This window comes from Marinobacter piscis, from assembly GCF_007671655.1.
Lineage (GTDB): Bacteria > Pseudomonadota > Gammaproteobacteria > Pseudomonadales > Oleiphilaceae > Marinobacter > Marinobacter piscensis.
The window spans coordinates 286,797-748,169 of the sequence record NZ_VCGX01000001.1 but is presented as its reverse complement, the minus strand read 5'-3'; the positions used below and the strand labels follow the sequence as shown (position 1 = coordinate 748,169).

Below are 461,373 nucleotides of genomic sequence, written 5' to 3'. Positions count from 1 at the left end.
GATATTTCTCTCGATGATTTTGGCACGGGTTATTCATCACTGGATTATTTCCGCCGTTTGCCGGCCCAGGAAATCAAGATTGACCAATCGTTCGTAAAGGATATGCTGGAAGACACAGATGACAGAATGATTGTCAGTGCTATTGTCAGTCTGACGAAAAGCTTTAATCGTCGCCTGGTTGCTGAAGGCATCGAAAATGCAGATGTGGAGAAGAAGCTGATCCAGCTGGGCTGTGACCTGGGGCAGGGTTTTTTCTACAGCAAGCCCCTGCCGCTTCCGGATGCTCTGCAATGGGCAGAAAATTTTCGTTGGGAAAACAGATAAAAAACCTGAAAACCAATTGCGCTTATACCCGCGCTGAACAGGAGATTACAGAATGATCGGATACGTCACCATCGGTGTCAGTGATATGGAAAAAGCCAAGAAGTTCTATACCGAGCTTCTGAATGGCATGGGCGCAAAGCTCCTCGTAGATATGGGGCGCATTGCTTTTATTGGTGAAAGTATGAAGGGCCCGTCACTGGCCGTTTGTACACCGTTCGACAGTGAACCAAACCATCCGGGTAACGGCAATATGCTGGCGTTCTGGCCCGGATCGAAAGAGGCCGTCGATACCTATTACCAGAAGGCCATCGAGCTGGGTGCCACCTGTGATGGTGAGCCGGGGCAGCGGATTGAGGACCAGTTTTACGGTGCCTATGTGAAAGACCAGGATGGCAATAAAATGGCGTTCTACCACTTCGGCTGATCCCTCTGTACCCGCTATCGGGGCAGTTTTACCGACTGGCCCCGATAGCAAACCACCATTCCGGCAACAGGCGCCTCGACTTCGGCTGCAAAAAACGGTCGTCGATCAGCCAGATTACGCCCTGATCATCCGGAGTCCGGACCACCCGGCCCGCTGCCTGAACCACTTTCTGTATTCCCGGAATCAGATAAGTGTAATCATAGCCCCTGCCAAAACGCTGCTGCAGCCGGGCCTTCAGTACCTCGTGCCAGGCATCAAACGGCGGCAACCCAAGCGTGGCCACAAAAGCACCCACAAGCTGGTCACCGGGCAAGTCGATACCCTCACTGAAGACACCGCCCAGCACCGCAAAGGCGACACTGCCACCAGGCTGGCGAAACTCTGCCAGAAACTCCTGGCGCTGCGCCTGGCTCATGCCCGGCTGCTGACTGCGCTGGGGGACATCCGGGGCCTGTTGCGCCAGGGTCTCACTGACTTCCTTTGCATATCTGAAGCTGCTGAAAAACGCCAGATAATGACCCGGCCGTTGCCGGTACTGGTGGGCGATCAGTTCAGCAATGGGCTCCAGGCTGGCCTCCCGGTGCGCCTTCCGGGTGCTGATCCCGGGGGTAAATTCAACCTGCAGCTGGTCTGCGCTGAACGAGCTGGGCAGGGAGGTGAAGCGGGCGTCCTCCGGCAGGCCGAGTAAATCCCGGTAATAGACGCCGGGGCTGAGAGTCGCGGAGAACAGCAGCATGGAATGGGCAGCCGCAAAACGGTCGGTGAGAAAATCCGCCGGGATCAGGTTCCGGAGCGTCAGGCTGGCGCGGCCACGGCCGGCGCGCTGGAACTGACACAGTGAGTGGTCTCCAAAACGGTCGGCCAGTTTCATAAAGGCCACACTGTCGAACAACAACTCCTGCAGGGCCAGATCCGGGGGATTGTCTGCGAGGTAGTCCGTAAGGCTGGAGACCATGCCTTGCAGGGCTCCCGACAATTGCGCGGGCGGAGAGTCAAGGAACACTGGCTGCGACGGGTCACCCTGCTCCCGGATCAGGGCCTGCCAGGCCCGGGCCGTGCGCTCCAGTGCCGCTTTTACCGGTTTGGGCGCTGCTTTCTTTGTTTTTAACAGACGTTGCTGGTCCAGCTGCACCGAATACATGCCCCGGGCCCGATCCACCAGATTGTGGGCTTCATCAACCAGCACGCTGGCTTTCCAGTTGTTCTGGCGGATCAGACCATGGAGCAGGGCGGACTGATCGAACAGGCGGTTCACGTCGCCAATTACCAGGTCACTCCAGCGGGCCATTTCCTGGGCAAGGAAATAAGGGCAAATATCGTGACCTGCAGCGATTTTCGCCAAACTTTCCTGAGTTAACGGCTCTCGATTTTGAATCGCCTCGGCCCGGGCATCGGGCAGGCGATCAAAAAAACCTTTGGCCAGGGGACAGGAGTCGCCATGGCAGGCTTTATCCGGGTGCTCACAGGCGTCGTCTTTGGAAACCAGTTCCAGGACACGCAGCGGCCAGGGCTGCTGCTCATCCTGGTTATGACGCAACTTGTCCACAGCGTCCAGGGCCAGTTGCCGGGCCGTGTTGCGGCAGGTGAGGTAAAACAGCCGGTCCTGATGGCCCGCTGGCATGGCCATCAAGGCGGGGAACAGGGTGCCCAGGGTTTTGCCCAGACCGGTAGGGGCTTCCAGCAGCAGGGTGCCGGCTTTCGCGGAGTTTTTGTACACAGTTTCCGCCAGTTGTCGTTGCCGGGGGCGGAATGCCGGGAAAGGAAAGCTCAGGCTGGCCAGCAAGGCATCCCGCTGTTCCCGGTGATGTTCTTCCTGATCAGCCCAGTCTTTGTAGCGACCACACAGGGTTTCCAGCTCCTGCCAGAGCTGGTCGGCCCGGGCGGTTTCAGTGAGTTCTGTTTCTTTGTCCCGGCCAATGTCGTAATAAACCAGTGCCAGTTCCACGCTGCTGTGGTTTTCCTGTCGGCACAGCAGAGCGCCATAGGCCCTTAACTGGGCCAGGTGCAAAGCTCGCTGGTGCTCGCGAATGCGGGATACATCACCCCGGTGGGTCTTGATTTCCTCCAGCCGGTTCTTGTGCGGGTGATAGCCATCAGCCCGGCCAGAGAGCTCTATTTCCATGCAATTCCCGGTAAGTGAATACTCGCTTTTATAGCCATAACCACGACGGGACTGGATAGCCTGATGGCCGGCAATGCCCTCATCAGCACTGGGCGCCGGGGTATACCGGAAATCCAGATCACCATGGCGGGCGGCGAACTCACACAGGGTACGAACGGCAACTTTCACGCACTGTCCCCACTGTCCTGCCAGCGCACATAGCACACCCGTGCCGGAATACCCTGGCGGGCAAAGAAATACAGCCAGCGAACCTGATGGTCCTGCAGGCGATCCCCGGGGCCTTTCACCTCGATCATTTCATAGCGCTGTTCCGGGTCTGGCGCATCCGGCACAAAACGGATCAGATCCGGAAATCCGCTACGGTGCTCCCTGATGTTGTTCAGCAAGCGGCGGAACAGAGCCTGCAGATGCCTGGCCGGAATGCAGTCCAGGGCCAGGATAAGCAAGCCTTCATCCAGTACCAGCCAGACCACGAACGGGTTAGCAATACCCTGCTTTTGCCTGAATGCCTCCAGAATGACCTGACGATAAGCCTCGGTTTCAAGCAGACTGAAGCGCTCCTCGAACGCCTGCTGGCGCCGCGCCACAAAATCGTCCCGCAGCAGGTCCGCCGGACCGGTATGGAAAGGGTGGAAGAAGGCCCCGGGCAAGGGTCTGAAGATAACCGGCCAGCACAAAAGTCCGAACAGGGCGTTGATCAGAGTGTTTTCCACATAGAACACCGGGGCTTCATCGGTGCTCAGATATGTGAGCGCCGCCAGTTCCACGGTGCCGGTTTCCGGCCGCGGCAGTGCCAGCCTGAACTCGGCTACCTCCGGGTTATCCACAGTTACAGGTTTGTGAGTACCTACTTTCGTTGCCAGTCGCTTCAGCAGGCGATTAAGCCCCTGGGTTTCAGCATCACTCAGTTCTGTCGCCTGCCATCGGCAGGCAATACTCCAGGCCTGATCAAAGCGTTTCATTCGCTCCAGCAGCCGGAGCTGTTTCAGCCGTGCTTCCCGGTGTTGGCTGGCACCCCAGACCTGCAGCGCCAGTTCCTGTTCGCCCTGACGGTCGGCCTGCCGGCCCAGCTCGAGTAACAGCCGCTCCCGACGGCTGGCCAGCCAGGGGTTATCCACAGGCGGGGGTAGCGCAGACCAAACCTCTGCCGCTGGCTCGCCATTGTCGAGGCGTTCCCGGCACTGGTGCATCTGCAGGTAGCAGTCCACGTCTGAGCGCTGCTGAAAAGCGCGGGACTCCGGGGTAAACGGTACCGGCTCGAATTGCTGTATACCCAGCTCCACCAGCACAAAGTCGGTCCAGCCCTGGCGCAGGTTGCCAAAGAACATCAGGCGGATACGGTCAAACAGTGCCATATCCTGAAGCTGCACAACCCCGGGCGGGTTATTGTCAGCCCCAGTCAGCCAATCCTGTACAGTCCTGGGTTCGCCGAACGACGCTGTCAGTGCCTCTCGCATTTGTGCCTTTCCGACAGTTTTCGAGTAGCCCTGTGCCTGCAGCCAGGCCATAAACGCCGGCCGCAACTCCGCCAGAGTGAATAAGCGGAAAAGCTCATCCAGGCAAAGATCCGGTGCCGTATCCAGCCAGCCATTCTGTACCAGAATCGCCAGCGCCTCGGCTTCCGGCACCGGCAGTTCCGGATAGCGGAGCTTGTCGACCCGGAACAGGTCACCATTACGCATCACCATTCGGGTCAGCAGGGCGCGGGGACCGCTGCCCAGAGCCGCAAAAGCCGCCAGCCGGTCCCGCTCCTGAGTAGTCAACAGGTCGCGGTGATGGTCATACACCCAGGCAACCAGAATATCCATGTTCTCCAGATAGTAGAGGGGATCATCCAGGCTTGCCGGAACCGGTCGGTGCTTGGTCATCAATTGCAAATCAGACTCCATGCACAAAAATTAATCTGAAGACCTTGCCAACCTTTCAAACGATAACTATTATCATTTGCATTAACGCAAGGAGATCGATATGAAACAGCTCTGCCAACGGCATCGCCACATGTTTACCAGCCTGTCTCTCAATGAACAGAATAATTTGTGGATGTTCTGGATGGAAAGCGCCTGCACCTTCAGCGAAACCAACAACACAGACAAAGTGCTTGCAGCTACCGGCAGAGCCTTTAACCTGGCCTGTCTGGCACGGCAGCGCTACCCGGACTGCATGCACGTGGAACTTACGCTATCCACTATTCTGGTGTGCCATGCTCTGCACAACCGTGGTGATTATGCCGCGGCGGATCATGTTCTGATCAATGCCCTGGAAAGCCTGCGCTCTGCCAGGCCCTGCCATAAAGGCGCGGATAATCACTGCAGCACTCAGGACTGCATTGACGTGCTGCTGAATACCTCCCGCCAGCCCCGGTTTTTTGCCGACTATCTGAGCTGGCCAGATTTCCCGCCTGCGCAACCGGCCAATCAACCCTTGATGGCGATTCACTGAACGTCAGGAGGCTTCATGGGAATGTTCATTCCAAACCCCGACAGGTTACAGCGTACCGATTATAAACCGATGAACTGGTCCGGCGAAGCGGATGCCGACCGGGTATCCATCTCGTTGTCAGCTGACTGTTTACGCAGACTGCTAGAGCAACAGCGGCTTCACGTTGAAGATATTGCCTGTCTGGATACAACCACCAAAGCAAACATTCGGCAGATGTTGTTGTCTCTCATTCACTGATCGATCAGTGAGGCGGTCTGACTGGCTGGGTTACTGCCAGTCCGTCGCCTTTGCTGTATTCCCTGTGATCCTCCTGTGCGAATGCCATGGTGCTTAAGGTAAGCTGTTGCTTTCGGAACCCAGCTTACAACGCAGCAAAGGAAACCCATGGCCGCTTTGTCCGCCCCAGAACACCCCAGCATCGAACCCGGCTTTCACGCTATCCACGCCAATCACCTGGAAGACCTGCGCCGGGCGGTGGTGTATATCTGCCGGCAGAACCCCATGCCGCCCCTGCAGAGTGAAACCTTTCTGGTGCAGAGTAACGGCATTGCCCAGTGGCTGAAACTGGCCCTGGCAGAAAAGGCCAGCGACGACGGTATGGAAGGCGGGCTGGGCATTGCCGCCGGCATGGATTTCCTGTTTCCGGCCCGCTTTATCTGGCAAGCCTACCGGGCTGTGCTGCCCGAAGGCGAGGTGCCGGAGCAGTCACCCTTCGATAAAAGCCGGCTGGTATGGCGGTTATACCGGCTTTTGCCGCAGTTGGTCGGGCAGGATGAGGCTTTCACGCCCCTGGCCCGATTTCTGGACGGTAAGGATGCCGATTTGCGTAACTTCCAGCTGGCGGAGAAGGTGGCGGATCTGTTCGACCAGTATCAGGTATTCCGCGCCGACTGGCTGGCAGCCTGGGAGCAGGGCAAAAATGTCATCATCACACCCAGAAACGAAGAAAAGCCGCTGGACCCGGAAACACTCTGGCAGCCTTTTTTGTGGCGCATGCTGGTGCAGGACATTGACGAAAATATCCATACCAGCCGCTCACAGATCCACACCCGTTTTATGGCGCAGGGCAAACACATCGACACGCCGGCCAACCCCTCCCGGTTACCCAGACGCATAGTGGTGTTCGGGGTGTCTTCATTACCAAGACAGGCACTGGAGGCTCTGTACGTGCTTAGCCGCTTCAGCCAGGTGGTGCTTTGTGTGCATAACCCCAGTCAGTTCTACTGGGCCGACATCGTCAGCGACCGGGAACTGTTGCGAGCCGAGCGCAAACGCGGCGCAAGCCATCCGGTGCTGTCCCGGATTGATGACAAAGACCAGCTGCACCAGCACGCTAACCCTCTGCTGGCTGCCTGGGGCAAGCAGGGGCGGGATTACATCCGCCTGCTGGATGAGTTCGACAACCCCGAAGAATATCGCAGCAGTTTCCAGACTCCGGACCAGAAAATCGATATTTTCTCCGAACATGGCTCCGGCGAAGCGCCCTGCCTGTTGCATCAGTTACAGAACGACATCTACAACCTTACACCTCTGCAGGAAATCCGTGACCAGGCACGCACGGTTGATATCACTCACGACCATTCCGTGGCCTTCCACGAAGCCCATAGCCCCCAACGTGAAGTGGAGGTGCTGCATGACCAGTTGCTGGCCGCCTTTAACTCGGACCCGGATTTACGGCCACGGGATGTCATCGTTATGGTGCCGGATATCAATGTGTATGCGCCCCATATTCAGGCTGTATTCGGCCGTTATCAACCGGGCCGGAAACGTCATATTCCTTTTACTATCTCCGATCAGGGCCAACGCCACCACGAACCGATATTGATAGCTCTGGAAACCCTGATGTCGCTGCCGCGCAGCCGCTTTGGAGTGAGTGAAATCATCAGTCTGCTGGAAGTGCCCGGCATCCGCGACCGTTTCGGCATTCGTGAAGATGATATCCCCCTGGCACGGCGCTGGGTGGAAGGTGCCAATATTCGCTGGGGCCTGCACAGTGAACACCGTGCAAGTCTGGACCTGCCAGCCAAGCTGGAACGCAACACCTGGCGATCGGGTTTGCGGTCCATGCTGCTGGGGTACGGTATGGGCGAAGACGATCCCTGGGCAGGTGTGGAGCCTTACGGTGAAATTGCCGGCCTGCAGGCAGACCTTGCCGGCCGGCTCAGTGAGTTCGTGCATCAGCTGGAAAACCTCTGGCAGGCACTGCAGAACCCCCGGACCCCGGAGGCCTGGGAGACCTTGCTCTCGGATATGCTGGAACAGTTTTTCCACAAAGTGGAAGACACCGATCTGTTGCTGCTCAACCGCTTCCGTCGCCAGCTGGAACAGTGGCTGGAAGACACTCTGGCGGCCGGTCTGGAATCTCAGACTTTGCCCCTGAATATCGTTAAAGACGTGCTCCTGGCCGGTCTGGATGAAGGTGGTCTGAACCAGCGTTTCCTCGCGGGTAAGGTGAACTTTGCCACCCTGATGCCCATGCGTGCCATTCCGTTCCGGAACGTCTGTCTGCTGGGCATGAATGATGGCGATTACCCCCGCTCCCGGCCGCCGGTCGACTTCGACCTGATGGCCGAGGATTACCGCCCGGGTGATCGCTCCCGCCGGGAAGACGATCGCTATCTGTTTCTGGAAGCCCTGTTATCGGCCCGGGAACAGCTGTATATCAGCTGGGTAGGGCGCAGCATCAAGGATGACTCCGAGCGGCCCCCGTCGGTGTTGGTGGCTCAGCTACAGGATCACCTCGACAGCCTCTGGACACTGGCAGACACCACCAACGCAACCGTGACCGGGGCCCTGACCACCCGGCATCCGCTGCAACCCTTCAGCCGGGATTATTTCCCCAAAGCCAATGCCCGGAACGACAGTACGGAAGGGGAGCCGAAGCCCCTGGCGGAAGTGCTGCAATCCCGCCACCTGTTCACCTATGAGCGGGAATGGCGCAGTGCCCATGGGACGGATACCACAGGGCAGGCCAGGGAAGCCTTGCCGTATCAGGCCCCGGAGGAACCCATTCGCCTGAATGACCTGGCCGGGTTCCTGAAAAAGCCCATCGACACCTTCTACCAGCGCCGCCTGCAGGTGCACTTTGAAGACGTAGAAGAGGATGATACAGACAACGAGAACTTTGATCTGAGCGGCCTGGAACGCTGGCGGCTGGATAACGAGCTTATTCAACACAGCGTGCTCAAGTCCGCGACGGAAGACGAGTTGCATGAGCACCTGGATAGCACACTGGACCGCATGGCCCGGCGCGGTGATCTGGGTATGGGAGTAACCGAACACCGCTTGCGCAACGAATTGTCCGGGCGCCTGCCGAATCTGTTCGGACGCTACCAGAGCGCCCTGGCCGAATGGCCACACGTCATCGCTGAACCCCTGGTGTTCAATTATTGGTTTGAAAACAGCACAGGTGCTGTGGAAGTGGCCGACCTGATTAACGGGCTGCGGCAAAATGCGGAGGGTGATCTGTGCCGACTGGTAGTATCCCGCTCCGGTTTGCTGACCAGCTCCGGTTCCAGCAGAAAAGTGCGCTACGCCAATCTGCTGCAGGACTGGGTGATTCACCTGGCAGGACAGCTCAGTGGACAACCGTTTACCACCCTGATTCTGGGCAAAGAAGAAGACCGCCGGTTCCAGTTTGCCCCAATGGCACCCGGGACTGCCAAACAGCACTTTAACACCGTGCTGAAACGCTGGATGGAAGCCACCACCCGGGCACTGCCGATTCACTGCGAAGCCGGCTTTGCCTGGGTGACCAGTTTCTATGGCGGCAAGAAACACCTTGGCAATCACGAACGCGCCATTGATGAAGCTGAAAAAGCCTATACTACGGCGCTGGAAAGGGACACCGGCTATTTGCGTGGCGCCTTCGAAACGCCGGAGCAGCTGATGGCCAGTGGCGAGTTTGAAGCGCTGCTGCACGACCTGTATGTCCCCCTGTGGGAAGCAGAGCAGGGCAAATCCGCCGCGGAACAGATCGGGAGCCTGTCATGAGCGAGCAAACACACAACCGTAACCCCAACCTGGACCCGTTGACCCTGCCTCTGAACGGCAGTGCCCTGATTGAGGCCAGTGCCGGCACGGGTAAAACCTTCACCATCGCCATTCTGTATGTGCGTCTGGTACTGGGCCACGGCCAGGCCGACGGCAGCCCCTTGCAGGATCTTCTCCCCCCGAAACTACTGGTGGTCACTTTTACCGAAGCCGCCACCAAAGAGCTCCGGGATCGCATCCGAACCCGGCTGACCCAGGCGGCCGAGGTATTTTCTGAAAATGCCGCCAGCCTGGAACTGTCAGCGGAAACCGAACTGATCCAGACACTTCGGGACCACAGCTACCCGGACCCCGCCAGCTGGCCCAACTGCCGCAAGCGGCTGCTGGAGGCTGCCGAATGGATGGATGAAGCCGCAGTATCGACGATTCATGGTTTCTGCAACCGGATGCTGAGTGAACACGCCTTCGATAGCGGCAGCCTGTTCAAACTCACTCTGGAGACCGACCAGAGTGAGTTGCTGGAAAATGTAGCCCGGGATTACTGGCGCACTTTTGTCTATCCATTGCCCCCGGCCCTGATGGACGAAGCCCTGAGCCACTGGAAAACCCCGGCGGACCTGCGCGGTGCGGTACGCAACCTGATTGGCAACCCCGACAGCACAGGCACACCGCCTGCGGATGTACATAAGGCCATCGAACAGGTCGTTAACGAACGGGAAAACCAGTCCCGGGCCCTGAAACGTTATCACTGGGCTCAGTGGCAGGGTGAAGTCGCTGATCTGCTGAATGACCTGAATAAACGCAAACGACTCAACGGCAACAGCAAGAATGCCATGCTGAAAGTCTGGAATACCCTGGTGGCCTGGGCAGAATCAGACGAGTTGCTACCTGAGAAGCTCGACAGCGCTGCCGGCTTTAAAAACCAGACACCCGAAGGCCTGGACGCTATTCTCAAAGGCGAGGACCCGGCCCCGCATCACCCGGCATTCGAGGCCATTGCAGAGCTGATGCTCTTTGGCCAGAACCAGCCCAGCGCCAAATCCGACATCCTGCGCCACGCCAGCCACTGGATTGCCAACCGGCTGGAAGAAGAAAAGCAACAGCGCTCTGAAATGGGCTTTGATGATCTGCTGACCCGCCTGGACGATGCTTTGCACGGCCCCCGGGGCGAACAACTGGCCGCCACCATCCGCCACCAGTTTCCGGTGGCGCTGATTGACGAGTTTCAGGATACTGACCCGGTGCAGTACCGGATTTTCGATCGTATCTACCGGGTCGAAGACAACAACCCGGCCACCTGCCTGCTCATGATCGGCGACCCGAAACAGGCTATCTACGGCTTCCGGGGCGCTGATATCCACACGTATCTGCAGGCCCGGCAAGGGGTAAAAGACCGTACCTACACCCTGGGTAAAAACTTCCGCTCCGCAGAGCCGATGGTAAGTGCGGTGAACCGGATCTTCGAATACAGCGACCAATACAGTAACAACGGCGCTTTCCTGTTTGGCCAGGGCGATACCTCACCCCTGCCGTTTCAGAGTGTCGCTGCCCATGGCACCAGGCGTCAGTGGCGGGTAGAAAACCAGGCCCAGCCCAGCCTGATGTTCTGGACTCACGAAACCGACGACACCGATAAGAACGGCAACCCCAAAAGCCTGGCCAAAGGGGCGGCCACCGAAGATCTGGCAGAAGCCTGCGCGAGTGAAATCGCCCGCCTGCTGACGCTGGGGCAGGCGGGGAAAGCCGGATTTGCCCTGCAGGAAAACCCGGACGACCTGGTGCCGGTCAGCCCCAAAGACATAGCCATACTGGTGAATAACCGCAACGAAGCCAGCGCTGTGCGCGAAGCCCTGGGGCACCGTCGCATCAAGAGTGTGTACCTGTCTGACCGGGGCTCGGTACTGACATCACCGGAAGCTACGGAAATGCTGTCCTGGCTACACGCCTTTGCCGAACCCCGGCAACTGGCGCACCTGCGGACGGCACTGGCAACGCCCACCCTGGGTCAGTCCTGGCAGGCGATGAACCGGTTGCTCACCGACGAAATCGCCCTGGAGCGGGAAATCGAACGTTTTATCGGTTACCAGCAACAATGGCAGAATCAGGGCGTGCTGCCCATGCTGCGCAGCTTTCTGATGGATTTTGGCGTTCCCGGCCGGTTACTGCAGCGGCCGGATGGTGAACGCCGGCTGACCGATATTCTGCACATTGCCGAACTGCTGCAGCAAGACAGCCTGCAACTGGACGGTGAACATGCACTGTTACATCACTTCACCCAGATTCTGCGCGCCGCCGACGAAGAAGACGAACACCGCACCCTGCGCCTGGAAAGCGACGCCGCCCTGGTGCAAGTGATTACCGTGCACAAGTCCAAGGGCCTGGAATACCCGCTGGTGTTTCTGCCGTTTGGTACCGCCCACCGTGCCCAGAGTGAGAAACAGTCGTTTGTCAGCTATCACGACGATAACAACAAACCGGTAATTGTCTTCGACCCGAGTGCAGAGGACGTTGCCAAAGCCGACCAGGAGCGGCTGGGCGAAGACATCCGTAAAATCTATGTTGCCCTGACCCGGGCCAGATTTGCCACCTGGGTAGGCGCTGCTGCTCTCGATAACTGGCAACAAAGCGGGCTGGGCTACCTGATTGCTGGCAGCGGCGCAAACTTAATCAGCCAGTGTCTGGGCCACCTGAGCGACGGCCAGCCAGAAATCTGCGTCACGCCGCTGCCGGAGGCAGACGAAACCCGGTACACCGAGCCGGCACCGGAAGCCCTGGGGCCGGCCCTGGTCTCCCACCGGGAAGCCAGGGAAGACTGGTGGATTGCCAGCTACTCTTCCATTGAGTACAGAGGTATGGCGGGCATCGGCATTGTGTTCACCGGAGAAGTAGAAGACGCCGAAACCCAGCACCTTCTGGAAGAAAGTGCCCAGAACACCGGAGAAGACGCACAGGTTCCCGGGCAGCATAACCATCACCATTTTCCCAAAGGGGCCGGACCCGGCACTTTCCTGCATGAACTGCTGGAATGGTGTACCCATAACGGCTTTCAGTGGGTTGTGGATAACCCGCATCAGCTGCAGGAACAGCTCATCCGCCGGTGCAGCACCCGCGGCTGGAGCGATTGGGCAGAGCCACTGGAACACTGGTTACTGGCACTGATAACCCGGCCTTTTCGATTGCAGCGCGCCGGTAGCCACGAAGTGAGTCTGGCAGAGCTGACAACCCTGCGCCCGGAACTGGAATTCTGGTTTGAAAGCCGCAACGTTGATGTGCCGACACTCGATCGGCTGGTGAAAGCCCACACCCTCAACAGGGCGGACCGGCCACAGGCACAGGACAAAATCTTCAACGGCATGATCAAGGGCTTTATCGACCTGGTCTTCGAGCACCAGGGGCAGTATTACGTGCTGGACTATAAATCCAACACTCTGGGTGAAGACGACAGCGCCTACACCGACCAGGCCATGGGTGAAGCCATTCTGGAAAAACGCTACGATCTGCAATACGTGCTGTATCTGTTAGCCCTGCACCGTTTACTGAAAGCCCGGCTGCCGGATTACGACTACGACCAGCACATAGGCGGGGCTGTCTACCTGTTCCTTCGGGGGGTGAACTCCGGCACCGGCGGTGCGTTTACCGACAAGCCACCCAGGGCGTTGATTGAGCAACTGGATGCCCTGTTTGATGGCAACTCTGCAGCAGGGGAGGTGGCGGCATGAACGGGACCCTGAACACCCCATTGCTAACCCACCTGGATAAAACCGATGCTCTTCTGGAACAGTGGCAGCAGGCGGAATGGATTCGGCCGCTGGACCTGGGCTTTGCCCGGCTGATCCGGGCGTTATCCGAAGAACAGGGCGAAACACTGTCACCTCTGGTCTTGTTACTGGCGGCACTCACATCCCACCAGGTGGGGCGCGGCCACGTGTGTATTGATCTGGAAACCCTGCTGGCCGACGCTGACACCACCTTATCCCTGCCACCGGAAGAGCCGGCCACAAACGACGCACTGTCTGCAGATCCGAGCCACCTGAAACCGGCTGACCTGCTCACACGCATCACCCTGGCTGATTGCCAGTCGGCGTTATCGGATGCCTTTGCGGTCAGCGATGGCTCGCCCGTGGCGCCCCTGATTCTGACCGAAGGGCGGCTCTACCTGCGCCGTTTATGGCGTTACGAACAGCGCATTGCCGAGGGCATTGTCCGGCGCCTGGCTCTGCCCTCACCGGTAACAGAACCGGATTCGCCCGCGGCACAGACACTGTCCCTGGCTTTGAACACCCTGTTCGGGCCCGGAGAAACAGTCGACTACCAGAAACTGGCCTGCGCTCTGGCCGCCCGCAGCCGGTTTTCGGTCATCACCGGCGGCCCCGGCACCGGTAAGACCACCACCGTGGTGAACCTGTTGGCTGCCCTGCAGGCCGTAGCCGGCGAAGACCCGGAGCGGGCCGGGCGCGCCTACCGTATCCGTCTGGCCGCGCCCACCGGCAAAGCGGCTGCGCGCCTGAACGAATCCATTGGCGGTGCCGTCAGTCGTTTACCACTGGCTCACCTGCCCGGTGGTATCAAGCCGGACGACATCCCCACCAAAGTCACCACCCTGCATCGACTGCTGGGCAGCCGGCCGGATTCGCGGAAATTCCGCCATAACCGCGACAACCCGCTGATGGTGGATATTCTGGTGATCGATGAAGCCTCCATGGTGGATGTGGACCTGATGGCCTCGGTATTCGATGCCCTGCCGGCCCACGCCCAGCTGATTCTTCTGGGAGACAAAGATCAGCTGGCCTCGGTGGATGCCGGCGCGGTTCTGGGTGAGTTATGCCAGCGGGCAAATGAAGGTCACTACACCCCGGATACGGCCGCCTGGCTGGCTACGATCACAGGTACACAGGTACCGGACACACTGATTGATAGCAATGGCCAGGCCATGGATCAGGCCGTGGCCATGCTGCGCAAGAGTTACCGGTTCCAGCAGGACAGTGGTATTCGTGTACTGGCTGAAGCCGTCAACGCCAGCAACCTTGACGAACGCATGCGCCGGCACATGCGGGAGGCAGCGTTCGACGATGTTATCTGGCTCAATGGCCACATCCGGAAACCCGAGCTGGACAGCACGCTGCAACAGATTTGCCAGCACGCCGTGACCGGCACCCCGAACGCCTTCCGCAACCAGGGGCAGGGCAGAGTGGTTAAAGGCGAGCAACTGCCGCCACCGGTCGGTTACCGCCATTATCTGGACATGCTGCGGGATCACAGGCTGAACTCCGACAGCCCCCGGGAAGCCTGGGACACACTGGCTCTGAGGGTGCTGGAGGCGTTCAACGACTTCCAGATTCTCTGTGCCCTGCGCCGGGGGCCCTGGGGCGTGGAAGGCCTGAATGATCAGATAGCAGAACATCTGTATTCACAGAAGCTGATACCCCGTTCCCAGGGCTGGTACGCCGGCCGGCCAGTTCTGGTCACAGGTAACGACTACAACCTGGGCCTGATGAATGGCGATATCGGGATCACCTTCAGCGTACCCTGGGATAAAACTGCCAGTGGCGACGTCAGAGAAACCCTGCGTGTGGCCTTCCCCAGCAGCGACGGCACGGAGTCTATCCGCTGGATTTCGCCCAGCCGGTTGCAGCAACTGGAAACTGTGTACGCCATGACCGTACACAAATCCCAGGGGTCTGAATTCAACCATACCTGCCTGGTGCTGCCGGACAGACTCAGCCCGGTATTAACCAAAGAGCTGGTATATACCGGGATCACCCGGGCTAGAAACTGGTTCAGTCTGATGACCGGCGATGCCAGCGTGCTCAGCGAGAGCGTTGAACAACGGGTAGTGAGGGCGTCAGGATTGGCATCCATACTCGGGGGGCAGTAACTGCCCCCCGAGCTGGGATACCTGAGGGGTGATCAGGCCGATGTTCCGGGTTTTGTGATGATTTCAGGTTGTGAGAACACGTAAACCTCGGGCAACTCACCTGTGAATTTCTCCACATCACCAGCACCGGTCTGGCCACAATTGGCTTGCGCCAGCTTGGATGTGGCGATTCCCGGTGTGAGGTTGTTAACGTCGCCATAACGGCAGAGGCTACCAATCTCACGCGGGTCAAGCGGGTCAAACCAACCCCCCTCTGAAACCATAATGACCCCCGGCATGATATCGTCTGTCACAACGGCACCTGCGAGAATCTGTCCCCGGTCGTTGAATACCCGCACCACATCACCGTCCTTGATTCCACGGGGTTCTGCATCCTCGGGGTTAATCATACAAGGTTCACGGTTTTGCACTGCATAGGTTTCCCGGAACGCAGTTCCACACAACTGCGAGTGCAGACGACCGGCAGGATGGTTACTGGAGATTCCAAGCGGATATTTGGTGGTTGGCCCATCCAGGCGCTCGATCGGCTCCATCCAGGTGGGGTGGGGCGGGCAATCGTCGTAAGCGAATCCGGCAATGGCCCGCGAGTATATCTCGAACTTGCCTGTGGCTGTCCCTAACGCGTTCAGAATCGGATCCTTGCGGAACGCTTCATGGCGCACGAAGTTCTTTTGTTCGTCTTCCAGTGGAAACGCGAGGGGTTTATTGGATTCCCAGAACACATCAAACACCGGCATTTCCATACCCTTGGCCCGGGCTTCTATTTTCGCGCCTTCGTAAAACCCGCGAATCCAGTCCATCTCAGAGCGGCCCTGGGTGAACTCATACCCCTTGCCCAGTTTGTCGGCAATGGCTGCAAAGATATCGAAATCGTCCCGGGCTTCAAACTGTGGCTCAACGATCTTCCGCATCGCAACAATATGGCTCAGGGCATAGTCCCCTACCTGTTCAATGTCATTACGCTCATAAGAGGTGGTGCACGGTAAGACAATATCAGCGTGGCGGGCGGTTGCTGTCCACTGGAAATCATTGACAATGAAGGTATCCAGCTCGCGCCAGGCCCTGAGCATCTCATTACGATCCTGGTGATGCGCAAATGGGTTGCCTCCGGCCCAGTACGCCAGCTTTATCACCGGCAACTCAATTTCGCTGCCGTTGAACTGCATGGTTTTACCGGGATTCAGGAGTGTTTCCACAAAACGCGCCACGGGTATCATTATATCACTGCCGGCTTCGTCAACCGATCCGCCCATACCGCCACCGGCAGCGTCATCGATAGCTTTCACAATGGGGCTGTTATGGGTAGGGGCACCGCCGGAAGAATAATGGTAACTCAACCCGTATCCGCCCCCGGGCAGACCAACCTGACCGAGCATGCAGGCCAGGGTGACCAGCATCCAGGTGGACTGCTCTCCGTGATGCTGGCGCTGCATGGAGTACCCCAGAGCCAGCATAGTGCGGTTATTGGCAAAGCGACGGGCCAGATCACGGATGGTTTCTGCATCTATGCCGCATATGTCTGCGGCCCAGTCAGCATCCTTGGGCTGTCCGTCTGACTCTCCGGTCAGGTAGGGTCTGAATTCTTCAAAGCCACTGGTGTAACGATCGAGGAACTTCTGATCATGCAGATCTTCACTCAGCAGTGTGTGGGCAATACCCAGCATCAGCGGCACGTCTGTCTGTGGTTTCGGGGCAATCCATTCCCCATCCAGATAGTCACAGGTGTTGGTTCTTAGCGGGTCAATGCAGAGAGTCTTTACTCCCGCTTCTTTAAGCTGATCGATACCCTTGAAAGCACCGTGATCTGCCACCTGCCAGGAAATCTGGGAATTGTTACGGGGGTCGCAGCCCCAGAACACCATCAGATCAGTGTGTTCTGCCAACACCGGGTAGGTCGTACACTGCTCGTAAACTTCAATGGACCCGGAAACATAGGGGAGAATAACCTGGGCCGCTCCGGTGGAATAATCACCAATACTTGAGGTAAAACCACCGGTCAGGTTCAGCATACGGCGCAGCAGAGTTTTACAGTTATGGAGTTTGCCCGGACTCTTCCAGCCGTAGGAGCCACCGTAAACCGCCTGCTGTCCATACTCTTCCCGTACGCGTGTCAGTTCGTTGGCAACCAGTTCGATCGCCTTGTCCCAGGATACGCGCACAAAATCACCGTTTCCGCGGCCGTCAGGATCTGCACCCGGGCCCTGCTCGAGCCAGGCACGACGCACCATCGGGTAACGAATCCGCGACGCTGAATAAATTGAATCGCGCACCCCCTCCAGCATAGGTGTAGGCTGTGGATCACCTCCCCAGGGTTTGAATTTTACCGCCCGGCCATCTTCAACAACGCCGGTGAACACGCCCCAGTGGCAGCCAGAGATGACTTCTTTTGAACCACTCTGAGCCATGGCCCCACCACTCAACAACGACAGCGAGAAAGGCATGGCACTGAGAGCAGCGGTTGCAGCAGAGCCTTGCAGAAAACGCCGGCGCGTGGGTGACTCAATATCTGTATGGGCAACACCGCGCAACTCGTGAGTTTTTTTACTCATGCAAACTCTCCTTCACATTGTTCGTTAGCGGACACCACAGCGGGATCCGTCATAAACAGCACAGACTGTGCTGTGCGGATCAAGGCAAGTAATAGCTTGCCTGAGCCCGCATAAAAACCTTCCGGGTCCAGGTTTTCCAGGCTTTGGACAAATCCGGGGACCCACCCCTGAAGGCGCCGTACCAGTTCGGTTGTCACAGAGGTATAACCACCGCCCAAAGCCGCCGTCAGAGCCGCTAACTCTATCGCTAAGTGATCGGCTGGTTCACAACAGTCGGCGCTGACATGCACATCCAGATCACGCAGGATCGCCTCCATCTCGGCGACAGGTTTGCCTCCAAGTGTGGGTACACCGTTCTCTTGCCAGGCACTTTCATAGGGCAGAACCGCGCGATGCCGGAAAATGCCTTCAAACAGCGCGGTGTAACGACGTTGCAGATGAACCGCCAGGTTCTCTGGGGTGTCCTGAGTGAGTTTGTCACAAAGGGCCTCCGCAGCAGCCGGGGCCTGCAACTGGGTTCCAATCCAGCGCAGGGCATTCTGGCCGGACGCCGAGCCGGCCTGCGCTACCTGCTGCGATGACATAGGCGCCATGAACAGTCCGCTCAACCATTCGGCGGCAACGATGAGCGTGCTGGCATCCGGGTCAGTGATAGCGTCCTGGCTCACTGGGGCACCCCCTCGCTGGCATGTTCAACGACCGGCTGATTAATGTCGCTATCAGAACCCAGATCCTTGGAGTGGTTCTGCAGGTACGAAAGAATCAGACGGTATTCATCATCGTTGAAGCTGGTGAAGCGCTTCATGGACGCAAGCGTGCCGACCCACTGGTTAGCCGTATAATGATCTTCGTCGGACAGTGAGTGGCAGGAAGAACAGCTATTCTGATAAGCATTTTTGCTGTAGCTCCAGAGCTCTTCCTGATTCAGGTTAAGGTCGTTGGCATCAGACCAGGCCTGCAGAGTCACCGGGCGCCATTGCTGATCAGTGTTTGTGTCAATTTCAGTTTCGCCACGCTGGCTCTCCGCGACTGCCTTATCCCCAAGTGCCGCAACAATCACCCGCTGCCCTTTGGCCTGGTAGATAACTGAGGGCGCATTTTCCGGCTGCCAGCCGGTAATCTCGAGCTTCAGTGTGTCTCCTTCTCTGGAAACAACCCTGGCTTTGGCGCCTCCGAGGAGTTTTCCGTCTTCCGTGTCTGCCTGCTCCAGGTCCGGGGTGGTATAAAGCGACTTGGTACCGGCGACAAACGCTGTATCACCCTGTTCGATCTGTTGCGGATCACTGGTAGGTAGAGGTATCCGGTTATCAACCGCACTCTCAAGCATCACGACTTCTTCAGTATAGTTTGGCTCAGGCATACCCGGAGCTGGCTGATCCACCGGAGTGATATGCTGAAGATAGGTGGCCATGGCCTGCTGGTCTGACCGCGGCAATTGCGACGTATTCACGATAACTTCCGCCATATCGCCGCCGGACTCACGCCCGATCGGGTTAACACCCGTATGCAGATAGTTGGCCATTGACGCCGCCGACCAGTATCCGATCCCGGTCTCATGGGGTGTGATATTGGGAATATAACCTGTGCCCTCCGGGTCCGGGCCACCTGAGTAGCGCTTGGCCTTCGGAATATTGCCCATGAACGTACGTGGCGAGTGACACTCCACACAGTGTGCAGGCCCTTCTACCAGGTAACGACCCCGCTCGAATCTTTCCCGGTCTACACCTTCGGGCAAATCGGCAACATCGGTACCGATTTCTTCAGGGCTCTTGCCATCCAGGAAGAAGAGACGCCAGACACCTATGCCACGACGAAGTGTATAAGGGAACTTGAGTTCATGGTCGGGCACAACCTTGTCGCTTTCCGGCAGCGTCATCATGTATGCGTAAAGATCCCGCACATCTTCAGGCGCCATGCGCTGGTAGGAAGTGTACGGAAACGACGGGTACAGGTTCTGGCCATCCGGCAGAATACTGTCCGGACCCACACCCTGACGCAGGGACCGGTCAAACTCTTCCAGAGTCCAGTTACCTATACCCTGCTCCGGGTGAGGGGAAATATTGGGCATATGGAACTTGCCAAATTCGGTATCAAGGACTTTACCACCGCCAAGCTGCTCGTGGCTGTCCTGTCCCGTCGTGGCATGGCAAGTGGCACAGTCTGAGGCAATAAAAACAAGCCGGCCATTTTCCAGATCCGCCGGGCTGTCCGGGCTCGCAGCAGGTGGAAGGCTGTGGGTTAAGGACCAGGTCCAGGGAGATGTGAGAACCAGGAAGCCGATAACCCCCAGAGCAGCAACTCCTGCTATCGCAATGGAGATTTTCTTGCGTGTACTTGCCATATAGTGCGCTCCTGAATTACGCCGGTTGCGCCGCGTTTTCTGCGGTTTTTAGTTTCCTATCTATGCCGCACCCTACCACTACAGGCCTTGTTATAATTGATAATTATCAGTTAAATAATGAAAACTTTGAAATGGTTCAATTTTCTCTGACAGAGTTCGTGTGCTGCTGTTGCAACCAGAGCCTGGCGTAATAGCCATTTTTTGCCAGCAATTCACTGTGGTTGCCACGTTCAACAATCTGCCCATGATCCATTACAAGGATCGTATCGGCAGCGCGCACGGTGGACAGGCGGTGGGCGATCACGAGGGTGGTGCGCTGACGGCTGACCTCATTAAGGGCCTCGAGAATGGCCTGTTCGGAGAGAGAATCCAGCGACGATGTGGCCTCATCGAGAATCAGTAACGGCGGATTCTTTAACAAAACCCGGGCAATGGCCACACGCTGTTTTTCGCCGCCGGAGAGTTTCAGGCCACGCTCACCTACCCGGGTGTTGTAGCCTTCCGGCAAACTGCGAATAAAGTTATCCAGATGCGCCTGTTCAGCGGCACGGTGCACTTCCGCTTCCGTGGCCTCTGGCCGACCATAGGCGAGGTTCCGGTACACGGTATCGTTGAACAGTACTGTGTCCTGAGGCACTGTGCCTATGGCCGCGCGCAGGCTGTCCTGACTGACCTCACGAATATCCTGGCCATCGATGGTGATACTGCCCTGGTCCACGTCAAAGAACCGGAACAACAGGCGGGCGAGGGTGGATTTACCGGCACCACTGGCACCTACCACTGCCAGGGTATGTCCGGCGGGTATGGTGAAATCCACGTTCTTCAGGATCGGGCGATCCGCGCGGTATGCAAAGTGTACCTGTTGGAATTTCACCTCCCCCTTGTTCACAACCAGTGCCGGCGCGTTAGCTGCGTCTTCAATAGCGGGCTTTTCCTGCAACAGCCCGAACAGCCGTTCCACATTCACCAGGGACTGGCGGATTTCCCGGTAAACAAAACCCAGCGCATTCAAAGGGATAAATAACTGAAGCAGATAGGCATTCACCATGGTGAAATCACCCAGGGTGATGGCGCCACTGGCGACCTCCCGCACCGCCATCACCATGATGACAATCATCGCTACACCGATGATCAGTGCCTGCCCGGAATTGAGCGCGGCCAGGGAGAGGCGGTTCTTCAGGCGGGCGTGTTCCCAGTCGGCAAGGTTCTCATCGTAGACCTCGGCTTCAAAGGCTTCATTATTAAAATATTTTACGGTTTCATAGTTCAGCAGGCTGTCTATTGCCCGGGAATTGGCCTGGTTATCCTGGGCGTTGGCCTCACGTACAAACCGGGTGCGCCATTCGGTAACAACAATGGAAAATACGACATACACCACGACAGCGAGAACAATGGCAAAGACATAGCTGGCGTTGAACGCGACCAGCAGAATGCCTGCTACCATCAGGATTTCCAGCAAGGTCGGAATAATATTGAACAGGGTAAAGCGCAACAGGAAGCTGATACCGGTAGTGCCACGCTCGATGTCCCTGGCCAGCCCGCCGGTTTTCCGGTCCAGGTGGAAGGCCAGCTCACGGTTATGCAGATGGCGGAACACCCGCAGCGAGACCCGCCGCATGGCACGCTCAGCCACCCGGGCAAACACCGCATCGCGCAATTCACTGAACAGGGTACTGCCGAACCTCAGCCCCCCGTAGGCAATCACCAGCGCCACCGGAATCCACAGCAACAGCTCACCCTCGCGGCCCTGGTCCAGATAATCCACAATGTACTTCAGGGCCACAGGCGTTGCCACGGTTGCCAGCTTTGCCACCACCAGAAAAGCCAGAGACAGCAGTACCCGCCCGCGGTACTCTGCAAGATAAGGCCAGAGCCCGGCAATGACTTTCCAGTTGGGTTTGTGGCCAGATGGGTAATCGTTGTCAGAATATGCACGCACGGACATTCCTTCATTTTTCACGGGTTGATCAAGAGCGATCAAGAGAGATCAAGAATATGCCAAGACTTGTCGAGAACAGCGCTCGAGCCGGGCCTGAGTCTACATCACTGCAGCTTTTTTCAGCAGCTCAATATCTGGAGGCACACCATTAACACGCGTCACCGGCAGGCCCTGAAACTGGTCATCGGATTCATTCGCCCCTACCGTAAGGCTGTTGCGGGTGCTCTGGTGGCACTGGTTATTACAGCAGGCATTACCCTTGGACTGGGCCAGGGTCTTCGGATTCTCGTCGATCAGGGCCTGGCGACACAGTCCTCCGGCGATCTGGCTCGCGCCATGGGGCTGTTTTTCATTCTGGTTCTGGGCCTGGCCTTCGGATCTTTCGCCCGTTTTTATCTGGTGTCCTGGATTGGCGAAAGGGTCGTGGCTGATATCCGTAAACAGGTATTCAACCATCTGATTGACCTTCACCCCGGATTCTTCGAACAAAACCGCGCACTGGAAATACAGTCCCGCTTTACCGCGGACACCACGGTTCTGCAATCGGTGATCGGCTCCACTGTGTCTATTGCCTTACGTAATGCGCTTATGCTGGTGGGTGGTCTGCTGTTGCTGTTCGTGACCAATGCCAGGCTGGCCGGGATTATCATGCTCGGGTTCCCTCTGGTTATTGTGCCCATTCTGTTTTTTGGCCGACGGGTACGAAAACTGTCCCGACTCAGTCAGGACCGGGTGGCGGATGTCGGCAGCTACGTCGGCGAAAACCTCACGCAGATTAAAACTGTACAGGCCTTTAACCATCAGCCCCATGACCGGCGTTTTTTTGCAGACATTTCCGAACGTGCCTTCAACATTGCCCGCGAGCGTATTAAACAGCGGGCCTGGCTGACCACTCTGGTGATCTCTCTGGTAATGGGGGCGGTGGGCATCGTCATCTGGATTGGGGGCCTGGATGTGATAGAGGGTCGCATCACTCCCGGTGAACTGGCGGCCTTTGTCTTTTACAGCTTGCTGGTGGGCGTGGCCGCGGGCGCCATCAGCGAGGTGATTGGGGAACTGCAACGGGCTGCCGGCTCTGCCGCACGGCTATTCGAGCTGTTACAGACCAGGCCCGCGTTTGCGCGGCCTCCGGAGCTGGCCAGTGAATTTCCCGAGCCGGTGGCCGGCCATATTACCATTAAGAACCTGAATTTCAGCTACCCCGGGCGCAGCAGCACTCCGGCGCTAACCGATATTTCGCTGAACATTCATGCTGGCGAAACCCTGGCACTGGTCGGGCCGTCTGGCGCCGGAAAATCCACGTTATTCGATCTCCTTATGCACTTTTACCAGCCCGACAGTGGCCGTATTCATATTGATCATACAGATACCGCCAGTGTATCCCTGAATGCGTTACGAGGCTGCTTTGCACTGGTGCCACAAAACCCAGCGCTGTTCCATGGCACCCTAGCAGACAACATACGCTACGCTCGTCCCGAGGCCAGTCAGGCCGATGTTGAAAAGGCGGCCCGTATTGCCCATGCCCATGAGTTTATCGAGAAGCTGCCCGAAGGTTACCTGACCCGGTTGGGAGATGCCGGGCTCGGGCTTTCCGGAGGACAGAAACAACGCCTGGCAATTGCCCGGGCGTTACTGGCTGATGCACCCGTGTTGCTGCTGGATGAAGCCACCAGTGCGCTGGATGCAGAGAGCGAGAGCCTGATACAACAAGCCATGCCGGCACTCACAGCTGGCCGCACCACACTGGTTATTGCCCACCGGCTGGCCACAGTAAGGGATGCTGACCGCATCGCCGTTCTGGATCAGGGGCGTTTATTAGCCGTTGGCAGCCACGACACACTGATTCAGGAAAACGAACTCTACCGTCGCCTTGCCGCACTGCAGTTCCGTGAGCCACCGGAATAATATTCCAGCCCCCGGTTTGTGTCCGGCCGAGCTACTACCTACACTGGGTAAGGAGACAGATAAATCAGATAAACAGGGAGAATGGCACCGTGAGCAATAGAGAGTTACAAGCCTTGAAAGAACGCTATGTTGCAGCGGGTGTGGCAAGCCCTAACGAACAGTTTGCCGACCATGCAACCAACGCCGAGCTCTGGGATGCCGATGGCAATCGCATGATTGATTTTGCCGGGGGCATTGGTGTTCTCAATGTTGGTCACCGGCACCCGAAAGTGGTCGCGGCGATCAAAGCGCAACTCGATAAACTGATGCATACCTGCCAGACCGTGATGCCCTATGAGGGCTATGTAAATCTGGCACAGAAACTAAGCGAAGTGGCTCCGGTAAAAGGGCATGCCAAAGTCATGCTGGCTAACTCCGGGGCGGAGGCACTGGAGAACGCAATCAAGATTGCCCGGGCTGCGACCGGCCGCACCAATGTTATCTGTTTTGATGGCGCCTTCCACGGTCGTACCTTCATGACGATGGCCATGAACGGCAAGGCAGCACCTTACCAGACGGATTTCGGCCCTATGCCGGGAACGGTTTACCGTGCCCCGTATCCTGTGCCTTATCATGGGGTGAGCGAAGATGAGGCCATTCGTGGGCTGATGATGACCATGAAAGCCGATTCACCCGCAAAGGATACCGCAGCCATTGTGCTGGAAACGGTACTCGGGGAGGGTGGCTTCTATCCGGCCCCTACGAGTTTCCTCAAAAAACTTCGCGAAATATGCGATGAAAACGGCATCCTCTTGATTGTGGATGAGGTCCAGTGCGGGTTTGGGCGGACCGGCAAGATGTTTGCCATTGAACACAGTGATGTTGAACCGGATATTATAACCGTAGCCAAGAGTATGGCAGATGGTATGCCCATCTCGGCGATTATCGGAACCGACAAACACATGGACGCCTCAGGCCCCAACTCACTGGGCGGTACCTACACGGGTAACCCGGCTGCGTGTGCAGCTGCACTGGCCGTGTTTGATGTATTCAAGGAAGAAGACATTCTGGGGCAGAGCCAGCGTTTGGGTGAAAAGCTGAATGCGCGGTTTACGCAGTGGCAGGAACAGTTCACCCATGTGGACAACGTTCGCTGCTTCGGATCCATGGCGGCATTTGAGTTTGTTGAAAGTAAGGACAATCGCAAACCCATGCCCGAACTGGCCGCAGCGATGACCAAAAAGGCAAAAGAGAAGAGTCTGATTTTGCTCAGTTGCGGTATGTACGGCAACAGCCTGCGCTTCCTGATGCCCGTTACCATCGAGGATGAGGTTCTCGAGGAAGGTCTGGCCATTGTTGAGGAATGCCTTAAAGAGGTCGGTGCCTGACACCTGGAGGTGTATTTTCGCGACTCAAGCCGAGCCTCCGGGTTCGGCTTTTTTGTGGCTTTCATCGTATACTGAGCCCAGCCGTACCATTAACCAGGCAGAGTTATGACTACACCCGATCGCACATCCATACCCGACCACAGACCCAGGCCCTGGGTCGACCTTCTGGTCAGCATTATTATCCCTTCAGTCATCCTGATGAAATTCAGTGGTGACCAACACCTTGGTAGCGTGAATGCACTCCTGATTGGGCTGGCATTCCCGCTGGGGTGGGGGTTATTTGAACTGGTTCGCTACCGCAAAAAGAACTTTATCGCGGTACTCGGTTTGATAAGTGTGGGCCTGACAGGCGGGATTGGCCTACTTGAACTGGATGCCTTCTGGCTGGCCATAAAGGAGGCAGCAATCCCCGCCATTATCGGGCTGGCTGTGCTGGCGTCGACACGTACTAAATACCCTTTGGTGCGGACACTGCTTTACAACCCGAGGGTGCTGGATATCGAAAAAATTCACTATACGCTGGCTGAAAAAGGCCACATAGAGGAATTTGATAACCGTTTGTTAAAAGCCAGCTACTTTTTTGCGGGCACCTTCCTGTTTTCATCCATAATGAACTATGTTCTGGCGCGCTGGATTGTGGTCAGCCCGTCCGGTACTCAGGCTTTTAATGAAGAGCTGGGGAAAATGACGCTGGTGAGTTATCCGATGATTGCTATCCCTTCCATGGTGATGATGCTGCTCATTTTTTACTATCTGTGGCGGACCATCCGACGTCTCACCGGTTACACACTGGATGAAGTGGTGGCACCGCACCTGGCAGAAAAAGAAAAGGCCAGAGAATAATTTCTCTGGCCTTTTTTGTTGTCCTTGAGAGTTTCTGATCCGATCAGATATCCAGGTTATGCACCTCCAGCGCATGGGTCTGGATAAAGTCTCTACGCGGCTCAACATCATCGCCCATCAGGGTTGTGAAAACCTGGTCAGCCGCAATGGCATCCTCAATTTTCACTTTCATCATGCGACGACTGTCAGGGTCCATGGTGGTTTCCCACAGCTGTTCCGGGTTCATCTCGCCCAGCCCCTTATAACGCTGAATATTCAGCCCTCTCTGGGCCTCTTTCATCAGCCAGTCCAGAGCTCCTTCAAATGACAACACAGTCTGTTTACGTTCACCACGCTGTACATAGGCACCTTCTTCAATAAGCCCGTTCAGGGTCTCACCAAGCTGTGCAATGGCGCTGTAAGACGGCGATTCGAAGAAGTCGTGGCCAAATATATGCTCATAAGGGATACCGTGCACATATACAGTCACTCTGGGAAGGAAAAGGCCGCGTTCATTATCCCTGGCAACCGAAAAGGTGTATTTGGTACCAGTACGGGTATCAATATCCAGGCCGTCACCCAGGCGTGCTGCCCAGGCCGCAACCGTTTCCTCGTCCTTCAGGTGCTCTGCTGTCAGCGTATCGTTCTGAAGCATTTGCTCCAGTACTCTGGCCGGATACGCACGGGACAGGCGTTCAATCATCGCCATCACGGCCTGATAATCCTTGACCATAGTTTCCAGGGCAGAATCTTTGATGGGGGGCGCTTCCGGATTCACATAAAGCTGCGCACCTTCCAGTGAGAGCTGAGTCAGGTAGGCATCTTTTGCCTTCTCATCCTTCAGATACTGTTCCTGCTTACCCCGTTTAACCTTGTACAGTGGCGGCATGGCGATGAACACATGGCCACGTTCAATAATTTCCCGCATCTGACGGAACAGGAAAGTCAGCAGCAACGTCCGGATGTGGGAGCCATCCACGTCTGCGTCCGTCATGATGATGATGGAGTGATAACGGAGTTTGTCCGGATCAAATTCTTCCCGGCCAATTCCACACCCCAGGGCGGTAATCAGCGTTCCCACTTCGGCAGACGACAACATCTTATCAAAACGCGCTTTTTCCACGTTCAGAATCTTGCCCTTCAACGGCAGAATCGCCTGGGTTTTTCGGTCACGGCCCTGTTTGGCGCTTCCACCGGCTGAGTCACCCTCCACTATATACAGTTCGGAGAGGGCAGGGTCCTTCTCCTGGCAATCCGCCAGTTTGCCCGGAAGACCGGCAATATCGAGCGCGCCCTTACGACGGGTCATATCCCGTGCCTTACGTGCGGCTTCCCTGGCTCTGGCTGCCTCAATCATCTTGTTAACAATAAGCTTGGCTTCGTTGGGCTGTTCCTGCAGGTAATCTGCAAAATGCTGGTACAGCTCCTGCTCCACGGCCGTTTTTACTTCCGAGGACACCAACTTGTCTTTGGTCTGTGACGAAAACTTGGGGTCCGGCACTTTGACACTGACGATGGCTGTCAGACCTTCCCGCGCGTCGTCTCCCGAGGTGTTTACTTTGGCCCTTTTCCCCAGCCCTTCCTGCTCAATGTAGTTATTCAGTGAGCGTGTGAGCGCGGCACGGAAACCAGCCATGTGGGTACCGCCGTCACGCTGAGGGATATTATTGGTGAAGCAGTAGATATTTTCCTGAAAGGCATCATTCCACTGCATGGCCACTTCAACCGCAATGCCGTCATCTTCACGTTCATGGTTAAAGTGGAATACGCGGTTAATCGGTGCTTTGCTGGTATTGAGGTGCTCAACAAATGCCCTCAGACCACCTTCGTACTCGAATATCTCTTCTTTACCGCTGCGCTCATCGGTCAGACGGATGCGCACGCCACTGTTAAGGAAGGCCAGCTCACGGATGCGTTTTGCCAGAACCTCATACTGAAACTCTATCTGGGTAAAGGTTTCCTGCGATGGTATGAAGTGCACCCGGGTACCTGAAGCTTCTGTATCACCCACAACCGAAAGCGGTCCCTTGGGCACCCCATGGTTATAAACCTGCTCATAGACCTTGCCATCACGGCGTATGGTTAACGTAAGGGTAGAGGACAAGGCGTTGACCACTGAAATACCGACACCGTGGAGACCACCGGACACCTTGTAGGAGTTGGAGTCAAACTTACCTCCGGCGTGGAGTACCGTCATGATCACTTCGGCCGCTGATACGCCTTCTTCCTCATGAATATCCACAGGAATGCCGCGGCCATTATCCTGGACCGTTACTGACTCGTCCGGGTGAATAATGATGCCTATCTCAGAGCAGTAACCTGCCAGAGCTTCATCAATGGAGTTGTCTACCAGTTCAAACACCATGTGGTGCAGGCCGGTGCCGTCGTCCGTATCACCAATATACATCCCTGGCCGTTTTCGCACCGCATCCAGCCCCTTCAGGACCTTGATACTGGCAGAATTGTAGTTCGATTCACTCATTAAAAAACTCCTGAAGCGTAAGGGCCGGCGTTTAACTCAAGCCGGTTTTATTCTTCCTTCAATTTTCCATGTTCCACGTGGAACATTCGATATTCAGGTGTGGAGTTACCTTTCCACAACACATCCGGATCCGGGTGCTCTATTGAGGTTACAAACACCTGGCAGCCCAGTTCCTGTAATTTCTGAGCCAGCATGGACCTGTGGCTCTCGTCCAGTTCGGCGTTAATATCATCGACCAAAAAACTGACCTGTTTGCCCAGTTCATTCAACACCACACTCTGGGCAATCTTCATCAGTATCACTAAGGTTTTTTGCTGGCCGCGGGAAAATGTCTCCGCGACTGGCCGCCCTTGAAACCGGATCCGGATATCTGCGCGATTGGGGCCATATAACGTATGCCCCATGCGCTTTTCCTGTTCCCGGTGCCTTAAGAGGACATCCGTCAACGACTGAGTGGTATCCCAGCCTGGATAGAACTCGAGTTTCAGTTTATCTGCCCAACTCATATCCACTTTGTGAACCAGGCTGAAAAACGCACGCTTGAAACCCTCAAATGTCGTTTCCCGGGCAGTGCTCACTTGTTCACTCAATGTTGCGTACTGTGCGTCCCAGATACGCAGCAGGGATTCGTCCATTCTACCATTTCTGAGCGTTTGATTCCGCTGCGATATCACTCTCTGACACTGCTGCCAGCCGGCTGCAAAGGAAGGTTCCACGTGGAACACTGCCCAGTCGAGAAACTGTCGGCGCTTACCAGGCCCCCCCGCGACAATGTCGAACACCCCGGGGTCAATTACTGAGACCGGCAGATGCATGGCCAGCGACGAGAGACTTCGTACACTTTCGCCATCCACGCGAAGGATTGTTTCTTTACGGGATACATCCCGGGAAATTCCCAGACGATGGGCCAGTGGGTTTTCTGAGCGCCGGTTCTGTAAACCATCAAACCCGTGGTCCAAACCACCAAAAACCGTCAGCTTATGTTCGCCATGCTGAACAACGGCCTGGTGCCGGTTAACCCGGAACGATCGGCCTAACCCAAGATAACCGATGGCTTCGAGTATGCTGGTTTTGCCACTGCCATTAGCACCATAGATCAGATTGAACGACGGCGAAAAAGAAACAGGTTCCGTGAAGTTAAGATTGCGAAAAAACTCGGTATGAAGCTTTACCAGCGCCATAGAAAGGACAGCTCGTCGCGGCAGCAAGAGAAATGGACTGTATCCATGAAAAAAGGCAGCGCCCCGCACACGGCGTGGACAACTGCCTCAGTGTACAAAATCTGAGTGCTGAAGGCGACTGACTTCAGTGCAGCAAGCTCAGACGATCATCCATGAACATATCCATTTCAGGTGCCAGGATGTGTACATACCGGTCAAAATACAGGAACTGTTTCAGGAGCAGTGCAAATTCCCGGGGAAAGTGGAGACCATGGCTTTCGCCGACCCTGACCATTTCCATAAGAATATTATTAACATCGTCCTCTGCCTGCTCCGCCTGATAGGGCACATCATCGGGAACCATTGTATCCATCGTCTGATACAGCTTTTGCAGATCGGCTGCCAGTTCGTCCGTCTTTACGGCTTGCCGCGTCACGCCAATGCGAATCATTGCGTCCGCCATGCCTTCAAAGTTACCGACCATGACAGCGGAGATGAAATCACTGACCGCCTGCCAGGTGTCCGGCCGTATCCTTCCGACAATCCCGAAGTCGATAAAGCCGACGCGTCCATCTTCGAGAACCATCAGGTTACCGGCGTGCACATCCGCATGAAAAAACTCACATTGGGTAAGGCTGGCAAACCAGGTATTCATCGCCGTGATCAGCGTACGTTCAGGATCTTTGGCGTAGCCCCGGATACTTTCCAGATCGGTTAGCGGTACCCCATAGAAGCGTTCCATGGTAAGTATCCGGCGGGTGCTGCAATGTTCATAGACCCGGGGAACGGCGGCATCCTGGTTATGGGTATCGTGCAGGAAAGTCCGGAATACCTTGAGGTTGTTCGCCTCTTTGATGAAATCACACTCTTCCATCATGGTGCGCTGAATTTCTTCCACAATCCCCGAGAGGGACGTCCAGGACAGCTTTGGTGCCAAAACCTCCAGAATCCGGGCCGATGCGTACAGAAAATTCAGGTCGGTCAGCAGGATGTTTTCAACACCGGGCTTTTGTACCTTGATTACGACGTCTTCGCCGGTAACCAGCCGGGCGGCGTGTACCTGCGCAATCGAGGCAGATGCTAAAGCAACAGGGTCAATCTCGGAGAACACCTGGTCTACAGGCTGGCCCAGTTCTTCCCGGATGATTCGCTTGATAACGCCAAACGGCAAGCTGGGGGTACGGTCCAGGCAATACTGAAACTCTTCAACATACTCTTTTGGAAAGAAGGTGGGCGAACTGGCGATAAACTGGCCCAGCTTGATGTAGGTTGCACCCAGTGACTCGAACGTCTCACGCAGAAGCTGCGGGGCAGGGGGGCGTTCACCCCCGACCCATTTAACCCCGGTCCGGCCAAGTACCGACAGGGTTTGTCCGATTCTGAATGCGCCCTTGATGCCATTCGCTAAGGTGCCCATCGGTCTTCTCCTATAGCCTCATCGGCATAACAACATAAAGGCAGCGATCATCCGTCTGGGATTCAATCAGTGCGCTGCTGTTAGGGTTGGAGAGGGTAATTTTCACCTGGTCATCGTCCAGAGCGTTCATTACATCCACAAGATAGCCCACATTAAAACCGATTTGCAGGGCCTCTCCCTGATAATCGACGGATACGGCATCTTCAGCCTGTTCCTGGTCAGGGTTATTGGCAAACACCTGAAGTTCATTGGTCGCCAGGTTAAGGCGCACGCCACGGATATTCTCATGGGAGAGAATACCAGCCCTCTGTAAGGTGTTTTTGAGCGTTGCCCGGTCCGCCAGAACCACTTTATCGCCGCCACGGGGGATGACCCGGTTATAATCCGGGAATTTGCCTTCAATGAGCTTGGAGGTGAAGGTATAAGATCCCACGGTTGCGCGCAGATGGTTATCACCAATAACCAGAGTAACCGGGGTTTCCACATCATCCAGCAACCGGGAAAGCTCCAGTACCCCTTTGCGCGGTACAATCACCTGACGGACCTCATCACACCCGGTGTCCAGCTCTACATGCGCCATTGCCAGACGGTGACCATCCGTTGCTATCGTGCGTATATGGCCTTTATCAACCTCCAGCAGCAAACCATTCAGGTAGTAACGAACATCCTGCTGCGCCATCGCGAAGGCGGTGGCATCGAACATACGCCGGAGTTCTTTCTGAGGCAGTTCCAGCCGGAAACTCTCCGCTTCATCTTCCACATTGGGAAAATGCTCTGCAGGCAAGGTAGACAGCGTAAAATGACTGGCGCCACTGCTCAGATGCAATCGATCGCCTTCCAATACCAGATCGATTGGGGCTTCATCCCCTAAGGCCCGGCAAATGTCGGACAGCTTACGGGCGGGTACCGTTATGCGCCCGGGCTGATCAATATGCACAGGTGTAACCCGGCCCACCAGCTCAACTTCCATATTAGTCCCGGTCAGGACCAGGGTGTTTTCTTCAGCGACCAGGAGTACGTTGGACAGTACTGGCATGGTCTGTTTTTTTTCAACCACACCGGCAATGCTTTGCAAGGGTGTGAGCAGGGATTCACGGCTGATCGTCAGTTTCATGTCACTCAGCTTTCTGTTGTTGGAAGGATGAATGTTGTTGCCTGATTGCTTTCACACAACTCCGGAATACCCAGGAAACCGGTGCAGGATTCAGCTGGTCAGCAATCTCATAAAGTTCTGATAGTCTTCGCGGATGCCCGGATCCGTCTCCTGCAGTTCCACGATTTTCTTACACGCGTGTAAAACGGTTGTGTGATCACGCCCGCCAAATGCCTCACCGATTTCCGGCAGGCTATGGTTGGTCAGTTCTTTCGCCAGCGACATGGCCACTTGTCTGGGCCGGGTCACCACTCGGGTCCGTCTCTTTGAATGCAGATCTGCTACCTTGATTTTATAGTATTCCGCTACCGTACGCTGAATGTTATCTATACTTACCTGCTTTTCATGCAGCGCCAGCAAATCCTTCAGACTTTCGCGGATGAAAGGCGGCGTAATCTCTGACCCGGTGAAGTGAGCATTCGCTATCACCAAACGCAGCGCACCCTCCAGCTCTCTGACGTTTGACCGTATTTTCTGCGCAATAAAAAAAGCAGCCTCACTGCTGAGTTTGACATTGGTCTGCTCGGCTTTTTTCATCAGAATAGCGACCCGGGTTTCCAGCTCCGGTGGTTCAACCATTACCGTCAGCCCCCAGCCAAAACGGGACTTGAGCCGTTCTTCCATATCCACGATTTCTTTCGGAAACCGGTCACAGGTCACAATCACCTGTTGTCCGCCTTCCAGCAACGCATTAAATGTGTGGAAAAACTCTTCCTGTGATCGCTCTTTGCGCGCAAAAAACTGAATGTCATCAATCAGCAACGCATCCACTGACCGATAATACCGCTTGAACTCGTTGATGGCGTTAAGCTGCAGCGCCTTTACCATGTCGGCAACAAAGCGCTCGGAACGCAGATACGCAACCTTCGCTCCGGGGTTACGCCGCACAATCTCATTGCCGATAGCATGCATCAGGTGGGTTTTACCCAAGCCTACACCGCCATACAAAAACAACGGATTATAGGCCCCACCGGGGTTCTCCGCCACCTGCATGGACGCCGCCCGGGCAAGCTGGTTGGACTTGCCCTCTACAAACGTATCAAAGGTAAAGCCTTCGTTAAGAAAGCTCTGGTGCTTGATGTCGCCTTCTACCTGGACCGACCGGCGAGTCGCAGGCGGTTTTTGCGCCTTGTTTGCCGTAGCGCGGTTCCCGCCGACGGTTGCCGCAACGCCTTTTTCTTCTTCCGTAACCCGGCCTCCGGCCTCTTCTTCCCCTTTCGGGCGAGGGCCTTCCGGGGCCTGCTCGGAACGCTCAACCGGATCGCTTTCCCTCGGCGCCGAGCCGACTTTCATCCCCACTCTTGGCGCCTGGCCACCATTCAGGTCTTTGAGAACTTCCTCTATTCGTCTGAGATACTTCTCATTAACCCAGTCCATAACAAACCGGTTGGGAGCGAACAGTATAAGCTGTCCTTCCCTCTGGTCAGACTGCAGGGGTCTCAGCCAGGTATTGAACTGCTGTGCGGGAAACTCGTCCCGGAGTACCTCAAGACACTGATGCCACATACTGTTCGGCACGACCGTCTGCTCCCGATAACCCATAAAATTCCCGAACCGGACGCACAACGTCTGATTCTGAAAGATGACCGCTGATTCTAACCCGCCAACTCCGACAGTACAAAGAGCCTGGCCCTGCTCATAAACACCCTGTGGAAATCTATATACTTAAAGATCAAATTCTTACAGACTTATATACACGGTTGTGTACAGAAAAATAAGTTCTGAAAGTTACCCACAAATCCATGTGCAGAACCCGACTCGAACCCTGTGTGTAACCCTTACCTCTACCAGTGGATAACTTGAGAGGTTCATTGCACACCCACTTATCCACAAACCGTTATGGCTTCATCCACAGGGCTCATCCACACTTTTCCTGAGCCTTATAAATGTCGTAATTGTCTGATTATATGAACTTAATTACGCTTTTCCACAGAAAACCCGGTGTGTAATAACAGTAGTAATAGAATTCTTTAAAGAATACTAAAGAGACTAGTTACTACTGTTATCTCATACACTGCACATCACCCGGCACCCATTGCCGATGCTCACAGAAAACAGCATTGGCATAAGCCCCTACCGATAAACGTTGAATCCAGGAAAGAATTTGCATAGAATGCCGCTCCTGTTTTGGCTAATAATTACTCAGCCAACTTCCGGACACCCAACACACGAATTGTGAGATCGTCACCATGAAAAGAACGTTTCAACCAAGCGTCCTGAAGCGTAAGCGCAACCACGGATTCCGTGCCCGTATGGCAACCGCCAACGGCCGCAAGGTTATTTCCCGTCGTCGTGCGAAAGGTCGTGCACGTCTGTCTGCGTAATCAGTCGTTCGCCTCATGAAGGCTTTAAGTTTCCCAAAATCCCATCGCCTGCTACGGCCTGTGGATTACGGAAAAGTCTTCAATGACGTACAACTGAAGGTTCCGCACAGAAACTTTCTGATCCTGGCAACGCCGAATAATCTCGGTCACGCCAGGATTGGTCTCATTTTTGCGAAAAAGAACCTGAAGTTAGCCGTCCAGCGAAACCGGGTAAAACGCCAGGTACGGGAAACTTTCCGTCACCAGCCAGATCTTCCAGGAATGGACATCATCGTTCTTGGACGCCAGGGACTTGCAGTTCTGGATAATCAGTCAATCCGGACCTCACTGAACAGCCTTTGGCAACGACTGGTTAAAAAATACCATCAGCTACCGCCATCTCGGCCAGCAGACACTGTATCTGCCGGTGAGGGAACAGGTTAATGCGCAAGTTGCTTCTTCTTCCCATCCGCTTTTACCAGTACGCCATCAGCCCGCTAATGGCCAGTCACTGCCGTCATTATCCGACCTGTTCCCAGTATGCAGTGGAGGCAATTACGCAACACGGCTCCCTGAAAGGTATTTACCTTTCCGTAAAGCGCCTGCTGAGATGTCATCCATGGGCTGAAGGTGGCTATGATCCGGTGCCTGACACCACTCAAGCACGGGCCGACAAATCCCCGATAACAACCCAGACCAGACAGTAACTCTATGGATATTCAACGCATCGTACTATTTGCCGGCCTGGCCATTGTCAGTTACATGATGGTGCTTGCCTGGAACGAAGATTATCACCAGCCGGTTCCTACGGAGCAGGTAGCTGAGTCCGGACAGGTGGCATCCGGAAATGCGTCTGACAACACAGACGCGATGGTGGCTCCGGGTGATGCTTCACAATCCCCGGCTACTGGCAATAGCCGTGCTGATGAAGAGTTTTCTGTGCCGGATAATGGCCAGCCTGTTGTCAGCTCCGACAAGACGGATACCAACATAGAGAACCAGTATATAAGCGTCCGCACAGACGTTCTGGATCTGGTCATTGACCGTGTAAGCGGCAATCTGGTTCGCAGTGAGCTGCTTGACTACGACAAGTCACTCAACAGTGAACAAAATCTGACGCTTCTGAATAACACAGAGAATCGCTACTACGTACTGGAAAGCGGACTTATCGGGCAGAACGGACCTGACAGTGCTAAAAACGGACAGGCTCCGGTATACGAAACAGACGCTGATAGTTATCAGCTGCGCGAAGGTGACGATGAGCTGACCGTAGATCTGGTGCACACCACAGAAACCGGTGTCCGAATCACCAAACGGTATCAGTTTGCCCGTGACAGCTATGAAATCGACATCCGCTATCTGATTGATAACCGTTCCGATGCAAACTGGCAGGCGAACTTTACCGGTAAAATTGTTCGCGACCAGGCTCCGGATCCTTCTTCCGGGCCAAAAGTAGGCATAAAAGCGTTTCTGGGCCTGGTAACCAGCACGCCGGAAGACCCCTATAACAAATTCGATTTTGGTGATCTGGAAGACAAGCGCATCAATAAAACCGTTACCAATGGCTGGATGGCGTTCTTGCAACACTACTTCCTGACCGCCCTGGTACCGGATAAAGAGCAGCCCGCACAATTTCAGACCACACGTCGGGGATCTCTGCACGTGATGGGCTTTGTTTACCCGTCGACGACCGTCGAGCCCGGAGCGACTACGGAAGTGGGAGCCCGCGCCTATGTTGGTCCCAAGATTATAGATCGTCTGGAAACCGTTGCTCCTAATCTTGACCGTACGGTAGATTTTGGCTGGCTTTTCTTCATCTCACTGCCGCTGTTCCTCATTCTGGACTGGTTCCATAGCCTGGTAGGCAACTGGGGTGTCGCTATCATCCTGCTGACGGTTCTGGTTAAGGGCGTCTTTTTCAAACTGTCAGCAACCAGTTATCGCTCGATGGGACGTATGCGCGCCGTTGCGCCGCAGTTGAATCGGCTAAAAGAGCTGTATGGCGATGACCGCCAGCGTATGTCCCAGGAAATGATGGCTCTGTACAAAAAGGAAAAAATCAACCCGTTGGGCGGGTGCCTGCCTATTCTGGTACAGATGCCTGTGTTCATTTCCCTGTATTGGGTTCTGTTCGAAAGTGTGCAGTTGCGTCATGCGCCGTTCTTTCTCTGGATACATGACCTCTCGGTCATGGACCCTTACTTCATACTGCCGATTCTTATGGGCGCAAGTATGCTGTTGCAAATGAGCCTGAACCCGACGCCGCCGGATCCGATGCAGGCCAAGATCATGAAGCTGATGCCCGTGGTATTTACCTTCTTCTTCCTCTGGTTCCCGGCGGGTCTGGTGCTGTACTGGCTGGTAAACAACATTCTCTCCATTGCTCAGCAGTGGTACATTACCCGTAAGATAGAAGCAGAAATGGCCACCAAAAAGAGTTGACCCGGTGGCAGGTTAATCCCTCAGTAAAGGCTCCTCTAAGGAGCCTTTACTCTTTTAGCCGTGGATAAAGTGGTTGTGTGAGAGGCAGAATTTATGAGCCATAGTTCCGGAACATTCAGTGCGCCTGATACCATTGCGGCCATCGCAACGGCGCCTGGCCAGGCGGGGGTCGGGATTATTCGGGTATCCGGGCCACTGGCAAAGCACATTGCCACCACCATGCTGGGTCTGGAACCAAGGCCCAGATATGCGCACTACGGTGCCTTTCTGGATCAGGCCGGTGCTCTGATTGACGAAGGCATTGGTCTGTTTTTCCCCAACCCGCACTCGTTTACCGGCGAAGATGTGTTTGAGCTCCAGGGTCACGGAGGCACAGTGATCCTCGATTTGCTGTTGCGGGAAGTCTGCCAGCTTGGTGCCAGGCTGGCCCGCCCTGGTGAGTTCTCGGAGCGTGCCTTTCTCAATGATAAGCTGGACCTGGCACAGGCTGAAGCCATTGCTGATCTGATTGAAAGCAGCTCAGAGCAGGCGGCCCGCTGTGCCGTACGCTCCATGCAAGGGGTGTTTTCCCAGCGCATCGAGTCGCTTGTGGAAGCCGTCACGCATCTGCGCATTTACGTAGAAGCCGCGATCGATTTTCCGGAAGAGGAAATCGATTTTCTGGCTGACGGCAAAGTTGCCGCGGATTTGCAGGAGCTGCTGGAACAACTGCAGGTAATCCTGGCAGAAGCCCAGCAGGGGACCATTCTTCGCGATGGCATGAAAGTGGTGATTGCCGGACGCCCGAACGCCGGTAAATCCAGCTTGCTTAATGCCCTGGCCGGCCGGGATGCGGCTATCGTTACCGCCATTGAAGGGACCACCCGGGATGTGTTGCGCGAACATATCCACATTGACGGCATGCCCCTGCATATAATTGATACGGCGGGTCTGCGGGACAGCCCGGACGAAGTTGAACAGATCGGCATTGCCCGAGCCTGGGAAGAAATACGTCAGGCAGATCGCATACTGCTCATCGTTGATGCCACCACCACAGACAAAACCACGCCCCATGAAATCTGGCCGGACTTCATCGACCAGCTACCCGAGGCGGCTCCCGTGACGGTGATCCGTAATAAAGTGGATCTCAGTGGCGAAACCCCGGGGCTTACAGACGTGCCATCGGATCAGGCGCCGGTTATACGACTTGCGGCAAAGTCTGCTGAAGGTCTGGATACGCTTCGGGATCACCTGAAACAGTGCATGGGCTTTGCCAGTACTACGGAAGGCGGTTTTCTCGCCCGGCGCCGGCACCTGGATGCCCTGGAACAGGCACACAGCTTCCTCCTTCAGGGCCAGGCACAACTGGAAGGCTACGGTGCCGGAGAGTTACTGGCAGAGGATCTGAGGGCAGCCCAGGATGCTCTGGGGGAGATTACCGGACACATCACGCCGGATGAATTGCTTGGCAAAATTTTCGGGTCGTTTTGTATTGGGAAGTAAAACACTCAAAAATATCGAAAAGTATCCAATTAAATACAAATAAGTCGTTGTTTTATATCTAAATTTATTTTATTTCTTTACAGGCAGTTTGATCCGTTTTGTCCCCTCTTCTTTGAGCAAGTCGAAAAACGATTCATGGGAGGCTTTCGGCATTAACCAAAGCCGAATGCCGGGAACTCGCTGCAATATCTTGACCTTACCGATTCAGCTGTGAAATTGCAGAAGTTACGCACTGGGATTCCAGCGGCAACTTATCCAGATTAATAACGCAGGGGGGACAGCCATCTCCAGGAGCCGCCTTTTGCAAACTTATGGAATGGGGCATCAGTTATCCAAATCAGATAGGTATGTGTAGCGATTGGAAAGTGCTCCAAACCATTAGTTTCGTCCCAATTGCCGGCGCTCTGTTCAGACTGTCCAATCAGCGCCCGAGGTTCGTTACATCAGGGGCCACATCTTTCGGGTTCTTCAACTCGTGAAACGGCACATTTAGAGACAGTCGCAATCGCGTCTTTTTCTGGTGTGTACCAGCACCAAAAACGCATTTTAGTGCTTGGTCTATGGCATTGTTGCAGACAAGGCACTTGCGGTTGGCGTAAGAGTGGTTAATTCTTGCAGAATCCTTTGGGCTAATGCGAGTTGACGAAATTTTTGAGCTGATTACTCAGCGGGTTGCCCGCCTTGTATGCGAGTATTAGGGGTTGAGAGAAGCCCTCGTCGGTAAGCGGCACAGTAATTAGCCCTTGAGCCATTGACGCGACGCTGGAAGGGAGGATCGTGATCCCAATGCCCGCCCCAACAAAGCACAGTGTGCTTCCGATATCTGGCACCTCCAAAATACGACTGAGAGAAACTCCTGTTTTGTCGGCTAATGATTCCACTTGCCGCCTCAGGAACGTTCTTTGGGTTGCCGGTTGAAGCAAAAGTCGCTCTCCAGCGAGCTCCCTGAAACTGATTGATGATTTTTCCTGTAGCCTGTGGCCCGGGTTCAGAATCACAAACAGCGGCTCATTTCCTAACCTGGAAACTGATAAGCCAGACAGGGCGTCTTCGTCCAGATCTGCGCGGAGAACCGCAGCATCAAGCTTGCCAGCTTTCAGCGAAGCGATATGAAAGAGGGCATTCCCTTCGTGTAACTCCAGATTGAGCATCGGGCGATCTGAGAGTAAATCAGCCAGGGCTGAAGTGAGTGTTTTGGAGAAGATGGCGCTTGCCGAATAACCGACCCGCAATGTGCCTACCTCACCGTATGCAGCTTGCCGCGCAACATTGACGCTTCGGTGGGCTGCACCGAGTATTTTCAGGCTTTCCCCAAGAAAGGCTTCGCCTGCCTTCGTGAGGTGCACGCCCCGGGTGCTTCGCTCAAAAAGTGTAACGTCCAATGTGTCCTCCAGCTTTTTGATGCTTTGGCTCAGCGGCGGCTGGGTAATATGCAATCGTTCGGCAGCTTTCCGGAAGTTAAGCTCCTCTGCAACTGCAACAAAGTGCTTGATCTGTTTTAGCTCGACCATTTCATCCCTCCTTTGAGGTGAGAATTCTCGGATTCCTGCCCGGGCACTCTGTCAGGTCATGTATCACTGCGATATCAAATCCGACATTCAGTTTTGCTCTGCTCGTGAGTAGCTTGTTCCGTTCCAGCGCGACGGAGTAAGCAATGCGTACCGCCTTGATGATCGGTTCGATCGGCTCATTTTTTAACCTGTACCAACTGCAGGCATTGTTTCCCCAGTTGGCAGACCGGTTCGGAACAACCGTTACGGAAGCGGGTTGGTTAAACATGGCATCGCTTCTGGGAATGATGATCACTGCACCGATAACTGGCGCAGCGACAAGACACTCCAATGCTTCAACGGTCCTGGTATTTGGTTTCCTGGCATTAGCGGCATTTAATGCCTCGATCGCATGGACTACAAATCAATATTTGCTTTTCGTTGTTCGGTTTGCTCAGGGCGTTGTCATTCCATTTCTTTTGACATCAACCATGAACCTGGTCTCAACTCAACCAGGGCGTTTCGTGCCACTGTACGTGACCGGAACGATTGTGGGCAGCACCTTCAGCCGGTTGTATCCTGGCTGGTCCGTTGATGCAATCGGCTGGGAGCTGGGGTTCCTAAGCTCCGCATGCCTCATGGCGCTGTCTGCAATAGCCATTCACTTTTTGCTGAATGCGTCCGGTGCTGAATCAGCGGGCGGCCTGGAGCGGCATCAATCCCCAATGGCATATGCGAAACGAGCGTTTTCCGACAGCACGCTGCTCGTTGCATATCTTGCGGGATTTGCGTTGCTCTTCACACAAAGTGCGGTCTTCACGGTACTTGGTCTCTGGCTGTCTCAAGAGCCCTATTTTTGGGATTCCGAGCGGATTGGAACGCTCTATCTGGCATGCCTACCAGCCCTGTTTTTCGTTCTTGGCGCGCGTTTTTTCCGACGCTACGCGACCGAAGCGGTAATCACCGCTTCACTAATTTTGTTGATCTGGGTTTCGCTTTGGATTATCGGCGAAACCGGCATGTCCATTATTATTGGCGTTGCGCTGTTCGCCGCGGGAACCTACATGTTCCAGACAGTGACGACTCAACTGTTAAACAACTCCCGCCTCGTGCCCGCCGGGGTGGCAACCGGAATATACCTCTCTTTCTACTATCTGGGCGGCGCTCTTGGTGCAAGTCTCGCCGCTTACGTATTTGCGATATGGGGTTGGAGTGGAGTGATCATATGTATTGCGATGACTCAGGCATTCATCTTGTGTCTTGTTCTTTTTGTACGGTACTGGCCCGTCGTGTGCTTAAGTACCAAAACCTGAGACAATAATTAGCATCCCAGCTTAGCGTATGAATGCGGACATCGCCTTAGCCGTTGGCGTCCCCTCGCTTTCCAAGCCAGTTTTGACACCGTATCGGTTACTCTCAGGCTGATTTTGACTGGCCTTCAACTTTCCCGTCAAATGCTCGATCCTGATCTCGATTCCAACGATAGCTTTCATCAAACGATCAGTGAAATCCGCTGGCGCGTCATCTACAGCCCAAGGCTGCGCTCGACCTCTTTCGTGCTGAGCTGTTAACCGGCACAGGTGATCCTTGAGCCAAACGGGATCCTGTATAACGCGGCCACGGCCTTGGACATGGACAGCCAGATGACACCGCAATGTGCCGAGTGAGCCATCGCCATCACTGCTCAAATGGAAAGGAACATGGTTCGCCTCGATACCTTCAGCGTCGGCGATCACAAGTAATCCAAAGCTATAGTCGCGGATATATTGAAAGGCCGCTCTATAAGTATCGACAGCAGCCAGAATAAAGCGAATGAAAAGTGTCACCACCAATAGATACCACGCAAAAAGCGAAGCGCTAGCGCCCCTGAAAACGATCTCAGCAATGCCGATACAGACAAGCGCTGCTGCTATAAATCTTGTCCATGCTTAGACTCCCCGGTAACACTTTACTTCGACGCTACCAGAACCTTGGAAAATGCAAGTTTTCTCCATTGTCAGGCGGCTCGGAATTGTTCGGGCAGCCATGGCAGTTTTACTTTGTTGTAGATGTCGTCTGTCATCGCTGCTAGGTCTTCCAAGTCAAAGTCTGGAACCAGTAACGCCGTGCCGTGGTAGCGAATTCGCGGATAGTCGGATGGCTGGAAGACACCGTGGGGGAGATCATCCTCATAGCCCAGCCAATGCCTGAGTCGCAGATCGATACACCAGCCCTGTTCGAATTCAATCCAACAGTGAGCGGAGGTGATCATGCGGGTGGCTCGGTCTTCGACGTATCCGATCCGGCACTAGTGGAAGATATGGTGCTTACTCAGGATGCTACTGATCACAAAGGTCATGCAATCGCTGTCGATTCTGGCATCCTCTAGCAATAACAGTGCGAGCTCAAGTTCATCGTGCCACTCACTCATGATTGGGCTCCTTGAACATCAGCTGCTGTCCTTGTTCGTACATCACCGGGTACGACAGTGGCTCGCCTTCTTGAATGACGAAGCCCGGTGGGAAATACATCACCATCCAGGGTGGCAGGGCACCGCTGATTGCGCGATAGAACTTATCCACAGGGAAACCGGGTTGGTCACCGGCTTGCCGGAAAACCAGGCGAGAGTATTTTTTTGAGTGATTGGCCGCGATGTTGTAGCTTTCAGGCTCACCACCTTTTATATAGGTGGGTGTTTTCCAGTAAACCGGAGTTTTGATGTTGTAGGCAACCACACATTGGCCTGCATCACACCCGTACTCAGCGCTTTCAACAGACCAAAGCATCAGCGGGTGGCCGTCAATATCTGGCGTCGTCACATTGCTAAGCTTGGTGGCATCCAACGCCATATCCTTGGCCACTTGCTGGATGGCCTGGTCTACCAGTTCTACATACTGCTCATACGCCTGGTCCTCCGAGGTAACCTTCGACGCAGGCATCCAACCCATAAGACTGGGTCTTGCCGAAGGTTTGTCGGGAGTCATCATAATATCGGTGGCGTTGAACACAAACGTCTGGGTGCCGGAAAGGTGTCGGAGCGGAGCATCGAATGAAGTCGCCAAGCTGGCGAAGTCCAGTAATGGCCCCAATATCCCTTTACTGTAGGAGCGGGTGCCGTCCTCAGAGTCCCGCAAATCCATGTCGTAGATACCACCGGCTCTTGCTAGATTTAAAGCCCGAGATTGCTCAGCATCGTAAGCCCGTGGCGTGGACGCACAGCCAGCCAAGGCAGCTGCCAATATTGTTGTCGTTAAGGGTGCTAATCTTTTCATGATGTCCTCCTGCTTTTATTAAATATTCTCATGAGGTTGAGAATATGCAAGAGATAAATTGGAAATAATATATATAAATCAATAGTTTGTACTGATGGTACAAAGTTGGGCTTCGAATGCGGTAATAAGTTATCCAGGCCAGTCTATATTTGGCTGTAAAAGAAATGGCACTTTTGCTCAACAGAGGTTATCGATGGAAAGCGTCGCCGCAATTACTCGGGAATCACTTTACGAAGAGGTATGGGCAGAGCCCGTCACCAGAGTTGCACCGCGCTATGGAATATCCGGTGTGGCACTGGGAAAAATTTGTCGAAAACACAAGATACCTTTGCCGCCACGGGGGTACTGGGCAAAAATTAACGCCGGACACTCACCGAAAAAGATTCCGCTTCCTACTGCCAAGGAATTTGAAAATTACTCCCTACCGCTCACCCGATCACGCACCTATAACCCCGACAATCCCGATGCCTCGCGGAAAAAGGCGACCACTGCCCAAGAGCGTATAGGTGTTGTTGATGTACCAGAATCGCTTGAATCACCGCATCCCTTGATAACGAAAGCATCCAAGCGACTGAGACGAAAGACCGGCTGGGACAACTACAAAGGCCTGCGTTCAGCGCCGGGGGAAATATTCGATTTCGAAGTGACTCGGGATGCCATCGATCGCGCACTGTTTATAGGCGACGCACTGATAAAAGCACTTGAACGTCAGGGCATGAAGGTTTGGGTGGATCGTGAGAAGAGTCGCACGCTGATTGGTCTGAACGAAACCTCTTTGACCATAGCCATTAGCGAACATGTCGCCAGGACCAAGCATAAGGTCTCTGCAGCAGAGAAAAAGGCAATTGAGCGCTGGCAACGTTCTCCGCATCGCTGGGGAGCCGGGCACGACTACCCAAGGCCGCCTGACTACGACTACCACCCAACCGGGAAACTGAGAATTTCAATCGGCGGCTATCCTTCCAGAAGTTGGGGGGATACGCCCAAGACCTCGCTGGAGCAAAGGCTACACCAAGTGGTTGCCGGCGCATTGGACTTGATAGAAGAGGAGCGTATCCGCACAGAGGAACAAGAACGCAGACGTGTGGCATGGCAGAAAGCAAAAGATAAACACGATCGCCAGGTTGAGCTTCGAAAACAGGAGCTGCAGCAAATTGAAAAGCTTAAGGCGAACGCCGCGCAGTGGCGGGAAGCTGAACAGCTACGACAGTATATCGACGCGGTAGAACAGTCTGCGATCAGGAATGGGGAGCTCAACGAGGAACTCCTGGACTGGATTAACTGGGCGCGGATCAAAGCAGACTGCATTGACCCGTTGATAGCGGTGTCTGATGCTATTCTGGATGGCCCGGAACCACCGTGGCCGGGCTACTATTACTGATATTGGTGAGTTACTGATGAAACAGTTCGTTATTTGTTTTAGTGAACGTGAGACAGCACCGGATAGGATTGAACGAATAGCAGCAGACTTGGGGATTACCTCAGCACAGCTCATCAAGCGCTTTATAGCTGAAGGCTTGGCTACCATTGAACCTGTAACGGGTGAGGCTGTTCCAGGAAAAAATCTGGAGGATTTTCTGGTCAGGAATGACGTTTTAAATGCGAGATCTGAGGATTAATCATCCTCCGAGCCGAGTTTTTTTTCAGGCTTGCTTCATAGGCAGAACGTGAGGTTTTACAGGTTTCACGTTCTTGGCTTCGTGCTCATAGGCCCGATGACGAACGTCCCACAACTCAACCGCGTGCTGAATGTTCAGCCAGAATTCCGGTGTGTTTCCCAAAGCCGCTGCCAGCTTGATGGCCATAGGCGCGGTCAGGGTGCCTTTGTCGTGAACAATCCGACTGAGGGTATTCCTGTGCACACCCATGGCTTCGGCAAGCTCACTGATTTCAATGTTCATCGGTTCCAGGAACTCTGTAACCAGCATTTGGCCCACGGTCACCGGACGACGTTTTGTAGTTCTCATAACTATAACCTCCACTAACCCTTGTAAGCGTGCGGATCCAGGTACGCATCCAGGGCGGTACTGTCTTCCCAGCGAAAGATCAGGCGATACTGTTTGTTTACCCGGATGGAACACCATCCAGACAGGTTTCCCTGCAAATGTTCAAACCGGTTACCCGGCGGAACCCTCAAGTCTGACTCCTGCGTTGCGGCATCAAGAATCTGGATCTTCCTGAACAGGGCACCTTCAATGGTGCTGGGTATTTTCTTATGGCTCTGGTCTTGCTCGTAGAAAGCTTCCAGCCACGCATCCCTGAATTCAACAGCCATAATTGTCTGATCATTTTTTATTTATTTTACGCACAACGCTGTTGTGCGTCAACGTCGTTTAAATGAGAACGAATCTGTTTAGGGTGTGATGTTGCTATAGCTAAGGCTAATATGAAGGGGCTATGAGGCGGCCCCAGCTACACTACCTGGCCAGTGACTCACTGAAAAAATCCAGCAGCATCCGTACCTTTGTCGTCAGATGACGGTTATGAGGGTAAACCGCCCAGATACCGTCATCCGCTTCCTGATAATGCTCCAGTAAACTGACCAGCCTGCCGGAGGCCAGCGACGGCTGTACGTAGTAATCTGGTAGTTGCACAATGCCGATTCCTTTCAGCGCTGCATCCAGAAGTGCCCAGCCGCTGTCGCACTTCATATTGCCTTTCACCCGGATATTATGGGGCTTGCCTTGCTCCTGAAACCGCCAGTAATCGAGATTGCCCTGAAGGCAGTTATGCTGTTCCAGTTCGGAGAGTGAATAAGGCTCACCATACGTTGAAAGGTAAGCGGGCGATGCACAGGCATACAGGGTTCGTGACGACAAACGCCGGGCCATCATGGTGGAGTCTTCCAGTTTGCCCAGCCGGATGGCCAGATCATAGCCACCGCCTACCAGGTCCAGTTTCTGGTTTGTCAGGTTCAGCTGCACCTCCAGTTCCGGGTAACGCAGCACAAAGTCGTTGACCAGCGGCGCAATGATTTTTTCCCCATAGGTAACGGGCGCGGTTAATCGCAATCTGCCTTTGGGGATAAGCTGCAGGTTGGTCATGGCACGTTCGGCTTCTTCCAGCCCATCAAGCACCTGCCGGCAGTGTTGGTAATAGATTTGCCCGGCTTCGGTAACCGACACCTTGCGCGTGGTGCGATAAAACAGTTTGGTGGAAAGCCGGGATTCCAGTGCGCTCACCTGACGGCTTACCTGAGCAGTGGAAATACCCAGTCTTCGGGCCGCGGAGGTAAAGCTCTCGGCTTCCGCAACCGCAACAAACTCATTGACGCCTTCCCAGAGATACATACGCGAGGCCCTGCATAAAAGTAGAGTAATGGCTGACTATTATTACTCTACAGTAACAGTGAATTGATGTTTCGGTGGATTATCTGTCAAAAGAACAATAATACAATGGTGTGACCAACATGGCAGAAGCCTCTGCCCAAGCCCTGAAACCCTTGGAGTGCCATATGACTCAATCCATCAAATCCCGGGCAGCGGTCGCCTGGGCCCCGAACCAGCCACTGTCTATTGAAGAGGTGGATGTTATGCCACCGCAGGCGGGTGAAGTGCGCATCCGTGTGGTGGCCAGCGGTGTGTGCCATACAGATGCCTACACCTTGTCGGGTGAAGATCCGGAAGGCAACTTTCCGGCAATCATGGGCCATGAAGGCGGTGGCATTGTGGAATCTGTGGGTGAAGGAGTAACCGGCCTGCAGGTGGGGGACCATGTTATTCCTCTGTATACGCCCGAGTGTGGCGAATGCAAACTCTGCGTATCCGGCAAGACCAACCTCTGCCAGAAAATACGTGACACCCAGGGCAAAGGCCTGATGCCCGACGGAACCAGTCGTTTTTCCCTGAACGGCGAGCCGATTCTGCATTACATGGGGTGCTCAACCTTCTCTGAGTACACCGTGTTGCCTGAAATTGCACTGGCGAAGGTCAGCAAGGAAGCGCCTCTGGAAGAGGTCTGCCTGCTGGGCTGTGGTGTAACCACCGGCATGGGTGCGGTGATGAATACCGCCAAAGTAGAAGAGGGCGACACGGTTGCCATCTTTGGTATGGGCGGGATTGGTCTGTCTGCAGTGATCGGCGCCACCATGGCAAAAGCCAGTCGGATAATTGCGATTGATATCAACGAGAGCAAATTCGAGCTTGCCCGACAGCTGGGTGCTACTGACTGCATTAACCCGAATGACTACGACAAGCCTATACAAGAGGTAATTACGGAACTGACCGATGGTGGCGTCGACTACTCCTTTGAATGCATTGGCAACGTAGATGTCATGCGTTCTGCGCTGGAGTGTTGCCACAAAGGCTGGGGAGAGTCGGTGATTATCGGTGTTGCCGGTGCCGGCCAGGAAATCTCCACCCGCCCCTTCCAGCTGGTTACCGGGCGGGTCTGGAAAGGCTCAGCGTTTGGTGGTGTGAAGGGTCGTACCGAGTTGCCAGGCCTTGTTGAACGCTACATGCAGGGCGAGTTCAGGCTTGACGACTTCATTACCCACACCATGGGGCTTAATGACATCAACAAAGCGTTTGACCTGATGCACGAAGGCAAGAGTATTCGTTCCGTCATTCATTTTAATAAGTAATTTTAAAGCAGCCGGCCCCAAGAGCCGGCTGCTGCGTAACTGAGAGGTTCCGATGACTATTGAAAATTTAAGTAGCAATAAGAGCTTCGGTGGCTGGCACAAGCAGTACAGCCATTATTCTGAAACATTGAACTGCAGCATGCGTTTTGCGATCTATCTGCCGCCCCTGGCGTCCAATGGCGAGAAAGTACCCGCTCTGTACTGGTTGTCTGGACTGACGTGTACCGATGAAAACTTCATGCAAAAAGCAGGTGCTCATCGAATGGCAGCAGAGCTTGGTATCGCTATCATTGCTCCGGATACCAGCCCCCGCGGTGATGAGGTAGCCGATGATGATGCCTATGACCTGGGTAAGGGCGCAGGCTTCTACGTAAATGCGACCCAGGCACCCTGGAGCCGGCACTACCGTATGTACGATTATGTACTGAACGAGCTGCCGGCGCTGATTGAAGAGCGGTTTCCGGTAAGTGATGTGCGTTCGGTGTCCGGCCATTCCATGGGTGGGCACGGGGCTCTGGTGCTGGCATTGCGTAACCCGGAGCGGTATCAGTCGGTATCCGCATTCAGTCCGGTCAGCAATCCAGTCAACTGTCCCTGGGGCAAAAAGGCGTTTTCGGCTTACCTGGGGAACGACACCTCAGACTGGGCGCAATACGACGCCAGCCTGCTGATGCAGGAAACCAGCAAATTTGTACCCGCCCTGGTAGACCAGGGAGAGGCGGATAATTTCCTGGAAGAGCAGCTCAAGCCGGAGGCGCTGGAGGCAGCTGCCAGGCAAAGTGGCTACCCGCTGGAACTGAACCGTCATGAGGGTTACGACCACAGCTATTACTTTATCGCCAGCTTTATTGAGCAGCACCTGAGCTTCCATGCCCGGTACCTTTTGCAATCATAAGTAGCACGATTTGCAGGCAATCCGGCAGGCAGCTTTACTGCTTGCTGTAATAGGCAGACAGGTCGTTAATTTCCTGGTCTGACAGATTCGCAGCCTGTGGAGTCATAACCGCCGACATGCCTCCTTCCCGCTCGCCGGCACGGTAGGCTTTCAGGGCCATCTCCATGTACGCCGCCGACTGGCCTGCAAGGTTAGGGTAAATCGGAGCGCTGGATTGCCCATCCACACCGTGGCAGGCTGCACAAACCGCAATCTGATCCGTTGCCGGGGCATCGGCTGCCAAGGCCGGTGCCCCGGCGGTTCCCAAAGCAATTGCCATAGCCATAAATCCAACATGTGCTGTTTTCATATTATCTCCATTACCGGCCGGTATTATCAGTATTCAGGCATGTTCAGAATGTGTAAATTAGGCGTTAACAGATGCGCGGGCGCAAGATCCAGAGGTCGCCTCCTGAGGCGTTATTGACGCACATCAAAAGCAGGCCCGCAAACCCGGGAAATAGGTATTTTACGACATCGGTAAATTCTTGACCTATGTTAGTTTAGCAAGCATTAGAAGCCGCTGCCGGTTTGAGCAGGCAGTATAACGGCAATTGTTGATGAGGAGAGAGACATGGGAATGTGGAAGCTGAAGCGCCGCGATTTCCTCAAGGGGTTGGGAGCAACTGGCACAGGTGCCATGCTGAGTGGCAACGTCTGGGCATTGAACCGGCTGCAGCCAATTGAAGACACTCTGGCCACAGAGTACCCGTACCGGGACTGGGAAGACTTGTACCGGAATGAGTGGGCCTGGGACAGTGTCGGCCATGCGGCACACTGCATAAACTGTATGGGTAACTGTGCCTGGAACGTGTACGTTAAAGACGGCATTGTTATCCGTGAAGAACAGATTGCCAAGTATCCCCAGGTAAATCCGAATGTGCCCGATGCTAACCCCCGGGGCTGTCAGAAGGGCGCCATTCACTCCACGTCCATGTACGAAGCGGATCGCCTGCGCTACCCGCTCAAGCGTGCCGGTGAGCGTGGCGAAGGCAAGTGGCAGCGGATTTCCTGGGATCAGGCCACGGAAGAGATAGCCGACAAAATCATCGATATTTTTGTCAAGTACGGTCCGGGTAAACTGAAAACCCACCAGGGCTCCGGTAACCAGACCATGGTGCGCCAGTCAGGCCCCAACCGCTTTGCGTCTCTGGTTGGCGGTATCCAGCTTGATGGCTTTACCGTGGTAGGGGATCTGTTGACCGGTGCCCATCTGGCTTATGGCAACCCACTGGAAAGCTTTACCTCGGATGCCTGGTTCGATGCCGATTACATCATGCTCGGCATGATCAACCCCAACGCTACCCGCATTCCCGACGCGCACTATATCTGGGAGGCCAAGTACAACGGTGCGCGTATCACCAGCACGTCACCGGACTATAACCCCAGTGCCATTCACACTGACCTCTGGATGCCCATAAACCAGGGATCTGATCCTTTCCTGGCCATGTCCTTTGTGAATGTCATTATTGAAGAAAATCTGTTCAAACCGGATTTCATGAAAGAGCAGACTGACCTGCCTATGCTGGTACGCAGGGATAACGGAAAGCTGCTGCGGGAATCGGACCTGGTGGAAGGTGGATCGGATGAGGTGTTCTACCACTGGGATCTGAATACCAATAAAGCCGTCAAAGCCAAAGGCTCCATGGGTGACGATGACAAAACCCTGAAGCTTGGCGATGTGGATCCGGCCCTTGAAGGTACCTTCACCGTAGAGCAGGGGATCAAGGTCACCACGGTCTTTGAACAGGTGAAACAGGAAGCCGCGAAATACACACCGGAAAAGACTCAGCAGCACACCAATATTCATCCGGATATGGTACGCCAGGAAGCGCGCCTGCTGGCGAAGTCGAAAAAAGCCATCATCATGCTGGGGTACATTACCTCAAGCTACTCCAACTGCTTGTATACCTGCTGGGGCTACGCATTGACACTGGCCCTAACCGGCCATGGTGGTCGTACCGGTGGGCTGGACACCTCCTGGGTGGTCTGGAACCATCCGCGCTGGACTGAGCTGGGCAGCTTCGAGGGTAAAAAATCGGCCCGTTACGAAGCTGGCGGTCTGGGCGAGTTCCTGCGTGGCGGCATGATGGAAGGTGCCCGTAAGCATTTCGACAACAAGAAATTAAAAGAACGTGTCGGCTTCGATCTTGATGAGATGGAAGAGATGATGCAGGAGTCGCTGGATGAGGGCTGGATGCCGTACTATGGCGAAATCAAAGGCATGATCTCAATTGCGGATAACACCTTCCGCCGCAACAAGATGAGTAAGAAATACCGCGAGGAGCACCTGCGCCAGGCTGAAGAGCTGTATGTAAACATTAACGTGCGCATGGACTCCACGGCCGAGTGGGCTGACTATATTCTGCCTGCCGCCAGCCATTATGAAGCCTGGGATATCCGTACCCAGGGGTATCACCGGTTTGCCAACGTATTTACCCGCTCCGTAGAGCCTGTGGGTGAGTCCAAGCCGGACTGGGACATCATGGCGCTGTTGACCAAAAAGATTCAGGAACGTGCCATTGCCCGTGAGGTTGGTCCGATTCCCGACGGCGAAGTGACCCGTGATCTGCACACCATTCACGATGACTTCACCCGCCAGGGTACGCTGAATACAGATTACGATGTGCTCAAACACATCATTGAGGACTCACCGGAATTTGGCGGTGTAACTCTGGAAGAAGCCGCAGAAAAAGGCTTCATCGTGATGAACGAGCACGCTGGCCTGAACCAGCCGCTGAAGCCGGACGAGCCTTATAACCCGTTTACAGCGCAGACGGATGGCAAGAAGCCCTACGAAACCCTGACCGGTCGGATCACGTTTTACGTCGACCACCCACGGTTTCAAAAGCTCGAGTCTACTGTGCCTACAGCGCGCCTGCACGCAGGGCCAGAGGCGTCCAACTACCCACTGAACTTTTACTCGCCCCATGCCCGCTGGGGTATCCACTCCAACTGGCGCAGTAACAAGTATCTGCTGCGGTTGCAGCGGGGCGAGCCGAATATCTACATCAACCCCAAGCTGGCAGAAGAGCGGGGGATCAAAGACGGTGACCGTGTACGGATGTTCAACGCCATTGGCGAGTTTTTCGCCCAGGCCAAGTTCTATCCCAGTATCCCGGTACACTCGATCATGATGGAGCACGGCTGGGAGCCACACCAGTATATTCAGCGCAAGAATATGAACATGTCCAACGCCGTCTTCCTGCAACCACTGGAGCTGGTCGGAGGCTGGGGACATCTTCAGTTCATATACGCCAAGTGGAATGCCAACCAGCATATCCATGAAAGCTGCTACGACATAGAACTGGCCAGGCCTGAAGACATCAACGACCCACGAGCCGTGTAAGAGGACATTATTATGACGGTTAAACGCCAACTCAGCATGGTCATGGACCTGAACAAGTGCATCGGCTGCCAGACCTGTACCGCAGCTTGCAAACTGATGTGGACCAACCGCAACGGCCGCGAGTTCATGTACTGGAACAACGTGGAAAGCCAGCCCGGTAAAGGTTACCCGCGGGACTATGAAAACATGGGCGGTGGTTTTGACGCCGACGGCGCTCTGCGCCTGGGGCGCCAGCCCAGCCAGGAAGACTATGGCATACCTTGGGAATACAACTACGAAGACGCGCTGATGACGGGCACCGACCCGTGGCTGCGTCCCAATGTGAAGCCAACCTGGGGCGCGAACTGGGACGAAGATGAAGGCGAGGGTGACTACCCGAACAGCTATTACTTCTATCTGCCGCGTCTGTGCAACCATTGCTCCAACCCGGCGTGTCTGGCGGCCTGTACCCGTAACGCCATCTACAAACGCCAGGAAGATGGCATTGTGCTGGTGGATCAGGAACGCTGCCGTGGCTACCGTTACTGCGTTAACGCCTGCCCGTACAAGAAGATCTATTTCAACGAAGAGATTTCAAAATCCGAGAAGTGCATTTTCTGCTATCCCCGGATCGAGAAAGGTCTGCCCACGGCCTGTGCCCAGCAATGCGTGGGACGCATTCGCTGGATTGGCTACCGTGATGACGAAGAGGGGCCCATTCACCAGCTGGTGGAGAAGTATAAAGTGGCTCTGCCTCTGCACGCGGAGTGGGGCACTGAGCCCAACGTATTCTATGTACCGCCGACGTCTCCCCCCAAACTGGGAGAAAACGGGGAACAGCTGGATGAGCCCCGCATTCCCCAGTCGTACCTGGAAAGTCTGTTTGGCCCCCGGGTAGGTGAGGTGCTGGACACGCTGGAGCAGGAGCGCCAGGCGAAAGCCGAGGGCAGGGACAGTGAGCTGATGGATATACTGATCGGCTATAAACACGCTGAAATGTTCAAGCTGAGTTAAGACCCGGAGGTAGGCTATGACACAGTCCCCAGCGCCTGCTGCCCGGCAGCATGAGCTTGAACGTACCGACGCCCGAGGTGCCATATATCGCCTTGCGGCCGTGGCCCTTGGTTACCCGCTGGAAGAAACCTGGGAAGCACTGGCCGACGGGCGCCTTCAGCAGGCTTTCAACAACGCCTGGCAGGCCCTGGGAAATGCTCCCTGGCCTGATCTGGAGGTCAGCCCCAGCCTGAGTGATCTGGAAGTAGGCTACATGGCAACCTTTGTTCACGGTAAACGGGGAAAACCCCGTGTACCGCTGGTTGCCAGCGCCTACGAGAAACTCATTGGCGGGGAGACGCCGGGTAACTATATGTTGAACGTGCAGGCGTTCTACACCCACTTTGACCTGACTGCAGCGGTGGCGGATGAAGGCCACAAAGATGAGCCGGACCACGTGTTGGCCATGCTCGAGTTTTGTGCGCTGCTCTGCCACCTGGAAGCCCAGGCACTGGAGCACAACCGCGATGCAGCACCGTACCGCCGCGCACAACGGGACTTTCTGGCGCGCTACCTGGTACCGCTTCTGACCGCGATACGGGCGAGCTACGCCAAGGCGAGCCAGTATGGACTGGACCCGAATCTGGCACACCTTGTGGAAACTTTGCCGGACTGGACACACTTCCAGCAACTGGCACTGGAGCGCCAGGTGGGCCCCAGCCCCCGCCCGGGTGATAGAAAAGCCAAGCCCGAGTCTGCCAGTCAGCCTATGTGGGGCTGAGTGTAACCGACTAGCCGAGGAACCAAGCGATGACACCAACACACATTGTAAGCGGCCGTTTAACCCGCCACCTGGCCGGTGCACTCACACTTGCGGCGCTTTCCGTTACAAGCGTGTCTGTGTTTGCAGATCACGAAGAAGTAAACCCGAACGTTCAGGAAGTTGAAGCCTGGGATACGGTGAAAGTGTCCCGTATTCCTGAAAATATTTATTTGCGTACCCAGAATGATCCGGACGACCTGATCTGGGATCGCCTGCCTGTGTACAGTACCAACCTGCTGCCGGCACCGCCGGTGCATCAGTCAGTAAGCCTGCGGTTTGAAGATGGCGCTACCCGTGGGAAGCACCTGTATTTTCAGGTGGCACGGTCAGATGAGCGTTTCTATCTCCGGATGTTCTGGAAGGATGCCACAGAGAACAGAGGCACAGGTGTGGACAGTTTCCGCGATGGCGTTGCGGTACAGTTCGCCCTGAATGATGCAGATACGTCCTATATGATGGGGACCGGTGAAGATAATCCCGTCAATATCTGGTATTGGCGTGCGGATACTGAGGAGGTGGAAAACCTGGCCGCAGGCGGCTTTGGCAGTACCACCAGCCTGCCGCAACAGAATATCACGGGTGCCAGTGCCTATTTCCCGGACTCGGTACCCAGTGCCAGCGAGTGGCAGGTGGTAATGTCGCGGCCATTTGACTCCGAAGGGGAGCATAATGTTGATTTTGACCGCGACACGGTACCCATGGGCTTTGCTGTCTGGCAGGGTAATGATAACGAACGCGATGGTAACAAACGCGTGACGCACACCTGGATCCTGCTGGACACAAGTCTGGACAGCGATACTGCTAAATAAGGAGCCACTATGTCGGTTTCCCACTTTCCCGGCCGCGACCCTCTGGCATTGGTGCCGGAAGACTGCGGCCGTGGACATGCCTGTCAGTTCTGCCCCGAGGAAGCTCAGTGCCGGCTCGATAAGGGCCAGCATGAAAAAAAACTGATCGAGTCCCGGCTGGCAGAGATTGGTCAGATCATCATGGTCATGGCCAACAAGGGCGGTGTGGGTAAAAGCACAGTGTCAGCGAACGTAGCCGCAGGCTTGGCGGCTCAGGGCTACCGGGTTGGTGTAGCCGATGCTGATATTCATGGCCCCAACCAGAGCCGCTTTTTCGGTTTTGTGGGTGAGCGCATCCGCTTGAGCAAAAAGGGGCTGCCACCCAAGGCATTTGAATACGACGGACTGGAACACCCGGTAAAGGTCGGCTCTCTGGGCTTCATGATGGAGCATGACGACACGCCCATTGTCTGGCGGGATGCTTACAAACACGACTTCATGCATCACCTGATCGGCTCGTTTGACTGGGGGCCTCTGGATTTCCTGGTGATTGATATGCCACCGGGCACAGGCAACGAACTGATCACTCTGGCAGACATGCTGGAAGGCCATGATGTAGCGGCATTGCTGGCAACGACACCACAGGAGGTTGCCCTGATGGACAGCCTGAAAGCTGTGCGTTTCTGCCAGGAGCGGGGCCTGCCACTGATTGGCGTGGTGGAAAACATGGCAGGTGTTACCTGCCCCCATTGCAGCGGCCATTTCCATGTCTTCCCCCGAAACCATCTGGCGAAAGCCCTGGAGTCTGCGGACGTAAATTCAGTGGCACAAATTCCGTTATCGCCGGCGCTTTCCAGTGGCTCTGACACAGGTGCGCCTATTGTGGTAACCGATCCCGAGGGTCCGGAAGCCTTGGCGTTTGCACCGGCCATTGCCGCATGTGAGGCCCAAGGCCGGGCCAGCTTTGCTGAAGCGGCAAAACATTCTCTGGAGGGCCTCACACAGGCAGGGCTGGACAGTGAAGAACTGCAGCAGGCCCTGAACTCGGTTCCCCCGGAGGAACGCGAAGAACTGCGTAAACAGTTGGAATCTTTAAGAGTGTTGTCATGACTGAAACTCGTACACCTGATCGCCGTCGGTTTTTTCGCCAGTTGTTGGGAGCAGAGGATGCTGCCGCACCCGGTCGGGCGCCCTGGCGCCGGGTACCGGAGGTGGGTGCCGGTGATGGCGATGTGCTGTGGTCCGGATGGACCGGATCCGGCGAACTGTTTGTTGTAGGCGATGAAGGAATGGTCTTGCGCTATACCGGCAGCGCCGACGCTGGTGGGTCGCAATGGCAGCACATGACATTGCCCACCCGGCTGCCGCTGCATGGTATCTGGGGAACCGGCGCAGACAACCTGTTTGCCGTAGGCTGGATGGGCGTACTGCTGCATTTCGATGGAACGCAGTGGCGGCTGTTACAGGGGGGAGTTATTGATGATCAGGATGGGCGGTTTGCCCCCTGTGAAGAAAATACCCCCTTGTTTGCCATCGACGGCAACGACCAGGGCCAGGCCTGGGCGGTGGGTGATGATGGCATGATACGCCATTTTGACGGTCACAACTGGCAGCAGGAACGCAGCCCCACGCAGGTTAATCTGCGAGCGGTTGCATGTGCCCCCGGCAATATTGTGTATGCCGCAGGAGGCGAGGGTACGGTGCTCCGGCGTAGCAGTGACGGTCAGTGGGAGAAGCTGGATTGCCCGCTAGGTTCCGGATTCCACGCCATTCTGGTCATGGACGATGGCTCTTTGTTGCTGGGGGGTGGTCGCTATTTTGTCGATCAGGGTGGCTTCCGTGGTGAGCTGGTACGCTATAAAAACGACCGCTTCCAGGCGCTCAGCTTCGATGATCCGATGCCACGCCTGAGGTCGCTTAAAGCTTATAAAGAGGGCGTACTGATTGTTGGTGACCAGGGGCACCTGTATTACCTTAAGGATCTGCGCCTGGACAAGCTGGAAAGTAACAGCTATCACGATCTGATGGATATTATAGTACTGTCTACGGGAGAAGCCCTGGCAGTGGGTGACTTCGGCACTATTATGACCGCGGCCGAGGATTTTACCCAGGCTCTGGCGCCGCCGCCTAAAGCCGCCGCTGCAAGCCCCTGGGAGATTATGGACGTGCCCACCCGGCGCCAGTTATGGGGAGTTGTAGAAGGGCAGGATGGTACCTGCTACGCCTATGGTGAAGCCGGCACAGTGATGCGCCTGCACGGTGATACCTGGGAATTATTACCCGCACCCAGTGAACTGGCCGTGCACTGTGTCTGGGACACCGGGGCCGGGTTGTTTGCCGCCGGTCAGTTGGGGCGGATATTCCGCTTTGACGGACAGCAGTGGGCGTTGCATTACGACCTGAACCTTGACCTGACTATTCTGGGTATGTGGGGCAGCAGCCCGGAATCTGTTTATGCCGTGGGCGATGAAGGCCTGATCCTGCACTTTGATGGTCTGGGCTGGCAGCGTATGCCCAGCGGTACCCAGTCTGCGTTGTACAGTCTGTGGGCCATGGATGATGAACACATGCTGGCGCCAGGCGATTTTGGTCTGGTCCTGAGGTATAACGGTACAGAATGGGCCGATTTCAATGTCGGCACGGAGAACTTTCTTTACGGTATCTGGGGCGACAGCCTGAATGATATCTATGCCGTCGGCCTGTCCGGGACACTGGCGCATTTTAACGGCCAGCGCTGGCAGCAAATGGCCACCCGGTTGCGGGATGACCTGTTGTCGATATCCGGTTCCGAGGCTGCGGGTGCATTCATCGTAGGTACCCGCGGCTGTGTGATGCGCCTTGAGGGCGATCAATGGCTATACGAACCCAGCGGCACAGATGCCGGGTTACGCTCAGTATGTGCCACCCGTAACGGAGCCGTCTACGCAGTCGGGGACCGCGGCACGGTATTACGCCGGAAAGGCGTATCCTGATGCCGTGCAGGGGCCAGCTGCATTGCGGCTGGCCCGCTTCGTAAATGCGACCGGTTATGTAGATTCGTTCTGAGAGGTAATAGCCACACCCTGCTCGGCGAATACTTCCTGAGCCACCTTCATGGCTGTTAATACCCGCGGGAATCCCACGTAAGGAATCAGGTGTACAAGGCAACCGGCAATCTCATCGGGGGTCAAACCGACGTTCAGGCCGGTCACCACGTGCATACCAATTTGTGGCGTACCCTGGGCAACCAGAGCCGAAATCGTGGTGAGTACCTTCTGTTTGTTATCCAGACCGGGGCGCGCATAAACATCGCCAAAGGCAAATTCCACCACCAGCCGGGTCAGATCCGGGGCAATATCCTTGAAACTTTCGCCCACTTCCATATGGCCCGTGGGGCTGTTTTCATCCGGAATGGTTAATTCCTTCAGCTTATCCATACCTTTCTGATAACGATCCGTTGACAACTCAATCTCCTTTTTTCAGCAACTGTTCATCTGCAGTATACCAGTCCGGCCAGCCGACCTCTGCGGTGGCCGGACCCGGGCGTATTCAGCCGGTTCTTTGCAGCTCATCCTTTGCAACAGGCGCCAGAGCGCTGGTGTTGGTTCTGTTGCTCAGGAAATCCGGACGCAGCTTGTTGCCGCAGAAGGGGGCGGTCAGCTGGTTTTCAACACTGTTGTATACAAAGAACAGGTTACTGCGTGGCCAGGGCGACATATTGGCATTGGAAGCGTGCAGCGTATTGCACTCGAATATAATCAGAGAACCGGCAGGCCCTGTGGGCGCCTTGATGCCATGCTGGTCCGCCATTTTTTTCAGGTCTTTGTCACTGGGTACGCCCAGTTCCTGCTTTTTCAGTGAAGACTGGTAATTGTCTTCAGGGGTACGTCCTACACAGGGAATAAAGGTTTTGTGAGACCCCGGGATCAACATCAAAGGCCCATTAAACGGAGTGTTGTCCGTAAGAGCAATTGAGAAACTTACCGCCCGCATTCTCGGCATGCCATCTTCCGCGTGCCAGGTTTCAAAGTCGGAGTGCCAGTCAAAGCCTTTACCGTGAAAGCCGGGTTTGAAGTTGATGCGTGACTGATGGATATACGCATCACTGCCCAGCAACTGGTGCACCATCCCGAGGATTTCGGGGTTGCGGGTCAGTTTGTCAAAGCGGGATGAGAGCTCATGTATACCAAAAACAGAGCGTATTTCCTGCTTACCGGTTTCTGTAATAGTGCCTTCGGAACGCAGGATGCTATCGTCGTTTTCATAGGCTTCCAGGTCGTCCTGGAAACGTCGAATGGTTTCCTTGTCCAGAAAGTTGTTAAACACCAGAAACCCATCACGCTCATACATTGCCAGTTCAGCCTCACTCAGAGGGCCATTTGTACGGTCCTTTCCCTGGCTGTGGATAATTGGATCTATACGGGTTATCGGCGCGGCAGGGCGCTCAAGACGGGTGGGATAAAAGTCGTCAGTACGAGTTTCCATATTCGAACCTCCTTCTTTTAACAATATGACAAAGCAAGCCCGCCCTCAGAAAGATGGCAGGCTGAAAACCGTTTTCCGGGAGTTTGCAATAAAAAAAGAATGAGTATCTGTTGAGGTATGGCCGGGTCAGAAATTTTCAAGCCCTGTCAGTTCAGTACCCACCTGACAGGGCTCCTGGAGGGGGGTTAACCGGTAAACGCCATATCATCCGAATCTGTCTGCATCAGGCTACGGGTTGGGCTGAGCATGCTTGTGGCATGCGCCTGAGCCCTGGGTAGCAAGCGTTCATAGTAAAACTCTGCGGTTGCCAGTTTAGCCTTGTAGAAAGCCTCAGACTCGTCACCCCCCTTATCCAGACGATCTGCAGCCACGGCAGCCTGGCGAGCCCACATATAAGCCATGGTGACGTAACCACTGTACATCAGGAAATCGTAGGATGCTGAGCTGACCAGATCACGATCCTTTCGTGCGGCCAGCATGATCCGCATGGTAAGCAGGTTCCACTGAGCTGTCAGCTTCAGCAGCTCCAATGCAAACGGACGCAAACGGCCATTGGTCAGGTGTTTGCGGGCAAAGTTGGCGATCCGGGCGGTGAAGCCACGAACAGCGCCGCCTTTGGTTGTCAGCAAAACCTTACGGCCAAGCAGGTCCAGTGCCTGGATACCCGTGGTGCCTTCGTAGAGGGTAGCGATGCGGGTGTCCCGGGCAATCTGTTCCATACCATGCTCACGGATGTAACCATGCCCCCCGAAAACCTGCATGCCAAGATTTGCCGCCTCATTACCCAGTTCTGTAAGAAAGCCTTTCAGGATCGGGGTCAGAAAGCCCAGTTTGTCATCGTATTTCGCCGCTTTTTCCGTGTCTCCGGCAGTGTGACCTTCCACCATATGGTCAGCCAGACGCGCGGCGTCATAAAGCATGGCGCGGCCACCTTCGGCAATGGCTTTCTGTGTTAACAGCATACGACGCACGTCGGCATGGTGCATGAGACTGTCAGCAACATGGTCCGGGTCCTTTTTCCCCGACAGGGCCCGCATGGAGCGACGTTCTTTTGCGTATTCCAGTGCCCACTGGTACGACAACTCAGCCGGGCCGACACCCTGGATGGCTGTGCCTATGCGTGCTGTATTCATAAAGGTGAACATGCACTCCAGGCCTTCGTTTTCCGGTCCGATCAGATACCCCGTGGCCTCATCAAAGTTCAGCACGCAGGTTGCGGACGCGTTGATGCCCATTTTCTTTTCCAGGTTGCCACAGCTGACGCCGTTGCGCTCGCCGACACCGCCGTCTGCATCCGGCAGAAACTTGGGCACGATAAACAGGCTGATGCCCTTGGTGCCTTTGGGGGCATCGGGAAGGCGGGCCAGAACAATATGAACAATGTTTTCAGTCAGGTCGTGATCACCGGACGAGATAAAAATTTTTGTGCCGGTGACTTTGTAGCTGCCATCGCCCTGGGGCTCAGCTTTGGTTTTTACCTGGCCCAGGTCGGTACCGCATTGTGGCTCCGTCAGGCACATGGTGCCGGCCCAGCGACCCTCTGTCATGGCGGGCAGGTAGGTGTGTTTCTGGTTATCGGTACCATGCAGAAAAATGGTGTTCATAGCACCCATGGATAACCCGGGGTACATGGAAAACGACCAGTTGGCGGTACCCATCATTTCCTGTTTCAGGAGTCCCATCGAAGCGGGCAGGCCCTGGCCACCATATTCTTCGGGTGCGGAAAGCCCTTGCCAGCCTCCCATTATGTACTGGTTATAGGCTTCTTTATAACCTTTCGGAGTTAGCACCTGACCGTCTTTCAGGGTGCAGCCCTCTTCATCGCCTGACTGATACAATGGGCTCAGCTGTTCTTCACAGAAGCGAGCACACTCGGCAAGAATAGCGTCAACGATATCCGGCGTTGCGTTTTCCCCACTGGCCAGTGAGGTGTAGTGTTTCGGGTAATCAAACACATCGTTGAGCAGAAACTTCATATCACGTAAAGGTGCTTTGTAGACCGGCATAATCAATCCTCTGTAGCGGTTCTGGCATCCGGGTAGGGGGAGATGATCTGAAATTTAACGGTATTCCTTTCCAAGACCATTGACGGGGACTGCTTACAACCCTGTCAGAAAAGACAGTCGTACAGCTTTATGTGCGCCGGCTGTGGGTAAACCCTATGTAAAAGATATGCAAAAATCGTAATCAGGCGTTTCCAAAACCTGCAGGCACTTTATACTCATTCTGGTCGCTGCATTAAAAAGTGGTTGGGAAAATATATGTGGAAGCAATGGCTGATCGGCTTGCTGCTGGTCGTGTTAGCAGTGGGTGGCGCTTTGGCTTATCGCAGCCTGAGTGGGCCAGCACAGGAACTGGATACGCAAGAGAGGCCGGCCAGTGCAGTGAACGCTGTGAACCCGGAAACCGATACGGTGCGTGATCAGGTTGCTGTTGTGGGTAGCCTGCAGGCGTTGAATGCGGTTGAGCTGACCACGGAAGTTAATGGTCGCGTGGTGAACATCAATCTGCAGTCCGGGCGTCGGGTAGAGCAGGGCGATGTACTGGTGCAGCTGGATGACCGCCAGGCAGAGGCAGATCTGGGGATTATTGAATCGCAATTGGCAGACGCCCGAAGGCAATATGAGAGAACCCGGAGCCTGCGGGATAAAAATAACGTTTCCCAGTCACTTGTCGACGAACACCGGACAGCCGTTGAGGTTTTAGAGGCCCAGCGGGCTGCGGCCCGGGTCCGGCTGGAAAATCACCGTGTTTTAGCGCCGTTTGACGGTGTTCTGGGGCTCAATGACATCAGTGTTGGCGCCTACCTGACCGCGGGTACAGTTATAACAACACTGGATACAATCTCCCCTATGGAGCTCAACTTCTCCATCCCGGAGCGTTTCCTGGGTCAGATCGCGCCAGGTCAGAAGGTTCAGGGGCGCTCGCCTGCCTACCCCGGGCGGGTATTCAGCGGTGAGCTGGTTGAGCTGGGGAGTCGTATAAATACCCTCAACCGCTCATTACCTGTACGCGCCCTGATTGATAATGCAGAAGGCCGGCTTCGTCCCGAGCAGTTCATGTCGGTCAGCCTCACGTTGCGCGAACGGCAGGCGCTGGTTATTCCCGAACAGGCCGTGATGCTGCGTGGCGCGGAAAAATATGTGTTTGTTGCCGAAGATGGACTTGCACGGCGGGTGAGCGTAACCCTGGGCTCGCGAATGCCGGGATTGGTTGAAATTACCGGGGGCCTGACGGCAGATGACCGGGTCATTGTTACCGGTCAGGACCGGCTCAGCAGTGGTGAACGGATCCGGGTGATCGAAGATCGCAACGCGATTCCTGAAAACCGCTTCAGCAGTACAATGGAGTATTAAGCGGTGATCCTGTCTGATGTTTCCATCAAACGTCCGGTTTTTGCGACGGTTCTCAGCCTTCTGATTGTGGTATTCGGTCTCGCAGCCCTGTTGGGCTTGCCGGTGCGTGAGTACCCTGATATAGACCCACCGATTGTCTCCATTTCCACCAAGTATACGGGCGCTGCTGCGGAGGTTATGGATACCCAGGTCACCCAGGTCATTGAAGGAGCCATCAGTGGCATAGAGGGCATACGCTCCATTCAATCGTCTACCCGGCAGGGCAGTTCCTATACCAGCATTGAGTTCACCACCTCACGGGATGTGGATATTGCTGCCAACGATGTGCGTGATGCCATCTCCCGGGTGACCAACGAACTGCCGGATGAGGCGGATCCCCCGGTTGTGCGTAAAGCCGATTCAGACGCCCGGCCCATGATGTGGGTCACGCTGCGCAGTGACATCTGGGATTCCGCTCAGCTCAGCGATTATGCCGACCGTGTGCTTTCTGACCGGTTAGCCGTGGTGGATGGTGTCGCGGATGTGCGCATTGGCGGCGAGCGCCGCTACGCCATCCGGGTCTGGCTGGACCGTGAGCGTCTGGCAGCGCGAAACATCACGGTTGCGGAAGTGGAACAGGCTCTGCGGGCTAATAACGTAGAATTGCCAGCCGGGTCTGTGGATTCTTCAACCCGTAACTTTACGGTCAGGGCCGAGGGACGCCTGACAACCGTTGAGGAGTTCCGGGCGTTGGTTGTTCGCCGGGACGGTAACCAGTTGTTGCGTCTGGGCGAAGTTGCGGACGTACGCATGGGGGTGGAGTCCGACGTCGGGCGTTTACGCTCTAATGGGGATACATCCGTTGGCCTGGGAATCATCCGTCAGTCCAAGGCCAATACCGTTGCTGTATCCGATGCGGTGCGGGCAGAGCTGGAAGATATCCGGCAAACCCTGCCGCCGGAAATCACCGTCGCCGAAAGCTACGACGAATCCATTTTTATCCGTGCTTCTATTCGTGAAGTCATGATTACTCTGGCGATTGCCGTGTCGCTGGTAATATTGGTTATTTTTCTGTTTCTGCGCTCCTGGCGCGCCACCCTGATTCCCGCGGTGACCATTCCGGTTGCGGTTATCGGCGCTTTTATCGGGCTGGGCTTTCTCGGGTTTTCCATCAACGTACTGACTCTGCTGGCGGTTATTCTCGCGATCGGCCTGGTGGTGGATGACGCCATTGTGATGCTGGAAAATATCCAGCGCCGCGTTGATAAAGGCGAACCGCCGCTGCTGGCGGCTTACCGTGGTGCCCGTCAGGTCGCGTTTGCGGTGATTGCCACAACTCTGACCCTGGTTGCGGTCTTTGTACCTATCTCGTTCATGGGGGGGAACGTTGGCCGGCTGTTTGCGGAGTTTGGCTTTACACTGGCTGCTGCGGTTGTGGTGTCCAGTCTGGTCGCGCTTACTCTGGCCCCTATGCTGTGCTCCAAATGGTTGCGGCGCAGTCAGGAGGAGCCTTCGGAGAATCGCGGCTTTTGGGCGGTGAGCGAAAAAATACTGAACGGTCTGACCCACGGTTACGAGCGGCTTCTGGGGTTCTCTCTTAATCAGGCCGGTATCGTCCTGGGGCTTGGCCTGGTGGGGCTGGTTGTTGCTTTGGTGATTTACCCGGAGTTACCCCAGGAGCTTGCGCCGATTGAGGACAGGGGGGTGATCATTATGCCAACCAGTGTGCCTCGTGGGGCAACGGTCGAATACACCGATCACTACACAAAACAGGCTGAAGAAATCTTGCTTCCCTACCTGGACACGGGCATTGGCGAGCGTACACTGTCCATTGTCGGCTCCCGGGGCAGAGAGGACAGTGCGTTTATCATTATGGGCCTGACCCCCTGGGAAGACCGGGACGTTAAACAGCAGCAGGTGGCCAGTGAGCTGCGGGAGCGTTTCCGGGAAATCACCGGTATCCGGGTAATGGCCATCAACCCGCCCGGCCTGGGGCAGAGAGGCTTCAGTCAGCCGGTTGAGTTTGTTGTCGCAGGCCCGGATTACGAGTCTGTTCAGGACTGGAGTGAAGAGCTTCTGGAGCGGGCAAAAGAAAACCCCAACCTCCTGAGTCTGGAAACCGATTTTGAGCTTACTCAGCCGGAATTAAGTGTAGCAATTGACCGGGACCGGGCCGCCGATCTGGATATTACCATTCAGGATGTTGGCCTCACCCTGCAAACCATGCTGGCCTCCCGTAACGTCACCACCTATCTGGAACGTGGTCGCGAATACGATGTCATCATGCAGGCAGACGATGCCAGCCGAGCCACACCATCGGATCTGGAGCAGATATTTCTGCGTCCCCGGGAAGGCGGTAATCTGATTCCGTTACAAGCACTGGTCTCTGTCTCGGAGCAGGGTGCCAACCCCGACCTGCGCCGCATTGATCGCCTGCCTGCCGTTGTCATCAGTGGCTCTCTGGCGGAGGGTTACGATCTGGGATCCGCGCTGGATTACCTGAACACACTGGCCGTGGATACCTTACCGCCGGAGGCGCGGTTGAGTTACCAGGGTCTGAGCCGGGAGTTCCAGGATTCCTCTGCCGCTGTGTATGTCACCTTCGGACTGGCCTTTATTATTGTATTTCTGGTGCTGGCAGCCCAGTTTGAGAGCTGGATCCATCCGTTGATTATCATGTTGCCGGTTCCGCTGGCGGTAACCGGTGCCTTGTTAGCCTTGTGGTGGAGTGGCATCAGCCTGAACATATACAGCCAGATCGGGATTATCATGCTGCTGGGGCTGATGTCGAAAAACGGCATCCTGATTGTCGAATTCGCCAACCAGTTGCGCGATGAAGGTTACGCGGTGAAGGATGCAATCCTGGCAGGTGCATCCCTGCGCTTCCGGCCGGTATTGATGACCACCATATCCACGGTTTTTGGTGCCGTGCCTCTGGTTATTGCAACGGGCGCGGGCGCTGAAAGCCGTGCCGCTATTGGTGTCGTTATCCTTGGCGGTCTGATTTTTGCGACCACACTGACGCTGTTTATCATCCCGGTGCTTTATAACCTGCTGGCGGGTTTTGCAAAATCTGCTAATGCCGTTGAGCATGAACTGGAGCGCCAGGCGTCTTTACCACAGCATTCCGGATAGTTTCATGGCGATACACAGTCAGTTCCGTTTACTGGGGCAACGGCGTTTTTTGCCGTTTTACCTCACCCAGTTTTCCGGTGCATTCAATGACAACCTGTACAAAAACGCACTGCTGCTGTTGATTGCCTACCAGACCACCGGCCTGCTTGGGCTATCGGTGAATACGGTGGTCAATCTCGCGGCTTTCCTGTTCATTCTGCCGTTTTTCCTGTTTTCCGGCATGGCCGGGCAGGTCGCTGACCGGTATGAAAAAGCGGCAATCATCCGCAAAGTAAAACTGGCAGAGATAGGCATCATGACTCTGGCGGCACTGGCGCTCTGGAGTGGCTGGTATGAGGCTCTTCTGGTGCTGCTGTTTCTGATGGGTGTTCAGTCGACATTCTTCGGGCCCGTGAAGTATGCAATTCTGCCGCAGGTTCTGGCTGACGACGAACTGGTCGGGGGCAATGGCCTGGTCAGCATGGGCACCTTTGTAGCCATCCTGCTCGGCACCATAGCAGCAGGCTTGCTGATGGGGCTTGAAGCGGCGGCACCTATCATCGCAGTAAGCGTTCTTACCCTGTCCGTTCTGGGTTATCTTGCAGCCCGAAAGGTACCGGCGACGGGCGCCCCCGGGGCCGGCCAGGCGGTGCGTTTCCGACCGCTCCATGAAACCCGGCAACTGATACGCATTGCAGCCGAGCGTAAACCCGTACTTTGGGCAATCCTGGCCATTTCCTGGTTCTGGTTTCTGGGCGCCGCCTATCTGACCCAGTTTCCCAACTTTGCTCACAGCAATCTCAGGGGCGATGAAACGGTGGTTACCCTGTTGCTATCGATGTTCATTGTGGGGATTTCTGCAGGCTCCATGATGTGTGAGCGGATCACCCGGCACCGTATTACCCTGGCACCTGTGCCCTGGGGCGCAATAGGCCTGAGCCTGTTGGGTATCGATCTGTTTTTTGCCGTACCGGCCAGCCCGGAAGCAACCACCTGGTGGACCCTGCTATCGAATCCCGTCTATCTCCGGGTATTGCTCGATCTTGTGGGGATCGGAGTGTGCGGTGGCCTGTTCATTGTGCCCTTGTATGCGTTTATCCAGCATGAGACCCCGCAACACAAACGGGCACGGATCATTGCCGCGCTGAACGTCATCAATGCGTTGTTCATGGTGGCCAGTGCACTTGCGGGAATGGTTGTGCTCGGGGCTCTGGATACGGACATTCCCGGATTCTTCCTCCTGCTGTCACTGGTTAACGGGTTGGTGTTGATTGCTGTGTGGCGGATACGACGAAGAGTCTGATCAGGGTTGTGGATAAACAGTTGGATAAGCTGCGGACAGACACTGAATAAAAACCTTAAAAATTATGTAAAACAGTGGGTTATGGCAGAAAATCAGGCTTTTTAAGGACAGCAAAGTTGTGGATAACTTTTGAATTAAATGTGAGAAAAGCCGCCCAAGCCTATGAAAACCCGATGATTTCATTAACCCAAATGTGTAAAGCACACTGACACTATGGCTTTAATTTCAGAGCCCTGATACCCGCAGGCTGTTAATTGCACAGGAATCTGGTTAAAATTTGCACATTATGACTGCATTTTTTCAGGTTAGACGTTATACTCGCCGCCCTGTTTTATCCCCCCGATTTCCGAGGTGAACTGTGGATTTTCCAACCCGTTTCGATGTCATTGTTATAGGTGGCGGCCATGCCGGTACCGAAGCTGCGCTTGCTGCAGCCCGAATGGGGGCCCAGACGCTGCTGCTGACCCATAACATTGAAACCCTGGGCCAGATGTCCTGCAATCCGGCAATCGGCGGCATTGGCAAAAGCCATCTGGTAAAAGAAATTGATGCCTTGGGCGGCGCCATGGCACAGGCGACCGACCAGGCCGGTATTCAGTTCCGTGTACTTAACAGCCGCAAAGGTCCCGCCGTTCGTGGTACCCGTGCCCAGGCAGACCGGGTTCTGTACAAGGCGGCGATTCGCTATACCCTGGAGAATCAGGAAAACCTGACGCTGTTCCAGCAGGCCGCGGATGATCTGATTGTAGAAAACGAAGAGGTTACCGGCGTGGTCTCCCAGACCGGCATCCGCTTCCTGGGTAAAACCGTGGTTCTTACCACAGGTACTTTCCTTGGAGGTGTTATCCACATCGGCATGCAGCAACATTCCGGCGGTCGTGCCGGTGATGCGCCGGCTAACGCACTGGCGAAGCGTTTGCGGGAGCTACCCTTCAACGTCGGCCGACTGAAAACCGGTACGCCCCCACGTATTGATGCCCGCAGTGTGGATTTTTCAAAGATGCAGGAGCAGTGGGGCGATAACCCCGCACCGGTCATGTCATTTATCGGCAGCCGGAGCCAGCATCCCGAGCAAATCTGCTGCTATATAACCCGCACCACCGAGCAGACCCACGACATTATTCGCAGCGGCTTTGATCGTTCGCCTATGTTTGCGGGCAACATTGAAGGCACCGGGCCCCGCTATTGCCCGTCCATAGAGGATAAGGTCAGTCGCTTTGCCGGTAAGGACTCGCATCAGATTTTTGTTGAGCCGGAAGGGCTGAACACGCACGAGTTGTATCCGAATGGTATTTCCACCAGCCTGCCGTTTGATATCCAGCTGGCCGCCGTTCGCTCAATTCCGGGGTTCGAAAATGCCCATATTACCCGGCCGGGTTACGCCATTGAGTATGATTACCTGAACCCTCAGGATTTGCGCCATACTCTGGAAACCAAATTTATCCAGGGGCTTTACTTTGCAGGCCAGATCAACGGCACCACCGGGTATGAAGAGGCCGGTGCCCAGGGCCTGCTTGCCGGCGCTAATGCGGCCCTGCGTGCTCAGGGGAAAAGTGAATGGTACCCACGCCGCGATGAAGCCTATCTTGGCGTACTGGTGGATGATCTGATTACCATGGGCACCAGCGAGCCCTACCGTATGTTTACCAGCCGCGCTGAGTACCGGCTTATATTGCGGGAAGATAACGCTGACATCCGCCTTACCGAGACCGGCTATAAACTGGGCCTGGTAGATGAGGACCGCTGGCAGAAGTTCAGCACCAAGGTTGAGGGCATTGCGGCGGAACGCAAGCGCCTGGAATCTACCCGCATTCATCCCGGATCGGAAGCCGGTGAGCGTGCCAATCAGTTCCTCAAGCAGCCTATGAACCGGGACCATACCCTGGCAGAACTGCTGCGTCGGCCGGAAATCAGCTACCGCCATATTGCCGAAATCGGGGCTGCTCAGGCGGACGATCCGGTGGTAGCCGACCAGGCTGAGATTGAAATTAAATACGAAGGGTACATCTCGCGTCAGACCGAAGAAATAGAACGTCTGCGCCGGAATGAAAACACAGCCTTGCCCATAGATCTGGATTACGATGCGATTGGCGGGCTCTCCAATGAGGTAACGCAGAAGCTCAAGGAAGTCCGTCCGGAAACAGTCGCACAGGCATCACGGATTCAGGGGGTAACCCCCGCTGCGGTATCGCAGATTCTCGTGCACCTGAAAAAACGTGACCTTCTGCGAAAGCAGAGCGCCTGATACCTGCCATGACACAGACGCTTTGGCAGAACCAGCTCGGGGAAGGGCTGGCACGCATGCAGGTATCTCTCAGCGCCAGTCAGCAACAACAGCTGCTGGCGTTTCTGGCTCTGCTTAACAAGTGGAACCGGGCCTACAACCTCACCGCCGTGCGTAACGAAGAAGAGATGGTGTCCCGGCAGTTGCTTGACAGCCTGAGTATATTGCCGTGGGTAACAGCAGGGCATCTTCTGGACGTCGGGGCTGGCGGCGGACTGCCCGGAATACCTCTGGCTATTGCATTGCCGGATACGCGTTTCACACTGCTCGACAGTAACGGCAAGAAAACCCGCTTTCTGAATCAGTGTGTTCTGGAGCTTGGCCTCGAAAATGTGGACGTTATCCACGGCCGGGCAGAAGATTGTAAGCCGGAGCACGCGTACAGCCAGATCAGCAGCCGGGCGTTCACCGCGCTGGATAATCTGGTGGGCTGGTGTGCCGAGCTTCTGGCAGATGATGGCGAGTTCCTTGCTATGAAGGGCCAGTATCCGCATGATGAAGTGGCTGCCCTTCCTGACGGCTGGCAGGTATCATCCAGTCATTCTCTGAACGTACCCGGCGCTGCAGGTGAAAGACATCTGTTGATTGTCGCCCGGGCCAGGCATTCCCGGTAACCCGCAAACAGGAGGCGAGAAATGGCGCGCGTGATTGCAGTGACCAATCAAAAAGGCGGTGTGGGGAAAACCACCACCTGCGTCAACCTTGCTGCCTCACTGGTCGCGACCAAACGCCGGGTACTGCTGGTGGATATGGATCCCCAGGGCAACGCCACCATGGGCAGTGGGGTGGACAAAAATGATCTGGACCTTTCCGGTTACGATTTGCTGACCAAGCGAGCCTCTGCATCTGAAGTGATTATGCTGGCGGAAGCCTCCGGTTTTGATCTCATCCCCGCCAACGGGGATCTGACCGCCGCTGAAGTGGAGCTGATGAACGAAATCGGTCGCGAGTACCGGCTTCGGCTGGCTGTTAACAGCATTCGCGACCAGTACGACTATATCCTGATCGATTGCCCGCCTTCACTCAGTCTGTTAACAGTCAACGCGCTTTCGGCCGCGGATTCAGTGCTTATCCCCATGCAGTGTGAGTATTATGCGCTGGAAGGTCTGGCGGCACTGATGAATACCGTAGAGCAGATCAAGGAAACCGTGAATCCGAACCTTGAGATGGAAGGTATTCTCCGGACCATGTACGACCCCCGCAACAGCCTGACGCTGGATGTATCCGGCCAGCTTAACGAGTATTTTGGCGACAAAGTGTACCGGGCGGTTATCCCCAGAAACGTACGACTTGCGGAAGCGCCAAGCTACGGCATGCCCGCCCTGAAATATGACAAAGCGTCCAAGGGCGCCATTGCGTACCTTGCTCTGGCCGGAGAAATGGTGCGTCGCCACGGAGCAGGTAAGACATCGGATCAGGTTGCGGTGTAACATAGCAGCCCGTCTCTGATATAAAGTTCTCAACGACTCTCAACGGGAAAAATGACTGATACCATGGCGGCGAAGAAACGAGGATTGGGCGAGCGCGGGCTGGGAGCCTTACTGGCCGGCTCCAGGGTAAACCTGGATCAGGAGCTGAAAGATCATGATGGGGAGTTACGGCAGGTTCCCATTGATCTGATCCAGCGTGGCCGGTTTCAGCCCCGCCGGGACATGGATCCGGCCGCCTTGCAGGAGCTGGCCGACTCAATACGCCAGCAGGGCGTTATGCAGCCGGTTGTGGTCCGCCCGATTGCTGAAGGCCGTTATGAGCTGATTGCCGGCGAACGCCGCTGGCGCGCAACCCAGCTGGCAGAGCTGGACAGCATACCCGCCATCATACGCGATGTCCCCGACGAAGCCGCCATTGCCATGGCGCTTGTGGAAAACATCCAGCGGGAAAATCTTAACCCGATTGAAGAAGCATTCGCGCTTCAGCGGCTTCAGGAAGAGTTTGGTCTGACTCAGGCCCAGGTGGCCGAGGCTGTGGGCAAATCCCGGACCACCATCACCAATCTGCTGCGGTTGATCGGTCTGGCAGAAGATGTCCGCCTGATGCTTGAACATGGTGATCTGGAAATGGGGCATGGTCGTGCCATGCTGACCCTGTCGCCGGAGCAACAGATGCAGGTTGCCAAACAGGTGGTGGCTAAATCCCTGTCCGTGCGTCAGACCGAAGCGCTGGTACGCCGGGTGCAGCAGGACGCCGAGAAGACGCAACCGGAAAAGACAGAGGCAATTGACCCCAATATCCGGGCACTACAGGATGATCTGGCCGACCGGTTGGGTGCAAAAGTCTCTATTGCCCACGGCAAGCGTGGCAAGGGGAAGCTGGTGATCGAATACAGTTCACTGGATGAGCTGGATGGCATTCTTGGTCATATTCAGTAAGTAGATTCACTCACACTCACTAACGCTAAAAAACAATCATCACCAGATATCGTGACTGTGTCTCTGCCAACGCACAAATTGTATGAAAAATGCAGGTATCTTGTCTCACACTGATGAAACACCCGACCGTTTTCGTGCTGAGAACGGTTGAATACCGGAAGCTTAAACCATATAATTTCGCGCGGTTGGAATGACGGTGGTGATATGAAAGCTCGACAGTCCCGAATCACCCATGTTCCGCTGGCGCGTTGGCTGATTATTGAATTTATAAGTCTAGGTATCATCAGCCTGATTTGGTTATTGCACAGTGTATTGGCCGGTTATTCCGCTTTTATTGGCGGTCTTATTTTTATAGTGCCAAATGCCTGGTTTGTGCACCGGGTCTATCGCTATCAGGGGGCGCGCAGTGCCCATCTTATGGTGGCGAGTATGTTTCGGGCCGAATCGATCAAGATTGCCCTTACCGCAGTTTTTTTTGCGGCCGTTTTCACTTTAATAGAGCCGGTACATGTGCCGGCTCTGTTATTCACTTTTGCTGTGATGGTCCTGGCAGGCGGCGTAATTCGCTGGCTGGTAAGGCCGCAACCATGGCGATGACTGGATGAGAGCAGAATGGCTGATACCCCAGTAGAGTATATAAAACACCACCTCCAGAATCTGACGTATGGCAAGCTTGAAGCCGGCTATGAGCGCTTCGACGGCAGTGTTATGAGCGAGACCGGCTGGACGTTCGCGCGCTCTGCACAAGAAGCGGCCGACATGGGTTTCATGGCGGTGCACGTCGATACACTAGGCTGGTCCATTGCGATGGGCGTCCTGTTTCTGGGCCTGTTCCGTTTTGTAGCCAAGCGGGTAACCACCGGCGTTCCCGGCGGCCTGCAGAACATGGTAGAAATCTCTTTCGAATTTATTGAAAGTATTGTTCGTGACGGCTTTCACGCCCGCAACCCGATCATTGCCCCGCTATCCCTGACCCTGTTTGTCTGGATTTTGTTGATGAGTGCCCTCGACCTGGTACCGGTCGACTTTATCCCGACGCTCGCCCAGGCCATGGGTCTGGAGTACTTCAAGATTGTTCCAAGTGTTGACCCCAATGCGACCTTTGGTATTTCCATCGGTGTGTTTGCACTGACCATTTTCTACAGTCTGAAAGTTAAAGGTGCGTTTGGTTTCGCCAAAGAACTGGGCATGAACCCTTTCAATCACTGGGCGCTGATCCCGGTGAACCTGGTGCTGGAAATTCTGGTACAGATCGTGCGCCCTTTCAGTCTCGCACTGCGTCTGTTTGGTAACATTTATGCCAGTGAGGTTGTCTTTATCCTGATCGCGCTGCTGCCACTGTGGGCCCAGTGGACGCTGAGTGTGCCCTGGGCTATTTTCCACCTTTTGATTATCCCGTTGCAGGCTTTCATATTTACCATGCTGACAATTGTTTACCTGGCACAGGCACACGAAGAACAGCACTAAATTACGTTTTACAAAATGCACCCTTAACTAAATGAAGAAACTGAGGAGTTTTTAATGGATATTTCAATGGTTTACATCGCAGCGTCGATCATCCTTGGCCTGGGCGCCCTGGCTACAGGTATCGGCTTCGGCCTTCTGGGTGGCAAGCTGCTGGAAGCAACAGCCCGTCAGCCGGAACTGTCGAACCAGCTGCAGGTTAAAGCCTTTATCATGGCAGGCCTGCTGGATGCGGTACCGATGATCGGTGTTGGTCTTGCGATGTACCTGATCTTCGTTGTTGCTGGCTAAATCAGCCTGGAGATGCGGGCCCTGCACTGATTATCAGCGCAGGGCATCCGATGTTTTTATTTCCAGCACGCAACGAATAGCAAGAGGTATATTGCCGTGAATATAAACCTTACGTTAATAGGGCAATCGATTGCCTTCGCTATTTTCGTCTGGTTCTGCGTGAAGTATGTATGGCCGCCGATTACGGCTGCCATGGAAGCGCGCCAGAAGAAAATAGCCGATGGTCTTTCTGCTGCAGACCGGGCATCACTGGACCTTGAGCTTGCTCAGGACAATGCTGCCAAGAAAATGCAGGAAGCCAAAGAAGAAGCTGCTGCTCTTATTGATCAGGCCAACAAGCGCGCCGCCCAGATTGTGGAAGCATCCAAAGACGATGCCCGCAAAGAAGGTGACAAGCTCCTTGAGCAAGCCAGGGCGGAAATTCAGCAGGAGCGTGTTCAGGCTCGCGACGCACTCAGAGCAGAGGTAGCTACGCTTGCCGTTGCCGGTGCAGAAAAGATCCTGGAAACCTCTGTCGATGCCAAAGCTCACAGCGAGATGCTGGATAAGCTGGCCGCACAACTCTAAGCGAGGGTTTCATGGCAGAACTGACTACGTTAGCCCGGCCCTATGCGAAAGCCGCTTTCGATGCCGCTAAAGAGCAAAACGCCATTGCTGCCTGGGGGCAGGCGCTCGCCTTCATGAGTTCGTTGGCAGCCGACGGTGCTGTAAAAAACATCCTGGCCAATCCCGGCTTATCTGAGGAACGCAAGGCAGAGTTGTTTTTCGACATTGCCGAAGAACAGACACCAGAAGCACTCAGAAACTTCCTGTTGATTCTTGCTGAAAGCAAGCGCCTGGCACTGCTGCCGGAAATTTCAGCCCTGTTTGACCTTTATCGCGCAGATCTTGAGCGCACTCTGAATATGAAGGTCAGCACAGCGTTTGAAATGACCGAGAAAGAGCAGCAACAGCTGGCCGAAGCATTATCCAGGAAACTGGAGCGCAAAGTCGCCCTGGAAACCGCTGTTGATCGTTCGTTGATCGGTGGCGTGGTGGTGAATACCGGCGATCTGGTTATAGACGCTTCAGTCCGTGGCAAGCTGGCTAAAATGGCTAACGCTCTGGGCTCCTGATTTCAGCAAAAGTTTGAGGACAAAGGCATGCAGCAACTGAATCCATCCGAGATCAGTGACATTATCAGAAAGAGAATCGAGCAACTCGACATCTCTTCTGAAGCAAAGAATGAAGGCACTATTCTGTCTGTAGCAGATGGCATCGTGCTCATCCACGGCCTGGCCGATGTTATGTATGGCGAAATGATTGAATTCGCCAACGGCATCTACGGCATGGCGCTGAACCTGGAGCGCGATGCAGTTGGCGCTGTGGTACTGGGTGATTACGAAGGTCTGGCAGAAGGCCAGAAAGTGCGTTGTACCGGCCGGATACTGGAAGTACCGGTTGGCCCGGAACTGCTGGGCCGTGTGGTTGATGGTCTGGGTAACCCGATCGATGGAAAAGGCGATCTGGGCACTACGCTGACTGATCCGATCGAAAAAGTCGCTCCGGGTGTAATCGAGCGTCAGTCGGTTGATGAGCCGGTTCAGACAGGCCTCAAGGCCATCGATACCATGGTGCCGGTTGGTCGTGGTCAGCGTGAGCTGATCATCGGTGACCGTCAGATTGGTAAGACCGCGGTGGCAATCGACGCCATCATTAACCAGAAAAACACCGGCATCAAATGTATTTATGTGGCGGTTGGCCAGAAGCAGTCTTCCATTGCGTCAGTTGTGCGTAAGCTGGAAGAGCATGGCGCTATGGACCACACGGTAGTGGTTGCTGCGGGTGCCGCAGATCCTGCCGCGATGCAGTACCTGGCACCTTACGCCGGTACCTCCATGGGTGAGTACTTCCGCGATCGTGGCGAAGATGCCCTTATTATTTACGACGACCTGTCCAAGCAGGCGGTTGCGTACCGTCAGATTTCACTGCTGCTGCGTCGTCCACCGGGTCGTGAAGCCTACCCGGGTGACGTGTTTTACCTCCACTCCCGTCTGCTTGAGCGTTCCTCCCGTGTAAACGCGGAATACGTTGAGAAGTTCACCAACGGTGAAGTGAAAGGCAAGACCGGCTCCCTGACAGCCCTGCCGATCATTGAAACCCAGGCAGGTGACGTCTCGGCGTTCGTACCGACGAACGTAATCTCGATTACGGACGGTCAGATCTTCCTCGAAACCAACCTCTTCAACTCCGGTATTCGTCCGGCGATGAACGCGGGTATCTCGGTATCCCGGGTTGGTGGTTCGGCCCAGACCAAGATCATGAAGAAACTGGGCGGGAATATTCGTCTGGCTCTGGCTCAGTACCGTGAGCTGGCCGCGTTTGCCCAGTTCGCATCGGACCTGGACGAAGCCACACGTAAGCAGCTTGAGCATGGTCAGCGCGTTACAGAACTGATGAAACAGGGCCAGTACAGCCCGATGTCGGTTGCTGAAATGGGCACCGTTCTGTTTGCCGCCAACGAAGGCTTTCTTGACGACGTTGATGTAGACAAAGTTGTTGCATTTGAAGCCCAGTTGCTTGACTGGATGCGGGCAGAGCAAAAAGAACTGCTTGATAAGATCGGTTCCGCTGGCACCTACAATGATGAGGTTGCCTCTGGTCTCAAAGCTGCACTGGAGAAATTCAAGACCACTCAAACCTGGTAATACCACTGGCCCGCTGCGGCGGGCCTGTTGGTCCTAATGAGTGTCTAACTTGAAAGGGCAGTGACTATGGCCATCGGAAAAGAAATACGTAACCAGATCGGCAGCATCAAGAGCACGCAGAAAATTACCAGCGCCATGGAAATGGTGGCGGCCAGTAAAATGCGTAAGGCTCAGGAGCGTATGCAGGCAACTCGCCCCTACGCGGAAAAGATGCGGCAGGTAATCGGACACATTGCCAAGTCCAACAAGGATTACCGCCATCCGTTCATGGTTGAGCGTGAGGTGAAGCGTGTTGGCTACATCGTTGTCTCCTCTGATCGCGGTCTGTGCGGGGGCTTGAACGGTAACGTTTTCAAGCTGCTTGTGCGTGAGATGCGCGAATGGAAAGAAAAAGGTGTGGACACCGATCTTTGTGCAATCGGGCAGAAAGGTGCGTCCTTTTTCCAGAACTACGGCGGGAATGTTATCGCAGCGCTGACTCACCTCGGGGACAACCCCAGTGCGGATACGCTGATCGGTAACGTCAAGGTTATGCTTGATGCCTTCCGTGAAGAAAAAATTGACCGCCTGTACCTGGTGCACAATGAGTTTGTGAACACCATGACGCAGGAGCCCCGCTCCGAGCAGCTTTTGCCACTGCCGGAAGGTACGGACGAAGATATTGGTCGCCAGTGGGATTACATTTACGAGCCGGATGCGCGTCCGATTCTGGACGGGCTGCTGCCACGTTTTATTGAGTCCCAGGTATATCAGGGTGTGGTAGAAAACCTTGCCTGCGAACAAGCAGCCCGGATGATTGCCATGAAGAGTGCTACCGATAACGCCGGTGACATTATTGACGAGCTGCAGCTGGTTTATAACAAGGCTCGTCAGGCAGCCATTACGCAAGAGATTTCGGAAATTGTGAGCGGCGCGGCATCGGTCTGATCCGCCACAATCCTACTGGTTTTATTGACTATCAAGATAACGAGGAACCGAGCATGAGTAGCGGACACATCGTTCAGATCATTGGCGCGGTTATCGACGTGGAATTTCCACGTGACTCCGTGCCAGGCGTATACGACGCACTGCTGCTTGAAGGTGGCGAGACAACTCTGGAAGTTCAGCAGCAGCTGGGCGACGGTGTTGTTCGTACCATCGCGATGGGCAGCACCGAAGGCCTTAAGCGTGGCCTGAAAGCAGAAAACACGAACAAACCGATTTCAGTACCTGTGGGCACCCAGACTCTGGGGCGCATCATGAACGTTCTGGGGGAACCCATCGACGAACAGGGTGAAATCGGCGAAGAAGAGCGTTGGGGTATCCACCGTAAAGCACCCGGTTATGCCGACCAGTCAGCGTCTGCAGACCTGCTTGAAACCGGCATCAAGGTTATCGACCTGATCTGCCCGTTTGCGAAAGGTGGTAAAGTTGGTCTGTTTGGCGGTGCCGGTGTCGGTAAGACCGTTAACATGATGGAACTGATCAACAACATCGCAAAAGAGCACTCAGGTCTCTCGGTATTCGCCGGTGTTGGTGAGCGGACCCGTGAAGGTAACGACTTCTACTACGAAATGAAGGACTCCAACGTCCTTGATAAAGTAGCGATGGTTTACGGCCAGATGAACGAGCCACCCGGAAACCGTCTCCGCGTTGCCCTGACAGGCCTCACCATTGCGGAGAAGTTCCGTGACGAAGGCCGTGACGTGCTGTTGTTCATTGACAACATTTACCGTTACACCCTGGCGGGTACTGAAGTATCAGCACTGCTGGGCCGTATGCCTTCTGCAGTAGGTTATCAGCCCACGCTGGCCCAGGAGATGGGTGAGCTTCAGGAGCGTATTACCTCCACCAAAGACGGCTCAATTACCTCTATCCAGGCGGTCTACGTACCGGCGGACGACTTGACTGACCCGTCACCCGCGACCACGTTCTCGCACCTTGACGCGACCGTTGTACTGAGCCGTGACATTGCCTCCAAGGGTATCTACCCGGCAATCGACCCGCTGGACTCTACGTCCCGTCAGCTGGATCCGCTGGTGATCGGTGAGCAGCACTACAAAATTGCCCGTGGCGTACAGAACATTCTGCAGCGCTATAAGGAATTGAAAGACATCATCGCCATTCTGGGTATGGATGAGCTGTCGGAAGAAGACAAGCAGACAGTTTCCCGTGCCCGTAAGATTGAGCGGTTCCTGTCCCAGCCGTTCCACGTTGCTGAAGTATTTACCGGCTCTCCGGGTAAGTACGTGTCTCTGAAAGAGACCATCAGCAGCTTTGAAGGCATTATCAATGGTGAATACGACGACATGCCGGAACAGGCATTCTATATGGTCGGAACCATCGATGAAGCCATCGAGAAAGCGAAGGAAATGAAAGCGAAAGAAAGCAATTAATCGTCTTTCACTTTCTGATCCACGAGGCTTGAAGATATGGCTATGACTGTACATTGCGACGTCGTAAGTGCTGAAAAGAAAATTTACTCCGGGCTGGTAGAGATGCTGATCGCTACCGGCACCGAGGGTGAGTTGGGCATTCAGTATGGCCATGCTCCGTTACTGTCCGCGTTGAAACCGGGGGCAGTCCGGATCATCAAACAGGGTGGCGAAGAGGAAATCCTCTATGTCTCCGGCGGGTATCTGGAAGTACAGCCCAGCCTGGTAACCCTGATGGCCGATACCGCAGTGCGTGCAAAAGATGTTGATGAGGCTGCCGCAGTGCAGGCTCAGAAAGACGCTGAAGCAGCACTGGCGAATAAAACGGGTGAGTTTGAGTATTCGCGTGCGGCAGCAGAACTGGCCGAAGCGGCTGCTCAGCTGCGCACGCTGCAAAAACTGCGCAAGAACGTTCGTTAAAGCGTTTGCTACGGGCTTGCCCCGAAAAAGCCGCATCCTGGTGTGGGGAGCGGGTGTTGTACAGCCTTTAAGGGTGATTACAATGCCGGTTATCCACGCCGGTGATGCGGCTTTTTTATTATATGAACAACCATTGAATTAACCTCCACTTTGTAAGGGAGCCTATACCCTATGTCACCGTTGCACGTTGTTATTCTGGCCGCAGGCCAGGGCTCAAGGATGAAATCATCGATGCCAAAGGTCCTGCACAAAGTGGCCGGGCGGCCCATGCTGCATCACGTTATTGAAACAGCCCGGACACTGGGGGCAGAAACAATACATGGGGTGATTGGCCATGGTGCGGATCAGGTAAAGGCTGCCACCGATAGCTACAGCGTTCACTGGGTGATTCAGGAGGAACAGTTAGGTACCGGCCATGCGGTGGCACAGGCTTTGCCCGAGCTGCCTGACAATGCCCGTGTACTGGTGTTATACGGTGACGTTCCCCTGACAACTGCGGAAACACTTCAGGGTCTGGTTCAGGACCTGGACGAGGAGACGCTGGGCCTGTTGACGGTGACACTGGATGACCCCCAGGGCTACGGACGGATTTTGCGTAACCCGGCCGGCGAGGTAACGGCGATTGTCGAGCAGAAAGACGCGACCACCGAGCAGCTGGCAATCTGCGAAGTAAATACCGGTATTCTGGCCGTGAGCGCACGTCACCTGAAAACCTGGCTGCCGCAGCTTTCCAGCAGTAACGCTCAGGGTGAGTATTACCTGACCGATATTATCGCCATGGCCGGACAGGCGGGCATGAAGGTGAGCGTGGCGCAGCCCGGGAATCCGTTTGAAGTTCAGGGGGTGAACAACCGGTTGCAGCTGGCTGAGCTGGAGCGCTGGTACCAGAGCCGCGAAGCCGAACGCCTGATGACCGAGGGAGCGACCCTGGCCGATCCGGCGCGGGTTGATGTGCGCGGTGAGCTCAGCATCGGTAACGACGTGCTGATTGATGTGAACGTGGTTTTCAATGGCAAGGTAACTCTGGGTAGTGATGTCTCCATAGGCCCCGGCTGTGTTATTACCGATGCCGACATTGCAGACGGTGCCCGGATTCAGGCCCATAGCGTGATTGAGCAGGCCAGTGTAGGCCCTAACGCTCAGGTTGGGCCCTTTGCCCGGCTGCGTCCGGGCACCCAGCTGGGTGCGAACACCAAAGTGGGTAACTTTGTTGAAACCAAAAAAACCCGTGTAGGCGAGGGTAGCAAGATTAACCACCTCAGCTATGTTGGTGACTCTACCCTGGGTACGGATGTAAACGTGGGTGCAGGCACCATCACCTGCAACTATGATGGAGTGAACAAGTATCAGACTGTTCTTGGCGACGGCGTGTTTGTAGGCTCCAACACTTCGCTGGTAGCGCCGGTTACAGTGTCTGAAGGAGCCACTGTGGGGGCCGGATCAACAATCACCCGAGACGTGCCCGAACAGGAACTTGCAATCGCCAGGGGCCGGCAGCGCAACATCTCCGGTTGGAAAAAGCCGGAAAAGCACTGAGGTCGGGCGCGTTCCGGCGTTCTCACCACAACATTCATTACCAGCAGGAACAACAGTATGTGCGGCATTGTAGGTGCAGTTTCGGAACGGGACGTTCAGGGTATACTTCTTGAAGGACTGCGACGGCTGGAATACCGGGGCTACGACTCTGCAGGTATGGCGGTGGTAGACGGCAAGAGCGCTGTTCAGCGCGCCCGCGAAGTCGGCAAAGTGGCCTCCCTGGCAGCGGCCATAGACACCAACCCTCTTTCCGGCTACCTCGGGATTGCCCATACCCGTTGGGCCACCCACGGTGAACCGTCACAGGTCAATGCGCACCCACACATGTCCGGCGACCGCCTGGCGATCGTGCACAACGGCATCATCGAGAATTATCAGGAACTGCGCGAAGAGCTCAAAGCCGAGGGTTTCGGGTTCAGCTCCCAGACCGACACCGAAGTGGTTGTGCACCTGATTGAAAAAAACTTCCGCGAGCTGGGCGATCTCTACCAGGCGGTAAAAACCTCCGTTACGCGCCTGCGCGGGGCCTATGCGCTCGCCGTCGTCCATGCCGATGAACCCCATCGCATGGTGGTCTGCCGTGAGGGCAGCCCTCTGGTTGTGGGCGTGGGGATTGGCGAGAATTTCATCGCCTCAGACCAGTTGGCATTGCTGCCTGTAACCGACCGTTTCATGTTCCTGGAAGAAGGCGACCTTGCCGATATCCGCCGGGATCGTATCGACATCCATGACCGTGAAGGAACACCTGTTGAGCGTGCCGTGAGCCGCTTTGAGCACAGCGCCGACTCTGCGGATAAAGGCGAGTACCGGCACTTCATGCTCAAGGAAATCCACGAGCAGCCGAGAGTGATTAAGGCCACTATGGAAGGCCGGGTAACCGAATCACGTGTACTTGAGCAGGCCTTGGGCACAGAAGCAGGTGAGCTGCTGCAAGACATTCGCCATGTACAGATTATCGCCTGTGGTACCAGCTATCACGCCGGCATGGTGGCCCGTTACTGGATTGAGGATCTGGCCGGAGTGCCCTGTTCCGTAGAAGTGGCGTCTGAGTTCCGCTACCGCAAGCATGTTATCCAGAAAGACACGCTGTTTTTGTGCATTTCCCAGTCGGGTGAGACCGCCGACACCCTGGCGGCACTGCGTCAGGCCAAACAAGCCGGCTTCCGGGCGGCACTGGCGATCTGTAACGTCCCGGGCAGCTCTCTGGTACGCGAATCTGATCTGGTCATCATGACCCAGGCCGGCCCGGAAATCGGCGTTGCTTCTACCAAAGCTTTTACCACCCAGCTGACCGCTTTGCTGATTTTCACTCTGGCGCTTGCGCGTACCAATGGTCTGAGCGAGAACCGTGAAGCGGAGATTGTTAAAGCCCTGCACCTGGTGCCGGGTCAGGTCAACGATATACTGGCTCTGGATGCAGACATTGCAAAGATGTCTAGGCGTTTCATGGACAAACACCATGCGCTTTTTCTGGGCCGTGGCTCGCAATTCCCGGTTGCCCTGGAAGGTGCCCTGAAGCTGAAAGAAATCTCCTATATACACGCGGAAGCCTATCCGGCCGGGGAGCTCAAGCATGGTCCGCTGGCACTGGTAGACAGTGATATGCCGGTGATCACGGTAGCCCCGAATAACAGTATGGCCGAGAAACTGAAATCGAACCTGGAAGAAGTGCGTGCCCGGGGTGGTGAGCTGTTTGTGTTTGCCGACCGTGCCGCAAATGTAAACCCGGAGCACAACACCCACGTATTGCAGCTGCCGGAGGTTCACGAGATTACCGCCCCGATCGTGTACACGGTTCCCCTACAATTGCTGTCGTATCATGTGGCGGTGCTCAAGGGCACGGATGTGGACCAGCCCAGAAACCTCGCGAAAAGTGTAACGGTTGAGTAGGTCAGTCCTCGATTGATCTCTGTTCAGTATGAACTGAATATGACAAGTTGGGGGTTTGAAAACGCACCGTCCTTGGTGCTTCGCAAAAAAACCAAACGCTTATTATTTAACTATGCCTTTCAGACTGTACTTCACCTCGAATCACAGTTTGGCCGCTGTATGGAGCCGGTTCGGCTGGCTCTACTCTTGCCTCGTCTGATTTCCGGTCTGCCAGAGATGCCTGTACAGGTAGGGCTGTGATTGCCACGAGGGATGCAATAGTGAGCAGGGCAGTCTTGCGCATAACTCTCTTCTCCAATCTTCAGATGAGTAAATGTACATCCCGATGTCATAAGTGACCCGAGACCAGATGGAGGGAAGTATGTGGTTTAGGAGCGTGAGTGAATAATTCGGAATCAGTATGCGATATATCACCTGAGGTTATGTCAGGCGCTTGCAATCTCTACTGATAACGACAGTTTCCCCCGACCCAAACAGACAGGGACTATATCGCAGGGCTTCTCGTCGGTATCACGCAGGTGAATACAATTTATATGTTCGTGAAATTGGTATCCCCGGTAAGTCGGTCACATAGTAGAGAGACGTTATGACATTACGGGAGGATTTGAGGTGACTGACGTTATTCATGTAACTGACGCTAGTTTTGACGAGGCCGTCTTAAAGAGTGACCAGGTGGTATTGGTTGATTTCTGGGCACCTTGGTGTGGCCCCTGTAAAACCGTCGCGCCCCTTCTGGAAGAAATTGCGGACGAGTTTGATGGACAGTTGACCGTTGCCAAAGTAAACGTTGATGATAGCCCGGAAATTACCGCGAAACTGCGAATCCGGGGCATTCCGACGTTGGCACTTTTTCGAGATGGAGGTGTTCTTGCCCAGCAAACAGGGGCGAGCAGTTTGAGTCAGCTTCGCACGTTCGTGAAAGGTCATCTTTAACGGTGATAGAAGCGTGCCCTCAAGTTGACTAGCGAGCGATAGCACATTCACTCAGGTATGTTTTGATGAAAACTCAAGAGCTCCAATTGCTCTATATTTTTGATGCCATAATGACAGAGCGTTCTGTTACCCGGGCAGCCGAGCGGCTCGCAATGACTCAGCCAGCTGTGTCAAATGCGATTTCCAGAATGCGTCATATCTGGAACGACCCGGTATTTGTGCGTAAAGGTAGGAATATTGAGCCCACATCATATGCCCTGAGCCTTTGGGATCAGGTTGGTGGGCCGATGTTTGCACTGACCAACGCCGTTAGCGCCACTCAGTTTGACCCCGGCACGTCGAAAAGAAAATTTCGTCTGGCGGTAACGGACATGATTGTCGAAATGGTCTGGCGCCCGCTAATTAAGTTGCTGGAAGAAGAAGCGCCGGGCGTAGATGTTCATGCTGTCCCATATACCCCCGAGGGCACCCATGAGAATTTGCGTGAAGCCCATGTTGATCTTGCTGTTGGTATGCTGAACCAGCATGATCACAGCCTTCGCAGCACCTGGCTATTTCAGGGTGGCTATGTATTGGCCATGCGTGAAGATCATCCGCTCGCGGGGAAAAAAATCACTATGGAGGAATTTCTCGAAGCGCGCCACCTTTTGGTGACTATGTCTGGGGATGCGCATGGCTTCGTAGACAGCTATCTCGACCAGAAAGGGCTGAGTAGACGGATTGCAACAACGGTCAACCACTTTTCAATCGTTCCTCAGGTCCTCAGGGAAACGAATCTGATTGCTGCTGTACCTGAACTCATCAGTCAGGATTGCGGTTTTGTAAATGGTCTGTGGATGGGGGAATTGCCATTTGAGGTCGATCCCACAAGCCTCTATCTGATCTGGCATGCACGTCATGATCGTGATCCCGGCGTGATCTGGATGAAGGGGCACATCGAGCGGCTCCTTCAACAGCGTTGGCACGAAATCATGGCATCCCCGAAATGCTGATCTCCTCGACGCCTGTCAACTGGCCATACCTCATGGCCGGTTGATGAGGCATCTCCGTTCTGATGAACAAATTATCACCCAAGGTGATAACTTGAATATTGGCTAGTAATTATTACTCCCCCCTCTCTCAACATAATCCCCCGCACATTATTGGGTCTCCCCGGCTGACGCGCCAATGTTAGTTCGGTTAGTCCCATAGCCTCGCCTATCGAAAGTAAAGTCAAAAGGAATGAGTCGATGAATTTAAGGCTATCTGCGGTGCTGGTTTTAGCGGGTTTTATTCTGTCTGGCTGTGAGAATGACAGCTCAAGCCAAGATACGCCAGGCGAACCACTACAGTAGTGGCGGCCGTGCGTGCGCAGAACCGACAGGTAGCTGCGGGGCAACTGGGCGCCGAACCGGCACCGGATGATAGCCAGTTTCAGTTGCTGCTGAATATTCGGGGGCGGCTGACGCCTCTGGAAGAATTCCGGGATATTGTGCTTTATGTGGGGTTGACGGCGGTATCCGGTCATTTGTTCAACATTGTGCCGGGCGGATTCATTCTTCAGCAAGACAAGCAGTATCTGGTGGCGGTAGCACAACTACCGGACGCCTCGAGCGAAAGTAGTTTGAATGAGGCGCGGAAGCACCCTGCACTGATGGGCTTGTATTCAAGTTATAGAGTGCAAGTGCCCGGAGACGGTGAATTAATAGAGCGCTGGGAATAATACCGGTAAGGTTAACCGCAGGGTTGTCCTGAACAACCAGGAAGGCGTTGATTGAGGTGTTTAATGGATTATGGCTTTCTGCCATTCACACTAAACACCTCAATCGAGCCTACAGGTTTTATACTAGTCGGCTAAACGGTAGGTACCACCTCTTGTTAAGGCGGATTGGTATGCTGGGCGGGCTTGGAGCCGCTTGATCCAAGCTGTCAGGTTAGGACGTTGGTGTAATAGACCAAACGAGCCTGCAATCTCCCCAACAAAGCTCATCTGGATATCTGCGGCACTGAACAGATCGTCTAGCAGAAAGGTTTTACCCTCCAGCGAAGCTTCTAAAAAACCCAAATGATTATCCAGTTCGCTGTTTATGCGCGGCTGCAGAGCTGCACCTCCATCTCCCAGAGGATCAACATAAACCTTTAACAGCAGAGGAAGCATTGCCGATCCCTCAGCGTAGTGAAGCCACTGCACATATTGCTCATACGCCCGGCTTTCAGGAGTAGGGTGCAGGAGGTCTCCAGCATATTTTCTGATGAGATAATCAATAATTGCCCCGGATTCATGGATGATGAAACTGCCGTCTTCAATGACCGGCGACTTACCCAGTGGGTGAATGCGCAACAGCTCTGGTGGCGCCAGATGTGTAACCGAATCACGCTCATAGCGTTTAATGTCGTACTCAAGGCCCAGTTCTTCGAGCAACCAGAGAATACGCTGTGAGCGCGAATCGTTTAAGTGATGAACGAGGATCATATGTATAACTCCGGAAGATTTGTGCGAGATGAGTGAAGAGGCGGTTTTACCGGGTGGCTACCCACTCAAGCGTGAGATTATTACTATCTCACATCATATACGACCGGTCTAATCATAATGCGCCGCCGTCTTGCAATATGGCAGCCAAGCGTAATAAAAGCATCTGGTCGAGTGTTTGTTTTCCATAGGTCTTCACGCACAACCAGAGGCTCTCGTCTAGACAATTGGTCTAGTCCGGCTTAGAATCTGTTTATGGAATCAAAAGTTAATGTTCACGATGTACGTAGTCATATCCTGGAAACCGGCCAGTGTATTATCAGTGGCAAAGGGTTCAGTGCTGTCGGATTGAGTGAAATTCTGCAGACTGCTGGTGTGCCCAAAGGGTCTTTTTATCATTATTTTGGGTCCAAAGAAGCCTTCGGTGAGGAGTTACTCAAGAGCTATTTTTCGGACTACCAACTCTCTCTTGAGGCACTACTCTCGCGCCCGGGCTTGTCCGGAGCAGAGCGATTGATCGGTTATTGGAAAGTCTGGCTGGAAACTCAGTCGGCCTGCGACCCGAAAGGTAAATGTTTGGCAGTAAAACTTGCAGCTGAAGTTAGCGACTTATCCGAAACCATGCGCTTTGTGTTGCAACAGGGAACGGACCGAGTTATCGCAAGACTTGCCCGGGCAGTTGAGGACGGCATTGCTGATGGCTCGTTACCTGCTCACCTGGATGTAAAAACGACAGCGTCAACTCTCTATCAATTATGGTTGGGTGCAAGCCTGCGAGCGAAAATCACACGCAACCGTGAGCCCTTGGAGTCAGCGTTTGAGGCAACACAAGGGTTGCTGGGGTTGAATTAAGAGCTAGCCGGAAAAAATTTAACCTAAATATAGACGACCGGTCTATTCATGAAAATAGAGGAATCCTTATGAGAGCGGTTATTCTTCGGGCCCCGGGTGGGCTGAATCAATTGGAGCTGAGTGATCTGCCCGACCCTGGCCAACCCGGACCGGGACAAATACGTGTGGCAATACATGCAACCTCCCTCAATTTCCACGATTTACTGGTCGCTAATGGCAGTATCCCAACCGCCGATGGGCGGATTCTGATGTCCGACGGTGCGGGAGTGGTCGAGGCTGTTGGTGAAGGCGTGACTGAGTTCGCTGTTGGCGAAAGCGTTGTGTCTGGGTTTTTCCCTCAATGGCAGGACGGTCGGGCATTTGATGATGTAGGCAATTTCCGGGGAACTCCAGGTGATGGAATAGACGGTTACGCAACTGAGTATGTGGTGCGGCCAGCACACTATTTTACCCATGCACCGGCGTGCTGGGGGCATTCCGAAGCGGCAACGATCACCACAGCGGGCCTCACAGCGTGGCGGGCGTTAGTGGTTGAGGGCGGAATCAAGGCAGGGGATAGCGTGCTGTTGCTCGGCACCGGGGGCGTATCCATTGCGGCCTTGCAGATTGCCAGAGCCATGGGGGCGCGGGTCATTATTACCTCGTCTTCTGACAAGAAGCTTGAAGGGGCTCGGGCCCTTGGTGCAACCGATGTTATTAACTATCGGACAAGTCCGAATTGGGGTGCCGAGGTGCTCGCATTAACCAAAGGGCGGGGTGTTGATCATGTTGTTGAGGTTGGTGGGCCCGGAACGCTTGGGCAGTCATTGCAGGCTGTTCGCGTCGGCGGAAATGTAGCATTGATTGGCGTATTGACAGGGCGCGGTGGTGAGGTGCCCACTTCGTTGTTGATGGCAAAGCAGGCTCGTCTGCAAGGGTTGGTGGTTGGCAGCCGACGCCAGCAGCAGGAATACGTTGCAGCACTGGAACAGAATAATCTTCGCCCCGTGATCGACTGCAGCTACCCTCTGGAACGTTTGTCAGACGCGTTCAAATTCCAGGAAAGCGGCAGTCACTTTGGCAAAATCGTTGTTGAGTGGTAACCGTCGGGCGCCCCTATTGGTTAGTGCTTTGTTGCGCCGGGAATTCCTGCTGTAGAAGTGAAAGCATCCACTTGTGCAGCGGGTCCTGGCTTGAGCGAGGGTGCCATGCGGCAATGACATCGAAGCAGGGCGGTGAATCATCAAGCTGGATCGGACGAACAAGTGGGTTCGGAAGAATGCGTGAGGGCAAGAAAGCTATGCAGTCAGTTGAGGCGATGCAGGCCGGTGCGGCCGAAAAACTCGGCACCGACATTACGATGTTGCGCCTGTAACCCTTATGTGCAAACCAGTCATCAGCCGAACCGATCAGGTTTGCCCGTGTCGGGGAGATGATGATCTGGGGTAAATCAGCAATGTCACCAATGGTGAGCCGCTGGTTTTGCAACGGAGAATCGCTCCTTGATACGCAGATGTGGTGTTCAGAGAACAGCCATTGTGTTTGGCAGCTATCAGGAACAAACGCAGGGAAAGTTAAGGCGAGATCCAGATCTCCCGATGTCAGCAGCGCATGCAGTCGGTCACTCTCAAAGTCCCGGATGATCAGCTTTAGCCCCGGTGCTTGCGCCCTCACCTTGGCCATGAGTCGTGGCAATATGACCGCCACGGCATAATCCGTTGCGGATATCACAAAGGTCGTTTTCACCTCGGCAGGGTCGAACCTGTCGGGTGGTGCTAGTGCCGCAAGACTCTCGAACACCGCATTCACTCTTGGCTCAAGCTGCTCAGCCAGTGGCGTGGGAATGATGCCCTGTGCGGAGCGCAGGAATAAGTGATCTTGAAACGTATCCCTCAGTTTGCTCAGTTGAGCACTTACAGCTTGCTGGGTGAGGCCCATCTGGGCGGCGGCACGTGTCACGTTTCGCTCTTTTAAGAGTGCTTTAAAGACCCTTAGCTGCTTTAACTCGATCCGACTAATATCATTCATGTTTGTAGTAGTAACCAATAATTACTGTTTCTGCTTGTAACTCTACCATCGTAAGATCGCTTTTGTCATGACTCGATACCAGGTGAACGCGCGAGCTCGAATGCTGGTTCGCTATGGGTTGTGTCCACAACGATGTTTCGACAAAGGTAGGAGCAGAGAATGAGTCATAGTTTAACGAAAGAAAACGTTCAGGAATTTATCAAACCGAACTATAAAATGCTGATTGGCGGTCAATGGGTGGATAGCCGGTCTGGCAGGATGGTCCAAACGGTTAACCCAGCAACAGGAGCAGTTCTCTCTAATCTGCAGTTAGCAAATAGTGAAGACGTGGATTTGGCAGTAAAGGCCGCACGTGAGGCCTTTCCCCGCTGGAGCGGCACTTCCCCTGTGGAGCGTCAGCGCGCGTTGCTCTCGATAGCTGATTTACTTGAGGCTCGAGCACAAGAGTTTGCGTACTTGGAAACTCTGGATAATGGCAAGCCGTTGCGGGAATCCAGTCAAATCGATATTCCGCTGGCCGTTGACCATTTTCGTTATTTCGCAGGTGTTATTCGTTCTCATAGCGACGAGGCCGCACAACTTGATAACCAGACTCTGAGTTTAGTGTTGAGCGAGCCTGTTGGCGTTGTTGGACAGGTTATTCCTTGGAATTTCCCTCTTTTGATGGCGGCGTGGAAGTTGGCTCCGGCCCTGGCAGCTGGCAACACGATTGTTATTAAGCCATCGGAGATGACCTCAATTACTCTGCTTACTTTGGGGGAAATCCTTAACGACGTTTTACCCCAAGGAACCGTCAACATCGTAACTGGCAACGGCCCGGAAGCAGGGCAAGCACTGCTTGATCATCCGGGGGTTGATAAGTTGGCCTTTACCGGGTCTACAGCGGTTGGATACCGCGTAGCTAAGGCCGCGGCTGAAAAGCTGATACCGGCGACTTTAGAGCTGGGTGGGAAATCAGCCAACATTGTGTTTCCTGATGCAAACATCGAGAAGGCTTTGGAAGGGGCTGTCACATCGATTCTTCTCAATCAGGGGGAAGTGTGTGAGTCCGGCGCTCGACTGTTCGTCCATCGGTCTATCTTCGACGAATTTGTTAATGCGCTTAAGGAGCGGTTTGAGGGGATAAAAGTTGGAGATCCATTGGATCTTAACACCCAAATGGGAAGCCAGGTCAGCCAGCAACAGATGGAAAGGATCCTCGGCTATATCGATCTGGCTACCCAGGAAGGCGCACGGATTGTTACTGGGGGGGAGCGACTGGTTGGTGCGAATCTGGAACGTGGTTGCTTTATCTCTCCGACGATTATCGTTGATGCCAGCAACAAAATGCGGGTGGCACAAGAGGAAATTTTCGGTCCTGTCTTGGTGGTTATGTCGTTCGAAGATGATGACGAGGTGATTGAGCTGGCCAATGAGTCTGAGTACGGCTTGGCAGGCGCAGTTTGGACGCAGGATATCAATCGCGCTCTCAACATTGCTCGCGCTATCAAAACAGGACGGGTATGGGTGAACACCTATCACGAACTGCCTGCACATGCGCCTTTTGGTGGATACAAAAAATCCGGTATTGGTCGGGAGACCCACAAAATGGTGCTGGATAGTTACACCGAGAAGAAAAATATCATTATCAGCCTGAATGAGTCCGGTCCGGGCCTCTTTTAATGCAACGGAGCACTGCTTGCTCCGGTATGAAAACTTTATTTAAAGGAAATAGCGTTATGAATGTAAGTCCTCTTTTTGAGTCCTTGAGTCTGGGTTCGCTTGAACTGAAAAACCGTATTGTCCTGCCACCTCTCACGCGCTCAAGAAGCTCTCAGCCAGGAAATATTCCGAACGAACTGATGGCTGACTACTATGCGCAGCGGGCTTCAGCTGGCTTTATGGTCACAGAAGGCACGCAGATAGAGCCTAGAGGTCAGGGTTACGCGTGGACGCCAGGAATTTTCACGGCAGAACAGATTGAAGGTTGGAGAAAAGTAACCGATGCGGTTCATCGGGAAGGTGGCAAGATCTTTTGTCAGTTGTGGCATGTAGGGCGAGTTTCTCACCGTTCTCTTCAGCCAGACGGGCAGGCGCCGGTGGCGCCCTCCGCCATTCGTGCTGAAGGTGTGAAAGTGTTCGTAGAAACAGCGCCCGGGGAAGGTGCGCTAGCTGATCCCGATGAGCCTCGAGCACTTTCAACCGAGGAAGTTCAGCAGCTTGTAAAGCTATACGCTCGCGCCGCTCGTAATGCCATTGATGCCGGGTTTGATGGCGTAGAAATACACAGCGCGAATGGCTACCTGGTGAACCAGTTCATTTCAGAGCATACCAACCACCGGACCGATCAATACGGCGGCAGTTTGCGGAACCGGCTGCGTTTCCTGGAGGAAGTTGTTGCCGCAATCTCAGAGGAGGTGGGGGCCGAGCGCCTGGGAGTGAGATTTGCTCCCTTGTTTGAGAGCACGGAAGAGGAGCGCGTCTATCTTGGGCTGGTTGAATCGGACCCTCACGAAACCTATCTGGAGGCCGCAAGGGTGTTGGATCGAATGGGTGTTGCCTACATTTCAATTGCTGAGGCCGATTGGGATGATGCGCCAAGATTGCCGGAAAGCTTCTGCAGTGCACTCAGGGAATCCTTTAGTGGCATTTTGATTTATGCGGGCCGCTACACTCCGGAAAAAGCACTTCGTATGCTTGAGGCAGGATACGGCGACCTTTTCGCTTTCGGAAAGCCGTTTATTGCCAACCCGGATTTGCCGTATCGGATACGGCAAGGGCTGCCCTGGAACGAGGTTGACCCCACAACCATGTACGGTGGAACTGACAAGGGATATATCGATTATCCCACCTACGACTCGCAGGCTGCCTCGGAGCCCAGAACACCAGAGAGAGTGACAGGCTAGGGAACTGCTGGATGAGAGGAGCCTCCTTAACAGGGGGCTCACTTTTAGTATTTCGGGAACATTATCCCGGCTGCGCGATAACTTTGGTCTTTTCGCTGGACCCCATCATTCATAGTGATATCGCGAATATCGCTACAGAATTATTCAGGCTCTCAATTCCTCGCAATAATTTCTGCTCGGAGTCATCGAGATGACGGGGTGATATAAAATGATTGGTAAGGATCAAGCAATGAGCTTTGATAAAGGCAACTCATTGGATTGTCTGGATGTGCATGCTCACGGTACTTCTGGCTCAAAGCGCTGGCACAAGCCGGCTACCGTAGTCACCGTAGACCAGTGCGGTGAGAAAAGGATTATGAAAACCTATCCCTTGTTGTTTTTCCCGCTCAGTTATTGTTTTCGATTGTTGGCCCGTCATGAATATAAAATGCTCAAAAAGGCTGAGGAGTTAGTATTTACGCCAAATCAGGTACGTTGGAACGCCAACGGTGGTGGTGGAGTTTGTTATCAGTACCTCAAAGGTTTTTCATTGAAGGAGCTCCAGGAAAACGGCGAGATTCCAAAGGAATTTTTTGTAAAGCTTTATGCTGCAGTGCAGCAACTCCATCAAACTGGAATGGTCCACTCTCGCGTTGTTCTTTGGCTTGCTGATGCTCTTGTCATTGCTATAGGTCTGTCTGCTTTTAGCGACAACATCGAACGTGCTGTGAACGTACCGCTCTTTAATATACGACCGGTCTATTTTTTGTTAGCATGGCAACAGTTTAACGATATCGCTATTTAGCTCGAGTATTTCGCGGAATCCTCGATATTCAATTTTTGCTCCGGACTGCCAGGCCGGATGAGTTCAACGTTAGAAAGGAGAGCATGCCAGTGACAGGAATACGGGCGAGGAGACGGTCACAGTGTTGACATTGAATGTAAATGGTACAACGCATCAGGTGGATGTGCCCGGGGACATGCCGCTGCTCTGGGTAATACGGGATATTTTGAAGCTCACTGGCACTAAGTTCGGATGTGGTATCGCCCAGTGTGGCGCGTGCACGGTTCATATGGACGGGAAACCTGTCCGCTCTTGTGTGTTGCCGGTTCAAAGTGTTGCCGGGCAAGAAATAACAACGATTGAAGGTATTTCTGAAAAGCCCTTGGCTCGAAAGGTGCAGCGCGCTTGGTTGGACCATGAGGTGGCGCAGTGCGGGTATTGCCAGTCAGGCCAGATCATGTCGGCTTTGGCTTTGCTGAACGACCAGACATCAATCAATGATCATGCGATCGATCTTGCGATGGCAGGCAACCTCTGCCGATGTGCAACGTATACGCGTATTCGGGAAGCAATCAAAGATGTGAGTGAAAGCGTGGGAGTATGGCAGCCATGAAGGATCAGCAGGTGAAACTTGAGATGGCTTCCCGGAGACGTTTTCTGAAAGGTATTAGTGCAGCTTTGGGCGGGTTGGTGGTTGGCGCCTGGTTACCGCCAATGGCGCCTAAAAGTGCCGCGGCAGAGGCGGTTGCACAGGGAAAGGCTTCGCTCGGGGATTCTTTGGCCGATGGATTCGGCGCTTTTGTCCGTGTTGGGCATGACGGTCGCGTCGCGTTGATTTCGCCCAAGGCCGAGATGGGGCAAGGCATCCAGACGGGCATTGCCATGATGGTGGCAGAAGAGCTGGAAGTCGGTCTGGATCAGATAGACATACAGGAAGCGCCACCCAACGCGGAACTGTACACCGACGCTTTGCTTCAGTTCCAGGCGACCGGTGGTTCTACGTCAACGCGTTACACATGGGAACCGTTGCGACGGGCCGGTGCTACCGCTCGAATGCTGTTGGTTCGAGCAGCAGCCTCGGTTTGGGAAACGGATTCCAACCTGTGTCATGCACGGGACGGCAAGGTTTTTGGCCCGACTGGGCAGAAAATCAGCTATGGCGAGCTGGTTGATCTCGCCGCGACCTACGCTTTACCCGACGATGTGATCTTGAAGCGACCGGAAGATTTTCATCTGATCGGCACCCCGGCCACACGTCTGGATACACCGACCAAAGTGAATGGTCAGGCAAAATTCACCATCGATCTGGATATGCCGGGCATGTTGATAACGTCGGCACGGGCCTGTCCCGTTTATGGTGGGAAGGTGCGGCAGGTCGATGACAAAGCCGCCCGACGTGTGCCTGGAGTGAGAGATATTGTGATCCTCGAGGATGTGGTTGCGGTAACAGCGACCAACACCTGGGCCTGCTTTCAGGGCCTCAAGGCATTGAATATTGAATGGGACTATGGAGCCAACAGCAAGATCGACTCCGCTGTGGTCGATCAGAAACTTCAGGATGCAATTCAGCGGGATGGTGTAATTGCCACTGAGAAAGGGGCTATAGACGCATCGCTTCAAGCGGCGAGCTCGAAGTTTGAGGCCGTTTATGAACAGCCTTTTCTGTCCCGCTCACCGTTAGAGCCAATGAGTTGTGTGGTGCATGTGCGGGATGACGGATGCGATCTCTGGGTAGGAACGCAAGTGCCTGGATTTGCGCAGCAAACCGCAGCAGCAGTAACAGGCTTGAAACCCGAGCAAGTCAAAGTGCATAACCAATGGATCGGGGGAGCTTTTGGGCGGCGCCTGGATTTTGACTTTATTACCCAGGCGGTGCGGATCGCGAGCAAAGTTAGCTATCCAGTCAAGCTGACCTGGAGCCGGGAAGAGGACATGACCCACGACCTCTACCGCCCACAGTATGCCGATCGGATGACCGCTGCTGTTAACGGCGAAGGGTTTCCGGTTGGTTGGCAGCACCGCATTGCAGGGGGATCTATATTTGCCCGTTATGTGGGGAGCCTCCCGGCCAGCGGTGTCGACCCTGACGCCGTAGAAGTGGCCGTTGACCCCATCTACAAACTGGACAGCCTGAAGGTCCACTTCATTCGTGAAGAGCCTGAAGTGGTGCCCGTTTCCTGGTGGCGAGGTGTTGGTGTTCTGCGCAGCACTTTTGCCATTGAGTGTTTTGTTGATGAGTTAGCTCATAACGCCGGAAAAGATCCACTGAGCTACCGAAAAACCTTGTTGGCCCACAAGCCCAGGGTGCTGACGGCATTGGATCTGCTGGCCAGCAAGGTTGCGTGGGATAGTCCGGTGCCCCGTGGTCGCGGTCGAGGGCTGGCTGTCGGGGAAGTGTTCGGCAGCATTGTGGTTACGATGGTTGAGCTATCCGCCATTGGAGAAAAGGGCGTCAGAATCGAGCGTTTGGTCACCGTCGTTGATTGCGGACTGGTGACCAATCCGACCTCGGTGAAAGCACAAATGGAGGGCGGCACCTTGTTTGGGTTGTCAGCAGCGCTGTTTAATGAAATTGATATTAAAGGCGGTCAGGTGCAGCAAGAAAACTTCCATGCATACCGCCAGTTGCGCATCAGCGAGGCACCGCCTGTAGAAGTGCATATAGTACCCAGCGCTGAAGCGCCGGGAGGGGTGGGAGAAGCTGGTACCGCGCTAATAGGGCCTGCTTTGCTTAACGCGGTCAACGCGACATTCGGAGATCGGGTTCGCCGTCTACCGCTTGTTCGTTCGGGCTATTTTATTGCATAAGGAGGGCGTTGTGAGAAAGATTATTTTTGGCCTGCTCGCGTACCTTCTGGTGTGTGTTGATGTTATGGCAGTTAGCAGCGACAAGGCGTTAGTCGCCGAAGGCGAATACCTGGCAACCGCTGCGGATTGTGTGGCTTGCCACACGGCTCCGGGCGAAAAGCCGTTCGCCGGAGGGCTTGCTTTTGAATTGCCGTTCGGGACGCTCTACACCCCGAACATTACGCCAGATGCTGAAACGGGTATTGGAGACTGGACAGATGACGAGTTCGTCAGGGCGTTGCAGGAGGGGATAAGCCGAGAGGGTGAGCATTACTACCCCGCTTTCCCATATACCTCGTACACCAAAATGCCAAGGGAAGATATTCTTGCAATCAAGGCGTATTTGTTCAGTCTGGAACCGGTGCACCAACCAGCGAGGGAGAACGATATTGGCTTTCCTTTCAATCAGCGCTGGGGAATGTACCTTTGGAATTTTGTCTTCTTGGATGACAAGCGCTTCCAGCCTGACCTTGATCAAAGCGAGGCCTGGAATCGCGGTGCCTACCTGGTGAATGGGCCCGGGCATTGCGGCGAATGTCATACCCCGAGAAATATTTTTCAGGCGACGCAGTCCAGCGAGCTGTTTGCTGGCGCCGATATTGGGGGCTGGCGAGCCTATAACATTACCTCAAGTGATTCGCACGGAATTGGCCAGTGGTCAGAAGATCAGTTGGTATCCTATTTCAGGGAGGGGTATGCAGAAGGTCATGGCGTAGCTGGGGGACCAATGGCCGAGGTGGTTGAATATAGCCTGAGACACCTGAGTGAGAGTGATCTCAGGGCCATAGCTACTTATCTAAAAGCAACCGACCCCAAAGCTGTTGGGGTACCGAGGCCCGCCGTGAAGCCGAAACTAGCGGGAGCACCGTTGAATGAAGATCTGGGCAGTAAAATCTTCGCCGATGCCTGTGTTAGTTGCCACCAGTGGGATGGGCGAGGTAATCAGAGCCCCACAGCTACACTGTCGGGTCTGAAGACAGTAAGCGACCCTCGTGCTTCTAATCTGCTAGGCATATTGCTGGAGGGGAACCCTGCATCGTCGTTGCCGGTGAATCATAGAATGCCCGATTTCGGCGCTATCTATAATGACCAGGAGCTGGCGGCCTTGGCGACGTTTGTACTGAGCCATTTTGGCAGGCTTGATACTGCAATAGAGCCGGAGCAGGTCGGCGAGCGTCGGTCGTTGTCATTGCACTGAAGGTGAACGGGGTGTTGAGGTATGTCGGGATTAGTGTCGTTGATAAAGACGATCGACGAGCAGGAGCGCCTGGGCGAGGGATTTGTCCTCGCAACGGTTGTTAAAGTCGAAGGCTCGGCCTATCGCCGCCCCGGGGCCAGAATGTTGATTTCCGCGCTTGGACAATCTGAAGGAACGGTCAGTGGAGGCTGCCTGGAGCAGGATGTCATCAAAAAGGCTTGGTGGCTGACCTCCGATGGCCCGGTGGTTCGCAGCTATAGTACGGCTGAAGATGGTGAAGAAAGCGAATCCTCTTATCACTTTAGTCTCGGTTGCGATGGCAAGATATTTCTGCTGTTTGAGAGAATTTTGCCTGCCGCTGCGTCTCCACTTGTCCGAACCCTGAAAATGGTTCATGAAGAAAAACGAAAGGCTGCGATCGCTACCGTAATCTCGGCGGATGACGAGTCCGCCTTTGTTGTCGGAGACCGTCTGATAGTTCCCCCTGAAGGAAATTTAGACGGCAGTTTGGTGGATAGCTCATTGGAGCAAGTGCTTGCCGACGATTTACGTGAGGTAATGGCAAGCGGGAAATCTGCGCTGAATCAATACAGCGACCAAGCGGCTGAGGTTGAGGTGTTCCTGGAAGTTGTATCGCCACCTCAAAAGCTTGTGCTGTTTGGCGCGGGGCATGATGCTCAACCACTGGTCCGGTTGGCGAAAACTCTAGGCTGGCATGTCACCGTTATAGACGGAAGGGCAAACTTCGCGATGGCACACCGCTTCCCTGAAGCTGATGATGTTCGGGTGATGAATGTTGACGAGCCGCTGTCCACGAGTTCCTTGCTAGATGGCGCCGCTGTTGTCGTGATGACCCATAGCGTGACTCAGGATACACGGTGGTTGAGCAAAGCCCTGAGGAGCGGTGCTTGCTATGTTGGGCAGCTGGGGCCTCGGTACCGAACAGAGCGACTGTTGGCTGACATTGGTGATGATGCACAAACTGCTCAGGCTCGTGAAAAGCTCTATTACCCTGTTGGTCTTGATCTTGGGGGAGACACACCAGAGAGCGTTGCTATGGCGATCCTCTCAGAGATCAGTGCAGTGGTAAATGGTCGAAACGGCGGCATGTTGAAATACAGAGCCGCGAGAATTCATGAGGCGGAGTAACGGCCTTTTACAGGGTGTTGCCCTTAAAGAACAAGGTTATTCCAAAAAAACACTAGACGACTGGTCTAGTTGCGACTAAGCTAGAAATTCACATGATTAGCAAGACAATTTTGTTGTTTTTATTTGTCTCGAATATAGGTGACCGGTCTATTAGTTCCCGGGTTATAAATAGGTTCCAGCTTTGCCCATACCCCAATGCGACCCGCGGAAATATTGATGTCCGCTTACATATTGAAACTGAAGGAAACTGATTATGGAAAATTTCAACTTTCACAACCCTACCAGAATTCTGTTTGGTAAAGGCTGCATTGCGGAGCTGAAAGATCAGGTTCCCGCTGATGCGAAAGTTTTGATTCTATATGGCGGTGGCAGTGCCGAACGTACGGGTGTGCTGGACCAGGTACGCGAAGCTCTTGCTGGCCGGGCAATGCTGGAGTTTGGAGGTATTGAACCTAACCCACGCTATGCTACAACGCTAAAAGCAGTTGAGATGATTCGCGAAAATGCCGTCTCTTTCCTGCTTGCCGTTGGCGGCGGGTCGGTCATCGACGCCACCAAGTTTATTGCGGCGGCGGTAAAGTACGACGGTGACGCCTGGGACATTCTCAGCTCACGTGGATCAGTCATTACCCAAGCGGTGCCGTTTGGCTCTGTGTTGACGCTACCAGCTACGGGATCCGAGATGAACTCCGGCGGGGTGATTACCAATCCAGAAAAAGAGGCAAAACTGCCGTTTAGCAGCGTTCATTGCTACCCGGTGTTCTCGGTGTTAGATCCAGAGGTGACCTATACCTTGCCACCGCGTCAGATTGCCAACGGTGTAGTGGACGCCTTCGTTCATACGACCGAGCAGTATCTGACCTATCCAGCTGCCGCGCCAGTTCAGGACGGTTTTGCCGAAACCCTTCTGCGCACATTGATCGAACTTGGCCCCAAGGCGCTTGAGACTCCCGAAGATTACGACATTCGATCCAATTTGATGTGGACCGCGACAATGGCTCTGAACGGGCTTATTGGCGCAGGAGTACCTCAAGATTGGGCTACTCATATGATCGGGCACGAGATTACTGCACTGAATGATACCGATCACGCCCGTACCCTGGCGGTTGTGCTGCCTGCACTGTTGAATGATCAGCGTGAGGTTAAGCGTGAGAAGCTTCTTCAGTATGCCAGCAATGTCTGGAATATCCGCGAAGGTTTTGACGATGAGCGAATTGACGCTGTGATCGAAGCGACGCGTGATTTCTTCGAACAGATGGGTATCAAGACCCGGTTAGGCGACTATGACGTTGATGCTGATGGAATTAATCACATCGTTGGTGCTTTAAAGGAACACGGGATGACTGCACTTGGGGAAAATAAAGCTATCGGCCCTGATGACGCCCGTCGCATTCTTGAAGCTGCTTTGTAGGAGGAGTCGAGCATGAAACAAACAGACACTGCAAACCGCAAACTCGTATTGGCGGAACGCCCTAAAGGCGAGCCGACCGTGGACACTCTACGGTTAGAAGAGGAGGCGATTCCTGCTGTCGGTGAGAATCAGATGCTTTTGCGGACCGAGTACTTGTCACTCGACCCGTATATGCGCGGCAGAATGAGTGATGCGCCTTCTTATGCTGCACCGGTTGAAGTGGGTGATGTGATGGTTGGCGGCACGGTTGCCAAAGTGATTACTTCGAAGCTTGATGGCTTCGCGGAGGGCGACTGGGTGCTTAGCTTCAATGGTTGGCAGGATTACGCTCTTTCCGATGGCGAAGGGGTTACCAATCTTGGTAATTCGCCAGAGCACCCATCCTGGGCGCTTGGAATCTTAGGCATGCCTGGGTTTACCGCCTGGGCTGGCCTGACCCAGATCGGCGAGCCCAAACCCGGCGAGACGATTGTGGTGGCCGCGGCGACGGGGCCGGTCGGTGCAACCGTAGGTCAAATTGGCAAACTGCTGGGCTGCCGTGTTGTGGGTGTCGCAGGCGGTCCAGACAAGTGCGCCTACGCGGTCGACGAACTGGGCTTCGACGCATGCATTGATCACAAAGCAGAAGACTTTGCAGACCAGCTTGCCAAGGCTAGCCCCGACGGTATCGATGTCTATTTCGAAAATGTGGGCGGTAAGGTTCTTGATGCGGTGATCCCACTTTTGAATCCGCATGCGCGTGTGCCAGTGTGTGGACTGGTCTCGCAATACAATGCTACTGAACTGCCCGGCGGACCGGACCGCATGAACTGGTTGATGGGACAGATTCTGCGGAACAAGGTCAAGGTGCAGGGATTCATCATCTTTGACAGTTTCGGTCACCTATACCCGGATTTCGCCGAACAGATGGGGGCTTGGGTGGAAAGCGGGAAGATCAAATATCGTGAAGAGGTTATCGATGGCCTGCAAAATGCGCCGGAAGCGTTCATTGGTTTGCTCAATGGTGAAAACTTTGGCAAGCGCGTGATCCGGGTTGGCCAAGACTAACACTGAAGCGCATGCAGGTGCTTATGGTGCCGGCGTAGTCTTTTTTGCCGGTAAATCATGAATCCTTAACTCGAAATAATGGAGAAGATAATGAAAGTTCTTGTCGCTGGAGCTACCGGAAAAACAGGGCTTCGCTTGATTGATGAACTTAAATCTCGTGGCCATTACCCGATTGCGTTGGTTCGTGAAAGTTCCGACACGACTACACTGCCGTCTGATGTTGAACTGCGCTATGGCGATTTGACCGACCTGCAAGAAGATGTCTGTGAGGGTTGTGACGCTGTTATCTTTGCCGCAGGTTCTGGCAGCCACACGGGTGCTGATATGACCGATAAGGTTGACCGTGATGGCGCGCAGCGTCTCGTTGATATAGCAGCGAAATCAAAGATATCCCGTTTCGTTATGTTGAGTAGTGTGGGCGCGGACAAACCCGACCCTGAACATAAGCTCGCACATTACCTTCAGGCCAAACATGACGCTGACGAACACTTGACAGCTTCTGGCCTGAGCTATGCCATCGTTCGTCCGGTTAGGCTGACCGATGAAAGCGGGACCAGGAACATGCGTTTTGGCGATTCAGTTGATGTTGATGGAATCGCTGCGAGAGGCGATGTCGCCGCAGTTTTGGCCGAGGCAGTAGATGATGAAAAGTGGGATAACAAAGTGCTAACCATGCAGTCAATTTAAGGAAAATACATGAAGATTTTAATGGTACTGACATCGCACGATGAGATGGGCGATAGCGGCAGGAAGACCGGCTTTTGGCTGGAGGAGTTTGCCGCGCCCTATTACGTCTTCAAGGATGCCGGTGCGGATATTACTTTGGCCACGCCCAAGGGTGGGCAACCACCCATTGATCCGTCCAGCGATAGTCTGGAAGCGCAAACCGACGACACCCGTCGTATTCCGCCACACTCAAGGTACAGATGGCAAGCCTTTAGTCTCAGGGCGACGAGTGACAGGCTTCACCAACACAGAAGAAGAGGCTGTTGGCCTGACCAACGTTGTGCCCTTCCTGGTCGAGGATATGCTCAAAGCCAATGGTGGCAATTATGCGAAAGGCGCTGATTGGGCCAGCTTTGTACTGCGGGACGGCAAGCTCGTCACCGGCCAGAACCCTGCCTCATCCGCTGCCGCCGCGCACGAGATTCTGGCGTTGCTGAAATAACGGAAAACGACGACCGAATTTATCTAGCTCCGCTATGAAGCCTCTCTCTTCCGAACAGGTCGTAGTTCTGAGGAGACGCAAGTGCTTGAGCTTTCGTTCAGCTGTCATGAAATATGACGATGCGGAGTGATATCTTGTAACAGGCGTTTGAAGAACCGATGAACAGATTGCTCATCCTGGCTTTAGGAATGTTTTCCATTGGCACGGCCAGTTTCATTATGGCAGGCCTTCTGCCAGAGATGGCAGCCAGTTTTAATATCAGTGTTGGTGATGCGGCGAGTATGATCGCCGCGTTCGCCGTAGCTTATGCTTTGGTGATACCAATCGCAGCAACTCTGATGGTGAATTTGCCTTATAAGCCCATACTGGTGGTGGGCATGAGCATTCTTGCCGCAGGCCATATGGTCTCAGCGGTGGCGCCAAGTCTGGAAGTGGCGGTTGCGGGTCGTGCGCTTGGAGGCTTGGGCGGGGCACTGTTTATGCCAATTGCCGGAGCAGCGGCGACCGCGATAGTCTCACAGGAGCATTGGGGGCGTTCATTGGCTATCATTACAGCCGGTCTGAGTGCGTCAACCGCAATTGGAGCACCGGTGGGAATTGCTCTCTCAACGAGTTTTTGTGACTGGCGGCTGGGCATGTGGCTTGTCGCTGCACTAGCCGTTGCAGCGGCTATTGGGATTGGTACTTTACTAGAGGCCATGCCAAGACCGGATACAAAGAAGAGACCCAAGGATTTGTTGGCCTCTGTGACGAAGCCGGCTGTATTGGGCGTGTTGGGAACGACACTGCTTTTAATGATCGGATCCTACATCGTTCATACCTATGCCAGTGTCATTCTTATGCCCGCGACTAATGGAAGGGGTGAGACATTGGCTCTTTTAATGGCGGCTTGGGGCATTGCGGCCACAATTGGAACCTTTACCGCGGGAAGGCTGACCGACCGATGGGGTGCGAGACCAATTATTGTTGGCGGGCTCACGGTTCTAAGCCTCAACTTCTTACTGTTGCCAGTGCTTACTTATTCTCCTTTAGTATCGGTTTTTCCACTTGCCGTTTGGGGGGCGATTGCGTGGAGCTGTCTGGTGCCACTGCAGCACCAGTTGGTGAAAGCAGCGCCGTCTAGCGCATCCATTGTTTTGGGGCTGAATACTTCAGCTATATATCTGGGAGTTTCGCTTTCTGCGTCTATTGGAAAGCATGTATCTCAAATATTTGGCAGCGAGTATCTGAGTATGGTCGCGGCCGGTTTTACGATACTGGCTCTGGGGGTATATGAGGGGCATCGGATAATTGTAAACCGGGGGCAGAAAGCTCGGCTCACTGCTTAGCTGTTGGTCGTTAAGCCGCGCACGATGAGGTAAGTACATTGCGTGTCGGTTATTCGGCAAGCACTATTTTCTCCAAAACCCTCACTTCCGCTTTGGCCAATAAACAGGGGTTTCTTTCAGTCGTATTTTGGAGGTGCCAGATATCGGAAGTACACTGTGCTTTGTTGGGGCGGGTATTGGGATCACTACCCATCCGACCAACATCGCTTCGCACTAGCCCAACTGAAACCGGACTGAAGCAAAGGAGGCCAGAAAATTGGGAAGGACTACATCGCCTGGCTGGGTATTTTACCTGTCGGTCATTCTATTGGCAGTGTTTGTCGTGGTGGGAGTTTTTCTTCCGGAAGAGCTCACTCTGTGGGGCGATGTCGGGCTGGAGTTCACAACGGTCCATTTTGGCTGGCTCTACCTGTTTGCCACAACCGGTTTTCTGGTGTTCTGCGTTGCGATAGCTCTGAGCGATTACGGAAAAATCCGCCTGGGGGCGGACGGTGAGGCGCCTGAATTCCCCTACCTGACCTGGCTCGGGATGATCTTTTCCTCCGGTATGGGGGTTGGCCTGGTTTTCTGGGCAGTCGCAGAACCCATGAGCCACTTCATGGCACCTCCATTTGGCGCGGCGGAGGCAGAAAGCCCTGATGCCGCCAGTCTTGCCATGCGTTATTCGCTGTTCCACTGGGGCTTTCATCAGTGGGCCAACTTTGCAGTGGTGGGGCTTGCCATTGCCTACGTACGTTTTCGCCTGGAGCGCCCCGGCCTGATCAGTGAAGCCTTCCGCGTGTCCCTTGGCAATCGTGTAGACGGCGGCATTGGTCATGGCATCAACACCCTTGCGGTGGTGTCTACGGTATTTGGTGTTGCTACCACGCTGGGGCTCGGGGTTATCCAGATCAACAGCGGGCTGGTGTCCGTAGCTGATATGAGCTTCGGTGCCAACCAGCAGTTAATGATTCTGGGGGCGATCGCCGTGGTGTTCCTGCTCTGTGCCTTGGCCCCACTGGAAAGTGGCGTGCGTTATATCAGTGACGCCAACATGGTGCTGGCAGCCTTCCTGCTTGTTTTCGTGTTCTTTTTGGGCCCCACTGACTTCATCACGGCGGCCATGACCAACGCCATTGGGGACTATTTCTCCAACATGATGGGCATGAGCCTGGTGATGACTCCCTACACCGGCGATGACTGGGTTGAGCGCTGGACCATATTCTATTGGGCGTGGGGGCTGTCCTGGGCGCCATTTGTCGGCAGCTTTATTGCCCGTATTTCCCGAGGCAGAACCATTCGTGAGTTTATCCTGGGGGTTATTGGCACACCGGTGTTGCTGAGTATTCTCTGGTTCTCCACTTTTGGCGGCTCGGCCCTGTACTTCGAAATGTTTGAAGGTGCGCCTCTGGGTGAAGCCGTCATTCGGGAAATGAGTTCGGCCCTGTTTGTAACTCTGGAATACTTGCCCGGAGCGTCCACCATCAGTGCCCTGATGCTGGTATTGATTGTCCTGTTTGTTATCACTTCAGCCAACTCCGCAACCTTTGTTCTGGGTATGTTTACCAGTAAGGGTACGCTGACACCTAAACGCTGGCTCCGGGTTGCCTGGGGTCTGGTTCAGGTGCTCGTTGCCGGAGTGCTTTTGGTCAGTGGTGGCCTGGAAGCACTACAGACAATATCCATCCTGGCGGCATTTCCGTTTATGGTGTTGATGGTCTTTATGGCGATATCGCTGCTGCGGTCACTGAGCAAGGAACAGCGACAGAAAGAGCTTCGAGAGGCAGTGACCCGTGGGCGCATGATTCAGATGCTGGAAGAGCATGACCGGGAGAAAGCCGAGCAACTGGAGAAAGAAGGGCTCCCCGAGCCGCAGTCAGCCTATAAAACAAGCACTAATGAGGAGGGGACCCCGTGATGCCTTTGAAAATGACAGAGACAACTCTATCGTCCCTGATCGCCGGGTTACAACAGAATAAATGGCGCGCCAGCGAACTACTGAATTTATGCCTGAGCGCTATTGACCAAAAGGATGACCCGGACAACCAGGTGTACACAGCACGCTTTGACCGTACTGCGAAAGCAGAAGCCGCCGCCATTGATGCGCTTCAGCAGGGTGGGGTGCCTTTGGGCGAGCTTGCAGGGCTAACAATCGCTCTCAAGGTTCTGTTTGATGTGGCCGGTGAAGTGACCCACTCGGGCTCCAGTTGGTGGCGTCAGCAAGCGCAGAGCGATGCGCTGATCGTGTCCCGCCTGCGCCGGGCCGGTGCTGTTATTACCGGCCACACCAACATGACCGAGTTTGCCTACTCAGGGCTCGGGCTTAACCCGCATTACGGCACGCCAGCCAATCCGTCTGCGCCCGGGCGTATTTCCGGCGGCTCCTCATCCGGCGCGGCGGCGGCCGTCGCACAAGGTATGGCCGCCGCCGCTATTGGCACGGACACCGGCGGGTCTGTTCGCATTCCAGCGGCCTTTTGTGGTCTTGTGGGCTTTAAACCGTCCCAGCAACGCATCCCCCGTGATGGTACCTTTCCTCTGTCCCAGAGCTTTGACTCCATCGGCCCCATTGCCCACAGCGTTGAGTGTTGTGCGCGCCTGGATGCGGTGATGGCGGGGCAGACCTGGCAGAAAGCGCCTAACGCAGATTTGCGGGGCCGGCGCTTTGTAGTACCCACGAATTATATGATGGACGAGCTGTCTCCGGGGGTCGCCGAGGCCTTTACCAACAGCCTGCGCCTGTTGCGGGACAGCGGAGCTCAGATTGTGGAAGCCCCGATGCCAGCGTTGGAGGCCACGCCGGACCGCATGGAAACCGGGGGCATATCAGCGGCTGAAAGCTACTATGTTCACCGGCACTGGCTGCAGCAGTACGGAGATCAATACGATCGGCGGGTGCGCCTGCGTATCGAAGTGGGAGCGGGGATCAGTGCTGCGGATTACCTTGAGCTCCTGCACAGCCGGGCCGTGCGTAAACAGCAGGCTGATGAATGGCTGAGCGCCTTTGACGGAGTGCTGGCCCCGACGGTCGCTGTGGAGCCGCCCCTGATCGCCGACCTGGAGAGTGATCTGGATTACGCTCTCATGAATCGTCTGGTTCTGCGCAATACCTCTGTGGCAAATCTGCTTGATCTGTGTGCCATAACACTTCCGAACCATCAAAAAGGTGCGCTGCCCAGCGGCCTGATGCTGATGGGCCGTAATGGGTCAGACAGTGCGTTACTCGCGATTGCGCAGGCAATGGAAACAACATTGAAACACTGAACAAGTAACCAGTGCGCATATGCCGTGATACTAGAGTCCGGGGCAGCGGTGTATCTTTACCCGTTAGACTGATGACCCTATTTTACCCTGTTGAACCGGAAGACCTCCGTAATGCCCACAACCATGTTCTCTGCCTTTTCCAGTAACTTTCTAGGTAAGGCGCCTGTCTGGTACAAACAGATCATTGTACTGTTCCTGATAGCCAACCCCATTGTGATGTACCTGTTGGGACCTGTGACAGCAGGCTGGCTTCTGATCGCCGAATTCATCTTTACCCTGGCAATGGCCCTGAAGTGTTACCCACTCCTGCCGGGCGGGTTGCTGGCGATAGAAGCCTTGTTGATCGGGTTGACCACCACCGATGCGGTGTACCTGGAACTGCTCACGAATTTTCCGGTAATACTGTTGCTGATGTTCATGGTGGCGGGCATTTATTTCATGCAGGATTTGCTGCTGGTTGTGTTTACGCAGATCCTGGTAGGGGTAAGGTCCAAGTCGGCACTCGCCCTCCTGTTTTGTGGTGCGGCGGCATTGCTTTCAGCGTTCCTGGATGCCTTGACAGTAACCGCGGTCATCATCAGCGTTGCGGTCGGTTTCTTCTCGGTTTACCACAAGGTCGCGTCCGGAAAAGGATACCAGGCAAGTGATCACAATACCGACAGTGATGACGATGTGATCGAATTGCACCGGCGCGATCTGGAAAACTTCCGGGCCTTTCTGCGCAGCCTGCTGATGCATGGTGCCATAGGCACAGCTTTGGGCGGCGTCGCTACCATGGTCGGGGAGCCCCAGAATCTGTTAATTGCCAAGGTTGTTGGCTGGGACTTTATCGGGTTTTTCCTGCACATGGCACCTGTCAGTATGCCGGTGCTGGTAGCCGGTCTTATAACCTGCTGGGTTCTGGAAAAAATGCGCTGGTTCGGTTACGGCGGCCGGCTTCCCAAGCCTGTGCGGCGTGTTCTGGAAGAGTTTGCTGAAGAAGAGCGCGTTAAACGTTCAAAAACCGATCAAGCCGCCCTGTGGGTACAGGCATTTGCAGCGATTGTGCTCGTGATCGGTCTGTCTCTGCACCTGGCCGAAGTGGGCCTGATTGGTTTGCTGGTTATTATCCTCATCACCTCATTTACCGGCGTCACCAGCGAACATCAGATAGGTAAGGCTTTTCAGGAGTCGTTGCCGTTTACATCGTTGCTGGTTGTGTTCTTTGCCGTTGTAGCGGTGATCCATGAACAGCACCTGTTCAAGCCCATGATTGATTTTGTTCTGTCGCTTCCGGAAAGCCAGCAGCCGGGCATGTTCTTTATAGCCAACGGCCTGCTCTCCATGATCAGTGACAACGTGTTTGTTGCCACGGTTTATATCAGTGAAATCAAACAGGCGCTGGATGCCGGCAGCATCAGTTATCAGCACTTTCAGGAGCTTGCCGTGGCCATTAACACAGGCACCAACCTGCCCAGTGTTGCCACACCTAATGGCCAGGCGGCTTTCCTGTTTCTGTTGACCTCCGCCATTGCGCCACTGGTGCGGTTGTCCTATGGGCGAATGGTTATTATGGCATTCCCCTATACCGTTGTGATGGGCGGGGTAGGGCTGTACATGGTGATGTTCCATATCTGAATGGACATTAATGCACTCTTGTCAACCTTGTTTCCTCTGAATGTCCCGTATATAGTGGCTGCGTCCTTGGTTATATACCAGATATGGTATCGGGAATCCGGTGAGAATCCGGAACTGACGCGCAGCGGTATTGGGGAACGAGCGTGGCAAAAAGACACTGGCACAAGCCGGGAAGTCGCCACGCAAGGCAGAACCAGCGAGTAAACGGTTCACGCCCCTGAGTCCGAAGACCTGCCAGGGATAACTGTACCTTCGCGACTCAGGCGCCTGCATTTGGCTCTGTTAAGGTAAGCAGCAACAAGCACGGCCACAGTACCAGCTACGATTGACTGGTGCACCGGTTTGTCCTGCGTACGCGAAGGTAATGGAATTCACGCGTACTCAGGAGACACAGGTATGTCTGCGACTGCTCAGGCCGAAGCCCGGCCCGCTGCACCATCCGACACAGAAGCCCTTCAGGTTATCAAACGCAACGGCAATCTGGTCAGCTTTACCCCTTCCAAAATCAGCGTGGCGGTCACCAAGGCCTTCCTTGCCGTTGAAGGCGACGAGGCTGCCGGCTCGGCCCACATTAACGATGCCGTTCACCGGGTAACCGAGCAGGTGGTGCAGGCCATCAGCCGCCGCCTGAAAGCCGGAGGCCGGGTTCATATTGAAGACATCCAGGATCAGGTAGAACTGGCCCTGATGCGGGCAGAAGAGCAAAAAGTGGCTCGTGCTTATGTGCTTTACCGCGAAAAGCAGGCCCACGAACGGGCCTTGCACGAGCCGGTAGAAGCCCACCCGCATCTCACCGTAAAACAGGCTGATGGCTGTACCGCGCCCCTGGACCTGGGCCGGATGAAACAACAGGTAGAGCAGGCTTCGGCGGGGCTGGAAGGCATTGATGGTGAATCTCTGGTAGAGGAGTCTATCCGTAATCTCTACAACGGCATTGATGAAGCCGAAGTGCTGAGCGCATTGATCATGACCGCTCGCGGGCGCATTGAAAGAGAGCCGGATTACAGCGCGGTGACCGCCCGCCTGTTGCTGGAACAGCTACGACTTGAAAGCCTGAGCGCACTGAACCTGGATACCAGCCTGAGCCTTGCCGACGTGTATCCACAGGCTCTGAGTGCCTTCATCCACGCCGGCATTCGCTATGAATTGCTGGACGAAGCCATGGCGGCTTTCGATCTGGAGCGCCTGGGCGCTGCCCTGAAACCCGAACAGGACCTGCAGTTTGGTTTCCTCGGCCTGCAAACCCTGTTCGACCGCTACTTCCTGCACTGGAAAGACGCCCGCCTGGAACTGCCCCAGGTGTTTTTCATGCGCGTCGCCATGGGCCTGGCCCTGCGGGAAGACGACCCCAACGCCCGTGCCATCGAGTTCTACAATCTGTTGTCCTCATTCGACTACATGGCTTCCACGCCGACACTGTTCAACAGTGGCACGCGTCACTCTCAGCTGTCGTCCTGCTACCTCACCACCGTGGGCGACGATCTGGAAGACATCTACGGATCGATCCGCGACAACGCCATGCTCTCCAAATGGGCTGGCGGCCTGGGCAACGACTGGACCCCGGTACGCGCCCTGGGCTCCCGCATCAAAGGCACCAACGGCCAGAGCCAGGGCATTGTGCCTTTCCTGAAAGTGGTGAACGACACCGCCGTCGCTGTAAACCAGGGTGGGAAGCGTAAAGGTGCCGTGTGCGCCTACCTGGAAAGCTGGCATCTGGACATTGAAGAGTTTCTGGAGTTGCGCAAAAACACCGGCGACGAGCGCCGCCGCACCCACGATATGAACACCGCCAACTGGGTACCGGATCTGCTGATTGAACGCATGCGCGAAGACCGCGACTGGACCCTGTTCAGCCCCAGCGACGTGCCCGATTTGCACGACCTGTACGGCAACGAATTCCGCGAGCGCTACGAACATTACGAAGCACTGGCGGCGGAAGGCAAAATCGAGCTGTTTAAAACTATCTCCGCCAAACAGCTGTGGCGCAAAATGCTGACCGTGCTGTTTGAGACCGGCCACCCCTGGATTACCTTCAAAGACCCCAGCAACCTGCGCTCGCCGCAGCAGCACAAGGGCGTGGTGCACAGCTCCAACCTGTGTACCGAGATCACTCTCAACACCAGCGCCGATGAGATTGCTGTGTGCAACCTGGGCTCCGTAAACCTGGCCGCCCATATCGCCAACGGCGAGCTGGATGTGCAGCGCCTTGAACGCACTGTGAACACCGCCGTGCGCATGCTCGATAACGTAATCAACATCAACTACTACGCCGTGCCCCAGGCCCGCAACTCCAACCTGAAACACCGCCCGGTAGGCCTCGGCCTGATGGGCTTTCAGGATGCGTTGTATAAACTGCGCCTGGCATACACCAGCCCGGAAGCTGTTGAGTTTGCCGATGTGGCCATGGAACAGCTGAGCTACTTCGCCATTCGCGCTTCAGCACAACTGGCGGCCGAGCGGGGCGCTTATGAAAGCTACGAAGGCTCGCTATGGAGCCAGGGTGTGCTGCCCATCGACTCCATTGAACACCTTAAAGCCGCCCGCAAAGACGGCGACCTGAGCGTGAACACCGACAGCCGCCTGGACTGGACGCCGGTGCGTGAGCTTATTGCCAAACACGGCATGCGCAACAGCAACGTTATGGCCATCGCCCCCACCGCCACCATCTCCAACATTGTGGGCGTATCCCAGTCCATTGAACCGGCGTACCAGAACCTGTTTGTGAAATCGAACCTCTCCGGCGAATTCACCGTGGTGAACCCCTCACTGGTGCGCGATCTAAAAGCCGAAGGCCTGTGGGACAACGTGATGGTGAACGACCTCAAATACTACGACGGCAGCGTGCAGCAAATCGACCGCATACCCACCGAACTGAAATCCCGCTATGCCACCGCCTTTGAAATCGACGCCCGCTGGCTGGTAGAAGCCGCCTCCCGCCGCCAGAAATGGCTCGACCAGGCCCAGAGTCTGAACCTGTACATGGCTGAACCCAGCGGCAGAAAACTCGACGAACTCTATCAACTGGCCTGGGAGCGTGGCCTGAAAACCACCTACTACCTGCGCTCACTGGGTGCCACCGGCGTAAACCAGCAAGCGGCTCCGGTTGCGGCGCCACAGCCGCAGGTATGCAGCATTGACGAGCCAGATTGTGAGGCTTGTCAGTAAGTGATTTTTTTGCCACGAAATCCACGAAAAAACACGAAAGAAGAAAACAAAGCGTGTATTTTTCTTTTAAATCTTTGTTCGTGTTTTTTCGTGGATTTCGTGGCCAACAAAAGCTCAGATAGGAGTAACCCATGCTGAACTGGGACGACGAAACCAAATCACAAGCCCAGCCTGCTGCCGATAGCAGCGTGGCCCCCGTAAACGCCGACGACAAACGCGTGATCAACGGCGAAACCGACGTAAACCAGCTGGCACCGTTCAAGTACCCCTGGGCCTGGGAGTTCTTTATGAACGCCAACAAAAACCACTGGACGCCGCTGGATGTAAACATGAGCCAGGACGTTCACGACTACCACCACCGCCTGAACCCGGCGGAAAAACACGTCTTCGAAAACGTGCTGGCCTACCTCACCACCTCCGACATCCTGGCCATGCGCAACATCGGCCTGGCGGTGATGGAAAAAATGACCGCCCCGGAACTGCAAATCTACCAGGCGCGTCAAGTATACGAAGAAGCCATGCACACCTGGGCCTACCAGCATTGCATAGAAACCCTCAACCTGGACCAGAGCGAAATCTACAACCGCTACCGCGTCGTGCCGCAAATCAATGCCAAAATCCAGATGGCCAACCGCCGCCTCGACGCCGCTATGCGCCCCGACATCAACCTGCGCAACAAAGACGACCTGCAGGAATTCATCATGTCGTACCTGTTCTTTGCCGGCGTATTTGAAGGCTGCTGGTTCTACAACGGTTTCAGCCCCATCTTCGCCCTGCAAAGACGCGGCCTGATGCGCGGCACCGGCGAACAACTGCAATACATACTGCGCGACGAAGCCATGCACTTCGCCTTCGGCCTGAAAGTGGTGAACCAGATTCTGGAAGAAGAAAACATCAGCCTTGATCACAGAGCCGTGCGCGAGATGTGGGACGAATCCGAAGCCGTAGAGAAAGACTACGCTGACTACATTTTGCGGGACCCGATTCTGGGCTACTCGGCGGAATACCACACCGAACAATTCCGGTTTGTGGCCAACCGAAGAGCCCGCACCGTAGGCCTGGAAGACCCGTTCCCCGGCGCCAAAAACGTATCACCCTGGCTGGAAGAACAGGCCACCATGCGCAAAGAGAAGAACTTCTTTGAGACGCGAGTGATTGAGTATCAGACCGGGGCGCAGTTGGAGTGGTGAGGCTGCACCACATGTAGTGAATTCAGAAGCCCTCGTCCACCGGGCTGCGAACACCAAAACCACCTTTGTGAACAACATGGGTGTAGATTTCTGTGGTGCGTATATCTGAGTGGCCGAGGAGCTTCTGAATGGTGCGAATATCATAGCCAGTTTCTAGCAGGCGCGTGGCAAAACTGTGGCGAAAAGTATGACTGCCCGCGAGCTTGCGGATTCCGGCAGCCTGGATAGCGTGACGAAAATGTTTTTGAACTGTTCGGTCCATTAAATGATGTCGCCTGCTAATACCTGAACGAGGATCCTTTGAAAGCTCCTGTGCGGGAAAGATATATTGCCAGCCCGGCTCCTGACTGGCATTCGGATATTTACGTGCCAGGCCCGCGGGAAGATATACGGAGCCAGACCCTTTCAAAAGATCTGCCTGGTGCTGGTGCAGCGCTGAATCAATTTGTTGTTTTAACGGCTCAACGAGGCGATCCGGAAGCAGCGTAATGCGATCTTTAGCGCCTTTGCCGCTACGGACAATCAATTGCTGCATATTAAAATCTACGTCTTTAACTCTCAAACGCAGTGCTTCGTTGATACGCAGGCCAGAACCATAGAGAAGCATGGCAACAAGCTTGTAGTCTCCGTTCAGATTGCCAATAACGGATCTTGCTTCTTCCGCACTGAAGACGGTTGGAAGCTTCACTGGCTTTTTGGAGTGTTTGAAGTTCAGGTCATCTAAAGGATGGCCAAGAAATTCCCGATATAAAAATATCAGGGCATTCAAAGCGACTCTCTGAGTGGAGGCGCTTGCGTTTGCCTGCAAAACCAGATGAGACAAAAATGCTTCAACTTCTGCAGAGCCCATAGTTTCAGGGTGCCGGCGGCCATGGAAGCGGATAAAGCGCTTGATCCAGAATAGGTAGGTTTTCTCTGTTTTATACGCCATGCCTCTCAGACGTATAAAGGCCCGAACTTTATCTAAAAAACGGGTTGGCTGTGTCGGTATGGGGGTAGGGATATCCATATCCACTGATCCTTAAGTGCTGTTTTTATATACAGTATAACGGTTGTCGCTAAAGTCAAGAGGCTGTCGATTAGTGGAGTTATACGAACGTGTTCGCAAAACGTCAGAACTCGCCCGAGAAAAGAAGGTAACTATCTGATAGGGTTCAAAAGTAGCAACAGGAAAGGTGGAATTATACGCCCCTGGCTAGAGTGGGAGTGGCTCAAAAGAGGGCGTATAACTCTGGCGGTAGCCATGGTGTTTGTTGCTTAAAGGTTTGTTTTATTGCAGGAAATCCTGTTCTTTCGAACGGGTTTGAATGGGGTTTTACGAATGAGTGATATACGAACTCGTTCGTATAATTAGCTGTTATGCTCTAAGAAGGAGAGTTCATGGAAGATAGTGCGAATTGGCTTGAAGTGGTCACGGCAATAGGGGCCATCGCTACTCCCATATTGGTTCTGATACTTAGCGGAATAGGTTGGAGGATAAGGGTCGGTCTAGATAGGCAGTTTCAGCTGGAAGATAAGCTCAGAGACGACCGAATCGAGACCTACAATGATATTCTTGAGCCGTTCGTAATCCTCTTCACCTCAGATGCAGCCTGGAAGTCAGATCCCAAAAATAAATCCCGCGAAAAAAATCAAATAGCGCAACAGAAGTTACTTTCTCAGGAGTATCGAAGAAAGGCATTCAAGATGTCACTTGTTGGCTCCGAGAGCGTGGTCACATCATACAATGACCTAATGCAATACTTTTTCCAGCGCGGAGAGCAGCAGGGTGTAACGCCCTCCGAGAATGAGATCGTAGAGATGATTTCGCTTGTCGGGAAGTTTCTGCTGGAAATTCGGAAAAGCATGGGCAATGAGGCTACAAAACTAGATCACTGGCAAATGTTAGAGTGGTTTATTACTGATGCACGACGTTACCGGTCTGAAGCAAAAGCATAACCAATGCAGGCACGGCGACGCCCTTTACATTGCGCCTTCGGCTCCATTTCAAGGGCGCGCATGCTGCTGGCGTTATACAGATTCAAGGGAGTGCTCAGTTGCCGTATACAAAAGATAGTTGGAGGCGTCGCTACTCGGAACGTACAGACCTTTCTACGAGTCTTGTTCATCTTACAAAAGCGCCTTCCAACAGTAAGATCGTCGAGGTAATGTTTAAAATTCTCGACGAACAACTTCTGCGCGGTAGCAGTACTGAGAAGGGATTCATCGTCGGAAAAAGCCGCGCTGTTTGCTTTCAGGACGCTCCTGTACATGCTGTAGCTCAGAACTGCTGGTTTGAGCAAAAGCTGCGAGAAAGCGGTGAGCAAGTAAAAAAGCGTTATGTTCCATCAGGTTTCTTGTTCCACAAACAGAAAATATACCGAAAAGGCGGGCGTCCCGTAATTTACGATAAGACATCTGAAGCCAAGAAATACCTTCCTGACACTGAGTGGTGGCGCATAGTCAATTTCGACATAAGCGAGGATGAGTCTTTCAAAGATTGGACTCATGAGCGGGAATGGAGGATAAAAGGTGACTATGAATTCAACCTTGAAGAAGTAACTTTGCTTTTCACTAAGCCTGCAACCTATAAGTCCTTCATCAAACTCTGTGATGATCGCGAAAAGCCGTTTTACAAAAAGGTCGCTGGTGTAATCGTGACAGAGCAGGTGTTCTTCTAACACTGTATAACCAGTGCAGGCACAGCGACGCCCACTACATTGCGCCTTCGGCTCCATTCCGTGGGCGCGCATGCTGCAAACGTTATGTTGAGGAGAGTTAGCTTGGAAAGCGATTGCTATAAAACGGTTGAAGATATGCTGACACTTCTCGAGGGTGATAGCGTGGATATCATGGATAACGAGATTGAGGAGCGGATAGAGTTTCCAATCCCTGTAAGCTCTAAAGAGTATTTGGAGTTTTCAGAGAAGGATTTGCTAGGTAAAGAAAAGCGTAACCTTGTGAATGCGTTATCAAACGCGAAGAGGGCTCTCGATTGCCGTATCGAAGAGATTCTGTATTGCATTGGAATGCGAGCGGTTTCCAAGAAAAAGAAATGGAATATTCCCTCTAAGCTAGGGTATCTGGAAGGGTTGGGAGTTATTACTCCAAGGATTTTAAGCAAGCTAAACAAAGAGCGAAACCTAATAGAGCACGAGTTTCACTTTCCAGAAAAAAATTCGGTTGAAGACTTTGTTGATGTCGTTTCTTTATTTATAGAAAGCACTAAAGTATTTATCGCAAATACGCCAAATGATGGGTGTGTAGTCCCGGAAATCGGTTTCGACGTTAATGGATTTGAATTCAAAATAGATAGGGAAGCTCCAGAAATTATTGTTAATGATAAAACTCTCGTGCCGAATGACGCTCATTATGAACGCTTTGCCGCAGGTTATGCGAAAATCATACTAAATAGATACACATAACCAGTGCATTAAATTCGTTCCGGGCCGATGGCCCTCCACCGGACGGCTTTTTCTCCGCTTCGCTGCGCAAAAGCCGCCGTTTATGCAAGCGTTAACCACTTTGGCAACTTGGAGAGCTGTGTGTTGTGGAAGTTTGATCCGGTCATTAGAGAGTCAGGCCACTACCGTCGGAGTTTATCGGTAATTAATGGCTTGCTCTGCTTCGTGTTCGTAATTGCCGGCGTGGTGGCTTTTTATTTTGACAATATGACACTTCCCGGGCGCTTGGAGCTTGCAGAGTTTTCGGGCAAGTGGGCCCACGGTGTAGGCGTGGCTTGTTTCTTCATTGCTGCTTATTGGGTTTATCAGTCGGTAAAAGAGTATCGAGTCTCCTTGCTCACATTTTTGGTGCCGTTCATCACTGCAGCGTTGGTGTCGGCAACTTTGCTAGCCATCAAGTATGGTTAACAAGTGCAGGCACGGCGACGCCTACTACATTGCGCCTTCGGCTCCATTCCGCAGGCGCGCATGCTGCAAGCGTTAATGGCAAAGGCTTCGGTCCTTTTGGGTGGCTGTGTGCCAGTGGCCTTGGTGCCGGGCTTGGCAGCCAAACCCGCTTAATCTGGTGAGCACCAAGGCCGTCAGAGTCCGCGTCGGAGTTGGTTGCTTCAATCAGCAACGGTGTTGGTAGTGAGTTCGGCATTCGTCGTTTTGGGCCGTCCGCCGAAATTTTAGTGAGGATCTGGTACCTTTGAGTTCAGGTCCATCCACCGCATGCTTGGCGGTGGTTTCAAACAAACGGTATCGGCGCCAGCCGGTGCGAGGTAACGGAGTAGGCCGTCATGGTCAGTGCCAGGGAGCAGGCAGCGTCAAAACCCGCCACTAACCAGCCGGTCAACCGGACGCCAAAAGCGTACCGCTTTTGGTTCCCTCCGCTGGCGCTCCGGCGCCGGTTACCTTCGCGTTATAAGCCAAGGCTTTGGTAGTTTTTTGGTGGCTGGGCGCAGGGCCTTGGCGGCAAATTGGGTGGTCATTTCTGTTTATAGGTCATGGCCAAGGCCAGCAAAACCGTCGTCTAATTTGGTAGCTGGCATCGAATTTTTACGGGTTATCGGCCGCGTGCCCTGGTTGTGGGGCTGTTCGCCGAAAGTTCCGGGTAAGGGGGATAGATTAGTGCTTTGTATCGGTGTCTGACCGTGAACTGGTGCGTGGCTTCTTTGGAGTTCGCATGCGAGCCGAGAAGTAGGGCTGGAACTAGCGGGTGAACCGGCTTCTAACCAGTGCATCAAATTCGTTCCCGGCCTGACGGCCGTCCACCGGACGCCCTAGTCGGGCGCCGTTTATGCAGGCGTTATGCGCAAAAGGAGGAGGCGTGCATCATTTGGCAGCCCAATGGATTGTGGGGTTACTCAGAAATAGGAATATCCCTTTTCTGATCTGTGGGGGACTCGCTGCTAAGGGATATGGCTCTGAGCGTGACCTGAATGACCTCGACCTTTTCGTCCCTGGCAAACACTTTTCGTCAGTGGTTCAGGATGGTCAGGAATTTGTATCCAAGGCAGCCGCTCACCGTCAGGAGGAAGGTTGGGACCTAACCTACGTCCAGTTCACGTATGAAGGCATTAAAGTGGAGGTAGGTAGCGCTGACGGTCCGCGAATCTTTGATGCGGGCAGCGAGACGTGGGTTCCGCTCAACATAGATTTCTCTCGCTATAAAACAGTCAATTTGCTGGGCTTAGAGCTTCCCCTTATGCTGAAAGAGGATCTAGTCCGGTATAAATCTGCACTCTCACGGCCGGTGGATATCGAGGATATCCGTGCCATCCGAGAGAGCGCATAACCAAGCCATGCACCGGATGCCAAAACCTCTGCTTCGCGCCGGTTTTGCCACCGGTGATGGCTGGCGTTAAGCGGTAAAAAGGTAAGTTCGAGCAATGGCAAATAACTGGAATATTCCGGACGGTCTGGAGAAAGAGATCCGAGCGCGAGATACGGAATGCGTTTATTGTCGCAATGAGTTTACCTCCGTGAAAGTTTCAAGAAAGTCAGCGGCAAGCTGGGAGCACATCATCAACGATGCCAGCATCATAACCAGAGAAAATATCGCCCTTTGCTGTTGCGGCTGCAATGCGAGCAAAGGACAAAAGCAGCTATCCGTATGGCTGCAAACTAGATATTGTCAGGACCGAGGCATCACACCGGAAACTGTGGCTCCGGTTATAAAACAAGCTATCGAACGTGGCCTGTAGTTCAGCGCTTAACCAGTGCAGGCACGGCGACGCCTACTACATTGCGCCTTCGGCTTCATTTCGTAGGCGCGCATGCTGCAAGCGTTAGCTGTACTAGGAGAATCAGATTGAATTGCTACTTTCAAGGATGTTCACAAAAAGGTGTAACAAAGGAGCATATCCCACCAAAAGCCTTTTTCCCTAAGGATGAGAAAGATCAGCTATTAACAGTAAAATCATGTGTCGCTCACAACAACGCCAAGTCAAAAGATGATCTTTATGTTCTCGCGCAAATCTGCATGAATGCCTCTCCGAGCAATAGAGCTCGGGAAATATTCTTAAAAAAAGTAAAGCCCCAACTAGAATTTAATAATGGAGCATTAAGAAAAAAACTGGCTGCTGGATCGGTTCAACTACCTGATGGAGCTGTCAAGTATCCAGTTGATACAGATAGATTAAATGAGTTTTTTGATGCCCTATCTTGTGGGCTTGTTTTTAAGTCTTGTGGTTCTGCATTGCCAGACAATTATTCAATAAAACATATGTATTGCAGTTTAATTAGCGATCAAGACCCGATGATGAATCAAATTGAAACCGAGATTGAGGCATTCTACTCCGGAAAACCAATGGACTTTATGGAATTCGGCAAGCCAAACACTAACAATGAAAGGATCTACACAGTAGAGGTTTTTGGCATACCAAACTTCGGTTCAAGTATTACTCTAGTGCATGTTTTCTTTGGCAAATTTAAAGTAATCTCAATGCTTACCAATGTCGTGCAAAATACAGCTAACAAGTCAAAGCACTCGGACGCCGTGAACGGCGCCGGTGTTTGAGGCGTTAAAAGGTAAGGATAGACCCCATGGGTGAGTTGTTAGTTGTAGTGCTGGATGCCTTAGTCGGCGGCGTGGTTTTGTGGCTTGCCGCAAAGATTACCCTTGTCGACTTAGCATTGAGTGAGACTGTCATTGCGGCGGGTGGGGCCGCTGCCGTTGCTTTGGTGCCTACGATTGGCTGGTTATTGTCGCTTGTCGTGCTTTTTGTTCTGCTCAAAAAATTCAGCAGAGCAAATATCTGGCCGGATATAATTCTGATGGTTATCGTTAGCAGGTTGGTATCGTTCGTTGCTCTCATGGCCTTGGGTGGCCTGCGATAGCTTTTAACAAGTCGCTGTAGTACGCGGCCGATGGCCGCCGGACGCCCTTTTCATTGCGGCTACGCCTCCATTACAAGGTCGCCGCTAAGCTCATTCGTTATGTTCTTTGATGGGTCGCTCCTATGCCTGAGATACCTGAAATTGATAATTGCTGCGACAAAGAGCCGTTCGCATTTTTCGGGCTGACGGCCTATTACGCTCAGGTTGTTGAAGAGGCAGCTTTGAATCTAGCAGTGGTGCTTCGACTGCCGGAAGTGAACCTTGTGTCACAGGAACTATATTTGGACCTGTATGATTCTCTCGGTCGAAGAACCTTTGGGCGGCTTCTCAAGGTGGCCAAATCAGAACTGAGTTTGTCAGAAGAAGATGCCGATTTTCTGAGTAAAACATTGGAACTCAGGAATATGCTTGTTCATCGTTATTTTCGGGAGCGAGCAGAGGACTTTATTTCCGAGGTGGGTCGTCAAGAGATGAAAAAGGAGCTCCAATCCATACTCTCGGAGTTCAAGAAGGCGGATGAGATTTTAACCAGGTTGTATCTGCCTCTCTGGGAGAAATATGGGGTAAACGAAGAGTTTGTGCAGAACGAGTTTGCGCAAATGTTGGAAGCTGCGGAGCGTCTTGATAGACGAACATAACCAGTGCAGGCACGGCGACACCCACTACATTGCGCCTTCGGCTCCATTCCGTGGGCGCGCATGCTGCAAGCGTTAGCTGGTAGTGCTTTGGTCTTTTTTGGCGGTTGGGTGCTATTGGCCTTGGCCGGAAGCTGGCAGTAAAGCCGGCGGCGTTTCAGTTTAGCCAAGGCCCGAAAGTCTGGCGTCTTGCTGGTAGCGCAATCAGCCACCGGTACTGGTTTAGGAATTGGAGCTTGCCGCGTGGGGCTGTCCGCCGAGAGTGTGTTCCTTGCTTACCTGCTATTCTGGCGTTCTGGTTCATTCGCTGCATCGTTGGCGGTGATTTTATGCACAGAGCATCAGCGGAATTTGGTGCTAGGGCTGCGGTGTGGGCTACGATGTTGGTTGCCAGAGATCGGGCTTTATTGATGCCCCCAGCTAACCAGTCGCTGTAGTGCGTTCCCGGCCCGAGGGCCGTCCACCGGACGCCCTTGTCAGGGCGCCGCTAAGCTCGGCGTTATGCCCTAAATCAGATGCACATCAGGTAGCATGCGTTTGTGCAGGATGCGGATAATTTCAACAACATCGTCGGTGGCTAGCCGATAAAAGATGATGTGGCTTCCCTGAGGGTACTGCCGGTAGCCTGGGCTTATCTCATTGCAGGCTTGCCCCAGGTTTGGATTTTCACCGAGAAGGTGGAAGCATTGATCGAACTGAAGAATATAGTGGTTTCGTTGATCTCGGCCCCATTCACGCTCCGTGTATAGGGCAATAGATTTGAGGTCAGCTTTGGCCTTCCTGGAAAGCTTGAAATTTGGCATCAGCGCCCTTCGTTGTCGAGTTCACGAATAAACGAGTCATAGGAGTAGTCTTCGAAACCACTTTCCTCGCCTTCCTTAAGCAGTTTGCGGAGCGTAGTCAGGCGAGTCTCAGATTCTTCGAGCAGGCGCAATCCTGCCCGAACAACTTCGCTGGTTGAGCTGTATCGGCCATTTTTGAGCTGCTCTGCAATGAACGCATCAAAATGTTGGCCTAAAGTGATGCTGGTGTTCTTTTGCACGATGCCACCTCGCTAGTACCAATAATTGGTACATTTTGATCTAGGTGGCATAACAATGCAATCCACGCGACAAGCGCGTGATTGCGGGCGTTAGGCAGTAAAACTATGGCAGACGAGAATGAGCAGTTTAACGCACATCAGGCCGACCTTCGGGGTCGTGCAGATTCATTGGTGCGAGCAATTTTCGTACTGGCCGGCGGTTCGCTGGCCGTCTCCATCGGCTTCTTCAGTGGCTCTTCACGTGCACTGCTATCTGAGGATCTCATTCCTATTCTGCAAGCATCTTGGTGGGGTCTCTTTATATCCATCCTGAGCCTAGCCTCATCCCTCGTTGCGATCATTGGCAGGGATTACGCCTTTGGAGAAAGGTGGCGGAAAAATATAGAAGGGAATCGGCACGATGCTCCAAATGGCCCAGGCTGGTGTGAATCGTTAATTTGGACTCTTGCGGCTATCGGTTTTGGTTGTTTTATTCTCGGTATGGTTGGGCTAGCGTATGTCGCATCTGCCACGGTGTCGAATGCCTAACCAGTGCAGGCACGGCGACGCCTACTACATTGCGCCTTCGGCTCCATTCCGAAGGCGCGCATGCTGCAAGCGTTAGGGCGTGGTTGTTCTGGTGTCCAGCGGATACAGTAAGAGTGGATTACAGCTACTGATGTAATACAATATGATAGATTACCCCTTTGTCATAAGGAGGAAATGCAGCATGGATATCATCACTGGACTTATTAACAGCTCAGCCCAAAGCGCATCACAATCAGATACCTCCGTTGCTAATTCCAAGGATAGAACGAATTCAGAGAATGCAACTAGCTCCGGCTCTCGGATCAGCAATACTACTAATTCAGCCGTGAAGATTAGCGCCCGTGGTCATTCTATAAGCCTATTGATGCAAGGCGCGAACGAGTTTTTACGCCAAGAACTTGGGCCCAGTTACCTTCCCATAGCAAGAGGCCAAGCGTTGCTTGACCAAGCCGTTAGCATGGTCACAGCCAATGCCGAAATTGATATAGATGGCCAAGCGTTGAGAAATGCCTTGCAGCAAGAACACAACATTCGTGAAACGATACCAAGACCTAACCCTTCATCTGATAGTGGAAATGTCTTTGATTTTTTATCGGAAAGCGACAGAGAAGCGTTGGAAGCTGCGTATGATTATGCTGTAGAGAACAACCTCGATGCTGATGATGTTGAACTGGCAGCCGGGTTACTTGCCAGTGACCGACGACGCCAAGCCGCTATTGCTTCAGGTACAATCTATTTAGTGCATGAGCCAAGTGAGAATGCAGGCAAGTTTATTCCCCAATCATCAGCTAACTTACCCAATACAGACACTAGCAATCCGCGCCAGTCACTGATTGATCGAGTGACATCCGGCGACCTATTCAGTAAAAATCCGTTTCTCAACCAGGCGTTATTCATCGAAGCGGCGTTTCGCACCCTGCAATTAAAGAATTAAAGGGGGCTGGTTGAAATTATTTTTCCAGGCAAAGAATCAACACACGATCAATCGCCTAACGATGGCATTCAGCCGCGCGCGCGAATAGCGCGCCGGCTGATGCTGGCGTTAGAGTTTAAGAAAGGCTGGTGATGACTATAACGAGAAAAAATTATTCGTTAGATCATATAATTTTAGGTTTGGTTACAGCGGTATCCAGTATTGGATTAATTTTTTCGTCGTTTTCACATGATTTTGTGGTTGATCCTGTAGTGTCTGAGTGGTCGGTATATATATCGTTAGGCCTAATTTTGTTTTTGTGCGCTATTTATTGGATTTTATATGTAAAGGGAGTTTTTTGTTCATTCAGAGAATCCAGTCTCTTCGCCAAGGGGTTAAAAGGGTTTGCGTTACTTCTCGGATTACCTGTATTCCTTTTTTGGTTATTTTGGGTGAATTCGGCGTTTTTCGTTCCAAAGTTGTTTACAGAAATTTTTGGTGAAGATGCTACTTTGATTGCTGAAGTAAAAAAGCAATCGAGAGCTAGTCGGCGAGGGTGGGGTTGTCGGCATCGATTAGAGTTTGAGGCGTTTAGCCGCCGTTTGTTTTTTTACTGTATTTCTGAGCAGACGTATAATTTTCTTCCTGATCGGAGAATAGAAGTTGAGCTTCTGGTTACGCAATCTGAGCTTGGATATGTAGTTGAACATCTAACGTACAGTAAAGGTCAACTCTAACAAATGCAGGCACGGCGACGCCCATTACATTGCGCCTTCGGCTCCATTTCACAGGCGCGCATGCTGCAAGCGTTATGGTCGTTAACTAAGGAGAATATTTTGAACACGCAAGTGGTTTGTACATCTATAGATGAAGTGCGCGCAAATGTTGATTCGATCGATAGGGAAATTGTTAGGCTACTTGCCAAGCGTGGTGGTTTCGTTAAACAGGCTGCGCGCTTTAAAAAGACCACTGATGACGTGAAAGCGCCTCAGCGAGTTGAGCAAGTTATTACTAAAGTCAGAACGCTTGCGGCAGAGGTTGGTGGCAATCCCGAAGTCACAGAATCGGTCTATCGGGCCATGATTTCAGCATTCATTTCTGCCGAGTTGCAGGAACATGCTGACCTTGCCAGTAGCCGCTAAATACCATAACAAACCGCAGCAGTACGCGGCCTACGGCCGCCGGACGCCCCTGTCGGGCCGCCGCTGTGCTCAGCGTTAGGCTTCAGAACTAAGGCACATCCTGCCATGGCAGAGTTGATAGGATTTGAAACCGACCGGTTGCGTCTGCGGCAATGGCAAGAAAGCGATTTCGAGCCGTTCGCGGCTTTGAACGCCGACCCACAGGTTATGGAGTATTTTCCTGAACCGCTGAGTTGCCAAGCAAGTGACGAGATGGCAAAGAAAATTCGTTCACTCATTATGGAGCGCGGTTGGGGATTCTGGGCAGTCGAGGCCAAGGGTGCTGAGCCGTTTATTGGTTTTTGTGGGCTACACGTACCCACTGCAACGCTGCCTTTTTCTCCGTGTGTCGAGATTGGTTGGCGGTTATCGTTAGCTCATTGGGGTAAAGGCTATGCATCAGAGGCTGCTCGTGGTGCACTGCATGTTGCGTTTCAACATTTAGAGCTTCCTGAGATTGTCTCTTTTACCACGGTTGGCAATCAGCGCTCGCGTCGAGTCATGGAGCGAATAGGGATGAAGTACAGTGGCGAGTTTGAGCACCCCAGCTTGCCCAAAGGAAGCCTGTTGCGGCCTCATGTGCTTTACCGGTTACGACGAGAACAGTGGGACGCAAAAGCCTAACCAATGCAGGCACGGCGACGCCCACTGCATTGCGCCTTCGGCTCCATTTCGTGGGCGCGCATGCTGCAAGCGTTACGTGTCTCCCAAGTTAAGGATCTGTTCATGGATTTAGAGTTTGAGCCAGGCAAAAACATTGCGATGAAAATTCCTGCGCACGAGTACGAAAATACCGTCCGTTTCTACCGAGAGGTCTTGCGATTCAAAGAAATCACCGGAAACGGTGCAGGCGATACCCCGAGGTTTGAGTTTGGCGACAAAGTGCTTTGGCTCGACTGCATGCCAGGTTTGAGTCAGTCTGAAATTTGGTTAGAAGTCGTTGCTAGTGATATTGGTAAAGCCTCTGAATACCTTAAAGAGCAAGGCTGTCACCGTAGGGACGAGATCGAGCCGCTACCGAATGGGTTTAAGGCGTTCTGGATATCTAGCCCATCGAATATCATCCACCTGGTTTCATCCAGCGATGACACGTAACAAAGCCATTAAATTCGCTCCCTGCGGTCGCCGGACGCTCGTTCCTCGCGCCGTTTATGGCGGGCGTTAACCACTTTGGCAACTTGGAGAGCTGTGTGTTGTGGAAGTTTGATCCGGTCATTAGAGAGTCAGGCCACTACCGTCGGAGTTTATCGGTAATTAATGGCTTGCTCTGCTTCGTGTTCGTAATTGCCGGCGTGGTGGCTTTTTATTTTGACAATATGACACTTCCCGGGCGCTTGGAGCTTGCAGAGTTTTCGGGCAAGTGGGCCCACGGTGTAGGCGTGGCTTGTTTCTTCATTGCTGCTTATTGGGTTTATCAGTCGGTAAAAGAGTATCGAGTCTCCTTGCTCACATTTTTGGTGCCGTTCATCACTGCAGCGTTGGTGTCGGCAACTTTGCTAGCCATCAAGTATGGTTAACAAGTGCAGGCACGGCGACGCCTACTACATTGCGCCTTCGGCTCCATTCCGCAGGCGCGCATGCTGCAAGCGTTAAATGTACAGAAGGAGATCCCCTCATGGGGCTGAAGGGAAGCTGTTTGTGTGGTGAGATAAGTTACGAAATAGACTCTGTGGATATGCCCATTGTGCATTGCCACTGCCAAACTTGTCGTAAATCCCACGCTGCTCCTTTTGCCTCTACGGCTGGCGTAAAGCGCGAGAATTTCCGATGGCTCAAGGGTGCAAGTTCCATTTCAACGTTCGAGTCCTCGCCGGGGAAGTTGCGTCATTTCTGCAAATGCTGTGGGTCTCATTTGGTGGCAGAGAGGCGGGCGCAGGCACATGTAATTGTTCGGGTAGCTACTTTGGACGTTGACCCTGAATTGAGGCCAGAGGCTCATATTTGGGTTTCACATGACGCACCATGGCTTGAGTACGAAGGTGTGCGCAAGCACAGAGAATGGCGTGACGACATTTAACCAGTGCAGGCACGGCGACGCCCACTACATTGCGCCTTCGGCTCCATTTCGTGGGCGCGCATGCTGCAAGCGTTTAAATTGATATGGAAATCGAGTACGCATATAGCTTTTCGGAAAATGTTTTTTACGTAGGCTTAGGAATGTTGCGCTTTTATTTTTGGCTCATTCCCTTCGCATTCGTCTACAGCTACCACAAGCGTAGAGGGTCTCTACTGAAGCTTTTCTGGGCTCTGTGTGCAGCCTCGGCGCTTTTATACTGGGAATATAACTCGCTTAACAGTAAGTTTGGGACTATCGCATACGGCGAGAGCGGGGTAACTCTGGAGCAGAAGAGTGGGCAGTTAGTCTCACTGACTCCAGAACAAATAGAACGTTTCTGGTCCATATCCATAGGCCGGAGTGGCGGCTGGTCCTGCTATCTATTGGTAAAAGCAAAAGATCGTGACTATGAGAGTTTCATTGTTCGTAAACGGCAGCACTTCTGTAAGCGGCCGGTAATCCCATCTTGAGCCAAGCGCTGCCGCCGTCAGGATAGTGTCCACTTATTTTATAGTGGACACTTAACATGAACGAATTAAGCGTAACCAAGCCCTACCAAAAACGTCGCCGGTTTTCCCGGGAATTCAAAGCCGAGATTGTTGCCCAGTGCCAAGAGCCTGGCGCATCCGTCTCTCGAATCTCTCTGGATAATGGCCTCAACGCCAACATGGTTCGGCGCTGGATCAGTGAGGCGCACCGAGCGGATAAAGTACCCTCGAAAACATCGGGGTTCGTGCCGGTCAACTTGCCACCAGCATCTTCTGCATCTGGCAACCAATCAGCTTTGAATAAGCGTAGCACCATCCGCATCGAGATTCCCCGCGCCGGTGGCGCGGTGGTGGTTGAGTGGCCGGTGGAGCAGGCCCATCAGTGTGCAGTGTTACTGCGGGACCTGCTGGGATGATCCGCATCGATGAGATCTGGCTGGCCACTGAGCCGCTGGATATGCGGGCGGGGCCGGACAAGGCGCTGGCGCGAGTCATCCAGGTGTTTGGTTCGGCCAGACCCCATTGCGCCTACCTGTTTGCCAACAAACGGGGCAACCGGATGAAAGTGCTAATCCACGATGGCCTCGGTATCTGGCTCTGTGCCCGCCGGCTGAACCGGGGCAAGTTCCACTGGGGCGAAACCTGGCGCGGTGACCAGCTGCGACTGACTGAAGAACAGTTATCCGCTTTGGTTCAGGGCCTGCCCTGGCAGCGCATTGGCGCGGAAGGGGTCATCTCCATCCTGTAACCACAAGTGCCATGGTGCCGCTATAGCCAGAACCGCGAATCGCTTGCCGCACAGGGACTTGGCATACTGGGCGACATGACTCAGCGCCCCGATCTCGACCAACTCTCTGCCGAACAGCTCCGTGCTCTTGCCACGGAACTGTTCGATCGAGTCGAGAACAAAGAGCGCGCTCTGGTGCACCGTGATGCGGTCATCGAGAAGCTGACTCACGAAGTAGCCATCCTCAAACGTCACAAGTACGCCCGTCGCAGTGAGCAACTGGACGCAGTCCAGGGAAAACTGCTGGACGAGCTGATCGACAGCGACCTGGCGGCCATCGAAGCCGAGCTTGAACAGGTGATGACCGAGGAGCAGAAAGCTGCCCGGCCAAAGCAAAAGCCCAAGCGCACCCCGCTACCACCGGAACTGCCCCGCACCCTGATCCACCACGAACCTGACAATACCCAATGCCAGTGTGGCTGCCAGCTCAAGCGTATTGGTGAGGACATCAGCGAGAAGCTCGACTACGTACCAGGCGAGTTCACGGTGGAGCGCCATATCCGGGGCAAATGGGCCTGCGACAAATGCGAAACCCTGATCCAGGCACCGGTACCACCGCAGGTGATCGATAAGGGCATTCCCACTGCCGGCCTGCTGGCTCAAGTGCTGGTGGCCAAATACGCGGATCATCTACCACTGTACCGTCAGGAACGCATCTTCGGTCGCGCTGGCCTCGAAATCCCACGTTCCACGCTCACCGAATGGGTCGGTGCTTGCGGTGTGCAGTTGCAGCCCTTGGCGGATGCGTTGAGAAATACCTTACTGGAACACGGCGTTCTGCACGCCGATGAAACCCCGGTCAGCATGCTGGCCCCGGGCAAGAAGAAAACCCACAAGGCCTATGTCTGGGCCTACTGCACCACACCGTTCTCGGACCTGAAAGCCACTGTTTATGACTTCGCCCCCAGCCGTGCAGGCGAACACGCCCGCACCTTCCTGGGTGACTGGCAGGGCAAGCTGGTCTGTGACGATTATGCCGGCTACAAAGCCGGGTTCGGCAACGGCATCACCGAAATCGGATGCATGGCCCACGCCCGGCGCAAGTTCTATGACCTGCACGAAGCCAACAAGAGCGAACTGGCTGCGAAAGCACTGGAATACATCGGCGGACTCTACGAGATCGAGCGGGAAAGCAAAGACCTGCCGCCGGACAAACGGCAGGAAATCCGGGAAGTCAAAGCCAGGCCCATTGCTGATGCGCTACATCAGTGGATGCTGGTCCACCGACAGAAAGTGCCGGATGGCTCCGGCACAGCCAAAGCCCTGGATTACAGCCTCAAACGGTGGGCAGCGCTGACGCGCTACCTAGACGATGGTGCTGTGCCCATCGACAACAACTGGGTGGAAAACCAGATCCGACCCTGGGCGCTGGGGCGCAGCAACTGGCTGTTCGCGGGCTCACTACGGAGCGGTCAGCGTGCTGCTGCGGTCATGACTCTGATCCAGTCAGCCAAGCTGAACGGGCATGATCCCTATGCCTACCTCAAAGATGTGCTGACCCGCCTGCCGACACAGAAGAACAACGCTATCGACGAGTTATTGCCCCATAACTGGAAGCCAGCTATACCTGACAAGGTGTGATCACCGGCCGCTTACGCACTTCTGTGAGGATGATGCGAAATTGCTTAATGCATACTACGGCAAGAGATAAATTTAACAAGTCGCTGTAGTACGCGGCCGATGTCCGCCGGACGCCCTTTACATTGCGGCTTCGCCTTCATTCCAAGGTCGCCGCTAAGCTCAGCGTTATATGCCTGGCTTCATCGCTGTTGGGTTTGGTGTTTGACCGCGTTTTAGCAGTTGTTTTCGGGCAAAACACAGCCGCCAGTAATGCATCGGTTTTGGTGGGCAACTCGGTGTTCAGGTTACGGGGCAATTCGCCGAAAATTCCAAACGCGCCGGGTAGTCTGGTAGTTTGTATCGGTGCCGGATCGCGAGCAGGTGCGGGGCTTCTTTGGAGTTCGCATGCGAGCCGAGCATTAGGGCTGGAACCAACGGGTGAGCCGGCTTCTAACCAGTAGTTGTAGTACGTTCCGGGCCGACGGCCCTACACCGGACGCCTACTATGCTGCGCTCCGTAGCCGCCGCTAAACAACAGCGTTAAGCTCTATTGTTGCGTGATGCGCAACATGCTAGCATTCCCTCATGATTAAATCATTCCGTCACAAAGGACTGAAGCGGTTTTATTCGACCGGCCACACGTCTGGCATACAACCCGACCATGCCACGAAGCTGCGTATGCAGCTGGCTGCTCTGGATACGGCGACTTCAGTGGAAGACATGGATATCCCTGGTTTTCGGCTTCATTCATTGAAGGGTAAAGACAAAGGCCGGTGGTCGATTAGGGTTAACGGAAATTGGCGCATGACGTTCGAATTCCAGGACGGCAACGCCTACATTCTTGATTATGAGGATTATCACTAATGACTATGCATAATCCGCCGCATCCTGGTGAATTCATTCGCGAGGTGTACCTGGAGCCTTTCGGTATCAGCTCTCGTCAGCTTGCTTCCAGTCTGGGCGTTTCACCTTCTACTTTGTCTCGGCTGCTCAAAGGGGATAGTGGCATTAGCCCTGAAATGTCTTTGCGGCTGTCCAAGGTTCTCGGGCGTACTCCTGAGAGCTGGTTGGCGATGCAGGACATGTACGATCTTTGGGTGGCCCGCAATACGGTCAATCTGGATGGCATTCATCCCTTGGACTTCGAAGCAGCTTAACCAGTGGCTGTTGTCGGACGCGCCTACGCTGGCGCTCCGGCACGCCGCAAAGCCAAGGCGTTAGGCAATCGAGGATTCGGATGGAGAACACCTTCGCGAAAGTTCTGATGTGTCAGGATAAAAAGGAATTGAAGCAGCTATGCAAGTCGCTGACTGTCGAGAGCAGCGATTTCGTAGACGTGATAATTGCCTGCAAAGCTGGAGCGCTCCACCTGAATCACACGATGAGCTTTTTCGACTACGTTCCAGAGCACTTAGAAACGCGAGAGAGTGACTTTGACATTCTGGATGCCAGCAGTGAGGTTCAGGCATCGCCAGAAGGCCAGAAAGCATTTCGCCGTTTGTTCAAAACACATGGCGAGCGGAAGTATAAAGTGGCCCACATGTTTTTTTCTCGAGAGACTCAGCATCCTTTGAGTGAATGGCACATGGTGTTTTTTGAAATGGACGAGCTTTACGACAAAGGCAACCATTGGTGCGGCGGCTCTCACATACATATCACAAACTACCTCTGGCCCAACCTTTACTGCCAAGACCTCTGGAATGCGTTTTTATCGAAGCGAGAGTTTCCGGCTTCCAAGCTCCATTTGGCCTTCAACGATGAGAATAGACGTGGGCATGCCTAACCAGTGCAGGCACGGCGACGCCCACTACATTGCGCCTTCGGCTCCATTCCGTGGGCGCGCATGCTGCAAGCGTTATACACAAGGAATATTCATAGATCATGGCAAGGAATCGCGGCCAAGATGGGCCAATTGAAATAAGGTTGATCAGCCTTTTGCATCGCTGTTTTTCTCTGTCCCAACGGCAGCATGCGTTTGGCTCTGGGCCAATTTGGAGTTGGCCGTTTACTGGGATGGCTTTCTTAGCAGTCGTTACCTCATTTTCTGTGTTTTGGGTTTTGCTGTGTTGGCGTTGCTGCTCCCGCGACTTTTCCCGTCTATTCTCGGGGGTGTCTGGCGCGGTGTAGCCAAGGTTTGGCATTGGTGGGGGTGGTAGCCTTATGTATAACCAATCGTTCAAGTTCGCCAACTGCGCTGCGTCGTCGCCCATTACCACTAGCGTTAAATTTTTGCCGCAACCTCATCGACTATGCTGTAATACGTTGTAGTCGTAAATTCGAGGGTATAGTCATGAGTGTCACCACAGTTCGCCTCCGCGCAGAAGTTGAACAGCACCTGGAAGCAATCGCCGGCAGGCTGCACCGGAGCAAAGGTTGGGTAATCAACCAGGCATTGTCGGAATACATAGAAAAGCAGCAGCTTGAGCAAGAGCGGTGGAAACAAACGTTAGAGGCAATGGAGTCTGCCGCCCAAGGCAAGGTTGTTGATGCCAGCGAGGTTCATAGCTGGCTTAATAGTTGGGGAGCCGAGAGCGAGCAGGATGCACCGAGGTCAGGTAAGTGAAACTGGTTTACACGGATGAAGCCATCGAAGATCTGAAACGTTTGAGGGAGTTCATTGAAGTCCACAATTCATCGGCGGCAGCCAAGATTGCCGCCGAGTTGGTTGGCAAAATCGGACTGCTCCCAGACTTCCCCAAAATGGGCACACCCGTTGAAATGGCACCGGTGCCAGACTCTGTTCGAGATATGGTTTTCGGAAAATACGTCGTTCGATACTCACTTCATGCCAGTGCCATCATCATTCTCCGGGTATGGCATGGCCTTGAAGGTGAACGATCGTAATTTAACCAGGCGCGGCACTCGGATGCCTTTGTCTCCGCTTCGCTACGCCAAAGTCACCGGTGCGCTCAGCGTCATGTGTACAAAGACTCTATCCCGGAGATAGTGAATGGAAGATGATTTTGAGATCGAGATGAGTCCCCTTTGCCAGGAACTGACGGTTGATGGGAAAACGGTCAAAGTGGATATCTACCGTGGTGACACCGGTGGCTGGATTCTCGAAGTGGTGGATGAGTTCAATAACTCCACTGTATGGGATGACGAGTTCGATACAGATGCTGCAGCTCTGGACGAGGCTAAAGCGACCATAAGGGATGAAGGCATCGACTCCCTAATTGGCATCGAATCGTGAATCCAGTTGAATCAACCACATAACAAGGCGGTCAACCGGACTTTTCCACTGACGCTCCAAAACCGGCCGATTACGCTGAGCGTTATGCAGTCACTCCAAGTCACGTTGAAACGCGTCACGTGACATGTTACGCTTCGATGCATGATCAAATCCTTCGCTGACAAACGAACTCAAAAACTGTACTCCAAAGGCAAGTCAAAGAAGTTTCCTGCGGATGTCGCATCGAGAGCTGCCAGAAAACTTGAATATGTGAATCTGGCCGTACAGCTGGAGGACTTGAAAGTGCCGCCTGGCAATCGCCTCCACCCGTTGTCGGGAAATAGGCAGGGGCAGCACGCAATTTCAATAAATGATCAGTGGCGCATCTGTTTTCGTTTTGAAGATGGTGATGCGTATGAGGTCGAAGTGTGTGACTACCACTGAGTGAGGTGATGACTATGGCTATTCCTAATACTGTCGGCATGCAGCGCAAGCCGACTCACCCCGGTGAAATGCTGCGAGAAGATTTCCTGCCGGACTATGACCTGACTGTTAAGGGGTTGGCTGAATCTCTGGGTGTCTCTCGCCAGTCAGTGAATGAATTACTACGTGAGCGCCGTGCTGTCAGTCCGGAAATGGCGCTTCGACTTGCCCGCTTGTTTGGCAACTCTCCAGAGTTCTGGCTGAATGCGCAGCGATCTGTTGATCTTTGGACGGCGGCTCAGTCGGTTAAGGACGAAGTAGACCGGATTAAGCCGCTAGATGCTGCATAACGAGGCCATCACCGGTGCCAAAACCTCTGCTTCGCGCCGGTTTTGGCACCGGTGATGGCCTCGTTATATATCCAGGGATGGTTTTAAGGTGAAAATTTATAGTGTTCTACCCATAATTTTTTTTGCAGGCTGTTCTGCGACGTTTAGCAACCAAGAAATAGAGGCAGAATGCTTCCCCGCCTTCAATCAAAACGTTAAGGGTTTTTTTAAAGAGTTGCATGAAAATCGAGCATATATATGGTCTATAGGGGGCGCCAATGATGACAGTGCCGATACTCCTTTCTTGGTTGAAAATGGCATCAATGGATTTTTATTGCCGGAGAAAATAACTAGCCCAATGAAGATTGTTGAAGAAGAGGAAAAGTTATACATTACAGGGCGTGTTTACAAAAAGAGGCCAAGTTGGGGGGAGTACTATCTTGGTGGCGGTAGAAAGCACATAAAAATTGAAGTTTCTGCCAAAGGAAGCAGTTACTTGGTTTTTCAAAGTGACATCCCTGAATACATAAAAAATGAATTACCAAATCGCTGTACGTTCAAATAAAGTGAATATATAACAAGGTGGTCAACGGGACGCCAACTGCGCTGCGTCGTCGCTCATTACCACTGGCGTTATGGCGTAATCCGTTTTCGCCAGTAGCCCGGTTTTCTTGAGTGGTGGGCAAAAGCAACGACTATGAAAGTTTGGTTTCTTTGGATGTTACGAGCGAGAAAGGGAATCCATGAAGAATGAGCTGTTTTGCCCCGGATTCTGCCGCTTTATGCGGGACTGGAACCAATGGGGGATTTGGTTCCACAAGCAGCTTTAATGCTTGTTCAAACGCATTGATCAGGCGCTCTCCAAGCCCTACTTCTTCCTGCTCATACCACGAAGAGGCTTCTTCCAATTCTGTTGCAGCTTCCCTGCTAACTCTTACTTTCAAAATTATCAGCCCCTGATACGATCTCTGGCGCGGGACAGGACTTCCTTTGCGTCAAGAAGCTCTGCTTCTCCCGAATCAATCTGCTGAATTCTTCGGCGAATTTCACGGTCCCACGCTTCGGCAACACCTTCATCTGCAGGGCCATCCAGGCTTGCCACCAGATCTTTGGCTAAAGCGGCGCGCTCCTGTTCGGAGAGCATCATGGCAGCATTTCTGAGGGCTTCGAGCTCGATCGCTGTCATTTTACATCCCGTGGAGATAGACATAGCTAAATGATGCAGTATGTTTCACCCCATAACAAGTCGCGCCACGCGGATGGCCTTTTCTCCGCGCTGCTCCAAAAAGGCCACCGGCGCGCGCAGCGTTAAATGCCAGTGATTGCAAAATCCAGAGCTCCAACAATCTGGTCTCTGAAATGCGATAGGGAACCAATTGGATTCTTCAGCTGTTTTTCAGGCACTGAAGAAATTTGAGGTGTCAGCAACAGCAGTTCCTGATCCGCAAAGGTTATTTCTGGTGTTAGCCCTTGCATGGCTTGGCCGCCGAATGCCGAACGCTTGCCCAGCGGAATGACGATACGAGTTGCGAGATCGGTCAGAAGAGGGCTTTGAACATCCACTAGGTACGGGTAATGCGTCTTACTGATTTTGCTCGGGTTTGGATAAACGTCGAACTGAGCCATCAAAACTCCCGAAATTCGTCCCCGAAACAGCCGTGCTGTTCGACGAACTCGTTGTAGCTTTTGATTGCTGTCCGGTTTTCCTCTACCCACTGGTCAGCCTTGTGCTTTGCTAATTCTTCTTTCAGTGCTCGCTCAAGGGTCGCAGACAGGTTAATGTTCAGAGCGCGTGTCTTTTCCAGCAAGTCGCTGTTAACCGACAAGTTTGCGGCTTTTTTTGGGGCGGCTGTGTTGTATAGATCGGCCATTTTAGCCTCCAGTTGCAGTAACACACTTAGCAATAGATTATGCGCATGACTATGCGCATGCAAGTGCGTTGCTCTTCTGCTTCAGTTTTAAACTCGGGTACCTTCATTCCTGTTAACGCAACGCTTTTTCTACCCAGTCGAGCCGATCCTGTCCAAAGAACATTTCGTTTGCAACGAAACACGTGGGCGCGCCAAAAACGCCCCGGGAAACCGCTTCCTCGGTTGTTTGTTTGAGCTGTTCCTTTACCGCTGGCTTATTACTGAGTGCCAGCACTTCAGATGGATCAAACCCCGCATTAGTCAGCACCTCTGAGACAACGTCCGGGTCATTCAGGTTCTTCTTGTCCACCCAAATAGCAGTGAATATGGCGTTCAGGTATTCCTGAAAGCGAGGGCTTTCAAGGTAGCCCGTGGCTCCCCGCATGAGTTGCAGGGTGTTTATCGGAAAGTATGGGTTGCTTTCGAACGGGACGCCGTATTGTTTGGCAAAGCGTGCAAGGTCGACTCTCGTATAGTGTCCTTTTGCCGGTATGGTGCCCGGAGACTGGTTGCCCGTTGCCTTGAATACACCACCCAGTAGCATGGGTTTCCAGTTGATGCCGGCATCGTTCCGGTCAGCCAGTGCGGGCAATTGCGTCCAGGCAAGATAGCTGGCGGGGCTGCCGACGTCGAAGTAGACTTCTATCGTGTTGCTCATGGTTTTATCCTTGTTAGAAAGTTTCCATCCAGGGTCGTAAGTCCAGTTCGTGAGTCCACGAGTCCCGGGGCTGGCAGTGTATTTGCCAGTATTGCTCAGCGATGTGTTCAGGGTTCAGGATGCCATCCTGGCCTTTTTGCGCATACTTGTCCGGGAAATTTTCGCGAATGAAATCGGTATCAATCGCACCATCAATAATGGGGTGAGCCACGTGTATGCCTTTGGGCCCCAGCTCTCGTGCCATACTCTGGGCCAGGGCACGCAGCGCAAATTTGGCACCTGCAAATGCGCTGAAGCCGCTGCTTCCGCGAAGTGATGCGGTGGCACCGGTGAAAATAATGGTGCCTTTGTTTCGGGGTACCATAACCCTGGCAGCCTCCCGGCCGGTAAGGAACCCGGCCAGTGCGGCCATTTCCCAGACTTTCCTATAGACTCGTTCGGTGGTCTCGGTGATTGAAAAGTGGACGTTGGCGCCGATGTTAAAGACCACGACCTCGACTTCTCCAATCTGCTCCTCTACGTGCCTGAACAGTTCGATCATGGCGTTTTCATCACGAGCATCGCAACCAAATCCGTGAGCCTGTCCGCCTTCCGCCGTAATGGTTTTTGTTAGTGGAATCAGAGCTTCCTGGTGCCGGCGGGTAACGACGGCGGTGTAACCTCCCCGGGCAAATCGTCGGGCAATGGCCCCGCCGGTTGCATCACCAGCGCCGATAACGACTGCTACAGGTGGCGCGTTTTGCGGTTCTTTCATATGCTTTCTCCTGAGTTTTTTATTGTAGCTTCAGGTTGTTGTCCAATTGAGTAGAATCAATCCAACGGTGATCTTCCCACAAATGGGCTTTCACCTCATAAATTGATGCGCATACGGGGCGTACACAAGGAGTCTCTCATGGAACAATCAGGGCAATATAAAGTTACGCCGCTGCAAAAAGGCTCTCTGTTTGTAACCAAGCGGATGGAAGCCACTTCGGGAACGTCTATGCCAAGGCACAAATCATCCATCGAGTCTGTGCTCGTGGTAACGGACGGTCAATGCCTCATCAGGTTCGATAACGAGGATCATGCGGTGGCGCAGGGGGAAAGCTTTGTCGTTCCTGCCCAGCTGTGGCACCAGGTTGTTGCAGATCCGGATTTCAAGGCGGTTCACATTATGCCGAAGGAGATTCGGTTCGAATTCTCCAAATGACGGCGTGAGTTCAACGAAAATGCGCAACTCGGCGAGGAGCAACTGGCACAGCTGGATGCTCCGCCGCGTTGCCGCTCCGCGCCAGTGAGCGTTTTTGGTATGTGTGGGGCGGCTCGGAGGCATACAATGAAAAACAATCTGAATAGATCTCTCCTTATAACAACATTAATTTTGTCTGGTTGCTCCGCAACTGAAACCGGCCAAGGCTTGCAAACCAAACCGATCCAAACGGAACCTGAGACCACAGAACATGTAACTAAGGAGACTGAGATTCAGGAGCTAAAGAGTCGAATCTTGGATCTGGAAGAAAAATTATCTTCAGTAGGTGAGCCTGCCACACCCAATGAAGGATGGAAGAGAGTAAAAAATTGGAGAAGGCTGGAAGTGGGTATGGACTATGATTCGGTGGAGAAAATACTTGGGCCGGCTCATAGAATTGACGGTGGCATAGTTGCAAATTGGTACTATAAAAATGGCGGGCGGGTTAACTTCTACGAAGGCCGGATTCATAGATGGGAAGAGCCAAACTAGCACGTATATTAAGCCAGCTAAGTTTGCACCGGCTTCAGAAAACGAACTCGAGCCCGGCGTACCAGGTGCGCCCGGCTGCAGGCTCGAAGTAACGATCATTGCTGGCGTTTATACGCACATTGGCGAAATGGCTTCTGTCCGTCAGATTGCGTACGCCAGCAAAGCCTTTCAAAAGTAGGTTTTGGCCAGCGTATACGTTGTTTCCGGCGCGCAGATTTAATAACCAATAGTCGTCGACTTCTACGTCGTTTCCATCGTCAGCAACCATATCGCCGATATAGCGCGCTTCCAGCGTGGCGAAGGTGCCGCCCAGACCCTGCCATTTTAGACGGTTGCTCCAGGTTTCCTCGGGCAGGCCTGGCAGTCGATTGCCATCATAGCGGTTGCCGTCGGAGTGGTAGTTGTCAAACGTGTAGCTCGCCAGCGTCAGTGCGCTATCTATGCGCAAACTTGGGGTAAATAGCCAACCCATGGCTGCTTCCACACCCTTGCGGGTTGTATCTCCAGCGTTGCGGTAGAAGGTCCGGTTGTCAGATCCGTCCAACTCATAAGGAATCAGTTCGTCGCGAACATCCACCCAGAACAGTGAAAGGTCATAATCAATACCGTTATTGAACGCGCCACGCAAACCCAGTTCATGATTGAGAGATTTTTGCGGTTCTGTCTCGGGGTTCAATCCGCCAACCCCGGTTGGATTGGCAAACTCTGAGAAAGTAGGTGTTTCAAAGGCGGTGCTGATATTTATGTATGCCTGGTGAGAGTCCTGATAGTTATAGCTCAAACCTGCAGAGCCACTCCATTCTCGAAACGTGCGGCTCCCGCTTTGGTCTCCATCCGGGGCAAAATCGTCATCGACCTCCATGCGAATTCGGTCGAAACGTCCGCCGACAGATAGCAGCCATTGGTCGGTTAGGCTCAGGTCGCCTTGGGCAAACGCACCCAGAGCGGTGGCTGTTTGCAGCTCCTCTGCCGTCAGGCCTTGCAGGTTACCGCCGAAACTCATTTCCCTGCGTATGCGATCGTCCCTTTGTTCCCGCGCTTCCACACCGGCTACGTAGCGAAAAGGCAGCCCAACCAATTCCAGTGACTGCCGGTAATCAGCTCTGGCCCCAAAATAGTCGCGATCGTAATCTATGCGACTATCACCGGGGTAGGGGAGCTGCTGCTCGAAATTCCGACGTATATAGAAGGTTTTCACGCGAAGTTCACCCGGCCCCGCGGACAGGTCCTGGTACTGTAAACCCAGCACTTGCTGATCGACGGTTTGTCCGGTATCAAACTTCTCGGTGAACTTGCCAGCCTGGGATCTATCAGCGTTTACTTGTTCGGCGGTCAATGCCCCCGGATCTTCCGAGCGTGGGTTCTGTAGCAAGTTAATGATAGTGGTTACTGAGCGATCACTTCCCAGATCCCGGCGTAGTTTGGTATTGAACAGGTATTTTTCGACACTGGCCTGATCACGGTAACCTTCGTAGTTAAGTGCAGAGGCACTTATGCTGTGCGACCAGGGGCCATCGCGCCCACTGTTGGTTATCGAAAGCTTGCCGAAATCATCACTGCCACCGGTTATACGAACCGATGTCTGGTCAGGCTGAGAGCGCCCATCGGCTGTTGTTACGCTGATGACACCGCCGGCCGCATTGCCATACAAAACCGATGCAGGGCCGCGAATCACTTCGATACGCTCAGCGGTATCAAGATCAATCGCATCCAGCTGGGCCTGCCCGTCCGGAAGGGTGTATGGAATGCCGTCCACCATAACCGTAATGCCGCGAACCCCAAACGGCGCCCGCGCCCCAAACCCGCGTATGGCTATACGCTCACCTTGGGCGTAGTTCTCCTGATTCTGCAAAAAAAGGCCGGGCACCTGGCTAAGGCTCTCATCCAGCTTTAATCGCGGCTGACCTTCCTGGATGGGGCCCCGTCGAACAACCGACATGGCAGCGGGCGTTTCATACAGGGCGCGCTCCATTATCGGTGAGGTAACAACGATATCGGCAGGCGTCTGGCCGTGTGCGGTCACTGTAATGGACTGGGCTACCAGGCCACTCAAGATAAAAGAGACGTACTTTAGAGGTTCCATGAATTCAGTGTAGACGGATATCAGCCAAAGTCCTGCCGCGAAACAAAGCGCGCTGGTTAAAAATTGACCACTTTCAAAATAAGTCTACACTGAGTTCATGATGTAACAGAATGTAATGACAACAACCGTCAAAGGGCGACCATCATGAGTCATAAAGCATCTCTTCGTTCACTCGGTGTGGCGGCGGCTTCGGTCGTTTTGGTGAGCTTTCCACTGGCTCTGCAGGCGAAAGCGCCGGAGGTAAGCCAGGATGTGTATCTGGACGGACTGCAAAGCCCCTGGGATCTGGCGTTTCTGCCCGACGGCACCATGTTTTTCACTGAAAAGTGCAAGGGCCTTTCGGTTCAGTTACCCGACGGCACGGTAAACAACCTGCTGGGTATGCGTGATTCTGAAGGCTATGCCATGACCACTGACGACCTGTTCTGCTCCGGTCAGGCGGGCATGAACGGCGTTACGCTGGATCCGGATTTTGCCGACAATCGCACGATTTACGTCTATTCGGCGTATCGCGTAGACGACAACCCGGCTTCTAATCGGGTGTTGCGGCTGAAAGTGAGTGACGATCTGGCCGCCGTGTCTGATCGCACCGACATAGTCACTGGCATTCCTTATAAACAGTCACCCACGGATCATCCGTTCGGTGACGCTGGCGCCCACAACGGGGGCCGCATCCGTTTCAGCCCGGATGATGGTTACCTGTATATAACCACGGGCGACAACCACAACAGCAGCCTGCCGCAATTTGGGGACAATCTGGGCGCCAAGGTTTTGCGTGTTGACGGCAATGGCGATGCTGCGCCTGGTAATGCCGAGGCCACACCGGAGGGTTTCGACCCGCGCATCTTCACCTACGGTCACCGCAACGTTCAGGGCATCGCTTTTCACCCGGAAAGCCACCAGCCAATCATCACCGAGCACGGCCCCTGGCACTCCGATGAAGTAAACGCCCTGGTGCCAGGCGGCAACAGCGGTTGGGACCCACGCCCGAACATGGCGGGCCGGAGTGATTGTCCGGACGATTATTGCGGTTATCAGCCCAATCAAAACGAGGGGATGGACCCGGAGAAGCGTTCAGACTATATGCCTATGACCGATCTTGAAACCTATCCGGATGCTATGGAGCCGCTGTGGGATAACAATGCTAAGTCCCAGGGCATCAGCAGCGCTGCTTTTCTGAAAGGTGAACAATGGGGTGACTGGGACGGGCGCCTGGTGGTCAGCTTTATGGGAATCGGTTTTGGCGGCACGCCGGTAGGCCAGCGTATCAACGTGATTGATCTGGCGGCCGATGGGCCAACCGTTCAGGATATCACCGAAATGCCGATGCCCATGCGCTCTGCCCGCTTTCGCGGTCTGGTAATGGGCCCGGATGGCGCTCTTTACGTTACCACTGACGAAGGCCAGGTTCACCGGTTTACCGCTGAGTGATTACCAGGGTGACTGCATTGCCCGAACAGTGCAGTCGCCCTGAATACACCACCCAGAAACAGGGTTTGCCAGCTTATGTTGGCGTCGAGGCACTATTACTCATCCGGCCCGTAGATCAGATCGATAAAGTCCGCGTGGTCTACGTCGCCAAAATAAGAGTAAAGTTCAATGCCCTCCAGAGCCTCTTCGATAACGCGCTTGTCGTAGCGCACGCCCACCAGCATATCCTCTATTTCGCTAACCGGACGCTGGCCGAAGAAGTCACCGTAAATTTTGACGTTTTCGATGTCACCGCCGCGCCTTACCTTGATACGAAGATCAATAATCCCTGCAGAGAAGTGCCGGGTGCGCTGGATATCAAAGTCTGGTGAGTAACCGTAGTTCCAGTCCCATTGGCGATACTTTTTCTCGACCAGCGCGTTGATGTTGTCCCAGTCCTCGGTGCTCAGGCGGTAGGTTTTACGCTCGATACCATCCGGGAAAAGACTTGCCAGTATTTTCTGTTTGAACGCGTCGGTAGATAGCGGCTCGTCCAGAAACTCGGCAATGTTGGCAACCCGCGATCGAGCGGACTTGTGGCCTTTGGACTGGATTTTGGTCATTTTTACATCAAGCGCTTTGGTGACCTGGCCAAGATCACAGTCCAGCAGCAATGTGCCGTGGTTGAACATGCGTTTGGTGGATGAAAACTGGGCGTTGCCGGAGATCTTTTTATCGCCTACCACAATGTCGTTTCGCCCCTTCATCTCCGCCTGTACGCCCATGGTGTTGAGCACTTCAATGATGGGGGTGGCAAACTCCCTGAAGTTGTTCAGTTTATCTTTGGAAAAGTCGGTCAGAAAACTGAAATTGAGGTTGCCATGATCGTGATACACCGCGCCACCACCCGAGATGCGCCGCACCACATGAATGCCGTGCTCATCGATATACGCCTGGTGAATCTCTTCCAGAGTGTTCTGGTTGCGGCCAATGATGATTGATGGCGCATTAATGTAGAACAGCAGGTAATCCTCGCCAGCCGGCAGGTTGCGTATGCAGTGCTCCTCGATGGCGAGGTTGATGGTTGGGTCGGTAATGCCTTCATTGTCGATGTAAATCATGGCGAACCTGCTGTTGTGGTCTGGAGTAGTTATAAGGTTATCGGTAAGGATTAACGAAAGCGTTTGACCCATTCACTCACATCATCACCGCTCCCCATCTTTGGATCAATTAAGCCATCAACCATAAACGTGGGCCGTTACCCCAGACAAGTGGATCGGCATGCCATTGATCAGCCATGGAAAGTATCCTCCTTCTGTTAATATACAAGCGACACATGCCAAACGCTGTTGGCTACGGAGTCCACCCTAACATGTAGGTATACACAGAGCAGGGCTACTCATTTAACCAGCTCTTACGCCAGGAAGTGCCAGAGATCAGTTCCTATGAATATATTTGTACTGGATAACGAAATCGAGAAATGTGCGCAGTATCACTGTGATCAGCACGTTGTAAAAATGATACTGGAGAGCGTGCAGATGTTATGTACGGCCCTGAATAAAAAAGGATTTACGACGCCCTATAAGTCTACCCATGCAAAGCATCCCTGCGTATTGTGGGTGGAAGAGTCCTTTGATAATTTTTCGTGGTTACAAACGCTTACGATTGCCCTGAATAATGAATATCGTTTTCGGTTTGACAAGGACTCCGATCACAAGTCGATCAGTGTGCTCGAAAAAATCTCAAACTTTACATACGATAGCAAAGGGCTGACTGAGTTCCCGCAAGCCATGCCAGATGCGTATAAAGTACCTGGAAACGCAGTTGAAGCGTACAGGCAGTTTTACCTGGCAGAGAAAATGGGCTTCGCAAAATGGACAAAAAGAAGCATTCCCCAGTGGGCACGTAATCCGTGAACCCGATTTTACTGGCCAGACATTGTTAGTAGATGGTGAAGATGCCGGAATACCTGTACGTAATTTTTCTGTCGCTGCTTGCGGGTGCTGCAATGCCTATGGGAGCGTTGCTTGCTCGCCTTGATCTACTGCACCCGGCATTGCTGGAACAAAAGTCACGGTTGTTCATCGTCGCATTCGGTGGGGGTGCCCTGGTGTCTGCCGTGGCACTCGTTCTGGTGCCGGAAGGGGCTGGTAAACTATCGCCGTTAACTGCAGCGGTGTGTTTTGGTGCAGGAGGTGTGTTTTTCTATTACCTTGATAGGGTATTGAGTCGTCTGGAAAGCTCAGCTGGCCAACTGGTTGCCATGCTTTCTGATTTTATTCCGGAAGCGATTGCTCTCGGTACTGCCTTTGCGGTGGGTGAAAGCACAGGTCTGGTGTTGGCGCTGCTCATGATTTTGCAGAACCTTCCTGAGGGCTTCAATGCATACGAGGAGCTGGAAGAATCGGTTCATCTGAGTCCGATTAAAATACTCGTTGCCTTTTCCGGTTTGGCCGTTGTCGGCCCTGTCTCCGCACTTACCGGGTATTTCGTTCTTGCGGAGAGCCACCGGTTTGTGGCGGGTTTAATGCTGTTCGCCAGTGCAGGAATCCTGTATCTGGTTTTTCAGGATGTTGCGCCTGAGTCGAAAGCAAAAAGTAGCGGGTTTCCGGCAGTAGGAGCCGTTGCGGGTTTCTTGCTGGGTTTGATCGGTAACATGCTTATCATGTCATAACCGTTATGTACTCAATAATGAAGGATAATAATAATGGAAGAACCTATTTACATGCTGAATGCCCTCTGGCTCAAAGAGGAGGGTGGTAAGGAAAAGTATCTGGAATACGGTGCCGCTGCGAACGCATTGCTTAAAAAAGCAGGAGGAGAAGTTCAGGAGAACTACTATCCCGAGAAAAGCATCATTGGTGAATGGGATCCAGACGTTTTCTTTTTGGTTAAGTATCCAAGCAAAGCAGCATTTGAAGCCATGGTTAAGAGCCCCGAGTACCAGGAAATTCTGCACCTCAGAGAAGACGCCATTGAAAAAAGCCTGTTAATCCGATGCAAACCGTTCGATTGGGGGCTAGACACTTAGCTCAGTGCTCAATACACCAAATCCTGCATATACCTTTAAGGAATCATACAAATGAAGCAGCACCCCATTGAGTCCTGGCACAACCTTCTTGAAGCGAATGATCCGTCTGGCCTGGACAGTTTGCTGGCGGACGATGCCGTGTTTATCTCGCCGGTTGTTCACACCCCACAGCGCGGAAAAGCGCTGACCAAAGGCTATTTGAGCGCTGCATTTGAAGTATTGTTCAACGCCAGCTTTCGCTATGTCCGCGAGATTGTCGGGGACTCTGATGCAATGCTGGAGTTTGAGACAGAAGTCGACGGAATACTGGTAAACGGAGTCGATATCATCAGCTGGAATGAGCATGGCGAGATTACCGAGTTCAAGGTAATGGTTCGCCCGCTCAAAGCGATAACAGTCATCCACGAGCGTATGGGTGCCATGCTCGCAGCTGCCAGGGGTGGAAGTGACGCCTGACGAGAGTCACAGCGGCCTACCCCGTGCCACAGTATCTGGCATGAAGTGTTACTTACCAAGGAGCCAGTTTTGTTGCCTGATGTGAAAACAGTTGGTCTTTTCTTTGTTACTGCCCTGGCGGAGATTGTTGGCTGTTACTTGCCTTATCTCTGGCTGCGGGAGGGCAAAACCATCTGGCTTCTGGTTCCGGGTGCATTGAGCCTTGCAGCATTTGCGTGGTTGCTGTCGTTGCACCCCACCGCCGCTGGCAGGGTATATGCTGCTTATGGCGGTGTTTATATTTTTATGGCAATACTTTGGTTATGGGCTGTAGATGGCGTGAAGCCAACAACCTGGGACCTGGTTGGCTCGGGCGTTGCGTTGGTGGGCATGGCAATCATCATGTTCGGGCCGCGCACTGCATAACCAATTTATCCTGGAGGCACACTATCACTGGTTCATTGCATCGTTTGTATTCCTTCCGTCGTTGCCCTTACGCCATGCGTGCCCGTCTCGGTATTCTTTTTGCCGGGATACAGGTGGAACTGCGGGAGATTGTGCTGAAGAACAAACCGGCACAGATGCTGGCGATCAGCCCTAAAGGCACGGTGCCTGTTCTGGAGTTGGCAGAGAGTCATCGCTCAGCCAGATCTGTTATCGAGGAGAGCTGGGAAATACTCGAATGGGCTTTGCAGCAGAGTGATCCCCAAGGCTTGTTAAAGGTGGATTCAGCCAGCGCGAACGCGCTGATCAGTCGCAATGATCACGAGTTCAAGCACTGGCTGGATCGCTATAAATACGCTGATCGCCACCCGGAACACACCCAGTTGGAGTATCGCCAGCAGGGCGAGGTGTTTTTACAGACGTTAGAAGATCTGCTTGCCAGGAACAGGTATCTGCTGGGTGATAACGTCAGCATCGCCGATATCGGCGTCATGCCTTTTGTTCGCCAGTTCGCTCACGTAGACCGGGAGACGTTTTACGCTCTGCCTTATCCAAATCTGCAGCAGTGGCTCCGGGACTGGCTGGAGCACCCAGTGTTTCAGCAGGTCATGGTTAAATACCCGCCCTGGCAGGAAGGCGATGAAATCGTGGTCTTTCCTGATGAAGGGCTATCTTGAGGAGTGACTGATGAAACACCCTTTTGCGAAGCTTATAGGGCTGGAAGTTGATTCCACTGAAGCCGGCGTCAGCACGTGCTCAATTGCGATAACAGAAACGCTTTTGAATCCGCATAAAGTGGCGCATGGGGCAGTATTGTACGCGTTGGCAGATACCGGGATGGGCGCAGCATTATACCCCCTGCTTGCGGAAGGGGAACTGTGTGCAACCATTGAAATTAAAATTAACTATTATGCGCCTGTGTATGAAGGGCAGGTATCCTGTGTAACCAGAGTGATTAACACGGGAAAGTCGGTTGTTAATCTGGAATCAGAGATCTTTAGCGGTGAGCGGCTAGTGGCAAAGGCTAACGGTAATTATGCGAGATTCACACCCGGGGCTCGAAGAGATCAAACACAGCAACGTAAGGAAAATGGCATGAATGCGGTGTCCGAAGCCTATCCCATTGGCACTCCAGGGACACCCTGGGGCGATGAAGAGCGCGCTGAGTGGTTGTCACGTCAGTCCCGTCAACGCAGCTATGAAACTGACGTATTGAGTGTGATAGAGCGTCTGCGCCCACGTTTTGATGTGGAGCAGTATGGCCGCCTGGACTATGGTTCTGAGAGTTATCCGCTGATGGCGATACGAAGCCGTAACTGGCGTGATGATCTGCCAGTGGTGCTGGTTACAGGCGGGGTGCACGGTTATGAAACCAGCGGTGTGCATGGAGCGTTGCAGTTTGTTGATCAGCACGCGGAAGAGTACGCGGGCCGCGTTAACCTGTTGGTGGCGCCCTGCGTCAGCCCCTGGGCTTACGAACGCATCCATCGCTGGAACCCGAATGCGATCGACCCGAACCGTTCATTTCATGAGGACAGTCCGGCGGAGGAATCGGCAGCGTTGATGCGGCTGGTGGCGCCGATTCGCGATCATGCACTGGTGCATATCGATCTGCACGAGACCACCGATACCGATGAAAGCGAGTTTCGGCCCGCGCTGGCTGCCCGTGACGGCAAGCCGCTGGAGCCGGGCGGGATTCCCGATGGCTTCTATCTGGTTGATGACAGTGAGAACCCCGGGCCTGAATTCCAGCGCGCGATTATCGAGGCGGTCGAAGCAGTTACGCATATCGCCCCGGCCGATGCCAATGGCGAACTTATCGGCTCACCCGAGGTTGCCCGGGGCGTTATTCAGTACCCGCTCAGGCAGCTTGGCTTGTGTGCAGGCATTACCAATGCCTCCTACCGGACGACAACCGAAGTGTATCCCGACAGCCCCCGTGTAACCCCCGCGCAGTGTAATGCAGCGCAGGTTGTCGCAGTATGCGCAGCCATTCGCTACGCGCTGAAGCACCCGTAGAAACCGCACATTTGGGCAAAAAAAAGGAGCCCGTACAGGGCTCCTGAGATACTTTCCTGAGAAATCAGGCGCTTTGTTTACGCCTGATCTGTGCTTTCGGTGCGTTTTCCCGGGATGGTGTACGCTCCGGGGCATTCAGGAAGGCCTCCAGCGAGTCGTCCATTGCATCCAGCCAGCGCGTGTGGTGGGCAGGCGCCTGGGTTCCGGTCATCACCGAGCGGTAGGAGCGGTCACGGAAGGTCATAATGCCGTCTTCCTTGTGCTGCACCCAGTCCAGAAATATCTGGTTCACGCTTTCGATGTCGAAGCTCGGGTAGTCGGTCTGCTTGATTAAGTGGTGCACGTAATCACCCTGGAAGCGCACCATTGACTCATTGTCTGTGAGTGCTTCTTCGCGGGCCCGCCATTCGGCGCTTTTGCGCTTCATGGTGGCCTGGTCGGGTAATGCAATGTGACCCAGAATTACGTCGCGCACAAACCATGCCTGAGCGTCGAACATGTTGAACGTATACCACTGGTCTTGCATGCCCAGATAAAACATCTGTGGGTTGTCTTCCCAGACCACGCCTTCGTACAGTCCCAGCGGCCAGAGACGGTTATTGGTTTTCAACCGCAGGTTGTCCGGCAGGAACGGGAAGTGGTGCAGGTAACCGGTGCACAGAATAATGGCGTCCACTCGCTTGCTGGTGCCGTCGGCAAAATAGGCGGTGTTACCAGACACCCGCTGCAGCAGCGGTTTCTCTTCCCAGTTTTCCGGCCAGTCAAAGCCCATGGGCGCCGTGCGATAGCTGGTGGTGATGCTGCGTGCGCCGTATTTGTAGCACTGTGAGCCTATGTCTTCGGCAGAAAAACTACTGCCAATCAGCAGCAGATCCTTACCATGGAACTCCATTGCATCGCGGAAATCGTGAGCATGCAGCACCCGGCCATTGAAGTTCTCAAAGCCTTCAAACTTTGGTTTGTTGGGTGTGGAGAAGTGTCCGGAGGCCACGATAACGTGATCAAACGTTGCGGTTTCCACAGCATCGGTATCGTGATCGTGAATCGTTACATGAAACTCTTTGCTGGTTTCATCAAACGCCACATGGCGTACCGGGCAGTTAAAACGGATGTACCGGCGCACATCGGCTTTCTCAACACGGCCCTTGATGTAGTCCCACAGCACCTCGCGGGGTGGATAGGAAGCAATCGGCTTGTCAAAGTGTTCTTCAAAGGTGTAGTCGGCAAACTCAAGGCATTCCTTGGGGCCGTTAGACCACAGGTAGCGATACATACTGCTGTGAACGGGCTCACCGTGTTCATCAAGCCCCGTATGCCAGGTGTAGTTCCACTGGCCGCCCCAGTCGCTCTGTTTTTCGTAGCACACCAGTTCAACAGGCTCTGCGCCCTGTTTGAAGGCAGACTGAAAGGCACGCAGCTGAGCAAGACCGCTTGGGCCTGCACCAATAATAGCAACACGTTTTGTCATAACATACTCCGCTTAAACTGACGCATGCGGGCCGGCTCAGGGCGTACAACAAGCGTTCAGCAGTGGTTGAATGTCATGGACAGCCGCCTTTATTCGTTATTATGCGCACAGCAAAACCTGCGCATTGATCAATGCAGCTAGACCCGGCGCTGGTAAATAACAAGGCGATTCGCTTGTGTGGCGAAGACGCGGTGGTGCGTCGATTGCGCTGTTGCGGGTTGCATGTGCGGAAAGAAAAGCACTAGCCTGCATGTTTCGGCTATTACTCGCTAAACGCTGTTAGCGGACCAAAACCCCGAGAGATCAGAGGTTTACAATAGCCGGAGCCGTCGCGGCACCCATGACTGACTGGCGGTATCCTACGGTGCTGTCGCCCAATGGTCAACTCGCAGGCGCATTGATACCGGAATAAGCAAAGGGTGGGTGATCGGTGTTAAGATTACTCGACACAGTCAACTATTGGTGATTTATATGAAAATTTATGCGTCGGTGGCACTGGCTTCTGCCCTTTTTCTTACGGCCTGTGCAGGTTCTTCACAAACTGAAAGCCAGACAACGGCAACTGCTTCTGTACATAACTATCAGTGTGAGAGCGGCGCAACGATTGCGGCGACTTACCCCACCAGCAATACAGCTACGGTTGAGTACCAGGGTAAAAGCTACGATATGGACATTGCCGTATCGGCCAGTGGCGCCCGTTATGTGGGTGACAAGCTGGAATGGTGGACAAAAGGCTCCGGAGCCGGGTCTGAAGGTCTTTTATTGCAGCATATGGCTGACGGGACTTCCGGCGATACCATCGAGAGTTGCACAGAGCACTGAGGCTAGCTGCTGGCGGGCCTCTGCCGGCCTTGTGCATTGGTTGGCGGGGGCATGATTTTCTGTCAGTTGTCTTTGATCACCTCATGTTCAAAGCGCCCGAGAACCGCAACGATAAGCAGCGCCATCAGGGTAACCAGACCAGCCAGCGCAAGGTTACCTAAGCCTGAGGCTACGCCAATGGCGCCTGCAACCCAGATAGACGCTCCGGTTGTAATCCCCTGAACGTTGCCACGACTCTGAATGATACTGCCGGCTCCGAGAAATCCGATGCCGCCGATAACACCTTCGACAATCCGGGTCGGATCAATCTGTGCTGAGGGGTCGCCCTCGGCAGTGGCAAAAAGAATGTGCATGCCCATGATGATGAAGGCGGCGGACCCCAGTGAGACCATCATATGAGAGCGCAGGCCAGCCGCTTTGCCCCGCAATTCCCGCTCCAGCCCTAACAGCAGTGCCAGGCCGGCTGCTGCCAACAGCCGGACGGCCATATCCATTATGGGAATCTCTGTTTCGAACATAGCAGGTCTCCTTTCTATTATTGTTCGGCAGACTGTGTCCGTGGCTTTATTTACCCAGTAACTCGCCTACCGGTCGCAAGTTAACAACATGATCACACAGGGATTTGATAATCATTAAGATGGGTGTGGCAATCACCAGCCCAACCGGACCCCAAAGCCAGCCCCAGAACAGCAGACCAATAAAAATGACCACGGCATTAAGGCTGGAAACCTGGCTGGTTAGCCACGGGGTCAGCAGATACCCCTGAATACTGGTGATTAACAAAGACGTGCTGCCCACAAGAATGGCCATATTAATTTCACCAAACTGAATAAATGCGGCCACACTGGTACCTACGAGAACCAGAAAAGGTCCAAGATACGGGATGGCACTGGCTACACCGGCAATTACGCCCCACAGCATCGCCTGTTCAACACCCAGTGCGAGAAACGCCACCCAGGTAAGCAGCCCTACAAACAGGGCACCGAGTAGCATTACGAATAAAAACCGGCGAACCTGGCGGTGGAAATCATCGAGAATTCTTGCAGCTTTACGCATGCGTCCGAATGAGGGGCCAGAAATTTTGACGATTTTGCGTTTATACAGTGAGCCGGCCGCCAATATAAAGTACACAAGCAGTAAAACCGAGAACATCTGTGACACAAGCACCAGGGCCGCCGGGGAGCCTTTCAGCACGTATTGCTGAATATCCATGGGCTTATCCACGATACGAACCGGGGTGGCGCGGCGCTGTTCCTGGCTCGGGCTTGTGTCGTCCTGCGCGGTGGACTCTTCAATTTTCTGGGCCGCTGCCTGGGCTTTTTCCATAATACCTTCTTCCCTGGGCTGAGAGCGGGACTCGTTGCGCTGAAACTCATTGATCGCGATAGGAACCTTGTCCAGGATGGCCATGGCTTCATTTTGCAGTGGCACACTTGCCGCCGCAATGGCGCTAAGCAGGCAGATGAGTACGAGGGCCGCACTCAGTGGCCGGGGAATTTTAAGGCGGTCCAGTGTTGAGACAAGCGGAGCCAGTGCGTAGCTGATCATCACCGCAACCACCAGTGGAAGCAAAATAGCCTGAGCCCAGTTTATGAAAACCAGAGAGGCCATAGTGGTGAGGGACACCAGTGCTACTGACCGGATGCTGATGGCTTCTGTCAGCATCGCTTCGGAGGCGCTGCTGTCTCGTGTCTCTGTGCTTTGGGGCTCGTTTTGGTTTTTGCTTCCCATAGCTGTCACTGTGTATTCAGGGGATGTTTTGTTTATTGTAGACGGCTCTGGCTACATGCGAGTAAAACAACAAAGATGTAATGCAGCGGGTCTGATGGGGTACAACACGTATTGCTAATATCAGACGGAAACCTACTATAGAGAGTAATTACCGGCTCTGATTGCTGCGATACACGGCCAGGTTGGTTAATAGGCGCTTGCTATCGCAGCAGTTCAAATAATTAATTTTCATGAATCTGTCTCGTTGGTTATAGTATTAACCGTAGATTCATCAACACGCAATCAAACGAACAGGAGTTTTCAATGGGCGTGATTAACAGCGAAATCAAACCGTTTAACGCAACCGCCTTTAAGCAGGGCGAGTTCGTCGATATTTCTGAAGCTGACGTGAAGGGTAAGTGGGCGATCTTCTTCTTTTACCCTGCAGACTTCACCTTCGTTTGCCCCACTGAACTGGGCGACGTTGCAGACCATTACGAAGAGCTGCAGAAGATGGATGTGGAAGTGTTCTCTGTTTCTACAGACACGCACTTCACCCACAAGGCGTGGCACGACAGCTCTGAAACCATTGGTAAGATCAACTACTACATGGTTGGCGACCAGACAGGCACCATCACCAACAACTTTGGTGTCATGCGTGAAGGCCAGGGCCTGGCAGACCGTGCTACCTTCCTGATCGATCCGGATGGAGTGATTCAGGCAATGGAAATCACTGCAGAAGGCATTGGCCGCGATGCGACCGAACTGATGCGCAAGGTTAAAGCCGCACAGTACGTACGCAAGCATCCTGGCGAAGTTTGCCCGGCCAAGTGGCAGGAAGGCGAAGAAACACTGGCGCCGTCACTGGATCTGGTTGGCAAGATCTAAGCATTACCTGAAACAGGTAACAGGCTTACTCACAACCCCGGTCATTCCGGGGTTGTTTGTATCTGTCATACAGAATCCGGCTCAGGTTTCGGCGGTGTCGACACCGTATCGGGATCCACGCGCCTTCAGGCGATAAAACTCTTCAATGACACCCTCCATGGCATCCGGGCAATAGGGCCGAAGCCCGCCCAGCAACAGATGCTTTGACACGTCACCGACAGGGGCGCCAGCAGACATCAGACGGTATTCAAGGGTTACATTGCCACGTTTACCATTGGCCTTCAGCTCGGCATTGTGCAACTCCATTTCCGGCGACGCTGCATCCAGGCGGTCCAGTGTGAGGCTCATGCTCTCATACATCACCATTGGCCGGTCCGGATTGAACATCACTCCATTCGACTCCATCAAAGGCTTCAGGGTATGGGGGAAGTTTTTGCCGGAGGCTGCAACGTAGCAGCGGATAAATTCCTCAGTGACGCGTTTGTCCCGGGTTATTTCGCCACTGCGTGTAACCTCGAGATACACCTTGCCGCTCTGGTCACATATCTCGATGGTGTCGCTGCCGTTTTCCCGGAACTCCAGTGGAACCCTGTCCCCCAGCAGAGCCCGGAACTGGAATGTCATGTGCCGGGATAAGCCAAAGCGTGAAACCACAATCGCAAAAAGCAGATCCCCGGGAACGCAGAAGCGACGGGCATCGGGATCGTGGATGGGGTTGAAGTCACCGGCCACCTCCTTGGCGAACTGGCTGGCCTGGGATGCGGAAATAAACACGCGTCCGTCCTGAACTGAGTGAAAACGGTCTAGAAACATGTGCTGCTTGTCCTGAGTGCAAAGGGTGACGCCACATAGTGTGTACATGGTACCGGGCTGAGGCCCTTATGGGTATGCGATTTTTGTCCACTCAACAATTCATTGATAGCAGAACCCTATCAATAGGTTTGGGTCAATTAATTTGAGCTTTTTGATGCTGGCCCTTATTCTGTATACATAGTTCAGATAAAGACCATTTTGGAAGCGGGATGTCAGATGCCCCGCCCTGGGAATTTTATAGGAGAATCGTTACATGTTGGATGCCAATATAAAGCAGCAACTACAGGCTTACATGGAAAAACTGCAGCAGCCAATCGAGCTGGTGGCAGCGTATGACGACGGTGATAAGTCACAGGAGTTGAAAGCGCTTCTGGACGAAATCGAGTCCATGTCCGACAAGATCACCCTGCGCACGGAAGAGTCAAACGATGTACGTCGTCCGTCCTTCGCGATAAACCGTGTCGGTACTGACATAGGTGTGCGCTTTGCCGGTATTCCAATGGGGCACGAGTTTACGTCTCTGGTTCTGGCACTGCTGCAGGTAGGGGGACACCCATCCAAAGAATCGCAGGATGTGATCGCGCAGATTCAGGAACTGGATGGTGATTTTGAGTTTGAAACCTACTTTTCACTGTCGTGCCAGAACTGTCCTGACGTTGTTCAGGCGCTGAACCTGATGAGTGTTCTGAACCCGCGCATTCGTCATACGTCGATTGATGGGGCTTTGTTCCAGGATGAAGTAGAAGAGCGGGAAGTCATGGCCGTGCCCAGTGTTTTCCTGAATGGCGAGTCCTGGGGGCAGGGGCGGATGACTCTGGAAGAAATTGTCTCCAGGCTGGATACAAAGTCTGACGAGAAAGAAGCAGAGAAGATTAATCAGAAAGACACATTTGACGTGCTGGTGATCGGTGGTGGCCCGGCAGGCTCCGCAGCGGCCATCTACGCCGCCCGTAAGGGGATTTCCACCGGACTGGCAGCAGATCGTTTCGGTGGTCAGGTAGCGGACACCATGAGTATCGAAAACCTGATTTCGGTTCCTTATACCGAAGGCCCGAAGCTGGTGACCGCCATGGAGCAGCACGTTAAAGAATACGACGTGGACATAATGAACATGCAGCATGCCGAGAAGCTGATTCCGGCGGCCAAGCGGGGTATGCCCCACGAGATACGCCTGGCGAACGGCGCATCACTCAAGGCGCGTACGCTTGTTCTGGCTACTGGTGCCCGCTGGCGTCCGCTGGGTGTTCCCGGTGAAGCTGAGTACCGTAACAAGGGTGTAGCTTACTGCCCGCACTGTGATGGCCCTCTGTTTAAAGGCAAGCATGTTGCGGTGATTGGTGGAGGTAACTCCGGGGTGGAAGCTGCCATCGACCTGGCCGGTATTGTGGGCCATGTAACCCTGATCGAATTCGGTGCTGAAATGCGGGCCGACGATGTCTTGCAGCAAAAGCTGCGCAGCATGAACAATGTGGACATCATCACCTCTGGCCAGACCACTGAGATTCTGGGTGAAAATGGCCGGGTAAGTGGCCTGAACTACACCGACCGCAACACAGGTGAAAACCACCATGTGGCTCTGGAAGGCGTATTTATCCAGATTGGTCTGGTGCCGAACACCGAGTGGCTGCAGGGCGACATTGAACTGAGTCAGCACGGAGAAATTGTAATCAATGATCGTGCAGAAACCTCCATTCCCGGGATCTTTGCAGCGGGGGACGCCACAACGGTGCCTTACAAGCAGATTGTGATCTCTATGGGAGAGGGCTCAAAAGCCGCACTGAGTGCCTTTGACTTCCTGATCCGCAACTCTGCGAAATAAGAGCGGCCAGTAGGGCAAATCAATAGCCGGGCATAACGCCCGGCTTTTTTTCAGGTGCCGCGCACCAGCTCATACGCGCACATATTAACCGCAGAAGCCAGGTTGAGGGATTCGATCTGGCCTTGGCCCGGGATGGTGTAGGGCGTTGCAGCCAGTTGTATCAGTGCTTCTTGTGGTACGCCCCGGGCTTCGTTTCCAAAGAGGTAGCAGTCGTGCTGCCGGAATGCCTCTGAAGTCAGCTCTCCGCCATTCAGGTCGAGGCAGGCGATAGACTCGTAACGGCTGCTCAGGCTTATCAGTGGCACCTCCGTTTCCAGCGGCAGGTGAAAAATGGCACCCATGCTGGCGCGCACCACTTTCGGGTTGAAAGGGTCGACACTGCCCGGGCTCAGCAGGCAACGAAAACCGCCAAACCACGCCAGTGTGCGCAAAATCGTTCCAAGATTGCCCGGGTCCTGAACCTCGTGCAGGTATATGGCTTGTTCGCTATTGGCTTGGGTTGTTGTGGTGTTGTTTGCCGGCATGGGAACAACGGCCAGAATGCCCTGAGGCGTATTGGTGTCAGCCAGTCTCGCCATCTGGCGATCATTTACCAGGTGTGTGCGGAACGGGCTATGCCAGTGTTGGTAGGCCTCGGTTACGTACAGCTCTGCCGATTGCAGTTGTGGCTGGCTCGCGGCGGCCTTCTGCAGCTCCAGAATCAAATGCTCGCCTTCTACAAGGTAGTGCCCCAATGCATGACGGTATTTTTTCTGGTGCAGTTTTTTTATGTCATCCAGTTTCATGGAAGCGTCCGCGTTTGGCTGTGAGGGTATTGTGGGCAATTGTACGTGCGCCCGATACGGTTGTCAGGGTTTTGCCGGAAGCGGATGCGGCACGTACAATGGCCGCTGGATTGCTTCCCTTAATGACCCTCTGAAACCCCTTTGTGAAGAGTTCCTATGGCACGTTCCAAAAGCAGTGGCCGCTGGCTTGATGAGCACGTTAATGATCCCTTTGTGAAACAGGCGCAGGTCGACGGCTACCGCTCACGGGCCAGCTATAAGCTTCTCGAAATCAACAAGAAGGATCAGCTGATACACCCCAATATGGTAGTAATGGATCTGGGTTCAGCGCCGGGTGGCTGGTCGCAGGTGGCTGCCGACCTGGTGGGGCATAAAGGCCGGGTGCTGGCCTCGGACATACTGCCCATGGACGCTATTGCCGGCGTGGAGTTCATTCAGGGTGATTTCACGGAAGACTCAGTGTTCGATGCGATCATGGCAGCCCTTGGGGACGGCCGGGTAGACGTTGTGGTTTCAGATATGGCACCCAATATCAGCGGAGTGAAGGCTGCTGACCAGGCATCATCCATGTACCTGGTAGAGCTGGCGTTGGATCTGGCCTGTCAGGTACTTAAGCCCAAAGGCAGCTTTGTAGCCAAGGTGTTTCAGGGCGAAGGCTATGATGAGTACCTGAAAGCTGTCAGGGCGGTATTCGACAAGGCCGTGGTGCGTAAGCCGGACTCTTCCCGTGCCCGCTCCCGGGAAGTGTATATTGTTGGCAAGGGATTCAAGGGCTGATCAGGTTTTACCACCATGCTTTATCCAGTATCAACACTGGTTCTGGCGCCGATTTTAATTGGCCAGGGGAGCTATGTACGCCGGGTAACACCGCGCCTGCCCGAGCCTGAGGGCAGGCGCCACGGCGCCGTCGGCAAAGGGCCGGAGCTCCGGCTGCTTATTCTTGGTGATTCGGCTGCTGCCGGAGTGGGGGTAAGCCGCCAGGAGGATGCGCTTTCGGGGCAACTGGCAGGCGATCTGGCCCGGGACTACCGTGTTATCTGGAGCCTGCTGGCGGAAACCGGCCATACGGCGGCGGATGTTCTGGAAGCGCTCGGTTCAGCACCGGAAAACCAATACGATGTGGTGCTCGTCTCGGTGGGTGTGAACGATGTAACCGGCCGCACCAGCAATCAACAATGGCGTGCGTGCTTGCGTGAACTGGCGGACCGTCTGGTAAAAAACCTGGGGGCCACCTGTGTGTTTTTCACCGCGATTCCACCCATGCATGTTTTTCCGGCCTTGCCACAGCCCCTGCGCTGGTACCTGGGTATGCGGGCGAGGCAGCTGAACGGGTTGCTGGAAAACCTGTGCAACCGTGACGACAACCTTGAGTACCTGCGAGTGTCCTTTCCTTTTGAGCCGGGGTTTATAGCCACGGATGGCTTTCACCCCGGTCACGATGCCTACAGGCTATGGGCAGAGCATTCGGCTGCCGCTATTCGCAGACGGCTTGTGACGACACCGTTCCCACAAGGCTAATTCTTACCCAGGTAGGCCGCCTGAATATCAGCCCAGTTATCCGCTTCTGTTACCCGAAGAACCTGTTGCGAGATCTGTGCGCGCAACTGGCTTCCTTCCGGCAGAGCCAGTGCATAAAGTTGCCTGGCAAATACTCCGGGAAGAACCGTCAGCTTTTGCTTGCCCAGCTGTAGATTCCGGTATTGCAGCAGAGCACGGTCATAGACGATGGCGTCGGTTTCGCCATCAGCAACGGACACCATGGCAGAGGTAAGATCCGGATAGGTCCGGTAGCGGATGTGCTCCTCTTCCAGAAAGTCCTCACCCGCCGTGTTGGCAATGGCTGCCACTACGTTGCCGGGTAAATCATCCACACCCTGAATGCCGGAGCGCAGGTTGCTCACGGTCAGTGACGATGTGATCGCTGCCGTAAAGCTGGCCACCATAATCAATCCGGCAAACATCCAGACCAGACCGATTAACCGGCCGGCAAGTGATACCGGAGCCTTGTCTCCGTAACCGACCGTTGTCATGGTTACCGCTGCCCACCAGAAACTGGAGCCAATGCCCTGTGCGGCAGAGCCTCCGAACTGCTCCGGGTTACGGCGGTGCTCAACCAGCCAGAGCAGGAAGCCGACTCCCAGCAAAACGATACCCAGTGCCAGAACAACGCTGAGGAACTGCCAGCTGATAAACGCTTTCAGGCTGCCAAACAGGCTTTTTTCCGGCACCTGTGGAACCGCAATCGACAGACCTGTCTGGTAGAAGGGGTGGCTGAAATCAAAAAGGGTTTCCCGCTCGGCGGTCATGGTCAGGGCGCCGACGGCGATATCAATATCACCGCTTTCTACCGCTCCAAGCAGCTCATTGAAGCTCAGGGGCACCCACTCAAACTCCTGCTCCATATCGGCCGCAATAGCTTCCCAGAGATCGATGCTGATCCCCTCCCAGCGTCCGTCATCTGTTTTCATAACAAAAGGCGGTACCTCGGTAATACCGACTTTCAAAGGCTGCCCCTGGGCGTGAACCTGGCTGGTAAGACTCAGTGCGAGACAAAGCGTGCAGAATAAAACATGTTTCAACATAGCATTGTGCGACCCGTTGCGAGGTCATACTCCTTTTCGGGGTGGAGGTCCTGTTTTCGATACAATGCGCACGACATACGCATTCGTCTTCAGTTGTAATAAAAACATATTTTCCGGTCGCGTATTCAGTTTTTTCAGAATAATCGTATGATCGTTTGTATTTTGTTCTGCGCAGGCGTAGCTAGCGCAGTGATAAACACTTAAGATTCCCGGCCGTGTTGATCAGGAAGTGCCCTTTTGCAATTAATACGCTCTTTTCTTGCTTACATCGCCCTCGCTGCGGCTATTCTCGCTTTCCTTCCGGGTATGGCCTGGCTGGGTGCGGGGATGGTTTGCCTGGTTGTTATTCTCGGGTGGCGGGATATGCGACGGGTGCCCCGGGCCGTCTTTGTGGTCGCCGGTCTGGCTTTGTTGTATGCGCTGGCACGTGATCCCGACCTGATCAGCCCCGCCGCCGGGAATATGAGTCGGCTGGCAGGCCTCATACTGGCGGTTACCTTATTGTCGTCGGTCCTGAGCCGTACCCGTGATCTGCAGCAGATTTCTGTCAGTCTGTTCAACGGAAACCCGGTGACGCGCTACCTGAGCCTGGCATTTGGTACTGCCCTTGTGTCTGTACCCCTGAACTTTGGCTCTGTAGCGGTGGTCGGTAGCGTAGTAGGTGAGCGCATACGCAGCCAGGGGGATTCACCCGCCACCCGCAACGCCACCCGCGCGGTGTTACGAGGGTTTGGGGTTTCACCCACGTTCTCGCCCCTGTCAATTTCGATTGTACTTACGCTCACGCTTCTGCCGGGGCTTGGCAGCCTGACATTGCTTTTGTTTACGGTTCCCTTCGCCGCGGCACTCGTGCTGAGCGGGCTGATCTGGTTTGAGCCGGAAACCCCACAAAGCTCAGAGAATTCCGAAACCAAAGCGAATCTGGCGCCCTGGCTGCGGTTTGCCGCGCTTATTCTGGCTATCTGCGCCGGGGTGTTCCTGCTCAGCCACTGGTATAAGCTCAGTTACGCCTATGCAGTTACCCTTAGCTGCATGGGCGCGGTTCTGGGTGCAAGGCTGCTGGCCTGGTGCCGTAAAATGAATCCGCCAATGGTTAACATGTCTCATGTGAGCAACGAACTGGCCATTGTAGGAGGCTCGGCGTTTATCGGCTCGGTGATCAGTGGCGCCGTACTGGGGCAGATCAGTGGTGATCCGAACGTGCCCGTATGGCTGTGGCCGGTCATAGCGGCCGGTGTACCCTGGGTGTTCTTTGCTGCCGGCCTTGCCGGCATTAACCCCATTGTAATTGGCACCCTGACCGGAGGCATCCTGGGCGTCATCTGGCCGGTTAATGCGGTACTTGGCCTGGGTATTGGTATGGTTGTGGGGTGGGGTGTCGCTGCTTTTGGTACTCCCTTTGCGGCTAATGCCCTGATCATGGAGCGCCTCACGGGCTACAAGGCAGTGGACGCGTCCCTGCGCTGGAATCTGCGTTTGTCTCTGGCAGGGCTGGTGGCCGCCAGTATGCTCGCCTCTGCTGTTACGGTTGTGCTGCTGTGAAGCATTGATGACACCGGTCCGCCGCTGTAATTGCTTATGGCTAATTAGTCGGGGCTCTGGTATTGTTCGCGCATCCTGCCTCTAGGGATTCTGCAGTTTTCGGCGTAACGCCGCTTTGCAAACCATCCATACGACCTGTCAGAGGACGTCCACCCCGGCTATCCCGGCGTGTGACTGTAGTCGTCTTTTATTCCATGACATTTCATGGCATCTGCCCGCATTCGCCGAGACCGGTGTTCGTGGAGGCAGAACAATCAAGAGTTAATCCTATATGAGTTTTTCTTCACTCGGTCTGTCCGAGCAACTGGTCCGTGCAACCACCGACCAGGGTTACGAAACCCCGTCTCCCATTCAGCTTCAGGCGATTCCTGCTGTACTTTCCGGTAAGGATGTTATGGCAGCCGCCCAGACGGGCACAGGTAAAACTGCCGGCTTTACACTGCCCATCTTGCAGCGCCTGGCTGAAAAACCCCGCACCGGCAAAGGCCCCCGTGTGCTGATTCTGGCGCCGACCCGGGAGTTGGCGGCGCAGGTCCATGACAGCGTAAACCTGTACAGTAAGTATGTTCCCACCAAGGCTGCTGTGGTCTTTGGTGGTGTAAAAATTAATCCGCAGATGATGAAGCTGCGCAAAGGCGTGGACGTGCTGGTTGCAACCCCCGGCCGCCTTATGGACCTGTACCAGCAGAACGCTGTGCGCTTTAATGAGGTGGAAACCCTGATACTGGACGAAGCCGACCGTATGCTGGATATGGGCTTTATCCGCGATATCAAAAAGATTCTCGCGTTGCTGCCGGCCCAGCGCCAGAACCTGCTGTTTTCAGCAACCTTTTCCGGCGAAATCCGCTCACTGGCTCAGGGCCTGCTGAACAACCCGGTGCAGATCGACGTCGCCGTCAGAAATACCACCGCCGAGACCGTGCAACAGTCGGTTTATGCAGTGGATCAGAGTCAGAAAACCGCTCTGCTGAGCAAACTGGTGCGGGACAACAGCTGGGAACAGGTGCTGGTATTTACCCGCACCAAGCACGGGGCCAACCGCCTGACCCAGAAGCTGGAGAGAGACGGCATTACCGCAGCTGCCATTCATGGCAACAAATCCCAGGGGGCTCGCACGCGGGCGTTGGCCGGGTTCAAGCAGGGCGATGTACGGGTCCTGGTGGCGACAGACATCGCCGCCCGTGGCCTGGATATCAAACAACTGCCGCAGGTGGTTAACTTTGAGCTGCCTAACGTGCCGGAAGACTATGTGCACCGTATTGGCCGGACAGGCCGGGCAGGGGAAAGCGGCCATGCGTTATCGCTGGTGTGTGCGGATGAAGGCAAACAGCTGGCAGGCATTGAAAGGCTGATCAAGAAACAGTTGCCGAGAAAAGAAGTGGAAGGCTTCGAGCCACAAAACAACCTGCCGCTCAAGCCGAAGGCCAAGGCAGATCCTTCGCGGGCGCGCAGTCGCCGGGGAGCTAACGGTGGCGGCAACGGCCGTCCTGGTGGTAAGCCCCGTAGTTTTGGTGACAAGCCCGGCGGGCGTAACGGTGGCCGAAACCAGAATGGCAAAAGCCAACGCGGACGTTCTGGTCAGCGCCAGACCCAGAGCGCCTGAGGCCTTTCAGGCACCAGGCACTACATCAGACAATGCGGAGCTTCGGCTCCGCATTGCTGTTTTCAGGTATCAGAACTTGTAGCTGAAACCTACCATGTAGACCATGGGGTCGATTTCGACGTCGAATTCATTTGTTTCTGCGAGATAGCTACCAGCTGGATCGAAAACTTTAACCTTTGCATCTGTATTGATATCTGCCCACCAGATTGCAGCGTTCAGGCCAAAGTTTTCGCTGAGCATATAGTCCATACCTAGCTCAAGGGCAACGCCGACACTGTCATCCAGTTCAAGTTCAGTCGAACCAGCTACAGAGCCAGTCCCATCACCGCCCAAAGCGCTATCGATGACACTGGTTAGAGTTCCACTGGTCTTTTCTTCAAAGAACGTAGTGTAGTTCACACCAATACCCGCATATGGCTGGAATGCTGAAGAGCTGTGCATAGGAAAGTACTGCAAGGTTAGCGTTGGAGGTAAGTGCTTAGTTTCGCCGAGCTTTGCGTCTGAGGAAATATCGCCGGCACCCGTGATATTGTGTTTAAATGGCGTAGCACCTAACACACCGATACCGATGTTGCTAGTGAACATATAGGTTGCGCGTAGGCCAAGCTGCGTGTTGTCGTCAACACCAACACGAGAGTTAGCAGTGGGGAACGGGCCTACACCTGGGACCGTAATCTGATCACTGGAATCATCCGGCGCCACATGCACAGCGCCCGCGCGCAAAATGAAATCCCCGGCTTCGAAAGCCTGGGCGGCCGGTGCAACAGCCATAACGGCGGCGGCCAGAATACTGAGTTTGAATGTATGGGACATGGTTATCTCCTTAACCCGAATCGTTGATACTTTCAGGTTAAGGATTATAAACCCAATAAACTTGATATATCGCAATAATTAAGCGCAAGCGATGCGTTGTGCATCGGTGAGTTGATGTAACTCAAAAAAAGAGTCAGACAAGGAAGGTTGGCTTGTCACGCAGGGTCTTGTTTGCTGCCCTGCACCTGGCTGTCAGATACAAATACATCCCGTACTGTCAGGGGGTTGCCTTCAGCACTTTGCACCTGAACCATCCGGACCGGTTGTCCTGTCGCCCGGTCCCGGAGATCCAGGGGAGGCTCATCGGGTGCCGGGTTCCATTTATCGCCCCACTGGCGCAGGGCAATCACAATCGGGAACAGATCCCGGCCTTTATCAGTCAGGCGGTATTCAAAGCGGGAGCCGTGTTCACCCACATCCACTTTTTTCAGCACTCCATCCTCTACCAGCCGGGTCAGGCGGTCACAGAGAATGTTTTTGGCAATACCCAGCTCTTTCTGAAAATCCACAAAGCGCCGGGTGCCGTACATACCGTGCAGCACAATAAGCAGGGACCACCAGTCACCCACCTGGTTCAGGGCACGGGCGACGGAGCAGTTAGAATCATCAAAACGTTTTCTGGCCATGGCGTAATTGTACCGAATAGGGTTGCATGTTAAAACCAGATTAAATAAGGTTGCTTTAAGAGACTAGATTGGCGGATGGTAGACGACTGCTGTGCGCCTCTGTAACTAAATTATTATTTCACGGAGTAATAACGGATGAGCATGAATCTTGGCCCGATGTTTGAGCCTTTTGAGGTTCACAATCTTACCCTTCGCAACCGCGTGGCCATGGCGCCCATGACCCGGAACTTTTCTCCCAAAGGTGTGCCGGGTGAAAATGTCGTTGCCTATTACCGCCGCCGGGCGGAGGCCGGGGTAGGTCTGGTGATTACCGAGGGAACGACGGTAAACCACATCGCCGCCAATGGCTACCCGAATGTGCCTCAGTTTCACGGTGACGAAGCCCTGGCAGGCTGGAAGAACGTGGTCGATGCAGTGCATGAAGCTGGCGGTGCTATTTTCCCACAGCTGTGGCATGTAGGCGCAGTGCGTCGGGAAGGCACGGAACCCGATGCCTCGGTTCCCGGCTATAGCCCTTCCGGACTTTTTGCGCCTGGCAAACCCAACGGCAAGGCTATGAGTAAGGAAGACATAGACGATGTTATCAAGGCCTTTGCCGATGCCGCGCAGGACGCGAAAGCTCTGGGCTTTGATGGTGTCGAGATTCATGGCGCTCATGGTTATCTGCTTGATCAGTTCCTGTGGGAAGGCACCAACCAGCGGGACGATGAATACGGCGGCAGCATGGAAAACCGGCTGCGCTTTGTGGTGGAGATTGTAGAGGCTGTCCGCCACCGCGTGGGCCCGGAATTCCCGATTATGCTGCGATTCTCCCAGTGGAAACAGCAGGATTACAGTGCAAAGCTGGCCAACAGCCCGGAAGAGCTGGAACAGTTTCTGAAACCGCTGGTTAACGCGGGCGTGGATATTTTCCATGCCTCAACCCGCCGTTTCTGGGAGCCGGAGTTTGAAGGTTCCAGTCTTAACCTCGCAGGCTGGACGCAGAAATTGTCTGGCAAACCCACTATGTCGGTTGGCAGCGTTGGTCTGACTGAAGACTTCATCAGCGGCACCATGGCCAGCAAACAGGAGTCGGTAGAGCAGTCGGGTATCGACGAACTGGTTGAGCGCATGAACAACCACGAGTTTGAGCTGATTGCGGTGGGCCGGGCGCTGCTTCAGGATCCGCAGTGGCTTACCAAGGTGAAAGAAGGGCGCATCAACGAAGTCGATGATTTTGCCCGCAAATCCCTCACCAAGCTGTACTGAGGCCGGACGGAATATGTCCGCTCTGTAACAGAACACCCCCATTTCGATGCGTATGATGGGGGTGTTTTTTTATGGGGAGCCTTTTACAGGAGGAACGGCAATGTCTTTAAAGAACAGTATTTCAGTATTAATGCTGGCGAGCCTGTTGGCCTTTGCCGGTTGTGCCACCGTAGGCAAGGAATTTGCGACTCACAACGTCGACCAGATCAAGATTGGTGAAACCAGTCGGGCCGACATTCAGGAAATGTTTGGTGAGCCTTGGCGTACCGGCGTTGAAGATGGAAAACGCACCTGGACCTACGGCAAATACCGTTGGTCGGCCTTCGGTGATGCAGAAACCACGGATCTGGTGGTGCGATTCAATCCCGATGGCACAGTCTCTTCCTACGTTTACAACACCACCGAGTAAAACCTCCTGCTGCGATACCCGGGCATTCCGGGTATCGCAATGGCCTTCGCGGAGCGTTAGCTCCGTAAACCGCTCACCAACGCGTCGATGCTGTCCTTGGCATCGCCAAACAGCATGCGGGCGTTGTCTTTGAAGAACAGCGGGTTTTCCACACCGGAATAACCGGTGGCCATACCCCGTTTCAGGATCACGACCTGCCGCGCTTTCCACACTTCAAGCACCGGCATGCCGGCGATGGGGCTGCCCGGATCTTCTGCAGCAGCAGGGTTGACGGTATCGTTGGCGCCGATCACCAGGACCACATCCGTCTCGGGGAAGTCGGCGTTGATTTCATCCATTTCCAGCACTATGTCGTAGGGTACATGGGCTTCTGCCAGCAGTACGTTCATGTGACCAGGCAAGCGGCCAGCCACCGGATGAATGCCAAAGCGCACATTCACCCCCCGTTCCCTGAGCAGTTTGGTGATGTCGCTGACACCACTTTGCGCCTGGGCAACTGCCATGCCATACCCGGGCACAACAATGACCGAATCGGCGTTGTGCAGCTCTTCACAGACTTCGTCTATGCTGGTTTCGATGGCGGTCTGGCCGGGGTCTGCAGCGGCGGAACTGCTGCTGGTCTGACCAAAGCCACCGAGGATCACACTGATAAACGAGCGGTTCATGGCTTTGCACATGATGTAGCTGAGGATGGCACCGCTGCTGCCTACCAGGGCGCCCGTGACAATCAGCAAATCATTGCCCAGCATGAAGCCAATGGAGGCCGCAGCCCACCCCGAGTAGCTGTTAAGCATGGATACCACGACCGGCATGTCGGCGCCGCCGATGGCCATGATCAGGTGGATACCGAGTACGCTGGCAATCAGCGTCATGATAATCAGGGCGAGCAGGCCCAGAGCCATGCTGTCAGTGCTCAGGAACCAGTAACCCAGGAGCACTGAGATCGCCAGTGCTGCCAGGTTCATCAGATGCCGGCCGGGCAGGGTAAGCGCCTGGCTGTCGATCCGGCCATCGAGCTTGCCGCAGGCCACCAGCGAACCGGTAAATGTGATCGCACCGATAAAGATACCCACAAACACTTCCACCAGTTTGATGGTGTGCTCGGCGCCTGTGGTAGGAGCCAGGGGTTCGATATAGCCGGAAAAACCCACCAGCACAGCAGCCATGCCCACAAAGCTGTGCAGCAGTGCCACCAGTTGGGGCATCTGGGTCATTTCCACCCGGTTTGCGATGGCAATGCCGATACCCGCACCGACCAGTACGGCAATGATAATGGCAACAAGCCCGCTGTCACTGACGCTGGCGATGGTGGCGAGCAGCGCAATGAAAATACCGGCAATTCCGTAAAGGTTGCCCCTGCGCGCAGATTCCTGGTGGCTCAGGCCACCGAGGCTGAGAATAAACAATATGCTGGCGACCACATAGGCCACACTGACGAGTCCTGTACTCATGGCGGTCACCCCTTATTTGCGAAACATTTTGAGCATGCGATGGGTAACCCGGAAGCCACCCCCAACGTTGATGCTGGCAATCAGCACCGCCACAAACGCCAGAATCCCCACTACAAGGTGTTCTGTCTGGGCAAGATGCAGAATGGCACCAATCACAATGATGCCGCTAATGGCGTTGGTCACACTCATTAAGGGTGTGTGCAGGGCGGCTGTCACATTCCACACCACCTGCCAGCCAATAAAACAGGCCAGCACAAACACGGTAAAGTGGCGCAAAAAGCTCTCCGGTGCATGGGCTCCCACGCCGTAGAGTGCCGCTACCGTTACAATCAGCAGGGCGGCTTTGCCGATTAGGCTGCGCCGTTCTGTTTTCTTGCGGGCTGCCGCTTTCTGTTTTGCAGAGGGTTCTTCTGTGCCCGGTGCCGGTTTGGGGCTCACCGGCGTTTCCGGTTGCGGGGGTGGCCAGGTAATGTCCTGGTCCAGTACCACCGTCAAGCCGCGGATGACGTCGTCGTCCATGTTTACCAGGGGCTGGCCGTCTTTTTCCGGTGTCAGTTCGGTTACCAGATGGAACAGGTTGGTGGCGTAGAGATCACTGGCCACCTTGGCCATGCGGCTGGGGAGGTCTGTATAGCCGATCAGTGTGACGTCATGGTGTTCAACAATCCTGCCCGGTTCGGTAAGTTCGCAGTTGCCGCCTCGTTCCGAGGCCAGATCCACAATCACACTGCCGGGCTTCATGGATTTCACCATGTCCGCAGTGATCAGTTTCGGCGCCGGCTTGCCGGGAATCAGCGCGGTGGTGATGATTATGTCGACTTCCAGGGCCTGCTCGGCAAACAGCGCCATCTCCGCCTTGATGAACTCGTCGCTCATCTGTTTGGCGTAGCCGCCGGTGCCGCTGCCTTCTTCGTCACCGAAGTCCAGCTGCAGAAACTCCGCGCCCATGCTCTCAATCTGTTCTTTCACTTCCAGTCGGGTATCAAACGCCCGCACAATCGCCCCGAGGCTATTGGCGGCGCCCACGGCTGCCAGGCCGGCAACACCGGCACCGATCACCATCACCTTCGCTGGCGGCACCTTGCCGGCCGCCGTTACCTGGCCGGTGAAAAAACGCCCGAAATGATTGGCGGCTTCCACCACCGCCCGATACCCGGCAATGTTGGCCATGGCGCTCAGAGCATCCATTTTCTGGGCACGGCTGATCCGGGGCAGGCTGTCGATGGCAAACGTAGTGATTTTGCGGGCAGCGAGCTGCTTCAGCAGCTCCGGGTTCTGAGCCGGCCAGATATAACTGGCGAGGAAGGCGCCTTCTTTCATCAGCTCGGCTTCGTGGGTGCCCAGCGCCGGGTTCTGCATGGGGGCACGAACCTTCAGGATAAAATCCGCGTCGCTCCAGAGCGAGCGGGAGTCTGCGGCAATGACAGCGCCGGCGGCTTCATAGGCTTCGTCGCGATAATGGGCCGCCTCGCCCGCACCGGTTTCAACCACAACGTCGTAGCCCAGAGCCACCAGTTTGTGTACCGATGGCGGAGTGGCGGCGACCCGCTGCTCGTCTTCGTAGATCTCTTTGGGAATACCGATCTTCATAATGCAAACGCCTTCAGTAAGAACCTGCCAAACAGATGAGTGTTATCTACATCCTAGTGCAAACTGAAGACTTTGCTCAGGTTTTTTACATTTGTCCGGTTTCCTCATAACGCTGATGCCAGCTCAGTGCTTCGCCCAGCAGGTGCGGCGTGTGCATGCCCCGGCGGGCAGCACAGGCACGCTCGAAGTAATCGCGTAGCTGTGGCCGGAAGTCAGGGTGGGCGCACTTTTCAATGATGTTGAGGGCGCGCTGGCGGGGTGACAGGCCACGAAGGTCTGCCAGACCCTGCTCGGTAACAATAACCTGTACGTCGTGTTCGGTATGGTCTACATGGGAAACCATGGGCACGATGGTGGAGATCGCGCCGTTTTTGGCTGTGGACGGTGTCATGAAGACCGACAGGTAACCGTTGCGGGCAAAGTCACCGGAGCCGCCAATGCCGTTCATGATGCGTGAGCCCATGACATGTGTGGAGTTCACGTTACCGTAGATGTCGGCTTCAATCATGCCGTTCATGGCAATAACACCCAGGCGGCGGATAATTTCCGGGTGGTTGCTCATTTCCTGGGTGCGCAGAATGATACGCTCCCGGTAAAAATCGATATTCTCGGCCAGGTCCTTGTTTGCTTCCGGGCTGAGCGAGAATGCCGTGGCTGAGGCCTTGGCCAGTTTGCCCGACTTCAGCATCGCCAGCATGCCATCCTGGAGCACTTCGGTGTAAGCCGTCATGTTGTTGAAAGGCCCTTCGTTGAGCCCGGCCATAACGGCATTGGCAATGTTGCCCACACCAGACTGAAGTGGCAGCAGGTTGGCCGGCAGGCGCTTGTTTTCAACTTCCGTGGTGTAGAAGTCCAGCAGGTGGCTGGCGATCCGGCAGGAGTTTTCGTCAGGGTCGCTGAACCGGGAGTTACGGTCCGGAGCGTTGGTTTCCACCACGGCAATGACTTTCTCCGGCGCGCACATGAGGTATTTTTCGCCAAAGCGTTCATCCGGTCGTGTGATATCAATCGGCTTACGGCGCGGGGGCAGGGCAGTGCCGTAGTACACATCGTGCATGCCTTCCAGACCCGCGCTCTGGGCATAGTTTACTTCCAGAATGACTTTATCTGCCTGGTCAATCCAGGTTTTGTTGTTGCCGATAGACGAAGAAGGTATCAGACGCCCGTCTTCGGTGATGCCCGAAACCTCAATAATGGCAATGTCCAGTTTGCCAAAAAAACCGGACCAGGCATGTTGAGCCACATGGGACAAATGGATATCAATGTATTCCATTTTGCCGTCATTGATTTTCTGGCGACAGACGGGGTCGCTCTGATACGGCAGGCGCATCTCGATACCGTCTACTTCCGCCAGGGCGCCATCCAGTTCCGGAGCCGTTGAGGCGCCGGTCCAGACACTGATCCGATAGTTCTCGCCCTGTGTTTTTTGCTCACGGATATGCTCCGCAAGCGCTTGTGGAACCGCTTTCGGATAACCGGCCCCCGTAAAACCGCTCATGCCCACATTAACGCCGGATGGAATCAGCGCAGCAGCATCTTTGGCACTCATAATACGTTTACGCAGGCTGGGACAAAGAACACGGGGTACAGTCGTCATGCTGGCTCCGATTAATAAAATTGTTTATGACGGGTTGTTTCAAGTAACTATAACATAAGTATAGGTACTTATGACTAAGACTTATGGTGATGTTACCAGATAGGGCCTGTTGCGTACGGATGCCGTTGAAAACAAACGGTATGCTTACAATGATTGTCCATGTCTGAGGAGGGAGCAGTGTCCAGCAATACGGTTGAACATAATCGGCGTCGCCATGACTTTTCCGGAGTTGAGTCCATCTGGCTGTTCGGTTACGGCTCATTGATCTACAAGGTGGATTTTCCCTATCTGGAGCAGAAACCCGCCTCAATACAGGGCTGGACACGCCGGTTCTGGCAGGGGTCCCACGATCATCGGGGCACACCAGAGGCGCCGGGCCGGGTGGTTACGCTGATTGAGCAGCCTGGAGCTATCTGCAAGGGGATGGCGTATCGGGTATCACCGAATGTGTTTGAGCATCTGGATGTGCGGGAAAAGAATGGCTACCTGAGATTTACCACAACTCTGACTTTTGATGATGGCAGTGAGGCTGAGGGGCTGGTTTACATTGCCACCGAGGATAACGAAGCTTTTCTGGGCCGGGCGCCGGATGCAGCTATTGCCCGCCAGATTGCAACCGCCACAGGCCCTAGCGGTGCCAACTCCGAATACCTGCTCAGACTGGCCGATTCTTTGCGGGCACTGGGCGCTGAATGTACCCATACGTTCTCTGTAGAGGCCTGCCTGAAGGCAGAAGCGTGATGAACGATCGTGGGCGAGGGGCCTGCCAAAACTGTGCGGAGCCATGGGTGGAGTGCGAAGCACTTCACGGGCAAGCCAAGGACGGCTTGCCCAGGACCCTCAGTGCGACGCAGGAGCAATAAGCGCTGAGGGGCGGAGCTCAAGCGTCACATGGATGTGCCGCAAGGAGCGTGTTTTGGCAGGCCCCTCGCCCACGATCGTATCCAGCGTCTGAAACAGGCTTCCTAACGTTGTTTACGGGTGGCGGGATTAAAACCTCGCGGCGGTGATCTCCTGCGCTGATTCAGACCAATCAATACCAGCGGCACGATGACCATCAGGCTGCCCACCAGGAACCACCAGTCTGGCACTTCGTCGAACCAGATCCAGCCGATCGCCACCGCCCAGATCAGGCCGGTGTACTCTGCACTGGTCACCAGGTTGGCATCGACCTGGCGGTAAGCCAGAAGCACGGTCATGTTGTAGCCGAGAATAAAAAACGCAGAAGCGGCGGCTGTAAGCAGGATTTCCGGATGCCAGGAGGCGCCTTGTTGCCACTCCCACGCCGCCAGCAAGGCCGAGGCCGGAATGACCAGCAGGTAGTTAAGAAACAGCTTGTGTACCGTGGTCTGCTTTTTGGGCAGTTTGCGTACCAGCACTGCGTTTATCGACAGGGACAGGGCTGACCCTAAGGCTGCAATGGCAGCCCAGTTAAAGTCAACAGGGCGTAAAATAACCAGAATGCCGGCAAAACCGCTGAACACGGCCAGTACGCTCAGTGGTGCGAGCCTTTCCCCGAACAGAAATACTGAAAACACCATAACCAGAATGGGTGCCGCATAAAACACAGCGTTGGCTGTAGCTAATGGCAGGTGCTGCAAGGCGATAATCATGCACAACAGGCCTGCCAGGTGGATGTGCGCCCGCATTGTGTGCACAACCAGCCCGCCAAACAGGTCGGTGCGATCGATCTTGCGAGCCAGAGGTATCAGAAACAGGAGTGTGATCAGGCACCGCAGAAACGCAAACTGGAAAATCGGAGCACCAGGTTCCATAACCTTGATAAAAACATCCGATATCAGCGCCATGGCGTTACCTAATACAAGCAAAAGAATGGCGCTGTTTACGGTTTTGCCTGCCATGTTTTCCTTCCTGATAGCCAAGTGTGAGTAAAATAAGTCGCCAGACGGGAGGCCAGCGTGCAGTAGCGGTAGTCTATTTGCCAGTTCGTTTCCGAGAAATCGATATTCCTGCGTATGTGTCGGGAACCGACAGGCAAGGCCGTGCCTCGTGAGGCAAGCGTATTTTTGAGCAGTAGTACTCTCGGCGAGCGGCAATGTAGCAGGTATGCTTATAACAACAACAATATTATAACCGGCCTGGTGCACAGGTACAGTAAGCAGGGAACCTTCCATGTCGTTTAATCGCCGTCAGTTTCTGCAGTTTTCCGGCGCCCTGGGTGCTTTGGGCGTACTTGGCAGTCATGCAGCGTTTGCACAGGCGCTTAATCCGGAACGAATGAACCCCTGGCGCAACTGGTCAGGTGTGCAGACGTGCCTGCCGGAAAACCGGATCACGCCAAAAAGTCTGCAAGAGCTGGTAGACCGGATCAGGCAGGGCAGCGGTACCATCCGCCCGGTGGGCGCCGGGCACTCGTTCAGCCCGCTGGTACCCACCGATGACACGCTGTTGTCCCTCGGACATTTCAGTGGTTTGCTGAGCCACAATCCGGACACTCATCAGGCAGAATTTGGTGCCGGTACCTCCATGGCGCTTATGGGCATGGCATTGAAGGAAGTCGGCCAGGGGTTTATCAATATGGCCGATATTGACCACCAGACCCTGGGCGGAGCCGTCGCCACCTCTACCCATGGCACTGGCATCCGCTATGGCTCCTACTCCAGCTACATCACCGGCTTGCAGCTGGTGACTGCCGGCGGTGAGGTCCTGGACTGTGATGCCACCCGGAATCCGGAAGTTTTCAACGCCGCCCGGGTGTCCATGGGCGCATTGGGGGTAATGACCCGGCTGACCCTGCAGAACCGGCCCAGGTATCGTTTGCGCGAGACCCTGTGGGTAGCCAGAACGGAAGACCTGCTCGCTGATATTGATAAACACGTTGCCGAAAACGAACACTGGGAAATGCTGGTGATTACCCACTCGGACTACGCCCTGGCCATCGCCCTGAATGAAACCGATGAGCCGTCGACACCTCCGTTAAACAAGGCCGAAAGTGGGGGTAACGAGTTTGTCAGCCTGTTGGAAAAGCTGGACAAGTACGGCAGTGATTTTCCGGCAGCCCGGCGGTTTTTACTGAATAACCTGCGCCACTTTGCGACGTTTGAAGAGCGTATTGGTGAATCCTATGAGATCTACTCCAATGTGCGCTCTGTGCGGTTTAACGAAATGGAATACGCAGTGCCCGCCGAGCAGGGGCCGGATTGCTTGCGGGAGATACTGCAGCTGATTGAGCGGAATGACTTGCCTACCTGGTTTCCTCTGGAGTATCGCTATGTGCAGGCAGACGACGTGCCGTTAAGCATGTTCCAGGGGCGTGACAGTTGTGCTATCTCTGTGCATCAGCATTACCAGATGGACCATCACAATCTTTTTGCCGCCATAGAGCCAATATTCTGGAAGTACAATGGCCGGCCCCACTGGGGGAAGTTGCATACCCTGAACGCACGACACCTGGAGCAGTTGTACCCCCAGTGGCGTGAGTTCATCGGAATACGGCAGGAACTGGACCCGCAGGGCCGATTTCTGAATGCGCATTTGCGCTCAATTCTGGATGCGTAAAGGAGGCAGGATCGTGAATCGCCGAGGGTTTCTTTTCACGGGAGTGCTGGGGGGCGCGGCATTACTGACCGGAGCTGCCTGGCTTCGGCCGGCGGACAGGGGTAAGCCATACACGGCTTACTTTGAGGCCCTGAATGCAGAGCTGAAACGCGCGGGGCCTATGAAGCCTGTCTTGCTGGTGGACCTGAACCGGCTGGATCATAACATTGATGTGATCAAAGCATCACTGCAGCGCAGCGGCAAGGCCTTGCGTCTGGTTGAAAAATCGTTGCCGGTGCGTGGCTTGCTGCAGTATATCGCGAGCCGCACAGGCACCCATAAGCTGATGTCATTCCATCAACCCTTCCTGAACCAGACCGCCAAATATTTTCCGCAAGCCGACATATTGCTGGGTAAGCCGCTGCCTGCGCGATCAGTGGAGGTGTTTTACCAGCAGCATCAAGGGCAGGCGGATCCCACACCGCGTATCCAGTGGCTGATCGATACTCCCGACCGGTTGCATGAGTATCTGCAGGTCGCGCGGGCACGTAACAGCAAGTTCCGGATCAACATCGAGCTGGATGTCGGCCTGCACCGTGGGGGTGTCGCTGATAACAATACCTTGAATGCTTTGCTCAGACTGATTGCCGATAATCCCGGGCATCTCGAGTTCTCCGGCTTTATGGGTTACGACCCGTTTGTAGGCATGGAACTGCCTTCTGTTCTTGGCTCGCCGGAAACGCTTCTGGAAAAAGTAATGGCCCGCTACCAGGGCTTTGTGGATTTTACCAAAAGCCACTATCCGGACTTCTGGCGCGAGGGTCTGGCACTCAATACTGCCGGCAGCCCCAGCTATCCGCTGCATGAAAACGAATCCCTGAGTACGGAGCTGGCGGTGGGGTCCGCCATGGTGATGCCTACTGATTTTGATTTGCCGTCATTGCATGATCATGTTCCGGCAGCGTTCATTGCCAGCCCGGTGCTGAAATCCACGGGGCCGGTGAACCTACCCGCGCTCGACAGCAAGTCCCGGATTTTTTCGTGGTGGGATATCAACCAGCGCGCCAGCTACTTTATTTACGGTGGCCATTGGCTGGCGGACTTTGTTGCGCCAGAGGGGCTTCAGAGCAACCGCCTGTATGGCAGAAGCTCCAACCAGGAGCTGGTTAACGCCTCGCCGGGTGTGGAGCTTGAGGTAGGCGACCAGGTGTTTCTGCGGCCTCAGCAAAGCGAGTCGGTTTTGCTGCAATTTGGCGATATACTGGCTATGCGTAACGGCAAAATTACAGAGCACTGGCCGGTCTACCAGGGTTGATCCCGGCTATTCGTCTGCCGGGCGTTCAACCACTTTGCGTTTACCCTTGGCGCATCGGGACAGGGCTTTCAGGCCTTCTTCATCAAAGGCATCGACCCGGATAACGTCGTACAGAGCCGTGAGTGCTTCCTCAAGCTTATCGCACTCATCAGCCGTCACAACGCCTTCTGCGCAGGCCCAGTCCACCAGTTTTTTGCGCTCATGACCCATCAGTAGCGAAATCCCGTCGAGATCGTCTTCGTCATGTTTGCGAACCGCATCGTGCAGGCGGCTGCGCATATCGGCGGTTTCGTTGGCCAGCTTGTAGGCGTTCAGCACCCGGCCAAGCGGGTCGTCCGGGTCCTGGGTGGTGTAGGCACCACGGCTGATGCGCTTGCGCAGCGGTGTGTCTTCGACAATGCTGGTCGCAACGCGAGCTCCCAGTTTATCGTCCGGGCCGTTAAGACCTGTGGCGCCAAGCGGGAACACCAGCAAACGCAGTGGCCAGCGCAGGGCCCGCACCGGGAAGTTGATAATGGCTTCACGCATGGAGTGCTGCAGGTCCCGCAGGCAGGACTGCAGGCACCACTCGACCACTGGGCGCTGGTTATCCGGGTAGCCCTCTTCGTGCCATTGCTTGATCACTGCCGAGGCGTAATACAGGTGCACCAGACTGTCCGCCATACGGCCGGACAGGCGTTGCCGGGCTTTGAGGCCACCCCCGACGGAGAGCAGGGTTACATCGGTCATCAGCGCAAATGCGGCGGAGAAGCGGCCAAGCTGGCGGTAAGAGGATTTGATGTTGCCCCGGGCCGGAACCGGCTCAGGCAGCCCGCCCGTCAGGCCCAGAACCAGTGCCCGTAGGGCGTTGCGTGTGGTGTGAGCCAGATGCTTGTAGAAGATGCCGTCAAATTTCTTCGCGGCCTGGTTTTCATCTTCCATACCCGCGGCAGCAATCTCTTCCACAATAAACGGGTGACAGCGGATCGCACCCTGGCCGAATACCATCAGGCTGCGGGTCAGGATGTTTGCGCCTTCCACCGTGATTCCAATGGGAACAGCGTTATAGGCCCGGGCCATGAAGTTACGGGGGCCGGTAATTACACCGCGGCCGGCCACCACATCCATAGCGTGATTGATTACTTCCCGCATCAGGTCGGTGTTGCGGTATTTCAGTAAAGCCGAGGGTACCGCTGGCCGAACGCCGCGGTCGAGCATGCCGGACGTCAGCAGGCGTGCGGCGTCCATCATATAGGTATAGCCGGCGATGGGCTCCAGAGCTTCCTGTACCCCTTCAAACTGGCTGATGGATCGGCCAAATTGCTCCCGGGTGTAGGCGTAGGACCCGGTGGCCAGGCTGGCCACCTTACCGGCACCTGTGCCCAGTGCCGGCAGGGAAATAGAGCGCCCTATGGACAGGCACTCCAGTAGCATGGTCCAGCCTTTGCCAAGCATCTCCTGGCCACCAATCACCTGATCCATGGGGATGAACACCTCATCGCCCCAGGTGGGGCCATTCATGAACACGGTGTTCATGGGCAGATGCCTTGCGCCGGCATGCACGCCCTCGGTTTCACGTGGAACCAGAACACAGGTCACACCAATATCGGCGTTATCGCCCAGAAGGCTTTCCGGGTCATAGACTTTGATGGCCAGGCCAATCAGTGTCGCCACCGGGGCCAGGGTGATATAGCGTTTGTTCCAGGTCACTTTCAGGCCCAGAACTTCTTCGCCGTTCCATTGGCCTTTGCAAACAATGCCCTTGTCTGGAATGGCGCCCGCATCGGAACCCGCAACAGGCGAGGTGAGGGCAAAGCAGGGTATCTCCTCACCACCGGATAATCTTGGCAGGTAGTGTTTTTTCTGCTCGTCGGTGCCGTAGTGCATCAGCAACTCACCCGGACCGAGGGAGTTGGGGACCATCACGGTGACCGCTGCCGACACGCTGCGGGTGGAGATCTTCATGACGATTTCTGAGTGAGCAGTGTTGGAGAAACCCAGGCCGCCGTCTTCTTTCGGGATCACCAGCCCGAAAAAACCATTGTCACGGATAAACTTCCAGGCTTTCTCGGGCAGGTCGTAATGCTCGTGGGTGATCTTCCAGTCATCGAGCATGGCGCACAACTCTTCCACTGGACCGTCAAGAAACGCCTGCTCCTCACTGCTCAGGTGGGCCGGCCGGGCATCCAGAAGTTTTGACCATTGCGGTTTACCGGAGAAAAGCTCACCGTCCCAGTCGACGGAGCCGGACTTCAGGGCTTCCTCTTCGGTGGAGGAGAGCCTGGGGAGGCGACTGCGAACCCAGCCCAGTAACGGACGGCTGAATTTATCGAGGCGCAGGTCGCTGGGAATAACCAGAATCAGCGCCAGAGCCAGGAAAAGGCCGCCAAACAGGACACTGGCAAGGTGCCATTCATCCTGAAACACGCCAGCCAGGGTGGCGAGGGACATCACCACAGCCGCGGTTGTACCCCCAACGCCCACATAGATCAGAATCAGGGCACTGATGAGCAGAAAAAGTACGCTCATGAACAGACCTCCGTATCGAGAGTAAAATCAGAAAATATCTGTTTTCACCTTCGTTCAAAAACCACGTACATGCAAGGGGCATGTTTTATTGCCGGCCTTCCGGCTTACAGGCTCAGGCCGGCAATAAGCAGGGCCAGGGTTGCCAGCAGAATCGCTACATTGGTGCCCAGCAACATATTGAGTGTATCTGGGTGATAAACAGCGGCGGGCAGTTTCCAGCAAAGCCAGAACGCAAAAGGCGCGGTTGCCAGTGACAGCACGGACATCAGTGGCAACCAGCCGGTAAGTATGCCGGTTATCAGAACGGTATAGGCTAACAGGAACAATAACGACACCAGCCGTGTTGCCCCCGGGGCGCCAAGGGTGATAACCAGGTGCCGGCGACCCGCCTTGCGATCTGCTTCGGCGTCCGGTATCTGGTTGATCAGCAACAACTCGCTTACCAGCAGCAGGCTGACCATGGAAACGGTAACAGCGGTGGCATCCAGCTTTGCGCCCAGTGCCACCAGCGTGCCCAGGATCATCACCGGTCCGAAGCCAATGCCGGGAGCGAGCAGGCACAGCAGGGGCAAGCGGGTAATCCAGCGGGTGTAAGAAAGCACCAGTACAACGCCGGCGACTCCCAGGACCAGCATGGGAAGCCCCCGGTGCCAGAGAAAGAAGACTCCGATGAGGATAGCCAGGCTCAGAGTGCCGAGGGCAGCTGCGAGTACACGTTTTGCGGCACCTGGAACGTTTGGGAGAGCGCCGCTGCCACCTGAAAACGGTGTTCGCGTTGTCAGAAAATCCAGCCCTGACACAAAATCCTCATACTCGTTAAGCAGGTTTACCGCAGCATGGGCCAGCACTGCACCCATAAAGACCAGCAGCGTGTCCATCAGCACCGGAGCCTCACCTTGTTGCCAGGCCACTGCCACACCCAGTCCGACGCAGAGGGGGGCAAGAATCAGAAAATTAGGGCGGGCAGCGTTAACCACTGCAACTGTTTCAGACATCCGGTTTTCCTTTTATAAACCCTTGGGTTGTGATGGTAACAAGACCCGGCCACAATAATCCGGCGCATCCGATTATACCCCCGTTATGGAGCTCTATAGTGACAAACCCGTTTGATCAGCCCATTAATCGCGAACATACCTGCTCGGTAAAATACGACGTTCGCAAAGCCGTATTTGGTCGCGACGATGTCGTTCCTGTGTGGGTGGCGGACATGGACTTTGCGGCACCAGAGGCAGTGACCCGGGCGCTTTCAGAGCGTGCCGCGCATCCGGTTTATGGCTATACGTTGTTTCCTGAGAGTCTGTTCCAGGCAATGATGGACTGGTTCCGTGAACGCCATGGCTGGGACATTCAGCGTGAGTGGATATTGATGGCGCCAGGGGTTGTGCCATCCCTGCACGCAGCCTGTATGGCCTATGCGGCTCCGGGGGAGGGGGTGATTGTTCAGCCGCCCGTGTACCCGCCCTTTTTCAGTGCTGTCCGACTCAGTGGCCGGTCGGTTATTGAAAATCCATTGGTGAGTGATGAGACCGGCCATTATCGAATGGACCTGGAACACCTGGAGGTCTGCGCCGCGCGCCCGGAGGCTAAAGTCCTGATGTTGTGCTCACCGCACAATCCCGTGGGCCGGGTCTGGTCGGAGCAAGAGCTTACGGCTGTGCTGGGTATTGCCCGCCGACATGGGTTGACGGTGATCTCCGATGAGATCCACTGCGATCTCACGTTCCCGGACGGGCCTCGTCACCGGATGCTGGCTACCCTGGCCGGGCCGGAGGATGCGCTGATAACGGCGGTGGCACCGAGCAAGAGCTTTAACATACCCGGGCTGGGGCTCTCTGCTCTGGTAATAACAGACCCGGAGCAGCGTCAGGCCATGGCAACCGTCTTTGATTCCATGCACCTGCCGCAGTGTAACCCCTTCAGCATTGCCGGTTTCGAGGCCGGCTATCGCTACGGTGCCTCCTGGATGGATAGCCTGATGGCGTATTTACAGGAAAACCGGGATTTTGTGGTGGACACTGTTAACGCCCGGTTGCCAGGCATTCGGACCCGGGCGCCGGAAGGCACCTATCTGGTATGGCTGGATTGCCGGGGACTGCATCTGGATGATGCGGCTCTGAAGCACTTTTTTGTGCAGGACGCGGGCGTAGGCATGAACCCGGGCCAGTCGTTTGGCGAGCAGGGCAGTGGCTTTATGCGGCTGAACATCGGGTGCCCCAGAGCGGTGCTGGCCGATGTGCTGCAACGCATTGAATCGGCCCTGCCCGCCAGGCGGTGAGTTATTGCCCGGTAACCGCACAGTGGCCATCCACCAACTCCCAGCTGGGTGGCTCGTTCATGCCTGGCATATCACCTGTGTTGTCTTTAATGGCTTTCCAGACTTTGCTGCCGTGAAATGCCATGTCACCTTGTTCGTACGCCCGGGCATAAAGCCATTGTTCCGGGCGCTCGCAGACACCGGATTCACTTTTGCCAGCCGCGCCCGCCGCGCCACTGCTGGTAGTGCCCGGGCTGATCTCTACCTCTTTAATAGCGTCCGGGGTTTTAAGCTCCGGCTCCGCCTCACTCTGGGCGCTCGCGGGCAAACTGAGTGCCATAAACGCCAAAACCAGCAATGGCAAAGCCCACACCAGGCGAGAGGGAGCAGAGGTCTTCTTGAACATGATGGCTCCTTAAGTATTTATCAGAACAGTGGCACAGAAATCGGGTCCGCAAAGGATACTATTCTCCCGGAATTTTTGCTTCTGTGCCAATGTGGTAGGCGGCAAAGCCAGCCATCACGACCTGGTCCACTGCCATGCCGATGATCCGGCCATCGCTGCTGGCGTGAATCGGGTGCTGGGCATTGGTGATCGGATCAGCAACATAGCCAAGAACCTGACCCCGGGATACTTTTGCGCCCAGTTTTACATCACTGAACAGGATACCTCCATGGTCGGCTCTTACCCAGGTTGAGTCGTAATACACGGGTTCGGGATTGCCCCACACAAACATGCGGGAAACCATGTCCTGCTTTTCCATCAGGCTGGCCAGGCTGTTTACCCCGGCATCAATCTGGTGCTCCTGTACCCGCAGGGATTCGCCAGCTTCCATTGTTACTGCCCGGATGCCGGCATCGGTCGCCGCCGTGCGGAGCATTCCCGGCGACCCACTGCTATGCACCACGGCCATTCTGTCAAAGCCGCGGGTAAACTCTGCCACAGCAGGGTTGTTCATATCGGCACGAAGCTGGGGCAGGTTGGTGCGCTTCAGTGAGCCTGTGTGGATATCGACCAGCATATCGCAATGCTGGATTATGTTGGTGAAAAGCGAGTGCGCTATGCGACCCGCCAGGCTGCCATTCGGGTTGCCGGGGAAGTACCGGTTCAGGTCACGACGATCAGGCAGGTAGCGGCTGCCCTGCTGGAACCCCGACAGGTTCACGATGGGAATACCGATGACACTGCCACTGAGCTTTGCAGGGTCCAGGTCGTAGAGTGTCTGGCGGATAATTTCGATGCCGTTGAGTTCATCGCCATGAATGGTGCTGGTCAGGCACAGGGTCGGTCCGGTATTGGCGCCATTCACGACCAGTACCGGCGTGGGCTGTGACAGGCCGGCAATCTGAATGCCGGGGGACCAGGCCAGACGCGTGGAGGTGCCGGGCAAAACCTCATTGCCAAGTAAAATCAGGTCACTGGCTGGCTCTGCTTTTTCCGGCTCCGGGGCCGCTTCTTCAGGCGGGGCCTCTGTTGCCGTGGAGTCAGGAATCTTATCACTGCCCGGCTCTGCCGGGGGCTCGGGAGCCGGTGCCGGAGCCACTTCTTTCAGATCAATGTCCGGTGCGACTTTATTGGGTGTGGGCGCAGCCTCTGGCTGTATGCTCTTAATTTCCGGAGTGGTTTTTTTCCCGGACGTGCGGGAGCCTTGCAGCGGCTCGGATTGCTCCACATCCTGAACGCTTTCGTCCTCTGCCAGTTCTGCCAGCAGAATTTCCCGGGAGGATTGCGTCTGTTGTGTGTTCTCGGATGACTCTGCCAGTACATTCGCAGGCAGAGCCAGCAGATACAGACAGAGAGTGACTGAAAGGCCGGCCGGCTTTTGCAAGCGGGAAAGCAGCATGATTCCTCACAGAGTATCGAAAAACGGTAAGTATAAAGGGAAATTCGGGCTCTGAATCTGGTAATAACCAAGGTTTAATGCCATTTTCAGAGTGTGGTAATAAATAATGGTGCCATACAGGGTAATGTTACAGAATCCTTATCCGTTATAACCGGCAGATGGAAGGAGCACTATGGACCTTTTACGCATTCTGATTGCAATCTTGTTACCACCCCTGGGTGTATTTTTGCAGGTGGGGATTGGCAAACACTTCTGGATCAACATACTACTGACCATTCTCGGATACATTCCCGGCATAGTGCACGCGGTGTACATTATCGCGAAGAAGTAGGTAAAAGCCGGCAGACGGGGCAGTCTCTGCCGGCGCAAATGGTTCAGGTATCCGGCGTGGCATGCCAGAGGCTGTTTTTCTGTACGGCCCGGCCATCCGCTTCGAGCTTAAGCAGGTGTGCCAGTGCTGACCGGGCAGCGACTCCGTGAATCGCAGTGGGCACATCGCCATAGGCTTTGCGGGTCAGATCTTTGAGGTCAACCGGGGCCAGTTTATCCAGTGCCTGCGCCACTTTGTGCTCTCGTGCCAGGCGATGGGTAATCAGGTAATCAATGATGGTTGCCGGCTGCCCCATGAGGAAACCATGGGCAGGGGCAATGAAGTGAATGGGCTCCGCCAACAGGCTGTAAAGCGATTCCAGATACGCCTTCATATCGCCGTCAGGCGGATTTATGACCACGGTAGAGCCCTGCATGATGTGGTCCCCGGAAAACAGCATCTCCTGCTCAATCAGCAAAAAGCAAAGATGGTTGGACGCATGCCCGGGTGTATACAGTGTCTTCAGTGTCCCCGCATCGGTTTTGATGAAGCTGCCGTGCTCAGGCTGCTCATCCGGAACAAACATCTGGTCCTGGGAAGCGCCAGCAGGTGCAGGCCAGCCGTACAGCCTGCACCCGGTTTTTTCTTTCAGGGACCGGGTTCCAGGTGAGTGATCCAGGTGGGTGTGAGTGACCACCACGGAATCAATTTTCCCTTGTGTGATCTCCAGGATCTGTTCAATATGCCCGCTATGATCCGGGCCCGGGTCCAGCACGGTAAAGCGCTCATGGCCCAGGATGTAGGTATTGGTTCCCGGACCTGTCATCACGCCGGGGTTAGGTGCTGTAAGGCGAATGACGCCAGCGGCAACTTCAACGGGTTCACCGGGAATGATTTCTGCTTTCGTTGTGCCCTCAGCCTCGGGGTCGAGCTTGGCAGCTTCATCGTATGCCGGCGAGCCGGGTTCCAGCAGCACGGGTTTACCCCGTTGAATCGCCGGCCAGGGCTGGCTGGGGTAGGGCTCGGGTGGGTTGGCCCAGGCATAGCGCATCAGGGTCTCAACATTGTCGAAGTCGCGTAGCACCCGCAGGGTTTTTACCGTAGGTAACGTCATCAGGCGCTCGCCCGAACGGTGCTCTTCAAGTGCCTGCGCAGGGCTGATCCATATATGGTCTATGGTTTCCTCACCGTCATGGTGAGCGAACTGGTTCTCGGGCGCCTGGGTAACAAAGAAGCGGGTATCAAAGCGCCGGGGCGGGCCCGGAGGTGTTATCCAGTGGGCCAGGTAAGCCAGTCTGTCCAGAGGGATGGTCAGCTGGTGGCGCTCACACAGATCCGCCAGGGACACCTCGCCTTTGAATACAGAGGTGCGCTCATTATGGGCCGGGTGGTCTATGCTGATGGAGCGTTTGTCTGCATCAACCGCTACCAGGATGCCAGCTTCTTCAAAGCATTCACGAACGGCTGCCAGCATATAATCCACACCGCCTTCGCCCAGACTCATGGTATGGCTGATTTCGGTATCTCTGAGGCCAGCGGCATGCTGGCGTCCCCGGGCTTCTTCCTGATCCACCGCGCCTCCAGGGAAAACGAAATAGCCGGGCAGAAATACTGCATCCCATGTGCGTTGCAGCAGCAGTATTTCGATACCCTCAGCGGTATCTCTTACCAAAGCCAGAGTGGCTGCAGGGCGAATGTTCAAAGGGTTCTCTTTATCCAAAACGATAACCTCCACTTACCTTTATCTGCGTAAGCCAAATCTGGCGTGCACAGGCTGACCCGGCTATGTTGTATCTGAATGTTATCCGGGCGCGCGAAGCTTCTCCATGCCCAGGCGGTAAAACCGGTAGGCCATGAGGCCCGCAAACAGGTTGCCCACCAGGGCACCGCTCATCAGGCCGTCAATCCCGTTAATCTGGCTGCCCAGCCAGAGCAAGGGCAGAAAGCACAGAAACAACCGCAATGTTGATATCAGGAGTGCCCTCATGGCAAGGCCAAGTGCATTGCAGGCCGATACCATAAGCATACACACCCCCAGACCACTATAGCTGAGAGGCACCCGAACAAGGTAGGCAGCCAGCACCTCCTGAACCTGTTGGTCACTGCTGAACAGCTCCGATACCACGCCTGAAGCAATCAGCCAGATCAGGCCGATTGCCAGCTGCCAGACCACCACAAAGCGCACGGCCAGCCGGACCAGCTTGCGAATTTTTTCAATATCACCCGCACCCAACATATGTCCGATCATGGGTGGCAGGGACATGGTGAGCGCCAACACAACCACGATGGAGAAGAACTCCAGGCGTGTGCCCAGTCCCCAGGCAGCCACCGCAGCAGAGCCAAAACCTGCAACCAGAGCTGTGGCCAGCATGGAGGAAACCGGAGGCATAAGCTGACTGACCATAGCGGGCGCCATAATGCTGTTGAGCTGCTTGAGAGCACGGCCCAGGGCAAGCTGTCGCAGGTCAAAGCGTGCCCAGCCGCGCTTGAGCAGCTTCCGGTAAATAACCAGACAACCGATTCCGAACGAGGTGACGGTAGCCCAGGCAGCACCTGGCAGGCCCCAGCCAAAAACAAAAATATAGAGTGGGTCCAGAGCAATGTTGGTGAGGCTGGTGGCGACCATCATATAACCCGGCAGTTTTGTGTCGCCATGGGAGCGGCAAATAGAATAGCCAAAGTAAAGGAAGGCTCCGATCCATGCGGAGAGAAGCCAGGGCACCCAGTAACTGCGAACCAGAGGGAGCAGTGAGTCGTCCGCCCCCAGAGCATGCATCACAGGGCTTTGTAATAGCCACAGGGCAGCACAGAGTATGAACACCAGCGTGCTGCCCACCGTAATAACCAGGCCTCCGAGGCGGAAGGCCCGAAGCTGATCACCGATACCGAGAGTGCGCGAAATAATCGCGGTTGTGGCAATGCCCAGCCCTACCTGCAGTCCGATGATGAGCTGTTGCATCGGGAGTGTGAAACCGAGCGCTGCCAGAGGGTCCCGGCCAAGCTGACCAATGAAGGCACTGTCTGCGAGCTGGAAGGTCATCAGCGAGAGTGCGCCAAACAGCATGGGCCAGGTCATGGCATAGAGCTGGCGGGCCAGGCTGGTATTTTCGATGGGATTGCTCACGGGTCCGGGGTTGCGCCTTGATTCAGGTGTGGAGGCAGGAGTCTAACAGTTTTTGAAGCTGGCCCGGGAGGCATGTTGTCTCGCCGGGCCAGAAACCGGTTGATGGTTTTTTACAGTGCTTTCAGGGCAGCATCATAGTCTGGCTCGTCGTGGATTTCACTGACGAGCTGGCTGTGGATAACCTTGTTGTTTTCATCCAGAACTACGACCGCACGGCCACAGAGGCCGGCCAGCGGGCCGTCCTGAATAGCAACGCCATAGTCTTTCTGAAAACCGGTATTGCGGAAAGTGGAGAGCGTAACAACATTTTGCAGTCCTTCAGCGCCACAGAACCTGGCCGCCGCAAAGGGCAGGTCGGCGGAAATAACCAACACGACAGTGTTATCCAGAGCGCCGGCTTTTTCATTGAACTTACGGGTTGAGGCGGCGCAGACGCCTGTGTCGATACTGGGAATGATGTTCAGGATTTTACGTTTGCCGGCCCAGCTATCGAGCGTTACCTCTTCCAGACTGCTGTTGGTGAGGGTAAAAGCCGGAACTGTGTCGCCGTTCTGCGGGAACGTGCCACCCAGTTCAATAGGGTTACCATCGAGTGTGACTGTGCTCATAACGTGCTCCTTTCATTTGTTGTAAAAGCAATGTGCATTAACAGCTTACACCATTTTGTTTATTCCGATGCCCTTCGCCGGGGTTGATTGGTATGATTGCGTACCATCGGTGAAATAATCATAACAGGAACAACATGCTCAGCTTCTTACCCGCTCCCCTTATTGGCGTGCTCAACTCTATTCTGCTCGCCATCAACACGCTTTTCTGGTGCCTGCTACTGTACATACCGGCACTTTTGAAGCTAGTCATTCCCCACAAAGGCTTCCGGGTGCTGTGTACCCGGGCAATCATCTGGGTTTCGGAATCCTGGGTGGCGTGTAATACCGGCTGGATGAAGCTGACCCACGGCACCCGGTGGCAGGTTACGGGGGCGGAAAAGCTGCGCCGTGAAAGTTGGTACCTGGTGCTGAGTAATCACCAGAGCTGGGTGGATATTTTTGCCATGCAGCGGGTGTTCAACCGGCGGGCCCCTTTCCTCAAGTTCTTCCTTAAGCAGCAACTTATCTGGGTGCCTGTTATCGGACTTGCCTGGTGGGGACTGGATTTTCCGTTCATGAAGCGTTACACCCGGGAATATCTGGTGAAGCATCCGGAGAAACGCGGGGAAGATCTGAAGGCCACGCGCCGCGCCTGTGAGAAGTTCCGGTACACGCCGGTGAGCGTGATGAATTTTGTAGAGGGCACACGTTTTACTCAGGCCAAGCACGACAAGCAAAAATCTTCATACACCCACCTGCTTACGCCAAAAGCCGGTGGTGCAGCGTTTGTTCTCGATGCCATGGGCGATTCAATCGAGACGCTGGTGGATGTAACCATTGCTTATCCGGCCGGGGCGCCGTCATTCTGGGATTTTATGTGTGGCCGGGTGCAGGAAGTGAGAATGGATATTCACACGCATACCATTCCCGAGCACCTGAAAGGGCGGGATTATTCAACCGACGCCGAGCACAGGCGTAACGTAAAGAACTGGCTGGCAGAGCAGTGGCGGGCCAAGGACGCCCGTCTTGAAGAAATGCTCCGCCCATAGGGGAAGTAGACGGCGTCCGCGTTAGCGGTCGCCGTTGCTGTTCGTTACTTCTTCAGCTTCCACCAGTTTGAAATTGATCTGCCGGCGCTCTTCATCCACACCTGCAAAGCGGACTTTCACCACCTGATCCAGCTGAAAAATACGCCCGTTTTTATTATGCCGCAGACGCAGAGTAACCGGATCAAAGCCGTATTTGCCCTGGAGGTCCTTGCAGCTCACAAAGCCTTCCAGACCGTTGCTGTCCAGGCGTACAAAAAAGCCGGCAGGAACGGTGCGGCTGATGATGCCAGCCATGGGCGCATCACCCAGAGTTTTTGCAAAATCGCTCTTGAGCCAGGCTTCCAGGCTGTTGGCAGCCTGGCGTGCTTTGATCTGGGTGTTTTGCAGTGCTGACAACTGCTCGTTGGTCAGCGCATTCATGGGCGCATCCCAGAGTGCCGCCTTGATCATCCGATGAACGTACAGGTCAGAATACTTTCGTAACGGCGACGTGAACGTAGTATAGGCGCTCAGCCCCATGCCCTGATGCGGTGCCGGGGTAAACGCCAGTTCTGCCCGGGCCAGCTGGCGTGAGAGAATGGTTTTGACCGGTACCTCTGCTTCCAGCTCCGAGGTTTCTCTCATCAGTGTCTTGAAGCCTTCAGGCTCTGACGCATCAATATGCGCCAGGTGCGGAGCATAGGCTTCAAGCAGGGATTTAATGTTGTTGATGCGGTCGGCGCGAAGCCCCGGGTGCTGGATAAACAGGCCCGAAGGGTGTTTGGCCAGAAAATCTGCGGCGCACCGGTTAGCAGCAACCATGCACTCTTCCACCACGCGGTGGGCTTCCGTCTGCACGGAAGACTCAATGGCGCGAATGCGTCGGTTTTCATCCAGGCGCAACCGGAACTCGGGCCGGTCACCACTGAGCAAGGCATTGTCGCTGCGCCACTTGCGCAGTGCCGTAGCGACCTGATGCAGCTGATCCAGACTGTTGGTAACAGAGTCCGGCAACGCTTTGATGTCTTCGTCTTCGCGCCCTTCTATAAGATTACAGACCAACTCGTAGTTGAGCTTGGCGCGGGAGCGGATCACCGCCTGATGGAAGCTGTAGTCTCCCAGACTGCCGTCATTGTTCACCTGCAGATCGCAGACCAGGACCAGGCGATTGGTGTCCGGTATCAGCGAGCACAGTCGTGTGCTGATGGTGTCGGGGAGCATGGGCAGGGGTTCGCCCGGGAAGTAGATGGCGGTTGCGCGACGGAAAGCTTCCTGCTCGGCTGCGCTGCCTGGTTCAATAACCGCGGCCGGGTCGGCAATGGCGATGGATAAGGCCCAGCCGGTGGCATTGGGTTCGGCAAGCAAAGCGTCGTCCATGTCCTGGGTGGCCGGGCTGTCGATGGTGACATACGCCCGGTCGGTACGGTCTTCACGTCCGGCTTCGAGTGCCTTGATGGCTGCTTCATCCAGGCTTTCAGCCTGTTTCACAACCGGCTCCGGCCATTCATCTGAAAGGTCAAACGTCGCCAGTGTAAGGGCACGCTCAATGCCCGGGTCACCGGCTTTGCCAATTACCCGCAGGACTTTTGCCTGACCCTTTCCGTCTTTGATCGGGTGTTTATGGATACAGCAGTACAGGTAGTCGTCTGGCTGGGCATTCATGCGCTCTTTGGGCGGTATGAATATCCAGCGATTGATTCCCGGTGTTTCGGGCACCACAAAATGCCCTTTGCCTTTTACCAGGTAGCGCCCGACAAACGTACTCAGCCGGCTTTCGATCAGCTCGTCGACCACACCCTGGGTTTTGCCTTTGTCCACTTCCTGTTCGGTGACCTGAACTCTGTCACCCGGGAGTACTTTTTGCATTTCTTCGGGAGGCAGGAATACATCCCGTCCTTCGTCCAGTGCGACGAATCCGAAGCGGCCATTTGTGGCTTTCACCGTTCCGGGGAAAACGACTTTGTTTTCCTCAATGTCTGACTTTAGCTGGCGCAACTGGCTGAGAGCGTCGGCGTTGAGCATGGGTTAACCTGGCTGAGAAAATGAATGATAAACCGGAGTATAACGGTTATGGCGATGTGAGTCAGACCCGTTACGCCAGGTTTTGGGCTGCATTCTGACCCTCCAGTACCTTGCGGTAGCCTTCCAGAAGTTTGCGGTGGCCTTCTGTAGGAGCAGCCGGCGGCATGGCCGCGAGGCCCGGGAACCGCTGCTCACCGGTTATCCAGTCCAGAGCCAGGTCTACCCGCTGTTGGCCGTGATAATAATCCAGGCTGCGACGGTAAGGGGCAATGTCGTCTGTGGCCAGATAAAGCTCAAGAACCGCGTGCAGAGCCGCGTACTCCCGGCGATCAGTCTCATTCAGGTCGCCTGACGCCAGTACCGGGGGCAGTAATTCAAAAGCACCTTCCAGGTCGTTCAGTGCCAGCAGTATCCAGACTTTGAATTCGCCAACCCGCAAACGGCCCCAGCGACTGCTGTCACCCACAATGCCGGCCCATTCAAGCACCCGCATCTGATCATTGACGTGGTGGCCTTCGAGGGTTTCCAACAGGTGCAGCCAGCCGGATTCGCCGGCATTTTGCAGGTTGTAGAGCACGGGTCTTACCGGCAGGCTGGCGTTGTTGTTATTCAGAATCAGCTCGTCCGGAAGGTAGATGTCGGAGAAGCCCGGGATCAGAATCCGGCAGGCGAAGGCCCCCAGATCGGTATGCTCTGCAATGTAGATCTCGTGGCCTTCGCTGTGAATCAGATCCATCATCTGAGTACAGGCAGTCTTGTTATCACTGGCCCAGGGGCTGTTGGCGTCCCAGTCAGCAAACTCTATATCCGGCTCATCACTTAGGAACGCCCAGCTGACATAGCCGCTGGCGTCGATAAAGTGCAGTTCCAGATTATGGGGTTCGTCGACCATGTCCATATCGGTGGTGGGCGGAGGGAAGCCTTCCAGTTCATCCAGTGCGCGGCCCTGAACCAGCTCGGTCAGCGTGCGTTCCAGTGCCACTTCAAACGTGGGATGGCCGCCAAAGCAGGCATAGGCCCCGCCATCCGGGTGCATGAGCACAATGCACATAACCGGGTATTTGCCGCCCAGAGATGCATCCAGAACGCGGATCCCGAAACCGGCCTCTTCCAGGGCGCGGATACCTTCGACAATGTGTGGAAAGCGGGACAGAACCTCGGCGGGGACTTCGGGCAGGGCAATGGCGTCGGCAATGATGCGGGTTTTGATGGCCCGTTCAAACAGTTCCGACAGGCTTTGTACAATCGCTTCTTCGCGATTGTTGCCAGCACTCATGCCGTTGGATACAAACAGGTTGGCAATCATGCTCATGGGAACATACACGGTTTCGCCATCACTCTGGCGCACGTAGGGCAGCGCGCAGAGGCCTTTGCCGGTGCCGCCGCCGTTCATATCGGCCAGTTGTGCCGGCACCAGATCCTGATGGTTTACATAGAGTTCTTTCCAGCGATCATCCAGCAGGCCTTCCGGCCATTGCTCCTCATCCAGTTCAAACCATTTTTCATCAGGCTGGTGTACGTAGCCGTATTCTTCCATGACCGGGTCGAGCATGAAGTCGGCAAAGAGGTAACGGGTTGAAAGCCGTTCGATCAGTTCGCCGTAGGCGCTTGCCAGGGCTGCGTTGCGGCTGGCCCCTTTGCCATTGGAAAACACCTGGGGGCAGTCTTCGTCACGTATATGGACAGACCAGATATAAGGGGCAGGGTTTAGCCAGCGGGCCTCGATAATATTGTAGCCAAGGGCACGTATGGCACCCCCGATTTTTTCAAGGGTGTTCTCCAGGGCTTCGTCTTTGCCCGGAATGTAGGTTTTGGTCATGGTTCGTGCTCGCCATTGGCTAAAAAATGTTCGGCGATGCTAGCAGGGGTTAGGTCTGGGGGCCAGCGTGGATTGTATTTTGGGGCGAGCTGTTTAGCCGGGATTTACGGACAGTCAGGTGAGGCACTGTCACAGACACGCTGCAAGTACGTCCCTGTACGCTTGTTTCCGGCCATCCATGGCCTCCAACAGTCTGTGACAGTGCCTCACCTGACTGTCCTGATCTGGCTTTCCAGTATTTTTCAGTTGTGCTCTGAATAAACCCTGGTCTGGCCCTTTTTGTTGAACATGAGTACTTGGTAGTGGTCTTTGCGATCGCCCATTTCCATACCCGGTGAGCCAACCGGCATGCCCGGCACTGCAAGGCCTGTTGCTTGCGGAGCGTCGGCCAGCAGTTGGTGGATATCGTCTGCCGGCACATGGCCTTCGATGACGTAATCGCCTACAAACGCGGTGTGGCAGCTGGCCAGGTTGCGGGTGAGTCCGGCCTCGATTTTGACGCGATTCATGTTCTGGGTGTCAGTGGTTTCCACATCAAAGCCGTTGTTTTCAAGGTGATCGACCCAGGCTGTACAGCAGCCGCAGGTGGGTGACTTGTACACATGGATACTCTGGGCAGCGCCGGCGGCCAGTAAAGGGCTGGCATAGCCGAGGGCGGCGACAAGGGCCATTCCGAGCATAGATTTTTTCATGGTTTTCTCTCTTTGGTGTCGTATTCAGTGGTGGCTGTGATCGTGTGCAGACGTGTCGTTATCCGATGACGAAAGCCAGAACCACCAGACTGTGGCGGCCATCAGAGCAAGGCCACCGATATTGACCAGTATAGCAACCATCAGTTCCTCTCCTCGTTTGCTTCCGGGCTTTGTGTTGTAGCCGGTTTGCCGCTGGTTTTGAACAGGCGCAGCCGGTTGGCGTTGGTAACAACAGTGACCGAGGACAGCGACATGGCGGCACCGGCAAAGATCGGGCTCATCAGAATACCCCAGACCGGGTACAGCAGGCCCGCTGCGATGGGAATACCCAGGGTGTTGTATATGAAGGCGCCAAAAAGGTTCTGGTAGATGTTTTTCACCGTGGCCCGGGACACCTCAATGGCATCCGGTACACCGTGCAGAGAACCCCGCATCAGGGTGATGGCGGCACTTTCGATGGCAACGTCTGTACCTGTGCCTATGGCAAAGCCGACATCGGAAGCGGCCAGGGCCGGGGCGTCGTTAATACCGTCGCCCACCATGGCGACGGTATAGCCTTTGCTGCGCATTTCGTTAACCACGTCCGCCTTGTCTTCCGGGAGAACTTCGGCGCGGTAGTCATCTATGCCGGTCTTGGCAGAAATGGCCCGGGCGGTGGCACTGATGTCACCAGTGACCATCATCACCCGTATACCGGCGTCATGGAGGCGCTGGATGGCCGCCTCGGAATCGGCTTTGATAGCGTCGGCAACGCCCAGCACACCCAGCAGTTTCGTGCCGTGGGCCAGAAACAGTGGCGTGCCTGCCTGCTCGGTAATGGCGTGTTCCGCGTCGCTCAGGCCGTCCAGTGACAGGCCTTCGGCCTCGAGCCAGCGACGGTTGCCCAGGCGAACCGGTTCGCCTTCGAATTGCCCGGCCACGCCTTTGCCATTCAGAGCTTCAAAGCCAGTGACTTTCAATGGCTCTGCGTTCAGCTCTTTGGCGTGATTAACAATCGCTTCGGCCAGTGGGTGTTCAGAGTGTTGCTCCAGCCCGGCCGCCAGCGCCAGTAACTGCTGCTCATCACCCTCCACTGAGTGCACGCTGGTGACCGCCGGATGGCCTTCGGTGATGGTGCCGGTTTTATCGAGAATCACCAGGTCCAGCTTGCCTGCGGTTTGCAGTGCATCGCCCTGGCGAATCAGTGCCCCATACTCCGCCGCTTTACCAACACCGACCATCACCGACATGGGCGTGGCCAGGCCGAGGGCACAAGGGCAGGCAATGATCAGTACCGTGGTAGCTGCAACCATCATATGCACAACGGCAGGCTCCGGCCCGACGTTGTACCAGACCAGTGCGGAGGCAATGGCTATCAGCATAACGCTGGGCACGAATACCGACGATATTTTATCGGCCAACCGCCCGATCGCGGGCTTGGAGCCCTGGGCTTTCTTCACCAGATGGATAATCTGTGCCAGCGCGGTTTCGCTGCCCACGTGAGTCGCTTCATAAACAATACCACCGTGGGTATTGAGAGTGCCGGCGGATACGTTGTCATCCACGGCTTTGGTCACCGGCATGGGCTCACCGGTCAGCATGCTTTCGTCAATGCGGGTGCTGCCCTCAATCACCCGGCCATCAACAGGCAGGTTTTCACCCGGCCGCACGCGGATATGATCACCCTTGCGTACATCTTCTACCGGAATGTCCTGTTCGTGGCCGTCCCGTATAACCCGTGCGGTTTTCGCTCTCAGGTCCAGCAACCGGCGCACGGCCTCGGAGGTTTTGCCTTTCGCCCGCAGCTCCAGTGCCTGGCCCAGGTTGATCAGAGCAATGATCATGGCCGAGGCTTCAAAGTACACATGCCGGGCCATTTCCGGCAAAGCCTCGGGAATACTCACCACGGTTATGGAATACAGCCAGGCGGTACCCGTACCCAGGGCAATCAGCGTGTCCATATTGGCATTATGATGCCGGAACGCTTTCCAGGCGCCGGTGAAGAAGTGCCCACCGGTGCCGGCCATTACCGCCAGCGTGATCAGACCGAGAACAAGCCAGGTGCCCTGGTTTGCATCGGTCACCGTCATGGAGCCAAAGCCCATGCCCCAGACCATCATGCCTACGCCCAGACCCAGACTGATGGCCATTTTCACCATCAGGGTCCGGTATTGTTTTTTGTCCTCAGCCTGTTTCTGCTCATCGGCGGCGTCCGCATCTTCGATCACACTGGCACCGTAACCGGAGCTCTCCACCGCCTTGATCAAAGCCTGAGCATCAGACGCTCCCGTGGCCGTGGCGGTGTTGTCCGCCAGGTTCATGTGGGCGTGGGTAACGCCGGGCACAGACTTCAGTGCCTTCTCAATTGTGTTGACACAAGAAGCACAGGTAGCCCCGGTGACCGCCAGGTTTACCTGGTCGTCGCCCTCAGGTGGGGCGGGTGGCTCTTCCGGCGCACTGTCTGTCTCGTGCGTCTGCGCAGTTGATTGTTCAGCCGCTTCCACTGATTTCCCAGACGTCCCGGCTTCACTCAGCGGCTCGGCCGGATAGCCGGCTTCCGTCACAGCCCGGGCCGCTTCCGAGGTGTTTATACCTTCTGGCAGCGCCACCGTCTGATCGTCCAGGTTAACCTCCACCAGCTCCGTATCTCCGGTCAGCGGCTCCAGAGCATTGCGAATTTTTTTCGCGCAGCCCTGGCAGGTGGCGCCGGAAATGCTGAGACTGGTGTGTAATACAGGCGCTTCACTCATAATGGATTACTCCTCAACCTGTTTTGCGGGAGAATTATCATCCCAATGTTCAATCAGCCGGCAGATGGTCTGCCCGTCTGGTGTACCGTCCGGCATATCCTGCCAGGCAGCCAGTGCGGACTTCATACGCTTGCGCAGCTGCTGTAACTCCTCAATTTCCTGCTCCACGCCTTCCAGCCGTTGCTGAAATACATCCCGCACCATAGGGCAGGGCGAATGATGATCATCCGCCTGATCCAGAATCTGCCGGACCTCGGGTAACGAAAACCCCAGCTGCCGTGCCTTACGGGCAAAACGCAGACGCCGGAGATCCTCAGTATCGTAATGCTGATAGTTGTTCTCCGGGTTGCGGGTGGGGTTTAGCAATCCTTCCCGTGTATAAAACCGGACAGTGTCCGGATTAACCCCGGCAGCCGTAGCAAGCTCTTTAACTTTCATACCCAGCAGCCCTCACCAGTTGTTTGAGAGCGTGGTTACGGGGGGTGTGTCCGAAAATGCTCTTCGCCATGGAAGGCGAAGGGCAAGCGTACATGGACGTATTCACAGCGATTTTCGGACACACCCCCGTAACCATGCGACCTACTACACAAGTTTGGTAGCAGGGAGTGTTCGTAATTTAAGGATAGCTTAAAACCTGTGACCTACTCACAGGTCAAAGGTTTCAGGAAGAAGCGTTTTTTGCTCGCAGGAAGGTACCGCAGCTTTTGCACTGGTCAGGGGCCATCAGCTTGGCCTGCCAGCCAATCTTTTCGCCACAGGCCGGGCAGGCCAGGCGCAGCTGCAGAATAATGATCGGCGTAATCAAAGCCGCGATCAGAACACCCAGGGGGCCCCAGCTGTCACCACTGGAAAGCCCGAGCTGGCTACTGAATACCAGCACAATCACCAGGGCCACGAATGCAAAAATAAAATAGTTGCGGTTCCAGCGTTCCCAGCGGCGAAGCCGGCGGTCCTGCTCCTGAGTCAAGTAGTTCGTGGCCATAATAGTCTTACCTGGTGGTTCAGGCCCCCGGATTGTTTGTCGGGCTATTCATGTATGGAATTTCCTGTTTCGGGCAACGGTCCATAACAACGGTCAGCCCGGCAGCCTCGGCCCGGGCTGCACCAGCGTCATTGATCACCCCGATTTGCAGCCAGATGACCGGAACTTTCAGGTCAATAGCCTGATCAATCACCGCATCCGTACGCTCGGGTGCCAGGAACACTTCAACCATATCTATGGGTTCCGGTACAGACGCAATGTCAGCGTAAACTGTCTCACCCAGCACTTTCTGGCCGGCGAGGCGGGGATTAACAGGAATCATCCGGTATCCCTGCTTCTGCATGAATTCCATAACCTCATGGGAGGGACGGTTGGTTTTCTCGCTTGCGCCGACCAGTGCAATGGTGCGAACACGTTCGAGAATGGCGTGCATTTGTTCGGGTTGGTTGCTTGGCATTGTATTGATCACCTGTGTTGGATTAGCGGTGCGCCTCAAGGCAAACAGACACAGACCCTGCATACCGTAGCGCGTGGGGCTTATCAATTTCCACCTGTGCCCACTGAACAGCACTGTGTTCCATCACAAGGCTGAGCACTTCATGGGTCAGACGCTCAAGAAGAGCAAAACGGTTGCCATCAACGTGGCCGATGATCTGTTTGGTGATGGTGCGGTAATTGAGGGCGGCGGAAATTTCATTCTGCCTGATGGCTTCACCGGCATCATAAGTCAGGCAGACGTTGATGATTATATCCTGCTGGTTGTTGATCTCTTCGTCCTTGATGCCAACGTAGGCACGCAGCCGTAAGTCTTTGATGTCTACTCTGGCCTGATGACTACAGGAAATCGTTGTCATGGTAGCTCCCTCCGGTTAAAGCGTTCAGCGGTTATTGCTGATCAGGTTCAGAAACTCAGAGCGGGTTGCCTGGGATTTCCGGAATTGTCCCAGCATCATGGAGGTTTTCATTTTCGAGTTCTGCTTTTCCACGCCGCGCATCATCATGCACATGTGCTGAGCTTCAATCACCACAGCCACACCCTTGGCGTTGGTTACGCTCTCTACGGCTTCGGCAATCTGACGGGTCAGGTTTTCCTGAATCTGCAGTCGGCGAGCGTACATGTCCACAATACGTGCAAACTTGGACAGGCCCAGAACATGCCCCTGGGGCAAATAGGCAATGTGGCATTTACCAATAAATGGTAATACGTGGTGCTCACACATACTGTAAAGCTCGATATCCTGTACCACGACCATTTCGTCCATTGCAGACTCGAACACCGCATTATTAACAAGATCGCCAAGGTCCTGCTGATAGCCCTGCGTAAGAAACTGCATGGCTTTGGCGGCACGCATGGGGGTGTCCTCCAGACCTGCACGACTGGTGTCTTCTCCCAGCCCGTTGATGATGGCGCTGTAGTGGCCTGCAAGGTCGTCAAGGGTTTTGCTCATAACTTTTCCGGTTCTCTTAAGGGGGACTGGATTTGGTAAGGCTCAAAGCTTAAGCGAATTTGCTGTGTATCTCTACGGTTTACCGGTTTGCATCCGTAAAAGATCTGGTTGGCGCCCGATAACCACTTCGTTAGAATCCGCGGGGTATTTGCAGCGATGTTTCATTTTTAAAGAATGCGGACGGGAAACCTGATATGACCGCCATCCATACCCGAGCACCTGCTCTGACCATCCGTGCCGGGCGCCGAACCCTGAAGCGTTTACAGGAAAAGCCGCTGACGCCGGATGATGTACACGTTATTCCGGGGGCAGCCGGCGGCCCCAAGGCCCTGGGTCTCAGCGGCCTGGATAAAGCCATTTTTGCAGACTGGCTGCCCCGGATTGAACAGGAACGATCACTGATCGGTTCTTCCATCGGAAGCTGGCGGTTTGCGGCCATTGCATCGTCTGACAATCCCCGGGAACAACTCAGCCGCCTGGCCGAACTCTACACTGCACAACGTTTTTCCAAAGGCGTCACTGCGGCCGAGGTAACCCGTCAGAGCACGTTGTTTTTGCAGGAACTGATCGGCGGGCGCGAGGAATATATCCTCGGGCACCCATGGTACCGCCTCAACGTGATGGTGGTCCGCAGTCTGGGGTTACTCGAACCGGATACTAAAGGCCGCCTGGGCTTTGGTCTGATGGGGGCCATAAGCGCCAACCTGGTTGGCCGTCGTCATCTGGGCCGTTTTCTGGAACGGGGCATTCTTCACGACCCCAGGCTGGAAGCCCCATTGTCGCCACTGACCGATTTCCCCAGTCATCAGGTGCCTTTGAGCGCAGACAACCTGTTTCAGGCACTCCTGGCATCCGCATCAATACCGCTGGTTATGTCCGGTGTCCGGGATATTCCGGGCGCGCCGGGTGGCATCTACCGCGACGGGGGGATGCTGGATTACCACCTTGACCTTCCGTATGAGCAACCCGGTGTTGTGCTGTATCCACATTTTACCGATCGCATCGTACCTGGCTGGTTTGACAAAACCCTGCCCTGGCGCCGCGGCGATGCCACGCGGCTTCAGGATGTGTTGCTGATTGCACCGTCGAGCGACTACCTGGAGCATCTGCCTGGCGGCCGGCTCCCGGACCGGAAGGATTTTGAAACCTACGCCGGAAATGATCGCACCCGGGAGCGCATATGGCGACAGGCCATCGCCGAAAGCGACCGGATGGGCGACGAGTTTCTGGAGTTGCTGGAAACCGGTCGTCTTCCGGATGTGGTAGAGCCATTGTGAGCCAGAAGGTCAGCCGGTGCGTGCCCAGAGCCGCCCGGCTGTGGCATAGACAAACAGAAAAGTCGCGAAGGCCGTCACCACGACAGAGGGACCGGCGGGAGTGTCCAGGTGCCAGGACATGCTCAGGCCCCCCGTTACACCAATAAAGCCGAACACGATCGCCAGTGCTGCCATTTGTTCCGGAGTACGGGCCAGTCGGCGCGCCGTGGCTGCCGGAATGATCAGCATGGCCGTGATCAGTAGTACCCCCACCATTTTCATGGCTACGGCAATGACCAGTGCAAACATCAGCATCAGCAGTAGTCGCAGCCGCTCAACCGGCACTCCTTCCACCCGTGCCAGTTCCTCATGAATCGTGCTCATCAGCAAGCCACGCCAGAACATGATCAGCAGTGCAAGAATCAGGACCGCGCCACCGTATATCCAGAGCAGGTCATTACGGTTCATTGCCAGAAGGTCACCGAACAGCAGACCGGTCAGATCAATCCGGACTTCGGGCATAAAGCTGAGTGCCACCAGGCCAATGGCCAGGGCGCTATGGGCAAGTATGCCCAGCAGGGTGTCGGTCGCGAGTGTTTTGTTGCGGGAAAACAACATCAGGGCGGTGGCCAGAAACACGCTGGTGATAACCACGCCCAGGTTCAGGGGCACGCTGATCAGGAAACTCAGGGCAATGCCCAGCAGCGCTGAGTGCGCCAGGGTATCGCCAAAGTAGGCCATTCTTCGCCACACCACAAAACACCCCAGCGGTCCGGCGATGAGTGCGACGCCCAGACCGCCTGCCAGAGCGCGCCAGAAAAAGTCATTCAGGATCGTATCAATGATGGTCATGCTGGCACCCCCGGGGCGTTCCTTCCAGAGCCGGACTGGCGTGGTTTTGGGTGACCACGTTGCCACTCAGGTCATGATTGTGATTGTGGTGATGGTGATAAACCGCCAGGGATTCCGCCACAGACTGGCCAAAAGTTTCAATAAAGGCCGGGTCGTGGGATATATCGGCCGGGTAGCCGCTGCAACAGACATGCTGGTTCAGGCAGATAACCTTATCGGTTGCCGCCATGACCAGATGTAAATCATGGGAAATCATGATGACCCCACAGTTAAACTCATCCCGAAGCTGGCGGATCAGTTCATAAAGTGCAGCCTGACCGTTGATATCAACGCCCTGGGCAGGTTCATCCAGTACCAGAAGATCCGGCTTGCGCACCAGCGCCCGGGCCAGCAGCACGCGTTGTTGTTCGCCACCGGAGAGGTGGTGTACAGATGCGTCCAGCAGGTGGTCAACGCTGGTTCTGGCCAGAGCAGCCTCACAGGCCTGCAGTGGCTGACCACTGAGTAGCATGAAGCGCCTGACACTCAGGGGCAGAGTGGATTCCAGTCGCAGGTGCTGTGGCACATAGCCGGTAATCAGGCCTTTGGTACGCTCAATGCGGCCGCTGGTTGCAGGCTGAATGCCCAGGACGGCTTTGATCAGGGTGGTTTTGCCCGCGCCGTTGGGGCCAATTATGGTAATGATATCGCCACGGTGCAGGGACAGATTGACCCGGTCAACAACAAGGCGATCATCAAACCGGACGGTCAGATTATCGATGGTAACCAGCGGATTATTCATGCGGTGCTTCCGTCTTGCAGCCGGGGCACAGACCTGACACCTCCAGCGTGATGGTTTCCGGGTGAAACGCCTCTGTGCCAGCGGCGTTGTGTATCGCAGTGGATACTTCTATGCCCCGAAGCTCCAGCACGTTGCCACAGGCCCGGCAGATGAGAAACATGCCGGTATGTTGCTCGCCGGCATAGGTACAGCCGGTGAAGGCATTAAGTGAAGCTATCCGGTGCACCAGCCCGTACTGTTGCAGAAAATCCAGGGCCCGGTAAACCGTGGGAGGTGCGGCACTGTGGCCTTCAGAGGTGAGCTCGGCAAGTACATCGTAGGCGCCGAGGGGCTTGTGGGACTGCCAGATCAGCTCCAGAACCCGTTCGCGGGTCGGGGTCAGACGCGCTTTGTGTTGCTGGCAGATGGCCCGTGCCGAGGCCAGGGCCTGCTGAACACAGGCGTCATGATTATGAGGGCGATAGGGTAGTGCGCGGGTGGACATGGTGCGGATCCTGCGATATTTGAAACATTATAACATTCGCAGGGAGTTATCCGCTATGGGCAGGTGGCTCCCAGGGCCTGATTCAGGTGAGCGACTGGCTGGCCAGAGACTCCAGGTATTCAAGGTTGGGAATCCAGGCGGTCTCTCCGTCCGTATCGACCTGCATAAGATCGGCAGGTCCGGTTTCTGCATCCAGTTGCCGGATCTGCCCGCGGGTAACCCGGATCTGACTTGGGATGCCCTGAGTCATCAACGCCAGAAAGCGTAGCTGTTTATTGCTGCCACTGATGCTGTTCAGTACAACAATGCGGCCGCGGCTTTCTCCCGGCACTTGCAGATATCCGCCGTTGGCCACATCGTAGGAAATAACCGGTAAGTTCTGTCCGCGCCAGTCCAGACGCCCCGCCAGCCAGTCGGGTGTGTCGGGGCCGGGTTCCTGGCAGGCGTAGTCAACCACTTCTGCAATGGAGACGTTGGGAAGTAAAAGCTGGCGTCCGGCAACCGGAACCAACACGCAGGAGAGGGTCTGGCCGTTGTCACTCATTGCTTATTTCCTCTGGAGAGTCATAACTGCTTACCGGTCAGTCGTTCGATGGTCGTCAGCAACTCGGTTTCCTGGAAGGGTTTGCCCAGGTACTCATTTACGCCGACGGCCAATGCCCGCTCGCGGTGCTTTTCACCGGTCCTTGAGGTAATCATGCAGATTGGCATTTCATGCAGGTTGTCATCGTGCCGCACGAACCCGGCCACCTCAAACCCATCCATGCGTGGCATTTCGATATCCAGCAGCATAATGTCGGGTTTGTGATCCTGTAGTTGCGCAACCGCATCGAGTCCGTCTTTTGCAGTAAGAACCTCCATTCCGTTGCGTTCCAGAAGGCGAGAGGTCACCTTGCGCACAGTCACCGAATCGTCTACCACCATTACAAGAGGTGCCTGTGTGTCCCTGCGGGCAGACTCCCGTGCCTTTTCCAGGTCGGCCAGACGCTGACGTTCCGACAGGATATCGGAGCGGATCAGGGCTGGCAGATCGAGAATAACAACCACGTTGCCATCCCCCAGAATGGTGGCGCCGGACACACCGCGGACGGTACTGAACTGTGGCCCCAGAGATTTTACGACGATTTCCCGGCTGCCCATCAGGTGGTCTACCTGCAGCGCCATAGGCTGCTCGGCACCGCGAACCAGAATTACCGGCAGCGGCAGTGCCTGTCCCTGAAGCTTGGGATGGTAGTCACTGTTCAAAAGGCTGCCCAGATACTGCAGGCGGTATTCCTGCCCGGCGTACTCATACATGGGTGCACCTGGTTTGTAATATTCTTCCAGCTCGTAGGTGCTGACCCGGACAATACCCTCGATGGTGTCCAGCGGAATGGCATAAAAATCTTCGCCTGTGGAAACCATCAGCGCACGATTCACCGACACTGTGAACGGCAGGCGCACCGTAAACACAGTGCCTTGTCCGGTTTTCGAGTCAATGTTCAGACTGCCGCCCAGCTGTTTTATTTCACTGGCGACCACATCCATACCCACGCCCCGACCAGACACCTGGGTTACCTGTCGGGCGGTGGAAAACCCGGGATGCACAATAAATTGCAGGATTTCCCGCTCGGAAAGCTCCTCATCTTCACCCATCAGCCCTTGCTGGACAGCCTTGTCGCGAATCTCTGAAGAAGCGATACCGGCACCGTCGTCGGTCATACGCAGGACAATATCCCCGCCTTCCCGGGCCAGGGACAGGGTGACTTTCCCGGACTCCGCTTTACCGCTTGCCCGACGATCTGCCGGGGGCTCGATGCCGTGATCAATGGCGTTACGCAACATGTGTTCGAGCGGTGCAATCATGCGCTCGAGAATACTGCGGTCCATTTCGCCTTCTGCGTTGCGCACATCAAACTCAACATGCTTGCCCAGTTCACTGCTGATCTGCCGGACAATCCGGCGCAGGCGCGGCACCATGGAAGTAAACGGAATCATCCGGGTCTTCATCAGACCTTCCTGGAGCTCCGTGTTGATCCGGGATTGCTGCACGAGCAGAGTTTCTGTATCCCTTACCCGGTCAGACAGTGTTTCACGCAGATCTGCAAGGTCGGAAGATGATTCGGTCAGGGCCCGTGATAACTGTTGAATGGATGAGTAACGGTCCATTTCCAGGGGGTCGAAGTCGTCACCGTAGTCCGGGCCATGCTCTTTTTCTGCTCTGAAGAGAATCTGCGCCTCGGTTTCAATGTCCATTCGGCGCAGTTGCTCCCGGAGACGCTCAATGGTTACGGCCATCTCATCCAGGGTGTTGCTGAAATCACTGCTTTGCTGTTCCAGCCGACCCCGGGTGATACTGGTTTCACCCGCCAGGTTCACCAGCTCATCCAGAAGGGGAGCGGATACCCGAAGGGTTTCCTGGGCGGAGCGCTGCATCTGTGCAGTCCGGTTGCGGGCTTTTGCCCGGGCAGGCGGTGCCGGAGCCGTCGGCCCGGCTTGCGACGGCTGTTCTGCCGCAGGCAGTGCCTCGTCTGCCGGCTCCGGCTCAGCGCTGGCCGGCTCACAGAGCTTATGCGCGTCCGCAACCAGAGCGATGATCTGATCATGGGCTTCCGTAATGGCTTGCCATTGCTGTTCGTCGGGCGCTTGATTGTCGAGATCCGTCAGGCGCGTTTCCAGGGCATGGGCTTTATCGCCCAGCTCGGTCAGCTGAGTTAACCGGGCACCACCTTTGAGTGTATGCAGGGTGCGCTGTGCTTCCTGATTGAAGTGGGTACTGGCCGGGTCCTTGCGCCAGTCAGCCAGCAGCTGTTCCAGCTGGTCCATGATGTCGCCGGCTTCTTCGAGGAAGATCTCCAGAATTTCCTGATCTATCGCTTCCGGCTCTGACTGGGCCGGAGCTGCAGACGCAGGCATCTGACTGTCGGTGCCCGGGGCCGAGGCGTTGTGCAATGATGCCAGCAACTCTGTATCGACAACCGGTTCTTCACCCTGTTCCTGCTCATTGAGCATGGTTTGCAGGTTATCAAGACCGCGGCGGCTCAGGGTCAGTAACAATTTCTGGTTACGCGGGTCTGCTAACAGTGCATCCAGTGCTTCTGTCCAGGCTTCAGCCAGGCTGGCAATGGGATCAGCATCAGCCAGCCGGGCGCCACCCTTCAGAGTGTGCAGTTCCTGCTGTAGCTGAGAGACACCTTCCATTGCTTGTGGGTCGTCCCGCCATTGGTGAAGGCACTCAGCGATGGCTGCATGAATTTCGCGGCCTTCATCCAGAAAGAGTCGGGTGAGTGAGTCGTAATCTTCCTCTGGCTCTGTTACCTCGGGCGTGGCGTCACCGCTCAGCACAGATTCAACCCGGGCAATCAGGTCATCGGCGGAAGGGCAGGGCTTCTGAGTGGCAACCTGTTCAACCATTTGTGCCAGCCGGTCGTGGCAGGCAAACAACAGGTCGTTCATTTCCGGGCCAGCCGTTAGCTGGCCCTGGGCCACCTTCTCGAACAGATCCTCGAGTACGTGAGTCAGATCCGCGATGGCATCGGCCCCGGCCATGCGTGCTCCACCTTTAAGGGTGTGCACATCACGCTGAAGACCTGCGGCTATGGAGCGGTCAGAGGGGGTTTCGCTCCAGAGATGTAACGCGCTGCCGGTCGAATTGATAAGGTCATAGGCTTCTTCAAGGAAGATGCCTGTGAGCTCCGGATCGGCCTGTGGGGTGTGAGATTGCGTGAGGGCTTCAACCTCTGCAATCAGCGCATCGGCGGACTCGGTTGTCAGCCCGGCGGCCACTTCGTCCATCATGTTGATCAGGTGTTCGTGAGCCTTGCCAAGAACGGCAAAATACCGGTCATCCGCTTTTTCGGGGCTGGCAGAGGCGGCAGCAATCGCCTCCTGTAAGGCTTCTGAAAGCGCGGCGACATTGGCAAGTCCGGCATCGGCTGCGGCGTGAGTCAGTGTTGCCAGTGCCGTGATCAGGTGCTGCAGAGGCGGCGGCTGTTGCGGGCTCCTGGCCCACTGCGCCAGCATGAGGTCGGCCTCCAGAATGACATCCAGACCTTCGCTCTGGAAGAACCGGACGAGCTGCGGCGGAGCCGGCTGCTGGCCCTTACTGTCGGTGCTTGTACTGTAGGTGTGGAGCCGGTCTCTGGTAAGAAATTCCAGCTTATCCAGAAAAGCCTCTGTGCCCGGTAGTGGCGCCTGGGGCTCCTGGCGAATCTGCGCAAGCCCCTGGGACAGGAAGCTGCAGGCCGTTTCAATGAGCGATAACACTTCCTGGTCGGCGCGCAGATTCTGGGCGCGGGAGTCCTTGATGAACCTTTCCAGCGGCGCAATGATGGCAGCAACCGGCGCGATCCCGGCTGTGTGGGCGCTGCCTTTGAGGGTATGAAGAGCCCTTGACAGGTCGTCTGTGTAAGGAACACTGGCCTTGTCTTCTGCATGCGCCAGAAACGCCCGGATCGTTTGCAGGTGCGTATCGGCTTCGTTCTCGAAGATATCCAGCAGTACCTGGTCTACCCCGTCGTCTTTTGCATCAAACTCAACATCGGACAGTTCCGGGTGTACCGGTTCAGAAGGGCCATCAGACTCGGCTGGTGGCATCGGGCCGGTGCCGGGCATTGCGCCTTTGGCCAGCGCATGGGCACGGGTCTCCAGTTCTGATACGTCAATCGAAGGTGCTTGCTGGCTTTCAAAATCATGGACCAGTGCCGGTAACACTCCGGCAGACTCCTCCAGCAGACCGACAATGTCATCGTTGATGAAAATGCTGCCGTCAAGCACACGGTTCAGCAGGTTTTCCACAGACCAGGCCAGTTCCCCGACGACCTGTGCACCAACCATGCGGCCGCTGCCCTTAAGTGTATGGAAGGCACGGCGAACCTCGGAAAGCGCGCTGCGATCATCATGCTGACGTAGCAGCATCGGCAGATATTCGCGAATGGTATCCAGAACCTCGCCGGCTTCTTCGACGAAAATCTCAAGAATTTCATCGTCAATCAGATCATCCGGTTGCTCGCTGTCAGCGGTTGCTTCCGGGGGCGTGGCGGCAGGGGCATCCATAACCGGAGCCGGTTCATGCTGGCTGCGACGGGTTGTGGCCATGGCCTCCGCCCGCTCAATCAACTGCGCCACATCGCCGGCGGTATGGCCATCACGGAATTCGTGAATCAGGGATGGGATGCGGTCAATGACTTCATCAAGCAGGGCGAGGAGGTCGTCATTGACCTTCACGCTTTGATCAAGCACCCGGTTCAGCAGGTTTTCCACAGACCAGGCCAGTTCGGCAATACTGGTGGCCCCAACCAGACGGCCACTGCCTTTGAGGGTGTGGAATGCACGCCGGACTTCGGTCAGTGAGTCACGGTCGTTGTGATCCTGACGTAAGCGAGGGTAGAACTCGTGAATGGTTTGCAGGACTTCTTCGGCTTCTTCGGCAAAAATGCCGAGAATCTCGTCGTCCACAAGCTCTGCATTCGAGGGGTCTGGCGCTGGCTCTTCCGTACTCATCGGTTCGATAACCGGGACAGAGTCGTCCGCGGGCTCCGTCCAGAGGGTGGGTTCCTCACCCGCCGGGAAGCCGAGTCTTGCCAGGCTGCTTTCTGCAATCCTGAGAATGCCCTCGTTGTCGCTGATGCCTTCTGCCAGTCGCTCCAGGTAGTACTCGATGCTGGTTATGGCGTCGGCAAAGGTATCCAGCTGTTTCCAGTCGGGTACGTGCTGATGACTGAGCAGCACATCCGCGGTGTAGTGTTCTGCAGAAGCGAGCATGCTGGCGACCCGCTCCAGGGGTATCAGTTTGAGACCGCCCTGAATGCTGTGCAGCAGCCCCGGAACATGCTCGATTTCACGCCGGTCCCATTGCGATGCAATAAAATTTATAACAGCAGATTTCACCTGCTCAAGCGTATAGCGGGACTCTCTCAGCAGGGCTTTATTGGCTTCTCCGAGTTCCCGCGACCCCTGATTTAAAGGCAGGCTATCGCGATTGCTTTCGGTTTTTTCTGAAGGCGGGTTGTTTTCCAGGTCGGCAAGGCTGGCTTCAACATAAAGCAGCGCCCCTGCAATCCCCATCAGGGTGGCATCATCAATCAGGTCATTCTGGGCGCTGAGCTTTTCGATCAGTCCGACTTGCTCGGTAATGACTTTGCGTGGAACCCCCAGGCCCAGCACAGCAAGGGTGTTACCCAGCTGCACCATACCGGGAATCAGGCTTTCCAGTTCGCTGTTCTGGCGCAGATCAGACCGGACAAACAGGTCCAGCTGATCCTTCAGCTTGGCCAGTTCCTCGTTCAATGCGCTGACGACAGACTGGATTGCTTCCCGGCCGGGGCCGGAGACGCGATTGCGGACGGCGTCGACATCGGCGTCGGATGGCAATGCGCCTTCCAGTTGATAGCGGGTGCGTAAATCCCGCAGTTTCTCGGAATCAAGGCCCCTGGCTCTGGCGACGTAATAGAGGAGATGCTTGAGCAGGGCCTCGGGCGCTGGCTGCTCAAGAATGTCTCCATGCTCCTCAATAAGCCGGCGGATTTCGCCGTCGAGCTCGCGCAGCAGGGATTTTACCGCTGCGTTAACCGGGTTGGCGCCGGCCTGAAGCGTTTCCACAAAGGCAGCCGCGGTTTTCCAGAGTTCTCCGCGCGAGGTGTTCTGGCTCAGGCGGACCAGTCTGTGAATCACTTTTTGCAGGTATGTAAACTGGGTGTCCAGGTTTTCTTCGCGAATAATACCTGCAAGCGCAAACTGATACATCTGGCGAAGCTTGCGCACATGGCTGAGTACTTTGGGGTCTTGCAGGCGCCGCGACGCATTACTGTCAACCGGTATGCGTGATGGCGCCAGGTCTGGCTTGAACAGGGATGTGTCGGAGAGCAGGGTATCGCCGCGGGCGGCCCGGAGGTCGTTCAGAAGCGGCAGCAGGACCATGGGGAAGTCATCCTGGCTGCTGACCAGGTGCTCCAGGTACTGGGGGAGCTGCAGGATCGCCTCCATCAGGACGCTGACAGCCTCATCCTCGCTGGCAACACTGTCGTCCAGAAGCGCCAGGGTGAGCTTTTCCATTTCTTCGCTCAGAAGCGCTGCCCCGTATAGCTCAACCATCTGCAAGGTGCCATGCACCTGATGGAGCTGGTTCAGGCAAAAACGCAGGCGCGCCTTGTCATCACGGTTCTCGACATACGCCTCCAGCGCATGCTGGCCCTGCGTCAGCGTGTCCTGTATTTCGCCCCGAACCCAATCGAGAGCGATGCTGTCATGGTGATTGCCCATAACCTCTCCGGTTATTCTTCATCAGCCTGGCGCGTTAATTAAGCCAGTACGTGTCCCGAGGGAACCTGTTACGCGACATCCTGCTCTGCGAGTTCTTCCTCAGGCAGCGTAAAGCCGGCAACAGAGGAGCGGAGCTCGGAGGCCATTTCCGCCAGGTTGCCGATAGATTTCGCCGTGGTGTTGGTGCCGGACGAGGTCTGGGATGTGATTTCCTGAATCACGTTCATCGTATTAGAGATGTGTGAAGCAGAAGATGACTGCTGGCGAGCCGCGTTGGAGATGTTCTGGATCAGTTCTGCGAGACTCATGGAAACGTTCTCGATTTCTTCCAGAGCAATACCGGCGTCCTGCGCCAGGCGAGCACCACGAACCACCTCGGTAGTGGTGTGTTCCATGGAAATAACAGCTTCGTTGGTGTCTGACTGAATGGTCTTGACCAGCGCTTCGATTTGCTTGGTTGCTGCAGAGGAACGCTCTGCAAGACGCTGAACCTCATCCGCAACCACCGCAAAGCCCCGGCCGGCATCACCGGCCATGGAGGCCTGAATCGCAGCGTTCAGGGACAGAATGTTGGTCTGGTCAGCAATGTCGTTAATCAGCGATACAATGTCACCGATTTCCTGGGAGGATTCACCCAGACGCTTGATCCGCTTGGACGTTTCCTGAATCTGCTCGCGGATATTGTCCATGCCGTGGATCGTGTTCTGTACAACCTCAGTGCCTTTTTTGGCAATGGCAACCGAGCGCTCCGCAACTGCGGAGGACTCTGCGGCGTTGGAGGAGACCTGGTCGATGGACACAGCCATTTCGTTAACCGCAGCAGAGGCACCGGCAATTTCCTGAGCCTGGTGTTCGGACGCATCTGCCAGGTGCATGGCGGTAGACTGGGTTTCCTGTGCGGCTGAGGCCACACGCACGGCTGTACCACGGATTGCCTGTACCAGCCCGCGCATCTGGTCGATCGCGTAGTTGATGGAGTCGGCAATGGCGCCGGTGAAGTCCTCGGTTACAGTGGCTTCAGTGGTCAGGTCGCCGTCGGCCAGGTCGGCCAGTTCATCAAGCAGTCGCAGGATCGCGCTCTGGTTCTGATCATTCTGTTCCTGGGTAATGGCCAGGCGTGCCTGGGCACCCCGATACAGAGCAACACCAATCAGTATAACCAGGGCAACCATAGCAGCCAGGAGACTGTAAACCAGTGTCGGGCTTACCAGACGTGAGCTGCTTTGGGTCCTGAAGCCTTCTGCCAGCACTGACAGTTCAGAGAGCAGGACTTCCGAGTTCTGGAAGATATCGCTGGCGGCAACACGTACCTTGAAGAGGTCGGGAGAGGCTTCAAGGATGGCGTCTACGTTCTGGGCGACAAACTCAAACAGCTCGTCAACCGCTTCAAGACCGTAGATGGCGTCTGCGTCGTTTACTCTGGGGATACCCATCGCCGGGTTGCCATTGAGCTGGCCGTCCAGCACCCGGCCGAAAAGGCTGGCATCACGGCCAAACCTGTCTGCGGCAATCACCGCGTCTTCATCACCGGAGAGTACGTTGTTGACCGAACGCACAATACGCTCAGCCAGCAGTGACTGGCGTTGGGCAAGGGCGACCTGTTCTGCCGGGGCGTCATTTTCCAGCAGGATTTGTACGATGTCGTCATACTCCACCTGCAACTGAGGCATGGTGTCGTTCAGGGTCTGTGCCACGTCGTGCAGGCCAAGCACTGCGTTCTGGGTGGAGAGGATGCTGTCGGCGTTCTCGCGTACCGTATCCCAGTGCTGCTGGACGCCGCTTTCGCGGGCCAGTTCACTCGCTGGCAGACCGGTTTCAGGGTTCCCCTCTGATACGTTAGACCACAGTCGCTGGAACTCATCACGGGAGCGACGCAACTGGTTGAATGCCTCGGAGGTACCGCCAGCGGCTTCTGTGGCGTTTTTGGCGATCTCCTGGGACAGCACTCTGAGTTCGGCTGCGTTGGCAATGTATTCCTGATCGTTCTGGCTGTCCTTGTTGATAATGAACAGGACCACAACGAGCAGCGCGGTGAGTGCAATCAGTGTGGCAATCAGGCCGGCAACGAGCTTGCTGCCTCCCTGGCTCATACCGACTCTTCCAGCTCTGTTTTTCATTTTCTGGCTCCCGGCCTCTTTATTGGAAATTAGCAGATTGTTTACATCAGATTTCAGGCAGTCAGGGTATTTTCCCTGCTGCTGCCGTCACGCTTACCACTGTGCAACGTCAAGGAAGTGTTCGTTCTCGAGCAGGTCGAGAGCCGAAAACACATTCCAGACTTCCTCGCGTTCATAACCGCCGGTGACAAAGGGCTGTATGCTTGCAGGTACGCCCACTGGCGCCGCCCTGAAACTGTCGACGGTAAAGTGCTGCATACCCAGTAGCTTATCGACCACCAGGCCACTGAAAATATCGCCCTGTTCAACCACAAGAACCCGTCGCTCCCGCTGGTTGCGGGCGGATCGGGGCAGCTCGAAAAAGTCGGCAAGGTCCACCAGGGGAAGGAGACGGCCACGAACGTTGGCGACGCCCATCAGAAACGGCTGTACACCCGGAATGTGAGTAAACCGGGGCACATGCAGTATTTCAGAAATCTCACCCATGGGTGCTACGTAACGCACCCCTGCCAGAACAAATCCGATGCCGTTCCACAATTCAACGGCTTCCTGTTGTTCCGGCAGACCAGCAGCCATGGACTGACTGCGCCGGGCGATATCCGTCAGAACAGCAAAAGGGGCGGCCTGGGCGGACATGCTTACTCCACGGTTAGTGATCAGGCAATCAGGCTGTTGATTGTTTTGATCAGATCGTCTTCTTTTACCGGCTTGACCAGGTAACCCTTGGCCCCCTGGCGGGTGCCCCAGACGCGGTCAGTTTCCTGGTCCTTGGTGGTAACAATGATCACCGGGATGGACGCTGTCTCCGGAGCGCGGGTAAGCTGGCGGGTTGCCTGAAAACCGTTGAGGCCTGGCATAACCACATCCATGAGCACCAGATCCGGGGTTTCTGTGCGAGCCTTGGCAACACCGTCAGCGCCATTGTCTGCGGACAGCACTTCGTGTTGATGCTTTTCCAGAATGGTGGAGATTTTTTTAACCTCGGTAGGGGAATCGTCAACTATCAGAATGCGAGCCATTGGTTCCTCGATGGTTCTATGTATCAGCAGGGTTTACTGGGGTGTCACAGGCATGTAATGACGAATGGTGTTAAGCAACTCATCCTTACTGAACGGCTTGGTCAGGTATTGATCGGAGCCGACCACACGACCCTTGGCCTTATCAAACAGTCCGTCTTTACTTGACAGCATGATAACCGGCGTCTTTTTGAATGAAGCGTTATTCTTGATGAGCGCGCAGGTCTGGTAGCCATCCAGGCGGGGCATCATGATGTCGACAAAAATAATATCGGGTTGTGAGTCGGCAATTTTGGCCAGGGCATCAAAACCGTCAGTTGCGGTGATAACCTCACAGCCAACTTTTTTGAGTAGGGTTTCTGCGGTGCGACGAATAGTTTTGCTGTCGTCGATCACCATGATCTTCAGGTTCTCGAAGTTGTCATCCATTGTCCAGATTGCCTTGCGCTCAGCGACTGTCATTATTTTCAAACGGTTGTTTTAACATAAACCCCGGGGTTCTTCCACGAACAGGGACTATTTATAGATTATCAAGGGGGCGATAAAAAGACTTACTTTGTGACCGAATGTATTGTTGCATGCAACATCACGTAATTGATGAGGGATTTCTCCGAGTGCATTCGGGATTCGGGTACAATACCATCTGGTCTTGCAGCATATCACTTAACGGCCGGCCCGCACTGCAGACCGGTTCGTGTTTTTAAACTTCAGGAGCGCGGAGACACTATGACAGTTCGACTCGGGGTTGTAATGGATCCCATAGAGGATATCCATTTTGCAAAAGACAGTTCGCTGGCAATGTTGTGGGCGGCGCAGAATCGTGGCTGGGAAATCGAATACATGGAGCTGCCGGACATGTACCTTGACGGCGGCAAGGCCATGGCCCGGACCCGCAGCCTGACTGTACGTATGGACCCCGAGGACTGGTACAGTTTTGGTCAGACCCGGGAGCGCGCTCTGGGTGACCTTGATGTCATTCTGATGCGCCAGGATCCACCGGTGGACCGTGAGTTTCTGATCGCGACCTATATTCTGGATTCGGCGGAGCAGCAGGGCGCTCTGGTGGTAAACCCGGCAGCCACTCTGCGCGACTGTAACGAAAAACTGTTTGCAACCCAGTTTGAGGATCTGACACCGCCATTGCTGGTCAGCCGCTCAGCCGATCGGTTTCGTGAGTTTTATGCCAGGCATGGCGATATAATCATGAAGCCGGTAGACGGCATGGGGGGACAGTCAATCTTCCGCGTCAAGGAAAATGACTTCAACCTGGGAGTTATTATCGAAACCCTGACCAATTACGGGACTCATCAGGCGATGGCCCAGAAGTACATTCCCGAGATCAGTGACGGCGACAAGCGCATCCTGATGATTGAAGGCGAGGCTGTTCCTTACTCGCTGGCCCGCATTCCGTCCCAGGGTGAGAATCGGGGCAACCTGGCCGCCGGCGGGCGCGGGGAAGGCCGCGAACTTACCGAGCGCGACCGTGAGATCTGCGCGCGTGTAGCTCCGGCCATAAAGGAAAAAGGCCTGATGTTTGTGGGTCTGGATGTGATAGGTGACTATCTGACGGAAATTAACGTGACCAGCCCTACGTGTATTCGGGAGCTGGACACGGCGTTCGGGTTAAGCATCTCGGATCTTCTGATGGATGCGATTGAAAAGCGGCTTGGGTAAGACTGACGGCAGGCTCATGGGCCAGAGGCAACAACAGGAACGAATCCGGTAATGGCAGCACAGGTAAGCGACTTCGACCGGTTTTCTTTCACGCTGTTCATGGCACTGGCTGTGCACGCGATCGTTGTGCTGGGCATTACGTTTGCGCCTGAATCACCGCGCACGTCTGCACAGACCATGGAGATTACGCTGTCTCAGACCGAGGATGAGCAGGCGCCTGAGGAAGCGAATTTTCTGGCCCAGAGCCACCAGAAAGGCAGTGGTACTGAAGAAAAACCCCGGGAGATGACCACGCCGGAGCCGGTCGAGTTCAGACAGCCGGAGGTGGCTAAGGTGCAGCCCGAGCCCATGGCACAAACACAACCGGCCCGGCGTCAGGAACAAACGGTTGTGCAGACTGAAAGCCAGGCCAGCAGGCAGGTTCAGGAGCCGGAGCAGCCGGCCAGTCAGGACGAGCCGTTACCCGTCAGGGAAAAGAAAAGCCTGATGGAGCGCAGTCTGGAAATAGCCAGCCTCGAGGCCCGGTTTGATGCACAGCAGCAGGCTTATGCCCGTAAGCCCAGGGTTATGCGGGTGACCGCTGCCTCCACTCTGAAATCCAGCAACGCGTGGTATGTACAGAACTGGGTCAGCAAGGTGACACGGGTCGGTAATATCAATTACCCCAATGAAGCCCGGCGCGCCGGAGTGTACGGCACTTTACGAATGCTGGTATCTATGCAGAAAGATGGCACAATCAAAGAGGTGGCTATTCTGCAATCGTCCGGAAGCAGGTTGCTTGATGACGCAGCGATTCGTATTGTCAGAATGGCGGCACCGTTCCCGCCTTTTCCGGATGAGATGCGGAAAAAAGTGGATGAACTGGAAATTATACGCACCTGGTCTTTTCAGCAGCGGGGGCTGACATCCGGATGACGGCATCAAAACACTCTCCTCACAACCTGAAGCATCATTTTCTGGTGGCTTCGCCCTATCTGGCGGACCCGCGATTCCATGGTTCTGTCATTTACCTTTGCGAACACTCGGAAGACGGAGCCCTTGGGCTGGTAATCAATCAACCTCTGGGCATTCATCTCGGGGAAATTCTGGAACAGCTTGACCTTCAGGGCGACGAACTGGATCTGCCCGTGTTTGGCGGTGGGCCAGTTGAACAGGAGCGGGGGTTTGTTCTGCACTCGCCGTCCGGAAGCTGGAAGAACACCGCCATTGTGGCCGACGACGTTATGCTGACAACCTCCCGGGATATTCTCGCCGGTATTGGCCGCAATCAAGGCCCGTCCGAGTTCTTGATGGCGCTGGGCTATTCCGGCTGGGGTTCCGGACAGCTGGAAGAGGAACTGAGCGGGAACGCCTGGCTGACCTGTCCGGCCACCGCGGACATTTTGTTCAGAACGCCCTGGGCCGATCGATACAAGGCTGTTCTGGCACTGATCGGAGTTGACCTGAACCAGCTCAGTGAAACGGTGGGTCATGCCTGACGCCGGTCGTCGCAGTGTCTTGGCGTTTGATTTTGGCCTGCGCCGCATCGGGGTTGCGACCGGACAGGAAATACTGGGGACCGGGCAACCTCTGGCAATGATCCCCGCCGAAAATGGCAAACCCGACTGGAGCCGTATTGAGCAACTGCTGACAGAATGGCAGCCAGACCTGGTGCTGGTTGGCCTGCCCCTGAACATGGACGGCAGTGAAAGCGATATGTGTGGTCGCAGTCGCAAGTTTGGCAAGCGGATACATGGCCGCTTCCATGTACCGGTAGAAATGGTGGATGAACGCCTGACCAGCTACGAAGCCAAAGGTGAGGTTATGGCTGCCGGGGGCTCCCGGGACTTTGGTCGCCATGGTGTGGATGATCGTGCCGCGGTGTTAATTCTGGAAACCTGGTGCCGGTTGCAGTCAGAATAAAAAAGCGAGGGTATAATGAGCGTATTGCTTGAAGTGGGTCAGTTGATGGATAAGCTGGAAACCGGGCTGCAACATCTGCTGGCAGAGCGCAATATAGAGGCTCCTTTAGTGATCGGCATCCGGACCGGGGGGGTCTGGGTGGCAGACATTCTGGGCAGGCGTCTTGGCATTGAGGAGCCTTTCGGAGAGCTGGATATTTCTTTTTACCGGGATGATTTCAGTCGTATCGGGCTGAACCCGAAGGTCACCCCGTCTAACCTTCCGTTTGATACCGAGGGGCGGGACATCATACTGGTGGACGATGTGATCATGAGCGGGCGTACCATTCGTGCGGCAATGAACGAGTTGTTCGATTATGGCCGCCCCGCCAGTATCATACTTGCCGCTTTAGTAGATCTTGACGCCCGGGAACTTCCGATCCGGCCAGACGTGGCCGGGCAGTCCCTGACGCTGAAAGCCGGGCAGCGACTGAAGCTGCGTGGCCCGGATCCGCTCCGGCTTGAATACCAGGAAACCGAACAGTAAATCTCTCCGGACAACAGGAAGCACAATGACGGTAAACGCAGCAGCCGCACACCACCTACAGCTCACCCGGGACGGTCAACTGCGGCATTTCCTGACTCTGGACGGTCTGGGCAGGGCATTACTGACCGACATTCTGGATACGGCAGACTCGTTTATTGAAGTTGGTGAGCGCTCGATCAAGAAAGTGCCACTGTTGCGCGGACGCACAGTTGCTAATCTCTTCTTTGAGCCCAGTACCCGCACCCGAAGCACCTTTGAGCTTGCAGCCAAGCGCCTGTCTGCTGACGTACTCAATCTGGATATCAATACCTCGGCGACCTCCAAGGGCGAATCACTCTCGGATACTCTCCTGAACCTCGAAGCCATGGCCAGTGACATGTTTGTCGTACGCCACGCCCAGAGTGGTGCCGCGCACTTTATTGCGGAAAGCGTGACGCCGGGGGTGGCTATTATCAATGCCGGTGACGGCCGCCACGCCCACCCCACTCAGGCCATGCTCGATATGCTGACCATTCGCCAGAACAAAGGCACATTTGAAGGCCTTAAGGTCGCTATCGTCGGTGACATATTGCACTCCCGGGTTGCCCGTTCCCAGATCCGGGCGCTGAATGAGCTCGGAGCTGAGCAGGTACGGGTTATTGCACCTGGCACCTTGCTTCCACGGGACGTGGAAAGCCTGGGGTGTACCGTGGAATATGATATGGCCAAAGGCATGAAAGATCTGGATGTGGTGATTATGCTGCGTCTGCAAAAAGAGCGGATGGAAGGGGCGCTGCTACCCAGCGAACGTGAATTTTACCGGCTTTACGGCTTGAGCCAGGAGAAGCTGGCGTTGGCCCATCCGGAGTGTATTGTCATGCACCCGGGGCCGATTAACCGGGGTGTGGAAATAGAATCCGCTGTCGCAGACGGGCCGCAATCGGTGATTCTCAGTCAGGTCACCAACGGCATCGCCATCCGTATGGCAGTGATGTCCATGGCCATGGGCGGGCAGGTGGCAGAGCGCCAGCAAAAACGCAGCACCCTGAAAGGAGATCAGTCATGAGCGGTCATCAGGTTTTTTCTGGCTCCAGCCTGAAAATTACCGGGGGGCGGCTATTGGACGGCCGGGGCAAAGACGAATCGAATCGCGCGTTGCTGATTCGCAACAGCCGCATTGCGGCTACCGGGGAGGCGGCTGAAAAAGCCGATGCGGATCAGGTTTTCGATGCCAGGGGCTGCATCATCGCCCCGGGTTTTGTGGATTTGTATTGCAACCTGCGTGAACCGGGCAATGGCCAGAAAGGCAATATGCGAACAGAAGCCCGGGCAGCAGCCCGGGGCGGCTTTACCACCGTCTGCGAATCACCGGAAACCTCACCCGTTAATGACTCCCGGGCGGTTACCCATCTGATTCGTGAGGGTGCAGAGGCCGGCTCCCCGGTCCGTGTGCTGCCCATAGGTGCCCTGACCCGGGGCCTGGAAGGGGAAATGCTCAGTGATATGGGCGGGCTGACTGCCGCCGGGTGCATTGCGGTGGGCAATGGTTCCCGTAGCGTGCGTAGTGCCCGGGTGTTGCGCCGCTGTATGGCCTATGCGCAGACATTCGGCCTGACTGTGATGCTGCGCCCGGAAAATCAGTCTCTGGCGGCGGATGGCTACGCCCATGATGGACTGGTGGCGTCGCGTCTGGGTCTGTTGGGGATTCCGGAAGTTGCCGAAACCGCCTCTGTTATGGAAATGCTATTGCTGGCGGAAGAAACGGGTGTCCGGCTCCACCTGAGCCAGCTATCCTGCGGCCGCAGTGTGGAAATGGTGGCCGATGCCCGGCGCCGGGGCGTGGCTGTAACCGCCGATGTAGCCATGCACCAGCTAATTTTTACCGAAGATGCGCTGGCGGGTTTTGACAGCCGTTTTCATCTGCGCCCACCACTGCGCTCAGAGGCAGACCGTAAAGCCCTGGTCGCCGGGGTTCGCGAGGGCGTGATTGACGCTATCGTAAGCCAGCATCTGCCCCATGAAAGCGCCGCCAAGCAGGCTCCGCTGCCAGATACAGCCCCCGGGCTGTCCAGTATCGAAAGTGTGCTCTCTCTGGGACTTGAGCTTGTGCACCGGGATGAGCTGAGTCTCAGTGAGCTTATCCGCAGCCTTACGACCGGTCCTGCCTCTGTGATTGGCCGTAATGCTTCAGCCGGTCAGGATGATAAAGCCGATCTGTGTGTATTTGATCCAGCCACCCGTTGGACACCGGATAGCCAGTCGCTGATCTCAGCGGGTAAGCATGCGCCAGTATTGGGCCAGCCTCTGCGCGGCGTTGTACGGCTGACCCTTGTGGATGGCCAGGAAGCCTGGGCCAGCCACTGAAAACGGTCACCCGCTTGCCAGAATGTGGCAGAGGTTGGCTTATCTCTGTCGACACCGTCACATAATCCTGCACGTTGCCAGAAAACCCTTGAAAAGGGGCACCTGTGCCAACGTATTCTTGTGCTGATCGGCCTACTTTGACGGCAAACACAAGAATAATTCAGGAGTTGTCCCGTGACTTTAACCCCCCTCTCCAGGCAGGTGGCCCTGATTGCCGCACTGTGTGTCGGGCTTGCCCTTCCCTTAACAGGGCAGGCTCAGGCTGGTACTGACGCCGGTAGCCAAACCCTTGAACGAAGCTTTTGCGTATTTGATCCTGTGGGGGCCAGCGGGCCGCTGTTCGCGGTTGTTAAGGCATTCCAGCCGGTAGCACTCAAAAATGGTATCAGGTTTAACCTGAGTGCCTACACGGACGAAAAAGTCGCCGCAGAGGACTTCAAAGCCGGTCAGTGTGATGCAGTCATGCTTACCGGCACCCGCGCCCGTGAGTTCAACAAGTTTAGCGGCAGTCTTGAAGCAATGGGAGCGGTACCTGGTAAAGAAGAAATGCGCCTGCTTTACAATACCCTGAGCCAGCCCCAGGCCCGACCCTTGCTGACTGAAGGCCCCTACGCGGTCGCCGGTATTGTCCCGGCAGGGGCTATCTATCTGTACACACGGAACAGAGGCATCAATACGGTTGGAGAGCTTCAGGGTAAGCGCGTAGCAACTCTCGATTACGACCAGGCATCGGTGCGTATGGTTCGCCACGTCGGGGCCTCGGTGGTTGGCTCCAACTCCGCCAATTTCGCCGGAAAGTTCAACAACGGCAGTGTCGACCTGGCGTATGCACCTGCGGTTGCCTACACCCCTCTGGAGCTTTACAAGGGCGTAGAGCCAGAGGGGGCCGTTGTGAAGTACGCGCTTTCCTACATGAATTTCCAGATTATTCTTCACAGTGACCGGTTCCCGGAATCTGCCGGCCAGATGGTGCGCGAAGAGGCCAATAAACGGCTGGATGAAGCCTATGAGATTATTGCCCGGGCGGAAGCAGAAATCCCCGAAGAGGTCTGGATGCATCTGCCACAGGAAGATACGGCTGAGTATGACAAGATGCTGCGCAAAGTGCGGTTGTCACTGGTCAGTGATGGTGTTTACGACGGGCGGGCGATCAAGCTGATGAAAGCCATTCGCTGCCGTGTTGATGCTTCGAGGTCCGAATGCGCATCCACCACAGACAGCTGACAGGCTTAACACGCCGGCTCAGGGGGCTACTGCTGGCTCTGGTCTTCAGCTCGCTTTTGCCCGGCTGCAGCGTCATCGACAACATGATGTACAAAACCACCGGCGACGTGATGCAGGGCTTCTCACGAGAGCATACCATCCCTTATCTGATGGCCAGCGACGACCTGAGCATGGGGTGCGCGATGAGTGAAGCCACGGCGCCGTTGCTCATGTCATTTGGTCGGGTGACAGCTGAACCGGATCAGTTGGCAGTTATGCTTTATCTTTCTGCAGGCAGTTGCGCTGAAGAACAGGGGCGTGAACACGAGCTTGCAGCACTGGCCGCTATCCGTGACGGCGAGGGCAGTGCAGCTGAAGATGCCATGATACGACAGAAGCGGGCCTATGCACTGGCATCCAGGCGCTATCTGCAGTCCTGGAAACACCATACGGCTGTTTATGGCCAGCCAGGTACAGGTGAGTGTCCGGCCTTTGACGATGATCTGGACGAGTTTGTCTATTTTGCCGGTCTGCTTTCGGGGCTGCAGGCACTGAACGCCGAAATCCAGTCAACCTCGTCTGTTGGCGTCCCGAAAAACACAGGCGCTGTTGCGGCCAGGGGGGCGGGGTGCCTGGAAAACGATAAATGGTGGGGCGCACCTGCAGCGCTTCAGGCCACTGTTTGGTCCATGATGCCGGGCGCTATGCCGGAAGGTGAGAGTGCTTTTGAGCGCCTGGAAACCGCTGAAAAGCGGGCAGATGAAGCTGGCGTTCGTCTGGGTTACGTTTTTCACGCGATTGCCGCCGGTAACCAGGGCGATGAGGCCTTGGTCAAGTCGGTGATTCGCCGGCACGCGGAGTCTTTGGAGATGCAGCCTGCTAATAAAGACTGGGCCTTTGTAGATGCCATGGCCACCAACATGATGACCGCAATCTCTGACCGCTTATGGGTAGAAAATACTGGCCATCGGACACCTCTGGGCCGGTTGGGGCATTTCTGGGATGACCGGCAGAAACCTGTCGAAACCATGGACCTGGACGGGCTGCTATAACACCAGGGGTGTTTCCGCACATTTAAAAGAGTACTCAGTATGTTCAACGGGGGTGTGCGCCGCAGCGGGCTGGAATGGTTTTCGTCGTTACCGGCTTGTCTGTTGCTGTTGTCAGTGGTTCTTTTTTCCACCAGCAGCGATCTTCATAATCAGATGTTGCAGGGCGGTGAACAGCTGTGGAGTGGCTACTACAAGTTGCGCCTGGACCCGTCCGAGCCCACGTGTAACCCCGGGCGTAATATCGACGCGGCTGTAGCTCAGGAGCTGGCCAGGAGTACCCTTGATGATGACCCTGTGGCAGCCTTGCTGGGTGCTCAGGAAAAAGACCCGGCGGATGTGCGCCTTGCCATTGAGCGCTCAGTTGCAGACTGTAAAGCCGCCCACCAGAGCTATGACAACCTCCGTGAACAGTTGACTCCGGGTGTTAAAGCCTATCGCGCCATCGAGTTGTTCATTGCAGATCTGATTGCCTTTGGTCTGGCGTCCCAGCGCTATATTCTTGTGCTGCTGGTCATGTTATGTGCGGTTACTGCCACCCTGACACGCCACCACATTGCGATGCGGGCCATGCAGACCCGGCTGGACTATACGGTTTCGTACACGCTTCAGACGGTTGCTAATGCCATGCTTCTGGGCTCAAGCCTGATCTTCCGGCAGTCCAGCATGGGGGCAGAAACCTCGGTGCCCTCCGAAGACCTGTTGCTTCATAATGTCTGGATTACCGGGTTTGTCTGTCTCACGCTGGCCAGTCTCTATCGGCTGGTCCGGGTGCCAGCCGGACTGGCTCCTGGCGGAACCCTGAACAAAGCCTTCTTCGCCGTGCCTCTGTACACCTTCATGTGCCTGGTCTCGGGCACTTATTTTGCGTTGATCGGTCACGCCTCAGGGATTGGTATTTATCTGGGCAAAATGATGGATCTTGCCGATATGTTCCTGAATGTCGGGCTGTATGTCTGGGTTGGTATGATGCTCAAGCAGACCCGGCTGGCTACATTGGTATTTAATCTGTTCCGGCCATGGCAGATGCCACCGGAAATGCTGGCTGTTGTTGCCGTATTGGTGGCGGCCGTACCCACTGCCTATACCGGCGCCTCGGGCATTTTTGTGATTGCCGCGGGCGCGGTTATTTACACGGAATTGCGCGCTGCCGGCGCGCGCCGGCAGCTGGCACTGGCTGCCACCGCCATGTCCGGTTCCCTGGGTGTTGTATTGCGTCCGTGTCTGTTGGTGGTTGTGATCGCATACCTCAACCGTGAAGTCACCACAGATGAGCTGTTCGGTTGGGGTATCTGGGTATTGGTGCTGACGGCAGTGATGTTTGCGACGGTTGCACTTACCGTGAACCGGCAGAGTACATTCAATCTGGCCCCGGCATCGCGGGCACTGCCAGCCATGCTTCGGGCTTTCCGGCCGTTGATCCCCTACGCTCTGGTCATCATGACCGTGATACTGTTTTATCGTTTTGTATTGAATGTACACATGGATGAGTTTTCGGCGCCACGTATACTGCCGGTTATCATGCTGGCCATTCTGCTTTACGAGCATGTCAGCCTGAAAAACGCCAGGGGCAAGGCCTCTGGCGAGATCAATCATCAGGGGCTGGAGCGCAGTGTACGAGGAGCCACCAACGACACAACCGCTGAAATCGGGGCGCTTTTACTGCTGCTTGGGTTATCAGTGAGTATTGGCGGCGTTATTGAGCGCTCCCAGATTATGCAGGCGTTACCGCAATCTTTTGACAGTCTCTGGTCAGCTATGGCGCTCATGGTTCTGGTCCTGGTGCTGGTCGGAATGATTATGGATGCGTTCGGAGCGGTGATTCTTGTTACCGCCACAGTGGCAACCATTGCTTATGCCAGCGGTATTCATCCTGTGCATTTCTGGATGGTAACGCTTGTGGCGTTTGAGCTGGGCTACCTGAGTCCGCCGGTCGCGCTAAATCACCTGCTGACGCGGCAAGTGGTGGGGGAGGCAGAGGTGCTGACGGCTCAACAGCAGGCCGGAAGCTTTTACCAGCGCCATGAACGGATCATCATGCCGCTGATTGCCATGAGTATTTCGCTTGTTCTGGTGGCGTTCGTGCCGCTGTTGTTCTACGCCTGAGTTGTTTCACTCAGGCATAAAAAAAGCGTCCGTGCTTTCGCAGGACGCTTTTTTTCAACCGGCTGGCCTCAGAGCTTCGGACCAGCTTCTACAATTGCATCGGCAACATCAAACTTCTTGAAGTTCTCTACAAACTGGCCAATCAGTTCTTTTGCCTTGTTGTCATAGTCCTCTGTGCTGGCCCAGGTGTTGCGTGGGTTCAGCAGGTTGGTCTCTACGCCCGGCACCTGTTTGGGGACATCCACGTTCAGAGTCGGCAAATGCTCGGTTTCAACCGCGTCGAGATCGCCATTCTGAATCGCGCTGATGATGCCGCGGGTCGTGGGGATACTGAAGCGTGTGCCGACGCCATAGGGGCCGCCGGTCCACCCTGTGTTCACCAGAAAGACCTTGCTGTCATACTCATCAATACGCTTCATCAGCAGTTCCGCGTATACACCTGCCGGGCGCGGGAAGAAAGGGGCGCCAAAGCAGGTGGAGAAGGTAGACTTGAGCTTGGATGACGACCCCATTTCAGTGGAGCCTACCAGCGCTGTGTAGCCGCTCAGGAAGTGATAAGCAGCTCCTTCACGGCTCAGTATGGAAACCGGAGGCAGCACGCCTGTCATATCGCAGGTCAGGAATACGATGTGTGAAGGCTCACCGGCGCGGTTTTCCAGTACGCGCTTTTCAACGTGCTCAAGCGGATACGCACAGCGGGAGTTCTCCGTCAGGGAGGTATCAGTGTAATCCGGCTCGCGGGTTTCCGGGTCAATGGTTACGTTTTCGACAAGTGCACCAAAGCGGATGGCATCCCAGATGATGGGCTCATTTTCCCGGCTCAGGTCAATGCACTTGGCGTAACAGCCGCCTTCAATATTGAACACGGTGCCCGGGCCCCATCCATGCTCGTCGTCACCGATCAGGTAGCGATCAGGGTCTGCAGAAAGGGTGGTCTTGCCAGTTCCCGAAAGCCCGAAAAACAGGCAGGTTTCGCCATCTTCGCCAACGTTGGCTGAGCAGTGCATCGGCAGTACATCTTTTTCCGGAAGAAGGAAGTTCTGCACGGAGAACATCGCTTTCTTCATTTCACCCGCGTAATGCATACCGGCCAGCAGAACTTTGCGGCGGGCAAAGTTGATGATGACACAGCCATCGCTGTTGGTGCCATCGCGCTCCGGCACGCATTCAAAGTTGGCCGCATTAAGAATTTGCCATTCCTGCTTGTCGGCGTGGTTGTAGCTGTCAGGACGGATAAACAGGTTGCGTCCGAACAGGTTCTGCCAGGCAGTTTCCGTGGTCATTTTTACCGGCAGGTAGTGTTCCGGATCGGAGCCGACATGAACCAGTGAAACAAAGCTGTCCTTCTCAGCAATGTACGCCTCTACGCGATCCCACAGGGCGTCGAACTTATCGGCATCGAAGGGGCGGTTGATCGGCCCCCAGTGAATGCCGTCAGAGGTGCTCGGCTCTTTGACGATGTAGCGATCCATCGGGGACCGGCCGGTACGCTCACCGGTTTCCACAACCAACGAACCATTAGAAGCCAGCTGGCCTTCGTTACGCGCCAGTGCTTGCTCTACCAGCTGTGCTGTACTCAGATCATTATAGGTGTTGCTCACTTCGACCTCGCCCTCGGGATGTCTTGGTGACTGTTCAGGCTGCCTGTCCGGATGTTGGCGGAAAACTGAACAATCTGGTCAATTCAGGCGCGCTATTATGCCAGAGGCGCCGCTAAAAAACGACCGCCCGGAAAGTCTGACAGTGCCAGCTTTCCGGGCGAATGGCCAGCCATTGCTAGTGTAGCGTATGGCCGGCGAACAGGTGGTCTATGTCAATTCTGCTGAAATGGTAGTGTGCGTGGCAGAACTGACAGTCCATTTCAATCGCTCCCTGCTCGTCCAGAATGCTGTAGCATTCCTCTTCGCCGATGGACTTCAGCGCGTCCAGAGTCCTTTCCCGGGAGCAGCTGCACTGGAATACGACGGGTTCTGCATCAAAAAGGCGTACCGTTTCTTCATTGAACAGGCGGTGCAGCAGGGTTTCGCTGTCCAGCTCCAGAAGTTCCCCGGCTTCAACGGTGCGCGCCAGGTGGTTGACCCTCTCCCAGAGTTCATCATCTTCGTCGGTTGCGCCCGGCAGGCGCTGAAGCATCAGTCCGGCGGCGCCGCTTTCGTTGGCGAACAGGAACAGTGATGTGGGGATCTGTTCGGAACGCTCAAAATATTCTTCAAGGCACCCGGCCAGGCTGTCGCGCTCACGGGGCACAACTCCCTGATAACGGTTCCCCTGACGAGGGGCAATGGTAATTGCCATGCGCCCTTCGCCGAGCAGGTTGTGAAAGTTGTCTTCCGTAACGGCGTGCTCATCAAATCTGGCCAGACCGCGGATTTTCCGGTCATGGCTGCATTCGGCCATCAGTGTTTTCAGCGGACCCTCGCCCTGAGCCTGTATGGATAATGTACCCTCAAACTTCAGGCTGCTGCTCATCACGATGCTGGCAACCAGTGCCTCACCGATCAGGTCGCGAATCGACTCGGGGTAGGGAGCCTGGCTGGCGATTTCCCGGAAGCTTTTGTCAAGCTGTACCCAGGCTCCGCGAACCTGGCTATCTTCAAAAATAAAACGCTGGAACTGGTCGCGGGATGCCATTCTGTTTCTCCTGGAAAACGGGCTGCTTGAATCGGTTGGCGGCGATTAACGCCGGTTCAGATACCATGCTGGTCACGGAACCGCTGAATATCGCGGCGGTCCTTTTTGGTCGGGCGCCGGGCCGGCGGTAACTGGGCTGCCTGCATGGTTTTTCGTTGCCAGGCCAGCTCTTCCCGTTTTTTTACACTCTCTTCGGTTTCGTGGTACAGCTTTTGCGCCTCGGGCGCACCACGTCTGCGTTCGCTGAGCTCATCCACAACCACGGTTTTCTCCTGCCAACCAAGGCGTAACGTAAGGATGGCACCCGGGTCAACCGACCGGCCAGGCTTGCAGCGCTGGTGATTGTAACGAACCTTTCCGCCTTCAATAGCGTCTCTGGCCAGGGAGCGTGTTTTGTAAAACCGGGCTGCCCATAACCATTTATCGAGTCTTACCCGTTGCTTAGCTGGGGTGGATGCCGCCATGTCTCCTCACAGAGTGGATATATGGGGATGATTATAACGCTCTCAACCGGCAGATGGCAGTGGCCTTTGCCTGTGCATAGTGGGCATGACTTCGTCGAAGTGGCGCACACAGGGGATTGCCGGGTGTGAGGCTCGGGCATCCTGTTGGCTGTCAGGAGCCAGTATGCCCAGGCACTGGGATATGCCCGCGGATCTGGCGCTTTCCAGTACCGGAAAGCTGTCATCCACCATCAGTGTTGAGGCGGCTTTGTAAGGCGCCAATTGCTGCAGATCCTGCCAGAAGGTTGTATCTTCTTTGGGCTTGCCCAGCTGGTGACTGGATACAATGCCGTCTACCAGGCCGTCGAGACCGGTGCGTTGCAGTTTAAGCGCCAGGGGATCCGGATGACAGTTGGTTATAATAACGGACTGCAACCCGGTTTGTTTCAATGTTTTCAGAAACCCCGCGACATGGGGGCGGTAGCCTATACGATCGCCGAGCTCGGATTTCAGGCGGTTAATGTCCATGGCAAGCCGATTGCTCCAGTAATCTGTGCAATAAAAATTAAGCGTGCCCTTTTCTGCCATGATCATATTGAGCAATTGTTCCCTGGCCTCGTCGGCGGGCAGGCTATATTGCTCGGCGTAGCGTTTGGGCAGGTGCTCCAGCCAGAAGTGATTGTCAAAGTGCAGATCCAGCAGTGTTCCGTCCATATCCAGGAACACGGTTTCGAGAGAGGCCCAGTTAATCATATAAAACAACCTGAAAAGTTTCCGTCAGGCTGCCCCGGATCCCGGACCGGGGCAAGCCGGGAAGGTACGGATACGCCTCGGGAATGTCCGTGCTCAGTTGTCTGTCTGCTCAACAGTTTTGGGCTTTCTGCCGGAATTAGTGCAGCCCAGGCAGCGCACAAATGTCGCTTTCGCCGGGCCAACAACCAGAACGTCTCCTGCTTCTTTGGCGTTACCACCTAGCAGGGAAAATGGTAAAGACACCAGATATACCGCACTTCCCACAACGGTCGTGGCCAGTAGCACCGGGCGGATAAACACAGCATCGCCTGTCATGGCCAGCGCCGAGGGGCTTTCATCGACAGCGCGCGCGTGGCCTGTGGATGCAAAGGCCAGCAGGCAGGCGGCTAAAGTGGCCATCAGAGTGCGTGAAATCTTGCGGGTCATTGTTTGTCTCCTGAAGTACCTGATTAATGCTGGGCCTTATTGTAACCTGCGGGAATTAAATCTCTGTTAACTATGAATCATCCTGGCGGATATTCAAATGACTTTTTCGTTGTGGGCCGGGTGTTTAACGGGGCGCTGGTGCATCAGCGCTGGCATTTTGTGCAGTATACCGTAGCCCGGCCACTCATCCGGATCTCTTTTAATGGCGCCTCGCATGCCGGGCAGGGTTCGCCAGCCCGTCCGTAAACAAGAAGTGATTGGGCGAAGTAGCCCGGTTTGCCATCGCTGTTCACAAAGTCCCGAAGTGTGGTGCCGCCCATCAGGATAGCTGCACTCAGGGTCTCGCGAATCGCTTCGGCCAGGCGATGATAGCGATCAAGGCTGATGCGTCCGGCTTGGCGCCGTGGGTGAATACCCGCTTTGAACAGGGCTTCGTTGGCGTATATGTTACCGACGCCGACCACCACGCGGCTGTCCATGATGAAGGATTTTACCGGACGGCTTTTTGTGCGGGACAACCGGAACAGCATCGGGCCACTGAAGTCGGGCGACAGGGGCTCCGGGCCGAGGCCGGCAATCAGCGGGTGCGTTTCTGCTGAGTCTGCCCACAGCCAGCAGCCAAACCGGCGCGGATCATTAAAACGCAGTGTCGTGCCCGTATTCAGCAAAAGGTCTATATGGTCGTGCTTCTGTGCCGGTGAGTGATCGGTAACGATGCGCAGGCTGCCGGACATGCCCAGGTGAATGATCGCCGTGCCATGGTCGAATCTGAGCAGCAGATATTTGCCGCGCCGGTCGACAGCATTAACGGTCCTGCCCTGCATCTGCTCAGCCAGGTCGTCGGGGACCGGCCAGCGTAACCGGCTGTCACGAACAGTAATCCGGTCAATGGAATGGCCTTCGCAGTAGGGCTCTATGCCCTGTCTGGTGGTCTCAACTTCGGGTAATTCGGGCATTCAGGGGGTGTCTCCGCTCAAAACAGCTGTCCGGTATAAAGAATAGGTTACCTGACCCGCTGTTTTCTCGCGATGAAGGTGCCAGCTTGCCGGCACGTCGGGGACCTGGCGATCGGCTTCACGCTCCAGATAAACCCAGCCGCCAGGCTTTATCCAACCATTCGAGTCCAGCAGCGGTAGCAGGGTTGGCAGCCAGTTCTGCCGGAATGGCGGGTCCATGAAGACAATATCAAATGGCTGTTGTGGAGGGCGGCTCAGGTAGGCTTCTACGCTGGCGCACTCGACCGTGCCGGTACTGGAGCCAAGCAGTCTGAGGTTCGTTCTCAGTGCCTGAACCAGGGCCGCATTGTTGTCCACAAACGTGGTCCGGGCGGCACCTCTGGAGAGAGCTTCCAGCCCCAGTGCACCGGATCCGGAAAAAAGATCAAGGCAGTCACGGCCGGGGAGATGATAGGCAAGCCAGTTAAACAGGGTTTCACGGGTGCGTGCGGGAGATGGACGGACCCCGCCTGCATCCGGGAAGCGGAGCTTTCGGCTGCGCCAGTCACCGCCAATAATACGCAACTCGCCGCCAGCTCCCGGGTGCCGGGCACCTCTGCCCGATGCTTTGCCTGATAACGGCGGACCTGAGGGTTTTCTGCGTGGCATGCCAATAGCTCCGGATTGCGTATGAGACGGTGCATTTTAGCGGAAACCAGGCCCACGATGTTAATGCATGTCACTCACTTCCCGGGGACAGTCTGATAGAATATCGCTTTTATTTGTCCCGCCCAATCAGACTGATGGTATAACTTTATGATGGCAGAGTGGATTTCAGTCGGCCTTTTGGCCCTTCTTTTTCTCGTCTTTGTTCTGGATGTGGCCAGTAACCGCCGCCGGATACCGCGGCCAAAACCTGTGCCCCAGCGCAAGCCGGAGGCCAGAAAAGGCCCGGCCCCCGTCGCAGCGGCTGAGGAGGAAGCGCCCGCCCCTGAAAAGCCGGAAGCTGTACCAGAACCAGAACCAGAACCAGAACCAGAACCAGAACCAGAACCTCAACTCAGTGTATTTGAGCGCATCAAACAGGGTCTGGGGAAAACCCGTGCCAGTCTGACAGGTGGCATGGCAGACCTTTTCTCTGTTGGAAAGAAAATCGATGAAGACCTGCTGGAAGAGATCGAAACCACACTGCTGATGGCGGATGTGGGCGTAACCGCCACCTCGGAAATCATTGAGTCTCTCACCGACAAGTTGCAACGCAACCAGCTGAAAGATGGCGATGCCCTGCGCCAGGCACTGCGTGACGAGCTACATGGTTTGCTGAAAGGCGTGACCGCACCGCTGGCCCTGGACTCTTCAAAAACGCCTTACGTTATCCTGATGGTGGGCGTAAATGGTGTAGGCAAAACCACGACCATCGGTAAACTTACCAAGAAGTTCCAGAGCGAGGGCAAGTCTGTGATGCTGGCAGCAGGGGACACATTCCGCGCCGCTGCGGTTGAGCAGCTGCAGGTCTGGGGCGAGCGTAATGATGTTCCGGTCATAGCTCAGCACACAGGTGCTGATAGCGCGTCGGTGATCTTTGATGCGATCCAGGCCGGAAAATCCCGCGAAGTGGATGTGGTGATTGCTGATACGGCCGGTCGGCTGCAGAATAAAGATAACCTGATGAGCGAGCTGGAAAAAGTAGTCCGGGTTATGAAAAAACTGGACGACACTGCACCCCACGAAGTGATGCTGGTGCTGGATGCCGGTACAGGCCAGAATGCCCTGAGCCAGGCCCAGGTGTTCCAGAAAGCCGTGGGCGTGAGTGGTATTACCTTAACGAAACTGGACGGTACCGCAAAAGGCGGCATAGTGTTCGCTATTGCCCGCCAATTGCAGCTTCCCATCCGCTTCATCGGTGTGGGTGAGCAGGTCGATGACCTGCGCAGCTTTGATGCGGAAACCTTTGTGGATGCCTTGTTTGCTGATTAAATCATTGAGCCGGCCGGCGTTGCGGAGTTGTAGCCCGCCATGATCGAATTCCGTCAAGTAACCAAGCGGTATGACAGTGATCATACCGCCCTGCGCCAGGTGAACTTTCATCTGGGCCGGGGCGAGCTGGCATTTCTGACCGGACACTCCGGGGCAGGGAAAAGTACGCTGCTGAAACTGATTATGGTTATGGAGCGCCCCAGCGCCGGCGAAGTCGTTGTTGGCGGCCAGCTGCTAAACCGCTTGCCGAAGCGGCAGATTCCCTATATTCGCAGACATGTAGGCGTAGTGTTCCAGAATCACCAGTTGCTTTTCGACCGGACAGTGTTCGAGAACATCGCCATGCCACTGGAGGTCATGGGGGTTTCACCCCGGGATGTGGGTCGCCGTGTGCGCGCGGCCCTGGATAAGGTGGGTCTGCTCAGCAAAGAAAAGATGAATCCCCTGCAACTGTCGGGTGGTGAGCAGCAGCGCGTCGGTATTGCCCGTGCGGTTGTAAACAAACCGCCACTGCTGCTGGCGGATGAGCCTACAGGGAACCTGGACCCGGACCTGTCTGCAGATATCATGAACCTGTTTGCTCAGTTCAGTCAGGTGGGGGTCACCGTGTTGATTGCCAGCCACGACCTTACCCTGATCAGTGAAATGGGCCGGCGTACCCTGACTCTGGACCACGGTAACCTGATTGCCGGCGGTTCCCCGCTGCAGGGAGGCGCCCGTGGCCGCTGATCCGACCGCCAGATCCCGCAAGCCGAACACGGCCCGGGGCGCCCGGGTTTCCAGCGCACCCTGGCGGGAACAGGCTGAAACCTACATCACTCATCATCGCAAAGTAGCTCGCGACAGTGCTCTGCGCCTGTGGCGGACACCAGTAGCCAGCCTGATGACCTGGACAGTGATGGGTGTTGCCCTGGCGCTGCCTGTGGCACTCATGCTGCTTTTGGTCAGTCTTCAGGGGGTGAGCGCAGGCTGGGAAAGCAGCGCCCGGGTGACCGCTTACATGTCGCTGGAAACCAGTCTTGAGCATGCCCGGGGATTGGTGAGCGACGTTGATGCCGACAGCCGTGTAGCCGGGGTGGAGCTGATTCCCCGGGATCGGGCTCTGGCCGAGTTTCGCGCATCCTCCGGGCTTGAGGATGCTCTGGACTACCTGGAAGGCAACCCGTTACCCCATACACTGGTGATCACACCTGAAGAGGATGCCAGATCTGCCGACGGAGTGGCCGGGCTGGTAACCTTTATTGAAGGCCTGGAAGGTGTTGAGCAAGTACAGGTGGACCTTGGCTGGCTGCAGAGGCTGAATGCCATGACAGAATTGCTGGCACGGGCCGTTTGGGCACTGGCCACACTACTCGCTGTGGCCGTCGTACTGGTGATTGGTAATACCGTCAGGCTCTCTATTGAAAGTCGCCGTGATGAAATTCTGGTGGCTAAGCTGGTGGGGGGTACCGATGGTTTTGTGCGCAGGCCGTTTTTATACACCGGCACCTGGTTCGGCCTGGGAGGTGGAATCGTCGCCTGGTTTCTGCTGTTGTTGTCGTCATGGTGGCTTAACGGGCCCATTGAACACCTTGCCAGGCTGTATCGCAGTGATTTCTCGCTGAGCAGTCTGGGCATTGGCGGGGTGTTTTTATTGATTATTGCAGCCATGCTGCTAGGCTGGCTGGGTGCCTGGGTTGCGGTTAAGCGGCACCTGGATGATATAGAGCCGGGTGAAATAGCTGGCGGTGGTTGACCGCGAGTCGCGGTAAAACCGTATTGAAGCATTGAGCTGCTTCAGGATAGGTTGGAGACAGAAAAGTCAGAGTGGGTTTCCTGTTGTGTTGTTTCAGCGCGTTTTCTCAGGAAATTCAGGAACTTTCAGGGTATCTGGCGGTCTAATTATTATTCGCCGTATTATACGACCGTCAGGTTCGGAGGTTATAGCATGGGTACGAGCTTACAGCTCATCGAAAGAATGGTTCCGGGTGCCAACCTAGAGGCTTACATACAAGCCGCCAGTCGCATTCCGGTACTGACCGTGGAAGAAGAGAAAGAACTGGCACACCGTCTTCATTATGATGAAGATGTGGAGGCAGCCCGTACGATGGTGCTGTCCCACTTGCGGTTTGTTATTCACATAGCCCGCAGCTATTCCGGCTATGGGCTGGCTCAGGCTGACCTGATTCAGGAAGGTAACGTTGGCCTGATGAAGGCGGTCAAGCGCTTTAATCCAGAGTACGGTGTACGGCTGGTGTCGTTTGCAGTGCATTGGATCAAGGCCGAAATCCACGAGTTTATCCTGCGTAACTGGCGCATTGTGAAAGTGGCAACCACAAAGTCTCAGCGCAAGCTGTTCTTCAACTTGCGAAGCCAGAAGAAAAAGCTGGCGTGGCTGAACCACGACGAACTTAATGCAGTCGCAGAAGACCTGGGTGTAGAGCCGCGGGTTGTGCGGGAAATGGAAGGCCGTCTGGCGTCCCATGATGCGGCGTTTGATGGCCCGATGGATGATGACGACGACACCGCTTACAAGTCGCCTGCTTATTATCTGGAAGACCGTCGCAGTGATCCCGCGGTTCAGCTTGAAAATGCAGACTGGACAGAGGATTCCAACGGACGCCTGATGCAGGCGCTGGGTATGCTTGATGAACGCAGCCAGGACATCCTGCGAGCGCGTTGGTTGTCTGAAAGCAAAGCAACACTGCATCAGCTGGCGGATAAGTACGGCGTATCGGCTGAGCGAATTCGTCAGCTTGAAAAAAACGCAATGAAAAAGATCCGTCTCCAGATGGCAGAGGCCGCCTGATATCCGGGGTCCGGAGTGAGTCTGGTTGAAACGCCACCCACCGCATAGGTGGGTGGCGTTTTTGTTATGGGCGACCGTCGCTGTTTGCGACACCCTCTTACAAGATCGTAACTGGCCGCTGTCCCAAGTTACTCGTACTCTGTTGTTAATGTAATTTGTCTCAGGAGGGGTTCCGGTGAAAGCGCTGGTAATCGAAGATGATCAGGACGTAGCAAACTATCTGGTAAAAGGACTGAAAGAATCGGACTTTGTTGTTGATCATGCCGCTGACGGTAAGGACGGCATGATGATGGCAGCCAGTGAAGATTATGACATCATGATTGTCGACCGCATGCTCCCGGGCATGGACGGACTGTCAATCATTAAAACGGTGCGCGCCACGGGCAACCAGGTGCCGGTACTGATCCTGAGTGCTCTCGGTGATGTTGATGATCGCGTGGAAGGCCTGCGGGGTGGCGGTGATGACTATCTGACCAAGCCTTTCTCTTTCACTGAGCTTCTGGCCCGGATTGAATCGCTGGTGCGTCGGAACCGCCAGTCAGCGGAAACTGAAACCGTACTGCGGGTTGCAGATCTGGAAATGGACCTGCTGGCCAGAACGGTTAAACGCTCTGGTCAGAACATTGATGTTCAGCCCCGGGAGTTCCGGCTACTGGAGTATCTGATGCGTAATGCCGGGCAGGTGGTCACCCGGACCATGCTGCTGGAAAAAGTCTGGGATTATCACTTTGACCCCCAGACGAACGTCATCGATGTACACATCAGCCGTCTTCGGGCCAAGATTGACAAGGAATTCGAGACGCCCCTACTGCAAACTATCCGGGGTGCAGGGTACATGTTGCGTGAAACTGCTTAGCCAGCTCAGGACATCGTCCTTTCAGCTTGCATTGCTGTACATGGTGGTGTTTGCCACCTCGGTATTCCTGTTGCTGGCGTTTATATACTGGCGCACAGCCGGTTTCATGACCGCTCAGACCGACGAGACAATTGAAGCGGAGATCGCCGGCTTAGCGGAGCAGTACCGGGGACGGGGTGTAAACGGCCTGATCACGATTATCCGTGAGCGGGTCGCCCGTGACCCCAACGCCAAAACCATTTATCTGCTCACCACTGAAGATTTTCTGAAACTGGCCGGGAATATAGAAACCTGGCCTGAGGGCAGCCGGACGGAGAGTGGCTGGATCAATTTCACTCTCAGCTCTGATGTTGGTTGGTCGGGCCCGGAACGGCTGGCCCGGGCACGTATTTTTGAGGTTCAGGGCGGACTGAGACTGCTGGTTGGTCGCGATGTTGACGAGCTGACCAGTCTTAAGCGCGTGATTGAAACGGCGATCAACTGGGGTATGGGAATCACCCTGGCCCTGGCCCTGCTTGGCGGCTTTTTGATGAGTCGCAGTACCACGCGACGCATTGAAATCATCAACAATACCTCCCGACGGATCATGAACGGGCACCTCTCCCTGCGCATTCCCACCCGCGGCACAGAGGATGATTTTGATCAGCTTGCAGAAAACCTGAACCAGATGCTGGACCGGATTGTTTACCTGATGGAAGGCATACGGCATGTGTCCGACAGCATTGCACACGATCTTCGTACCCCCCTCACGCGTCTGCGTAACCAGCTTGAAAACACCCTGATGTCTGTGGATAACGACGCTGCCCGTGAGCATGCGGGCCGGGCGGTTGCAGAAGCGGATCAGCTGCTGGCAACCTTTAACGCATTACTGCGGATTGCACGCCTGGAGACCAAGGGAAGCTCAGCTGATATGAAGCGGGTTGCCCTGGATGAGCTGGTATCGGATGCTTGTGAGCTTTATGAGGCGGTTTCGGAGGACAAGGAGCAGACGTTCGAGCAATCGCTTGCGGCAGGTGCGGTTATTGAAGGCGACCGGGATCTGTTATTTCAGATGATCAGTAACCTGATTGATAACGCCATTAAATATACCCCGGAGCAGGGCACGGTTGGGGTGGCTGTGCGTAAAGAGGGTGATGAGGTTGTTTTTGAGGTGAGAGACAGTGGTATCGGCATTCCGGATGATGAGAAAGATCAGGTATTCCAGCGCTTTTACCGGGTTGGCAAGAGCCGCTCTCTTCCTGGCAACGGGCTTGGGCTGAGCCTGGTCAGTGCTGTTGCAGAGGTACATAACGGCCGGATTATACTGAGCGACACCTACCCCGAACATCAGCCGCCAGGGCTGACAATTGCGGTACATATGCCAGCCCTGCCCCTGGTACCAAAGCGTATCAGGGCAACCCAGGCAGAGCCGGCTCAGCCAGAGTCAGCTGACACCGGGACGAAACCGGCTGACCTGTGACATTACCGGCCTGGCCAGGGCATTGGCACGGTTTTCAAATTCCCGGGTGATGCTTTCAAACCGGCAGCGATGAAGGTTGAGGCGAACCTGAAGGCTGTCCCATTCGCCTTCAAGGTGCTTCTGTTCTGTCATCAGAAAGGCGGCAATATTATGGCGATTAATCTTGCTGGTAATGCCCATCTGATCAAGGCGGTATCCCAGAGCATCAACGCCCTCGAGAGCCCTGTCCATCAGCTTTTGTGCGTTCATTCTGCTATCTCCGTTGCTGGAAGCTTCTGAAAAAAGTGGATACCCGTACGCTAGCGGTGCTCGCTAGAGTGTACAACCTAATTTTCTGCCAGCCCGGGCAGTGCACCCTACCAAACGGTAACGCCGCGGCAACGGCCCGGTAATATCCTCTGTGGATAATGGGTAGTGTAAACAGAAACAGGCATTGAACATGGCATGTTTCTCCCTCCCAGCACAGCGCTAGCCTTACCCCGTTTTTACGGGGTTTTTTTCTGTCCGGGCCTGCTCCCACAGCCTGACATGCTAAGTGTCGTAGCTGATGGCATTGATGTACCAGGTGGTCACGCCGGCTTCTGTTCGCACCTCGGCTTCGTCATCCACTTGTTTTTTCAGCAGAGCACGCGCCATCGGTGAATCGATGGAGATATAGTCCGTGCGGTCAAAGATCTCGTCGTAGCCGACAATTCTGAAGGTCAGGGTCTTGCCCGCATCATTTTCAACTTCGACCCAGGCGCCGAAGAACACCTTACCTTCCTGCTCGGGGCTGTAATCAATGACTTTGAGCCTGTCCAGGCAACGCCTCAGGTAGCGCACCCGGCGGTCAATCTCACGCAGTCGTTTTTTATTGTACTGGTAGTCGGCGTTTTCACTGCGATCCCCGAGGCTGGCTGCCCATGAAACCTTTTTAGTGGTCTCGGGACGCTCAAACCGCCAGAGTTGCTCAAGCTCATTTTGCAGGTCATTGTAGCCCTGCCGGGTAATAAGAGGTGTTCTCAAGGCTGCTCCTGTTCGTACGAAGAAATAGAGGGCATTCCAGTGATGGTGATCACAAAGTAGCCAGAATTCCGGGAAGCGCGGTTGCTTTGGCGATAAACTGATCAAAAAATAACACGCTTCGGAGTGCGTGTCCTGGACCAGGAAGGATGCCATGAATGTCTTGAATCGTCTTGCCGGATCGGCCGTATGCTCATGCCCCGTGACTTTTACTGCGCTCTTTCTGTTGTTTATGATAGCAGGAACCGCACGCTCCCAGACCAGCCCTGAAGAAAGCCGGGGGGTTGCGGTTGAGCCGCGCTCGACACCGGATACCATTTCATTTCGCGCGCTTGCTGAGGCGTCTCTTTCAGAAACGGCGATTGAAGGCGGTCTGACCGAGCCGGCGGAAGGTGTTCCGGTGCAGCCGGCGGGCAAGGATAACGTTTACCTGAACCCATTGGTGCTTGAGCCTGGTGACAGTCGCACCGACCTCGGGCGTTCGGAAATACCGGTGGAGTTCCGCTTCAGCAACCCCAAGTCGGTTCCCGGACAGACTCACAGTAACAACTATGTGATACGCCCGCCTGAAAACCGCACATATGAGACGCACAATGTGAAGATGACCGAACACTGAAGCATCGACCCATGGTGGCCCGTGCGGGGCCGCCGGGAACAGAATGCAGGGGTTACTTCAGGGCCTCGAGTTTGTCGATGTATTTCTGCATGGCCTCATCCTTTGACATGCCCTTGTATTGCTCCCAGGCGTCGTACTTGGCGCGACCTACAAAGTCCATCATACCCGGGCGCTTGCCTGATACGTCGCCCTCGGTAGCTTGTTTGAACAGGGCATAGAACTCCAGCTTCAGTTCGTTGGAGGGTTTGAAATCACCCTCCGCAGTCTGAATGTAATTGACGGCCTCATCGAATCTGGTTTTCAAATCGCTCATTTCAGTCTTCTCCTTGGTTTTTATCAGAACTCGTGACGTACTGTCGGGTTTTTTCGGAGTATAGCCATGACACTGACCGGCGTCATTGACCGATTTTCCGGTTACTGTGGCGAGTAGGTCATAAGCCTGCCTTTAATAACAGATGCGTTGGCAAAAGTTTGCCCGGGCGCACAGTTCGCGCTAAAACTGGCCAGAATTTGCTTGAGAAATCCGGTCTGCCTGTGTACAGTTCCGCCGTTGCGTGCCAGGAAGGTATGCATAAAGGATTGAACAACTGCAAATGATTTGCACAGGGAGCAAGCCATGTCGTCCAAAGACGGTTCCGTCGCGCCAAAAGAACGCATCAATATCAAGTATGTCCCCGCCACCGGAGATCAGCAGGCTGAAACTGAACTGCCGCTGAAAATGTTTGTAGTAGGCGATTTCAAGGGACATGCTGAAGAAACCCCCATCGAGGAACGTAAGGCCATTTCCGTGGACAAGAACAACTTCCGTTCTGTCATGAAAGAAGCAGATCTTACGCTATCCACCACCGTATCCAACCAGCTGGAAGAACAGGCCGAGGAATTGCCCGTCAACCTCGAGTTCCAGACTCTGGATGATTTTTCACCCGACAGCATTGCCCGTCAGGTTCCCGAGATGAAGAAGCTCATTGAGCTGCGGGAAGCGCTTGTCGCCCTCAAAGGGCCCCTGGGTAATGTGCCGTCATTCCGGTCCAAGCTACAGGAACTGCTGGATAACGACGAAGCCCGGGAAACCCTGTTGTCTGAGCTGGATCTGGCGACAGACAACGATTAAAGAAATACCACCGCCGGACGCGGTGCACACCCCTTATTATCATTCACGTACTGAAAGGATGTGGTATGTCTGATACTGCTGCGCAACAATCCGCTGCCGCCGAATCTGTCACGGAAGGCTCCCTGCTCGACCAGGTAATGGCCAACAGTCGCATGGCTCCGGCTGATGAAGGCTATGATGTGGCGCGCAAAGGCGTTGCGACGTTTATAGCTAACCTGCTCAAAAGTGAAGAGAAGGGTCAGCCGGTCAACAAGGCTCTGGTAGACCAGATGGTGGTTGAGCTGGACCGGAAAATCAGCGCCCAGATGGATGAAATTCTGCACGCACCGAAACTGCAGGAACTGGAATCCTCCTGGCGCGGCCTCAAGCTGATGGTTGATCGCACGGATTTTCGTGAAAACATCAAAGTCGATATTCTGCATGCTACCAAGAATGAGCTGCTGGAAGACTTCGAGTTTGCTCCCGACGTAACCCAGACAGGCTTCTATCAGCATATTTATTCAACGGAATACGGCCAGTTCGGCGGCGAGCCGGTGGCGGCTGTTGTGGGTAACTATGCATTCACACCATCCACCCCGGACATGAAGCTGCTGCAGTACGTATCATCTGTGGGGGCTATGGCCCATGCGCCTTTCCTGTCGTCGGTTGCGCCATCGTTTTTTGGTGTAGACAGCTACCAGGAACTGCCGGCCATCAAGGAACTGAAAGCTGTTTTTGAAGGCCCAAAATACGCCAAGTGGCGCTCCCTGCGCGAATCCGAAGACGCCCGTTACCTGGGCCTGACTTCGCCTCGATTCCTGTTGCGGGTGCCTTATGATCCCACCGAAAACCCGGTCGGCAGCTTCAATTACAAAGAAGATGTCTCCGGCGATCACGAACATTATCTGTGGGGAAACACCGCCTACCTGCTCGCCACACGCCTGACCGAAAGCTTTGCCAAATACCGCTGGTGTCCGAACATCATCGGCCCACAAAGCGGCGGTGCGGTGGAAGACCTGCCGGTGCACATGTTCGAATCCTTCGGCCAACTGGAAGCGAAGATTCCCACTGAAGTGCTGATCACCGATCGTCGTGAATACGAAATGGCCGACGAAGGCTTTATCTCCCTCACCATGCGCAAGGGCAGTGATAACGCAGCTTTCTTCTCCGCCAACTCTGTACAAAAGCCCAAGCAGTTCCCGAACACCAAGGAAGGCAAAGAAGCGGAAACCAACTACAAGTTGGGTACCCAGTTGCCGTACATGATGATCGTTAACCGCCTGGCCCATTACATCAAGGTGCTGCAGCGGGAGCAGATTGGTTCCTGGAAAGAGCGACAGGATCTTGAGCGCGAGCTGAACACCTGGATTCGTCAGTACGTGGCTGACCAGGAAAACCCGCCTGCAGAAGTGCGCAGCCGTCGTCCGTTGCGCGCCGCTCAGGTAACGGTTTCCGATGTGGAAGGCGATCCGGGCTGGTACCAGGTATCCCTGGCTGTGCGTCCGCACTTCAAATACATGGGCGCCAATTTCGAGCTGTCACTGGTAGGCCGTCTGGACAAGGATTAATCCGTGTTCAGTGGTGACGCGCAAGCTACGGCAGGCAGCCTGTTCGAACGATTAGAGCAGGCTGCCGCTCCGGACGGGCAGGGCATGGGCGAAGAAACCCATGTGGTGCGTTCCATCAAGCGCCATCTGGTAAGACTGCTCAATGCACACCCCGGCAACAGTGCCTGTGCGCCGGAACTGGGGTTGCTGGATTTTAACGACGCCACTTTGGGTACCCACGACCTGAGTATCCAGATCCGCAGTGCGATTCGGCAATGCATTGAAAAGTACGAACCCAGAGTAAAGCGGGTGGATGTGGTTGCTTTGCCTCAGGGGCCGGATCCTTTGCAGCTTCGGTTTCAGGTGACGGTCTACCTGAATGTCGGCGCAAAAGACGACAAAACAACTATAGATTTATTACTGGATGACAAACGTTACTACCGAGTGATGTAACGAAAAGTATACCGACCGGATCATACTCCCAAGGAAGCGGTAGTTGTATGAAGTTAAACCGATTTTACAGGGATGAGTTGAGCTTTCTGCGATTGCAGGGGCGAGAATTTGCTGAGGCGCACCCGCAGCTTACCCGATTCTTGTCGGAGCAAAGCACCGATCCCGATGTTGAGCGCTTGTTGGAAGGCTTTGCGTTTCTCACCGGAAAACTGCGTGAAAAAGTCGAAGACGAGTTTCCGGAGTTAACGCATTCGCTGTTGAACATGCTGTGGCCGAATTACCTGCGGCCAGTTCCCAGCTGCACCATTATGCGGTTTGATCCGCAGTTGCATTCGATCAGTGAAAGGCAGCGGGTTGAGCGTCATACCGAAATCAAGAGCAGGCCATTGGGCGACTCTACACGCCAAACACAGTGCCGGTTTCGTACCTGCCGGGCAGTGGATGTTTTTCCGATCAGTGTGGCGGATGCTCACGCTGAGCATTCACGGGAAGTGTCGTCGATGACAGTCGATTTGGCGCTGCATACAGATCAGCCACTAAGTGCCCTGGATCTTGATAGCTTACGCTTCTATCTGGGTGGGGATAACCACACGGCTGAAACGCTTTATCTTTGGCTGAACCACTATCTCACTCGCATGGAACTGGTGGTCGGGGAATCGGTGTACAGCCTGCCAACTTCGCTCCTGAAACCAGTCGGCTTCGCCAGCGACGAAGCGCTTTTGCCTTATCCCAAGAACGCCTACTCCGGTTACCGGATTTTGCAGGAATACCTGAGTTTTCCCGAAGCGTTCCGGTTTGTAGACATCACTGGACTAAAAAACCGCTTACCGGCGGTCCAGGCGGATGAGATCAGCTTACGTTTCCACTTCAGCCGGATTCTGCCGCCGGATGCGCGGGTTCGGGCGGAGAATATGCAGCTTTACTGCACCCCGGCGGTGAATCTGTTTACCCATGAGGGCGAGCCGGTGGATCTGAATGGGCGTCAGACGGAATACCGGGTTCTGGCATCCAGCCGCTCGCCGGATCATTTTGAAGTGTTCAGTGTTGAACAGGTGGAAGGCTGGCTGGAAGGTCGTTCCGGGCGCGGCGAGCGTCGGCTTTATACGGCGTTTGAAAGTTTTCAGCATGAGGTTGAGCGGGACCGTGGTCGCACGGCGCTGTATTACCGGGTTCGGGCGAAGGATAGCGTGCGCGGCGACGGGTTTGATCACTATATGTCGTTTGTTCGGGGTGACGAATCCGAGTGCATGGATCGTCAGGAAGCGATTTCATTGACGCTGACCTGCACCAACCGGCAGCTGCCCCAGCAACTGGCGGTGGGTGAGGTGTGCATGGCGACGGAAACCACGCCGGCGTTTGCCTCGTTCAGTAATATCACCCGTCCTACCGCTACCTTGAGGCCGACCCTCGATGGCAGTCTGTTGTGGACACTGATTTCCAATCTGTCGCTGAACTACCTCTCCATGCTGGATGTGGATGCTTTGCGCACCGTGCTGCGGGTGTATGACTTCCGTGCGCTGGTGGATCGCCAGGCGGAGCGGGTGTCCCAGAAGCGGCTGGCGGGGATCAGCGCCATCGAAACCAACCCGGTGGACAAGATGATCCGGGGACTGCCGGTGCGGGGCATTCGTTCGGTGATGAAGCTGGACCAGCAGGCCTTTGCCTCGGAAGGAGATTTGTACCTGTTCGGCACCGTACTCAGCCAGTTTTTTGCACTTTATGCCAGTATCAACGCATTTCACCAACTGGAAGTGGTGAATACAGACAATCAGGAACGGTATACATGGACGTTACAGCAAGGTCAGCAGCCGCTGATGTAGCCGGTCTGCAACCCGTTCTGGGCAATGCGCGGCGCTACAGTTTTTTTCAGCTGGTGGATCTGATTCATCGGCACCATGGTGACGACCTGGAAGGTGACCGGGACAGCCAGGCATGTCAGGAACGTATCCGCTTTTCCTCATCTGCAGGGCTCGGGTTTCCCGGCAGCGATGTGGTTTCTGCCTTGTCGCCGGAGCATGAGCACGGATCGTATCAGATGGAGGTGAGCTTTCTGGGCCTGCATGGTTCCCAGTCGCCGCTGCCCGGTTATTACCTTGAAGATCTGGCCTGGGAGGCCGGTCAGGATCTTGGTGTGCGGCGCCACTTTCTGGATTTTTTCAATCATCGGCTGGTCACTTTGTTTCACCGGTCATGGCGAAAATACCGCTACTACGTGCGCTTTCGTCCGGGTGCTGCGGATGGTTTTTCCGACCTTGTTTACGCACTGATAGGTCTTGGCGACAGTCGTTTGCGGGACGCCACCCCGGTTAACTGGTCAAAAATGCTGGCGTATTCGGGGCTGATGGCCGGCCGCAGCCGGTCTCCCGAGGTAGTCAGCGGCATAGTGGCCCATTGTTTCGATCTGGACGATGTCAGCATTGAGCAATGGGTTCTGCGTAAGGTGGCTATTGGCGAGGAGCAGCAAACGCGCCTTGGCCGGAATAACGCCACTCTGGGCAATGACACACTGGTGGGTTCTCAGGTTCGTGATCGTAGTGGCAAGTTCATACTGCGTATCCGCAACCTCAGTCGTCAGCGCTTTGCCGACTTCCTGCCCAATGGGCAGGATCACCAGCGCCTGGTAAAACTGGTGGAGTTCGTTACCCGGGAGCAACTGGCCTATGACCTGGAGCTGCAGATGCGAAGTCAGGATATTCGGCCGATGCAGCTGGGTGCCGAGGTGCGGCTGGGCTGGAACTCGTTTGTGACACCCGAGAAATCCAGGCTCCGGCCGGCCGTGCGGATTCAGATACGCCGTTAATATGAAAAGGAATGCAATCATGGACGAGCGGCAGCCAGCGACACTGAAACTGACGGTTACCAACCCCGGTACTGCACGCATCGGGGCCGGTGTTGAGCACAGTTTTGGTCCCCGGGGAGGCTCCATAGGTACAGCCGAAAGTGATACCTGGCAACTGTCAGCATATCGCACGGGTGCTGTGCCGGGGCATGCAGAAATACGCTTTCTTGATGGGGACTTCTGCCTGATTGATCGTAGTGGCCGCACCTACATCAACAGTGCAGCTCAGCCTGTGGGGCGTGGTCGCCGGGCCCGGCTGAAACAGGGCGATACCGTCAGTATTGGCCGATATCGCATCCGGGCCGAGCTGATGGCAGACGAGCGTTCAGCTCGGACGGAAGGACAGGAGCCACAGTATCCGGCGGCCGAAGAAGACAGAAAACTTGTGGATGCGGAAGAAAGCGAGCTGGCGCGGGCGGCAGCCAGCGACGACCATTTACAGATCACTGAACCACTTGAAGGGCTGGCAGCGGCGGAAGCAGAAACCATCAGCGCGGACCCAATGATGCCCTGGCAGGAGCAACCGGCCCGCGTCGATGAAGAAGAGTGTGCGTTGATGGCGAGCGAACAAGCCTGGTTTGCGGCGGAAACCAGGGTAACAAATGAGTACCGGGAAAATCGCGACGTGGCCATGGGCCTCCCGGTGCAACAAGGAGAGACCGACAGGATGTCACACACCCGTACACAGGCGCCGGGCACTGACGAACACCACGCTCCGCGGCATGATCAGAGCCGTAAACATGTCAGCGCGACCCCGCTGATGCAGGGTATGGAGGCCAGGCTCAGCTTTGCCGACAGCGACGGTATGCAGTTGTTTCTGGAAGAAACCGGGCAAACCCTGAAAGCGACAATTGAAGGCTTGCTGGCGCTGCACCAGGGCGAAGACAGCCGGCATCAGGCTTTGCGTACACGGCTGCAGCCCATTGAAGACAACCCCTTGCGACTTGGGGGCGATTACGAGGAAACCGTACAGACCCTCTTCGCCAGCCAGCGCAGCCCGGTGCATTTGTCGGCGCCCGCCGCTGTGCAGGAAAGCCTGCAGAGCCTGAACCATCACCAGCAGGCCACGAGCGCGGCCATCAGTGAAGCACTGGATGCCATTCTTCACGCATTTTCACCGGAAGCTTTGCTGCGCCGGTTTCATGGTTACCGTCGTGGCCTGCAGCCGGATGAAGATGAAGGCCGTTGGGCCTGGGAGATGTACCGGCATTATTACCGGGAACTGAAATCGAGTCGTCAGCAGGGTTTCGAGCGCCTGTTTCAGGAAGTGTTTGATCAGGCTTACGACCAGCATCTGCGTCAACTACAAAGGGAGAACCTGTTGTGAACACCTGCAAATGGAATTTGCTGACAATGACAGTCGCGATGATGTTTGTACTGGCGGGCTGCAGCACGCCTTATAACGCCGTGACCAAAACCGCAAAAGTATTGTGGGACCCGGATATTCCGGTGGGTTACCCGGAAGATCTTCCCAGTCAGGTGGATCTGACCATGATTGCAGAGCCTGGGGTAAACCCGAACGAATCCCTGGCGCCCACACCCATTGCGTTTCAGATTATTGAGATGCGGGACAGCTCCCTGTTGATGGCCGGTGATTTTGATCAGCTGCTGAACAACCTGGAAGACGCCCTTGGACGGAACTACATCGACCATAGCGATTACACCCTGGTGCCCGGGCAGTTCAAGTTTGTGGAGCCGTTCGAGATCAGTAAAGACACCCGGTTTGTGGGCGTGATTGCATTCTACGCCTATCCAAACCTGTCCCAGTGGAAAAAAGTGGTCAAGGTAGACCCGGTGGGCGGTCGTTACCATCTTCTGGTGAACCTGCGGGACAGGGAAGTGCAACTCAAACGGTCGGAAGAAAGCTGATGGCAGTTACAAATCGAGTCGTCTGGAGTGATGGTCTGTTTATCAAACCCCAGCACTTCCAGCAGCAGCAACGGTATCTGGAACACCAGATCAACGAGCGGTCTCTGGCGGTTTCGGATTACCTCTACGGGTTCAGCGATCTGGAACTGAACGCGGAATACCTGAGCTTCGGGCGTGTGGGCCTGGTACGGGCCAGTGGCCTGTTCCCTGATGGCACCCGCTTCAACCTGCCCCAGGATGATGTGATGCCAGAGCCTCTGGAGATTACCGATGCGTCTGTGGCGAATCAGGTTGTGTACCTGGCCCTGCCTCTTGGCAGTGACAGTCTTGCGGAAGTGGAATGGCCGGAGACATCGGTAGCCGGACGGTTCCGCGCCGAGAGCACAGAAATCCGGGATCTGCACTCTATCGATGGCGACGCCCACACCATCGACGTGGCCCGGGTAGCGCCGCGACTGATGCTGGAACAGGAGGACCGCAGTGCCTACGCGGCGCTGGCCATTGGTCGCATCCTGGAAAAACGGCCCGATGGCAGTCTGGTGATGGATCCGAATTTCATACCGACCATGCTCAGTGTCCGGTCAGCACCCAGATTGCAGCGTTTTGTAGGTGAAATGGCGGGCCTTATGCGCGAGCGTGCACTCAATATTGCAGAACGTGTGGGTGCGCCCGGGCAGGGTGGCGTCGCCGATGTCGCCGATTTCATGCTGTTGCAGATGCTGAACCGGGCCCATCCGAGGTTCATGCACCTGGCCCGTCTGCGTCAGTTGCACCCGGAACGGTTATTTGAAGCGTTGCTGGAATTGTGTGGTGAGCTGGTGACCTTTACCGACGAGGGCCGGCTGCCCACGGAGTACCCGGCCTACGACCATGACCTGCCTGGGGACTGCTTTGCGCCCTTAATGCAGGTATTGCGGCAATCCCTGAGCACAGTGCTGGAGCCTCGCGCTCTGGCCATACAGCTGCAGCAGCGTCAGTACGGTTTGACGGTCGCACCGGTTCAGGACGGCCAGCTGATTCAGGGGGCCGAGTTTATTCTGGCGGTCAAGGCCGACATGCCCCTGGACGACCTGCGCAAGCAGTTCATTCAGCAGTGCAAAGTGGCCTCGGTGGAAAAGATCCGCGACCTCATCAGCTTGCAGTTGCCGGGTATACCACTGTCTGCACTGCCGGTGGCACCGCGCCAGTTGCCGTATCACGCCGGGTTTGTGTACTTCCGGCTGGACGATCAGAGCCAGGCCTGGCAGATGCTGGATAATGCCAGCGGTTTTGCTTTCCACGTGGCGGGCAGTTTCCCGGGGCTGGAAATGCAGTTCTGGGCAATCAGGAGTTAAATCATGGCATTCAGTGACCTGTTGTTTGCGGAGGGTCAGTCGCAAGATGGCGCATTGGGTAGTGATTTTAACAACAGTCAGTTTCAACTCAGGGGCCTGGAAGACAACCGCCTCACCGATGCGGCTACCCCTTTGTTGGGGCTGGTTATCCGCATTCGCCGGCTGGCGGATTATCAGGCTGTCGAAAATCTTTATCAGCAGGTAGTCGATGACGTGGCCACCATCGACGGGGAGCTGATTGAGCAGGGTTATGAACGTGCGACATTGGTGGCCTATCGCTACGTGCTGTGCGCCTTTATTGACGAGGCAGTGCTGGGCACAGAGTGGGGTGCCCACAGCGTCTGGTCGCAGCATTCATTATTATCGCGCTTTCACAACGAAACCTGGGGTGGCGAGAAGGTGTTCGCCATACTCGCGCGTATGGAGCAGGAGCCGGCGCGCTACAGGGATATGCTCGGGTTTATTTATTTGTGCCTGTGCCTGGGTTTTGAAGGCCGATACAAAGTGATGGAAAACGGCCGTGATGAGTACGATCAGATTCTGCGCGGGCTTCATGAACAGCTTCAGTCGCTTAAAGAAGACGCAGACCCTCAGCCACTGGCCGACGCCCGGATCAACGTAACACCAGCCCGAAACCGGCTGCGAACTGGCTTGCCCCTGTGGGGCATTGCCGGGCTGTTTGCAGCGGCCATGGTGGGCATATACAGCCTTTACAACACAGCGCTGGAAGAGCGCATCCGGGTTGTACTCAGCGTATTGGAACAACTACCGAAATAAGGATATCACTGTGATTCGGGTAGAACTGCCGGCGCTCATCGGGCGCCTCAACGACATTTGCCGCAATAGCCTGGAAGCTTCCGCGGCCCTGTGCATCAGCCGTCAGGGGGCAGAAATCACCCCGGCCCACCTGCTGTTCAAACTTCTGGAAACGCCGTTTTCCGACGTGCGCCAGATACTGGAACAGGCGGGTATTAACCATCAGGAATTCCAGCCCATTGTGGGCGAAAGTCTGAACGGCGAGCTGCACACTGCAGAGCCTTATCCGTCGTTCTCGCCGCTGCTGATTGACCTGCTGCAGGACGCCTGGCTGTTGGCCTCCACCGAGCTGGAGCATCGGGATCTGCGCTCCGGTGCCATCTTCCTGGCCCTGCTGATGAACGCCGATCGCTACCTCATGCCCCAGGTCAGCCAACAACTCCGGGACATCAACCGCGAACACCTGCGCCGCCAGTTCGACACTATGACTGCAGGCTCCACCGAGCGCCCGGACATGGCACAGGGCGAGGCAGGCGCGCCCCAGGCCGAAGCGGATATGGACCCGCTCAAACGCTACGCCACCGACTTCACCGCTCTGGCCCGTGGCGGAAAACTGGACCCGGTGGTGTGCCGGGATGAAGAAATCGACCAGATGATCGACATCCTCTGCCGTCGCCGCAAAAACAACCCCATTGTCGTGGGCGATGCCGGCGTGGGCAAAAGTGCCATCGTGGAAGGCCTGGCCCTGCGCACTGTGAACGGCGAAGTGCCCGAGCGCCTGCACACCGTAGAGCTCTGGACTCTCGACATGGGCGCACTGCAAGCGGGTGCCTCGGTAAAAGGCGAGTTCGAAAAGCGCTTAAAAGGCGTGATCGAAGCGGTAAAAGCCTCAGCCACCCCCATCATCCTGTTTATCGACGAAGCCCACACCCTGATCGGTGCCGGCAACAGCGAAGGCGGCTCCGACGCGGCCAACCTGCTCAAACCCGCCCTGGCCCGTGGCGAACTGCGCACCATCGCAGCCACCACCTGGCGCGAGTACAAAAAATACTTCGAAAAAGACCCGGCCCTCAGTCGTCGCTTTCAACCGGTCGCCCTGGATGAGCCCAGCCCGGCACAGGCGGTACACATTCTCCGCGGCCTGCGCACCGTTTATGAAAACGCCCATCAGGTCCTCATTGCCGACAGCGCCCTGAAAGCCGCCTCCGAAATGTCCGCCCGCTACCTGGCAGGCCGACAGCTCCCGGACAAAGCCATCGACGTACTGGACACCGCCTGCGCCCGGGTCAGCCTCAACCTGAGCACGCCACCGCGCCAGCTCAGCCACGTGCGCAGCGAGTTGCACCAGCTCTCCATGGAGCAGGAACTGCTGAACCGGGAACACACCCTCGGCCAGAGCGTCGATACAGACCGGGAAGCCGAACTGGAACAGCGCATCGCCGAACTGAACGAACAGGCCGCCGAACTGGAAGAGCGTTGGAACGCCCAGCGTGAACTGGTCGCTCGCCTTGTAGAAATCCGTGAACAACTACTCAGTCCAGCGGATGTTCAGGAAGCCATTGCACAAGACGAAGCTGATACCGAATCTGGCACCCAAGCCAGCACCCAGGCCCAGCCAGAACAGCCCGGCCCGGAAGAACACCCCAGCCTGCAAAGCGAAGCCGCTGCCCTGGAACAGGAACTGGCCGAGCTGCAAGCCGATGAACCCCTGGTACACGCCCGGGTAGACGCCCGCCAGATTGCCGAAGTCATCGCCGACTGGACCGGCATCCCCGTCAACAGCATGACCACCGACGAACTGGAAAAGATCACCCACTTGCCGGCGTACCTGCAAGCCCACATCAAAGGCCAGGACACCGCCATCGACTGCCTGCACCAGCACCTGCTCACTGCCCGCGCCGACCTCCGCCGCCCCGGCCGACCCATGGGCGCTTTTTTGCTGGTCGGCCCCAGCGGCGTAGGCAAAACCGAAACCGTGGTCCAACTGGCCGAACTGCTCTATGGCGGCCGCCAGTTCCTCACCACCATCAACATGTCCGAATACCAGGAGAAACACACCGTCTCCCGCCTGATCGGCTCACCCCCGGGCTACGTTGGCTATGGCGAAGGCGGCATCCTCACCGAAGCCATCCGTCAGAAGCCGTATTCCGTGGTACTGCTGGACGAAGTCGAAAAAGCCCACCCGGAAGTCCTCAACCTGTTCTACCAGGCCTTCGACAAAGGCGAACTGGCAGACGGCGAAGGCCGGTTGATCGACTGCAAAAACGTCGTCTTCTTCCTCACCTCCAACCTCGGCTACCAGACCATCGTCAGCCACGCCGAGGAACCGGAGAAAATCGAAGAAGCCCTGTACCCGGAACTGGCCGACTTCTTCAAACCCGCGTTGCTGGCAAGAATGGAAGTGGTGCCCTACCTGCCACTGGGCGAAGACACCCTCAACCGCATCGTTGGCGACAAACTGCAACGCCTGGCCCGGCAAATCGGCGACCGTTACCACACAGAAGTAGTGATGGAAGAAGGCCTGGTAGACGCCATAAGAAGTCGCGCCACAAGAAGCGAAAACGGCGCACGTATGCTGGAATCGATCATTGAAGGTGAGTTGTTGCCGCCGATCTCACTGGTGTTGCTGGAGAAACTCGCTGCAAAAGAGCCGGTAACCAAGGTCACACTTGCTGTCGAGGACAATAAATTCACTGGAACAGTGGCTTAGCGCTGAGGCTCCCAGAGTCGTAGCGCACCACGGGGTTGAGCTTTCCAAAACCCTGCGGAGCCATGGATGGCGGAGCGGAGCCTACAGGGACGTATCCACGGCGTGTTTTGGAAAGCTCAACCCCGTGGTGTGCGGGAGGCCGGACAGCTTACTGAGCGGTCGGGGAAACTGAATTAAAAGGGAATAAAGAATGGGACGGATGCAGATGGAACTGCACACCGGCATAGAACTGGCTATCGCACTGACGCACCAGCCCACACTGCCGGATTTGCTGAAAACCGCCACAACACAGCTGGAAACTACCTTCGGCCTGACCCACTGCTGGGCACTCGAACTCGACCTCAGCGGCCGCACCCTGCATTGCAGTGCCCTGCCCGGGGAAGGTGAATTCGATTGCGGCGACTTCAGCCACCCCTTCGCCCACCTGCTGCAAACCGGCAAAGCCCGCGAACTCACACGGGCTGCAAGCCACCGACTGGACCACCCGGGCTTCCAGAACCTCATCGAAGCCAGCAAACGCCCCGAGTCCCTGTGGCTCGAACCCCTGCGCGGAAATGATGGTCGAACCCTGGGCATACTTGTGCTCTGCCGTAATGCACCGGACTGGAGCGGCATAGTGGGCCAGCCTCTGTATCTGGGTCTGCTGCAGTTGCTTACACACCAATGGGTCGCCCAGCTACAGAGCCGTGACCAGGTCTGGCAGCGTCGCCTGCTCAAGCGATCCCTGGACACCCTGCACGACGCAGAAACCGTCCGTAAACAGAGCCAGACTCTGGCCAATACGCTCGTTGGCACCTCAGACGTCATGACCCGGCTGCGCGCCCAGATAGTCCGGGCTGCGGGCAGTCAGCTGTCGGTACTGATTCAGGGGGAGACCGGCTGCGGCAAAGACGTAGTGGCCACAGGCATTCACGAATTGTCCGATCGTGCCGACGGCCCCATGGTCGTGGTCAACTGCGCCGCCATTCCGGACAGCCTGCTGGAGAGCGAACTCTTTGGCCACACTAAAGGCGCCTTCTCCGGCGCCGACCAGGCTAAAGAAGGGCTTCTGGCCCAGGCCAATGGCGGCACTCTGTTCCTGGACGAAATTGGCGATATGCCCATGGCGCTGCAATCCAAACTCTTGCGAGTGCTGGAAAGCCGCCAGTTTCGTCCCCTTGGGGCACAAAAAGAACAGCACTCCGACTTCCGGCTGGTCGCGGCCACCCATCAGCCCCTGCGCCAAAGCATCGAAGACAGCAACTTTCGCCGGGATCTGTTCTACCGTTTGAGCCAGTTCCCACTGCAGATAACACCGCTGCGGGAACGCCTGGACGATCTCGAACCCCTCAGCCGCCACTTTATCCGCCTGTACAGAGCGCGCGAAGGGGCCGGGCCCTCAGGGATCAGCAGCCACGCTCTGAAACTGCTGGCCACTTACGATTTTCCGGGCAATGCCCGGGAACTGCGCAACATCGTCGAGCTGGCGTGCTTGCAGACCCCGGCCGGGGATGACATTCAGCCAGACGTGCTCCGGCTTACGGATGTGTTTGCCGACCCATGCACTGCGCAAGCCCCCGGCGCTGAGTGGTATAGCACGGAAGCCGCCGCCGGCTCCGGCACTGAAGAAATCCGGGACCTCAAAGCCGCTGCCCAGGCCTTTGAAGCCGCGGTTATCCGGGAGCGTTTGCGTCAGTATGGCGGTAACCGCGCCCAGGCCGCTGACAGCCTAGGCCTGCCGAAACGCACCCTGGCCCACAAGTGTTTAAAGTATCAGGTAACCCAAGTATGAAATGGCAGAAGCTACCCGCAGGTTTTCGCGCCTTTTCTCTGGTGCTTGTCGGCAACATAAGCCTTTTAATCCTGATGACCGTGTCTGTGCCGGCGCAGGCGGGATTACTGGAACAGGCCCGGGAGTGCACCAGAGAAACCCGGCGTCTGGAGCGGCTGGCTTGTTTTGATGAGGTCTTTGGCACGCCACTGGCAGAATCGCCATCAAACACCGGGTTGGAGGAAGGCTTACGAACTGCAGCGGTCCGTTCCGGGCGCTGGAATGCGGCGTATAAGCAGGTCGGCAGTGAAGCAGTTGCCGGCGCCGCAGTATACCGCGACACCGGGCGAGCGGCCGGCCTGCTGGTTACCGTGCCGGCGCTGGGAGCACAGCCGCCGCGGCCATTACTGGCGCTGCAATGCCACAACAACATTACAGAACTGGCCCTGATGCTGCCTGAGCCATTGGACGTCGAGCGGCTGGAACTGGGGCTTGGAGTGGATAAAACCGCGGCCACAAGGGCCTGGCGGGTGCGTGATGAGGGCTATGTACTCAGCATCGGGCGTGGGCTGCCCGCCATCCGTGCCGTAAAAATGATCGCACTGGAAACAGACCTTCGTATTTACGCCGAAAACAGTCGCATCGACGGCTTGTTATTCGATCTGACAGGGTTTAACAGTGCCATTCGACCGCTTCGTGAACGTTGTGGCTGGTAACCAGCCAGCGAGGACGCAAGGACAGCAATATGCAGGTGATTGAACAGCATCCCTACGTTGAACAGATTGTGACACCGCTGGACGGTGAATCGGCTGTGGGCCCCAGACTGGAAGAAGATGCCGATCTTGATTTCCTGGAGAGTGAAATCATGAAAATCGGCTCACTGAACCATGCTGATATTGACTGGGGGCGGGTGGAACATGAGGCCCTGAAAATTCTGTCGGCCCGCAGCAAAGATCTGAAGGTTCTGGGCTTTCTTCTGCTTGCACTGCAGCGCGGTGGCGACGGCGAGCGTTTTGCTCTTTCGCTTTATCTGCTGAGCTCTGTACAGGAAGTCTGGTGGGACAGCGGCTGGCCATATCCCGGTGATAAGGGCAAACGCGCGCGAAAAATGCTGTTTACCCAGATACTCCAGCGCGCCTGCAAAGCTGTGGAGGGAGTGTCTTTTGATGCCAGTCTGGGGGATGGCCGCAGCTTTTGCCTGGAGGTGCTGGACCGACTGCGGGCGCAGGCGCAGCAGCAGGAATTGCCCATCGAAGTGCTCGAGGATCTCTCGCGTGCCGTCGATAAACTGCCACAGGCACAGGATGCCGGTTCTGACACAGTGTCAGATTCGAACTCAGAGCCAGGTAAGGAACCCCGGTCTTCCCGGGCGGAAAAAGAAAGGACCAGCCAGGTATCTTCGAGTCCGGCCACCGCACAGTCGCTGGGTGATCTGATACTGGACCCGGGCAATGAACGTGCTACCCGCCAGAGCCTGCTGAAGGTGGCAGAGATGCTGACCACCGCTGAACCCGACCGGCCACTGGGTTATCAGCTCCGGCGTTATGCCATCTGGCAAAACATTACCTCTGTCCCCCCTGTCCGGGATGGCAAGCGCTCAGACCTGGCTGCGGTGAGTACAGACCGTATTGCGGAATACCGGGAAGCTCTGGAGAAGTCACCGGACTCTGCATTATGGCAGCGTATAGAGCAAAGCCTGTCGGTCAGCCCGTTCTGGTTTGAGGGGCACCAGCTCAGTGCCGCTGTGGCCACTGCCTTGGGCTTTGATGCCTGTGCCGACGCCATTCGCACCGCCGTTTCTGAGTTCATCGAGCGGTTGCCAAAGCTGGCGGATCTGACCTTTAACGATGGCACCCCGTTTCTGTCTCCGGATACGCAGGAGTGGCTCTGGTCCGCGCCGGCTCACACGCCTGGACCCTTGAGCAGCAGTGCCAGCCCCTGGGAGCAGGCTTATGACTCGGCCAGGGAGCTGATGACCCGGAAAGGCCTGGCGACGGGAATGCAGCTGCTTGAAGACGGTCTTGCGGGAGCCCGGGAACCCCGTGAACAGTTTTACTGGCGCCTGACATCGGTACGGCTGATGAAAGACGCCGGTCTGGCCGGCCTCGCTGCCCGGCAGGTTCAGGACCTGCGGCAGCAGATAGGCGGCCTGGCGATAGAAAACTGGGAACCGGCTTTACTGAAACAACTTGAACGACTGGCCTGAAGGCCTGGCTACCTCATCACGGATAAACAGCAGGAATGGACACCATGTGGAGAAAAGTATTACTCATCGGTCGCAGGCTTTTACCATACGTTCGAAGTGCAGCTCCGGTCACTCTGGCGCTGGGCGTGATTGTCTTGCTGGCCGCCACCTGGTGGCTCGGGCCGAGGTGGGAAATAAACGGCGAATTTCCGCTGGTATCCTGGCAGATGCGGGCACTGGTCACTCTGGGCGTTGTGTTACTGGTTGTCATGATCTGGGGCCTGGCGCTGGCCCGGCGTCTGGGTAAGGTCAATGCCGCCAGAGTGGAAGAGGAAAAAGAGCAGGAAGACCCGGTCCTGCCCATGGAGCGCCGGCAACAGCGGCTGTTGGACCGTCAGCTTGCGCTGCTTAAAAGCAGCCTTCCGGGGCGTCGTGGAGTGTACCGTCTGCCCTGGTATCTGGTAATGGGGCTGGAGGATGCAGGAAAAACCAGCCTTATCCAGCGCTCCGGACAGACTTACACCCTGACAAATGTAACCCGCAACCATCGTGCAGACCGCAATCCTTTCAACCTTGACTGGTGGATTGGGGATAATGCGATTCTGATCGACCCGGACGGTGAGCTGCTCAGCCAGAGCCAGGACACGGCCGGGGAGATACAGCGGCGGCTCTGGGACCACTTTATCCAGTGGCTTGAACGCAACCGTCCGCAACGCCCGCTTAATGGTGTGGTATTGGCCGTAGACCTGGCGCAGCTGAGCACCGCGGGTGAGGACGAGCGTGAAGCCATGGCCATAGTGCTACGCACGCGTTTGCGGGAATTAATGACGCAGACAGGTTCGCGCCTGCCCGTGTATGTGTGCTTCACCAAAATGGATTTGCTTTATGGCTTCGGACCGTTTGTGCGGACGTTCAGCAAACAAGAGAAGGAGCAGGCACTCGGGTTTACCTTCTCTGTGGAGGGCCAGCTGGATAACGATGAGTGGCTGAACGAATTTTCCGGTCGCTACAGCGAAATGGTTGCCCGACTGAACGGTCGCCTGCCGGACATACTGATCAGCACCAGGAGTTCTGAAGACAGGGCGGCTGCGTACTCGTTTACCCGTCAGCTGGCGGGCATGAAGCCAGTACTTGAGAGCTTCCTGAGCAGTCTTTTATCAGCTGATGCTTTTTCGACACCGGCGCGGGTCCGGGGTGCCTACTTCACTTCCGTTTTGCAGGAAGGTGTGCCGGATGATGCCTTTGTATCCGCTGCTGCCAGTCATTATCAGGTGTCTGGCCCGACACAGCCGGCCCAGCGCCCGGAGCTCTCAGCCAGTATTTTCACCCAGTCATTGTTCCCGGAGATTGTTTATCCAGAAGCCGGGCTGGCCGGGGATAACCGGCGGGTTGTCCGCAACCGTCAGCGCCGGGTGGTTCTTGCAGGCGTTGCAGCCCTGTGTGCCGGAGTGGGGATTACGGCTGGCTGGCAGCATTATTTCATCAAAAATGCCGAAGCCGCTGCTGCCGTTGAGACCCGCGTACAGAATTTTATCGACAACTGGCATCCGGTTGGCTTTGAACCGGATATCACGGGGCGCAATCTGCTTGAGCCTCTGGATGAGTTGCGTGAAGCGACTCTGGCGTTTGGAGATCATCGCAAACAGTGGTTACTGATTGCTGATATGGGGCTCTACAAAGGGCATAAAATAGGGCCGGAGGTGGAGGCTTCTTACCTTGATATGCTGGCTTATCAGTACCTGCCGGCACTGATGTTCGGGGTGATGGAGGAAATGAGTCAGGCGCCGGATAACAGCCCGGAGCGCCTTGGGCACCTGCGTGTTTTACGGATGCTCTACGATGCCAGTGGCCGGCGTGCGGATATTGTCACCACCTACATGAGTGAGTTCTGGCAGCGGGCATTCCCCGGCCGCCGCGATGTGCAGAAGAAGCTTATGGCACATCTTGATTACGCCATGGCTCACACGGATCTGGCCAGGCAGGCCCGTAGCGGCGATGCAACCGCAGATATGGCACTGGCACCTTTCAAAAGCAGTGTCCAGTGGTCGCAACGCGAGCTGGGGCGAATGCCGACGCCCGAGCGTGTGTACCGTGGCCTGGAGACTGAGGCCAGCCGTGAGTTTGGCCAGCCCAATGACCTGGCGCGTAGCTCTGGCCCGGCATTCAGTAATGTGTTTGTGCAAATAGATGAGCATGGGGAGCCGTCAGGAGAACAGGTGGGTGCATCCCGGGAGTCCAGTCCTCTGCAAATTCCGGCCCTGCTGACCCGGGAAGGGCTGGAGCAGTGGTTCCTTCGTAAGTCGGGTGCCGTCACCGAACTGGCGCTGGTGGATGCCTGGGTATTGGGGCGCCGGGATAACGTTGACTTCAGCAAAGCCGATGAGGCGGAGTTACAGGCAGGTTTGCAGACTCTCTATGCGAAGCATTACAGCAACGCCTGGCGTACCGCCCTGAGCCGGGTAGATATCCAGACGTTTGATGATGTGAATCACGGGGTTCGGGTGCTGGAAAGCCTGACCAGTGGCCATGCGCCCCTGGCACAGTTTCTCGGGCAGGTGCGCCGGAACACACAACTGATACCTGCCGCTGAGGGGGAGACTGCAGCGGCACGGGCATTGCTGGAAAAGTCGCCTCATTTCACTATGCTGCAAAACATAGAGCGTCAGTTTGCCGACCTTAACCAGCTGTCTGAAAAGAGCGGGAATCAGCCCAGCGAATTGGAGCAGATCATGGGTGTGGTGAATGATCTGCACGAATACATGCGTAGCATTCAGGAGGCACCCGATAAGGGTAAGGCTGCCCTTAATGCCGCCAGGGCCAGAATGGGGCTCCAGGGCGCTGATCCTATCTTCACCTTGCAGCGGATGGCAGGGCATCAGCCGGAGCCGGTGAACCGGCTACTGGACCGGTTGGCGACAGAAAGCTGGCGGGTCTTGCTGGATCAGGCTGTGGCGCAATTAGAGCGGGAATGGTATCGGGAGGTGTATCAGCCGTTTCAGCAAAACCTGGTCCGGCATTATCCGTTTAACACCAACGCCGGCCGCGATGTTGCCTTACAGGACTTTGAGCGGTTCTTCGCGCCGGAAGGTGTATTGGACAGCTTCTACCGGGAAAATCTCAAGCTGTTTCTCGAAGACCATCCGGAGCAGGTAGGCGATGCCCGCCGGGCCGGGCTGGTGCGTCGTGACGTGCTGGCATCACTGGATGCTGCCGAAAAAATTCGTAAGGCGTATTTCACCCGCAGTGGTACGCTTGATGTGGAGTTTGCACTGGAGCCACTGCATCTGTCTTCCAACAAGCGCCGCAGTGTGGTGAACCTGGATGGCCAGCTGGTGGAGTTCAGCCATGGCCCGGGCCAGAGTATTCCGTTGGTGTGGCCCAATACACTCAGGGAAGCGGTTGAAAGCCGCATTACTCTGGTGCCGGTGCAGGTTAACCGCTCCCCGCGGAGTATTTCTGAGCGTGGCCCCTGGGCGCTGTTCCGTCTTCTTGATAAAGCCGACCTGACCGGAGTCAGCCGCAGTGCTGTGGATGTGCGTTTTCAGGTAGATGACGGTGACATGCGTTACCGCCTGCATGCGGCCAGCAACACCAACCCGTTTACCCAGGAACTGCTGTCCGGATTCCGGATTCCGCGCAGTTTGTATTGAACCATGGAGTTTACAGATGACGCTGGATAACGGGAGGCAATGCCTGCAACGAATACATGGGCTCAGACACCGGCTGGCTTTGATTGCTTTGCTGCTTCTGGTCACGCTCGGCCGCATCAGCGAAGCCAGTCCGCCGCCGGTGCCTCTGGCCAACACGTACCACAAAGGCGTGGTGCTGAAGCATTACTGGGTCAGTGAGAAGCTGGACGGCGTGAGGGCCTACTGGGATGGCGATCGGCTTTTATCCCGCAACGGGCATGTTTACAGAGCACCGGACTGGTTTATAGAAGATTTTCCGAAGGTCAGGCTGGATGGCGAGCTTTGGATGGGACGGCAGCGCTTTGCGGAGTTGTCCGGAGCGGTACGCAAGCGTGTGCCAGAGGCCAGTGAATGGCGGGAAATCCGGTTTTATGTCTTTGATTTGCCTGGCCCCGGACCCTTCCATGAGCGTTATGGGTACCTGCAAACCCTGTTGACACAAACGGATTCTGATTACCTCGAACTGGTGAGGCAGAAACCGGTGACGTCTCATGCTGCCCTGATGGACGAACTGGACACGACGGTTGCTCAGGGAGGGGAAGGCCTGATGCTGAAACGGCGTAAGAGCCGGTACACCGCAGGGCGCTCAGATGATTTACTGAAAGTGAAAACCTTTGAAGATGCCGAGGCGGTTGTGGTTAAACACATTGCGGGGAAAGGGCGCCTGCAGGGGATGATGGGCGCGCTGCAGGTGGAGCTGCCGAACGGTCGTCGCTTCCGCATCGGAACCGGTTTCAGTGATGCGCAGCGGGCCCGGCCACCGCCCCCGGGGACTCGTATTACGTTCAAGTACTATGGCCAGACAGCGACCGGGTTGCCACGGTTTGCGAGCTTTTTGCGGGTGCGTGATGATGAACCGGGCAGGGCAGTGCCGGAGTTGTAGCGTCTGGTTGTCTGCGGGTTGAATGTACAGTTACGATTGTCGAGTCCTGTGCTAGAGTGTTTTTGAGCGGTGCATTTTCGGCGCCGTTACCAAGAGAGTCTGGAACCAAACAGGAGATAGCTCATGGAAAAACAAACAGCAAACGATGATTATGCTCGAGTTAAAGAGGATCTTCAGCTTCTGCGCGAAGACCTGGCATCACTGACCAAAACTGTAACTGACAGCCAGAAATCCAGTGCTAATCACCTGAAGGATGAGATCAGCCGGGAGACCCGTGCAGTGCTGGATCAGCTCCGCAAGCGGGGTGATGCGGCTCTGGCGCGTGCTACAGAAGCCGGCTCACAAGGTGTCGAAAGCGTGGAACACAAGATTGAGGAGCGGCCGTTTCTCAGTATTATTCTTATGTTCCTCGCAGGTATTGTTGTAGGCAAAATGCTTGATCGCTGATGTTGCCTGATTCTGCAGCCATCCAGAGTGCCATTCGCAAGGCTGTCGCTGCGATTATCGCGGTGGTTTTGGGTTTGGTGCTTTTAACAGCGTTGTTGATCACAGGCTTTTATCTGTTGGTCAATGCCGCCGCCCTGGCTCTTGCCCCTTTGGTGGGCAAGCCGGGCGCACTGGCCATCGTAGGGCTTGCCTGCCTGTGTCTGTTGGCTTTTTTCTTCTATCGCATGACCCGCCCCGCCAGAACCCTGCGCAATTCCGAGGATCGTCAGTCGGGCACCGGCTCCTCATCGCCTGTTGACGTATTGCGCTCACTGATTACCCGCAACCCACTGGAAGCGGCGGCATTGGCGTTTGCTGTTGGGGTGGCAGAGCAAAAAGATCCCAGGTTAAAAAACCTGTTGATGCAGGGTGGTATGACACTGATGCGCCAGTCAGCAGGCACTGGAACACCGGACCCCGGCGAGTCAGATGAACCTCCCGCCCCTGAAAATTAATAAAACATGAAAATATTTTAGTCCGGATGTAACCCAAATTTCCGGACAAAGGCTTTAGAGTGAAAACACGTGTTCCGGGACATTGAACATGTGTTCATCAGTGCCCGGAGAACGCCTTAATGAATGGACTTCTCAACTGATGAGGAAGACGCATATGAACTCTAAAGCTCGTATTGCATGCGCCACTGTTTTGACTGCCAGTGTATTTGCAGCTCCGGTCGCTGTTGCACAGAGCTCATCTGATCGCGACACCTCCGGCCCGTATATCAAGGGTAGTTACGGTGGTTATAAGTCCCATAATGGCGATTTTGATGACTCCAATGATCTGTTTGGCGCGGGGCTTGGTTACCAGTTCAACCAGTTCTTTGCTCTGGAAGCGGGTTACGTCGATTTCGGTAACTTTGGTAAAGACGATGTTGACGGCAAGCTCAAAGGTGGCTCCCTGGTTGCCATCGGCCGTTTGCCGGTAACCGATAGCTTTGGTGTCTATGCCAAGGCCGGCGCCTTTGCTGCCGCGCTTGATGTAGACGCGTTTGATGAGAGCGAAACCTACGATGAAGTCAGCCCCGTTGTCGGTGCAGGTGTCGACTTCCGCATTACGGAGCACCTGACTACGTTCCTGGAATATAACCGCTACAACGTAGATGTTGATGAAGATGACTTTAATGGCCAGCTAAACAACGACGGTCCCGACTTTGATACGGCCCAGGTGGGTCTCAAGTTCCAGTTCTGATTTGTAGTGGTGTGACCCCCACCCTGACGGTGTGTCGGCTTTGCCTTCACACCGTTTTTTGTCTCTGCTCCGCTTTATCGCCTTCCGGATAGCACGCTCTTAGCCTGTACAGATATACTGATACCGGGCCGCTGGTGCGGGCTTGTATGCAATTGTGTAAAAACAGGAAGAGAATGTATGTCTGGAAACGAACCGTTTGACTGGTCTTCAACACCCGCCGCGGTCTGGCGGCGCCATCGTGCCGGCTTGCGTGCCATACGGCGGCTGGACCCGGTTCAGTGGGGCTCTCTGACAGGCATTGAACGCCAGCAACAGGCGCTGGCACGTAATACCGAACGCTTTCTGGCAGGGCAGCCATCAAATAATGCGCTGCTTTGGGGTGCCAGAGGAACGGGAAAATCATCGCTGATCAAGGCGCTGCTGAACCGGTACAAAGAGCAGGGGCTGCGAATGATCCAGGTAGATAAGGACGATCTGGTCAATCTGCCGGAGATTGTTGACGATATCTGCGATCTGCCGTTCCGTTTCATCATCTTCTGTGATGACCTGTCGTTCGATGTGGGCGAGTCGGGTTACAAGGCGCTGAAAAGTGTACTTGAAGGGTCACTGGAGTTGCCACCCGACAATGTTCGCGTTTATGCCACCTCTAACCGGCGTCATCTGATGCCGGAATTCATGTCGGACAACCTGCAAAGCACCTCGCAGAATGGAGAGGTGCACCCCGCCGAGGCAATAGAAGAACAGGTGTCGCTGGCTGACCGTTTTGGCTTGCAGTTATCCTTCTATGCGTTTCCTCAGGAGGTGTATCTGCAGGCTGTGGATGCGCTTTTTCCGGATGTATCTGATCGCGAACGTCTGCACCTTGCGGCAATCCGGTTTGCCACCTCCAAAGGCGTGCGCAATGGCCGCACAGCACAACAGTTTTACCGTCAGTTTGCCGGAGATCCGGAGCTGTTCAGCAATTAACCCCGGGTGGCCGGAAGGGTAATCCGGAAATGGACGCCGCTCATACCGTTATAATTTTCACTGGTTGCTTCTACACGGCCTTCATGAAAATCAGCGATTAGCCGGACAATGAGCAACCCCTGCCCGAGATGACCCTCTTCCCGGCCTTCTCTGACGGACACGAACGGGTTGAAAATGCTGGTGCCCGGGCTGTCTGGCAGTGGCGGGCCTTCGTTGAAAACGGACAGGCAGATGTCGTGGCCGGTTTGTTCAAGGCCAATCCGGATCTGGCCATTTGGTGGCGTAAAATCCCGGGCATTATCCACCAGCTTATCAAGCATCTGTACCACCAGCTCCGGAGAGCCGGTGAGGCTGATGCCGGATTCCGGGCCTGTGTAGCTGAGCTGATGCTGTTGGTCCAGGGCCTGGTAGGCTGCCGTCGCCTGAGTGATAACCTCTGCCAGATCGAATACTTCTTTGTCCGCGTGGTCAAAACTCTGCTCCAGGCGGGTGGCTTCACTCATGCCATTGAGGATTTGCCGCAGGCGTTCGGTGGCTGCAGCAGCGCGCCCGATATACTGCGAGCGCTCCTCTTGAGTGTCGCTGTGGGAAAGGTTTTCCAGAGAAGAGCGTACGATGGCTACAGGTGTTTTGAGTTCATGGGACAGACGCCGTGAAAAACTTTCCAGATAACGGTTGTAGCCGTGAAGCCGATGGGCCATCCGGGCAAAATGATTCTGCAGCTGACCAAGTTCATCCCTGGCGTTGGAGGCCGGCAGAGTATCAATAATCCGGCCATCCTGATCGATACTGGCGCTGACAGCACGTTGCAGGCGTGTGATTCGCCAGGAGAGCCAGCTGGCATAACCCAGCAACACCAGAGTCAGGCCAATGATGATAAAGGTGCTGCGGGCGATAACGGAGCCCAGGGCGGAGCCGGAGAGAGTCAGCAGCTGGTCCAGGGATTGTTCAAGCATCAGTGTCCGGCCACCGAATACCGGATGGGTGGTCATGAGCCAGATACTGTCATCGTCATGTCGCACCAGCCCTTTTCCAGGCAATGAGTCCATGGTGAGCTGATGGGTATTGGCAGCCAGGGTTGCAGGTGTTGGCTGATAGAACTGTACCAGCGCGCGCAGTGCGTTGAGGCCGATGTGTTCGGCAATGTCCAGGTAACTGAGTGTCTCGAAATCCGGGCGCTCCTGCCGGGAAGGTGTGGATTGCTGCGCCACCACCCACCCTCCTGATTCAATCAGCCGGACCACCTGGCCTTTGTTCATTCCGGACATCAGTGCGCGTTCGAGTTCAGGGTTGCGCTCGGCCAGAACCGGTAATGGGTTTGTTGCTGTTGACGTGTGTTCAATGTCCTGACTGCCCTGCCACCGGGCCGCAAAGCCCAGACGGCTGCCGGGGGCTGGCCTGGGCAGTTTCAGTTCAAGCTGCCAGCCGTTGCCGACACTGTGCCAGTAGCCATTCACCCTGTAATCAGGCGTTTGTTCTGTGGTTGTAATGCCATATACCCGGCCGGGAGCCGGGGTGCGGATCAGCCAGGAGGCGGGTTGGTTTTCAGGGGTCAGGTCGTTTTCTGCCGGCTCCAGCCAGAGCCGAAGTCTGTCATGGTTTTGTTTGGGCGCACCCGGATTGAAGAAAACAGGCTGGCGGTTACTGATGCGTATCAGCAGGTACAGGTGGCGCTGGTCACTGGCAGCCTGCCAGCGCAGGACGGGTTGTGTGGTATTTGCAGGGGGCCCGTCTGGCGGGGTGGCGGTTTGCCAGGGCTGGAACTGCTCGCCTTCATCATAGCCGGGCCAGTCATCACCGTAGCCATCAAGGTTGATAGGGCTGTTGAGTTTTTCCACGTAAATGGCGGGTGTTTGCGGTGTAATCACCGGCATTCCCGGAACCCGGTCGCCGGCGGTTTGTGCCAGCTGGCTTGCCTGGTCCTCCAGTTGTTGCAGCGCCTGTTGCCGCAGCGCCTGGTCCAGCTCCAGCACAAACTGCAGGCCTGCCCAGGGGATCAGCAGCATTAGCAGGCTGGCAACAAAGAGCTGGCGTTTGAGGGTCACGGATCAGCTCTCACGGGCATTCCAGCGGTAGCCCATACCGTAGGCTGTCTGAATACCGTTGAAGGCGCTATCAATCTGCAGAAATTTGCTGCGGATGCGCTTGATGTGGGAGGTTACGGTGTTGTCATCAAGCACGGTGTTGGCGGCGTCCATCAGTTGTTCGCGGCTGCGCACGTGACCGGGATGCTGTACGAGTGAGTGCAGCATCCAGAACTCCGTTACCGTGAGATCTAAAGGAATTTGGTCCCAGGTGATGGTCATGCGGTCCACGTTGAGGCTGAGACGGCCGCGGTTGACCACTTCCTCGGGTTTTTTCAGGGCTTCTGCCCAGGCATCGGCACGGCGCAGTAAGGCGGTGACCCGCGCCTGCAGGTGTTCCATGCTCATGTCTTTCGTAACATAGTCGTCAGCGCCCAGGCGCAGGCCGTGCACGGAGTCAATATCACTGTCCCGGGCGGTGAGGAAAATAATGGGCAGTGTTCCGGACAGAGAGCGCAGGTCCTGGCACAGGGCAAACCCGCCTTCGGGCTCATTGCCGAGACCGACGTCGATAATGGCAAGGTCGGGCAGGCTCTGGCGCAGCACCTGCCAGGCAGAGGAGCGGTCGCTATAAGCGGATATACGGTAGCCCCGGCGCTCGAAGGCGTCGCGGTAGTTGTCGCGGATGGCGGGTTCGTCCTCTATCAGGGCAAGGTGTTTCTTCATCTTTCTGGCGATTATCCGTGGATTATGAGTCTCTATTTAAACATGGCGGGCGTTGAGAACAAGGTTGGCTTGCGGGGTTGTCATAATTCATCACTTTTGGGTTGCAGATTGTCGGGTTCTGCCATGGGAGTGCCTTTTCGGGTTGTTGCAATGATCGGGTCTGATTTATCCATGCAGTCAAAGGATCATTGCCATGATGTTTTTATCTATAGTATCCAGGTCCGGTGCCCGGTCATTGCTTCAGCGTCCGGCCTCTCGCCTTACAGGAGAGCTCCGCGCGCGCCGAAAACAACGAGTCGTGCGTTTTATGGAGGGCGCAGGTTTGTGGATGGCGATGCTGTTGGTTTTGTTTGTTCAGCGTTTTTATGTCGTTGATGCTCTGGCGCCCTTCTGTGGTTGAAGCAGCAGGTAAAACAGGGCAGTCTTTGCAGGTCTGGAAACTTTGCTGCACAAGCTCTTTATTAACGTCCAGCCAGGAGGACAAACGATGAACCTGATTTTGTTTCTTATTATTGGTGGTGTGGCCGGCTGGCTTGCCGGTCTGATTATGAAAGGTCGCGGATTTGGCGTGCTGGTGAATGTTGGCGTTGGTATTGTGGGTTCCTTTCTCGGTGGTTTTGTTTTCCGCTTGCTGGGTCTTGCGGCCCAGGGCGCCGTTGGCGAACTGGTCACCGCTACTGTGGGGGCGGTGTTACTGCTGGCTATCGTTAGCAAAATAAGGAAAAGCTGAGCATGATCGTGCCCGTTACCGGTGTTTTCGCGGCTGTACTCGGTATTCTTCTGCTGGTGCTGTCAGCCCATGTAGTAAAATTCCGGCTGAAATACAACAAGGACCTGGGGGTGACCGATGATCCGGATTTCGTGGCTGCGGTCCGTGCCCACGGGAACCTTGTTGAATATGCACCGTTTGCACTGATTATGCTGGGAATCGCTGAGCTTAACGGCGTAGCCAGCGGTTATGTCTACTGGACAGGAATGGCACTGGTAGTGGGTCGGATTCTTCACGCCTGGGGCATGATTAACGGTCAGGGTCGAGCCCATAAAGCAAGAGCCATAGGTATTGTGCTGACCTGGCTGGCCATTCTGGCGGCCGCCCTGATGCTGTTAGGGAATGTCTGGAAGGTGTACGGCGGATAGCATAACTCGCAAGGCCCGGGGCCGATTGTACCGGCTCCGGGCTGTTGGCTTCAGAGCGCTTCTGCCATGCCATCGGTCAGATACTCCAGCTCTACGCGGCGGTTCGCCGCCCGGTCTTCCGGTGTAGCGAGAGGGCGGGAGGATCCCCATCCCGCCACCAGAATGCGTGATTCAGCAATCCCTTCTGACACCAGTAACCTCACCACCGCATTCGTGCGTAACCGTGACAGGAAGCGGTTATAGTCTTCAGCGCCAAAATTATCAGAATGACCGTGAACACGGACGCTGATGCCTGGGTTGTGTCTCAGGTAAACTGCATGTTGTCGGATAATTGCCTGATCTGAAGCATCTGGCATGTGTTTGTTAAAACCAAAATGAAAGCGCAATCTTTGGGGGCGCTTGCTTTCAGCCACAAGGGTTGCTGCATTAAAGCCGGGAACCACAGCAGCGTTGGCAAGTAACTCCGGGTTGTCCAGTACAAGTACAGTCATTGACAGTATCCTTGATTCAGCTCTCTGATTTTCTTGTTATCCCTGCTCACTATTAATGGCGGCAGAAATAACGGCAATTGGCGAATGGTCGACAGGCCATTCACACTGAAAACCATTAAAGCGCGCAATCAGGACACTGCTGTGGTAGAAAACAGCTTTTCAGGGACAGATTATGATGAATTGTGACAGCCAATGCTGATCATTCCTGCAGAAAACGCAGTTAACTGGAAGCGCCCGCCCTGGGTAACTCTGGGCTTAATGCTCGCGTGTGTCCTGGTTTTTCTGTTTTATCAGGGTGGCGATAGTCGCAAGCTGGAGCAGGCGGTAGAGCTCTATGTAGACGCCGGCCTGCCCGGGATGGAAGGGCCCGCCTACGAAGATTATCTGCAACGGCAAATACGTTTTCAGGGTGAAGAAGAGCGGGTTTTCGAGCTGCGACGGTACCAGAAACTCAGGGAAGAAGGTGAGGCTTTCTGGTTGTCGGCCAGTCTGCTCATGGATCGGGATTTCTACCAGTACCTGCAACAGAACAGTGATGTGATCTGGACTCCGGCGGAGCGCACACACTGGCTTGAGCAGCGTACAGTCATTGAAGAAGCCTATATTCAGCAGATGAGTGCCCAGAAGCTGGGCCTGACTCCTGCGCAACTGTCTTTGTCTTCGCTGATTACCTATCAGTTCCTGCACGGTGGCTGGGGACATATTATAGGGAACCTGGTGTTCCTGTTTCTTCTTGGATTTACGGTCGAAAAAGCGCTGGGGCCCGGGCGGTATCTGCTGGCGTATCTGGCCTGCGGCGCCTTGTCCGGCCTTGTTTTTACCGCCTTTTCCCTGGGCAGCCCGGTGCCCCTGGTGGGTGCCTCTGGCTCGATCTCCGGTCTGATGGGCATGTACGTAGCCATCTACGGGCTACAGAAGATTCGTTTCTTCTATTTTTTAGGGGTGTATTTTAATTATTTCCGGGCGCCCGCACTGGCGATACTGCCCGTGTGGTTAGGCAAGGAAATTTACGATTACTGGTTTTCCGGCGCCACAGGTGTGGCGTATATGGCCCACGCCGGAGGCCTTCTGGCGGGCGCCGGCCTGGTCGGGTTGCTGGGTAAAAGCTGGCTGCAGGTACGCGAGGAGTTTTTTGAGCCGGCGGAGGACGAGCGGGACGAACACTTTACAGCCGGCTATGCACAGGCGATGGACAGCCTGGGGCGCATGAACTTTAACCTGGCCCGGCAGCAGTTCGAGGCCCTGCGTGAGCAATACCCTGACCGGCCCATCCTGCTGGAGCATCTTTACCACCTCGCCAAGCTTCGGCCGGACTTGCCAGAATACCTTTCCCGCACCCGGGAACGGATGAACGACGCCTTGAGCCGCCGACAACCGGAGCAAGTGGTAGCTGTTTGGCAGGAATATCTGCGGGAAGGTGAGAGTCACCACCCGCTTGCAGCTGAAGATCATAATCGGGTGCTGTTTGCCAGTTTGAAACAGCACGACCTTAAAGCCGCAGAGAAGGCTTTTGAGCGGCTGCGAGGGGCTGGCGACCCGGTACTGGCCACGGAGGCCTGCCGGTTGCTCGCCGAAGAGTTTGAAAAACTCCAAATGGCACCGAAGGCGCGCCACTATCGGCAGTTGCTGCAAGCAGATTGACGAAGTGAGGGGCTTGCTCCCGGCTCTTCTTAGTCTGGCACCGGGAATGTCGCCTTTGGCCCTTTAATGAGTTCCCGTTTCTGAGCTTGCTCCAGGAACACTGGCACCTGTTCGTGCAACGGGTGATCACTGCAGCGTTTCTGTATAAACGTCAGAAAAGCCGTCGCTTTTTCCCACTGATTCATGCCATTGGCAAGCGCCTGTGCAACCAGCAGATAGGCCGGTGCCAGTTCCTCGCTGTCCGGGAAGCGCTTGTGGAAGTCCTGTAGCAGTCGCAGAGTCGGCTTGTAGTGCCCGCTGTTATAAAGACACCGGGCACAGCGCACGGCCAGTTCCGGCTCATCGGGTCTGAACCCGGGCTCAACGTGTTCAAGCATTTCCAGAGCAGAGGCTATGCCTTCGCCATCATTGCTGTCGGCCAGCCAGCTCAGAACTCGTGGGTGGTACCGGTACAACTCGGTGGCATTGTTGCGGGCGGCCAGCAGTCGGTAGAGTTGACCGATACGCAGCGGATCCTCCGGATCTTTTTTGAGAGCATCGTTCAACATGGCCTGAACACGGTCGTAGTTGCCGTCTTTCAGATTCATATCAATATCCGCATCGAAACGGCTGCTGCGATCCCGCTGATGCACTACTGCTTCCTCTGTTGGGTCCTGAATGTCCGCCGTAAACCCCAGCTCTTCCTGATACTGGAACAGCAGATACCCCAGCATGTTGAACAGGATCAGGGTGAAGGTACTGTTGAGAAAACCCGACAAAGGCTGAGAGAGCCAGAATGGAAAGTGATTAAGGGCAAAATCCTGGGCCATGCCTGAGGCGAGAGTGAGCAGGATCAGGTAGCCATAAAGCAGAAAGTAAGGAGACCCGATGCGGGAGATCAGAGCCGTTAATTTCATAGGGTTAACAGCAGCCCCCACAGAACGCTCCATAGCTAAAATCATGATGCTTGCGGGCAGGGCGAGTATTGCAAACGCCAGGGTTAGCATCAACAGTAGTGGGCCTCCCAGCAGCGCTGCGGCGCCAGCCAGCCCACCGATTACAATAAAAACCAGGAATTGGAGAATAACAATGCTGAACCCGCTGCCAGTGAAGGCAACCGAGACAGGCGGCGGCTTCAGGTGTCCCTCGGCCGTATGGTTGATCACCGCATAGGTGTACTTGAACAGCGCCAGAGCCAGTAGCACCCAGATCAGGAGGCCAGCCAGGCTGGCGGGTGCAGCAAGTGGCACCAGGGTACAGATAGCAATGACGATGAGCGGGTCAGAATGAAATGGGTAGCGGAAAAAAGCACCGATGCGATTCCAGAAGGGAGTAGTTTCTGTTGCGGCTCCCAGGTACTGCATGGCCTTGTTGCATTTTGGGCACAGAGCCCTGTGTCTGCGGGTATCGGCGTCGGGCATACAGCGGCTGCAGTAATAAGCCTGACATTCCCTGCAATGCCATGTGGCAGGAGCGCCTGGGTGATAGTGGCAATCGTGTTTCACTGTAAGTGTTTATCCTGATCCGTCAGAAAGCTGAGTGTTGGCTGATAATGCCAGATGATGCGGCAAACCGCTGCCTGTAGTGACTCCGTATGTCCTATTCAGGCGGCGAATTCCGGTTATTCACCAGGTCTTGGTTGAACTCTGGGTAATCGATGCAATAGTTATATAAGACTTCACATTCTCTTGTATATACGCCAGCCTGATGGTTTACGGCTGGAGATGAGCGTGTAAACCTGCTCATACCACAATTAAAAACGGAGGCACAAGTATGTCGAATGATGGCCTTGGTAAAGACAGTCTGAACACACTGACCAGCCTGAATGCTGGCGGTAAGACATTCCATTATTACAGTCTTCCCAAAGCAGCGGAAACGCTTGGCGACCTTAACCGCCTGCCTTTCTCGCTGAAAGTCCTTCTGGAAAACCTGCTACGCAACGAAGATGGCGTCACTGTGGACCAGAACCACATCAATGCCATGGTGCAGTGGTTGAAAGACCGCCGCTCTGACACTGAGATTCAGTTCCGCCCGGCCCGGGTGCTGATGCAGGACTTTACCGGTGTACCCGGAGTGGTTGATCTGGCAGCCATGCGTGAGGCGGTAAAAGCGGCAGGCAAGGATCCTGCACTGATCAACCCCCTTTCCCCTGTCGATCTGGTTATTGACCACTCGGTAATGGTTGACAAATTTGGTACGCCATCCTCGTTTGAAGACAACGTCTCTATAGAGATGGAGCGCAACCAGGAGCGCTATGAGTTCCTGCGCTGGGGACAGCAGGCGTTTGATAACTTCAGGGTGGTACCACCAGGTACCGGTATCTGCCACCAGGTAAACCTTGAGTACCTGGGTAAAACCGTGTGGCAAAAGCAGCAGGGTGATAAAACCGTTGCGTACCCCGACACGCTGGTAGGAACAGACTCCCATACCACCATGATTAACGGTCTTGGCATCCTCGGATGGGGCGTTGGTGGTATTGAAGCCGAAGCCGCCATGCTTGGTCAGCCAGTATCCATGCTGATACCGGAAGTCGTGGGCTTCAAGATCAGTGGCAAGCTTCGGGAAGGCATCACCGCTACGGATCTGGTGCTGACGGTTACCGAAATGCTGCGTAAGAAGGGTGTCGTCGGCAAGTTCGTGGAATTCTATGGCGATGGTCTCAAAGACATGCCTGTGGCCGACCGTGCCACCATTGCCAACATGTCACCGGAGTATGGGGCAACCTGTGGTTTCTTCCCGGTGGATGAGCAAACTCTCAAGTATCTGCGCCTGACCGGTCGGGACGATGAGCAGATAGAGCTTGTTGAAGCCTACGCCAAGGCCCAGGGCTTGTGGCGCGAGCCGGGCCATGAGCCGGTTTACAGCGACACGCTTGAGTTGGATATGGGTGAGGTAGAAGCCAGCCTCGCCGGCCCGAAGCGGCCCCAGGATCGCGTAGCATTGAAGAATATGAAGGCAACGTTCGAGTTGCTGATGGAAACCGCAGAAGGTGCGCCCGATGCAGCTCAAGCGCCCGATAAGCGTGAGAGCCAGCTGAAATCGGAAGGCGGGCAAACGGCTGTGGGTGTCGACAAAAGCTATCAGCATCCCTGCAGCCGGGATCTGACCGTAAAAGGGCAGGATACCCGTCTGGACCCGGGTGCGGTTGTTATCGCGGCCATTACCTCGTGCACCAACACATCCAACCCCAGCGTGATGATGGCGGCAGGCCTGATTGCCCAGAAAGCAGTTGCCAAGGGTCTGACCACCAAGCCCTGGGTGAAAACCTCACTGGCTCCGGGGTCCAAGGTGGTCACCGACTATCTGCGAGTAGGCGGGTTTCAGGAGGACCTGGACAAACTCGGGTTCAACCTGGTGGGCTATGGTTGCACCACCTGTATCGGGAACTCTGGCCCGTTGCCGGATGCTGTGGAGAAAGCTGTAGTCGATGGTGACATCACCGTTGCCTCGGTGCTTTCCGGTAACCGTAACTTTGAGGGCCGGGTGCACCCGCTGGTGAAAACCAACTGGCTGGCGTCGCCCCCCCTTGTTGTGGCGTATGCACTGGCCGGTAACGTGCGTCTGGACATGAATAAGGATCCGCTGGGTAAAGACCAGGACGGGAACCCTGTGTACCTGAAAGACCTGTGGCCGAGCCAGCAGGAGATCGCCGAGGCGGTTGAGAAAGTAAAAACCGACATGTTCCGGAAAGAATATGCCGAAGTTTTTGATGGCGATGAAATCTGGCAGTCCATCGAAGTACCCGAGAGCAACGTTTACGAGTGGTCGGACAAGTCTACCTACATTCAGCATCCGCCCTTCTTTGAAGGTCTGAAGGCAGAGCCTGACCCGATCGAAGATGTGAAGGATGCGAATATCCTGGCTATGCTGGGGGATTCGGTTACGACCGACCACATCTCGCCGGCCGGCTCTTTCAGTGCGGACAGCCCTGCGGGTCAGTACTTGCAGGAGCGGGGAGTTGAACCGAAAAACTTTAACTCCTACGGCTCACGGCGCGGTAACCACGAAGTCATGATGCGTGGCACCTTTGCTAACGTGCGCATCCGTAACGAAATGCTGGATAACGTTGAAGGTGGCTTCACTAAGTTTGTTCCCACCGGGGAACAGATGCCCATCTACGATGCAGCCATGAAGTACCAGGAGCAGGGTACACCGTTGGTCGTGATTGCCGGCAAGGAATACGGTACCGGCTCAAGTCGCGACTGGGCAGCCAAGGGTACCCGGCTTTTGGGTGTTCGTGCAGTGGTGGCTGAGTCCTACGAGCGGATCCACCGTTCCAACCTGATCGGTATGGGGGTTATGCCGCTGCAGTTCCCCGAAGGTACTGATCGCAAGAGTCTGAAACTGACAGGCGAGGAAACCATCAGCATCAGCGGCTTGTCCGGCGATATACAGCCCGGCCAGACGCTGACCATGACGGTAACCTACAAGGACGGGTCTACAGCAACCTGTGACTTGAAATCGCGGATTGATACTGCGAATGAAGCCGTGTACTTCGTTCACGGTGGCATCCTGCACTATGTCGTGCGTGAGATGCTCAAATCTGCCTGATCCAGTCAGCGTGCTGACTCAAAAACCGGCGGCCGTTTAACGGCCGCCGGTTTTTTTGTGTCTACAGGCACCTCAACCCAGAAGTGAGCTCCCGCATCGTTATAATATCCCACGGTGCTTTCCAGAAGTTCAGCGAGACGGCGACTGATTGCCAGGCCCAGTCCGGTACCTGTGTGTGCCCGATCGGTGCCAGTTTCAGCCTGAGCGAAGCGTTCAAAGATTTCATGTTTGAACGTATCTGGCACTCCTGCGCCCTGGTCACTGACCACAATGCGTACTTTGTCATGGTTCGCATACTCAGTGTGAATCGTGACCTGCCCCTCCGGGGGTGAAAATTTGATGGCATTGCTGACGAAGTTATCAATAATCTGCCGTAATCTGTGGCCGTCAGTGTTCAGACTTGCTGCCGGGATATTATCGGCAGCCAGGGTGATGCCGGATTCCCGGGCCATTGCCTGATTGCTGTCAACAATCTCCATGAGAAAGCCCTGCAGGTCTACAGGATGAAAGCTCAAGCGCATCCTGCCGCTGGCGAGCTTGTTAAAGTCGAGCAAGTCCCCAATAAGCCGTTGGAGGCGCTCACCGTTGCGCAGAGCCAGTGTGGTTATATCCCGGGCGCGCTCGGGAAGCTCTCCGGCTGCTCCGGCCTGCAACAGGCGCAGGGCGCCGTTTACTGAGGTTAAAGGCGTCCGCAGCTCATGACTTACATTGGAAATAAAATTATCTTTTAGCTGGCTGTAGGCATCCCGTTCATTCATCAATTGGTTGAATGCCCGGGCCAGATCACGCACTTCCGGAGCGCCTTCTTCCTTTAAACGCCGCGAAGATTCAGGTTTTCGGGTCATGGAATCTATACGGCGTGTGATTTGGGTCAGGGAGGCGGTTGTTGACCTGAGGGCGAGGTATGTTAGGAGCAGTATCGTCAGAGTAAGCCCCAGAGTGATCAGGAAAAAACGAGTGAACGCCTGTTTAGCCGGGGCTGTTGCAAGAGACTTGGGAACCGCACGTATAAATAGCCAGCCCAGACGTTGCAGATGGTTCGTCGCGTAGATCAGTGTCTTCCCAGAGGCTGTGCTAACCTCTCCAAACCGGACCCCGGATAACGCCGCGTCAATTAGCAGGTTTTCACCGGGATCAGGCAGGCTGGCAATCATTCCATCGTGCCCGGAACCTTCTACAAACAAAAAGTTGTCCGTGTCGACGACTAAAAATATCGCGTCACTACTGGCATCATTCCGAAAATGCTCGGGAATCAGAAATGACTGGTTCATTTTCAGGGTCCCGCTGAGAAAACCGAGCAGTTCTCCTGCAGTGTCCGTAATCGGAACAATAAAAATCAGCAATGGCACCTGGCTTGGCATACCGATAATGGGACGACTTATAACCGGACGTTGAGTTTTAATGGCTTCTTTCCAGTGGGGGCGGTTACCATAATGGGTGCCGACCCTGCCTGGAACATAAATGTTTTCGGCAATTAAGGTAGCATCGGGAGATAATACGCTCAGGCTGTGAGGAAAAAGTTCTGCCAAAGCTTCCTGCTTTTTCAGAAGTTTGGTCAGTTGTCCGGGAGGCAGCAGCTTGTCCTCACTCTTCAGCAGGTCAGCAAACTGGGCCAGCGTATTGGTTCGATGCTGCAGGTCCTGGCTGACCAGGCTGGAGATATGGGCGGTTTCCTGGGCCTGTTGTGCAGACAGGTTAGCCAGGAAGTCTTCCAACAGAGCATCGTAGGCCGTGTAGATAATAGAGCCCACAGCGATAAAACTGCCAAGAAAGATAATGATGGCAAGGCGGGTACTCAGTGATAACTGGCTCAAAGTTAGGCTCCTGTCTGGCTTTAGGCCGTAGGTTTTTGTATTCGACAGTCGTTAAAGCAAAATTCACAGCGTTTGTGCGCGATAATCAGCAAGGGAGCGTATGCCCCAAAGCTCTTCATCTGAAGTGCAAAAAAGACTGGAAATTCTGCGTTACCGTTTTCAGGACAAAACGATACGCGAAATTGATGATCTGGTCGCCAGTGTTTTGGGTGTATCTCAGGGCTCTGAAGCCATTGGCAAGCTGGTTAATATTTACCAGCAGTTGCACAGGCTGGCAGGCTCAGCGGGTACTTTTGGCTTTGCACGTCTGGGTGCGCAGGCACGCAAGCTTGAGATGGCGATAAAACCTCTCGCTGACCAGGTAACGGCCGATGCCGACAATGAGCATGTTCGGTTGCAGTTTCAGCAATTACTGAAAAGAGGCTTTGAAAGCGATCTGGCCGGTCTTGGCCATTTTGTAGAAGAAGCTGAGCCTGTTTCGGCAAAATGGCACCAGCCCAGGCCGGCCCGGGCAGGAAATCCGCCGGTTTTGTTACTTATGGAGCCGGATCCGCACCTGACTCGACAGATACTACGAGGGCTGGCGTTGTATGGTTATCAGGTGCGCTCACTGAGTGCTGACGAGCCGAGGCCGGATATCCTGCACGGTGTTGACCTGATTATGATCCGGGACTCGCTTTTGCAGAACAAAATGGCGCGCTGGTTGACTGAGTTACACGGCATTCTGGTTATCTGCTTCAGTAATGCGTATGAGTTTACCACCCGTTACCACCTGGCAAGTCTGGGCGTTGATGCTTGTATCGATGAGCCCCATGATATTCCGGTTCTTGCGGATCGGGTGGAGCAACTTTTATCTGAAGGGCCGACAACGCTGACCGGTCGCGTCATGATTGTGGACGATGATCGCGAACTGCTGGAACATTACCGTGTGGTTCTTACCAGTGGCGGTTTACAGGTTCAGGCTCTGGATGATCCGGCTTCTTTGCTAGCTGCACTGTCTGAGTTTCGGCCGGATATATTGTTAATGGATGTGCAAATGGGGCCGTACGACGGTCCTACACTCGCCAGAATGCTTCGTTTCCAGTCTGAGTGGCTCAGTCTACCGATCATTTTCCTGTCTTCAGAAGAAGACCAGAATCGTCAGTTTGATGTGCTGGCCCGTGGCGGTGATGATTTTGTAACCAAGCCGGTAGCAGATGAGTTTTTATTGCGCACCGCAAGAATACGCTGCTATCGCGCCCGGCAACTCGGTAAACTGGTCGCACTCGATGGTCTTACCGGCCTGTTGAAGCATGCGTTTGCAAAAACCGAGCTTAATCGTGAATACGCGCGCTGTGTTCGTAACGGCCACAGCTCTGCGGTAGCCATGCTGGACCTGGATAACTTCAAACAGATCAACGATACCTATGGCCATCAGACGGGCGATATGGTTATCAAGGCGCTCTCTAATCTCTTGCGTCACCGGTTGCGTAATACGGATATTATTGGCCGTTACGGTGGTGAAGAGTTTGTGGTGGTTTTACCCGAGTGTGAACTGGATAAAGCCGTTGGTGTGCTTGAAACCCTGAGCCAGGATTTTTCCCGATTGGCGTTCACCGGTGATGGCAGCGAGTTTTCCGTAACGTTCAGTGCGGGTGTTGCAGCGCTGAACACCTATGAATCCGGTGAGCAGGCCATTGAAGCAGCAGACCGGGCGCTTTATCAGCGTAAACGCGCTGGGCGTGATGGTATTACAGTCGCCACCGCAGTGTAGTCTTGAATTTTAACGGTAAGCAGAGAGTTCCAGAATGTATGTACTGATACTGGAAGATGATGAGCTGGTAGGTGACCTTCTGGAGACAGTTGTCGCGAGCGCCTTGCCGGGCGCCAGCACAAAGCGGTTTACATTATTGCAGCTTGCGCTTGATAACTGGCAGGTACGGCAGGCAGACCTGGTTATTGCTGATTGGAACCTGCCGGATGGATCAGGGCTGGAGATGATTCGTGCTGTCCGGGAAACCGGTAGTGATATACCTGTGTTGGTAATCAGCGGACGTACAGACCGCGACTCTATTCTGGCCGCCGCGCACCTTGGAATCAGTGGCTACATCAGTAAGCCGTTCCGGGTAGATGAGTTGCATCGAAGACTGACTGAAATAGTGCCCGACCATGTCGCTTTAGGCCAGACTGTAAAAAACCTGGAAGAGAGAATGGAGGCCGCCTGTAATTCTGCAATTCAGCTGCCGGGTGAGATCGATACCAGCGACGTTCTGGCGCTTATGCAGAAACGTGACGGGCTTGATGCAATAACCCTTGCAGAGAACTGGAAGTCGCAGCCGGCCCTGAGCGCCAAAATGCTGAATGCAGCGAACAGCGCCTCCTTTCGCCGCTCAGGCACACCCGTTAAGACACTCAGAGAAGCAATACATGTGATTGGTATTGCAATGGCATTAAACCAGGCACTGGCGTTATCACTGGATATTGCAGGCAAGCTTGCCTGCCCGCAGTTGGCGGAGCGTGCCCGGGATGAAACACAGCAGGCGTTACGTGTTGCAGAGACAGCAAGCAGCCTGGCCCGCCGACTGGGGGACACGCCGGCGCCTTATTATACAGCCGGCTTGCTGAGCCGGGCAGGAGAGCTGGCAACGCTGAAGGTTTTGCAGAACCATTATAGTCAGGGCGGTGCACCGTCCGAGCCGGAATGTATTGATACGGCAATCACCAACTGGGCGGAAAGACTGGGTAACCGGATTAAAGTGCAGTGGCGTCTGCCGTTGGACCTCCGGGAGTTGATTGGTGCTGTGTATTTCCTGAGCCGGGATGAGGTCAGCCGTTCCAAGCTGATTATGCGAGCTTCGGCGTTGCAGGTGTCGGGGCGGGGGGACAGTCCGGAGTGCCACACATTGTTGCGAAGGCTGGGTATTGAGGGGCATAAAGGGGCGGGTAGTGCAGAATAATCACCTTAAGCGGATTATGATGGTTGAAGACGAACCGGATATTCGAACGGTCGCCGAACTGGCTCTGGAAAACATAGGCGGATTCGGACTGACAGCCTGTGAGTCGGGACAGCAAGCTCTGGAAAAGATAGATGAATGTCAGCCTCAGCTGATTATTCTCGATGTTATGATGCCGGGTATGGATGGTCCTTCCACATTGAAGGCTATCCGCCGTTTACCGGGCTACGCATCAACCCCTGTGGTGTTTATGACAGCAAAGGTTCAGGATGCCGAAATTGAGAGCTACCTTGCACAAGGTGCGGTGGCTGTTATTCCCAAACCCTTTGACCCCCTTACCCTGGCGGATCAGATAAGGGATATCTGGAATAAAACCTGTGCAATCAGTTAAGCTTGCGCCGGGTTACATTATCACTTTTACAACAGGTCTTTATGTCATCCTCTTCTGATACCGACGAAATAAAAGCCAGGCTCAACCTGGAAACATCCCGCATACGCTGGCATGAGCTGCAGACCTACTTTGCCCGGGGACAGGTTGTGCGGGTCGGGAAAACGCTGGATTTACTGGATGTGGCTGCGGAGCTAACCACGGATAACCGGGTGCTCTTTGAGCAGTGGCTTACATCAGGAGAGGTAGGGGAGGTATCACCTGATATCGCCCGGGCCTGGTACGATCGCGATGCTGAACTCTGGGCCGTGGTTGTGGCGCCCTGGGTGCTTGTACAGGACCGTTCAGACCCCTCGGTGCATTGATGTTCACCGGTGCCTTATTGATCCTTGCCCCGCTGTTTCTGGGTTTCGCCCTGTCCCTTGAGAACCGCCGGTTGATGACAGCTATTCATTATACGGTTCAGGGACTGGTTTACTTCATTCTGGCTTTGCTGGGGCTTGGGCTGGGGCAGATGGAAGGACTGACCGACCACCTCGGGACCATGGCCGGGCAGATGACAGCTCTCACGGTTGCGCTTTTTGTAGCGAATATGGTGGGCTTGTGGCTACTGCACCGCTGGCAACCCATGACACCCGAACAATGGGATGAGAGCACCGGCAGTACCGGTTATATGCGCTTGTTCATGGCCGCACTGAAACCGCTACTGGCATTGCTGGCCGGGTTGTTGGCAGGTTACTTCCTGCTACCCCGAATGCCTCTGGTGGATCAGATTGCAACCGGGTCGCTGATGCTGCTGTTGTTTCTTATTGGCCTGCAGTTGCGAAATGCCGGACTGTCGCTGCGCAAGCTGCTGACCAATACTCAAGGGCTCTGGATTGCACTAACGCTTGTAGCCAGTTCTTTGCTGGCCGGGATGTTACTGATCCCGGTGCTGGGGCTGCCCTGGCATGATGTGCTTGCTCTGGCGTCAGGGTTTGGCTGGTATTCGCTTTCGGGGATTGTCATCGGGGATGCCCTGGGGCCGGCATGGGGTGGTGTCGCGTTTCTGAACGATGTCATGCGTGAGATCATCGCCCTGGCAATCATTCCGCTGGTTATTGGCAGCAGCCCCGCCATGGCGATTGGCTATGGCGGGGCGACGTCCATGGACTTCACACTGCCGGTTATTCGTAGCAACGGTGGCCTCAGTTGCGTCCCCGTAGCCATAGCCTCGGGCTTTTTGCTGTCATTTCTGTCGCCGGTACTGATGGGCGTGTTCCTGTCCCTGGGCTAGAGCACTGGTTCACGCTGCCGGGAAAAATGTTTCCAGACTGTTCTGGTAGGTCTGGATAATGACGTCTTCCAGTGGCAGCTCCTTCACGGTCGCAATGTGTTCAGCAATGAAGGGCAGATAAAACGGAGCGTTTTCCCGACCGCGGTAGGGGACAGGGGTAAGAAAGGGCGCGTCCGTTTCCAGAAGGATCTGGCTGATGGGCGTCATGCGAACTATGTCCCGCACGTTCTCTGCTTTGTTAAAGGTGGTAATGCCGTTAAAGCCAAGGTTCCAGCCTTGCCCCAGAGCATACTCTGCAAGCCCCGGACCTGAAGTGAAGCTGTGGATAACGCCACGGCGCGTCAGAGATTGCTCAAACTCTTTGAGTATGGCAATGGTGTCGTCATCTGCATCGCGGCTGTGAATAACCACGGGTCGGTCAGTGTCGCAGGCAACCTGAAGCTGGCGGCGGAAAACCTCACGCTGGACGCTGCGGTCGGAATTGTCGTAGAAATAGTCCAGCCCGATTTCACCCACCGCCACGATTTTCTCGTCACGGGCATGGCGGCGGATTTCCGTTTCTACGGCATCGCTGTAGCTTTCCGCTTCATGGGGGTGAATGCCCTGGGTTCCGTAAATCCAGGGTGCCAGAGCACTGAGTTCACGTACCCGTGCCAGGTTGTCCGGGGCCACAGCGATTGTAATAACCCGTTCGATATTAACGCGTTGAGTCTGCTCCAGAGTGTCTTCCAGGGGGCGGTCCCTGAGGTAATCCAGGTGACAGTGAGTTTCGATAATCGGATGATTGAATACGGGAATCTCGCGACGTTTTTTACTCATGAACAGGTGCTAGGCTCCGTTACGGGCAAATTGTTTAATCACGGCTTTTCGACTTCAGGTGCTCAAGTTTACCAGTTGTCTCCTTGTTGGCCTACAGTGACCAGTAAGGGGTTTCCCGATGCTGAGCATTGCGCAGGTCTGATCCGCTATGGAGGTGCAGATGCACGTTGTTGTTATTGGGGGAGGTGTTGTAGGGGTCACTACGGCCTGGGAACTGAGGCGTCGAGGGCATCAGGTGACGGTGCTTGAGCGCCTGGACATGGCTGGCAGCGAAACCAGTAAAGGTAACGCGGCCCAACGCTCCTATGGTGTTGTCTACCCCTGGGCTGACCCAAGTATGGTTTTCAAGGCGCTGCCCTGGCTGGTTAAGCAGGACGGGCCTCTGAAACTGCGGGTACCGCCTTCTCTTGATGCGATTCGCTTCATGTTTCTGACGCTGCGTTACGCCTGGTCGCCCGGCCTGTTTGGCTTTAACAAGCGAGCCATGCTCCGCCTGGGTGTTCATTCCCGCAATCGTTTTCTGAAGCTGGAAGATGAATTGCAACTGAAGTTTGACGGTGACCACCGGGGGCTTCTGCACCTTGCCAGCACACCCGATGAGCTGGAAGAGCACAGGCGGACCCACCGGGTGCTCACTGAGATGGGAATTGAGTCGAGGCTGCTGACACCAGAACAAGTGTATGAAGCAGAGCCGGGGATGGCGCGGGGCGGGCCGCTATGCGGTGCCCTGAGTTATGATACCGACGGCACCGGCGATTGCCATCTGTTTACCCGGGAACTCGCCAGAGCTTGCGAGGACAAGGGGGTGCGTTTTCGCTATAACGTTCAGGCAGAGCGGCTGATCGCCGGAGCCGATTTGGTGGAATCGGTTGTTTTGCGCAATGAAAGCGGCCAGCAGGAAACCCTGGCCGCGGATGCTTTTGTGGTCAGCGCGGGCTGCTGGTCGCCGGAGCTGGTCCGGCCTTTGGGGCTGAAGCTGCCAGTGTATCCGATCAAGGGGTACAGCATTACGGTGCCCCTGAGAAACCCGGATAATGCACCTGCCTCCACGATTCACGATGATAATTATAAAGTTGTCTCCACACGCCTGGGTGATCGTTTGCGTGCTACCGGCTTTGTGGAACTGGCGGACTTCAACCGGGATATTCCCGACGCCCGTATTGCCACGATTCGCAAATCCGTCGAGTCCCGCTATCCGGGCTGTGCAGACCTGAGCGCAGCAGAAACCTGGACCGGCTTTCGCCCCATGACGCCGGATGGCCCCGCCATCATTGGCCGCGGCCCACGTCATAATCTTTACCTCAACACGGGGCACGGTACCTTTGGCTGGACTTTTTGTGCCGGCAGCGCGGATGTGATTGCCCAGGTCATTGATGGAGAAGAACCCGCGGTTTGCCTGGATGCCTTCCGGCCGGGGCGTTATCAGGAGTGAGCGTGCGCCAGAGCGCTGAAGACTTCTACTCAACGTGGCAGGCGCTTAATGACTGGCTGGTTCAGCATCAGGCGGTGTGGCAACCAGCCCCGTTTACCGAGCCCCGGCCGGCATGGGCGCGCCACTACCCGGAGCTGGCAGACTGGCTGAAAGGGCTTACCAACGCCGACTGTGCCGAGCTGGATGCCGACCCTGTGATGTTGTCGGAGATTGCGTCCCGGTATGTACCCGAGCTGGCTCTGTACCCGCAAATGGTGAGCGTATCCGGGCAACCTCCGGGAGCTGCCGAGATGATGGCAGCAACATTGCCTGAAGTCAGGGCAACGGATATGCCAGGGCGAAAAAGAGAGCAGGCCGGTGCTTTTGTGGCTGCGCTGAAGCCATTGCAGCAATCAATGCTGGACTGGTGTTGTGGCAAGGGGCATTTATCCCGAACCCTCGCTGCTCAAAGCCATAATAACGTTGTGGGTTATGAGAAGAACCCGGAACTGGTGGCTGACGGCAATCGGCTTGCCAGGCGTTATCAGGATGCCGTTCAGATTCACGCTCAGGATGTCATGGCGAATCACCTTGTTCTTCCGGGTGATAGCCATGCACTGGCCCTGCATGCCTGTGGCGACCTTCACCGGCATTTGCTGAAACAGGGAGCCGCTGCGGCATTGCCCCGGCTGAGTGTCTCCCCTTGCTGTTACCACAAAACCTTCGCCGGGCCTTACCAGACCCTCTCACAGCGTACCGGTGCGTACCCGAACCGGCTGGTGCCTGAGCGTCAGGACCTGCGGCTGGCGGTTCGGGAAACCGTTACCGCGCCCAGCCGGGCCAGAGTTCAAAACCGCGTGTTAAGCCAGTGGCGGCTTGGCTTTGATGGTTTGCAGCGTGACCTGCGGGGTGTTGATGAATATTTGCCAGTGCCTTCATACCCGCCCCGGTTGCTTGGGGAGGGTTTTCCCGCATTTTGCCATTGGGCGGCGGATAAAAAACACCTTGGCCTGCCGGCTGTTTCCGATTTCAATTACTGGCTTTCCTATGGCAGGCAGAGATATGACGAGGTCCGGCGTTATGAGCTTCTCCGGCACCTGTTTCGCCGGCCACTCGAGCTGTGGGTGGTTCTGGATTATGCCGTATTTCTAGAAGAACAGGGCTATCAGGTACAACTGAGTCAGTTCTGTGCCCGGTCACTGACGCCCAGAAATCTGTTATTGGATGCCGTAAAGAAGAAAGGCGCCTGAGCGGCGCCTTTCTTGATATCACGTAAGATTCGGGTCTGTATCCGGCTTAGCGGTTGACCTGAATACGTGCTTCTACACGACGGTTTTCAGCGCGGCCTGCGGCTGTCTGGTTAGACGCCACCGGCTCTTCTTCACCGTAACCCATAGCGCTTACTTTGGCCGGATCCACACCCAGTGGGCCTGTCAGGCGGCCGGCCACAGCTTCTGCACGGCGCTGTGAAAGGGACTTGTTGTAGCTTGCTTTACCGCTGCTGTCGGAGTGCCCGGCGATTTCTACAACCGTTTCAGGGTTTTCTTTGAGGAAGTCTGCAACACGGCGAATTTCCGCATCATAAACGTCACTGATCTCTGCGCTGTTGAGGGGGAACTGAACTTCAATCGTAAAGGTCTCGATAGTTTCAGTAACACCTTCGCAGCCGGTTTCGTCAACGACAGCGCCTGCGGCAGTGTCCGGGCACTGGTCCTGGCTGTCTACAACACCGTCGTTGTCGCTATCAAGCTCGCAGCCAGTGCTGTCAACGGCTACGCCGGCAGGAGTGTCGGGGCACTGGTCACGGGAATCAGGTACGCCGTCATTGTCGCTATCGACGGGTGCGGGCTCGGGCGCCGGAGCTGGCGATTTGCTGCCAACCGTGCGGTTAAAGGCAAAGCTGATGCCGAGGGATACCTGGGTATCAAAGGTGCTTTCATCGATGCCGTGGAACTCACGCAGGTCACCCCGAAGAGAAATGGAGTCGTTCACGTTATAACGCACACCTGTGCCCACGTTTACACGGGTTTCATCGTGATTGGTGCCGGCAGTACGCACACCGCTGGAGTCGTTTACGCCAAAGTCAGCATGGCCGGCACCCAGAGAGACATACGGGTTCCAGGTTTCTTCCTGGCCGGCAAAGTAATAGGTGCCATCTACACGGATTTCTTCAAAATCAGAAGAACCGGATTTATATTTACGGTCTGCATCGGCCCTGGAGTACATGGCTTCAATTGCCCAGTTAGGCATAAAACGGTATTCCAGGCCTACACCGAAGGTGCCGGACTCGCTCAGATCCCGGGCGTCATCAAACAGCTGATAGCCGGCAAAAGGCGTGATGTAAACGGTTTCCTTGCGCTCAGCCAGCGCCGGGGCGGCCAGGGTACTGGCAATGGCTGCCACCGCGATTGGGCGTACGAGATTCATGCAGAACTCCTCTTCTTTTCGATTTTCGTGAAAAATGTGGATTTATTTAAATAATCGATAGCATCATAACAACATAACTTAATTCAGCCAGTTACAAAAAACAAAGAATTGAGCAAAAACGTTACATCAGCAAATGTACGTGTTGATTCACAGGCCCACCGTGCTGGCACGTCTTTTACTGAGCTGGAAGGCTGAAATACAGGTGCGCACTTTTTTTGCTGAAGTGCATTTTTTCACCGCTGACAAAGTGCACTTCAAAGGACGTTTCGTCTTCGGAAATGACCCGTCCGATACCAAAAATGCTGTGTGTCAGCGTTGTCTGATGCCACAAAGGCGAAGTTCCAGGGTCGCTTTGCTTCTGTGCTTTGCCTTCAAGCGTGACCTCCTCCCGTGCGGCGTATCGCAGGCTGACCGGCGTTACCGGGGATTTCAGTGTCAGTGAGTCCACAGAGTCCGGCCCCCGTTTATCCAGCCAGTCGCCGAGTTCACTGGCCAGGTTAAAGCAGCATTCTTCGACAAACCGGCTGGGTCCCTGGTCGCCGTCCAGGTGAGGCTGCCTGCTCTGTGGTCGGGTAATCAGGTGCAGTGTTTTCCGGGTGCGTGTCATGGCGACATACAGCAGCCTCCGCTCGCTTTCCAGCGAGGCCCGGGCATCGTCCTGGGGTCTGGGGCTGTGGGGCAGATACTTTTCCTGCAGCCCGGGTATGATAACCCTTGGCCACTCCAGCCCCTTGGTGCGATGTATGGTGGAAAGCAGTACGCCTTCGTCGGAGGTGTTCTCTCTGGCCTTGTGTTGCAGGGTTTTAAGGTGCTCAAGAGCGCCTGTTGCATCAACATCCAGGCCTTTCAGATATTCACGGAAGCCGCGAATTGTATCTATGCGCTCTTCGGCACTGTCATGGGTCAGCGCCAGGCTGCGAACGCCTTCATACAGTTCTGTGTGCTCGGCGTAAACCGTGACCAGACCTGCCGCAGGGCCGGAATATCCGCGTAACTGTTCCAGTACCTCGCCCAGCCGACGCAGTTTACGTGCAGCCATAGGTGCCAGGGCCCCGAAATCCAGTGCCAGCAAGCGCGCATGCCAGCCGCTGGAAAATCCTGACAGAAACCGTGCCAGCTGCTCCAGCTCCGGTTCCTTGAGGCCCACATGGGGAAAGCGCAAAAGTTGCCGGGCCAGGTCCAGCCGGTCCTCCTCCGGCAGCTTTTCCAGCGTGCCGGACACCACTTTCAACAGGGCTGATATGGCCTGAACCTCACGGCTGAACAGGGCGCCTTTCCCGGCATCAATGCGATAGGGAATTTGCCGTGCCAGCAGCCTGAGTTCAATGGGTACGCTCTGGCTCCAGACCCGGAACAGTATGGCGGTATCTGACAGCGCTATGTCTGTTTCCTGATCCAGTATCTGCAACACAGTGCCGGCGTCATTTTCGGTTCGGTGCAGGGTTGTCCCGGTCGCGGGCGTGGAAGGATGGGAGTGGCACAGAACATCCCTGCGACCGGTGTTGTGACAAATCAGGTGGTTGGCCAGCAGGGCAACACGGTGGCCGTAACGGAACGTATAGCTCAGTGTTTGTTCCAGCGGGCTTTCAAACTCATCACTGAAACGCTTCAGAATGAACTCGGGCTTTGCGCCACGGAATTCATAAATGGTCTGGTCCGGGTCCCCTACTACAGTCACCCGGGCACGGTCACCGGCAACGTAACGCAGCAGCAGGTGCTGAATTTCGTTGGTGTCCTGATATTCATCCACCAGAATCAGATCCATCTTGTTGCCCACCAGTCGCTGCAGGGGCGGATTCTGATGAATCGCCATCACCGGCTCGTACAGCATGTCTGCAAAACTGATCCGGCTGTGCCCTTTGCGCCATTGCTCAAAGCTGTGAAACAGGTCAATCAGATACCGGTGTTTTTCCGAATAGCCCAGCTCCTCAAACACCACATCTGCCGGTGACAGGGTGGTCTTTACCAGGTCTATGAAGCCGGTGGCGGTTTCCACGAAATCTTTCTTGTTGCGCCGGATTTCATCCCCCAGCTCCTCCGGTGCCAGTCGCCGCGTTAACAGCCAGGTCTGGAAGCTGATCTCTTGCTCGGTCAGGATGTTTTCAGAAAAGCCGGGCAGGTAGCCTTCTTTCACAAAACGCTTGTACAGACGCAGCCCCATGGCATGGTAAGTGCGTATTTCCGGCAGCACCAGCCCGCTCTGGTGACATACGTCTTGCAGTTTGCGCCCGAAATCCATCCGGGCACTGCGGTTGAACATAAGCACCAGCATGCGCGCGGGATCATGCCCCTGCTGCAACAGATAGCGAATGCGCCAGGCCAGAGTGGAGGTTTTACCACTGCCGGCGACGGCAGTAATCACCGAGTGTTCGTAGCCGGCGGTAATAATCGCCCGCTGCTCATCGGTGAGAAAACCGGGAAGATCCAGGGTACGGGAGTCGGGGGTATGGGTTGGCATAGAGGCTATTGTACTGGCCAACTGGCAGTGCGGGTACCTGTATCGTTAACATGGGCGTTTAACTTCCAACGCCGGAGAGACTGGATATGCAAATTGAAGAACCGATTAATGTGCTGGGTGAGAAGCTGGAAACCTGCGGCACGGATCCACAAACCGGGTTTTACCGCGATGGCTGCTGTAATACGGGCCCGGAGGATCACGGCTCCCATACGGTCTGCGTGGTGATGACGGATGAATTTCTGGCGTTCTCCAAAGCCCGTGGCAATGACCTCAGTACCCCAGTGCCGGCATTCGGTTTTCCGGGACTCAAGGCCGGAGATGGCTGGTGCCTGTGCGCCGACCGCTGGCAGGAAGCGTATGAAGCCGGCAGCGCACCCAGAGTGCGGTTGCTTGCGACCCATCAGAACGCTTTGCAAAGCTGTACACTGGAAAGCCTGAAATCCCATGGCGTAGACCTCAGCTGATGAGTCCTGCAATAGCAGCACCTGCTGCGGATGCCTGGCGCGCGTTCCAGGTCGGCCTTGCTGCCCGGGGTGAGCGTCGGTTGGTGCTGCTGGAAGGCGAGCGGGAGGCGGCCTTACAGTGGTTGCGATCACTCTTGCCGTCTCTGGAGTTTGCAAGTGGACTCTGGGCCGGGAAAACAGCCGATGTGGCTGACCACCGACTGACCGCTATTGAGCCGGCCAGGGCCCGGCAGTGGCTGGGGCGTGAAACGTCTCTGATCGTGTGGGATGGCTGGTGTGGCAACCCTCCGGATGCACTGGCAGCTCTGGCAGGCACGCTGAAGGCAGGCGGGTTGTTATTCTGGCTGATGCCGCCGCTGGATGAATGGAAACACTTTGCTGACCCGGATTATGAGCGAACCGGGCTTGATCACGGCCGGGCACATCCATTTGCTGAACGCATGGCAGGCATCCTGGCCAAGGCGTCTTCTGTTGTTCGCATCCGGCCGGACACGGTGGAAGCACCGAGTCTTCCAAAGAGCCCGGGAACAACCCCGGCCTTCACGGTGACCACAACCCCGGACCAGCAAGAACTGATACGCAAACTGGTGTCCTTTGGACAGGGGCGCCGGCGCCGGCCGCTGGTAGTAACCTCCGATCGTGGGCGGGGTAAGTCCGCAGCGCTGGGCATGGCCGCAGCGCAATTATTACAACAGGGGCGCAGGCAAGTTCTGGTGACTGCGCCCTCAAGAGATAATGTGAACGCCCTGTTCAGGCATGCCCGGGAAAGCCTGGGTGAAGAGGTATTTCAGGCCAGTGATGACAGCATAGAAACCGTGGCCGGAGCATGGCTGCGGTTTCTGCCGGTGCGGGATCTGCTTCAGGAAAAGCCGGAGGCAGAAGTTGTTCTGGTGGACGAGGCAGCCGCGATTCCGGTTTCACTGTTGAAGCGGGTGCTTCTGGGATGGCCCCGGGTTGCGTTCGCTTCAACGGTCCACGGCTATGAAGGGGCCGGGCGCGGGTTTGCTATTCGTTTCCGACAAGTCCTTGATCAGGCGACCCCCCATTGGCAGTTGCAGACACTTTCACAGCCGGTGCGCTGGTCCGCTGAGGACCCATTGGAGCCATTGATCTCCAGACTTTTCTTGCTTGCGGCTGACCACAGCCCTGCGAAGTTGCGACAGGCAGACGCAGAGGCGGTCATGATTGCACCCTGGTGGCCGGGAGAGGCCTCCGAGGCAGAGTTATCCGACGCATTCGGCTTGCTGGTAGAGGCTCATTACCGGACAACGCCGGCAGACCTGAGGCAATGGATGGATGATCCGGCCGCCCGAAGCTGGCGGGCTTCCATAAACGGAAGGACGGTCGGTATTCTCTGGGGGGCTGTGGAAGGCGGTCTGAATGAGGCGCTGGCAGAACAGGTGGCCAGCGGCAAACGCAGGGTTAGGGGGCACCTGCTGCCTCAGTCCCTGGCCAGTCACAGTGGCTTCCCGGAAGCGGCCAGCCAGCGTGGTCTGAGGATTATCCGTATCGCGGTAACGCCCCGGGCGCGACACCTTGGTATTGGTCGTCGGCTGGTGGCTGCTGCAGTCAACAATGCCGGGGAAACAGGTCTGGATTTTACCGGCACCAGCTTTGGTGGCAGCCCCGGGTTGTACGCTTTCTGGGCCTCGTGTGGCCTCTCATTTGTACGCATCGGTTTACAGCAGGAGGCAACCAGTGGGGAGTACCCGCTACAAATGGTGCGCGCCCAAAGCAACCGGGGAATAAAGCTGATTCAGCAGGCGGGAGCGCGACTGGCGCAGCACTGGCCGGTTCTGGTACCGCTGAACTGGCGCGACCTGGAGCCGGAACTGCTGCTGCGTATGACTTCTGATCTGGCCACCCGGGAACCAGAAGAGCGCTGGCCAGACAGTGCAGATATCAGGGATTTACAGAACTTTGGACGTGGCCACCGGGGCTTTAAACTGATGGTGCCGGTGTTGCGGAGTCTCAGTCTGACCCCGGAGTTTACAGGCTGGCTGCGTACTCAGGATGCAGCGGGGCTCTGGTGTCGTGCGGTTGTGCAGGGCTGGAGCTGGTCTGAGATGCAGGCGCAGGGGCTGTGCTCAGGCCAGCGTAATGGCGAAGATCAGTTGCGCGCTGTTGTTCGTGACTTCATGGAAAACGGCCCGGGGTGTGAGCCGTTTGCTGTAGTGTAGCCAGGGCCGGATTTTGAAAAGTACCCTGGCTGTGTATTATTCCAGCTGCATGGGATCAGAGTAATCGTTCCATACGGGCAGGAAATGGGCCTCAATAACGGCTTCAGGCACATCCTCGATACGCTCAAAAGACCATTGCGGACTCTGGTCGCGATCAATCAGCCGGGCTCTGATGCCTTCGGTCAGGTCAGGTCTGCGGACACACTCCCAGACCATTGCCAGCTCCATTCGGAACACATCCTTCAGCGGCATTTGCTGGGCTTTTCTGAGCTGATTCCAGACCAGCCATGCCGAGACCGGACAACCTCCTTTCAGCGACTGTATGCAGGTCTGCCACCACTGGCCTTCAAGGCGGGCCGCCAGCAACTGATCCACTATTTCAGGAAGGTCCGTGCCGGCACACAGCCTTGCTATGTTTCTTTCGTGCAGCGCCAGGTCGCTGGCTGGCAGTGTCCGGTAGTCAGAAACCTCAAGTTGCCTGAGGAGTTGAATCAGACGATTGTCATCCGCCGCTTTATGTCCGCTCCAGCGTTCATTCTGCAATCGCGTCACAACACTCTGTTTGTCTTCTGACGGTAAAGCAGCATCTGCCAGCCCGACACGCAGTGCGTCTGTTACATTCAGGCGGGCGCCGGTTAGCCCCATGAACAGGCCAAGGCGCCCCGGCAAACGGTTCAGAAACCAGCTGGCACCCACATCCGGAAACAGGCCGATAGACGCTTCAGGCATGGCCAGGGTGGCGCCAGGTGTCAGCAGACGGTAACGACAGGCAGAAAATAGCCCCAAGCCTCCGCCCATGATAATACCGTGCCCCAGAGCAATGACAGGTTTAGGAAACCTGTGCAGCGTGTAGTCCAGTTCGTACTCATGCCTGAACACACTGAAAGCGCCCTGGGGGTCTGCAGTTCCCGTTAAGGCGTTGTACAACTCCCGTATGTCTCCGCCGGCGCAGAAACTTTTCGTTCCGGCTCCCTGAATAAGAATAATGCAGATGCGGTCGTCGACAGCCCAGCGTTCAAGGCTGTTCCTGATGGTGACAATCATCTCCTCAGAGAGTGCGTTCAGGGCGGCTGGGTTATTCAGTGTCAACAGGCCTATATGGCCTTCGCGACAGGGGAGTTCCTCAACCTCTACAGACATGAAAAGAGTCTCCGGAGCGGTAAAAATCTTGAATGAGGTATTTGTTCGTACTGTTTCAGTCTTCAAAAAGCAGTAAAACAGTGCCTACGTCGAAATGATTGCCTTGATCTATAACATTTGCGCTCTGGCGCTGCTGTGCTATAAGTTCCGACCAGATTTTATCTGGTGCATTTTGCCGGTTATTCAAACTTAAAATGAAGTTGAGAGGGTAAACATAATGAATCTTAAACACTACGCTGTTGCAGGCCTTTTTGCACTGAGCGCCACTGTACCTGCAGTAGCTTCCGCTGCCGGTGATGCGGAAGCCGGCAAGGCAAAAGCAGCGGTTTGTGCGGCTTGCCATGGTCAGAACGGGATCGCGCAGATTCCAATGTACCCGAACCTGGCAGGTCAGCACGAGCAGTACCTGGCATCGTCCCTGAAAGCTTACAAAAACGGCCAGCGCAAGGGTGGCCAGGCCGCCATTATGCAGGGTCAGGCAGCAGCCCTCAGTGATGAGGACATTGCCAACCTGGCCGCTTATTTCGCAAGCCTTCCCGCCGACGGCGAATAAGTCAGGGTGATTCCGACACAGCAGCTCAGGCTGCTGTGTCGATGATGCGATAGCTGGGACGGTAAGCTGAGGTGCCCGGCAGTTTCATGCGGTTCTGGGCAACAAACTGCTCCAGCATGGATTCAAGCGGTTTGATAAGCGTTGGGTCCCCGGTAATTTCAAACGGCCCTCTTTCCTGCACTTTACGGATACCACCTTCCTTCACATTTCCTGCCACAATACCGCTGAATGCCTTTCTCAGGTTAGCGGCAATCAGATGGGTTGGCTGATCACGGTGCAACTCCAGAGCGCGCATGTTTTCATGGTCGGGCTCGAATGGCAGTTGAAATACCGGATCAATTTTCAGCACCCAGTTGAAATAATACGCATCCTGCATCGCCCGGCGGAAGGTTTCGACACGTTTCATTCCCTTCTTCATGGTTTGTGCCACACGCACCGGGTCATCAATGATGATTTCGTACTTATCAGCCGCTTTATCTCCGAGTGCGTTGCGAATGAACTTGTCGATCATTTCGAAATACTCGGCGTTTTCCTGTGTGCCGGTGAACACAACCGGAAAGGGCAGGTCGGCGTTGTCCGGGTGTAAGAGAATGCCCAGCAGGTAGAGAATTTCCTCAGCAGTGCCTACGCCCCCCGGGAAAACAATCACGCCGTGGCCGCAACGGACAAAAGCTTCCAGACGCTTTTCAATGTCCGGCATAATGATCAGTTCATTAACGATAGGGTTGGGCGACTCAGCACCAATGATGCCTGGCTCTGTAATGCCGATATAGCGGCCATTTTTTACACGTTGTTTGGCATGTCCTATGGTTGCACCCTTCATCGGGCCCTTCATGGCTCCCGGGCCACAGCCGGTGCATATGCTGAGCTCACGCAGACCCAGTTGATGGCCAACCTCTTTACTGTACTGGTATTCCTGATCACTGATGGAGTGGCCACCCCAGCATACGATCAGATCCGGCTGGCGGCCGGGCTGGAGTGCCCTGGCGTTGCGCAAAATGTGAAACACCGTGTTGGTGAGGTCATCAGGCTGGGTGCTGTTGCGAAGCGGTGCAAACTTGGGTGACGCGTGGGTATAAATAATGTCCCGCAGAACCGAGAACAGGTGCTCGCGATTTGCTCTGAGCATTTCATTATCCACAAACGCATGGGCCGGTGCGTTGATTAACTCAAGCTTCAGCCCTCGGGGCTGGGGTATCAGGTGTATATCAAAATCCGGATGGGCCCGCATCAGGTCCTGGCAGTCATCCGTTATAATCCCCGTATTCAGAACGGCCAGTGCACACTGACGGAAAAGCCGGTACAAGCCGCCCGCATTTCTGTTCTTGAGCAGATTAACTTCGTAATTGGAGAGTATTTCCAGGCTGCCTTCCGGTGACACGAGGGCATTGATGGTGGATCCTGACATAAGCGATTGAGCTCCTGAGTGTTGCAGTAATACCCGGTTTTGAGGCCTGGGCGTCAAACCGGTAAACTAAATGCTTCCCTGATCATACACCATTCTACGAAATACCCATTTATGAAACTGCTGATCCGTCCTGCCCCGGAAGTTGCCATTAAGAGTAAGCCCGTTCGTCGCCAACAGATGCGCCATCTGCGTCAAAATGTTCGTAAACTTCTCGCCCGGCTGGACCGCGATATAGTCGTAAGTGGTAGCTGGGACAGGGTCGATGTTGAGGTACCCGCAGGCCGGGGGCTTGAGGGTATGGCCGTCGATGAGCTTTCGCGCATACCCGGCATTTCGACCATCCAGGAAATTACCGTATTCCCTCTTGTCAGCCTTGAGGATATCGCGGAAAAAACAGTAGCAGCCTATGCAGGCCGTCTTGATGGCAAGTCCTTTGCTGTCCGGGCCAGGCGTCATGGGGAGCATGACTTTACCTCGGCTGATATTCAGCGTCTGGTTGGTGGTGCGTTGATGCAATCCGCTGCATCTGCCCGCGTTGATCTGCGCTCACCTGAGGTGGAGGTGCGTCTCGAGGTGCGCGATAAGCAGTTCCATATTGCACATCGTCGGCATCGCGGTCTTGGGGGATACCCTCTGGGCAGTGTGGAGAATGTGATAACACTGGTCTCCGGCGGATACGACTCGTCCGTAGCGGCCTATCTGATGCTGCGCCGTGGTCTGCGCAGTCACTACCTGTTTTTTAACCTTGGGGGCGTGGCTCACGAGGTAGGCGTGCGTCAGGTGGTCCACTATTTGTGGGATCGTTATGGTGCTTCCCACGGGGCCAGGTTTATCTCTGTGCCCTTTGAGGGTGTGGTGGAAGAGATTATGAGGTCGGTTGGACACCGGCACTGGGGAGTGGTGCTGAAACGGCAAATGCTTAAGGCCGCCAGCGACATTTCGCGACACAGCAACGCCACCGGGCTGGTAACCGGCGATGCAGTGGCGCAGGTATCAAGCCAGACCCTGACCAACCTGAATGTGGTCGACCGGGCCAGTGATGAAGTCGTGCTGCGTCCGCTGATTGCGATGGATAAAGAGTCCATTATCAATATTGCCCGGGAAATAGGGACAGAGCCATACGCCCGCACCATGCCTGAGTACTGCGGTGTGATTTCCCAGAAGCCGGCAACGCGCGCTCACCTGAGCCGGGTAGAGGCAGACGAAGCCGCCATGGACCCTGCAGTCCTGGCCCGCGCCATAGAGGCACGCACGGTAACGTCCGTGGCTGACTTGCTGGAAACGACCACCACGCCTGAAGATGTTGAGCTGGTGGCAACTCCGGCGGTGGAGGATGTGGTTATCGACGTTCGCCATCCGGCAGAAGCAGAGCAGTCACCGCTTCAGCTTACAGGTAACGAGGTGCTGCAGATTCCGTTTTATGAATTGGGCCGCCGCATCGCGGATTTGTCTGGTAGCCGTCAGTACCTTCTGTATTGCGATCGAGGCACCATGAGCCGAATGCATGCGGTGAACCTGAAAGCCGACGGGCACGCAAACATAAAAGTCTACGCGCCCGGGCAATAAGCGGCTTTAACCGGCCAGCCCCCGGAAAAACTGCTGCACGTTTTCACTGAGAGTATCCAGGTCGTAGCCGCCTTCCTGAACCACCAGCATGGGCAGGCCGAGTTCGCGCACGTGCTTGCTCAGCCGGCTGAACCCCTCGGATGTCACCGAGACTTTGGCCTGAGGGTCGTCTTTGTAAATATCAAAGCCCAGGGTCAGGATCAGCGCATCCGGCTGAAACAGTCTGACGGCGGTTAAGGCTTCTTCGACCTTATTGAAGAAGTCATCTTCGCTTGAACCGTGGGGCATGGGCATATTGATATTGTAACCATAGCCTTCACCCTCACCCCGTTCGTTCTCGAAGCCGGTAACCACCGGGTAGAAGTTGGTCGGATCGCCGTGGATGGAGATATAAAGCACATCACTACGGTTATAGAAAATCTCCTGAATGCCCTGGCCGTGGTGCATATCTGTGTCCAGAATCACCAGACGCGGAAACCGGGATTTCATGTGCTCGGCGGCAATGGCCGCGTTATTGAGGTAACAGAACCCCCCGGCCGAATCCCTTCTGGCGTGGTGACCGGGTGGCCGGCATACAGCATAGGCGGTGCGGTCACCCGCCATAATGGCATCGGCCGCACCCAGTGCCGTCTGGGCTGACCAGTAGGCCGCCTTCCAGGTATGCGCACCGATGGGGCTGCTACCATCCGCCTGATACCTGGCGGCCTCTGCAAGAATGCCCTGTAAATGGTTCGGGGAGTGCACAAAGATGTTGGAGATAACCTCTTCGCCCCAGTCATCCATTTGTTTCCAGCGGCGGTGAGCCGACTCCAGAAAACGAAGGTATCCCAGGTCGTGCACTCTGGAAATCGGGCCTGCGCCCTGGTCCGCTGGCTGCAAAACCGGTATGCCCGATTCCTTCAGGCCTTCCAGCATCTGCTGAGTCCGATCCGGTATTTCCTGGGGCTGGCGCATCTGCCCCCGGGTGAAGTAAGTCTGAGGGGTATGTTCATCTTGTGTAGGATGGAAAAATGCTTTCATTATCCGACCTCCAGGGTTTCCGGTTCTCTGAGTATAGGGGGTGGGCGAGAATGGTCAAAAGCCGCTCCACTGACTTTACAGGCAGAGATTCTGCATCCACTATGGAAGACAGATTCAATTGACGCAACTGCACACCTTCCAGGTGTCGACATTGAGAGATTAGGAGCCGAAATGATCGAGTCACCACTGCTGGAAAAGCTGACTGGCTACATCGGCGGTCGCTGGACAAATAATGAACAGGGTAACACCTTCGCAGTTTACAATCCGGCAACGGGGAAGGTGATAGCACAGGTTGCCTCCATGTCGGAGGACGAGGTGAAAGCAGCTGTTGCAGCTGGCCAGACAGCGTTGCGTCTGACGCAACCCTACTCCATTGAAACCCGCAGAAAATGGCTGGAAGATATCCGGGATGCGCTCACCGCCAACCGGGAAGAAATGGGGCGGATTCTGTGCCTGGAGCACGGCAAGCCGCTGCATGAAGCCCAGGGCGAGGTAGATTACGCCGCCGGCTTTTTCGACTATTGTTCAAAGCATATCCAGGCTCTGGATGCCCACACTATTCCTGAAAAGCCCAAAAACAGCACCTGGACAGTCCACTACCGGCCCGTCGGTGTGACCGGGCTTATCACACCCTGGAACTTCCCCATTGGCATGATTGCCAAAAAACTTTCCGCTGCTCTGGCTGCGGGTTGCCCCTCGGTGATCAAGCCCGCCAGTGAAACCCCGCTGACCATGATCGCTTTTTTCAGGCTCATGGATAAGCACGTCAAATTACCGGATGGCATGGTAAACCTGGTGATCGGCAAGGCCAGTGTGATTGGCAAGGTTCTGTGTGAAAGCCCGGATGTACCCATGCTGAGCTTTACCGGGTCGACCGAAGTGGGCCGTAAGCTGATTGTGGATACGGCTGATCAGGTCAAGAAGCTGGCCCTGGAGCTGGGCGGTAATGCGCCGTTTATCGTGTTTGACGATGCCGACCTGGATGCCGCAGCCGATAACCTGATTGGTAATAAATTCCGTGGTGGCGGGCAGACCTGCGTGTGTGCAAACCGTATTTTCGTCCATGAAAAAGTGATGGACAGCTTTGCTGAAAAACTCGCAGAGCGGGTAAACAAAATGACAGTGGGCGATGGTATAGCCGGGGACGTGGACCTTGGCCCACTGATCAACAAGGCAGGCTTCGATAAAGTAAAACGGCACCTTGAAGACGCCCTTGGCAAGGGGGCCTCACTGGTGGCCGGTAAGGAGCCGCAAGAATTGGGTGACGGACACCTGTACTTTCCGCCCACTGTTATTACTGGCGTAACCCGGGAGATGGAGTGTTTCCAGGAAGAGACCTTCGGGCCACTGGTACCCATGGTCAGCTTCCGTACCGAGGACGAGGTGATTGAAGCCGGTAATGATACCGAATTCGGGCTGGCGTCCTATGTCTTCACCGGCGATGCGGAGTGTGCCCGGCGAGTGGCTGCTGGCCTGAGGTTTGGCCACGTGGGCTGGAATACGGGCACTGGCCCGACCCCGGAAGCACCGTTTGGTGGTATGAAAGCGTCCGGAACCGGCCGTGAAGGTGGGCTGGAAGGGCTGTTCGAGTTTGTCGAAGCGCAGACAGTGCCCCGCGGGTTCTGATTCACCAGATAAGCAAGAAAGAATTGAGGCGGGCAAGGGCCCGCCTTCTTCGTTTTTGGGGGTGGGAAAGCAGGCTGGCGCCAAGGCTGATATACTTTCGACCTGTTCATTTAACCAGTAGCGAAAGTGTTCATTATGGATGTCTCCCACATTATTGATTCCCTGAATGATGCCCAGCGTGAGGCGGTTACAGCGCAAAACGATCATTTGTTGGTTCTCGCGGGTGCCGGGAGCGGTAAAACCCGGGTACTGGTGCACCGGATAGCCTGGCTGATGCAGGTGGACCGTGTACCGCCAACAGGGATTCTGGCGGTAACCTTTACCAACAAGGCCTCCAGGGAAATGCGGCACCGTATTGAACAGATGATGGATATCCCGGCGTGGGGACTCTGGTTCGGAACCTTTCATGGCATAGCCCACCGGTTGCTGAGAGCCCATTGGAAGGACGCCGGCCTGCCGGAAAACTTTCAGGTGCTGGACAGTGATGACCAGCTACGACTGGTGAAGCGGGTGATGCGGGAAGCGGGTATTGATGAGAGCCAGTTTCCGCCGCGACAGGCCCAGTGGTTTATCAGCAGCCAGAAAGACGAAGGCTTGCGAGCTGACCATATTCAGGAGAATCCCGGGGACCATTTCACCTCCACCATGCTGAAAATCTATCGTAGCTACGAACAACTGTGTCAGCAGAGCGGACTGGTGGATTTTGGTGAGCTGCTTCTGCGGTCCCATGAGCTCTGGTTGCACCGCCCGGAGATTCTTGCTCATTATCAGCAGCGGTTTCAGCACATTCTAGTGGACGAGTTCCAGGATACCAATACCATCCAGTATGCCTGGCTGCAGGTGCTGGCCGGTCACCGTGTACCATTGACGGTGGTCGGTGACGACGACCAGTCCATCTACGGCTGGCGAGGTGCCAAGGTTGAGAATATTCAGCAGTATCAGCGGGATTTTCCCAACGCCCGCCTGGTGCGTCTGGAGCAGAATTATCGCTCCACGCAACTGATCCTGAAAGCCGCCAACTCGGTGATTGCTAATAACCAGGGCCGGCTGGGTAAGGAACTCTGGACCGATGGCGTGGAGGGAGAGCCCATCAGCCTGTACGCTGCCTTTAACGAGCAGGATGAGGCCAACTACATCGCCGACAGCATTTCTGCCTGGGCGGAAGAAGGCAACCTGCGCAGCGAATCTGCCATTCTGTACCGTTCCAATGCCCAGTCCCGGGTACTGGAAGAATCCCTGATGCGCCAGGGCATTCCCTATAGAGTGTACGGCGGCCTGCGATTCTACGACCGCCAGGAAATCCGTAACGCACTGGCCTATCTGCGCCTGGTACATTATCGCCGGGATGACGCCGCCTTTGAGAGGGTCGTGAACCTGCCTGCTCGGGGTATAGGCGCCAAAAGCCTGGCGGAACTGAGGGAGTATGCAACTGGCCAGAGTATCTCCCTGTGGGAAGCCGCAGAACGTATGCTTGAAGCCGGTCAGGTTAAAGGTCGGGCCAAGACGGGGTTGCAGACGTTTATCCGTATAATTGAGGAGTTGTCAGAGCTGGCACAGGAAGCGTCACTCCACGGCTTGATGAAGCACGCCATTGAAGCGTCCGGCCTGAAGGATTACCACGCTAATGAAAAAGGCGAGAAGGCGCAGCAAAAAGTGGAAAACCTGGAAGAGTTGGTCAGCGCACTGGCCGACTATGAGGTAGAAGACGGCGTTGACCCCCTTGCAGAGTTTATTGCCCAGGCTGCGCTGGATGCTGGTGAGTCTCAGGCCGCAGATCATGAAGACAGTGTACAGCTGATGACTCTGCATTCCGCCAAAGGCCTGGAGTTTCCGCTGGTGTTTCTGGCAGGCGTGGAGGAAGGCCTGTTTCCCCATAACATGTCCCTGGAAGAGCCGGGTCGCATGGAAGAAGAGCGCCGTCTGGCCTATGTGGGCATCACCCGCGCCATGAAAAAGCTGGTGATTACTTACGCCGAATCCCGTCGTTTGTACGGCCAGGAAAAGTTCAACGCTGTCTCGCGGTTCGTGCGGGAGATTCCCGGCGATTGCCTGCAGGAGGTGCGCTTACGCAATACTGTGACCCGCCCGGCCATGATGGATCGCCCCAACGAAGGTCTGTTCAGCCAGGACTCTGCGCAGGAATCCGGTTTCAGCCTGGGACAGCGTGTTCGGCACCCGAAGTTCGGCGAGGGTGTTGTAATGAACGCCGAGGGCAGCGGTCACCACACGCGGGTGCAGGTGAATTTCGATGAGGGTGCCAAGTGGCTGGTATTGGCTTATGCACCGCTGGAGGCTTGCTAAAAACTTTCGGAAGTGCCGGCGGGGGCAGGGCTTTCAAAACACGCTCCTTGCGGCACGTCCATGTGACGCTTGGGCTCCGCCATCCATGGCTCCGCACAGTTTTGAAAGCCCTGCCCCCGCCGGCGCTTCTTGCACAAGGCTAAATAGCGCTTACATCAGGACCGCGAAAATAACCCCGGCGAGAATTACGCGGTAAATGACATAGGGCCACATGCCCACTTTGTTAAGCCATTTCAGGAAGAAGTGGATAGCGGTAATGGCCACCAGAAAAGAAACCACACCGCCCACTAAAAATGCACTCCAGTCGACGGCCATATCCGCTGCCGCCACTTCCAGGAGCTTTACCGCAGACGCCAGGGCCGTGATGGGGATGGCCAGCAGGAAGGAGAAGCGGGAGGCTGTTTCCCGGCTCATGCCCAGAAACAGGCCGGCAGTGATCGTGATGCCGGAGCGGGAGGTGCCGGGCACAAGGGCAATCGCCTGGGCAATGCCAACCAGCAACGCGTCTTTCCAGTTCAGACTGTCCATGGTGCGACGGCGTTTGGGCATCCAGTCGGCAACACCCAGAAGCAGGCCAAAAAACAGGGTAGTCGCAAAAATGATTTCTGCAGCCCGCAGTTCATTATCAATAACATCCAATAGCGCCAGCCCGGCAAGCCCGGCGGGGATAGTGCCTATGACCAGGTACAGCGCCAGAGCGCCCTGGCCGACAACCCGACGCTGGCCCATGGAAATCAGGCCGTCCCGCGCAATACCGGACACGTCTTTGCGAAAGTAGGTCACCACGGCAAGCAGGGTACCCACATGCACGGCAAGATCGAAGGCAACGCCCTGATCCACCCAGTCAAAAAAAGCCGGAACCAGGATAAGGTGGGCTGAGCTGGAAATTGGCAGGAATTCGGTCAGCCCCTGGAGAATGCCAAGGTACAACGCCTGTAGGAAATCCATGGTATGGGGTCCAATCGGGTCAGAAGGTTTTATTCAGAGTTGTGCAGAGATGGGGCAGGATATTAACAGGGTGGCCTTGCGGTGAACAGGTAACCGGCAGTTCCGGGCACTGCGAAGCCGGTTCAGGCGGGGAACCGTTCGCGGGTTTTATTGGCAATTTTCACCAGGGCCAGCATCAGTGGTACCTCCACCAGCACACCCACTACCGTTGCCAGTGCAGCGCCGGATTGCAGGCCGAACAGAGCGATGGCAGCAGCAACCGCCAGTTCAAAAAAATTACTGGCACCGATCATTGCCCCTGGCGCAGCAATACAGTGGCGTACCTTCCACAGCCGGGCCCAGCCGTAGGCCAGAAAGAAAATCAGCATCGTCTGGATGATCAGCGGCACAGCAATCAGGGCAATGTGCAGCGGGTTTTCCAGAATCACCTCGCCCTGAAAGGCAAACAACAGTATCAGGGTAATGATCAGTGCAGCCGGAGTAATCGGCCCCAGGCGTTTCAGGAACATATCATCGTACCACTGCTGGCCATGGCGCGCGGTCAGAGTGCGGCGGGTGAGGTAGCCGGCGGTTAAGGGAATCACTATGTACAACACCACCGACAGTATCACCGTATCCCAGGGCACCTGGATGTCAGAAATGTCCAGCAGAAGCATCACGATGGGCGCAAAGGCGAACAGCATGATGATGTCGTTCAGGGACACTTGCACCAGGGTATAGGCGGCATCGCCTTTGGTCAGATAACTCCATACAAAGACCATAGCCGTGCAGGGTGCGGCTCCCAGCAAAATGGCCCCGGCCAGGTATTCGCTGGCCAGTTGCGGAGCAATCCACGGCTTGAAGACTACCATCAGGAAGAACCAGGCGATGGCAAACATGGTGAAGGGTTTGATTAACCAGTTCACGGTAGTAGTAATGGCCAGCCCTTTGGGCTCTTTGCGCACCCCGACCACGGCGCTGAAATCGATTTGTGCCATCATCGGGAAAATCATTGCCCAGATCAGAATGGCAATGGGGATGGATACCTGAGCGTATTCAAAGCGGGCCAGGGTTTCAGGCACCACAGGCGCAAACTGGCCGAGAGCCACTCCGGCAATAATGGCCAGCGCTACCCAGACCGACAGGTAGCGCCCGAACAAATCCATGCCTTCTGAGTTGCTCGGCGCTGCTGCGGTTTCGGTGCTGCTCATAATGGTGCCTTTACTTTGTTACCATCGGTACCTAATATCGCTTAAAGCATATATATGGATAAACGAATGTTCAAGAGCGTGAACGACACATATGAGAGATAAAGGTGTTTTGCCTGAAAGTGATACTCGCGGGCAGCCGGCAGATTTCAGCCCGGTTACTCTGTTCAGGGCTCTGAGTGACGAGTTGCGGCTGACAGCCATGTTACTGATCCGGGATCAGAAAGAGTTGTGTGTCTGTGAGTTGACCGAAGCGTTTGCCGTGTCCCAGCCGAAAGTCAGCCGCCATCTGGCCATCTTGCGGGAGACGGCTCTGGTAGCAACGGAGCGCCGGGGCCAGTGGGTGTATTATTCTGTTAACCCCAGGTTGCCCCAGTGGGTGTTCGGGGTTCTGGATGAGACGGCGCGATCCAATACCGCCTTGCTTGAATCCCCTCTGGCGAAGCTACAGGCCATGGCTGAACGCCCGGCCGTATCGTGTCCCTGAGTGCATGGCCGGCCATGCAGACAATTATTTACCTAAGGAGACAGTAATGAGCACAATCAAGGTCGGTATTAATGGTTTTGGCCGTATCGGCCGGCTGGCGCTTCGGGCCGCCTGGGACTGGCCAGAGCTTGAATTTGTGGCGATTAACGATCCCGGTGCGGATGCGGCCAGCCTGGCACACTTGCTGAATTTCGACAGCATTCACGGCCGCTGGGAGCATGAAGCGACAGCCAATGGCGATAATATGCTGATTGATGGTCAGCGTCTGCAGGTGACTCGCAACAGGGACATTGCCGATACCGACTGGTCTGGCTGCGATCTGGTGATTGAAGCCAGTGGTGTGAACAAGACTGTGGCTGTCCTGCAGGGCTATCTGGATCAGGGCGTCAGGCGGGTCGTCGTCACGGCTCCCGTAAAAGAGGCGGGGGCCAAAAACATTGTGCTGGGTGTGAATGAAGAGGTGTTTGATCCGGCCCGCGACCGCATCATTACCGCTGCTTCCTGTACCACCAACTGTCTGGCACCGGTGGTGAAGGTCATTCATGAAAAGCTGGGCGTCAAGCACGGATCTCTGACCACCATTCACAGCGTGACCAACACCCAGACCATTATTGACGCGCCCCACAAAGACCCGCGCCGGGCCCGGGCGTGCGGCAGCTCGCTGATTCCTACCAGCACCGGCTCGGCCACCGCCATCATCGGGATTTTCCCGGAACTGAAGGGCCGACTGGATGGCCATGCGGTGCGGATTCCACTCACCAACGCCTCGCTGACGGATTGCGTGTTCGAGGTGGAAACCCCCACGGATAAAGATGCAGTCAACCGGTTATTGAAAGAAGCCGCCGAGGGCGAGCTGAAAGGTATCCTTGGCTACGAAGAGCGTCCGCTGGTGTCCATTGACTACAAGACCGATCCCCGTTCTTCCATCGTTGATGCCCTGTCCACTCTGGTGGTCAATGGCACCCATGTAAAAATATACGCCTGGTACGACAACGAGTGGGGGTACGCGAATCGCACCGCAGAACTCGCGCGTAAGGCAGGTCTGGCCTGACATGGATGCAGCCATCCGTCAGTATCTGGTGATCACCGGCAGTTACTGGGCCTTTACCCTGACCGATGGCGCCCTGCGTATGCTGGTGGTGCTGCACTTCCACCAGTTGGGTTATACACCGCTGGAAATCGCCCTGCTGTTCATTTTCTACGAAGTCTTCGGGGTAGTGACCAATCTGGTGGGTGGTTATCTGGGCGCCCGTATGGGCCTGAACCGCACCATGAATATCGGACTGTTTCTGCAGGTTGTGGCGCTGGCCCTGCTGGCGGTGCCAGCGGCCATACTCACGGTGCCCTGGGTGATGGCCGCACAGGCCTTGTCCGGTATTGCCAAGGATTTGAACAAGATGTCCGCGAAAAGTGGCATCAAGTTGCTGGTGCCGGATGAACAGCAGGGCACCTTGTACAAGTGGGTGGCCATCCTGACCGGCTCAAAGAACACCCTGAAAGGGGTGGGGTTCTTCCTGGGCGGTGTGTTGTTAATGGCTGCGGGCTTTAAAGGCGCGGTCATTTTGATGGCCATGGCTCTGAGTCTGGTGTGGCTGGCCAGCCTGTTCCTGCCTGGACAGGACCTGGGCAAGAGTAAGGCGAAGCCCAGGTTCCGGGAAATACTTTCCAAAAGCCGGGCCATTAACGTGCTCTCGGCGGCCCGGATGTTCCTGTTCGGTGCGCGGGATGTGTGGTTTGTGGTGGCTCTGCCGGTGTATATGGCCAGTACCTTTGGCTGGGATCACTGGCAGGTGGGCGGTTTTATGGCCAGTTGGGTGATCGGCTACGGCCTGATCCAGACCATCGCGCCACGAGTCACAGGGCACTCCAGAGGTAAAGCTGGCGCCGTGCTTTGGGCAGCCGTGCTGGCGGTGGTCCCGGCGGTAATTGCGGGCGTACTCATGGCTGGCTGGCCGGCACAGTTGGTGGTTATCGGCGGATTGCTGTTGTTTGGAGTAGTGTTTGCCATTAATTCATCCCTGCACAGCTACCTGATCGTCAGCTACGCCCGGGGCGACGGTGTGTCGCTGGATGTGGGGTTCTATTATATGTCCAACGCCAGTGGTCGTTTGTTGGGCACGGTTTTGTCTGGCTGGGTGTATCAGGCTTACGGACTGGTAGCGTGTTTGTGGGTTTCAGCCGCCTTGGTAGCCATTGCGGCCCTGCTCTCGGTATGGTTGCCGGACAGTGATAATCAACTCAGTGAGGAGAGAAGGTATGTCTGAATCAAAAGTGGTCGTGGTTACCGGTGCCAATCGGGGCATTGGCCTGGAACTGGCGCGTCATTATGCCCGTGAGGGGCATCAGGTGGTCGGGGTCTGCCGGCAGACATCGGATGAACTGGCGAGTGTGGCCAGCGACGTCATCGACGATGTGGATGTCACCAGCGAAGCCGGTATCGACAAGCTCAAGAACGGCCTTGCCGGTAAGCACATCAGCCTGTTGATCAACAACGCCGGCCTGATGCAGGACGAGCCTCTGGGGAGCATTGATTTTGATTCCATCCGCAAGCAAATGGAAATCAATGCCTATGCGCCTTTGCGCGTGGCCGAAGCGCTGCTGCCGTTAATGGGGCAGGGCAGCAAAATCGCCAATATTACCAGTCGCATGGGGTCGATTGCGGATAACGACTCCGGAGGTCGTTACGGCTATCGCGCTTCCAAGGCGGCACTGAATGCCTTTGGTAAATCCCTGGCGGTGGACCTGAAACCCAAAGGTATTGCCGTAGCACAGCTGCACCCGGGATTTGTAAAGACCCGCATGGTCAACTTTGGTGGGCTGATTACCCCGGAAGACGCCGTTCGTGGCCTGGCGGAGCGGATTGATAGCCTGAACCTGGAAAACACCGGCTCTTTCTGGCATAGCAATGGGGAAGAGCTGCCCTGGTAACCTGCAAGCGCAGCCTGAATGATTACGGCTGCGCGGGCACTTCCCGAATACGGCCATGTTCATCAATGGCAACATACACAAACCGGCCTTCGGTCACTTTCCGTGGATGCTGGGACGTACGATCCAGGGTCCACACTTCCACGTTGATTTTCATTGAACTGCGGCCTATGTCGACCAGCTCACAGTAACAGCCTACCTGGGAACCAACCCGTAGAGGTGACAGAAACTCCATTCCATCCATGGCGACGGTAGCGTTGCGGCCCTGGGAAATACGTCCGGCAAGGGTCGCCGCTGCAATGTCCATCTGTTTGACCAGCCAGCCGGCGAACACATCGCCGTTGGCGTTGGTGTCTTGCGGTAAGGGAACAATCTGAATAACCAGGTCGCCGCGGGGTCTGGGTTTATCGTCATCGTACGCCGTCATGAAGCCTGCCTTTATAAGTCGCTGGAATTATTTTCTTAGCATGGTAACGAGCTGGCTCGTGGCTGCAAGCTTATTTCCAGCTTCTGGAAAATATTTCACTCACTGTAACCTGACTGTCATACAGACATTCTAATCTTCATCCATCAGTAAACCGGTGCTGATCACAACATAACTGACGGATGGAGATTTGATGTGATTAAACCTTATAAGGCGATTGCTATCGCTGCATTCACGAGCGGACTTTCTCTGGTTTCCGCTTCGGCCCTGGCCCGGGACACGGTAAACATTGTGGGTTCGTCAACGGTTTATCCATTTGCAACGGTTGTTGCAGAACGCTTTGGACGTAGTACCGACTTCCCGACGCCCAAGCTGGAATCAACCGGTTCCGGCGGTGGCTTCAAACTCTTTTGTGCCGGCATAGGTACTGAGCATCCGGACATTACCAACGCCTCGCGCCGGATGAAATCCAGCGAATTCGAGATGTGCCAGCGCAACGGTGTAGAGGCCATTACCGAAGTGAAAATAGGTGCTGACGGTATTGTTATTGCCAATTCCCGGGAAGCGGAGCAAATGGACTTGAGCCTGCGCCAGGTGTTTCTGGCCTTGGCCAAGGACGTTCCGGACCCTGAAGGCGGTGACACGCTGGTTGCCAATCCGTATGCGAAATGGAGCGATATCGACACCAGCCTGCCACGCAAAGACATCCGTGTGATGGGGCCGCCGCCAACGTCGGGCACCCGTGATGCCTTCGTGGAAATCGCCATGGAAGGTGGCTGCAAGACATTTGAGTTTATCAAGGCGCTGGAGAAGAAAGACATGCGCGGTATCTGTCACAACATGCGTGAAGACGGTGCCTTTATTGAAGCCGGCGAAAACGACAACCTGATCGTTCAGCGCCTTGCTCAGGATAAAGAGATGCTGGGCATCTTCGGCTACAGCTTCCTGATGGAAAACAGTGGTGAGATCCAGGCCTCTACTATTAATGGGGTGGGGCCAACGCCGGATACCATCGCCGCTGAGCAATACCCGGTGGCCCGTTCCCTGTTTTTCTACATCAAAAATGCTCACGCCGGCGTCGTACCGGGCATTACGGAGTACGCCCGGGAATTCACCAGTGAAGGTGCCTGGGGCGACAATGGTTATCTGGTGGATGTGGGGCTGATACCTAACCCCCGCGATGTGCGCATGGACACCGCGAAAGCGGTCCGGAAGCTCAAGCCGATGACGGGCAATGAGCTTTAATGCCAGCCTGGCAAGTAACAGGGGCGATGAATCAGGGAGATAGCCATGCAGACAGTTGATTTGTTGCCTCTGGTTCTGGTGCTTGCCGCGGTGGCCTATGGGCTTGCTTACAGGCGTTCCCGGGCCGTGGCAGCGCCTCTGGGTGGCATTCGCAATCTCCAGGCCCTGCCGGCGTATTATGCCGCCAGAGCCGCACTCTGGTGTGCGCTTCCGGCGCTGGTTATTCTGGGCTGCTGGGCCGCCTTTGAAGGCCAGGTCATTCAGGGCAGGGTAATGGCTTCGCTGCCGGCTGAGCTGGCACCACAAACCGATGGTCAGGCGAGCCTCAGGCTCTCCCAGATCAGTAATCTCGCCGCCGGCAAGCTGAACCCGGCCCTGGTTCCGGAGGGTGTTTCCGGGGCTGCAACCCTGTTGCAGGAGCTGCGTGAGCAAAGCAGTCGCTTCAAGACGTTGCTGGTCATTCTGGTTGCTGTTCTTGGCGGCACCTTTGCCTGGACAAGGATTGCACCACACATCAACGCCCGCAAAAGTGTGGAGCGTATCCTTCAGTGCCTGTTTTTTATGTGTGCAGCGGTTGCGGTCCTTACCACCATCGGCATTGTTTTTTCCGTTATTTTTGAAACGGTTCGCTTCTTTGGCAAGGTTCCGGTCACCGAGTTTCTGTTTGGTACCAGCTGGAGCCCGCAAACGGCGCTACGAGCCGATCAGGTAGGGTCAGAGGGAGCGTTTGGCATTATCCCTCTTTTTACCGGCACGCTGATGATTTCCGCCATTGCCCTGATGATTGCTGTGCCGGTGGGCCTGCTGTCGGCTGTGTATCTTTCCGAGTACGCCAGCCGGCGGGTGCGGGCGGTGGTTAAACCCATGCTGGAAATGCTGGCGGGCGTGCCCACCGTGGTTTATGGCTTTTTTGCCGCGCTCACGGTCGCACCGTTTATCCGTGATCTGGCTCTGATGCTGGGTCTTGAAGCCTCCTCCCAGAGCGCCCTGGCGGCGGGACTGGTGATGGGCATCATGATTATTCCGTTTGTGTCGTCGCTGTCTGATGACGTCATCAATGCCGTTCCGCATACCCTCAGGGATGGTTCTCTGGCGCTGGGTGCCACCCAGTCTGAAACCATGAAAAGCGTGATTTTCCCGGCGGCCCTGCCCGGAATTATGGGCGGTATCTTGCTGGCTGCCTCCCGGGCAATCGGTGAAACCATGATTGTGGTGATGGCCGCCGGACTGGCCGCAAACCTGACCGCCAATCCGCTGGACTCAGTCACCACGGTGACGGTTCAGATTGTCACTTTGCTGACCGGTGATCAGGAGTTCGACAGCGCCAAGACACTGGCTGCGTTTGCCCTGGGCATGATGCTCTTCATGGTAACGCTGCTGCTGAATGTGATCGCACTGAAGATCGTGCGTAAATACAGGGAACAATATGACTGATCCAGGCTCGCAGGCGGAGCTTGTCCGCCACTCGCTCAGGCGTCGCTATCGTAAAGAACGTCGCTTCCGCTTTTATGGCATAGCCGCCATTGCGGTTGCATTGTTTTCACTGGTGATCCTGTTTACGGACATTATCAGCAAGGGGTATACCGGTTTCATCAAAACCACCGTGACCCTTGAGGTGCATTTGGACGGAGAGCTGATGTACCTGAACGACGCCTCGGACCCGGATCAGATTGCCATGGCCGATTTTCAGGCACCCATCATCAAAGCCCTGCAAGGGTATTTTCCGGACGCGGTCAGCCGTGCGGACAAGCGGGAGCTCAGCCGCATGACAGGCAGCTATGCCAGCAATCAGGTGCGTGATCTGTTGAAGGAAAACCCCGGCTTGCTGGGCAGCACCCGCACCATTGAGTTTCCGGCCCACGATACGGTATCGGTATACGTAAAGCATGCGGGCGACCCCGGGTACTCCATACGTCTGAGCGAACAGCAGCAACGCTGGACGGATGAGCTGGTTCGTAAAGGCGTAATCGACAACGGGTTTAACGATGTGTTTTTCAGCAATGGGGATTCACGGGAGCCGTCCAACGCCGGCATTCTCGGCGCCCTGGTCGGGTCTTTGCTGACCATGGGTATTACCCTGGTTATTGCCTTTCCGGTGGGCGTGGCCGCGGCGGTTTATCTCGAGGAGTTTGCACCGCGTAACGGGTTTACGGACTTTATCGAAGTCAACATTAACAACCTGGCTGCTGTACCGTCCGTCATATTCGGGTTGTTGGGCCTGGCAGTATTTATTGGCGTATTTGGTATGCCCAGGTCGGTTCCTGTTTTGGGCGGCCTGGTGCTGGCCCTGATGACACTGCCCACTATCATTATCTCCAGCCGCGCAGCGATCAAGAGTGTGCCTCCCTCTATCCGCGAAGCGGCCGAGGGCATAGGGGCGTCGAAAATGCAGGTGGTTCTCCACCACGTTTTGCCTCTGGCCATGCCCGGTATGCTAACGGGCTCCATTATCGGTATGGCGCAGGCACTGGGTGAAACCGCACCGCTTTTGCTGGTTGGCATGGTGGCATTCATTGTTGAGATTCCAGACGGGTTCTTCAGTTCAGCCACTGTGCTGCCCGTGCAGATATTTATCTGGGCGGGCAGTGCAGAGCAGGGCTTTGTGGAGCTGGCCTCCGCCGGCATCATGGTTCTGCTGGCCTTCCTGATTACTATGAATGCGTTCGCTATATGGTTACGTAAGCGCCTGGAGCGCCGCTGGTAAAGAAACCATGCGCCTCGGCACGATAACTAATCCCATGAATTCAGACGTTGTTAAAGAGATGGATATGCCGAATCTGAAAGAGGTGTCAGCCCCGGATGAGCGTCCGGCTGAAACCGTGATAGAGCCTGGAAAAACAGTCGGAATGCCGTTTACGGCTAACCCCAGGTTTCAGTTGCGAAATGTAGAGGTGTTTTACGGTGAAAACCCAGCCATCAAAAATGTCAGCCTGGATATTGCGCGTAACGAAGTCATCGCGTTTATCGGGCCATCAGGGTGCGGCAAGTCGACCTTTCTGCGCTGCCTGAACCGGATGAATGACAGTATCGACAGTTGTCGGATCAAAGGCTCACTGCAACTGGATGGGCAGGAGATTTACAGCCCCGGGCGGGATGTCGTGGAGCTGCGGGCCCGGGTGGGAATGGTCTTCCAGAAGCCCAACCCGTTTCCCAAATCCATTTATGACAACGTTGCCTATGGCCCGCGCATTCATGGTCTTGCCAATCGCAAGTCCGACCTGGATGACATTGTGGAAAACAGTCTGCGCAAAGCGGGTCTTTGGGAGGAGGTCAGGCATCGCCTGGGTGCCATGGCAACCGGTATGTCCGGTGGCCAGCAGCAGCGGCTGTGTATTGCCAGAGCCATTGCCGTCAGCCCGGAGGTGGTGTTAATGGATGAGCCCTGCTCGGCGCTGGATCCTATAGCCACAGCCAGAATTGAAGAGCTGATTGCCGAGTTATCTGAAAATTACACCATTGTGATCGTCACCCACTCCATGCAGCAGGCTGCGCGGGTATCCAATCGCACCGCTTACTTTCATCTGGGTCATCTTGTGGAAGTGAACGACACCAGCAGGGTGTTTACGACGCCGGAACATGAGCTGACGGAATCCTACATAACCGGCCGTTTCGGCTGATGTGCACGATTAACAAAGGAGAGACAGACGATGACTGCCAGCAGGGATGACGTATATGGAAACCACATTTCCAACCAGTTCAACGATGAGCTGTTGGCCCTGAAAACCCGTTTCCTGAAGATGGGCGGCCTGGTGGAAGCCCAGGTTGATAGTGCGGTTAAGGCACTGATCGAAGCGAATGATGCGTTGGCAGAAGAGATCCGGTCCGAAGACAAACGGGTGGACAGGATGGAAATGGATATTGATGAAGAAGCCATGCTGATCATCGCTCGCCGGCAGCCTACTGCCCGCGACCTGCGGCTGGTCATCTCAGTAATCCGCATGGTGGCGGATCTAGAGCGGGTGGGGGACGAAGCCAAGAAAATTGCCAGGTTTGCAATCAGGCTCTCAGAGGAAGGGCGCTCCGCTCAGGGTTATGGGGAGGTACGGCATATCAGCGCCCACGTAACCGACATGCTTCATGATTCACTGGATGCGTTTGCCAGGCTGGATTCCGGCCTGGCTTTACAGGTAATGAAAGCAGACAAGCGCGTCGATGAAGAGTATCAGGCGGCAGCCCGTACCCTGCTGACCTTCATGATGGAGGATGCCCGCAACATTTCCCGCTGTCTGTCGGTGATGTGGGTACTGCGTGCCCTGGAGCGGGTCGGGGACCATGCCTGCAACATTGCCGAAAACGTGATTTTCATGGTCAAGGGAGAGGATGTTCGCCATACCTCGGTGGAGGAAGCAGAGCGGGTTGTGGGACGTTAAGCCCCACAATGCCCGGGATCCGGTTGCTCAGGCCTGCTTCATTTTGTCGGTATAAGGGGGCCAGCCCAGGGGCTTGCCGGCCAGCAGGTGAAGATGAATGTGGAACACGGTCTGGCCGGAGTTTTCACCACAGTTCATCACCGTACGATAGCCGTCTTCGGCAAAACCCATCTCTTTGGCGAGCCTGGCCGCAACCCAGTAAAGATGACCAACCAGCTCGCGATCTGCCTCTTCGATATCATTGATCGTGGCAATGAGCTTTTTCGGAATAATCAGCAGGTGCACCGGCGCCTGTGGGTTAATATCGCGAAACGCCAGGCTGATGTCGTCTTCATAAACGATATCCGCCGGAATTTCGCGGTTAATGATTTTCGTAAAAAGCGTCTCGGACATAATGACTTCCTTTTATTTATCGTGACTTATGTACTCAAAGCTGATTTAAGCCCGGTAATCTGCTGGTTAGCGTACGGATAACTGCCGGTAGTTCATCATCGACCCCCATAGCGTAGCGGGCAACCTGATCGCGGGCAAAAGGCAGGGCGCGCACTGCCCCAAGGCCCAGGTTCCTGATCAGATGCAGGGGTGGGGTCTGGTTACTGAACAGGTGATAAAAGGCATCCATCGCATACATCATGCGCCGGTTGGCGGGGCGCCGCTGCTTTTCATAGGTGCTCAGTACGGATGCATCGGCCAGGCCTTTGCCTGCGTTGCGGGCGTCCTTCAGAAGATTCTGCAGGCATTGCGCATCCTGAAAGCCCAGGTTCACACCCTGGCCCGCCAGGGGGTTGATGGTGTGGGCCGCGTCCCCTACAAGCACAATCCGGCCTGCGGAATACTGCCGGGCGTGCTGCCGGGCGATGGGAAAACTCCCCCGGGCTTCTATATGGGTAAGCTGAGGCAATTCTGCGGGGAAGCCCTGCTGGATCTCCGTCATCAATGCCTCATTACAAAGGCTCTTCAGGCGGGCGAGCTCTTCAGGTGCATCGTACCAGACCAGCGATGCCCGGCTTTCGCCCGGGTGCGCTGCTCCGGCACTGTATAGCGGCAGAAAGGCTCTGGGGCCGGAAGGATAGAAACCCTGCCAGGTGATGTCCTGTACCGGGCCCTGATAGCGCACAGAAATGATCATGGCCTGCTGGCCATACTGATTACGGGTAACGCCGATGCCGGCCATATCCCGCGTCCGGGATTGTGCACCATCGGCGCCAATGACCAGAGTTGCCGTCAGTTGCTGACTGTTTTCAAGCGTAACGGTTGCAGACTCAGTTGTCTGGGTAATGCCAGAGACACCGCTGCCGGCGAGGATGGTGACCGTGGGCTCTGCCTCTGCAGCCTGCCACAGGCCCTTCTGCGTCACCGAGTTCTCCACGATGTGCCCAAGGTGAGGTGTATTCAGCCTGGCGGCATCGAATTCCACGTGATTTGCTGTGCGCGGTATCAGATTGCTCAGCGGGTGTTCGGCTTCATCCCACACAGCAAGGCGGCGGTAGGGGGTTGCGCGCATGCTGAGGATATTCTGCCATGCGCCCAGGCTCTGCAGATAGCGTTCACTGCCTGCGCTCAGGGCGGACACGCGTATATCGGGAGCGGCTTCCGGATCAAACTCCGGGCCCGGGGCGCGGTCAACCATTGCAACACGAAAGCCCTCGTGCCCAAGGCCGGCCGCGAGAGCGGCGCCGACCATGCCGGCGCCTATAATTACAATATCAAATTCCTGAGTCATATCGGGTTCCTGTCTGATAGCCACAGTTTACGCGATGGCATAGAACAGACAAGCGCCCGGGTCAGCCCGCAATTTCCGGTATCCGCTGCTTTTCGCGTATTTCCGGTTGGCGGCGACCTTTTTTCAGCCAGGCTGGCCTTCTGGCCCCGGGCCTGATAAAGCCGCCGTTGAGCACCATGGGCTGCACCAGTTCCAGGAAGTCCCGGGTTTTCATATGTACAGTTTCAGTATGGCTGCCTGCGGCAAAGGCAAGCTCCTCCTGTTCTGTCAGAGGTTCCGCGCAGTACACGGTCATTCCGAACAGGTTGCCAAAAGGAGGCATAGCCCCGACTTCGCACTCTGGAAACCGGTCGGCGAATGCCTGCTCATCCGCAAGGTCAACAAAATCCGTGTCCAGAATGCGGGAAAGGCTGTCCCAGCGCACCCGCCAGGTAGCGGGCATAACCAGCATGGCCATTTTCCCGTCCAGCTCAATGATGACCGTTTTGACCACCTTGTCACCGGCAATTTTTACGTGATGAGCCAGCTTCTGGGCGGTAAACGCGGGTGGATGTGTAAGGCACATGTAGTCAACACCTGCCTGATCAAGGCATTCTTTCAACTGCTGTATCGGCATAGTGACAGCCTCCTACCAGCAATGACAGCAACCCGAAGCAGTTCACTTAACGCCTGGACTGCTCCGGCGGCGACCTGGCAGGGCGCTTTGGCCCTGCCATTACGGTCAGCTTAGCTCAGGTTGCAGACTTTGCGAGTACTGGGTTGTAACAATAAGGGTGGTGACTGTTTTCACTCAACCTGCTGCATATTAACGTTACGCTGAGGCAGGGGGGCGCGAAGCCCTTCTTCATCAAACGCCTTCCGGACTTTCTCGTGCATGTCCCAGTAGTACGGCCACAGGTCATCCGTGGCGACCCAGACCCGGAACATCAGATTAACAGAGTTTTCGCCCAGACTGCCTACGCAGATTCTTGGCTCTGGATCGGTCAGTGAGCGTTCGTCGCTTTCCATGAGACGCTGAAGTATGGCTTTGGCTTTATCTATATCATCGCCGTAGCGGATACCAAAGGTCATATCACAACGACGGGTGTTGTAAATGCTTACGTTCACCAGAGTTGCGTTGGACAGGCTGCCGTTCGGGATAACGATTCTGCGATTATCAAAGGTGTTCACAATGGTATAGAGGATACTGATCTCGTCTACAGCCCCTAAAAAGCCCTGAGCTTCAATTGTATCGCCGACCTTGAAGGGTTTGAAAATCAGGATCAGCACGCCACCGGCAAAATTCGCGAGGCTGCCCTGTAAAGCCAGGCCAACCGCCAGACCGGCAGCACCCACAAGGGCGACAAATGATGTGGTTGCAATTCCCACCATGGACGCGGCAGAAATTAACAGGAGAACCTTGAGAACAGCGCTGATCAGACCACACAAAAATTTATTTAATGTGGGGTCTTTTTTGCCGAGTCTGGTATCCAGAATCCGGACAAAGCGGTTGATCAGCCACAGGCCAACAATCAGTGTGATAATCGCCAGCAAAACTTTCGGGGCGTAACTCATGACCAGCGCAATGGCCTGGTCTACATACTCAGAGGCGCGCCCGTCAGCGCTGAATAAGTTTTCCATAGGGGCTCCTTGTAGGCTCCTGTTGTTGAAAGTTCATGCGGTAAATAAAGATCCGGTGTTATCGGTCTGGTGGCAACTTATAGCAGACAAAGCGGTGAGGGTATACCAGTGATCTTTGCTGATAGCAGTCAATCACAAGGAGGAGTTGTTGCTGGCCCACCCAATCAAAGTATCCGCGTCTCCACGGATAAGAACTTTTCCCTGTTTTTTGCTGAGCTGGTAATCGTACATTGGATCATAATAATCTTGTAGCAGGGGCCGGATCCATTCGTTGTGCGCATCGGTTTCGCCGCTGCTGGCCTGGTGGGCGAGGGCTTGCTCCATCAGTTTGCGCAGCTGGCTGTGACGCGCGCCTCCCAGGCGTTTTTTTATACGATCGAGCGCGCCGAGAAGATACTCATTAAAGTTCTGCCAGCCGGTTTCTGCGCCATCACGGCTTAAGTAAGCAGCGGTCATGTCGTCTACGTAGTCTTCCCGGATGATTCGTGTGCGGTCCTCCAGAGACCGCTCAAGAATCAGCAAGGGTGCAGACGCCATTTTTTCTTTAAGAGCGTCGGGCAGAGCACACCGTCCAACCAGGCGGCTTTCATCTTCCAGATAGACCGGGCCGGACTTCAGATGCTGTGCTTTCAAAAACGCAATGGCCAGGCGGTTTTCAAAATCAATCTGTGATGGCTGAGGCGTTATCTGGTGGCCGAAGCTGGACCCTCTGTGATTAGCCAGCCCTTCCAGGTCGATCGGGTTAGGCAGTTGCTTCAGAACCCGGGTTTTACCTGTGCCCGTGCGGCCGCTGATGATGCGCAGCTCGCAGGACCCGGCGAGCCTTTCGAGGCTGTCGATAAGGAACCGGCGTAAAGCCTTATACCCACCTTTGACGAGGGGATAGTCTGCTCCGGCGTCCCTGATCCATTGTTGTGTAAGCCGGGAGCGCAGGCCTCCACGAAAACAGAACAGGTAGCCTTCAGGATGGTTTGCGGCAAACTGCTTCCAGGCGTTAATCCGCCGGGCCTTGAGGTCACCGTATACCAGCTGATGGCCAAGCCGGATAGCCGCATCCTGCCCCTTTTCTTTGTAGCAGATACCTATTTGGTGCCGCTCATCATCATTCATCAATGGCATGCTTACGGCAGTCGGGAAACTCCCCTTGGTAAATTCCACAGGGGCGCGCACATCTATCAGAGGGGTATCGTTCAGAAACAGTGACAGGTAGTCGTCGGTATCGGGTCGGCTTGCCATTTCAGAATACAGTCGCTTGCCAGAATGAAGCGGCAGTATAGCGGATATGTGGCTTCTCTGCTTTAAAAGCGGCGCATCCTTGCGCTACGAGCAACGTCCGTGTTGCGAATCCCTGAGCCACTCCCTGGTGCCAGCATCCGAGCCGGTTATCCAGATCATTGTCCCTTAAGCCGGGCCTCCTGGTGTCCTTGCTTCTCCCTGCAGTCCTTGCCGGGGTGCGTCCTTTGCAGCGTCCTTTTCCCTGTCATTCCGTGACAGGTTAACTATACCGCCTGGGCGTATGGAAACATGTGATCCATGCACGCTTACTCGACATACCTTTTGTGGCTGTTGAGATAAAGACTTTTATATCAGTCTGTTGTGAGTCTGTCCGTAATTCTTGAGGCGTGCGCGTACGCCAACTCACAAGGATATCTCACAGGGGTGTGAGAGATGTCTCACACAGTGTCGGGGGAATCTCTTACGTCTCGTTTGCCTGAGCGAGTGCCGGGCCAGGGAAGAAGTCCGATCAGAATGCCCACACCGTCAGCCGCTACATCAGCCAGAGAAAATTCCCGGTAAGGCAGGTTGGCCTGTACAATCTCGATCCCCAGGCCAAAACCCAGAAGTGCCGGCACGTACCAAATGGCGCGGAGGCTCGGCCATGCCAGCCGTGTCACCACGGTGAGCTCAAGGAATGCGATCAGGTGGTTAACCTTGTCGCTGGGGGCGGAGGGAACGGGGTAGTCGCTGGCGGTGGTGGCCAGAAAGCCGATAGCAATCACTGAAAGCAACAGGCCCGTGCGCCACAAGGGCTGGAAGTGCAGTAACGTCATCAGGTGGTGTTTGAGTGTCGCCATCAGTGAGATCCATCAGAGTTTGCTGGCTGTGTGGAGATTATCAACATGATATGCTTTGCGCCCCGTCACTGTCATTGAAGCGGAGGGCCGATAGGCGATGCTCAGAGGTAGTTTTTTTCGCGGGCTGGGTTACCTGGGTGAAGGTTTCCGCCTCATACGCCAGCCGGGCTTGCGGCTGTTTGTTTTGATTCCGCTGGTTATCAATATATTCCTCTTCGGGCTGCTGTTCTATTTTCTGGGTGAGTTGTTCAGTGCCCTGATTGCGGCCGCTATGGGCTGGCTGCCCGATTGGGCCTGGTTGCAGTCACTGGACTGGCTGTTCTGGATTCTGTACGGCGCCGTCATCCTGCTTATGCTGGCGTACGGCTTTGTGATTGTAGCCAACCTGATAGGGTCGCCTTTTTACGGTTATCTTGCAGAGCTCACTGAAAAGCACCTCACCGGCGAGGAGGTCAGCCCTGATGATAACTGGACAGCCATTATCAAGGATATCCCGCGGGCGCTCGCACGCGAAGTACATAAGATTGTTTACTATCTGCCCCGGGCAGCAGGGCTGTTTGTCATTGGTATGATTCCGGTCGTTAACCTGGTTGCGGTCGTACTCTGGTTTCTGTTTAACAGCTGGATGATGGCGCTGCAGTATGTGGACTACCCTGCAGATAACCACAAGGTGAGCTTCAAGGCGTTACATCATTTGTTGGCTGATACCCGTTTGTCAGCCCTGGGCTTTGGGTTGCCAGTGGCTCTTGCAGCCATGGTGCCGGTACTGAATCTGTTTGTGGTTCCTGCAGCCGTTTGTGGCGGGACCGCCTATTGGGTGCGCGAAAACGGCGCAACACGACATTAACGAGTCTGGAGGTTTTTTGGACGCATCGGATTTTGCCATTGGCCAGCGCTGGGTCAGTCACAGTGATACTGCGCTGGGGCTTGGAATAGTTACAGATATTTCCGGGCGCCGGATTACATTAGGGTTCCCGGCAGCGGACGAGGAGCGTACTTACGCAGTTGATAACGCCCCGCTCTCGCGCATCGTCTATCAGATTGGTGAGGAAATCGAGACCTTTGATGGTACCCGGTATGAGGTGCGGGCCGTTGAGGATCTGGGTGGCGTGCTGATGTACCACGCAGAAATTCTGGCCGGGGAGGGTGAGCCGTCGGAGGTGGATATTGAACAGATATCCGAAGTAAAGCTCGCCGGCTCGGTTAATTTTTCGGCACCGCACCAGCGCCTGTTTGCCGGTCAGTTTGATCGCAACGGGGCGTTTCGTCTGCGTTTTGCAACCTTGCAGCACCTGGACCGCTTACGCGCCTCACCTGTGAAAGGGCTGATTGGTACGCGCACCCAGCACCTGCCGCATCAGATTTATATTGCCAGTGAAGTTGCCAGGCGCCATGCACCGCGGGTGCTCCTGGCCGATGAGGTGGGCCTTGGCAAGACCATTGAGGCAGGCCTGATTCTGCATTATCAGCTGCAGACCGGCCGGGCCCGCCGGGCGTTGATCGTGGTGCCTGACTCATTGGTTCATCAGTGGCTGGTAGAAATGCTGAGGCGCTTCAACCTGCGCTTCTCTATTGTTGATCAGGGCCGCTACGATGCTCTGAAAGAGTCAGAGGATGATGTTGATGCGCTGGTAAACCACATCTTCGGGGATGACGATGCGGTGAACCCGTTCGAAACCGAACAGCTGGTGTTGTGCAGTCTTGATTTTCTGATGAATAGCTCACAAGCACAGAAAGATGTACTGAAGGCTGACTGGGATCTGACCATTGTGGATGAAGCCCATCACCTGGCGTGGAGTCCGGAGGCTGTCAGCCCTGAGTACCAGCTGGTGGAAGAGCTTTCGGCAATCAGTGAAGGCCTGTTGCTGCTCACTGCAACCCCGGAGCAGGTGGGCATGGCCAGCCATTTTGCACGGTTGCGTCTGCTGGATCCGGCACGTTTCCACGATTTACAGGCATTCCAGGCGGATGAGCAGCAGTACGAAGCTATTAATCGTGTTGTGCAGCGACTGCAGGATGAAGGGGTGGACATTCAGGAAGAGGATCGTGCCGCGCTCAAAGCCTGGCTGGGCGATGAGCTGGAACCGTTACTGGAAAGTGACTCTCCCCGTCAGTCTGTGATTGATGCACTGCTTGATCGCCATGGTACCGGACGGGTGCTGTTCCGTAATACCCGAGCGGCAATTCAGGGTTTCCCTGAGCGCCGGGTTACCCCGGTTTCTCTGGAACGCCCGGCTATGTATCAGGAACAGGCATTTGGCTACCCCGGACTGACCCCGGAGCTGTCAGTGCCGGAAGAGCAGTGGCTGGCTGATGATCCCAGAGTCGCCTGGCTGGAAAAGCAGCTGGTGGCACTGCGCCCGGAAAAGGTGGTGGTGATCTGTGCCATGGCGGAAACGGCTATGGCGCTGGAGCACTACCTTCAGCTTCGTGCCGGCATTCGCAGCGCGGCCTTTCATGAGCATCTCAGCCTTATGGAGCGCGATCGGGCAGCTGCCTACTTTGCCGACGATGAACAGGGTGCTCAGGCGCTGATCTGTTCTGAAATTGGCAGCGAGGGCCGTAACTTCCAGTTTGCCCACCATCTGGTGTTGTTTGACCTGCCGGCCAACCCGGATCTGCTCGAGCAGCGTATCGGGCGGCTTGACCGCATCGGGCAGGCTGAAACCATTGATATCCACATACCTTATCTTGCCAACACTTCCCAGGAGGTTCAGTTCCGCTGGTTCCATGAGGGGCTGAATGCATTTTCCAGAAGTTGCGCCGTAGGCGTGGCTGTTCAGGAAAGGGTCGGCGAGACATGGCAGCAAGCACTTGAGGGCGACATGTCTGTGCTGGACAGCCTGATTGCCGATTCATCTGCTGAAACTGCCCGCCTGAAGGCGCTCTTGCAGAAGGGCCGTGATGCTCTGATTGAGCTTAATTCCTGTCGCCAGGATGTAGCTGAAACACTGATAGCCGGTATAGAGGAAGAAGAAGGCTCTGCCCGGGTGCGGGACTATATGATGGAGGCCTTTGACATTCTTGGTGTGGATGTTGACGACCACTCTGAGCAGGCGGACATTCTGCGCCCGGGTGAGCGCTATCAGGCCGGCCATGTTGCCGAACTCCCAGAGGAGGGAGTCACTGTAACCTGGGATCGACAGCACGCGCTGGTGCGTGAAGATATAGCATTCATAAGCTGGGAGCACCCTATGGTGACCAGTGTTATGGACTCAGTCACCAGCTCCGGTCTGGGCAAGGCGGCCCTGGCGAGCCTGTCGGTGAAGGCGTTGCCGGCCGGCACCTTGCTGATGGAAGCCGTGTTTACCGTACATTGCCCGGCACCTGAAGCCTTGCAGCTGAACCGTTATCTGCCGGTTTCCCCTCTGCGGCTGCTGGTAGATGTCAATGGCAAAGAGCTTTCTGCAGCGCTTCCCCATGACCGCCTGAACGAGTTGTGCTCTAACATCCGTCGGCGCACGGCCCAGGCAGTGGTGCCGCAAATCCGTCCGCAGGTGGAAACCATGGTGGACCATGCAGAGCGGCTGTCGGAACCGCATCTGGAACCGCTGAAAGAAAAGGCGCTGGCACAGCTTGAAGCACGCTTTGTACCAGAGATTCGCCGGCTGGAGGCTCTGAAGAAAGTAAATCCTGCGATCAGGGAAGAGGAAATCGAGTATTTCCGTACCCAGCTGGAGGCTGCGCGTAAAGCCATCGGGCAGGCCAGCCTGGCCCTTGAGGGTATTCGGGTGATCGTCACCGCGTAACCAGAGTGTGCTGATGGCCCGTGGCTTTGAGTATTGCGGTATCTGCTGGTCAGGAATGGACTGATAGGATACCGTAAACGTAATAAATAGTGACTTTATCCATGGATGACAGAGAGACCCTATGATGACTTTTATTCTGTTTCTAGTGGCGCTTGCAGGCTTGTTGTTTGTCATGCGGCGTGAATCCGGTGCCAAGGCCGCCATCAGTGTCATGCTGGTGGTGGGTGTATTGTCCCTGTTTTTTGCCTCAGGGTGGCTGGCCCTGATTCTCTTTGTCGGTGCAGCGGCGACAGCCGCAGCCGGTCTGCCCGGGTTTCGTCGGGGCTGGTTGACACCTCGCATTTTTGCCATGTTCAAGAAAGTGGCACCCAAAGTGTCGGAAACAGAGCAGGTGGCACTGGATGCGGGGACCGTCGGTTGGGACGGAGAACTGTTCACTGGCCGGCCAGACTGGCATAACCTGCTGATCAACCGCCACACAGGGCTGAGCGAAGAAGAGCAGGCTTTTGTGGATAACCAGTGTGTGCAGGCAATCTCCATGTGTGATGCCTGGGACATCGCAGTAGAGCGGGCAGATCTTCCAGAAGAACTGTGGGATTTCCTCAAGAAAGAGAAGTTCTTCGGCATGATCATACCCAGGGAATACGGTGGGCTCGGGTTTTCTGCCAAGGCACAGACCGCAGTTCTGCAAAAGATTGCTGCTAATGAAACGCTCATGGTCACTGTCGGGGTGCCCAACTCGCTCGGTCCGGGTGAGCTGCTGGTCAAGTACGGCACGGAAGAGCAAAAAGATCATTATTTGCCACGTCTGGCCGATGGCCGGGAAATTCCCTGCTTTGGCCTGACCGGGCCTCGCGCAGGCTCGGATGCCACCTCGCTGCCGGATGTGGGCACCGTGTGCAAACAGGAAGTGGACGGTAAAGAAGTTGTCGGAATAAAACTCAACTTTGAAAAGCGCTGGATCACTCTGGCCCCGATTGCCACCGTGGTTGGTCTGGCTTTTCGTATGTTCGATCCGGATGGCCTTCTGGGTGAAACCAAAGACTATGGCATTACCTGTGCACTGATCCCCCGGGATACTGAAGGCATGGAAATTGGTCGCCGCCACTGCCCCATCGGCAGCCCGTTCCTGAATGGTCCGATTGTCGGCAAGGATGTGTTCATCCCGCTGGATTATATTATTGGTGGGCCCGACATGGCCGGTCAGGGCTGGCGCATGCTGGTTGAGTGCCTGTCGGTTGGTCGCTGTATTACACTGCCTTCCGGTGCGGCCGGTGCCGCTGCCTACTCTGTAGGCACGGCTGGCGGTTTCACCCGCATCCGCCGTCAGTTCAATACCCCGGTTGCGGACATGGAAGGCGTGCAGGAGCCACTGGCCCGTATTGCCGCCAAAACCTATATATCGCAGGCTGCGGTTAATCACACCGCCAACATGATCGATAAAGGCGAAAGCCCTGCGGTACCGTCGGCGATCCTCAAATATCATCTGACTGAATTTCAGCGTGGCATCCTTACGGACGCCATGGATGTGCATGGGGGTAAAACCGTCACTCTGGGTCCCCGGAACTATCTCGGCATCGGATATAGTGGCGCAGCTGTGTCGATTACGGTCGAGGGTGCCAACATCATGACGCGCAGCCTGATGATATTCGGCCAGGGTGCGATTCGCTGCCATCCTTATGTACTTAAAGAGTTGGCCGCCAAAGACAATGACGACATCCATGCGTTTGATGAGGCGTTCTTTGGTCACGCCGGCCTGATTTTCGGCAATATGGCGCGGGCCTTTACCCAGGCCCTCAGCCTTGGCCGGGCAGACGTGCCCTTTGACAGTGCCAGCCGTAAGTACGCCGAGGCTGTTGCGCGCTTCAGTGCCGCTTTCGGGCTGTGCTCGGACGCCGCCATGACTACCCTTGGCAGCGAACTGAAAATGCGGGAACTGATCTCCGCGCGACTTGGTGACATGTTGTCCAACCTTTACCTTGCCTCCATGGTGCTGAAAAACTGGCATGAAACTCAGCCCGTAGAGGGCGAAAAAGAGGTTATGCAGTACAGCCTCGGCTTGTTGCTGCACCGTACCGAAGAAGCATTGGATGCCTTTTTGCAGAACCTGCCGAACCGTGGCGTGGCATTGATCCTGCGGGCTGTGACACTGCCGCTGGGCCGGCGCTGGGGCAACCCGCAGGACGGCCTTACGCGCCGTCTGGCGCGATTTGTCTCAACGGATACGCCCATTCGCCATAAACTGCTTGCCAGCACCTGGACAACAGAGGGTGCCGGGGCGGTGGAGAACCCGGTGGCTCGTTACAATGAACTACTGAAAGATTACGACAAGGCAGAGCAGCTTTATCGCAAAGCAACCAAAGCCTATGCGAAAGGCGAGTTGCCGATGACTGCGCTACATCCGGAAGAGCGGTTTGAGGCGGCTCTGGAGGCTGGAATCTTTACCGAAGATGAGGCTGAATTCATGCGGAAGTACGAAGCAGTGGTTCTGGAAATGCTCTCTGTAGATGACTTTCCATTCGATGCATTTGCGCGTAATCAAGACACTGTGATTGATCATAACCCTGCCTGATTGGTCAGGGTCCCTGCGATGTGGATGTCGTTTCTTGCTGTCAGCGCCGGCGCCGTGGTCGGCGCCAACCTGCGCTGGCTCCTGGGGCTATGGCTAAATGCCAGCCATCATGTGATTCCACTGGGCACCCTGGCAGCCAACCTCAGTGGTGGCTGGCTCGTCGGCCTGTTGCTCGGCTATTTCAGCCACAGCAGCACACTGGCGCCTGAGTGGCGCCTGTTCGTCATTACCGGGCTGTGTGGTGCCTTGACGACATTCTCCACGTTCTCTGTGGAGGTGCTGGCGGCCATTCAGGGCGGTAAATGGGCGGTTGCCATGACCGGGGTTGCGGTGCATGTCGCGGGTTCTGTTCTCATGACAGCGCTGGGCCTGTACACCTTTAGTCTAATGAAAGGCTGATTGGTAACACTACCTACACAATTTGTTTCAAATCTACTTGGCAAGCACGTGATTCAGGAGTACAGTGGATTGCGTAGGAAAGATTCAGCAAAGCATTTCATGAATAAGACGTACTCCGCAGTTAGTAGTGACCGTCCTGTTTTTGATTCCGCGAGTTCTGTATTTCCGTAAAAACGCCGACCAGTCGCATTCAGCGGATGGCGGCAGATAATATGATTGATTTCAGGAAGTTTAAGTATGTCTACTACTACCGGTACTGTTAAGTTCTTCAACGAAGCGAAAGGTTTTGGCTTTATCACTCGTGAAGGCGGCCCGGACGTTTTTGTTCACTACAGCGCTATTCAGGGCAGCGGTTTCAAAACCCTGGCAGAAGGCCAGCAGGTTGAGTTTACCGTTACCCAGGGCCAGAAAGGTCCTCAGGCGGAAAACGTTGTTGCTCTCTGATCCCATCTGGATAGAGCAATAATTGCCAAAAGGCAGCTTCGGCTGCCTTTTTTGCGTTATAAGCCCCGCATTTTCTGCATCGGGTTTGGGTGTGATAAATTCTGGCCGGACAATGGCATGGTTGGGTTACTACCGGAGAATGTATGAAGCTGATTGGATCAACTACGTCGCCTTATGTGCGACGCATCCGCATCTTGCTGGACGAGGAGCGTTACGAGTTCATTAACCTCGATATTTACGGTAAAGACCGCGACGAAATCAGGCGCAATAACCCGGCGCTGAAAATACCTGTACTGGAAAGCGATGGCCAGGAGATCTACGACTCACGGATCATTGCCCGCTACGTCAGCGCCATGCAGGGCCTGGACCCGCTTACCTGGGATCAGCAAAACCAGCTTACCCTGATTGATGGCGCCAATGACTCGGCTGTTATTCTGTTGCTTGCCGGACGTTCCGGACTGGACACAGATGCGTCCGGAGTGTTTTTTTTCGATCTGCAGCGTGAACGGATCATGACCACCCTGCGCACTCTTGCGGCCCAGGTAGACGCAGGGCAGTTTGAGCAGTGGAACTACCCCGCAATCTGTTTGTACTGTCTGGTTGACTGGCTGGATTTCCGCAATGTTGTGGACTTTACCGGCGTCGAAAGCCTACTGGCTTTTCGTGATAGTCGGTCCACTCAGCCCTGGGTGGCGGAAACTGACCCGCGTCAGCCCTGATATCAGGGCAGTCCACGGGTAATCAGCGCCGGGTCCCCCCGGCCTTCTACAGCTGCCAGTTCTGCACTGGACAGCCACTCTCCGGGCGGTTTGTTGAGAACACTGGCACAGGCTGCCAGTGTGTGGCCCCATGAGCAGCGGTTGGCAAACAGCATCCCGGCTTCATTCAGTGTGCCTCCCTGATTGGTATAGCCCAGCACCTCGCTGTGGCCGGGATCCGGGAAAAGCGTGTGCATGTGCCCACGAAAAACCTCAGGACGCATGTGAGTGAGCGCAACCCGTCTGTGCAGCCGTTGCGGGAACAGTTTTTCCCGCTCAAACTCGGTAACGCAGCTTTCGGCTTCCAGTGGATCTCTGGCAGCACGGAAGCGCCCGGGCTCCTGCAGATAAACCAGGCGGAAGGCGGTTCCTGTATCCCGCAGGCGTTCGCAGGCACGTATTGCTTCGGAAAGCTGATAGGCGCCATTGGCAATCAGCAGTATGGGCTCACCTCCGGACGTGTCCTCGTCAACGACCAGTGCACCCTGCCTGGCCAGCGCTTCGGCTTCACGGGTATCAAATACACACGGGCGCTCTCGCTTGGGAATGACCATACAACTGATGGTTCCACGTTCTGTGAAAGCAGAGGGAAGGATGGCGAGCGTACTGTTGTAATCTGCCGGGAAGATAACCCGGGAGACATCACTCATTTCGCCTAAAAGGCTTTCACAGAAGGTGGTGTCCTGATGGGATTGCTCGTTCTTGCCATTTTCCCAGGTATGTGAGGTGGCCACGACTGGCAGACCCAGCCAGCGGGCAGGGCGGCCAACGGCTTTCTGGTGGCGTGCAAAGATCAGCTCCTGACGGATCGCTCCCAGCATCTTTACACAAAAGGCTTCGTAGCTGGCAACCAGGTTGATCCCCGCCTTATTCGCCAGACAGGCGGAAACAACAGCCTCCTCATTCAGTACAGTAATGATTTTACCGTGTACAGATTCGGACGCGTTTTCGGGATCGTTCACGCGGTGTTTGAGGTCCTCCAGAACGCCTGTCAGGCGATTGCTGGCAAGCTCGTCAGGGTTGCCGACGCGCGCACGAACCTCCGGGTTATGTGCCACCAGGGCCCGAAAGAAGTCGTCTACCGCACGCATGGGTGACGTCTGCTCATGGCAGGCAGGAATCGCAGGCAGGACAAGCCCGGGCGGGTTACGCGTTGCCAGTGGGTGGTCGCGCTCCAGGGGTCTGTCCTGTTCCCGGTGTTCCTGCAGTCGCAGAACACTGTCTGATAGCTCGTCGGGCGCGACCCATAACCGGGATGCGTGCTCCTGAAACAAGGTACGGGCCCGGATATCCATACGCGGGTTGCCTGGCAGCGGCAGGTTATGCGCCGCATTCTGGCCTGCGCCATAGAATCCGAAGCCTTTTTTCGTTTCGGCAATGCCATAGGGAATGCTTAGCGGATAGCCCAGTTCGCCTTGCAGAGCACGCTCGCTGCGGGACTGTAACAGGGTTTCCATTTTCCACAGAGCGCATACAAAGGCGGCCGGGTCACGCCCGTCAAACCGGAATGGATCAAAGCCCTGAGCTGCAAGACGGGCTTCAAACCTTTCCAGGCCTTCGCGGGTGCCAAGTTCTGTACGCTGCTCAATCCGCCGGCCGTTGGCTATCATTACAGGCATTACCAGGCCACAATCGTCTGCACGCCACCAGCGGGGAATCCAGTCACTGCCTCTCTGTTCTTCAGCGGCGCCGTCGGAGAGGAATGCAACCAGGGATTCTCCGGGCAGGGGCATGTGAGCATACTGCAGCTCGGCAAAGCCCAGATAACCCCCCTCCATAATACCGCCTGCTGTGTATGGGTTAACATGACTGCCCAGCGGTGCTGCCGTGCTGCCGTCCGGGTTTTGTCGGTAGCTGTAAAAATCCGCTACCATCCGTGACAGGCCATCCGTGCCGGTGTAGCGTGCCTGTTGTTCCGGGAGAAGGTTGTCAGTCAGCACATTCAGCGCATCAATGGCCGCCACGCAGTGCCCCTGGCCCATCAGCCAGCTTCGGGTTTTGCCCGTGAGATTGTTGAGAGCAAGATAGGCTGCATAAGCAGGAATCATATTCAGTGCACCACCTGTATGACCTTCTGGCGTACACTTGAAGTCTTTCGCGGCCAGAGGGGCGCCGGACGTATCGACACGGTTCGCATAGGTCATGTGCACGACCAGCCACATGCCGGCACTTGTCAGTCGGTCAAGGTCCGCGAGCTTGCGATAGACTGTTGCAGTATCAGGCTGGTGACCTTCGGAAACCAACTGTGAGGCCAGGGTCCGGACTCGCTCGCAGGTGATATCCGTATGCTGGATGACGCCATAACCGCGGCGCCAGTTTTCGTACTCGGGGCAAGCCGCTGATGGCTTGACGGATGCTGACATAGGGTGCCTCCACGGCCTGATTATTGTACAACAAGTGTACGAGATACCTGTAACATAGCAGTTGATACAGGTCAGTCCGGTGAGTTTTTGATAACAACTATTGTTTGTGAATGTTTTTTAAGGAGTGTCTGATGACCGATGATAAGCGCCGTAAATATTCTGCTCCGGTTGTGGATGGGGTGGGTAAATCGGCCAGCCGGGCCATGCTCAGGGCTGTTGGGTTTACCGACGATGATTTTCGTAAGCCCCAGATTGGCATTGCCTCTACCTGGAGTAACCTGACGCCTTGCAACATGCACATCCATGAACTGGCCGAAGCGTCGTCAGAAGGTGCAGACTCCGCCGGGGGCAAGTCACTTATCTTTAATACGATTACCGTCTCCGACGGTATCGCAAACGGCACGCTGGGGATGAAATATTCCCTGGTTTCCCGGGAAGTCATCGCGGACTCGATAGAAACGGTCGCCGGCTGTGAAGGGTTTGACGGGCTGGTTGCCATTGGTGGCTGTGACAAGAACATGCCTGGCTGCATGATGGGTATGGCGCGTCTGAACCGGCCGTCTGTGTTTGTTTATGGCGGTACGATCATGCCTGGTGAGAATCACACGGATATTGTGTCCGTTTTCGAGGCCGTCGGCGCCCACGCCCGGGGTGATCTGGACCTGATTGAAGTGAAACAGATTGAGGAAACGGCCATTCCCGGCCCCGGCTCCTGTGGTGGTATGTATACCGCCAATACCATGGCATCAGCGATTGAAGCCATGGGCATGAGCCTGCCTGGAAGTTCGGCCCAGAATGCCGTGTCACGCAATAAAAACGATGATTGCCGCGCCGCCGGCGCAGCGGTTCTTGAGTTGCTGGAAAAAGACATCAAGCCTTCGGATATCATGACCCGGGAGGCCTTTGAAAACGCGATCACGGTTGTTATTGCGCTTGGTGGCTCAACCAACGCGGTTCTGCACCTTCTGGCGATGGCCAGCACGGTCGGGGTGGATCTGAGTCTGGAGGACTTTGTCGAGATTGGTAAGCGGGTGCCAGTGCTGGCAGACCTGCGTCCGAGCGGGCATTATATGATGTCGGAGCTGGTGGCGATCGGCGGCATTCAACCGCTGATGAAAATGTTGCTGGAGCGGGAGCTGCTTCATGGCGACTGCCTGACGGTTACCGGAAAAACGCTGGCTGAAAACCTGGCCTCGGTTGAGCCTTACCCAGAGGCCCAGGACATCATTCGTGCGTTCGACAATCCGGTAAAAGCGGACAGTCATTTGCGCATTCTGTACGGTAACCTTTCCCCGGATGGCGCAGTTGCCAAGATCACCGGTAAGGAGGGGACACACTTCACCGGTCGCGCCCGGGTGTTCCACTCCGAAGAGGAAGCTCAGGAGCGAATTCTTGATGGAACAGTCGTCGCCGGTGATGTGCTGGTCATACGTTACGAAGGGCCGAAAGGAGGCCCGGGCATGCGGGAGATGCTGACTCCTACCTCGGCAATAATGGGTAAGGGGCTGGGCAATGATGTGGCCCTGATCACCGACGGCCGCTTCTCCGGTGGTAGTCACGGCTTTGTCGTTGGACACATGACGCCGGAGGCGGCTGAGGGTGGCCCTATTGCGCTGGTTGAAGATGGCGATACCATTACCATCGATGCGGTGGCGAACAGTATAGAGCTGGATGTGTCTGCAGCCGAGCTGGAGCGCCGGCGCCAGGCCTGGGTTGCTCCCGAACCGCGCTTCACGCGTGGAGTGCTGGCAAAATACGCCCGCACCGTCAGCTCTGCGTCCGCCGGCGCAGTGACCGACCAACCCTGATGTCATAGCAGAGAGACAGAGCGTAAAAATGCCGGAAGCAAACCGAATGTGGGTCGTGGTGTGGCTGTTGTTATGCCTGCCGTTCACGGTAAGTGCACAACAGGAAGGCCCCAATCTGGCCTCGGTCAACGCAGCTGTGGCGATGGCTGGCAGTAATGAGCTGGTGTTTGGCCAGAACGCAGACCGGGCGGTACCGATTGCATCAATTACCAAAGTGATGACGGCGCTGGTGGTGCTTGAATCCGGTGCCCCGCTCGACGAATGGGTGGTGTTCAAAGAGCGCCATACGGCAGCTGCCGCTAATGCCTACACCCGCATTCGGATCGGCTCAACCATGCGTCGGGCCGATATACTGCGTATCGCGCTGATGTCCTCTGAGAACTTTGCTGCCTATACGCTGGCCCGCAGTCATCCCGGCGGGTTTGAGGCGTTTATCAAGGCCATGAACGTTAAAGCCCGGGAGCTGGGCATGACCGGTTCCCGTTTTGTCGATCCCACCGGGCTGTCAGCGGAGAATGTCGCAACCGCGGGGGATCTGGTAAAGCTGGTGAACGCCGCCGCAGACCACCCGGAGATTCGGGAATACTCCACAACGGGCTATTTCCGTGGCAATTTCCGTAAGCCCCGCTATAGCCTGTCGTTTGGTAATACCAACCCTCTGGTGCACCGGGACAGCTGGGGTGTGGGGCTGAGCAAAACCGGTTACCTTTCTGAAGCCGGACGGTGTCTGGTTATGATATCCCGCATGAATGGCGAGAAGGTGGTCACGGTTCTTCTGGACTCTTTGGGCACACGCTCGCCCCTGGGCGATGCCGGTCGTATCAAACGCTGGCTGGATACAGGTGCCAGTGGGCAGGTGGCGAAAGCCGCACGGCAATACGCACAGGAAAAAAACGCCGCCTACAACTCTGCGGTACACAACACCACAGCGGCTCTGAAATAAAACCTTTGGAAATCAGCAAGGCATACTTAAACAGGACCTGAGCTTCATGATCCAGATTTTCACCACCGGCGGTACCATCGACAAGGTGTATTTCGACGCCAACAGCGAGTTTGAAATCGGTGAGTCGCTGGTACCGGAACTGCTGGCTGAATCGAATATCCATAAAGGCTACAACCTGCAGGGATTATTGCGTAAAGACAGTCTGGAAATGACCGACGAGGATCGTGCGACGGTTCATGCAGCAGTCGCAGCCTGTGATGCCAGTCGAATACTGATTACCCACGGCACGGACACCATGGCAGACACTGCTCAGGCATTGTCGTCGGTAAACGGGAAAACCATTGTGCTGACAGGCGCCATGCAGCCGGCACGTATGCGACGCAGCGATGCGGTATTCAATCTGGGGTTCGCCTGGGCCGCGCTTCAGTTGTTACCGCCCGGTGTCTATATTGCCATGAACGGAGAAGTGTTCGAGGCCGGCGCAGTGCGTAAAAACCTGAAGGCCCAGCGCTTCGAGCGTACCTGAGTTCAGCCAATGGATGCGATTTCCTGCTCTGTCAGCTCCCGATAGCCCCCCGGTTCCAGTGCCGGGTCGAGGGATATCGCACCTATGCTCTGCCGGTGCAGCGCTTCCACATGATTACCTACCGCTGCCAGCATGCGCTTGACCTGGTGATAGCGCCCTTCTGACAGTGTCAGCTCAATCAACTGAGAATCCAGAACCCTCACCTGCGCAGATTTTGTGGGCTTTGGGTCGTTGCGCAGCAGAATACCGGTTTCCAGTTCCCTGATGGCTGAGGTTGCAATAGGCGCACTCAGGCTTACCCGGTAGGTTTTCGGGCAGTCTACTCTGGGAGAGGTGACTCGGTGAGACCACTTTCCATCGGTTGTCAGTAACAGTAAACCAGTGGTATCAGCATCCAGTCGTCCCGCAATGTGCAGATCCCGGGTCAGCTCCGCCGGGAGAAGATCCAGAGCCGTCGGATGGTCACTGTCTCGGGTTGCGCTCACAACGCCAGCAGGCTTGTTCAGCATGAGATAGCGGTCGCCCTGTATGGTTAGCTGTGCTCCGTCCAATAGTACCGTTGCGCCAGTGGGGATATGTTTCCCCACATCTTTCCAGACCTCACCATTCACTTCGGCCCTGCCCGCATGTATGGCGCGTCTGGCTTCTTTTCGGGAAAGCGGTGAACTTGTGGAAATAAACTGATCAAGTCGCATGGTTTTAACACTCCTGTCCGGTGGCTGGCGTTGTAAGATTGGCAAGGCACAGTACCGGAACAGCGCCGGTGGTGCGGGCCCAAAGTAAAGGTAATGCGCCGGTATTCATAGTGGGGCGAGGCGCACGCTCGCCGTTGCCCGGCGTGAGTATGCCATCCCGCTCACTGGCCAGAATGAAGGTAAAGGGGTGCGTGCCGGGAATGCCCAGCCGAACATCGGTTGCGGTGATGTCACCATTGTTTGCTTTGTAGTTGAGAAAGCCTTTGGTAAACCATTCCAGGCGACGGGTTTCGGGGAGCTGTGAAACGACCTCTGCCAGTTCAGGCTGCCGGGGAAAGTATTCCAGGGTTAACGGGGTATCGCCATCCAGAAAACCGGTCACGATCTCGACCCGTTGCTGATTCGTGATGGCTGTGGCGCGCCACAAGACTGTATTGAACGGCATGGGCTGAACCAGCAGTTCGGCGTCAGCGAAGCCTGCCTCCGCCAGAGCTGGTTGTACACGCTCAGTAATGACCTGTTGAGCCACATACGACCAACCGAGATAGACAGTAGACAGAATGAGACCGGCCGCTATGGCAGGCAATGCCGGAGGGCGTATTAAAAAAGCGATGCAGCCTGCCAATAGCGGGAGTGTGTATAAAGGGTCGATAATAAAGATGCTGCTGATCGCAAGGGGCGGCCCCATCGGCCAGAAAAGCTGTGTACCGTAAGTGGTAAACGTGTCCAGAAGCGGGTGTGTCATTAACACCAGAGCCGTCAGTAACAGCCAGCGTGAAAACCCTGGCTCTGGCTTCCAGCGCCAGAGCAAAGCGGCCAGCAGCACCGACACAGGCGCAAGAACAAACAGCGAATGGCTGAAGCCCCGGTGCTGGGTAAAGTTTGCCACCGCTGTTCCATAATCAATCAGTACATCAAGATCAGGAAGTGTGGCCAGCAGAGCGCCGGTGAGCAGAACGGGTCGGCCGAGGGTTTTGCCTGCCACAAGGCCGGCAATTGAGGCGCCAAGAGCAGCCTGAGTGATTGAGTCCATGAATTCCGTAAAAGTAGATAATGGTGCCGGGTATTATGCGCGCAATGGAGGTTCAGTTCACGGGAAGAAGGGTCTGTGGAAAAAAGCGGGTGTTTAAAAAGCTGACACCCCGGGCCTGGGGCAGGCGCGAGGTGTCAGCTTTGTACTATGTGCACCACAAGACTATGGAGCTCCTGTCAGCAGCGGAGCCCGTTAAGCGGCTTTGCGGCGACGTGCCATGCCGAGGCCGGCAAGGCCCAGTCCGAGCAGCGCCAGGGTGCCTGGCTCGGGGACGGAAACCGGGACGGCGGTGGCATTAAGCTTGGCCCAGAGGTTATAGTCCTGCGTGGTATTTTCAGGCGTGCTTCCATCTGCGCTCAGGCCGAGCAATTCCAGGGAGTACTCAAAGCCCCCAAGAATAAAGTCTGAGCTCGTGACGGTTGCGTTTGTCTGCATAATTGTATCGTCAACGTCTCCTGTGCGGGAGCCGAAGCACCAGCCAAGAAATACCGGGCCTGTGCAAGCGGTATCCGGGGTTTCATCATGGCTGAACGTAAACATGCCATCTCCTGCGGCTGTATCCCCTGCAGCTGCAAAGCCAAGCGTAACCGACAGGTCAGTAGAGGTTAGTACATCCCCGGTGACCTGGTTGTTAGTATGAACCAGTTGGCCCAGCACAAAATCTGAATCGTCATTGATAACTGGCAACGGCGAGGCGCCGGTAAACCCGTAACTGCTCTGAGTGCCATCGCCCCAGGAGATAACGCTTGTTCCAGCGCCGTCAATAGCCCCTCCAGCGGTATTCTCAAATTTCCCGGTAATTGACGTTACATTAACCGGGAAGGCCGCAGCCCCCATCGCAGCTGTGAACAACAGCGCACCAAAGGATCCTTTTGCTAACATCTTCATAGTATTTTCCCTGACTCTGGTAGTGAAGTGACACAAGCCTTTTGTGTCGTCCGTAGCTACCTAAAGCCAGTTCCGTGCCAGCTTTTAAAAATCCTTTGATTACAGTTCAGTAAGGCATCTCGTATTCTTGGTATGTAAACAAATCTGACACAATTTACTCTGTCGCAATGTTAAGTCTTTCCAGCAATTCCTGCCCCGGGTAGCCATCGGCGGTCATGCCTTCGCTGCGCTGATACTTTCGTATTGCAGAGCGGGTTGCAGGTCCGAGAATGCCATCTGGTTTACCGGCATCGTGGTCGCGCTCATTGAGGGTGTTCTGCAGTTCAAGAATAGCATCCCGTGAGAGCGCAGGGGCATCCGTGGGTGGTGGATTCTGGAGGGTGCCAGCACCGGCGATCCGGTCAGCCAGGTGGCCGACAGCTATCGCGTAAAACTCCGAGCGGTTCCAGCCCATGATGACTTTGAAGTTGTGGTAGGCCAGAAAGGCCGGGCCGCGGTGGCCTGCCGGAATAACCAGTGCGGCTTTGATGTCTTCCCGGGCCAGAGGTTTGCCGAAGGCATCGGTAATGCCCAGGCTGCGCCATTCGCTTAATTCAAGGCGCCGGCCATCGGCAAGGGCGTAGTCAAAATTATCCGGCAGCAGCACTTCCCGGCCCCAACGGTAGTCACCGTCCCAGTCCATGGACTCAAGAAAACGGCCGGCAGACATCATGGCATCTGGCAGGCTGTTCCACAGGTCCCGACGACCATCACCATCAGCGTCCACGGCATGCTTCAGAAACACGGTGGGCATAAACTGAACGTGGCCCATAGCGCCGGCCCAGGATCCTTCCATCTGTTCGGCCGGAATGGCGCCTTCATCAATAATACGCAGTGCAGCAATCAGCTGAGCGGTAAAGAAACGGCTGCGGCGGGCATCGCAGGCCAGGGTGGTCAGTGAGTCCGGCACCGACATTTTTCCGAAATAGCTGCCAAAGTTGGTTTCCAGCCCCCAGAAAGCGACAAGATAGGGCGCCGGCACGCCGGTTGCCTCGGTCACCCGATCCAGCAGCGCACTGTGTTCTTTGATCAGTTCACGGCCCTTGCTGACTCTTTGGTCGTTAACCCGGCGGTTGAGGTAGTCGGCAAACGTTGTGGTGAATTCCGGCTGCCGCCGATCCAGTTCAATGACCCTGTGTGTGTACTGGGCCGCGGTCATCACTTCTTGTGCTGTCTGAGCGGTTACACCGGCAGCAATGGCTTTTTCCTGAAGCTGTAGTTTGCACTCTTCAAAGCCATCAGGTGCCTGGATGGGGGCTTCGCTCTCCGCGACAGCGGGTAAGGCGAGCAGGGCCAGCACAGCGGCAACAGAGAGACGGCATGCCATATGCCGGGCGGGCAGAATCTTTGTCAGCTTGGTCAGCACGCGGAACCTCAGTCAGAGTAAAAGGTGTGGGCAGTATGCGGCCTATGGTAGCGTTTTTTTACTTCGGTGAAACGCATACGAGGTTAAGGGTCATGAAAGATCTTTAACGTGTTGCCTCTACGGCCAGTCGCTCCGGCGGGAAATGGCAGAGGAACTCGCTGCCTTTGCCGGGCTGGCTGAGAATTTCCAGGCTTCCGTCATGGTTAATCAAGACATGTTTGACGATTGCCAGGCCCAGCCCTGTTCCTCCGGTATCTTTATGCCGGCTGGGGTCGGCGCGATAGAACCGCTCGGTCAGTCTGGGGATATGAACCTGATCAATCCCGGCCCCGGTATCTTTAACCGAGAGGCTCGCACCGTTACTGTCGGTGATCCAGGAAACGGTTATGTGTCCCCGGTCGGGAGTATACTTGACGGCGTTGAAAATCAGGTTGGAGAATGCGCTGCGAAGCTGGTTCTCATCGCCATTCAACAGGTAACGGCCGGCCGCATCGAAGGTGATTTCATGGTGGCTTTCGCCGCTGAGTGTTCGCGCATCCTGACAGATTTGCTGAAGCAGCCGGTTAACATCCGTTGGTGCGTCACTCACAGCCTGCTCACCGGTTTCGATCCGGGAGAGAAGGATAAGGTCGGTTACCAGTGACTCCATGCGAAAAGCCTGGGAGGCCATAGTGTTGATGGCACGGCGCCATTTGGCGGGCAGGTCGTCGGCATTATCCACCAGGGTTTCCAGGTAGCCACTGATTACGGTGAGCGGTGTCCGCATTTCATGGGAAACATTGCTTACGAAATCCTGGCGCATCTGCTCCAGCTGATGCAGGCGCGTGACATCCTTGGCAACGATGAGGCGATCGTCGTCTGCAAACAGGCTGATTTGTACCTGTAACCGGATATGAGGTTTTGCGGGCGAATACAGCTCCAGAGGTTCATGGTATTTTCGGGTGTCAAAATAGATTTTGAACGCAGGGGTGCGGATGAGGTTATAAATATACTGGCCCTGATCTGTGTTACGGCGAAATCCCAGCAACTGCTCGGCGGAATCATTCCACCATTCCATGGCGCCTTGCGCATCGGTCAGAATAACGCCATCGTGCATGGCGTTGGTCGATTCCTGGATACGGCCGATTCGTGCCCGCAGTTGACTCCGGGTCTGTCGGTAGCTCTGGTTGAGCTTGTGCAATTTCTCGAACACATCACCCCAGATGCCAAGGCTTTGCGGGGGGGAACCAGCGGCCTCCGGGTCGGCCAGCCACTGTGTCAGACGGCGGGTTTGATGAAGTGTCCATACCAGATAAAAAAACAGGCCGGCGGTAAACCCGTAAACCGGGTACCCAAGATACAGGCCAGCCAGAGTCGAGCCTGTGAGGCCGGCAAGAGTGTAACGCAGGTGTCGCGACCAGATCTGTTGCATGGAACGTTAACCTTGAATTGTTCGTTGGGGGTGTGCAGTGCAGGACTGTCAGGCGGGCCGGTCAGAGAACCTGTAGCCGGCGCCTCTTACAGTCTGAATCAGATAGTCATGGCGCTCCCCCAGGGCTTTTCGTAGTCGCCGGATGTGCACATCAACGGTGCGCTCTTCTACGTACACATTACCGCCCCACACCTGATCCAGAAGCTGGGAACGGGTATACACACGCTCCTGATGCGTCATGAAAAACTGCAGCAGACGGTACTCCGTAGGGCCTATGTTCAGGGCGCTGTCGTTTACCGTGACACGGTGGCTTGAGGGGTCCAGCGTCAGCCCGTCAACCTCGATGGGCACATCGATGCCCGGCGGTGTGGCCCGGCGAAGCACGGCTTTCAGGCGTGCAATCAGCTCTCTCGGGCTGAAAGGTTTGGTGATGTAGTCGTCTGCGCCCACTTCCAGGCCACGGATTTTGTTGTCTTCTTCAACCTTGGCAGTGAGCATGATAATGGGGATTTCTGCCGTGGTTTCTTCCTTCTTCAGGCGCCTCGCAAGCTCTATGCCGCTGGTACCTGGTAACATCCAGTCCAGCAATATAATGTCGGGCTGTCTGTCGACAATCAGGGCGTGAGCCTCTCGGGCGTCGGCGGCCTCGATGCAGATATAATCCGCCATTTCCAGCGCAACAGTGATCATCTCGCGGATGGCAGGCTCGTCATCGACAATCAGCACGGTTTTCCCGGACATATTCTATAACCTGTTTCAGACCATGATGTATTACTGAGCTATTACAACGCCTAAGTGTTACAGCTGTGTGACAGTCCCGCCCATTGTGCACCTGTCACTCTGTGCTTTTACTGTCTTCTCACAGGATTATCAGGTCGATAACCAGGCCCGCAAAAACAACAAACCCCGCCCAGTTATTGTTCAGGAAGGCTTTGAAGCAGCCATCCCGGTCGCGTTCTCTGGCCAGGTATTGGTGATAGACAAAGAGGCCGGCCATTATTACCAGCCCCAGGTAATAGAATGCGCCCAGCTCCGAGCGAAGGCCCACTATAAACAGAATCAGCACCACCATGGCCTGGAGTATGCCAATGATCGCCCGGTCGGCATCCCCGAAGAGGATTGCGGTGGATTTGATGCCGATCTTGAGGTCGTCGTCACGGTCAACCATGGCATAAAGCGTGTCGTAAGCGATGGTCCATAGTACGTTGGCGGTGAACAGCAGCCAGGTGATCTGGCTGAGCTCTCCGGCTTCGGCAGCCCAGGCCATGGGGATCGCCCAGGAAAAAGCGGCGCCAAGGAACAGCTGGGGCAGGTGGGTGAAGCGCTTGGAGAAAGGATAGATAAAGGCCAGCAGGGCACCGCCAAAGGAGAGGTAAAGAGTCAGTGTGTTGGTAAAAAGAACCACCATCAGAAACGAGATGACACACAGACCGACAAACAGTGCCACCGCCTCCCAGGCTTGCACCCGGCCTGTGGTCAGCGGCCGGTCTTTGGTGCGTTTGACATGCCTGTCCCACTCCCGGTCGGCAAAGTCGTTGATCGCACAACCGGCGGCGCGCATGAAGAACACCCCCAGAGTGAAGACGATAATATTGCCGATGCCCGGACTGCCATCTCCGGCAAGCCAGAGTGCCCAGTAGGTGGGCCAGAGCAGCAGCAGAGTGCCAATAGGGCGGTTGATTCGCAGCAGTTGTGCGTAATCGGTGAGTCGGGTCCGTATATGTTCTGGCACAGCATCAGGCAGCATGGGTGCATCCGTTTCAGGGGCTGGGGCATGAATGTGCAGGGATTATAGCCAGTGGACAGGTCGGGTTAAAAGCCGGCGTGGTTGTACGTGTCTGTCAGCCCTGGCGGAAGAGCGCCGGGAGCAGGTACTCACCCACCAGCAGTGCGCTGTGTGTGTTGTTAAACAGGGAGCGCCGCGCAATGGCGGGTCTGGCTGAGTTCCCCGGGGCAGGATTCCCGGTGATGCAAAGACCGGTTTCAATCGGCCCGCGCTGCCAATTCCGGCTACTGAACAGAAAAGCTCCCAGCGGTTTGTTACCCAGATGTAAAAGCCGTCTGCCTTCACCTTTGAGGCAGGTGAGGGGAATAACGGTGCGCGCAAGCACCCAGGGCTCGCCGTCTCCGCAAAGACGCACTTCGCGAATCCAGGCGCGTTGCCGGGCCGGAATCCGGAGGCGCCTGGCTTCTTCGGGAGCGGGCGCCGCAAACCCCTCCCGCTGTACTTCTACATGGAACGACGTTGTACAGTGTTTCTGCAGTGCCCGGGTAAAGGAGCCTTGCACCTGCAGCCAGTAGCGCGCCGAGCCATGGACATCGGGGTTGTGTAGCCCGGCGGCAGCAAGAGACCGGTACCAGCGCGCCGGCGGAATAGTCTGGTTGCGGGATGTTGAGCGGGTAGCGATATCAGAGGCCTTTGACAGCATAGATTCCGGGAGCGTTGCGCCAGTAACCTTTGTAGTCCATGCCATAACCGAATAGAAAGCGGTCTTCCACGTGTAACCCGGTAAAGTCTGCTTTCAGGTTCGGGTGAGCCTTGCGGTCGTGTTGTTTGTCCACCAAAACAGCCGTCAGCACTTCTTTTGCACCCTGGGACCTGCAATAGTCAGCGATGGCACATAACGTGGTGCCCTCGTCAAGAATATCGTCGATGATCAATACCGTGCGACCTTTCATTTCTGCGGTGGGCTGAAGCTTCCATTCCAGTATGCCACCGGTGGTCTCCTGCCGGTAACGGGTTGCATGGAGGTACTCGGCCTGTACCGGAAACTTGAGCCGGGGCAGTAACTGGCCAGTAAAAATCAGTCCGCCGTTCATCACGCAAAACAGCAGGGGGTTGCTGTCTTTTAGGCGGCCGGTGATGTCGTCGGCCATGTCCTGGATGGCAGTCTGTACCTGTTGCTCATCAATCAGGCAGTCTGCCTCAGCCATAACCTGATTCATTTCGGCGACGGTATCGGTCATAACGGTCGGTCCTGTCGTAAAACCGGCGATTATACCGAAGAGGGCAGGCAGAAGGGAGGGGGAATCACATCAGTATTGGTCAATGGGCTCGTGATGGGTATGATTACGCAGCTAACGATAAAACGAACTGACTGGAGCAGGCATGCTTGAAATTACAAAAAGACTGGTGGAACTGCTGTATCTGGCTCCCATTGGTGATGACCATTTTCGGGGCGATAGCCAGGACCTTGGGTTTCCACACGTGTTTGGAGGGCAGGTTCTCGGGCAGGCGTTGATGGCCGCCAGCCATACAGTCGAGAACCGCCTCTGCCATTCCATGCATGCCTACTTTCTGCGTCCGGGCAACCAGCACATGCCGATCGATTACGAAGTTCAGCGTGTGCGCGACGGGCGCAGTTTCGCCGTTCGCCGGGTCAGTGCCTGTCAGGATGGAAAGGAAATCCTGACCGCCATCATGTCGTTTCATGCCCTCGAAGACGGTTTTGAGCATCAGGCGGCTATGCCCGACGCACCCGACCCTGCTTCACTTCGTTCCGAGCAGGATTGGGGCAAGCTGGTAGCGCCGCACGTGCCCGAGAAACTGGGTGAGATCATGACTCGCGATCGCCCGATTGAAATCCGGCCGGTAAACCCTGTTAACCCTCTGAAACCCGAAAAACGTCCACCTCATAAACAGAGCTGGGTACGAGCACTGGGCCCCTTGCCCGATGATCCGGTTCTGCACCGCTGTCTGCTGACCTATGCATCGGATTTTTCCTTTTTGGGAACTTCCCTCAACCCCCACGGTGTGTCTTTCATGAACAAGGGGATGCAGATCGCAAGTCTTGATCATGCGATCTGGTTTCACCGGGATTTCCGTATGGAAGAGTGGCTGCTGTATGACAAGGATAGCCCGAGTGCGTCTGCCGGGCGCGGCTTTAACCGGGGCAATTTTTTCAATCAGCAAGGCACGTTGGTGGCTTCGACAACACAGGAAGCACTGATCCGTCAGCGCTGATCGCAGTGAATGATCACCCGGGGCCCGGAAAGGTGCCGGGTTCCTGTCGATCATCCAGCCAGACTAGAGCCTCTTCGATGGGCAGGGGCGGGCTTAGCAGGTAACCCTGAATCATGTCGCACCCCATGCTCATTAGCAGCTGTTCTGTGGCTGTATCTTCCACCCCTTCAGCCACGACGCGGTAACCAAGGCTGTGACACATATTGATGGTGGTCTGAACAATAACCCTGTCTTCTTCCCGTGTGGCAATATCGGTAATGAGTGAGCGGTCAATCTTGATCTCACTGGCGGGCAGCTGCTTGATATAGGACAGTGATGAATACCCGGACCCGAAGTCATCAATAGACACCGGGATACCGGCGCTGGCTAATGAGTTAACGGCTGTCAGGGCATTGGCCGGATCCTGCATCATCGATGTTTCGGTGATTTCAAAGATGATAGCGCCCTTGTGTCGTGGGTTATCGCTCATCAACTGGCCCACAAACGCCGGAAAGTCCGGTTCCCGAAGGTTGTTGGGGGAAATGTTTACCGAGAGCTGAACGGTGTGTCTCTCGGCGCACAGGCGCTCACGTATTAATACTGACTGGCGCAATACCCAGCGAGTCAGCGGTTTGATCAGCCCGGTCTGTTCCGCCAATAGAATGATTTTGTCTGCACCCACAGGTTTGCTTCTGCCGGGCCAGCGAATAAGAGTTTCCAGGCCAGAAACCCTTCCGGTTCTGCAATCCAGTTTCGGCTGCAGGTAGAGCCTGAGTTCATTATTCGCCAGAGCCTGCTGCAGCTCAGAGACCATGGTCAGCCGGTCGGCGCTGTAAGAGTCTACAGATGGGTCGTAATAGGCAAGGCCCCGCTCCCGGGCCCGTCTGGATCCCTCTGCTATCGCAGCTTTACGGATCAGGGCGGTGGCTTCTGACCCGTGAAGTGGCGCGATTGCAACCCCCAGACGGGCGTTCAGAGGTACCTTCATACCAAGAAAGTCAATCGGACGCCGGACGTCCTCCATGGAGCGCGCAACCGATCGGTTAGCGCTTTCTGCAATACTGGCATTAACAAAGCAGGCAAAGGTTTCTGTATCCAGGGAGGCCACAAAAACACTGCCCCTTTCCGAGCGCTCCAAAGAGATAATGCCAGGGAGCCCTTTCGCAATTCTATTCAGGTGGCCGGCTGCTTTTTCAAGTATGGCGTCACTGCTCTGATGCCCCAGAGTTTTGGTTACGGAACTCAGGTTATTCAGGTGAATCAGAACAACGCCGTACCGCCTTTCCGGCGCCTGGCGAATCAGGTCATTGACCTGAATTTCAAAGCGGGTGCGATTGGGAAGCCCGGTGAGTGGATTGTGCAGGGCGCTCTCAATCAATTTGAGCTCAGCTGAGCGGCTGGCCGCCATTGCTGCCAGTTCGGCTTCGCGGGAAGTCAGTTTTTCCTGGCGCTCATGGTAAATGCGTACCGCCAGCGCCAGGGTAAGCAGAAGGGTTTCAAATGCGGAGCCAAGCTCCAGGCCATAGGTGGTAATGAAGTTGCTGGGGAGCAGTCCGTACTTGTTGGCAGCCATAATGGCGCTGCCAAGGGTGAGCGCGCCCCAGGCCACCGTGTAATAGCCGGCCTGAGGCGCCCCTTTCATTAACTGAATAGGGCCAATGGCTGTGAGCAGTAGCGTACTGGGGATCGCCAGGGCCACGGCGATGCGTATCGCTATGGTGTACTCAATAAAGCCGGCCATGACGACCACCAGGGCATTAAGTATGACCAGCCCGAGTACTGCCTGGTTCAGGACAGGTCCGGTCTCTTTGAGTTTAAGGAAAGAGCGCGAGAAAAGCAGTGTGAACATTGACGCCAGGGGCACAGTCAAAAGCATGGCAAAGTTCTGCACTCCGGGGCTGTCAGGCCAGAACAGCTGGAAGGCAGTGCCATTGAGGTTGCTGGTTAGCAGCAGATAACCAGAGGTGGAGAGTACATAAAGCAGATAAACAGGTTCGCGCAGGGCAAAAAAGACAAACAGGTTGAAAAAGATCACGCTGATCAATATGCCGTAATAAACAGCATGTAACTGCTCTTCAATGGATGCGTGCTCAAAAAACTCTTGTGTATCCCACAAAGCCAGGGGCATCTGGAGGCTTCCTTTTGTATGGACCTCCAGAAGAATTTGCTGGTCACTGTTTTTAGCGGGTGTGAATGGAAACAGGAAATGGCGGTTGAGCACGGGGCGCTGGGCGAACGGATAGAGATCCCCGGTAACGAAGGTATCAACAAGCTCGCCATCCTTTAGCAGGTAGAAGCTGATGTGATCGAGCTGGGAGTAGGCGATCTCCAGCAGATCTGTCTGACTGGCGGCAGGAACATCAAGACGAAGCCAGGCAACCTTTTGAGTGTAGCCAAAGTTCGGGCGATGGGTTTCAAGGGGTTGCCAGTTGTCTGACGCTGCGGCTTCGAAGGGAGAAAGCTCTGTGCCAGCAGGAAGGAGCATGAACCGGGCGTTGGTGAGAGTCGCAGCTTCCGCAACCTGGCACATGACTGCCAGGAAATACACAAGCACCAGTACAACCTGAATGCGGGGCCTTCGGGTCTGTGTCACAACTCATCGCTTTTTATTGTTGGTTTCTGCCCGGCTACCGGGTCTGGCCGGCCGCCGGCCGGGGATGCGCTTATGCCAGAACTGAGGATGCCCATTCCCGGGCCCAGGGCAGAGCTTCGGCTTCCGGCTCCGGTGTCTCCAGTGCATCGATGCGCAGCGTCGGGCCAACTTTGCGGGCCGCGGTTTCGTAAAACGCCTCTTCCATGAGGTCGCCGGCTCCGCAGAAAGTGTCGCCGTAGGAGCTGTCTCCCAGAACAATAACCCCGAATGGACGGCCTGGCTGCTGTGGTAACTGCTCCCGCAAGTTAACATAAAAGGGAAGCAGGTTGCCGGGAATTTCTCCCTGGCCTGTAGTCGACGTGCAAACCAGCAGTGGCGAAGAGCCGGAGGCTATGTCAGAAAGCGTCGGGTTTTCCAGAACCGACACAGGATAGCCTTCTGCCTCCAGAGTACTTTCAATAGCTCGGGCAGTTTTCAGAGCGCCTCCGAACACACTGCCAACCAATATTTTGATACTTGCCATGGAGTTACCTGTTTCTTGCAAGAGCGGGTCAGAAAATAGTTCGCCGGATGATAGCGTTCCGGGTGAACAGCCTCAAGCGGTGACGTCGGCAAAGGCTTGTTGATTATTACGTACCCGGGGCACGACCCGGTTCCGGCCAGACTCTTTGGCGCAGTATAGCTGCAGGTCTGCCTGTCTGAGCATGTCATCAATGGAACCTGCCTGCGACACAGAGCAAACCCCTGCACTGATTGTCAGCGGTAAACGCTGGTTGTTGAACGTAAAGTTTGCAGCAGCCACCTCTGTGCGTAAGCGCTCAGCCAGCGTCAGTGCAGAGATCAGAGAGGTGTCGGGCAGCATCAGTAAGAATTCTTCGCCGCCCCAGCGAGCAGCAACGTCTGTGTTGCGAACAAGACGTTGACTCAGGCTCGCAAACTGTTTCAGGGCTGCATCTCCGGCGTTGTGGCCATAAACGTCGTTGATGTTTTTGAACAGATCCAGGTCGATCAAAACAATCGAAAAGTGGTGGCCCAAACGTTTGTACCGGGAAAACTCTTCCGATAAGCGGCTGAGGATGTCGCGACGATTGGCAAGGCCGGTAAGCTCATCGGTTCTGGCTGCATGCTCGTGCGTCCGGGCCAGGTCGAGTAGTTGGTTTCGGGCTTTTAACCGGCTGGTCTCCAGAATAAAGCAGAAAACCGATTCAAAGGAGAGTGTGGCAAAAAAGCGGATTTTGAAGTCACGGCTGTATTCGGCAAGCACGAAAGGCAGGCCGGGGAACTGGAAGACAACAATAGCAACCAGGTAAACCAGCAATAGAATCATAGTGCCGGTTTTCAGGTTGGTCAGGAAAAACAGCAAAGGCGGGAAAACATAAAACCACAGTGGCCCGGTGTTGTTTTCTCCGCCGGATGCAATCAGGTAAGTAAAGAGCATGCTGACAGTTACCAATAGCCCTGTTTTCTGCAGGGAGAGGTCTCGTTTCCAGGCAAACAGACCCATGTTTATAATCACTGGAAGCGTAAACGCCCACAGGAAAAAGGCGTGGGATGTGTGACCGGAAAACCAGGCTTTAAAGCCAATGCCAACAAGAAACGCCATAGCTGCAAGCGACAGCCAGGTCAGTATTTTTGATACCTGTGCGTTTTCTCGCTCCCGTGTGGCCTTGTAGCCTGAGGAAAAGTCTTTATTCATGGTCGCCCCGCCTGTATCAACAGCGCCCTGCTTTTAATCATTGTGGGCCATTCAAGGTCTGTATGCACCAGTTACATGTGTGATATGTGAAGAAGTCCTTATGGCGGCCCTTGTTTCAATTCAATTGCAAAAAACTTATAGTTGCGCGCAACATTGCGGTTCATTCTCCACTCTGCCCACATGAGACTTTCTGTTATGGCCCGTTCAAGCGGATTTCTGGACACTCTTCTTACCAGCAACGCCACAGAGCGCTACCGGATCGGGTTCAGCTTTCTGTTTTTGCTTGGTGTCTGGCTGATAGTAGGTGCCTTCAGTGACGGGATGCCAAACAGTACATTGTTGATGGCTGCGGCTGTTATCGGCGGCTATATGGCCATCAATATTGGCGCCAATGATGTGGCGAATAACGTGGGGCCGGCCGTTGGTTCCGGTGCATTGTCACTGGGTGCGGCGGTTGTTATTGCAGGTATCTTTGAATCCGGCGGCGCGCTGATTGCCGGCGGCGATGTGGTTTCCACTATAAAGGGGGGGATTATTGACCCCACCCGGCTTGATGACAGCCGCGCGTTTGTCTGGCTGATGACTGCTGCGTTGCTGGCGGGTGCGCTGTGGCTTAACCTCGCAACCTGGATGGGGGCACCTGTATCCACTACCCATTCTATTGTTGGCGGTGTGCTGGGTGCAGGTATCGCTGCCGGTGGCTGGGGCATTGCAGACTGGGCTGTGATGGGCAAGATTGTCGGCAGCTGGGTTATCTCGCCAGTGCTCGGCGGCGCCCTGGCCGCATTGTTTTTGTTCATTATCAATAAAACGGTACTTTACCGGCATAACGTCATACCGGCTGCCCGCATATTTGTGCCCTGGCTGGTGGCGATCATGGCCTGGGCATTCGGTACGTACCTGATGATCAAAGGCGTTAAAAAAATCGTCGATATGAGCTTTTTTGAAGCGTCACTGGTAGGGCTGGCTGTAGCGGCTGTCGGGTTCTTTATCGTGCGGTCGCTGGCGGCACGCAGAGCCGCGACCATGGAAAACAGTACAGCCGGGGTGAATGGCCTGTTCACCTGGCCATTGATTTTTGCCGCAGCACTGCTCAGTTTTGCCCATGGTGCCAACGACGTGGCGAACGCCATTGGACCGCTTGCTGCTATCAACGAAGCCCTGGCGAGCGGCTCTGTGGAGACTGCGGCCAGTATTCCGTTATGGGTGATGATGATCGGTGCCCTGGGGCTTACAGTGGGGCTCATGCTGTTTGGCCCGCGCCTGATTAAAACGGTGGGCTCCGAGATTACCGAACTGGATAAAACCCGTGCCTTCTGTATTGCGCTCTCCGCGGCGCTGACGGTTATTCTGGCGTCCCAGCTGGGCTTGCCGGTAAGTTCTACTCACATTGCTATTGGCGGTGTTTTCGGTGTTGGCTTCCTGCGGGAGTACCTGAAGTCCAATTACGCCACCCAGCTGCATAAAATCATGGAAGAGCGGGACACGGATGACCTGGAATTACTGCGGCCGTTTCTGGATGATTTCCGCAACGCTTCCGTTGAAGAAATGGAAAAGCTACTGAAAAAGGCCAAGAAAAAGAAGCATGTGCCTCTGACCAAATCAGACAGAAAGCGCCTCAAGAAAATCTATAAAGAAGAGATGGTCAAACGTTCGCACCTGATGCGGATAGCAGCAGCCTGGATTATTACAGTGCCGGCTTCAGCGGCCATGGCGGCTACTCTGTTTTTCACTCTGCGTGGAATTTTCATCTGATACAGTGGCTGGCTGTAATGTGCAGGTTTGGTCATACTGTACGCTTGTTAAGGAGCGGAAAGCTCCCCGAGAATTAATTTGCCCGGAGGATGAGGTATGAGTACGCCGATTGAAAGCCGTCAGGCCAGGGTGATTGATGAGCTGCGAGTGTTCATTAAAAAAGTGCTGAGCGATCCGACGATTGCTGTAAAGTCTGTTGATATCGCCCGCAAGTATCGTTCCGAGCCTGATTCAGACGAAGTCATCGCCCGGGAAATCAGCGCCAACACCAACATCCGTATCCCGGAAGAGTGGAGTGATGCGGATCGTATGTTTCTGGAGATCGTTCATGAGGTTCTGGACGACGAAGAGGCGCTCTACTGATTTGAGCTGCGTGCGGCAGATCGGGGTTGCTTAAGCACCGCGTCCGCCATCTGATGCAGTATCCTGACTTCGTCCTGAATCCCAGGCTCTTCTGAGAGTATTCGCTGTTCTTCCAGAATGTCGGCCAGAATTTGGGGGGTAGTCAGAGGGTTGGCCAGGACCACACGGAAAACAATGCACGGAAAGTGGTAGTAACAGGCCGGTTCCAGCCGGGTTCTGGAGACAAAGGCCTTGCCACGCTCCCGCTGGGTTTTCTGGATAAACTTGGTGACGCTGTTCAGGCAAGCGTTGAGCTTTTCCGCCTGAAACGAATCCGCGACCGCCAGGGCCTGCTGAACGTTAGCCGGGCAGAAGCGGTAGGTAAGAATGTTCAGTTCGGGTTCCGTAACCAGCTCAAAATCCGGCTGTGCCTCTATCATGTCGGCAAAAGCCCGGGCTTTCTCAATGCCCTGGTCGATCAGTATTTCATAGCCTTCCCGGGCCAGAATCTTCAGTCCGGAATGAATCAGCATGGACATGCCGGGGCGGGAGCCTTCCAGTGTGGTTGTGCCCAGGTCCCTCGAACCCTTCCGTATAATATATTGCGCGTGGTGCTCAACGGCATTGGCCAGGCTTGGATCTTTGAATACCACCAGCCCGACGCCCATGGGCACATACAGCTGTTTATGGGCATCAAAAGTGACAGAGTCTGCGTTTTCGATACCCCGTAACAGGTGGCGGTAGGTTCTCGAAAACAGCGTTGGCCCGCCCCAGGCGGCATCCACATGAAAGTGAGCACCAAACTCGCGGGCTGTGTCGGCCATGGCATCCAACGGGTCCACGTTGCCCGTCTCGGTTGTGCCGGCAATGCCGCAGATTGCCATAACCTTGATTTTCTTTTTCTGCAGTTCCAGGCACTTTTCACGCAGGGCGTCGGTCTGGATGCGGTTGTTATCGTCGGTTTCCACCGCTACCAGCGATTCCCGGCCCAGCCCCAGTACGTCAGCAGCCTTGCCCAGTGAGTAGTGGCCGCGCCGGGAGACTACAATCGCTGCGCCTTCGTAACCGTAATACTTCAAGGCCCGGAACAGACCTTCCTGGTGCAGGCCGCGGAAGCTGCCTTCTGCCGGGAACGCCCGGTTGCGGGCGACCCAGAGTGCTGTCAGGTTGGCTATGGTGCCACCGGAGCACATAGCGCCGAGGGCGTAACGCGGATCATGCATCCACTTACGATAAAAGTCCCCGTCTTCCTCATAGACCAGTCGATGAATCATACCCAGAACCTGTCGCTCCATGGGCGTGAAGGCCTTGGAGGTTTCGGTCTTTACCAGGTTCTGGTTCAGGGCGATCATGATCTTGGACAGCGGCAGCATAAAATAGGGCAGCGCTGAGGTCATATGTCCGATAAACGCGGGGGACGCCGTGTGCACAGAGTTGGCGACCAGCTTGTCCAGCAGGAACTGAGCCTGTTCGGACACGAACACGGGCTTTTCGGGAATAGCGTAGTCGGAGAAGTTTTTCTCAACGTCAGCAAGATCCCGTTCAACTGCCACAATATGATCCTGCAGGAAGCCTGCAAGGTTTCTGGATATGTCCTGATCAATCCGACTAAGCGTAGACTCCGGTGCTTCGGGCACGGTGAATACGCGGTACATGGCTTCGACTGAGGCCTGAGCGGATTTTTTCTTGCCGGTCATAGGTACCACACGCTATCAGTGGTTGTCCGCGGGGCAGGTTCCGGGAGCCCTGCGGATTCAGCCGGGGTCTTATGTCCGGCGTTGGTTACTTGTTACCTGTCATTTGCAGGCATGCTGGCATCCCTGAAGATGCCGTAGTATACGGGCTGCCTTGAGGTTGTGCCAACAGGGGTTTTATTCAGAGAATTTCCCGGTGAATATCCAGTATGGCTGCGTCGATACGCTCTTCTATGGCTTTCTCAACCTGGTCGAGACGCTGGGTGATCAGTTGCGATGAAGTGCCCAGCGCAGCAATGGTCCAGGTGGCGCAGTCAAGTGCTTCCAGGTCGGCGGTTTCAGCAACTGCCAGATCCGGCTCCTTGCCCCAGACAGCGCGCAGTGGCGTGAACACTTTGCGCTTGGCTTTGAGGTCTTCGCAGCCGTACAGCTGGAAGTGCAGGGTGAGAACGCCGACATGGGGTGTAATCGCGGTGTTTTGTTGCGGCGTTTTACCTTCTTTAAGCAGTTTTCTCAGGGTTTCAGACATGGGTTTTCCGGCTTTGGTGCTGGAACCGACGAGGGACGACTTTTCAAAACACGCTCCTTGCGGCACATCCCTGTGACGCTTGGGCTCCGCTTCTCACTGCTTTTTGCTCCTGCGTCGCAGTGAGAATCCTGGGCTGGCCGTCCTTGGCCAACCCGTGAAGAGCTTTCGCTCTTCACCCTTGGCTCCGCACAGTTTTGAAAAGTCGTCCCACGCCGGTTCTCGAACAGTTCAGGTGGCGTCCGCCAAGCATAGTCCTTTGTAGCTCGGTGAACACAAGCACTAGCCTACTACAGGTGTCGCCCGCTTGATAATGGCCGCTGCATCCGTGCCGGCGGGGAGGTTGCCGTAGTTCATGCCACCGTTGGACTGCAGTCTTGAGGCACAGAAGGCGTCAGCCACGGCTTTGTCGCCGTTGCGGAGCAGCAGGGATGCCTGCATGGCCAGGGCCAGTCGGTCGACCAGGTTGCGGGCCCGGTACTGAATGTTGTCGGTGTTGGCAAAGTCGTTCTGCAATTGCCCCAGGAACTGATCAAAGCGACGGTCGCTGCCTTTGGCTTCGGCGGCTTCGCGGAAGAAAGCGTCAAGAGTTTCCGGCTGTTTTTGGATGGCGCGCAGAGTGTCCAGGCACTGGACGTTGCCGCTGCCCTCCCAGATGGCGTTAATCGGAGACTCCCGGAACAGGCGGGGCATGATGCAGTCTTCCATGACACCACTGCCACCGATGCATTCCATGGCTTCGTAGGCGTGGTTGGGTGTGCGTTTGCAGATCCAGTACTTACCGACGGGTGTGGCCAGGCGTGCCAGCAGGCGTTCGTGCTCCTGGTCCTGGTTGTCCAGGGCGCGGGCGACTCTGAGTGTGTAGGCGAGGGCGGCTTCGTTTTCCAGTGCCAGGTCCGCCAGGACATTTTGCATCAGGGGCTGGTCGCTGAGCCGGCTGCCGAATGCACTGCGGTGGCGGCAGTGGTGTGTTGCCTGAGCCACGGCCTGGCGCATGCCGGCAGAGCTGCCAATCATGCAGTCGAAGCGGGTCATGGCCACCATTTCTATGATGGTAGGAACGCCGCGGCCTTCTTCTCCGATCATCCAGGCCAGCGCACCGCGCAGTTCCACTTCGCTGGAGGCGTTGGCAACGTTGCCCATTTTATTTTTCAGGCGCTGGATCTGCCAGGGGTTCTTGCTGCCATCCGGGCGCCAGCGTGGCATCAGGAAGCAGGATAAACCGCCAGGTGCCTGGGCCAGTACTAGAAACGCATCGCCCATCGGGGCGGAGACAAACCATTTGTGCCCGACCAGTTCATAGGCCTGGCCTGGGCCTTTGCTTCCGATTGCGTGCGCCAGGGTGCTGTTGGTGCGTACGTCACTGCCCCCTTGCTTTTCGGTCATGGCCATGCCGATGGTGACCGAGGTCTTTTCGCTGTCGGGAACGTTGCGGGGGTCGTAGCTGTTGGCCAGTACCCGGGACTCCCAGAGCGACGCCAGTTCTGGCTGCTTGCGAATCGACGGGATAGCCGCAAAGGTCATGGTTACCGGGCAACAGTGTGCGGCTTCCACCTGGGAGTGCATATAATATTTGGCCGCACGGGTGACATGGGCGCCTTTGCCGGGGCTTGCCCAGGGGCTGCTGTGCAGGCCGTTTTCGAGGGCAATACGCATGAGTTCATGATACGAAGGATGGAAGTCGACTTCGTCGATGCGATGGCCAAAGCGGTCGTGGGTGTTGAAGTCAGGTTTGTTCTGATTGGCCCGGAAGCCCAGGTCGATCACCGCTGCGCTGCCCGCAAGAGCTCCGAAGGCGCCCAGATCATTTTCTGCGGCTCCGGGGTTCTCGCGTCGCACGGCTTCCTGAAGCGCAATGTCCTGTTCATACAGGTTGTAGTTTTCCAGCGCGGGAGGCTGGTTAACCACTTCGTGGGTGGTGGCCAGATAGCGATCGTTCTGATCGCTGCTGGCGTTTTCGGATGCAGTGTTCGGAGCGTTCATAGCTACCTCCTGGTGCCGGTCAACCCCTGAATGCAAAAGCGGATGATGGTGTCAACCAGCGGGTTGTTGTCAGTCTTGTCTGTCGTTATCTGTCCGGTCTGGCTGGGTGACAGTGGACCAACCAGACTTTCCGAAACAGCCCCCACCAGGCAGGTACTGCTCTGCCGGGTGTTCTGGTCTGGTATACAGCCTTCTTCGATCCCTTCGCGAATCGCCTGTTCAAACAGATCTGCATAGGCTTTCCGGTACGCCAGCCGTTCCTTTTCTACTTTCGGGTCCACTGGTTCTGCAATCAGAGACCAGGCCATGACCGGGCCTTCGAGTGCACGTTCAGCGAATCGCCGTAATGCACGTTCCAGTCTTTCTCTGGCGTCCCCCGGGGGCGCCAGCGCGTCAGCGACCTTGTTTACTTCGTGTTGTGTCGCCCGGCGGAATATTTCCGCAAACAGGTCTTCCTTGGAGTCAAAGTGGCGGTAGATTGTTCCTGTTGCCACGTCGGCCATCCGGGCTATACGGGTGACTTTGGCGTTACGAAAGCCGCCCTCAGCAACGCACCTGTAGGTACAGTCAGTGATTTTCTGCCGTACTGCTGCTTTGCGTTGCCGCATTTTTTCAGTTTCACGATAAGCCATCCTGGCTCCTCAAGTTTAATGAATCATGATTCATTCTTTTGTTCAACACAAGTACTTATTGCATGGTTTTATTTTATTCTTTAGATTCATTAAGTTGTAGGTTTGTTGTCTTTATCAGGAGGTTTCTGTGTCATTTTCAACACCCCGTGTTTTCCCGGCCACGCGTTTACGGCGTAACCGGGCCAGTGATTTTTCCCGCCGGCTGATGAGAGAAACCCAGCTGACAACGGATAATCTGATCTACCCGGTTTTTGTATTGGAGGGTGAAGAACAGCGAGAGCAGGTGCCCTCAATGCCCGGAGTGGACCGGTTGAGTGTGGACCTGCTGGTTGAGCAGGCAGCCGAACTGGTAGAGCTGGGCATTCCTGCAGTAGCACTGTTCCCGGTGGTCGCTGCAGACAGGAAGGACCTGTCCGGTTCGGGTGCCTGGGACTCCGACGGATTGGCGCAGCGTGCTGTGCGTGCACTGAAGAAAGCCTATCCGGAACTGGGAGTCATTACCGATGTGGCGCTGGACCCATTCACCACCCATGGGCAGGATGGCATTATTGATAGCGACGGTTACGTGCTTAATGACGTTACTGTCGAGGCTCTGGTAAAGCAGGCGCTGTCCCATGCGGAAGCGGGGGCCGATATAGTGGCGCCGTCCGATATGATGGATGGGCGTGTTGCCGCTATGCGAGAGGCGCTGGAGGCTGGCGGGCACGTAAACACCCGTATTATGGCGTATTCGGCCAAGTATGCCTCTGGCTATTATGGGCCTTTCCGCGACGCCGTCGGGTCTGCCGGAAACCTGGGCAAAGGCAATAAGGCCACGTACCAGATGGATCCTGCCAACAGCAATGAGGCAATCCAGGAAGTGATGATGGACCTGGCTGAAGGTGCAGATATGGTTATGGTCAAGCCGGGTATGCCCTATCTGGACATTGTGCACCGGGTGAAAACCGAACTGCAGGTGCCAACATTCGTATACCAGGTCAGTGGTGAGTATGCTATGCACATGGCGGCTGAGCAGAATGGCTGGCTCGATGGCGACACTGTGGTCATGGAAAGCCTTATGTCGATGCGCCGTGCGGGTGCTGATGGAATCCTGACGTACTTTGCAGTACGGGCAGCCCGGCTGCTGCGCGAGCAGAAGCACTGAAGCCGGCAGCAGACCACCCGCCGCCCGAGCTATAGGTGGTAAGCCAGACAGGAGCTGAAAGCCATGAGAACCGAAATTGTCAGGAATCTGACCACCGGCAGGGAGAAAAGTGTCCCTGCACCGGTCGACATCGCGCCCGTGGGCGAAAAGATTGATCTGGATTCCAGTGCCAATTACTTCAATCGTGAGCTCAGTCAGCTTCAGTTTAATTACCGGGTACTGAAACAGGCACTTGATACCACCCACCCACTGATTAACCGATTGATCTTCTGCTGTATCTTCAGCAGTAACATGGATGAGTTCTTTGAAATCCGGGTGGCGGGTCTGCGTCAGAAAATCAAGTATGGCCGGGACGCTCCGGGTGCCGACGGCATTATGCCGGAGCAGGTGCTGAACGAGATCAGCCGTGTTGCCCATGAATATATCGATGAGCAGTACGATATCCTGAATCATGTTCTGATCCCGGAAATGAAAGAACAGGGCATTCATTTTGTGCGGCGGCGGGAATGGACCTCCGAACAGGCAGAGTGGGTGCGGAACTATTTCAAAGAAGAGATTTTACCGGTGGTCAGCCCCATTGGGCTGGACCCCTCACACCCGTTTCCCCGGCTGGTGAACAAAAGCCTCAACTTTATTGTTGAGCTGGATGGCAAGGATGCATTTGGCCGGGAAACCGGTATGGCGATTGTGCCGGCCCCGCGTTCATTACCGAGGCTGGTGCGCTTGCCGGATGAGATTTGCAACGGTGGTGAGAACCTGGTTTTCCTGTCGTCCATGATCCATGCCCACACCGATGAGCTGTTCCCGGGGATGGAGGTTAAAGGGTGCTATCAGTTCCGGCTGACCCGTAACGCTGACCTGGAACTGGAAGACGACCTTGAGGACCTGGCTTCTGCCTTGCGTGGTGAACTGCTGAGCCGTCGGTTCGGGGATGGTGTGCGGCTGGAAGTGGCTGATAATTGCCCCCAGGAGCTTGTGCAGTTCCTCCTGACCCAGTTTCATCTGGAACACCGGGATATGTACCAGGTAAACGGGCCGGTCAATCTTACCCGTCTGATGGCCGTCACTGATCTGGTGGATGCGTCCGACCTGATGTATTCCAGTTTTTCGCCCACCATTCCCAGGCAGGTACGAAACCAGGAAACACTGTTTGATGCGATCCGGAAGCGGCCCATCCTGCTCCACCACCCCTTCCAGAGCTTCAGTCCGGTGGTGGATTTCCTGCGCCAGGCCGCCAAAGACCCCCAGGTGCTGGCAATACGGCAGACGCTTTACCGGACAGGTGCAGACTCGGAGATTGTCGAGGCGCTTGCAGATGCCGCCCGGCGCGGCAAAGAGGTCACCGCAGTGGTGGAATTGCGGGCCAGGTTCAGTGAGGCCGAAAATCTGGAGCTGGCAAGCCGGCTCCAGGAAGCAGGCGTTATCGTTGTCTACGGTGTTGTAGGGTATAAAACCCACGCCAAAATGATTCTGGTCGTACGCCGCGAAGAAGGTGTTTTGCGCCGCTATGTGCACCTGGGAACAGGCAACTATCATGCGGTGAATGCGCGCCTTTACACAGATTACAGTTACATGACCAGCGATGAGTCAGTGGGTGACGACGTCAACAAGCTATTCCAGCAGCTGACAGGCATGGGTAAGGCCCTCAAAATAAAAAAGCTGTTCCACTCGCCATTTACGCTTCATAAGCGTTTACTCCGTCTGATTAAGCGTGAAACCGAGCTGGGGGAGAAGGGGCGCATTATCATCAAAGTGAATGCGATGACCGAGTTACAGCTTATAAAGGCTTTGTACCGGGCCTCTCAGGCGGGAGTGCAGGTTGACCTGATTGTGCGTGGCATATGCAGCATCCGCCCCGGGGTGCCGGGGCTTTCCGAGAATATTCAGGTGCGCTCCATTGTCGGACGCTTTCTGGAGCACACCCGGGTTTATTATTTCGAAAATAACGGAGCGCCTGCGGTCTATTGCTCCAGCGCCGATTGTATGGAACGTAACCTGTTAAGCCGGGTAGAGACAGCGTTTCCTATTGAAGAACCGAAGCTTGTAGAACGCTTGCGGGAAGATCTGGACATTTATCTTGCAGATAACTGCCAGTCCTGGATATTGCAGCCGGATGGCAGCTATATTCAGAACCTGCCAGCTGAGGGTGAAGAGCGGGTCGCATCACAAACAGTCTTGCTGGAACGCCTGACTGGCCAATCCTGATATTTCAGACGGAGAAAGTTTTTGAAAGCAAAGTGGATAGCAGCCGGCGCTGGCGTGTTGATTGTTGCTGGCATAACGCCCTGGGGCGTGGGTTACGTAACCGAGCAGCAATGGGGGCAGATGACCCATGAACTGAATCAGTCCCAGTCATTTGTTCAACTGCGCACAGACGATTACCAGCGCGGTTTTTTCGGTGCCAGGGTCACAGGTACTGTAACCATGATGAATCCGGAAAACGGTGAGTCGTATCCGGTTGAGTACCAGGCCAGCGTGACCCACGGCATCACGGGCAGCTACATGGATTTTGAGCCGGTTTCAGGCTGGGCGCCGGAGGATGCTGACTGGTTCCATGAACAGCCGCGACTAACCCTTGAAAGCCGCCTCTGGGGAACCGCTGTGCTTGAGCTCGAAGCTCCGGCTATCGCAATTAACAATAGCACGAGCGGTGAATCGCTCAGAACCAGCGGTGGCATTGTGCGTGTTGAGGTCAGCGATGCCGGCGAGCAGGTCAAGGCACTGGCTGTCTGGCCCCAGTTGCGTTTCACGGCTCCGGAAATGACCCTTCGGGCTGACGACTTCCGGCTGGAGCAGAATATGGCTCACCTGCAGGGAGATGTCTGGACCGGCCTGATGGAGGCGTCGCTTGCTACGGTTGCCCTGACCGCTCCCGGCATGCCCCCTGTCACCATAGAGGGCCTGCAGATGCGCAGCAGCACAGAAGCGAAGGCCAGCGGCCAGCGTCTGGATTCACGGCTTTCGGCTGCAGCTGAAAAGCTTCGTTATGAAGATGAGGGATATGGCCCGCACAAACTGGTCTTTGCTCTGGAAAACCTGGACGTTGCAAGCTGGGGCAGGCTGACAACCAGTATGGCAGAACTTCAGGCCCTGGCCCTGACGCAGGATCAGGGTGGGCGAGAGGCTTTTGAACAGCAGATTGCAGCTATGGAGCAGGTGAGCAGGGCTGCGCGCGATCTGGCAGCAGCAGGGTTTACGGCAGGCTTCCCGGAGCTGGTCCTGAATACGCCCGAGGGCAAGGTCACCGGGAGCGCGGGCATCAGCCACCCTGAGCTTACGGACGATCAGAAGGCAGAAATGCTGATGGTGATGCAGAGGTTAACCGGAAAGATGGATCTGAGCCTGCCAGCCCGGTTGGTGGAAAAGTATCCCATGGTGCGGATGCAGCTGGCACCGCTGATTAAACAGGGGCTGCTGGTACCTGAGGGTGACCGGCTGGTACTGGCCGCCAGGCTCAGCGATATGATGGTTGATGTGAACGGCCAGGAAGTTCCGGTGCCGCCACTGTTTTAATACGACGCTCAGCCACACACGCCCCTGTGCAGGGGCGTGTGTGGCTGGTCGGTGTCAGGCTTCGCGGAACTTGTCCTTCAGAGCTTCCTCTACGACCGGGTCAACAAATTCGGACACATCCCCACCCAGGGAGGCAATCTCCCGGATCAGGCTTGAGGAAATGTAAGAGAGGTGGTTGGAGGGCGTCAGGAACACGCTTTCCAGTTCCGGAGCCAGGCGGCGGTTCATGTCAGCTAGCTGGAACTCATACTCGAAGTCGGAAACTGCACGCAAGCCACGCAGAATCACTGTAGCCCCCTGATCACGGACAAAGTCAGCAAGCAGATAGCTAAAACCGGTTACCGTGACGTTTGGAATATGGGCGGTGGCTTTTCGCGCCAGCTCGCACCGTTCTTCCAGATTCAGTAGCGGTTGTTTTTTTGAGTTGTAGGCTACGGCAACAACAATTTTATCAAACATTCGGCTGGCCCGCTCAATGAGATCGGTATGGCCGTTGGTGATAGGGTCAAAAGTACCCGGGTAAATGGCTATCGGCATAAACAGCTCCTCTTCTTGGCTAACACTCAGAATACCAGCATTTCAGCGAGTTCTACAGGCCAGCGGCAGGCCGCAAGGCGGGGACTGCCTTGCTAAGAGGTCAGGCTTTCAGCTGTTGTGCCAGCCGGGTGCTGTTTCTGGCCGCCAGTGCATAAACGGACAGTTGCGGGTTAGCGCCGATGCTGGTGGGGAAAACCGAGGCATCGTGTACACTCAGGTTGCTTATATGGTGGTGCTCGCCAAAACCATTAACCACAGATTCTTCGGGGTTGCGCCCCATGCCGCAGCCACCCATCTGGTGTGCGGTAAACAGACGGACCCGGTGAGGCTCCATGGAAAAGCCGTCAATAGCGGCGCGGGCATCGGACCAGTTGCTGTACCAGTCGGAATCCAGGTGCATCAGGCGCACCCGCTCAGCGCCCGCGGCAAACTGAATTTCCGCCATGGTGTAAAAGGCGTTGCGAAGACCTTCCCAGAGATAATCCGTAACCGGGTAGTCCAGTACTGGGCTGCCATCATCACGAAGCGATACAGTACCGCCAGGACTGTTTTGGTGAAAGCCGTCCCGCAGCAGCGCAATAATCGACTGCATCCAGGGCAGGCGGGCGAGGTTTTCAGCCTGTGCGCTGCCGTGGCCCGGGACAACGCCCGCCGACATGGCAGGGTGCAGTGGCGGCACTTCCAGCTTATAACCTACCTCTCCATCGACCCCGTTTCGGAAATTGAACTCATCGGAGTAAATGGACTGGGGGGCGCCGTAAAACGGATCCACCAGCTTGGGCATTTGTGCAACACTGGCGTTGACCGGGTGGATAAACGAACGTTTGCCCACACGTTCGTAAGGGTCAGGCAATCCGGAGCGCAACAGCAATCCGGGTGACCCTATTGCGCTTGCGGCAACCACAAAATGTCTTGCCTTAAGCGTTACGTTAATGCCGGTAGGGGTCACGCCATCGCTGGCTATCGCGCTGGCCTGGAGCGCGTCAATCCGGTCCTGCTTCATGATCAGCCGTTCGGCCCGCAAGCTGTGAAACAGCCGGGCATTATGATCCAGTGCACCGGGAATGGTGGTCAGTAAGGCGCCCTGCTTGGCGTTGGTCGGGCACCCCACACCGCAGTAGCCGAGGTTCCAGCAGCCTTTTACATTGCGGGGAATAATCTGCCAGCTAAAACCGAGCTTTTCGCAACCCTGGCGCAAGATGTCGTTATTGAGGTTGGGTGCGGTCTCCCAGGGTGACATGGAGTGGCGGGTTTCACGACCGCTAAACCAGGGCGCCATAGCCTCCGGCGTTAACTCTTCAAGGCCGAAGTGCTTGCTCCAATAGTTCAGGGTTGCATCCGGTGTACGAAAGCTGCTGGTCCAGTTAACGGTTGTAGAGCCGCCGACGCAGCGCCCCTGAAGAACAGAAATGGCTCCGTCTTTAGTGGTGCGGCTCATCCCCTCCTGATAAAGATTGGCGTAGGAGGTGAGCTCATCCATTTTGAAATCTTTCTGATAGTACAGGCGGCCGTCCTCGACCAGGATTACTGAAAGCCCACTCCTGGCAAGAATCTCTGCAGTCGTCCCCCCGCCCGCACCTGTGCCGACGATGACCACATCGGCTTCTGTTACCAGGTCCTGAGTGAGGGTTGCCCCATCCGTGACTTTCCAGCCAGACTCCAGGCCCTGGGCAATGCGATCAGTGAGTGACATGTTTTATGACTCCATCTTCAACGTAAAAAGCAGGCTGGTATTCAGGCATTGCGAAATTGTGGCAGGGCGCGTACAGCCCATTCCGGTGGTCCCGGGTACCCGGAGAGGTGCCAGTTTTCCTGGTAGCCATAGAATGCAACGTTACTGATTTTGGTCAGGGCCATGTAGCCATTGTTGAACAGACCAATGCGACTGGAGCGCCAGCGCTTCAGAAACGCATCGGCCTGCTCGCGGGTAGCATCGGGCCAGGAAGGCCAGACCCGTGCAATGCTGACCCGGGTCAGCCCGAAGTTGAGCAGATCACACAGCCTTCTGAGTTCTTTCTGGTTGGCAGGGCCGAACTTGTGAATGCCTGCGTCGATGCGCTCAATGGTGCTGGCAATCGCCATGCGTCGGGTGTTGGGCTCCTCCGGGAGGGCCGGACCGAGTATGGCAGGGAGCAGAGCTTCAAACAGGTCGATATCGTCAGTAGTCAGAAACCGGAACTGGTAGCGGGCATCCATGCGCGTATCAATAGCCCCGAGCCGGCCAGCGGGTGCTGTTGCGCAACCGCTGAGGCCAGCGGTTATGCTGACTGTGCCCAGAAACAGAGCTCCTCCCAGGCCGGTGCGCAAAAAACTGCGTCGATCCAGAGTGGAAGTGCGCTGGTTTTCGGACAAGGTGGTATGTGGGGTCATATATTGGTCGCTCTTGTTCTGTTTGTCGCGATTATCCAGGCCCGTGAGGGCCCGGGTTAAAGCAGAGCCGGTCACCGGATAAAGAATCTATAGACCATTTTATGAAACGATGTTCCGTAAGGAGGGTAAACAAATTTACCGCTGTTGAATTTCTGCCTGGTAAAAATCGCCCGGTGATGCGAAAAGGTCAGGAAGCCTTCCTTGCCGTGGTAGTGACCCATGCCGGAGTCGCCTATACCACCAAAAGGCAGGTCGTCCTGGGCAACGTGCATCAGTGAGTCGTTAATGCACATGCCTCCGGAGAGGGTATTGTCAATCACCTGGCGTTGCTGGTCGCGATCATACCCAAAGAAATACAGGGCCAGCGGGCGCGGACGGTCGTTAATGTATTGAATGGCTTCATTGAGGTTGCCATAACTGACAACAGGGAGAACAGGGCCAAAAATTTCCTCCTGCATGATTTTCATGTCCGGAGTGGTTTTCAGCACCAGTGTCAGGGGCATTTTGCGGGTGCCATCCCCCAGGTTTTCCTGTGCCGGGTTGATCTCGATAAGCTCGGCGCCTTTGGCTCGGGCATCGGTCAGGTAATCCTGCAGGCGATTGTACTGTCGCTCATTGATGATCGCGGTGTAGTCTTCATTATCGCGCAGCGACGGGTACATACCGGAGACCTGGTTCCGGAATTCGTCAGCGAAAGCCTGAATCCGGTCCGCCGGGCAAAGCACATAATCCGGTGCTATACAGGTCTGGCCGGCATTGAGTGCCTTGCCAAACGCGATACGCTGGGCTGCATCCTCCAGCGGGACATCCTGAGAAACAATGGCAGGTGATTTTCCGCCCAGTTCCAGCGTCACCGGTGTCAGGTTTTCGGCGGCCGCACGCATGACCAGTTTGCCGACAGCAGTAGAGCCGGTGAACAACATATGATCGAAGGGCCGTGCAGAAAAGTCAGCAGCAACGTCGGCGTCGCCATTGATGACCGTAACCAGATCCTCCGGGAACGTTGCCTCTATAAGTTCTTTGAACAGGCTGGATATATGGGGTGTGAACTCTGACATTTTGATCATGGTCCGGTTACCGGCTGCAAGTGACGCAACCAGTGGTCCTACCGCCAGGTAAAGCGGGTAGTTCCAGGGCACGATGACTCCCACGACGCCTTTGGGCTGATAGTGCACTTTGTTACTGGCAGGCTGGAACAGGACCGAGACCGACCGGCGGGAAGGTTTCATCCAGCTTCCCAGGTGTTTCAGGGTGTGGTTGATGCCCTGAACGGAGGGCATCAGCTCTGCAATCAGGGACTCATCCCGCGAGCGGCAGGTGAAATCCTGGTCAATGGCTTCCAGAATGCGATCCTGGTAGGTGAGCAACGCCTGCTTGAGGCGCGAAAGGTTCTCTTTGCGCTCGCTCAGCGACGGTGTGGGGTTGTTATAAAATGCTTTTTTCTGATCCCCGAACACCCGGTGAGTATGTTGCATATGTTTTTTGCTCTCTGTGAGCTGAACAACGTTGGACTCCATGGTGTCCCCCTGTTGGCACCGCTGGCTGATGGCGGCGAAGCTGGATATTTTATGTTGACGAATAAACGCACAACTTGCATATTCCGGTATTATTAGAGTATATACTCTAGGGAGTCAAGCAGGGCCTATGGCGAATCGGGCCATTTGTGAGCTTCTCAACAATGAGCGCCGGTGAGTCTATGAAAACCAGAGACAAGATACTTCTGTCCAGCCTTGAGCTGTTTAACGAGCGCGGCGAGCGCGACGTTACGACCAATCACATTGCAGCACACCTGGCGATATCGCCGGGCAACCTTTATTACCATTTTCGCAACAAGTCCGACATTATTTACGAGCTTTTCCAGGAATATGAAAAGCTCGTGGGCTACTACCTGGACATTCCTGAACACCGGCCGTTAACGCTTGATGATATGGCGTTTTACCTGGAGTCGGTATTTGACGGGTTGTGGAGTTACCGGTTTTTGCATCGGGATCTGGAATACCTGCTGGACAGGGACCCACGTCTGCGCAGTGACTATCGGGCGTTTACTGACCGTTGCCTGATGGCCATCAGCCGTATTTTCGAGAAGCTGGCAGACGGCGGTATTATCGAACCACAACCGGAGTCTTTGCGGACGGCTATGTCGTTGAATGTGTGGCTGGTGATAACCAACTGGATGGCCTATCTGAAAACCGCCCATGCGGCAGAGGCGTCTGCCAGCCTGACACTCCGGGAGCTGAAGCAGGGTATTTATCAGGTACTGACGCTGGAAATCCCCTACCTGACGCCGGCGTACCGGGATCGGGTTATGGCGCTGAGGGAGAAGTACCGACCGGCACTGCCGGTCCACCGGTTTTGAGGCGCAGGGAACTTCCAGGTAATGGCCCTGTCCCAGTGACAGGTGTCGGAAAATCGGACGTTTCTGATGCCCCTGAGCGAAGCCTCAGGTTTTAACACGTCGCAAACCCTGACGTTTTGCCGGCCTTGCGTTATCGCAGGCCGGTTTTTTCTGTCTGTCAGAGGTCATCACCCGCTGTTTCTTCAGTACTCTCCAGCCAATCTGTCAGTGCCGCCCGGCAGTCATCGACACCCCGTTTGGAGGTGGCTGAAAACATGATCAGGTGCTGAACGCAGCTGTATTCCTCAAGCTTGCGGCCAATGTCGAGGATGCTGTTTTTGGCTTGCCCGAACTTAAGCTTGTCCGCTTTTGTGGCCAGGATCATCAGGGGCAGTTGATTATACTCACACCACTCCACCATCATCTGGTCAAAATCGGTGAGCGGATGCCGTATATCCATCACCAGGACCAGGCCCCGAAGACACTGACGGTCGTTCAGGTAGTCTTCCAGGTGTTTTTGCCAGTCATCCTTTATATCCCTTGATACTTTTGCGTAGCCGTACCCGGGGAGGTCGACCAGCCGTGCATGTTCCCGGTTCAGCGAGAAAAAGTTAATCAGGCGTGTACGCCCGGGTGTTTTACTGGTCCGGGCCAGTTTGCTGTTTGCTGTAATAGCGTTCAGGGCGCTGGATTTGCCCGCGTTCGAGCGTCCCGCAAAGGCAACTTCCGTACCCGTATCGGGCGGGCAGTCTTGCAATCGGGGAGCGCTGACCAAAAAACGGGCGCTGTTAAATGAAATACTTTTTTGAGTCAGGTCAGGGTCCACAGCGGTAGGCTTTCCTTTGGATTTCAGTTGTCAGTGATTAATGTATAATGCTACACCAATTCCTGGCGGTACGCTTTGCGTAACCGCTGACAGTCCTGGTTTTTAGCGTGACTGATCAGCACCTGCCGGCTGCAAATAAAGAATATTTTCAAGACGAGAGAAGCGGAGCGAGCATGAAAAAACTGATCGCAGGGTTTGTTTTCGGCGTTGGCCTTACCGCCATGGCGCACGGAGCAGGAGATCCTGAAGCGGGTGAGCAGAATGCGGTAGCCTGTCAGGCGTGTCATGGACAAGGCGGATCGGCACCAATTATGGGTGCATATCCTAAAATATCCGGGCTGGGTGAAAAGTATTTGTATGACCAGCTGGTGGCCATTCAGGACGATAGCCGCTCTATTCCGGAAATGGCAGGCCAGCTTACGGGCAAGTCGGACCAGGAGCTCCAGGATCTGGCTGCTTACTTCGCACAGCAGGAAATCACGGTCAATCAGGCGGACCCGGATCTGGTGGATAAAGGTGAGGCCATTTATCGCGGGGGTAACATGGCGACAGGTGTTCCCGCCTGCGCCTCCTGTCATAACCCGCAGGGCAAGGGTAACGAGCCGGCAGGCTATCCGCACCTAGGGGGCCAGAATGCTGAGTATATTGCCAAGCAGCTGAAGGCGTACCGTGACGGCACCCGTGACAATAACGCGAATGCCGAGATTATGATGGATGTGTCTGCAAGGTTGTCTGATGCAGAAATAGAGGCTGTTTCCAGCTATATTTCCGGCCTGAACTAAAATCGCTTTTAGTGTCAGACAGCAGACCCCGCCCGGGAGTGCCCCTGTTTATGGAGGCACTGTCTGGCGGGTTTTTTGTTTTTCGGTTCTGTAACCCATGACATGTGGAACTTTTCAGGGCTGACAGGTCATACTTCTCTATCACCACACTCAGGAAAGGCGGGAGATATTTAATGTTTCGAACTCTCAGGATAACAACACTGCTGTTCGCAGCACTGATGGTGTTTGGTTCGGCCAGTGCTGCTGACTGGAAGGAAGGCACGCATTACAAGAAGCTGGATACCCCGGTACGCACGGCCAGCGACTCAGGCATAGAGGTTGCCGAAGTGTTCTGGTATGGCTGCCCGCATTGTTATAACTTCAAGCCGCTCGCCGAGGCGTGGGAAGCCGAAGCACCTGATTACGTAGAGTATGTGCGCATTCCCGCAGCTCTGGGGAGCTCCTGGGAGCCCCATGCCCGCGCCTTCTACGCCCTTGAAGCGATGGATGCGCTGGACACCATGCATGACCCGATGTTTGACGCGCTGGCTGGTCAGCGTCGGCCGCTTAACGATGGCGAGTCACTCGCCGGCTTTGTGGCTGAGCATGGCGTAGACCCGGATGAGTTTCTTGCCAATTACAAAAGCTTCGGAGTAAATGCGCGCATGCAGCAGGCGCAGTCAAAGATTCGTGGTGCGCGTATTACCGGTACACCCAGCATGCTGGTGAATGGCAAATACACGATCAGCGCCTCTATGGCAGGTAGCCTTGAAGCAATGCTGGAGGTTGTGGATTATCTGGTGGAGAAAGAGCACACTGAGAATCAGTAAGGTAACGCTCTGCATAGCTTTTTCTCTTTCGAGGTTGTCAAACAGGGCGGCACGACAGAGGTACTATGTATAAACGTTTCAGAAAACAGCTGGACGGGATAATCAGGTCCCGGGACGAGTCTAAAGGCTCGAACTCGGGGCTTGAGCATGTGCCCGCCTTTGAACCCCAGCGGCACCTGAGGCTGCTGACCTTTAATATCCAGGTGGGTATCAACACCTCGGCTTACCGGCACTATCTCACCCGAAGCTGGCAACACTTCCTTCCTCACCGCAGTCGTATCCAGAACCTGGACCGCATCGCATCGTTGCTCAGTAACTACGATGTGGTGGCGTTGCAGGAGTGTGACGGAGGCAGCTTGCGAAGCGGCTACATCAACCAGGTTCAATACCTTGCTGAGGCAGCGGGTATTCCGTACTGGCATCAGCAGCTGAATCGCAATCTCGGACAGATTGCCCAGCACAGTAATGGTCTGCTTAGCCGGTTCCGGCCTCTGGACGTAAAAGAGTACAAGTTGCCGGGGAGGGTCCCCGGAAGAGGTGCCATTGTTGCCCGTTATGGTACGGAAGAGGACCCGCTGGTTCTGGTTATGATGCATCTGTCGCTGAGTAAGGCGGCGCAACAGCGTCAGCTTGGTTTTGTCAGTGAGTTGATTTCCAGGTATCGGCACGTTGTTCTGATGGGTGATATGAACAACCATGCCGAAGAGCTTCTGACCCGCACGCCGCTTAAGGAGACGGACTTACTGCCGCTCCCGGACACGGCTCACAGTTTCCCCAGCTGGCGCCCGGAGAAGGCGCTGGATCACATCCTGGTGAGCCCCAGCCTGCAAATACGAAATTCAGAGGTGGTCAGCTACCCTATGTCAGATCACCTGCCGATTGCCATGGACATTGCGCTGCCGGACGGATACCTGGAGAAATTCTAGCGCCCATTAAAAAACCCGGCAAGATGGTCTTGCCGGGTTTTTTAATGGGCGCCAAATCAATAATTACTTGATTTTGGCTTCCTTGTACTCAACGTGCTTGCGAACCACCGGATCGTACTTTTTCATAGCGATTTTTTCCGGGGTGTTTCGCTTGTTCTTTTTGGTCGTGTAGAAATGACCAGTGCCTGCTGAAGATACCAGCTTGATTTTCTCGCGCATGATGCGGCTCCTTATACTTTCTCGCCGCGGGCACGAAGATCGGCCAGCACAGCGTCAATGCCTTTTTTGTCGATGATGCGCATGCCCTTTGTGGATACGCGCAGCCTCACGAAGCGCTTCTCGGTCTCAACCCAGAAACGGTGGTTCTGCAGGTTCGGCAGAAAGCGACGACGGTTATGGTTCATCGCGTGGGATACATTATTACCGGTGACCGGACGCTTACCGGTAACCTGACAAACTCTGGACATACTTGCCTCCGACCTGAGCAATGGTCTTAATAAATTCGAATTCGATTTTAACGCGTCTCTGGTTGCCGAGGAACGGTTACGCCCCTGTTTGCGTCCCTGAACTGAACGCTGCTCGCCAGACGCCGCCAGAAAGGGACGCTTTTATACCAGAACCAGCCCCCCAACGCAAAAAAATTGTTGGGAAATTGGCCAGTTTTTCTGAAATTCTCCGGGACAGTCTACATCAATCCACGTTCGGCAAGCGATATTACCTCACCATGACCCACAACCATATGGTCAAGAACCCTGATATCCACAAGTCCAAGTGCGTCTTTCAGACGCCGCGTGAGAGATATATCTGCCTGGCTGGGTTCAGCTACCCCCGAGGGGTGGTTGTGGGCAAAAATAACGGCCGCCGCATTATCTTCCAGAGCCTGGCGCACCACTTCTCTGGGATAAACCGCGGCACCATCAATCGTGCCTCTGAACAGTTCTCTATACTGAATAACCCGGTGCCGGTTGTCCAGAAAAAGGCCGGCGAAAACCTCGTGGGGATAGGTGCCCAGGCGGCTGGTCAGAAATCGGCGGGTATCCTCCGGTGAGCGCAGCGGGTCACCCTGACGCAAGGGCTCATCCATTACCCGGCGGGCCATTTCCATGGCGGCCTGAACCTGGGCATACTTCGCAGTGCCCAGCCCTTTGACGCCACAGAATTGCCGCCGGGAGGCGGTCAGTAAACCGCGCAACCCGCTAAACTCCTGCAGGAGAAAGCGCGACAGTTCCATTACCGGCATACCGGTCGTGCCGGTGCGTAAAAAAATAGCCAGAAGTTCTGCATCAGACAGGCTTTCGGAACCATGGGCAAGAAGGCGTTCCCGGGGGCGTTCGTCCCTTGGCCAGGCGGGATCAGTCATTGTTACTTCCTTGTGTCGGGTATCAGCCCGGGTGCATCCTGCATCCGGGTTGTGCGTATGGCTGTATTGTTTCTGAAAGCGGCTGCAAAAAGCAACAGACAGGTAAGCTCCGGGACATTTTGCAGGCTGTTGCGATGGCCATAGCATGGTATGTTACGGATCTGACAGGAACGAACACGGAGTTATTATGGCGTTCAGAAAGATTCTGCTGGGCCTGACCGGCGGTATTGCAGCCTATAAAAGCGCTGAGCTTGTGCGTCTGCTGAAAAAAGCGGGGTACGAAGTAAGGGTGGTTATGACCCGAGGTGCTCAGGCCTTTGTGACGCCCCTGACCTTTCAGGCGCTCAGTGGTGAACCGGTACGGACATCTTTGCTGGATCCGGAAGCCGAAGCGGGTATGGGGCACATAGAGCTGGCCAAATGGGCAGATCAGGTTGTCGTTGCACCTGCCTCTGCAGATTTTATTGCCCGCCTTGCACAGGGTATGGCGGACGATCTGCTGACCACTATTTGCTGTGCGACAGAGGCGCCTATCGCGGTCGCACCAGCGATGAACCAGGCTATGTGGGGAAACGGTCGTACCCAGCGCAATATTCGTCTGCTGGAAAGCGACCCGCAGATTACCCTGTGGGGACCGGCTCAGGGAGACCAGGCCTGTGGCGATATCGGGTCGGGGCGCATGCTTGAAGCCGCCGACATGGCCAGACTGATCACGCAACAGCACAACGGATCCGGTAAACTTGCCGGCAAGCGGGTTGTGATCACCGCAGGCCCGACCCGGGAGCCGATCGACCCGGTGCGCTATATCAGCAACCATAGCTCCGGGAAAATGGGTTACGCGCTGGCAGTTGCTGCACGGGATGCGGGTGCCAGAGTCATTCTTCTCAGTGGCCCTGTGAACCTGCCACCCCCGACAGGTGTTGAGGTGCGGGACGTTCTTACGGCGGAGGATCTGTTACAGGCTTCTTCCCAGGCGGTTGATGAAGGTTGTGACCTGTTTATTGCAACGGCTGCAGTGGCTGATTACCGGCCCCGGAGTCTCGCTGGTGACAAGATTAAAAAGTCCACGGAGACCATGGAGCTGCCGTTGGTTCGCAACCCCGATACCCTGGCAACCATTGCGGGGCGTCCGGATGCGCCGTTCACTGTGGGCTTTGCGGCGGAAACCACAGATGTTGCCGATTATGCAAAAGACAAACTGCAGCGTAAGAAGCTGCGTATGATTGTTGCCAATGATGTGTCCGTGCCTGGGCTGGGGTTCAACAGTGACAGTAACGCTGTCACGGTATTCTGGCCGGAAGGCCAGGAGACTCTGGGGCCAGATACCAAAACCGTGATAGCCACGCGCCTGGTGGCGTTGATCGGCGATCATCTGAGACAGGAAGAGCATGAGTAAAAAAAACTTGCAGGTACGCATTCTTGACGACCGGATTGGCTCGCAGATTGCCTTCCCTGAATACGCGACCGAGGGTTCGGCTGGCCTGGATCTGCGCGCATGTGTTGACCAGCCTTTAACGTTGATGCCGGGTGAAACCCAGCTGATCCCGACCGGGCTCTCTATTTATATTGCCGATCCGTCCCTGGCAGCAATGATCCTGCCCAGAAGCGGGCTTGGCCATAAGCATGGCATTGTGCTGGGTAACCTGGTCGGGCTGATCGACTCTGATTATCAGGGCGAGCTGATGGTGTCATGTTGGAACCGCAGCAGTACCGCGTTTACGGTGGACGTGGGAGAGCGGATAGCCCAGTTGGTACTGGTGCCCGTGATTCAGGCAAACTTTGAGGTGGTCTCCGAGTTTGATGCCAGTGTTCGCGGCGACGGTGGTTTTGGCTCAACCGGAACCCGTTAATTATCAGGGTTTGATCAGAATAAAAATCAGGAAAGCTATGAAACTGAACAGGAAGAAGGCTTCTGGCTCGCCCACCAGCCCGAAGCTGAAGCGGTTTGGGCTCACAGCGCTTCAGCAGGCTGTCATTGTGTTGTTGGCAGGTCTGAGCGCAATCGTACTGGTGCATGTGCTGGTTCTTCAGCCAATCGCTGATAAGCGCTTCAACGCCCTGAAGACAATGGAGGCCGATGCTGCAGCTCAACGGGTAGATCAAACCCTGGCGCTGATGCAGCAAGGGGTAAACGGCCTGGCTACTCAGCCTCATGTGATTGATGCATTGAAAGAGCGCACTGACACCAGCGCGCTGGCGCAGACACTGACCAGCTCGCTGCCCGGGGTGCAGGCGGTATTTTTATTTCCCTACCGCGAGATTCCCCGAACAGGGTCAGGAACCAGCCTTCTGGGCTTTGCCGGGCTTGAGATGGCCCGTCGCGCGGAAAGCAAACAGAGGCTGCACCCGGATGCTTTTCCCCGCGACAATCGCTGGTATGTACAGATGGCAAGCCAGGTGCGTAACCCCACCAGTAATGCGGTAGCGGGTACCCTTCTGGTGGTTTTTGACACCTCCTGGCTGCAGCCACTTCTGTCAGTGGTCAATACGCAGCTTGGTGGTGAGCTTGCGTTGGAGCAAACCGTGTCGGGGGCCTCCAGAAAATTCGCCAGTAATGGTGGCAGTGTGGGTGTCGGGGCCAATGCATTTGAAACCCGGGATCTTGCCAATCCGGACTGGGCGGTCAGCTACAGGCCAGGCAGCAGGGCCGCAGCACCCGTGGACGCTGCTGTGCCAGCACTGCTGATAGGTGTGCCGGTTGTTATCGCAGCGGCGCTGGTCTGGCTGCTTCTGTTCAGTGCCGGGAGGAGCCTGCGTCAGGATACAAGCCAGCTTACCCAGTGGGCTCACAAAGTCTTTGCGGGCGAGTATCAAAAGCTGCCTGTCTTCCGGTGGGATGTAATTGCATCCGCGGCCGAGGTGTTTTACCGGCTTTCTCAGGTGGTGGACAAACGTCTGGCGAGCCCGGCAGATCGGGGTAAAAAGAAACCGGTGCAGCAAATGACTGAAGCCGTCGGTGCGGAGCCCTTGTTCCAGGAGACGGATATGCCTGACGTCAACATGGTGGATGGAGACGACGATGTTCTCGGTTTTGGCAATGACAGTGAAGGCAGTGCGCTGTTTGCTCATGACGAAATGCCGGTTGTTGATGAGGAAGCAGCAGAGACTGGTATATCGGCGGAGATTTTCCGGGCTTACGACATAAGGGGCATTGTTGGCAAAACCCTGACCTCTGCCATTGTCGAACAGATCGGGACGGCTGTGGGTTCAGAAGCCGTCAGCCGCGGGCTCTCCTCCCTGTGTATCGGCTATGATGGCCGTCACTCCAGCCCCGGGTTTGCCGATGCTCTTGCCCGCGGCATCATGGCGACTGGCTGCAACGTTATCCATATTGGTGCAGTGCCAACACCCGTGCTTTATTTCGCGACCCATCACCTTGAAAACGGGTCAGGCGTTATGATCACAGGAAGTCACAACCCGGCGGACTACAACGGCCTCAAGATCATGCTCGACGGTGAAGCGCTTTCCGGCGAGGCCATTCAGGCATTGTATAACCGGTTGCAGACCGGCGACATTGTGACCGGTGAGGGCGCTCAGGCGTCTGAGGATGTGCGCCGGGCATACCTTGATCGTATTGTCGGCGATATTGCTGTTGCCGCGCCGCTCAGGGTTGTGGTGGATGCCGGTAATGGTATTGCCGGCGAGTTGGCCCCCATGCTGATTGAAGAGCTGGGCTGCGAGGTGGTCCCGCTGTATTGTGAGGTTGACGGTGATTTCCCCAACCACCACCCGGATCCGGGTAAGCCCGCCAACCTTGCCGATCTGATTGAGGCGGTGAAGGCGGAAGGCGCAGACCTTGGTGTTGCCTTTGATGGTGACGGTGACCGGTTGGGCCTGGTTACCAATACCGGGAGAATCATCTGGCCAGACCGCCTGCTGATGCTCTTTGCCCGGGATGTGGTTTCAAGAAATCCCGGGGCCGATATACTTTACGACGTAAAATGCAGCCGCCGGCTGGCCGGTGTAATTTCCGAGGCGGGCGGGCGCCCCCTCATGTGGAAAACAGGCCATTCACTGATGAAGGCCAAAATGCGGGAAACCGGCGCTTTGCTTGCGGGTGAACTGAGCGGGCATATTTTCTTTGCGGACCGCTGGTACGGGTTTGATGACGGACTTTATACAGCGGCCAGGCTTCTGGAAATACTGGGCATTGAGGATCGTTCCTGCGATGAAATTTTTGAAGACTTTCCAGAAGATGTCAGCACTCCGGAGCTGAGCGTAGCAGTGACTGAGAGCAACAAGTTCAGCATTATTGAAACGCTGGGCCGGGAAGGTGACTTTGGTGACGGCAGCGTCAGCGACCTGGACGGCATACGGGTGGAGTATGTGGATGGCTGGGGCCTCTGCCGTGCGTCCAATACCACACCGGTGCTGGTCTTGCGCTTTGAGGCAGAAACGGAAAAAGCGCTGGAACGGATCAAAGGTATTTTCCGCACTCAGCTACAGAAGGCTGCACCGGGGGTGGTCGCTGACTTCTGAGGCAGTATTGGCACACATTCAATTGTAAGAACTGATTTATTAAGGCAAAAAGATGACGCTGGATCGTGAAACAGCAATGCAGGTGGCTACAGTACTCAGCCGGGGTTTACCCTATATTCAACGGTTTACGGGTAAAACGGTCGTTATAAAGTATGGCGGTAACGCCATGGAAAACGAAGATCTGAAGAGCAGTTTTGCCCGCGATGTGGTGCTGATGAAGCTGGTGGGTATACACCCCATTGTTGTTCATGGTGGTGGCCCTCAGATTGGCGAATTACTGACGCGCCTGAACATTCAGTCCCGGTTTGTAAATGGAATGCGTGTGACTGATGCGGAAACCATGGATGTCGTGGAAATGGTTCTGGGCGGGCAGGTCAACAAGGAAATTGTGTCTCTGATAAACGCTCAGGGTGGAACTGCCATCGGGTTGACGGGAAAGGACGGCAACCTGATTCGCGCCCGTAAACTGGCCGTAGAAGAGCGCTCTCCGGAACACGAACGTGCCGAGATCATTGATATTGGCCATGTGGGTGAGGTAGCCGGAATTAATATCAATGTGATTGATATGCTTACCCGCAGTGATGTGATTCCTGTGATTGCACCTATTGGCGTAGGTCCGGATGGGGCGTCTTATAATATCAACGCAGACCTGGTTGCGGGCAAGGTGGCCGAGGCCATGAAGGCTGAAAAGCTCATGTTGCTCACGAACGTGTCCGGCCTCAAGGACAAGGAAGGCAAAGTTCTTACCGGGCTGACGGCGCAACAGGTGAGTGACCTGATTGAGGACGGCACAATCCATGGTGGTATGCTGCCAAAAATCCGTTGCGCCTTAAGTGCGGTTGAGAATGGGGTGCGTACCTCTCATATCATTGACGGTCGGGTGGCCCATGCCTGTTTACTGGAAATCTTTACCGATGAGGGTGTCGGCACCCTGATCTCCCGTAACTAACAGCACGGCCTGGGGACTGTCCGGATGAAGCGCCTGCTCACAGTACTGGTACTGGCCGCTCTCGTTGGTTTTGTTCTGTTCAAGGCCTCTGTATGGTGGCTGGCGGACCAGCGTATGGCAGAAACCCGGCAGGCCCTCGGCGACAGCGGAGTTTTCCTGCGGGGAAAGATCAGCTCTGGACTGGACGGCAGCCTGACGTTGTCCGACGCGTCCTGGCAGGATTTTGAGCTGACGCAACCATTGGTTGTTGGCCGCGCAGAATTTCAGGTCGGCTCCCCCGGGGCATTACTGGGAGCGTTAACCACACCGTCTGACCTGCCTGCCAGCTGGTCCTTGCAGGCAGAGGGGTTGATCCTGGCACTTGAATCTTCCATGTTCCGTAATTGGGTAACCGAGACCGGCGTCGGAGGCTCTGAGCAGAGTGCGCTGTTTTCACTTTCCTGTGCACCGGATATGCGCCAAAAGCTGAGTAGCGGCGATTTTCTGAGGATGGGGATTACGGAGCTAAAGGGCGAGCTGGCTCTTACACAGTCGCCTGATGGGGTGCATCTGGAGCTGAATACGGAAAACACCGGCAGTCTTGAGTTGAACTGGCCGGGGGCCCGGATCCGTGTGACGTCCCCCAAGGCGACACTGACAAGCTCGGATCAGCCGCTTGAACTGACACTCAGGGATGGTGGGCTGATGCGTCGGGTTGCGGCCTATTGTGCCCGGGAAGCCGGAATGGAAACGTCCCAGTGGGCCGGGCAGACACTGGAAGCCTTCACCAGTGGGCTTGAAGCCCGGGGGTGGGAAGCCAGCAGCCAGCTGCAGGCGTTGTACCGGCAATGGTTGCTTGAAGGCGGGGAAGTGACTGTGTTTTTAAAACCGGGCGCGAAAGCGCTGGGTATTCCTGTACGTAGCGAAAGCAGTTCGAAGACGGGGCAGGGGAGTGAGGATCCGGCCCCGGAGATAAAGTATAATGGCGCACGGGTACCTGATGTCTTTCTGCGTCAGATAGCTCCCGAGGTAACCGAACGGCCACCGGAAGTACTGGAACCGGTCATATCCCCGGGTGTTTCAGAAGGTGCCCGCTGGCAGACTGAGGATATTGAATCGGCCTCTGCATGGGAAGGCCGTACTGTTCGTGTGACGCTGGCAAACGGAAACCGGGTGGAAGGTCGCCTGACGACCGTGACGGAGCGCGAGCTGGAGATTGCCCGGGAGGTTGCAGGTGGCGAAGTGGCTTACCCGATAATGGCCCGCGCAATTGCCGTGTTCGAGGTGTGGAAGCGGGACCAGACACGGTAAGCCTCACGCCAGGGCCGGAAGGCCATACGAATAGGCATCTGCATAAACACCGATGGGAGAGACACATTTGAAATCGAACGGCTGGCTGCATTCCTTTCGCCACTCATCACCCTATATCAACACCCATCGTGGCCGTACGGTAGTCCTGACCCTTCCGGGCGAAGCGATTGCGCATGAAAACTTCATTAACATCATTCATGACATTGCACTGTTGAGCAGCCTGGGGGTTCGGTTAGTTGTTGCCTTTGGTGCACGCCCCCAGATTCAGCGTCGGCTGGATGAAGCCGGACTGCAATCAACGTTTGCCCGGCATCTGCGAATCACCCCGGAAGAACACTTGCCGCTGGCTATGGAGGCAACCGGCGGGTTGCGGGCGTACCTCGAGAGCCAGCTGTCGATGGGGCTGGTCAACTCGCCCATGCATAATGCCCGCATCCGCGTCAGCAGTGGTAATTATGTAACCGCAAAACCGGTTGGCGTGCTGGACGGTATTGATTTTGGCCACACCGGTAAGGTGCGGCGTATTGATGTCGCCGGTATCGAGAAGCTCCTGGAGCTGGGACACATTGTTTTGTTGCCCCCCGTGGGATATTCACCCACCGGGGATGCCTTCAATCTGTCCTATGAAGATGTAGGCAGCCAGGTCGCCGCCGCTCTTCAGGTTGAGAAACTGATGGTGTTTATCAAGGACCAGGGGCTGCTTGAGCAGGATGGCTCACTGATTCGCGAGCTTTCAGCCAGTCAGGCGCCGGAGCGGCTGGCTGAGGGGACGGTAACAGGGCACGATGCCGATCTGCTGCGTGCTGCCTGTGATGCCTGCGTAAAGGGGGTCAGGCGTGCTCACTTTATCAGTTATATCAATGATGGCGCCTTACTGGAGGAGCTGTTCACCCGGGATGGTACCGGCACACTGGTCAGCGGTGATCATTATGAGCAGATTCGCCAGGCCCGGGCCGAAGACATAGGGGGAATACTTGAGCTGATAGAGCCCCTGGAAGAGCAGGGTGTCCTGGTGCGTCGCTCGCGGGAAATGCTGGAGACTGATATTGAAAACTTTATCGTTGCAGAGCGTGATGGCACGGTTGTCGGGTGTGCGGCATTGCATAATTACCCGGAGGATGGAGCCGGCGAGCTTTCCTGTTTTGCGGTGGACTCAGCCTATCGCCGTGCCGGACGTGGCGATGAAATCCTGCTGATGGTCGAGAAACACGCGCGCAGTCAGGGCATACAAACGTTGTTTGTTCTTACCACGCAAACCGAGCACTGGTTTCGTGAGCGTGGGTTTATACCCAGCACGGTCAAGGCACTGCCGGGGCCCAAGCTTGCCGAATACAATACGCAGCGCAATTCAAAAGTGTTCTTTAAACCGCTCTGACCCGGTTGCCGGAAAGTGCCAGCAGCCGACCCCTGTAGTACACTGGCTGTATTCGCTTTGGGCAACATTTATGGAAGTGGGTGGCGAAAGCCACGAATCAGGGACGTAAGCCGTTAGCGGGCAGGAAATACCCGGCCGCGGCTAGGTGCATTGTCAGGTATTTCATGGATCAGAGAGAACGACGAAAAACCTCCCGGAAACCTATCAGGCTTGCCGCCCGGATTGACCTGGGTACGGCTGAGTCATGGCCCTGCCAGATCACAGATTTCTGTGCGGAAGGGCTGTATGTTCGTTATTCCGTTGAAACCTCCCGCCAACTGGACCGGACGTTTGCGACGGAAGGGGCTTCCAGACTGGCTGTACGCTTTCGCGACCCGGATGGAAAGCGGCAGTACGACCTTTATGTTCGTGTTGCCCGACGCATCGAAGGCGCTATGGGCCTGAGCTTTCTTGAGAGCAATCCGGACGCTCTGGCGTCAATGCTGATGCAGTGTGGCGGGCATGGTGCGCAGGACGAGACGGCCTTACAGGCTCCGAGTGACAGTGTGCAGTTTGTGTTGCACCAGTCGGCGCGTGCCGTGATTCAGTATATCAAGCCGCTTATGGACGCTTGTTTTGTGCAAATGGCGACTGCGTTGGAGGCGTCGGCACAGAAGGCCAGAAGCGATCAGCGCGCGAACGAGCTCATAAGCTTTTCGGGACAGGTTCAGGCCCGGAAACGCCAGATCTGGCAGCAGATGGTCAGCAACCTCGAATCACCTATGAAACCGGCATCCGGGGCAGGGTGGTGGGGCGCTGAGCTTGCAGTCGTTGACAAGGGGGAGTTTGAGGACTGGCTCAAAGGCCGGGTCATGGTGACCAAAGCTGATACCCGCTACCGGAAAGAGCTGCTTCAGCTCAGGATCCGTCTGGAAGCCCTCGGTATTGCCAATGCAACCGGACACCATAACCCTCTTGGTCCATCGCTTGTCTATGAAAGCTTCCACGCCGGTCTGCATCAGCTCAAAGCCCCTGATTATGCAGAGTCGATCTGCCTGAATGTGTTTGAACAGACGGTTTTGCAGGAACTCGGACCATTGTACCAGGAGCTTAACAATATCCTGATTCGTCAGGGCGTGTTGCCGGATCTGGATCTGAACAAATACCTGAGTGGACAGGCTGCCGATGCTTCCAGCACCACACCCGCTGCGACTCCGATCGGCAATGAGCCGGAGAAGCCAGGCCCTGCACGTCATGGCGCAGAGCCTGAAAAAAAGCGTTCGTTCCGTAGCCCGTCCCGGACACGGCAGGCCGCTTTCACCACGGTGAAAAGTCTTCTGGGGGCCCTGACGGCCAGCACTCAAGCCCGTGATGGCGCCACTGCAGCGTCCGCTCCCGCCGGTGACGGCGCGGTGACTTCCTGGGAGTTAAACCGTGAACTGCAAGAGTTGCAGGCGGAAATGGCTGCCAGCGCAGCCAGTGAGGCGTCACTGCGCGATCGGGTGACTGAAAAGATTCGCCAAAGCCGGGGTAAAGAACTGGACGCACAGCAGGACGGGACGCTGGATGTTGTGGATCAGTTTTTTCGTTCTGTTATTGAGAGCCCGAAACTGAGTGAATACGCTCAGGCGCAGATACATCAACTTGAAATCCCGGTTCTGAAAGAGGTCATGCGCACGCCGGCATTTTTTGATAATACCGACAACCCTGCCCGCAAGGTGGTGAATCAGCTGGCGCAGCTGGGTGTCAGGGGAAGTCGCCTGAACCCGGCGATCCAGCGACGGGTTGACGAGCTTGTCCGGGATTTAGTTACAGAGTCAGTACAGGACACAGGCGTATTCCAGCGGGCTGCTCAGACGCTCGGTGACCTGGTTGAACGCCAGAATCAGGCGTATCGGCGCAATGTGGAGCGGGTTACCGCGGCCGCAGAAGGCGCTCAGAAAGTAGAAAGCTCCAGGTCTGTGGTAACAGATGAGCTGGATCAGAGGCTGGCAGGCCGGAAAGTGCCCAGGGCGGTTATCAGTTTGCTGGAGGCTGGCTGGCGGGAGCTGTTGTCGCTTACCTGGATTCGTCAGGGGCCTGAAAGTCAGGCCTGGCAGGACTATCTGGCCGTCATCGACGCCCTGTTGGCATTTGCAGAGAATCGCGAGAGCATCATGAGTTTGCCGGAATTGTTGCAGCTCATCCAGGACGGGCTGGCAACCATTTCCAGCAACCAGGTACCGCCTTCGCACCTTCGGGATGAACTGAAGCAGTTTCTGGTACGTAACCCCGAGACCCCACCGGAAATGGTCGCAGTACCAGATGCGCAGCCTGTCAGAGACCTGAGGCAGTCGCTGGCTGACCGCGACTATCGCAGTCTGCAGCGCTGGGTTAACCGCGCACAGCTCCTGCAGCCAGGGGACTGGCTGATGGATCAGACAAAGCCGGATGAGCCGCAACACATCCGCCTGGTCTGGGTAGCCCGGGGCTGGAATCGTTTTGTCTTTGTGAATTATCAGGGTATGCGGGCACTTGAGCTTGAGCTGGAGGAGCTGGCGCGGAGAATGCGTAATGGCGTTCTGGTAAAAGACAGCCAGTATGAGCAGCCACTGGTGGATGAAAGCATCGACCGGATGGTGAGCAAGGTTTATGGGCAGCTCTCGTACGCGTCCACCCATGATGGGTTGACCGGTCTGCCCGGCCGGCGCGAGTTTGAGCGCCTGTTGAATCAGCAGCTGGCCCGGCCTGAAGACAAACGGTCTCTGTTGCGCCTGGACCTGCGTAACTTCCGCTTGCTCAATGACACGGCGGGTTACCAGGCTGGAGATGAGGCATTGAAACATGTCGCCAGTCTGTTACGTGAGCAACTGGATGGCGAAATGCCGCTGGCCAGGCTGCAAGGAAACGAGTTTGGCCTGCTGGTACCCTTCGAGCACGCAGACAGTACCGCAAAGGGCCTCATAGCGGTCATAGAGACTACCGTATTCGCATATGGAGAACACAGCTACCGGTTATCAGCAAACGTAGGGGTGGTTCCGTCCTTGCCAGGTCTGATCAGTGCAGAACGCTGGCTGAAGGCATCCGAACAGGCATTGGCAGCTGCGAAGCACAAAGGCGAGGGTAAGGTGGCAGAGTATGTTCTCAGTGCTGAAGGGCAGGCGCGTCAGGAGCGGCTGGCGGCTAAAATTGCCAGCCTGGGTGATCCGGACGAAGGGCGTATGCGATTGCGCTGTCAGAAAATTATACCCTTGCACAGCCATACGAGTATGGTGGCCCAGTACAAAATACTGATCAGTATGTACGATAAGTCAGGGGAGCTGATCACCGGTCAGGACTTTATGCGTATGTCTGAACAGTATGGCCGCACTCAGGCTGTTGATCGCTGGGTTATTGGCCGTATGCTGGACTGGCTGTGGGTCAAAGCACCAGACCCCCGGCATGTGGGCGGAGTGTGTATTGCGCTTTCCGGCCACTCACTGAACGACGAATCCCTGCTTGAGTTTATTTATGAAAAGCTGAGTGAAAAAGACGCGCCCATCGAGCGTCTCTGGTTTGAGGTAACCGATGCGTCTGTCATTCGTGACATGCAGGCGGTTGCAGATTTTATTATGGAGATAAAAGAGCTGGGCTGTCGTTTCTGTCTTGGCAATCTGGGCGGTGGGTCCGGCTCTCTGGAGGCAATGCGTTTGCTGCCTGTAGATCTGGTCAAGATTGACAGCACATTCACCCGGCAGGTTAACCTCGATAATACTGACTACGCGATGGTGCAGTCCATGGTGAACATGGCGCACTATACGGGCCGGGAAGTTATTGCTGGCCGGATTGAATCCCGCAACGTTCTGGATACACTGAGAAAACTGGGGGTCGATTACGCTCAGGGGTTTGCTGTTGAAAAGCCACGCTTGCTTGATAGCCTTGCCTGACCTTTCCCGCGACAGCGACTTAATTTCTGCTTAACTTACGGCGCACTTCTGCCATGTCAAAACGTCATCCTATCATAGCGGTTACCGGCTCCTCCGGAGCTGGCACCAGCACAACAGGACAGATTTTCCGGCGCATGTTTGCCAGTGAAGGACTGGCGGCGGCCATGGTCAGCGGCGACAGCTTCCACCGCTATAACCGTGAGCAAATGGCACGGCTGGCTGCCAAGGGTCAGTTCGGTGAGCGCAACCACTTTGCGCTTGCGGCCAACCATATCGATAAGCTGGAGGCGCTTTTTTACGATTATAGCCAGACCGGCAATGGCCGGTTCCGCCAGTATGTTCATGATGAGGATCGCGCTCTGCAGGCTGAAGGCCACAAGCCCGGCACATTCACAGCCTGGGGTTCGCTGCCTCCCGATACGGATCTGCTGTTTTATGAAGGGCTGCACGGTGCGGTTGTGAGTGAGGCGTACAACATTGCCCAGCACGTGGATTTGCTTATCGGGGTTGTGCCTATCGTAAACCTGGAGTGGATCCAGAAAATACACCGGGACACCCATCAGCGGGGCTATAGCCAGGAAGCGGTTGTTACGACAATCATCAACCGGATGAATGATTACGTTCACGATATCGTGCCGCAGTTCTCACACACCCATATTAACTTTCAGCGTATTCCCCTGGTGGATACATCCAACCCGTTTGTTGTCCGGGATGTGCCCAGCGAAGATGAAAGCATGCTGGTTATCCGGTTCCGCGATGCGTCCGAGGTGGACTTCTCCTACCTGCTTCAGGCGATACAGAACAGCATACTTTCACGCCCGGATACACTGGTAATTCCGGGCCCGAAAATGGCACTGGCCATGGAGCTGATTGTGCGCCCCATGGTGCGGCGACTGATGGCACAGAAATCCTTTACATGATGCCGTTGTGGCGCATGAGCCCTGCAGTCAGGACGGGTCCGGAACGCGGATTTCGTGGCTGTGGGTAATCTCTACCCCGGCTTTTTCAAGCATGATTGAGGCAGAGCAGTACTTTTCGGCCGAAAGATTCACTGCGCGCATTACCAGGTTTTCCTTGAGGTTATCGCCGGTCACCACAAAATGCAGGTGGATTCTGGTGAATACCGACGGCACTGCATCGGCACGCTCGGCTTCCAGTTCCGTATGACAGGCCGTGACATCCTGACGGCTTTTTTTCAGGATGCTCATCACATCAAATGAGGCGCAGCCACCCAGCCCCATGAGCAGCATCTCCATGGGCCTTGGCCCCAGGTTCTCGCCGCCGTGATCGGGAGGGCCATCCAGCTGTACGGAGTGGCCAGTACCGCTGGTCGCCCTGAAACTGGCGTTACCGGTCCAGTCGATGGTTGCTTTCATGGTAAGTGTTCTCCTGTTAGGCCGGGCCAGCCCAGGGCAGCCCGGAGAAAGTGTCTGGCAGAATGCTAGCATACCCGGATACGACTCACAGTCGGATACATCCTGTATCCTGTTTCTGGTTGCCTGAAGTGGGGGATCTTGCTATAAGTTGTTCTGATTTTTACAAAAAACGAAGAAACTCGCATGGACAGCCGGGTGAATAAAAACACAGGAACCCGCCAGTATCTGAGGAGGCACGACTCGCATCATGGCCACAATCGTCAAACCGGTTGAGCAGAAAACCAAGCATCTCGACTATTTTCTTTCGCAATGTCACCGTCGCCGTTATCCGGCCAAGAGCACCATCATTTATGCCGGCGACAAAAGTGACTCACTCTTTTACATTGTTAAGGGTTCCGTAACAGTTATCATTGAAGATGATGATGGCCGTGAGATGGTCATGGCCTACCTCAATGCCGGCGACTTCTTCGGCGAAATGGGGCTGTTTGATAACATGGACTCCCGCAGTGCCTGGGTGAAAGCAAAAACCGAATGCGAAGTCGCCGAGATCAGCTACACAAAATTCCGTGAAATTGCCCAGCAGGATTCCCGGATTCTTTACTTTATTGGCGAGCAGATGGCCACACGCTTGCGCCAGACCACCCGCAAGGTGGGCGATCTGGCGTTTCTGGATGTCACCGGCCGGGTGGCCCGAACGCTATTGGATTTGTGCAAAGAGCCTGATGCCATGACACATCCGGACGGCATGCAGATCAAGATCACCCGTCAGGAAATTGGCCGTATCGTCGGCTGTTCCCGTGAGATGGTCGGCCGGGTCCTGAAAACTCTGGAAGAGCAGGGGCTTGTCATGGTGAGGGGTAAAACCATGGTGGTGTACGGTACCCGCTGAACCCGCACTATTTCTGCCCGGGCCAAGGCCCGGGTCAATCAACAATCGCAACGGATTTCACCTGCATCCACACCGGCTGGCCCGGGGCAATCTCCAGAGTGTGGACGGCCCGGCTGGTCAGGCGTGACAAAAAAGGAGTCGACCCGGCCAACAGGCGCACTATAGAGGTGCCGGGGGCGACTTCAGAGGCCACTTCATCAACCACGGCGGGCAGGACATTCTGGATGCTCTGGTCTGTCTGCTGACTTCGAGCCAGACTGATATCCCGGGCAAGCACCTGCAGGCGCACATCCTGGCCGGTGGTCAGGCCTGAATCCGCACGCAGCCAGAAATGCCCTCCCGCAAAGTCTGCCCGGAACAAGTGCCACTGGTGATCGTGCTCGCTGAGAGTGGCATCGAGAATGACGCCCGCATCTTCCTCGAGACCAAACGGTTGGTCAGTGCGTGCCATGATCGCTTGCAGCGGGCCCTCGGCAACCACCTTGCCACTATCCAGCATCACAATATGATCGGCCAGCCGTGCAACCTCGGCAGTGGAATGGGAAACATAGAGGATGGGGATCGCAAGGTTATCCCTCAGGGCTTCCAGATAGGGCAAAATCTCCCGTTTGCTGGTCTGGTCAAGGGCAGACAGGGGTTCGTCCATCAACAAGAGCCTGGGGCTGGTAAGCAGTGCCCTGGCAATAGCAACGCGCTGACGTTCACCACCGGACAGGTTTTCCGGCATTCGGTCCAGCATCTGTGAGAGCCCCAGCCATTCCACCGCCTGATCAAAGGAAATTCGCCGCTCCTGTTGCGGAATACGTCGGTAGCCATACATCAGATTGCGTTTCACACTCAGGTGTGGGAACAAGCTGGTTTCCTGGAACACATACGCCAGGGGGCGCTGATGGACAGGGCGGCTGGTGCTTGCGTCTGCTCCGTTCTCGTTTTGCCACTCATCCCCATTAACACGCATAACGCCCTGCGATGCTTGCAGGCCGGCCATGCAGCGCAACAGGGTGGTTTTGCCACAGCCGGAGTGGCCGAACAGCGCAGTGAGTCCGCTGCCCGGAAGGTTCAGATCAACGTCCAGTGTGAAGGTGCCGACATGGCACGTGAAACGCGCCTGTATTCCGGTGATCGGCATTATTTCACCAGTCCGGACTGCAGCCGGCCGTTAAGTGAATACAGTGTTACGAGAACGGCAAAAGAGAAGACCACCATGCCCGCGGATAACCAGTGTGCCTGGGTGTATTCCAGAGATTCTACGTGGTCATAGATGGCCACAGAGAGAACTTTGGTTTCACCGGGAATATTGCCCCCGATCATCAGCACCACGCCGAACTCGCCGATGGTATGGGCAAATGTGAGCACGCTGGCGGTGAGAAAGCCCGGGCGGGCAAGGGGAATGACAATGGAAAAAAAGCGGTCCCTGGGTGAGGCCCGCAGTGTGGAGGCGACCTCCAGCAGTTGTTCATTGATGGTGCCAAACGCATTCTGCAGAGGCTGAACCGTAAACGGTAACGAGTAGATAACCGAGGCAATAACCAGCCCTTCAAAGGTAAAGGGCAGCAACCCCAGACCCAGTTGTTCCGTTAACTGCCCGACAACCCCTTTGGGGCCGAGCAATATCAGAAGATAAAACCCCAGTACCGTCGGTGGCAGTACCAAAGGCAGGGCAACAATGGCTGCAAGAGGCTGCCGGATCCAGTGCCGGCTGCGGGCGAGCCACCAGGCGATAGGCGTGCCTACCACCAGAAGCACTATGGTGGTCAGGCCAGCGAGTTTCAGAGTGAGCCAGACCGGCTCCCAGTATATATCCATGATATCAGCCAGGTTACGGTTCAGTGTTCAGTCTCATACCCCGACTTTTCAATAATATCCCTGGCTTTCGGGCCCCGAAGGAACTCAAGCCACTGGCGGGCAGCCGCATTACTCTCGCTGCGGGTCAGCAGGATGGCCTGCTGCTCGATCGGAGCATAGTAGGCTTGGGGAACCAGCCAGAGTGAGCCTTCGCCCTCATTCCAGGCACGTACCTGTGACAGCGCAACAAACCCGGACTCGGCATTTGCTGTGGCGACAAACTGGAAGGTCTGGGCGATAGAGTCACCCCGTACCAGGCGCTCCTGTAACGGTTCCCAAAGACGCATTTCAGAGAGCACCTGCTGGGCTGCCAGGCCATAAGGCGCTGTTTTCGGGTTGGCAATGGCCAGTCGCGAAAAATCCCCCGATCCTAACCAGCTTTCAGGGTCCTCAAAGGTGCCGGGAGCCGGGCTCCAGAGCGCCAGCTTGCCCTGGGCGTAGGTAAACCGGGTGTCGGCCACACCCTGGCCACTTTTTTCCAGAATCATTGGGCGCTCACTGTCAGCCGCCAGAAACACATCAAAGGGAGCACCGTTATCTATCTGTGCGTACAACTTCCCGGTTGAACCGTAACTTGCGACGGCTTCCAGACCCGTAGCCTCAGTAAACGCAGCAATCAGATCACGAGTGGTATCCGTAAAGTTAGCCGCCACAGCGATACGAACATCAGCAGCGTGAGCAATGCCGCTGAAAGTTAATAGCAGGCACAGCCCGGCCAGTTGGTAACAGTATTTTCTGAGCATAGGTGCCAGTTCCTTTATATTCGTCTGTATATAACGGGCTGAATACTATAATGGCTCGTGTCCGGATACAAGGATGTATTGGCTTTGTTCCGGAGCTACGTTTCCGGCGTCGTGTTCAGCAGAGCTGTGAGCTCTTTGAGTTCGGGGCGTTCAGAGACTGCTTTCTCATACTCCCGGTAAAGCGTAAGTACTTTCAGGCCCTCAGCGGAAAGTTCCGCGCCCCCGCCTTGACTACCCCCGGTTGCAGTCAGAACCAGAGGCTGGCGGAAGCAGGAGTTCATCGTGTTTACCAGAAGCCATGCGCGCCGGTAGCTCATTTTCATGGCCCGGGCTGCAGCAGAGATTGAGCGGTGTTGCTGGATCAGCTCAAGCAGTTGTGCTTTGCCAGGGCCAAGGGCGATTATGTCGCCGGTTTTCAGTCTCAGTCTGGGGACTAAACCGAGATTTTTATCAAGCATCAGTTTCACTCCCTGAGTGCATGTCTGATCAAACTCCTGCTAGCGGTGGTCGCTGTATAGCTTTTCCAGTAACTCCAGTTGTGGCTGCCACTGTTTGAGCTGGACCTGCACTTCCTTTGGTATGCGTGCGGGCTTTGGCCAGGGCACCGGGTACTTAGCCGGCTGAAACAGCGGGGCCAGCAGAGCGCCTGCCGTCAGGTCAGCCCTGGTGAGCCGGTCACCGACCAGATATGGCTGCTTGCGATAGATTTCTGCCAGTTCGTGAAGCAGGCTTTCCAGAGTTTGTTGTGCCGAGTCTGCTGTTTTTTGATTGATCTTCATCCATTTGCGCATAATCTCATCCACCCGGCTGAAGGCCAGCTTGAGTATAATGCGATTATAGAAAGGGGTGCCGGCCGCCAGCATTGGCACCACCACTTTGGGACGCTGAAGGAAGTAGTGGTACACCCAGGTACGAATAGCGGGGCCAGCCAACTCATCCAGCCTGGCTTCCCAGTGCAGCACTTGTTCCTTCAGTGCCGGGTCAGCCGGCATCAGCGATGGTTCCGGAAAGTGGTGGTCCAGGTAGTCCAGAATCTGTGACGAGCCCTGAATGACCTGGCCATCGTGTTCCAGGACAGGGACAGAGGATTCTGCCCGGGTCAGCTTGACAATGGTTTTTGTATGTTGTCCGGGTAGCAGGTTGATGGGTTGGTAATTGATGTCCTTGTAATCCAGGGCCCAACGAACCTTCTCGGAGTAATGGGAAATGCAGAACTGGTAAAGTTTTATAGCCATGAGGGTGATTCCGGTGTCTGAATGACGGAAGGTTAACCTTTATAGCAACACATTCCTATTTGACCAAGAGTAGAATGCGTGTGTTCTTGTCTATGTATCAGGAGGTTGTATGAGTAATGCAAAAAATATTCTGGCCATGCTTATGGTGACTGGCTCCTTGTGGGGTTGCTCATTGAACCAGAGTAAAGAAGCTGAAGAGCCACAGATGAACCTGGCGGGAAGTGAGTGGCAGGTCGAGTCGATAGGCGGCGAGACTGTTATTCCGGGCAGCGACGTTACAATCGGATTCACAGATCAGGGGCGGGTGTATGGCGGCGCTTCCTGTAACCGGTATCAGGGTGGGTGGAGTACCGAAGACAACCATCTTGAGTTTTCTCATATGGCTGCTACCCGCATGGCGTGTGCAGCGGAGCTGATGGATCAGGAAGACAGGTTCCTGAAGTTACTTGGCGAAGCCGAGGTTTACGAACTGGAAGCCGATGGCAAGCTGATTCTTGAAACGGCGTCCGGGCAGATGATCAAAGCAACTGCCACTGCCGGCTCGCCGGAGTAAACCGGCGTATCGGCAGGCGGTCATATCGCTTTCAAAGTGCAGGGATTGTCAGCCTGGACGCCTGATGGCTGCTGAACTCAAAATCCACCTTGGTGGCGCGCGCATCAGGGTGTTTGTAGAGAACGTCCCGGGTATCCAGGACCAGCGCCAAACGGTTGCCCGCGGGCACATCATAGGCCGTGGCCACCAGATCAATATCCAATGCGACTGTCTCCCCGGGTGATGTCGACGGCAGAGTGATCGGTCCATGGCTGATCAGCTTGCCGGTGCCGGTCCAATCCATATCGTACAGATAAGCCACCAGTTGCAGGCTGTCACTTTTCGGGGTGACCTGTACGGTTGTGGTTGGAATGCCCCGGATTTTCAGGTCCGAACTCAGACGCGCTGTCCGGAACCAGATACTGCGGTCGCGTCCAAGAAGTCTGATGGGCGCGGTAATCGGCGCTTTAGCCTGCTCAAACAGCTGTGAAGCAAGCGGAATCCCTGTATCAGCCAGGGTGCCGGCCCAGGAACTGATTCCGATGCTCCGGCTGAACCAGCTCTGAAACGGCGTGTCCCGCAGAGCACCTTCCCGGAAAGCTGTGCGCGGGTGCAGATACCAGCTTTCGGGCTGCGCGGACGGTACCGGAAAGTCCGAAAAGCCTTCGTAACGGTCGGTCAGTTTCACCTTCATCTGTACCGGTTGCTGTTGATCAATGGGGGTGTCTTCCCCTTTCAGATGACTGTCAAACCAGCGGCTTACATTGTTCCAGATATGCGTGTCACCATCGCCCAGCATACCAATGATTTCCACAAAAGCGTGGGTGCCTGCCTGGAGGTCTATGTGCTTCGGACCGGTTAACTTGCGGTGCAGCTCCAGCGGGCTGTTTGGCTGGAACAGATCATCACCGAAGTTCTGGGCCTGATACACAGCGGTGCCGTTGGCGTTGAGCTGATCAACGTAATTCAGAGGTGAGCGGATAGAAGCCCAGGTAATGGTTTCTTCAACATTACGGTGGTTTTTTACATTGTCCCAGAGCTCGTGAATTTCTGGGTCAGGGCGTCCCAGCAAGTCGCCGGTTAATGTGAGCAGTTCTCCCCAGACCAGCCGTGGGGTTTGCTGCGCATATAATGATTCGACCAGGCTGCCCCAGCCGCTCATGGCGGCAACCGCTTTGATTCTCGTATCCTGGGCGGCACCCAGCAGGCTGATGCCAGCACCGTAAGAAATGCCCGCGGTGCCGATACGCTGAGGGTCTGCCGGCGTGTTGGCGATAAGCCAGTCAATCACCGCGCTGAGGTCGGCTACATCTTTGGGCCCGGCCGTGTCGATCAGACCGCCGGACTCGCCCCAGCCGCGAGTGGTGTAACTGAGTACAATGTAGCCTTGCTCGGCCAACCGGCCGGCGGCAGACAGGTATTCGTATTCATTCAATCCCCAGCTGCTGATGAAAATAATGGCCGGATAGGAGGATTGCCCAGTGGAGGGTATGAATACGTTGGCTTCAATATTGACGCCATCCTCGCTGTACACCACAACATCATCGTTGGTGGTGTAGGCGTCCGAGACCGGAAACAGTGGCTGATTCAGCACACCAGCGACCAGCGACATGGTAGGGAAAAGAGCAGACTGCCCGGCAGTTGCCGGACCTGTGGTGACAAAGAATAAAGCAAGAAGGAATGCGAGCATTCCTTTGGTGGTGTAGTTAGTCATAGCGGGCCTTTCCATAGGTATGGGATAACTGCCAGTATGGTTTGTTCAGGTCCAGTCTAGGAGCTGCAATACAAATCGTACGAGACGCACGTCACGAACTGATTTGGCCAACCGGGCCAGAATCCCGCGCCTTCATTCGTGGTAATTATGCTGGGAAACTCTAAAATGGCGTATCGGAACCTGAAACAGATAAGGATATATGGATGCTTTTGCGACGAGTTATGCCGTTGGCCCTGGTGGCCGCAGGAGGCCTGGGGCTGACAGGCTGCGCCACGGGACCCCAGACTCAGGGGTTGTCAGAGTCAGGACGTTACAGCTGTGGCCAGCTGGATATTCAGCTCGCTGAGGCAGAGGACAGTGATCTTGTGGGCCTTGAATACCTTGATCGTCGCGTCCTGTTAAAGCCTGCCCCCGCGGACTCTGGCAACCTGTATGTCGCACCCGGGGATGCGGACACCTGGTTCCGGGCGCAAGGTGAACGTGGCACTCTCAGCTTGCAGGGGGAAACCCTGCCGGAGTGCCTTGAACCCGGCGCTGTGGAAACCCACTTCTCGGCTTCCGGAGCAGACCCCAGCTGGTCTGCCCGGATTGATGGCAGAGAGCTGGACCTGGAGCCCCCTTACAAACAGGAGCCATTGCACGGGGTCCGGCTGACAGAAACGGCCTCCAGTCGCCATGGTCGCACCTATGAAGCCGAAATAGGCCAGCAGCATCTGAGCCTGACAACCGCACCCCAATTGTGTGAGGTTGGCCTGGATGCAGTCCAGTATCCCGCCCAGGTCCACCTTGAGTTTAATGGTGAGGTTTTTCAGGGCTGTGGTGGTAGCCGGGAGCGGCTTTTTCGTGGTGCTGAATGGGTTGTTGAGGATCTGGCAGGGGCCGGTATTATTGATCGTTCCCGTATAACCGTCGAGTTTTTGGAAGAGAACCGCCTGGCAGGTCGTGCTTCCTGTAACCGTTACGGTGGCGCGTATCAGTTAACCCCTGAAGGCGTGAACTTTGACCGCCTGTTTTCTACCATGATGGCTTGTGCCCCCGCCCTGATGAATCAGGAGCGTCGCTTTCTGGAGCTTTTGTCGCACGTAAATCAGGCAACGATTGGCCGCAACGGCGAGTTGGTGCTGACAACCTCTGCAGGTGAGGAAATCACCGCATTTCCCTCAACACACAGCAAACGCAGTAATGGAGTCGATAACAATGAAAATTTTTGAAACAAAAACTGCACCGAACCCGCGCCGTGTGCGCATGTTTATGGCTGAGAAAGGGTTGCTTGAAAAAGCGGAATTCATCGAGATAGACCTGCAAAAGGGTGAAAACCTGACGCCTGAGTATGTGGCTCGGAACCCGATGAAAAAAGTGCCGGTGATGGAGCTGGATGACGGCACCTGTATCGCCGAGACCATGGCTATTTGCCGGTACTTTGAGGAAAACTATCCGGAGGCGCCGACGCTTCTGGGCGATACGCCTGTGGAAAAGGCGCTGATAGAGCAGTGGGTTCGCTGGGTCGAGTTTTATTTTTTTATGCCAACAGGCATGTGTTTCCAGCATACCACCGGCTATTTCAAGGACAGGATGAATCCTATCAAGGAGTGGGGTGAAGACTGTGGTAAGGGTGTGGCTAAGTTCATGGCGTTTCTTGATGCCCACCTCGCTGAACGCGATTATATTTGTTGTGACCGGCTTACCGCTGCTGATATCAATGCGTTCACCACGGTGGCCTTTGCCCGTGTGGTGGACATCCGGATTCAGCCGGAGCATACCAATCTTCAGGCCTGGTACGATCGCATCAAGGCCCGCCCGTCGGCACAGGCGTGAACCACTTTGGACAGGGGCAGATAATGCTTGAGTGTGCGCTGACGGAAATTGATAAGGCCAATTACGCTGACCCCAACGTGGACCTGCTGGCAGGCAAGTCTCTGCCAAAGGAGTATGTTTACAGTGTGCATATGACCCGGTGGCTGTACGAGCTGGAAGCGGCACCGTCGGAGCGGATGCAGATCGCGTGTCGGGCGCAGCATATTGAACGCTGGAAGATACCGCGAAGTGATTATCCTAAGGGACGCAAGTCTTATTACCAGTGGCGACAGGCCTGTGGTCGTATGCATGGCCGCAGGGCTGCCGAAATCATGGCAGGCTGCGGCTTTCCCGAGCACGAATGCGAACGGGTTGAGATCATTCTGACCAAGCGCGAGCTGCGACAAGACGCGGATACCCAGTTGCTTGAAGATGTCGCCTGCCTGGTGTTCCTGGAAAAATACTTCGCGCAGTTCTATGCCGACAATGCGGACTATGATCGGGAAAAGTGGCTGAGAATTGTCCGTCGCACCTGGAAAAAAATGTCGCCACGCGCTCATGAGCAGGCCCTGGCGCTGTCATCCAGGCTGCCTGCGCATTTACAGCAACTGATGCAGGAAGCTCTGGCAGATCCGGTCTGATCCGCCAGATGTGCTTTCTACCGGGGAAAGAAGAGTTCCTGCAGCTTCTCTCCCGGGTCAGGTGCGCGCATAAATGATTCACCCACCAAAAATCCGTAGATGCCATGACCGGTCATGTTTTCTACATCCTTACGGGTCATGATGCCGCTTTCGGTAATGGCCATTCGCTCTGCGCCGATACGCTGGTGCAGATTGAATGTGGTGTCCAGTGATACCTCAAAGCTGTGCAGGTCGCGGTTGTTGATGCCCATCAGCGGGGTGCTCAGTGTCAACGCGTCGTCCATCTCCTGGCTGTTGTGCACTTCGACCAGAACATCCAGTCCGATTTCGTGGGCTATGCCTTCGAGTTCCTGCATCTGATCTTTGGTGAGGCAGGCTGCGATCAGCAGTACGCAGTCGGCACCAATGGTCCGGGCTTCATATATCTGGTAGGGCGCAACCATAAAGTCTTTGCGGAGCACCGGCAGGCTGCAGGCATTGCGGGCTGTCGTCAGATGATCTTCGTGCCCCTGGAAAAAGTCGTGGTCTGTGAGTACCGACAGGCACGCCGCGCCCCCTGTTTCATAACTTTTAGCAATCCGGGCAGGTTCAAACGGGTCGCGGATGATGCCTTTGCTGGGCGAGGCTTTTTTGATCTCGGCAATCACAGCGGGCGTGCTGGCTTCAATGCGCTGGTGCAGGGCGCTGGCAAAGCCGCGGGTCTCCGGCTGATCGCCGGCCCGGGCCTTGAGCTCTGCGAGGCTCTGGCGGCGTTTGCGTGCGTCGATCTCTTCCCACTTTCTTGCGACTATGTTGCGCAGGATGGTGGGCGTTTTATCATTGTACTTAGTCATTTTGCTCTCAGCTTCGTGCTTGAGCCTGCCGGTTGCCGCGACTCAAAACGCGCCCGTAAATACATCCCTGTAGGGCTTGGCTGCAGCCATCCGTGGCTGCAGACAGTTTTGAGTCGCGGCAACCGGCAGGCTTCCAGGATTATGAGTGTGGTTCAAAAGCAGTGGGAAAAGTCTGCCAGTTCAGCCATCTTGCCGGCGGCCAGGCCTGATCCCATGGCATCCAGAGCCATTTCTACACCTATACTGGCGGTCGGGGCCAGGCCTGCAACGTAGATGGCGGCGCCGGCGTTAAGGGCAATCATATCCCGTGCTTTTCCCGCGATTTCGTCGTGGTCGCGGCCAAAGGCTGCCTTGATCAGGTTCAGGGATTCTTCCGCTGTCTCTACCGACAGGCCAACGAGACTCTGGCTTTTGACTCCCAGATCTTCAGGCGTAATGTCGTATTCGAAAATTTCGCCGTCTTTCAGTTCCGCGACATGGGTGGGGCTGGCGAGGCTGATCTCATCCAGTCCGTCTTTAGACGCCACCACCATGATGTGTTGCGATCCCAGTTTCTGCAGGACCTCCGCCATGGGACGGCACAGCGCTCTGCTGAATACACCGACCAACTGACGGTTGACGCCAGCCGGGTTGGTCATGGGGCCAAGAATGTTGAACAGGGTACGGCAACCCATTTCCTTGCGCGGGCCAACCGCATGCTTCATTGCGCCGTGATGGGCCGGTGCAAACATGAACCCTACACCAATCTCCTCTACACAGCGGGCGACCTGTTCCGGTGTCAGGTCAAGGTTGATGCCTGCCTGCTCAATAAGGTCGGCGCTACCGCTTTGGGATGATACGGCCCGGTTGCCGTGCTTGGCGACAAAACCGCCAGCGGCTGCAACAACAAACGCCGAGGCGGAGGAGATGTTGAACAGGTTGGCGCCATCACCACCTGTGCCCACAATGTCGACCAGAGGTTCTGCGTTGACGGTAACGCCCGAAACCAGTTCACGCATCACTTCCACCGCACCGGTAATTTCATCGACGGTTTCGCTTTTGGTGCGCAAGCCCATCAGCAGGGCTCCTATCTGGGCATCGGTGGCTTCGCCATTCATTACGGTACGCATGACGAGCTTCATTTCTTCCCGGGACATGTCGAGGTTTTCAGCTACCCGGTTCAGTGCGTCTTTCATGTTCATTGGTTTCGCCTTTTATTGAGTTCGCAGGAAGTTACGTAGCAGTTCGTGGCCCTGTTCGCTCATAATCGATTCCGGGTGAAACTGTACTCCTTCGACAGCAAGAGTTTTGTGCCGCACGCCCATGATCTCTTCCACACTGCCATCGCTGTTGCGCGTCCAGGCCGTCATTTCCAGGCACTCCGGCAAGCTGGTTTTCTCAATTGCCAGGCTGTGATAACGGGTACCCTGCAACGGATTGTTGAGGCCATGAAATACGCCGGTGCCGTGGTGGTAAACGGGCGACACCTTACCGTGCATAACGCGCCCGGCACGGATGATATTGCCACCGAACACCTGGCCAATGGCCTGATGGCCAAGACAGATACCCAGAACAGGGATCTTGCCGGCAAAATGCCGGATAGCCTCCATGGAGACTCCGGCTTCATTCGGTGTACAGGGGCCGGGAGAGATTACCAGACGTTCCGGGCTCAGGGCTTCAATCTGCTCCACAGTGATTTCGTCGTTGCGATGCACCTGCACATCAGCGCCCAGTTCGGCAAGGTACTGCACCACGTTATAGGTAAAGGAGTCGTAGTTATCGATCATTACCAGCATGTTGTCGCCTTTGCCTCAGTGGTCAAAATCGTTGTAGGTCATGGCCACGGCGCGGAATATGGCGCGGCCTTTGTTCATGGTTTCTTTCCACTCGAGACGGGGTACAGAATCGGCGACGATGCCGGCGCCGGCCTGGATATGCAGGGTGTTATCCTTGATCACAGCGGTGCGGATGGCGATGGCTGTGTCCATGTTACCGTTAAATGACAGGTAGCCGACGGCACCGCCATAAACGCCCCGTTTAACAGGTTCCAGCTCGTCAATGATTTCCATGGCCCGGGTCTTCGGGGCGCCGCTCAGGGTACCTGCAGGCAGTGTCGCCCTGAGCACATCAAGGCAGCTGGTCTCGTCTTTTACCTGTCCGGTGACATTGGACACTATGTGCATCACATGGGAGTAGCGCTCCACGGCCATTTTCTCGGTCAGCCGCACGCTGCCGGTCTTCGACACCCGGCCGGCATCGTTACGTCCCAGATCAATCAGCATCAGGTGTTCGGCAATTTCTTTCGGGTCGGCCAGTAATTCGGCTTCCAGTGCCCTGTCTTCCGCTTCGGTGGCGCCGCGTTTGCGGGTTCCGGCAATGGGGCGCACGGTGACTTCACGGTCTTCCATACGTGCCAGAATCTCCGGCGACGAGCCCACAATATGGAAATCGTCCAGGTCCAGAAAGTACATGTACGGGGAGGGGTTCAGCACCCTGAGCGAGCGGTACAGATTCAGGGGAGGTGCCTCAAAGGGAATAGACATGCGCTGGGAAATGACGGTTTGCATGACATCACCGCCAAGCACGTAGTCCTTGATTGTGGCCACCGCCGCTTCGAATTTTTCCTGACTGAAACCGGAAACGAACTCGCTTTCATCCACGGTTTTCCCCCGCAGATGAGCCGGGGTTCTCGGTGTGTTGGCCACTTGCCGGTGCAGCTTGCGTTCAAGCTCATCGAGTCTTTGCTGAGCCTGGTCGTAGGCCCCTTTATCGGCCGGGTCAACAAGCACGATCAGATGCAGCTTGCCACGCAGGTTGTCAAACACGATGAGTTCATCGGACACCATCAGAAGTATATCCGGGGTGCCAATGTGGTCAGGAGGGCAGCTGGCTGCAAGGTGCTTCTCTGTGTAACGCACAGTGTCGTAACCAAAATAGCCGACCAGCCCGCCGTTGAAGCGCGGCAGTTCTTTCAGATCAGGGGTGTGGAAACGAGCCTGGTAACCGGCAATGAAAGCCAGTGGGTCGTCGACCTCTTCGGCCTCAATCAGCTCGCCGCCCCGGCGGATTTCAACACGGTGATCAAACACCTTCAGCACTTCCTGGCTTGGCAGGCCGATAATGGAGTAACGGCCCCATTTCTCGCCCCCCTGGACAGACTCAAACAGATAGGAGTAAGGCCCGCTGGCAAGTTTCAGATAAATGCTTAACGGCGTGTCCATATCCGCAAGAACTTCGCGGTACACGGGGATACGGTTAAAGCCGGCCTGAGCCAGGCTGCGATAGTGTTCGGAGTTCATGGTCGGGTTTCCTGAATTCTGATCTGCGTTCCGGCAGATATGCCTCTGTGAGGGCTGGACCTGTCGGGTGGTGGCGGTAAACGCGCAGGCGCGTGCAATCCGCCGGGCTGTGTGACCTCAGCCGGTACGCCATCGCCACCATCGTGTGGCGCGGGTTGTCAGCATGCCTTGTGCGGCAGTCAGAATCCGTCCCTGCACGGCAGGAATCTCCCGAATTGATAGGTTATGAAAATCAGAAACTCAGAGGTTACAAAAGCTCGCTGAGGGAATCAACTACCGCGTCCGCTTCCAGCGCCTGTACAGGTTTGCCAAAGTTGTAGCCGTAGGTAACCGCGATGCAAGGAAGACCCGCTGCCCGGGCCGCACTGACATCGGCTGCGGAGTCGCCAACCATGACGGTTCTGTTCAGGCTCCCTTGCAGTGTTTTCATGGCGTAATGGAGAGGCGCCGGGTCTGGTTTTTTGGTGCTCAGGGTATCGCCGCCCACCACAAGCCGGAAGTACTTCGCCAGCCCCAGCTGTCTCAGCAAGGGGCCGGTAAACTGTTCGGGCTTGTTGGTAACCACCGCCAGGCGGCAACCGTGCTCTGTCAGAGCCTGCAGGCAGGCTTCAGCGCCGGGGTAGACCACAGCGTGCTGGCCGTTAAATTGCTGGTAGTTTGTGAAAAACAAGGCCAGGGCATCGTTAAACAGGGTATCGTCGACAGTGCTGGCCGGCTCCCAGTCCGCCCTGCCGGCCAGAGCCCGCCGTATCAGGATCGGGGAACCATGGCCCACCCACTGACGTACTCGCTCAAGGCCGGCCGGTTCGCGGCCCAGCTGCTCCAGCGTGCGATCAACGGCCGCCGCAAGATCTGGCGCACTGTCTACAAGAGTGCCATCAAGATCAAACAGCGCCACGTCCGGCCAGTGGCCGCCGAAGAGCTCAGTCAGCTTCATTGTGCTGGCACCCGCCCGCCCAGAGCCGTGCGGGCATGCTCAAGCTCCTGGCGCATGGCAGCAATTGTTGCGTTGTAGTCATCAGTTTTGAAAATAGCCGAGCCTGCAACAAACGTATCCGCGCCGGCTTCCGCAATTTCCCGGATATTTCCGGTGTTTACGCCGCCGTCAATTTCCAGGCGAATATTGTAATTACTGGCATCGATGCGCTTGCGGGCGTCCCGAAGCTTGTCCAGGGTGCCAGGAATAAATTTCTGGCCACCAAAGCCCGGGTTGACCGACATCATCAGCACCATGTCGAGCTTGTCCATCACGTGATCCATGTAGTGCAGTGGTGTCGCCGGGTTGAATACCAGACCGGCTTTGCAACCACTCTCGCGGATCAGTTGCAGAGAGCGGTCGATGTGCTGTGAGGCTTCAGGGTGAAACGTAATGTAGCTGGCGCCGGCATCAATGAACATGCGAATCAGATCATCCACTGGCGTTACCATCAGGTGCACGTCGATGGGAGCAGTGACGCCGTGTTTGCGCAGAGCCTCGCAAACCATCGGGCCAATTGTGAGGTTGGGCACGTAATGGTTGTCCATAACGTCGAAATGCACGACGTCCGCGCCGGCGGCCAGAACATTGTCCACCTCTTCACCAAGGCGTGCAAAGTCAGCAGAAAGAATGGATGGGGCAATCAGGTAAGGGTTCATGACGGCTCTCGCAAACAGTTGGGATCGGTTGAAAGTAGTCCAGAGGCAAATGCAGATTCAGCCACAGTTTAACAGGCCTGACGCGTTTTTGGGTGGCCTTTGCACAGGTGCAGAGGTACTGACTAATGGTATCGCTTGATCATTTCCCACGCCTGCTGATAGCGCAGCAGGTATTCTTTGGCTTCAGCCTCCTCGATGGCGCTGAGTTGCTGATGTGCCAGCTTATCCGGGTGGCATCGGGAGCGTTTTTTCTGGTAAGTGCGCTTGATGGCAGAAAGCGGATCCTGACGGGAAACCCCGAGTAACGTATATGCCTGTGCAAGATTCCGGGGCTGAGCAGGTATGTTGCCGCTATGCCCCCAGCCTCGTGCAGCGTAGGTTCTGAAGATGGCTTCCGTAACGGAAAACGGCAGCCCTGTCTGATCAATCGCATCTTCACACCGATAGCGGCGAGGCCTGGCAGGGCGTCCTTTGAGCTGTGCTGCATGACACAGGCAGATGGCCACCTTCAGGGCAGGCGCACACCAGAGGCGATGACTCAGCATTAACGTGAGCCCGGCCGTGGGGGAAAGTATTGTGGCGTTTTTGCCTCTCTGGAAACTGTTAATCGCCCGGGCCCTTTGCTGTCTGGACAGCTTCAGGGCCTGGATGAGCTGTTCGGCAAATCGTATGTCCTGCTCGGAGACTCGGCCTTCTGCTTTTGCAATGTATCCCAGAAAGAAAAACAGCGGGTGCCGGCTCCAGCGCGGCAGTTGTGTCTGCTCAAGCAGCTTGTGTGCCTGATAGTCGGAGCTGGAGAGTGTGCGCAGCAGCGCGGACAGTGTTACCTCCATACGCCGGGACAGTTCTGACTGTGCGCTATCGGGCGACATGGTGCTAAGACTCCTGTGAGGCCAGTTGCCGGTCCAGCGCTCGCAGCCGCTCCGGCGTGCCTATATCAGCCCAGCCGCCGGAATGGTACAAGCCGGACACACGGCGGTTATCCATTGCGGTTCGGAGCACAGGCCCAAGTTTGCCAGCCGCGTCAGTCAGCCCGTCAAACAGTCGTTGGTGCAGTAGGCTGATGCCGGTGAAGGTAAGCTTTTCGCCGGCTTCGGACGTACATTCCTGTGAGAGCAGGCCGTTGCTGTTGAGACAGAAATCACCTTCCTGGTGATGGCGTGGGTTGTCAGTCATCACCAGCACCGCATCGACAGGCGGTGTCGTGCCCGGTGCCGGAGGCTGCAGCCGGGCAAGATCGAAGTCAGTCCAGACGTCGCCATTAACCACCACAAACCAGTCATTGCCGCTGGATGTAAGCAGGGGCAGGGCCCGAACAATCCCGCCAGCGGTCTCCAGCGGTTCGCGTTCACGGGAGTAGTGCAGGGACAGTCCGAATTGCTCACCAGACCCAAGCGCCTGCTCAATCTGTTCGCCGAGCCAGGCGTGGTTAATGACGATGTCCCTGAAGCCGGCGTGTTTAAAAGCCTCAAGGTGGTATGCAATAAGGGGCTTGCCGCCGGCCCTGAGCAGGGGTTTAGGGGTGGTCAGGGTCAACGGTCGCATCCGGGTACCTTTGCCCGCAGCAAGAATCATCGCTTTCACGGAACGCTGCGCTCCCGGGTCGGAAGGGGCCCGATCCTGGTTTCAATCCTGGGTATGGCGGTGCTTATGAGCCAGTCCTGGAAGTGTCGCAGTGCCGGCTGACGCTCACTGGCGGCCAGAAGGTAGCTTACCGTGCGGGGAATATCTTTGATGTATCCTGGCTTGCCATCGCGCATGGCCAGTCGGGCAAAAATGCCCGCAGCCTTGAGGTGGCGCTGCATGCCCATCAACTCAAACCACTGACGAAACGTGTCGCTGTCTGCGTGGTGCAGGCCGGCCCCGGCAGACTGTTTGCGGAAATCCTCAAGCCACTGGTAAACACGTTCTTCGGGCCACTGTATATAGCAGTCCTTGAGCAGCGACACCACATCATAGGTTACAGGCCCGGTTACCGCGTCCTGAAAATCAATAACGCCGGGACGGTCGTCTTGATCCAGCACCAGCAGGTTTCTGGAGTGATAGTCCCTGTGTACGGTGACTTTCGGTTGCGCCAGGGCGCTTTCCCGAAGCAGTGCAAAGGTGGTGTCGAGCATGGATTTCTCAATATTGTCCAGCTCCAGTCCCAGATAATTCTCCAGTAGCCAGTCCCTGAACAGGGCCATTTCACGGTTCAGCAATGCAGCATCATAGGTTGGCAGAGGGTAGTTGGGATGGGCGTGAGTCTGCTGAATCAGCAGCAGCTCATCCATCGCACTTTTATACAGCCGGCTGGCTGTTTCGGGGTTCAGGCGTTTGAGCATCAGCTGGTCGCCAAAGTCTTCCAGTAGTAAAAAGCCAAGGCCAGGATCTGCTTCAAAAACTTCCGGAACCCGGATTCCGGCCTGGCGCCAGTGGTGGCCAATGTGGACAAATGGGGTGCAGTCTTCCAGCTCTTTGGGCGAGTCCATAACAATAAACGGCACTTTGCTGCCATCGGCGCCGGATTTGTAAACCCGGAAGTAGCGCCGGAAACTGGCATCGCCGGAAACCGGTGTGGCGTCTGCGTTGTCAAAGCCGGGAAACTGGCGGACCCAGGAGGTCAGCATCTGCAGGCGGTTGTCCATAGAGTGGTTGGTTATCCTGGAAATATAGGTGTATTGAAAAAAACAGGTGCCAGTCTGGTGGCTTGCCCTGCACAAAGTATAAAGAGGGTGGAGCGGTTTTGCAGCGGAGTTTGATTACAGGGCGGTGTTTCCGTTAACAAGTTTCGGGGGCACGTGTAAACTAGAGCGCTGTTCACCCATTCTCATGCACCTGATACAGGAACCCCGCCACCGTGCCAGTGCCCCCCAGCTGTCTGCCGCCGCAGAAAGGCCCATTGAAACGCCGGTTGGCGGGCCGCCTGCTTGCCTCGTGCCTCCTGATGCCGGTAGCTGGCCTGTCAGCTGCCGGGACACCGCCCACAGCGGCTGAGCTGGACTGGCGCCCCAAAGACCGGCTTCCGGACACAGTCCGGAACTCATTGCCGGCTTTCTGCGAAGGCGGGTATCTGCCGTCGGTTACCGAAAGCGAGCCGGGCGGCGTTTTTGGTGAGGGGGCGGCTGCCGATGTACCTTTACACGCCAGCGGCCTGGATGCGCGTTATGAAGTTGATAGCGAGTTGTACCTGAAGGGTGATGTGCGTTTGCGCCAGGGGAACTTTCAGGCAACCGGGTCGGAAGCCAGGTATAACCAGAGCGCCGGCCAGGTGGCTATCCAGGGCCCACTGGTCAGTCGGGGTAATGGTTTTTTGTTAACCGGCGACCATGCGGAGTACAGCGTCGACACCGGGCGCTTTGATATCAACACCGCCACCTTTCTGTTGCATGGGCCAGAAATGCGGGGCAGGGCCGAAAGCCTTTCCCGGATGGATGACTCCCGGGTAGAAATCCGCGAGGGCATGCTGACAACGTGTGGACCGCGCCAGAATGACTGGTCTGTCGTAGCTTCGGAAATTGAACTGGACCAGTCCGAAGGCTTTGGAACGGCCAAGCATGTGCGTTTGGAAGTTCTTGATGTGCCTGTTTTTTATTGGCCCTACGCCAGCTTTCCGATCGATGACCGGCGCAAATCCGGCTTTCTGTACCCGCAGTTCGGTTCCTCCAGTGCCGGCAGTGGTGCGTTTCTTGCGGTACCTTATTATCTGAACCTGGCCCCGCATTATGATGCGACACTCACTCCCCAGTATATCCATGGCCGGGGGTTATTTAATGAAGCTGAAGGCCGGTACCTCAGCTCGCTGGGCGAGACCACGTTGCAGCTGGGTTACATCGATAATGACTCCACCTATCGGGACGAAAACCCCGGTGAGTCCGGTCAGCGCTGGGCTCTGGATGCGACCACCCGGGCTGCGTTTGGCGGAGGCTGGAGAGGCTACGGCGATTTTTCGGTGGTAAGCGATGAAGATTATCTGAGCGACCTGAACCGCAGTCTGGAAATCAATCAGACGACCCACCTGCAGCGCAAGGGAGGGGTGCGCTATCAGGGGCCGAACCAGTATTTTGATGTGTATCTGAATGATTATCAGACAGTCAGTGACCGGATCGCCCAGGCGAACAAGCCGTACGCGCAGTTACCGGAAGCCCTCTATGCCGGAACCACCGAGGCGGGTATTTTTGAAGCCGGGCTGGAGAGCCAGTACACCTGGTTTCACCGGGATAATGATACTCTGACCGGCCTCGACCGGGCCAATGGCCAGCGTTTCCGGGCCCGCCCGGAGTTGGCTGTACCAATGCGGGCGCTCTGGGGATACAGCCGCCCGTCGGTGAGCGTGGATTACACCCGCTACGATCTGGAAGATTACACGAACGGAGACGGGAGCTTTGACCGCACCGTACCTGTAGTCGAATGGGATAACGGTCTGTATTTTGACCGTCAATCGAGCCTGTTTGATGTACCCTACAACCAGACACTCGAGCCCCGGCTGTATTACGCCTGGGCGGATGCTGAAGCAGATCAGAATGACATTCCGGCGTTTGACACTGCCTTGCAGACCTTTCGCTTTGAACAGTTGTTTCGCCCGGATCGCTTTGTGGGTGGTGACCGGGTAGGTGATGCCAATCAGTTGACCGTAGCCCTGACCAGCCGGTTCAATGACCTGGTAACAGGGGCAGAGCGTGCCCGCTTCAGTATCGGTCAGGTGCAGTATTTCAAGGATCGGGAAGTCACCCTGTTTGGTGAGGGCGGAGGGGACCGCAGCCGGTCACCACTTGCAGGGGAGGTGGTTCTGAATCCGCTGAAGAACCTGCAAATCCGCTCGTCCGGGCTTTGGGATCCGGAAACAGGTGAAACCGAAGAAGGGCGCAGCCAGCTGGTTTTCCATTCGGAGGATTACCGGTATCTGGCCACGGTTGGGCACACGTACAGCAAGGGAGAGCTGGAACAGTCAGACATCGGAGCCGTTATCCCGGCCACAGACCGTGTTAGTCTGATCGGGCGCTGGGTATATGATTCGGACCTGGACCGAACCGTCGGCTCTCTGGCCGGCGTTGAGTACAACAATTGTTGCTGGAGCGTTCAGGTGGTACACCAGAACTATCTGACGGATGACGAAGAGTTGGACAGCCGTTTACTGTTCCAGGTCCAGCTAAGAGGCCTGGGTGGCAGCGGCGGTTCATCCACCTCAATTTCCGAGGCAATCTATGGGTTTGATGAGCGCGAGCGGCGCCGTTTCGGTACGCCCTGACGGCAGGGTGGTTCGTCCGGTATTCTATCCGCAGGCTAATATCTTCATTAAGGGGTGATTATGAAGGCGACGATTCGCCAGAGTTTACAAACGCTGCTGCTGTTGCTGGTTGTGGCACTTTCTTTCTCGGTGCAGGCTGAGCGCAAGTTGCTCGATCAGGTCGTGGCCATTGTTGACGACGATGTGATTCTGCAGACTGAACTGGAGGCGCGGATTAACACAATTGCCGGCCGCCTGCAGGCACAGGGTACGGGGCTGCCACCGCAAAGGCTTCTTGAAGAGCGGGTTCTGGAACAGTTGATCACCGAGTCGGTCCAACTGCAAATGGCGGACAAGATGGGTATGCGCATCAGCGATAACGAACTCAATGAAACCATCGCCAATATTGCCGAACGCAATGGCATGAGTCTGCCCGAGTTTGAAGAACAGCTTGCTGTCGAGGGTGTAAGCTATCGCCAGGCCAGGGAGCAGATCCGCCAGGAAATGATCACCGGACGGGTGCAGCAGCGTCAGGTCAGCAACCGTGTTCGTGTCACCGACCGGGAGGTTGAGAACTATCTTCAGGCCAGGGAGTCTGGCGGTAACGATGCGGAATACCGGCTGGCCTATATTTTCATCGAGCTGGACAATCCGGGTGACGACGCTGCGGTTGATGCCACCCGGGAATACGCGCAAGAGCTGCGTACCTCTATTGTGAACGGCCGCGATTTTCGCGAAGTGGCAGTTGCCGAGTCAGACGCCAGCAACGCGCTTGAAGGGGGCGATATGGGCTGGCGCAGTGAAGGCCAGCTGCCTTCACTGGTAGCGCCGGTTGTACCAGATCTGGAGGTTGGTCAGCCGTCGGAGGTGCTGGAAAACAACAGCGGCTTCCATATGGTCATGGTCATGGAAAAGCGGGGAGGCGAGCAGAAGCAAGTCATCCAGCAAAACCGGGTGCGCCATATTCTGATCCGGCCTTCACAGGCCGTCACCGATGCCGAGGCAGAAGCCACCATTCGTGAACTTGCCCGGCAGATAGAAGAAGAGGACGCCGATTTTGCGGCGCTGGCCAGACAGTATTCTGATGACCCTGTCTCCGGCTCCGATGGCGGCAATCTGGGCTGGGTGAGCCCGGGTCAGATGGTGCCTGCATTTGAAGAGGCCATGCAAGAGGCGGCCGTGGGCGAGTTCAAGGGACCATTCCGCTCGCAGTTTGGCTGGCATATTCTCCAGGTTGAAGAACGCCGCCAGAAGGACGTCAGTGGTGACGTTAAACAAGCAGAGGCCCGCCAGGCTATTTATCGCCGCAAGTTTGAAACCGAGCTGCAGAACTGGCTCCGGGAAATTCGCGATGAGGCCTTTGTCGAGTTCAAGGGCGAGTATGCCCGGGAAGAAACATCCGATGATACGCAGGAAACTGAAGACTGATGAGTGAAGAAACCGTTCTCGCGCTGACAGCGGGTGAGCCCGCTGGCATTGGCCCGGACCTTTGCCTGCAGCTTGCAGCAGAAGCACGAGATGCAGGCGTGGTAGTGGTTGCCAGCCAGGCTCTGCTGGCTGACAGGGCGAAGGCCCTGGGGCTTGATGTCGCCCTGCACCCCTGGCAGCCGGGCAGGGTGCCGCATAAGGCAGCAGGAGAACTGTCTGTACTTCACGTTGACGGCTGTGCTTCTACCCAGGCGGGCGAGTTGCACGCCGGGAACGGTCGTTATGTTGTGGATACACTGACCATTGCTGCCCGGGGCTGTCTTGATGGTAATTTTGATGGCATGGTCACGGCACCGGTTCACAAAGGTGTGATCAACGACGCCGGAATAGCGTTCAGCGGCCATACCGAATTTCTTCAGGAGCTTTGCGGCGTAGAGCGGGTGGTTATGATGCTCGCCACCGAGGAGTTGCGGGTCGCACTGGTAACGACGCACTTACCGCTGAAAGACGTGTCTGACGCGATTACGCCGGAACGGCTTACCCAGGTTGCGACCATTCTGAATGCTGACCTGAAAACCTTTTTCGGAATTGAGCAGCCGCGGATTCTGGTTGCCGGGCTGAACCCCCACGCCGGGGAGGGCGGGCACCTTGGCCGGGAAGAGATTGAGGTCATTGAGCCAACGCTTGAGAAGCTTCGTGGTAACGGCATGCAGCTGACCGGACCTCTGCCGGCTGACACACTGTTCACGCCTCACTGGCTGGATACTGCAGATGCCGCTCTGGCGATGTATCACGATCAGGGGTTGCCGGTTCTCAAATTCCAGGGGTTCGGCCGAGCTGTCAATGTTACCCTGGGGCTCCCCATTGTGCGTACATCGGTGGATCATGGTACGGCTCTGGACCTTGCCGGCACCGGGCGTGCAGATGCTGGCAGTCTGCACACCGCGATCCGGGTAGGTGGCCAGATGGCACGTTCCCTCAAATCTGCGGATCGAACATTTGCTTGTCACCGCAATACCTCCACAAAAGAGAAACCTGAGTGAGTAAAAAAGCCGGCCATCAGGCCAGGAAACGGTTTGGACAGAATTTCCTTCACGATCCGGGCGTTATCGACCGTATAATCCGCGCTATTCACCCGAAACCGGAGGACGCCATTGTCGAAATTGGTCCCGGGCTGGGTGCATTAACCGAAGAAATTCTGGAAGTTAACCCGAAGCTCCAGGTTGTCGAGCTGGATCGTGATCTGATTCCGGTGTTACGCACCAGGTTTTTTAATTACCCGGAATTTCGTATTCATGAAGCTGATGCCCTGAAATTTGATTTTAGCCAGCTCATGAATGAAAAGCCGCTTCGGATTATCGGCAACCTGCCATACAACATATCCACGCCATTGATTTTTCATCTGTTGTCCCAGGCAGATGTGATTCAGGACATGCACTTTATGCTGCAAAAAGAAGTGGTGCAGCGGATGGCAGCGGTCTCTGGTGACAGTAGCTATGGCCGGCTGGGGATCATGACCCAGTACTTCTGCAAGGTACAGCCATTGTTTGAGGTGAGCGCCGGTGCTTTTCGGCCAGCCCCGAAAGTGGATTCCGCGATTGTGCGCCTGGTTCCCCATGCCGAGTTACCGCACCCGGCCAGAGACCTGGGCACATTGCAGGCAGTGGTAAGGACGGCGTTTAATGCCCGCCGTAAAACCCTGCGCAAAGCCCTGGGAACCATGGTGTCTGTTGAACAGTTGCAGCAGCTGGGCATCAATGATGGCTTGCGTCCTGAAAATCTCACGCTTGCGGATTATGTGAGCATTGCGGACCTGTTGGTTTGTGAGAAAAACAGCGAGGGCAATGATGACTGACTACGCCATAGGTGACATTCAGGGGTGCTACGAGCGGTTGAAGGAGGTTCTGGCCAGGGTGGATTTTTCACCGTCCCGGGACCGGCTGTGGGTGGCCGGTGATCTGATTAACCGAGGGCCTTCCTCTTTGCAAACCCTGCGTTACATTGAAAGCCTGGGCGATTCGGCCGTGGTGGTACTGGGTAATCACGACCTGCATTTGCTGGCGGTGGCTCTGGGCGGGCACCCGCCCAAGCGTAAAGATACGCTTACAGGCATATTAGAAGCACCGGACCGGGACAGGCTGACAGGCTGGCTGCGCCAGCAGAACCTGTGTGTGTATGATTCCGATCGTAACCTTTTGATGGCACACGCCGGGGTTCCTCATATCTGGGATGTTCAGCAGGCCCTCGCCAGTGCCCGGGAAGTGGAAGCTGTCATTCGTGGTGAGGATGCCCCGGAATACTTTGCCCAGATGTACGGCAATAAGCCGGAGGGCTGGGATGAAAGCCTGACTGGCATGGATCGCTGGCGGGTTATCACGAATTACTTTACCCGGATGCGCTTTATCGCCGCGGATGGCAGGCTTGAGCTCACAGCCAAGGCATCTGCCGACGACGCACCCAGTGGTTATGCCCCCTGGTTTGAATTTCCCCGCCCGGATGAAACCCGTGTGATCTTCGGGCACTGGGCTGCCCTTGAGGGCAGGACTGGCGTTGACCGGTTTATCGGGCTGGATACCGGCTGCGTCTGGGGGGGCGCGCTGACCATGATGAATCTGGATACCGGAGAGAAAATTCACTGTGACTGCTGAATCCCGAAGACCTAAGGCGCCGGAGATTATGCGCCTGCCTGTGGCTACAGGTGCATTTTTTGCCCTCACCGCAGTCATGTCCGGTGCCTTCGGAGCCCACGGGCTCCGCAGTCTGGTGAGTGAGCGCACTCTGGATGTGTTCCAGACGGCGGTGACCTATCAGATGTATCACGCCATTGCACTCGTACTTGTAACCCTGCTGTCTGCGGCCGGATTATCACGGCGTTTGCTGGGACTGGCGGCCGGGTTCTTTATTACGGGTACGCTTCTGTTCAGTGGCAGCCTGTATACGCTGGTATTGACGGACATTCGCTGGGTCGGCCCGGTTACACCTATAGGGGGTGTATGCTTTATAGTGGGCTGGGTATTATTGTTAATGGCTGGTATACGCCGGTCAGTGTAATAGCCGAGGTTAGGAACACTATGCAGGTTCAGGTGAATGGTGAGGCCATAGAGCTCCACGAAGGGGCGACAGTGGCGGCGCTCGTGGAAAAAATGGCCCTGATGGGTAAGCGACTGGCCGTGGAGGTTAACGAAGACATAGTCCCCCGCAGCCAGCATGAACAGTTTGTACTGAGCAACGGCGACCGCGTTGAGGTGGTGCATGCGATCGGTGGTGGTTAAGCCACGGCCAGAGCCAGGCAAATCTTCAGCAATTCATACAACAGGTTTTAGTAACCCGGAAACATTATGACAGAGACTCCAGAGATTCAGTTGCCCGAAGATAAGCCCCTTGAAATCGCAGGACAGGTTTACCAGTCACGGTTGCTGGTTGGTACCGGCCTGTACCGGGATCTGGTGGAAACCGGCCACGCTGTTGAAATCAGCGGGGCTGAGATTGTAACCGTGGCGGTTCGCCGTACCAATCTCGGACAAAATCCGGACGAACCGAATCTTCTGGATGTTATCTCCCCTGAGGACTATACAATCCTGCCCAATACAGCAGGCTGTTACACAGCCAGGGATGCAGTACGCACCTGTAAACTGGCGCGTGAGCTGCTCGACGGGCGTAACCTGGTAAAGCTGGAAGTGCTGGGGGAAGATAAAACCCTGTATCCGAACATGCCGGAAACTCTGGTAGCGGCGGAAGAGCTTATAAAAGACGGCTTCCAGGTGATGGTCTATTGTTCCGATGACCCTTTGCTGGCACGGCGCCTGGAAGAAATGGGGTGCATAGCCGTTATGCCTCTGGGGGCACCGATTGGCTCGGGGCTGGGCATCCAGAATCGTTACAATATTCGCCTGATCGTCGAAAATGCCAGCGTCCCTGTGCTGGTCGATGCGGGTGTGGGGGCCGCCTCTGATGCGACCCTCGCTATGGAACTGGGCTGCGACGGTGTGCTGATGAACTCCGCTATTGCGAAGGCAAAAGACCCGATCAAAATGGCCAACGCCATGCGCCTGGCCATTGCAGCGGGCCGCGAAGGGTATCTTGCCGGACGCATGCCCAAAAAGCTCTATGCCAGCGCTTCATCCCCCCTCGACGGGACGTTTTTCTGACGCCAGCCTCAAATCTGCGGTTTACTCATACCCGGAAGCAGAGCGCAGAATCTGACGCACAGGCTCCCAGATTGCGGGCGCGGAAATCAGAATGTCGCGCCCCCAAAGATCGGCTGGATAACCCTCGGGAACCTCACTGAAGTGGCCAGCGGTAGCGCCTGCCTCCAGAGCGATCAGGCGCGCCGCTGCGAAATCCCATGGACTGACGTTTTCGTAATAGATATCCAGGCGTCCGCAGGCTACCCAGCAGATATCCAGTGCTGCGGAACCGATACGCCGTAAGTCCCGGCATTGGTGAATCATCGCCTCCAGGCGCTTAACCAGTGGTTCCAGATTGTCCTTGGTGTAGGGGAACCCGGTGGCAAAGAGTGACTGCCTGAGAGCCGTAGCGCCACTGTGACGAATGGGACGGTCGTTGAGTGTCGCGCCTTCGCCGCGGGTGGCGCGAAAGGTTTCCTCCACGAAAGGTGCATGCACAACGCCCGCCTGTACACGGCCGTTTTCCGCATAGGCTATGGATACCGCAACCTGTGGGTGACCGTAAGCGTAGTTAACCGTGCCATCAATCGGATCGATGATCCACAAAGGCGTGCTCAGGTTTTCCGCTTGGCTGAGGTCCGGCAGTGCTTCTTCCGAAAGAATACGATGGTCCGGGAAGCGCTTGCGGATGCTGCTGGTGATGAAATCATCCGCCATAATATCCGCGTGGGTCACCAGTTCGGTCTGCTGTTTGTAATCGGTGCGCAGCGTGTTTGTATCACGCTCCCGGCGAACCAGAACCCCGGCTTCCCGGGCAAGTGCCTCGGCGAAATCGGAAATGTCCTGCAGATAAACTGACTCACTCATAACGCACCTCCACTGAAGAGTATAAGGTGTCAGTCTATCATGGCCACATCAGAGGTTGTGGAGCCAGGCTTCCATCCTGTTCATGGCTTCCACCAGCCGCGGGCAGGCACGGGCAACAAATTCATCGGCCAGCTCCTGGTCTGCATAGTCTCCACCTGCCAGTTTCAGGGCTTCGGCACCATCAAAATCAACAAACGCCAGCCGTGCCCCCAGATGATCAGGGACAAAACCGAAGTCACTGGCGGGCAGAACCGCAACGCCTGTACTTTCCAGCAATGACTGGCAAAACGCCTGGCTGGTTTTAATGTCGCGCCCGGCAAGACGCTCCCGAAACTCCGAGAAGTCCGGGAACAGATAAAATGCGCCTTCCGGTTTCTGCACGATGGCACCCATGTCACACAGGCGGCGGTGCAGATATTCACCTACCACTTTGAGAATCCGGCGGGACTGTTTGAGGTACTCGTCAATATCCTCGCCGCCGTTAAAAGCCGTGATAGCGGCGTGCTGTATCGGAGCGCTGGTTGCCGTGTAGGTTTCACTGGCTATGATGGCCATCGCATCCTGAAGCAGGCGCAGCTCCTTCGGGAAGATAAAGGTGCCCAGGCGCCAGCCTCCCGCCCCGGCCCATTTGCTCAGGCCTGTGCTGATGATGGTGCCTTCAGGGTAGTAGCGGGCAATGGATTTGTGCCTTGCATCAAAGTGGACTTCGCCATAAATCTCATCGGAGAGCAGGATCAGCTTGTACTTGCGGGCCACATTGGCAATGGCGAGCAACTGATCGTCTGTGTAAGTACAGCCCGTTGGGTTGGACGGGTAGTTGAGCACCAGTATGCGGGGGCGTGATGGATCGTTCCGGCATATAATATCCAGCTCTTCAGCGGTCAGCTGCCAGTTGTTTTCAGCGTATGTTGGCAGCCAGTGCACAGAACGGCCAATAATGCGGGCCTGAGGTGCATAGGAGACCCAGCTGGGACGCGGAATCAGAAGGTCGCCGTAATAAGCCAGCTGGAGAATGAACAGCAGCTCTTTGGAGCCGGGGCCAATCAGCACATCTTCCCAGGAGCACTGCATGCGTTCGCTGCGGTTGATATAGCCGGCAATGGACTCACGCAGGCTTTTCAGGCCTCTGACCGGTAAGTAGTCTTTCTCGTGGGCGTGTTCTTTTAGCGCATCCACAACCCGTGCCGGAACCGGAAAGGGCGACTGCCCCAGACCCAGTTTGATGATGTCCCTTCCCTCCGATCGGAGCTGGTTGCTGAGCTCGTTGATACGCAGGGTCGCTGAAGGCTGAATACCGCGAACATTGAGGTTGATCGCAAAACGCTGCTCGTTGTGGATATGCATGGCCCGGGTCTTTGTCTGAATGAGTGTATAGCCAGTATAGGACGCCCGGGAGGCTCTTGAGAGTGTTGCGGATAGGTGTTTGCCGAAGGTGGTCCTGATGGTTGACGGTCAGGGGCCCGGGTTATGAAAACCTGTGTGGCTCCAGCTCCATGTGCAGAATTTTTGGCCCAAGCATGATGACCCGGCCGCTGTAGCGCTCCTCGCCGGTGGAAGTGAAATCAAAAAGGAAGCGTCGCCATACCCGGATTTGCCCCTGATCGTCCCGTTTGAACCAGAGTCCCCTCAGGTAAATGGCATCATCAAGAAGCATGACATCCATGGTTTTGCAGTAGCGGTGTGCGGCCCGGAGTACCGAATCCTTGATGGCCTTTGCACGCCACCAGTACCAGATAGCAAAGCTCGCAAGAAATAACCAGAACAGTGTTCCCAGAGTCATGATAACGGCACGCCAGCAATGAGTTTTCAAAAAGAGAGTCACGGCCCAGGCCTCAGACTACCTTATTGTCGGGGAACGAGGAATTGGTGTGTTCTCAACCGGGACACAAAAAAGCCCGGTGCGCTGTTGTTCGCACCGGGCTTTGGCTGGCTTTTACCGGGTTACGAGTTGGCCGGAACCTGCTTGGGCGCCTGGTCGCCTGTTTCTTTGTGTGCGTTATGATCGCGGGCCAGCAGAATGTAGAACGCTGGCAGCACGAAGATAGTGAACAGGGTACCAATGCCCAGCCCCGCCGTAATGGTGAGGCCAATGGCAAATCTGCTTTCTGCACCCGGACCGGTTGCGATCAGCAATGGCACCATGGCAAAGACCAGCGCCAGTGACGTCATGATAATGGGGCGCAGGCGAATAGCCGCCGCCTCGATCACAGCGTCAACCTTGCTCAGGGCTTTGTCCTTTTGCAGCAGGTTGGCAAACTCGACAATCAGTATGCCGTGCTTGGAAATAACCCCGATCAGCGTGATCAGCCCCACCTGCGTATAGATATTCATGGTTGCAAACCCAAGCACAATAAAGGCCATTGCACCTGCTATCGACATGGGTACGGATACCAGGATGATGATCGGGTCCCGCCAGCTTTCAAACTGCGCTGCGAGTACCAGATAAATCACCAGCAGCGACAGGAAGAAGGTTACGATCAGCGCGCTGCCCTGACTGGCCAACTGCCGGCTCTGGCCTTTGTAATCATGGTTGAAACCCTGGGGGAATGCCTGTTCAGCCGTCTCCTCCATGAAGTCCATGGCCGTACCTGCAGCAACACCCGGCATCACTACCCCTTCCAGAGTGAGGGAGTTCTGCTGGTTAAACTGCGTACGGCTTGAAGGCTCTACATCGTGGGTAAAGCTGACAACGCTACTCAGAGGTACCAGCTCGCCATTGCCGGCGCGGATGTAGTAGTCGTTCAACGCCTGCTCATCCAGTCGGAATTTCTGGTCCACCTGCGGGATAACCTGATACGAGCGGCCTTCCATGCTGAAGCGGTTAATATAGCCACCGCCGAGCATGCTGGAAAGTGACTGCCCCACGTCCTGCATTGACAAGCCAAGGTCGGCAACCCGGTCACGGTCAACGTTAATACGTGTGACCGGGCGGTCGAAGTTGATGGATTTCTGCAGGAACATGAAGTTACCGCTGTCCATGGCCTTGCCGAGCAATTCGTCTGCTACCTGGTCCAGCTGCTCATAGCTGCTGCCCGTCGTGATAACAAACTGGAACGGCAGACCGCCCCCGGAGCCTGGCAGTGCCGGTGGTGCAAACACTGCGGTCTGCAGACCGGTGACTTTCTTGAGCTCGGCATCCAGCTGCGGTTGCACTTCAAACTGGGTTACCTCCCGCTCGCTCCAGGGTTTCAGTTTGAAACCGCCGAACACCGCATTGGGGGCGGTGACACCCACAATCATGAAGTCCTCCTGATAGCCGGGCACAGACGAAATACGCTCCTGAACTTCATTGCCGTGCTCAAGCAGGTAATCCAGAGTGGATGTCTGGGGGCCAAGGCCCTGATAGAACAGAATGCCCTGGTCTTCTGTGGGCGCGAGCTCGTTCTGGCTCATCATCGCCATAAAATAAATGGAGCCGAGTATAACCAGCGCAAAGAACACTACGACGGACTTGGTTTGCATCAGCGAGCCAAGCATCGATTTATAGACTGAGGAAATGCTGTTGAAGGTACTCTCCACCATGCTCTCAAATTTGCCCGGGTTGCCATGGGGCTTGAGGACCTTGCCGGAGAGCATCGCAGAAAGTGTCAGGGCTACAATACCTGAAATCACCACAGTACCCGCAAGCGTGAAGGCAAACTCGGTAAACAGTGAGCCGACCAGGCCTCCCATGAAGCCGATAGGTGCGTAAACCGCGACCAGGGTGGTGGTCATGGCAATAATCGGCACCGCCATTTCCCGGGCGCCATTGATAGCGGCCTCGAACCGGGACTCGCCTGCCTCAATATGCCGGTGCACGTTTTCTACCATAATGATGGCGTCGTCCACCACCAGGCCAATGGCCAGTACCATCGATAGCAGCGTCAGCAGGTTCAGGGAGAAGCCGAACATAAGCATTATAAAGGCGCCACCAATAAGTGACAGCGGAACCGCCACCGACGGCACAACCGCAGCGCGAATCGAGCCAAGGCAGAGGAAAACCACCACCAGCACAATAGCCATGGCCTCCAGCAGGGTACGGATTACCTCATTGATGGAGTCGTCAATAAAGTCGGAGCCATCATAGGCAAGGCGTACATCGAGATCGCCCGGCAGCTGGCTCCTGATATCCGGAAGATCGTCTTTGACCAGACCGGCCACCGTGAGGGGGTTAGCCCCGGGTGCCAGTTCAATCGCGACGTAGGTGGCTGGCTGCCCTTTGTAGAGTGCCATGGCATCGTAGGCTTCTGATCCCAGCTCCACCCGTGCAATGTCCTGAAGCCGGATCTGGGTTTCACCGGTTTCCTTGACCACCAGGTTGCGGAAATTGTCCGGGTCTGCGATATCGGTATCGCTGGTCATGCTGATTTCGGTGTAAGCGCCTTTGGTGTTACCTACGGCAGCCTGATAGTTATTGGCACGCAGTTTGGCAACAACTTCCTGAGGAGTCATGTTGACAGCCGCCAGGCGTTCCGGATCGAGCCAGACCCGCAGAGCGAATTTGCGGCCAAGAAGCTGCGCTTTACCTACGCCGGCAAGCGCCTGCAGCCTGGGTTGTACCACCCGGGTCAGATAGTCAGTGATTTGTGGCACCGCCAGCTCATTGCTGTAGAAAGCGATATACATCAGGGCCGTTGAGTCACCCGTGGTGGAGGTAATGACCGGATCCTGAGCCTCGGACGGAAGCACGTTACGCTGGCTGGCTACCTTGGCCTGTATCTCGGCAAGGGCGGCATTAGCGTCGTAATTCAGCTCCATCTTGGCTTCGATAGTTGAGGTGCCCTGGGAACTGGTGGAGGTCAGGTGGTCAATGCCACTGGCCTCAGCAATAGCCTGCTGCAGCGGCGTGGTAATAAAGCCTTTGATCAGGTCCGAGCTGGCACCAGGGTAGGCCGTGGTCACCGTAACTGTGGTACTTTCGAGCTCCGGATACTGCCGGATCTCCATCTCCATCGCGGCGCGGGCACCAAGCAGCAGGATAAGGAGGCTGACCACCGTCGCCAGAACCGGACGGTGGATGAAAATATCAGTGAATCGCATTACTCAGATGCCTCCTGCGGCTGCTTTTCCTGGTCTTCATCCTGAATCTTGACCCTCTGCCCGGCACGCAGCCTCAGCAGACCCTTGGCAACCACCTGTTCGCCAGCCTCGAGGCCTGAAAGAATGGCAACCTGTTTGTCCCGGGTCTGGCCCGTGGTAATCGTGCGACGCTCGACAATCGGCTCGCCCTCATCATTTTCAACAATGACAAAGGCAAAATCGCCGTAAGTATTATAGGAAACAGCCGTGCGGGGAATTGTAACCACACTGTTCTTTTCTGGCTGCCGGGTTTGAATGGTCGCAAACATACCCGGCCGGAGCAGGTTGTCCGGATTCGCCAGAGTGGCACGGACGCGCACAGTGCGGGTTTCCGGGTTGACGGAGGTGTTAATGGCGCTTACTTTGCCTTCAAAACTCTGTTCAGGAACGGCGGCGACGGTGGCCTCTACCGAGTAGCCCTGATCGACATCCGGCAGGTTCTTTTCGGACAGGGTGTAGTCCACGTAGATCGGGTCGAGCATATTGATCTCGACAATGGGTGTGCCTGTGCCAATGTACTGGCCCTGGTCTACCATGCGGATGCCCAGAGTGCCGTCGAAGGGTGCGCGGATAATCTTTTTATTCAGCTGGGCCTCTGCTTCGTTCACACGGGCACGCGCGGCATCAAAATTGGCTTTGGCCTCGTCGTACTGAGACTGGGAAACTGCTCGTTTAGGTAACAGATCCGAGATGCGGTTGAATTCCTGCTGCGCCAGTTGAGCTTCTGCTCTGCGAGTACGTACTGCGGCTTCATCAATGGAAGTGTTCAGGCGAACAAGCACATCGCCCTGTTTAACCGTGTCGCCGGATTCAAAATTTATTTTCTCAATAACGCCGGGCATTTCGTTTGCGACCTCGATGCCGTTGACAGCTTTAATACTGCCGACTGCTTTCAGCGAAGGCGTCCAGCTCTCGGTGCGGGCTGTGGTTGCGGAGATTTCAGCGGGGGGTTGTGGCTGGGACAGCTTTTCTTCCAGCTGGCCGAACTGATAAAACTTATAGCCAAAGATGCCGCCAAGCACCACGCCAAGGAAAATAATGACAATCAGGAAGCGGGAGGCAGTGCGCATAATTCAGGTCCTGGAATCTGTATCTGGTCCGGGGTTTGCGGTGAACGGAAAAGGAAAACGGGTCAGGCGCGTTTTCCTGCCGGATCGGTGCATAACATCAGACTGTTGGATGCGGAAATTATTGATCTACGACAAACGTAGCATCCTACAAAACTTGGGGTGTAGTTGTCACCAGTTTACAGGTGTTTGCGATCAGAATCTCTACAACTCTCACTGGCTTTATCATGATGCAAGGTGTCAGAATTAACGTTGTCTATCAGCAAAGGGTCAATCATGCAGTGGATACTGGGGATTGTGCTGGCGGCGGCTTTGTTTGTGGTGCTCAAACAATGGGGCCGGCTGTCGGCGGAAAAAAAGAAAGCGGTAACGTGGAAAACGGTTTTTATTGTGGGTGGTGTCATGCTGGCATTTATGGTTTTGACCGGCCGTGTGCACGTTCTGACAGCTGCCGTGGCCGGGCTGATTCCGTTATTGCGTAAGCTTCCGGAAATTGCCCGGCTTGTTCCGACACTGAATCGCTTTTTATCCGGGGGCGGCGGTGCCGGTGAAAGCTTTGCCGATGGCGCTGGCGAGCGGCAAACTCAGGCACCGGGCAGCGGGATGTCGGAAAGGGAAGCCTGTGAAATACTGAATGTAACGGCAGACTGTACCCGGGAAGAGGTTGTGACAGCGCATCGCCGGCTGATACAGAAGCTGCATCCGGATCGCGGTGGCAGTGATTATCTGGCGGCGAAGATCAACGAGGCCAAAAGTGTGCTGTTACGCAGCCGGGCCTAACGGATAATATCCACCTTGACTTCAAAACTCCGGTTGTCTGAGCGACTGCTTTCAACCCTGTAGGTAATTTCGGACTGTTCCCGGGCAGACTGGGTTGAGGTGCTGCCCAGAGGCACCCACTGACCTGGTTCAACCCGACGGATAGTCACCATAGCCTGGGTCTCATACCCTTCCAGCTCGGCCGGATCGGCTTCAAAGGACATGATGCTGAGCTCTACAGCATGGTCTGAAATGACCTGTGGACTGACCACAAACCCGCTGCGGGTTTCGATCCGTTCAAAAATGGCGGCCGGGTTGCGGCCACCCTGCAGGGCGAATGGCAGGGTACGCACCTGGCCCGACGTGATATGAGCTGACTGACCATCCATGACTCTCAGGCTGCGCTCCATGGCATTGTTTGTTGTGGTAACACGTCGTTTGATGGTTACGTCCGCCCCCTTTCCTGATGCGGTAACGCCACCACCGGAGCGCTTGCCACCAACATTCCGGGCCGACCGCACCGTGATCCGGAGCTGAACCGGGGCAACATCCAGGGTTTCAATCAGAGTACCGATTTCATCCAGTAGTAGCGGCTCGCCCCGAACCACCAGCTGTTGTCCCCGGGCGGTCATGGAGACAGGCTCGTTCTGATAAAGCGCCCGAATCTGCTCGGCAACGTCTGCCCCCGGGCGGTTGTCGAGCTGAAACGCCCGCGACTTGGCCTGTGCAAAGCTGGTACTGGAAATAATGAACAGTAGAATAAAAACGCAGGGCAGGACGACCGGGTGTCGTGGATTCAGTCTCATTTTTGGTTCCTGTTATCGCAAGAATACCCGGATCGTTGGTGAAAAATCGGGCGTATGGGTTGCCAAACTGAAAAGCCGGGGTATATATTGATAAGCATGGATACTACACAAGCAGTCTGTCAATTGAATGTTCTTAAGGCTTCCGGCCAGCAGTCGGTGGCGGCAGTGTCTGCTGTGTTTTTTTGGTGGTTTGGTTATGGCTTTTACTTTAGCCAGAGCCAGGGCCGCCTATAACATCTTCAAAAAACGAACATCGAGGATGGCAGCCCGGCGAAAACCAGGCTGCCGTCGGACTCAGAAAGCCCCGACTGGTAGCCCAGCCGGGGCTTTTTTGATTCTGACGCAGAGAAACAGGAATACAGATATGAGTACGTCTTTGAATACAGCCGAAGAGAGCCAGGCACTGAGTGCCGCCGTAACATGCCGGCAGGAAACCGCACTGCCGGCCCCGACGGAGCTGCGGCAGCGCTTGCCCGCCGGGGAATCTCTTATCCGGCAGGTGAGTGCACACAGGCAGGCCGTCCGTAATATTCTGCACGGTGAGGACGATCGCACGTTGATTGTGGTTGGCCCCTGCTCGATCCACGATGAAGTGGCTGCTCTGGAATACGGTGAAAAACTGAAAGCACTGGCGGATGCAGTCAGTGACCGGTTTCTGGTGGTTATGCGCGCGTATCTGGAAAAGCCACGGACCACTGTTGGCTGGAAGGGCCTGCTGTATGACCCGGAGCGTACCGGCGCCGGTGATCTGAATGAAGGCTTGCTGCGTTCACGCCGCCTGCTTCTGAATCTGGCTGAAATGGGGTTGCCACTGGCCACCGAGGCCCTGAGTCCGTTCGCCATGGATTACCTGGGGGATCTGGTCAGCTGGACAGCTATTGGCGCCCGGACGACCGAGTCCCAGATTCACCGTGAAATGGTCAGCGGGCTGCCGATGCCGGTCGGGTTCAAGAACGGTACCGACGGCGGGGTGAGTGTTGCGATCAATGCCATGAAGTCGGGGGCGCACCCACATCACCATCTGGGCGTCTCGGGTAATGGCGCCCCGGTCATGGTCAGTACCCGGGGCAATCCGGATACCCACCTTGTGCTAAGAGGCGGCCGGGGGCTTACCAACTACGATGAAGCCAGCATTCAACAGGCAGCACAAAGCGTGTCTGAAGCCGGACATAACGGTGCCATCATGGTGGATTGCAGTCACGACAATGCCCGCAAGCAGGCAGAGAGACAGGTTGACATTGCCCGTGAGGTTATACGTCAGAAGCGGGCGGGGAGTTCATGTATTCGTGGATTGATGCTGGAGAGCTTCCTGGAAGCGGGCCGGCAGGACGACGGAGATGATTTGCGGTACGGCTGTTCTATTACAGACCCGTGCCTGGGCTGGAGCCAGACTGAGGCGCTGCTTCGTTCACTGTAGAAAGTAAAAGCTTGCCCGCAAGCAGTAGCAGAGTGCCACCCATAAGCCGGTCCAGCCAGTGGCCAAAGCGGTTGAAACGTTTGCGAACGGCCGGCAATGTAAAAAACACCGCGACCAGGGTAAACCAGAGCCCGGTTGCCAGTGCCATGTAGGCACCATAACTGGCCTGCACCACGACCGGCGTGCCGGGGCTGATCACCACCGAGAACAGCGAAACAAAGAACAGGGTTGCCTTGGGGTTCAAAGCATTAGTGAAAAAACCCAGACGTATAGCGGCAACGCCGGACTGAGGCGCCGGAGCTCCGGTTTCCACATAGACGCCCCCGGCCTTCGCTCGCAGGCAGTGTATGGCAATCCAGGTGAGGTACAGAGCCCCGGCAATTTTGAGCAAGGTGAACAGAAGCAGGGACTGCTGAATAATCAGGCCAATGCCCAGCAATGAGTAACTTACGTGCACCAGAATGCCCGCGCCAATGCCGGTTGCTGTCAGTAACGCGTTTCTCCGGCTCTGACACAGTGCCTGCCGGATCATCACCGCAAAGTCGGGTCCGGGGCTGGCGACTGCCAGCAAGTGCACCAGGGCGACAGTGAAAAATTCCGGCCAGTAGTTATGCATACGCAGTTGTCTCATTGCATCCGGGGTACGAAAAGGGCTTATTATACAGGGGGACACCTGATGGTTTCACCCGTATCGATGGCGGGCATTTTGGTCTGGAGATTCTTTTATGGATAAACAGCAGGTTGATGTAGCTATTATTGGCGCCGGAACAGCAGGTATGGTGGCCCACAGCCGGGTGCGAAAGGTGACGGACAAAGTCGTCCTGATCGAGGGTGATCAGTATGGCACAACCTGTGCCCGGGTGGGGTGTATGCCCAGCAAGCTGCTGATTGCCGCAGCGGATAATGCGTATCAGATGGCGCAGGCAGACCAGTTTGGTGTCAGTGCCGGCGATATAACGGTTGATGGCCGGCGGGTCATGGAGCGGGTACGCTCCGAGCGTGACCGGTTTGTGGCATCGGTGGTCCGCTCCGTGGAAGGTTTTCCCGAAGCGCACCGCATCAGGGGGCATGCCCGCTTTACTGGACCTGACAGCCTGATTGTGGGCGAGGACACAGAAATCCAGGCGCAACGGATCATTATTGCAACCGGTTCTCGTCCCAACATTCCCGGTTTTCTGAAAGAAGCAAAAGATCGGCTGGTTGTGAACGATGATATTTTTGAGTGGCAGGACCTGCCGGAATCTGTCGTGGTGTTCGGGCCAGGTGTCATCGGTCTGGAGCTTGGTCAGGCGCTCAGCCGCCTGGGTGTACGGGTAAGAATGTTCGGAGTAGGCGGTGCGGTTGGGCCGATTCAGGATGACACGATCCGGGAGTACGCCCTCAAGCGCTTCAACGAGGAGTTTCCTCTCGACCCGGATGGCGAAGTGACACGGGTTGAGCGGGTTGACGGTGGTGTTGCTGTCACGTTTATTGACGGCGACGCCGGGGAAAAAACCGAAACGTTTGAGTATCTGCTTGCAGCGACAGGGCGCCGGCCAAACGTTGACGGCCTGGATATACAGAATGCGGATATTGAACTGGATGATAATGCCATGCCGGTGTTCAATCCGCATACGCTGCGCTGCGGTCAGAGCCCTGTATTTATTGCCGGCGATGCCAATAACGACTTGCCGTTGTTGCACGAAGCCGCCGATGAAGGGCGCATTGCCGGTGATAACGCAGCTGCTTACCCCGACGTAAAGGCCGGCCGGCGAAGTGCCCCCCTTGCGGTGGTATTTACCGACCCCCAGATAGCGACAGTAGGGCTCACCATTAATGAGGTAAATGAACAGTGCAATGGCTGCTTTGCCGTCGGCGAGGTTTCCTTTGAAAATCAGGGGCGGAGCCGGGTTCTTGGAAAAAATAGCGGTTTGCTGCGTGTGTACGGCGAGTATGGCAGTGGTCTGTTTATGGGCGCAGAAATGTTTGGCCCGGCGGCCGAGCACATTGCGCACCTGCTGGCGTGGTCGGTACAACGCAGGCTGACCGTCAGTGAGATGCTGGAGATGCCATTTTACCACCCGGTTATAGAAGAGGGGGTACGAACGGCCCTTAGAGACCTGAACCGGAATCTGAATATTGGCCCGGAACCAGAGGGAGACTGCACCGACTGTGGTCCAGGCGTGTAACTCCGGGGAAAATTAACCAACACTATGGCAGGGATTGGGTAACTAAACTTCACGGTAATCCGCGGTCTGGACTACACTGGCCCCACTACTATTCCAATGCCACAAAGGAGGCTAAGAATGAGTAAGAATTTTATCGGACTGGATAAAGAAAAAACGGTAAAGCTGTCAGATTCACTGAACGATCTGCTGTCCAACTACCAGATCTTTTATATGAACGTGCGCGGTTATCACTGGAACATCAAAGGTGAAAACTTCTTTGAGCTTCACGTGAAGTTTGAAGAGCTGTATGACGATCTTCTGCTCAAGATTGATGAGATTGCAGAGCGTGTGCTCACGCTTGGGCATCGCCCCTCCCACGCATACAGCACCTATATCGAGCGCTCTGAAATCCCTGAGCAGAAAGACGTTACCGATGGCAAAACTGCCATGGAACATGTGGTTGATAGCTTTGCCAAGCTGATTGGCAAGCAAAGAGAACTGCTAAGCCTGGCCGGTGAAGCTGACGACGAGGGTACCGCGGCACTGATGAGCGATTATATCTCGGAGCAGGAAAAAACCGTCTGGATGTATCGCAGCTATCTTGGCCACTGAGCCAGCGACACGCTGATCAGTTGCAGAGTTGGTAAAAGCCGGGTCGAATGACCCGGCTTTTCAGTAGGAGGAGCTCATTCCGAACAGCTCCGGGAAAATGACAATCATTGCCAGTACCAAGACCTGCAAAAGAATGAACGGCAGGACCCCCTTGTAGATATCAGTCGTCTGCACCTGTGGTGGCGCAACGCCTTTCAGGTAAAACAGGGCGAAGCCGAAAGGCGGTGTCAGGAAGCTGGTCTGCAGGTTCATGGCAATAAGAATGGCAAACCAGATCATATTGATGCCCATGGCTTCAGCCACTGGCGCCAGAATCGGCACGATGATGAAGGAAATTTCCACAAAATCGATGAACAGCCCCAGCACCATAATGACCGCCATGGCCAGAATGATGAACCCCCATTTCTCACCAGGCAGCTGCAACATCCAGTCTTCCAGCAGATAATCGCCGCCCGTATAACTGAACACCATGGAAAACGCCGTTGCGCCAATGAGAATAGCGAAGACCATGGCCGTTACTCTGACCGTATCCTTTGAAGACTCCCAGATCATCTGAAACGAAAACTGGCGATAAATAATAGCCAGCACAATGGCGCCGACGCCGCCCAGGGCGGACGATTCTGTTGGCGTTGCAATCCCGGTAAAAATGGAGCCCAGCACAACCACAATCAAGGCGAGCGGCGGAATGATGGCCAGCAGGGCGTTCAGAACTTCCCGCTTACGGGAAACACCGGTGTCCTGTAGCATGGCTGGTGCCGTTTCCGGCTTGAACCGGGTCATGATCAATATATAAGCAATATAGACGCCGATAAGCACCACACCCGGGCCGACGGCAGCCTTGAACAGATCGCCCACCGGCAAGCCCAGGACATCTCCCAGAATGATCAGAATGATGGAGGGAGGCACAATCTGCCCCAGAGTGCCCGCGGCACAGATGGTTCCGGTTGCCAGTCGCCGGTCGTATTTATGGGCAAGCATAACAGGCAGTGAAATCAGCCCCATGGCAACAACACTGGCCCCTACAACGCCGGTGGACGCCGCGAGCAGGGCGCCAACCAGAATAGTGGAGATAGCCAGGCCACCAGGCAGGCCGCCGAACAAGCGCCCCATCGAGGTCAGAAGCTGCTCGGCAAGGCGGGTTCTCTGCAGAATGACACCCATGAAAATGAACAGGGGAACCGCCATCAGAACGGTGTTCTGCATAACGCTCATAATCCGGTAAGGCATGAACGCGAACAAATCCATGCCTTCGGCAAATACTCCGAAGAACAGCGCCAGCCCGCCAAAGGTGAAGGCAACCGGGAAACCTGCCATGAGCATGAGCAACGCCGTGGCAAACATGATGATACCAATCATGCCAGGCCCTCCCCATTGCTTTCTTCGTCATACTGCTTTTCACCAGAGATCACGCGCAGGGCATAGGTGGCCATGTTGAGGCCTGCAAGCGCAATAAACAGGGCGGTGAAGGGGATGAGGGATTTGATCACCCAGCGGTGGGGCAACCCGCCCGGGTCGCCACTGCCTTCACCCAGGGTGTAGGAGTCCAGGGTAAAATCATAGCCGTAAATGCCAATCAGCCAGGCAAAAGGAATAACAAAGAGAAGGGCGCCGGTGAGATTGACCCAGGCTCGGGTTTTGTTGCTCCATTGCGCGTAAAATACATCAACACGAACGTGGCCATCGGTACGCAGCGCGTAAGGAATGCCGAGGAGGAACACCACCGCAAACAGGTGCCACTCCATTTCCTGAAGTCCGATGGACACCTCACTGAACGCATAACGGGCAATAACGTCGTAAAATACGTTAGCGACCATCAGCAGCATTGCAAGACAGGCAACCCAGCCACACAGAGAAGACAGACGCGCAAGAGCCTTATCCAGCTTTATAATCCACTGCATTCACAATCCTCCGCCAGAGGGGTATTTCATAGCTGCAAACAACAAGGCCGGGGTCGCATCAGAGCGACCCCGGCCCCATTTAAAAGTGGTATCTTACGCGAGTGCGGCCGTGGTGTTTAGATGTGATACGTCAGATATCGCTCATCCTGCCAATCTGGCTGGACAGTTGCTTGGCTTCGTGTTGCTCAAGTGCCAGCAGGTCCTCCAGAAGGGTTTTTGCGCCCTCGATCTCGGCTTTGCCCGTCAGTGACTCGTACAGATCCATTATCTGATCATGGAAGGCGAACACTTCCCGGCTAATCTCGTCAAAGCTGAACGTGTCAAACCGGGCATCACAGGCCAGACCAGGGGTAAAGGGTTGATGTTCCGCATAGTCGTACAGGCGGGTTTGCAGGACCTTGGGGTCCGCCTGTTTTTCAAATTCAGCCACGGTTTCTGCCAGCTGTGACTCGTAGCCCGCAACATAATCCAGCAAAGCGCTGTTGCGCTCATTGGTTTGCTTCTGGGCGGACTCATTCAGGCATTTTGCCAGATGGGCGTGCAGCTGGCGCGTCCAGCCAATCAGGTCTCCGAAGGTTTTTATTTCCATAGCCAAACTCCATCAGTCTGGTATCTGTTCTGTAACTGAGTAATCACACTTCAGTCTAGTCAAAAATCTTTGCGGGTGCTCCCACTGTTTGATGCGTTTCCGCACGTTTGCGCCAGGCCCGGAACCGTCGCAATGCGGGTTGTTCAATGTTGTAGTGGATCAAAGAGGCGAGAGCCAGCGCCACACCAAGTGCGAGAGCAACGCCGATCCAGCCCGGCAGCCCGATGTTGTAAGCCCAGGTAATCACGCCATAGCCAATATTCTGATGCACCAGGTACAGGCTGTAGGAAAGACTGCCGAGCCAGAGCAGGGGCGGGTTGGCAAGCCAGTTCAGCCAGCCGGCCACCGCCAGGGAAAATACCGCGAAACAGCCCAGGACAAACAGGTTGTAAGGGGCGTTGTAGGCCAGCAAGCCATGGCTGACCGCCATGACCAGGAGGGCCGCATCGGCCACCGGCGGGCGGCCATAGCGATAAATACGATAAATCAGCATGCCACCCATGAACAGCGGAGCATATTTTACAAACATCAGATCCTTGACCAGAAACTCCAGGCTGTCGGGTATCCGTTGCCATCCTGTTACTCCGGCATAACTGATCAGCATCCAGACCCAGAATGCCAGACGCAGCTTTTGCCAGTCGCGCAGAGTGTAGAACAGCAGTGCCATCCAGGCGTAGAACGTGGCCTCTATCACCAGGCTCCAGTATGCGCCGTCAACGTGCTCGGCACCCAGATACTCATGCAACAAGGTCGTGTTGAGCAGGGCGGTGTCAAGGCTGACCGCACGGCTTTCCGGACCGAGAAAGTGCACCGAGATAAAGGTCAGTGCTATGCCGGCCCAGAGTGCCGGAAGCAGTCGTACCCCTCGGGCCATACCAAACCAGGCTGCGTTACGCGTGCGCTCAAGCGTCATGAAAATGACAAAGCCACTGAGAATGAAAAACAGGTGTACTCCGTAGCGGCCAAACGATAAGGCGTCGGTCAGCAGTTGCGGCAATGTCAGTGAATGGCCAAAGAGCGTGTCGTAGTAGGGCAGGTAATGAAAAAGCACGACTCCCAGAGCTGCGAGGCCGCGTAATGCATCAAGACTGCCCAATCTGGATTGTGAAGGGGTCATGACAGCTCCCGTCTGAGTTTTGTGTATCGTAGCCTGCCCGGGCACCCAACAATACAGATGTGATATACCATTCGCTTACCACAGGTTTACCATGTGGTAATACACGGCTGACGACAGGACAGGAACAATGAGCACAACACTGGGGATTATCGAAGGCTTCTATGGGCCTGTGTGGAGCTGGCAGGAGCGTCAGCAACTGGTGGGTGCACTGGCACCGCATGGTTACGGTTTCTATCTTTATGCGCCCAAGGCGGATGCCTTTCTGCGTCGGCGCTGGCAGGAGCCGCATCCGCCAGAGGAGGCTGAGGAACTGGCGAAGTTTGGTCGCTTTTGCCGGGAACAGGGGCTGAGGTTCGGCGTAGGGTTAAGCCCGTTCGAGGTTTTTAACTGCTTTGATGATGCTGCCCGTGCTGCACTTGCGGCCCGGCTTGAGCAGCTTGATCAGATCGGCATTGATGAGCTGGCCATCCTGTTTGATGATATGCGGGCGGACACACCGGCACTGGCGCAAACCCAGGTGGATATCATGCACTGGATCCGCGAGCATACCCGGGCTCGCTACCTTTCCCTGTGCCCCAGTTACTATTCTGACGATCCGGTACTGGACCGGGTGTTCGGTGAGCGGCCAGCGGCCTACCTGGAAACACTTGGGCGCCTTCTCGACCCCGGCATTCAGGTATTCTGGACAGGTGAAGAGGTCTGCTCCAGAGAGGTTTCGCCCGGACACCTCAAACATGTGACTGACAGGCTGGGCCGCAAACCCGTGCTCTGGGATAACTATCCGGTGAATGACGGGGATCGTATGTCCCGGCACCTGCATTTGCGGGCTTTTACCGGCCGGCCGGCAGCCAATGCTGCGTACCTGGGCGGCCATGGTATCAATCCGGCGTTACAGCCTGTGTTGACGACGATTCCGGCTCTGACGCTGGCAGAGTCCTACCGGCAGGGGCAGGAATACCAGTACGGACAGGCGTTTCGGCACGCAGCACGAAAAGTGCTCGGTCGGGAGTTGGCAGAACAGCTGCATACCGACCTTCTGGTGCTTCAGGATGCGGGTCTGGGGCGCATCAGCGAGGAAAAGCGGCAAAGTCTGCTACACACCTACGATGCCTATGATCACCCGGCAGCCAGCGAAATCATGCGCTGGCTGGCGGGTGATTACCAGGTAACCGACGAAATGGTCCGGACGCAATAGGCAAAGATATTCGCTATAACAGAAGGCCGGTGCCGGAGAGATTAGCGTAAGTAATACTCAACCGTTGAAACGACACGAACCTTTTTATTCGGCTGCTGTTGCTGGGAAACACCCGGAGCCTGGTCCCGGGCCAGTATCTGGAAAACGCCCTGGTTAGCCCGACGCAGGTCACCAAGCTCGGTTTTGGCATCCTTTGCAAACTGGCTGGCCGCTTCCCGGGCAGAGGCCGTGGCCTCGGCAATCATTTCGGGTTTAATCTCATTCAGTCTGTTAAACAAGTAGGTCGGACTTCCGGAACTGTAATCGGACGACAGGATGACTCCGGAGTCCACCAATTCACTGACGCCCTGTGCTGCCTGGCGTATTTTTTCGATGTCTGTGCTGCGTACCATCAGCGTCTGATTGATAATGAATTTCTGTTCGCTGTTGTCCTGGTACGGGTTCGCCCGGGTATCGGTAACATCCAGGCGTTGCAGCTCTACTGAGTCATCACTGATGGCCTGCAGCTTCAGGAATGCGATAATGGCATTGCGACTGTCACGCGCCTGATCCTGTGCTTCGCTGAGGCTGCCTCCGGTTGCGACAAAACGGATTGGCCACAGGGCCAGATCTGCACTTACTTCCCGTTCTGCAACCCCTTTTACGGTGACGTAACGGTCGCCAGTGCGCAGGTCGGTAAGCCCGTCACTGATGAGTGAGGCTGAAACAATGGCACTGATACTCAGTATAAGAGCAACAATAATTTTCATCGTGAATCTTCCTGACAGGTATCTTTTGCAGACTGCCGGAACCTGGCTGTCATGGCTTTCTTTCTGCGCTCCTCGCTGAGGTACTCCTCCGGCAAAGGCTGCACAAAGAAAAGAAAATCGCCTTTGTTACGGTTTCCAGCCAGTGGTGGCTTGTCTGCTTCTGGTGGCCATACTACCGGTGAAATGACTGCAACTGAAACCTCGGGGGCCCGCTTATGGAGCAAAGCAACGGTTCCAAGATGCGCCTGGCTGTGGAACGTGCCCGTGGTATGCACTATCTGGTGGCCAGGGTAAGCTTCAAGCGCCTGAAGAATGCGACTTGCCATGGTGTTATCGCGAAGCAGCTGGGCCTTGTAGGTATTGTCCATGCGCGCCTCTGTTGTGCTGTGACCACCGGCTAATGCCGCATCAAACTTCTTACGGTAACCCGGCGTATCCATAAACGGGTTCCCGGGCAACTCTGCCAGGGCTTTGGCAGGGAGACCACTCAGGTAGTCCGGGCCGGTCCGGCCCACACAGCGCACAATGTGTGCGGGTGCATTGGCTGCGATTACCGGCAGGTTATGCAGGCGGGCAAACTCCACCAGAGGGCGGTAAGAGGCGCGATAATTGTCCCAGGCATCAGCATCTTCTATCAGTTCCGCTTCCCCGGTCGTGTTGTTCAGATAAGCATTAACAGCATTCTGGGTGTCCAGATTGAACTGTTCCATGGACAACACCTGTAAAGGGTTCTGGCGATAAAGCGCTGCCTGTACTTGTGATTGCAGCAGGTGTGCAGCCGGATGCCCATGGTATTCGCCCACCACAACCACTTGGACCCCGGACAGTTTTCGGGCAAGTGCGTCAATGCTTAGCCTGGTGCCGTTTGCCGGATCGATCACCTGTGCCTGATACAGGGTTTGCGGGCGCTCGGCCGGTTCCTGGGGCCGAATTCCGGCCAGGCCTGAGCAACCGCTTAAAGCAACGATCAGCAGAGCGAATGTAACGATGAATAACTTTTTCATGGCAAAATTATATATGATGTAGGGCCTCGGTACCTGTACACATTCTCAGACACGAGGACAGTATGCCCCATCGCGCCCATCTTTTTTCACTCCGGCTGGCCCACGCTTTCCGGGAAGCCTGCGTTGACGAACCCTATAACAGCCGCCGCTTTATGCGCGATGTCATGGCGGGTGTTACGGTAGGCATTATTGCCATACCCCTGGCCATGGCACTGGCGATCGCAAGCGGCGTGGCGCCTCAGTATGGTCTGTATACGGCGTTTATTGCCGGTTTTATCATTGCCCTCACGGGCGGTAGCCGCTTCAGTGTGTCCGGCCCCACGGCGGCTTTTGTTGTTATTCTGTATCCCGTTGCCCAGAACTATGGCCTTGGTGGCCTGTTGCTGGCGACATTAATGTCCGGCGTCCTGCTGGTAATAATGGCGGTGATGCGGCTGGGTCGTTTTATTGAATACATTCCGGAATCGGTCACGCTCGGATTTACCAGCGGCATCGCCGTTGTGATCGCGACCCTGCAGGTAAAAGACTTTTTTGGCCTGTCGGTAGAGTCAATGCCGGAACATTACTGGGACAAGCTGGCGGTGCTGGCACAGAGTTTCCCGGCACTGGATACGATGAGTGCGCTTGTGGCACTGGTGACCCTTGCCGTCATGCTGTTGTGGCCGCGCCTGAAAACTCCGGTTCCGCCGCATCTTCCTGCTGTAGTAATAGGCAGTCTGCTGGCGCTGTGGCTCAACGCCAATGGCGCTGCGATAGATACAATTGGCTCGAGGTTCAGCTATCTGTTACCCGGAGGGGGCACCGGGGCCGGTATTCCCCCATTTTTACCGGAGTTCGTCTGGCCGTGGCAGCAGGCCGGTGCCGATGGCGAGGCCCTTGGAATATCCTGGACCATGGTCCGCGAGCTTTTGCCCTCTGCGTTTGCTATTGCCATGCTTGGGGCGATTGAGTCCCTGTTGTGTGCTGTCGTGCTCGATGGTATGACCGGAAAGCGCCATAGCGCCAACAGTGAGCTGATGGGACAGGGGCTTGGCAATATTATCGTACCGTTTTTCGGAGGTATTACGGCTACCGCCGCCATTGCCCGGTCGGCTGCCAACTATCGTGCCGGGGCTGAGTCGCCTGTGGCGGCTATGGTTCATGCGGTTGTAGTACTGCTGGCGTTGGTATCACTGGCAGGCGTACTGGCTTACTTGCCGATGCCGGCTATGGCCGCTTTGCTGATTATGGTGGCCTGGAATATGAGCGAGGCGCCCAAAGGGGTGCATTTGCTGAAAACGGCGCCCCGTAGCGATGTTCTGGTTTTTCTTACCTGCTTTTCTCTGACGGTAGCCCTGGATATGGTTATCGCCATTACCACCGGTGTTCTCCTGGCCGCCGTTCTGTTTATGCGTGAGGTGGCCGAGATGACCAAGGTCACCGACATCACCAAAGGCCAACGGCTCAAACAGGCGAACATTCCCGAAGGCTGGCGGGTTTTCAAGATCAACGGGCCTTTGTTTTTTGCAGCGGCCGACCGGATTTTCGGAGAGTTGGCGGAAATGTCCCGTAACGTTGAAGGGTTCATTCTGTATATGGATGGCGTTACTGTGCTGGATGCGGGCGGCCTTTCAGCCCTTAACAAGCTGCTTGCTACCTGCCAGGAAAACGGCTCCCGAATTGTGATTGCCGACCTGCAGTCCCAGCCCCGGCGAACACTCGCCCGAGGCGGTCTGGGTCCGGTCAAGGGTGTTCTGCAGTTTACAACGTCGCTGCGTGAGGCTCTGACACTGCCTCTGTCATTCACAGATCAGCACAGTTCTGCGCCTGCTGATCCCGGCCGGTCAGGCGGATGAAAAACATCGTCAGACTGCCGTTTCGAATTGTCGACCGGGTCAAGTTTGTTGTCGAGCGACAGCTGGTAAAAGGCGCTGGCTTCCAGTTGCTGGTGGTTGGCATTTTTATTGGCCTGATATCGTTGGTGGGTGGCCTTCTTGTGGTTCCCCAGGGCGGTGAGCTCGATGATCCGGGTGCCGCCGTGTGGTGGGCTTTCCTGCGTCTGACAGATCCCGGCTATCTGGGTGACGATGCAGGCACCTGGCGGCGCTTTGTTTCAACATTGCTGACCATCAGTGGTTATGTGGTATTTATGGGCACTCTGGTGGCCATTCTTACCCGCTGGCTGATCGCCAAAATGACAGACCTTGAGCGCGGCCTGACACCGGTTACGCTAAAAAAGCATGTGGTTGTGCTTGGCTGGACCAGCCAGACGCTGCCATTGCTCTCAGAGTTACTGAGGTCGTCCGGCCGCATGCGACGGTTCCTGAAAAAACACGATGCACAAAAGCTGAACCTGGTCGTTCTGTCAGAAGAGGCCTCTGCAGAGCAGGTTCATGAGCTGCGCAGTGCTCCTGGTATTGGTCGGCGCGCGCGTCAGATCATACTGCGTTCGGGATCAGCCATTCAGCCTGATGCCCTGCATCGGGTCGCGTGTCTTGATGCTGCCGCGGTTATCGTGCCCGGTGCGGCATACGAAGCCGACAGCCTGATCAGCTCTGATGTGGAAACCGTGAAAGCCTTGCTGTCGATCGCGGCGCAGGCAAGGTACTACCGTACGCCCCTTCCGTATGTGGTGGCGGAAATTCAGGATGTCCGCAAGCTTCCGGTCGTTGAGCGCGCTTATCCGGGGAGTGTTGAGGTTATTGCCGGTAACGCCACAATCAGTCGATTGATGGTGCAGAATGTGCTGCATCCGGGACTGTCTGAGGTGTATAACGAATTACTGGCAACAGGTGAGGGTAACGAGCTCTTTGTGCGTGGAGGGGACGTGGCCGAGGGTCTGACTCTTGCCGAATTTGCGGCCCGCTTGCCCAGAGCAATTGTGCTGGGCTTGCTTCACCCCGCTCCGGGTAGTGGCTGGAGAGTCAATATGCCAGCCCCATCTGATACCGTTATTGCTCTGGACGATCGTGTGGTTTTGCTTGCCGGAGATTACCTGCACACAGAAGCTGATCCGAAAGCAGAATCATTGACAGAGGTCCGTCGCGGGAATCCGGAGGCTGCAGCGTCCAGGATGCATAAAGCCCATCGGGTGCTGGTGCTGGGCTGGAGTCACCGGGTACCTGGCCTGCTGGTTGAGTTTGGCAGTTATGGGTCCCGCAATTTTGAGCTGGATATGGTGTCAGCCATATCACTGGAGGAGCGGGAGCGTGAGATTGCCGGGTATGGCGTGAGCCTGGAAAGACTTAACGGCCGAATGCTGCAGGCCGACTACATGGTGGACGAAGACCTCAGGAAGCTGGATCCGGCCAGTTACGACACCGTTATGCTGTTAAGCAGTGACCGTATTGGCTCCGATGAAGAAGCTGACGCCCGGGCCATGGTGGGGTATCTGCAACTGGAAGATATACTGATGGAATCGCCGCGGCGGCCACAAGTGATCATGGAACTGGGCGACCCCGCTAACCGTAACCTGCTGTTTGGGCATAACAGTGAAATGCTGATCAGTCCGATGGTGCTCAGCCATGTTCTGGCGCAAGTGGCCCTTCGCAGAGAATTGCCGGTCGTTCTGGATGAGCTGTTCACCGCGGGCGGTGCCGAAATCCAGTTCCGCGATGCACAAGCCTACTGTTTGCCTGCCAGTGCCGATTTCCAGCGGCTGGAGAAAGTTGTAGCGGCCAGTGGTGAAGTAGCGTTGGGCGTGTTCCGGATAACGGCAGATGAGCGCGGAAAACACCTGCAGCTGCTACCGGAACGAAAGCAGCACCTGGGGCTTCAGGTTGGGGATCGGATTGTTGTTTTAGCATTAACCTGAAGGTCGCATTGCTTTCTTTCGGTTTGACTGATTTGAAGGAAGGGTTAAAAATACTGGCATTCATGCAGAAAATGCCGAAGATACACAATATAAATTTTAATTATAAAATCGAAAGTAATACAGTAACGCCAAGGTTAGCGCCTGCCCAGGTTGTGCAGGATGCTGACTTCGGGTGCTGCCTGGCCGCAGTATCCCCGAACCTTTTGAACACCTACGTAGAAAGGATAGAGATCATGCCCTACGCTCAAGACATTGATCAGATCAGCTCCCTGCTGAAGCAAAACCCGACCTGGAATGCGATCAATCCCAAGCATGCAGCACGCATGCGGGCCCAGAACAAATTCAAGACGGGTCTGGACATTGCCAAGTACACCGCGAAAATCATGCGCGAAGACATGGCAAACTACGATAAAGACACGTCTCAGTACACCCAGTCCCTGGGTTGCTGGCATGGTTTTATTGGCCAGCAGAAGATGATTTCTATCAAGAAACACTTCAACAGCACCAAGCGTCGTTACCTGTACCTGTCCGGCTGGATGGTTGCAGCTATGCGTTCTGAGTTCGGGCCTCTGCCGGACCAGTCCATGCACGAAAAGACAGCTGTACCTGGCCTGATTGAAGAGCTGTACACCTTCCTGCGCCAGGCGGACGCCTGGGAACTGAACCATCTGTTCCGTGACCTGGAAGCTGCTGAAAACGCCGGCGACGAAGCCAAGGCTGCCGAACTGATCAAGCAGATCGACAATCACGAAACCCACGTTGTGCCGATCATTGCCGACATCGACGCCGGTTTTGGTAACGACGAAGCCACGTATCTGCTGGCCAAGAAGATGATCGAAGCAGGTGCCTGTGCTATCCAGATCGAGAACCAGGTATCTGACGAAAAGCAGTGTGGTCACCAGGATGGCAAGGTAACGGTTCCCCATGCCGACTTCCTGTCCAAGATCAACGCCGTGCGTATGGCATTCATTGAACTGGGTGTAGACGACGGTGTTATCGTTGCACGTACTGACTCCCTGGGTGCTGGCCTGACCAAGCAAATCGCAGTAACTGACGAGCCAGGTGACCTGGGTGATCAGTACAACAGCTTTATCGATGGCGAGTACATCGACGACGCCTCTCAGATCAACAACGGTGACGTTGTGATCAAGTCTGACGGCAAGCTGCTGAAGCCAAAGCGTCTGGCGTCTGGTCTGTTCCAGTTTAAAGAAGGCACTGGTGAAGACCGTGTTGTTCTGGACTGCATCACCTCTTTGCAGAACGGCGCTGACATGCTGTGGATCGAGACTGAGAAGCCCCACGTTGGCCAGATCGCCGGCATGGTAAACCGCATCAAGGAAGTTGTTCCCGATGCCAAGCTGGTTTACAACAACAGCCCGTCGTTCAACTGGACCCTGAACTTCCGTCAGCAGGTATTCGATGCGTGGAAGGAAGAAGGCAAAGACGTCTCTGCCTACAATCGTGAGCAGCTGATGAGCGAAGAGTATGACAGCAGCGAGTTGGCAAAAGTGGCAGACGAGTGGACTGCAAACTTCCAGCGTGACGCAGCCCGTGAAGCGGGTGTGTTCCATCACCTGATCACACTGCCGACCTACCACACAGCGGCACTGTCTACTGACAACCTGGCTAAAGGCTACTTCGGTGACGAAGGCATGCTGGCCTACGTTGCAGGTGTTCAGCGTAAGGAAATCCGTGAGGGTATCGCGACTGTTAAGCACCAGGATATGGCTGGTTCCAACATCGGCGACGACCACAAGGAATTCTTCGCCGGGGACGCGGCACTGAAAGCCGGTGGTGCGGATAACACCATGAACCAGTTCTGATCGAACGGTTCAACAGTTAATCACGGGCGCCTGCCTGTGAGTCAGAAAGGCCTCGCCATTGGCGAGGCCTTTTTTTTGGGCAACTCTGATATATGAGACAGCTTTGTATTTTTACACCCGGGTTCAGAGCTATCTCCTTGAAAACACATGAAAGATACCCGCGGCCTCTCGTTTTCCTTAAAAGCACTGTTGCAGTTCTGACACAGCTATAGCCAGATGATTTTCCTGACCCTTTCTGATGACACGATAAAAATCCCCAAATAACAAAGGGTTGCGATTAGCTCGTGCAGGCTGGCACGGGAATCGCAATGTTCGAGGTGTGGGGCTGCCCCTGAAGAAAAGGTACAACCAATAAATCAGGTGCAGGTCCTTGGTATGCCAACGACAAATAAGGAAATACATCATGAATGCTAAAAAGAATTTGCTAGCAATGGCTGTGGCTCTGGGTCTCGGTATCTCCGGCGCCGCATGGGCTCAGACACCGGCAGGAAGCTCGCAGGGTGGCGACGGTGATCCGAACACCAACGCGGCCGGTGGCTCCAGCGCTAATACCGACGCTTCCGGAAACGTTCACTCCGGCAATGATAACTCCACGAGCAACACCGACTCTGGCAACAACCAGGCCAACAACAGCACCAATGATTCCGGTAATTCTCAGACGGATAACAGCTTGACGGACTCAGGCAACAGCCAGGCTGATAACAGCATCAACGACTCTGGTAACAATCAGGCTAATAATAGCACTAACGATTCGGGTAACTCACAGGCTGACAACAGCCTGACCGATTCTGCTAACAACCAGGCCAACAACAGCACCAACGATTCCGGTAACTCTCAGACAGATAACAGCTTGACGGACTCTGGCAATAGCCAGGCCGATAACAGCATCAACGACTCTGGTAACAACCAGGCCAATAATAGCACCAACGATTCCGGTAACTCTCAGGCGGATAACAGCTTGACGGATTCCGGTAACAGCCAGACCGATAATAGCATCGCTGATTCTGGCAATAACCAGGCGAACAACAGCACCAACGATTCCGGTAACTCTCAGACGGATAACAGCATGACGGACTCTGGCAACAGCCAGGCCAATAACAGCACTAATGATTCGAACAATAACCAGTCGGATAATAGTGTAAGCGACTCGTATAATGATCAGTCGGATAACAGCTTGGCTGATTCTTATAACGATAACAGCAGCAACACATTCACCATGTCGACAGATATGTTCCTGAACAGCGCTGACCTTGACGGTAATGTCAGTGACGTATCAGTGAGCTATGGCGACACCAATGGACGTAAATCGTATACCGATATTCGTTCCAGCAACTCGATTGGGGACGGCTCTGCCAACTTCACCGGTGTGGGCGCTTTTGCTCAAAACGTCGGGACTGGCAGTGTTACCCAGGCTAATGTCAGTGTGATGTCTAATCTGACCGCTGGCGGCGGTGGCACACAGTAAGTGAAGGAGCGGGCTGCCAGTATACTGGCAGCCCGCCCAGGCCTGGGAGGTACGGTGGAATGGACAGCAACTTTTACCTAATCAGACGTAGCTTTATAGCCCGCTTCTGCGCATCCGTGGCGGGCTTGGTTTTGTTTGCGGGCGTAGCAACGGCGGACAGTGACACTGCGGGCACCAGTGAAGCCTGGTTGCAACAGTCGACTTTATCAGAGCAACAGCTTAATGAAGCCAGCGGCCGTCAGGGGCTTCCGCTGCAAATCCAGATGAATAATAGCAATCAGGGAGCCAATGTCAGTGATAACGTGCTGTCAGGGCAGGTCGTAACCGGAAACAACCTGATTGATGGCGGCGCTTTCCAGAACATGAGTGGCGTAGCGACAGTGATTCAGAATTCGGGTAACCAGGTGGTTATTCAGGATACAACCCAGATCAACGTTCTTATTAACCGTTAACGGGGAGGCGGTTATGGCCGGTGGCAAAGGCACCACAATGTTAGCGGCTCTGCTGCTGGTAATCAGCCCTGCAGCTGATGCAGGACGTGTCTCTATTCCCGGTTTCAGTGGCGGACTGGAGGTGTCTGTTGAAAGTTTTCAGGCCCGGAAGTTCAGCTCTGTGTTCCGTCAACAGTATGATTTCAGCTGTGGCTCTGCAGCGATTGCATCGTTACTGACCTTTCACTATCAGTTTGAAGTCTCTGAAGCGGATGTGTTCCGTAATATGTTCGCCCTGGCGGATCCGGAGAAAGTGCAGCGTGAAGGCTTCTCTATGCTGGACATGAAGCGTTATCTGGCTAGTGAGGGTTATCAGGCCGATGGTTTCCGCTTGCCGCTGGGCGGGTTGCGTCAGCAAGTTCGGTTACCCGTGATTGCACTGGTGACTGTGGATGGCTACCGGCACTTTGTGCTGATTAAAGGAATATCCAGGGACGAGGTTCTGGTGGGTGACCCCGCGCGAGGGTTGAAGGTGTATTCCCGGGTGGAGTTTGAACAATACTGGGATGGCACGGCGTTTGTAATACGGAGCCACATGCGTCAGGGGCGTAGTGGCTTTATTACCGATGGCGACTGGCCATCAATCGCAACTGCGCCGCTGGACCACCTGCAGGACGCACCGCCACTGGGGCATACGTTGCCGCACTGGCCATCGATGACCGAGTGGTGAGCCTTATGATAATGGGCGTATTTTTTAACAGTAAGCAAATAAGGCTGCTGCTGGCGCTGAGCCTGAGTCTGTCAGCAGCCGCCGTCAGCGCCGCCGACTGGAGTGCGGCCCTGACCGATGATGAGCTGGCCCAGAAACGGGGTGGCTTTATGCTGGATCGCTTTGAAATTGCGATTGGCCTTGAGCAGCGGGTATCGGTGAACGGTGACCTGCAGGTGATCAATAGCTGGCGGATACCCGATATCGGCGATGTAAACAGCTATGCTCACGCCCTTGAAAACATGCCGGTTCTGGACAATATCAGTGGCGCCGGTGATGGAGCGCTGATCACCAGTGGCGTACTCAACAATGGCAGCTGGATGACACTGATCCAGAATAATGTGGACGGCGCCGTAATCCAGAACATGCAGCAGCTGAACATTGAGCTGAACAACCTGGGGCAGACCTGGCGTGTGCCCCGGAGTGTTCAGGATTCTCTGTTATCGCTGCCGGGCCGTTAAGGCCAGGACTATTGCGGTAACTTCCTCTCGTCCGTGTGCTGTTGGTATTTACAGACTGAACGGCAGTTTCAGGGTGATTTCGCTGTTAGGTGCGTTTTCAGTAACACCTACACTGACAGACAGGTTCAGCGTTGTGCTATTGGTCAGCCTGTGGGCCAGCCCAAACGATAATGACCCCACATGAATACGGTCAAATGTAGCGTCAAACTGGTTGTTGCCGTGCTCAAACGAGGTTTCTCCGATCACTGAATGGTCATACCCCAGGCTGAATGAGGTGCGCTGGTTGAAGGCAAACCCCATTCCGAATCCGGCACGAATAACATCACCCGGATCGACGGTACCGCCATTGGAAAACCCCTTCTCTTCCTTAAGGGTCCACACATAGCTTAGGTTTCCGAACAGAACAGCAGGATCTGACGGATAAATAAATGAAAAACCGGGCTCGAAGGACCAGAAACCCGAGCCGGTGGGGCGCTCTTTCAGTGTGATTCCGATGGGCGTGCCATCATCGGAGTACAATGTTGTCTGGTCCACATCATAGGGGCTTTTGCCGGTTGGTCCTTTTACCCGGAACAAGCCGATGATGTAAGGCCAGCCGTCTAGCCCATCGTTAAGCTGATAACGGGTGGACAGCTCAATGTCCCCCAGGCCATCGCCGGAGGACTCACGCAGGTTGTCTACAGGTGTTCCGGAAAACACATCGCGTTCCCTGACATCCTCGCTGATGCTCAGATAGGGCACCCGCAGAGCGGTTTCCCAGCGGCTGGTCAAACCGTACTTCAACGACACTGCACCGACCAGCGTGTCCCGTTGCACCTCGGAGATATTGATCAGGCCGATCACAAGCGCCGGAATAACAGTGTAGCCTTCAATAGCCACAAGTGTTGAGGTGCTGTGGGCATACGACAACGAAGGCTCAATGGTGAAGCGCCCGGGCCGGGTGACGATGCCCCGGTCTGCAGTGATCGAAGCAATTTCCGCCGCCTTGTCTTCGGGCTGACTGGATTGGGGAGAGACTGCATTGACTGGCTTCTGGTCCGGGTTGGCTGAGGCTGCTGCAGACAATAGGCAAAGGCTTATGGCTAAGGACAGATGCGGCTTTGTTTTCATATTAAATTTCCCTTTTAATCTGTTTTTTATGGCTGTGGTCAGTGGCGTGCGCGGTGTGTTTTTCCATCAGCCGGTACAGGGAAGCCCTTGATATTTGCAAGAGCCGTGCGGCTTCAGACATGTTGTTATTGGCCAGCCGGAGGCTGCTGTGCAGCGCCTGTCGGTCCGCATGGTCGCGAAATTCTTTCAGACTCAGGCTGGTGGTTTCGTTGGTGCCTGCTCCGGGCAGGCTCAGCCCGAGATCTTCGGGTTCCAGGATGGAGCGATCACTGAGTAACGCAGCTTGTCGCAGGCGATTTTGCAGTTCCTGGAAGTTGCCCGGCCAGGAGTGGCTGACCAGGCTCTGAATGGCTTTTTTGCTGAGCTTTTTGTGCCCGGTTTCCGAAGAGCAGATTTTGAGCAGTGATTGCGCAAGCCAGGGTATGTCTTCGTGTCGCTCTTTAAGCGCAGGAAGTCTGACCTCTAGAGTGCCCAGACGGAAATACACGTCACTACGAAAACGTCCGCAGGCAATCAGGTCCGGGAGGGACTCACTGGAAGTGGCTATAATACGGCCGTCAACCACAATCCTGGCGTGACCTCCAACCCGTTCCACTTCCCCTTCCTGAAGAAACCTCAGGATGGCAGACTGTTGCTGCAACTGAAGTTCGTTAATGCCTGAAAGCACGAGTGATCCGCCGTTTGCCTGTTCAAGGCGGCCCTGCTGTCTGCTCTGAGCGCTGGTAAATGCGCCTTTCTCGTACCCGAAAAGTTCACTTTGTGTGAGGGACGCAGGCAATGCTGCGCAATTTACAGTAATCATCGGGCCACTGGCCCGGGGGGAATTTGAGTGCACAAACCGGGCAGCAGCGTCTTTCCCTGTGCCGCCCTCGCCAGTGATCAGAACCGGCTCCAGGGTTTCGGAAAAGCGGCGCAGGAGACTGCGTACATGGCGTATGGGCCGGGAGTTTCCTTGCAATGCGACATGCTGATAGTCGTGGAGGTAAGGCTGTACCGCATCAATAATCGCTGCCATCCCCCACAAGTGGCCTAACACCGTATTCAGGCGACCGCAGTCCACAGGGACAGTATGGAAGTCAGAGCAGTGGCGAACAATAAACTTTGCCAGCTCCGTTCCTTTGGTGGGGCGCTGCGGGGCGATAGCAACCCAGTAAGTCACGCCCAGTGATTCCAGACAGCTTTCCGGCCACAGCCACTCCTGTCCGGATGCTTCCGGAAGCTCCAGCACACCAATTCTGACGCCCTCCGGCACGGCGGCTGTCAGGGGGGAGGGCGCTTCAATACAGAAGTTGATCAGCTTCCAGCGGGCTTCCATCTCTCTGCGCACGCGGGAGTCGCTGTTTGCCGCTGACAGCCAGACAAGCGGACGCTTTTCTATCATGGCAAATCTCCACAACGTGACGACTGGAGAAGTTTTTGAAACGCTAGGGTGGTCATGCGCCTGCACGAAACAGTGCAGGTTATGTGCCATAAAACGTATAAACTGGTCGATACAGCTGGTTGCGAATTACGCGTACCCTTTGTGAGACAGAACTGTATAAATTATTGACAGTGGCCGGGGACATTGCCCATGAATCTCGATCAGGGCTTAGTGTTTGGGGTGTTAGGAACCACACTTGTTATGTTTGTGTGGAATCGCCTGCGTTTTGATGTGGTGGCTATGCTGGCTTTACTGGCGGTGGCCATTGCCGGGCTTGTGCCCGCAGAAGAGTTGTTTTCAGGCTTCGGGCATCCGGCCGTGATAACTGTAGCGGCCGTGCTGGTCATCAGTCAGGGACTAGTGAATGGCGGTGTCGTTGACCGTATTGCACAACTGCTTGGCAGAGTCGGACACCGCCCGACACTGCAGGTTTTTACACTGACCGGAGTGGTTGCCGTGTGTTCCGGGTTTATTAATAACGTCGGCGCACTGGCACTGCTGATGCCCGTCGCTATCTGGATGTCCCGGGAGGCGGGGCGTTCACCGTCGTTGCTGCTGATGCCTTTGGCCTTCGGGTCGTTGCTGGGAGGCACCATGACACTGATTGGTACGCCGCCTAACATTATCATTGCTTCCTACCGTGAAGGTGGCACCTTCGGCCTGTTTGATTATGCCCCGGTTGGCGTTGCCATTACCCTTGCCGGTATGGCCTTCATTACGCTGGTCGGCTGGCGCCTCACACCGCGTCGGCAGGAGAGTCCGGATAACTCGAAACTGTTCAGTATTGGTGAGTACCTGACCGAGCTTCGTGTACCCAGGGGGTCTGATCACGCCGGCACAACCCTCTACAGCCTGTTGGCCGGAGCAGGGGAAGAGTCGGATATTGTTGTCCTGGCGCTGATTCGTGATGAGCAGCAGCAGGCGGTGCCTTCTATCTATAAAATCTTGCGGGAAGAAGATCTGTTGCTCATCGAGGCAGATACATCAAGCTTGCAGACATTTCTTGATAACACGGATCTGGAGCTGGCGCACCAGGAAACGAAGGGGGGTGATGAGGAAGATGAGCCTGCTTCCACCGTCAGTAAAGGTGAACTGCATCTGGTGGAAGTGGTTATTGCCCCGGAATCCTCACTGGTTGGCCACAGTGCCAACCGGCTGCAGCTGCGAGAGCGTTATCAGCTGAACCTTGTGGCGGTAGCACGCCTTGGCTACCGGCTTAAGCGTCGCCTTGGAGATATCAGGTTGAATGCCGGCGATATACTACTGGTACAGGGCTTTGAGGACTCCCTAAGCACCCGGCTGGCGGACCTCGGGTGTCTGCCGTTGGCGGAGCGTGGGTTAAGGCTGGGTGCAACCCGGAATACAGCCACGGCTGCGGGCATTTTTCTGGCAAGCATTGTGATTATTGTGACCGGCTTGCTTCCGGCACCCGTTGCTCTGGTCGCAGGTGCGGTTGCCATGGTGCTGGCAAAGCTTCTGTCGGCAGCGGAAGCCTACAAAGCCATCGACTGGTCCGTTATTGTCTTGCTGGCGGCAATGATCCCCGTGGGGCAGGCTTTGGAATCTACTGGCGGTGCCCGACTGATCGCCGCACAGATGCTGGTTCTGGGGGAAGGTCTTTCAATGGCGTCGGTGCTGACAATGATTCTGGTAGGTACCGTACTGCTATCCAATGTGGTCAACAATGCTGCTGCGGCTATTGTTGTCGCACCTATTGCCCTGAGCCTGGCCGGCGAACTGCAGATACCTTCTGATGCAGTGCTGATGGCGGTGGCTGTTGGTGCTTCCTGTGCCTTTCTGACACCGATAGGCCACCAGTCGAACGCATTGGTTATGGAGCCTGGCGGCTATGAGTTCGGAGATTACTGGCGCCTGGGGCTGCCACTGACGGCCGTTGTAACCATTGTCGCAGTGCCGGCTATCATGCTGTTCTGGACTTGAAAGATGGTTATTCAGGTTCCGCCAGCAGACCGCAAAACGTGGTTTCCACCAGTAACCGTGCTATATCGCTCAATGCCCAGCGCTCAGGCGTTATCAGCCAGTCGTAGAAAAGCCCCAGCATTTGCGTGTGTAACAGGTAAGCGGCGTACTCCGGCGAGAGGTGCGGGCGCAGGCGCTTCCGGTTGTCGGGTAGCGCCATAATACGGGCCAGATGAGTAATCGCGCTTTCTGCAAGTTCCCGGTGTTTGTTGAGAGACTGGTCTGACTCATTGCGGTGAAAAAGAATGTAATGCACCCGGAAGTAACGCGTGTCTTCGGCAAGCTTTTCCAGGGCAAGGATACATACCTCCTTCAGGTTGTTCAGGCTGCTTCCGCCGCGGCTGGCGTCGGCTATCATTTCCCACAGAGGCGCCCGCACACGCTCCAGCATGGCATCAAGAATGTCCTGTTTGTTACGAAAGTGCCAGTAGATCGCTCCGCGGGTTACGCCTGCAGCAAAGGCAACCTGCTCAAGAGAGGCCCGGGCCACGCCCTTGGCCATGAATACGTGCTCTGCCGCCTCCAGTATAGAGGTCCGGGTAGCCTCGGCGTCCGCTTTCGTTTTTCGTGCCATACGGGTACTTCGTAGATTGGTTGGTAAAAACCCACAGTATAGCTGAGAAGCATTTACATACATACACGATTGAATGTATGTTATGTCGCTCAGTTTTTCCCCTCGGTGGCTGATCCCCGCCCCGATTGTATTGAATCACCCTTCCCGGTGCTCAGGAGAATGTGCATGCCCGTTGAAATTTATCGTCGTCCGATGGCCCGCTCCGGGCTTGTAATTGCTGCCTTATCGACCCTGTTTTTGTTAGCTGGGTGTAGCAAAGAGGACAGTGGCAGTCAGCAAGGGGGCGGAATGCCGCCGGCTGCTGTGGTCGTGGAAACAGCGGAGCAGACGAATGCCACTGTACGCCAGGACTATGCGGGCCGTGTTCGGGGGGCCAGAGAAGTTGAGGTTCGTGCCCGGATAAACGGGATTCTGGAAAAGCGCCTGTATGAAGAAGGGCGGATGGTGCGTGAAGGGGATGCGCTGTTCCGGATCGACCGCAAGCCTGCCGAAGCGGCTCTCCAGCTTGCCCAGGCTCAGCAGCAGGTTGCAGCAGCTGACCTGCGCCAGGCCGAAAGAGAATGGAAACGGATCTCGTCGCTGTACAATCGTAAGGCTGTGAGCGAGCGCGACCGTGATGCTGCGGAGGCCGCAAAAGAGGCCGCCGAAGCCAATCTGGCTGTCGCCCGGGCCAGGGTCACAAAAGCCAGACTCGACCTTGGGTATACCGAGGTGACGGCCCCGGTCAGTGGCGTAACCAGCCTGGAGGACTTGCCCGAGGGCAGTCTGATTGATGCCGGCACACTGCTTACTACTATCGTGCAGCTGGACCCGGTTCACGTGCGCTTTGCGCTGCCGGAAAACGATGCCAGTATTCGCCGGGCAGCAAGAGAAGGTATGGCCCGGCGCGATGAAAAACAGGACGTCAGTGCCCGCCTGGTGATGGCAGATGGTAACGAGTACGCCCTGGAAGGCCGTATTGACTTTACCGCTTCAACACTGGATCCGCGCACAGGTACGGTATCCGCCCGTGCGGTGTTTCCCAACCCGGATCATGAAATTGTGCCTGGCCAGTTTGTACGGGTGCGTGTAGAGCTCCAGAAGTTTGAGGACATTATCGCAATTCCTGAGTCTGCAGTCGGTGAGGCATCCGAAGGGCCGGTGGTATACGTGGTTGATGACGAGAGCAAGGCGCGGGCCAGGGTAGTCGAACTGGGGCCGGTGACCGACGGCAAACAAATTCTGCTGGATGGTCTTGAGGCCGGCGATCGGTATATTGTCAGTGGGTTGAGCAATCTGCGCGATGGCGCCCAGGTTAATGTAACCAATGATGGGGCTTCGGAGGGCGCAGGCTGATGTTGCGTACATTCATAGACCGGCCGGTTTTTGCTTCGGTTATATCCATCATTATTACTCTGGGCGGTGCCCTGGCACTGCTCGGGCTCCCGATCGAACAGTACCCTAACGTGGTGCCGCCCCAGGTGGTGGTTAACGGGACTTTCCCGGGCGCCAGTGCCGGGGTGATTTCTGATTCCGTGGTTGCGCCACTGGAGCAGGAAATCAACGGCGTTGATGACATGATTTACCTGGAATCCAGCGCAACCGACTCGGGGAGTTTTCAGCTGACGGTTTCGTTCGAGATTGGAACGGATCCTGATCAGGCCACGATTAACGTCAACAACCGGGTGCAGCAGGCACTTGCCCGCTTACCCCAGTCAGTAAGGGACCAGGGGCTGAAAGTAGAGGCCCGTTCCACATCGATTCTGCAGGTTCTTACTCTGTCCTCCCCTGACAACTCGATGGATGTGGTAGAAATTTCGAACTATGCCCTGCTGAACGTACTGGATGAACTGGTGCGGCTGCCGGGTATTGGTGATGCCTCGCTGTTCGGCGCCCAGGATTACTCCATGCGAATCTGGCTGCGGCCCGACAAGCTGGCTCAGTACGAGCTGACTCCGGTGGATGTCGCCAACTCACTTCGGGCCCAGAATGCCCAGTTTGCAGCAGGCCGTATTGGTGCCGAGCCTGCGCCCGAAGGCCAGGCGTTCACCTTCAGTGTGTCAGCCCCGGGCCGGCTGACCAGCCCGGAAGAGTTTGGTGAGGTGATACTGCGTAGTGATGACCAGGGCGCTACCTTACGCCTGAAAGATGTGGCGCGCATAGAGCTGGGGGCCCAGAACTACGACTTTGCTGCCATCTACAACGGCGGTGCTACTGTGCCCATGGGGATTTACCTGCAACCGGGCGCCAACGCTCTGGAGGCGGCCGACGCCGTGAACGAGGCAATGCAGGAAATCTCGGACCGGTTTCCGGAGGGCCTGGAATATAACGTACCGTATGACACCACACGGTTTATCGATGTCTCCATTCAGGAAGTCGTCAATACGTTTATTGTGGCGGTGCTTCTGGTGGTGTTGATTACCTTCTTGTTCCTGCAGCACTTCAACGCCACTCTGATCCCCCTGATTGCCATACCTGTGTCGCTGGTGGGCACTTTTGCCGGCATGCAGGTATTTGGCTTCTCGGTGAACCTGCTGACGTTGTTCGGGCTGATACTGGCCATCGGGGTGGTAGTGGATAACGCCATCATCATCATGGAAAACGCCGAACGCCTGATGAAAGAAGAGGGCATGACAGCCTACAACGCTGCGGTGACAACGGTTAGTCAGGTCTCCGGCGCGGTGGTTTCATCCACTCTGGTGCTGGTCGCTGTATTTGCGCCCGTGGCATTTCTGGGCGGCCTCAGTGGTGAACTGTACCGGCAGTTTGCGATCACCATCGCCATTTCTGTGGTGATCTCGGGTATTGTTGCTCTGACATTGACGCCTGCCATGTGTGCCTTACTGCTGGGCCGCCATGAAGGTAAGCAGCTGACGGTGTTCCGCTGGTTTGATGCCGGCTTTGATAAGATGACCGCTGGTTTCTCGGCCGCAGTAGACTGGCTTTTGAAGCATGCCGTGGTTGGCGTATTGCTGTTTGCGGCCATGCTGGGCGGGGTCGCCTTCATGATGAACAAGATGCCGTCCGGTCTGGTGCCCCAGGAAGACCAGGGCTTTGCCCTGGCTGCGTATTCTTTGCCTCCGGTGTCGGCTTTGAGCCGCACTGAGAAGACACGGGATGAGCTGGTCCAGAAGATGATGGACCTGCCGGAGGTCAAGGATGTGGTTGCGTTTGCCGGCTTCGACATCATTTCCAGCGCATTGCGCACCAACAGCGGTGTGGCGTTCGTGACCCTGGAAGACTGGGACGAGCGTGAAGGTGAGGGCCAGTCGGCGGCTGATATTGCCAACAAGATCATGGGTATAGGGTTTGGTATGCCAGAGGCGTTTGTGATTGCCTTTACACCGCCGCCGATTCAGGGTTTGTCCACGACCGGGGGCGTTGAAGGCTATATCCAGGCACGGGGAGGTCGCACGCCGGAGGAAATCAAGACCATGGCTGACCGGTTTACCCAAGCCGCCAATGCCCGCCCTGAGCTGACCAACGTGCGGGTCACTCTGGATACAGGTATTCCCCGGTTCCAGGCCAATGTGGACCGTGAAAAAGCACAGGCTGCCGGAGTGCCTGTTGATCAGATTTTTAACACCATGCAGAGTACCTTTGGTGGTCTGTACGTAAACGATTTCACGCTGCAGGGACGTAACTGGCAGGTAAACCTGCAGTCCGAAGGTGAGTTCCGGAGCCACCCGGACGATCTGCGCAAGGTCTTCGTCCGTTCCAATTATGGTGAGATGATCCCTCTCAGCTCCCTCGTGGACCTGGAGCGTACCAGTGGTCCCGATATCCTGAACCGCTTTAACGTATATCCGGCCGCAAAACTGCTGGCGGATCCCAGCGCTGGCTATACCACGGGCGAGGCTCTGGCGGCACTGGAAGACGTTGCCTCTGAACAGTTTGACCGTAATACCTTGCTGGGCTGGACGGGCGAGGCCTTCCAGCTTCAGGATGCGGCCGGTTCCGGTACCCTGGCGTTCGGTATGGGGCTGTTACTGGTCTTCCTGATTCTGGCTGCTCAGTATGAGCGCTGGGGGCTGCCCGTGGCTGTTGCCACTGCGGTTCCATTCGGTGTATTTGGTGCGGCACTGGCCTCCTTGTGGCGGGGCTTCCCGAATGACATCTACTTCCAGGTCGGTTTGCTGGTATTGATTGGTCTGGCGGCTAAAAACGCTATTCTGATTGTGGAGTTTGCGGCCCAGAACCGTAAGGCCGGTATGACCTCCTTTGAAGCAGCCAGCACAGCAGCACGTCAGCGTTTCAGGGCGATCATGATGACTGCTCTTACCTTCATTGTTGGCTCCCTGCCGCTGGCTTTCAGCAGTGGTGCAGGCGGCGTTAGCCGCCAGGAAATCGGCACAGTGGTTGTCGGCGGTATGCTGGCAGCCAGTACACTGGCTCTGTTCTTCGTTCCGTTGTTTTATAAACTGATCGAAGACTTGGGGGACTGGCGCAAGCAGCGCAAGAAAGCCTGACAGCAGAAGCCTGATTCAAGTCATCAAACCGCCGCGGGACTGTCCCCCGGCGGTTTTTTGTCTGCTATCCTGACCGGAGTATGAATGATCCGTGGGGAGGTAACGCAGGTGAGTTCGCACAAGAGACAGGATGAAGACACAAAAGCCCGGTTGCTTGCTGAGCTGGAACTGGCCAGGACCCGTACAGCGCAGCTTATCCATTCGCTGTCAGACGCACAGTTGGAGGTCCCTTATCATCCGGGGGTGAATCCGCCCCTGTGGGAGATGGGCCATGCTGCGTTTTTTTACGAGGTGTTTGTCTTCAACCTGTTGGACGGCACCCCCAGTTATAATCCGGCGATGGATGAACTCTGGGATTCATTCCATGTGAAACACCAGGATCGCTGGCGGCGGGATCTGTTTCCCGGCCGGGATGAAACCCTTGCGTACTTTAATACGGTGTATGACCGGGTCGCGGAGCGAATCCGCAATCATGAGCTGAGCGATCGGGCGCTGTATCTTTACCGGTACGCCATTTTTCATCAGAACATGCATATTGAGTCACTGATCTGGTGTCGCCAGACCGTAGGCTATCCGGCACCCTCAGATTTCAAAGGCGACCGTCCGGCGCCGGGGGAAGCTGTCGACGGGGATGTCCATATTCCAGCGGGGCGCTGGCTGATCGGCATGCCGGGGGAGTCGGACGCATTTGCCACTGAGGACTTTGCCTTTGACGCCGAGAAGCCACGCTTTGAGATTGAATTGCCAGAGTATGCAATCAGCCGCACCCTGGTGAGCAACCGGGAGTTTCAGGCATTTGTAGACGATGGTGGGTATCAGCGCCCGGAGTTGTGGTCGTTCGGAGGCCGGCAATGGCTGCAAACTGAAAAGGACGTATCCCTGGTTCACGGTGTCGCCGGGCCGCAGATGCGCGCGCCGGAACACCCGCTGTACTGGCGCTGGCACGGCGGCGAGTGGCAGGAGCGTGTGTTTAACCAGTGGCTGGCGCTGAACCCGGATGCCCCGGTAACCCACTTGTCTTATTGGGAAGCAGAGGCCTGGTGCCACTGGGCGGGCAGGCGCTTGCCAACAGAATATGAGTGGGAAGTGGCAGCACTGGGCAATCGGCCGGGAGAGACTTTCCGGCGCTACCCCTGGGGGAATGCCCTGCCGGATCCATCCCGAGTGGATATGAGTGGGCGTTCAATGGCCCGCAACCCGGTTCACGATTACCCTGCCGGGGACAGCCCTTTCGGGTGCCGGCAGATGCTGGGCACAGTGTGGGAGTGGACCAGTAATCAGTTCCTGCCTTATGACGGCTTCAAGGTGGATATGTATCCCTTCATGTCTACCTTGCAGTTCGGCGATCATAAGGTCAGTCGTGGGGGAAGTTGCGCCACATCGTCCAGCCTGATTCGCGGCACTTACCGCCAGGCGTATCTGCCAGGGCGCAACGACGTATACACCGGCTTCCGCACATGCGCACTGCCTGAAGGCTAAGTTCAGCCAGCCTTGTATGAGGGCAGTGATGCTGCCACCGGAGCCCTCTCCAGAAGGTGGCTGGCCAGGGCAACGCCGGTTTCGCTCATGGTGAGGTAGGCATCGTCGGCGCCGGCTTTGCAAATACGCTCAGCCTCGTCCGCGTACATTGTGTGCGCCACAATATAGCCGGTAAAGCCCATTTTACGCAGCATTCGCGCAGCGATCAGCTTCGCTTCTATATCACTCATGGAAAGAATAACGGCTTCTACGTCTGGCATATGAAGGGCTTCCCAGAAGGTGTTGTCTTCAGCATCCGCGTAGACAACATTGCGCCCGTCTGCCTGGTGCCTTTCCACTTTCGGGAGGTCGGAGTCCAGGGCCATCAGTCTGGGTTCCGAGGTACTCAGCCAGTCATAAGCCGCCGTGCCGGTCCGCCCCATCCCCATGACCAGTACCCGGGTGTCGCCCAGGGAAACAGGCAGCTCATCCGGGTGCCGCTGATGCCGTTCATAACGCACAAGGCGATGACTCAGCTTTTCATACAGCGGATGCGCCAGCCGGTTCAGTGGTGCCGAAATGAGGAAAGACAGGGCCACAGTGATCGCCAGAGGCACCAGCCATTCCGGCAAAGCAATACTGGCAACAATCAGGCCGAACTCACTGTAGTTGGTCAGGGACAGGGACGTGAGAAAGCCGCTGCGGGCCCGCAGGCGGAAAAGCAGCATCAGGAAGAAAAACAGAATGCCTTTAAAGGGCAACACCAGCGCCGCCACAATGGCAAACAGGATGGCACTGGCATCCGGCAGACCGCCGATGCCGATTTGCAGAAAAAAGCCAACCAGGAAAATTTCCTTCACACTCCACAGGGATTTTGCCAGTTCCTGGCTGCGAGGGTGATTGGCAAGAATAGCCCCGAAAATCAGCGCGCCCAGCTCGGAACTGAGCCCGACGGCTTCAAAGCCCATGCCGCCCAGTACCAGAGCCAGTAACAGGCCCAGAAGGACCAGCAGCTCATCGTGACCACTGGCATCCAGCAGTTTGAACAGCAAGGGACGCAACAGGGGCAGGCCAAAGACGATCAGCGCCCACTCAGAGGGTGTCTGGCCAGCTGCAAGGCTCATGACCAGCAAGGCGATTAAATCCTGCATGATCAGGATGCCGACGGACACCCGTCCATGAAATGCTTTGAGCTCGCGTTTGTTTTCCAGAACTTTCGCGGCTAAAACCGTGGATGAGAAGGACAGGGCAACGGCCAGCATGAAGGCGGTGTACCAGTTTATGTCCAGTAACAGGTACAGACCGGGGGTAAACACAAGGCAGGTGATGGCGAAGTGGAGCAGGCTGCCACCGATCACTTCCGGGCTGATAACCGATTTGAGCTTAAGCTTGAGGCCCACGGAAAACAGCATGAGCAATACGCCCAGGTGGGCTATGTGTGCCAGCACTGCGGTCGGCTCTGCGGAGATCCCGATAGAAGGGTTGGCAGCCAGGCCGCTCAGCACAAACCCTGCTGCCAGGTAGCCAACCAGTGGGGGCAGGCCTACGGCTTTAATTGTCAGACCGAGGCCGAATGCAAATGAAATCCAGATAGCTTCAGGCATGGGAGGTTCTTTCAGGGAAAACGGATAAAGACTCGTGCAAGGCTACCTTGTTTTCCCTGATCGTTGAAGTAATAGTGACAAGAGTCTCCGGTTCTTTGGCCCTAGCCGGCTTTGGAAATATAGGGGCTGGCAAATTCCAGGAACAGGCGTACAGACCGCTCGGGAACCTCGATCATCGGAGCGTGGCCAACGCCCTCCAGTAGCTCCAGTCGGGCTCCGGGAATGGCGTTGCGAAAAACCTCGCCGTTACGGTAATCAAGAATTCGGTCTTCCTTGCCCCAAATCACCAGAACCGGGTCTTCTATCGCGGTAATAGCGTTGCGAAACCCGGACTTGAACCCGGCTTCCTGTATGGCGGCAAAAATCACCTTGTTCACTTCCAGATTGGCGATGGCCTGTTCTTCCATAACGTCAAGTATCGGCCAGGGCACAAACGGCTTTTTCTCCATTGCAAAGTCCATCAGGCGCTTGAAGTCACCCGGCTCGCTGGGAATAAGGGGGTTGTCACCGGCGAGTACCCGGTCGACCAGTTCGCTCTCATACTCGAGAATGCCAGCGGGATCGAACAACACCGCGGTTTTAATCTGCTCCGGGTAAGTGGCGGCATAAAGCGCGGTAATGCCGCCACCCATGGAGTTGCCCATCATGTGCATTTCGTTGATATCGAGGGCGTTGAGAATACCGGCAAGATGCTCAACCTGCTCTTCCAGACGGTATCCCAGATCCAGTGGTTTGCTGCTCTCACCGTGGCCGGGAAGGTCTATAGCGTACACGTTAAAATCGTCAGTAAGCTCCCGGGCCATGCGGGTCCAGTTATCCTTGTTGGCACCAAACCCATGCACCAGAACGATGGTATCGCCATTATTGGCCTCTGAATTCCGCAGATAAGCAATGGTCAGTTCATCAACCGTAACACTGGCGGTTTCCAGGCCGGCGCGGGAGCGCTCATAGTTTATGGCGGTTTCGTAGATGCTATGGCGGGAACAGGCACTGACAAGCAAAACCGATACAAGTAACAGTGCGACAACAAATGGGTGTTTTTGCAGCATGGGCGTTGTTCCTGGCTATTGTGGAGGGTTCATCTCAGAGTATACAAACCGACAGTAAGCCATAAAAAAAGCCCGGTCATTGGCCGGGCTTTCACTTCATCAGCGTCGTTACGATTTTTCCCGTGCAATGGCACGATAAGCAATATCGCTGCGGTAGAAAGCGCCATCCCAGGTGATGGTTCGGGCAAGCTTGTATGCACGCTGTTGAGCTTCCGTTACCGTGGTGCCCAGTGCGGTGGCGCACAGTACCCGGCCACCATCGGTGACCACCTGGGTATCCCTCAGTGTGGTGCCGGCATGAAACGCCTTCTCACCGTCTGTTTCTGTGTCGGGCAGGCCGGAAATAACATCGCCTTTGTTGTAGCTTCCGGGGTATCCCCCAGCGGCCATAACCACGCCCACAGACGCGCGTTCGTCCCACTCCGAGGTGCACTGATCCAGTTTGCCATCAACTGCAGCCTGACAGAGTTCCACTATGTCCGACTTCATCCGCAACAGGATAGGCTGGGTTTCCGGATCACCAAAGCGGCAGTTGAATTCAATCACCTTGGGTGTGCCGGAGGAGTCAATCATCAGGCCTGCATACAGGAAGCCCTTATAGGGGAGTCCTTCGGCCGTCATGCCCCGTACTGTCGGGTAGATGACTTCGTCCATAATACGCTTGTAGATATCAGTGGTGACCACAGGCGCAGGGGAGTAGGCACCCATACCGCCTGTGTTCAGACCGGTGTCTCCGTCGCCCACACGCTTGTGGTCCTGAGAGGTGGCCATGGGCAGAACATGCTCACCATCGACCATCACAATAAAGCTGGCCTCTTCGCCCTCCAGGAACTCCTCAATGACAACCCGGCTACCGGCTTCACCAAAAGCATTGCCTGCCAGCATGTCACGAACCGCGGTTTCGGCCTCCTCAAGGGTCATGGCCACAATCACGCCTTTACCGGCAGCAAGACCGTCTGCCTTGACCACAATGGGCGCCCCTTGTTCGCGAATATAAGCTAGCGCTTCATCGACGTCGGTGAAGTTACCGTACCCGGCAGAGGGGATCTGGTGGCGAGCCAGAAAATCCTTGGTAAAGGCTTTTGATCCTTCCAGCTGGGCGGCACCGGCACTCGGGCCGAATATACGCAGGCCACGTTCTTCAAACAGATCGACCACACCGGCGACCAGAGGTGCTTCCGGGCCGACAATGGTCAGGCCCACGTTGTTATCAGTGGCAAAACTGGCCAGCCCCTCAAGGTCCAGTACATCCAGGTTGACGTTTTCAACGCCCGGTTCACGGGCTGTACCGGCGTTGCCCGGTGCCACGAAGACTGTACCCGCATCCGGGGACTGGGCAGCTTTCCAGGCCAGTGCGTGTTCGCGCCCGCCGCTGCCGATGACCAGAATATTCATATCTCTTTGCCCTGTAATGTCATGAAGAGGTGCCACAAAGAAGCGTGACCAAAGGGGTATTCTACAATGTTGTCACAAACCCGGTGAAGCGCGGAGCAGAGAATCCCCGCCCCGCTTACTGTCAGTGCCGGAAGTGGCGCATGCCCGTGAACACCATCGCAATACCGTGTTCATTGGCCGCATCAATGACCTCCTGATCGCGCATGGAGCCCCCCGGCTGGATTACGGCAGTAATACCGGCTTCAGCGGCAGAATCAATGCCGTCCCGGAACGGGAAAAACGCATCGGAGGCCATAACAGAGCCTTCCACTTCCAGATTCTCGTCAGCTGCTTTGATGCCGGCAATCCGGGCACTGTAGACACGACTCATCTGGCCGGCGCCAACACCAATGGTGCGGCCCGAGCGGGCGTAAACGATCGCGTTGGATTTCACGTATTTAGCCACTTCCCAGGCAAACAGCAGGTCATTCAGCTCGTGCTCTGTGGGCTGGCGGGTGGTGACAACTTTCACATCGGCCATGGCCACCATGCCCAGGTCCCGCTCCTGAACCAGAAGGCCGCCGGTGACGCGCTTGAAATCCATGGACTGGGCACGGTCACCGTTAAGGTCGCCACAGGCCAGGAGCCGCACGTTCTTTTTGGCAGCCACCAGCTCTGCCGCTTCAGGAGCAACGGAGGGGGCAATAATGACTTCCACAAACTGGCGCTCGATGATTGCCCGGGCAGTGTCTGCATCCAGCTCCCGGTTAAACGCAATAATTCCGCCAAACGCCGACGTGGGGTCAGTGGCGAATGCCAGGTCATAGGCCTGGAGAATATCGGCACCGATGGCGACACCGCAGGGGTTGGCGTGTTTCACAATCACGCAGGCAGGGTCTGCAAACGGCTTCACACATTCCAGCGCCGCATCTGTGTCTGCCACGTTGTTGTAGGATAACGCTTTACCCTGCAGCTGCTCGGCGGTTGCAACACTGGCTTCTTTGGGGTTTCGCTCAGCGTAAAAGGCAGCGCGTTGGTGCGGGTTTTCACCGTAGCGCATGTCCTGCACTTTCACATACTGGCTGTTAAACGTGCGGGGAAAGTCTGCGTTGTCATTGTCAGCCGTGCGGCCGCCAAGGTAGTTGGCAATGGCGCCATCGTAGCCTGCCGTATGCTCGAATGCTTTAACCGCCAGATCGAAACGCGTGCTGTGGCGCAACTGACCGTCGTTATCGTTCAGCTCTTGCAGTACCCGCCCATAATCCGAGCTGTTGACCACGATGGCAACGTCGTTGTGGTTTTTGGCAGCGGCGCGGACCATGGTGGGGCCGCCAATATCAATGTTTTCAATAGCGGTTGCAAGGTCGCAGTCAGGATTGGCAATGGTGGCTTCGAAGGGGTAGAGATTCACCACAACCATATCGATGGGAGCGATGCTGTGCTCGTCCATGACAGTGTCGTCAGTGCCTCGGCGGCCAAGAATGCCACCGTGGATTTTCGGGTGCAGGGTTTTCACGCGGCCGTCCATCATCTCCGGAAAGCCCGTGTAATCCGATACTTCGGTAACCGGAATATTATTCTCCTGCAGAAGGCGAAAGGTGCCACCAGTGGAGAGCAGTTCGATGCCGCGGTCGGTGAGGGCGCGTCCGAATTCGACGATGCCGGATTTGTCACTGACACTGATCAGTGCGCGACGGACGGGGATGCTAGCCTGGTTTGCCATGGGGTAATAGTCTTCACTTGGGGTAAACGAACAAGGGCCTCGCGAAAGGTGTCCGGGAGGCCCTCTGCCAATACGGTGTTTGAATTATAGCAGGCCGTACTGCTTCAGCTTCTTGCGCAGGGTTCCGCGGTTCAGACCGAGCATGGTGGATGCCTTGGTCTGGTTATTGCGGGTGTATTTCATAACCTGCTCCAGCAGCGGCGCTTCTACTTCTGAAAGCACCAGCTGATAGACTTCTGTAACCGGTGCTCCGTCAAGCTGAGCGAAGTAGTTTTTCAGGGCCACTTCTACACTGTCCCGCAGGGTTACGGTGGTTCCACTGCTGTTTACGGTCTGCAGCTGGTGAATATCATCGTTGGCGGGTGTGCTCAGGGTGTTGTTTGCCAAAGTCTCAGCGGTCATGCTGCGAATACCTCTCCATTTCGTAAGCCTGAAAAATACTGTTGAATACTGTCTCTCTGCTCCAGTGCGTTGTCGAGCGCATTGAAGTATCTGCGAAACTGTTTGTCGGGGTCGTGTGACTGTAAATACCAGCCCACGTGTTTTCTGGCGATGCGTACGCCCATGTGTTCGCCGTAAAAGCTGTGCAGGGCATCCAGGTGTTTGCTTAATGTCTGTTCCACTTCGCTAAGCGAGGGGGGCTGCCTGTATTCGCCGGTTTCCAGGAAGTGCAGTATTTCCCGGAAAATCCAGGGGCTTCCCTGCGCGGCACGGCCTATAAGCAGGCCGTCAGCACCGGTGTGCTGCAGAACCTGTTGTGCTTTTCGAGGGGACGTGATGTCTCCATTGGCAAATACCGGGATCTCCACACTGGCTTTGACGCGGGCAATGGTGTCGTACTCTGCCTCGCCGTTATACTTATCGGCGCGGGTCCGTCCATGAACGGCCAGCGCCTGAATGCCTGCATCTTCTGCCATGCGCGCAATGGTTACGGCATTGCGGCTGTCTGCGTCCCAGCCTGTTCGCATTTTCAGCGTAACCGGGATATCAACCGCACGGACCACGGCATCCAGAATTTCGCGAACCAGCTGCTCATCCCTCATCAGTGCTGACCCAGCCGCTTTATTACAGACTTTTTTAGCCGGGCAGCCCATGTTGATGTCAATAATCTGGGCGCCGTACTCTGCGTTCAGCCGCGCTGCATTGGCCAGCATATCCGGGTCGCCGCCGGCAATCTGAACGGATCGCGGCTCGGGCTCTCCGGTGTGATTCATGCGGGTTCTGGATTTGCGCGTATGCCAGAGTTTGCTGTCTGCGATGACCATTTCTGATACGGCCAGACCCGCGCCCAGTTTACGGCAAAGCAGCCGGAACGGACGGTCTGTTACGCCCGCCATCGGAGCAACAATCAGCGGGTTGGGCAGGGTGTACGGCCCGATTTTTGCCGTTGGCAACATGATCTGAATCCGTATCACAGCAGGTTGAGCAAAGGTCGGAGGAGACGGGCTGATTAATAAATGACCTGTCTCGATTCCGAAGGGCGCTAATGATACCGCCGGGCGCAATGTGATTGAAGGGGCAAAGAGGCGAAAAACCTGATTATTTTTCGCTCTTTCTGGTTGACTTTTGCTCTATGGGTCCGGTTTTGACGAATCTTCCGGAGTGTCTTCGCGGCTGTTTCAGGGGCTGTAGGGCCGGAACGTCATGCTGTAGTTAACCGCATCCCGACCGGGATCACGGATGTGTATGGCAATACGCACCGGCGTTTCCGTCTGCATCATGTCAGGCGGGCTGGCATCGCCGGCGAGGTATTCTTCAGGGGTAAAAACGCTTTGGGCGACAACGTCTCCGTTGAGGTTGGAAAAAGTCAGGGCAATGGCCGGAAACGGTTGCTGAAACCCCGCCCGGTTAATAATGACGGCATCAACGATCAGCTGGCTGCGATTTTCAGGGTTCGTGCGTACCACGAGTTTACGGCTTTGAATGGCGTCCACACTCATCAATGGTTTTAGCTCACAGCCTGCCAGCTCGCAGCCTTTTTCATAATAGGGGCGTAATTCGGGGATAGCTGACAAGCGGTCAAAGTGAAACCAGGTAACCTGTGCCACCAGAACCCCCAGAAGGCCGAGTACAATAACGGACCAGACAAGGGTACGCAGCCAGCTGCTTTTACGGCTGTTGACGGACACCGGATCGTGCCTGAGGTCATCAAATGGCCTGCTTGCCACGAGAGGGGTGTCATCTTGTGCATCTTCCGGAGGGCCGGCATGAAGATCACCTTCTGGCTCTGGCGAGGATGTTGCTTCAGTATGAGCGGAAGGTATTTCATCCTCCCACAGAATGGCCTCGGCCCAGCTCTCATCAACCTCTTCAGGGGACGTTTCGCTGTTGTCAGCTGGCTCTGATGCCGCAGTTTCAGCATGATTACGGATGCTGTCGCTTAATTCATCATCCGAGAAGGTCAGGCTGGCGCCGGCATACTGGCCCTCAGCCGCGTCTTCCTCGGGATTATCCGCAAAGAGGATGTCTTCGTCTGTGGGGTCGCTGCTGAATGTGGGCGGAGCCTGTTCCGGAGAGGTGTTTGTGGCCTGCTTTATTTCATGATCGGCGGCATAAAAAATCTCCAGGCAATGCCCGCAACGCACCTTGCCGCTGGCAACTCCCAGCTGTTCGCTGGTCACCAGAAATCGGGTAAGGCACTTGGGGCACTGGGTCTGCAGAGCGTTCTGAGGCATGCTTCGTTCCTGAAAGCGACTGAACTACAAGCTGACGAGTTTAGTCTTTACGGCAGCTTGCGTCACCTGTCCCTGCGTTTGCCTGTGAGGCGTATCCATTCTTCGCGGTGTTCAGGTTCGTCCATGATAAACCAGGGCTCATAGGCTGTCATAACCTCACGGGCCTGATAAGAAAGGATGCCGGAGAGCACAAGATCGCCTCCCGGGTTGGTGAGGGAGGCCAGGTGCGGAGCAAGCTCTATCAGTGGCTGAGCGAGAATGTTTGCCAGCATCACGTCGGCCCTGGTGTCAGGCTCGTTTTCCGGTAAGTACAGGTCCAGGCGAGTATCGCTGACGCCGTTGCGGCGGGCATTCTCGCGGCTTGCTTCCAGTGCCTGGGGGTCGGTGTCGACTCCCACAACATGAGTGGCACCCAGAAGCAGTGCTGCCAGCCCCAGAATACCCGAGCCGCAGCCATAGTCCGTAACCTGTTTTCCGTGCACGTCCTGTCCGTCCAGCCATTCGAGGCAGAGGGCGGTGGTCGGGTGGGTGCCTGTGCCGAATGCAAGGCCCGGATCCAGCATCAGGTTGGCGGCGTCCGGGTCAGGCGCTTCGTGCCAGCTGGGAACAATCCACAGGCGCTCGCCAAACTGCAGCGGGTGGAAATCGTCCATCCACGCCCGTTCCCAGTCTTTATCTTCCACCAGGACCACTTCGATTTCCGGAAGTGCCTGCTGGGTCTGCTGATGCCAGGCATTGCGAACGTCAGAGCACAGCTGGTCGATATCCTGATCAGACTGAAACATTCCGGTAACACTGGTATCACCCCACAAAGGCGTGGTGCCGGGGTCAGGCTCGTAAATTGGCTGATCAGCTGCGTCTTCCATAGACACAGCGTCAGCTCCCATATCCATAAGCAGGTCTTCGAGCTGATCCGCGGTATCAGGGTCAGCCGGAATCTTGAGTTGTATCCAGGGCATAGTGGTTCCAGCAGTTTGACGCGGGAGGTTATTCCCGCATCAGTTTTTCGAGGTAATGTATCGTGAAGTCTACCGTTTTGAAACCACCATCGCGTACCAGCTTACGGTGCAGTGGCTGATTGGTTTTAATACCATCAACCAGTAGCTCATCCAGTGCGATTCTCATGCGCCGGCGAGCCACCTGCCGGTCATCGCCCCAGGTAATCAGCTTGGCAATCAGTGAATCGTAAAATGGGGGAACGGTGTAGCCGCTGTAAAGGTGAGAATCGACCCTTACTCCGCAGCCGCCAGGAGCGTGGAAGTGCTTGACTCTGCCGGGGCTGGGAACAAATGTATCAGGATCCTCGGCGTTGATCCGGCATTCCATGGCATGACCGTTGATTTGGATGTCTTCCTGCTCGTACTGCAGTGGCAACCCGCTAGCAATGCGGAGTTGTTCACGAACGATATCAACACCGGTCACCATTTCGGAAATAGGGTGCTCAACCTGCACACGGGTGTTCATTTCAATGAAAAAGAACTCTCCGTCCTGGTACAGGAACTCAAAGGTGCCAGCTCCCACATACCCAATGGTTTTGCAGGCATCCACACAGGCTTTGAGTGTTCGCTCGCGGGCTTCCGGGTCAATGTTCGGCGCCGGAGCTTCCTCAATCACCTTCTGGTTGCGGCGCTGCATGGAGCAGTCGCGATCACCCAGATGGATGCAGTTGCCATGCATATCCGCCAGCACCTGGACTTCTACATGACGCGGCGCCTCCAGAAACTTTTCGAGGTAAACTGTGGCATCACCAAAGGCGTTCCGGGCCTCGCTCTGAGTGATCTGTACGGCTTTGAGCAATGCCGCTTCAGAATACACCACCTGCATCCCCCGGCCGCCGCCGCCAGACGCCGCCTTGATCATCACCGGGTAACCGATGTTGCGGGCAATCTCCAGGGTGCGCTCGTCGTCATCCGTCAGTGGCCCGTCAGATCCGGGCACAGTTGGTACGCCGGCCCGGATCATGGCGTTGATGGCCGAGACCTTGTTGCCCATAAGGCGAATGGTCTCAGCCCGGGGGCCAATAAAATGAAAGCCGCTTTTTTCGACCTGTTCTGCAAAATCGGCGTTTTCGGCAAGAAAGCCATAGCCGGGATGGATGCCTACCGAGTCTGTTACCTCAGCCGCACTGATAATCGTGGGGATATTGAGGTAGCTTTCCAGAGGGTTGTTGGGACCGATACAAACAGATTCGTCGGCCAGGCGCACATGCATCAGATCGCGATCAACCTGTGAGTGGACCGCTACGGTTTTGATGCCGAGCTCCTTGCACGCACGCAAAATCCGGAGGGCGATTTCACCCCGGTTTGCGATCAGAACTTTTTCTAACATGGCCATGGGTCGCTATCACCAGGTTCAGGAAATGATTATCAGTGGCTGATCAAATTCAACGGGCTGACCGTTTTCGACCAGAATTTCAGAAACAGTGCCGCTCTTGTCGGCTTCAATCTGGTTCATCATCTTCATGGCTTCTACAATGCAAACAACTTCACCTGCTTTTACTTTCTGGCCAACCTCAACAAAAGCGTCGGAAGTAGGTGAGGGTGCCCGGTAGAAGGTGCCTACCATTGGCGAACGCAGTGCATGGCCGTCATGAACCGCAGGCTGGGGAGTTTCTTCCTGCTGAACCGGTCCGGGTGTTTCCGGCGCCTGGGACGACTGGAACGGTTGCGGAGGCGCGTAGTGGCTGATGTACTGAGTGCCACCGCTCTGCTCGCTGCGACGGGAAATACGTACGGAATCGTCGCCCTCGTGAATTTCAAGCTCCTCGACGTCTGATACCTCGAGCAGTTCAATCAGTTTTTTAATTTTACGAATATCCATAATCAGTCCGGTCCTGTTTGTCAGGTCTATCAGTGAATTCGTTGTATGGCGGCCTGAAGAGCAAGTTCATAGCCCTGGCTGCCGAGTCCGCAGATAACGCCCTCGGCGATATCGGAAAAATATGAGTGATGCCGGAACGCCTCCCGGGCATGCACGTTGGAAAGGTGTACTTCAATGAACGGAATTCCCGAGGCTAGCAAAGCATCCCGCAAGGCAACGCTGGTATGCGTGAATGCTGCGGGGTTGATAATAATGAAATCCACGCCTTCAGCGCGGGCTTCATGAATCCGCTCAATCAGTTCGTATTCTGCGTTTGATTGCAGATGCAGCAGGTGGTGACCTCTTTCTGCTGCGCACGCCCGTAAGCGATCATCAATATCCGCCAGTGTCTCGTGGCCGTAAACATCAGGCTCGCGGGTGCCGAGCATATTGAGATTAGGGCCGTGGAGCACAAGAATTGTCGACATGCTTGCGTCTGCCTTTATGTTCTTTAGAAACAGGATCGCCGAACTTGTCGGCATTTTCCACCAATGGTGAGAGCTTTTTATCTTCAGATCAACACATTTTCGAGGCGCATGCGATTAAATCTGCCGCGCAGAAATAAAAAGCAATGGCAGGTATCCCATGATCCTGTTGCTTATGGCAATCATTGTCGTTAACGGCGGGGCGGACTTCTATACGACGATGGTTTCATACGGTAGCCTCACAGGGCAGCTGCAAGGATTAAAGTTGCCGGCGTAGGTGGGACTGTGTAATTGTTTGTCAAATCTATGGTGTGTATAGAGGGCGGTCTATAGGTTACGATCGGTACAGGCTATATATGCAGTGAAATTACAGACAAGAGGCTTAACGTAAAATGCCAGGCAAATTCAGGCAGTACTTTAAAGACAAAAAAGAAGGTGTTCAGGATTATACTGGCAACAGGGGCGCGCTTGGAAAGGTTTTGGTTGTCGCCTTGCTGGTTTATCTGTTGGTAACGGTGATCCTGGGAATCTATTGGAGTAGCGAGCCGGAACCTTTTTCTGTGCGAGAACATACCCGTGCCGTTGCTGAAGAAATGCAGCGGGAGCCGGTTACCGGTTTTGCAACAACTGTGACCATGATTCGCATTGCAGAAACACTGCTGGACAAGCCTGGTGGCTATATTTCCAACGATATTTTCCCGCCGGGTCTGTGGCTCGATAACCAGCCTAACTGGGAATACGGAGTATTGGTACAGCTGCGGGATCTCTCCCGTGCCATGCGCAAAGACATCAGTCGCTCCCAGAGCCAGTCTGCGGAAGACCCGGATTTAACCATTGCTGAACCCCAGTTCCATTTTGACAGTGGTAGCTGGGCACTGCCTTCAACTGAGACGGAATACCGTCGGGGCATCAAAGCGTTAAAGCGTTATCTTGACCGCCTTTCCGATCCGGAGCAGAGTAACGCCCAGTTTTATGCAAGGGCCGACAACCTGAGTAACTGGTTGGGCGATCTGGAAACCCGGCTTGGCAGCCTTTCCCGTACACTTGGGGAAAGTGTGGGCAAAGCTTCAGTATCAGAAGCTGTCGCCAACGTGAATCCGGATGACCCGCTGAGTGAAGAAACAACGGGAGGTGATGTCAAAACCGACTGGACGCGCATAGATGACGTGTTTTACGAAGCCCGCGGCAGTTCCTGGGCGCTTTTGCATATCTTCCGTGCCATTGAGGTGGATTTCCGTAAGGTACTACAGGATAAGAATGCAATCTCCAGCGTGAAGCAGATTATTATTGAGCTTGAAGGCGCCCAGGGTGAGATGTGGAGTCCGGTTATTCTGAACGGCAGTGGTTTCGGGGTTCTTGCCAATCATTCACTGACCATGGCAGCGTATTTGTCCCGGGCCAATGCGGCAATCAGTGATATGCGGGATCTTCTGTCACGGGGTTAAATGCAGGCCTGTAAAAAAACCGGGGTGGTGTGTGCACCAGCCCGGTTTTTTTATCTGATTGAGGGTTAATCAGTTTTTGTAGGCGTTAATCGAGTCAGTGACCGCTTTTTTAGCCGCTTCGGCGTTATCCCAACCCTGCACTTTAACCCACTTGCCAGGTTCAAGTGTTTTGTAGTTCTCGAAAAAGTGACGGATCTGGTCACGCAGCAGTGCCGGCAGGTCTTCGACCTCTTTCACATCCTGATAAACGCTTGTGAGTTTGTCGTGGGGCACCGCGATCAGTTTGGCATCACCGCCTGCTTCGTCTTCCATGTGCAGAACTCCTACCGGACGGCAGCGGATAATCGAGCCTGCCTGCAGCGGATAAGGCGTTACGACCAGCGCGTCCAGAGGGTCGCCGTCGTCCGCGAGAGTGTGAGGGATAAAACCGTAATTGGCCGGGTAAAACATAGGCGTGGCCATGAAGCGGTCAACCAGCAAAGCGCCCATGTCCTTATCAATTTCGTACTTGACAGGGGAGTGGTTGGCCGGAATTTCGATGGCTACGTAGATGTCTTCAGGCGGGTTCAAACCTGCCGGAATGTTGTCGAATTGCATGAGGAGTCCTTACTGATTTCCAGGTTCGTGTAACTACGCTTTTAAAAGTGAGCGCAATTATACGGGACTCCTGCCGCATTCGAAACTAAACCTTGGTGAACGCTTTGTATTGACCGGGGGTCTACAGGCGAATCTGCTTGGCAATCAGCTCTTTCATGATTTCCGTAGTGCCGCCGCCAATCGACAAAATTTTGGTGTCCCTGTACAGCCTCTCCACGACAGACTCCCGCATGAACCCCATGCCTCCGAATAACTGAACCGCTTCCCGGGTGACTTTCTCACACACATCGACAGAAAAGTTTTTGGCCATGGCAACCTGCTTGATCGGATTTTTACCTGCCTGCATCAAGGCAGCACACCGGTAGGTATATTCACGGGCTACATCAATTTCGGTCGCCATATCGACCAGCTTATGTCGGGTAACCTGAAACCCGGACACGGACCGGCCAAAGGCCTGGCGCTGTCTGACGTAGTCCAGAGCAGCCTCATAGGCCAGCTGGGCTGTCATGTAGGCCATGATGGACAGGCTCAGGCGCTCGGCCAGAAAGTTGCTCATAATAGCGATAAATCCGGCATTCTCAGCACCGATCAAACGGTCAGCGGGTACCCGGCAGTCTTCAAAGAAGAGTTCAGCAGTATCGCTGGCCCACCAGCCCATTTTGCGGAGCTTGTTTCCACTGGAGAAACCGGGTGTATCGCGGTCAATCAGCAGCAGGCTGATACCGGCATGCCCCTCGCCTCCGGTGCGTACCGCTACGGTGAAGTGGTCGGCCCGGGTACCGCTGGTAATGAAGGTTTTGCTGCCGTTGACAATATAATCATCGCCATCCCGGGCCGCCCGGGTTTTCAGGTTGGCAACATCGGAACCGCCACCTGGCTCGGTGATGGCAAGGGCCGAGATTTTTTCACCTCGCAGGACCGGGGGCACAATCTGCTCCCGAACGTCGGCTTTGGCCCACTTGGCAACCGGGGGCAGGCCGATGTCGAGAGAGCCTATACTGGCGACAAAACCGCCGGAGGTGGAGCGCATCAACTCTTCGGAAACCGCCACTTTCAGAAAGACATCGCCTTCACCGACACCGCCCAGGGACTCAGGGAAGCCAATCCCGAGCAATCCTGCCTCTCCGGCTTTCTGATAGACGTCCCGTGGGATCTCACCGGCTTCTTCCCAGTTATCTATGTGGGGAAGCACGTGGGTCTCAATAAATCTACGGGCAGTCAGCCGTACCTGCTGATGCGTTTCGTTAAAATAATCCGACACTGCGGTGCTCCTTCTTGTTATTGAAGTAGCTTCCGAGTGTCGCGCAAAATCAACCACCAAGCAAGCGCTTGGTTCGGGGCTCAGGCTCCCCGACGGGGAATGCTTTTAACGCCTTCACCGGAGCCCAGAAGCAGAAGGTCGGCCGGGCGGCGTGCAAACAGGCCGTTAGTAACCACGCCGACAATGTTGTTGAGCTTTTCTTCCACCTTGATCGGGCGGGAAATATCCAGGTTATGGATGTCGATGATGATATTGCCGTTATCCGTAACAACGCCATTCCGGTAAACCGGGTCGCCACCAAGCCTGACAATTTCACGGCCTACGTGGCTGCGTGCCATGGGAATGACCTCAACCGGAAGGGGAAAGTTGCCCAGAATACCGACCTGCTTGGATTCATCAGCAATGCAGATAAAGGTTTTGGCGACTTCTGCAACAATTTTTTCCCGGGTCAGTGCACCGCCGCCGCCTTTGATCAGCTCCAGGCGTTCATTGACCTCGTCAGCGCCGTCCACATAGAACTCCAGGGGGGTGGCATTGTTGAGGTCATAAACCGGAATGCCGTGGTGTTTCAGGCGCTCTGCCGTTGCTTTCGAGCTGGCTACTGCCCCGTCAAATCCGGTTTTCAGGTCGGCAAGCATATCAATGAAGAAGTTGGCTGTGCTTCCGGTACCAACGCCGATAATGCTGTCACGCTCCAGGCGCGGGGTAATGTAATCCACGGCGGCTTTGGCAACGGCTTTTTTGAGGTCGTCCTGATTCATGGGATGCTCCGGCTACAAATAGGTTGGGTTCAGGCGCATTATAACGCTTAAGCATCGTCAGCTTGTAGACGGCTGCCGTACAAACTTTCTACACTGTAGGTTTTCCCCGACCATCCACCAGCAATCGGAACTAAAATGTCGCAACGCTATATCAAGAAGATTCTTGATGCGCGCGTCTATGACGTCGCCATCGAAACGCCACTTACTGAAGCCCGCAGTCTGTCCAAGCGCTTTGGCAATAATATTATGCTTAAGCGTGAGGATCTTCAGCCGGTGTTTTCCTTCAAGATTCGCGGTGCGTACAACCGGATTGCCCAGCTCTCGGACGAGCAAAAAGCCAAGGGTGTTATCTGTGCCTCTGCGGGCAACCATGCCCAGGGCGTCGCTATGTCAGCCAGGCAACTGGGTATTAAAGCCGTCATTGTGATGCCCCAGACAACACCGGACATCAAAGTGAAATCTGTTCGCGATCGTGGCGCTAAAGTTGTCCTCAGAGGTGATGCCTTTGACGAAGCCGCCACCCACGCCCGGGAGCTGGTTGAAAAGCACGGGTATACTTACATTCCGCCGTATGACGACCCGGATGTCATTGCCGGTCAGGGTACCGTCGCCATGGAGCTTCTGTGGCAGTTTTCCCAGCCGCTGCATGCGGTGTTTGTCCCGGTTGGCGGTGGCGGTCTGATTGCCGGCATGGCGGCGTATATCAAATATCTGCGACCGGAAACCAGAGTAATCGGTGTTGAGCCGGAAGATTCCAGTTGTCTGCAGTCAGCGCTTGCCGCGGGTGAGCGGGTGGTTCTGGATGAAGTGGGTATCTTTGCCGATGGCGTGGCCGTGCGCCAGATAGGTGAAGAACCCTGGAATATCTGCAAAGACGCAGTAGATGAAGTTATCACGGTGACAACAGACGAAATCTGTGCGGCCATCAAAGATGTGTTCGAGGATACCCGCTCCATTGCCGAGCCCGCCGGAGCCTTGTCGGTTGCCGGCATGAAAAAATACATCGGGCGGGAACAGCTTGAGGGTGAAAACCTCGCCGGTGTCCTCAGTGGCGCCAATATGAACTTTGACCGGTTGCGTTATATTTCCGAGCGCACTGAAATCGGTGAAAAGCGTGAAGCCATTCTGGCGGTGACCATTCCGGAAAAACCCGGCGCCTTCAAAACCTTCATCAACGCCCTGCATAAGCGGAGTATCACGGAGTTTAACTACCGTTACGCTGATGACCGGCAGGCAGTGATTTTTGTCGGGATTCAGATCCAGGCTGGCGGGCTCGGACGTGAAGAGCTGGTGCAGCAGCTCAGGGAATCCGGTTACTCGGTTATTGACCTCACCGACAGTGATGTGGCGAAGCAGCATATCCGGCATCTGGTGGGTGGACACGCGCCGTCGGTAACAAACGAAGTTGTCTACCAGTTCGAGTTTCCGGAGCGACCGGGGGCGCTGTTGAAGTTTCTGATGTCCCTGGGTACTCGCTGGAACATCTCTCTGTTTCATTACCGTAACCACGGTGCTGCCTACAGCCGCGTTTTGCTTGGCGCTCAGGTGAATGCAGACGAAGTCGGAGCCTTTGAGAAAATGCTGGAAAGGGTCGGCTTTCGTTACGAAAACATGACAGATAATGAGGCATACAAGCTGTTTTTAGGGGCGGGTAACGGCAAACCTACTCTTACGTAATTGTAACCTGTCAAAAATTGTAAAAAACAGTATACATGGTAATCTTTCAGCCGCTCTTTCTTGCAAGAGTGGCCGATTGATTTTCCGCACTGTTAATTTTATTGAACAGGTATATGCCATGGGTGGTAAGCCGGACATTATCCGTACACTGGTACTGGTCTTTGCCGTAGGTCTGGTGGTAACCGGACTGACGTCGCTTCAGGCATCCGAGCAAGAATCAAAGACGATAAACGCTCAGCCGGTCGTGCAAAACCCCGCTCCAGTGTCAGGAGCATCGCCCACCGGGTAACAGGTTGCGATGCTACCTGACCCGGTACACCTGCTTGTCTGTCACTATACTGTGTAACGGTACATCCCAGGGCTCAGTGGGCAAACGGCTCACCTTCTGAAAGTCATGAGCCAGCCCAATCAGCTTTGGCGCCAGCCTCGGGCGCTGCCGGCTGAATGCGAACGTGCGATCATAAAATCCGCCACCCATCCCCAGTCTTCCACCGGTTTCATCAAACCCCACCAGCGGGAACAGTACGGCATCCAAGGCCCAGGGCGGCCGCCTGAGCCCATTACTGAAACAGGGTTCGGGAATTCCAAAGCGGTTGGCTGTCAGCTTGACTTCGTTAGTATAGGGGCTGAACACCAGCCTGCCACGATGAATCGGGTGCAGCACCGGCAAGTAAAAATGGACACCTCTCCGGCGCGCCATGGCCATGTACGGACGTGGATCGATTTCACCATCATTGGGAAGGTAGATGGCAATGTGTCTGGCTCTGTGTAAATCCTGGTTTTTTGTCAGATTCAGAGCGAGAGAGAGTGAGGCTTGCTGTTGCTCCCGGAGTGACAACTGGCGACGCTTGTGGCGCAGTTGCTTACGCAATTCGCGACGGGATAGTGGGGCGTCTGGATTAACAAAAGAAGAATGTGAGTCAGTAAACCGGCTCAAAATAAAGCTTCCCGAGCTGCCGTTATCGGATGTGGCCCTTGAACCCTAAGTCCAAGGTCGGCGGCCGCTGTGACATATTAGGCTTTCCCCTGACGGGGACGTGCACACAATGCCCTGAAGTAGCCACCTGGGTAATACGCATCGGCTCGAGGACGAATCCGACTCGCGAACAGCCCAGGAAGTGGGACCATTATAGGGCCAGACACGGGGCCGATTGCAACACCTGTTGTGAAATCTCTTTGCGGTTATTGATCTGAAGGCTCTCCCAGAGCATTTTCAAGCTTGCTGTCCATGGCCTTGAGGATGGTGCTGGTGGCATCCGACATGGTGTCCCGCTCAAGTAGCTCATGGGTGATGTTCAGTGCGGCCATCACAGCAATGCGTTCCGTTCCGAAGACTTTGCCGCTGTTACGTATTTCCCGCATTTTCCGGTCCAGGTGTCTGGCGGCCTGAATCAGCGCTTCCTGCTCTTCTTCGGGGCAGGCAACCAGATACTCCTTGTCAAGAATTCTCACCTCAACGGTGGTGGATCGGTTAGACATCAGTGATGCTCCAGAGCCCGAAGGCGGCTGATCATGGCTTCGATCTTGTTTTTGGCAAGATCATTTTTTTGCACGAGCTGGGCCCGTTCCCGGTTCCAGTCATCCTGCAACTGCCTCAGGTTGGCGTTATCCCGCTCGAGTTTATGGCAATGTTCGATCAGCTTGTCCAGCTTGTCCGCTAATGCTTGTACTTCGGACTGTTCCATGACGTGCCCAGCATAGGTTAAAGGTATTGCGACTAACTATAAGTGTGTGTAGCAGAACGGTCAATTTACGGGGGTGTCATATCACCCGGGCAGTGCCTTGAAAGCACCTGAGTGCTAGGATAGTGCTTTAACTTCACAACACAGGATTACCCGGTTCATGACAGAAGCCGACACCGCCAGCGCAGCGTATGCCGCTGAATTCGAGCGCTGGGCCAATGTTTTCGCGACTCATAAAGCATTCAGTCACCCGTCCGAGTTGCACGGGGCGCTCTGCGGCCGGCTGGCTGCCGGATCGCGCTTAGAGAAGGGCGAGTGGCTGGCCCTGGTATGCGAGCACATGGGGTTACCCGAGGCCACGGCCGAAGAGGCTGGTGAGCTGTCTGTATTCATGAATGAGGCCTACGAAAAAAACCTGACGGTCCTGAAGTCGGCGGACATGAGCTTTCATCCGCTGTTGCCAGACGATGATTACGCACTGGAACAGCGCCTGGAAGCTCTGGTGGCCTGGGTGCGCGGGTTTCTTGAGGGGATGGCCCTGGCTGCTGGCGAGTCTTTAGGTGAAGCGCCGGACGAAATCCGTGAGCTGATTGAAGATTTGGTAGCCATCAGTCAGGTCTCTGAAGATCAGGATTCAGACGAGGAAAGCGAACAGCAGTTGGTAGAGATAACAGAGTATGTCCGGCTGGGGGCACTTGCAGTGTTTACTGAGTTTAACCCCCCGGAAAAGCCTGGCCCGGAAGCACCAACGCTACATTAAAACGATTACTTACTGCGGGAGAAGTTATGTCGAGCATTATACCCGTCAAGGAATTTGCCGAGCGCCGTCGCAAGTTGATGGAGCGCATGGCGCCAGACAGCATTGCGATTATTCCGGCAGCGCCGGAACGGGTGCGCAACCGGGATGTGTTACATCCGTTTCGTCAGGACAGTGATTTCCAGTACCTCACCGGCTTTGGTGAGCCTGAGGCTGTGCTGGCACTGATCCCCGGCCGTGAGCATGGTGAGTCGGTACTGTTCTGTAAAGAGAGGCATCCCGAAAAAGAGCTGTGGGATGGCTTTCTTGTAGGACCCGAGCGCGCCATAGAGGACTATGGCCTGGATGATGCCTTTCCGGTGGCGGACATTGATGACATTCTGCCGGGGATGATTGAAGGTCGCAGCCGGGTTTATTACCCGCTCGGCAAGGACCAGGGTTTTGATGTCCGGGTGATGGACTGGGTCAAGACCATCCGCAGCAAGGTTAAAAGTGGCGCGCATCCACCGGGCGAATTTGTATCCCTCGAACACCTTTTGCACGACCTGAGGCTGTATAAAAGCGCTAACGAGATCAAGGTGATGGCGCGCGCAGGAGAGATCAGTGCCGAAGCCCATCGACGGGCCATGAAGCGTGCCCGGAAAGGGGGCTATGAGTACAATCTGGAAGCCGAACTGATTCACACGTTTATGGATCACGGCGCCCGCTCAACGGCTTACCCGTCGATTGTCGGCAGTGGTGCCAACGGCTGCATCCTGCACTACATCGAGAACACAGCACCGCTCAAAGATGGCGATCTGGTGCTGATTGATGCCGGTTGTGAGCTGGAATGCTATGCATCTGACATCACTCGCACCTTCCCGGTTAACGGCACATTCAGCCAGGAGCAGCGCGCTCTCTATGAAGTGGTACTGGCAGCCCAGTACGCAGCCATCGAAGCCGTCCGGCCCGGCAATCACTGGAATCAGCCGCACGAGGCGGCGCTGGAAGTCTTAACCAGCGGTCTGATTGAGCTGGGTTTGTTGTCAGGGACGGTTGAAGAGGCCATTGCCAGCGAAGCCTTCCGGCCCTTTTTCATGCACCGTACCGGCCACTGGCTGGGAATGGATGTACATGATGTAGGGGATTACCGGGTTGGCGATGCATGGCGACAGCTGGAGCCGGGTATGGCTCTGACCGTTGAGCCTGGCTTGTACATTGCGCCGGACAACACAGATGTGGATGAGAAATGGCGGGGTATTGGTATTCGCATTGAAGATGATGTTGTGGTTACCAAGGACGGTTGCCGGATACTGACCGGTGATGTACCCAAAACCATTGAAGAGATTGAAGCACTGATGGCGGAATAAGCCTGTGAAACACTCTGACACCGATATCATCATTGCCGGTGGCGGCCTGGCAGGGGCTACCCTGGCTCTGGCCCTTGCCAGAGTAGCGCCCGCGCTTCGGGTAACCGTGGTTGAGACTTTTCCGCTGTCTTCGGATGCACTGCCCGATTCCTATCAGCCCAGTTATGATGCCCGCTCGACAGCATTGGCCTGGGGATCCCGGCTGATTTTTGAAGAGCTCGGGCTTTGGTCCCGGTTGTCGGAGCACGCCACGCCTATTCAGCATATTCACGTTTCCGACCGTGGCCGTTTCGGCGCTACCCGCCTGAACGCCCGCGAGTACCAACAAGAGGCGCTGGGCTACGTGGTGGACAACCGCTGGATGGGGCTTTGCCTGATGCGGGAGTTGCTTGACGCACAGACCCAGTGGCAGGCGCCGGCCGAGGTTGTTGGAATGACGCCGACCGAACAGGGTGTGCAGGTGTCGCTGAAGACCGGCAGCGAAACCACAACCCTGTCAGCGCAGTGTCTGATTGTTGCAGACGGCGGCCGCTCCGGTCTGCGAGAGACGCTTGGCTTTCAGGCCAGCCACCACGGCTACAACCAGAATGCCCTTGTGGCCAATGTGTCGACCAGTGACAGCCACGAGTTCACCGCTTTTGAGCGTTTTACTGATGCCGGGCCAATGGCCCTGTTGCCCCATGGCTCACCTGCCCATGCGGGTTACCAGTCGGCGCTGATCTGGACCCTGGACGACAAGGAGCTTGAAGAGGTTCTGGCCATGACAGATCGCAACAAATGCGAACGGCTCCAGAGTCGTTTTGGCTGGCGTCTGGGGCGATTCACCCATATAGGTGCCTGTAGCCACTATCCGTTGAGTCTGACCACGGTGGAAGAGCCGGTCAGGCCTGGAGTCGCGCTTGTTGGCAATGCGGCGCACGCATTACACCCGGTGGCCGGGCAGGGCTTTAATCTGGCGTTGCGCGGATTGATGACGCTGGTGGAACAGTTCCGGCTGGCGGATGCGCAGGGGCGCTCGCCGGGGGATTTTCAGATTCTGCGCCGTTATCACGAATTGCATCGCCCCGACCGACAGCAGACTGTACAGTTCTCGGATTCGCTCATCCGTATTTTTGGCCACTCTCTGGCACCTGTAGCGGCTGCCCGGGATGCCGGGCTGGTCGGGCTGGATCTGTTGCCCGGCGCCAAACGCCTGTTCGCACGTAAAGCCATGGGCACCGGGGGACGTCGTGCCGATATCAACGGCCCGGGTGTGAGCCACACCCCCGGCCCCATACAAAGCAGGAGTCCAGGTCATGACTGATACCGGAGTGTTCGATATTCTCGTGGTGGGTGGCGGCATGACAGGTACGGCTCTGGCGCTTGGGCTGTCCCGGCAGGGTTGGAATGTGGGGCTGATCGAGGGCGGGGAGCGCAGTTCCTTGCTGCAGGCTCCTGTGGCCGCCAACAGTGTCGCTGATTTCGAGCCCAGGGTAAGTGCCATTTCCATGGCCAGCCAGCAGTTGCTGGAATCACTGGGCGCCTGGAAGGGCGTTACCGCGGGTCGCCATTGCCCGTATCAGGGCATGACCGTGTGGGATGGCGATGGGACCGGACGTATTCATTTTGACGCCGCCGAGATGCAGACCCGTTCCCTCGGCACCATTGTAGAAAATCGCAGTCTGGTCAGAGCCTTGTTTGAGGTTGTGGAAACCAGCAACGTTGAGGTGTTTGACGGTGTGCAGGTTACCGGTTGTGCTCTGAAGGGTGATCTGCGCACTATTGAACTTGCGGATGGGCGCACACTGAGTGCCCGCCTCGTGGTGGCTGCCGATGGTGGTAACTCCCGGTTGCGCCAGTGGGCCGGGATACCAACCCGGGAATGGGATTACGACCAGCACGCGATTGTCTGCACTGTGCGCACGGCCCGGCGTCACCAATACACGGCCTGGCAAAGGTTTACCCAGACCGGGCCGCTGGCATTTCTGCCGCTACTGACAGAGACAGGCGATGAACACTTCTGCTCCATTGTCTGGTCCCAGGATACCGCTGAAGCCCGGCGTTTGATGGCGCTGGATGATGCCGCCTTTACCACCGAGCTTGAGCAGGGAATTGAAGGTGAGCTGGGCCGTATTGAAACTATTTCCAGACGCTTTTCGTTCCCGCTGCGACAGCGCCACGCCAAAGATTACATTGCCAGTGGTTTTGCGTTACTGGGGGATGCAGCGCACACCATACACCCGCTGGCCGGGCAGGGCGCCAACCTCGGTTATGGCGACGTACGGGTGTTGCTGGATGAATTATCCAGGGCCAGGTGTGCCGGCCTGAGCCCGTCTGCACCACTGGTGTTGAAACGCTATCAGCGCCGCCGCAAAGGCGAGAACCTGACCATGATGGCGGCGATGGAAGGCTTCAAGCAGCTGTTTGCCCGTGATGAACTGCCCGTCAGGCTTCTCAGAAATACAGGAATGCGCTGGCTTGATGAGCTTGCCCCGGTAAAAAACCGTATCGCAGCCGAGGCAATGGGCCTTATTATATAGGCCTTCGCCCTGAAAAGGATCTGTTCCGATGGCAGGAACCAGTCTTCTCGCGTTATTTGATGACATAGCCACTCTCCTTGACGACATCTCCATGATGACAAAAGCGGCCGCTAAAAAAACTGCGGGTGTGCTTGGGGACGACCTTGCTCTGAATGCTCAGCAGGTGACTGGTGTGAGGGCTGCGCGGGAATTGCCGGTGGTTTGGTCGGTTGCCAAGGGATCACTGGTGAATAAGGCAATCCTGGTACCCGCTGCAGTCGCGATCAGCTTTTTCGTCCCCTGGCTGGTCACACCGCTTTTAATGCTGGGTGGCGCCTTTCTGTGCTTTGAGGGTGCAGAAAAACTGGCCCACAGGTTTCTGCACACGGAGGCGGAAAAACAACGTAAGAAAGAGCTGCTCGAAGCTCTGAAGCAACCTGACGTGGATCTGCGGGTTGTGGAAAAGCGAAAGATCAAAGGCGCTATTCGTACGGACTTCATCCTGTCGGCGGAAATCATCGCCATCACCCTCGGAGTGGTAACGGGGGAGGGGATTGGTATGCAGTTTATTGTGCTGGCGGTGGTGGCGGCGATGATCACCGTGGGTGTTTACGGCCTCGTGGCGGGCATTGTAAAGCTGGACGATGGCGGCCTCTATCTGAGTCAGAGAGACAGCGCTCTGGCTCAGCGGCTGGGCAACAGTATTCTCTGGCTTGCCCCCTACCTGATGAAGGCCCTGGCCATTGTTGGCACGATCGCCATGTTCCTTGTAGGTGGTGGCATCCTGGTGCATGGCATACCGCCCATTTATCATGCTATAGAGGTGTTTGCCGCAGGCTTTGGTGGCCTGCCCGCAGCTCTGATCCCCGTCCTGGCGAATGGACTGTTTGGTTTGCTGGCGGGGGGCGCTACTGGTTGCCGTACTTACACCTTTACTCCGCATCTGGGAGGCCAGAGCTGAGGCTTCCTGAATCAGAGACAGGCGTCGAATAGCCGGCTTACAAGTACTGGGACCGCCGTTTCGACCCGCAGGATGCGTGGCCCCAGATGAACGCTCTGACACCCGGCTTCCTCCAGTTTACCCACCTCATAGGGCGTGAAGCCGCCTTCCGGCCCTACGCACAAGGCTGCAGGCTGGTTCAGGTGTGTGGGGCAGGGTGTTGCTGTCCCCGGGTGTGCAACCAGGGCTACTTTGTCGCGTAGCAGTGCGGGCAACTCATCTTCCACAAACGGTTTAAACAGTTTGCGGATATGTACGTCCGGCATGGTAGTGTCTTTTGCCTGCTCCAGCCCCAGGGTGAGGTTGTCCCGCAGGTTTTCATCCGACAGCCAGGGCGTTTGCCAGAAGCTTTTCTCCACCTTGTAGGCGTTGATCAGCCAGATATCCTTAATGCCCAGAGTGGCACTCGTCTGCAGGATGCGGCGGAACATTTTTGGCCGTGGCATGGCAAGAATAAGCGTAAGAGGTGGCGCCGCCGGAGGCGGTTCGCTCAGCGTTAGCATCAGCTCAGCTTCGGTGTCGGTGAGGCGGACCACCGTGCCATGACCCATCAGCCCGTTTACGCGGCCAACCGGGAGCCGGTCGCCCGCTGACAGGCGCAGGACAGACTGAATGTGCGCAAGTCGACGGCCCCGTAGCACGACTCGATCATGTGCTACGAAGTCTTCCGGAAACAATAAGGCCTGGTTCATTCAGCCGGCGGCTCGTCCGTATACGGATCTTCAACCTCACGCTTAGCCAGACGGCCAAACAGAATGCCCAGTTCGAACAGAATCCACATGGGCAGAGCCAGAAGTGTCTGGGAAATGATATCCGGTGGTGTCAGCATCATTCCGATCACAAAGCAGCCAACGACAACGTAAGGCCGTTTTGCAGCAAGGTCAGCCGGCGTTGTGGCGCCACTGAGGATGAGCAGAATGGTTGCTATGGGGATTTCAAAGGCGACCCCGAACGCAAAGAACATTTTCAGTACGAAGTTCAGGTAGCTGCTGATGTCGGGTAATTCAACAATCCCTTCGGGGCC

Annotated in this window: 425 protein-coding genes, 1 other RNA gene, 2 pseudogenes and 1 riboswitch (2 of these 429 running past the window's edge); of the genes and pseudogenes, 248 read left to right on the top strand and 180 right to left on the bottom strand. The window is 55.5% G+C overall.

Going from position 1 to position 461,373, the window contains the following annotated elements; genetic code table 11:
* Both FFI95_RS03405 and FFI95_RS03400 read left to right on the top strand, forming a co-directional pair.
* A protein-coding gene (locus tag FFI95_RS03405; protein ID WP_144820987.1) for a sensor domain-containing phosphodiesterase crosses the window boundary here: on the top strand, positions 1-324 show its final stretch. It extends 2,028 nt beyond the left edge of the window; only the last 324 of its 2,352 coding nucleotides appear in the window; the start codon falls outside the window, past its left edge; the stop codon is at positions 322-324.
* A 52-nt stretch (positions 325-376) separates the two neighbouring features.
* Positions 377-748, top strand: coding sequence for a VOC family protein (locus tag FFI95_RS03400; protein ID WP_144820986.1), 372 nt, complete (start codon positions 377-379; stop codon positions 746-748).
* Positions 749-776: 28 nt separating this feature from the next.
* Here the strand turns inward: FFI95_RS03400 and FFI95_RS03395 are convergent, their stop codons facing one another.
* The gene (locus FFI95_RS03395) at positions 777-3,038 is read right to left on the bottom strand and encodes an ATP-dependent DNA helicase (protein ID WP_144820985.1); all 2,262 of its coding nucleotides are present in this window, start codon (positions 3,036-3,038) and stop codon (positions 777-779) included.
* Positions 3,035-4,738, bottom strand: coding sequence for a VRR-NUC domain-containing protein (locus FFI95_RS03390; RefSeq protein WP_144821442.1), 1,704 nt, complete (start codon positions 4,736-4,738; stop codon positions 3,035-3,037). Before FFI95_RS03390 ends, FFI95_RS03395 begins: the two co-directional genes overlap by 4 nt.
* A gap of 100 nt (positions 4,739-4,838) precedes the next feature.
* Between FFI95_RS03390 and FFI95_RS03385 the strand changes: the two genes are divergently transcribed.
* From FFI95_RS03385 to recD, 5 genes are all read left to right on the top strand, one after another.
* Positions 4,839-5,309, top strand: coding sequence for a hypothetical protein (locus tag FFI95_RS03385; RefSeq protein WP_144820984.1), 471 nt, complete (start codon positions 4,839-4,841; stop codon positions 5,307-5,309).
* Between the two features lie 15 nt (positions 5,310-5,324).
* The gene (locus tag FFI95_RS03380; protein WP_144820983.1) at positions 5,325-5,546 is read left to right on the top strand and encodes a hypothetical protein; all 222 of its coding nucleotides are present in this window, start codon (positions 5,325-5,327) and stop codon (positions 5,544-5,546) included.
* A gap of 147 nt (positions 5,547-5,693) precedes the next feature.
* A complete protein-coding gene (recC, locus tag FFI95_RS03375; protein ID WP_144820982.1) occupies positions 5,694-9,302 on the top strand; it encodes an exodeoxyribonuclease V subunit gamma in 3,609 nt (1,202 codons plus the stop codon).
* On the top strand, positions 9,299-13,021 hold the full coding sequence (gene recB, locus FFI95_RS03370) for an exodeoxyribonuclease V subunit beta (protein WP_144820981.1): 3,723 nt from the start codon (positions 9,299-9,301) through the stop codon (positions 13,019-13,021). The genes recC and recB overlap by 4 nt, the downstream gene beginning before the upstream one ends.
* Positions 13,018-15,177 carry an exodeoxyribonuclease V subunit alpha gene (gene recD / locus FFI95_RS03365; RefSeq protein ID WP_144820980.1) on the top strand — a complete coding sequence of 720 codons (2,160 nt, stop codon included), beginning with the start codon at positions 13,018-13,020 and terminating at the stop codon, positions 15,175-15,177. Before recB ends, recD begins: the two co-directional genes overlap by 4 nt.
* 32 nt (positions 15,178-15,209) lie before the next feature.
* On the opposite strand, the gene torA is transcribed toward recD, so the two are convergent.
* From torA to FFI95_RS03345, 4 genes are all read right to left on the bottom strand, one after another.
* On the bottom strand, positions 15,210-17,726 hold the full coding sequence (gene torA, locus FFI95_RS03360) for a trimethylamine-N-oxide reductase TorA (protein ID WP_144820979.1): 2,517 nt from the start codon (positions 17,724-17,726) through the stop codon (positions 15,210-15,212).
* Entirely contained in the window at positions 17,723-18,394 is a 672-nt protein-coding gene (locus FFI95_RS03355; RefSeq protein ID WP_144820978.1) for a TorD/DmsD family molecular chaperone, read from the bottom strand. The genes torA and FFI95_RS03355 overlap by 4 nt, the downstream gene beginning before the upstream one ends.
* Positions 18,391-20,067 (bottom strand): c-type cytochrome, encoded by a 1,677-nt coding sequence (locus tag FFI95_RS03350; protein WP_144820977.1) that lies wholly within the window; start codon positions 20,065-20,067, stop codon positions 18,391-18,393. Before FFI95_RS03350 ends, FFI95_RS03355 begins: the two co-directional genes overlap by 4 nt.
* A 136-nt stretch (positions 20,068-20,203) precedes the next feature.
* Positions 20,204-22,006: an ABCB family ABC transporter ATP-binding protein/permease gene (locus tag FFI95_RS03345; RefSeq protein ID WP_144820976.1), complete on the bottom strand. Its 1,803-nt coding sequence runs from the start codon at positions 22,004-22,006 to the stop codon at positions 20,204-20,206.
* Between the two features lie 171 nt (positions 22,007-22,177).
* Here FFI95_RS03345 and FFI95_RS03340 point away from each other — a divergent pair, with 171 nt between their 5' ends.
* From FFI95_RS03340 to FFI95_RS03330, 3 genes are all read left to right on the top strand, one after another.
* Complete coding sequence (locus FFI95_RS03340; RefSeq protein WP_144821441.1) at positions 22,178-23,911, top strand: ABC transporter transmembrane domain-containing protein; 1,734 nt, start codon at positions 22,178-22,180, stop codon at positions 23,909-23,911.
* An 89-nt stretch (positions 23,912-24,000) separates the two neighbouring features.
* Positions 24,001-25,278: a 4-aminobutyrate--2-oxoglutarate transaminase gene (gene gabT / locus FFI95_RS03335; protein ID WP_144820975.1), complete on the top strand. Its 1,278-nt coding sequence runs from the start codon at positions 24,001-24,003 to the stop codon at positions 25,276-25,278.
* Between the two features lie 105 nt (positions 25,279-25,383).
* Positions 25,384-26,121 carry a VC0807 family protein gene (locus tag FFI95_RS03330; RefSeq protein ID WP_144820974.1) on the top strand — a complete coding sequence of 246 codons (738 nt, stop codon included), beginning with the start codon at positions 25,384-25,386 and terminating at the stop codon, positions 26,119-26,121.
* Between the two features lie 43 nt (positions 26,122-26,164).
* Here FFI95_RS03330 and gyrB read toward each other — a convergent pair whose 3' ends face one another.
* From gyrB to dnaA, 5 genes are all read right to left on the bottom strand, one after another.
* On the bottom strand, positions 26,165-28,582 hold the full coding sequence (gyrB, locus tag FFI95_RS03325) for a DNA topoisomerase (ATP-hydrolyzing) subunit B (RefSeq protein ID WP_144820973.1): 2,418 nt from the start codon (positions 28,580-28,582) through the stop codon (positions 26,165-26,167).
* A 47-nt stretch (positions 28,583-28,629) separates the two neighbouring features.
* Complete coding sequence (gene recF / locus FFI95_RS03320) at positions 28,630-29,763, bottom strand: DNA replication/repair protein RecF (RefSeq protein WP_144820972.1); 1,134 nt, start codon at positions 29,761-29,763, stop codon at positions 28,630-28,632.
* A gap of 124 nt (positions 29,764-29,887) precedes the next feature.
* On the bottom strand, positions 29,888-31,159 hold the full coding sequence (locus FFI95_RS03315; RefSeq protein WP_144820971.1) for an ABC1 kinase family protein: 1,272 nt from the start codon (positions 31,157-31,159) through the stop codon (positions 29,888-29,890).
* Between the two features lie 10 nt (positions 31,160-31,169).
* Complete coding sequence (gene dnaN / locus FFI95_RS03310) at positions 31,170-32,273, bottom strand: DNA polymerase III subunit beta (RefSeq protein ID WP_144820970.1); 1,104 nt, start codon at positions 32,271-32,273, stop codon at positions 31,170-31,172.
* A gap of 90 nt (positions 32,274-32,363) precedes the next feature.
* On the bottom strand, positions 32,364-33,818 hold the full coding sequence (gene dnaA, locus FFI95_RS03305) for a chromosomal replication initiator protein DnaA (RefSeq protein ID WP_425463053.1): 1,455 nt from the start codon (positions 33,816-33,818) through the stop codon (positions 32,364-32,366).
* A 683-nt stretch (positions 33,819-34,501) separates the two neighbouring features.
* On the opposite strand from dnaA, the gene rpmH reads away from it, so the two are divergent.
* From rpmH to mnmE, 5 genes are all read left to right on the top strand, one after another.
* The gene (gene rpmH, locus FFI95_RS03300; protein WP_144820968.1) at positions 34,502-34,636 is read left to right on the top strand and encodes a 50S ribosomal protein L34; all 135 of its coding nucleotides are present in this window, start codon (positions 34,502-34,504) and stop codon (positions 34,634-34,636) included.
* Positions 34,637-34,651: 15 nt separating this feature from the next.
* Positions 34,652-35,059: a ribonuclease P protein component gene (gene rnpA / locus FFI95_RS03295; RefSeq protein WP_144820967.1), complete on the top strand. Its 408-nt coding sequence runs from the start codon at positions 34,652-34,654 to the stop codon at positions 35,057-35,059.
* A complete protein-coding gene (yidD, locus tag FFI95_RS03290; RefSeq protein ID WP_144820966.1) occupies positions 35,059-35,322 on the top strand; it encodes a membrane protein insertion efficiency factor YidD in 264 nt (87 codons plus the stop codon). The genes rnpA and yidD overlap by 1 nt, the downstream gene beginning before the upstream one ends.
* Positions 35,323-35,326: 4 nt before the next feature.
* On the top strand, positions 35,327-37,057 hold the full coding sequence (yidC, locus tag FFI95_RS03285) for a membrane protein insertase YidC (protein ID WP_144820965.1): 1,731 nt from the start codon (positions 35,327-35,329) through the stop codon (positions 37,055-37,057).
* Positions 37,058-37,150: 93 nt separating this feature from the next.
* Entirely contained in the window at positions 37,151-38,539 is a 1,389-nt protein-coding gene (gene mnmE, locus FFI95_RS03280; protein ID WP_144820964.1) for a tRNA uridine-5-carboxymethylaminomethyl(34) synthesis GTPase MnmE, read from the top strand.
* Between the two features lie 629 nt (positions 38,540-39,168).
* Here the strand turns inward: mnmE and FFI95_RS03275 are convergent.
* Positions 39,169-40,050 carry a LysR family transcriptional regulator gene (locus tag FFI95_RS03275; protein WP_144820963.1) on the bottom strand — a complete coding sequence of 294 codons (882 nt, stop codon included), beginning with the start codon at positions 40,048-40,050 and terminating at the stop codon, positions 39,169-39,171.
* Positions 40,051-40,193: 143 nt separating this feature from the next.
* Here FFI95_RS03275 and FFI95_RS03270 point away from each other — a divergent pair, with 143 nt between their 5' ends.
* Positions 40,194-41,342: an MFS transporter gene (locus tag FFI95_RS03270; RefSeq protein ID WP_144820962.1), complete on the top strand. Its 1,149-nt coding sequence runs from the start codon at positions 40,194-40,196 to the stop codon at positions 41,340-41,342.
* A 21-nt stretch (positions 41,343-41,363) separates the two neighbouring features.
* Here the strand turns inward: FFI95_RS03270 and FFI95_RS03265 are convergent, their stop codons facing one another.
* The 4 genes from FFI95_RS03265 to FFI95_RS03255 all read right to left on the bottom strand — a co-directional run bounded on the left by FFI95_RS03265 (position 41,364) and on the right by FFI95_RS03255 (position 43,280).
* Positions 41,364-41,858 (bottom strand): FMN-binding negative transcriptional regulator, encoded by a 495-nt coding sequence (locus FFI95_RS03265; protein ID WP_246069350.1) that lies wholly within the window; start codon positions 41,856-41,858, stop codon positions 41,364-41,366.
* A gap of 167 nt (positions 41,859-42,025) precedes the next feature.
* Positions 42,026-42,280, bottom strand: a complete 255-nt coding sequence (locus tag FFI95_RS15440) for a hypothetical protein (RefSeq protein WP_246069348.1) — start codon at positions 42,278-42,280, stop codon at positions 42,026-42,028.
* Positions 42,281-42,316: 36 nt separating this feature from the next.
* Positions 42,317-42,439: a hypothetical protein gene (locus FFI95_RS15525; RefSeq protein ID WP_257535316.1), complete on the bottom strand. Its 123-nt coding sequence runs from the start codon at positions 42,437-42,439 to the stop codon at positions 42,317-42,319.
* Positions 42,432-43,280 (bottom strand): hypothetical protein, encoded by an 849-nt coding sequence (locus FFI95_RS03255; protein WP_144820961.1) that lies wholly within the window; start codon positions 43,278-43,280, stop codon positions 42,432-42,434. The genes FFI95_RS15525 and FFI95_RS03255 overlap by 8 nt, the downstream gene beginning before the upstream one ends.
* A 193-nt stretch (positions 43,281-43,473) precedes the next feature.
* Between FFI95_RS03255 and FFI95_RS03245 the strand changes: the two genes are divergently transcribed.
* Together FFI95_RS03245 and FFI95_RS03240 are read left to right on the top strand one after the other, a co-directional pair.
* Positions 43,474-44,661, top strand: a complete 1,188-nt coding sequence (locus FFI95_RS03245; RefSeq protein WP_246069346.1) for a hypothetical protein — start codon at positions 43,474-43,476, stop codon at positions 44,659-44,661.
* A 16-nt stretch (positions 44,662-44,677) separates the two neighbouring features.
* Positions 44,678-44,899, top strand: coding sequence for a hypothetical protein (locus FFI95_RS03240; RefSeq protein ID WP_144820958.1), 222 nt, complete (start codon positions 44,678-44,680; stop codon positions 44,897-44,899).
* A gap of 24 nt (positions 44,900-44,923) precedes the next feature.
* Here FFI95_RS03240 and FFI95_RS03235 read toward each other — a convergent pair whose 3' ends face one another.
* From FFI95_RS03235 to FFI95_RS03225, 3 genes are all read right to left on the bottom strand, one after another.
* Positions 44,924-45,247 carry a HigA family addiction module antitoxin gene (locus tag FFI95_RS03235; RefSeq protein ID WP_144820957.1) on the bottom strand — a complete coding sequence of 108 codons (324 nt, stop codon included), beginning with the start codon at positions 45,245-45,247 and terminating at the stop codon, positions 44,924-44,926.
* 14 nt (positions 45,248-45,261) lie between these two features.
* A complete protein-coding gene (locus FFI95_RS03230) occupies positions 45,262-45,555 on the bottom strand; it encodes a type II toxin-antitoxin system RelE/ParE family toxin (protein WP_144820956.1) in 294 nt (97 codons plus the stop codon).
* A gap of 142 nt (positions 45,556-45,697) precedes the next feature.
* Positions 45,698-46,570, bottom strand: coding sequence for a LysR substrate-binding domain-containing protein (locus FFI95_RS03225; protein WP_144820955.1), 873 nt, complete (start codon positions 46,568-46,570; stop codon positions 45,698-45,700).
* A 164-nt stretch (positions 46,571-46,734) separates the two neighbouring features.
* Between FFI95_RS03225 and FFI95_RS03220 the strand changes: the two genes are divergently transcribed.
* Both FFI95_RS03220 and fghA read left to right on the top strand, forming a co-directional pair.
* Entirely contained in the window at positions 46,735-47,862 is a 1,128-nt protein-coding gene (locus FFI95_RS03220) for an S-(hydroxymethyl)glutathione dehydrogenase/class III alcohol dehydrogenase (protein WP_144820954.1), read from the top strand.
* Between the two features lie 52 nt (positions 47,863-47,914).
* A complete protein-coding gene (gene fghA, locus FFI95_RS03215; RefSeq protein WP_144820952.1) occupies positions 47,915-48,757 on the top strand; it encodes an S-formylglutathione hydrolase in 843 nt (280 codons plus the stop codon).
* 34 nt (positions 48,758-48,791) lie between these two features.
* Here fghA and FFI95_RS03210 read toward each other — a convergent pair whose 3' ends face one another.
* Positions 48,792-49,106 carry a c-type cytochrome gene (locus FFI95_RS03210; protein ID WP_246069344.1) on the bottom strand — a complete coding sequence of 105 codons (315 nt, stop codon included), beginning with the start codon at positions 49,104-49,106 and terminating at the stop codon, positions 48,792-48,794.
* Between the two features lie 264 nt (positions 49,107-49,370).
* On the opposite strand from FFI95_RS03210, the gene clrA reads away from it, so the two are divergent.
* From clrA to FFI95_RS03180, 6 genes are read left to right on the top strand one after another with little or no spacing between them, the layout of a single operon-like run.
* Positions 49,371-52,145, top strand: a complete 2,775-nt coding sequence (clrA, locus tag FFI95_RS03205; protein ID WP_218975799.1) for a chlorate reductase subunit alpha — start codon at positions 49,371-49,373, stop codon at positions 52,143-52,145.
* A gap of 12 nt (positions 52,146-52,157) precedes the next feature.
* Positions 52,158-53,138 carry a chlorate reductase subunit beta gene (gene clrB / locus FFI95_RS03200; protein WP_144820951.1) on the top strand — a complete coding sequence of 327 codons (981 nt, stop codon included), beginning with the start codon at positions 52,158-52,160 and terminating at the stop codon, positions 53,136-53,138.
* Positions 53,139-53,154: 16 nt separating this feature from the next.
* Positions 53,155-53,898 (top strand): molecular chaperone TorD family protein, encoded by a 744-nt coding sequence (locus FFI95_RS03195; RefSeq protein ID WP_144820949.1) that lies wholly within the window; start codon positions 53,155-53,157, stop codon positions 53,896-53,898.
* A 29-nt stretch (positions 53,899-53,927) separates the two neighbouring features.
* The gene (locus FFI95_RS03190; protein ID WP_144820947.1) at positions 53,928-54,749 is read left to right on the top strand and encodes an ethylbenzene dehydrogenase-related protein; all 822 of its coding nucleotides are present in this window, start codon (positions 53,928-53,930) and stop codon (positions 54,747-54,749) included.
* A gap of 9 nt (positions 54,750-54,758) precedes the next feature.
* Complete coding sequence (locus tag FFI95_RS03185; RefSeq protein WP_144820945.1) at positions 54,759-55,838, top strand: P-loop NTPase; 1,080 nt, start codon at positions 54,759-54,761, stop codon at positions 55,836-55,838.
* Complete coding sequence (locus FFI95_RS03180) at positions 55,835-57,700, top strand: beta propeller repeat protein (RefSeq protein WP_144820944.1); 1,866 nt, start codon at positions 55,835-55,837, stop codon at positions 57,698-57,700. The genes FFI95_RS03185 and FFI95_RS03180 overlap by 4 nt, the downstream gene beginning before the upstream one ends.
* Positions 57,701-57,754: 54 nt before the next feature.
* Here the strand turns inward: FFI95_RS03180 and FFI95_RS03175 are convergent, their stop codons facing one another.
* The 3 genes from FFI95_RS03175 to FFI95_RS03165 all read right to left on the bottom strand — a co-directional run bounded on the left by FFI95_RS03175 (position 57,755) and on the right by FFI95_RS03165 (position 61,198).
* The gene (locus FFI95_RS03175) at positions 57,755-58,171 is read right to left on the bottom strand and encodes a carboxymuconolactone decarboxylase family protein (RefSeq protein ID WP_144820942.1); all 417 of its coding nucleotides are present in this window, start codon (positions 58,169-58,171) and stop codon (positions 57,755-57,757) included.
* A gap of 85 nt (positions 58,172-58,256) precedes the next feature.
* Positions 58,257-59,192, bottom strand: a complete 936-nt coding sequence (gene thpD / locus FFI95_RS03170; RefSeq protein ID WP_144820941.1) for an ectoine hydroxylase — start codon at positions 59,190-59,192, stop codon at positions 58,257-58,259.
* A 185-nt stretch (positions 59,193-59,377) separates the two neighbouring features.
* Complete coding sequence (locus tag FFI95_RS03165) at positions 59,378-61,198, bottom strand: acyl-CoA dehydrogenase C-terminal domain-containing protein (RefSeq protein ID WP_144820939.1); 1,821 nt, start codon at positions 61,196-61,198, stop codon at positions 59,378-59,380.
* 255 nt (positions 61,199-61,453) lie between these two features.
* Here FFI95_RS03165 and FFI95_RS03160 point away from each other — a divergent pair, with 255 nt between their 5' ends.
* The 21 genes from FFI95_RS03160 (at position 61,454) to FFI95_RS15560 (ending at position 84,934) form a co-directional block, all read left to right on the top strand.
* A complete protein-coding gene (locus FFI95_RS03160) occupies positions 61,454-62,548 on the top strand; it encodes an efflux RND transporter periplasmic adaptor subunit (protein WP_144820937.1) in 1,095 nt (364 codons plus the stop codon).
* A 3-nt stretch (positions 62,549-62,551) separates the two neighbouring features.
* The gene (locus FFI95_RS03155) at positions 62,552-65,662 is read left to right on the top strand and encodes an efflux RND transporter permease subunit (RefSeq protein WP_144820936.1); all 3,111 of its coding nucleotides are present in this window, start codon (positions 62,552-62,554) and stop codon (positions 65,660-65,662) included.
* A 4-nt stretch (positions 65,663-65,666) separates the two neighbouring features.
* Positions 65,667-66,944 carry an MFS transporter gene (locus FFI95_RS03150; protein WP_144820934.1) on the top strand — a complete coding sequence of 426 codons (1,278 nt, stop codon included), beginning with the start codon at positions 65,667-65,669 and terminating at the stop codon, positions 66,942-66,944.
* 358 nt (positions 66,945-67,302) lie between these two features.
* Complete coding sequence (mnmG, locus tag FFI95_RS03145; RefSeq protein ID WP_144820932.1) at positions 67,303-69,189, top strand: tRNA uridine-5-carboxymethylaminomethyl(34) synthesis enzyme MnmG; 1,887 nt, start codon at positions 67,303-67,305, stop codon at positions 69,187-69,189.
* Between the two features lie 8 nt (positions 69,190-69,197).
* Complete coding sequence (gene rsmG / locus FFI95_RS03140) at positions 69,198-69,842, top strand: 16S rRNA (guanine(527)-N(7))-methyltransferase RsmG (RefSeq protein ID WP_144820930.1); 645 nt, start codon at positions 69,198-69,200, stop codon at positions 69,840-69,842.
* A 21-nt stretch (positions 69,843-69,863) separates the two neighbouring features.
* Positions 69,864-70,658 carry a ParA family protein gene (locus tag FFI95_RS03135; protein WP_144820928.1) on the top strand — a complete coding sequence of 265 codons (795 nt, stop codon included), beginning with the start codon at positions 69,864-69,866 and terminating at the stop codon, positions 70,656-70,658.
* Positions 70,659-70,721: 63 nt separating this feature from the next.
* Positions 70,722-71,597: a ParB/RepB/Spo0J family partition protein gene (locus FFI95_RS03130; protein WP_144821437.1), complete on the top strand. Its 876-nt coding sequence runs from the start codon at positions 70,722-70,724 to the stop codon at positions 71,595-71,597.
* Between the two features lie 204 nt (positions 71,598-71,801).
* Entirely contained in the window at positions 71,802-72,194 is a 393-nt protein-coding gene (locus tag FFI95_RS03125; RefSeq protein ID WP_144821436.1) for an ATP synthase subunit I, read from the top strand.
* Between the two features lie 15 nt (positions 72,195-72,209).
* Entirely contained in the window at positions 72,210-73,064 is an 855-nt protein-coding gene (gene atpB / locus FFI95_RS03120) for a F0F1 ATP synthase subunit A (protein WP_144820926.1), read from the top strand.
* Between the two features lie 54 nt (positions 73,065-73,118).
* Positions 73,119-73,352, top strand: coding sequence for a F0F1 ATP synthase subunit C (atpE, locus tag FFI95_RS03115; protein ID WP_180322979.1), 234 nt, complete (start codon positions 73,119-73,121; stop codon positions 73,350-73,352).
* A gap of 96 nt (positions 73,353-73,448) precedes the next feature.
* The gene (locus tag FFI95_RS03110; protein ID WP_144820925.1) at positions 73,449-73,919 is read left to right on the top strand and encodes a F0F1 ATP synthase subunit B; all 471 of its coding nucleotides are present in this window, start codon (positions 73,449-73,451) and stop codon (positions 73,917-73,919) included.
* 11 nt (positions 73,920-73,930) lie between these two features.
* Positions 73,931-74,467: a F0F1 ATP synthase subunit delta gene (locus tag FFI95_RS03105; protein WP_144820923.1), complete on the top strand. Its 537-nt coding sequence runs from the start codon at positions 73,931-73,933 to the stop codon at positions 74,465-74,467.
* Positions 74,468-74,494: 27 nt separating this feature from the next.
* Entirely contained in the window at positions 74,495-76,039 is a 1,545-nt protein-coding gene (atpA, locus tag FFI95_RS03100; protein ID WP_144820922.1) for a F0F1 ATP synthase subunit alpha, read from the top strand.
* 66 nt (positions 76,040-76,105) lie between these two features.
* Entirely contained in the window at positions 76,106-76,966 is an 861-nt protein-coding gene (gene atpG, locus FFI95_RS03095; RefSeq protein WP_144820920.1) for a F0F1 ATP synthase subunit gamma, read from the top strand.
* A 53-nt stretch (positions 76,967-77,019) separates the two neighbouring features.
* Positions 77,020-78,414: a F0F1 ATP synthase subunit beta gene (atpD, locus tag FFI95_RS03090; protein WP_144820918.1), complete on the top strand. Its 1,395-nt coding sequence runs from the start codon at positions 77,020-77,022 to the stop codon at positions 78,412-78,414.
* Positions 78,415-78,450: 36 nt separating this feature from the next.
* Positions 78,451-78,873 (top strand): F0F1 ATP synthase subunit epsilon, encoded by a 423-nt coding sequence (locus tag FFI95_RS03085; protein ID WP_144820917.1) that lies wholly within the window; start codon positions 78,451-78,453, stop codon positions 78,871-78,873.
* Between the two features lie 171 nt (positions 78,874-79,044).
* Positions 79,045-80,409, top strand: coding sequence for a bifunctional UDP-N-acetylglucosamine diphosphorylase/glucosamine-1-phosphate N-acetyltransferase GlmU (glmU, locus tag FFI95_RS03080; RefSeq protein WP_144820915.1), 1,365 nt, complete (start codon positions 79,045-79,047; stop codon positions 80,407-80,409).
* 57 nt (positions 80,410-80,466) lie between these two features.
* On the top strand, positions 80,467-82,299 hold the full coding sequence (glmS, locus tag FFI95_RS03075) for a glutamine--fructose-6-phosphate transaminase (isomerizing) (RefSeq protein ID WP_144820914.1): 1,833 nt from the start codon (positions 80,467-80,469) through the stop codon (positions 82,297-82,299).
* Between the two features lie 609 nt (positions 82,300-82,908).
* Entirely contained in the window at positions 82,909-83,232 is a 324-nt protein-coding gene (gene trxA / locus FFI95_RS03070) for a thioredoxin (RefSeq protein ID WP_100638815.1), read from the top strand.
* 65 nt (positions 83,233-83,297) lie between these two features.
* On the top strand, positions 83,298-84,224 hold the full coding sequence (locus FFI95_RS03065) for a LysR family transcriptional regulator (RefSeq protein ID WP_144820912.1): 927 nt from the start codon (positions 83,298-83,300) through the stop codon (positions 84,222-84,224).
* 350 nt (positions 84,225-84,574) lie between these two features.
* The gene (locus tag FFI95_RS15560; RefSeq protein WP_144820910.1) at positions 84,575-84,934 is read left to right on the top strand and encodes a hypothetical protein; all 360 of its coding nucleotides are present in this window, start codon (positions 84,575-84,577) and stop codon (positions 84,932-84,934) included.
* Positions 84,935-85,057: 123 nt separating this feature from the next.
* Here FFI95_RS15560 and FFI95_RS03055 read toward each other — a convergent pair whose 3' ends face one another.
* The gene (locus FFI95_RS03055; RefSeq protein ID WP_144820909.1) at positions 85,058-85,684 is read right to left on the bottom strand and encodes a glutathione S-transferase family protein; all 627 of its coding nucleotides are present in this window, start codon (positions 85,682-85,684) and stop codon (positions 85,058-85,060) included.
* A 252-nt stretch (positions 85,685-85,936) separates the two neighbouring features.
* Between FFI95_RS03055 and FFI95_RS03050 the strand changes: the two genes are divergently transcribed.
* Positions 85,937-86,533, top strand: a complete 597-nt coding sequence (locus tag FFI95_RS03050; protein ID WP_144820908.1) for a TetR/AcrR family transcriptional regulator — start codon at positions 85,937-85,939, stop codon at positions 86,531-86,533.
* Between the two features lie 68 nt (positions 86,534-86,601).
* Positions 86,602-87,615 carry a zinc-dependent alcohol dehydrogenase family protein gene (locus FFI95_RS03045; RefSeq protein ID WP_144820906.1) on the top strand — a complete coding sequence of 338 codons (1,014 nt, stop codon included), beginning with the start codon at positions 86,602-86,604 and terminating at the stop codon, positions 87,613-87,615.
* A gap of 13 nt (positions 87,616-87,628) precedes the next feature.
* Here the strand turns inward: FFI95_RS03045 and FFI95_RS03040 are convergent, their stop codons facing one another.
* Positions 87,629-88,540 (bottom strand): LysR family transcriptional regulator, encoded by a 912-nt coding sequence (locus tag FFI95_RS03040; protein WP_144820905.1) that lies wholly within the window; start codon positions 88,538-88,540, stop codon positions 87,629-87,631.
* Positions 88,541-88,699: 159 nt separating this feature from the next.
* On the opposite strand from FFI95_RS03040, the gene FFI95_RS03035 reads away from it, so the two are divergent.
* The 17 genes and pseudogenes from FFI95_RS03035 (at position 88,700) to FFI95_RS02950 (ending at position 111,551) form a co-directional block, all read left to right on the top strand.
* Positions 88,700-90,202, top strand: a complete 1,503-nt coding sequence (locus FFI95_RS03035; RefSeq protein WP_144820904.1) for an aldehyde dehydrogenase family protein — start codon at positions 88,700-88,702, stop codon at positions 90,200-90,202.
* A 56-nt stretch (positions 90,203-90,258) separates the two neighbouring features.
* On the top strand, positions 90,259-91,425 hold the full coding sequence (locus tag FFI95_RS03030) for an alkene reductase (protein ID WP_144820903.1): 1,167 nt from the start codon (positions 90,259-90,261) through the stop codon (positions 91,423-91,425).
* A gap of 229 nt (positions 91,426-91,654) precedes the next feature.
* Positions 91,655-92,209: a BUD32 family EKC/KEOPS complex subunit gene (locus tag FFI95_RS03025; protein ID WP_144820902.1), complete on the top strand. Its 555-nt coding sequence runs from the start codon at positions 91,655-91,657 to the stop codon at positions 92,207-92,209.
* Positions 92,210-92,330: 121 nt separating this feature from the next.
* A complete protein-coding gene (locus FFI95_RS03020) occupies positions 92,331-92,801 on the top strand; it encodes a (2Fe-2S)-binding protein (protein WP_100638805.1) in 471 nt (156 codons plus the stop codon).
* Positions 92,798-94,996: a xanthine dehydrogenase family protein molybdopterin-binding subunit gene (locus FFI95_RS03015; RefSeq protein WP_144821434.1), complete on the top strand. Its 2,199-nt coding sequence runs from the start codon at positions 92,798-92,800 to the stop codon at positions 94,994-94,996. Before FFI95_RS03020 ends, FFI95_RS03015 begins: the two co-directional genes overlap by 4 nt.
* 10 nt (positions 94,997-95,006) lie before the next feature.
* Positions 95,007-96,233, top strand: a complete 1,227-nt coding sequence (locus tag FFI95_RS03010; protein ID WP_208006352.1) for a c-type cytochrome — start codon at positions 95,007-95,009, stop codon at positions 96,231-96,233.
* 21 nt (positions 96,234-96,254) lie between these two features.
* Complete coding sequence (locus FFI95_RS03005) at positions 96,255-97,382, top strand: XdhC family protein (protein WP_144820901.1); 1,128 nt, start codon at positions 96,255-96,257, stop codon at positions 97,380-97,382.
* 253 nt (positions 97,383-97,635) lie between these two features.
* Positions 97,636-98,793 carry an iron-containing alcohol dehydrogenase gene (locus FFI95_RS02995; protein WP_144820899.1) on the top strand — a complete coding sequence of 386 codons (1,158 nt, stop codon included), beginning with the start codon at positions 97,636-97,638 and terminating at the stop codon, positions 98,791-98,793.
* A 12-nt stretch (positions 98,794-98,805) separates the two neighbouring features.
* Positions 98,806-99,840: an NADP-dependent oxidoreductase gene (locus FFI95_RS02990; protein ID WP_144820898.1), complete on the top strand. Its 1,035-nt coding sequence runs from the start codon at positions 98,806-98,808 to the stop codon at positions 99,838-99,840.
* 90 nt (positions 99,841-99,930) lie between these two features.
* The gene (locus tag FFI95_RS02985; RefSeq protein ID WP_144820897.1) at positions 99,931-100,527 is read left to right on the top strand and encodes an SDR family oxidoreductase; all 597 of its coding nucleotides are present in this window, start codon (positions 99,931-99,933) and stop codon (positions 100,525-100,527) included.
* Positions 100,528-100,536: 9 nt separating this feature from the next.
* Positions 100,537-101,008: pseudogene (locus FFI95_RS02980) on the top strand (type 1 glutamine amidotransferase domain-containing protein).
* Between the two features lie 158 nt (positions 101,009-101,166).
* Positions 101,167-102,336, top strand: coding sequence for an MFS transporter (locus tag FFI95_RS02975; RefSeq protein ID WP_144820895.1), 1,170 nt, complete (start codon positions 101,167-101,169; stop codon positions 102,334-102,336).
* A 256-nt stretch (positions 102,337-102,592) separates the two neighbouring features.
* Complete coding sequence (locus tag FFI95_RS02970; RefSeq protein WP_144820894.1) at positions 102,593-104,233, top strand: BCCT family transporter; 1,641 nt, start codon at positions 102,593-102,595, stop codon at positions 104,231-104,233.
* On the top strand, positions 104,233-105,579 hold the full coding sequence (locus FFI95_RS02965) for an amidase (protein WP_222120383.1): 1,347 nt from the start codon (positions 104,233-104,235) through the stop codon (positions 105,577-105,579). Before FFI95_RS02970 ends, FFI95_RS02965 begins: the two co-directional genes overlap by 1 nt.
* A gap of 111 nt (positions 105,580-105,690) precedes the next feature.
* Complete coding sequence (nhaB, locus tag FFI95_RS02960) at positions 105,691-107,196, top strand: sodium/proton antiporter NhaB (RefSeq protein WP_144820892.1); 1,506 nt, start codon at positions 105,691-105,693, stop codon at positions 107,194-107,196.
* Positions 107,197-107,246: 50 nt separating this feature from the next.
* Positions 107,247-107,449, top strand: a riboswitch (cobalamin riboswitch).
* Positions 107,450-107,592: 143 nt separating this feature from the next.
* Positions 107,593-110,361: a ribonucleoside-diphosphate reductase subunit alpha gene (locus FFI95_RS02955; RefSeq protein WP_144820891.1), complete on the top strand. Its 2,769-nt coding sequence runs from the start codon at positions 107,593-107,595 to the stop codon at positions 110,359-110,361.
* Positions 110,362-110,492: 131 nt separating this feature from the next.
* The gene (locus FFI95_RS02950) at positions 110,493-111,551 is read left to right on the top strand and encodes a ribonucleotide-diphosphate reductase subunit beta (protein WP_144820890.1); all 1,059 of its coding nucleotides are present in this window, start codon (positions 110,493-110,495) and stop codon (positions 111,549-111,551) included.
* A 22-nt stretch (positions 111,552-111,573) separates the two neighbouring features.
* Here FFI95_RS02950 and FFI95_RS02945 read toward each other — a convergent pair whose 3' ends face one another.
* Positions 111,574-112,560, bottom strand: coding sequence for an integron integrase (locus FFI95_RS02945; protein WP_144820889.1), 987 nt, complete (start codon positions 112,558-112,560; stop codon positions 111,574-111,576).
* A 371-nt stretch (positions 112,561-112,931) separates the two neighbouring features.
* Here FFI95_RS02945 and FFI95_RS02940 point away from each other — a divergent pair, with 371 nt between their 5' ends.
* The 9 genes from FFI95_RS02940 to FFI95_RS02900 all read left to right on the top strand — a co-directional run bounded on the left by FFI95_RS02940 (position 112,932) and on the right by FFI95_RS02900 (position 118,956).
* Entirely contained in the window at positions 112,932-113,489 is a 558-nt protein-coding gene (locus FFI95_RS02940) for a hypothetical protein (RefSeq protein WP_144820888.1), read from the top strand.
* Positions 113,490-113,698: 209 nt separating this feature from the next.
* Positions 113,699-114,211 (top strand): hypothetical protein, encoded by a 513-nt coding sequence (locus FFI95_RS02935; protein ID WP_222120373.1) that lies wholly within the window; start codon positions 113,699-113,701, stop codon positions 114,209-114,211.
* A 102-nt stretch (positions 114,212-114,313) separates the two neighbouring features.
* Complete coding sequence (locus tag FFI95_RS02930) at positions 114,314-114,955, top strand: hypothetical protein (RefSeq protein WP_144820886.1); 642 nt, start codon at positions 114,314-114,316, stop codon at positions 114,953-114,955.
* Positions 114,956-115,075: 120 nt separating this feature from the next.
* The gene (locus FFI95_RS02925; protein ID WP_144820873.1) at positions 115,076-115,402 is read left to right on the top strand and encodes a hypothetical protein; all 327 of its coding nucleotides are present in this window, start codon (positions 115,076-115,078) and stop codon (positions 115,400-115,402) included.
* A 904-nt stretch (positions 115,403-116,306) separates the two neighbouring features.
* Positions 116,307-116,774 carry a nucleotidyltransferase gene (locus FFI95_RS02920; RefSeq protein ID WP_186311954.1) on the top strand — a complete coding sequence of 156 codons (468 nt, stop codon included), beginning with the start codon at positions 116,307-116,309 and terminating at the stop codon, positions 116,772-116,774.
* Positions 116,775-116,868: 94 nt separating this feature from the next.
* The gene (locus FFI95_RS02915; RefSeq protein WP_144820885.1) at positions 116,869-117,183 is read left to right on the top strand and encodes an HNH endonuclease; all 315 of its coding nucleotides are present in this window, start codon (positions 116,869-116,871) and stop codon (positions 117,181-117,183) included.
* A gap of 107 nt (positions 117,184-117,290) precedes the next feature.
* Entirely contained in the window at positions 117,291-117,998 is a 708-nt protein-coding gene (locus tag FFI95_RS02910) for a hypothetical protein (protein ID WP_186311953.1), read from the top strand.
* A 26-nt stretch (positions 117,999-118,024) separates the two neighbouring features.
* The gene (locus FFI95_RS02905; protein WP_144820884.1) at positions 118,025-118,318 is read left to right on the top strand and encodes a hypothetical protein; all 294 of its coding nucleotides are present in this window, start codon (positions 118,025-118,027) and stop codon (positions 118,316-118,318) included.
* Positions 118,319-118,440: 122 nt separating this feature from the next.
* Positions 118,441-118,956: a hypothetical protein gene (locus FFI95_RS02900; protein ID WP_144820883.1), complete on the top strand. Its 516-nt coding sequence runs from the start codon at positions 118,441-118,443 to the stop codon at positions 118,954-118,956.
* Between the two features lie 503 nt (positions 118,957-119,459).
* Here the strand turns inward: FFI95_RS02900 and FFI95_RS02895 are convergent.
* Both FFI95_RS02895 and FFI95_RS02890 read right to left on the bottom strand, forming a co-directional pair.
* Positions 119,460-119,756: a type II toxin-antitoxin system RelE/ParE family toxin gene (locus FFI95_RS02895; protein ID WP_144820882.1), complete on the bottom strand. Its 297-nt coding sequence runs from the start codon at positions 119,754-119,756 to the stop codon at positions 119,460-119,462.
* Positions 119,756-119,995, bottom strand: a complete 240-nt coding sequence (locus FFI95_RS02890) for a type II toxin-antitoxin system ParD family antitoxin (protein ID WP_144820881.1) — start codon at positions 119,993-119,995, stop codon at positions 119,756-119,758. Before FFI95_RS02890 ends, FFI95_RS02895 begins: the two co-directional genes overlap by 1 nt.
* A gap of 105 nt (positions 119,996-120,100) precedes the next feature.
* Between FFI95_RS02890 and FFI95_RS02885 the strand changes: the two genes are divergently transcribed.
* The 20 genes from FFI95_RS02885 to FFI95_RS02785 all read left to right on the top strand — a co-directional run bounded on the left by FFI95_RS02885 (position 120,101) and on the right by FFI95_RS02785 (position 131,997).
* The gene (locus FFI95_RS02885) at positions 120,101-120,523 is read left to right on the top strand and encodes a hypothetical protein (RefSeq protein ID WP_144820880.1); all 423 of its coding nucleotides are present in this window, start codon (positions 120,101-120,103) and stop codon (positions 120,521-120,523) included.
* 181 nt (positions 120,524-120,704) lie between these two features.
* Positions 120,705-121,457 carry a hypothetical protein gene (locus FFI95_RS02880; RefSeq protein ID WP_144820878.1) on the top strand — a complete coding sequence of 251 codons (753 nt, stop codon included), beginning with the start codon at positions 120,705-120,707 and terminating at the stop codon, positions 121,455-121,457.
* 128 nt (positions 121,458-121,585) lie between these two features.
* Complete coding sequence (locus FFI95_RS02875) at positions 121,586-122,173, top strand: hypothetical protein (RefSeq protein ID WP_222120372.1); 588 nt, start codon at positions 121,586-121,588, stop codon at positions 122,171-122,173.
* 99 nt (positions 122,174-122,272) lie between these two features.
* A complete protein-coding gene (locus FFI95_RS02870; RefSeq protein WP_222120371.1) occupies positions 122,273-122,578 on the top strand; it encodes a chorismate mutase in 306 nt (101 codons plus the stop codon).
* A gap of 105 nt (positions 122,579-122,683) precedes the next feature.
* The gene (locus tag FFI95_RS02865) at positions 122,684-123,241 is read left to right on the top strand and encodes a GNAT family N-acetyltransferase (RefSeq protein WP_144820876.1); all 558 of its coding nucleotides are present in this window, start codon (positions 122,684-122,686) and stop codon (positions 123,239-123,241) included.
* Between the two features lie 102 nt (positions 123,242-123,343).
* Positions 123,344-123,712 carry a VOC family protein gene (locus tag FFI95_RS02860; protein WP_144820874.1) on the top strand — a complete coding sequence of 123 codons (369 nt, stop codon included), beginning with the start codon at positions 123,344-123,346 and terminating at the stop codon, positions 123,710-123,712.
* Positions 123,713-123,807: 95 nt separating this feature from the next.
* Positions 123,808-124,134: a hypothetical protein gene (locus FFI95_RS02855; protein WP_144820873.1), complete on the top strand. Its 327-nt coding sequence runs from the start codon at positions 123,808-123,810 to the stop codon at positions 124,132-124,134.
* A gap of 98 nt (positions 124,135-124,232) precedes the next feature.
* Entirely contained in the window at positions 124,233-124,634 is a 402-nt protein-coding gene (locus tag FFI95_RS02850) for a GFA family protein (RefSeq protein ID WP_144820872.1), read from the top strand.
* A 565-nt stretch (positions 124,635-125,199) separates the two neighbouring features.
* The gene (gene tnpA / locus FFI95_RS02845; protein ID WP_100640768.1) at positions 125,200-125,577 is read left to right on the top strand and encodes an IS66-like element accessory protein TnpA; all 378 of its coding nucleotides are present in this window, start codon (positions 125,200-125,202) and stop codon (positions 125,575-125,577) included.
* The gene (gene tnpB, locus FFI95_RS02840; protein ID WP_100640765.1) at positions 125,574-125,909 is read left to right on the top strand and encodes an IS66 family insertion sequence element accessory protein TnpB; all 336 of its coding nucleotides are present in this window, start codon (positions 125,574-125,576) and stop codon (positions 125,907-125,909) included. Before tnpA ends, tnpB begins: the two co-directional genes overlap by 4 nt.
* A gap of 75 nt (positions 125,910-125,984) precedes the next feature.
* Positions 125,985-127,529, top strand: a complete 1,545-nt coding sequence (gene tnpC / locus FFI95_RS02835) for an IS66 family transposase (protein ID WP_100640763.1) — start codon at positions 125,985-125,987, stop codon at positions 127,527-127,529.
* Between the two features lie 564 nt (positions 127,530-128,093).
* Complete coding sequence (locus tag FFI95_RS02830) at positions 128,094-128,372, top strand: type II toxin-antitoxin system RelE/ParE family toxin (RefSeq protein WP_144820871.1); 279 nt, start codon at positions 128,094-128,096, stop codon at positions 128,370-128,372.
* The gene (locus tag FFI95_RS02825) at positions 128,372-128,665 is read left to right on the top strand and encodes a HigA family addiction module antitoxin (RefSeq protein ID WP_068436756.1); all 294 of its coding nucleotides are present in this window, start codon (positions 128,372-128,374) and stop codon (positions 128,663-128,665) included. Before FFI95_RS02830 ends, FFI95_RS02825 begins: the two co-directional genes overlap by 1 nt.
* Positions 128,666-128,745: 80 nt before the next feature.
* A complete protein-coding gene (locus FFI95_RS02820) occupies positions 128,746-129,291 on the top strand; it encodes a hypothetical protein (RefSeq protein ID WP_144820870.1) in 546 nt (181 codons plus the stop codon).
* Between the two features lie 507 nt (positions 129,292-129,798).
* Positions 129,799-130,071, top strand: a complete 273-nt coding sequence (locus FFI95_RS02810; protein ID WP_144820869.1) for a CopG family ribbon-helix-helix protein — start codon at positions 129,799-129,801, stop codon at positions 130,069-130,071.
* Positions 130,068-130,352 carry a type II toxin-antitoxin system RelE/ParE family toxin gene (locus FFI95_RS02805; RefSeq protein WP_144820868.1) on the top strand — a complete coding sequence of 95 codons (285 nt, stop codon included), beginning with the start codon at positions 130,068-130,070 and terminating at the stop codon, positions 130,350-130,352. The genes FFI95_RS02810 and FFI95_RS02805 overlap by 4 nt, the downstream gene beginning before the upstream one ends.
* A 106-nt stretch (positions 130,353-130,458) precedes the next feature.
* Complete coding sequence (locus tag FFI95_RS02800) at positions 130,459-130,701, top strand: hypothetical protein (RefSeq protein ID WP_144820867.1); 243 nt, start codon at positions 130,459-130,461, stop codon at positions 130,699-130,701.
* Between the two features lie 141 nt (positions 130,702-130,842).
* Complete coding sequence (locus FFI95_RS02795) at positions 130,843-131,124, top strand: type II toxin-antitoxin system RelE/ParE family toxin (RefSeq protein ID WP_144820866.1); 282 nt, start codon at positions 130,843-130,845, stop codon at positions 131,122-131,124.
* A gap of 14 nt (positions 131,125-131,138) precedes the next feature.
* On the top strand, positions 131,139-131,453 hold the full coding sequence (locus FFI95_RS02790) for a HigA family addiction module antitoxin (protein ID WP_144820865.1): 315 nt from the start codon (positions 131,139-131,141) through the stop codon (positions 131,451-131,453).
* Positions 131,454-131,541: 88 nt separating this feature from the next.
* Positions 131,542-131,997 carry a hypothetical protein gene (locus FFI95_RS02785; protein WP_144820864.1) on the top strand — a complete coding sequence of 152 codons (456 nt, stop codon included), beginning with the start codon at positions 131,542-131,544 and terminating at the stop codon, positions 131,995-131,997.
* Positions 131,998-132,127: 130 nt separating this feature from the next.
* Here FFI95_RS02785 and FFI95_RS02780 read toward each other — a convergent pair whose 3' ends face one another.
* The 6 genes from FFI95_RS02780 to FFI95_RS02755 all read right to left on the bottom strand — a co-directional run bounded on the left by FFI95_RS02780 (position 132,128) and on the right by FFI95_RS02755 (position 134,754).
* Complete coding sequence (locus FFI95_RS02780) at positions 132,128-132,376, bottom strand: glycosyltransferase family protein (protein ID WP_144820863.1); 249 nt, start codon at positions 132,374-132,376, stop codon at positions 132,128-132,130.
* 5 nt (positions 132,377-132,381) lie between these two features.
* The gene (locus FFI95_RS02775) at positions 132,382-132,618 is read right to left on the bottom strand and encodes an addiction module protein (protein WP_144820862.1); all 237 of its coding nucleotides are present in this window, start codon (positions 132,616-132,618) and stop codon (positions 132,382-132,384) included.
* A 122-nt stretch (positions 132,619-132,740) separates the two neighbouring features.
* Entirely contained in the window at positions 132,741-133,058 is a 318-nt protein-coding gene (locus FFI95_RS02770; protein ID WP_144820861.1) for a CcdB family protein, read from the bottom strand.
* On the bottom strand, positions 133,058-133,303 hold the full coding sequence (locus FFI95_RS02765; protein WP_144820860.1) for a type II toxin-antitoxin system CcdA family antitoxin: 246 nt from the start codon (positions 133,301-133,303) through the stop codon (positions 133,058-133,060). Before FFI95_RS02765 ends, FFI95_RS02770 begins: the two co-directional genes overlap by 1 nt.
* A gap of 112 nt (positions 133,304-133,415) precedes the next feature.
* Positions 133,416-134,000 carry a 2-hydroxychromene-2-carboxylate isomerase gene (locus tag FFI95_RS02760; protein WP_144820859.1) on the bottom strand — a complete coding sequence of 195 codons (585 nt, stop codon included), beginning with the start codon at positions 133,998-134,000 and terminating at the stop codon, positions 133,416-133,418.
* 13 nt (positions 134,001-134,013) lie between these two features.
* A complete protein-coding gene (locus FFI95_RS02755; protein WP_144820858.1) occupies positions 134,014-134,754 on the bottom strand; it encodes an SDR family oxidoreductase in 741 nt (246 codons plus the stop codon).
* 138 nt (positions 134,755-134,892) lie between these two features.
* On the opposite strand from FFI95_RS02755, the gene FFI95_RS02750 reads away from it, so the two are divergent.
* Positions 134,893-135,189, top strand: coding sequence for a cupin domain-containing protein (locus tag FFI95_RS02750; protein ID WP_144820857.1), 297 nt, complete (start codon positions 134,893-134,895; stop codon positions 135,187-135,189).
* Positions 135,190-135,315: 126 nt separating this feature from the next.
* Positions 135,316-135,720 (top strand): hypothetical protein, encoded by a 405-nt coding sequence (locus FFI95_RS02745; protein WP_144820856.1) that lies wholly within the window; start codon positions 135,316-135,318, stop codon positions 135,718-135,720.
* 34 nt (positions 135,721-135,754) lie between these two features.
* On the opposite strand, the gene FFI95_RS02740 is transcribed toward FFI95_RS02745, so the two are convergent.
* The gene (locus FFI95_RS02740) at positions 135,755-137,773 is read right to left on the bottom strand and encodes a TonB-dependent receptor family protein (protein WP_222120370.1); all 2,019 of its coding nucleotides are present in this window, start codon (positions 137,771-137,773) and stop codon (positions 135,755-135,757) included.
* A gap of 174 nt (positions 137,774-137,947) precedes the next feature.
* Between FFI95_RS02740 and FFI95_RS02735 the strand changes: the two genes are divergently transcribed.
* Positions 137,948-139,234 (top strand): PQQ-dependent sugar dehydrogenase, encoded by a 1,287-nt coding sequence (locus FFI95_RS02735; RefSeq protein WP_144820854.1) that lies wholly within the window; start codon positions 137,948-137,950, stop codon positions 139,232-139,234.
* Between the two features lie 95 nt (positions 139,235-139,329).
* Here FFI95_RS02735 and lplA read toward each other — a convergent pair whose 3' ends face one another.
* A complete protein-coding gene (gene lplA / locus FFI95_RS02730; RefSeq protein WP_144820853.1) occupies positions 139,330-140,334 on the bottom strand; it encodes a lipoate--protein ligase in 1,005 nt (334 codons plus the stop codon).
* A 324-nt stretch (positions 140,335-140,658) separates the two neighbouring features.
* On the opposite strand from lplA, the gene FFI95_RS02720 reads away from it, so the two are divergent.
* From FFI95_RS02720 to FFI95_RS02690, 7 genes are all read left to right on the top strand, one after another.
* On the top strand, positions 140,659-141,129 hold the full coding sequence (locus FFI95_RS02720; protein ID WP_144820852.1) for a pyrimidine dimer DNA glycosylase/endonuclease V: 471 nt from the start codon (positions 140,659-140,661) through the stop codon (positions 141,127-141,129).
* A gap of 32 nt (positions 141,130-141,161) precedes the next feature.
* Positions 141,162-141,887 (top strand): ZIP family metal transporter, encoded by a 726-nt coding sequence (locus FFI95_RS02715; protein WP_144820851.1) that lies wholly within the window; start codon positions 141,162-141,164, stop codon positions 141,885-141,887.
* A gap of 33 nt (positions 141,888-141,920) precedes the next feature.
* Positions 141,921-142,244, top strand: a complete 324-nt coding sequence (locus FFI95_RS02710; protein WP_144820850.1) for a DUF1330 domain-containing protein — start codon at positions 141,921-141,923, stop codon at positions 142,242-142,244.
* A gap of 51 nt (positions 142,245-142,295) precedes the next feature.
* Positions 142,296-142,700, top strand: coding sequence for a nuclear transport factor 2 family protein (locus FFI95_RS02705; protein WP_144820849.1), 405 nt, complete (start codon positions 142,296-142,298; stop codon positions 142,698-142,700).
* A 72-nt stretch (positions 142,701-142,772) separates the two neighbouring features.
* Entirely contained in the window at positions 142,773-143,105 is a 333-nt protein-coding gene (locus FFI95_RS02700; protein WP_144821429.1) for a YnfA family protein, read from the top strand.
* A 35-nt stretch (positions 143,106-143,140) separates the two neighbouring features.
* Positions 143,141-143,800, top strand: a complete 660-nt coding sequence (locus tag FFI95_RS02695) for a glutathione S-transferase (RefSeq protein ID WP_281288511.1) — start codon at positions 143,141-143,143, stop codon at positions 143,798-143,800.
* A 10-nt stretch (positions 143,801-143,810) separates the two neighbouring features.
* Complete coding sequence (locus FFI95_RS02690; protein WP_144820847.1) at positions 143,811-145,142, top strand: hotdog fold thioesterase; 1,332 nt, start codon at positions 143,811-143,813, stop codon at positions 145,140-145,142.
* Between the two features lie 64 nt (positions 145,143-145,206).
* Here FFI95_RS02690 and FFI95_RS02685 read toward each other — a convergent pair whose 3' ends face one another.
* Positions 145,207-146,610, bottom strand: coding sequence for an NAD(P)-binding domain-containing protein (locus FFI95_RS02685; protein ID WP_144820846.1), 1,404 nt, complete (start codon positions 146,608-146,610; stop codon positions 145,207-145,209).
* A 471-nt stretch (positions 146,611-147,081) separates the two neighbouring features.
* On the opposite strand from FFI95_RS02685, the gene FFI95_RS02680 reads away from it, so the two are divergent.
* Complete coding sequence (locus FFI95_RS02680) at positions 147,082-147,432, top strand: MliC family protein (RefSeq protein WP_144820845.1); 351 nt, start codon at positions 147,082-147,084, stop codon at positions 147,430-147,432.
* Positions 147,433-147,494: 62 nt separating this feature from the next.
* On the opposite strand, the gene FFI95_RS02675 is transcribed toward FFI95_RS02680, so the two are convergent.
* The gene (locus tag FFI95_RS02675) at positions 147,495-147,950 is read right to left on the bottom strand and encodes an MgtC/SapB family protein (RefSeq protein ID WP_144820844.1); all 456 of its coding nucleotides are present in this window, start codon (positions 147,948-147,950) and stop codon (positions 147,495-147,497) included.
* 46 nt (positions 147,951-147,996) lie between these two features.
* Positions 147,997-149,163, bottom strand: coding sequence for an AI-2E family transporter (locus tag FFI95_RS02670; RefSeq protein ID WP_178974564.1), 1,167 nt, complete (start codon positions 149,161-149,163; stop codon positions 147,997-147,999).
* A 303-nt stretch (positions 149,164-149,466) separates the two neighbouring features.
* On the opposite strand from FFI95_RS02670, the gene ahpC reads away from it, so the two are divergent.
* The gene (gene ahpC, locus FFI95_RS02665) at positions 149,467-150,030 is read left to right on the top strand and encodes an alkyl hydroperoxide reductase subunit C (protein ID WP_144820843.1); all 564 of its coding nucleotides are present in this window, start codon (positions 149,467-149,469) and stop codon (positions 150,028-150,030) included.
* A gap of 81 nt (positions 150,031-150,111) precedes the next feature.
* Here the strand turns inward: ahpC and FFI95_RS02660 are convergent, their stop codons facing one another.
* Complete coding sequence (locus tag FFI95_RS02660; RefSeq protein WP_144820842.1) at positions 150,112-150,843, bottom strand: DUF3581 domain-containing protein; 732 nt, start codon at positions 150,841-150,843, stop codon at positions 150,112-150,114.
* Between the two features lie 253 nt (positions 150,844-151,096).
* Between FFI95_RS02660 and ahpF the strand changes: the two genes are divergently transcribed.
* A complete protein-coding gene (ahpF, locus tag FFI95_RS02655; protein WP_144820841.1) occupies positions 151,097-152,662 on the top strand; it encodes an alkyl hydroperoxide reductase subunit F in 1,566 nt (521 codons plus the stop codon).
* A 50-nt stretch (positions 152,663-152,712) separates the two neighbouring features.
* Here the strand turns inward: ahpF and FFI95_RS02650 are convergent, their stop codons facing one another.
* Complete coding sequence (locus tag FFI95_RS02650) at positions 152,713-153,447, bottom strand: TrmH family RNA methyltransferase (RefSeq protein ID WP_144820840.1); 735 nt, start codon at positions 153,445-153,447, stop codon at positions 152,713-152,715.
* 156 nt (positions 153,448-153,603) lie between these two features.
* On the opposite strand from FFI95_RS02650, the gene rlmE reads away from it, so the two are divergent.
* Together rlmE and FFI95_RS02640 are read left to right on the top strand one after the other, a co-directional pair.
* Positions 153,604-154,224 (top strand): 23S rRNA (uridine(2552)-2'-O)-methyltransferase RlmE, encoded by a 621-nt coding sequence (gene rlmE / locus FFI95_RS02645; protein WP_144820839.1) that lies wholly within the window; start codon positions 153,604-153,606, stop codon positions 154,222-154,224.
* A gap of 15 nt (positions 154,225-154,239) precedes the next feature.
* The gene (locus tag FFI95_RS02640; RefSeq protein ID WP_144820838.1) at positions 154,240-154,965 is read left to right on the top strand and encodes an SGNH/GDSL hydrolase family protein; all 726 of its coding nucleotides are present in this window, start codon (positions 154,240-154,242) and stop codon (positions 154,963-154,965) included.
* On the opposite strand, the gene FFI95_RS02635 is transcribed toward FFI95_RS02640, so the two are convergent.
* Positions 154,962-156,029 (bottom strand): transporter substrate-binding domain-containing protein, encoded by a 1,068-nt coding sequence (locus FFI95_RS02635; RefSeq protein ID WP_144820837.1) that lies wholly within the window; start codon positions 156,027-156,029, stop codon positions 154,962-154,964. The genes FFI95_RS02640 and FFI95_RS02635 overlap by 4 nt on opposite strands.
* 237 nt (positions 156,030-156,266) lie before the next feature.
* On the opposite strand from FFI95_RS02635, the gene FFI95_RS02630 reads away from it, so the two are divergent.
* Both FFI95_RS02630 and FFI95_RS02625 read left to right on the top strand, forming a co-directional pair.
* The gene (locus tag FFI95_RS02630; protein WP_144820836.1) at positions 156,267-157,571 is read left to right on the top strand and encodes a hypothetical protein; all 1,305 of its coding nucleotides are present in this window, start codon (positions 156,267-156,269) and stop codon (positions 157,569-157,571) included.
* A gap of 271 nt (positions 157,572-157,842) precedes the next feature.
* A complete protein-coding gene (locus tag FFI95_RS02625) occupies positions 157,843-159,174 on the top strand; it encodes a DEAD/DEAH box helicase (protein ID WP_144820835.1) in 1,332 nt (443 codons plus the stop codon).
* A gap of 69 nt (positions 159,175-159,243) precedes the next feature.
* On the opposite strand, the gene FFI95_RS02620 is transcribed toward FFI95_RS02625, so the two are convergent.
* Together FFI95_RS02620 and FFI95_RS02615 are read right to left on the bottom strand one after the other, a co-directional pair.
* Positions 159,244-159,987: an OmpW/AlkL family protein gene (locus tag FFI95_RS02620; RefSeq protein ID WP_144820834.1), complete on the bottom strand. Its 744-nt coding sequence runs from the start codon at positions 159,985-159,987 to the stop codon at positions 159,244-159,246.
* Positions 159,988-160,142: 155 nt separating this feature from the next.
* Positions 160,143-160,613, bottom strand: a complete 471-nt coding sequence (locus FFI95_RS02615) for a winged helix-turn-helix transcriptional regulator (RefSeq protein WP_144820833.1) — start codon at positions 160,611-160,613, stop codon at positions 160,143-160,145.
* A gap of 135 nt (positions 160,614-160,748) precedes the next feature.
* Here FFI95_RS02615 and FFI95_RS02610 point away from each other — a divergent pair, with 135 nt between their 5' ends.
* Both FFI95_RS02610 and bamE read left to right on the top strand, forming a co-directional pair.
* Entirely contained in the window at positions 160,749-161,861 is a 1,113-nt protein-coding gene (locus FFI95_RS02610; protein WP_144820832.1) for an NADH:flavin oxidoreductase, read from the top strand.
* Between the two features lie 100 nt (positions 161,862-161,961).
* Positions 161,962-162,270 (top strand): outer membrane protein assembly factor BamE domain-containing protein, encoded by a 309-nt coding sequence (bamE, locus tag FFI95_RS02605; RefSeq protein ID WP_144820831.1) that lies wholly within the window; start codon positions 161,962-161,964, stop codon positions 162,268-162,270.
* 56 nt (positions 162,271-162,326) lie between these two features.
* Here bamE and pntB read toward each other — a convergent pair whose 3' ends face one another.
* The 3 genes from pntB to scpC all read right to left on the bottom strand — a co-directional run bounded on the left by pntB (position 162,327) and on the right by scpC (position 166,908).
* Entirely contained in the window at positions 162,327-163,721 is a 1,395-nt protein-coding gene (gene pntB / locus FFI95_RS02600) for a Re/Si-specific NAD(P)(+) transhydrogenase subunit beta (protein ID WP_144820830.1), read from the bottom strand.
* Positions 163,722-163,733: 12 nt separating this feature from the next.
* Complete coding sequence (locus FFI95_RS02595; RefSeq protein ID WP_144820829.1) at positions 163,734-165,311, bottom strand: Re/Si-specific NAD(P)(+) transhydrogenase subunit alpha; 1,578 nt, start codon at positions 165,309-165,311, stop codon at positions 163,734-163,736.
* Between the two features lie 85 nt (positions 165,312-165,396).
* Positions 165,397-166,908 carry a succinyl-CoA:acetate CoA-transferase ScpC gene (gene scpC / locus FFI95_RS02590; protein WP_144820827.1) on the bottom strand — a complete coding sequence of 504 codons (1,512 nt, stop codon included), beginning with the start codon at positions 166,906-166,908 and terminating at the stop codon, positions 165,397-165,399.
* Positions 166,909-167,085: 177 nt separating this feature from the next.
* On the opposite strand from scpC, the gene FFI95_RS02585 reads away from it, so the two are divergent.
* The gene (locus FFI95_RS02585; RefSeq protein ID WP_144820826.1) at positions 167,086-167,649 is read left to right on the top strand and encodes a gamma-glutamylcyclotransferase; all 564 of its coding nucleotides are present in this window, start codon (positions 167,086-167,088) and stop codon (positions 167,647-167,649) included.
* Positions 167,650-167,873: 224 nt separating this feature from the next.
* On the opposite strand, the gene FFI95_RS02580 is transcribed toward FFI95_RS02585, so the two are convergent.
* Complete coding sequence (locus FFI95_RS02580; RefSeq protein WP_144820824.1) at positions 167,874-168,770, bottom strand: DMT family transporter; 897 nt, start codon at positions 168,768-168,770, stop codon at positions 167,874-167,876.
* A 271-nt stretch (positions 168,771-169,041) separates the two neighbouring features.
* On the opposite strand from FFI95_RS02580, the gene FFI95_RS02575 reads away from it, so the two are divergent.
* Both FFI95_RS02575 and FFI95_RS02570 read left to right on the top strand, forming a co-directional pair.
* Positions 169,042-170,427, top strand: a complete 1,386-nt coding sequence (locus tag FFI95_RS02575; RefSeq protein ID WP_144820822.1) for a D-arabinono-1,4-lactone oxidase — start codon at positions 169,042-169,044, stop codon at positions 170,425-170,427.
* A gap of 13 nt (positions 170,428-170,440) precedes the next feature.
* Entirely contained in the window at positions 170,441-171,721 is a 1,281-nt protein-coding gene (locus FFI95_RS02570) for a DSD1 family PLP-dependent enzyme (protein ID WP_144820820.1), read from the top strand.
* A 6-nt stretch (positions 171,722-171,727) separates the two neighbouring features.
* Here FFI95_RS02570 and FFI95_RS02565 read toward each other — a convergent pair whose 3' ends face one another.
* The gene (locus FFI95_RS02565; RefSeq protein ID WP_144820818.1) at positions 171,728-174,229 is read right to left on the bottom strand and encodes an acyl-CoA dehydrogenase; all 2,502 of its coding nucleotides are present in this window, start codon (positions 174,227-174,229) and stop codon (positions 171,728-171,730) included.
* 104 nt (positions 174,230-174,333) lie between these two features.
* Entirely contained in the window at positions 174,334-175,224 is an 891-nt protein-coding gene (locus tag FFI95_RS02560; protein ID WP_144820816.1) for a prenyltransferase, read from the bottom strand.
* Positions 175,225-175,322: 98 nt separating this feature from the next.
* Here FFI95_RS02560 and FFI95_RS02555 point away from each other — a divergent pair, with 98 nt between their 5' ends.
* Positions 175,323-176,504, top strand: coding sequence for a MalY/PatB family protein (locus FFI95_RS02555; RefSeq protein WP_425463050.1), 1,182 nt, complete (start codon positions 175,323-175,325; stop codon positions 176,502-176,504).
* Between the two features lies 1 nt (position 176,505).
* Here the strand turns inward: FFI95_RS02555 and FFI95_RS02550 are convergent, their stop codons facing one another.
* Entirely contained in the window at positions 176,506-176,889 is a 384-nt protein-coding gene (locus FFI95_RS02550; RefSeq protein WP_144820814.1) for a hypothetical protein, read from the bottom strand.
* Positions 176,890-176,947: 58 nt separating this feature from the next.
* Positions 176,948-178,327, bottom strand: a complete 1,380-nt coding sequence (locus tag FFI95_RS02545) for a succinylglutamate desuccinylase/aspartoacylase family protein (protein WP_144820812.1) — start codon at positions 178,325-178,327, stop codon at positions 176,948-176,950.
* 172 nt (positions 178,328-178,499) lie between these two features.
* On the opposite strand from FFI95_RS02545, the gene FFI95_RS02540 reads away from it, so the two are divergent.
* Positions 178,500-178,658: a YqaE/Pmp3 family membrane protein gene (locus tag FFI95_RS02540; protein WP_048496762.1), complete on the top strand. Its 159-nt coding sequence runs from the start codon at positions 178,500-178,502 to the stop codon at positions 178,656-178,658.
* 43 nt (positions 178,659-178,701) lie between these two features.
* On the opposite strand, the gene FFI95_RS02535 is transcribed toward FFI95_RS02540, so the two are convergent.
* The 3 genes from FFI95_RS02535 to tpx form a co-directional block, all read right to left on the bottom strand.
* Positions 178,702-180,339 (bottom strand): MBL fold metallo-hydrolase, encoded by a 1,638-nt coding sequence (locus FFI95_RS02535; protein ID WP_144821426.1) that lies wholly within the window; start codon positions 180,337-180,339, stop codon positions 178,702-178,704.
* 99 nt (positions 180,340-180,438) lie between these two features.
* Entirely contained in the window at positions 180,439-181,713 is a 1,275-nt protein-coding gene (locus tag FFI95_RS02530; protein ID WP_144821425.1) for an MATE family efflux transporter, read from the bottom strand.
* Positions 181,714-181,871: 158 nt separating this feature from the next.
* Entirely contained in the window at positions 181,872-182,369 is a 498-nt protein-coding gene (tpx, locus tag FFI95_RS02525) for a thiol peroxidase (protein ID WP_144820810.1), read from the bottom strand.
* Positions 182,370-182,503: 134 nt separating this feature from the next.
* On the opposite strand from tpx, the gene FFI95_RS02520 reads away from it, so the two are divergent.
* On the top strand, positions 182,504-183,397 hold the full coding sequence (locus tag FFI95_RS02520; RefSeq protein ID WP_144820808.1) for an acyltransferase: 894 nt from the start codon (positions 182,504-182,506) through the stop codon (positions 183,395-183,397).
* Positions 183,398-183,418: 21 nt separating this feature from the next.
* Here the strand turns inward: FFI95_RS02520 and FFI95_RS02515 are convergent, their stop codons facing one another.
* The 9 genes from FFI95_RS02515 to folE form a co-directional block, all read right to left on the bottom strand.
* Positions 183,419-185,398: a ribonuclease R family protein gene (locus FFI95_RS02515; RefSeq protein WP_144820807.1), complete on the bottom strand. Its 1,980-nt coding sequence runs from the start codon at positions 185,396-185,398 to the stop codon at positions 183,419-183,421.
* A gap of 70 nt (positions 185,399-185,468) precedes the next feature.
* A complete protein-coding gene (gene ycaO / locus FFI95_RS02510; RefSeq protein ID WP_144820805.1) occupies positions 185,469-187,217 on the bottom strand; it encodes a 30S ribosomal protein S12 methylthiotransferase accessory factor YcaO in 1,749 nt (582 codons plus the stop codon).
* Positions 187,218-187,459: 242 nt separating this feature from the next.
* Positions 187,460-187,909: a DUF411 domain-containing protein gene (locus FFI95_RS02505; protein WP_144820803.1), complete on the bottom strand. Its 450-nt coding sequence runs from the start codon at positions 187,907-187,909 to the stop codon at positions 187,460-187,462.
* A gap of 140 nt (positions 187,910-188,049) precedes the next feature.
* The gene (locus tag FFI95_RS02500; RefSeq protein ID WP_144820801.1) at positions 188,050-190,638 is read right to left on the bottom strand and encodes a heavy metal translocating P-type ATPase; all 2,589 of its coding nucleotides are present in this window, start codon (positions 190,636-190,638) and stop codon (positions 188,050-188,052) included.
* Between the two features lie 6 nt (positions 190,639-190,644).
* Positions 190,645-191,076, bottom strand: a complete 432-nt coding sequence (locus tag FFI95_RS02495) for a MerR family transcriptional regulator (RefSeq protein WP_144820799.1) — start codon at positions 191,074-191,076, stop codon at positions 190,645-190,647.
* 223 nt (positions 191,077-191,299) lie between these two features.
* Positions 191,300-191,620 carry a hypothetical protein gene (locus FFI95_RS02490; protein ID WP_144820797.1) on the bottom strand — a complete coding sequence of 107 codons (321 nt, stop codon included), beginning with the start codon at positions 191,618-191,620 and terminating at the stop codon, positions 191,300-191,302.
* Between the two features lie 19 nt (positions 191,621-191,639).
* Positions 191,640-192,077 carry a CoA-binding protein gene (locus tag FFI95_RS02485; protein WP_144820796.1) on the bottom strand — a complete coding sequence of 146 codons (438 nt, stop codon included), beginning with the start codon at positions 192,075-192,077 and terminating at the stop codon, positions 191,640-191,642.
* A gap of 22 nt (positions 192,078-192,099) precedes the next feature.
* Positions 192,100-192,474 carry a dihydroneopterin triphosphate 2'-epimerase gene (gene folX, locus FFI95_RS02480; protein ID WP_144820794.1) on the bottom strand — a complete coding sequence of 125 codons (375 nt, stop codon included), beginning with the start codon at positions 192,472-192,474 and terminating at the stop codon, positions 192,100-192,102.
* Between the two features lie 24 nt (positions 192,475-192,498).
* Positions 192,499-193,068: a GTP cyclohydrolase I FolE gene (folE, locus tag FFI95_RS02475; protein WP_144820792.1), complete on the bottom strand. Its 570-nt coding sequence runs from the start codon at positions 193,066-193,068 to the stop codon at positions 192,499-192,501.
* A gap of 194 nt (positions 193,069-193,262) precedes the next feature.
* On the opposite strand from folE, the gene FFI95_RS02470 reads away from it, so the two are divergent.
* Entirely contained in the window at positions 193,263-194,345 is a 1,083-nt protein-coding gene (locus FFI95_RS02470; protein ID WP_144820790.1) for a patatin-like phospholipase family protein, read from the top strand.
* Positions 194,346-194,354: 9 nt separating this feature from the next.
* On the opposite strand, the gene znuB is transcribed toward FFI95_RS02470, so the two are convergent.
* From znuB to pilG, 9 genes are all read right to left on the bottom strand, one after another.
* Positions 194,355-195,176 (bottom strand): zinc ABC transporter permease subunit ZnuB, encoded by an 822-nt coding sequence (znuB, locus tag FFI95_RS02465; RefSeq protein ID WP_144820788.1) that lies wholly within the window; start codon positions 195,174-195,176, stop codon positions 194,355-194,357.
* Positions 195,163-195,957 carry a zinc ABC transporter ATP-binding protein ZnuC gene (znuC, locus tag FFI95_RS02460; protein ID WP_144820786.1) on the bottom strand — a complete coding sequence of 265 codons (795 nt, stop codon included), beginning with the start codon at positions 195,955-195,957 and terminating at the stop codon, positions 195,163-195,165. Before znuC ends, znuB begins: the two co-directional genes overlap by 14 nt.
* Positions 195,950-196,441, bottom strand: coding sequence for a Fur family transcriptional regulator (locus FFI95_RS02455; protein ID WP_144820784.1), 492 nt, complete (start codon positions 196,439-196,441; stop codon positions 195,950-195,952). The genes znuC and FFI95_RS02455 overlap by 8 nt, the downstream gene beginning before the upstream one ends.
* An 82-nt stretch (positions 196,442-196,523) precedes the next feature.
* Positions 196,524-196,985, bottom strand: a complete 462-nt coding sequence (locus FFI95_RS02450; RefSeq protein WP_144820783.1) for a chemotaxis protein CheW — start codon at positions 196,983-196,985, stop codon at positions 196,524-196,526.
* A 20-nt stretch (positions 196,986-197,005) separates the two neighbouring features.
* The gene (locus FFI95_RS02445; RefSeq protein WP_144820781.1) at positions 197,006-203,680 is read right to left on the bottom strand and encodes an Hpt domain-containing protein; all 6,675 of its coding nucleotides are present in this window, start codon (positions 203,678-203,680) and stop codon (positions 197,006-197,008) included.
* A gap of 68 nt (positions 203,681-203,748) precedes the next feature.
* On the bottom strand, positions 203,749-205,797 hold the full coding sequence (locus FFI95_RS02440; protein ID WP_186311952.1) for a methyl-accepting chemotaxis protein: 2,049 nt from the start codon (positions 205,795-205,797) through the stop codon (positions 203,749-203,751).
* A gap of 93 nt (positions 205,798-205,890) precedes the next feature.
* Positions 205,891-206,433, bottom strand: a complete 543-nt coding sequence (locus FFI95_RS02435) for a chemotaxis protein CheW (RefSeq protein ID WP_144820780.1) — start codon at positions 206,431-206,433, stop codon at positions 205,891-205,893.
* Positions 206,434-206,453: 20 nt separating this feature from the next.
* Positions 206,454-206,816, bottom strand: a complete 363-nt coding sequence (gene pilH / locus FFI95_RS02430; RefSeq protein WP_144820778.1) for a twitching motility response regulator PilH — start codon at positions 206,814-206,816, stop codon at positions 206,454-206,456.
* A 33-nt stretch (positions 206,817-206,849) separates the two neighbouring features.
* Positions 206,850-207,242, bottom strand: coding sequence for a twitching motility response regulator PilG (gene pilG / locus FFI95_RS02425; protein ID WP_144820777.1), 393 nt, complete (start codon positions 207,240-207,242; stop codon positions 206,850-206,852).
* A gap of 297 nt (positions 207,243-207,539) precedes the next feature.
* Here pilG and gshB point away from each other — a divergent pair, with 297 nt between their 5' ends.
* The 10 genes from gshB (at position 207,540) to FFI95_RS02375 (ending at position 217,615) form a co-directional block, all read left to right on the top strand.
* The gene (gene gshB / locus FFI95_RS02420; protein WP_144820775.1) at positions 207,540-208,487 is read left to right on the top strand and encodes a glutathione synthase; all 948 of its coding nucleotides are present in this window, start codon (positions 207,540-207,542) and stop codon (positions 208,485-208,487) included.
* 51 nt (positions 208,488-208,538) lie between these two features.
* A complete protein-coding gene (locus FFI95_RS02415) occupies positions 208,539-209,402 on the top strand; it encodes an energy transducer TonB (protein ID WP_144820773.1) in 864 nt (287 codons plus the stop codon).
* Positions 209,399-209,965: a YqgE/AlgH family protein gene (locus FFI95_RS02410; RefSeq protein WP_186311951.1), complete on the top strand. Its 567-nt coding sequence runs from the start codon at positions 209,399-209,401 to the stop codon at positions 209,963-209,965. Before FFI95_RS02415 ends, FFI95_RS02410 begins: the two co-directional genes overlap by 4 nt.
* Positions 209,958-210,389: a Holliday junction resolvase RuvX gene (ruvX, locus tag FFI95_RS02405; protein WP_144820771.1), complete on the top strand. Its 432-nt coding sequence runs from the start codon at positions 209,958-209,960 to the stop codon at positions 210,387-210,389. The genes FFI95_RS02410 and ruvX overlap by 8 nt, the downstream gene beginning before the upstream one ends.
* A 15-nt stretch (positions 210,390-210,404) precedes the next feature.
* Positions 210,405-210,914, top strand: coding sequence for a bifunctional pyr operon transcriptional regulator/uracil phosphoribosyltransferase PyrR (pyrR, locus tag FFI95_RS02400; protein WP_144820770.1), 510 nt, complete (start codon positions 210,405-210,407; stop codon positions 210,912-210,914).
* A 25-nt stretch (positions 210,915-210,939) separates the two neighbouring features.
* A complete protein-coding gene (locus FFI95_RS02395; protein WP_144820768.1) occupies positions 210,940-211,959 on the top strand; it encodes an aspartate carbamoyltransferase catalytic subunit in 1,020 nt (339 codons plus the stop codon).
* Positions 211,956-213,257 carry a dihydroorotase gene (locus FFI95_RS02390; protein WP_144820766.1) on the top strand — a complete coding sequence of 434 codons (1,302 nt, stop codon included), beginning with the start codon at positions 211,956-211,958 and terminating at the stop codon, positions 213,255-213,257. The genes FFI95_RS02395 and FFI95_RS02390 overlap by 4 nt, the downstream gene beginning before the upstream one ends.
* Positions 213,258-213,431: 174 nt before the next feature.
* Entirely contained in the window at positions 213,432-214,481 is a 1,050-nt protein-coding gene (locus FFI95_RS02385; protein ID WP_222120369.1) for a putative solute-binding protein, read from the top strand.
* Positions 214,457-215,512, top strand: coding sequence for a hypothetical protein (locus FFI95_RS02380; protein WP_144820765.1), 1,056 nt, complete (start codon positions 214,457-214,459; stop codon positions 215,510-215,512). The genes FFI95_RS02385 and FFI95_RS02380 overlap by 25 nt, the downstream gene beginning before the upstream one ends.
* 39 nt (positions 215,513-215,551) lie before the next feature.
* Complete coding sequence (locus FFI95_RS02375; RefSeq protein WP_144820763.1) at positions 215,552-217,615, top strand: TRAP transporter large permease subunit; 2,064 nt, start codon at positions 215,552-215,554, stop codon at positions 217,613-217,615.
* A gap of 68 nt (positions 217,616-217,683) precedes the next feature.
* Here the strand turns inward: FFI95_RS02375 and FFI95_RS02370 are convergent, their stop codons facing one another.
* The 7 genes from FFI95_RS02370 to rsmD form a co-directional block, all read right to left on the bottom strand.
* Positions 217,684-219,216, bottom strand: a complete 1,533-nt coding sequence (locus tag FFI95_RS02370) for a phosphoenolpyruvate carboxykinase (protein WP_144820761.1) — start codon at positions 219,214-219,216, stop codon at positions 217,684-217,686.
* Between the two features lie 175 nt (positions 219,217-219,391).
* Positions 219,392-220,246, bottom strand: a complete 855-nt coding sequence (gene hslO, locus FFI95_RS02365) for an Hsp33 family molecular chaperone HslO (RefSeq protein WP_144820759.1) — start codon at positions 220,244-220,246, stop codon at positions 219,392-219,394.
* A gap of 56 nt (positions 220,247-220,302) precedes the next feature.
* Positions 220,303-220,710 carry a ribosome-associated heat shock protein Hsp15 gene (gene hslR / locus FFI95_RS02360; protein WP_144820757.1) on the bottom strand — a complete coding sequence of 136 codons (408 nt, stop codon included), beginning with the start codon at positions 220,708-220,710 and terminating at the stop codon, positions 220,303-220,305.
* Positions 220,711-220,752: 42 nt separating this feature from the next.
* On the bottom strand, positions 220,753-221,442 hold the full coding sequence (yrfG, locus tag FFI95_RS02355) for a GMP/IMP nucleotidase (RefSeq protein ID WP_144820756.1): 690 nt from the start codon (positions 221,440-221,442) through the stop codon (positions 220,753-220,755).
* Between the two features lie 93 nt (positions 221,443-221,535).
* Positions 221,536-221,868 carry a hypothetical protein gene (locus FFI95_RS02350; RefSeq protein ID WP_144820754.1) on the bottom strand — a complete coding sequence of 111 codons (333 nt, stop codon included), beginning with the start codon at positions 221,866-221,868 and terminating at the stop codon, positions 221,536-221,538.
* Between the two features lie 143 nt (positions 221,869-222,011).
* Positions 222,012-222,824, bottom strand: coding sequence for a bifunctional DNA-formamidopyrimidine glycosylase/DNA-(apurinic or apyrimidinic site) lyase (gene mutM, locus FFI95_RS02345; protein WP_144820752.1), 813 nt, complete (start codon positions 222,822-222,824; stop codon positions 222,012-222,014).
* The gene (rsmD, locus tag FFI95_RS02340) at positions 222,825-223,472 is read right to left on the bottom strand and encodes a 16S rRNA (guanine(966)-N(2))-methyltransferase RsmD (protein WP_144820751.1); all 648 of its coding nucleotides are present in this window, start codon (positions 223,470-223,472) and stop codon (positions 222,825-222,827) included. It lies immediately after the preceding gene.
* 147 nt (positions 223,473-223,619) lie between these two features.
* Between rsmD and ftsY the strand changes: the two genes are divergently transcribed.
* From ftsY to FFI95_RS02310, 6 genes are all read left to right on the top strand, one after another.
* Entirely contained in the window at positions 223,620-224,780 is a 1,161-nt protein-coding gene (gene ftsY, locus FFI95_RS02335) for a signal recognition particle-docking protein FtsY (RefSeq protein WP_144820749.1), read from the top strand.
* 39 nt (positions 224,781-224,819) lie between these two features.
* On the top strand, positions 224,820-225,509 hold the full coding sequence (gene ftsE / locus FFI95_RS02330) for a cell division ATP-binding protein FtsE (protein ID WP_144820748.1): 690 nt from the start codon (positions 224,820-224,822) through the stop codon (positions 225,507-225,509).
* A complete protein-coding gene (ftsX, locus tag FFI95_RS02325; RefSeq protein WP_144820746.1) occupies positions 225,499-226,515 on the top strand; it encodes a permease-like cell division protein FtsX in 1,017 nt (338 codons plus the stop codon). Before ftsE ends, ftsX begins: the two co-directional genes overlap by 11 nt.
* Before the next feature lie 192 nt (positions 226,516-226,707).
* Positions 226,708-227,568, top strand: a complete 861-nt coding sequence (rpoH, locus tag FFI95_RS02320; RefSeq protein WP_144820745.1) for an RNA polymerase sigma factor RpoH — start codon at positions 226,708-226,710, stop codon at positions 227,566-227,568.
* A 175-nt stretch (positions 227,569-227,743) separates the two neighbouring features.
* Entirely contained in the window at positions 227,744-228,424 is a 681-nt protein-coding gene (locus FFI95_RS02315) for a winged helix-turn-helix domain-containing protein (protein ID WP_071268369.1), read from the top strand.
* Positions 228,411-229,883: a HAMP domain-containing sensor histidine kinase gene (locus FFI95_RS02310; RefSeq protein WP_144820743.1), complete on the top strand. Its 1,473-nt coding sequence runs from the start codon at positions 228,411-228,413 to the stop codon at positions 229,881-229,883. The genes FFI95_RS02315 and FFI95_RS02310 overlap by 14 nt, the downstream gene beginning before the upstream one ends.
* Here the strand turns inward: FFI95_RS02310 and FFI95_RS02305 are convergent.
* Both FFI95_RS02305 and greB read right to left on the bottom strand, forming a co-directional pair.
* Positions 229,848-230,132, bottom strand: a complete 285-nt coding sequence (locus tag FFI95_RS02305) for a hypothetical protein (protein ID WP_144820742.1) — start codon at positions 230,130-230,132, stop codon at positions 229,848-229,850. The two genes, FFI95_RS02310 and FFI95_RS02305, sit on opposite strands and share 36 nt — an antisense overlap.
* Positions 230,133-230,414: 282 nt before the next feature.
* Positions 230,415-230,888, bottom strand: a complete 474-nt coding sequence (gene greB / locus FFI95_RS02300; protein WP_144820740.1) for a transcription elongation factor GreB — start codon at positions 230,886-230,888, stop codon at positions 230,415-230,417.
* A 151-nt stretch (positions 230,889-231,039) separates the two neighbouring features.
* On the opposite strand from greB, the gene FFI95_RS02295 reads away from it, so the two are divergent.
* Complete coding sequence (locus tag FFI95_RS02295; protein ID WP_306821719.1) at positions 231,040-231,501, top strand: hypothetical protein; 462 nt, start codon at positions 231,040-231,042, stop codon at positions 231,499-231,501.
* Between the two features lie 52 nt (positions 231,502-231,553).
* On the opposite strand, the gene FFI95_RS02290 is transcribed toward FFI95_RS02295, so the two are convergent.
* Entirely contained in the window at positions 231,554-231,814 is a 261-nt protein-coding gene (locus FFI95_RS02290) for an acyl-CoA-binding protein (RefSeq protein ID WP_144820739.1), read from the bottom strand.
* Between the two features lie 303 nt (positions 231,815-232,117).
* On the opposite strand from FFI95_RS02290, the gene tssB reads away from it, so the two are divergent.
* The 19 genes from tssB to FFI95_RS02195 all read left to right on the top strand — a co-directional run bounded on the left by tssB (position 232,118) and on the right by FFI95_RS02195 (position 255,246).
* Positions 232,118-232,612 carry a type VI secretion system contractile sheath small subunit gene (tssB, locus tag FFI95_RS02285; protein ID WP_144820738.1) on the top strand — a complete coding sequence of 165 codons (495 nt, stop codon included), beginning with the start codon at positions 232,118-232,120 and terminating at the stop codon, positions 232,610-232,612.
* 65 nt (positions 232,613-232,677) lie between these two features.
* Positions 232,678-234,159: a type VI secretion system contractile sheath large subunit gene (gene tssC, locus FFI95_RS02280; protein WP_144820736.1), complete on the top strand. Its 1,482-nt coding sequence runs from the start codon at positions 232,678-232,680 to the stop codon at positions 234,157-234,159.
* A gap of 3 nt (positions 234,160-234,162) precedes the next feature.
* A complete protein-coding gene (tssE, locus tag FFI95_RS02275; RefSeq protein ID WP_144820735.1) occupies positions 234,163-234,591 on the top strand; it encodes a type VI secretion system baseplate subunit TssE in 429 nt (142 codons plus the stop codon).
* Positions 234,592-234,638: 47 nt separating this feature from the next.
* Positions 234,639-236,411, top strand: coding sequence for a type VI secretion system baseplate subunit TssF (gene tssF, locus FFI95_RS02270; protein WP_144820733.1), 1,773 nt, complete (start codon positions 234,639-234,641; stop codon positions 236,409-236,411).
* A complete protein-coding gene (tssG, locus tag FFI95_RS02265; RefSeq protein ID WP_144820731.1) occupies positions 236,375-237,391 on the top strand; it encodes a type VI secretion system baseplate subunit TssG in 1,017 nt (338 codons plus the stop codon). The genes tssF and tssG overlap by 37 nt, the downstream gene beginning before the upstream one ends.
* 19 nt (positions 237,392-237,410) lie before the next feature.
* A complete protein-coding gene (gene tagH / locus FFI95_RS02260) occupies positions 237,411-238,757 on the top strand; it encodes a type VI secretion system-associated FHA domain protein TagH (RefSeq protein ID WP_144820730.1) in 1,347 nt (448 codons plus the stop codon).
* On the top strand, positions 238,754-239,299 hold the full coding sequence (gene tssJ, locus FFI95_RS02255; RefSeq protein ID WP_144820729.1) for a type VI secretion system lipoprotein TssJ: 546 nt from the start codon (positions 238,754-238,756) through the stop codon (positions 239,297-239,299). The genes tagH and tssJ overlap by 4 nt, the downstream gene beginning before the upstream one ends.
* Entirely contained in the window at positions 239,299-240,633 is a 1,335-nt protein-coding gene (gene tssK / locus FFI95_RS02250; protein ID WP_144820727.1) for a type VI secretion system baseplate subunit TssK, read from the top strand. Before tssJ ends, tssK begins: the two co-directional genes overlap by 1 nt.
* Positions 240,634-240,636: 3 nt before the next feature.
* Positions 240,637-241,410, top strand: coding sequence for a type IVB secretion system protein IcmH/DotU (gene icmH, locus FFI95_RS02245; protein ID WP_144820726.1), 774 nt, complete (start codon positions 240,637-240,639; stop codon positions 241,408-241,410).
* A 10-nt stretch (positions 241,411-241,420) separates the two neighbouring features.
* On the top strand, positions 241,421-244,099 hold the full coding sequence (gene tssH, locus FFI95_RS02240) for a type VI secretion system ATPase TssH (protein WP_186311950.1): 2,679 nt from the start codon (positions 241,421-241,423) through the stop codon (positions 244,097-244,099).
* A 199-nt stretch (positions 244,100-244,298) separates the two neighbouring features.
* A complete protein-coding gene (locus FFI95_RS02235) occupies positions 244,299-245,870 on the top strand; it encodes a sigma-54-dependent Fis family transcriptional regulator (RefSeq protein ID WP_144821420.1) in 1,572 nt (523 codons plus the stop codon).
* Positions 245,867-246,565 (top strand): type VI secretion system-associated protein VasI, encoded by a 699-nt coding sequence (gene vasI, locus FFI95_RS02230; protein WP_144820723.1) that lies wholly within the window; start codon positions 245,867-245,869, stop codon positions 246,563-246,565. Before FFI95_RS02235 ends, vasI begins: the two co-directional genes overlap by 4 nt.
* A gap of 29 nt (positions 246,566-246,594) precedes the next feature.
* On the top strand, positions 246,595-248,055 hold the full coding sequence (gene tssA / locus FFI95_RS02225; RefSeq protein WP_144820721.1) for a type VI secretion system protein TssA: 1,461 nt from the start codon (positions 246,595-246,597) through the stop codon (positions 248,053-248,055).
* A gap of 35 nt (positions 248,056-248,090) precedes the next feature.
* A complete protein-coding gene (tssM, locus tag FFI95_RS02220; RefSeq protein ID WP_144820719.1) occupies positions 248,091-251,684 on the top strand; it encodes a type VI secretion system membrane subunit TssM in 3,594 nt (1,197 codons plus the stop codon).
* A 16-nt stretch (positions 251,685-251,700) separates the two neighbouring features.
* Positions 251,701-252,606 (top strand): DNA ligase, encoded by a 906-nt coding sequence (locus tag FFI95_RS02215; protein WP_144820718.1) that lies wholly within the window; start codon positions 251,701-251,703, stop codon positions 252,604-252,606.
* A gap of 123 nt (positions 252,607-252,729) precedes the next feature.
* Positions 252,730-253,053, top strand: coding sequence for an ElaB/YgaM/YqjD family protein (locus FFI95_RS02210; RefSeq protein WP_144820716.1), 324 nt, complete (start codon positions 252,730-252,732; stop codon positions 253,051-253,053).
* Positions 253,053-253,547, top strand: coding sequence for a hypothetical protein (locus tag FFI95_RS02205; RefSeq protein WP_144820714.1), 495 nt, complete (start codon positions 253,053-253,055; stop codon positions 253,545-253,547). Before FFI95_RS02210 ends, FFI95_RS02205 begins: the two co-directional genes overlap by 1 nt.
* Before the next feature lie 154 nt (positions 253,548-253,701).
* On the top strand, positions 253,702-254,280 hold the full coding sequence (locus FFI95_RS02200) for a porin family protein (protein WP_144820712.1): 579 nt from the start codon (positions 253,702-253,704) through the stop codon (positions 254,278-254,280).
* A 177-nt stretch (positions 254,281-254,457) separates the two neighbouring features.
* Positions 254,458-255,246: an ATP-binding protein gene (locus FFI95_RS02195; protein WP_144820710.1), complete on the top strand. Its 789-nt coding sequence runs from the start codon at positions 254,458-254,460 to the stop codon at positions 255,244-255,246.
* On the opposite strand, the gene FFI95_RS02190 is transcribed toward FFI95_RS02195, so the two are convergent.
* Together FFI95_RS02190 and pdsR are read right to left on the bottom strand one after the other, a co-directional pair.
* The gene (locus FFI95_RS02190; RefSeq protein ID WP_144820709.1) at positions 255,243-257,291 is read right to left on the bottom strand and encodes an ATP-binding protein; all 2,049 of its coding nucleotides are present in this window, start codon (positions 257,289-257,291) and stop codon (positions 255,243-255,245) included. The genes FFI95_RS02195 and FFI95_RS02190 overlap by 4 nt on opposite strands.
* A 3-nt stretch (positions 257,292-257,294) precedes the next feature.
* Positions 257,295-257,996, bottom strand: coding sequence for a proteobacterial dedicated sortase system response regulator (pdsR, locus tag FFI95_RS02185; protein ID WP_144820708.1), 702 nt, complete (start codon positions 257,994-257,996; stop codon positions 257,295-257,297).
* Positions 257,997-258,189: 193 nt separating this feature from the next.
* On the opposite strand from pdsR, the gene FFI95_RS02180 reads away from it, so the two are divergent.
* From FFI95_RS02180 to FFI95_RS02170, 3 genes are all read left to right on the top strand, one after another.
* Positions 258,190-258,396, top strand: coding sequence for a hypothetical protein (locus tag FFI95_RS02180; RefSeq protein WP_144820707.1), 207 nt, complete (start codon positions 258,190-258,192; stop codon positions 258,394-258,396).
* A gap of 87 nt (positions 258,397-258,483) precedes the next feature.
* Positions 258,484-258,726 (top strand): GlsB/YeaQ/YmgE family stress response membrane protein, encoded by a 243-nt coding sequence (locus FFI95_RS02175; protein ID WP_144820705.1) that lies wholly within the window; start codon positions 258,484-258,486, stop codon positions 258,724-258,726.
* Between the two features lie 2 nt (positions 258,727-258,728).
* Positions 258,729-259,133, top strand: coding sequence for an MAPEG family protein (locus tag FFI95_RS02170; RefSeq protein WP_144820704.1), 405 nt, complete (start codon positions 258,729-258,731; stop codon positions 259,131-259,133).
* A 50-nt stretch (positions 259,134-259,183) separates the two neighbouring features.
* On the opposite strand, the gene FFI95_RS02165 is transcribed toward FFI95_RS02170, so the two are convergent.
* The gene (locus tag FFI95_RS02165) at positions 259,184-259,624 is read right to left on the bottom strand and encodes an OmpA family protein (protein ID WP_144820703.1); all 441 of its coding nucleotides are present in this window, start codon (positions 259,622-259,624) and stop codon (positions 259,184-259,186) included.
* 192 nt (positions 259,625-259,816) lie between these two features.
* Here FFI95_RS02165 and FFI95_RS02160 point away from each other — a divergent pair, with 192 nt between their 5' ends.
* Positions 259,817-261,265 carry a rhomboid family intramembrane serine protease gene (locus FFI95_RS02160; protein WP_144820702.1) on the top strand — a complete coding sequence of 483 codons (1,449 nt, stop codon included), beginning with the start codon at positions 259,817-259,819 and terminating at the stop codon, positions 261,263-261,265.
* Between the two features lie 29 nt (positions 261,266-261,294).
* On the opposite strand, the gene FFI95_RS02155 is transcribed toward FFI95_RS02160, so the two are convergent.
* A complete protein-coding gene (locus FFI95_RS02155; protein ID WP_144820700.1) occupies positions 261,295-262,749 on the bottom strand; it encodes a DUF4013 domain-containing protein in 1,455 nt (484 codons plus the stop codon).
* A gap of 268 nt (positions 262,750-263,017) precedes the next feature.
* Here FFI95_RS02155 and acnA point away from each other — a divergent pair, with 268 nt between their 5' ends.
* A complete protein-coding gene (gene acnA, locus FFI95_RS02150; RefSeq protein ID WP_144820699.1) occupies positions 263,018-265,795 on the top strand; it encodes an aconitate hydratase AcnA in 2,778 nt (925 codons plus the stop codon).
* Between the two features lie 5 nt (positions 265,796-265,800).
* Here acnA and FFI95_RS02145 read toward each other — a convergent pair whose 3' ends face one another.
* Positions 265,801-267,609, bottom strand: coding sequence for a sensor histidine kinase (locus FFI95_RS02145; protein ID WP_144820698.1), 1,809 nt, complete (start codon positions 267,607-267,609; stop codon positions 265,801-265,803).
* Between the two features lie 100 nt (positions 267,610-267,709).
* Here FFI95_RS02145 and FFI95_RS02140 point away from each other — a divergent pair, with 100 nt between their 5' ends.
* From FFI95_RS02140 to FFI95_RS02120, 5 genes are read left to right on the top strand one after another with little or no spacing between them, the layout of a single operon-like run.
* Positions 267,710-269,362, top strand: a complete 1,653-nt coding sequence (locus FFI95_RS02140; protein WP_144820697.1) for a diguanylate cyclase — start codon at positions 267,710-267,712, stop codon at positions 269,360-269,362.
* Between the two features lie 34 nt (positions 269,363-269,396).
* The gene (locus tag FFI95_RS02135; RefSeq protein ID WP_144820696.1) at positions 269,397-270,545 is read left to right on the top strand and encodes an HDOD domain-containing protein; all 1,149 of its coding nucleotides are present in this window, start codon (positions 269,397-269,399) and stop codon (positions 270,543-270,545) included.
* A 16-nt stretch (positions 270,546-270,561) separates the two neighbouring features.
* The gene (locus FFI95_RS02130; protein ID WP_144821419.1) at positions 270,562-270,933 is read left to right on the top strand and encodes a response regulator; all 372 of its coding nucleotides are present in this window, start codon (positions 270,562-270,564) and stop codon (positions 270,931-270,933) included.
* A 41-nt stretch (positions 270,934-270,974) separates the two neighbouring features.
* Positions 270,975-271,295, top strand: a complete 321-nt coding sequence (locus FFI95_RS02125) for a DUF2288 domain-containing protein (RefSeq protein ID WP_144820695.1) — start codon at positions 270,975-270,977, stop codon at positions 271,293-271,295.
* Positions 271,295-272,206 (top strand): LysO family transporter, encoded by a 912-nt coding sequence (locus FFI95_RS02120; protein WP_144820694.1) that lies wholly within the window; start codon positions 271,295-271,297, stop codon positions 272,204-272,206. Before FFI95_RS02125 ends, FFI95_RS02120 begins: the two co-directional genes overlap by 1 nt.
* A 9-nt stretch (positions 272,207-272,215) precedes the next feature.
* Here FFI95_RS02120 and FFI95_RS02115 read toward each other — a convergent pair whose 3' ends face one another.
* On the bottom strand, positions 272,216-273,025 hold the full coding sequence (locus FFI95_RS02115; protein ID WP_144820693.1) for a TatD family hydrolase: 810 nt from the start codon (positions 273,023-273,025) through the stop codon (positions 272,216-272,218).
* Between the two features lie 160 nt (positions 273,026-273,185).
* On the opposite strand from FFI95_RS02115, the gene FFI95_RS02110 reads away from it, so the two are divergent.
* Together FFI95_RS02110 and FFI95_RS02105 are read left to right on the top strand one after the other, a co-directional pair.
* On the top strand, positions 273,186-274,457 hold the full coding sequence (locus tag FFI95_RS02110) for a D-amino acid dehydrogenase (RefSeq protein WP_144820692.1): 1,272 nt from the start codon (positions 273,186-273,188) through the stop codon (positions 274,455-274,457).
* A 2-nt stretch (positions 274,458-274,459) separates the two neighbouring features.
* Positions 274,460-275,686, top strand: a complete 1,227-nt coding sequence (locus tag FFI95_RS02105) for a methyltransferase (RefSeq protein WP_246069338.1) — start codon at positions 274,460-274,462, stop codon at positions 275,684-275,686.
* Positions 275,687-275,732: 46 nt separating this feature from the next.
* Here the strand turns inward: FFI95_RS02105 and FFI95_RS02100 are convergent, their stop codons facing one another.
* Positions 275,733-276,863, bottom strand: a complete 1,131-nt coding sequence (locus FFI95_RS02100) for an OmpA family protein (protein WP_144820690.1) — start codon at positions 276,861-276,863, stop codon at positions 275,733-275,735.
* A gap of 175 nt (positions 276,864-277,038) precedes the next feature.
* A complete protein-coding gene (locus FFI95_RS02095) occupies positions 277,039-279,321 on the bottom strand; it encodes an ATP-dependent helicase (RefSeq protein ID WP_144821418.1) in 2,283 nt (760 codons plus the stop codon).
* An 86-nt stretch (positions 279,322-279,407) separates the two neighbouring features.
* Here FFI95_RS02095 and FFI95_RS02090 point away from each other — a divergent pair, with 86 nt between their 5' ends.
* Both FFI95_RS02090 and FFI95_RS02085 read left to right on the top strand, forming a co-directional pair.
* Complete coding sequence (locus tag FFI95_RS02090) at positions 279,408-279,785, top strand: DUF2237 family protein (RefSeq protein WP_144820689.1); 378 nt, start codon at positions 279,408-279,410, stop codon at positions 279,783-279,785.
* Positions 279,785-281,965, top strand: a complete 2,181-nt coding sequence (locus tag FFI95_RS02085) for a tRNA(Met) cytidine acetyltransferase TmcA (protein WP_144820688.1) — start codon at positions 279,785-279,787, stop codon at positions 281,963-281,965. The genes FFI95_RS02090 and FFI95_RS02085 overlap by 1 nt, the downstream gene beginning before the upstream one ends.
* Before the next feature lie 36 nt (positions 281,966-282,001).
* Here the strand turns inward: FFI95_RS02085 and FFI95_RS02080 are convergent, their stop codons facing one another.
* Positions 282,002-283,105 carry an enoyl-CoA hydratase/isomerase family protein gene (locus FFI95_RS02080; RefSeq protein ID WP_144820687.1) on the bottom strand — a complete coding sequence of 368 codons (1,104 nt, stop codon included), beginning with the start codon at positions 283,103-283,105 and terminating at the stop codon, positions 282,002-282,004.
* A gap of 217 nt (positions 283,106-283,322) precedes the next feature.
* On the opposite strand from FFI95_RS02080, the gene FFI95_RS02075 reads away from it, so the two are divergent.
* On the top strand, positions 283,323-283,658 hold the full coding sequence (locus FFI95_RS02075; RefSeq protein WP_144820686.1) for a c-type cytochrome: 336 nt from the start codon (positions 283,323-283,325) through the stop codon (positions 283,656-283,658).
* Positions 283,659-283,683: 25 nt separating this feature from the next.
* Here FFI95_RS02075 and ppnN read toward each other — a convergent pair whose 3' ends face one another.
* On the bottom strand, positions 283,684-285,066 hold the full coding sequence (gene ppnN, locus FFI95_RS02070; protein ID WP_144820685.1) for a nucleotide 5'-monophosphate nucleosidase PpnN: 1,383 nt from the start codon (positions 285,064-285,066) through the stop codon (positions 283,684-283,686).
* Between the two features lie 111 nt (positions 285,067-285,177).
* Here ppnN and thiI point away from each other — a divergent pair, with 111 nt between their 5' ends.
* Positions 285,178-286,632 (top strand): tRNA uracil 4-sulfurtransferase ThiI, encoded by a 1,455-nt coding sequence (gene thiI / locus FFI95_RS02065; protein WP_144820684.1) that lies wholly within the window; start codon positions 285,178-285,180, stop codon positions 286,630-286,632.
* Between the two features lie 6 nt (positions 286,633-286,638).
* Here thiI and FFI95_RS02060 read toward each other — a convergent pair whose 3' ends face one another.
* A complete protein-coding gene (locus tag FFI95_RS02060; RefSeq protein WP_144820683.1) occupies positions 286,639-287,652 on the bottom strand; it encodes a histone deacetylase family protein in 1,014 nt (337 codons plus the stop codon).
* A gap of 171 nt (positions 287,653-287,823) precedes the next feature.
* On the opposite strand from FFI95_RS02060, the gene FFI95_RS02055 reads away from it, so the two are divergent.
* Positions 287,824-289,278 carry an NAD-dependent succinate-semialdehyde dehydrogenase gene (locus tag FFI95_RS02055; protein ID WP_144820682.1) on the top strand — a complete coding sequence of 485 codons (1,455 nt, stop codon included), beginning with the start codon at positions 287,824-287,826 and terminating at the stop codon, positions 289,276-289,278.
* 135 nt (positions 289,279-289,413) lie between these two features.
* On the top strand, positions 289,414-291,579 hold the full coding sequence (gene uvrD, locus FFI95_RS02050; RefSeq protein ID WP_144820681.1) for a DNA helicase II: 2,166 nt from the start codon (positions 289,414-289,416) through the stop codon (positions 291,577-291,579).
* A gap of 150 nt (positions 291,580-291,729) precedes the next feature.
* On the opposite strand, the gene FFI95_RS02045 is transcribed toward uvrD, so the two are convergent.
* Together FFI95_RS02045 and arsB are read right to left on the bottom strand one after the other, a co-directional pair.
* Positions 291,730-292,527: an undecaprenyl-diphosphate phosphatase gene (locus FFI95_RS02045; RefSeq protein ID WP_144820680.1), complete on the bottom strand. Its 798-nt coding sequence runs from the start codon at positions 292,525-292,527 to the stop codon at positions 291,730-291,732.
* A gap of 122 nt (positions 292,528-292,649) precedes the next feature.
* Positions 292,650-293,717, bottom strand: coding sequence for an ACR3 family arsenite efflux transporter (gene arsB / locus FFI95_RS02040; protein WP_144820679.1), 1,068 nt, complete (start codon positions 293,715-293,717; stop codon positions 292,650-292,652).
* Between the two features lie 91 nt (positions 293,718-293,808).
* On the opposite strand from arsB, the gene FFI95_RS02035 reads away from it, so the two are divergent.
* From FFI95_RS02035 to FFI95_RS02020, 4 genes are read left to right on the top strand one after another with little or no spacing between them, the layout of a single operon-like run.
* On the top strand, positions 293,809-294,201 hold the full coding sequence (locus FFI95_RS02035; RefSeq protein WP_144820678.1) for a metalloregulator ArsR/SmtB family transcription factor: 393 nt from the start codon (positions 293,809-293,811) through the stop codon (positions 294,199-294,201).
* A 46-nt stretch (positions 294,202-294,247) separates the two neighbouring features.
* A complete protein-coding gene (locus FFI95_RS02030) occupies positions 294,248-295,252 on the top strand; it encodes an ArsJ-associated glyceraldehyde-3-phosphate dehydrogenase (RefSeq protein ID WP_144820677.1) in 1,005 nt (334 codons plus the stop codon).
* 1 nt (position 295,253) lies between these two features.
* Positions 295,254-296,465, top strand: a complete 1,212-nt coding sequence (gene arsJ, locus FFI95_RS02025; protein WP_144820676.1) for an organoarsenical effux MFS transporter ArsJ — start codon at positions 295,254-295,256, stop codon at positions 296,463-296,465.
* Entirely contained in the window at positions 296,458-297,129 is a 672-nt protein-coding gene (locus tag FFI95_RS02020) for an SDR family oxidoreductase (protein WP_144820675.1), read from the top strand. The genes arsJ and FFI95_RS02020 overlap by 8 nt, the downstream gene beginning before the upstream one ends.
* Before the next feature lie 22 nt (positions 297,130-297,151).
* On the opposite strand, the gene FFI95_RS02015 is transcribed toward FFI95_RS02020, so the two are convergent.
* Entirely contained in the window at positions 297,152-297,553 is a 402-nt protein-coding gene (locus FFI95_RS02015; RefSeq protein WP_144820674.1) for an acyl-CoA thioesterase, read from the bottom strand.
* A 192-nt stretch (positions 297,554-297,745) separates the two neighbouring features.
* On the opposite strand from FFI95_RS02015, the gene FFI95_RS02010 reads away from it, so the two are divergent.
* From FFI95_RS02010 to phoU, 5 genes are all read left to right on the top strand, one after another.
* Positions 297,746-298,795, top strand: a complete 1,050-nt coding sequence (locus tag FFI95_RS02010) for a substrate-binding domain-containing protein (RefSeq protein ID WP_144820673.1) — start codon at positions 297,746-297,748, stop codon at positions 298,793-298,795.
* Positions 298,796-298,840: 45 nt separating this feature from the next.
* A complete protein-coding gene (gene pstC / locus FFI95_RS02005) occupies positions 298,841-300,229 on the top strand; it encodes a phosphate ABC transporter permease subunit PstC (protein ID WP_144820672.1) in 1,389 nt (462 codons plus the stop codon).
* On the top strand, positions 300,222-301,499 hold the full coding sequence (gene pstA / locus FFI95_RS02000) for a phosphate ABC transporter permease PstA (RefSeq protein ID WP_144820671.1): 1,278 nt from the start codon (positions 300,222-300,224) through the stop codon (positions 301,497-301,499). The genes pstC and pstA overlap by 8 nt, the downstream gene beginning before the upstream one ends.
* Before the next feature lie 64 nt (positions 301,500-301,563).
* Positions 301,564-302,412, top strand: coding sequence for a phosphate ABC transporter ATP-binding protein PstB (gene pstB / locus FFI95_RS01995; protein WP_246069337.1), 849 nt, complete (start codon positions 301,564-301,566; stop codon positions 302,410-302,412).
* A 30-nt stretch (positions 302,413-302,442) separates the two neighbouring features.
* Positions 302,443-303,165 carry a phosphate signaling complex protein PhoU gene (gene phoU / locus FFI95_RS01990; RefSeq protein ID WP_144820669.1) on the top strand — a complete coding sequence of 241 codons (723 nt, stop codon included), beginning with the start codon at positions 302,443-302,445 and terminating at the stop codon, positions 303,163-303,165.
* Positions 303,166-303,192: 27 nt separating this feature from the next.
* Here the strand turns inward: phoU and FFI95_RS01985 are convergent, their stop codons facing one another.
* The 6 genes from FFI95_RS01985 to FFI95_RS01960 all read right to left on the bottom strand — a co-directional run bounded on the left by FFI95_RS01985 (position 303,193) and on the right by FFI95_RS01960 (position 308,583).
* Positions 303,193-303,558, bottom strand: a complete 366-nt coding sequence (locus tag FFI95_RS01985) for a histidine triad nucleotide-binding protein (RefSeq protein WP_144820668.1) — start codon at positions 303,556-303,558, stop codon at positions 303,193-303,195.
* A 34-nt stretch (positions 303,559-303,592) separates the two neighbouring features.
* Positions 303,593-304,888 carry an FAD-dependent monooxygenase gene (locus FFI95_RS01980; RefSeq protein ID WP_144820667.1) on the bottom strand — a complete coding sequence of 432 codons (1,296 nt, stop codon included), beginning with the start codon at positions 304,886-304,888 and terminating at the stop codon, positions 303,593-303,595.
* A 61-nt stretch (positions 304,889-304,949) separates the two neighbouring features.
* Positions 304,950-305,504: an aminoacyl-tRNA deacylase gene (locus FFI95_RS01975; RefSeq protein ID WP_144820666.1), complete on the bottom strand. Its 555-nt coding sequence runs from the start codon at positions 305,502-305,504 to the stop codon at positions 304,950-304,952.
* Positions 305,505-305,674: 170 nt separating this feature from the next.
* Positions 305,675-306,508: a mechanosensitive ion channel family protein gene (locus FFI95_RS01970; protein WP_144820665.1), complete on the bottom strand. Its 834-nt coding sequence runs from the start codon at positions 306,506-306,508 to the stop codon at positions 305,675-305,677.
* A gap of 132 nt (positions 306,509-306,640) precedes the next feature.
* A complete protein-coding gene (gene mnmH, locus FFI95_RS01965) occupies positions 306,641-307,744 on the bottom strand; it encodes a tRNA 2-selenouridine(34) synthase MnmH (protein WP_144820664.1) in 1,104 nt (367 codons plus the stop codon).
* A 437-nt stretch (positions 307,745-308,181) separates the two neighbouring features.
* Positions 308,182-308,583, bottom strand: coding sequence for a VanZ family protein (locus FFI95_RS01960; RefSeq protein ID WP_144820663.1), 402 nt, complete (start codon positions 308,581-308,583; stop codon positions 308,182-308,184).
* Positions 308,584-308,680: 97 nt separating this feature from the next.
* On the opposite strand from FFI95_RS01960, the gene cysZ reads away from it, so the two are divergent.
* The 6 genes from cysZ (at position 308,681) to FFI95_RS01930 (ending at position 316,466) form a co-directional block, all read left to right on the top strand.
* On the top strand, positions 308,681-309,430 hold the full coding sequence (gene cysZ, locus FFI95_RS01955) for a sulfate transporter CysZ (RefSeq protein ID WP_144820662.1): 750 nt from the start codon (positions 308,681-308,683) through the stop codon (positions 309,428-309,430).
* Positions 309,431-309,446: 16 nt separating this feature from the next.
* Positions 309,447-312,332, top strand: a complete 2,886-nt coding sequence (gene rapA, locus FFI95_RS01950; protein WP_144820661.1) for an RNA polymerase-associated protein RapA — start codon at positions 309,447-309,449, stop codon at positions 312,330-312,332.
* A gap of 121 nt (positions 312,333-312,453) precedes the next feature.
* Positions 312,454-314,904: an acyl-CoA dehydrogenase gene (locus FFI95_RS01945; RefSeq protein ID WP_144820660.1), complete on the top strand. Its 2,451-nt coding sequence runs from the start codon at positions 312,454-312,456 to the stop codon at positions 314,902-314,904.
* Positions 314,905-314,922: 18 nt separating this feature from the next.
* Positions 314,923-315,303, top strand: a complete 381-nt coding sequence (crcB, locus tag FFI95_RS01940) for a fluoride efflux transporter CrcB (protein WP_144820659.1) — start codon at positions 314,923-314,925, stop codon at positions 315,301-315,303.
* Between the two features lie 237 nt (positions 315,304-315,540).
* A complete protein-coding gene (locus FFI95_RS01935) occupies positions 315,541-315,747 on the top strand; it encodes a cold-shock protein (protein WP_008172950.1) in 207 nt (68 codons plus the stop codon).
* A gap of 143 nt (positions 315,748-315,890) precedes the next feature.
* A complete protein-coding gene (locus FFI95_RS01930) occupies positions 315,891-316,466 on the top strand; it encodes a glutathione S-transferase N-terminal domain-containing protein (RefSeq protein WP_144820658.1) in 576 nt (191 codons plus the stop codon).
* A gap of 2 nt (positions 316,467-316,468) precedes the next feature.
* Here FFI95_RS01930 and FFI95_RS01925 read toward each other — a convergent pair whose 3' ends face one another.
* Positions 316,469-318,868, bottom strand: coding sequence for a phosphoketolase family protein (locus FFI95_RS01925; RefSeq protein WP_144820657.1), 2,400 nt, complete (start codon positions 318,866-318,868; stop codon positions 316,469-316,471).
* A gap of 131 nt (positions 318,869-318,999) precedes the next feature.
* Here FFI95_RS01925 and ilvD point away from each other — a divergent pair, with 131 nt between their 5' ends.
* Genes ilvD through FFI95_RS01910 form a run of 3 tightly spaced genes read left to right on the top strand, consistent with a single transcriptional unit; the run spans position 319,000 to position 322,145 of the window.
* Complete coding sequence (ilvD, locus tag FFI95_RS01920) at positions 319,000-320,676, top strand: dihydroxy-acid dehydratase (RefSeq protein WP_144820656.1); 1,677 nt, start codon at positions 319,000-319,002, stop codon at positions 320,674-320,676.
* A gap of 28 nt (positions 320,677-320,704) precedes the next feature.
* Positions 320,705-321,619, top strand: coding sequence for a D-alanyl-D-alanine endopeptidase (gene pbpG / locus FFI95_RS01915; protein ID WP_144820655.1), 915 nt, complete (start codon positions 320,705-320,707; stop codon positions 321,617-321,619).
* A gap of 46 nt (positions 321,620-321,665) precedes the next feature.
* A complete protein-coding gene (locus tag FFI95_RS01910; protein ID WP_144820654.1) occupies positions 321,666-322,145 on the top strand; it encodes an asparaginase domain-containing protein in 480 nt (159 codons plus the stop codon).
* Positions 322,146-322,147: 2 nt separating this feature from the next.
* On the opposite strand, the gene FFI95_RS01905 is transcribed toward FFI95_RS01910, so the two are convergent.
* The 9 genes from FFI95_RS01905 to FFI95_RS01865 form a co-directional block, all read right to left on the bottom strand.
* Positions 322,148-322,840: a pseudouridine synthase gene (locus FFI95_RS01905; protein ID WP_144820653.1), complete on the bottom strand. Its 693-nt coding sequence runs from the start codon at positions 322,838-322,840 to the stop codon at positions 322,148-322,150.
* A gap of 4 nt (positions 322,841-322,844) precedes the next feature.
* Entirely contained in the window at positions 322,845-323,873 is a 1,029-nt protein-coding gene (locus tag FFI95_RS01900) for a metal-dependent hydrolase (protein WP_144820652.1), read from the bottom strand.
* Positions 323,874-324,065: 192 nt separating this feature from the next.
* Positions 324,066-324,761, bottom strand: coding sequence for a THxN family PEP-CTERM protein (locus FFI95_RS15350; protein ID WP_178974495.1), 696 nt, complete (start codon positions 324,759-324,761; stop codon positions 324,066-324,068).
* Positions 324,762-324,915: 154 nt separating this feature from the next.
* Complete coding sequence (locus FFI95_RS01890; protein ID WP_425463049.1) at positions 324,916-326,166, bottom strand: lytic murein transglycosylase; 1,251 nt, start codon at positions 326,164-326,166, stop codon at positions 324,916-324,918.
* Between the two features lie 103 nt (positions 326,167-326,269).
* Positions 326,270-327,577: a phosphate regulon sensor histidine kinase PhoR gene (phoR, locus tag FFI95_RS01885; RefSeq protein ID WP_144820651.1), complete on the bottom strand. Its 1,308-nt coding sequence runs from the start codon at positions 327,575-327,577 to the stop codon at positions 326,270-326,272.
* Positions 327,578-327,625: 48 nt separating this feature from the next.
* The gene (phoB, locus tag FFI95_RS01880) at positions 327,626-328,318 is read right to left on the bottom strand and encodes a phosphate regulon transcriptional regulator PhoB (RefSeq protein WP_144820650.1); all 693 of its coding nucleotides are present in this window, start codon (positions 328,316-328,318) and stop codon (positions 327,626-327,628) included.
* Positions 328,319-328,436: 118 nt separating this feature from the next.
* The gene (ubiA, locus tag FFI95_RS01875) at positions 328,437-329,324 is read right to left on the bottom strand and encodes a 4-hydroxybenzoate octaprenyltransferase (protein ID WP_144820649.1); all 888 of its coding nucleotides are present in this window, start codon (positions 329,322-329,324) and stop codon (positions 328,437-328,439) included.
* A 94-nt stretch (positions 329,325-329,418) separates the two neighbouring features.
* The gene (locus tag FFI95_RS01870) at positions 329,419-330,006 is read right to left on the bottom strand and encodes a chorismate--pyruvate lyase family protein (protein ID WP_144820648.1); all 588 of its coding nucleotides are present in this window, start codon (positions 330,004-330,006) and stop codon (positions 329,419-329,421) included.
* Entirely contained in the window at positions 329,987-330,544 is a 558-nt protein-coding gene (locus FFI95_RS01865) for a hypoxanthine-guanine phosphoribosyltransferase (RefSeq protein ID WP_144820647.1), read from the bottom strand. Before FFI95_RS01865 ends, FFI95_RS01870 begins: the two co-directional genes overlap by 20 nt.
* Before the next feature lie 142 nt (positions 330,545-330,686).
* On the opposite strand from FFI95_RS01865, the gene FFI95_RS01860 reads away from it, so the two are divergent.
* Entirely contained in the window at positions 330,687-331,541 is an 855-nt protein-coding gene (locus FFI95_RS01860) for an acyl-CoA thioesterase (protein WP_144820646.1), read from the top strand.
* Positions 331,542-331,554: 13 nt separating this feature from the next.
* Here FFI95_RS01860 and FFI95_RS01855 read toward each other — a convergent pair whose 3' ends face one another.
* The 3 genes from FFI95_RS01855 to FFI95_RS01845 form a co-directional block, all read right to left on the bottom strand.
* A complete protein-coding gene (locus FFI95_RS01855; RefSeq protein WP_246069330.1) occupies positions 331,555-334,113 on the bottom strand; it encodes an EAL domain-containing protein in 2,559 nt (852 codons plus the stop codon).
* A 70-nt stretch (positions 334,114-334,183) separates the two neighbouring features.
* Positions 334,184-334,636: a flavodoxin domain-containing protein gene (locus FFI95_RS01850; protein WP_144820645.1), complete on the bottom strand. Its 453-nt coding sequence runs from the start codon at positions 334,634-334,636 to the stop codon at positions 334,184-334,186.
* A 72-nt stretch (positions 334,637-334,708) separates the two neighbouring features.
* Positions 334,709-335,809: a GGDEF domain-containing protein gene (locus FFI95_RS01845; RefSeq protein ID WP_144820644.1), complete on the bottom strand. Its 1,101-nt coding sequence runs from the start codon at positions 335,807-335,809 to the stop codon at positions 334,709-334,711.
* 195 nt (positions 335,810-336,004) lie between these two features.
* Between FFI95_RS01845 and FFI95_RS01840 the strand changes: the two genes are divergently transcribed.
* Entirely contained in the window at positions 336,005-337,564 is a 1,560-nt protein-coding gene (locus tag FFI95_RS01840; protein WP_144820643.1) for an inorganic phosphate transporter, read from the top strand.
* Between the two features lie 96 nt (positions 337,565-337,660).
* Positions 337,661-337,927 (top strand): hypothetical protein, encoded by a 267-nt coding sequence (locus FFI95_RS01835; RefSeq protein ID WP_144820642.1) that lies wholly within the window; start codon positions 337,661-337,663, stop codon positions 337,925-337,927.
* Here the strand turns inward: FFI95_RS01835 and panP are convergent.
* From panP to FFI95_RS01815, 4 genes are all read right to left on the bottom strand, one after another.
* Entirely contained in the window at positions 337,921-339,603 is a 1,683-nt protein-coding gene (panP, locus tag FFI95_RS01830) for a pyridoxal-dependent aspartate 1-decarboxylase PanP (RefSeq protein WP_144820641.1), read from the bottom strand. The genes FFI95_RS01835 and panP overlap by 7 nt on opposite strands.
* A 178-nt stretch (positions 339,604-339,781) precedes the next feature.
* Positions 339,782-340,129: a DUF503 domain-containing protein gene (locus FFI95_RS01825; protein ID WP_144820640.1), complete on the bottom strand. Its 348-nt coding sequence runs from the start codon at positions 340,127-340,129 to the stop codon at positions 339,782-339,784.
* A gap of 279 nt (positions 340,130-340,408) precedes the next feature.
* On the bottom strand, positions 340,409-342,109 hold the full coding sequence (locus tag FFI95_RS01820) for an acyl-CoA dehydrogenase family protein (protein ID WP_144820639.1): 1,701 nt from the start codon (positions 342,107-342,109) through the stop codon (positions 340,409-340,411).
* Between the two features lie 2 nt (positions 342,110-342,111).
* Positions 342,112-342,741: a TetR/AcrR family transcriptional regulator gene (locus tag FFI95_RS01815; RefSeq protein WP_144820638.1), complete on the bottom strand. Its 630-nt coding sequence runs from the start codon at positions 342,739-342,741 to the stop codon at positions 342,112-342,114.
* Between the two features lie 127 nt (positions 342,742-342,868).
* Between FFI95_RS01815 and hemB the strand changes: the two genes are divergently transcribed.
* The 3 genes from hemB (at position 342,869) to FFI95_RS01800 (ending at position 347,398) form a co-directional block, all read left to right on the top strand.
* A complete protein-coding gene (hemB, locus tag FFI95_RS01810) occupies positions 342,869-343,885 on the top strand; it encodes a porphobilinogen synthase (RefSeq protein WP_144820637.1) in 1,017 nt (338 codons plus the stop codon).
* Between the two features lie 63 nt (positions 343,886-343,948).
* Positions 343,949-346,090: a polyphosphate kinase 1 gene (gene ppk1, locus FFI95_RS01805; protein WP_144820636.1), complete on the top strand. Its 2,142-nt coding sequence runs from the start codon at positions 343,949-343,951 to the stop codon at positions 346,088-346,090.
* A 21-nt stretch (positions 346,091-346,111) separates the two neighbouring features.
* Positions 346,112-347,398, top strand: a complete 1,287-nt coding sequence (locus FFI95_RS01800; RefSeq protein ID WP_144820635.1) for a DUF945 family protein — start codon at positions 346,112-346,114, stop codon at positions 347,396-347,398.
* 54 nt (positions 347,399-347,452) lie between these two features.
* On the opposite strand, the gene coaD is transcribed toward FFI95_RS01800, so the two are convergent.
* From coaD to FFI95_RS01780, 4 genes are all read right to left on the bottom strand, one after another.
* Positions 347,453-347,935: a pantetheine-phosphate adenylyltransferase gene (gene coaD, locus FFI95_RS01795; protein ID WP_144820634.1), complete on the bottom strand. Its 483-nt coding sequence runs from the start codon at positions 347,933-347,935 to the stop codon at positions 347,453-347,455.
* A gap of 100 nt (positions 347,936-348,035) precedes the next feature.
* Positions 348,036-349,628 carry a GMC family oxidoreductase gene (locus FFI95_RS01790; RefSeq protein WP_144820633.1) on the bottom strand — a complete coding sequence of 531 codons (1,593 nt, stop codon included), beginning with the start codon at positions 349,626-349,628 and terminating at the stop codon, positions 348,036-348,038.
* A 41-nt stretch (positions 349,629-349,669) separates the two neighbouring features.
* Positions 349,670-350,305: a hypothetical protein gene (locus tag FFI95_RS01785; RefSeq protein ID WP_144820632.1), complete on the bottom strand. Its 636-nt coding sequence runs from the start codon at positions 350,303-350,305 to the stop codon at positions 349,670-349,672.
* Positions 350,306-350,376: 71 nt separating this feature from the next.
* The gene (locus tag FFI95_RS01780) at positions 350,377-351,822 is read right to left on the bottom strand and encodes a coniferyl aldehyde dehydrogenase (protein ID WP_144820631.1); all 1,446 of its coding nucleotides are present in this window, start codon (positions 351,820-351,822) and stop codon (positions 350,377-350,379) included.
* A gap of 179 nt (positions 351,823-352,001) precedes the next feature.
* On the opposite strand from FFI95_RS01780, the gene FFI95_RS01775 reads away from it, so the two are divergent.
* Positions 352,002-352,661: a TetR/AcrR family transcriptional regulator gene (locus FFI95_RS01775; protein WP_144820630.1), complete on the top strand. Its 660-nt coding sequence runs from the start codon at positions 352,002-352,004 to the stop codon at positions 352,659-352,661.
* 157 nt (positions 352,662-352,818) lie between these two features.
* Here the strand turns inward: FFI95_RS01775 and yihA are convergent, their stop codons facing one another.
* Positions 352,819-353,466, bottom strand: coding sequence for a ribosome biogenesis GTP-binding protein YihA/YsxC (gene yihA, locus FFI95_RS01770; protein WP_144820629.1), 648 nt, complete (start codon positions 353,464-353,466; stop codon positions 352,819-352,821).
* Positions 353,467-353,639: 173 nt separating this feature from the next.
* Here yihA and FFI95_RS01765 point away from each other — a divergent pair, with 173 nt between their 5' ends.
* The 3 genes from FFI95_RS01765 to FFI95_RS01755 all read left to right on the top strand — a co-directional run bounded on the left by FFI95_RS01765 (position 353,640) and on the right by FFI95_RS01755 (position 355,983).
* Positions 353,640-354,248 carry a c-type cytochrome gene (locus FFI95_RS01765; protein WP_144820628.1) on the top strand — a complete coding sequence of 203 codons (609 nt, stop codon included), beginning with the start codon at positions 353,640-353,642 and terminating at the stop codon, positions 354,246-354,248.
* A 173-nt stretch (positions 354,249-354,421) separates the two neighbouring features.
* Positions 354,422-355,057: a thiol:disulfide interchange protein DsbA/DsbL gene (locus FFI95_RS01760; RefSeq protein ID WP_144820627.1), complete on the top strand. Its 636-nt coding sequence runs from the start codon at positions 354,422-354,424 to the stop codon at positions 355,055-355,057.
* A 65-nt stretch (positions 355,058-355,122) separates the two neighbouring features.
* Entirely contained in the window at positions 355,123-355,983 is an 861-nt protein-coding gene (locus FFI95_RS01755) for an endonuclease/exonuclease/phosphatase family protein (protein WP_144820626.1), read from the top strand.
* 63 nt (positions 355,984-356,046) lie between these two features.
* Here the strand turns inward: FFI95_RS01755 and rpmG are convergent, their stop codons facing one another.
* The 3 genes from rpmG to radC all read right to left on the bottom strand — a co-directional run bounded on the left by rpmG (position 356,047) and on the right by radC (position 357,343).
* Positions 356,047-356,202, bottom strand: coding sequence for a 50S ribosomal protein L33 (gene rpmG, locus FFI95_RS01750; RefSeq protein ID WP_091701227.1), 156 nt, complete (start codon positions 356,200-356,202; stop codon positions 356,047-356,049).
* Between the two features lie 11 nt (positions 356,203-356,213).
* Complete coding sequence (gene rpmB, locus FFI95_RS01745) at positions 356,214-356,450, bottom strand: 50S ribosomal protein L28 (RefSeq protein WP_144820625.1); 237 nt, start codon at positions 356,448-356,450, stop codon at positions 356,214-356,216.
* Positions 356,451-356,668: 218 nt separating this feature from the next.
* Positions 356,669-357,343, bottom strand: a complete 675-nt coding sequence (radC, locus tag FFI95_RS01740) for a RadC family protein (protein ID WP_144820624.1) — start codon at positions 357,341-357,343, stop codon at positions 356,669-356,671.
* A gap of 187 nt (positions 357,344-357,530) precedes the next feature.
* Between radC and coaBC the strand changes: the two genes are divergently transcribed.
* The 8 genes from coaBC to FFI95_RS01700 all read left to right on the top strand — a co-directional run bounded on the left by coaBC (position 357,531) and on the right by FFI95_RS01700 (position 370,240).
* Entirely contained in the window at positions 357,531-358,739 is a 1,209-nt protein-coding gene (gene coaBC / locus FFI95_RS01735; RefSeq protein ID WP_144820623.1) for a bifunctional phosphopantothenoylcysteine decarboxylase/phosphopantothenate--cysteine ligase CoaBC, read from the top strand.
* The gene (gene dut, locus FFI95_RS01730) at positions 358,732-359,193 is read left to right on the top strand and encodes a dUTP diphosphatase (RefSeq protein ID WP_144820622.1); all 462 of its coding nucleotides are present in this window, start codon (positions 358,732-358,734) and stop codon (positions 359,191-359,193) included. The genes coaBC and dut overlap by 8 nt, the downstream gene beginning before the upstream one ends.
* Before the next feature lie 37 nt (positions 359,194-359,230).
* Entirely contained in the window at positions 359,231-361,822 is a 2,592-nt protein-coding gene (locus FFI95_RS15520) for a phosphomannomutase/phosphoglucomutase (RefSeq protein WP_144820621.1), read from the top strand.
* A gap of 52 nt (positions 361,823-361,874) precedes the next feature.
* The gene (gene argB / locus FFI95_RS01720) at positions 361,875-362,771 is read left to right on the top strand and encodes an acetylglutamate kinase (RefSeq protein WP_144820620.1); all 897 of its coding nucleotides are present in this window, start codon (positions 361,875-361,877) and stop codon (positions 362,769-362,771) included.
* Positions 362,772-362,795: 24 nt separating this feature from the next.
* Positions 362,796-364,061: an acetylornithine deacetylase gene (locus tag FFI95_RS01715; RefSeq protein WP_144820619.1), complete on the top strand. Its 1,266-nt coding sequence runs from the start codon at positions 362,796-362,798 to the stop codon at positions 364,059-364,061.
* A 67-nt stretch (positions 364,062-364,128) separates the two neighbouring features.
* A complete protein-coding gene (gene argA / locus FFI95_RS01710; RefSeq protein ID WP_144820618.1) occupies positions 364,129-365,436 on the top strand; it encodes an amino-acid N-acetyltransferase in 1,308 nt (435 codons plus the stop codon).
* 164 nt (positions 365,437-365,600) lie between these two features.
* Positions 365,601-369,320: a DUF1631 family protein gene (locus FFI95_RS01705; protein ID WP_144820617.1), complete on the top strand. Its 3,720-nt coding sequence runs from the start codon at positions 365,601-365,603 to the stop codon at positions 369,318-369,320.
* Positions 369,321-369,373: 53 nt separating this feature from the next.
* Positions 369,374-370,240 carry a phosphoribulokinase gene (locus FFI95_RS01700; protein ID WP_144820616.1) on the top strand — a complete coding sequence of 289 codons (867 nt, stop codon included), beginning with the start codon at positions 369,374-369,376 and terminating at the stop codon, positions 370,238-370,240.
* A gap of 27 nt (positions 370,241-370,267) precedes the next feature.
* Here the strand turns inward: FFI95_RS01700 and FFI95_RS01695 are convergent, their stop codons facing one another.
* A complete protein-coding gene (locus FFI95_RS01695) occupies positions 370,268-370,696 on the bottom strand; it encodes an OsmC family protein (RefSeq protein ID WP_144820615.1) in 429 nt (142 codons plus the stop codon).
* Between the two features lie 247 nt (positions 370,697-370,943).
* Here FFI95_RS01695 and crp point away from each other — a divergent pair, with 247 nt between their 5' ends.
* Positions 370,944-371,585 (top strand): cAMP-activated global transcriptional regulator CRP, encoded by a 642-nt coding sequence (crp, locus tag FFI95_RS01690; protein ID WP_144820614.1) that lies wholly within the window; start codon positions 370,944-370,946, stop codon positions 371,583-371,585.
* 34 nt (positions 371,586-371,619) lie between these two features.
* Here the strand turns inward: crp and modC are convergent, their stop codons facing one another.
* The 5 genes from modC to FFI95_RS01665 all read right to left on the bottom strand — a co-directional run bounded on the left by modC (position 371,620) and on the right by FFI95_RS01665 (position 375,408).
* The gene (gene modC / locus FFI95_RS01685; RefSeq protein ID WP_144820613.1) at positions 371,620-372,714 is read right to left on the bottom strand and encodes a molybdenum ABC transporter ATP-binding protein; all 1,095 of its coding nucleotides are present in this window, start codon (positions 372,712-372,714) and stop codon (positions 371,620-371,622) included.
* The gene (gene modB, locus FFI95_RS01680; RefSeq protein ID WP_180322971.1) at positions 372,714-373,391 is read right to left on the bottom strand and encodes a molybdate ABC transporter permease subunit; all 678 of its coding nucleotides are present in this window, start codon (positions 373,389-373,391) and stop codon (positions 372,714-372,716) included. The genes modC and modB overlap by 1 nt, the downstream gene beginning before the upstream one ends.
* A 20-nt stretch (positions 373,392-373,411) precedes the next feature.
* Complete coding sequence (modA, locus tag FFI95_RS01675) at positions 373,412-374,173, bottom strand: molybdate ABC transporter substrate-binding protein (RefSeq protein ID WP_144820611.1); 762 nt, start codon at positions 374,171-374,173, stop codon at positions 373,412-373,414.
* A gap of 95 nt (positions 374,174-374,268) precedes the next feature.
* Positions 374,269-374,631, bottom strand: a complete 363-nt coding sequence (locus FFI95_RS01670; RefSeq protein ID WP_144820610.1) for a winged helix-turn-helix domain-containing protein — start codon at positions 374,629-374,631, stop codon at positions 374,269-374,271.
* A gap of 39 nt (positions 374,632-374,670) precedes the next feature.
* Positions 374,671-375,408 carry a glutathione S-transferase family protein gene (locus FFI95_RS01665; protein ID WP_144820609.1) on the bottom strand — a complete coding sequence of 246 codons (738 nt, stop codon included), beginning with the start codon at positions 375,406-375,408 and terminating at the stop codon, positions 374,671-374,673.
* Positions 375,409-375,517: 109 nt separating this feature from the next.
* On the opposite strand from FFI95_RS01665, the gene FFI95_RS01660 reads away from it, so the two are divergent.
* Positions 375,518-375,961, top strand: a complete 444-nt coding sequence (locus tag FFI95_RS01660; RefSeq protein WP_144820608.1) for an META domain-containing protein — start codon at positions 375,518-375,520, stop codon at positions 375,959-375,961.
* Positions 375,962-375,992: 31 nt separating this feature from the next.
* Here the strand turns inward: FFI95_RS01660 and FFI95_RS01655 are convergent, their stop codons facing one another.
* Entirely contained in the window at positions 375,993-377,654 is a 1,662-nt protein-coding gene (locus FFI95_RS01655; protein WP_144820607.1) for a CocE/NonD family hydrolase, read from the bottom strand.
* 203 nt (positions 377,655-377,857) lie between these two features.
* Here FFI95_RS01655 and FFI95_RS01650 point away from each other — a divergent pair, with 203 nt between their 5' ends.
* The 3 genes from FFI95_RS01650 to FFI95_RS01640 are packed head-to-tail and all read left to right on the top strand — an operon-like array spanning position 377,858 to position 380,089.
* Entirely contained in the window at positions 377,858-378,865 is a 1,008-nt protein-coding gene (locus FFI95_RS01650; RefSeq protein WP_144820606.1) for an META domain-containing protein, read from the top strand.
* Entirely contained in the window at positions 378,852-379,469 is a 618-nt protein-coding gene (locus tag FFI95_RS01645) for a glutathione S-transferase family protein (protein WP_144820605.1), read from the top strand. The genes FFI95_RS01650 and FFI95_RS01645 overlap by 14 nt, the downstream gene beginning before the upstream one ends.
* A gap of 23 nt (positions 379,470-379,492) precedes the next feature.
* Complete coding sequence (locus FFI95_RS01640; RefSeq protein ID WP_144820604.1) at positions 379,493-380,089, top strand: DUF4202 domain-containing protein; 597 nt, start codon at positions 379,493-379,495, stop codon at positions 380,087-380,089.
* Positions 380,090-380,106: 17 nt separating this feature from the next.
* Here FFI95_RS01640 and trpC read toward each other — a convergent pair whose 3' ends face one another.
* The 9 genes from trpC to FFI95_RS01595 form a co-directional block, all read right to left on the bottom strand.
* Positions 380,107-380,922 (bottom strand): indole-3-glycerol phosphate synthase TrpC, encoded by an 816-nt coding sequence (gene trpC / locus FFI95_RS01635; protein WP_144820603.1) that lies wholly within the window; start codon positions 380,920-380,922, stop codon positions 380,107-380,109.
* A gap of 152 nt (positions 380,923-381,074) precedes the next feature.
* Complete coding sequence (gene trpD / locus FFI95_RS01630; protein WP_144820602.1) at positions 381,075-382,103, bottom strand: anthranilate phosphoribosyltransferase; 1,029 nt, start codon at positions 382,101-382,103, stop codon at positions 381,075-381,077.
* Between the two features lie 12 nt (positions 382,104-382,115).
* The gene (locus FFI95_RS01625) at positions 382,116-382,697 is read right to left on the bottom strand and encodes an aminodeoxychorismate/anthranilate synthase component II (RefSeq protein ID WP_144820601.1); all 582 of its coding nucleotides are present in this window, start codon (positions 382,695-382,697) and stop codon (positions 382,116-382,118) included.
* A 15-nt stretch (positions 382,698-382,712) separates the two neighbouring features.
* Entirely contained in the window at positions 382,713-384,200 is a 1,488-nt protein-coding gene (gene trpE, locus FFI95_RS01620; protein WP_144820600.1) for an anthranilate synthase component I, read from the bottom strand.
* Between the two features lie 247 nt (positions 384,201-384,447).
* Positions 384,448-385,137, bottom strand: coding sequence for a phosphoglycolate phosphatase (locus FFI95_RS01615; RefSeq protein ID WP_144820599.1), 690 nt, complete (start codon positions 385,135-385,137; stop codon positions 384,448-384,450).
* Positions 385,134-385,835: a ribulose-phosphate 3-epimerase gene (gene rpe / locus FFI95_RS01610; protein ID WP_144820598.1), complete on the bottom strand. Its 702-nt coding sequence runs from the start codon at positions 385,833-385,835 to the stop codon at positions 385,134-385,136. Before rpe ends, FFI95_RS01615 begins: the two co-directional genes overlap by 4 nt.
* A gap of 122 nt (positions 385,836-385,957) precedes the next feature.
* Positions 385,958-386,707, bottom strand: coding sequence for a co-chaperone DjlA (locus tag FFI95_RS01605; protein ID WP_144820597.1), 750 nt, complete (start codon positions 386,705-386,707; stop codon positions 385,958-385,960).
* A 4-nt stretch (positions 386,708-386,711) separates the two neighbouring features.
* On the bottom strand, positions 386,712-387,419 hold the full coding sequence (murU, locus tag FFI95_RS01600; RefSeq protein WP_144820596.1) for an N-acetylmuramate alpha-1-phosphate uridylyltransferase MurU: 708 nt from the start codon (positions 387,417-387,419) through the stop codon (positions 386,712-386,714).
* Positions 387,416-388,462: an aminoglycoside phosphotransferase family protein gene (locus FFI95_RS01595; protein ID WP_144820595.1), complete on the bottom strand. Its 1,047-nt coding sequence runs from the start codon at positions 388,460-388,462 to the stop codon at positions 387,416-387,418. The genes murU and FFI95_RS01595 overlap by 4 nt, the downstream gene beginning before the upstream one ends.
* Positions 388,463-388,761: 299 nt before the next feature.
* On the opposite strand from FFI95_RS01595, the gene FFI95_RS01590 reads away from it, so the two are divergent.
* The 8 genes from FFI95_RS01590 (at position 388,762) to FFI95_RS01555 (ending at position 396,617) form a co-directional block, all read left to right on the top strand.
* Positions 388,762-391,062, top strand: a complete 2,301-nt coding sequence (locus tag FFI95_RS01590) for an LPS-assembly protein LptD (RefSeq protein ID WP_144821415.1) — start codon at positions 388,762-388,764, stop codon at positions 391,060-391,062.
* Between the two features lie 60 nt (positions 391,063-391,122).
* Complete coding sequence (locus tag FFI95_RS01585; RefSeq protein ID WP_144820594.1) at positions 391,123-392,469, top strand: peptidylprolyl isomerase; 1,347 nt, start codon at positions 391,123-391,125, stop codon at positions 392,467-392,469.
* Entirely contained in the window at positions 392,469-393,512 is a 1,044-nt protein-coding gene (pdxA, locus tag FFI95_RS01580; RefSeq protein WP_144820593.1) for a 4-hydroxythreonine-4-phosphate dehydrogenase PdxA, read from the top strand. Before FFI95_RS01585 ends, pdxA begins: the two co-directional genes overlap by 1 nt.
* A complete protein-coding gene (rsmA, locus tag FFI95_RS01575) occupies positions 393,509-394,324 on the top strand; it encodes a 16S rRNA (adenine(1518)-N(6)/adenine(1519)-N(6))-dimethyltransferase RsmA (RefSeq protein ID WP_144820592.1) in 816 nt (271 codons plus the stop codon). The genes pdxA and rsmA overlap by 4 nt, the downstream gene beginning before the upstream one ends.
* Positions 394,317-395,117 (top strand): symmetrical bis(5'-nucleosyl)-tetraphosphatase, encoded by an 801-nt coding sequence (locus FFI95_RS01570; protein WP_144821414.1) that lies wholly within the window; start codon positions 394,317-394,319, stop codon positions 395,115-395,117. Before rsmA ends, FFI95_RS01570 begins: the two co-directional genes overlap by 8 nt.
* Positions 395,118-395,145: 28 nt before the next feature.
* A complete protein-coding gene (locus FFI95_RS01565) occupies positions 395,146-395,520 on the top strand; it encodes a DUF423 domain-containing protein (RefSeq protein WP_144821413.1) in 375 nt (124 codons plus the stop codon).
* Positions 395,521-395,540: 20 nt separating this feature from the next.
* Positions 395,541-395,741: a sulfur carrier protein ThiS gene (thiS, locus tag FFI95_RS01560; RefSeq protein WP_144820591.1), complete on the top strand. Its 201-nt coding sequence runs from the start codon at positions 395,541-395,543 to the stop codon at positions 395,739-395,741.
* A 66-nt stretch (positions 395,742-395,807) separates the two neighbouring features.
* The gene (locus tag FFI95_RS01555) at positions 395,808-396,617 is read left to right on the top strand and encodes a thiazole synthase (protein WP_144820590.1); all 810 of its coding nucleotides are present in this window, start codon (positions 395,808-395,810) and stop codon (positions 396,615-396,617) included.
* 21 nt (positions 396,618-396,638) lie between these two features.
* On the opposite strand, the gene FFI95_RS01550 is transcribed toward FFI95_RS01555, so the two are convergent.
* The 5 genes from FFI95_RS01550 to FFI95_RS01530 form a co-directional block, all read right to left on the bottom strand.
* Positions 396,639-397,463, bottom strand: a complete 825-nt coding sequence (locus FFI95_RS01550) for an inositol monophosphatase family protein (RefSeq protein ID WP_144820589.1) — start codon at positions 397,461-397,463, stop codon at positions 396,639-396,641.
* 48 nt (positions 397,464-397,511) lie between these two features.
* Positions 397,512-398,807, bottom strand: a complete 1,296-nt coding sequence (locus FFI95_RS01545; protein WP_144820588.1) for a pyridoxal phosphate-dependent aminotransferase — start codon at positions 398,805-398,807, stop codon at positions 397,512-397,514.
* Positions 398,808-398,928: 121 nt separating this feature from the next.
* Positions 398,929-399,243, bottom strand: coding sequence for a DUF3301 domain-containing protein (locus tag FFI95_RS01540; RefSeq protein WP_144820587.1), 315 nt, complete (start codon positions 399,241-399,243; stop codon positions 398,929-398,931).
* A 161-nt stretch (positions 399,244-399,404) separates the two neighbouring features.
* Positions 399,405-402,482: an efflux RND transporter permease subunit gene (locus FFI95_RS01535; RefSeq protein ID WP_144820586.1), complete on the bottom strand. Its 3,078-nt coding sequence runs from the start codon at positions 402,480-402,482 to the stop codon at positions 399,405-399,407.
* On the bottom strand, positions 402,482-403,591 hold the full coding sequence (locus FFI95_RS01530) for an efflux RND transporter periplasmic adaptor subunit (protein ID WP_144820585.1): 1,110 nt from the start codon (positions 403,589-403,591) through the stop codon (positions 402,482-402,484). The genes FFI95_RS01535 and FFI95_RS01530 overlap by 1 nt, the downstream gene beginning before the upstream one ends.
* A gap of 273 nt (positions 403,592-403,864) precedes the next feature.
* Here FFI95_RS01530 and FFI95_RS01525 point away from each other — a divergent pair, with 273 nt between their 5' ends.
* A complete protein-coding gene (locus FFI95_RS01525) occupies positions 403,865-404,368 on the top strand; it encodes a DnaJ domain-containing protein (RefSeq protein ID WP_144820584.1) in 504 nt (167 codons plus the stop codon).
* On the opposite strand, the gene FFI95_RS01520 is transcribed toward FFI95_RS01525, so the two are convergent.
* Entirely contained in the window at positions 404,365-405,153 is a 789-nt protein-coding gene (locus FFI95_RS01520; RefSeq protein WP_144820583.1) for a secretin, read from the bottom strand. The two genes, FFI95_RS01525 and FFI95_RS01520, sit on opposite strands and share 4 nt — an antisense overlap.
* Positions 405,154-405,517: 364 nt before the next feature.
* Here FFI95_RS01520 and FFI95_RS01515 point away from each other — a divergent pair, with 364 nt between their 5' ends.
* Complete coding sequence (locus tag FFI95_RS01515) at positions 405,518-406,570, top strand: 3-deoxy-7-phosphoheptulonate synthase (protein ID WP_144820582.1); 1,053 nt, start codon at positions 405,518-405,520, stop codon at positions 406,568-406,570.
* Here FFI95_RS01515 and FFI95_RS01510 read toward each other — a convergent pair.
* Positions 406,515-407,186, bottom strand: a complete 672-nt coding sequence (locus tag FFI95_RS01510; protein ID WP_144820581.1) for a LysE family translocator — start codon at positions 407,184-407,186, stop codon at positions 406,515-406,517. The genes FFI95_RS01515 and FFI95_RS01510 overlap by 56 nt on opposite strands.
* 109 nt (positions 407,187-407,295) lie before the next feature.
* On the opposite strand from FFI95_RS01510, the gene FFI95_RS01505 reads away from it, so the two are divergent.
* Positions 407,296-408,738 (top strand): dihydrolipoyl dehydrogenase, encoded by a 1,443-nt coding sequence (locus FFI95_RS01505; protein WP_144820580.1) that lies wholly within the window; start codon positions 407,296-407,298, stop codon positions 408,736-408,738.
* A gap of 117 nt (positions 408,739-408,855) precedes the next feature.
* On the top strand, positions 408,856-409,329 hold the full coding sequence (locus tag FFI95_RS01500) for a Dps family protein (protein ID WP_144820579.1): 474 nt from the start codon (positions 408,856-408,858) through the stop codon (positions 409,327-409,329).
* Positions 409,330-409,389: 60 nt separating this feature from the next.
* Here FFI95_RS01500 and FFI95_RS01495 read toward each other — a convergent pair whose 3' ends face one another.
* The 4 genes from FFI95_RS01495 to FFI95_RS01480 form a co-directional block, all read right to left on the bottom strand.
* Positions 409,390-410,685 carry a TRAP transporter large permease gene (locus tag FFI95_RS01495; protein WP_144820578.1) on the bottom strand — a complete coding sequence of 432 codons (1,296 nt, stop codon included), beginning with the start codon at positions 410,683-410,685 and terminating at the stop codon, positions 409,390-409,392.
* Entirely contained in the window at positions 410,682-411,227 is a 546-nt protein-coding gene (locus FFI95_RS01490) for a TRAP transporter small permease subunit (protein WP_144820577.1), read from the bottom strand. The genes FFI95_RS01495 and FFI95_RS01490 overlap by 4 nt, the downstream gene beginning before the upstream one ends.
* Before the next feature lie 130 nt (positions 411,228-411,357).
* A complete protein-coding gene (locus FFI95_RS01485; RefSeq protein WP_144820576.1) occupies positions 411,358-411,816 on the bottom strand; it encodes an ATPase in 459 nt (152 codons plus the stop codon).
* A 55-nt stretch (positions 411,817-411,871) separates the two neighbouring features.
* Entirely contained in the window at positions 411,872-412,933 is a 1,062-nt protein-coding gene (locus tag FFI95_RS01480) for an acyltransferase family protein (RefSeq protein WP_144820575.1), read from the bottom strand.
* A gap of 127 nt (positions 412,934-413,060) precedes the next feature.
* On the opposite strand from FFI95_RS01480, the gene FFI95_RS01475 reads away from it, so the two are divergent.
* Positions 413,061-414,128 (top strand): beta-N-acetylglucosaminidase domain-containing protein, encoded by a 1,068-nt coding sequence (locus FFI95_RS01475; RefSeq protein ID WP_144820574.1) that lies wholly within the window; start codon positions 413,061-413,063, stop codon positions 414,126-414,128.
* A 41-nt stretch (positions 414,129-414,169) separates the two neighbouring features.
* On the opposite strand, the gene FFI95_RS01470 is transcribed toward FFI95_RS01475, so the two are convergent.
* Together FFI95_RS01470 and FFI95_RS01465 are read right to left on the bottom strand one after the other, a co-directional pair.
* Positions 414,170-414,877 carry an SIMPL domain-containing protein gene (locus tag FFI95_RS01470; protein ID WP_144820573.1) on the bottom strand — a complete coding sequence of 236 codons (708 nt, stop codon included), beginning with the start codon at positions 414,875-414,877 and terminating at the stop codon, positions 414,170-414,172.
* Positions 414,874-415,881 (bottom strand): ChaN family lipoprotein, encoded by a 1,008-nt coding sequence (locus tag FFI95_RS01465; protein ID WP_144820572.1) that lies wholly within the window; start codon positions 415,879-415,881, stop codon positions 414,874-414,876. Before FFI95_RS01465 ends, FFI95_RS01470 begins: the two co-directional genes overlap by 4 nt.
* Before the next feature lie 62 nt (positions 415,882-415,943).
* Between FFI95_RS01465 and dauA the strand changes: the two genes are divergently transcribed.
* The 7 genes from dauA to FFI95_RS01430 all read left to right on the top strand — a co-directional run bounded on the left by dauA (position 415,944) and on the right by FFI95_RS01430 (position 424,623).
* On the top strand, positions 415,944-417,716 hold the full coding sequence (gene dauA / locus FFI95_RS01460) for a C4-dicarboxylic acid transporter DauA (RefSeq protein WP_144820571.1): 1,773 nt from the start codon (positions 415,944-415,946) through the stop codon (positions 417,714-417,716).
* The gene (locus tag FFI95_RS01455; protein ID WP_144820570.1) at positions 417,713-419,674 is read left to right on the top strand and encodes a CASTOR/POLLUX-related putative ion channel; all 1,962 of its coding nucleotides are present in this window, start codon (positions 417,713-417,715) and stop codon (positions 419,672-419,674) included. The genes dauA and FFI95_RS01455 overlap by 4 nt, the downstream gene beginning before the upstream one ends.
* Before the next feature lie 233 nt (positions 419,675-419,907).
* On the top strand, positions 419,908-421,497 hold the full coding sequence (locus tag FFI95_RS01450; RefSeq protein ID WP_144820569.1) for an isocitrate lyase: 1,590 nt from the start codon (positions 419,908-419,910) through the stop codon (positions 421,495-421,497).
* 403 nt (positions 421,498-421,900) lie between these two features.
* The gene (locus tag FFI95_RS01445) at positions 421,901-422,962 is read left to right on the top strand and encodes a dentin sialophosphoprotein (protein ID WP_144820568.1); all 1,062 of its coding nucleotides are present in this window, start codon (positions 421,901-421,903) and stop codon (positions 422,960-422,962) included.
* Positions 422,963-423,021: 59 nt separating this feature from the next.
* Positions 423,022-423,414 (top strand): hypothetical protein, encoded by a 393-nt coding sequence (locus FFI95_RS01440; protein ID WP_246069322.1) that lies wholly within the window; start codon positions 423,022-423,024, stop codon positions 423,412-423,414.
* Positions 423,415-423,427: 13 nt separating this feature from the next.
* Positions 423,428-424,123, top strand: a complete 696-nt coding sequence (locus FFI95_RS01435) for a C39 family peptidase (RefSeq protein ID WP_144820567.1) — start codon at positions 423,428-423,430, stop codon at positions 424,121-424,123.
* The gene (locus tag FFI95_RS01430) at positions 424,120-424,623 is read left to right on the top strand and encodes a hypothetical protein (RefSeq protein ID WP_144820566.1); all 504 of its coding nucleotides are present in this window, start codon (positions 424,120-424,122) and stop codon (positions 424,621-424,623) included. Before FFI95_RS01435 ends, FFI95_RS01430 begins: the two co-directional genes overlap by 4 nt.
* A 48-nt stretch (positions 424,624-424,671) precedes the next feature.
* On the opposite strand, the gene FFI95_RS01425 is transcribed toward FFI95_RS01430, so the two are convergent.
* Together FFI95_RS01425 and FFI95_RS01420 are read right to left on the bottom strand one after the other, a co-directional pair.
* Complete coding sequence (locus FFI95_RS01425; protein ID WP_144820565.1) at positions 424,672-425,733, bottom strand: transporter; 1,062 nt, start codon at positions 425,731-425,733, stop codon at positions 424,672-424,674.
* A 1-nt stretch (position 425,734) separates the two neighbouring features.
* Positions 425,735-427,114, bottom strand: a complete 1,380-nt coding sequence (locus FFI95_RS01420) for a sigma-54 dependent transcriptional regulator (protein WP_186311949.1) — start codon at positions 427,112-427,114, stop codon at positions 425,735-425,737.
* 189 nt (positions 427,115-427,303) lie between these two features.
* Here FFI95_RS01420 and FFI95_RS01415 point away from each other — a divergent pair, with 189 nt between their 5' ends.
* A complete protein-coding gene (locus tag FFI95_RS01415) occupies positions 427,304-429,094 on the top strand; it encodes an SLC13 family permease (protein WP_144820563.1) in 1,791 nt (596 codons plus the stop codon).
* 7 nt (positions 429,095-429,101) lie between these two features.
* Here the strand turns inward: FFI95_RS01415 and FFI95_RS01410 are convergent, their stop codons facing one another.
* Positions 429,102-429,707, bottom strand: coding sequence for a TetR family transcriptional regulator (locus tag FFI95_RS01410; RefSeq protein ID WP_144820562.1), 606 nt, complete (start codon positions 429,705-429,707; stop codon positions 429,102-429,104).
* Positions 429,708-429,872: 165 nt separating this feature from the next.
* Between FFI95_RS01410 and FFI95_RS01405 the strand changes: the two genes are divergently transcribed.
* The 3 genes from FFI95_RS01405 (at position 429,873) to senA (ending at position 435,634) form a co-directional block, all read left to right on the top strand.
* A complete protein-coding gene (locus FFI95_RS01405; protein ID WP_144820561.1) occupies positions 429,873-431,042 on the top strand; it encodes an efflux RND transporter periplasmic adaptor subunit in 1,170 nt (389 codons plus the stop codon).
* Complete coding sequence (locus FFI95_RS01400) at positions 431,042-434,155, top strand: efflux RND transporter permease subunit (protein ID WP_144820560.1); 3,114 nt, start codon at positions 431,042-431,044, stop codon at positions 434,153-434,155. Before FFI95_RS01405 ends, FFI95_RS01400 begins: the two co-directional genes overlap by 1 nt.
* A gap of 84 nt (positions 434,156-434,239) precedes the next feature.
* Entirely contained in the window at positions 434,240-435,634 is a 1,395-nt protein-coding gene (gene senA / locus FFI95_RS01395; RefSeq protein WP_144820559.1) for a selenoneine synthase SenA, read from the top strand.
* A 2-nt stretch (positions 435,635-435,636) separates the two neighbouring features.
* Here the strand turns inward: senA and FFI95_RS01390 are convergent, their stop codons facing one another.
* From FFI95_RS01390 to aroQ, 11 genes are all read right to left on the bottom strand, one after another.
* The gene (locus FFI95_RS01390; RefSeq protein WP_144820558.1) at positions 435,637-437,217 is read right to left on the bottom strand and encodes a cation:proton antiporter family protein; all 1,581 of its coding nucleotides are present in this window, start codon (positions 437,215-437,217) and stop codon (positions 435,637-435,639) included.
* Positions 437,218-437,318: 101 nt separating this feature from the next.
* Positions 437,319-438,266, bottom strand: a complete 948-nt coding sequence (locus FFI95_RS01385; protein WP_144820557.1) for an alpha/beta fold hydrolase — start codon at positions 438,264-438,266, stop codon at positions 437,319-437,321.
* Positions 438,267-438,374: 108 nt separating this feature from the next.
* Positions 438,375-439,661 (bottom strand): phosphoribosylamine--glycine ligase, encoded by a 1,287-nt coding sequence (purD, locus tag FFI95_RS01380; RefSeq protein WP_144820556.1) that lies wholly within the window; start codon positions 439,659-439,661, stop codon positions 438,375-438,377.
* 121 nt (positions 439,662-439,782) lie between these two features.
* On the bottom strand, positions 439,783-441,363 hold the full coding sequence (gene purH, locus FFI95_RS01375; protein WP_144820555.1) for a bifunctional phosphoribosylaminoimidazolecarboxamide formyltransferase/IMP cyclohydrolase: 1,581 nt from the start codon (positions 441,361-441,363) through the stop codon (positions 439,783-439,785).
* 84 nt (positions 441,364-441,447) lie between these two features.
* Positions 441,448-441,765 carry a DNA-binding transcriptional regulator Fis gene (gene fis / locus FFI95_RS01370; RefSeq protein ID WP_144820554.1) on the bottom strand — a complete coding sequence of 106 codons (318 nt, stop codon included), beginning with the start codon at positions 441,763-441,765 and terminating at the stop codon, positions 441,448-441,450.
* The gene (gene dusB, locus FFI95_RS01365; protein ID WP_186311968.1) at positions 441,762-442,757 is read right to left on the bottom strand and encodes a tRNA dihydrouridine synthase DusB; all 996 of its coding nucleotides are present in this window, start codon (positions 442,755-442,757) and stop codon (positions 441,762-441,764) included. Before dusB ends, fis begins: the two co-directional genes overlap by 4 nt.
* A 225-nt stretch (positions 442,758-442,982) precedes the next feature.
* A complete protein-coding gene (locus FFI95_RS01360; protein WP_144820552.1) occupies positions 442,983-444,038 on the bottom strand; it encodes a DUF3426 domain-containing protein in 1,056 nt (351 codons plus the stop codon).
* Positions 444,039-444,100: 62 nt separating this feature from the next.
* On the bottom strand, positions 444,101-444,997 hold the full coding sequence (gene prmA / locus FFI95_RS01355; RefSeq protein WP_144820551.1) for a 50S ribosomal protein L11 methyltransferase: 897 nt from the start codon (positions 444,995-444,997) through the stop codon (positions 444,101-444,103).
* Positions 444,998-445,025: 28 nt separating this feature from the next.
* Positions 445,026-446,372 (bottom strand): acetyl-CoA carboxylase biotin carboxylase subunit, encoded by a 1,347-nt coding sequence (gene accC, locus FFI95_RS01350; RefSeq protein WP_144820550.1) that lies wholly within the window; start codon positions 446,370-446,372, stop codon positions 445,026-445,028.
* Positions 446,373-446,390: 18 nt separating this feature from the next.
* Positions 446,391-446,858 (bottom strand): acetyl-CoA carboxylase biotin carboxyl carrier protein, encoded by a 468-nt coding sequence (accB, locus tag FFI95_RS01345; protein WP_144820549.1) that lies wholly within the window; start codon positions 446,856-446,858, stop codon positions 446,391-446,393.
* 29 nt (positions 446,859-446,887) lie between these two features.
* On the bottom strand, positions 446,888-447,325 hold the full coding sequence (gene aroQ, locus FFI95_RS01340; protein WP_144820548.1) for a type II 3-dehydroquinate dehydratase: 438 nt from the start codon (positions 447,323-447,325) through the stop codon (positions 446,888-446,890).
* Positions 447,326-447,714: 389 nt separating this feature from the next.
* On the opposite strand from aroQ, the gene FFI95_RS01335 reads away from it, so the two are divergent.
* On the top strand, positions 447,715-448,767 hold the full coding sequence (locus tag FFI95_RS01335; RefSeq protein ID WP_144820547.1) for a DUF2333 family protein: 1,053 nt from the start codon (positions 447,715-447,717) through the stop codon (positions 448,765-448,767).
* 69 nt (positions 448,768-448,836) lie between these two features.
* Here FFI95_RS01335 and ppa read toward each other — a convergent pair whose 3' ends face one another.
* From ppa to rpiA, 3 genes are all read right to left on the bottom strand, one after another.
* Positions 448,837-449,364, bottom strand: coding sequence for an inorganic diphosphatase (ppa, locus tag FFI95_RS01330; protein ID WP_144820546.1), 528 nt, complete (start codon positions 449,362-449,364; stop codon positions 448,837-448,839).
* A gap of 121 nt (positions 449,365-449,485) precedes the next feature.
* Positions 449,486-450,625, bottom strand: a complete 1,140-nt coding sequence (locus FFI95_RS01325) for an acyl-CoA dehydrogenase family protein (protein WP_144820545.1) — start codon at positions 450,623-450,625, stop codon at positions 449,486-449,488.
* Between the two features lie 80 nt (positions 450,626-450,705).
* A complete protein-coding gene (gene rpiA / locus FFI95_RS01320) occupies positions 450,706-451,386 on the bottom strand; it encodes a ribose-5-phosphate isomerase RpiA (protein WP_144820544.1) in 681 nt (226 codons plus the stop codon).
* A 135-nt stretch (positions 451,387-451,521) separates the two neighbouring features.
* Between rpiA and ilvA the strand changes: the two genes are divergently transcribed.
* Positions 451,522-453,063 carry a threonine ammonia-lyase, biosynthetic gene (ilvA, locus tag FFI95_RS01315; protein WP_144820543.1) on the top strand — a complete coding sequence of 514 codons (1,542 nt, stop codon included), beginning with the start codon at positions 451,522-451,524 and terminating at the stop codon, positions 453,061-453,063.
* Positions 453,064-453,139: 76 nt separating this feature from the next.
* Positions 453,140-453,352 (top strand): hypothetical protein, encoded by a 213-nt coding sequence (locus tag FFI95_RS01310; protein WP_144820542.1) that lies wholly within the window; start codon positions 453,140-453,142, stop codon positions 453,350-453,352.
* A 12-nt stretch (positions 453,353-453,364) separates the two neighbouring features.
* Here the strand turns inward: FFI95_RS01310 and FFI95_RS01305 are convergent, their stop codons facing one another.
* The 4 genes from FFI95_RS01305 to FFI95_RS01290 all read right to left on the bottom strand — a co-directional run bounded on the left by FFI95_RS01305 (position 453,365) and on the right by FFI95_RS01290 (position 454,748).
* On the bottom strand, positions 453,365-454,000 hold the full coding sequence (locus FFI95_RS01305; protein WP_144820541.1) for a 5-formyltetrahydrofolate cyclo-ligase: 636 nt from the start codon (positions 453,998-454,000) through the stop codon (positions 453,365-453,367).
* Positions 454,001-454,004: 4 nt separating this feature from the next.
* Positions 454,005-454,184, bottom strand: a non-coding RNA gene (gene ssrS / locus FFI95_RS01300) — 6S RNA.
* Between the two features lie 61 nt (positions 454,185-454,245).
* On the bottom strand, positions 454,246-454,542 hold the full coding sequence (locus tag FFI95_RS01295) for a cell division protein ZapA (protein WP_144820540.1): 297 nt from the start codon (positions 454,540-454,542) through the stop codon (positions 454,246-454,248).
* The gene (locus FFI95_RS01290; protein WP_144820539.1) at positions 454,542-454,748 is read right to left on the bottom strand and encodes a TIGR02449 family protein; all 207 of its coding nucleotides are present in this window, start codon (positions 454,746-454,748) and stop codon (positions 454,542-454,544) included. The genes FFI95_RS01295 and FFI95_RS01290 overlap by 1 nt, the downstream gene beginning before the upstream one ends.
* A 157-nt stretch (positions 454,749-454,905) precedes the next feature.
* Here FFI95_RS01290 and FFI95_RS01285 point away from each other — a divergent pair, with 157 nt between their 5' ends.
* The 5 genes and pseudogenes from FFI95_RS01285 (at position 454,906) to FFI95_RS01265 (ending at position 460,320) form a co-directional block, all read left to right on the top strand.
* Positions 454,906-455,505, top strand: coding sequence for a UPF0149 family protein (locus FFI95_RS01285; protein WP_144820538.1), 600 nt, complete (start codon positions 454,906-454,908; stop codon positions 455,503-455,505).
* 26 nt (positions 455,506-455,531) lie between these two features.
* Positions 455,532-456,851 carry a Xaa-Pro aminopeptidase gene (gene pepP / locus FFI95_RS01280; protein WP_144820537.1) on the top strand — a complete coding sequence of 440 codons (1,320 nt, stop codon included), beginning with the start codon at positions 455,532-455,534 and terminating at the stop codon, positions 456,849-456,851.
* A gap of 4 nt (positions 456,852-456,855) precedes the next feature.
* Positions 456,856-458,154, top strand: a complete 1,299-nt coding sequence (gene ubiH, locus FFI95_RS01275; RefSeq protein WP_144820536.1) for a 2-octaprenyl-6-methoxyphenyl hydroxylase — start codon at positions 456,856-456,858, stop codon at positions 458,152-458,154.
* Complete coding sequence (locus FFI95_RS01270; RefSeq protein WP_144820535.1) at positions 458,147-459,370, top strand: UbiH/UbiF/VisC/COQ6 family ubiquinone biosynthesis hydroxylase; 1,224 nt, start codon at positions 458,147-458,149, stop codon at positions 459,368-459,370. The genes ubiH and FFI95_RS01270 overlap by 8 nt, the downstream gene beginning before the upstream one ends.
* A 28-nt stretch (positions 459,371-459,398) precedes the next feature.
* A pseudogene (locus FFI95_RS01265) lies at positions 459,399-460,320 on the top strand (DUF808 domain-containing protein).
* A 1-nt stretch (position 460,321) separates the two neighbouring features.
* Here the strand turns inward: FFI95_RS01265 and FFI95_RS01260 are convergent.
* Positions 460,322-461,041: a 16S rRNA (uracil(1498)-N(3))-methyltransferase gene (locus tag FFI95_RS01260; RefSeq protein WP_144820533.1), complete on the bottom strand. Its 720-nt coding sequence runs from the start codon at positions 461,039-461,041 to the stop codon at positions 460,322-460,324.
* A protein-coding gene (tatC, locus tag FFI95_RS01255) for a twin-arginine translocase subunit TatC (RefSeq protein ID WP_144820532.1) crosses the window boundary here: on the bottom strand, positions 461,038-461,373 show its 3' portion. Its footprint extends 465 nt past the window's final position; the window shows 336 of its 801 coding nt (coding positions 466-801); its start codon lies off the right edge, out of view — the gene reads right to left on this strand; the stop codon is at positions 461,038-461,040. The genes FFI95_RS01260 and tatC overlap by 4 nt, the downstream gene beginning before the upstream one ends.

Excerpts from the sequence above, each read along its gene's own strand:
- FFI95_RS03400 (WP_144820986.1), top strand. The coding sequence starts at position 377 with ATGATCGGATACGTCACCATCGGTGTCAGTGATATGGAAAAAGCCAAG.
- FFI95_RS03390 (WP_144821442.1), bottom strand. The coding sequence starts at position 4,738 with ATGACCAAGCACCGACCGGTTCCGGCAAGCCTGGATGATCCCCTCTAC.
- FFI95_RS03385 (WP_144820984.1), top strand. The coding sequence starts at position 4,839 with ATGAAACAGCTCTGCCAACGGCATCGCCACATGTTTACCAGCCTGTCT.
- FFI95_RS03380 (WP_144820983.1), top strand. The coding sequence starts at position 5,325 with ATGGGAATGTTCATTCCAAACCCCGACAGGTTACAGCGTACCGATTAT.
- recC (WP_144820982.1), top strand. The coding sequence starts at position 5,694 with ATGGCCGCTTTGTCCGCCCCAGAACACCCCAGCATCGAACCCGGCTTT.
- recB (WP_144820981.1), top strand. The coding sequence starts at position 9,299 with ATGAGCGAGCAAACACACAACCGTAACCCCAACCTGGACCCGTTGACC.
- recD (WP_144820980.1), top strand. The coding sequence starts at position 13,018 with ATGAACGGGACCCTGAACACCCCATTGCTAACCCACCTGGATAAAACC.
- torA (WP_144820979.1), bottom strand. The coding sequence starts at position 17,726 with ATGAGTAAAAAAACTCACGAGTTGCGCGGTGTTGCCCATACAGATATT.
- FFI95_RS03350 (WP_144820977.1), bottom strand. The coding sequence starts at position 20,067 with ATGGCAAGTACACGCAAGAAAATCTCCATTGCGATAGCAGGAGTTGCT.
- FFI95_RS03330 (WP_144820974.1), top strand. The coding sequence starts at position 25,384 with ATGACTACACCCGATCGCACATCCATACCCGACCACAGACCCAGGCCC.
- gyrB (WP_144820973.1), bottom strand. The coding sequence starts at position 28,582 with ATGAGTGAATCGAACTACAATTCTGCCAGTATCAAGGTCCTGAAGGGG.
- recF (WP_144820972.1), bottom strand. The coding sequence starts at position 29,763 with ATGGCGCTGGTAAAGCTTCATACCGAGTTTTTTCGCAATCTTAACTTC.
- FFI95_RS03315 (WP_144820971.1), bottom strand. The coding sequence starts at position 31,159 with ATGGGCACCTTAGCGAATGGCATCAAGGGCGCATTCAGAATCGGACAA.
- dnaN (WP_144820970.1), bottom strand. The coding sequence starts at position 32,273 with ATGAAACTGACGATCAGCCGTGAATCCCTGCTCACACCCTTGCAAAGC.
- dnaA (WP_425463053.1), bottom strand. The coding sequence starts at position 33,818 with ATGTGGCATCAGTGTCTTGAGGTACTCCGGGACGAGTTTCCCGCACAG.
- rpmH (WP_144820968.1), top strand. The coding sequence starts at position 34,502 with ATGAAAAGAACGTTTCAACCAAGCGTCCTGAAGCGTAAGCGCAACCAC.
- rnpA (WP_144820967.1), top strand. The coding sequence starts at position 34,652 with ATGAAGGCTTTAAGTTTCCCAAAATCCCATCGCCTGCTACGGCCTGTG.
- yidD (WP_144820966.1), top strand. The coding sequence starts at position 35,059 with ATGCGCAAGTTGCTTCTTCTTCCCATCCGCTTTTACCAGTACGCCATC.
- yidC (WP_144820965.1), top strand. The coding sequence starts at position 35,327 with ATGGATATTCAACGCATCGTACTATTTGCCGGCCTGGCCATTGTCAGT.
- mnmE (WP_144820964.1), top strand. The coding sequence starts at position 37,151 with ATGAGCCATAGTTCCGGAACATTCAGTGCGCCTGATACCATTGCGGCC.
- FFI95_RS03275 (WP_144820963.1), bottom strand. The coding sequence starts at position 40,050 with ATGGTCGAGCTAAAACAGATCAAGCACTTTGTTGCAGTTGCAGAGGAG.
- FFI95_RS03270 (WP_144820962.1), top strand. The coding sequence starts at position 40,194 with ATGCGTACCGCCTTGATGATCGGTTCGATCGGCTCATTTTTTAACCTG.
- FFI95_RS15440 (WP_246069348.1), bottom strand. The coding sequence starts at position 42,280 with ATGATCACCTCCGCTCACTGTTGGATTGAATTCGAACAGGGCTGGTGT.
- FFI95_RS15525 (WP_257535316.1), bottom strand. The coding sequence starts at position 42,439 with ATGAGTGAGTGGCACGATGAACTTGAGCTCGCACTGTTATTGCTAGAG.
- FFI95_RS03255 (WP_144820961.1), bottom strand. The coding sequence starts at position 43,280 with ATGAAAAGATTAGCACCCTTAACGACAACAATATTGGCAGCTGCCTTG.
- FFI95_RS03245 (WP_246069346.1), top strand. The coding sequence starts at position 43,474 with ATGGAAAGCGTCGCCGCAATTACTCGGGAATCACTTTACGAAGAGGTA.
- FFI95_RS03240 (WP_144820958.1), top strand. The coding sequence starts at position 44,678 with ATGAAACAGTTCGTTATTTGTTTTAGTGAACGTGAGACAGCACCGGAT.
- FFI95_RS03235 (WP_144820957.1), bottom strand. The coding sequence starts at position 45,247 with ATGAGAACTACAAAACGTCGTCCGGTGACCGTGGGCCAAATGCTGGTT.
- FFI95_RS03230 (WP_144820956.1), bottom strand. The coding sequence starts at position 45,555 with ATGGCTGTTGAATTCAGGGATGCGTGGCTGGAAGCTTTCTACGAGCAA.
- FFI95_RS03225 (WP_144820955.1), bottom strand. The coding sequence starts at position 46,570 with ATGTATCTCTGGGAAGGCGTCAATGAGTTTGTTGCGGTTGCGGAAGCC.
- FFI95_RS03220 (WP_144820954.1), top strand. The coding sequence starts at position 46,735 with ATGACTCAATCCATCAAATCCCGGGCAGCGGTCGCCTGGGCCCCGAAC.
- fghA (WP_144820952.1), top strand. The coding sequence starts at position 47,915 with ATGACTATTGAAAATTTAAGTAGCAATAAGAGCTTCGGTGGCTGGCAC.
- FFI95_RS03210 (WP_246069344.1), bottom strand. The coding sequence starts at position 49,106 with ATGAAAACAGCACATGTTGGATTTATGGCTATGGCAATTGCTTTGGGA.
- clrA (WP_218975799.1), top strand. The coding sequence starts at position 49,371 with ATGGGAATGTGGAAGCTGAAGCGCCGCGATTTCCTCAAGGGGTTGGGA.
- clrB (WP_144820951.1), top strand. The coding sequence starts at position 52,158 with ATGACGGTTAAACGCCAACTCAGCATGGTCATGGACCTGAACAAGTGC.
- FFI95_RS03195 (WP_144820949.1), top strand. The coding sequence starts at position 53,155 with ATGACACAGTCCCCAGCGCCTGCTGCCCGGCAGCATGAGCTTGAACGT.
- FFI95_RS03190 (WP_144820947.1), top strand. The coding sequence starts at position 53,928 with ATGACACCAACACACATTGTAAGCGGCCGTTTAACCCGCCACCTGGCC.
- FFI95_RS03185 (WP_144820945.1), top strand. The coding sequence starts at position 54,759 with ATGTCGGTTTCCCACTTTCCCGGCCGCGACCCTCTGGCATTGGTGCCG.
- FFI95_RS03180 (WP_144820944.1), top strand. The coding sequence starts at position 55,835 with ATGACTGAAACTCGTACACCTGATCGCCGTCGGTTTTTTCGCCAGTTG.
- thpD (WP_144820941.1), bottom strand. The coding sequence starts at position 59,192 with ATGGAAACTCGTACTGACGACTTTTATCCCACCCGTCTTGAGCGCCCT.
- FFI95_RS03165 (WP_144820939.1), bottom strand. The coding sequence starts at position 61,198 with ATGCCGGTCTACAAAGCACCTTTACGTGATATGAAGTTTCTGCTCAAC.
- FFI95_RS03160 (WP_144820937.1), top strand. The coding sequence starts at position 61,454 with ATGTGGAAGCAATGGCTGATCGGCTTGCTGCTGGTCGTGTTAGCAGTG.
- FFI95_RS03150 (WP_144820934.1), top strand. The coding sequence starts at position 65,667 with ATGGCGATACACAGTCAGTTCCGTTTACTGGGGCAACGGCGTTTTTTG.
- rsmG (WP_144820930.1), top strand. The coding sequence starts at position 69,198 with ATGACACAGACGCTTTGGCAGAACCAGCTCGGGGAAGGGCTGGCACGC.
- FFI95_RS03135 (WP_144820928.1), top strand. The coding sequence starts at position 69,864 with ATGGCGCGCGTGATTGCAGTGACCAATCAAAAAGGCGGTGTGGGGAAA.
- FFI95_RS03130 (WP_144821437.1), top strand. The coding sequence starts at position 70,722 with ATGGCGGCGAAGAAACGAGGATTGGGCGAGCGCGGGCTGGGAGCCTTA.
- FFI95_RS03125 (WP_144821436.1), top strand. The coding sequence starts at position 71,802 with ATGAAAGCTCGACAGTCCCGAATCACCCATGTTCCGCTGGCGCGTTGG.
- atpB (WP_144820926.1), top strand. The coding sequence starts at position 72,210 with ATGGCTGATACCCCAGTAGAGTATATAAAACACCACCTCCAGAATCTG.
- atpE (WP_180322979.1), top strand. The coding sequence starts at position 73,119 with ATGGATATTTCAATGGTTTACATCGCAGCGTCGATCATCCTTGGCCTG.
- FFI95_RS03105 (WP_144820923.1), top strand. The coding sequence starts at position 73,931 with ATGGCAGAACTGACTACGTTAGCCCGGCCCTATGCGAAAGCCGCTTTC.
- atpA (WP_144820922.1), top strand. The coding sequence starts at position 74,495 with ATGCAGCAACTGAATCCATCCGAGATCAGTGACATTATCAGAAAGAGA.
- atpG (WP_144820920.1), top strand. The coding sequence starts at position 76,106 with ATGGCCATCGGAAAAGAAATACGTAACCAGATCGGCAGCATCAAGAGC.
- atpD (WP_144820918.1), top strand. The coding sequence starts at position 77,020 with ATGAGTAGCGGACACATCGTTCAGATCATTGGCGCGGTTATCGACGTG.
- FFI95_RS03085 (WP_144820917.1), top strand. The coding sequence starts at position 78,451 with ATGGCTATGACTGTACATTGCGACGTCGTAAGTGCTGAAAAGAAAATT.
- glmU (WP_144820915.1), top strand. The coding sequence starts at position 79,045 with ATGTCACCGTTGCACGTTGTTATTCTGGCCGCAGGCCAGGGCTCAAGG.
- glmS (WP_144820914.1), top strand. The coding sequence starts at position 80,467 with ATGTGCGGCATTGTAGGTGCAGTTTCGGAACGGGACGTTCAGGGTATA.
- FFI95_RS03065 (WP_144820912.1), top strand. The coding sequence starts at position 83,298 with ATGAAAACTCAAGAGCTCCAATTGCTCTATATTTTTGATGCCATAATG.
- FFI95_RS03055 (WP_144820909.1), bottom strand. The coding sequence starts at position 85,684 with ATGATCCTCGTTCATCACTTAAACGATTCGCGCTCACAGCGTATTCTC.
- FFI95_RS03050 (WP_144820908.1), top strand. The coding sequence starts at position 85,937 with ATGGAATCAAAAGTTAATGTTCACGATGTACGTAGTCATATCCTGGAA.
- FFI95_RS03045 (WP_144820906.1), top strand. The coding sequence starts at position 86,602 with ATGAGAGCGGTTATTCTTCGGGCCCCGGGTGGGCTGAATCAATTGGAG.
- FFI95_RS03040 (WP_144820905.1), bottom strand. The coding sequence starts at position 88,540 with ATGAATGATATTAGTCGGATCGAGTTAAAGCAGCTAAGGGTCTTTAAA.
- FFI95_RS03035 (WP_144820904.1), top strand. The coding sequence starts at position 88,700 with ATGAGTCATAGTTTAACGAAAGAAAACGTTCAGGAATTTATCAAACCG.
- FFI95_RS03030 (WP_144820903.1), top strand. The coding sequence starts at position 90,259 with ATGAATGTAAGTCCTCTTTTTGAGTCCTTGAGTCTGGGTTCGCTTGAA.
- FFI95_RS03025 (WP_144820902.1), top strand. The coding sequence starts at position 91,655 with ATGAGCTTTGATAAAGGCAACTCATTGGATTGTCTGGATGTGCATGCT.
- FFI95_RS03015 (WP_144821434.1), top strand. The coding sequence starts at position 92,798 with ATGAAGGATCAGCAGGTGAAACTTGAGATGGCTTCCCGGAGACGTTTT.
- FFI95_RS03005 (WP_144820901.1), top strand. The coding sequence starts at position 96,255 with ATGTCGGGATTAGTGTCGTTGATAAAGACGATCGACGAGCAGGAGCGC.
- FFI95_RS02995 (WP_144820899.1), top strand. The coding sequence starts at position 97,636 with ATGGAAAATTTCAACTTTCACAACCCTACCAGAATTCTGTTTGGTAAA.
- FFI95_RS02990 (WP_144820898.1), top strand. The coding sequence starts at position 98,806 with ATGAAACAAACAGACACTGCAAACCGCAAACTCGTATTGGCGGAACGC.
- FFI95_RS02985 (WP_144820897.1), top strand. The coding sequence starts at position 99,931 with ATGAAAGTTCTTGTCGCTGGAGCTACCGGAAAAACAGGGCTTCGCTTG.
- FFI95_RS02975 (WP_144820895.1), top strand. The coding sequence starts at position 101,167 with ATGAACAGATTGCTCATCCTGGCTTTAGGAATGTTTTCCATTGGCACG.
- FFI95_RS02965 (WP_222120383.1), top strand. The coding sequence starts at position 104,233 with ATGCCTTTGAAAATGACAGAGACAACTCTATCGTCCCTGATCGCCGGG.
- nhaB (WP_144820892.1), top strand. The coding sequence starts at position 105,691 with ATGCCCACAACCATGTTCTCTGCCTTTTCCAGTAACTTTCTAGGTAAG.
- FFI95_RS02955 (WP_144820891.1), top strand. The coding sequence starts at position 107,593 with ATGTCTGCGACTGCTCAGGCCGAAGCCCGGCCCGCTGCACCATCCGAC.
- FFI95_RS02950 (WP_144820890.1), top strand. The coding sequence starts at position 110,493 with ATGCTGAACTGGGACGACGAAACCAAATCACAAGCCCAGCCTGCTGCC.
- FFI95_RS02945 (WP_144820889.1), bottom strand. The coding sequence starts at position 112,560 with ATGGATATCCCTACCCCCATACCGACACAGCCAACCCGTTTTTTAGAT.
- FFI95_RS02940 (WP_144820888.1), top strand. The coding sequence starts at position 112,932 with ATGGAAGATAGTGCGAATTGGCTTGAAGTGGTCACGGCAATAGGGGCC.
- FFI95_RS02935 (WP_222120373.1), top strand. The coding sequence starts at position 113,699 with ATGTTTAAAATTCTCGACGAACAACTTCTGCGCGGTAGCAGTACTGAG.
- FFI95_RS02915 (WP_144820885.1), top strand. The coding sequence starts at position 116,869 with ATGGCAAATAACTGGAATATTCCGGACGGTCTGGAGAAAGAGATCCGA.
- FFI95_RS02905 (WP_144820884.1), top strand. The coding sequence starts at position 118,025 with ATGGGTGAGTTGTTAGTTGTAGTGCTGGATGCCTTAGTCGGCGGCGTG.
- FFI95_RS02900 (WP_144820883.1), top strand. The coding sequence starts at position 118,441 with ATGCCTGAGATACCTGAAATTGATAATTGCTGCGACAAAGAGCCGTTC.
- FFI95_RS02895 (WP_144820882.1), bottom strand. The coding sequence starts at position 119,756 with ATGCCAAATTTCAAGCTTTCCAGGAAGGCCAAAGCTGACCTCAAATCT.
- FFI95_RS02885 (WP_144820880.1), top strand. The coding sequence starts at position 120,101 with ATGGCAGACGAGAATGAGCAGTTTAACGCACATCAGGCCGACCTTCGG.
- FFI95_RS02880 (WP_144820878.1), top strand. The coding sequence starts at position 120,705 with ATGGATATCATCACTGGACTTATTAACAGCTCAGCCCAAAGCGCATCA.
- FFI95_RS02865 (WP_144820876.1), top strand. The coding sequence starts at position 122,684 with ATGGCAGAGTTGATAGGATTTGAAACCGACCGGTTGCGTCTGCGGCAA.
- FFI95_RS02860 (WP_144820874.1), top strand. The coding sequence starts at position 123,344 with ATGGATTTAGAGTTTGAGCCAGGCAAAAACATTGCGATGAAAATTCCT.
- FFI95_RS02850 (WP_144820872.1), top strand. The coding sequence starts at position 124,233 with ATGGGGCTGAAGGGAAGCTGTTTGTGTGGTGAGATAAGTTACGAAATA.
- tnpA (WP_100640768.1), top strand. The coding sequence starts at position 125,200 with ATGAACGAATTAAGCGTAACCAAGCCCTACCAAAAACGTCGCCGGTTT.
- tnpB (WP_100640765.1), top strand. The coding sequence starts at position 125,574 with ATGATCCGCATCGATGAGATCTGGCTGGCCACTGAGCCGCTGGATATG.
- tnpC (WP_100640763.1), top strand. The coding sequence starts at position 125,985 with ATGACTCAGCGCCCCGATCTCGACCAACTCTCTGCCGAACAGCTCCGT.
- FFI95_RS02830 (WP_144820871.1), top strand. The coding sequence starts at position 128,094 with ATGATTAAATCATTCCGTCACAAAGGACTGAAGCGGTTTTATTCGACC.
- FFI95_RS02825 (WP_068436756.1), top strand. The coding sequence starts at position 128,372 with ATGACTATGCATAATCCGCCGCATCCTGGTGAATTCATTCGCGAGGTG.
- FFI95_RS02820 (WP_144820870.1), top strand. The coding sequence starts at position 128,746 with ATGGAGAACACCTTCGCGAAAGTTCTGATGTGTCAGGATAAAAAGGAA.
- FFI95_RS02810 (WP_144820869.1), top strand. The coding sequence starts at position 129,799 with ATGAGTGTCACCACAGTTCGCCTCCGCGCAGAAGTTGAACAGCACCTG.
- FFI95_RS02800 (WP_144820867.1), top strand. The coding sequence starts at position 130,459 with ATGGAAGATGATTTTGAGATCGAGATGAGTCCCCTTTGCCAGGAACTG.
- FFI95_RS02795 (WP_144820866.1), top strand. The coding sequence starts at position 130,843 with ATGATCAAATCCTTCGCTGACAAACGAACTCAAAAACTGTACTCCAAA.
- FFI95_RS02790 (WP_144820865.1), top strand. The coding sequence starts at position 131,139 with ATGGCTATTCCTAATACTGTCGGCATGCAGCGCAAGCCGACTCACCCC.
- FFI95_RS02775 (WP_144820862.1), bottom strand. The coding sequence starts at position 132,618 with ATGACAGCGATCGAGCTCGAAGCCCTCAGAAATGCTGCCATGATGCTC.
- FFI95_RS02770 (WP_144820861.1), bottom strand. The coding sequence starts at position 133,058 with ATGGCTCAGTTCGACGTTTATCCAAACCCGAGCAAAATCAGTAAGACG.
- FFI95_RS02765 (WP_144820860.1), bottom strand. The coding sequence starts at position 133,303 with ATGGCCGATCTATACAACACAGCCGCCCCAAAAAAAGCCGCAAACTTG.
- FFI95_RS02760 (WP_144820859.1), bottom strand. The coding sequence starts at position 134,000 with ATGAGCAACACGATAGAAGTCTACTTCGACGTCGGCAGCCCCGCCAGC.
- FFI95_RS02755 (WP_144820858.1), bottom strand. The coding sequence starts at position 134,754 with ATGAAAGAACCGCAAAACGCGCCACCTGTAGCAGTCGTTATCGGCGCT.
- FFI95_RS02750 (WP_144820857.1), top strand. The coding sequence starts at position 134,893 with ATGGAACAATCAGGGCAATATAAAGTTACGCCGCTGCAAAAAGGCTCT.
- FFI95_RS02745 (WP_144820856.1), top strand. The coding sequence starts at position 135,316 with ATGAAAAACAATCTGAATAGATCTCTCCTTATAACAACATTAATTTTG.
- FFI95_RS02735 (WP_144820854.1), top strand. The coding sequence starts at position 137,948 with ATGAGTCATAAAGCATCTCTTCGTTCACTCGGTGTGGCGGCGGCTTCG.
- lplA (WP_144820853.1), bottom strand. The coding sequence starts at position 140,334 with ATGATTTACATCGACAATGAAGGCATTACCGACCCAACCATCAACCTC.
- FFI95_RS02720 (WP_144820852.1), top strand. The coding sequence starts at position 140,659 with ATGAATATATTTGTACTGGATAACGAAATCGAGAAATGTGCGCAGTAT.
- FFI95_RS02715 (WP_144820851.1), top strand. The coding sequence starts at position 141,162 with ATGGTGAAGATGCCGGAATACCTGTACGTAATTTTTCTGTCGCTGCTT.
- FFI95_RS02710 (WP_144820850.1), top strand. The coding sequence starts at position 141,921 with ATGGAAGAACCTATTTACATGCTGAATGCCCTCTGGCTCAAAGAGGAG.
- FFI95_RS02705 (WP_144820849.1), top strand. The coding sequence starts at position 142,296 with ATGAAGCAGCACCCCATTGAGTCCTGGCACAACCTTCTTGAAGCGAAT.
- FFI95_RS02690 (WP_144820847.1), top strand. The coding sequence starts at position 143,811 with ATGAAACACCCTTTTGCGAAGCTTATAGGGCTGGAAGTTGATTCCACT.
- FFI95_RS02685 (WP_144820846.1), bottom strand. The coding sequence starts at position 146,610 with ATGACAAAACGTGTTGCTATTATTGGTGCAGGCCCAAGCGGTCTTGCT.
- FFI95_RS02680 (WP_144820845.1), top strand. The coding sequence starts at position 147,082 with ATGAAAATTTATGCGTCGGTGGCACTGGCTTCTGCCCTTTTTCTTACG.
- FFI95_RS02675 (WP_144820844.1), bottom strand. The coding sequence starts at position 147,950 with ATGTTCGAAACAGAGATTCCCATAATGGATATGGCCGTCCGGCTGTTG.
- FFI95_RS02670 (WP_178974564.1), bottom strand. The coding sequence starts at position 149,163 with ATGGGAAGCAAAAACCAAAACGAGCCCCAAAGCACAGAGACACGAGAC.
- ahpC (WP_144820843.1), top strand. The coding sequence starts at position 149,467 with ATGGGCGTGATTAACAGCGAAATCAAACCGTTTAACGCAACCGCCTTT.
- FFI95_RS02660 (WP_144820842.1), bottom strand. The coding sequence starts at position 150,843 with ATGTTTCTAGACCGTTTTCACTCAGTTCAGGACGGACGCGTGTTTATT.
- ahpF (WP_144820841.1), top strand. The coding sequence starts at position 151,097 with ATGTTGGATGCCAATATAAAGCAGCAACTACAGGCTTACATGGAAAAA.
- FFI95_RS02650 (WP_144820840.1), bottom strand. The coding sequence starts at position 153,447 with ATGAAACTGGATGACATAAAAAAACTGCACCAGAAAAAATACCGTCAT.
- rlmE (WP_144820839.1), top strand. The coding sequence starts at position 153,604 with ATGGCACGTTCCAAAAGCAGTGGCCGCTGGCTTGATGAGCACGTTAAT.
- FFI95_RS02640 (WP_144820838.1), top strand. The coding sequence starts at position 154,240 with ATGCTTTATCCAGTATCAACACTGGTTCTGGCGCCGATTTTAATTGGC.
- FFI95_RS02635 (WP_144820837.1), bottom strand. The coding sequence starts at position 156,029 with ATGTTGAAACATGTTTTATTCTGCACGCTTTGTCTCGCACTGAGTCTT.
- FFI95_RS02625 (WP_144820835.1), top strand. The coding sequence starts at position 157,843 with ATGAGTTTTTCTTCACTCGGTCTGTCCGAGCAACTGGTCCGTGCAACC.
- FFI95_RS02620 (WP_144820834.1), bottom strand. The coding sequence starts at position 159,987 with ATGTCCCATACATTCAAACTCAGTATTCTGGCCGCCGCCGTTATGGCT.
- FFI95_RS02615 (WP_144820833.1), bottom strand. The coding sequence starts at position 160,613 with ATGGCCAGAAAACGTTTTGATGATTCTAACTGCTCCGTCGCCCGTGCC.
- FFI95_RS02610 (WP_144820832.1), top strand. The coding sequence starts at position 160,749 with ATGAGCATGAATCTTGGCCCGATGTTTGAGCCTTTTGAGGTTCACAAT.
- bamE (WP_144820831.1), top strand. The coding sequence starts at position 161,962 with ATGTCTTTAAAGAACAGTATTTCAGTATTAATGCTGGCGAGCCTGTTG.
- pntB (WP_144820830.1), bottom strand. The coding sequence starts at position 163,721 with ATGAGTACAGGACTCGTCAGTGTGGCCTATGTGGTCGCCAGCATATTG.
- FFI95_RS02595 (WP_144820829.1), bottom strand. The coding sequence starts at position 165,311 with ATGAAGATCGGTATTCCCAAAGAGATCTACGAAGACGAGCAGCGGGTC.
- scpC (WP_144820827.1), bottom strand. The coding sequence starts at position 166,908 with ATGACGACTGTACCCCGTGTTCTTTGTCCCAGCCTGCGTAAACGTATT.
- FFI95_RS02580 (WP_144820824.1), bottom strand. The coding sequence starts at position 168,770 with ATGGCAGGCAAAACCGTAAACAGCGCCATTCTTTTGCTTGTATTAGGT.
- FFI95_RS02575 (WP_144820822.1), top strand. The coding sequence starts at position 169,042 with ATGTCGTTTAATCGCCGTCAGTTTCTGCAGTTTTCCGGCGCCCTGGGT.
- FFI95_RS02565 (WP_144820818.1), bottom strand. The coding sequence starts at position 174,229 with ATGAGCGTACTTTTTCTGCTCATCAGTGCCCTGATTCTGATCTATGTG.
- FFI95_RS02560 (WP_144820816.1), bottom strand. The coding sequence starts at position 175,224 with ATGTCTGAAACAGTTGCAGTGGTTAACGCTGCCCGCCCTAATTTTCTG.
- FFI95_RS02550 (WP_144820814.1), bottom strand. The coding sequence starts at position 176,889 with ATGTTCAAGAAGACCTCTGCTCCCTCTCGCCTGGTGTGGGCTTTGCCA.
- FFI95_RS02545 (WP_144820812.1), bottom strand. The coding sequence starts at position 178,327 with ATGCTGCTTTCCCGCTTGCAAAAGCCGGCCGGCCTTTCAGTCACTCTC.
- FFI95_RS02540 (WP_048496762.1), top strand. The coding sequence starts at position 178,500 with ATGGACCTTTTACGCATTCTGATTGCAATCTTGTTACCACCCCTGGGT.
- FFI95_RS02530 (WP_144821425.1), bottom strand. The coding sequence starts at position 181,713 with ATGACCTGGCCCATGCTGTTTGGCGCACTCTCGCTGATGACCTTCCAG.
- tpx (WP_144820810.1), bottom strand. The coding sequence starts at position 182,369 with ATGAGCACAGTCACACTCGATGGTAACCCTATTGAACTGGGTGGCACG.
- FFI95_RS02520 (WP_144820808.1), top strand. The coding sequence starts at position 182,504 with ATGCTCAGCTTCTTACCCGCTCCCCTTATTGGCGTGCTCAACTCTATT.
- FFI95_RS02515 (WP_144820807.1), bottom strand. The coding sequence starts at position 185,398 with ATGCTCAACGCCGACGCTCTCAGCCAGTTGCGCCAGCTAAAGTCAGAC.
- ycaO (WP_144820805.1), bottom strand. The coding sequence starts at position 187,217 with ATGACCAAAACCTACATTCCGGGCAAAGACGAAGCCCTGGAGAACACC.
- FFI95_RS02505 (WP_144820803.1), bottom strand. The coding sequence starts at position 187,909 with ATGAAAAAATCTATGCTCGGAATGGCCCTTGTCGCCGCCCTCGGCTAT.
- FFI95_RS02500 (WP_144820801.1), bottom strand. The coding sequence starts at position 190,638 with ATGAGTGAAGCGCCTGTATTACACACCAGTCTCAGCATTTCCGGCGCC.
- FFI95_RS02495 (WP_144820799.1), bottom strand. The coding sequence starts at position 191,076 with ATGAAAGTTAAAGAGCTTGCTACGGCTGCCGGGGTTAATCCGGACACT.
- FFI95_RS02490 (WP_144820797.1), bottom strand. The coding sequence starts at position 191,620 with ATGGCCACGAACTACTTGACTCAGGAGCAGGACCGCCGGCTTCGCCGC.
- FFI95_RS02485 (WP_144820796.1), bottom strand. The coding sequence starts at position 192,077 with ATGCCAAGCAACCAACCCGAACAAATGCACGCCATTCTCGAACGTGTT.
- folX (WP_144820794.1), bottom strand. The coding sequence starts at position 192,474 with ATGACAACGATTTCCTGTAGTCATCAGGCCAGAGTAGACATCAAAGAC.
- folE (WP_144820792.1), bottom strand. The coding sequence starts at position 193,068 with ATGAGCAAAACCCTTGACGACCTTGCAGGCCACTACAGCGCCATCATC.
- FFI95_RS02470 (WP_144820790.1), top strand. The coding sequence starts at position 193,263 with ATGACCGCCATCCATACCCGAGCACCTGCTCTGACCATCCGTGCCGGG.
- znuB (WP_144820788.1), bottom strand. The coding sequence starts at position 195,176 with ATGACCATCATTGATACGATCCTGAATGACTTTTTCTGGCGCGCTCTG.
- znuC (WP_144820786.1), bottom strand. The coding sequence starts at position 195,957 with ATGAATAATCCGCTGGTTACCATCGATAATCTGACCGTCCGGTTTGAT.
- FFI95_RS02455 (WP_144820784.1), bottom strand. The coding sequence starts at position 196,441 with ATGTCCACCCGCGCACTACCCTATCGCCCTCATAATCATGACGCCTGT.
- FFI95_RS02450 (WP_144820783.1), bottom strand. The coding sequence starts at position 196,985 with ATGAGTGACAACGGCCAGACCCTCTCCTGCGTGTTGGTTCCGGTTGCC.
- FFI95_RS02445 (WP_144820781.1), bottom strand. The coding sequence starts at position 203,680 with ATGGGCAATCACCATGACAGCATCGCTCTCGATTGGGTTCGGGGCGAA.
- FFI95_RS02440 (WP_186311952.1), bottom strand. The coding sequence starts at position 205,797 with ATGAAAAACAGAGCTGGAAGAGTCGGTATGAGCCAGGGAGGCAGCAAG.
- FFI95_RS02435 (WP_144820780.1), bottom strand. The coding sequence starts at position 206,433 with ATGTCCGCCCAGGCCGCCCCTTTTGCTGTTCTGACGGATATCGCCCGG.
- pilH (WP_144820778.1), bottom strand. The coding sequence starts at position 206,816 with ATGGCTCGCATTCTGATAGTTGACGATTCCCCTACCGAGGTTAAAAAA.
- pilG (WP_144820777.1), bottom strand. The coding sequence starts at position 207,242 with ATGGATGACAACTTCGAGAACCTGAAGATCATGGTGATCGACGACAGC.
- gshB (WP_144820775.1), top strand. The coding sequence starts at position 207,540 with ATGACAGTTCGACTCGGGGTTGTAATGGATCCCATAGAGGATATCCAT.
- FFI95_RS02415 (WP_144820773.1), top strand. The coding sequence starts at position 208,539 with ATGGCAGCACAGGTAAGCGACTTCGACCGGTTTTCTTTCACGCTGTTC.
- FFI95_RS02410 (WP_186311951.1), top strand. The coding sequence starts at position 209,399 with ATGACGGCATCAAAACACTCTCCTCACAACCTGAAGCATCATTTTCTG.
- ruvX (WP_144820771.1), top strand. The coding sequence starts at position 209,958 with ATGCCTGACGCCGGTCGTCGCAGTGTCTTGGCGTTTGATTTTGGCCTG.
- pyrR (WP_144820770.1), top strand. The coding sequence starts at position 210,405 with ATGAGCGTATTGCTTGAAGTGGGTCAGTTGATGGATAAGCTGGAAACC.
- FFI95_RS02395 (WP_144820768.1), top strand. The coding sequence starts at position 210,940 with ATGACGGTAAACGCAGCAGCCGCACACCACCTACAGCTCACCCGGGAC.
- FFI95_RS02390 (WP_144820766.1), top strand. The coding sequence starts at position 211,956 with ATGAGCGGTCATCAGGTTTTTTCTGGCTCCAGCCTGAAAATTACCGGG.
- FFI95_RS02380 (WP_144820765.1), top strand. The coding sequence starts at position 214,457 with ATGCGCATCCACCACAGACAGCTGACAGGCTTAACACGCCGGCTCAGG.
- FFI95_RS02375 (WP_144820763.1), top strand. The coding sequence starts at position 215,552 with ATGTTCAACGGGGGTGTGCGCCGCAGCGGGCTGGAATGGTTTTCGTCG.
- hslO (WP_144820759.1), bottom strand. The coding sequence starts at position 220,246 with ATGGCATCCCGCGACCAGTTCCAGCGTTTTATTTTTGAAGATAGCCAG.
- hslR (WP_144820757.1), bottom strand. The coding sequence starts at position 220,710 with ATGGCGGCATCCACCCCAGCTAAGCAACGGGTAAGACTCGATAAATGG.
- yrfG (WP_144820756.1), bottom strand. The coding sequence starts at position 221,442 with ATGATTAACTGGGCCTCTCTCGAAACCGTGTTCCTGGATATGGACGGA.
- FFI95_RS02350 (WP_144820754.1), bottom strand. The coding sequence starts at position 221,868 with ATGACCCGCAAGATTTCACGCACTCTGATGGCCACTTTAGCCGCCTGC.
- mutM (WP_144820752.1), bottom strand. The coding sequence starts at position 222,824 with ATGCCCGAATTACCCGAAGTTGAGACCACCAGACAGGGCATAGAGCCC.
- rsmD (WP_144820751.1), bottom strand. The coding sequence starts at position 223,472 with ATGCCACGCAGAAAACCCTCAGGTCCGCCGTTATCAGGCAAAGCATCG.
- ftsY (WP_144820749.1), top strand. The coding sequence starts at position 223,620 with ATGATGGCAGAGTGGATTTCAGTCGGCCTTTTGGCCCTTCTTTTTCTC.
- ftsE (WP_144820748.1), top strand. The coding sequence starts at position 224,820 with ATGATCGAATTCCGTCAAGTAACCAAGCGGTATGACAGTGATCATACC.
- rpoH (WP_144820745.1), top strand. The coding sequence starts at position 226,708 with ATGGGTACGAGCTTACAGCTCATCGAAAGAATGGTTCCGGGTGCCAAC.
- FFI95_RS02305 (WP_144820742.1), bottom strand. The coding sequence starts at position 230,132 with ATGAACGCACAAAAGCTGATGGACAGGGCTCTCGAGGGCGTTGATGCT.
- FFI95_RS02295 (WP_306821719.1), top strand. The coding sequence starts at position 231,040 with ATGAATGTCTTGAATCGTCTTGCCGGATCGGCCGTATGCTCATGCCCC.
- FFI95_RS02290 (WP_144820739.1), bottom strand. The coding sequence starts at position 231,814 with ATGAGCGATTTGAAAACCAGATTCGATGAGGCCGTCAATTACATTCAG.
- tssB (WP_144820738.1), top strand. The coding sequence starts at position 232,118 with ATGTCGTCCAAAGACGGTTCCGTCGCGCCAAAAGAACGCATCAATATC.
- tssC (WP_144820736.1), top strand. The coding sequence starts at position 232,678 with ATGTCTGATACTGCTGCGCAACAATCCGCTGCCGCCGAATCTGTCACG.
- tssF (WP_144820733.1), top strand. The coding sequence starts at position 234,639 with ATGAAGTTAAACCGATTTTACAGGGATGAGTTGAGCTTTCTGCGATTG.
- tssG (WP_144820731.1), top strand. The coding sequence starts at position 236,375 with ATGGACGTTACAGCAAGGTCAGCAGCCGCTGATGTAGCCGGTCTGCAA.
- tagH (WP_144820730.1), top strand. The coding sequence starts at position 237,411 with ATGGACGAGCGGCAGCCAGCGACACTGAAACTGACGGTTACCAACCCC.
- tssK (WP_144820727.1), top strand. The coding sequence starts at position 239,299 with ATGGCAGTTACAAATCGAGTCGTCTGGAGTGATGGTCTGTTTATCAAA.
- icmH (WP_144820726.1), top strand. The coding sequence starts at position 240,637 with ATGGCATTCAGTGACCTGTTGTTTGCGGAGGGTCAGTCGCAAGATGGC.
- FFI95_RS02235 (WP_144821420.1), top strand. The coding sequence starts at position 244,299 with ATGCAGATGGAACTGCACACCGGCATAGAACTGGCTATCGCACTGACG.
- vasI (WP_144820723.1), top strand. The coding sequence starts at position 245,867 with ATGAAATGGCAGAAGCTACCCGCAGGTTTTCGCGCCTTTTCTCTGGTG.
- tssA (WP_144820721.1), top strand. The coding sequence starts at position 246,595 with ATGCAGGTGATTGAACAGCATCCCTACGTTGAACAGATTGTGACACCG.
- tssM (WP_144820719.1), top strand. The coding sequence starts at position 248,091 with ATGGACACCATGTGGAGAAAAGTATTACTCATCGGTCGCAGGCTTTTA.
- FFI95_RS02215 (WP_144820718.1), top strand. The coding sequence starts at position 251,701 with ATGACGCTGGATAACGGGAGGCAATGCCTGCAACGAATACATGGGCTC.
- FFI95_RS02210 (WP_144820716.1), top strand. The coding sequence starts at position 252,730 with ATGGAAAAACAAACAGCAAACGATGATTATGCTCGAGTTAAAGAGGAT.
- FFI95_RS02205 (WP_144820714.1), top strand. The coding sequence starts at position 253,053 with ATGTTGCCTGATTCTGCAGCCATCCAGAGTGCCATTCGCAAGGCTGTC.
- FFI95_RS02200 (WP_144820712.1), top strand. The coding sequence starts at position 253,702 with ATGAACTCTAAAGCTCGTATTGCATGCGCCACTGTTTTGACTGCCAGT.
- FFI95_RS02195 (WP_144820710.1), top strand. The coding sequence starts at position 254,458 with ATGTCTGGAAACGAACCGTTTGACTGGTCTTCAACACCCGCCGCGGTC.
- pdsR (WP_144820708.1), bottom strand. The coding sequence starts at position 257,996 with ATGAAGAAACACCTTGCCCTGATAGAGGACGAACCCGCCATCCGCGAC.
- FFI95_RS02180 (WP_144820707.1), top strand. The coding sequence starts at position 258,190 with ATGATGTTTTTATCTATAGTATCCAGGTCCGGTGCCCGGTCATTGCTT.
- FFI95_RS02175 (WP_144820705.1), top strand. The coding sequence starts at position 258,484 with ATGAACCTGATTTTGTTTCTTATTATTGGTGGTGTGGCCGGCTGGCTT.
- FFI95_RS02170 (WP_144820704.1), top strand. The coding sequence starts at position 258,729 with ATGATCGTGCCCGTTACCGGTGTTTTCGCGGCTGTACTCGGTATTCTT.
- FFI95_RS02165 (WP_144820703.1), bottom strand. The coding sequence starts at position 259,624 with ATGACTGTACTTGTACTGGACAACCCGGAGTTACTTGCCAACGCTGCT.
- FFI95_RS02160 (WP_144820702.1), top strand. The coding sequence starts at position 259,817 with ATGCTGATCATTCCTGCAGAAAACGCAGTTAACTGGAAGCGCCCGCCC.
- acnA (WP_144820699.1), top strand. The coding sequence starts at position 263,018 with ATGTCGAATGATGGCCTTGGTAAAGACAGTCTGAACACACTGACCAGC.
- FFI95_RS02140 (WP_144820697.1), top strand. The coding sequence starts at position 267,710 with ATGCCCCAAAGCTCTTCATCTGAAGTGCAAAAAAGACTGGAAATTCTG.
- FFI95_RS02135 (WP_144820696.1), top strand. The coding sequence starts at position 269,397 with ATGTATGTACTGATACTGGAAGATGATGAGCTGGTAGGTGACCTTCTG.
- FFI95_RS02130 (WP_144821419.1), top strand. The coding sequence starts at position 270,562 with ATGATGGTTGAAGACGAACCGGATATTCGAACGGTCGCCGAACTGGCT.
- FFI95_RS02125 (WP_144820695.1), top strand. The coding sequence starts at position 270,975 with ATGTCATCCTCTTCTGATACCGACGAAATAAAAGCCAGGCTCAACCTG.
- FFI95_RS02120 (WP_144820694.1), top strand. The coding sequence starts at position 271,295 with ATGTTCACCGGTGCCTTATTGATCCTTGCCCCGCTGTTTCTGGGTTTC.
- FFI95_RS02115 (WP_144820693.1), bottom strand. The coding sequence starts at position 273,025 with ATGAGTAAAAAACGTCGCGAGATTCCCGTATTCAATCATCCGATTATC.
- FFI95_RS02110 (WP_144820692.1), top strand. The coding sequence starts at position 273,186 with ATGCACGTTGTTGTTATTGGGGGAGGTGTTGTAGGGGTCACTACGGCC.
- FFI95_RS02100 (WP_144820690.1), bottom strand. The coding sequence starts at position 276,863 with ATGAATCTCGTACGCCCAATCGCGGTGGCAGCCATTGCCAGTACCCTG.
- FFI95_RS02095 (WP_144821418.1), bottom strand. The coding sequence starts at position 279,321 with ATGCCAACCCATACCCCCGACTCCCGTACCCTGGATCTTCCCGGTTTT.
- FFI95_RS02090 (WP_144820689.1), top strand. The coding sequence starts at position 279,408 with ATGCAAATTGAAGAACCGATTAATGTGCTGGGTGAGAAGCTGGAAACC.
- FFI95_RS02085 (WP_144820688.1), top strand. The coding sequence starts at position 279,785 with ATGAGTCCTGCAATAGCAGCACCTGCTGCGGATGCCTGGCGCGCGTTC.
- FFI95_RS02080 (WP_144820687.1), bottom strand. The coding sequence starts at position 283,105 with ATGTCTGTAGAGGTTGAGGAACTCCCCTGTCGCGAAGGCCATATAGGC.
- FFI95_RS02075 (WP_144820686.1), top strand. The coding sequence starts at position 283,323 with ATGAATCTTAAACACTACGCTGTTGCAGGCCTTTTTGCACTGAGCGCC.
- ppnN (WP_144820685.1), bottom strand. The coding sequence starts at position 285,066 with ATGTCAGGATCCACCATCAATGCCCTCGTGTCACCGGAAGGCAGCCTG.
- thiI (WP_144820684.1), top strand. The coding sequence starts at position 285,178 with ATGAAACTGCTGATCCGTCCTGCCCCGGAAGTTGCCATTAAGAGTAAG.
- FFI95_RS02060 (WP_144820683.1), bottom strand. The coding sequence starts at position 287,652 with ATGAAAGCATTTTTCCATCCTACACAAGATGAACATACCCCTCAGACT.
- FFI95_RS02055 (WP_144820682.1), top strand. The coding sequence starts at position 287,824 with ATGATCGAGTCACCACTGCTGGAAAAGCTGACTGGCTACATCGGCGGT.
- uvrD (WP_144820681.1), top strand. The coding sequence starts at position 289,414 with ATGGATGTCTCCCACATTATTGATTCCCTGAATGATGCCCAGCGTGAG.
- FFI95_RS02045 (WP_144820680.1), bottom strand. The coding sequence starts at position 292,527 with ATGGATTTCCTACAGGCGTTGTACCTTGGCATTCTCCAGGGGCTGACC.
- arsB (WP_144820679.1), bottom strand. The coding sequence starts at position 293,717 with ATGAGCAGCACCGAAACCGCAGCAGCGCCGAGCAACTCAGAAGGCATG.
- FFI95_RS02035 (WP_144820678.1), top strand. The coding sequence starts at position 293,809 with ATGAGAGATAAAGGTGTTTTGCCTGAAAGTGATACTCGCGGGCAGCCG.
- FFI95_RS02030 (WP_144820677.1), top strand. The coding sequence starts at position 294,248 with ATGAGCACAATCAAGGTCGGTATTAATGGTTTTGGCCGTATCGGCCGG.
- arsJ (WP_144820676.1), top strand. The coding sequence starts at position 295,254 with ATGGATGCAGCCATCCGTCAGTATCTGGTGATCACCGGCAGTTACTGG.
- FFI95_RS02020 (WP_144820675.1), top strand. The coding sequence starts at position 296,458 with ATGTCTGAATCAAAAGTGGTCGTGGTTACCGGTGCCAATCGGGGCATT.
- FFI95_RS02015 (WP_144820674.1), bottom strand. The coding sequence starts at position 297,553 with ATGACGGCGTACGATGACGATAAACCCAGACCCCGCGGCGACCTGGTT.
- pstC (WP_144820672.1), top strand. The coding sequence starts at position 298,841 with ATGCAGACAGTTGATTTGTTGCCTCTGGTTCTGGTGCTTGCCGCGGTG.
- pstA (WP_144820671.1), top strand. The coding sequence starts at position 300,222 with ATGACTGATCCAGGCTCGCAGGCGGAGCTTGTCCGCCACTCGCTCAGG.
- pstB (WP_246069337.1), top strand. The coding sequence starts at position 301,564 with ATGCCGAATCTGAAAGAGGTGTCAGCCCCGGATGAGCGTCCGGCTGAA.
- phoU (WP_144820669.1), top strand. The coding sequence starts at position 302,443 with ATGACTGCCAGCAGGGATGACGTATATGGAAACCACATTTCCAACCAG.
- FFI95_RS01985 (WP_144820668.1), bottom strand. The coding sequence starts at position 303,558 with ATGTCCGAGACGCTTTTTACGAAAATCATTAACCGCGAAATTCCGGCG.
- FFI95_RS01980 (WP_144820667.1), bottom strand. The coding sequence starts at position 304,888 with ATGACTCAGGAATTTGATATTGTAATTATAGGCGCCGGCATGGTCGGC.
- FFI95_RS01975 (WP_144820666.1), bottom strand. The coding sequence starts at position 305,504 with ATGCCGATACAGCAGTTGAAAGAATGCCTTGATCAGGCAGGTGTTGAC.
- FFI95_RS01970 (WP_144820665.1), bottom strand. The coding sequence starts at position 306,508 with ATGGAAAACTTATTCAGCGCTGACGGGCGCGCCTCTGAGTATGTAGAC.
- mnmH (WP_144820664.1), bottom strand. The coding sequence starts at position 307,744 with ATGGCAAGCCGACCCGATACCGACGACTACCTGTCACTGTTTCTGAAC.
- FFI95_RS01960 (WP_144820663.1), bottom strand. The coding sequence starts at position 308,583 with ATGGCGACACTCAAACACCACCTGATGACGTTACTGCACTTCCAGCCC.
- cysZ (WP_144820662.1), top strand. The coding sequence starts at position 308,681 with ATGCTCAGAGGTAGTTTTTTTCGCGGGCTGGGTTACCTGGGTGAAGGT.
- FFI95_RS01945 (WP_144820660.1), top strand. The coding sequence starts at position 312,454 with ATGATGACTTTTATTCTGTTTCTAGTGGCGCTTGCAGGCTTGTTGTTT.
- crcB (WP_144820659.1), top strand. The coding sequence starts at position 314,923 with ATGTGGATGTCGTTTCTTGCTGTCAGCGCCGGCGCCGTGGTCGGCGCC.
- FFI95_RS01935 (WP_008172950.1), top strand. The coding sequence starts at position 315,541 with ATGTCTACTACTACCGGTACTGTTAAGTTCTTCAACGAAGCGAAAGGT.
- FFI95_RS01930 (WP_144820658.1), top strand. The coding sequence starts at position 315,891 with ATGAAGCTGATTGGATCAACTACGTCGCCTTATGTGCGACGCATCCGC.
- FFI95_RS01925 (WP_144820657.1), bottom strand. The coding sequence starts at position 318,868 with ATGTCAGCATCCGTCAAGCCATCAGCGGCTTGCCCCGAGTACGAAAAC.
- ilvD (WP_144820656.1), top strand. The coding sequence starts at position 319,000 with ATGACCGATGATAAGCGCCGTAAATATTCTGCTCCGGTTGTGGATGGG.
- pbpG (WP_144820655.1), top strand. The coding sequence starts at position 320,705 with ATGCCGGAAGCAAACCGAATGTGGGTCGTGGTGTGGCTGTTGTTATGC.
- FFI95_RS01910 (WP_144820654.1), top strand. The coding sequence starts at position 321,666 with ATGATCCAGATTTTCACCACCGGCGGTACCATCGACAAGGTGTATTTC.
- FFI95_RS01905 (WP_144820653.1), bottom strand. The coding sequence starts at position 322,840 with ATGCGACTTGATCAGTTTATTTCCACAAGTTCACCGCTTTCCCGAAAA.
- FFI95_RS01900 (WP_144820652.1), bottom strand. The coding sequence starts at position 323,873 with ATGGACTCAATCACTCAGGCTGCTCTTGGCGCCTCAATTGCCGGCCTT.
- FFI95_RS15350 (WP_178974495.1), bottom strand. The coding sequence starts at position 324,761 with ATGAAGATGTTAGCAAAAGGATCCTTTGGTGCGCTGTTGTTCACAGCT.
- phoR (WP_144820651.1), bottom strand. The coding sequence starts at position 327,577 with ATGCAACAGATCTGGTCGCGACACCTGCGTTACACTCTTGCCGGCCTC.
- phoB (WP_144820650.1), bottom strand. The coding sequence starts at position 328,318 with ATGTCCGGGAAAACCGTGCTGATTGTCGATGACGAGCCTGCCATCCGC.
- ubiA (WP_144820649.1), bottom strand. The coding sequence starts at position 329,324 with ATGCTGCCTGATGCTGTGCCAGAACATATACGGACCCGACTCACCGAT.
- FFI95_RS01870 (WP_144820648.1), bottom strand. The coding sequence starts at position 330,006 with ATGCTGTCAAAGGCCTCTGATATCGCTACCCGCTCAACATCCCGCAAC.
- FFI95_RS01865 (WP_144820647.1), bottom strand. The coding sequence starts at position 330,544 with ATGACCGATACCGTCGCCGAAATGAATCAGGTTATGGCTGAGGCAGAC.
- FFI95_RS01860 (WP_144820646.1), top strand. The coding sequence starts at position 330,687 with ATGCTTGAAATTACAAAAAGACTGGTGGAACTGCTGTATCTGGCTCCC.
- FFI95_RS01850 (WP_144820645.1), bottom strand. The coding sequence starts at position 334,636 with ATGGCAAGTATCAAAATATTGGTTGGCAGTGTGTTCGGAGGCGCTCTG.
- FFI95_RS01845 (WP_144820644.1), bottom strand. The coding sequence starts at position 335,809 with ATGAATAAAGACTTTTCCTCAGGCTACAAGGCCACACGGGAGCGAGAA.
- FFI95_RS01840 (WP_144820643.1), top strand. The coding sequence starts at position 336,005 with ATGGCCCGTTCAAGCGGATTTCTGGACACTCTTCTTACCAGCAACGCC.
- FFI95_RS01835 (WP_144820642.1), top strand. The coding sequence starts at position 337,661 with ATGAGTACGCCGATTGAAAGCCGTCAGGCCAGGGTGATTGATGAGCTG.
- panP (WP_144820641.1), bottom strand. The coding sequence starts at position 339,603 with ATGACCGGCAAGAAAAAATCCGCTCAGGCCTCAGTCGAAGCCATGTAC.
- FFI95_RS01825 (WP_144820640.1), bottom strand. The coding sequence starts at position 340,129 with ATGTCTGAAACCCTGAGAAAACTGCTTAAAGAAGGTAAAACGCCGCAA.
- FFI95_RS01820 (WP_144820639.1), bottom strand. The coding sequence starts at position 342,109 with ATGAACGCTCCGAACACTGCATCCGAAAACGCCAGCAGCGATCAGAAC.
- FFI95_RS01815 (WP_144820638.1), bottom strand. The coding sequence starts at position 342,741 with ATGGCTTATCGTGAAACTGAAAAAATGCGGCAACGCAAAGCAGCAGTA.
- ppk1 (WP_144820636.1), top strand. The coding sequence starts at position 343,949 with ATGAGAACCGAAATTGTCAGGAATCTGACCACCGGCAGGGAGAAAAGT.
- coaD (WP_144820634.1), bottom strand. The coding sequence starts at position 347,935 with ATGCCGATAGCCATTTACCCGGGTACTTTTGACCCTATCACCAACGGC.
- FFI95_RS01790 (WP_144820633.1), bottom strand. The coding sequence starts at position 349,628 with ATGTCACTCACTGATCGCATTGCCCAGGGCCTGGAGTCTGGCTGGAAA.
- FFI95_RS01785 (WP_144820632.1), bottom strand. The coding sequence starts at position 350,305 with ATGACCCCACATACCACCTTGTCCGAAAACCAGCGCACTTCCACTCTG.
- FFI95_RS01780 (WP_144820631.1), bottom strand. The coding sequence starts at position 351,822 with ATGGAGTCCAACGTTGTTCAGCTCACAGAGAGCAAAAAACATATGCAA.
- FFI95_RS01775 (WP_144820630.1), top strand. The coding sequence starts at position 352,002 with ATGAAAACCAGAGACAAGATACTTCTGTCCAGCCTTGAGCTGTTTAAC.
- FFI95_RS01765 (WP_144820628.1), top strand. The coding sequence starts at position 353,640 with ATGAAAAAACTGATCGCAGGGTTTGTTTTCGGCGTTGGCCTTACCGCC.
- FFI95_RS01760 (WP_144820627.1), top strand. The coding sequence starts at position 354,422 with ATGTTTCGAACTCTCAGGATAACAACACTGCTGTTCGCAGCACTGATG.
- FFI95_RS01755 (WP_144820626.1), top strand. The coding sequence starts at position 355,123 with ATGTATAAACGTTTCAGAAAACAGCTGGACGGGATAATCAGGTCCCGG.
- rpmG (WP_091701227.1), bottom strand. The coding sequence starts at position 356,202 with ATGCGCGAGAAAATCAAGCTGGTATCTTCAGCAGGCACTGGTCATTTC.
- rpmB (WP_144820625.1), bottom strand. The coding sequence starts at position 356,450 with ATGTCCAGAGTTTGTCAGGTTACCGGTAAGCGTCCGGTCACCGGTAAT.
- radC (WP_144820624.1), bottom strand. The coding sequence starts at position 357,343 with ATGACTGATCCCGCCTGGCCAAGGGACGAACGCCCCCGGGAACGCCTT.
- coaBC (WP_144820623.1), top strand. The coding sequence starts at position 357,531 with ATGGCGTTCAGAAAGATTCTGCTGGGCCTGACCGGCGGTATTGCAGCC.
- dut (WP_144820622.1), top strand. The coding sequence starts at position 358,732 with ATGAGTAAAAAAAACTTGCAGGTACGCATTCTTGACGACCGGATTGGC.
- FFI95_RS15520 (WP_144820621.1), top strand. The coding sequence starts at position 359,231 with ATGAAACTGAACAGGAAGAAGGCTTCTGGCTCGCCCACCAGCCCGAAG.
- argB (WP_144820620.1), top strand. The coding sequence starts at position 361,875 with ATGACGCTGGATCGTGAAACAGCAATGCAGGTGGCTACAGTACTCAGC.
- FFI95_RS01715 (WP_144820619.1), top strand. The coding sequence starts at position 362,796 with ATGAAGCGCCTGCTCACAGTACTGGTACTGGCCGCTCTCGTTGGTTTT.
- FFI95_RS01705 (WP_144820617.1), top strand. The coding sequence starts at position 365,601 with ATGGATCAGAGAGAACGACGAAAAACCTCCCGGAAACCTATCAGGCTT.
- FFI95_RS01700 (WP_144820616.1), top strand. The coding sequence starts at position 369,374 with ATGTCAAAACGTCATCCTATCATAGCGGTTACCGGCTCCTCCGGAGCT.
- FFI95_RS01695 (WP_144820615.1), bottom strand. The coding sequence starts at position 370,696 with ATGAAAGCAACCATCGACTGGACCGGTAACGCCAGTTTCAGGGCGACC.
- crp (WP_144820614.1), top strand. The coding sequence starts at position 370,944 with ATGGCCACAATCGTCAAACCGGTTGAGCAGAAAACCAAGCATCTCGAC.
- modC (WP_144820613.1), bottom strand. The coding sequence starts at position 372,714 with ATGCCGATCACCGGAATACAGGCGCGTTTCACGTGCCATGTCGGCACC.
- modB (WP_180322971.1), bottom strand. The coding sequence starts at position 373,391 with ATGGATATATACTGGGAGCCGGTCTGGCTCACTCTGAAACTCGCTGGC.
- modA (WP_144820611.1), bottom strand. The coding sequence starts at position 374,173 with ATGCTCAGAAAATACTGTTACCAACTGGCCGGGCTGTGCCTGCTATTA.
- FFI95_RS01670 (WP_144820610.1), bottom strand. The coding sequence starts at position 374,631 with ATGCTTGATAAAAATCTCGGTTTAGTCCCCAGACTGAGACTGAAAACC.
- FFI95_RS01665 (WP_144820609.1), bottom strand. The coding sequence starts at position 375,408 with ATGGCTATAAAACTTTACCAGTTCTGCATTTCCCATTACTCCGAGAAG.
- FFI95_RS01660 (WP_144820608.1), top strand. The coding sequence starts at position 375,518 with ATGAGTAATGCAAAAAATATTCTGGCCATGCTTATGGTGACTGGCTCC.
- FFI95_RS01655 (WP_144820607.1), bottom strand. The coding sequence starts at position 377,654 with ATGACTAACTACACCACCAAAGGAATGCTCGCATTCCTTCTTGCTTTA.
- FFI95_RS01650 (WP_144820606.1), top strand. The coding sequence starts at position 377,858 with ATGCTTTTGCGACGAGTTATGCCGTTGGCCCTGGTGGCCGCAGGAGGC.
- FFI95_RS01645 (WP_144820605.1), top strand. The coding sequence starts at position 378,852 with ATGAAAATTTTTGAAACAAAAACTGCACCGAACCCGCGCCGTGTGCGC.
- FFI95_RS01640 (WP_144820604.1), top strand. The coding sequence starts at position 379,493 with ATGCTTGAGTGTGCGCTGACGGAAATTGATAAGGCCAATTACGCTGAC.
- trpC (WP_144820603.1), bottom strand. The coding sequence starts at position 380,922 with ATGACTAAGTACAATGATAAAACGCCCACCATCCTGCGCAACATAGTC.
- trpD (WP_144820602.1), bottom strand. The coding sequence starts at position 382,103 with ATGAACATGAAAGACGCACTGAACCGGGTAGCTGAAAACCTCGACATG.
- FFI95_RS01625 (WP_144820601.1), bottom strand. The coding sequence starts at position 382,697 with ATGCTGGTAATGATCGATAACTACGACTCCTTTACCTATAACGTGGTG.
- trpE (WP_144820600.1), bottom strand. The coding sequence starts at position 384,200 with ATGAACTCCGAACACTATCGCAGCCTGGCTCAGGCCGGCTTTAACCGT.
- FFI95_RS01615 (WP_144820599.1), bottom strand. The coding sequence starts at position 385,137 with ATGAAGCTGACTGAGCTCTTCGGCGGCCACTGGCCGGACGTGGCGCTG.
- rpe (WP_144820598.1), bottom strand. The coding sequence starts at position 385,835 with ATGAACCCTTACCTGATTGCCCCATCCATTCTTTCTGCTGACTTTGCA.
- FFI95_RS01605 (WP_144820597.1), bottom strand. The coding sequence starts at position 386,707 with ATGTCGCCCGATAGCGCACAGTCAGAACTGTCCCGGCGTATGGAGGTA.
- FFI95_RS01595 (WP_144820595.1), bottom strand. The coding sequence starts at position 388,462 with ATGGACAACCGCCTGCAGATGCTGACCTCCTGGGTCCGCCAGTTTCCC.
- FFI95_RS01590 (WP_144821415.1), top strand. The coding sequence starts at position 388,762 with ATGCCGGTAGCTGGCCTGTCAGCTGCCGGGACACCGCCCACAGCGGCT.
- FFI95_RS01585 (WP_144820594.1), top strand. The coding sequence starts at position 391,123 with ATGAAGGCGACGATTCGCCAGAGTTTACAAACGCTGCTGCTGTTGCTG.
- pdxA (WP_144820593.1), top strand. The coding sequence starts at position 392,469 with ATGAGTGAAGAAACCGTTCTCGCGCTGACAGCGGGTGAGCCCGCTGGC.
- FFI95_RS01570 (WP_144821414.1), top strand. The coding sequence starts at position 394,317 with ATGACTGACTACGCCATAGGTGACATTCAGGGGTGCTACGAGCGGTTG.
- FFI95_RS01565 (WP_144821413.1), top strand. The coding sequence starts at position 395,146 with ATGCGCCTGCCTGTGGCTACAGGTGCATTTTTTGCCCTCACCGCAGTC.
- thiS (WP_144820591.1), top strand. The coding sequence starts at position 395,541 with ATGCAGGTTCAGGTGAATGGTGAGGCCATAGAGCTCCACGAAGGGGCG.
- FFI95_RS01555 (WP_144820590.1), top strand. The coding sequence starts at position 395,808 with ATGACAGAGACTCCAGAGATTCAGTTGCCCGAAGATAAGCCCCTTGAA.
- FFI95_RS01550 (WP_144820589.1), bottom strand. The coding sequence starts at position 397,463 with ATGAGTGAGTCAGTTTATCTGCAGGACATTTCCGATTTCGCCGAGGCA.
- FFI95_RS01545 (WP_144820588.1), bottom strand. The coding sequence starts at position 398,807 with ATGCATATCCACAACGAGCAGCGTTTTGCGATCAACCTCAATGTTCGC.
- FFI95_RS01540 (WP_144820587.1), bottom strand. The coding sequence starts at position 399,243 with ATGACTCTGGGAACACTGTTCTGGTTATTTCTTGCGAGCTTTGCTATC.
- FFI95_RS01535 (WP_144820586.1), bottom strand. The coding sequence starts at position 402,482 with ATGCGATTCACTGATATTTTCATCCACCGTCCGGTTCTGGCGACGGTG.
- FFI95_RS01530 (WP_144820585.1), bottom strand. The coding sequence starts at position 403,591 with ATGCGCACTGCCTCCCGCTTCCTGATTGTCATTATTTTCCTTGGCGTG.
- FFI95_RS01525 (WP_144820584.1), top strand. The coding sequence starts at position 403,865 with ATGCAGTGGATACTGGGGATTGTGCTGGCGGCGGCTTTGTTTGTGGTG.
- FFI95_RS01520 (WP_144820583.1), bottom strand. The coding sequence starts at position 405,153 with ATGAGACTGAATCCACGACACCCGGTCGTCCTGCCCTGCGTTTTTATT.
- FFI95_RS01515 (WP_144820582.1), top strand. The coding sequence starts at position 405,518 with ATGAGTACGTCTTTGAATACAGCCGAAGAGAGCCAGGCACTGAGTGCC.
- FFI95_RS01510 (WP_144820581.1), bottom strand. The coding sequence starts at position 407,186 with ATGCATAACTACTGGCCGGAATTTTTCACTGTCGCCCTGGTGCACTTG.
- FFI95_RS01505 (WP_144820580.1), top strand. The coding sequence starts at position 407,296 with ATGGATAAACAGCAGGTTGATGTAGCTATTATTGGCGCCGGAACAGCA.
- FFI95_RS01500 (WP_144820579.1), top strand. The coding sequence starts at position 408,856 with ATGAGTAAGAATTTTATCGGACTGGATAAAGAAAAAACGGTAAAGCTG.
- FFI95_RS01495 (WP_144820578.1), bottom strand. The coding sequence starts at position 410,685 with ATGATTGGTATCATCATGTTTGCCACGGCGTTGCTCATGCTCATGGCA.
- FFI95_RS01490 (WP_144820577.1), bottom strand. The coding sequence starts at position 411,227 with ATGCAGTGGATTATAAAGCTGGATAAGGCTCTTGCGCGTCTGTCTTCT.
- FFI95_RS01485 (WP_144820576.1), bottom strand. The coding sequence starts at position 411,816 with ATGGAAATAAAAACCTTCGGAGACCTGATTGGCTGGACGCGCCAGCTG.
- FFI95_RS01480 (WP_144820575.1), bottom strand. The coding sequence starts at position 412,933 with ATGACCCCTTCACAATCCAGATTGGGCAGTCTTGATGCATTACGCGGC.
- FFI95_RS01475 (WP_144820574.1), top strand. The coding sequence starts at position 413,061 with ATGAGCACAACACTGGGGATTATCGAAGGCTTCTATGGGCCTGTGTGG.
- FFI95_RS01470 (WP_144820573.1), bottom strand. The coding sequence starts at position 414,877 with ATGAAAATTATTGTTGCTCTTATACTGAGTATCAGTGCCATTGTTTCA.
- FFI95_RS01465 (WP_144820572.1), bottom strand. The coding sequence starts at position 415,881 with ATGAAAAAGTTATTCATCGTTACATTCGCTCTGCTGATCGTTGCTTTA.
- dauA (WP_144820571.1), top strand. The coding sequence starts at position 415,944 with ATGCCCCATCGCGCCCATCTTTTTTCACTCCGGCTGGCCCACGCTTTC.
- FFI95_RS01455 (WP_144820570.1), top strand. The coding sequence starts at position 417,713 with ATGAAAAACATCGTCAGACTGCCGTTTCGAATTGTCGACCGGGTCAAG.
- FFI95_RS01450 (WP_144820569.1), top strand. The coding sequence starts at position 419,908 with ATGCCCTACGCTCAAGACATTGATCAGATCAGCTCCCTGCTGAAGCAA.
- FFI95_RS01445 (WP_144820568.1), top strand. The coding sequence starts at position 421,901 with ATGAATGCTAAAAAGAATTTGCTAGCAATGGCTGTGGCTCTGGGTCTC.
- FFI95_RS01440 (WP_246069322.1), top strand. The coding sequence starts at position 423,022 with ATGGACAGCAACTTTTACCTAATCAGACGTAGCTTTATAGCCCGCTTC.
- FFI95_RS01435 (WP_144820567.1), top strand. The coding sequence starts at position 423,428 with ATGGCCGGTGGCAAAGGCACCACAATGTTAGCGGCTCTGCTGCTGGTA.
- FFI95_RS01425 (WP_144820565.1), bottom strand. The coding sequence starts at position 425,733 with ATGAAAACAAAGCCGCATCTGTCCTTAGCCATAAGCCTTTGCCTATTG.
- FFI95_RS01420 (WP_186311949.1), bottom strand. The coding sequence starts at position 427,114 with ATGATAGAAAAGCGTCCGCTTGTCTGGCTGTCAGCGGCAAACAGCGAC.
- FFI95_RS01415 (WP_144820563.1), top strand. The coding sequence starts at position 427,304 with ATGAATCTCGATCAGGGCTTAGTGTTTGGGGTGTTAGGAACCACACTT.
- FFI95_RS01410 (WP_144820562.1), bottom strand. The coding sequence starts at position 429,707 with ATGGCACGAAAAACGAAAGCGGACGCCGAGGCTACCCGGACCTCTATA.
- FFI95_RS01405 (WP_144820561.1), top strand. The coding sequence starts at position 429,873 with ATGCCCGTTGAAATTTATCGTCGTCCGATGGCCCGCTCCGGGCTTGTA.
- FFI95_RS01400 (WP_144820560.1), top strand. The coding sequence starts at position 431,042 with ATGTTGCGTACATTCATAGACCGGCCGGTTTTTGCTTCGGTTATATCC.
- senA (WP_144820559.1), top strand. The coding sequence starts at position 434,240 with ATGATCCGTGGGGAGGTAACGCAGGTGAGTTCGCACAAGAGACAGGAT.
- FFI95_RS01390 (WP_144820558.1), bottom strand. The coding sequence starts at position 437,217 with ATGCCTGAAGCTATCTGGATTTCATTTGCATTCGGCCTCGGTCTGACA.
- FFI95_RS01385 (WP_144820557.1), bottom strand. The coding sequence starts at position 438,266 with ATGCTGCAAAAACACCCATTTGTTGTCGCACTGTTACTTGTATCGGTT.
- purD (WP_144820556.1), bottom strand. The coding sequence starts at position 439,661 with ATGAATATTCTGGTCATCGGCAGCGGCGGGCGCGAACACGCACTGGCC.
- purH (WP_144820555.1), bottom strand. The coding sequence starts at position 441,363 with ATGGCAAACCAGGCTAGCATCCCCGTCCGTCGCGCACTGATCAGTGTC.
- fis (WP_144820554.1), bottom strand. The coding sequence starts at position 441,765 with ATGACCGCTGAGACTTTGGCAAACAACACCCTGAGCACACCCGCCAAC.
- FFI95_RS01360 (WP_144820552.1), bottom strand. The coding sequence starts at position 444,038 with ATGCCTCAGAACGCTCTGCAGACCCAGTGCCCCAAGTGCCTTACCCGA.
- prmA (WP_144820551.1), bottom strand. The coding sequence starts at position 444,997 with ATGCCCTGGATACAACTCAAGATTCCGGCTGACCCTGATACCGCGGAT.
- accC (WP_144820550.1), bottom strand. The coding sequence starts at position 446,372 with ATGGCCATGTTAGAAAAAGTTCTGATCGCAAACCGGGGTGAAATCGCC.
- accB (WP_144820549.1), bottom strand. The coding sequence starts at position 446,858 with ATGGATATTCGTAAAATTAAAAAACTGATTGAACTGCTCGAGGTATCA.
- aroQ (WP_144820548.1), bottom strand. The coding sequence starts at position 447,325 with ATGTCGACAATTCTTGTGCTCCACGGCCCTAATCTCAATATGCTCGGC.
- FFI95_RS01335 (WP_144820547.1), top strand. The coding sequence starts at position 447,715 with ATGCCAGGCAAATTCAGGCAGTACTTTAAAGACAAAAAAGAAGGTGTT.
- ppa (WP_144820546.1), bottom strand. The coding sequence starts at position 449,364 with ATGCAATTCGACAACATTCCGGCAGGTTTGAACCCGCCTGAAGACATC.
- rpiA (WP_144820544.1), bottom strand. The coding sequence starts at position 451,386 with ATGAATCAGGACGACCTCAAAAAAGCCGTTGCCAAAGCCGCCGTGGAT.
- ilvA (WP_144820543.1), top strand. The coding sequence starts at position 451,522 with ATGTCGCAACGCTATATCAAGAAGATTCTTGATGCGCGCGTCTATGAC.
- FFI95_RS01295 (WP_144820540.1), bottom strand. The coding sequence starts at position 454,542 with ATGTCTAACCGATCCACCACCGTTGAGGTGAGAATTCTTGACAAGGAG.
- FFI95_RS01290 (WP_144820539.1), bottom strand. The coding sequence starts at position 454,748 with ATGGAACAGTCCGAAGTACAAGCATTAGCGGACAAGCTGGACAAGCTG.
- FFI95_RS01285 (WP_144820538.1), top strand. The coding sequence starts at position 454,906 with ATGACAGAAGCCGACACCGCCAGCGCAGCGTATGCCGCTGAATTCGAG.
- pepP (WP_144820537.1), top strand. The coding sequence starts at position 455,532 with ATGTCGAGCATTATACCCGTCAAGGAATTTGCCGAGCGCCGTCGCAAG.
- FFI95_RS01270 (WP_144820535.1), top strand. The coding sequence starts at position 458,147 with ATGACTGATACCGGAGTGTTCGATATTCTCGTGGTGGGTGGCGGCATG.
- FFI95_RS01260 (WP_144820533.1), bottom strand. The coding sequence starts at position 461,041 with ATGAACCAGGCCTTATTGTTTCCGGAAGACTTCGTAGCACATGATCGA.